This window comes from Hyphomicrobiaceae bacterium (assembly GCA_041397645.1).
Lineage (GTDB): Bacteria > Pseudomonadota > Alphaproteobacteria > Rhizobiales > Hyphomicrobiaceae > Hyphomicrobium_B.
Genome location: JAWKWE010000004.1, coordinates 114,497 through 575,869 on the forward strand (window position 1 = coordinate 114,497; position 461,373 = coordinate 575,869).

Consider the following 461,373-nt stretch of genomic DNA (forward strand, 5'->3'; position numbering starts at 1 on the left):
ACCGGAAAAGCGCGAGGCGCTGAAGTTTGCGACCATCGATTCAACCGTCGCCTTGATGCTGGCTCTGCTCATCAACGCTTCCATCCTTATTCTTGCAGCGGCAGCGTTTCATAAGGCTGGCCTGTCGGACGTTGCGGATCTTTCGCGCGCCTATAATCTCCTCGCGCCGCTTCTCGGCTCCGCGCTGGCGCCGACGCTGTTTGCGCTCGCCCTGCTGCTGTGCGGTCTAAACTCAACCGTTACCGCCACCTTGGCCGGACAGGCTGTCATGGAAGGCTTCATCGACATCAGGATGCAGCCCTGGCTGCGCCGCCTCATTACCCGACTTATCGCCATCGTGCCCGCTGCGGCCGTCGCTGTCCTCTCCGGAGAGACGGCAACGACCCATCTTCTTATTCTGAGCCAGGTAGTTCTGAGCTTGCAGCTTCCGTTTGCTATCGTCCCGCTCGTACTTTTCACGGCGCAGCGCGCGAAGATGGGAGAGCTGACGGCGCCTGTTTGGTTGACAATCAGCGCAAGCATAATTGCCGCAATTATTATCGCGCTCAACGCCAAGCTTATTTTCGACGTCGCAAGCGGGGGCATCGCTGCCGTCCATTAGGACATTGCGATTGTCGGTGATTAGGGGCTAGAACCCGCCCCATGACACGAATACCCATGACAACATCTTTGCAGACAGAACCACCAGCCATGTCGGCCCCCGTTCACGTTATCGGAGCTGGCCTTGCAGGCTCGGAAGCGGCTTATCAGATCGCGGCCGCTGGCGTCCCAGTCGTCCTGCACGAGATGCGCCCCGACCGCATGACGGATGCTCACAAGACCGACGGCTGCGCCGAGCTCGTGTGCTCCAACTCGTTCCGGTCCGACGACTGGGAGAACAATGCCGTCGGCCTGCTGCACGAGGAGATGCGTCGCGCCAACTCGCTCATCCTGGCTGCGGGCGATATCCATAAGTTACCCGCTGGTGGCGCGCTGGCCGTGGACCGCGATGGCTTCTCGCAAGAAGTGACGCAGCGTCTCGCCGCTCACCCGCTGATCACGATCGCACGCGGCGAGATCGCCGGGCTGCCGCCCGAAGACTGGCACAACGTGATCATAGCGACAGGACCTCTCACCTCGCCGGCTCTCAGCGAAGCCATCGGCGCGCTGACGGATGAGGGATCATTGGCGTTCTTCGATGCCATCGCACCCGTTATCCACCGCGACTCCATCGATACGTCGATTGCGTGGTTCCAATCACGCTACGGCAAGACGGGGCCTGCCGGTACAGGCGCGGACTACATCAACTGCCCCATGAACAAGGAGCAGTATGAAACTTTCATCGACGCGCTGCTTGCCGGTGACAAGACCACGTTCAAGGAGTGGGAGGCGAACACACCCTACTTCGACGGCTGCCTGCCTGTCGAAGTCATGGCCGAGCGCGGACGAGATACATTGCGCTACGGTCCGATGAAGCCTGTGGGGCTTGACGATCCACGCACCGGCCGCTGGCCCTATGCGGTCGTCCAGTTACGCCAGGACAATGCGCTCGGCACACTGTGGAATATGGTGGGCTTTCAGACCAAGCTGAAGCATGGCGAGCAGGTTCGCATTTTCCGAATGATCCCTGGTCTTGAAACGGCCGAGTTTGCGCGGCTCGGCGGTCTGCACCGCAATACCTACATCAATTCGCCCAAGCTGCTGGACACCGAGCTTCGCCTCAAAGCAATGCGGCGCCTGCGGTTCGCAGGGCAAATCACGGGTGTTGAAGGTTATGTTGAAAGTGCCGCCATTGGTCTGCTCGCGGGCAGGTTCGCCGCTGCCGAAGCCCTCGGAAGACCGCTCGCGACGCCTCCTGCCACAACAGCACTTGGCGCGCTCCTCAATCACATCACGGGCGGGCACTTGATTTCGCACGATGACGGCGACCGCGGTGCTCGCTCGTTTCAGCCGATGAATATCAACTACGGACTACTACCAGATCTACCGGCCGCGCCGACGCACGATGGCGAGGGCAAGAAACTGAAGGGGCCCGAACGGGGACGCGCCAAAAAACAGGTGATGTCCCGGCGCGCGATTGCCGACCTGGAGGGCTGGCTCGCAAGCGCAGATCTCAAGGCGAGTGCCTGACCGCGCCGACCTTATCTCGCGCACCTCTCATCACTGCCGCTATTGGACCGGTTCGGGAAGCGGTTCGCTTGTCACCTCAGGTTGCTTATTGGTGCGCACACCAGGATCAGGTGCTCCAATTGCCGGACCGCTAACGCCGGGCTCCGGCTCAATGGGCAACTCCAAAGCTGGATCGGTTGGGCCCGGCGTGTCGAGCGTTTGCTCGGGCGAAACGTCTTGCATAGGTACCGTACCGGTTGCCGGAAGCTGCTGATCGGGCGCGGGCGTTACCGCCGGTGGCTCAGAGGAGACGCGCGCACCTTGAGGCTGAGCCGGGGGAGCGGGAGGCTCCAGAGCCGGTGCGGCAGGCGCCGTCGACGAAGGTGCCGGCATGTCATCGTATTCGGGTGCCGGAGGGTTGGGGTTGGTTTGCCCCAGCGCGGCAGGCGTCGGCTTGTTCAAGCCGCTGACATCGGGCTCAGGAACCCAAGGCTCTTCAGCGGGCGGCGGCGGAACATCCTCTTCGACCTGACGCTCACGTTCGCTACCCTGACCGTGCTTGGTAAGTACGACCCGCGATTTCTCCGCCACCGCATCGGCGATGGCCGCCTGGCCTTCCGCCGTTGGGTGAAATGCGCCCGAGTAGGTTGAGGCCAGCAGAAGCTGGAACCAAGAGAAGTCGTCAAGCTTGAACACCTTGGTCAGCAACGAGGCCGCAACGTGGAAGTTTCCGGTCATGAAGGCATCGTTGGGCGTGCGGAACCAACGCCGTCGTGTCGTATAGGCGCGATAGTCGGCGGGATTGTAGGGAAACCACTTGCCATCGGTCTTGCGCGGCAATCGAAGCTCGTCGGCAATCGACGTTCCGTCTCCCAGAATGCCTGAGCAGATGCCGCGATCTATGAACGCCCGACGATGCGTCTCCACGAACGACCAACCGTAAGTATAGGCACTCTCGCGCATCGTGCGATGCAGCTTGTCGCCGATCCAGGCGCCCTCGCGAAGCTTCTGCTCACTTAGCCGAAAGTCGGGCAGGATCTCCATACCGGCGCGTCCGTCCTTGCACGTCTCGCTGCCGTCTCCCGTCAGAGCCATGCCGGGATAGCCAGTCAAGATGATGCGGTCGCTCTCATTCCAGGGAATATAGAGGAGGTTGTGCAGCGCGCGGTTCAGCGATTTGTAGCGTACGCCAAGGCGCACGATCTGGCTTTGCGCCTCTGCCTGCCCATGGACCTCGCCGATCCAGCCGCCCAGCCATTTGAGGTAGGACTGATCGGCGAGAATCGCGTTGGCGACCAGTCGGGAAAATCCAACGTCGTTGCCGCCAATGGACACGTAAACCAGATCGATCTTGCGCGCGTATTCCATCGGGCACTTGCGCATTACAAGTCCGCCCTTGAGTTCAGAAATGCGCCCGTTGATGTGATAGGCTTCGGGTAGATCGACGGCATCGCTGCGGTGATTGCCGCATTGGGCTTGCGCTGCCGCCGAGATTTGCGACAGCACTGGCGGGTTCGGCACCCATTCGTTGCCCTTATAGCGCAGGAACAATCCGAAGGTGACTTCCGCGCCTGAGCAAGCCAGACCGACGTAAGTTATAGCCCGGTGAGGATCTTCCACGGCAAGCTGCAATGCCGCGCGGAACTGATGCGAATAGAGCGAACGATGACAGGCTTGATCCTCCCAGCGCGCATTCTGTTCGATGAAGGCGCGGTCGCCGATTTGGCGCCAGTTGCCGATGCGCGCGGGATAGCCTGACAAATCCGACGACGTGTCGGACTTGCCGTAGTCGGCGGTGCGATCACGCGAGAAGCGCACAGGCACATCGGGGTTGCCCTCACCCGACGCAAAGCTGTCACCAAGCCCGACGATGAGAAGATCACTGACCTTGATTTGCGAGCGCAGGATCTCGCGTCCGCCAATCTCAACCTTCACTTCCGCGCCATCGGGATAAGGCACGTTCAGAAAGAAGGGATCGCTGCAGGGTTGCGTTACGGCCTTACCGCGGAAGTCGCCGCCACCGAGCGGCGCCGTCAACCAGGTGCATGACAGGCTCGTTGCCTCTTCGAGTCCTTCGATCTCAGTTCTCACGCGATGGCTGTCGGGATTCATGTAGTCGGTAATTTCCGCGCAGCCGTAACGGTTGTCCTTCCAGTCCCAGCACGTCTTGCGAAACATGGTGGACGCCCAACCGTCCACCTCATGGCGACGTTGCAATGCGCGCTCGGCAGAAAGGATTGGCGTGCGCCGTTCCTCAGCTGAGAGCGATTCATAAGTCGCGCGATGAACCTCGGTGTCAGCTGGGTCTGCAAACAATCGAAACGGGTTTTCAACGCGCCATTTAAGCAAAGGCGCAGCCTCCGCACGCGTTTGCGCGAGCGCGGCAAGCACGACGATCGCGATGATCACCGCAACCGCGCCGCGCAAGCTTGCGCAAACAAGATCTCCGATAGCGCCGCGCCGGCGCGCCGATCCGTCCATCGTGCCTGCTCTGTTTTCCTTACAGACGTCCCGTCCTGTGGGCGCGCCAAATGCGCCAGACCCGTACCAGCGGCGCTATCTCTGCAATATCGCGCGTCAAATCATGCTCTTGCCTTTCACAAGCGCGTAAATAGGGCTCCACAAGGGCAAGCGGTAAAATGGCCGCGCGTGGCGCAGGAGAGCCATGCTGAAACGGCGCCCGAAGCTGCTCCAGCGCCGCGCGTGCGCGGCTGGCGATAAGGCCCTTGGCTGCCGATTGAACCAGTGAATCCGGGCCCGCTCCCTCGCCTAACCCAGACTCGGATACCTGCGGCAACGGAAACCGGCCGCGCGCGAAGTCATGCGCCATCGAGACACCAAGCCGTGCCAGACCGTAGGCCCGACCTGCACAGGCTGTGATCTGCTGTAACGCGCTTGATGGCTCTGCGCCGCATATGCGCGCCGCGAGTAGAAAGGGGGTGCCTTCCCGAAGTTCTAATTCGGTGAATAGATCGCTCTCAGTCTCAGGACCAGACGGATAGAATGTGTAGGCGACAGCATCGAACCAATCGTCGGTCAACGCGCGCATGTCGTCGGCTTGCTGCGCAAGCACCTGCGCAAAGGCATCCGCCACCGGATTGCCCGTTGCCGATGGCTGCGGTGCAAGCACAGCATCACGCCACCATTGCAGACGTATTTCGGCTAGATGAGGGTCGGACACGACGAGAGGGATCTTGTTGATCTCTGCTGTGAAAGCTGCAAGCGCCATCAAATCGCTGCGCGCCGTCTTGGGGGCCAGCAAGGACGCAAGATAGCGGTCTGGCTCAAGTGTGCGGGCGCTTTCGCGGACGACTTCGCCCGATTGCGTCCCGCTGACCGCCGCCTCTCCCGCCACCGGAACCTCCCCGCCTATCGCTCAACTTCTCAATCGACAGCGATCAACGCCGCCCCAATCGCACGCTTTTCGGCAAGGAGTATGTTGTAAGTCCGCGCCGCTGCACCCGTCGACATCGGTTCCAGACCGATACCGGCCTGCGCGAAAGCCTGCGTCAGCTCTGCATCGGGAAAGAGTTGCACCTTCCCCGTACCAAGTAACAGCACCGAATGCGGCTTCATCTCGGACAGCACGCGCTCAAAATGATTGAGCGTCAGCCCAGACGCCGAAACAGGCTCCCAGGCGTAGACACCGCTCGGCAAGCAAAGAATTGAGCCGCGGTGGCTCATATCCGCAAAACGGAAGCCACCGTTGCCGTAGGCCGTCACCGCCGCTTCGTAGGGGTATCGGGCCTCGAGCTTCATACGATCACATATCCCGCAGACTTAGGCGCGAGCGGGCGCGTTCCCCTTGGCTTGCGCCTCGCTCCAGTCGCGCTTCACGCCAAGATAGGCGAGAAGCGGCGCTGCAATGAAGATAGACGAATAGGTTCCGATAATGACGCCCAGGAGCATCGCGAAGTTGAAGTTTCGGATCACCTCACCACCAAACGTGTAGAGCATGAACAGAACGACGATGGCCGCCATACTGGTCAGAATGGTGCGCGAGAGCGTCTCGTTCAGCGAAAGATTGAGAAGCTCGTTCAATTCCATCTTCTTAAATTTTCGAAGATTCTCACGAATTCGATCCGACACGACGACCGTATCGTTGACCGAATAACCCAAAATGGTGAGCAAGGCAGCAACCGTCGAAAGATCGAACTCGAATTGGAACAGAGAGAAGATTCCGATCACTACGAGCACGTCGTGCGTCAACGCCACGACCGCGCCGACCGCAAACTGCCACTCGAACCGGAACCAGACGTAAAGGACAATTGCCAGAATACCGGCAGCCACTGCGATCATGCCAGTTTGGCGCAATTCGCTTGATACCGCAGGCCCCACGACTTCAACGCGACGCTGCGTATAACCTGAGCCCACGGTATCGATGACCTTCTTCAGAGCTGCCTGCTGGGCCTTGTCGCCGCCGGGCTGCTCTTCGATACGGATAAGTACGTTTTCCGGGGCACCAAACTGCTGGATCTGCACAGTACCCGCCACCGTGCCGGAGAGATCAGAACGCAGTTTCGAGATGTCCGCGGGCCCAGACTTCGATTGCAGCTCGATCATCGAGCCACCCTTGAAGTCGACGCCGTAGTTCAATCCCTTGGTTGCCACCAGCACCAGCGACAACAGCATCGCAATGATGGAAAGCGCTAGGGCAGGCGCTTTGAAGCGCATGAATGGCAGGCTCAGGTCGTGGGGGAAAAAGTCCCGGCCCTTGAAGTTCGGAATGAGTTTCATGATCACGACGCGGTCTCCCCTCAAACCGGAACTTCAATTTTGCGCTTATCAGGTTGCGCCTTGAGCCATTGCGATACCAGCAGCCTTACCACGGTGACGGAGGCAAAGATCGAGGTGACGATGCCCAGCGTCAGCGTCACGGCGAAGCCGCGAATTGGACCTGAACCGAGCCAGAACATGATGACGGCGCAGGCAAGAGTGGTCAGCTGGCTATCCGCGATGGTCACAAACGCTCGCGTAAAGCCGGCATCGATGGCTGAGAAGGCCTGCTTGCCAGAGCGCAACTCTTCTCGAATGCGCTCGTAGATGAGCACGTTTGCGTCGACAGCCATGGCAACGCCGAGAACCAGACCGGCGATGCCGGGCAACGTCAGCGTTGAACCAATCAGCGTCATCAACGCGAGCGTCAAAATGAGATGCAGGAACAGACCAACCACGGCGAAGATGCCGAAGGTGCCGTAAGCCAGGATCGTCAGCACGATGACGCAAACGGCGCTGATCAGACCGGCGCGTTTACCGGCGTTGATCGAGTCTGCGCCCAGCGACGGACCGACCGTGCGTTCCTCAACGATGGTGAGCTTGGTCGGCAGAGCGCCCGAGCGCAGCTGAACGGCAAGTGCGTTGGAACTCTCGACGGTGAAGTTACCCGAAATCTGCCCCGTACCACCAAGGATCGGCTCGCGGATCACAGGCGCCGACAGCACCTTACCATCGAGCACAATCGCAAACGGCCGGCCGACGTTGTCTTTTGTGAAGGCACCGAACTTTCGCGCGCCAGCCTGGTTGAAGCGGAAGTTGATCACCGGCTCGCCGTTACGGCTGTCAAATGCCGGCTGGGCGTCGGCCAGGTCTTCGCCCTGCACGACAGGTACTTCGCGCAACAGGTAGTCGCCGCCCTCTTCCTTCGTGCCTGGATAGATCTTGTAGCCAGTAGGCACCCCCGTCAGCTTGGCGTCTTCCGCAGTCTGGGATGGATGCACTTCGTGGAACGTCAGCTTCGCGGTCTCACCAAGAATCTTCTTCAGAGGACCAGTGTCCTGCAGTCCAGGATACTGAATCAGAATGCGATCCTGGCCCTGGCGAACAACGGTCGCTTCCGTGGTGCCAAGTGCGTTGACGCGCCGATTGAGCGTAGCGATTGAGGCTTCCGCTGCATGGGCGATGCGCTGGCGGATGCCCTGTTCCGTCGGAGTGAGGAGGATCGTTGAGGGATCGGAACCCTGGGTCACTTCCAGATCCATACCAGCAGACCCCAGAATTGCGTTGCCAATCGGCTGCGCCAGCTTCTTGAGATCCTTGAGTGCAGTCTCCGCATCCTCCGGCTTCACCAGCTTGACGACCATGTGCCCGCCCTGCACGCCGACAGCAGAAGCACCAATCCGCGCATCACGCAGAGATTTTCTCACGCTGTCGCGCAGGTTGTTGAACCAGTCCTTCTTGATCTCATCCTGGTCCATGGCGAGCAATAGATGCGCACCGCCCTGAAGGTCGAGCCCGAGTGGCATCTGCTTGTTCGGGATGAACGAGGGCCAGGACGCCAACTGCTCCTTTGTGAAGAAGTTTGGCAGCGCGATCAGAATGCCCGCAAGGCAAACCAGTAGAATGGCGATGATCTTAGGGCGCGAGAAATTCAGCATTGGATGACTTCTTATCTCGTTCGTAGTCTGCGGATTTACCGGCACCGCTCAGCATCAAAAACGGAGCAATAGAGCGGCAGCCGGATGCCGTGGAATCAGAGGCCGTTGCGCCTCCTGAGGACTTACGCGCTTTCCTTGACGGGCTCGCCCTTGGCGCGCACATCGAGCAGCGTGGACTTCACGACCCGGACCTTGAGGTTATCGGCAAGCTCAACCTCGATCTCGTCAGAGGTGTCGGACACCTTCGTCACCCTGCCGACCATGCCGCCGGATGTAACAACGGTATCCCCGCGCCGAACCGCGCTCAGCTTCGCGCGTTGCTCCTCGGCCCGCTTCGATTGCGGGCGCAGCACGAGGAAATAAAAGATGCCGAGAAGCACCAGCATCATGAGGGGGAAGCTCAGGTCTGCTCCGGTGCTCGAAGATGCTTGTGCAAAGGCTGGCGAGATTAACATTGGCGGGCTGGTCCTTGGGATTGGGTAGAATGAGGCCGTTCAATACGACATCCGGCCCGGGACATGTGGGGTCCCAGGGGCGGGTGTGCAAATTCGGCGCGACTATAGTGGGCGCGGCCTCGAATGCAACCAAAAGGCAAGTTAGGGCGCAAACACCGTTGGCAGGCGGGATTTGTCCAATTAAACACGCAATTCAAACCACTTGGAACCGCCCCGATGCTCGATTGGACCGACCTGAGACCTTTGTTAGAACGTATTGCCTCGGCGCTGGAAAGAGCCAGTCCCCAGCCCCCCGCCCCCGTCGATTTCTCTATGGCGGACGCTTTTGTCTGGTCGGCGGAAGGGGGCGGCAGCTTCATTCCTGTCGAAAGGGTCAGCCGGGTACCTCTCGGTCTGCTGAAGGGCATCGACCACACCGCAGCCATCCTTCTCGACAACACACGGCGGTTTGCGGCGGGCTTGCCAGCCAACAACGCCCTGCTTTGGGGTGCGCGCGGCATGGGCAAGTCAAGCCTCGTGAAGGCGGCACACGCCGAGGCTGGTGAAGAGTTGGCAAAGAAGAAAGACGCCCCGCGCCTCATCCTGATCGAGATTCATCGAGAAGACATCGCCACACTGCCTCATTGCCTGGCGCACCTGAAGGCGAGCCGCAATCGGTTCATCGTCTTTTGCGACGATCTCTCGTTCGACAAGGACGACACCAGCTACAAATCGCTCAAAGCGGTTCTGGAAGGCGGCATCGAAGGCCGGCCGCAGAACGTGCTCTTTTACGCCACCTCGAACCGTCGCCACCTGATGCCGCGCGACATGGTCGAGAACGAGCGCTCTACAGCCATCAACCCCTACGAGGCCGTGGAAGAGAAAGTCTCGTTATCGGACCGCTTCGGTCTTTGGCTGGGCTTTCACAACGCGAGCCAGGACAACTACCTCGATATGGTCCGCGCGTATGTCGATCACTATCACCTTAAGGTGGACCCCAAGCAGCTTGAGACCGAGGCATTGGAATGGTCCACCACCCGCGGCGCACGCTCGGGCCGTGTGGCCTGGCAGTTCATCCAGGATTTGGCGGGGCGGCTCGGAAAAACCCTCGACTGACCTGCACCGTCCAATATTAAGCCTTTTTCGGGCCTTTTCGGTATGCGGCTGGAACTTACGCCGCGTTCAGCATGTTGGCGTCATGATAAGACCTTGCCATCCGTTGATGGTATTTATGCTGACCACGCGCGTCCGACGCGCCAACCGGATGCCCGATCGCCAGAGGTTTTGATGATGAAGCGTTTTGCGTTGCTTGCTCTTGCCGGCTGTGGACTTGCCACCATCGTGGCTTCGGCCCCAGCCGAGGCCCACCATTACCAAAGGCACGGAAAGGCCGCCCCGGTTCATTATGGCGGCAAGCCGGGCTTGGGTTACTGGCGGCGCGGCCCAGCGAAGGGCTACGGATTCGGCTTTTCCAGCTACAAGGGCGATCCATTCGGTGGCGACGACTATTGGGACGGCGATAAGTGCTACTACGTCCACCACAAGAATTTCTGCGTGAAGAATCGCATCTTCACGGGATTCTAGCCGCTCGATTCTCGTTGAGAGTCGCCAATATCAGACAGCGCTCGGGCGACCATGATCGCGCGTGCCGTAGTAGAATATGAACAAGTAGCTCGGCACCGCGAGCAAAGCGTAGGCAAGCTGGAAGTCGATGTGCGCTTTCAGGTGCGCAAACGCGAACGGCATTAATGCTCCACCAGCGATTGCCATAATGAGAAACGCCGAAGCGGTTTCCGTGTGACGTCCCAGCCCTCGGATCGCCAGCGGAAATATCGCCGGCCACATCATGGCATTCGCAAATCCCAAAGCTGCGATAAAGCCGACCGAGGTATATCCGCGCGTGAGGTACGCACCGATGGTGAGCGCAACGCCGATTGCAGCCGAGACGGCGAGATAACGCTCCTGACTGACGAAGCGCGGAATGAGCATCAGCCCCGCTGCATAACCCACCATCATGGCAAACAGCGTGTAGGAGGTGAACAACGCCGTCTGCGAGAGGGGAAGATCAAATCCAGCTCCGTACACTCCGATGGCATCGCCTGCCATGACTTCCACGCCGACATATAAAAACAAGCAGACAACACCTAACCACAGATTCGCAGACCATAAGCTACCGCTGCGCTTGTCGGTGGTCGGCGCATCGTTGACCGCCGAGGGCGACAAATCCGGCAGCCGAGATCGCAAGATCCAAACTCCAAGAAGCGCTAGCAACGCAGCCATGGCCATGTAAGGCCCGTGGACCTGCGCCGCAAAGGCATTCAGCAGATCATCGCGTGCTTGCGGCGTCGGCGCCGATTTCACCTTTGCGGCGAAGTCCTCAAGTCCGTGCAGCACCAACGCACCAAAAACAATTGGAGCAAGGAAACCCGCAAACTTGTTTGCAAGCCCCATGAACGCAATTCTCTGCGCGGCGCTTTCTATCGGGCCGACAATGGAAATGTAGGGGTTGGACGCAGTCTGAAGCAGCGACAGGCCCGCACCGATCACGAATAGCCCGGTGAGCGCGCCGGGATACTGACGCAGGGTGGTGAATTCACCGAAGATGAAGGCCCCCGCCGCCATCACGAACAGCCCAATTGCCATTCCGGCCTTCATGCCGGTTCTCCGCAGTACTGCGGATGCCGGGAGTGCAAGAAAGAAATAAGATAGGTAAAACGCCATCGGGACAAGAAAGGCGTTCACGTCATTCAGATCGAAGGCCAGCTTGACAAAGGTGATGAGCGGTCCGTTGAGCCAAGTGACGAAGCCGAAGATGAAGAACAACACGCCGATGGTCACCATCGACTGCAACGTTTCGCTCTTGGCGATCCGTGTCTGCGTATTGCTCACCGCGCGCGCCCTCAATGAACCCTCGTTCGCTGCCCCATCCGTGGCAAGGCACGATTTCCGATTTTTCTTCGATCCGCAATCGCCTTGATGCCCTGCACGCAATGACAGGCCGATCAATCAGACCGCAGGCAAAATAAAAGAGGCCGGATCCCCGTCAGATCCGGCCTCAAGGCTTCCCTCTATGCTTCGCGCGTGGCGAACCGTATCCCGTGTTGTCCGGCGCTCTTTTACGAGAGTGCCGGTTTATTTTCTAAAGCGGCTCCATGAACGGCGTTGGATCGACGGGCTTTGAACCTTGCCGCAATTCGAAGTGAACCTGCGGCTGATCAACTGTTCCCGTCTTGCCAGCCTTGGCGATCACCTGTCCGCGGGTGACCTTGTCGCCGCGTTTGACAAGCATCTGATCGTTATGCGCATACGCCGTCACCCATCCGTTATCGTGGCGAATGAGGATGAGGTTGCCGTAGCCCTTGAGCTCGCTCCCGGCGTAGGCAATCACGCCACTCTCGGCAGCATGCACGTCCGTCCCGAGCGGCACCGACAGATTGACGCCATCGTTGTGCGTGCCATCCGGGCGTCCGCCGAAACCGGAGATGACGCGACCCACGGCAGGCCAGCGCAGCTTTCCATCGGAAGCAGCCGCCTGTTCCGGCGGAACCGCGATCGCCACCTTGTCACCTTTGGGGGCGACACCGGCTGAAGGCTGTGGCGGTACGGGCGCCACGGTTTCGGCAGGCTGCGAAGAGTTGATGATTGTCGGCTGCGCAGAGCTTTCTGAGATGTTCACCGGAGCGGAAGGAGCCGGCGGCGGAGGCGCAACCGGCGCAGCGGTCGGAATGACACCGGGCTGCGGGCTCGCATCAATTGCAGCAGTCTTCGTCAAAGGAACCGCGGCCGTCTGCGGATACGTCTGGGGAACTCTCAGAACTGTTCCCGCGCGCACCTTCAGCGGATTGGTGATTCCATTGACTTGCTGTAACTCCGTGAAGGGCACCTTATAGGTGCGGGCCACGGCATAGATAGAGTCACCGGGCTGCATTGTGTAGCTCTGAGTGTACTTGGAAGCGACATCCGACGAAACAGCTACCGGTGGCGCGGGAATCGCAGCCGGTGCGGCTGCTGCCATCTGAACGCTGGCGCCCGCCGGCAGATAGAGCTTCTGGCCCGGCCTGATGTCAGGAGACGTCAAGCCATTCACGCTCATCAGCTCGGCGAGCGAGACTTGATGACGGCGCGACAAACCATAAAGCGTGTCGCCGGATTGAACTTCGATAGCCGAACCGCGCTCTGGCTGCGAGACCGACGCAGGCGGCGTCGCCATCGCAACTCTCTGCTCGCCACCGGGCCAATAGAGAGGCTTGGTTCGCTGAGGCATTGCAGGCGCCGCCGCAACGGAAGCTGGCGGAGGGGGCGCATAGGCGCTTGGCGGCGTCGCATCGGGTAAAGCTTGAGCCTCTACCCCCTGCGGACCGCCCGCCCCGTAAGGTCCCGGATGCTGCGCATGCGCGACTGGGTTGACATAATCCGTCGAACCGGGGCTCGCCGATTCAACAGATGACGTCGACTCTGGGGGATCGTTGAGGTTGAACGAAGCGCTGTCAAAGCGCGTGACGTCCGCACTGCAGCCGGAGGCTACCGCGGATAGAATTAAAGCGGCACAATGCGCGGGTTTGAGGCCAAAACGACCGCGCCAGCCGAAGCCAGACAAATACATCATGATACGCACCTCTACTCGCATCATCCATTAACCTTCCTTCGGTTAACGCCCAGTTAACGCGACTGGAGATGCGATCCCGCGCTGTCCTTCCCACAAGGCGCTCAGGAGGATGCAAGGTGCTTCGGGCTAAATCGTCCGCACACGTAAAACCATTGAGAGTTCTACGCTTCCCGCCGTCTTCGCCATCTCGAATTATTAGACGCAGAATGCGCTTAATTCGGGGACGGAATTCGGCATTACCTTGTCTTTTGCGGTGTCTGCAACTCTTAACGCAGGGTCCTTCAGACAGCGTTTTTTAGATGTTCAGACAGCGCAACAACGGCCGATGGATCGGTCATATCCACGCTCAAGGGCGTTACCGAAATCTTTTTTTCAGCCATAGCCGCAAGGTCCGAACCCTCGATAAGCGTCGAGCGGCGACGCTCAAAACCGAACCAGAAATATGGCGTTCCCCACGGGTCGGTCCGGCTGTCGATATGCAGCGAAGCCTGATCGCGAATGCCCTGGCGCGTGACGGTGACACCGGCGATCTCATCGGCTCCAACGCCCGGGAAATTCACGTTCATCAACCGCCCCGGAGCCCACGGCCCTTTGAGCAGCGCGTTGATCAATTTGGGCGCGTGTACGAGCGGCGTATCCCAAATCGGTTTGCGGTCGCCTTCCTCGAAGCCCAGCATCAACGACAGCGCGATTGAGCGGATGCCGAGAAGCGTACCCTCCATCGCGGCCGCAACAGTCCCCGAGTATGTGATGTCCTCGGCGAGATTGGAGCCGTGATTGATACCTGAGAGAACGAGATCGGGCGGCTGGTCCTTCATGATGTGGCGCACGGCCATGATCACGCAATCGGTGGGCGTACCTGCCGTCGCGAAGGTTCGCGCATCGATCTGGCGCAATCGCAGCGGCTCGTGCAACGTCATCGAGTGCGCTGTGCCCGATTGATTGGTTTCCGGAGCGACCGTCCACACGTCGCCAGAAATGCCCCGCGCAATAGTGGTGAGAACCTCCAGGCCCTTCGCGTGAATGCCGTCGTCGTTGGTCACTAGAATGCGCATCGCGGTCCTTCTCAATTCTCAACGTGCGCGCGGCACCGGCTCAGTTGATCACATCCCCAGTTACGCTGACACGAATGCCGCAACTGCCTGCCTGCGCTGCAGCTTCTTCGTCGCGCATGCCAGTCGCCGTCACTTCATCGGGGTGCAGGCACCAGACGCGCTCTGCGGCGTACACAAATACTCCGATCTGATCCTGCTCGACCAGTCCGATGACATATCCGCGTTGACCCGCCACCTCTTCATCGACGAAGTCCGGGCTTATTATGACTATGTCGTAGGTTCTTAACACGCGGGCTTTTATCCCCTACTCATTCCAGCGGCCAAATGGCACGCGCTAAGCTTTGGCGATCTTTTCCAAGCCGCCCATGTAACCGCGCAGCACTTCAGGAACGACAATCGACCCGTCGGCCTGCTGATAGTTCTCCATGACGGCGATGAGTGTGCGCCCAACCGCAAGACCCGAGCCGTTGAGCGTATGAACGTGGCGAACATCCTTACCGCCTTTGACGCGATAACGTGCATTCATACGGCGCGCCTGGAAATCACCACAGACCGAGCATGAGGAAATTTCGCGATAGGCGTCCTGACCGGGCAGCCACACTTCGAGGTCGTATGTCTTCTGCGAAGCAAATCCCATGTCGCCCGTACACAGAAGCATTGTACGGAACGGCAGCTCTAGCCGCTTCAAGACTTCCTCGGCACATCCCGTCATGCGCTCATGCTCTTCCAGCGACTGCTCGGGCGTGGTGATGGTGACGAGTTCAACCTTCGAGAACTGATGCTGGCGAATCATGCCGCGCGTATCGCGTCCCGCGGCCCCTGCTTCAGAACGAAAGCACGGCGTCCACGCCGTCATACGCATCGGCAGTTTGTCCTCATCGAGGATCTGCTCGCGAACAATGTTGGTGAGAGGAATCTCGGCAGTCGGAACGAGCCAGAAGTTTTCCTCTTTGACGTCCTCGGGATCGATGTAAGGCTCGACGCGCTGCGTGGCGGCAATGGCCTGCAACGTTTTCACATAATCGAGCCCGCGAAACGCCGAAAACAGATCGCCTTCAAACTTCGGCAGGTTGCCGGTGCCGTACGCAGCCTGGTCTTTCACCAGCAGCGGAGGATTGTGCTCGGTGTATCCGCCCAGATTCCCATTTGCCGGGGCGGTATGAAGATCGAGCATGAAGGATGCGATCGCACGCTCCAATCGAGCCAGGGATCCCCTGAGGATCACAAAGCGGGCTCCTGAGATCCGTGCTGCGGCTTCGAAGTCCATCAAACCCAGCGCCTCGCCAAGCTCGAAATGCTGCTTTGGCGCAAAGTCGAATTTTTTTGGCGTGCCGACGCGACGGACTTCCGTGTTGTCGTGCTCGTCCTTGCCGAGCGGCACATCTTCACGCGGCATGTTTGGAATAACGGCAAGCTTTGCATCAAGCGCAGCCTGCATCACCCGTTCTTCGTCTTCTCCCTTGGAGATAGCTTCCTTGAGGTCGGCAACTTCCGCCATCAGCTTGGAAGCAAGCGCTTCATCCTTTGCACCCTTGGCTTTGCCGATCTCCTTGGAGGCTGCATTGCGCCGCGATTGGGCTTCCTGCAGGCGCGTCTTCACGGCACGCAGAGCTTCGTCATCCCGGATCAACCCCTGAGCCAATGGCTCCAGCCCCCTGCGGGCGAGCGCGGCATCGAAGCTGTCTGCGTTGTCTCTGATCCATTTGATGTCGAACACGAGGCGCTATCCCTCTCAATTGGCGGTTGGCCGGATTTTAGGGATCGTCATAATGCGCGCCGCGCTCATGGTCCAGCGGGGCAGGCCGAGTTCCGGCCCCTCCCCGTGCGACCTATCGCGAAGATCGGAAAAATAGGCGTCTGGAAAGCTGGAAAAACCGCCTCAGGCGCTTTCCCCCTCTTTCTCCTTGGCCTTCATCATGCGTTCTACGTAGCGCACGGCGATAATGGATCCCTCGTACAGCAGAACCGTGGGAAGGGCCATGATGACCATGCTCAACGCATCGGGCGGGGTCATGAGCGCCGCCATTGCGAAGATGCCGACGATTGCGTAGCGGCGCGCGCCGACAAGCCCATCGGCCGTCACCACGCCCGCACGAGCCAGCAGCGTCACAACAACAGGAAGCTGGAACACGATACCGAAGCCGAAAATGAGGGTCATGATCAGCGACAGATATTCCGACACCTTCGGCATCAGCTCGATGGTCGGGCCCGACCCGTCGCCTGCACTCGCAAGACCGAGCGAGAACTTAATGAGCACGGGCATTGCGATGAAGTAGACGACCATCGCGCCAACCACGAACAGGATCGGCGTCGCGATGAGATACGGTAGAAATGCCTTGCGCTCGTTCTTGTACAGCCCCGGAGCGACGAACTTGTAGATCTGCATCGCGACTATCGGGAAGGAGATAAACCCGGCACCGAACATCGCGAGCTTCACATGCGTCATGATCTGCTCAAGAAAATGCGTCGCGATCAGCCGCACGTGGCTGCTGCCGGATGCCCACTCATACGGCCACACAAGAACGTTGTAGATGTGGCGTGCAACCGAGAAGCAGAGCAAGAAGGCGACGAAGAAGGCCAGCAACGCATAGATCAGCCGCGTGCGCAGCTCGATGAGATGATCGAGTAGCGGCGCTTTGGAAGCGTCGATCTCGTCCTGGCCGTTTTTCTTGTCGTTGCTGTCGCCAGACCCTGTGAGCTTGTCGAGCACGGTTGATCAAGTCTCCGGGTTGGCTGGAGAGGGCATCGGGACGCTGGCTGGATCCGGCAAATCAGATTTCGCAGTCGCGGGTGTCGCCCTATCCTGCTCATGGTCATCCGTGGCGGTGCTAACCGGTTCGGCCGGTGCCGTCGTATCTGAAGACGAGGCGGCAACTTCCGGCTTCGGCCTCACATAGACCTGCCCCGTCGGCGCGGGCGTTGGAAACACCGCCGCAGCAGCCGCCGCAGTGAAGGATCCCGGTTGGCCACTCGCGGCAGTCGCCGACGCGCTCTGCGCACCTGCCTGAAGGGCTGTCGCCTGGCCTGCGTCCTTAAGTGCATTCTCAGCGCCCATGACCTCCGCATTCACGGAGGCCTGCATCTTCTTCATCTCTTCCTTCATCGCATCGAGTTCGGCTTCGCGCATGGCGGCGTCGAACTGAGCGCGGAAATCAGAAGCGTGGCGGCGCAATATTCCTGCGTACCGTCCGATGGTGCGCAAAAATACCGGCAGCTCCTTGGGACCAACGAACAGCAAGGTCACCACGGCAAGGATGAGCAGCTCACTCCAGCCAATTTCGAGCATGTGTATCCGTCCGCCCGGCTATGGGCTCAACACAGAGAAGCCTGGACGGCGCGTCAGCCGGTTTTCTCGCGCGTGGAGACGTCGTTGTCGATCGTCTTGGGAGGCTCGGACTTGGCGATCTCCTCGTCCTCCGCCATGCCCTTCTTGAAGCTCTTGATGCCTTTGGCGACGTCGCCCATGAGCTCGGAAATCTTACCGCGTCCGAACAGAAGCAAGCCGACCACAATCAAAAGCAGGAAATGCTGTGCACTAAGACCCATGGAACGAAACCTTCTCGAATTTGTCCGCTGGTGGAGGTTTAACCACCTAGCACCATTTCAGGGCACTATTGCAGAAGTGCCCCCTCCCGGCAAGTTCAAGGGGCCTGCCACAGCCTTAAGGAGAAGCAATGTTGGATGTACTCAAGTATCGGTCTCGGCAGCGAAAACCAGAACTGAGCCCGGCGCGGTGTCGACCTTAACTTCGGCCCCCTTAGCCAGGGCATCCTTTTGGTCCACACGCACCTTCAACGGCCGCTCGAAGCCCGAAACTGCAACGTCTAGGCGGGTGCTGTCGCCCAGGAACTTCACGCCAAGAATACGTCCGGGAAGCCCGCTTCCGGCGGTTGCGCTCGCCGTAACATTCAGGCCCCGCTCGCGCAAACACACGACCGCATCGGCGCCTTCTGCAATGCCGGGGGCCGGAAACACGCCGACCGGGGTATCAACTTTTCCTGAACGCACGCGAGCGGGAAACTCGTTAATTTCGGAGAAAAGCCGCGCCACGAATAGATCGGCGGGAGCGCGGTAGAGATCTTCCGCACGGCCCGCCTGGACGACGCGTCCGCGCCGCAGAACGACGATACGGTCACCCATCCGCATTGCCTCTTCAGGATGATGGGTGACGATAAGCGATGTGGCGCGCGTTTCGCGGAGAAGGGCCAACGTCTCTTCCTGCATCGCCTCGCGGAGTTGTACATCGAGCCCGGAAAAGGGCTCGTCCATGAGCATGACTGCTGGGCGGGGCACAATTGCGCGCGCCAATGCCACCCGCTGCTGCTGACCGCCCGAGAGTACGCTGGGATAGCTGTTCGCCATATCCAGAAGCCCGACACGATCGAGGATGGCGCGGGCCGCTTTCAGGCTTTCGTCGCGCGCCAGCGCTTTCAAGCCGAAAGCCACGTTGTCGAGCACCGTCAAATGAGGAAACAGCGCGAAGTCTTGGAACATCAAGCCCACGCCTCGGTTTTCCGGTGGCACAAAGCGATTTGGACCGGCGACCTCGCGTTCGTTGATCAACACCCGGCCCGACGACGGCCTTTCGATGCCGGAAATGACGCGGAGAAGTGTGGTCTTGCCGCAACCGGACGGTCCAAGCAGGCAAACAATCTCTCCGGGCTTTATATCGAGATCGATCCCGTTCAGCGCACCGGCATCGTCGTAGGCTTTCGTGACACCTTCAAGCTGTATCCGCGCGGCAAAGGTCGCCGCTGCCCGCGCTTTCAGCCCGGGCTCCGAGCTGCGCGCTGCGACTGGCGGTCCACCGCTTGCTTCACGTATCCTAGTCAATGCCGAACGCGCCAATCTTAGGGGCCTACTCGTTGAGGGCGATCTTCCACCCCTACACTCGTCTCAGTCTTCGCTGTCGTCGGCGTGCCGCGTCGACGCACCGTCGTCGTCTTCATGTCCGCTATCGCCGTCGGCTTCGACATCGCGTGCGGAATCCGTGCTCGCGTCTTCCCTCTCGGTTGCGCTCGGTGCATCGATTTCGACGTCAGCGTCAGCTTCGACCTCAACTTCTACTTCGCCAATAGAGTCCTCGTCTTCCTCGTGCAAGGCCAGGTTGCCTTGCGCATCTTCATCGCCGTCGTCCTCAAGCGGAAGCTCGTCGGGCATCAGCGCTGCGACGTCCGTTGGCTCGGGCACTTTGAAGTCAGGTGGCAAATTGGCGTCGAGCAGGCCAGAAGCCTTCAGTTCGGCCAAGCCCGGCAGATCCCTGATCTGATCCAACCCAAAATGGGTCAGGAAAAGTTCTGTGGTGCCATAGGTGATCGGACGCCCGGGCGCACGGCGGCGGCCACGCGGACGGATCCAGGCAGTTTCCATCAAGAGGTCAAGCGTGCCGGGCGAGATCGAAACGCCTCTAATCTCCTCGATCTCGGCGCGCGTCACTGGCTGGTGATAGGCGATGATGGCCAGCGTTTCGAGCGCTGCCTTTGAGAGCTTGCGCTCCTCAGACATCTCGCGCTCTAGCAGGAAAGAGAGATCGTCGGCAGTGCGAAACAGCCACTTGCCGGCCACCTTCACCAGATTGACGCCGCGGTCGGCGTAGCTCTTTTGCAGCTCATCCAAAAGCGCGCCGACATCGTCATCGGTCTCGACGCAAACCTGAAGAGCCGCAACATCGAGCGGATGGGAAGATGCAAAAAGCATCGCTTCCAAACGACGGATCTTCTCGCGATGGGCCCGCTCGGCCAAGTGATCGACCGCGGCCTCAGGATCGGAAAGCGCAGAAGGACGCTCGGCGGGCTGCCCCGCCGCAATCTCATCTTCGGACGTGCTCATCTCGTCCTTGTCGCGCGTGTTATCCGACACCAACGTCAATCTCGGCGGAACCATCGGCGTAATGCCCCCCAGCTTCCTATCGCAAATTACGCCCTAGTACCCAACGCTCCCTCAGATGAGGCTTAACCAACCCGCTGCCATTCGTCGCCTGAACCACGTTTACGCATGTAGATCGGGGCGAACGGTTCATCCTGACGCAGCTCAACGAGGCCTTCGCGCGCCATTTCCAGCGTAGCACCGAACGAACTGGCGAGCGCGGTGCGCTCTTCCTCTCCATGCGGAAGATATTGCTCAAGGAAAAGATCGAGCTGCGTCCAATCGCCAGTAGTGGCCCCCACCAGCCGCTCCAGACGCTGGCGCGCATCCTTAATCGACCAGACCCTGCGTGCCCGAACCACATGCACGACCTTTATCGTGCGGCGGCGCTGTTCGGCGTAGGCTTTCAAAAGGTCGTAGACTTCCGCGGTCCAGGTCGTTTCCTTTACCGTTCGCACGGTCTCAGGCGTACCGCGCACGAACACGTCGCGACCGAGCCGCTTTCGCGTCATCAACCGCGCGGCCGCAGTTCGCATGGCTTCGAGCCGCATCAAGCGGAAGGCGAGACGCTGCGCCATCTCTTCCGCGCTTTGGGTCTGAGGGTCTTCCTTCTCGCGCGGGATCAGCAGCTTAGATTTAAGATAGGCGAGCCAAGCCGCCATGACGAGATAGTCGGCCGCAAGCTCGAGCTTCAGCGACTGCGCTTGTGCGATGAAATCGAGATATTGCTCGACCAATGGCAGAATAGCGATTTTTGAGATGTCGACTTTCTGCGTGCGAGCAAGTGCCAGCAACAGGTCGAGCGGCCCCTCAAACCCCTCGACATCGACGATGAACGCATCGCCGGCACTCGGCACGTCGTCAAGCCCAGGAGCCTGCCAGCCCTGCTCTTCCTCGTTGCCTGATGTCGCGGTGTCGCCGTTCATCCGTTCTCGTCTTTGTACTCAAATCGCCGTGCCCTGAGACGATCCCAGGACTAGACCTTACCGCACACTACACTGATTCAGGAGATTGCGCAGAGAGCGTACCTTCTCTGAGAACCTCTTCCAGCATGGCCAGAGCCTCCGCTCGGTCGAAGGATTGAACCGTTCGCGTGATGGCGCAGGCACGTGCGAATCGCTCTTGCGCCGGTCCTGAAAGCGTAGGCACACCCTCGGCAGCGGCGCGCATCTCGCTCATATCGCCGTTGCAGTGAAGCGCGACGTCACAGCCCGCTGCGATGACAGATTCGGCACGCGTGCGCATTGGCCCGGAAAGCGCATGCATCGATAAATCGTCGCTCATCAGGAGACCATCGAAGCCGATCTCGCCGCGAATGATGTCCTGCGTAACCCTACGCGAGGTCGTCGCTGGCGCGCTGTCGTCGATTGCGGAGAAGACGACGTGCGCCGTCATGGCTGCGGGAGCATCGCGCAAAGCATGGAATGGCACGAAATCGCTCGCAGACAGCTGCGCATGTGGCGTCTCGACGACTGGCAGCGCAAGATGACTGTCGGAGCGCGCGCGGCCGTGCCCGGGGATGTGTTTGATGACGGGGACGACGCCGCCTGCGATGTGGCCCGCAATTACCTCATGTGCCAGAGCGATGATCGTAAACGGATCGGTTCCGAATGCCCTGTCCCCGATGATGTCGTGAGCGCCAGGAACCGGCACGTCGAGAACGGGCGTGCAGTTGGTGTTGATGCCGAGTGCGCGCAGATCCTCCGCCATGAGGCGCGCGACCACGCGAGCGGCATGAATGGCATGCATCCCGACGCGGGCATACATATCCCCATAGCGCCGGGCAGGCGGCAGCGCGCGCCCCAATGCGCCGCGCAATCGTTGCACTCTGCCACCTTCCTGATCGATGAGGACGAGAAAATCCTCCGCGCCGACAGCATCGCGCGTCTGCGCAATCAGCGTCTTGATCTGCTCCAGGTCGTGGCAGTTGCGACTAAAGAGAATAAGGCCGGCCGGACGGACGTCGCGATAAAACGCGCGCTCTTCGTCCGTCAGCGAAGTCGATGAGAGACCGGCGATCAAAGCGGCTTGCATAGAGTGATCAAAGCCTTCCAAAAGGGCGTTGTGCGAGCCCGGCTTTCGCGCGGGCAATTACCGTCAACTGCAAAGGCGGCTCAAGTCCTCGTTGGCCTTTAGTGTGCGCGTGGGGCGAGAAAAGCCTTTCCGGAAACTCAAAAAGGCGGCTCCCCAAACAGCGCGACGGCCGGCATAGCGCCAGCCGTCCAAGCATTCAACCCTGCGAAGCCCAGCGCATCAAGGCCGGGATCAATACGTCGTCACCCAGCAATCGGTGTAACCCTGGGTCTTAAGCTGGGAACAAACCGCACTTGCCTGTTCACGCGAGCCAGGAGGTCCGACGACAAGGCGGTGATAGCTGCCCTTGGCGCCAAGGTTCGCTTCCGCAACGTCAGGCGTCTTGCCCGACAGTACGCTGGCGTACTTCTGCTGCATGTCGGCAAAGCGCTTCAGCGCGTCCATACGGCTGGAGCTGGAACGCGGCACAGAAGCTAGAACGGCGACGAAGCCGCTGCCGGTGGTAGCGACAGAGGTCGAACCGGCTGTGGGAGCCGGTCTGGTCGTCGTTGTCTTTTTTACTGTCGGCTTCGGAGCAGGTTCCGCTGCGGCTTCCGGCTCGATGCTGCCTGTAGGCTCGGGAGCCGGAGGCGCAACCTTGGCGACCGTTACCGGCTTCTGCGCGGGCGGCGGCGCATTGATCGTGCGCGGCACTGTTGCCTGCCGCGCGGTGCCGAGGCCATCGACGATCGTCAGGCCCGGAACGTTCACGGCGGCTGAGGGAGCTGCGGCGGGCTCTTCGGGTGCCGGCGCCTGAATGCTGCCATCGCGACCGACGACCAGCGTCGAGACCTTTCGCGTGCCATTGGCGTCGATGTCGCCAGATGTTTCGGCTGCCGCCGCACTTGTCGAACCATCGCCGAGGCGGCCCATAATCTTGCTATCGGTGTGCGCAAACTGCTTGCCGCCACCGTCAGCCGGTTTGAATTTGGAAGGCTCCGCAGCGCTCTTGATGACGGGCGGATCACCCGCCGAAGAGCCACCTAACAGCGCCTTGTAGCCATAGGTCATGCCGCCGCCAAACAGGATGGCGCCGACCAGAACCGCTGCCATCATCATGGGACGACGGGCGCGAGAAGGGGCTTCCTCCTCGTAGTCTTCCTCCTCGTCGACATAGCTCTGGTCAAGTTCACCACCAGCGGGCTGGGCAAATCCCAAATCGGCGCCCGACTGATGGTTGGCATAATCGGCGTTCGGCTGGCCGTATCCTTGGTCGTACCCTTCCGCCGCGTAGCCGCCACCATGCTCGGCGCCGTAGCCGGCATTGTCTGCCCACTCGTTCGCCTGCTGGGGCGCGTACTGCTGTTCTGCACCGAAATGGGGCTCGTGTGCGTACTGCGGGTCTTGCGCGTAAAGCGCTTCTTGCGGGTAGGACGTCTCATGGCCCCCATAGGCTGGCTGATGGGAGGGGCTATAGGTTCCTAGATCGAAGCTGCGCGGGTCAGCCTGCTGAGGAGCGCCCCACGCAGGATTCGCGGGCTGGCCGTAGGCCTGCGAAAGCTGAGGCTCAATATGGGGCGCTGCAGCACGCCCCTGCGTCTGCGGTGCAAAATCGTAGCCCTGGGGAGGATACCCCTGGCTGTTTGGCACCTGAGTGTTGTGCACGCCGCGTTGCGCTTGAGGCGCAGGCTGCTGGGCGCGGGGTGCCATTGCGGAGGCTAACGGTTCAAATTGCGGCGCGTAGGACTGCGCTGCGGCACGGCCGCCCGTCGTCGGCGTGGCGCTGAAAGCTGGATAGTCGGGCTCGCCGTAACCACCGCCGTAAGGCTGCTGATAGGCGGCGTTATTCGCTGCCTGCGGCGCGTGCGCCGATGGCTGGCCGTAGCCTTGCTGTCCGTAGGACGAATTTTGAGGCGCATAACCGGCGTTCTGATAACCGGGCGACTGTGGAGGAGCTGGCAGTTGTCCACCTTGCGGTACGCGTCCACCGGCGCCCTGCGAAGATTGGCCCCACTGGCTCTGATTTTGCGATGGCGCGGCAGGGCGTGCGAATTGCTGACCCTGCTTACCGTGCACCGGAGACATATGGCTCACCCCTCGAAACTGGAACCCGCGGAAACCCCTTCCCTGGTCCTACGAATCGCGAGTCTAGCGCATCGCATCGGGTGCCTCGACGCCGAGGACCTTAAGACCTGAGTTTATCACCTGCTTTGTCGCGGCAACGAGCGCCAAACGCGCTTGTGTCGCAACCCCGTCATTTGCCTGGATAAATCGCAAATGTGGCGAATCATTGCCTCGCGTCCACAGACCGTGGAACGCGCTTGCTACATCATAAAGATAGAAGGCCACCCGGTGCGGTTCGTGAGCCTTGGCGGCGCCTTCTAGCTTGACGGGAAATTCCGCTAGTTTGCGGATCAGGTCCACCTCGGCGGCATCCAATAGGAGCGAGAGGTTTGTTTTTGCAAGCGTTTCCACTGACGTGTCCAACGACGGCATCTGCTCCTTGACGTTGCGGAACACACTGGCCGCACGCGCATGGGCGTACTGGACGTAGAACACCGGATTGTCCTTCGACTGCTCCGTCACTTTGGCGAAATCGAAGTCCAGCTCCTCCTGGTTCTTGCGGTAGAGCATCATGAAGCGGACCGGATCTCGCCCCACCTCATCGACGACGTCGCGCAGTGTCACGAACGTGCCTGCCCGCTTCGACATCTTGAACGGCTCGCCGTTCTTGAACAGCTTGACCAGACTGACGACCTTGATGTCGAAATCGGCCTTGTTATCCGACAACGCCGCAACGGCAGACTTCATCCGGCTGATGTAGCCGATGTGGTCGGCGCCAAAGACATTGATGAGATGCAGAAAGCCGCGCTGCAGCTTGTCCCAGTGATAGGCAATATCGCCCGCGAAATAAGTGTAGCTACCGTCCGACTTCTGGATGGCCCGGTCCTCGTCGTCACCGAAGGCGGTGGACTTGAAGAGGGTTTGCTCGCGGTCCTCCCACTCTTCGTCGTCGTGCCCTTTGGGCTTCTCCAACCGCCCTTCGTAGACGAGTCCCTTCGCCCGCAATTCGTCGAGGGCCACCTTGATCTTGTCGGTCCCTGCCTGAGTGAGCGAGGCTTCAGAGAAGAAAACGTTATGGCGGATGTTGAGGGCGGCGAGATCGTCGCGGATTACCTCCATCATCATGCCGATTGCGAAGGCGCGCACCAGCGGAAGCCACTCGTTCTCCGGCATTGAAAGGAGCTTCTTGCCGTATTCGTTCGCGAGAGCCTGACCGACGGGAACGAGATATTCCCCCGGATAGAAGCCCTCAGGGATTGCACCGATGTCCTCGCCCAGCGCCTCGCGATAGCGCAGGAACGCCGACTGGGCGAGCACGTTGACCTGCCCTCCGGCGTCATTGATGTAATACTCGCGGGTCACGTCGTAGCCGACAAAGCCAAGCAAATTACCCAGCGCGTCACCGAAAACAGCGCCTCGGCAATGGCCGACGTGCATTGGCCCGGTGGGATTGGCGGAGACGTACTCCAGGTTCACCTTTTCGCCATCCGACAGGCCACCGGCGCCAAACTTATCGCCTTGGGCGACGATCGCGCGAATTAACGCGTGCCAGACTTCAGGCGCGAACGTGACGTTGAGGAACCCCGGCCCGGCGATTTCCGCTTTGGCAATAGATGCATCGCTCTCAAGTTTGCTCTTGATAAGTTCCGCAATGTCGCGCGGCTTCATCTTCGCGGCCTTCGCCAGCACCATGGCGGAATTGATCGCGACATCTCCGTGAGAAGGATCACGTGGAGCGTCGGCTTGCGGCTGAGGAATTGCAAGATCGGCAGGCAGCTTGCCTTCCGACTTCAGCGCTTCGAGAGCGGCTTTCACTTTGGCTTCTACGTCGGCAAAGATGTTCATTGAGAAATCCTGGGCGGGCTCGCCCGTCTGTCAGGGGGCGCAAGGAGACTTCGGAAGCCGCGCTCCTAGCGCAGTTCCGGGGTGTTATCAAACAGGCGACGGTGCTCTGCAATGGCATAGCGGTCGGTCTGACCGGCCAGATAGTCGGCAGCCAGCCGTGCCTGATCGCGCTCGTCCAGCGTGCGCATGATCTCGATCCATTGCCGCGGCAGGGCTTCTGGGTCGCCGGAATCGTTGTAGCGGCCGAACAATTGCGTGACGATTTGCTCCGCTCCCTCCATGACCCGCAGAACGCGTTCATGATGATAGACCTTGGTGAACATGAAGGCCTTGAGGTCCGCCAGATCGCGCGACATCGCGGGGGAAAAGGCGATGGTCGCCGCATTGGCGGCGCGAATATCGTTGGGACTTTCCGGCGCGAGCACCTGAAGCCGCCGCCGGCTCTCACTCACGACGTCCGCAATCATCGCGGTAATCATGCGCCGGGTCAGCTCGTAGATCACACGGCCGCCAGCCTGCGAGCCCGCCTTCACGCGAACGGCCTCAGCCAGTGCTCCCGCTAAAGGCACCCCTTCCAGCATCTTGAACTTTAGAAGTCCTGCCCGCAGCCCATCGTCGATATCATGCGAAAGGTAGGCGATATCGTCGGAAAGGCTTGCGACCTGCGCCTCCGCACTGGCCCAGCGATCCAATTCGAGGCTGCGCCACGCTTCAACCCCGCGCACCGCCTTGGCAACGGGATCGTTGCGATCCTCAACCGGCCCGTTGTGCTTTGCCAGTCCCTCCAACATTTCCCAAGTGAGATTGAGCCCGTCGAAATCCAGATACTTGCGTTCCAGTGCGGTGACGACCCGCAGCGATTGCGCATTGTGATCGAACCCGCCGTAGCCCAGCATCGCGTTGTCGAGCGCACGTTCGCCAGCGTGTCCAAATGGCGGATGTCCTAGGTCGTGTGCCAGGGCCAACGCCTCGGCCAGGTCCTCGTCCAGCCGCAGCTGGCGCGCGATCGTGCGGGCAATCTGAGCCACCTCCAGCGTATGCGTCAGCCGAGTGCGATAGTGGTCGCCCTCATGGTAGATGAACACCTGCGTCTTGTATGTGAGACGCCGGAAGGCGGTGGCGTGCAGGATGCGATCGCGGTCACGCTGGAAGGGCGAGCGCGTGGTGCATTCGCTTTCAAGGTGCTGGCGGCCGCGCGAGGGCACAGCGCTGGCGGCGTACAAGGCGGGCCGCCGCTCGCCTGGCCTCAGCGCGGCACCGTAGTCCGCCTTTTCGGATACCGGCTTGATCTTAATCGCCATTCCGCCCTGTCTATGTCCGGCTGGGGAGGCTCAACCGATTTGACATTGGCCCCCACAGCCCTATCTACTTGATAATGCTGCCCCCACTCCTAGAGCGTGGGGCAGCAGCTGCGCAACCGCCAATGGCCCTTTCGGGTCAACGGCCAACGTCGCGAAGTAGAGAGGCCATGAGCGTTACTTTGACCGACCGCGCCGCACGGCGCATCGCCGAAATTACGGCCGTAGAGCCCGGAACGCCTTTGCTGCGCGTTTCGGTGGAGGGCGGCGGCTGCTCGGGCTTCCAGTATAAATTCGATCTCGTATCCGACAGAGCCGAAGACGATCTTGTACTCGAAAAGGCCGGAGCCACGGTGCTGATCGATCCTGTTTCGGTGCAGTACATGGAAGGCTCAGAGATCGACTTCGTCGACGATCTCATAGGTTCTGCCTTCAAGATCAACAATCCGGTCGCCACTGCTTCGTGCGGATGCGGTACCAGCTTCTCGATCTGAAGACGCGACGGGCTCTCTATTGAACACGTGTTGAGGTTCCATGCCTCGTGTCACCTTTGGCAGCGCCATCCAGAGACACGTCGCAATTGCGGAAACGGTAGTCGCAGGCGGCGATGTGCGGACGGCTCTCGACGAGGTATTCAACAACAACCCGCGCGCCAGAAGCTATGTCCTCGATGATCAAAACGCTTTGCGCAAACACATGAACATCTTTGTCGACGGTCGCGCCATTACGGACCGCCGGACACTGAGCGATGAGACGAGTCCGACAAGCCACATCTATGTTGTGCAGGCTCTCTCGGGCGGATAAGGTCGCGCGTCAAAGCTGCGTGAGGCCCTACCGGCATGGTCCTGAAAATTCTCGTAGCCACCCGAAAGGGATTGTTCACGCTCGCCCGCAATGGCTCGGGCGCCTCGCCTTGGCAAATCGAGCGGACGGATTTTCTGGCCGATAACGTGTCGCTTGTGCTGCACGACGCCCGCTCAGGGCGTCTTTATGCGGCGCTCGATCACGGTCACTTCGGAGTCAAGCTGCATACCCGCGATGGAGACAGCGCGCCGTGGCGCGAACTGCCCGCTCCCGTCTATCCGGAAAAACCGGCGGATGCGCCGGATAAGGACATGTGGGGCAATCCGCTCCCATGGAGCACGGTTCGCGTATGGGCCTTGGAGACCGGCGCGCCATCGCAAGACGGTGTCATCTGGTGCGGCACGATTCCGGGCGGATTATTTCGTTCCGTAGATCACGGCGAGAGCTGGTCGATGATTGATTCGCTCTGGCGCCACCCGAAGCGCCAGCATTGGATGGGGGGCGGTGCCGACTTGCCTGGCTTGCATTCGATTTGCGTCGATCCGCGCGATCCCGCCACCATTCGTGTGGCCGTATCAACGGGTGGGGTGTGGGAGACGTCTGATAGCGGCGCGACCTGGCACAACGACAATACTGGTATGTGGCAGGACCACGCTCCCGAAGAAAGTCGCCTCGATCCAAACGGACAGGATGCTCATCGGCTTGTGCAATGTCGCGCCAAGCCCGACCGTATGTGGATCCAACACCACAACGGGATCTTCCGCTCCGACGATTCCGGCAAGACTTGGAATGAGTGTCTCAACGTCTCCCCATCTTCTTTCGGGTTCGCCGTAGCGGTACATCCAAACGAACCAGATACGGCATGGTTTATCCCTGAAATAAAGGACGAACGACGGATTCCCGCGAACGACCGGCTCGTCGTCACGCGTACACGCGACGGCGGGAAAACTTTCGAGGTGCTCAGCAACGGGCTACCCCAAGAGCCCACCTTTGACATCGTCTATCGGCACGCACTCGATGTCGATTCAAGCGGCGAGGCCCTGGCAATGGGCTCTACCACAGGAGGCGTTTGGATCTCGGAGAACCAGGGCGACAACTGGACGTTCGCCGCAGGTCGCTTCCCGCCCGTATACGCGGTCCGATTCATGGAGACCTGACGAGTTTTCCGCATCCTATTGCTGGAGCAGGTTTTGGTGGCATGACGCGACGCTGGCTCTTTCGCGCGCATCGTGGCATCTGATTGCCCATGAAAATCACCACCTGGAACATTAACGGCGTAAAGGCCCGGCTTGAAGGCGCGCTCACCTATCTCAAGGAGCAGCAGCCTGACGTCATCTGCCTGCAAGAAATCAAATCCGTCGATGAGGGCTTCCCGCGCCATGCCTTCGAGGACTTGGGCTACAACGTCGCCACACACGGTCAGAAGGGCTTCAACGGCGTCGCCATCCTTTCAAAGACGCCGATAGAGGATGTCCATCGCGGCCTTCATGGCGACGACGCGGATGCACATGCGCGTTGGATTGAGGCGCTCATTCCTGCTGGCAATCGTGTGGTTCGCGTCGTGTCGATCTATTTGCCGAACGGCAATCCGGTGGGCACGGAAAAGTTCGCCTACAAACTGCAATGGATGGAACGTTTCAAACGCCGCGTGCGCCATCTTTTGGCTGACGAGATCCCACTGGTGCTCGCGGGTGATCTCAACATCATTCCCGAGCCGGAAGACGCCAAACGTCCGCAAGCCTGGGTGAACGATGCATTGTTTCAACCAGAAAGCCGCGCCGCTTTTCGCGCGCTTCTTGCGCTCGGGCTAACGGATGCTGTTCGCGCAGCCCATCCCGAGCCTGGCGTCTACACGTTCTGGGATTATCAGGCCGGCGCCTTTCAGAAGAACGACGGCATCCGTATCGACCACGTCCTGTTGTCGTGCGAGGCGGCTGATCTGCTCATTTCAAGTGGGATCGACACGTTCACGCGCGGCTGGGAGAAGCCGTCCGATCATGTGCCCGTCTGGGTCGAGCTGGACATTTGATTGGGATCCAGTTTTAAGCGGCGCTCGCGCTGCCACTGCTTGTAGCGCTCCGCGCACGGCCACCGCCCAAACGCTTTACCTCAACGTGAAGCTCTGCGACCGTCTTGGGAAGCAGATCGCGAAGCGCCGCAACGTTGGCCTCGGACAATGCGATCCCTGCGCGCGCTTCGCTTTCGATCGTTCCGCACAAATCCCCAAGTGGCACCGCGCCAACATTCCGGCACAGCGACTTGAGCGCATGCGCCGCCGACGCAAGCCCGTCTGTGTCGCTCGGCTCTAGCGCTTGGTCGGCGAGCTTTTCGAGCAGGTCAGGCGCGTGCAGCTCGAACAATTCTGCGATGCGGCCGATCAGATCATCTCCGGGCATCTGAATTTCGCATATGGATTGCAGCACCGTGCTGTCAATTAGCACTCGATCCTGTTCACAGCCTTCATCGGCCTGCGCAACAGCAACCTGCGTGTGTGCGGACCCGGTCGTTTCAGGCGCGGACCGGGGGCAGAGGCGCTCAAGACAAGTGCTGATCTCGGCCAGTTTGAACGGCTTTATGATGAATTCCGTCATGCCGCACTCGCGCCACTGGCCCATCTCGGGCCCGAAAGCGTGCGCGCTGAGCCCAACGACCGGCACCTGCGGCAAGCCCTGTTCCTGCTCAAATTTGCGAATGGCGCGGGTTGCATCAAAGCCGTTCAGAACGGGCATACTTCCATCCATGAACACGAGATCGAAACGCTGCTGCCTGTATGCGTTGAGCGCGGCGTGGCCATCGCTTACGCCCGTCACCTTGACACCCAAGCGGTTCAACGCCTCAGCTAGAACCTCCTGGTTTATGGCGCTGTCATCGGCAGTGAGAACATGCAGCCCGGCAAAGCGCTTCTGAACCTGCGCACCGGCTACATTGTCCGTTCGCGCCGGCTCGGAACGCTCGGCCTTTACTGCGCGACCGGCGACAACAGCCCCGATCATTTCGCGCACATCCGACCCGGTGAAGGGAACTTCAAGCACTGCGTGGGTGTGGTCCTCGCCGGCAGCAACGTGAGGCGGAATGTGCCCAGCGCGTGCCAGCATAATGACAGCCACACCACTGCGTTCTGCGTAGGCCGCGGCCATGTTCTGCGTGCGCTCATCGCACACAACTACCCGTAACTTGCCAGGCGCTCTCGATAGACCGTCAGAATCGACGTTTTCAATAACCTCAAGACCGGTATCTTGCACCGCCCAAGCCAAGGCTGCTCTCACCGGGCCGGGTTCAAGCATGAATGCGGCAACACCGTCGAGCGCTTCGAGTTTCTCATCGGACTGAGCCTCACCGGACAGAGCAAGGGGAACCTCGAATGTGAAAGTCGCTCCATGACCGGGTTCACTTTCCAATCCCAACGTTCCGCCCATCGCATGCACAAGACGGCGGCAAATGGCTAGACCAATCCCCGTACCGCCATACCGGCGGGTCGTTGATTGCTCGGCCTGCTTGAAGGGCTCAAAAATTCCTTCCTGAGCGTCCTTGGCGATACCAACGCCGGTATCCGTCACCGAGAACCGCAACCGTGGCTCGGCGCCCGAGACAGGATCTACGCGCACAAGCACGCCACCATGCTCGGTGAATTTAATCGCGTTGCTGACCAGATTGGACAAGATCTGCATTAGACGGACCGGATCCCCCAGAACACTACGTGGCGCAGCAGGGCTGACATAGGCCGTTAGCTCCAACCCTTTTTCTCCCGCACGCTCTGCGAAAAGCCGGAGCACATCGTCGACAATTTCCTCAGGCCGGAGCGCAATGCTCTCCAATTCAAGGCGTCCGGATTCGATCTTGGAGAGATCCAGAATGTCGTTGATGACAGACAGAAGTGTTTTTCCCGACCGCACGATCACGTCGCACTGACGCTGCGCCCGGCCATCCAGATTGCCTTGCGCAAGAAGTTCCGCGGTGACAAGCATACCGTTCATGGGCGTGCGTATTTCATGGCTCATCGTTGCCAGAAATTCCGACTTCGCCCGGTTTGCAGCTTGGGCCTCCTCGACAGCCAAAGCAAGAGCGTGCGTGCGCTCCTCTACCTTGATTTCCAGCTGTTCCCTATGTCGGGCAAGCTCAACATCACGCTTCTTGATTTCGCGCATCATATCGTTGAACGCATCGACCAACTCGCCCGTCTCGTCCATGCTGGTCTTCAACACGACGCGCGAGAAATCCTTCGCATCCCGAACCTCGGCCATCGCGTGCGTCAGCTGCACGATAGGACCAGAAACCGACCGCTGCGCCCGCATCGATGCGATGAGACCGGTGACAATCGCGAGCAGCCCGGTAATCAGGCCGGCGAATAGCGTGCGTGTCAGCGTCTCATAGACTGCGGAGATGTCCGCAATCATGAAAAGCCGCCCGATGGTCCTTCCGCCGTTTCGTATCGTCGCTTGAACCGGGAGCGTACTCAGATTGAACAGACTGCGATCTGCAGTTCGGATCTGGCCGATAAGCACCCCGTTGCCGAACTGGAAACTGACCTTGCCCGAGATATCACGAACGCTGACATGCTTGATATTCGGAATTTCTCCAATGCCTTTGAGAGCGTTGGCAAGCATCCTTGTGTCGCCAGCCGCCAGCGGCTCAGACGCAGTCGCGGCGAGAGCGGCCGCAACACCTCTCAGCTCGGCGGCGCGCGCCTGAAGCTGGTGTTTGGCCTCTCGCCAAGCGCCTATGCCCGAAGCAAGCACCATCGAGGGGATGACCGCGAACAAGACGACCGCGGTCAGCTTGTTGCTTATTGATTGCTTATGCCAGTTTTTGGAAAACACGCGCGCTGAATTCCGATGGAAATAGGAACTTGTAGCCAAATTTCATTGAATTTTCATTTCAGAAGTCGCGACATCTAAGTCCTGAATTTAAGTGATGTTCAATTATTGCAGACTACAGTCTTTCCTAATCCAGGGTTGCACATCGTCCGGTCGATTTGGAGTTTAGTAATGCAGAGCCGTGTCAAAGCGGTCGAAAGAGCCATTACGGTTCTTGTCGCGGATGATGATCCAATATTCCGCCAGCTCGCTGAAAGCCGTTTGTTGCGCACGGGCTCCACAGCAGTCCTCGCAGCAGACGGAGGAGAAGCCTGGAGATTAACGCGCTCACATCCCCTCGATATGGCTATTGTCGATTTCGAGATGCCCGGCCTCGATGGTGTCGCGCTCATCCGGTGCTTGCGTAGCCACCCCGACACGCGGCATATCCCGATCATTTTGTGCACGTCGCGCGAAGACTGTTCCGCCCTTCAGGCAGCGAGCGAAGCAGGCGCGAGTTCTTTCCTCAGAAAGCCCATAAATTGGTCGTTATTTGAGCGCCACATCGAGAACTTCCTCGATTTGTGCAAGAAGTCCCAAGACGCCATGAAATCTCTGGAAGAAACACGCATTGCCATTGCGACCAAGGATGCCGAAGTTGCGAAACTCATGGGTGAATTGGACACCTTGACGCGAGCGCGCGATGCCAGCGGCGCCTTCGACACCAACATTGTTTCTCAAATCCGCGCGCGCCTTGCTAGGTTTATTGAAACTTACAAGGCGCTGAGCCCTGGATACGCTCCAGCTGCGCATATGGCTCAACAAAGTGTTCGCGCCAAATCTGCCTAAAACAATCCAACCCAAATACGTCGCATTTCGGCACAACCGCTTAGATCGGCTAAACTAGATCTGCCGAATTAATCATCTGTGTGCGGCCACGCTACTTGTTCTTAAGCGCCTCAGGCCCAAGAATTCTCGGAACAATTAGCTATTGGATTTGTTATGCGAATTTTCGCGCGAATATCGCCGATCTTGGACGATCGCGGCGTAATAGCCGTGAAATTCGCACTCGTGTTGCCGGTGCTACTTGCCGCAGTCGGATTCGCAATCGACGAGACACGCTACCTTCACCAACGCGAGGCGCTTCAACAAGCCGTCGACACCGCCGCCATGGCTGCTGCCAAGGAACTCAGCCTTTCCGACCGAAAGCGCGAAGACATATCGCAGATCGCCAATGCGCTTGTCGAAGCCTATGTGCGGGACGCGCCTTCGCGTTCGCGCGACGACATGCTGCCGGAAACGAAAACCCGCGTAACGTCCGACCCAACCGAAGTCGAGGTCACTGCGACGCTGCCGTTCCACGGCATGTTCAACAATTTCCTGGGTGTCCATTTTCCTGAGGTAGAGGCCCGCGCAATTGCCCGAGTCGTGGGACAGCCTAACATCTGCGTTCTCGGCCTGAACAGCTCCGAGCAAGGTACGATTTCGCTCGAACACAAAGCGCGAGTCACGGGCCAGGACTGCGCGGTTTACTCCAACTCCGATCATACAAACGGTCTCAAATCGAAGAACGATGCTGTCTTGTCGGCGAGCATCATTTGCACCCGCGGCGGCAAGGACGGCAAAACCGGAAACTTTTGGCCGACGCCGCTCCTCGACTGCCCGAGCTTCGATGATCCCTTGGCCGACCGGCCTGAGCCGTTTGCCGGACCGTGTGATCCCGCGGTCCCCACGCTGATCGAGTCCGATACGAGGCTGGAACCCGGAACCTATTGCGGCTTGAAGATTGCCAATGGTGCACGTGTCGATCTCGCTGATGGAATCTTCGTCTTCCGTGACGCTCCACTCATTGTCGGTGACGGATCCCAGCTATTCTCAACAGGAGCGGGCCTTTACTTCACCAACGACGCGACATTCGTTTTCGATAGTCAATCGACCATCTCTTTAGCCGCACCCAAGTCCGGCTTAATGGCTGGGCTCCTGATTTTCGGCTCACGCTCGTTGAACAGCAAACTCCAGTTCGAAATACACAGCGATGATGCGCGCGTCATGGTAGGCACGATTTACATTCCCAAAGGGGAGTTGCATATCGACGCGACGAACCCGATTGCAGACCAATCCGCCTACACCGCTATCGTGGCCGACAAGATGCGTCTATACGGTGGTCCGCACCTTGTCCTCCATACCAACTACTCCGATACCGAAGTGCCCGTGCCGGAAGGCATCCGTGGTGCCGGTCAGCCCGTGGTGCTCGCAAAATGATCCCCTTATCCAAACTTCCCCATCCTATGAACGTCCTTGTTGCGGACGACGACCCGTTGTTCTGCGCGCTCGCTAAGAACTGTCTGGTCAAGGCCGGTCATGAGGTTCGAATCGTTCCCGATGGTGCTCAGGCGCTAGAAGCACTCGCGCGCACCCGCCACCACGTGGCCGTCGTCGATCTTTCGATGCCGCAAATCGATGGATTCCGCCTGATCGCACTGATCCGGGCAACACCGGCGCTCGAAGACCTTCCGATCATCGTGCTGTCATCGCGGGGAGACGTCGCGAGCGTGGAAGAGGCGTATCGCCTGGGTGCCAACACCTTCCTCACCAAGCCGGTCGACTGGAGTGTGTTCACCTGCCATCTGAACCACGTCGTTCGGACATCAATGGCATTCGCCGAACTCAGATCCGAACTCTATGCAACCAAGCGCGAAACGGCCTGAGCCGCCGGGACTCGGCGCATTGACGTTAAGGCACGAGTGTTTTTTCTGATCGCAACAAGACTCGCGTTCAAAGTTAAACCGCGCTCGGTGGGCGACTGCGGTGACACCTCGCCTGGGTCCAACTTACTGAAAAACAAGGCATACGGCGACGTCTGCGACATACGTTAGGGTTTAGTAAAGATTTCTTAATCCTTATCGAAGACCATCAGCATCGATTGCGTTGGGATCATTGCGACCACCTCGCCCTCGCAATACCCAAATTGATGTACTAGGTTAGGGGTGAACTCGTTTGCCGCGACCACGGATGTGGCAACATCCAGGGAGAGTATTATGCGCAGACGCCTGTTTCCAGCCTTACTCGCACTGACTGCAGCTCCGGCGAATTCGCACGCTGTTGGCCTTGCGACGCAGCTGAACTGCGCCAGCGATTATTATGCTTATTGTTCCCAGCACCCGGTAGGGTCTCCCGGGGTGCGCAAGTGCATGCGCGAAAACGGTCCGCGCCTATCCAAGAGCTGCATCAGCGCCCTGATTTCCGATGGCGAGATCTCCAAAGCCCAGGTCGAGCGCACCAAAGCCAAACTGGCCTCCGACAAAGCCCAGGCGAGACAGAAGACGAAGGCCAAGATCGAGGAAGCCAAGGCTAAGACTAAGACCAAGGTCGACAAGCCCGTGGAGGCGGTTGCCGAACGCAAGGCACCTGCGAAGACCAAGCGTGAGGCCGTCGCAAAATTGACCGACGACGACACCCGCAAAGTCTCCAAGCCACAGGTCGCACCCGCGCCAAAAGTCCAGCCCGAACCCAGCGAACGTGCTACGACCAAACCCGAACTCCCGGCGCCTAAGCCCGCGGCAAGCCAAGTCGAGCCCGTGCTGACGCTCGATGAGGAGACCTACAAGGCCCTGAAGGCACGCGAGGCCTATTTCGTTGTCGAGGAAGATGACGTGACGCCTGTGGTGCGCGCAGCATCCGATTCAGCAGGAACCGACGCCAGCAACGCAACGTCTCCGGCCGACGAGGACGCCGCCGCGCAGTCTCAGAACGCCAATCCGCCCGTGTTACCAGAGAATGAAGCGAAGCCGGCTTCTGATATTATCACCCGAAGCGTGACGGTCGAAAAAGACACGTCGCCGGTAGGCACGGCCGTAGCGGAACCGCCGGCAGAAACCGCCAAGCCCGATATCGCCAAATCAGCGTCCGATCCAGCGCCCCGCGAAAGTGCCTCACGCAAGACCCAAGCCGCAAAGAAACCCGAATACCCGCCGGGTAAAATGGCCCTTGGGAGGCCGTCAACTCAGCCAAGTGTGCCTGCGGTGAAGCCAGTGCCAAGTCAGTCGCAGGCCTGGCAGGAGTTCATGAACAACCGCTTCAGCGGCGGCTTCAACTATGAAGGCATGGACGCCAGCTTTTCCCGTCGCGGCCGCTGATAATTAGGGAGCGTAGCCTTCGGATCTCAACGTTCTGACGGTGATCTCGAAGACGCCATCCGCATCGATACGAACAACGTCAACAAGAGAAGACCCAACGTCAACGCCGACGCTAGTTCTCGCGGAAGATTTAGTCCTCCATCATCTAGAGGCTTCGTGAGGAAATCTCCAAATGTCGCGCCAAACGGCCGCGTAAAGATAAACGCCAGCCAGAACAAGATCACGTCATCCAACGCTGACAGATAGTGAAGGGCTACGACGACAGCGATAGCACCGGCCGCCACTAGTGCCCCTTGGATGAAACTCAAGCCCGCATCGTCGACGAGGTAGTCGCCAAAGGCTGTGCCCAGGCTGTTGGAAAAAAGCACAGCTATCCAAAACATGATCTCGTTTTCGCGACCGACCAATGGATCGACCCGCAAGCTACCCTTTCGCGCATACCAGACGGCAAGTGTAGCCGCCAGGGCTGTTATGAGGATAGCCGATCCTCCGATGTAACCGACACCCCAAGAACGATCCATAAAGTCGGAGACTTCTGTTCCAGCCGTCGTCGTCGCAACAATCGCCGTCCAAAACAGTAGCGGATGAAAATTGCTTGAGCGAATCTGAAAGAACAAGACAGTCGCGAGAATGGCAAAGGTGATCAAAAGACCGGCGTAGTAGCCCAGCCCCAGAGTCATCGAAATGAAATCCCCAGCCGTCTCCCCCAACGTCGTGGCCAGAATTTTCATGATCCAAAATGCAAGCGTCACGTGCGCTACTTTGGATGCGGAAGGCGAGATCACTCCGTCAGGGTTCATGAATGTCCACTCCGATAGCAACAAATCATTTTCGCCGACGGAGCGGCTGAAGACCTGTCTCAAACAAAAAGAGCGGCGTGGTCGAACGCCGCGCCGCTCCCTTTGCCGGGTGCCCGGATTAACATTACTTCTTTGCGACGCAGGCTTTAGCCTTTGCATCCCATGTCATACCAGCCGTCTTGGCGCATTCGGCCTTCGTCTTCGGCGCATCGGCAGCGTTGGCTGCAACCGGAGCGGAGAGAGCAACGAGCACGCTTGCAAGCACTGCAGAACCCAGAACCTTGGAAAGCATAGTACGTCTCCTGATGATATTCGTTGGACCGGTCCGTTTGACCGGCTGGGCAAAATCTCTAACCCGGCAATAGCGACACGAATCTCGCCGCCAACATACGCTTCGGTAAGGCGGACTTTGCCTGTTAGGACATACCAAAAGTTAAGTTGTGCGCCACCATCGCGCTACAGCGAGCCGTCACTTGTTGCAGCGTCCCCAGCAGGCGTTTCGCCCTTCTGAGAACGAGTACTCCCGGGTGGATGGCACGATCGATCATCTGCCGCCCCAGGCGGTTGCTCTTAGCCGAAGCATTTAACAAACGAGGTTCGATCATGAAGTCCATCATCTCCGCAGTTGCTGCTGCTTTCCTGCTCACTTCGGGCGCAGCTTTCGCCGCCGATCAGGCACCCACGACGGCAGCTCCTGCCACCCATGCGACGAAGACGACCAAGAAGCCCCACACGGCTTCGGTCCAGAGCGAAAAGTCGAAGAAGTGCTCGGCTGAAGCCGATGCTCAGAAGCTGCACGGCAAGGAGCGCAAGGCGTTCCGCAAGAGCTGCATGGCTAAGTCCGCCTAAGGCTTCGCCTCTACAGGCTTTTGCCTAAAGGTTGCGCCGGCATGCTCTCCCAGTGGGCCGGCGCAACCTGTTGTTTCGGAAGATCTCCGACTCTCATCGCTAACATCCGGACCCGCAGCTGCATCCCCCAGCCCTCTGGGCGCCGAGAACCGCTTTTCGCGGCGCGATGACGACTTGACGAGCGACATGGTGGGTGGATTCTGCTAGATGCTGGAGGGTGATCGGTGAGCGAGATGCGAATACTTGTTATTGAAGACGACTCCCAAACTGCAAATTTCGTCCGTCAGGGCCTTGTCGACGACGGCCATAGCGTCGATGTCGCGCGTGATGGCTCGGAAGGTTTGAAACTGTCCGTCGTCAATCCTTATGACGTGTTGGTCGTCGACCGAATGCTTCCTGGTCTGGATGGCCTCTCCATCGTCAAGGAACTGCGCCGCGCCGAAGTCAATTCATCTGTGCTTTTCATCACTTCACTAGGCGGTATCGACGATAGGGTCGAAGGCCTCGAAGGCGGCGGCGACGATTATCTAGTCAAGCCATTCGCACTTGCCGAACTGAAGGCGCGCGTCAACGCCCTCGGCCGCAGGCCGGCTATCAAATCCGAAGAGACGGTTCTTCGCGTGGCCGATCTTGAGCTTCATCTAATCCGCCGCGAGGTGATCCGTGCCGGACAAACCATCGAATTGCAGCCGCGTGAATTCAAGCTGCTTGAAGTTTTAATGCGAAACAAGGGCCGCGTGCTCACACGTTCGATGCTCTTGGAGCAGGTCTGGGATTTTCACTTCGATCCCAAGACCAGCATTGTCGAGACGCACATCAGCCGGTTGCGGGCAAAGGTAGATCGCGCCTTCGACAAACCACTGATACGAACGTTGAGAGGCGCTGGTTACGCAATCAATGACTACGCATAGACTGACCCGGCGCACTGCATTTCGCGTTGCGGCCACATTTGCCGGTCTCTTCGCCGTAACGATGAGTTCTATTTTCGCAATCCTCTATCTCGTCATCAGCACAGACCTGACGAACACCCTCAAAGATCAGATTGATGACCTGCGCGAGACCTTCGTCGAAGTGGGTGCCACCGGCGGACGCAGCGGCCTTGCCGCAACTGTTGCGCGCCATGCCAACGCCACACAGCCCGACGACAACATCGTGCTTCTGACCGACCTAGACGGCAACTATCTCGCCGGAAACATTCTCGCCATTCCACGCTTCCATTCCTGGAAGACCATCGCCTGGTCCAAGCTTCCGTTTCTGCGACGCTCTACCCAGAACACAAGCAGCGATGCGGTATTGGGAAGCTGGACCAAGTTGAAGAATGGCTATCTGTTCGTTGCAGGTGGCAATGGCGACATCAAAGACGTGCAGGCGATACTTCTCGACGGCCTCGGTTGGGCCGTGGGACTTACCGCCTTCTGCGCCGTTCTCGGCGGTCTCATTCTTGGTTTAAGCGCACAACGGCGCGTCGACGCGATGGAGAGTGTTCTAGACTCATTTGCTCACGGCAACCTCTCCGTCCGGATCCGCAGAAGTGCGTCACGCGATGATCTCGACCATGTCGCCGAGCTCATCAACAGCACGCTGGACCGCCTGCAAACCCTGATCGGCAGCGTCAAACAGGTTACAACAGACATCGCCCACGACCTGCGCACGCCCATCAGCAGGATTCGCCAGAAACTCGAACTTGCGCAGCAGTCCCAATCTTCCGACCCCACGCACTATCAGGCCGCCATCGACACGGCACTCGACGACATCGATCAAGTCGTCGAAACGTTCGAAGCCCTGCTTCGCATCGCCGAAGTAAGCTCAGGAGCCCGCAAAGCCCGTTTCGTTGATGTAGACCTCAAGACAGTTCTGGATCACGTCATTGAAGCGCTCGAACCGGTCGCTGAAGATCACGAGCATCGGCTCGTATCAAAAATTGACAGATCAATACGGGCACACATCAAAGCCGATCGCCAACTATTGAATCAGCTGTTCGTCAATCTATTGGAAAACTCAATCCGTCATTGTCCATCCGGCTCCCGCATCACGATATCTCTCAATCGTTCGAATGATGACATCACCGTGCACGTTTCTGACAACGGGCCCGGCATCCCCGAAGCTGAGCGCGCCAATGTTCTGCGTCCCCTCTATCGTCTGGAAAAAAGTCGGACAACGCCAGGTAGCGGGCTGGGATTAAGCCTTGCGTCTGCGATAACCGATCTGCATGAAGGAACGCTGTCACTGCACGATAACGCACCAGGCCTCGACGTCTGCGTACGCTTCCATGCCAATGCCGCGGAAGCGAGCATCTAAGCGCGTGCGTCGCGTACGCGGCTTGGATCATTTCAGCATTGCGACCACATCGGCATGACCGAACGCGAGGGCAATATCGCTTGCTTTCTCGCGCTTTTTGTTGCGCAGCGAAAGATCGGCACCGGCAGATAGAAGTTGCTTCACGATGGCCGCGTTGCCTTCCTGGGCTGCAAACATCATCGCGGAATAGCCCATCGCATTGCGCGCGTTCACGTCGACGTTCATCGCGATGAGTTGCGCGACCACATCCGGCATGTTCGACTTGGCTGCAAGCATCAGTGCCGTATTTCCATTGTTGTTCGCTTTGTCAACTGTCCGGATGTTTTCGAGGAGGACTGGCGCGGCATCACGCACGCCCCGCGCCAACGCGCGCATGAGCGGTGTATCTCCATTCTCGTCAGCGACTTCGACGTCCGCTCCCTGGGCGACCAGATAGCGTATTGCTCCCTCATTGCCCTTGTCGGCCGCAAACCAAAGCGCCGTCTCGCCTCTCGCTGTCCTAGAGTCGAAAGCCACGCCTTGCGATCCAAGAGAACCAAGAACACGGGCGTCGCAACTTTCAGCCGCTCGCATCAAGAGCGTCTGTCCATTCATTTCCTGTCCGGCGCGCGCACCTTTGGAGACGAGGTTGGCGACCATGTCGGCGTCGCACGCGCGCGTCGCCATGTCGAGGACGGTTGCGCCAGCCGCGTCGCGCCTATTTACATCGGCCCCCATAGCGACGAGCCTGGCAACTACTGCGCCACGCTTGTTTGAGGCCGCCATCATGAGCGGCGACTCCCGTCGATTGTTCATGGCATCGACGTTCGCACCAGCGGCTGCGAGAGCCTCGACAATCGCTAAGTGCCCGGCCATGGCTGCAACAGCGAGCGCTGTGTTGCCGGCAGCGTCTTTCTGTTCCAGTTCGACCTTGGCGGCGATGAAACGCACAACCAATTTCTCCCGGCCGCGCCAAGCCGCGTCGACGAATGGAGGCATGGTGCCGTCTGCTATTGCAGAGGATGTGAGCAACTCGGGCGAAAGCTCGGAACGTGCGCCAGCCTTCTTGGCGGTCTCTGCCTGGCGTTCCGGATGGACCGCTTGATTTTCTGTAACGGTTCGTTCTTTTGCGCCGCGAGCGGTATTGATCTCCGCCAAAAGCCTGATCGCCTGTTCGTGGTGCGCGAGTGCCGCCGCATTCAGCCAGTTACGCGCGGCCGCAACATTGACGGCCGCACCTCTGCCCGACAGATACATCGTGCCGAGACTATAGGCTGCACGGATATGACCACCTTCGGCGGCGCGCTTCATCCATTTGAAGGCAAGTGCGTCGTCCTGTGCGACCCCACGCCCGGCACGATAGAGCGAAGCCAATTGATATTGTGCTTCAACGTCGCCGGCTTTGGCGCGACGCTGGAGCAGGGCGGCCGCCTTATCGAAAGCACCAGATCGCAGAGCACTATCGATCGCAGCCTCACCCGGTTGTGGTGTTGCCGATTGCGCGCGGATATCCCCCGCCGAATGGAAGATCGTGGCGACACCTAACGAAATCATCGAGGCATAAAGCTTAAGCCGTTCCATACTTCGTCTCTATCTTAACACCCATGCTCCTCAGGAAATCGGTCGGGAGTATGCCACCGGCACACACGATCACCGCATCGTTGGGCCAGACCTTCTGCTGGCCACCGCATGCGAGCACCACGCGATCCGGCAGGATCTGAGTGACCTGCGAAGAAAGCAGCACCTCAATGCGGTGCTTTCGCACCGCCACCTCAATGGCGTTACGATTTTTCGTCTTTGCTCGTGCAAAGCCATCGCCGCGATAAGACAGCGCCACGCGCGTTCCCGGTTCAGCCGCGAGGCTTAACGCAGCTTCGAGCGCGCTGTCTCCACCGCCGACGACGAGCACGCTCTTCCCCCGATATTGTACAGGGTCCACCAGACGGTAGACGACTTTCGGCAGGTCCTCGCCCGCGACGCCAAGCTTGCGCGGCGTTCCCCGGCGGCCAACGGCAAGCAGCACCGCGCGCGTCAGATAGTTGCGTTGAGTTGTCGTCAGCGAAAATCCGCCCTCGATGACGTTTACTGCCTCGACACGCTCACGCTCGCGAATTCGCAGGCCGGCATCGCGCACGACTTTGTGCAGGAAGCTCATCAGCTTTTCCTTGCTCACCTCCTTGAAGGACATCTCTCCTGCAAGCGGCAGCACAGCCGGGGCAGTCATTACCACTTTCCCGCGCGGAAAATGCGCAATCGTTCCGCCGAGCGTCTCCTGCTCCAGGGTCACAAATCGCAGTCGCCGCTCAATAGCTCCGAGACTGGCTGAAATGCCCGCCGGACCGCTTCCCACAATCACGACATCGAGAAAGCCCGCCCGGCTCGGCGGTAGCTGCGCAATTGACGCTATTGCTTGCCGGCCCTGTTCGACCGCGTTTCTGATCAGGCCCATACCGCCAAGCTCTCCGGCGATGTAGATGCCTGGAACATTTGTCGCGAAATCCGGCCCGACCGAGGGCAAATCAACACCGCGTGTCGACGTTCCAAACACGAGCGAAATGGCGCCGCGCGGACATGCTGTCTTGCACGCTCCGTGACCAATACAATTGGACGGCGCCACCAACTCAGCCTTACCGTCGATAATCCCTAGAATATCTCCCTCGGGACAAGCGTTGATGCAAGCCCTGCAGCCCACGCACAAACTCTGGTCGATGACCGGATGCAAAGATGCGGGCTCTAGCAGCCCCACCTCCTTAGCTTCGGCCAGAACCCTAAGACTTCTCACCTCAGCCCTGCGTCGCGAGAGGAGATAGCCGCCCCAAATCGCTATCAGCGGTAGCCCATAAAAGATGACAATTGGATCGACGGTCATGCTGCTATCGCACCAGCCACCAAGCTCAGTTCGCCGTCGCGCCGGGATGCGTCGTCGCATCAGACGCGGGTGCGGAAGGACTAATCGGCACAGAAGGTCTATCAGCTTGTTGTGCGACACCCGTTGGCGCGGCCTTTTCCTTGGCCAGACTCAACGCCTGCTTCAGCTCCGCGTTCTCCGGCTCAATCTGCAAGGCATGTTCATAGGCCTTCACTGCGTCCGCGGGACGTTGCGTATTAAGATACGACCAGCCCAGCATCGTCCAACCCTTGACATCATCTGGGCTGGCCTCCAGTCGCTGTACGAGGCGAGAAATCATGGTCTCGACATCTGGCAGAGACGGATTTGCCGCCGCGCCTCCTTCCCCCTCGCTCAGCGCAGCGATGGTTTGTTGTTTATCGGCAATTCGCGCGGCATAGGCCCGAAGAGAGTCTAGAGCACGCGCGCTCCTCTCCTCGTCACTCTTGTCCTCCATGCTGAAGGATGTTTCGGCACTCGCTGTCGCTGTTGTCGGGGCGTAGCGAGCCCAAGAGATTTGATCATTGCCTAGGAGAAACGTAATCGCTGACACGCTAGCGAGCATGATCATCATGCTGTTTGCGAAAACGGGACGCGCTCTCACCCATCGCAACAAAAGCTTCAGACCGTTGTTGAAACGCAGAATACTGAGAACCGCAAAGAGCGTTGCGGCAACGGAACCAAAAATCGCAAAAGTCAGATCGAATGGCATAGCGCCTCTCCCATCGCACAACAAAATGCTCAAGCTGCTCCGTCGCGCGAACGCGCGAAATCGTAAGCGGCTAGTGATGGCTCGATGCATACCCGCGTCGAAAACGCGAAGCGGCGCCGCTTATTCCCGAACCATCTCACACATGACGTTCTTGTCATTTGTTTTAGCTCACGAAAGCTTCGTCGCGCGTCACGGTCCCGCCACGATTAAAGTGCTGTCAATGAGCCGTCGAGCGCGACTGCATACCCAAATCGCAGCGAATGTTCGGCATGAATTTGAAAGCTGTCATTCGCATCACCATCGTTCAAATCGCGAGGGATGCAATTGCCAAATTCCGCTACAATGGATATCGGTGCAGATGCGATCCGTGAAGGGTTCGGAGTGTTGCCTCCGCCTCTTCCGCCCCAGCTTCAAGACTCCTGGAACGCATCACGCAAGCCGAATGCGTTACGACAAAAAGGCTTCGCGCATTATCTGAAACGCCCGTTACTGCAAGCAGGCCCGCTGCTATTCGCCGTCGGCGTCGTTGGCGCCCTCGTATACGCATGGACTGTCCGAGACGAAGGCCATTGGACTGCCGAGAACGGCCTTGGCTATGCACTTGGCATCATTGGGAGCGTAATGATGCTTGCGGTCTTTCTTTACCCGATGCGCAAGCGGTTCCCGTCCTTAGACTTCCTTGGTCGAGTGAGCTGGCTTTTTCGCCTCCACATGATCCTGGGTATCCTTGGGCCAATGCTCATCATTTTACACTGCAATTTTAGACTCGGATCGATGAATAGCCGCCTAGCGCTCTTCACTATGTTGACCGTAGTCGCAAGCGGCATCGTCGGGCGCTATCTCTACTCACAGGTGCACCGCGGCTTGTACGGGCGACGAGCCGAGGCGCGCGACATTCTCGAAGACATCGAGATTCTGAAAGACCAACTCGGTCTCGATGTTTCTGGCTCCGGCACCGTTTTTTCCGCTCTCGATCGACTGAACAATGCTGTTTCGCGGCCACGAAAATCGACACTGAGCGCTTTGACCTCTGCCGCCACGATCGGCATACGCGCACATTTCATCCAACAAAGCGTCATGCGAGACGCAACAAAAGCGATTCAGCGGAACGCTCGCAAGAACCGTTGGTCACGGCGTCGGCGGCGCGAACAGATCGCAACATTTCGTTTACATGCGAAAACCTACTTTGCCGCCGTAAAGAAGGCTGAGCGGCTTGCACTTTTCGAACGGCTCTTCGCGCTTTGGCACATCCTGCATATGCCGCTGTTCATTATGCTGGTCATGTCGGTTATCTTCCACATCGTTGCCGTTCACCGATACTGATGACGCCCTGGCTACCGCGATGCGATCCGTCCGCTTAGTCCTGGTAATCAGCATGGCAATAGCCTTGTTGGCCACGTGCGCCGCCAGGGCCGAGAGCCTGTTTGAGAAGCTGGTCACGCCTGGCGATGTCATCGAAGGTCATGCCAAGTTCGAAAACAAGTGCGAGAGCTGCCACGAGTCCTTTTCCAAAGAAGGCCAACGACGGCTCTGCCTCGATTGTCACAAGGACATCGCCAAAGACATCAGCGCAAGGACGGGTCTTCATGGCAAGCGACCGGACATTGGGAAAGTCGAGTGCAAGCACTGCCATACGGATCACAAGGGCCGCAAGGCTGACATCCTCCAATTCGACCCGCAAACATTCAATCACAAGTTCACCGACTTTGAGCTGATTGGCGCGCACAAAACCGTGCAATGCGATAGTTGCCACTCCCGCGAGAAGAAGTATCGCTCAGCGCCCCTGACCTGCATTGGCTGTCATAAAAAGGATGATCGGCACAAAGGCGCGCTAGGGGACAAGTGCGCCGGATGCCATAATGAACAAAGCTGGGCAAAGCAAAAAACTTTCGATCACGCAAAGACGCATTTTCCACTGGAAGGCGCGCACAAGAACGTCAAATGTGCGACTTGCCACGTAGGCGAACGTTACAAGGATCTGCCGCGAGCGTGCATTTCCTGTCACCGCGTCGACGACGTGCACCAGGGCCGCTATGGCGAAAAGTGCGAACGCTGCCACGGCTCTTCTAAGTGGTCGACGGTGCGTTTCGATCATGAGAGGACCAAGTTTCCACTCAAAGGCGGACATCAGAAAGTCAAATGCGACAAGTGCCACACCGGCGACCTGTTCAAACAGAAGCTGTCTATCGAATGCGGTGCTTGTCACAAGAAGAACGATCCCCACAAGGGGCAGTTGGGTGAACGCTGTGCGCGCTGTCACACCGAAGCCGGATGGCGCAAGAAAGTCGAATTCGACCATGACCTAACGCGATTTCCGCTCATCGGCCTGCACGCGACGGTGCCGTGCGAAGAATGCCATCGCTCGAACACCTTCAAAGATGCGCCACGTGCTTGCGAAAGCTGCCACAAGGATAGTCATCATCAGGGCAAGTTAGGTCCCGTCTGTTCTCGTTGCCACAATCCAAACGGCTTCAAGCTCTGGATATTCAATCACGATCAACAAACGACATTCGCACTCACGGGTGCGCACAAGGGTCTTACCTGTCACGCCTGTCATAAGTCTGCTGCCGTACAAAAAGTATCAGCCCCGACAACCTGCTTTGGATGTCATCAAAGCGATGATGCACATCGCGGCGCCTTCGGCCGTGCGTGCGAGAATTGCCATACGACGGAAACGTTCAGACAACGTCGTCAGAGATAGTCGTCTAGACGCAGACGATGTCCATCGCCCTCAAAAAGGAATATCTCCCGACCCGAACCGTTATCACGACAACCAGTTGAAATTGCACACCAATACTTGAACGTTTGATTACAGAATAGTCATTTTCGCAAGGCCTTGAAAAAGCTCGGTGCTCTCGGGGGAAGCAGCGAATTATGACGTGAGCGCAAGGGGGAAAGCATGAAGGCAGCGAAAATCTTCGCCGCGTTTTTCTTCGTGCATGTCTGCGCTCTGATGGCATTGTTCTCAAGCTCTGTCGAAGCGCAACAGGCAGTTACCGGCTTCGATCACCGGCAGACCGGATTTCCTCTGTTGGGCGCGCATGCCAGCGCCGACTGCGAATCCTGCCACGTTGGCGGACAGTTCAAAGGCACGCCCTATAAGTGCAGCCTGTGCCATAACGGCTCGCGCGCAACGGGAAAGCCGAACGGTCACCCACCGACGAGCGAGAATTGCGAGGCTTGTCATTCCGCGAGCGGTTGGTCTCAAACGCGATACGACCATCGAGAGGCAAATGCTCCGTGCATGTCATGCCACAACGGCTCGGTGGCGCGCGGCAAGCCATCGAACCATGTTCCAACGACACAGCCTTGCGAGGCGTGTCATAAGAACACGCTCATGTTCACAGCCACATCGTTCGACCACTCCGGCATCACCACCGGGTGTGCGAGTTGCCATAACGGCTCGACGGCTCGCGGCAAACCTGTAACCCATGTGCCCACCGCCGCGGCCTGCGAAACCTGCCACCGCTCAACGTTGACTTTCGCGGGCGCGAGGTTTGACCATTCTGGAACAACATCGGGCTGCGCCACCTGCCACAACGGCACCACAGCAACCGGCAAGCCGCAAGGCCACGTGCAGACTTCGCAGGCATGCGAGACATGCCATAAGTCTACGACGACGTTCGCAGGTGCCGCGTTCAACCACTCCGGCATCACGTCAGGCTGCGCCACCTGCCACAACGGCACCACAGCAACCGGCAAGCCGCAAGGCCACGTGCAGACGTCGCAGGCGTGCGAGACATGCCATAAGTCTACGACGACGTTCGCGGGTGCCGCGTTCAACCACTCCGGCATCACGTCGGGCTGCGCCACCTGCCACAACGGCACCACAGCAACCGGCAAACCGAAAGGCCACGTGCAGACTTCGCAGCCGTGCGAGACATGCCACAAGTCTACGGTGACCTTCGCCGGGGCCTCCTTCAATCACTCCGGCATCACCTCAGGATGCGCGACCTGTCACAACGGCACGACCGCTACAGGCAAACCGAAAGGCCACGTGCAGACTTCGCAGCCGTGCGAGACATGCCACAAGTCCACGGTGACCTTCGCCGGGGCAGCGTTCAACCACTCAGGAATTACCTCGGGCTGCGCCACCTGCCACAACGGCACCACCGCAACAGGCAAGCCGACCAATCACCTGCCAACCTCGCAACCTTGCGAAACCTGTCACCGAAGTACGCTCACGTTCGCTGGAGCGCAGATGAGCCACACGGGCATCGTGTCGGGCTGCGCGACTTGTCACAACGGGGTCTACGCCCGCGGCAAACCGAATGACCATCCACGAACATCGGCACCGTGTGAGCAATGCCACAATACTCGGAGTTGGGATCGGTGAAACGCGACGAACGATCATACTGCCGCGTGCTCCGAGCCTGTCTCGCTGTCGCTGCTTGCATGTTCGCAGCTGCCCCCGGGACGACCGCGCGTGCAGAGCCTGCTCTCGACCGTGTTCTTTCAGGTGTCAACGTGGGTGGCAGCGGAAAATGCACACTACTCGACATCGGATTCAATCTGCGTGTTCGCTATGTGAGCCATTTCCCAACCGTCAAGGGGCAGGAACTGCGCATCCTGCTGCGCGCCATTGATGGACCTCGGGCCGCCGCCGAAATGCTTTCACGACGCGAGGCTTTGCGCCCACCCGAAATCAAGAACGCATCCATTCGGGCGATTTTCTTCGAGGCCGGCAACGCGGCTGGGCCGGCGCTCGTTGTGCAGTTTGCAACGCCTGTCTATTACGATGTGGCGCAAGGCGGCGATTTCCAGAGCATTGTCGTGGCGGTTTCCGGCTCCAAACCCTCGGCCTCCTGTAAGCCGATTTCGCCGTCCCGCAACCTTGGCGGCTGGTCGACAAGCGTCTCTCGCAGCAACGGAGATCGCATCGCCATGTCTCCCGTCAGAGCCCATCACCCAAAGGCAGGCACGGCGACCCCGGAGCAAGTCAAACAGGCTGCCGCCGCCTTGGACGAGGGGCGTGCCGCGATGCGCAAAGGTCAATACGACAAAGCGATTGCGATTTTCACCAAAGTCCTGAACCTGCCCGAAACTCCCTTTAGCGCCGACGCCCAGGAATATCTTGGCGTTGCATATCGCAAGGCGGGCGCGACAGATAAAGCGCGCGCAGAGTTCGAAGACTACCTCGCACGCTACCCATCGGGCGACGGAGCCGAGCGCGTCCGCCAGCGCCTCGCTGTCATTGTCACGGCAACAGCCGACGCCTCGGAGTTGCTCGAGAGCGCTCGTAGCAAGGCTGCGGTTGATGATGGTACACGCACATGGACCGTGTCTGGGAGCGCATCGCAATTTTACATTCGTGATGACAGCTTTCGAACGCTGCGCGATCCTTCGCTACCGCTCGATATTAATGCGGACCTCGACACCCACCGCGTTCATCAGAATGATCTCTTATCGACGCTGGACGCGATTGCTACCTGGAGCGGTGGTGGCACGAAATCGAAACTGCGCTTCTCTGGCACTGAGGAGCACAGCTTCTCCGACGAAGATGACATCATCAGCGTCGCCGCGCTCTACCTCCAGTCGTCCGTTTCCGACTGGGGCTTCGAAGGCCGCATCGGCCGACAGACGCTGAATTCAGGCGGCGTGCTGGGCCGTTTCGACGGCGTATATGCGAGCTACGCACCAAACGAACTGTTCCGCTTTGGCGCCGTCGCCGGATCGCCGGTGCTGCGACGGAGCGACGACCCGTTCTTGGATGAGCGCTATTTCTACGGTGGAAGTATCGACATCGGACAGTTGTATGGCGGCTTGGACTTCAGCGTGTTCGCTGTTGAGCAGCGTGACCGTTCGATCCTGGACCGGCGTGCCGTCGGTGCCGAGTTCCGCTACAATAGCGCCAGTATTTCTTCGTTCGGCACTCTCGACTATGACATTCACTATAACGAACTCAACGCAGCCGTGCTGAACGGCACGTACACATTCGCTGACAAATCTACGCTATTTGCCGCTTATGAATATCGCAAGTCACCATATCTCTCGACATGGACCGCATTGCAGGGACAAATCTATCCCACGCTCTACGAGATGCTTCGCAACACAACATTGCAGCAGGTGGAACAATACGCCATTGATCGAACTGCCGCCTTCACAACAGCGTCGGTCGGCTTCTCACACCCGATCAACAGTACGTTCCAGGTAAGCGCCGATGCCACTGTGACAAATCTCGAGGGCACGATCATGTCCGGCGGCGTTGAAGCGATCACGGGCACAGGAAACGAATACTTCTATTCGGCTCAGCTCATCGGCAACAACGTATTCGCCAACGACGACCTCATGATCGCCAGCGTTCGCTTCGCCGATCTTGCGCTGTCTAACTACTACGTTCTTGATTTGAGCGCCCGTTACCCTCTGATCGACAATCTAAAGATCAATCCGCGACTGAGGCTCGGCTACCGGACAGGCGACGTCGACAATCTCGTCGAATATTCCGTCCTGCCGTCGGTTCTCGTGGACTACTACTTCACGCGCGACATGAGCCTCGAATTCGAGGTCGGCGCCGATTGGCGAACCTCAAAGCAAAATGGAATCGAGGAAACATCGACCGAACTCTTCTTCACCGTTGGCTATCGCTATGACTTCTACGCGGATGGCCAGATGAATAACCAATCCCGCATAACACCCTATGGCGTCGGCGCCCTGCCACAGCAACGCTAGGGGTCACCGCGATCAAATCGGGCCGCTTTCACAATTCGACGATGACGTTGATCGCATCGCTCCATTTGAATTGCGAGCGCGCATAGCCTTGCGATGTTACGGACTCAAATTGCGATAGGAAAGGTCGGAGCATTTAACAAACCAATTTCCGCCACGAATTCCGCATCTTATTGGAGCGGGGAGATGCCACTTCAATCTGAAGAGAGGTATCGCATGTCCGAGCATTTGGAACGCCATAGTCGCTCACCACTCGGATGCGCAGCACAAGTGGAGGACGGGCGATGACAATCGTTCTCGACTGGATCTGCGTGTTCTCATTTCCCGCTGCTGTCGCGGTTACCGTGTGGACGTTGTTCAGGCGGACGTTCAGCCCCACCGATCAGGTCTCGTCCGTCGTCGAGTCGCTCATAGGCGGCCAGACAGCCAACGCCTCACAACGCCAATGCAATGCTCCGACCCATTCCGATACTCAAAAGGTCCTAGCACGCAGCGACATCTCCGCCCCGGCGAAGATGCTGTCAGTATTGCTCTTCACATTTCTTGTCGGCCCATCGTCGGAAGCTGAAGCAGCGCGCTTCGAGTTCGATCAGCGACGAACAGAAGTTCGCTTCACATACAAAATGGCATATTCGACCCAGCGCGGCCGCTTCACCAAGGTGAGCGGCACACTGGACTATGACGAGAACACCCCAGAAAAGAGCAAGATCCACGCATCAATTCGGACAGCCAGCCTCACCACGGGCGAAGCACTCGTAGACAATGAACTAAAAGGTTCGTCGTTTTTCAACGTTGAAGAATCCCCCGTTATCGCCTTCAAAAGCCTTACCGTGAAGCCGCGGTCGCCGACGGCGGCGCAAGTGGTGGGTGAAATAACCATCAACGGCATTACGAAGCCCGTCACCCTGGACGTTAGCCTCAACCCGCACGACGATCCCGCCTTGAAGTATGATGAAGGCGCACGCCAGTTTATTGCTACGACGCGAATTCAACGCAGCGCCTTCAACATGACTTCGTACCAGTCGATGGTAGACGACGAAATCGAGATTGAAATCGACGCGATCGTGCGGCCAAAATAGTATCGACATATTATCGACGGCGGCGTCATTTAAAATGTCGCCGCCCTATGCTTTTCACTCAGAATTTTCGGCGCATCTCGAACCGGATACCGAAGCTGTCATCAGCGCTTTCCTTGAACTGATAGGTGGCATCAGCGCGAAACAGCCACGCGCGATCCAGGGGAATTTGATAGCGCGCGCCAATTGCGTATTGCGCATCCTGCGCGCCAATACCGTCCTGCTCGAGCGGTTGTACGGTCGCGACTTCGAATACCAATTGCTGGTCGAGATTGAACAAATACTGCAACCCGATCGCCCCACCCCACGCGTTGGAAGCGGTGTCGTCCAGCTTGGGGTAGCCCGTCAGTGCGTCAGTTTCAAAATTGATACCGACGTTCTTCAAAATGCCGGCACCGTTGCCGTCTACCAAGGGCTTCGGATCCCCGAATCCTACAAAGAAGTTGGCATAGGGCAGCAGGGTACTCGGGAGGCCGGTTATCAGGCTATTCTCCGAGATGATTGCAAAGCCGTCGCCACGCTCGCCAGACCCGTTACCCTCGCCAAAGTTGGCAAAAAAGCGCGTCGAATTCGAAATCGTATTGGCGTAGCGCCGGCTATATGCGGCAGTCAGATAATTTTCGAGTAGTCCGTCCCGCTCGCCTGTTCCCTGTAGCAGGCCATATCCTGCTTCGATATAGCCACCCCAGGCGTCTATGAACGTAGTGATCCCGTACACATTGGCATCGTGCTTGTCCGCCTTGCCGTCTGCGCGAACGACACCAGCATTGTCGACGTTATCGAACGCGCCAAACACTGTAATGTCAAAATTGGAAAGCCCCAGCGCCGCCGAGTTTTTCGCAGGGATCGTGAACGCACCTCCGAGAATGGCGTCGTTCGCCCAAATCCCATTCTGTAGGAAAAGGGGAAAGAGCCCGACTGTAAAAGGGAGATCGAAGCTCGGATAGCTACCTGTCGCGCCAGCGTAAATTGACGCTATATCGCCTTCAAAAAAGAACGTTTGCGGATTGGGATCAAACTCGCCAGTGAATTTTCCATCTCCGTCCGCGCCACCAAATTCAAAACGCGTAAAGCGCACATTGTCCTCCTGAATCGGAGTAAAAAAGGCATGCAATCTTTCCGTCGCGGTGAGCTTAAGATCCACGTCAATGTTGAGACGGGTTGCAACCTGAGCGATGTCCTTACCGTTATTGGAATTGTAGGCAACTGCCGTGCGCCAGTCTCCATAGACTGAAAGCCCGGGAAGCAGCGGATTGAGCTTGCCGAGAATAGTGCTGCTCTCGTCATAGGCACCTGAGGTATATTGCTGGCGTCCGATCTCAAGCAGCGGTCGCGGCGGGTCAACAGCAGTTTTTCCGCCATAGATCTCTGCTTGTTCGGCCGCATTGTACTTGGCGTCGTAGCTCGGGTCCGGACGAAACGCGCTCGATGCGTGCTTGCTCTTTTTCTTTTTTTTGCTCTTGGGAACGACGGTTTCCTGGTCTTTGCGGTTTCCACCTGCCCCGTCGTCGTGCATCTGTTGGGAACCATCCGCGCTCGAAGATTGGCTTTGCGCGGCCGCCGGCGCGGCAAAGGATCCGCCCGACGACATCATGAAATGGCCGCCGCCAACCATCAAAGACACGATAGCTGTGGCCGTTCTCGCGGCCATGGCACGCGGAGTCTTTGCATCATACGTCATCAAGAAGTTCCACTCCGCGCCTCGCGCCAGCTGTCTCTGACAGGAAGCTTCAAAGAGTGCTTCGGCCCCGTATTCTTGAAGCCGTGAGGCGGCCCCAACTCCGAAACGCCCGTGTTTGCGTTATTCAACCCTTTACGTGGACGTCGACCTCGAAGGTATGAAAGTCCATGATCCGCTCATTCATGTTCTGCTCCATCGCACGTGTCGCGCCGACGAAGCGCATGAAGTAGATCGGCTCTGCACGGCTGCGCATCCGGAAGGCAAGGCGATACGTGCCTGGCTTAATGATGAGACGACCAGGAACTTCATACTTCGCTAGTTTCACGCCGAGTGGCGCCAGCGAGTGGTTCTCCATGCGCACAAGCGGCGGATGATTGAGAACCGTCGTTGGTATGCCGGGCGGTCTCAGATGCGGCAGCGGATCGACGTCGAAGTTGACGGGGAGGTACATCTCGCGATCGGTTCCTTTGACATTCGTGGTCAAGAACTTGGTCTGGAAATTCACGAGCTGCTGGTCAGTACCGATTCGCCCGGCAGCGACTTCAAGGCTGTGCAGGTCCGCCATGTCGCCATTTGCATCGACATACCCGGACTCCCAAATGTTCGCCCCATCAGGATCGACAAGCGCCACGTTCACCCAAAGCTGCGGCTGCGCGCCCAGCGAGCCGGACGGAAGATTGTGCCCGGTGTTGGTATTCTTGATCTTGTAAGAGAAGACGAAATCCCGCCCCACCGATGGCGTCCCTTCGATAAACGGACCATCGACATTGGTGCCGTTCTCCATAACCTGCTTGCGAATTTTGTCTCGCTCGTCGAGCTTGGCGATATTCTCGTCGATGATTGCGCGTGCGTCTTCCCGATCCAGCGCATCCGCCCAGCGCTTGGGAAATTTCGGTCTGATTTTCTTGTCGGCGACCTTGTCTTCGAAAGCTGCCGTACCCCAGCCCGCCCGCCAATCGAACAGCAGCCAATCCTCGATGCCGATGGCCTGCGCCTTCGGATTATGTGGAAAGATGCCGGGGTGGGCGATGGAGTAGCCCGGTCCGATAAACCGATGATTGGCGTGCTTGCGCCCCGGATTGATCTTCTTGCCGCCGACGATCGCTGAGGGTGCCGTACCATATCCTTCAGGCTTGCCCGGCACTTTGCCCATATGGCAGTCCTGACAGGTAACGCCGGCTTTGCGTGCAGGGCTATCGCGATATTGATCCCAGACGACTTCGAGTTTGATACCGAGGTTTACCGCTACCTGGTGACAACTCACGCAGAACTCTGACTTCGTAATCTGATCGTTCGGGATCATCCCCTTGTGGATTCGGTTACCGCGCTCTTTCTCGCTGGTAGCAACAGTGAATGTTTCTTTATTCTTGATTACATCGTTGATGACGCTCTTCTCGCCGCTGCCATACACAGGTTCGAAAATCTTGCCCGGTTCGACGCGACGTTCGCCGTTGACCTTGCCGTAATGCTCCTTGACCCTGTGACAAGTGATGCATGTGACGCCTTCTCGCGATATCGGACTGCGCTTCCACAGCGGCGTTTCGCGATTCTCCCCAAGCTGCGTGCCGACTTGCTGGTGACAACGCACGCAGAACGTCCCCACCGTTCCTTGTGTGAGAACCTGGAACTTCTGTTCAAATTTGTGAAACATCGGAGAAATAGATGCGTAGGCATGATTGGACGAAGACCACTCTTCGTAGATCTGCTTGTGACATTCACCGCATTGGGCAGCTGTGGGATAGACACTTTCGTCACTCTCAGCGCCTGCACGGTCAGCCTGACTGTCGCTGATGCTCGTATCCGCTTCACTTTTTCCGGCATTATCTGACCCAGCCTGAACGATCGATGATTGCAAAAGCAGTGGCACAGCGACTAGAGCTGCGACATGCGCGAGAGATATGAGCGAGACGGTGACAGGACTTCTCATTTGCACACACTCTCTCCCCTACGCAGCCAGATGTCGCAGCGCCTCCGCCTGCTGCGATCGTCTGTCATCCGCGCTCAGTTGCTGAACTCAGGTGAAGATCTTCAGATACCAAAAAGGGCGGTCATATGACGAGGAGGGTTGATTCAATTCCAGAATTGACATCAACTTTCGCGTCCGCTCATTGCAGTATTGCAATTTCTGCTTTTGCAATTTTTATCATATCCAAGACCGGCACATAACTCGTTTGCGATATATTCAACACTGCCAAATCTTCTCATCATATCAGATCGCTGCTACCTCTTTCGGATGCCCACCGTTACCCGCACTCTATTTTCTCCAATTTCACCCGATCGTCGGGGCATATATTTTCGATATGAGGATTTTCGATCGAATTGAAGGCCATTAAATCGTCACGGTCTGCCCTCTTTCTAATTGTGCAACGGACGGTCTGGCGGGACCTGCCGCGATGGGGAGATCAATGTCACAATGAGTTTCGGGAACGGACAATGGGGATCACCTATCAGATCGCAATCAACGGTACAAAGATTGCCGCCTCGCGCGGAGAGTTGCTGCTCGATGCGGCCTTAAAGAACGGATTAGACCTTCCGCACCAATGCCGTGCAGGACATTGTGGAACGTGCTGCATGCGCTTAATCTCAGGCAGCGTAGATGGCGGCGCGGGAACGGAACCCGGCATCGTGCACGCCTGCCAATGTCGCATCACCGGCAATGCCGCGCTGGAAAGCCGCCATTTGCACGCCTGGCGAAGCGTGGAAGGTGTTTTGCGTGTACTCAGGCCAGTGTCATCTGACGTAACGGAGGTCGGGATAAAAACTAAAGATCCGCTTCCTCACCATCCCGGACAGTATGCATTGGTCCGTTTCAAAGGTTATCCGCAGCGATCCTACAGCTTCACGCATCCAATCCTTGGCAGGCCGGACTCCAGGCTGCTCTGGTTTCACATTCGCCACATCAAGGAGGGGCGCGTCACTTCGGAGCTCGGAAAGCGCATCAGGCGCGGGCATCGCCTCACCCTCACCGGACCCTACGGGACAGCGTGCTTTCAGCCTGCCCAAACAAACCGGTTGCTTCTCGTGGCAACAAATACCGGCTTTGCGCCGATCTGGGCCATTGCGGCCGCCGCGCTGCGGGAAAATCCGTACCGGACAATCATGATCATTGCTGGCGGACGCACGATTGAATCGCTCTACATGGCGCCCGCCTTGGCCCGCCTCTCGAATTTCCCGAACGTGAGGATTTTCGCCGTCTGCAGCCGATCTCAAAACCTTCCCTTATCGATCAATCCCGGCCGACCGACCGATTACCTTCCTCTCTTGACGCCAACCGATTTGGTCTACGCCTGCGGTGCGCCGGAGATGGTCGATGCGGTGAAATCCGTCGCGTCCGAAGCGGGCGCGATTTGCTACTCGGATCCATTCCTGCCCGCCCCCGCCGATGCGGCCGCCCATGCGTCTCTTTTTGCGCGCGCAGTATCGTTGATCAAACGGCCGTCCCGGCCGCAGCTTCTTCACGCGAGCCGCTTCTGTGACCAGCAAATCGCGTAGCAGTCCGCCGACAGAGCACCGACGCACCGCTACTTCCGGGCGCCTCACGCTCGCATGTTGCGTGTCAGTTGTATTTGGCTTCGCCGCCTACGCGGCCTCGCCGATCCCAGGCGCGGCCCCGTCGAAGATCGCGGGGCCGAATGCCTGTGCGGAATGTCATAAGCAGGAGGCGGCCGCCTGGAAGGAAACGCATCACTTTAAGACCTTCCGAGAAATGCCGCGTAATGCGGAAGCAAACGAGATCGCCAAGAAGTTGGGTCTTCGCCGCGTAAAATCGGAGAGACTTTGCCAAAGCTGCCATTTCACCGTGCAGCAGAAGAACGGGCCGCTGGAGCCCATCGCAGGAATCTCCTGCGAGTCCTGCCACAGTGCCAGCGCGGATTGGATCAAGGTCCACAGCGGCTTCAGTGGCAAGACGGCGAAGACCGAGAGCAAGGCCGAAGAAGCATCACGTTGGAAGTATGCGGAGGCGAGCGGTATGATACGACCGCGATCGCTCTACCGTCTGGCCAAGAACTGCTTTGGGTGCCATGTCGTTCCGCAGGAGGAACTCGTCAATAAGGGTGGTCATCGCGCAGGCAGCGCCTTCGAACTCGTATCCTGGTCACAAGGTGAAGTGCGCCACACGACTTGGCACTCCAAGGGCAAATCCAATGTCCCCGCGAGCTCCGCACGCAAGCGCATGCTCTATCTCATAGGCCTTGGCGTCGAACTCGAAACAGCCTTGCGCGCGATTGCCAAAGCAACGGCCCGCAAGCCTTATGCATTCGAAATGGCCCAACGCGCCGATCGCGCACGCAAAGAAATCGCGGTTGCCGCGAAGGCCGCGCCCAACGTCCCCGAACTCGCAAATATCGTCGAGGCCGCGCATTCAACGGGTTTGAAACTCAATAACGAGCAAGCACTCAGCGCCGCGGCAGAAATCATCGCCCAGTCTCTGCAAACCATCGCCACAAAGTATGACGGCAGCACTTTGGCTGCACTCGATAGCCTCATCCCTGGGCCCGAGAAAGCAATCGGCAAGCCACGCGAGCCAGGTGCCATCAACTAACGTCCTGGAGCGATGGCGCAGACAAAATATTTTACGGAGAGAAAGCGTGGCAACAATTGATCGAAGCTCGTCCGACCACAACCTCAGGAGCGTCGCGCTTCAGCTCCTGCTGATCGGCGTCGCCTCGGCATGTTTGTTGGAACTCGTTTTTCTATACGGCAACGCGCTGCGTGACCCGCGCTATCTCGACGGCTGGATGCTCGCCGGCGGCATGGGCCTGCAAATCTACTTCCACGTCGCGGTGAAGTTCGGATGGCTGTCAGCGAAGTCCGCAAAGCGCTGGCGCAAACTGCATATCTATACCGGCCTCGCATTGATCGCCGTGTTCTTCTCCCATACGCAGGCTTCGCTCCCCGACACCAGCTTCGAGTGGGCACTTTGGTTATCGTTCGTGCTCATAACGTTGAGCGGACTGGTCGGCATACTCATTGCATCCGCCATCAAAGCGGCGCGGCGCGCAAACCAGCCTACCAGGCGTGAACTCATCAAGGTACGATTAGTCGATCTTGCTCGCGACGTTGAAGCGGTTCTCCCCGCGACTGATGGCGAAACAATGCTTCCCGGTCTTCCAGCCTCGCCTGATGAGATCTGGACCAAGGATCTCTACGACAAACATCTCAAATACTACTTCGCACAAAGCCGTTTCACATGGCGGCAAATCTACGGTAGTCAAACCGCCCACCGCTTGATCACGGACGAACTAGATCACCTCGCGCACTACGCCTCTCCATCAAGCAAGGAAAGGCTCGCGACCATCCGCAACCTCGTCAGAGACAGGTTGCGGCTGGACGCTGCTTATCGGCTCGTCGTCCTTTCCGACGCTTGGCCATTTATCCACGTACCGCTGACGTATGCGCTGACCGTTTTGACAGTCCTCCACGTCGTGGTGGTCTACGCCTTTTCTTCAGGGGCCTGGTAATGGAAACGCCTGGAGGAGCATCGTGATCAAAGCAATGCGGTCGCCGGGACGGCTTGGCATGGGAGCAGCACGCGATCACGTCGCGTCGTTCGCAGCGGTTGCTACCGTCGTGACCTTGGGCGCCGCGTTCTCACTCTCTACGAGCACACAGTTCTTGATGCCGGGCCCCCTGTCGAGCGTTCACGGCGCGATTAAAGAGTGCAGCGCCTGCCACACCAAGAGCGGAACGGGTAAGCTCAAATGGCTGCAAGGCCTCCTACCTCGCACGCACAGAGCCGACAGCGAAGCTTGCCTTTCGTGTCACAACATTAGCAAAACGTCTGCTTTCAACGCGCACGGTGCAAGAGCGGACATGCTCCAGAAGAGCAGCGAACGGCTCGCGCCTCTAGCCGTGACTTCACCCGCACCGCAAGCAGCACGCGCGCAAGACGTCGCTTTCCCAGTCAACAAGCTCGTTGAAACCGGACTGGCCTGCGCCACATGCCATCAGGAGCATCAGGGCACAAACTTTAACGTGGCCGGCATGACCAACGAGCAATGCCGTTCCTGCCACCTCATTAAGTTCGACAGTTTCGCTGGCACGCACCCAAGGTTCGAAAGCTATCCGTTCCGTCGCCGCACGCGGATCGTGTACGATCATACAGCGCATTTCGACAAACATTTCCCTGAAGTGGCAAAGAAGGAACCAACGCGGCGCATCCCTGCGACCTGCGCCTCGTGCCACCAGAGCTCCGACGACAAGAAAGTGATGACGGTAATGCCCTTTGAGCAAACGTGCGCCGGCTGTCATCTCGATCAAATTACAGGAAAGGAGCGAGTCAACGGACCGAAGGGTATCGCGTTCCTGAGCCTGCCGGGGCTTGATCTCAGCACGCTTCAAGCCAAAGGCGCAGCCATCGGAGAGTGGCCGGCGGACTCGGATGCACCCTTCACACCATTCATGAAGGTTATGCTGAGCGCTAGCCCGAAAGGGCGCGATCTCGTCAAATCCGTCGAAAACATAAACCTTCAGGATCTGAGTTCGGCGACTGCGACGCAAATCGCATCTGTCGCGAGCCTTGCACGTGAAATCAAATCGCTCTTGTATGCTTTGATCACGACCAAACCAGCAACCGTGCTCGCTGGCGCGAAACCGGATGCAGACCGCATTTCCGACCTCATCGCCGCCCTGCCGCGCGACGTCGCAATCGCTGCGCAACGGCAATGGCTACCCAACCTGGCAGCGGAAATGAAAAACGGCCCGGGCGCGCGGCTGCCAGAAGAAACGGCAGTTTCCGCCGATCCAGCGGCAACACACATTGAGCAAGCAGCGGCAAAGACGCAAACACCCGAGCGTTCGCGCCCCGACGACCCGAAAAATCCGCCGGAAGAAGAGGACGCGCCAGAAGACGCAAAAGAGAAGGCCACGGCACCGCGAGGCAATCCACAAACCTGCCTTGTACGCATGCTTGGCCAGTGCGTGATATCCAAGGGCCCGAGCGGCGGAAAGTCCCCCACTGCGGATCAATCGGAATCCGACGCATCCGAATCGCGACCGAAAAAGCCGAAGAGAACGTCGTCCGCCAACAAGTTACCCGCAGCCATGCGGGCGGGCCTTGGCGATGTGCCTCCAACGGCCCAAGCTGCCACGCAATCGTCGCGCGAGCGCCCAACCGGTACGCAAATGGACGAACTTCTTAACCCGACGCAGGAAGAGCAGCGCGAAATCAACGCGCACAGGAAGGGCAACCGACCGCGTGAAGCACCGTCTGCCGCTTTAGTCGGAGAACAAGCGTCGCGACGCGGCGGAACGACGTCATCAAGTCCTGCGCCGCTGGATGATATCGAAACCAGCCTGGATGCCGAGAGTTGGGCCGAGAGAGGCGGCTGGTATCGTCAAGACTACACGATCTTCTATCGACCCACCGGTCATAAGGACAGGTTCATAGCGTCGTGGCTGCTTCTCACGGCGCCACAAGCACAAACCCGCAGCGTCAATCCGTCAGCATCAGTGTTCAACGCCCTAACGGGCAAGGACGCACAAGGTGCCTGCACCAAGTGCCACAGCATAGACGTCGCACCGGGCAAAGGAGTGACTGTGCACTTTGCGCCCATATCATCCGCGGACAAGCATGGACGATTTACGCGTTTCATCCATGACCCGCATCTCAGTCAACCGGGTGATCGCGGATGCTTTACATGCCATGAACTCGCAAAGGATCGTCCCTATTTGAAAAGTTATGAGCAACCCGATCCTCTAAAATTCGTAGCAGCCTTTGATCCAGTAAAGAAAGATACCTGCCAAGGCTGCCACAGCGCCGGAAAGGCACGCGAAGACTGCCTGCTGTGCCACGCCTATCACATCGACGGCGTCGCAACGCGTATCCGCGATACCAAACTCCCAGTGCGTTAGAACGAGAACCATCAGCACTTCTAGCGGACTTTGATCAACCAAGCTCTTTTGCCGCGCCACTAGGCGATCGCGAAAACGCAAGACACATTCTAAATCAACCCCACTGGATGAAGCGAAGACTTCAGATGTACTACCTGGTTCGATTGCTCAATATTCAATATCGCCAAAAGTGCCGCCGAACTGTGATGACGACAAAAAGGCAACCAGTGAAGAGTCCTATTGCCGGGATGAAGCCCAAGATATTGCTCAGTGTATCCGAATACGGCAGTTCGAGCCCATTAGTCTGCCAATAGACCAACATCCACAGACCGGTGATGGCGAGTGCCAAACTCTGAACGAGATAGACCGACCATCGCCTTTCAAAAGTAAGCCCCAGAGCTGCTACTCCAGACAACAAGCAAAAGACGAGTGACATCCACCCGTAGGCTGGCGGATTGTTGCTCGAATTGAAGTCACCAAATGTGCTCCAGCGCCACGAATAGAACATGAGGCAAAGCAGAAGCAGAACAGCTACCCACATCGACTTCGACTTGATCATGGTTCCTCAGCAATACAGCGGTTCAACAGGAGTGCACTTCACTACTAAACGGCTGGTGAGAGTGAAAAGCTCGTCTGACAGCCTGGTGCGCTAGATGGAGAAAAGGAGCGGATGATTGCCACTTTTGAGGGGCGATTTTCGGGGACTTTGAAAACGGAGAAAGTGCACGCGCGAAAAAGCGACCATTTGCGCGCCCAATCCACCGCGCAGACTGCACATTTATCACACAATATCAATGAGTTGAGTACTGGCGGAGAGAGTGGGATTCGAACCCACGAGACCCTTACGAGCCTACACGCGTTCCAGGCGTGCGCCTTCAACCACTCGGCCATCTCTCCATCAGATGAAAGGGAACGGCGCGCACTATACTCAGGACGGGCCCGAGCGCAACCATTTGCCCTCCATCTCCACAACAGCGCGCGCAAACCCTTGACGGGCCGGGCGAATAGGTCGCAATGGTAGCCCATTCCCTCGCGAGTATGGCGTTCCTGCCTATCAGCGACGAGCCGAAATGACCGCACAGCGCATCCTCAAGATTATTGCTCTGATAGCCCTGGCAGCGGGCATCGCCGCGTTCCACCAGTGGCGCACGACCGGACTTCCACCCGACCCGTGGTTGCTACGGCTGGCAACCGGCGGTGTGGCTGCCGCCGTTCTCGTAGGCCTGATAAGCCAGGAGACCCGTCCACGGGTCATGCTGCGGTTCCTGTCGGGTGTCGCCGCACTCGTTGCCGTAATCGCCTTGGTTTCCGATCTTTCGAGAGCTGAGCCCGGCTTCACGTCTCTCAGCGGACACCTGTCTCAGTTGGCTCCCTCCGTGCTTGGGGCGGTGCGCAACGGCATCTCACAGACGCTTGGCGAGGCGGCCTGGAACAAGTGGGGGGCGGCGCTGTTCGCGACACCGACCTTCATCATGTTCTTCGTGATCAGCGCGATCTGCGCGTATGCATCGCGCAAGCGCCACAAGATTTCGGTCTACGTCAACTAGCCAACCGCACTACGCTCCCGACGCAAACTCAGCCAGCAATCCAAGCAGCACGATCGCGGCTAACGCGCTGGTGAGACCCAACATGATCCTACGATGCGCTACGTTTAGCCGTTCCTCCTCAGCGGGATCTAGGGTGTAGGTATCCGTGTCATAATGGCTGATGTATTCCAAGGAACGATCCGAGCGGCGACGTATCCAGATCGTTCTCTGATCGACAAGGGGAACTGCCGCGCGCGCCGCGATCTGTTCGCCGATCATTGCAAACGGAAAGGCGGGATCTTCAAAGCCTTCCAGCGTGTGCCCCACAACCGTCTCTTTATTATCTTTGGTCTTAATAACGAGACCGCGCAACAGAACGGGAGCGATCTTGCCGCCGAATACCTCACGCCGCAGCTCGACGCCCTTGATGGCGTGATAGGGAATGTCGTGGCTGGCGTAACTCCACAGCGGCACGGCGGCACCGTTCTTAGGTAGCGTGAACCGCAACGCCATCTTGCCAAGAACCAGGCGCGCGCGAATTGAGAACAGCAACTCGAAAGCCAGCATCGCCATGACCGCGCCGATCCCACAAGCAAGCAACATGAGAGCGGGAAGATCGTACCAGAGACCGTCGCTGACCCTTCGAACGATCATCACCACCATACCGACCGCAAACGGTAGAAGCGCAAGCAAGCTGAGCGCGAAGATGGTTTGACGCACAGCGCCAGTGCCGTAGTCGGTACGCGCTCGCCGCTGCTGAGCGATACGCTCGCGACGATTGGCAATGACTCGTGCGCGCCCGCGCAACGGCGAGCGCGGCGCCTCCAATGGAGTGGCGAAGTCATCGTCGGTTTCGGGCTGATCCGCCTGCACACTCGTTACTTCAGATGGCATTTATTCCCTTCTTACCTGCCCGCTTTACTTTTTCATGCACCGTATCCTGTCAGACACCGGAACATTATCGCGGCTGACATTGCGCGGCAATGTAATCAGACCAGCGACTCTTGGGTGTAATGTTCAAGACTATTTCACGCAAATGCGATCTCCACGACCGCTTGGATGCCAGCGACTGGGCCACCGGCTGAAACCGCAGAAAGCAAATGATCGTTCGAGATGAATCGCCCGCGCGGCGCGTATGCGCGCCCAGGAGATTCGACATCACGATGGGCTAGGGACCGCTACTGCACATTCGCCTCGCGCTTGGTGTGCGCGCGACGTTCCTTTACCGGCTTCAGCACCAAGTTCGACTTCTTGTTATCGGCCGACGGCTTGATTTTTGCGGGATCAACCATCGCCTCTGGCGGAATCGAAACCCCGTTCTTGCCGCTCTCTAACACCACTTTGCATTCGGCAGGAAGCTGCGTGAGCATCAGTGGCAGCTTGGGCGGCTTCTTCTTCGCGCCGGGCACGGCAGGCTTGGGAGGCCGAGCCAGCATTGCCAGCCAATCGTCAACTTCCTTGCCGCAGCCGTCATTCCCTGTGACCGGATGCTGTGCCCGGCAATGCGCAGAGCCTGACGGACACCCAATGCGAATGTGCATGTGGTAGTAATGGCCATAGTAGGGGCGCACTTTGCCAAGCCAAGCACGATCGGTTGGACCGGCGGCCTCGCACAGCGCCTTCTTGATGGCCGGGTGGACCAGAACGCGCTCGACCTGAGGATAGGAGGCAGCACGCTTGATGAGACGCACCTGCTTATCCGAGAACACCTTGGGATTGACGGCCAAACTCGTCTTGTCGAGCATAGAGGTCGCGGAAATGTTCTCGCGCTCCTTGCGGCTCAGCGTGTGATTTGGCATCGGCGTGAGCCAGATGTCGGCATCAAGGCCCATCTGATGGCTCGCATGTCCGGTCAGCATCGGGCCGCCGCGCGGCTGCGAAATATCACCTACCAGCAGCCCCGGCCAATCGTCGTGTGCACGTGCCGTTACAGCCAAGTCCTCGATCATCTTGATGAGAACGGGATGGCCCCAGTTGCGATTGCGCGACAAACGCATCGCCTGCCAGGCTGGACCATCAACCGGCAGCGCAACGCCGCCCGCCAAGCATCCCCGCGAATAATAGCCGATCGCACGCGATTGCAATGGAGAAGGCTCTCGCGCAGACGCAAACAGCATCTTCGCCGGAATAATCTTGGTACCATCGCCAGCATCGATCGTCCGCGCGGCCGTTGTCTTCAACTGTGCGGGCGAGGCCTTCCCACTCGCGTCGCGCGAGTTCAAAGCAGCTTTGATCGGGTCGACGTCCGCGGAAGGCACACGCGATTCCACCGCATTCTTATCGGCCTGCGGATCGTCTGGAACAGGTGTGAGCTGAATTGATCTTCGCGTATGGGCCGGTCGTGCAGGTGTTGCATCCGCACTGGTCGTTGGTGCGGAAACAGCGTCATCGCCAGCCGTCGTCGGCGGCGCATCGAACGCGGAACCCTTGAACGTCAGCGCATGATCGGTCGCCACGAAGCTTGGCAACTCTGGCGCTTGGGTCGGCGACAGTGCGGCAGGCGCTTCAGGCACTGCTGCAGCCTGCTGGGATGCAGGCACGTTTTCTAACGTCGAAGGGTTGGACGTGAACGGTGCGGCGATCTTGGAGGCAAGCGGTGCAAGATCGTCCGGTCGCGCGATCACCGCGCCCGTTGTCACCATCGCAATCGCTAGCAGGAACCTTGCGGTCCGCATCTCCCCGTCCTTAGAAAATCCCCGTCACTCGAAATGATCGATCATCAAAACCAATCAATTTATTATACTCTAACATCCCACTGCGATCAAAATTGGGCTTAAGAGCCTTTCCTGGTGAACCTAAACGGCAAGCTCAGGCTCCAGAGCAATTGCGAGGGCTTATCGTCCTGATAAGGCGATAGCCCTATCGTCATGTTTTCATGCCCCTTTTCCGGTTGAGCCGTATAAGTTCCAAATAACCGATCCCATAGGGAAAGATTGAAGCCATAGTTGCTGTCATGCTCCCTGCGCAGGACAGAGTGATGCACCCGGTGCATGTCAGGCGTCACGATCAAGGCGCGCGCGACTCGGTCTGCTCCCGCCGGCAACGCCAAGTTGGCGTGGGAGAACATCGCACATGCGTTGAGGATCACTTCGAAAGCGACAACCGCCAAGGCAGAAGGCCCCAGCGCGAATACCCAGGCAATCTTCCAGAGCATCGACAGGGCGATCTCAACCGGATGAAAGCGGATTGCGGTCGTGACATCGATATCGCGGTCGGCATGGTGAACCTGATGCAGTCGCCATAGCAGCGGAATTTTGTGCGACAGCAGATGTTGCAGCCAGATGGCAAAATCGAGCACGACCAATGCCACGACGAACTTGAGCCAATCCGGCCAATTCACCAGATTGAGCAGACCCCATCCTTGCGTTTGCGCGAAATGGGCCGCGGCCACCGCCGCGAGCGGCACGGTCAGCGCCGCCATGGCGCGCACCACGAGACTATCTGCCACGATGATCGAAAGATTTGTGAACCAGCGCCGCGCAGTCGGCTCATTACGGCGGCGCTTCGGGAAAACGCGCTCCATAACCGCCATCACCAGCAGCACCGCGGCAAAGACGCCAAATCTGACCCAGACCTCTTGACCGCTCTCAAGCAATATTCCCACTCCGTGACGTCGCCCTGCTATGAACGCAGCCGAACCCGACTTTAGCTGCATCAAAGCTGGCGGGGATAACAAAGAACATTAACGTGAGGCGCAATAAGCGACCCATGCCAGACTTTCTGAACACCGGCCCGGCGGACGCCGCCTCCCGCTTGCTTCTAGCCCATGGTGCGGGCGCACCCATGACAAGCCCGTTCATGGAAACGATTTGCGCGCTTCTTGCCGAGCGCGGGGTTTCTGTCACACGGTTCGAGTTCTCCTACATGGCGGCGCGGCGCAACGGCGGCAAGCGGCGGCCTCCGCCAAAGGCCGAAACTCTGATGGGCGAGTTCGAAGCAGCTATCGCTGAGGCACGCGCGCTCACGGGTAGTCAACAGCGGCTATTCATTGGCGGCAAGTCCTTGGGCGGGCGGGTTGCCAGTATGATCGCCGACACCGCCTTTGGCTCCGGCTCGATCCGCGGCCTTGTATGCCTTGGCTATCCCTTTCATCCGCCGGGTAAGCCGGATCAGCTACGCACTGCCCACCTCGCCCAACTTGCATGCCCCACCCTCATCATTCAGGGCGAGCGCGACCCGTTCGGCAGCCGAAGCGAGGTGGAGGCGATGTCCCTTTCAAAGGCGATCGACTTTCTCTGGGCTGTCGACGGCGACCACGACCTTGGCCCGCGCGGCGCCTCCGGCTTCACGCGCAAAGGCAACCTCACTGCGGCAGCCGACACCATCGCCGATTTCATGGGACGGATTGGCAAAGAGTGAGGCATCTCGGACCGCAGAAACCTTGGTTTACGCCCCGTCGCGTTGACGCAGCTTGTTGCGCCACCTAGAAGCACGGAGTCTGTTTCGCTGCCCGCCCTGCTTTCGAGCGCATCCAGAAGTCCTTATTCCGAAGCCAGCACAAGAAAACTTCTCTCAATGACCACCATCCCCGCCGACATCGCCGCTGCACTTTCCAACGCGAAGGCTTGGCCCTTCGAAGAAGCGCGCAAGCTCATCAAGCGCCTGGACCGGTTGCCGGACGGGAAAGACAAAACGGTGCTGTTTGAGACCGGCTATGGACCATCGGGACTTCCTCACATCGGAACCTTCGGCGAGGTCGCTCGCACCACTATGGTGCGCCATGCTTTTGAGCTGCTGACCGAAGGCAAGAGGAAAACGCGCCTTCTTTGCTTTTCCGATGACATGGACGGGATGCGCAAGATCCCCGACAACGTCCCTGATAAGGCGATGCTGGAGCCGCATCTGCACAAGCCTCTGACGGCTGTGCCCAATCCGTTCGGCGGCGACTTCGCCAGTTTCGGCGATCACAACAACGCAATGTTGCGCCGGTTCCTCGACACCTTCGGCTTCCAGTATGAATTCGCCAGCGCGACCGAATACTATAAGTCCGGCAAGTTCGACGCGATGCTTCTCCGCGCAGCCGAACGTTACGACGATATCATGGCGGTGATGTTGCCGACGCTCGGCGCGGAGCGTCAGGCGACATATAGCCCTTTCCTCCCCATCTCGCCCAAGACCGGCCGCGTGCTCTACGTGCCGATGAAGACGGTGGATGCAAAGGCCGGCACCGTGACCTTCGAGGACGAGGACGCAACCGAGATCACCCTTCCCGTCACTGGCGGCAACGTCAAACTGCAGTGGAAGCCTGACTTCGGAATGCGGTGGGCGGCACTCGGCGTCGATTTCGAAATGTTCGGCAAGGACCATCAGACCAACGCCGTCATCTACGACAAGATCTGCGAGATTCTGGGCGGAGTCGCGCCACACCACTTCGTCTACGAGCTTTTCCTCGACGAGCAGGGGCAGAAGATCTCCAAGTCCAAGGGCAATGGCGTGAGCATGGATCAGTGGCTCGACTACGCTACCCCCGAAAGCCTCGCGCTCTACATGTTCCAGAAGCCGCGAGAAGCCAAGCGCCTCTACTTCAAGATGATCCCGCAGAAGGTCGATGAGTATCTAAAGTTCCTCGCCGCCTACCCCAAGCAGGACGCGAAGCAGCGGTTGGAAAATCCGGTCTATCACATTCACTCCGGCAACCCACCGGCCGCCGAGTTGCCGATCACCTTCGTGCTTCTGCTCAACCTTGTCTCGGCATCGAACGCGCACGACAAGGACGTCTTGTGGGGTTTCATCCGGCGTATCGCGCCGGGCGCCACGGCACAGGAACATCCCCTGCTTGATAATTTGGTGGGGTATGCGATCCGTTACTACGACGACTTCGTGAAGCCTCAGAAGACGTTCCGCGAGGCCGACGAGGTGGAACGCTCTGCGCTCCAGGCGCTGTCCGATGCGTTTGGCAAAGCACCCGCCGATACAAGCGCGCAGGATCTGATGACGATCATCTACGACGTGGGCCGGGCAATCCCGCGATATCAAGATTTGAACGCGAAGGGCGCAACGCCTGAAAAGCCCGGCGTGTCCAATGCCTGGTTCAACGCCATCTACCAAGTCCTATTGGGCGAGGAAAAAGGACCGCGCTTCGGCTCGTTTGTAGAGCTGTATGGCATCGACAATACGCGCAAGCTGATCGCCGATGCGCTTGCGGGCAAACTCGTGACCGCCGCGTAAGTTCGAAGCTGGCACGCGCGCGAAGCAGACAAAAAACGGACCTCGAGGCAACGCCTTGGGGTCCGTCTCGTTTCAACGATTATTTCGTTTACTGCGCGGCCTTGATCACGCCGCAGGCAACACGCGCACCGCCGCCGCCGAGGGCGGGTTGATCGGTGTAATTATCGCCGCCCGCATGGATCATTAATGAGCGACCGACCACATCCGCGACCTTCACATTCGGAGCGGTCAGGGATGCCTTGGTCGCATCACCTTCGACCGTCAGCTTGGGCAGATCGCCCATATGGCCGTGGCCTTCGGGGCCTTCGTGCTTACCGCTCTTGGCCGGATCGAAGTGGCTGCCCGCGGCCAGACCGGCCACTTTCTTGCCGTCCTTCTCGCCCGGTCCGCAATCACCCTTCTCGTGGATGTGCATACCGTGCTCGCCAGCAGACAGGCCTTTCACCTCGATGTCGATGACGGCGCCTTTATCACTATCGGAAATCGTTGCCTTTCCGATCTCGTCGCCGACGCCTTCGGCAGAGATTGCGTTTATCGTTACCGACGCGGTTTCGCAAAGAGCTGCGGTGGGCGCCATCATAAGCGCGGCGCCGAGCGCGGCTATCGGAAGGGAGAATTTTTTCATGTAGGCTTTTCCTCGGAGCGGTTCGTCGTTGCACCAATAGGCAAGAGCCGTCGCATCCGCCGGAAAGAAGAACCGCCAGGACCGGACGACATCCCACGATATGGTTAGACGCGCCGCTGCGGTCAACGGTTGCATCCCGAAACGAGTCTTTTGGACTATGGGAGCTGACTATCCCAGTCTCGGATCGTCAGCTTCAACGGCGATGTACTCCCGGACGACACCACCGCCTACAGGCCGGTCTATCGGCAGGATGTATTGGTTCTCTCGCAATGCACCCAGCTCCCAGTCCCGCTCGGGTGACACGACCGTTACGTTTGGCCCGGCCCACACCACAACGGTTCCACCTTGCGCTTCCGCCGTGCGCGCCCAGTCCTTAATTGCAGCGTAATACGGCGCAACCCGCCACGCATCCGGCCTGCTCGTATCGACGTGTATTGCAATTCGGTTGTGAGCAGCCTCATAGTTGATGAGGAACTTTGCGTGTGAAGGCTTCCACCTCTCGTCGATGCTTACAATCCTCCTATATCCGCAATAGAAGGTGCGGCAGGCGACAGGGCGGTCTTCATAGATTGTGCAACCGCGTTTCTTGTCACATTGTGGACACCAGACACCGCGAGGCTTTTCCAGCACTTCGATGCTCAGAAGTTTGCAACACATCGTGCATCCTTCGCAGGAGCGGCCCGCTACCAATTCGTTTTCAGCTTGCGATTTTAGTTGCATGAAATTATCCCGGCCAAACGGCAAGACGTTAACGAAACGTTCTCCACTGGTGCCTCATAAGTTGGAGGCGAGCAACAACAGCCGATACCATGTTCGAACGCAACCGTGTCGATAACCGTGCCGAGACTCTGATCGCCGTCGAGATCACGATGGCCGATGGCGGCGTGCTCGCGGGCCGCGCAGTGCTGCCGGCGGGCCGTGGCGTGCATAAACTTCTCGATGGCGAGGAAGCCTTCCTATACGTGGAGGGGTTTCAAGGCGGCGGCAATTTCGTGCCCAAGGGCGACATCCGGAACGTCAAGGTCATCGCACCTCCACGCAACGTTGCGACCGCGCTGTTCATTCCGGATGCGCGCAACTTCGATCCGCACCGCGTTCTCGGGCTGGAAAAGGGTGCCTCATTCGAGCAGATCCGCGATGCCTACCATCGTCTGTCCAAGGTCTATCATCCCGACCGTTACGCCGCCATCGACCTACCCAAAGAGGTCAAGGCCTACCTGGAAGCGATGAGCAAGAACGTAAACGCAGCCTTCCAGGCTTTGCGATACGTCGGGCAGAAGCAACAGCCTATCTACTCGCGCCGCGGCGCCTGAGCGGCCCCTACGTCTTCCTGCAGCAAACTGCGCCTTGCCTTTGCGCGCGCCAGCGGCTAACCCGCGCCTCTGCCATATTCGAGAGCGAGGAACGCAACTCATGCCGCTATTGCGATTTGATCTTATCGAGGGACGCACGGACGAACAGCTTGCCACCCTGCTCGACGCCGCACATCGCGCCATGCTCGCAGCGTTCAAGGTGCCGGAGGGAGATCGCTATCAGATCGTCCACGAGCACAAACCCTCGCGCATGATCATCGAAGACACCGGCCTTGGCATTGCGCGCACGAAGGATGTCGTCTTCTTGCAGGTGACCACACGGCCAAGGCCGCGCGAGCTGAAAGAAACATTTTATCGCCTGCTCGTTGCCGAGCTGGAGAAGAGCTGCGGCATCAAACCGGCCGACGTCGTGATCTCCATGGTCTCCAACACCGACGAAGACTGGTCGTTCGGGCACGGCCGCGCGCAGTTCCTGACAGGTGAACTTTAGAAGGCTGTGATTCAGGGCCTGACAGCGAATACGTTATCGATGCGCGCGCGGCTTTGTGCGCGCATTTTTTCGTCCAGCTCACCGGACTCGTCGGCTTTCAGCAACGCCGAATACATCGTGTCCAGGTGCTTCTCGCTGTAGGACAGCAGCAGGAAATCCACTCCTGCATTGAGAGCCTTGACGGCGGCCGCACCCAACCCGGGCTTGCCGCGCGTGATGGCACCCATGCTGAAATCGTCAGTCACGAGCAGGCCTTCATTTTCCCAGGTTTCGCGCATCAGTGTGCTTACAATTGTTCGCGAATAGGAAGCGGGTGCTGTCTTATCGAGAACGCCTACGCGCACGTGTCCCAACATGGTCACGACGTTGGGCTTGCCCATCAGACGGCGAAACGGAACCCAATCGTTCAGCTCCAGGGTACCTTCGGTGGCGGAGATCTCCGCACTGGCGACGTGCGTGTCGCGCTTGACGCGGCCGAGCCCGGGGAAATGCTTCAATGTGCATAAAATGCCCGCTTCCGCGAGCGTATCGCAGTACCAGCCGGCGACCTTCGCGACCGTATAGGGATCCGATGAAATGGCGCGCAGACGCAGGCGCGTTTCGCCATCGCTGCGGTTGCTGGGATCTAGCTTCAGATCGACCACGGGGCCGAAGTTCATGTTGACACCGACGCGCGAAAGTTCCGCCGCTTGCGTGCGCGCATAGTTCTCCACGATAGGACGCCGGTCGACATCGTGATCGACCTTGGCGAGAAGTTTTCCGAGCGACGGCTGGCGACGAAGCGGCGGGGATAGGCGCGAGACCGCACCGCCCTCTTGATCAGCAGCGACGATCAGCGGAGGCAGTCCCTGCTCTCGACGGATCTGCTGAAGGGCGTCGATGTCAGCCTTTACATCGTCCGCTTTGCGCCCGCGCACATTGTGATCCGTTATAAAAATTCCGGCGATCGCACGTGCCTCCACCAGCGCCTTGACTTCCGAGAGCAGGTGATAACCGACAATGATGTGGCGGCCCAATCGGCCCAGCCGTTCAGTATCGGAGCTTAAAATCTCTGCCCGATTGAGCAATGGCGTGTTGGCATTTTTGGCCGACAGATCATTCGCCGCTTCTGGTAACTCTGTTTCTGCTTCTGTCTTTGCCAGACGCTGCTTATGAGGCTTGTGGTGCACATGAGCGGTACGACTTGAAGAGGAAGCCTTATGCGATTTGCGCGCAGACGCAGGCTCTGCGCCAAACGGCAATAAAAGCAGCGCCCCTGCGAGAAGTGTAACGATGGCGGACTGCGGCCTCATTAGGTGTCACCTTACGATCCTGATGCGGCCACAACGCCACAACTTGAGATTTGAAGAGGGAAGATGATCCGTCGTCAAATATTAAGGCTGCACTCAGTAAATCCGAACCGGAAAGTAACGTTGAACCAGTTCCTCGAAGCGCCCTGACGCCCTCACCTTGCGCAGGGCTTCGTTGATCAGTGCCTTCAGCTCCAGATCACCCTTGGGAAGCGCAATAGCCAAACCATCGCCAAAGAACTTCGGTTCCAAGAATGGCCCGCCCTTCATCTCACAACATTGCCGCGACAGCGTCCCGTTGATCCAGAAGGCCAGGGAAATGCCGTCATCGAAAACATAGTCTGCCTTACCCGAAGCAACAGCTTCGTGCGCAAGATCCGCGTTCTCGAACACAACAAGCGGGCTGTCCCGGAAAAAGAACTTCAGATAAGCCTCGTGCGCGGTCCCGCGCGCCACAGCAATGCGCTTGCCGTAAAGGCCCGACGGCGAGATTTCTAAATCCTCCGCCTCCTTGGGGCCGGCGAACCGCGCGGGCGTATGGAAGTAGCGGTCGCTGAAGTCCACATCGGCCAGTGCGGTCTTCGTAACCTTCTGCGCTGCGATGATTGCGTCCGCCTCTCCCGATTTCAGCCCGGGGATGAGATCTTCCCAGCTCCGGCTCTTGATGTCGCAAGACGTGTTCAGCTCAAGGCAGATAGCGCGCGCAAGATCGACATTGAACCCGACCAACGCACCTTCCTCGTCGTAGAAATTGAACGGAGGAAAATCGCTATCGGTCAGAAATCGTATCACCACGCGCCGCGCAGGACGTTCCGCGGCCGTCTTGCCCGACAATACTACGGCTTCTCCCGCAGGGTTGTTGATACTCTGCGCAACCGCAGGCTGGACCTGTGCATCGCACCAAACGAGCGTCAGAAGCAAAGCGACCGCCGCGGCCTTTTTGACTGCTACGTTCGACGAACGCCCACTTGAAGTCTGTGCGGATGATGTTTTCATGCGCTGAATGCCAATCGTCCTTATCAGGAGCTTGTGGTCTTCTACCTTCGACGCCTAACTCAACGCTGCGCCCCTGGCTATAGTGTGGCGGGGCAGAACGGGCAAGACTTGTGGGGGAAATGGCGCGCATGTTGCGTGCGGGGGACGAAATAGAGACACGGACAACGATACGCACGGGAGATTACAGCCCCGCTGCCCCTGGCGTTGCGCGCCCGCTGACGGATGCGCCCTCCGAATGTGATTCGGCCTCCCAGCCCTCGCATCTGCCGTTGAGTCCCGACATTGAGACCTCCGTTCGGTTGGACAGCGCCTTGAATAGGCTGCGACGGGCGCATCCCGAAATGTCAGCCGATGTACTCATTACCCGCTCCCAATGCATCGCCTTCGCAAGTGTTGCCTGGCTCGCCATTGCCCTGTGGTTCGCGGCGCCGGGATTTGCGGGAACGTTGGGCTTTGCTCTGCTCAGTTTGCCGTTCTTTTGCATCACAGCCTTGCGGCTGGCGGCGTTGTGGCATCTGTCGAGCGATGAAGGCTCAAAGACGAACCATGTTCAAGGGTCTGGCACGGATCCGGAAACCTGGCCTGCTTACACGCTCATCGTTCCCCTCTACCGCGAAGCTAAGGTAGCCGAGGCCCTCGTGCGGTCTTTAGCAGTTCTCGATTACCCGACCGATCGCCTTCAAGTCCTGCTCGTCACAGAACAAGAGGACGAGGCGACACGGCGGGCGCTCGAAGCATCCGCGCTCACGGAATCCATGAAGGTGCTGACGGTCCCCGCAGGCGTGCCGCGCACCAAACCGCGCGCGCTGAATTACGCGCTCACCTTCGCGACCGGGGAGATCGTCGCCGTCTACGACGCGGAGGATGCACCTGCCCCCGATCAGCTCAAGGTCGCCGCTCGCGCCATGCACGTATCGGGCAATCAACTAGCCTGCGTGCAAGCGCGCCTCGACATCTACAATCCCGGCGACACATTTTTCACCCGACAATTCACCCTCGAATACGCCGCGTTGTTCTTTGCCCTTCTGCCTGCTTACGCGCGCGTGGGGTTTCCCCTCCCTCTCGGCGGGACGTCCAACCATTTCTCCCGCGAAGCCCTTGAGCGGTCAGGAGGATGGGACCCGTTCAACGTGACGGAGGATGCCGACCTCGGCCTCCGACTGGCCAGGCTGGGTTACAAGGTGGCCGTCGTCTCATCGGATACCTGGGAAGAATCGCCCGCGACGTTCGCGCAATGGTTTGGACAGCGCACCCGCTGGATCAAAGGCTGGATGCAGACCTATCTGGTGCACATGCGCAACCCTGCCCGGCTTTGGCGTGACCTTGGCCCGTCGGCCTTTCTGGGCTTCCAAATGATCTTCGGTGGCTTGATCCTCTCGGCACTTGTCCATCCGCTGATTTTTGTTGTCCTCGCCTTTCATCTTGCTCAGGGCGCACCGTTCAGCGCCCCAGACTCGGGCTGGAAGGTGGCTGTCTACGGTGCCTATGCCCTAAACGTCCTGGCGAGCTACGCCTCTGCCATGATGCTCGGCGCTGCGTGCGCCCGTAGACGCTCCAAGCCCTGGCTGGCGCGAGCAACTCTGGGACTTCCGGTCTATTGGCTCATGATATCGGGGGCCGCATATATGGCCGGGGCCGAATTCGTCCGTCGTCCCTACCATTGGACAAAGACCACACACACGGGCTCCGGTCGCGAAACGATGCCATAAAGTTCGTTCTTGTTCTTGTAACGATGAGCCGTCTCCCGTCGAACCTCCGCGAGGTCGAAGCCTGGGACCAACCCTGCGGCCCTGGTCGCGCGCACGGTGCGTTTATCAGCCTTGGCCTTTCGATCAGGCTCGTGCACATTGGCCCGCCTTTCGTTGGGCTCGGGCTTGCGAAGAAAACAACAGGGGATGACCTCATGGCCGGCTACTACGACACTCAGCACCTCGCGGACTTCGGAAAGATCGCGGACGTGCAGCCCGATCTCGGAAAAAAGTTTTTTGAGTACTACGGCGCTGTTTTCGCCGATGGCGCACTCACTGCGCGCGAAAAGAGCCTCATCGCGCTTGCCGTCGCCCATGCCGTGCAGTGCCCCTATTGCATCGACGCCTATACACAGGACTGCCAGCAGAAGGGCGCCGACATCGAGCAAATGACGGAGGCGCTTCACGTGGCTGTTGCCATTCGTGGCGGCGCCTCTCTCGTTCACGGCATGCAGATGCGCGAAAAAGCCAACAAGCTGGGAATGTAGATGACGGAATTGATCCCGCCGGGCCGTTTCAAGGAAGTGGCCGACGCGGTTGCATCCGATGCGCAATCGCCACGCGCCGCGCAAAGCCTGCAGCGCCGACACGCGCCGCTGTCGTCCACCCGTGCTCAGCTTGAGATGCTTGACGCCGTGCCAATCGAGAGGGACGGCCGCCAGATCGCATTCGAGGATCTGACGGGCGGGCCGCTCAAACCTGCCAAGCTCGACATCTTTCAAGTCAATCTCGGCAAGTTGTGCAACATGGCCTGCCGGCATTGCCACGTCGATGCCGGCCCTGATCGCACCGACGCGATGATGAGCGACGAAACCGTCGATCAGGTAATTGCCGCCATCCAACGCAGTTCGGCCACGACGGTCGATCTCACCGGCGGCGCACCCGAACTCCATCCGCGCTTTCGCGATCTGGTCGATGCCAGCGTAGCGGCGGGCAAGCACGTGATGGACCGTTGCAATCTCACGATCCTTCTGGTGCCGCGCAACGCCGGATTGATCGACTGGCTGGCGGAACGCAACGTCGAGATCGTCGCCTCGCTGCCGCACTATCGCCGGCCCAATACCGACTCCCAGCGCGGCGCGGGCGTCTTCGACAAGTCGATGAAAGCCATGGCGATGCTGAACGCCGCCGGTTATGGCAAAGGTGATCCCGCCCACCGGCTGACGCTTGTCTCGAACCCCTCAGGCGCGTTCCTCGGGGCCTCGCAGGCGACCCTCGAGCAGGAATGGCGCGAAGCGCTCGCGCGCACGCACGGCGTCACCTTCGACCGGCTGTTCGTGCTCAACAACATGCCGATCTCGCGCTTTCTGGAATGGCTGGAGACATCTGGAAATCTCAACGCCTACATGGAGCGGCTGGTGGCCGCCTTCAATCCATCCGCCGTGGACGGTCTCATGTGCCGCAACACGCTGTCGGTCAGCTGGGACGGACGACTCTACGATTGCGATTTTAACCAAATGCTCGACCTCACGCTCGAACCGGCTAGCAACGCTCATATCGCCGATTTCAACGAGAAGAGCTGGCACCGCCGCTCGATCGTCACCGCACGTCACTGCTTTGGCTGCACCGCAGGTGCAGGCAGTTCGTGCGGCGGCCAGACCGCATGATGCGCCTATTCAATTTGACGTACGCAAACGAGTCGCGCATCTTTGAGTGTCAAGAGGCAAGGATGAAGCGGAGCTAATAGCGGAGCGGACAATGAGAGCAATGCTTTCAAGTGACCCTGGAGTCCCATGGAAGCGTTATACGGTTGTTGGCAGTGAGAGTGAGCTATTTGGGGAGTTCGACACTCAAGAAGAAGTTCTTGAGGTCTTGAGGAACGTCCCCGACATCGAGTGCACGATCAAGTTCGGCCTGGACGTCGAATGGAACGGTCCTGAGCGCGACGAGCTTGCCCGCAAGATCGAAGAGTTATGAATAGGCCCCGCCGATGAGCGGGGCTTTTGCTTTTCGAAATTCGCTAGAGCGTCAGCGAAACTGATCCCGCCGTAGCACGCCCACGTCCGCGCAGCAGTCTACAGCGTGGCGGACGCGGATGGAGCGGGCGAAGGGAATCGAACCCTCGTATGCAGCTTGGGAAGCTGCCGTTCTACCATTGAACTACGCCCGCAATATCAATGACTTAGCAAGACACAGCAGTTGAATAAGCTGTTGTTTTCGCACTTTCAAGTCACTGAACTCGCCTCAAGTCGTATCAATACCTTAGCCAACCTGCATCGTCTAGCCGAGTGCTAAAAGTGCCAAATTAGGTGCCAAATCTTATCCACATCCTCAGCTTGCCGAGATGCTGTTAAAGCGTACACTGAATTTATATGAAACTAGAAGACCAAGTGTGCTCATTAGAGCTGGCGAAGAGGTTGAAGGAATTGGGAGTGAAGCAGGACAGCTATTTCGATTGGGAGCAATCATCCAGCATCTCGAGGTCCTACAACGCGGGCATCGTCATCGACGAGAAGTTCAATATTGGTGACCACCGCGTCACAGTAAGTTCGCGACATCTACTCACTGCTGCTGTGGTTCTCCCGTTCCCGAATGAGCGACAGAAGATACGTGACGCTGCCTGCTCCGCATTCACCGTCGCTGAGTTGGGGGATATGTTGCCGAAGAGTATGATGATCATTAGCTACAGCGGCTATGCCGAAGCATCATGGTGCTGCGAGCTAAATCATGGCGGAGAACGGGAGCACCGAGAATACGCGGACACAGAAGCCGACGCCCGCGCCAAGATGCTCACCTACCTCGTAGAGCACGACCTCATCACGAAAACGCCAAGCCCAAAATCCAACCAATGATCTGCCTAATGGTTTGTGTCTTGGCTTCTTTTCCAGCTTCCTTACCAGTAGTCATAGCAGCCTCAGCCAACTTTTCGCCGACCGTTTTCTGTTCCTCTTTCGTCTTTCCACCAAGCGCAGCGGGTAGTGCAGCGTTTAAGGCCTCAAAGGCCTTCGGCGACAGCACATACTTGTTGTTAGCCGTGGTAGTGCCTTCCCTCTCTAAAAAATACCCTGTTTGCACTAACCAACGTACTGTGTAGGCGACAAACGTATTCGCATCGACCTTGTTCACCACGCCATCGGCTATTGCACCGTTTAACTCCCGAACAATCTCTGCAGGTCTAAGCTTGATACCTACAGGGAAGTGATTGTGTAGCTTCACGAGAAGATGTGCAGCGCACAAATTGAACTGCTCGATGTTCTTCATCTATCCCCCACAAACAAAAAGCCCCTCACGGAGCTTTCTCAACTTGCATCATCTTGTGTCAAAAACGAAGTGCCAAATCAGTGCCAAAACGCTGTAACACTCTGATTGAAACGAGCGTAAAAAAGCTTGGGAAGCTGCCGTTCTACCATTGAACTACGCCCGCGCTCGCCGATGGTCTAGCACAGCTCGCTCTGGCGGAAAAGGATGCGCCGCCCGTCCATCCCGCCTCACCATTCCGCCTGGTGAAAAAATCAAAGCCCCGGCCAAAGACTGGGGCTTCGCTTTCTACGGATCGCGCCTGCGGCTGTTACTTCTTGGCCGCGAGCAGATCACGAATTTCTTTCAGATAGACCTCGGTCGGGGGCGGGGCTGCGGGAGCCGCTGCAGGAGCCGGCTTCTTCATCGTGTTGATTGCCTTGATCAGCATGAAGATGGCGAAGGCCGTGATCATGAACTTGATGATGGCGTTGAGGAACAGACCGTACCTGATCTCGATGGGTTCGGTCGGCGTCGGCAACCCGACAGAGAGGGTGGAGAAATCGACGCCCGCCATCAGATAGCCGATCGGCGGCATGATGATATTGTCGACCAGCGTCGAAACGATCGGCGAGAACGCGGCGCCCATGATCACGCCGACGGCGAGATCGACGACGTTGCCGCGCATGGCGAATTCTTTGAATTCCTGCAACATGCTCATGTTTGAAGGTCCTTCCCCTGGGTGTCGTTGTTAAACGGCTTCAGTGTTGTCGGGAGGTCGGGCCCGTAGGCCGGGAACCGCTGCCCCTCGTAAGGAATAGGCCGGTCACAACAAGACCGGACGATTCGCCGCGAAGCTAGGATACATCAGTCCGAAGAGCAATCTGAGCACTCGTAGCGATTTGCCCTGGAAAAGCGGAGGTCTCATTCACTGGATCACAATATTTGGCCATGAATCCCGGTCAGAACGGTTCAGGTCGGAATCTGGTTGGAATTGTTTGGAACCTGGGCTTTGGCACCATGGGGGGACGGCCGCGACTGTGCATGGCGCGATTGACCGGCGCTGACGCGCAGGATTTGGCCTGCTAAAGCGGTGAGCCAGAGCCGCGCGGCCGACGGGGACGCTTGATCCTTAGGTCCAAAAGCGACGCCAAGGGTCTTGAGGGGAGACACGATCATGGAACGTAAGGAACGCAAGCCCTATTGGCGGTCCACGAAATGGCAGCTCATCGCCAGTCTCGTGCCCTTCGTGTGCGTCATGCTGGTGCTGCCGATGTACGCCGAGCAACTCAATACCAACCGCTTCCTGGGCTTTCCTCTCGGCTACTTCCTGGCCGCTCATGGCTTCTTCCTGGTCGCCGTAGTTACGGTTGCAAGCTACGTCAATCGCCAGAACGCCATCGACCACTGGCACGGCGCCAACGAAGATCTCTGAGCACGCGCATTCCGTCCTTCCGCCTCGCAGGTCCCGCCAGCCAAGGGTAGCCCTCTAAAAGATGTCATTTTCCTCGCGAACACGTTTGATCAATCCGCGGCTGGGGACCTACTTCAGCATCTTTGCGGCGCTGTTTGCGGCACTGTTCCTGCTTTCGCTGATCTTCGAGCAACTGAGCATCAGCGACGATCTTCTTCGGATGGGACTGTTTGCTGGTCCCCTCATTCTTTACGTCGCCATCGGCGCGGCCGTCGCATCCAAGCAGCCGCTGGACTACTTCGCGGCCGGTCGCCGTGTACCCGCTGGCTATACCGGAATGCTGCTGGCGATCATTGCCTGCGGCGGCACGATGCTGGTCGCGGGTACCGGCGCCTTCTTCCTCTCCGGCTTCGATGCGCTGGTTCTGATGATGGGCGGGCTTGCGGGCTTCGTTCTGATGGCGATGCTGCTGGCACCCTTCTACCGCAAGTTCGGTGCCTATACGGTGCCGAGCTACCTGGGCAGACGATTTGACAGCCGATCGCTGCGCATCGTGGCGGCCATGGTCACGGCGGTGCCAATCCTTCTTGTGCTCTCCGCAGAGTTGCACATCGGCGCTGGCGTCGCGGCGCATCTCACCGGCTACGGACCCGGCACGATGATGGCCGTGTTGGTGGCAACGGTCATCGTCATTGTCGTTCCTGGCGGCAAGAGAAGCTTCACCTGGGCGGCCGTCGCGCAATCTGTGGCCGCTATCCTCGGACTGGCCATTGTTGCCGCCACCATCGCGACACTGGTCACGAGCCTTCCGGTTCCCCAGCTCATGCACGGGCCTTTGGTGCGCAACATGGTGCGTAACGAGGTGCCCCAGGGATTGTCCGTCATAAACGCCGCGTCTCTCGCCTTCGATCTTCCCGGCCAGGGATTGCAGCACATCACAAAGCCCTACACCCAGCCCTTCGGCTCAATCGGCGCACCCGCATTCGCATTGGGCGTCCTCATGATTGCAACAGGACTTGCCGCCGCTCCCTGGCTGTTGCCCCGGGTTGCCGCAACACCTTCCGTCTATGACGCGCGGAAATCGCTGGGCTGGGCGACCGTACTGTTCGGCATCGTCCTCCTGACGATCTCGTCCCTTGCCGTCTTCATGCGCGACTTCGTGTTGGATTTCATCATGACGGAGCGGGTCGGGGCGTTGCCGCAATCCATCACCGACCTGATGAACCTGGGCTTCATGTCTCTGGCCGAGGGCGCCGACCAAGGCAATTCGATTGGCTACGACGCCATGTCGTTCGATCGCGACGGCATCATCTTCGCCACCGGCGTCGCCGTCGGACTTCCACGCTCATACATGTACCTTGGTATGGCCGGCGCACTGGCGGCGAGCCTTGCCTCGATCTGCGCGACCACGATGGCCCTGTCCGCAATCCTGGCTGAGGACGTGGTGCAGGGCTCGAATTGGGAGCCTTCTGCAAGTCCATCACGCGTTTGGACGGCTCGAGCCTTCGTAGGCGTTGCAGCGTTGAGCGGAGCGGTACTCAGCTTGCTGGCGCCCACCGACCCGCTGCAGCTCGTGCTCTGGGCTCTCGCCCTGACCAGCGCCAGCCTGTTCCCGCTGCTGGTGCTGTCGATATGGTGGAAGCGCCTCACCCACAATGGGGCGCTGGCCGGCATGTTGACGGGGTTTGGCGTCGCGGCGATGGCGATCTTCATGTCCGAGGCCGGGATCCTGGGACTTCCCAGCGCCATTGCCGGCGTCCTCGGCCTGCCCTTTGCCACGATCGTGGCCATGGCGCTGTCGAGCGCCTTCCCGGAAACGAGCCGCCACGATCTCGAAGTCGTACGCGACATCCGCATTCCAGGCGGCGAGATCATCTACGACCGCGAGATGCGCCGGCTCGAGATCAAGAAGCACGCTCGCAAGTAGGCAAATCCCGCGGCATCACCCAACCCAACGTCTGGCGAATCAACGCCAATCTCTCAGCGCCCGTCCGGCCATACAGCTAAAACGAGGCAAGCTGCGCTGCCGCGCAACCCTCTGTCTAAAAAATAGAAATCGCAATCGCCAGGGTTCGGACACAAACTTTAACCCGGCATTTACTCGGCGCTGACAGCTTCCTTCTCACAGTTCGAATCGTACCGCGTCCGGATTCTCACGGGCCTAAGCAGCGCTAAAGCGCAGGGGACGAGGCGAACCCTCTTTTACCGCGAATGGACCGTCCAAGAGACCCGGATCAGGTACGCCCTGAGGGAAGACGATGTCCAATACCAACTGGAACGAGAGAGACCTAAGCAGCAATGCTGCAAACTTCGACCCTGCGGAAGGCCAAGGCTGCCACGCCGCCGACCTCAAGGAACTGCTGAACACGATCGTCAGCCAGATCACCGAGGCCGATCGCCGCCAAGCCGATACGCTCAACCAGTTGCAGGAACGCCTGAGCACAATGGGCCGCGACGCCCGTTCGCTGCGCGACAAGGTTCCGGACAAATACCAGCTCGCATTTGAGCGCATCGAGGCCGGCATGGCCGAGCTTGCCGCCCGCATCAGCGAGAGCGGACCATCATACCCGGCCGCGAACGTTGAGACGGATCACCACCACGCGACACAGCCGTTTGGTCCTGCCACGACTTTCTCCGAACTTCGCACTTTCCAAGACGAAACTGGTATGGCGAGCGCACCCCAAACAATCGCCGAGGCCGCCAATGCCTCCGAGCCGCCAATGGCGCTGCGCTCGGCGCTCGCGAACTCGACCGCATGGCGGCGCGAAGAAAACACCCACAAGCCCATGCACGACGTCGACACCTTCGATGTCATCGAAAGCCTGCCGGGCGACGTCACCAATCCTTGGGACGACGATTCAGCCGAAGCGCTTGCCAGCGTCTACGACAAGGAGCCGGACGCATTCCCGCAGGATGCCTATTCATCCTCCGCTGGCGAAACAACACGCAATTATCCCTCAAGCGATGCGCTTGGTTCCGCATCTGTTGCCGATCACGGCTGGCTTGAGAAGCGGTTTGCAGAGATCTCCAAGCAGATCGAGACATCGATTGCCGAGATTCGTCCTGACGAGTCCTTCTTTGCCCTCGGCCAACGGCTCGATCAGTTCGAGCGCAGTGTGACCCAGGCCTTTGAGAACGTCGCATCGCAATCGGATTTCGAGGCGATCCGCCAGCTCGAAAGCCACATGATCGCGATTGTGGAGCACCTGGAATCGAGCCAAGGTCAACTGTCGCGCATTGAAAGCATCGAAGCGCAATTGGCCGATATCGGCGCCCGGCTCGACGCAATCCACGCCTTGGCAGACAGCGCTGCACCGGCCTACGCGGGCGATATGGGCGAGCACGGTGGCAACATGGACGTCACGGCCATCGCCAAGGCGGCGGCCGACGAGACCGCAGCTCGCCTGTCGGAATTTGCGCAGAACGCCGGAGACGGCTCTGGCATCCATGACCTTCGCGGTCTGCTTGAGCAATCCATGTCCAACGCTCGCCAGAGTGAGGAAAACACCAACGCGCTGCTGGATACGCTGCAACAGGCCATGATCCGGCTTCTCGATCGCATGGACGCCGTCGAATACAACCAGCATCAGGCCGCCAGCCAACTGGCGCAACCTGCCTTCCAACAGGCTCCAGAACGGACGTTCCATACCGAAGACCCTTATACGCGCCAGATGCCGGATCCCGAACCGGAGTTCGATGACTACGCACATGCGGAATCTTTGAACGATGTGCGCCGGGATCCTGATCCCATTGGTCTGGATGAAGCAGTAGCCGCAGTGGCGGCCAAGACTTCTATGCTCGCGCCGCGGCATCAAGTTTCCGACAGCGAGGTGGATGACCTGGCCCCAGCAAAGCCAGAACGCTCAGAACCTGAAAAACTGCGCCAGGATTTCATCGCCGATGCGCGCCGCGCCAGAATGCGACTGGCTGCGGAAGCTGGCGACGATGAGCTTGAGGTTTCGGCTCCGTTGGCGGCGATCCCTCGCGAACCCATCGCCCCGGCGCCCGCTAAGGCCGCCAGAGCCTCAAAACCCGCAACGACAACCGTTTCAGATGCGCCCGCGAAGAAGGCATCGGCTATTTCGCCGCGCGTCGTTGCACTGTCCATCGCACTCGCCATTGCAAGCGGCGCCTATCTGTTTAATCCCTTCGCAAAATCGGGCGTGCCGACAGGCAATCCTGGCGCGATGATGAACCAGACATCCGCTCCGACAGCCCCCGCAGGCGACAATACCGCGGCCAAGGCGAACAAGGGCAACGCCGGTGCCGATGCGCCACCGCCGGAAGCGGACTTCGGCACGCCCGAAAAGCGCTCTCAACTGAACCTTCATCAGATGTACGGTAGCGCTCCGGCCTCCACGCTTGCGATGAGCGGCGTCGCTCTGGCGCACCAAGCTACATCTGCCGACGCCATCGAGCGGTCGCGCCGTGAGCAAGCCATGGCCAGCATCTCCACGCGTCTCGGACAGGCTGCGGCCGAAAACCCTGCGATCGTTTCTCCGACGGCCTTAGATCTCGCCGCCGTCCCTCGCAACGACAACGTCGCCGATCAGGTCGACTCCGGACATCGCAGCGCCCTGGACATGCCCCCGGCTATGGTGGGCCCACTTTCACTACGCCTGGCCGCGGCTAACGGCGACCCGTCGGCAGAGTTTGAGGTCGGCGCGCGCATTGCCGAGGGCAAGGGCCCGGATCAGAACTTCAAGGAAGCAGCCAAGTGGTATATGCGCTCGGCATCGAAGGGGTTTGCACAGGCTCAGTATCGCCTGGGCACCTTGTACGAGCGCGGTCTAGGAATGAAGCCCGACGAAGCACGGGCCAAGGAGTGGTACGCACGCGCCGCCGGACAGGGCAACATAAAGGCCATGCATAACCTTGCCGTGCTGAGCGCCAACGGCAAGACGGGCTCTCCCGACTACGCAATCGCTGCCCGCTATTTCAAGGATGCCGCCGCTCGTGGCCTTTCCGACAGCCAATTCAACCTCGCCGTCCTCTACGAAAACGGCTTGGGCGTCCCTGCCGATATGCGTGAAGCCTACAAATGGCTGTCGCTCGCCGCGCGCCACGGCGACAAGGAGGCCTTGCGCCGTCGGGATATCATGAAGGGCAAGCTTACGGCGGCAGAACTCAAAGCAGCAGAGAAGATGGCGGCCGGTTTCCGCCCGCTGCCGACTGATCCGCTCATCAACGATGCCCGGACCGCTGGCGAGGCATGGAAGAAGAACTCTTCCGACCAAGGTTGAGGTGGGGGCCCGGTTCTTTCCGGCCACCTGCGCCGTAATACCGTAATAATGCTTGCTTCTTTCCCTTCTCATGGGGCTCCGACCCGTCTATAGCCAACACGTAGTGATGTGTGGCGCTGTTGCGATGGTCGCGCGGCCATATTCGCTGCATGCAAGCGGACACGAAGGGTAATGTACGTCTACCTGCCGATCGCAGAAATGTCGGTAAATGTCCTGGTTCTTCTGGGACTGGGCGCTGCGGTTGGGTTTCTTTCCGGCCTATTCGGTGTGGGCGGCGGCTTTCTCATGACGCCGCTGCTCATGTTCCTCGGCGTGCCGCCTGCTGTCGCTGTCGCGACCGGAACCGCCCATGTCGTCGCGTCCTCGGTCTCCGGGGCCATCACCCAATACCGGCGCAACAACGTCGACGTGAAGATGGGCCTGATCATGTGCCTGGGCGGCCTGGTGGGCACGACCGTCGGCGTCGAGACCGTTCGCGTGCTGCGCCGAGCTGGGCAATTCGATCTGATCATTTCCTTGACCTACGTGACGTTCCTGGGTGTCATCGGCGCCTTGATGCTGATCGAAAGCATCAACACTTGGCGTAAAGCACAGGCGGGTATCGTCCCCGCTGGGCGCCAGTCGGGGCAGCACAGCTGGGTCGACGGTTTGCCCTTCAAAATGCGGTTTCACCGTTCAAAGCTTTACATCAGCGCCATCCCGCCGATTTGTATCGGCATGTTCGTAGGCTTCATGGCGGCCGTCATGGGCATTGGCGGCGGCTTCGTCATCATACCGGCGATGATCTACTTGCTCCGCATGTCGACCAGCGTGGTCGTCGGCACATCGCTTTTCCAGATCGTTTTCGTGGCCGCGCTGGCGACTGTGTTGCACGCCATGCAGAACAAGACGGTCGATGTGATGCTGGCGGTCGTGTTGATGGCAGGCGGCGTGCTGGGCGCTCAATACGGCACGACAGTGGGCGAAAAGATCCGTGGGGATCACTGGCGGTTTAGCCTGGCCGTGCTGGTTTTGGCGGTCTGCCTCAGAATGGGCTACGATCTGGTAGCCGCCCCAAGCGACCTGTACTCGTTCGGCGGCATGCATCGGGGACCGTGATGGAGTTGGCCCGAACCTCGCTTGCTGCGCTGTCTCTTGCTGTCGCTTTTGCAACAGCCATTCCGGCCCGCGCGCAGACCCAGCCACCTGAAACCATCGAAGCCGACGTCTCCACCCGCAGCGTTGCCATCACACCGGATTATACCGGGACCGAGATCCTGATTTTCGGAACAGTAGAGCATAGCCGTCAGCCGAGCGCAGAGGCGGGAACCTATGACATCGTCGCGGTCGTCGAAGGCATGTCGTTGCCGGCGATCGTGCGGCGCAAGTCGCGGGTCGGTGGACTGTGGATCAACACCGACTCGGTCCGTTTTTCCTCCTTCCCGAGCTTCTACGGTATCGCAACCACGCGCCCGCTCGACGAGATTGCGGAACCTCAAACGCTCGCCACTTATCAGATCGGTTTCGGTTACGTGCGCATGGTTCCATCCGGAAGCATCCGGTGGGCGCCATCGACGCCGGAGCAGGCCGAGGAGTATCGCACTGCTGCCATTCGCCTGAAGAAAAAGGACCGCCTGTTCGTTCAGTCGGATTACGGCGTCACCTTTCGCGGGCGCTCGCTTTTTCGAGCAACCATCTCGCTTCCTGCCAACGTGCCGGTGGGACCGCTGACCACGCGACTGTTCCTTTTCAAGGACGGTAAGATGCTCTCGCAGTACAAAAGCGAAGTGATGATGGAGCGCACAGGGCTTGAGCGCTTCCTGCACGATGCGGCTTATGACTCCCCGTTTCTCTACGGGTTATCGACCGTGCTCGTCGCCGGGGCGGCAGGGTTGTTCGCCTCCTTCGCCTTCCGCCGCGGTCCGCGCTGATCCATCAGTCCGCGCGCAGCAAACGCGAAGCAACCGGATACACGCCCTCCTGGCCAAGCATCCATACCGACAGCCCCTCCGCGCCGAAGACAGGCATGAAGGCGTCGTCCATCACGTTGAGGCCCCCGGTGTAGGCGCCGAACGCCGGCAATACGAGCCGCAGGCCGTTGCCGACGAAGCAAGGACGCCGCAATGCCGTGCCATTCATCACAAGGCGCGCGGCGGGATGCAAATGACCGGCGATCTCATGCGTGCGTGCGCCTCCTGCCGGTTCGTGACGAAAGGTAATTCCTTCAACGACCAGTTCGTCGAGGACATGGCCGCCAATCACCTGCCCCGCAGCTCCATCATGATTACCCGCGATCCAGATCCATTCGCGATCAGCCAGCATGATGGAAAGCGTCTCGCGGTCGGCTACGTCCATGCGCTCCAGCGCGTCGGCATCGTGGAAACTGTCCCCCAGCGCGATAATCGTTGCCGCGTCGTATACGTCGATCACCTCAGCGAGCTTTTGCAGTGTCTCGCGCGTATCGTAGGGTGGCAGCATCTGCCCGCGCGCGGCGAAGTGCGACCCCTTCTCCAAATGCAAATCGGCGACGATCAGTGCGTCTTCGGCCGGCCAATAGAGGGCGCCGGACATGTGTGCGCGAAAAGCCTTGCCGCACACCGACAATGGAGAATCGGAAAAATCGCTCAAGACGAGACTTTCAGGCCTGAGCCCGGACATGGTGCTCCCCCGGTCGTGTCTATGCCTATGGCTCCGTCGCCTCGTTGATGAGGTCCTCGGCGGCGGACCGTAGAACGTCCTCGTGCGCGCCGAAAACCTGCTCCCGGCCAATCTCAAGCAAGATCGGCACCGACAAAGGTGAGACGCGCTCTAATGCTTGATGCCTGATTCGGCCCTTGATGCGGGCGAGAAACTCCCCGAGGCGCCCGATGTCGAGCAACCCCGTGGCCGCATCTGCCCATGCGGCTTCCAACAGAATGTGGCCGGGATCATGGCGGCGAAGCACATCGTAGATCAGATCGGTCGACATCGTGACCTGCCGGCCGGACTTCTCTTTACCCGGATGACGACGCTCGATCAGGCCTGCGATCACGGCCGCGAGACGAAAAGTACGCTTCATCAGGCTGCTTTCCGCAAGCCAGGCGTCGAGATCGTCTCCCAGCATATCCTGATCGAAAAGCTCATCGAGACTCAAGCGGCCGCGTTCGATCAAATCCGAAATATCGCCAAGCCCCCAAACCGCCAACCCGTAGTCGTTGGCGACGAAGCCCAGCGGCTGTGCACCACTTCGGTCGAGCCTACGGGTCAGCAGCATTCCAAGGGTCTGATGCGCCAACCTGCCTTCAAAGGGATAGGCGACCAGATAGTGCCGCTGCGCGCGGGAGAAGGTCTCGATAAGTACATCCTCGCGGCCCGGCAGCGACGACCGGCGCTTTTGCAGCCGTAGCCATTGCTCCACCGGCGGCGGCAAGGCCTTCCACGATTTGGGTTCGGACAGGATCGCGCGAACACGAGCAGCCAGATGCGTGGACAGCGGAAATTTGCCACCGGCATAGCTTGGGATCATCGCATCCTTTGCGTTCGAGCGGGAGACGTACGCCTCGGTATCGCGCAAGCCTTCAAAGCGCACGATCTCACCGGCAAAGGCAAATGTATCTCCCGGCGACAACTGTTCGATGAAATATTCGTCGACTTCGCCCAGAACCCGCCCGCCCTGCAGTGCGCGCGCCCCTCCTGATTTACGTTTGCTCGGTGAAGTGAGGCGCACCTTGATGACGGGCGCATCGACGATTGTTCCTGCGTTGAGGCGGTATTGCTGGGCGACCCTGCCATTCGCGACGCGCAACTTTCCGTTCTCGGCCGGGCGCAACTTCGCAAACCGCTCGTAGGCTTTGAGCGCGTACCCACCTGTCCCGACGAATTCGATGACACGGTCGAACTGTGTGCGCGTCAAACCCGCATACGGCAGCGCGCTGCGGACTTCTTCAAAAAGATGGTTGGGATTAAACGGCTCCTGACACGCCATCCCGAGTACATGCTGAGCCAATACATCAAGCGCACCAGAGCGCGACAACACGGCATCCTGTGCGCCAGCCTCTGCCGCCTGGAGCGCGGCGCGGCATTCCAACACTTCAAAGCGGTTGCTCGGAACCAGAATGGCCTTTGACGGCTCGTCGAGCCGGTGATTGGCGCGGCCGATGCGCTGTGTCAGGCGGCTGGCACCCTTAGGCGCTCCGACGTGAATAACCAGATCCACATCGCCCCAGTCGATGCCGAGATCGAGTGTCGAGGTCGCAACCACGGCCTTGAGCGAACCGGCGGCCATGGCGCTCTCCACTTTTCTACGTTGCGCAGCAGCCAGCGAACCATGATGGAGGGCGATGGGAAGGTTTTGATCGTTCACCCGCCATAGCTCCTGGAAAGTCAGTTCGGCTTGCATACGCGTATTGACGAAGACGAGGCTCAAACGGTGCGCTGCAATCGCCTCATAGATTTCCTCGATGGCATAGCGCGTCGTATGGCCTGCCCACGGCACACCGACTTCCGCTTCAAGGATTTTGATGTCGGGCTTGGCGCCGCCATGGATCTCGATCAGTCCCGAAAGATCGGCGCGGACGTCGGGCTCCTTCTGAGCCATGAGGTAGGCACGCAACTCGGACGGGCGCGCTACGGTGGCTGACAAGCCAATGCGGATGTGGCCAGGAGCCAGCATCTCAAGCCGCGCCAAATCTAGCGCCAGAAGGTCGCCCCGTTTCGACGGCGCAAGCGCGTGCAGCTCATCCAGAATAACCGTATCGAGATCCGCAAACAGAAATGGCGCATCGGGATGGCTGAGCAGCAACGCCACTTGCTCGGGCGTCGTCAGCAAGATGTCAGGAGGGTGTTTGCGCTGATGTTGGCGGCGCGCGGGCGTTGTGTCGGCCGAGCGGGTCTGGGTTCGAATCTTCAAGCCCATTTCCACGATGGGCTGCTCAAGATTGCGGGCAACGTCACAGGCAAGCGCCTTGAGCGGCGAGATGTAGAGCGTGCGCAAACCGGCACCCTTGCGCGCTCTCTTACCTGGCTCCGACAGGCGCACCAGAGAGGGAAGAAAACCGGCCAGCGTCTTTCCGGCCCCGGTCGGGGCAATCAGCAAGGTGGACTGGCGGCGTTGTGATGCTGCCAGAAGTGCCAACTGATGCTGACGTGGCGTCCATCCGCGCGCACGAAACCAAGATGCGAAGGGCTCAGGTAACGGAGGCATACTCGGCGGAATCTTTTCGTCCGCTCGTATGCGGTCGTCCAAAGCGTTTGCTGCGCGCGGCATTGGCCGTTTTGTGGACATGATGACAAATACGATCTAGACGGGCCGAAGAGTTCCTCAAACAGAGGACATATTCTATCCCTTGCGTCATGTCCCGGCGCCCGATTTGCTTGCTGGTGGAGAGCATAGATGAATTTGCGCGGCTTTCTTGGCGGCCACCCGGTCGCGGTGCTCATTCGCCTCATATTGATATCCGTGCTCACCGGCATCGTGCTGTCGGCGTTCGGCCTTACGCCAGCTAACTTCTTCCAAACGCTCGATGACTTTGCGCGCTGGCTCTACGACCTCGGTTTCTTCTCTCTCGAATGGCTGCTCCAGTACCTGGTTCTCGGCGCGATGGTCGTCGTGCCGATCTGGTTCATCGCGCGGCTGTTGCGCTCACGCGGGATCAAAACGGACTGAAGCGCACATGCTTCAACCAAGCGGCCGACGCGCCCATTCCCCGGCTTTGCGGCCTCGGATGTCGCCAAGCGACCGCCCACCGGCCGCGCGTACCGCTTCCGCCAGCCTGTCCTTGATTGCACAAATCAGCCCCGGTCCTTCGTAAACCAGGCCGGTATAAAGCTGCAGCAGCGTCGCACCGGCCTCGATCTTGGCGAGCGCCGACTGCGGACTGTCGATCCCACCAATCCCTATCAACGGGATCGCACCATTGGTCTCCTGATACACACGGGCAAGCATCGCCGTCGCGCGTTCGAACAGTGGACGGCCCGACAGACCGCCTGCCTCGCGGGCGTTACGATCGGTGAGCCCGGTACGCGCCAGCGTGGTATTGGACACGGCGATCGCATCCACCTTATGAGCAACAAGTTGGGCGACGATAGCCGGAAGGTCGGCTTCCGCGATGTCGGGCGCGATCTTTACGATCAAGGGTCTGAGCGACTGCCCTTCGGCTTCGAGCTGCGCCCGCGCCGCCCCCACTTTCGTCAGCAATTCATCGAGCGCGGCGGGCGCTTGCAAATCGCGCAGTCCAGGCGTGTTGGGCGATGAAATGTTGACCGTGAAATAGCTGGCGAGGTGATTGAAAGTCTTGATCCCCGCAACGTAGTCGGCTGCGCGGTCGTCCGCATCCTTGTTGGCGCCGATATTGACGCCGACGATGCCGCCCTTGCTTCTGCGCGCTTCCAGTCGCGCCAGCGCCGCTGCGTGCCCGCCATTGTTAAAACCGAGCCTGTTGATCATGGCGCGGTCGGCGATCAGGCGAAACACGCGCGGCTTCGGATTGCCGCTCTGGGGCTTAGGCGTCACGGTGCCGATCTCGGCAAATCCGCATCCCAAGCCGAGCACCGCATCCGGCACCCGGGCGTCCTTGTCGAACCCGGCAGCGATTCCGATAGGATTGGCAAACCGCAAGCCCATAACCTCTTGCGCCAGTTCGGCTGCGTCACCCTTGGGCGCTCTGGGATAAAGTCCCGCCTCCATGGCCGAGATGGTTGCCGCGTGCGCATCCTCCGGGCCCAACATGAAGAGACCGGCGCGCGCCGCCGGATAGAGCCTATTCAACATTCCAGCCATTCCTCTTGAAGTCTCGGAACGCCGTCCGCTCCGAGTTCAAGGGGCCTTTGCCAGAGCGCGAGGGCAGCTGGCAATGGTCCATAAAGATGCGGGAACAGGTCTCCCCCGCGCGATGGCTCCCATTTCAAGTCGGGACCCAATGCCTGTACGTCGAAAGCAACCAGAAGATGATCCGTCTTGCCACGGAAATACTTGGCCAGCGTCGCGCCAAGCTGATGCGCTGCCGAAAAATGGATGTACCCATCCCTCAGATCGTCGGGCGAACCGTTATACACGCCCGCGGTACGTGCCCTGTCCCAATCCTCACGCGCCAGAACCTTGAATACGACCGGAGGGGGAGCCTGATTATTCGTTCCACTATCGCAGTGTTGCGCTGACACCTTGCCTCGCATGAATCGTCAAAGGTGAGATTGGCATCTACGTGACGAGATTCTGTCTTTTATAAAACGGATTAGACCATTGTCTTGAGATTGACTTTGAGATCCGCACAGAAATTTGCCACGGAAGCGCTACCATGGACATGCTATATGGAAACGAGTATAGCGCAGCGCGCCGCTGCGGCCTTCAGTTTGCCGCGCCGGGCTGTCCAACAAAACGTGTCCTCATGCCGTCTGGTTTACAAGCGTCCTCGTTCTCCATATCCGACATTCTTTCAGGTCCTTTCCTCCTAAACGTCCCGGTTTATCAGCGACCCTATGCATGGGGTTCCGATGAAGCAGGCCAATTGCTCGACGACCTGTTGGACGCCGCGGGCATAGAAACGGGCAATGTCCCCGATCCGGATTATTTTCTGGGTGCCGTGCTACTGATGGAGTCGCGGCCCGCGCAAAGTCCTGAAAACATCAGACTTACGAAGTCGATGGCGCCGCGCTCTTTCGACATCGTCGATGGGCAGCAGCGCCTTGTGACGCTGCTGACGCTGATTGCCGTTCTTCGCGACCTGGAACAGAGTCCCAAAAGCCATACCGCACGGCGCGCGAGCACGGTCATGTCGGTGCGCAGCGGCCGGGGATTTTTTCCTACGTTCACACCGCGTATCCAGCTATCGCACCGCGATCAGCCGTTCTTTGAGCGCTACATTTGCGCGCCGGGCTCCACCCGGCTCGAACCTGAAGCGGCCGCCGAAGGCGCCGAAGCAGCGCTGCTGGAGGTTCGCGACTATTTCATCGCGCAGCTATCCCAATATTCGCAGACCGACCGCAACCGGATTTGCGACTACGTCCTCGATCATTGCGAGGTGGTCGCCATTCTCAGCGGCGAGATAGACCGCGCCTACCGCATGTTCATCGTCTTGAACGAGCGCGGAAAGAAGCTTCAGCGCAACGACATTCTAAAAGCCGACGTCATCAGCCGTCTCAAGCCCGAGGAGGTCGATTGGGGCGTCAAGGCGTGGGATCAGACGGCAGCGGAATTGGGAGACGACTTCGAGACGTTCTTTTCACACCTGCGCACCATCTATGGTCACTCGCGGCCGCAGATCGTTTCTGCCGTGCGCGCTGTCGTCAACGAAGAGGGCGGCGGAGCTCCGTTCATTCGCAACGCGCTATTGCCGCTCGCAGGCACGTTCTCCGCCATTCGCCGCAACAGCGCTGACTATGGCGATCTCAGCCCGCGTATGCGTTGGTATCTACATTATCTCAATCGCTTGGCAGACGGCGACTGGGCGCCTGCCGCAATGCTTGCGCTCAAAGACCGTCACAACAGCCCTGCGGCCTGCGAACGTCTTTTGGGCGAGATCGACCGCATGGCACACTTGCTGCGGCTGCTATGCCTTGGTGCCGGGCGCCGAAAGAAGCGCTTCTCCGACATCGCGGACGCTATCCGCAAGCACGGCTACGTCACTGCGACACACGATGCCTTCTCCATCAGTCGCGAGGAAACGCGCAACATAGCTTTTCACCTCCGGGATATTCACAAGCGCAATCAGAAAATCTGCAAACTGCTGCTGTTGCGGCTGAACGACGAACTTTCCGGCAGCATAAATCGGATCGATCCCGACAAGCTCACCATCGAGCATGTCTTGCCGCAGCGTCCGCCCAAGTCGAGCGAATGGCGAAAATGGTTTCCCTCCGCGGACGATCGCGCCGTTTGTACCGAGAGCCTCGGCAACCTCGTCCTCATCACGCAGTCCCAAAACGACAAGGCGCGCAATGCGTTCTTTCCGGAGAAAAAGGAGATATTCTCAAGCGGACACATTCTACCAATCACGCGCGACGTCGTAGCTTCCACACAATGGGCAAAGCCTGAGATCGAAGCGCGCGAGGCGCGATTGCTTGCGGTCCTCCAGCGCATCTGGCGTATCGATCTTCCGCAGGCGCGCGCGCAAAGCAGCACCAGCGCACAACCGCCCATCAAGAAAGTATCCGCTGGCTGATCATCGCGAAAGTTTGGGCACATCTGACTTTGATGCGCCTATCAAAGCCGATGACTGTGAGCCGACAAGGTCCCAAAAATATTAAAGCCCCGCTCAGCGGCCTGGGGCCGCGGGCAGGGCTTCGTCAAATCCTGATCATCTGTGACTAGCTGCGCTAATGGCGCGTCACTTTGCTCAGCCTTTCCATCTCATCTCGTAGCTTGAGCTTTTCTTGCTTCATCCGCCGGATTTCGGCGTCGTCAATACCTGGGCTCGAAATGGCTTCTTCGATCCGCTGATCGAGAAGCCGGTGCTTTTCGGCTAATTCTGCAAGATGAGCTGCCATCGCCATCTAGTCCTCTCCTCAAGAAGTTGCAGACCTTAAAATGCTGCCACACAACTGTTACAAAGTCCAACGTTTCGACCTCACAAAATCGGCACTAAACCTTATGGCTAGCAAAGTTTCAGACATGGAATTTTCTTAAAAAATTAAGTTTTTTCATTACACTAGAGCTAAAGGACATGACGTCTGTCAGGCTTCGCCGATATCGGTTACAATGCAACCAGCACGGTAGTCGTGGTGAGCCTTAAGCGGGGGCGGGATCACTCATATGCAGCGGCGCGACGAGCGCGAGCTTCGGGAAGAACTGGTCACGCTCAAAGGCGAGCATCGTCAGCTCGATGACGAGATCGTAGCCCTCGAAGCCAACCCAACAGCAGATCAGTTGCTCATCAAGCGGCTGAAAAAGAAGAAACTTGCCTTGAAGGATCGCATCACGGCAATTGAAGATCGGCTTTTGCCCGATATCATCGCCTGATCGGTGAGGCTGTTTGCGTAACCACTCCAGCATGGCCGTGCTCATCAGCTCTTGTCATCAGCCTTCCCCTCAATTAAACCCCGGCCTTTCCGCGGCGTTCCGACGCTTTGAGACGAGCGAAAGAAGATTATGACGGGCAGCACGCCACGTGTCGGCATCATCATGGGAAGCCAGTCTGATTGGCCCACGATGAAGCGCGCGGCCGAAATTCTCGATCAGCTTGGCGTCCCCCATGAAACCAAGATCGTCTCGGCCCACCGCACGCCCGACCGGCTCTATGAGTATGCCAAATCGGCCAAGGACCGGGGACTGCACGTCATCATCGCAGGCGCTGGCGGCGCGGCGCATCTTCCGGGCATGACGGCCTCAATGACGGCACTGCCGGTGCTCGGCGTTCCCATCGAGAGCAAGGCGCTCAAGGGCCATGACAGCTTGCTGTCCATCGTCCAGATGCCTGGCGGCATTCCCGTCGGCACGCTCGCCATCGGCGAAGCGGGAGCGAAGAACGCCGGCCTGCTGGCCGCACAGATCCTGGCGCTGAGCGATGCCGCCTTGGCCAAGCGCGTACAAGCCTGGCGCGACGCAAATACGCGCAGCGTGGGCGAGACGCCCACAGACGGTTGAGACAGCGAACACGATGTCGGCAATTGCACCGGGTTCTACGATCGGCATTCTCGGCGGCGGACAGCTTGGCCGCATGTTAGCCATGGCTGCGGCGCGGCTCGGTCTGAAGTGTCATGTCTATGCCCCCGAGGCAGACAGCCCCGCTTTCGACGTCGCAGCCGAGCGCACAATTGCCGCCTACAATGACGAAACAGCCCTTTCGCGCTTTGCCGACGCCATCGATGCGGCGACCTACGAATTCGAAAACATCCCCGTTGCAACGGTAGAATTTCTCGCAAAACGCATTCCCGTGCGTCCGGGCGCCAAGGCTTTGGCGTGCGCACAAGACCGCATCAACGAGAAGACTCTTGCCCGCTCACTCGGCGCCAGGACTGCAGAATTTGCCGCTGTGAACAGCGAGGCAGATCTGCTGCAAGCGCTCCAAACAATCGCTCCACCCTGCGTACTTAAAACGCGCCGCTTCGGCTACGACGGCAAGGGCCAGGCGAAGATCCTCAAGCCTGAGGACGCTTCTAGCGCATGGGCCGACATGCGCGATCAACCTTCAATTCTGGAGTCGTTCGTTAATTTCCAGCTTGAAGTCTCGGTTGTGGCCGCACGGAGCGTCGATGGCGAATTCCGCGCCTACGACGTGACCGAGAACGAGCACCGCAATCACATTCTGCACCGCTCGCTCGCCCCTGCCCGCATCACAGAGCAGGCTGCGAAGGATGCCATCTCGATCGCCGAGAAGATCGCGGTCGCGCTCGACTACGTCGGCGTTTTCGCCATCGAATTCTTCGCCCTGCATGAAACCGGCAAGGATGTTCTCTACGTCAATGAAATGGCACCGCGGGTACACAACTCCGGACATTGGACCATCGACGGCGCCGTCACCTCACAGTTTGAGCAGCACATGCGCGCGGTCGCCGGGTGGCCGCTGGGTTCGACGGCTCGCAAGGCCCCGGCGGTCGAGATGATCAATCTGATCGGTGACGACATTCATGCCTGGAAGGAGATCGCCGCCGATACGGGAGCGTTTTTCCATCACTACGGCAAAAAGGAAGCCCGGGCTGGGCGCAAGATGGGGCACGTCAATCGGCTGTTACCCTCGCTGCCATTGCCCGATTGAAGCCCCGGCCTCCACCCTGCGTCAGGCCGTCGCACCATGCCGAGCGCCGGACTGTCCTCACGTGAAATCTCCGCGTAACGCAGGGCGATAGACAACCTCGCGCGGGTTTGGTATACGCACCGCTAGAAATCGGACGCGGGACCCGGAGGCAGCAGCCCCGGGCTCCGTGGTTTTTTGCTTAAACGTTCACACCGCACATCAGAGGAAAACACCGCGTGCAGGTTCTCGTCCGCGACAACAATGTCGATCAAGCTCTTAAGGCCCTCAAGAAAAAGATGCAGCGCGAGGGCATTTTCCGTGAGATGAAGCTGCGCAACTACTTCGAAAAGCCCTCCGAGAAGAAGGCCCGCGAGAAAGCGGAAGCCGTTCGTCGCGCCCGCAAGCTGGCCCGCAAGAAGGCCCAGCGCGAAGGCCTGTTGCCCGGCAAGCCGGCATCGCCTGCCCGTGGCGGCCGCGGTGGTGCTGCAGGCGGTCGTGGCGGCTTCAACAGCGGCGGTGGTCAGGGCGGCGGCGGCGGCTTCAACAGCCAGCAGTCGGGCTGAGATAAGCTCAGGCGGTCACATCAGCCGCCGAGCGTAAAGTTTCGAACGGTCCGCCTCACAAGGCGGGCCGTTTTCAGTTTTGGAGACCGGTCCCTCAAGACCGCGTGGGTATAATCCCGACGCAAAGCGTTCGCGCCACCGACCCTGACTTTAAGGCGATTGAGACGACGATGACGTCGGCGCGGCGGCTGCGTGCCCCGCCCGTGGCGGCCAGAACTTGTCGATCCAGGCGTTTATAGCGTCGTAAGAACCGTACATGTAGTGGTCGGCGTGGCCTGCGTCCTTGAACGTCGCGATCTGCTTCGGCTCGTTCGCCAACGCGTACATTTTGCGGCCCATGGAAACGGGAATGGTCTCGTCCTTTTCGCCATGCACGATCAGCAGCGGACAATGCACCTGTTTGATGAAGACCTGGCTGTCGTAACGATCCAGCAGCATGGGGCGCACGGGCAACCAAGGATACTGCCCCGCAGCCACGTCGCTCAATGACGTATAGGGCGCGTCAAGGATCAGCCCCCCTGGCGCCTTGGCGGCGGCCACCTGCACCGCCACGCCGCTGCCCAGGCTCTCGCCATAGATGATGATCTCAGCGGGTGGCACGCCCTGTGCGACGAGCATGTCAAACGCCTTCATGCCGTCGGCAACGTTGGCTTGCTCCGATGGAGAGCCCGTCGATCCTGAGTATCCGCGATAGCTCATCATGAAGATGCCTCGACCCCAGCGGCTGTATTTGCGGATACGCTCCTGGCGGCTCTCCAGAGAACCGGCGTTGCCGTGAAAATAAAGCAGCGTCGGCTGCCCAGCGCGCGCCTTTGCGTACCAAGCAATCACATGGGCGCCATCGCCCGTTTGAATCACCTTCTCTTCGACCTGCTCAAGCCCGGCATCGCGGGGAAGCGTGCGCGCTGTCTCTGGCAAGTAGATGAGCCTGCGCTGGCCCAGATACATGGCAAGTGCCACGGTCAGATAAAGGCCAACGGCCAGGATCAATGCAGTCTTCAAGTCCGCCCCCTTCCGACCCGGCGTCGCACTAGTCCGCCGAAAGGTATCCGATTTGCCGTCCGTGGCGGCGGCGAATGTCTTCCAGCAACTCAAACACTTCGTTGCCATGGAGCGGACGGAAATGCTTCACCATGCAAGCATCGTTGGCAGCCAGGACTTCCCGGTAGATGGGCTCCGCCGTCCGATGCAGCATGGCTACCGCAGCAACGCTGCTGCGGGGCATGTTGATTGGCACTTTCGGCGCGATAGACGACAGGATCTCTTTCGCGCTGTCTGAGAAGTAGGCCGACAACCGGCCGAAGACCGACACGATCCAGATCAGGAACGTCTCCTTGAAGCGGAAGTCGTAGGCGTCCATCCATTCAAAGATCTTGTCGCAGGTGAAATCCTGCAGGCGCACGCTTCCAGTTTTCGTGTAGTCCTGCCATTCGCAGACGAGATCGAATTCTTTCTCCATGTCGATGTCGCCCGGCGCGAACGTTTCCGTCGCTTTCACCCCGATGCGTCTGAGAAAATCGCGGTTCTGCATCCCGATCCGGGTAGGATAGCGCGGAAGTTCAACCGTGCCGTCACTCGCCATCTCATAAGCGAGCCGCACCAGCTTGGAACAGAATAACCGCTTGCGGGTGTCGAGGCGCATCGAAAAGTCATAGAGAATGCGCCTGCCAATTCCCTCGCGGGACGCCTTGACGTGCTCGTAGATCAGCTTTGCGGCCCGCTCTGCGAGATCAGCATCCTTGTGCCGGTAGAGCACGGCGCGCGCGATACCATGATCGAGCGCATGCGCAAGCGAGCCGAACACCGCGCCATCCTCGATGAGGCTTTCGACTACGAAGTGCGTGCCGCCTCCGTCCAGGTAGACGATGCAGACATGCGAGAATTGGCTATCGACGTCACCGATACGGGCGATGGCTGCGCTGTTGTGGCGCTCGCCGCGAACCAGGAGAACATCGCCGGAGCGAAACGTGATGTCTCGTCCCTGGCGCGGTGCATAGAAGCGCCAATTGACGAGGGTATTCGTCTCCCCGCCCGTGAACCCGCGCAGCCCCTCGCCCGTGGCAATATGCTTACCGTGTGCCAGCGCGACCTCGCCCACCATATCGTTGACGTAGCGCAGGATGCGAAAGGCGTCGCGTAGTGCCTTCTGTACAGGCAGAGACATCATCCCTTTTGCTTCGAACTCTCCCAGTCGGTCGCGCAGGCGCATGCGGACGTCGAACAACCTGTACTGGATTGAAACCGCATCCTTGGCGACCTCGCGCACGTCATAGGCATCGAGGTTTGCGGTGGCGGCACGGTTGTAGATCATCCCAAACGCCTTTTCGAGTTCATAAGCGGAATTTGCCGGTGTTGCCGCAAGTCGCTCGATCACAGCGAGATCATGCTCGTATGACGACTCTGGACCTGCGGGGGACAACACGACGAAAACTCCAAGAAACCCTGTGGGGCGGACTATACCAAAGGCGGTTCGGCAGAAAGCGTCCTAAGGGCAACACAACGGGCGCGATGTCCGCAAACATTCCGTCTGGCCGATGCCCGTGACACAAGCATGTCGGCTGCCTTCTTTTTGCCCGCTCATAGCAAAACGGCGACCCTGGTGCATTGACCGGGGTCGCCGTCGCATTTTCCCGTGTCGCCCGGCGCTTTGGGCCGAGCTCCGCCAGCCTCAGTGAGCCAGAGCCTTGGCGATTTCCTCCGTCATCTTCTTGGCGTCACCCAGGACCATCACCGTGTTGTCCTTGTAGAAGACCGGATTATCAATGCCGGCGTAGCCGGATGCCAGCGAGCGCTTGTTGAAGAAGACCGTCGCTGCCTTCCAAACCTGAAGCACGGGCATGCCGTAGATCGGCGATGACTTATCCTCTTCCGCGCTCGGATTGACGACGTCGTTGGCGCCGATCACGTAGACGGCATCAGCCTGCGCAAACTCCGCGTTGATGTCTTCCAGCTCGAAGACCTCATCGTAGGGCACGTTGGCTTCTGCAAGCAGCACGTTCATATGGCCAGGCATACGTCCCGCAACCGGATGGATGGCGTATTTCACCTCGACGCCATCCTTCTTGAGCGCATCCGCCATCTCGCGCAGCGCGTGCTGCGCCTGGGCAACCGCCATGCCGTATCCCGGTACGATGATGACCTTGGAAGCGTTCTTCATGACGTAGGCAGCATCTTCAGCCGAGCCAAGCTTGACGGGCTTCTGCTCCCCGCCACCGCCAGCCGGGCCAGCCGTCTCGCCGCCGAAACCGCCCGCGATAACCGACAAAAACTGACGGTTCATGCCCTTACACATGATGTAGGACAGGATCGCACCCGACGAGCCAACCAGCGCGCCCGTGATGATGAGCGCGATGTTACCGAGCGTGAAGCCGATGCCGGCCGCCGCCCAGCCCGAGTAGGAGTTCAGCATCGAAACGACCACCGGCATATCCGCGCCGCCGATCGGGATGATGATGAGCACGCCGAACGCGAGGCTCGCCAGCACGATCAGCCAGAACAGGAACGCCGAGCCGCCCGACTGCATGAACCAATAGATCAGCAGAATGATGAACAACCCCAGACCGGCGTTGATGAGGTGGCGCATCGGTAGAATGATGGGCTTGCCCGACATGCGGCCCGACAGCTTGGCGAACGCGATCACAGAGCCGGTGAACGTGATGGCACCGATTGCGACACCCAATGACATTTCCAGAAGGCTCGCGCCTTTGATGCCTGCAGCAGCGTTGTTGGGATCGACCAGGATGCCGAAGGCAGACGGTGCATACAGTGCACCGGCGGCAACGAACACGGCAGCAAGACCAACCAGCGAGTGGAAGGCTGCGACCAGCTCAGGCATCATGGTCATCGGGATTTCGCGCGCTGTCTTGGCGCCAACAAACGCACCAGCACCCATACCGAGCAGGATCAGCGCCCAGGTCCAGAAGCCGTAATCGCCTAGCTGCGCGATCGTCGTGAGGATCGCGACGGTCATGCCGATCATGCCGAACATGTTGCCTTGGCGGGACGTCGCCGGGCTCGACAAACCACGCAGCGCGAGAATGAACAGGACACCCGCAGCGAGGTACAAAAGGGCAGCGAGATTGGCGCTCATGTCAGTTTCCTCTATCGGCAATCAGTCTTGAGGTGGGGCACAGCGTCATGGATCACGAGCCCTGCTTCTTGGCGGGGGCGTCCTTCTTCTTGTACATCGCAAGCATTCGTTGCGTGACGAGGAAGCCGCCGAAGATGTTGACGGAAGCCATCGCGAGCGCCAGCACGCCGAACACCTTGGCGATCGCGCTATCGGAAGCGGTGAGATTGACGCCAACCGCGAGCAGAGCGCCAACGACGATCACCGACGAAATGGCGTTGGTCACGCTCATGAGAGGTGTGTGCAGCGCCGGCGTCACCGACCATACGACGTAGTAGCCGACGAAGATCGCCATCACGAAGACCATAAGGCGATAGACGAAGGGGTCGACTGCGCCGCCGATCCCCTCGGAGGCGAAGGCGCTTGCCGGCACCACAAGCATGGCGAAAGCAACCAGGGCCAGCGCTTTGAGATGACGCATTGGATCTCTCCCAGTTTCAGGTTGTTCAGGACTGCGGCACGAGGTTGGGATGGACGAGCTTGCCGTCCTTCGCCACCAGCGTACCTTTGATGAGGTCGTCATCCCAATTGACGGCGAGCTTCTTCTCTTTCTTGTCGAGCATAATCTCGATGAAGGCCAACAGGTTCTTGGCGTAGAGCGAGGAAGCGTTGACCGCGATGGAGGCCGCAAGGTTGATCGGCCCGGAGATCTTCACGCCATTTGGCGTCTCGATGACCTTGCCAGCCTCGGTCAGTTCGCAGTTGCCGCCGCGCTCGGCGGCGAGGTCTACGATGACCGCACCAGGCTTCATGCTTTCCACCATGGCGCGTGTAATAAGACGCGGCGCCGGACGCCCTGGAATGAGTGCGGTGGTGATAACGATGTCTTGGATCTTGATGTGATTGGCAACGAGTTCAGCCTGCTTGGCTTGATACTCAGCGCTCATCGGCTTGGCGTAACCGGCAGCCGTTTGCGCCTGCTTGAACTCTTCATCTTCGACCGCGATGAACTTGGCGCCCAGCGACTGCACCTGCTCCTTCGTCGCGGGACGAACGTCGGTCGCCGTGACCTGGGCACCGAGGCGGCGCGCCGTGGCAATGGCCTGCAGGCCCGCAACGCCGACGCCCATGATGAAGGCCTTTGCTGCGGGCACCGTACCCGCGGGTGTCATCATCATCGGAAGCGCCTGCCCGAACATGGCCGCAGCATCGACAACGGCCTTGTATCCGGCGAGGTTTGCCTGCGACGACAGAACGTCCATCGACTGAGCACGTGTCGTGCGCGGCATGAACTCCATGGAAAAGACGCTTGCCCCCGTCCCCGCCAGCTCGTCTAGCCCGGCGCGGTCGCCGTAGGGATCTATCATCGCCGCCACGATCGCGCCCGGCTTCAAGAGCTTGATATCGTCAAGCGTGGGACGGCGCACGGCCAGGAGAATATCGGCGTCGCGCAAGGCGGCTTCATGCGGAACAATTTCTGCGCCTGCCGACTTTAGCACGTCATCGGAAAAGCGCGAGCGTGCACCAGCGGTGCTTTCGACGCGAACCGTCGCGCCTGCTGCCAACAGCTTCTTGACCGTCTCGGGAGAGACTGCGACGCGCGGCTCTTCTGCCGGCTCACGGGTAACAGCGATCGTGACCATGAAAGCTTCCGATTACGTTTTTGGATGGGGCCAGAAACTATTTAGGCAGGCCCGACTTGGACCTGCCCTGGATTGAGGTCGTGCAACGACGGCCCTTCACGGGCCTGCAACGCTCAAACCAAGAAAATCTTCATGCCGACGAGCAGCACAACGATGGCCGCGATGATAAACTTCGTCAGGCGGAGAAAGCCTTCGTAAGTGCGGAGGTGTTCCGAGTAATCCATATCCGGATGTCCGCTAGTCGTATCAACACCCACGTCCTTATCCTCCCTTAGATTTTGGATCGCGCCCATTCAGGCCGCTTCTGGTAGCGCAACGCCCCGATGTCAGCAAGGCAACGCAAGACTATCTTTTGAACAATGACAATGTTTCGCAGGATGCGCAAATGCCTTTCTCAAACCAGTTCAGAATTAAAGATCCGGATCTGGCAAAAGTCGTGGTCCGAACGTCGATCTACTTTCTGGCCGCCGCCCTTATGACTGTAGTCGCCGATGCCGGGCCGGAACCGCGCGCGGGCACACTGGGTTCTTGCCTCAAAGCGGTCGCAGACCAGACTGGTCCGAAAATATCCTGCGATTATATGGTGTTGCTTACGACGGACGAGCGCGATGAGATGCGCCGCCTGACCCGCGGCCTGCTTCAGGACGCAAGTTGCGTGGTCAAGGTCGAAATTGAACGCGCCTTAGTGGAGCCGGCCCTCACAGAACCCGACCATGTTTTCAAGGCTCCTCCCCAACCGGTCAGCTGTGAAATCAAGACCAAGAACGGTGGCTTTCCCATCAAAGCAACTTTTGCACCCGAAGTTACGTTCAAGGAGGGACGGGCGGTGGCAGGCACGCCTGGGCTCGGCAATGTTGAAGGTATTAACAGTTACCTAGCTTGGCCCGTTGTCGCCTTCGTCAACCGATCCTCCCTTATCGGGGATGCCATGCTTGACATAATCAACACCTACCGGCCGCGGCTGCGCCCGTCGCATTGACCTTCGGCTCTGGCGACGCACGCCATGGTCTCACCATATGGCGGGCGGACTATCGGAGCTTCGGGGGAGTTCAGGCGCGCCTAAGGGAGTGCGCCACCTTGAAAAAGAGCGATCGTTTCCTTCGACCGTTCGAGAACAAGAGGAGATCCCGCCATGAAAGTAAAAGATGCCATGCACCGCGGAGTCGAATGGGTTACCCCTGAGACACCCCTTGCCGACCTCGCAAAACGGATGCGCGACCACGACATCGGCGCGTTGCCAGTCGGTGATGACGACAAGCTCGTCGGCATGGTGACGGATCGCGACATCGTTTGCCGCGGCCTTACCAATGGCAAGGACCCCGCAAAGCTGACGGCGCGCGATATCATGACACCTGCAATCGTGTGGTGCCGTTCGGAGGAAGACTTGGATGACGCCACCCGGATCATGGAGAGCAAGCGTATCCGTCGGCTACCGGTGATCGATGAGAACAAGCGCATGGTCGGCATATTGAGCCTTGGCGATATCTCGCACGCCCGCAAATCCGGTGAACTTTCCGGCGAAGTGCTCCACGCGGTCTCCGCGCACCACAGCTAAATCCGCTCAACAGACCTGATGTGAAAAATGCGGGGCCAGCAAAGCCCCGCATTTTTTATACCCGCTGCCCAATTTCTTCGTTTGCAAAAATTCAGGACGGACGCCGCTAGATGGCGACCTGCGTTCCAACCTCCACGACGCGATCGGTCGGAATCTGGAAATAGGTGGTCGCATCCTCCGCACTGCTCGCCAACGCTATAAACAATCGCTCCTGCCATCGCGGCATCTCGGACTTCGCCGTGACGCGCAAAGAGCGTCGTGACAGGAAGAACGACGTCGATCCCATATCGATGTTCAAATCCTTGCGCCTGCAGTGATCGAGGATCTTGGGAACACTTGGCGTTTCCATGAAGCCGTAGCGCGCAATGATGCGCACGAAGTGATCTGACACGCGCTCTACCGTTACTCGCTCATGCCGAGCCACCCGCGGCGTTTCCTCCGTCTTGATCGACAGTAGGATGTTGCGCTCATGAAGCACGCGGTTGTGCTTCAGGTTGTGCATCAGCGAGGTCGGTGCTGCATAAGGATCGCCGGTCAGGAACACGGCCGTGCCCGGCACGCGATGCGGCGGCTTGGTCTCCAGCTTACGCACCAGCCAGTCGAGATCGGCCTCGTTGCGCCGCGTCTGCTTTGCCAGCACGTTCGACCCGCGAACCCAGGTGAACATGATGATGCACAAGCTCACAGCGATCGTGATGGGCACCCAGCCGCCTTCAAACAGCTTCAAGATGTTGGCTGAGAAGAAGACCTGCTCGATGAGCAAGAAGGGAATGATCAGCAGCGCCGACTTCCACAGCGGCCACTTCCAGCACTTCCAGATCACGAAAAATGCCATCAAGCTGTCGATGACCATTGCCGCCGTCACCGAGACGCCGTAGGCCGCCGCCAAGTTGGACGAATTTTTGAACAGCACCACTGCCAGCACAACCGCGATGAACAAGAACGAGTTGACGCGCGGCATGTAGATCTGCCCCGCCATGCTCTCGGATGTGTGGCGGATCTCGAAGCGCGGCACCAGACCAAGCTGGATTGCCTGCCGGGTCAGCGAAAATGCGCCCGTTATCACCGCCTGGCTCGCGATCACCGTGGCGAACGTCGCCATTATCAGCATTGGGATGAGCGCCCAATCCGGGTAAAGCCGATAGAACGGGTTTTCCAATGCCGTCTCATCCGAAATAACCAGCGCTCCCTGGCCGAAATAGTTGAGCAACAGCGAAGGGAAGACGAACCAGAGCCAAGCGGCCTGGATGGGCTTGCGCCCGAAGTGGCCTAAGTCCGCATAGAGCGCCTCTGCGCCCGTAGCGGCCAGAAAGACAAGGCCCATGATCGTCAGTCCGATGACGCCGTGCCGCCAGACAAAGGTTATTCCGTAAGCCGGATTGAGCGCATTCCACACGCGCGAATTATCTGCGACGTGCATGAGGCCGCCAACGGCAAGCACCGCGAACCACAACGCGGTTATGGGGCCGAAAAACTTCGCGACACGGTCTGTGCCGTGTGACTGCATCCAGAACAGGAATGCAAGGATGACGATCGAAACGGGAATCACAGCCTTTTCCATCTGCGGCGCAATGAGCTTTAGGCCCTCCACGGCCGAAAGCACCGAAATGGCCGGCGTGATGACCGCATCGCCATAGAAGAACGCGGCACCTGCGATACCCAGCGTCAACAGCAAGGGCGCGCTGCGTTTGGCGACCGATTGACCGAGAGCCATGAGCGCGAAGGTACCGCCTTCACCCTTGTTGTCGGCTCGCAGCAGGATGATCACGTATTTGATCGTGACGATCAGCAGCAACACCCAAAGGATGAGCGACAGCACGCCGAGGGCAGACTCACCCGTCGAGAGCCCGCGCAGTTTGGCTGCATGGATGGCTTCCCGGAACGCATACAGCGGACTGGTACCGATATCGCCGAAAACGACACCGATCGAACCGATGACAAGCGCCCAGAAATTTTGATCGTGATGCCCGTCTCCGGCGCCACTGTCGGCGCTCTGGTTACCGGCCTGCGTTTGTGCCATCTAGGCACCTCGCGTTTTTTTCGGAATTCTGCCCTCAACGAAAGTCGCGGCCTTCTACTCCGCACCCCTGCCCTTGGGAAGCGGCAAAATCGCACGTTTCTCACCCTATTTGTCTTGACGCGACAAGAAATAAGCAATTGTCCGTAGTCGATGTCGTTGCGGGCTACCAGAATATCAACGATTCGCCGCCCTGCCCCGTTCCGGTTGTTTGCCGACATACCAAGGTAAATGCCAAGAGCACCTGGAAATCCGCACCGGACATTTCGCGAATATTTGGGACATGCGATCAGCGCAGGGCCAGTTCCGCCGGATATTATACTGAACGAAAATACCCGGCGGATGAATGCGTAGTGCTTCAGGCGACGGCCTTATCCATCGCTTCTAGCTCGTCGATCATACCTTCGATGACGTTAAGGCCCTTGTTCCAGAAGGCAGGGTCGCGGGCATCCAGACCAAAAGGCGCCAGCATTTCGGAATGATGCTTGGATCCGCCCGCCTTCAACATATCGAAGTACTTGGCGACAAAGCCCGGGTGCGCTTCTGCGTAAAGGCCATAGAGCGAATTCACCAGACAGTCGCCGAACGCATAGGCGTAGACGTAGAAGGGCGAATGGATGAAGTGCGGCACGTAGGTCCAATACACTTCATAGCCGGGCTTCAGATCGATGGCCGGTCCGAGGCTTTCGCTTTGCACCTCAATCCAAATGGCATCTATCTGATCGGACGTTAGCTCGCCGTTGCGGCGCGCCTCGTGCACCTTACGCTCAAACGTATAGAACGCGATCTGGCGCACGACGGTGTTGATCATGTCCTCTACCTTGGAGGCTATCATCGCTTTCTTCTCGCGCGGGTCTTTGGTTTCCGCCAGCAGCGCCTTGAAGGTCAGCATCTCGCCGAACACGCTCGCTGTTTCCGCCAGCGTCAGTGGGGTGGGCGCCAGCAGCGGCCCCTGCTCGCGCGCCAGCATCTGATGGACGCCATGCCCCAGCTCATGCGCGAGCGTCATCACATCGCGCGGCTTGCCGAGGTAGTTCATCAGAACGTACGGATGCACGCTTGGCACCGTCGCCGCCGAGAACGCCCCTGGCGCTTTGCCCGGCTTTACCGGCGCATCGATCCAATTCTTCTTGAAGAACTCACCAGCAATCGTCGCCATATCGGGCGCAAATGCGCCGTATGCCTTGAGAACGATAGCTTCTGCCTCCGGCCAAGTGATGACCCGCTCGGGCTTCTCGGGCAGCGGTGCGTTGCGATCCCAATGGGACAGCTTGTCCATGCCCAACCACTTCGCCTTCATCGCATAGTAGCGATGTGAAAGACGCGGATAGGCCGCGCGCACAGAAGAGACGAGCGCGTCGACGACGGGTGCTTCGACCCGGTTGGCGAGGTGGCGGCTGTCGGCGACGTCCTTGAAGTGGCGCCAGCGATCGGAAATTTCTTTGTCCTTGGCGAGCGTGTTGGTAATGAGCGTGAACAGCGGCAGATTTGCCTTAAAAACCTTGGAAAGGGCCTGGGCACCGGCACGGCGACGCGGCTCGGAAGGGTCCGACATCAAGTTCAAAGTCGGCTCGAGGGTGAGAGGCTCTTTTTCGCCTTCGACTTCGAAGCGCAAGCTGGACATCGTCTCATTGAAGAGTCGCGTCCACGCCCCCCTTCCGGTCTGGCTCTTCTCTGTAAAAAGCGTCTCCAGCTTCTCATCGAGCTGATGGGGCTTTTCCTTGCGCAAGTCGTCGAACCAGGGCTTGTAACGCGCCAGATCCTTGTGCGCTATTGCAGCGTCCAGAACTGCGTCGTCGATCTGGTTCAACTCCAGCTCGAAAAATATGAGATCCGTGGAGATCCGCGTCAGCGCCTCCGAAACGTCGCCATAGAACTTGGCCCGCGCCGGGTCGCTCTGATTTTGAGCATAGTAGAGGCCAGCATAAGAACCGAGCTTGCCCAGGGTGTCGGACAGATTCTCATAGTCCTTCACCGCGACGACGAGCTTGCCACCATCCTTGGCAAGCTCACCAAGCTTGCCTTGATAGGCAGCCTTCATGCGCTTTGCTTCCTCGCCTGCCGAAGCAATGTCGGCTTTCACCTCAGGCGCCGCCGGACTGGCATAGAGATCGGAGAGATCCCACTCCGGCATAGCTCCAAGCGTTACCGGTTCAGTCTTACCGGTGGCTCCGGCGGGGGGAGATGAGAGGATTTCGAGGCGCGAGGTCTGACGCATCGGCAATGGTTCTCCGTTTTTCTCTGAAACTTCAGCCGTGCGCTTGATTTCGCGCATGGCAGACGGGCCCACCCAGGGCAAGTCCCGAGCGGGCTGGATAGCAACCCATCGCAACGAAAGATAGCCTCCCGCGCCCTCGGCACAAGGTGGCAGCGCCATTTCGCGCGTTCAAATAGTCTCCTAGAATGGTCGTCAAACCGAATTGCACGACAAGGAGATGGAAAAAATGCGCGCACGACTGTCTATGTTGGTTGCTCTGGCCCTGTCGCTGGGGTTCGCCATAGCCGCGCCTGCGGTATCGCAAGAAATTCCCAAGTCAAAGCAAACAACCCTCGGCAAGTATCTTGACCCCAAACAGACCTTTGAGCTTGTCAACAAGGATCGCGCAAAAGTCCTGTTCGTCGATGTGCGCACTTCAGCAGAACTCATGTTTGTCGGCATGACGCAGGAAATCGATGCACACGTTCCCTTCATGGAGATGACTTCCGAATGGGACGACAAGGCGGCACGCTATCGAATGGTGCCTAACGGTGCGTTCGTTCAACAGATCGAGGCGCAGCTTGCGAAAAAAGGTCTGACCAAAGCGGACTCCGTCGTCCTGATGTGCAGATCGGGCGAACGCTCCGCGCGTGCGGTGAACGCCCTGGCGGCCGCTGGCTTCACCGACGCCTATAGCCAAGTTGAGGGCTTCGAGGGCGATCTATCCAACGACGGAAAGCGCAGCGTCAACGGCTGGAAGAACTCCGGCCTGCCATGGGACTACAAGTTGATGAAGGCAAAGCTGGTGCCTTAGAAAAGCGCCGGAAGCACGACGCTAATGCCCTCTATAAAATCGCCACATCCGCACCACAGCGGCGTGGACTTCGCGCGGCGGCTTGTCGAGAACATCGAGCGGAATGCGGATAATCCCGCGTGCTCTCCACGACCAGGGCAAGCGCATGAACCGCCGCACCGGGGAACGATCGCGCCAATCGAGTATCAAGGCTGCTTCGACTGGACCTTTCAAAGCTATCTCAAGATCCCTGTAGAGCGTTCCACGAAATTCGTTTTCGACGATGTCTACCGCATCGATCGAGCGCCATTGCAGCAGTCCCAGCCCTTCAAGAAAAAGACCGTACTGGCCGGCGCCAAGACGAGGCTTTCCGGTCTCGAGCAAAGGGAGATTATAATAGAATCCCGCCGCTGGAATGAGCGCGACAAGCCAAAGTATCGGAACGTCCCGCGTGAGCGCGGCCCATCCGAGAACAAGCGCGATCAACCCGGTAGACCAGACGGGAAAGAACAACTCTTCCTGCTCATAGGCCACCGTGTAGCCGTTGATCTCCTCGCTGCTCACCATCACCCCGCTTTGTGCATGCGACGCTGACCCGCCCGTTAATAAATGCTCACGCCGCATCCGCACTATTCGCCAGCATGCGACACGATTGGGCATCCGTGAAGATTAATCTTCAGGCTGTACGCCCACCTGGCAGGCAAACCATCTAACCGCGATCCGCGCGGTTAATCTCACGTCGCGCAAAAAATGCTCCACACTTCAACCAAGCGTTTACCGTTCTGCGGCACTCTCAGCATCATTGAGTAAGTTGCCGGTCACCGGTTGTCCGATCCTGGATCACCTTGGGCTTGTTGCCCTGAACGGCATGTAACAGTCGGGTTAAGTCGCGTCTCATGTCAAAGCGTGTTCTCATCGTCGATGACGATCCCGCCCAGCGCCGTATTCTCGAAGAAACCATCAAGCGGTTCGGCTTCGAGACCAAGACCTGCGGGTCCGGCGACCAGGCTCTTCAAGTTCTGGAATCGGAAGACCATGGCGGCGTTGCACTGGTGCTGCTCGATCTCGTCATGCCCGGTCTCGATGGCATGGCAGTGCTCGACAGGGTTGCAGCCAGGCCCGGGATGCCGCCCATCATCGTACAAACTGCTCACGGCTCCATCGACACTGCCATTGCTGCCATGCGGGCTGGTGCCGTAGATTTCGTGATCAAACCGGCCTCGCCTGAGCGCCTTGACGTCTCGATCAAGAGTGCGCTCAAGATTGAGGCGCTGGCGGGCGAAATCAACCGCATCAAGAAGAAGGTCGAAGGTACGCTGACTTTCTCCGATCTCGTGATGCACGGCGACTCCATGAAGCGCGTGATCTCGCTCGGCAAGCGGGCCGCGGCATCCAACATTCCCGTCCTGATCGAAGGCGAGTCCGGCGTCGGCAAAGAACTGATCGCACGCGCCATCCAGGGCGAGAGCGAACGTGCGGGCAAGCCTTTCGTCGTCGTAAACTGCGGTGCCATCCCCGAGAACCTCGTCGAGAGCATCCTGTTCGGTCACGAGAAGGGATCGTTTACCGGCGCCGTCGATAAGCGCATCGGCAAGTTTCAAGAAGCCGACGGCGGCACGCTCTTCCTCGACGAGGTCGGCGAGCTTCCGCTCGATGCCCAAGTCAAGCTGTTGCGCGCGCTGCAGGAAGGCGAAGTCGATCCGGTCGGCTCCAAGAAGCCCGTCAAGGTCGATTTCCGCCTGATCTCGGCGACCAACCGTGACATGATCCAGCTCGTCAAGGACGGCAAGTTCCGCGAGGATCTCTACTACCGCCTCAACGTCTTCCCGGTCTGGGTGCCCCCGCTTCGTGAGCGCATCGGGGACGTGCCCGAGCTTGCACGCCACTTTGCAGCACGCTTTGCTGCAGAGGAAGGCAAGCGCATCGCCTCGATCAGCGAAAACGCCATGCGCCTGATTCAGGCCTATTCCTGGCCCGGAAACGTTCGCCAGCTCGAAAATGCCGTCTTCCGCGCGGTCGTGCTCGCCGATACGCCGGAGCTGACGGTGGCCGAATTCCCGCAGATTGCAGCACACGTCGAGGGCTTCCAGGCGGAAATCCCCGCCGCTCCATCGGAGGTCCAAAAGCAGCCGGCCTACACGGGTCCAGCACTTTTAGGTGCAGAAAACACCGTTCCGCAGACCGTTGCCATCAAGAGCACCTCCGGCGGTGCGGGCTCGCTCGGCATCCCTGCTATTTCAGAGGACGGCGAGATCCGGTCACTGGAAGCCATCGAGGCCGATATGATAAGACTTGCACTCGGACGCTATCGAGGGCACATGACAGAGGTAGCTAAACGCCTTAAGATTGGCCGCTCAACGCTGTATCGCAAAATGCAGGATTATGGCCTAGAGCCGCGCCCGAACTAGGCGGCTGTCAGTTAAAAGGTTTTCCGGCCGCGCAAGCTGGCTGGAAGTCCCCCGGAGCGCTTTAGCCCTTCGCGCTTCGAGTTGAAGGTCCCGGCTCTCCTGGTCGGGACCTTCATTCTTTTGCACTCCTAACATCTCTTTTTGACGGGCTGATAACCTTCAACCGTCAACGACGGCGCACATGTCTGCGCTGGCAGACGAAGGCGTTGGCCCCTGTCGGGCGCCGCACCGTATTGCCGGGGCACAAGCACGCTTGGCCAGCCGTATCGCCCGACAGCGCCCGAACCATTCCGCCTTCACATACCATGCTGGCCGGGTCTGCGGACGAGTGCCGAGGCTCTGGATTTACAGATTCATCCGACCGTATCGCGACCTTCTCAACCTTCACCCCTTGCGCCGAGGCCTTGCCGGACGCCCCAGTAGTATCGCCGCGTTTTGCAGTGCTGCTCGCGACCGCAGCACTGCCGCCATGATTTTCGCAGCGGATCTCGACGCGGGCGACAACCTCTCTCTCAGCAGAGTCTGCATTTGTGTAGTAGCTCGGACTGGCGAGCACTTCGTCGGTTGCCGTGATCCCGCTCATCGCAAGCGCAGCAAAATCGAGATGCCCTGCGTTCACACGCCAAACCACCGGCACGCTCATGTCGAGATGGACACTTGCGGTAGCCGAAAGATCAGGGAGAACGGTACCTGAGCACAAAGCGACGGCGTTGCGCGCCAGAGGACCGATCGGGTCCAGGGCGAACGCCACGTCTGCCTTGTGCGCAAATGTGCGCGCGCCGGTGAGATCAGCCAACAGTCGTGTCGCGCCAGCTTCGCGTCCCGCCTGCTTCAGATACAGCTGCGAGGCTACCAGCCGCAGTCCACGCGCCGGATCTGCCTTGGCAGCGAGCGCCAAACTCAAAGATAGTTCATTCTCGCGGACCGAAAGCTTGCCGTTTGAATCTTCTACAACGGTCAGGCGGGCACCGTCGTGCGCCGACATCTCCAACGTGATGGCCTCATCCGCCACGGACGCAGTTGCCATTACCGCAAACAGCAACGAACCACCGAATAGGCCCAATAACATGCCCGCAATCTTCGAAGTTGCCTTGTGATCTGTCCGACCGATGCTCATCACGTTTCTCTTTGGTTTGCGTGTTGTGATGCTGTTTGTGTTGCAGCTCGCACACCGGGCACCAGAAAAACTGGCGACCTGAGCGTTCGTCGCGACGACAGAATGAAAGGTTCATACGTGCGCGGTAAGGGTCGCGGCGTTCGGACAATGTCTTGTGCCGCAAAGCTAAAGCACGACGCGCTTTTGCCCCATCGCCAGCGCAATCACGACGCGATGCAGCAACACTTTGGCCATAGCCCCGTGTGAAATGATTGGCCGGGCTCAGGGGTTCAGGTTAACTATAGTACGTCGTCGCTGCACTTGTGCGGCTGTGCAGACGAGAGAGGTTGCGGCTATGTTGCGCGTTGGCCCCCTTTTGAGGCCACGTCGTCGTGGATGCGCGACGCCGGGCTTGGCAGCGCTGTGTTGCGCGGTTGCCTGTTCGGGCCTTGCTGTGCCGACGCCGTCATATGCTCAGGCCGTCAGTCCAGACGATACGCCTTGGACGGTCGAGGATACCAATCCCGGGACCAAGCCGGGTTCGATCGAGGAACTGCTTGAGCGCGACCGCCGCACGATCATCAACGACACCGACATCAATCCTCCCGGTCCCGATCAGCCCGACCTGACGACCAACCATGACCCAGACAGTCTGGACCGGGATCAGCTCGCTATCCCGCTGCCGGATGAGATCCATCGCCCGCCCGATCAGGTGCCGCAAACAGCAATCTCCACCCCGCGACCGCAGGAGGCGCCCAGCGCAGGCCAACCGGCCGCTGCGGCACTTACCGCTCCCAACCTGCAAAAAGGCCGGGACGGAACACCTCAAAACGCGATTCAAGCCAGACCGACCGCCCGTAACTTGGATCCTGCCAACGGTGCGCCCACGGCGCTCGCCCCGGCCCAAGCGGTGCCCTCACCGGTCGTCGAAGACAAAACGGCCGCGCCTACGAACACCATCGCCCCGATGGGCACCCGCACTGCGACGCCCCTTGCGGCGCGGCCGCCGAGGGAAATTCCAGCCACGCCCGCACCCGAGCCATTGGCCCCAAAGGCGCCACGCCAGACCGCAATTCTGCATGATAGCACCGACCCTGACGCCCCCCCGAGGCAGTCTGTGCCAACTCAGCCCGTCGACGAGGCCGCCGTCGCGGTCAACGGAAAACTCTACCTGCCCATCAAGCGATACTTCGACGTCAACGCCGCAGCCGGTCTTGCCACATACGACGCGCAGGACCGCAATGCCGCCGCGGCCTATTATGAGAAGACGCTTGGAGAAGCGCTTTGGGTGACCCGCGACGGCTTCAACGACGCGGCTCGCGTACTCATGAAAGAGATAGCCAAGGCCGACGATTGGGGTCTTGCAAGAGCCGACTATAGATTGCCCGATCTCGCCGCCGCCGGGGTCGATTACGAATATCCGCAACTGCTCGACGCAGAAGTAAAACTGACGCTCGTGGCACTGGAGTATGCCCGTCACGCGCGCGGCGATCGGATCGACGATCCAACGCAACTGTTGTCGGGTTATATCGATCGCAAGCCGCAGTTGATCGAGCGTTCGAAGGTGATAGCGGATCTGGTCGCAGCTCCCGACAAGGGCGCATATCTGCGTTCCCTGCATCCCCACAATCCGCAGTTCGAAGCGTTGCGCAAAAAGCTGCTCGAACTGCGGGCTCAGCAGGTTGCTGGAACGGAGCCCGAGACAATCCCGGATGGCCCGAGGGTAACGCCGGGCAAATCGCATTCCAGCATCGCGGCGCTGCGTCGGCGCCTCCACATGCCGATGCCAGAGGCAAAAGCGGATGGAAAGCCGCCAAACGAGAACTATTACGATAACGACCTTGCCGCCGCCGTCGTCGCGTATAAGCGCAAGAACGACATCGAGCCCGCAAATTCCACTGTTACCGACGAATTGCGCGCCAGCCTCAATCGGCAGGTCAAGATCGACGAACAAGCGCTTCTGGCCAACATGGAACAATGGCGCTGGATGCCCGAGGATCTTGGTGAAACCTACGTGTGGGTCAACATCCCGGAATTCCTCGTCCGCGTCGTCAAACACGGCGAAATCATCCATGAGGAGCGCATCATCGCCGGGCGCAACGAAACCCAAACACCGATTTTCTCTCACGAGCTGAAGACCGTAGTGTTCCAGCCGTCGTGGAACGTGCCGGAGTCCATCAAGGTCAACGAGCTATTGCCCAAGCTGCGCAGGGGAAGCAACCCGATCGAGCGGCAGGGTCTGCGCATGGAACGCAACGGGCGGCGCGTCGATGCATGGGACGTGAATTGGCAGCGTCAGGACATCCGCAACTATCATATCTACCAACCCCCGGGCCGCTCCAATGTGCTTGGCGTCGTCAAGTTCCTGTTCCCGAACAAACACGCGGTCTATTTGCACGACACGCCGACCAAGAAGTTGTTCAACGAAACGATCCGGACTTACAGCCACGGCTGCATGCGCGTGCGCAACCCGGTGCAGCTTGCCGAAGTGATCATGGCCGAGGACAAGGGCTGGGATAAAAACAAGGTGGACGAGTTGGTCGAATCCGGCCCGGAAGATAACGACGTTTCGCTCGACAAGCCTCTACCGGTCCACATCACATACTTCACGATGTGGGTGCCGGACGACGGCAATCTCGCCGTCTTCCCCGATGTCTACGGCCACGAGAAGCGTATAGAGCTGGGCCTGAACGGCCGCTGGGATCAGATTGATCGCAATGGCGAAGCTGAGTCCTCCGGCGCGGTTGCCTCACGCGATGACTGGGGCGACGAGGACGACGACAGCCAGCGGGTATCGCGACAACGCAGAACGCAACGCTACAGCTCGCGCGAAGCTCAGCGTGTATCTTCAAGTATAACCCAGCGGGCCAGCCAGCGCGCGCCGCAAAAGCAGAAGCCCGGCGCTGTGATCTCCGACTTCATGAAGCAAGTCTTCGGGGCCAACTAGGCAGCTTATTCGGACGACCGCTTTTGATCAGGTCGAGCATCCTGGCTTTCAACTGCGCGGTGGCATCTTGACCGACATGGACAAAAATGCCGCGTCCGCCGCCATGCCCTTTTCTTGCCAAGAGATTGATGTCTCATACTTTGGTTACCGGGTCTTAAGAGTTGGGGATTAACTCTCAAGGTGCCCGCAACGGGGATTTCATAGGTGGAAGCGTAGAGATCGGGGGACTTCGTGGCCTCACGACATTTTGGCGTCATTGCGAGCGCTATGCTGCTTGCTGCCGTGACGAGTCTCTCCGCGGACAAGATTTCCGCGGCCTCGCCGGGTGAGCGCGTCATCTCTTTCTATCATATCCACACCAAGGAAACGCTCACGATCGTCTACAAGAAGGACGGCAAGTACGTTCCCGAGGCGCTCAAGAAAATCAATTGGATCATGCGCGACTGGCGCAAGAACAAGTCGATCTCGATTGATCCCAACACCATCGACCTGATCTGGGAGATGCACACGGAGCTGGGCTCTCAGCAGCCGGTCAACATCATCTGTGGCTATCGCTCGCGCGATACCAACGAGATGCTCCGCAAAACCCGCGGCGGACAAGCAAGCCAGAGCCAGCACATCACCGGCCGTGCCGTCGACATCACTTTCCCCGACGTCCCCTTGAAGCGGATGCGCTACTCGGCACTTGTGCGTGAGAGGGGCGGCGTCGGCTATTATCCGACCTCCGGCATTCCCTTCATTCACGTCGACAGTGCCCGCGTTCGCGCTTGGCCGCGCCTGCCGCGCTATGAGTTGGCGCTGCTCTTCCCGAACGGACATACCAAACATATGCCGGCCTCAGGCGGTCCCATCACGCCCTCCGATGTCAGAGTTGCGCGCGCACAGCATCGCGATCTGGCTATCCAGATCGCCCAGTTCCAGGAACTGCGCAACGCACCTCACCCCACAACAATGGTCGCCTCGGCCGAACCGCCCAAGCCCGCCGCCGCTCCCGAGCCCGCCAAGCCGCGTCTAGCGCTGGCCTCTCTTGGTGGCGGAGAGATGTTGCCTTGGTCCAAGAAGTCGGAGCCTGCAGCAAAGAAATCGCTTGTCACCTGGGAGCCGATCCCGGAGCGACCCACCCCACGTCCACAGGTCGCGGCGCTCACCACCCCGCCACCGGCCGCTGCCGCCCCCGCGCTCAAGGGGCAGCCGAAGCCGGTTGATCGCTCATCGCGCTTTGAACCGCGCAAACCTGCATCCAAGTCCAACGAACAACCCGACCGTTCAGGTCTGACGGCGCTTGTTGCCCAGGCTCAGACCGAGCCCATGCCGAAGCTGATCTCGGAACCTAAACCTGCCGTGCGTCCGTCCAAGGCACTTGCTGAAGCCGCGATGCCGGAGATCAACGCCAAACGAAACGCCAGGGCACCGGCCCGCGTTGCAGCGCTCATTCCGACAGACCGCGAAAGCGATAGTATTACCGATATGAGCCCCGATAGCCTTGGTAATGGCTGGGTTCAGGCCCCAGAGTTTGACGAAGACCATCCGGAAGAGCTCGCTTATCGGCCTTTCCCGCTAGGCCCCTTGCTGACAGACGATGCGACCTCTGCCGAACCTCAGTTCGAGGGGCTGCAGCATCCCGATGTCGCCCAGACGCTGGAACTTATCGATGACATCGGCGCGGTTCTGCCGATGCGCTTTCGACCCGGCCAGCAGGTTGCCCAAGTGATGTCGTCCCAGCAATTCCAGGGATCGGCCGTCCATCTCGACGCGCTCAAGGAACTCGATCAAAGCCGAGCGGCAACCGGTATCTCTGAACGCACGGTGCAGACCAGCACGCGACCTACCCCCTAAGGACGGAACTGGTACGCGCCTGGTCCGACTGGCGAGGGTGCTGAATGTCTCTCGGGTCTGTTCCAAGTCGAGCGAGCGGCTTTACGAGACTTTCCCGATCCGCGAAACACCACGCTTGATTGTATCCTGCCCCGCCGCCAAAACGAGTTTGCCCAAGGCGCGATAGTCTTCCGCGCGCGGGCTCGACTGACGCCAGACGAGCCCTATGGTGCGTGACGGCTCGGGATCGACAAAGCGCATCAGTTTGATGTCGCGGCCGCGCTCTTCCATGGTAATGCAAAGCTCTGGCAGCAAGGTAATGCCTAGACCAGCAGCCACCATCTCGACGATGGTCGACATCGAAGAGGCGCCAAAGGTGTTGATGGTGTCGACGTGTTTAAGGCTGCAATAGTCCAGGGCCTGATCCCGCAGACAGTGCCCCTCCTCCAACAATAGCAAGCGCTCCTGCTTGACGAGCTCGGGTGTCGCCTTGACCCGGCCCGACATGTTCAGGGTTTCCGGCACAGCCAATACGAACCGGTCTTCGAACAATTCCAACGTCTCGATGTCAGCGTGCTTGACCGGCAGAGCAAGCAGCAATACATCGAGCTTGCCCTCGACCAACTCATGCAGCAGCGTTTCGGTCAGCGTCTCGCGAATGTGCAGCTCGAGATCTGCATATTTCTTTTTGAGCAGCGGTAACAGCGGCGGCAGAACATAAGGGGCGACCGACGGAATAAGCCCCATCCTCAAAGTACCGGACAAGACGCCAGCCGACTGCTTCGCGAAGTCTACAAGATCCTTAACGTCGTTGAGGATACGCTGGGCGCGCTCGGCAATTTTCTCACCCTTCGCAGTCAGCTTGACGCCCGAGCGGGTGCGCTCGACCAGATCCATCCCTAGAGATCCCTCCAGCTCTTGAATTTGCATCGACAGGGCGGGTTGGGTGACCGAACAAGACTCGGCGGCGCGGCCGAAATGCTGTTCGCGGGCAAGGGCGTGAAAATAACGAAGCTGCTTAATCGTTATATTGTGCACCAGCGGTCCTAATCATACTTCTCAGTAATATGAGGTGGAGCTTATCATGGCGTGCTGAGAGTTTCCATGGTCGCTGCTTAACGCGCAGAGGCGACAAAAAGCACGGTGGATCCGCCCACCGTGCTCGCAACTTCTCTGGTCTGAAAGTCTCGCTGCCCGCTATTCGGCCGCGATCATAGCGTCGGCCGCCTGCTCCAACGCAGCACTGTCATCCAGCATCCCAAGCGCATGGAGGTAGACCTGAAGCACAGTGTCTTCTTCCTGGCGCTCGCTCTGCGACTTCTTACGCAAGCGGATGATCTGGCGCATCACCTTGACGTCAAAGCCGACTGCTTTTGCCTCGAGAAACTTATCGCGAATGTCGCTTGCGAGCTGCTTTTTCTCTTCCTCCAGCCGCTCGATCTGCTCGATGAACTGGCGCAGCTGCTTTTGGGCGGAAGCCTGAAGCGTGCTCATACTTGTATCCTCTCGTTCGCTTGACTTGTACCGACGCTAGCGAGCGCGGCCCCCGCGAACAAGGAGGGGGAACGAGCAATCCCATGGGATAACTTTCATCCTGACGCTTGACGTGCTTTTCACGTCTCGCAGCGATTCGCGGCCAACAAGCCGCTCAGGCGCAATTTAGGCCACCAAGCCCTTCAGCTTCGCCTCGCTCATGATCTCAGCAAGCACGCCGACCGCTAAGGTCGCCAGTCCCTTGGCCTGCGGTATAGCGCCGATGGGCGCACGGATCCGCGCTAAATCTTCCGCCAGCAGTCCCATCGACTCGAGCTGCGCAAGGCGCTGGCGATGCACGGCGTGGTTTCCGAGAACACCTATGTAAAAGCACCGGCTCTGCAGCACACGCCTCAAAATATCGGGCTCGTTGACGTGGTCGTGGAACGCAATGACGACCGCGTAATATGGATCTATCCGCGCAAACAGATCTTCTGGCGGTGTTGGCGTTGAAAGATGTGGAATGCGGCAGCCATTCAACGCCGCGCGCGTCGCATCATCACCCGCCCATACGTCCACCGCCATGCCTGTCGCCCTCGTCAGTTGGCACAGCGCGCCGACGGCCGGTCCAGCTCCCAGCAAGGTCATCCGCGGCTCGGGCAGATAAACACGGGTGAACGAGCGTCCTTCGCACGCAGAAAGTTGGCCCTCCCTCACATCGCCGACGCGCGAGGTTGCTGTCTCGATGTCGCTGATCAGGACGAATGGTTTGCGATCACGATGACGCGTCTTCATCGCCGAAATCGCTTCGGCAGATAGCGAAGCGTCAAAATACACGTCCAACCCGCTGCCACACGGCAAGCGGACGTCGAAGTAGGGGGAGCCGCGTCCATAACGGACTAGCCGGTTCTTACCCTCTTCCAGGACGGCCTGGGCTTCCAGAACAATGGCCTGCTCGAGACACCCGCCAGACAAATAGCCGGCATAGCGGCCATCCTCGCAAACCGCCATCTGCGCGCCGACCGGACGGGGAGAACCGCCTTCGATCGAAACCAGGCTCACCAGAACCGTCCGCAGCCCTTCTGCATTCCAGGCAAACAACGCCGGCAGCACGTCGTCATGTGCCATCAGGCCAGTTGGTGCGGAGCTTTGGGAAAAAAGGTGATTCATGGGACCAACGCTGGTTTCTGGAGGAGCGATAAAGGCTCTTGCCCGATCAAGTACCCGGCTTCTTTCTGCGCGGCCCCTTTGCCACGTACCCCTTGCGACCCGCGCGCGCCAGAGATGCGTCGAGGCGGGCACGCTGCACCTCAATTTCCTTTACTGATTTGCGCGTGAACGCCATGTGGTTCGCGGCAGCCTTCGCCGCTGCGTCCGGCTTGCGCGCCAGTATTGCCTCGGCAATCTCGATGTGCTGAACGAGCAGCGACTCGCGCACGTTGCCGTGCAGATAAAGCTGTTTGCGACTATAGAAAATGTTTGAGCGCAACAACTCGGCCAATGCCCGCATCACGTGCGCAAGAACCAGATTATGCGAGGCATCGTAGATCAACAGATGCAGATCAAAGTCCGCCTGCGCTTCCTGAGCCGGATCTTCATGGCTGTGAACCGATTTCATGGCAGTGATACAGCTGCGGATCGCCTCGCGGTCCACATCGTTTGCGCGCATGGCCGCGTAACGCGCCGCCAATGAATCGACACTCTGGCGGAATTCGAAGTAGTCCTGGACTGCTTCTGAATTGTTTTCCAGCAGGGTGGCGAGCGGCTTGATAATCGGCGTCATGAACTGCGCGACATACGTGCCCGAACGCGATGTTGTCAGCAGGCCGCGTGAGACGAGCAACGCCAGAGCATCGCGCAACGAAGGACGCGACACACCGAGCATCTCCGCCAACTCTCTCTCTGCGGTCAGCTTCTCGCCAGATCGCAACGCGCCTTGAAGGATCATCCGCTCGATATGCCCCGCGATCGCTTCGGCAACGCTCGGCGTTCTGACCACCGCAGTCATGGATTCATCCTCGGCTCGCGCCCTCTGAACAGCCATGGTCCTCAAACTCGCAAACTCTAATACCCGCTCCCGATCGTCATTGGTTAGAGCAAGCATTTGCCCAACGCAAGCAACCGGTATAATTAGTTGACCAAAGCTAACGAGAGCACCAGCGTCTTGACAGATAAAGCCCCCAGCGCCCGCAACGCAATGCAAACAGAAACGCCAGTCGCAAGCCCCGCAGGACGGCCCCAATCCGACGCTACCACCTCGGATCGCAGCGCAAAACGTCCCCGCGTCGGTTTGTTCGTAACTTGCCTAGTCAATTTGTTCCGCCCCTCCATCGGTTTGGCGGCAGTTAGACTTTTGGAGGATGCGGGCTGCGATGTTGCAGTGCCGGAAGCTCAGGTTTGCTGCGGTCAGCCCGCCTATAACAGCGGCGATAGTTCCTCAACGCGCGAGATCGCAAAGCAAATCATTGCCGCCTTCGAGAGCTACGACTACGTGGTTGGCCCGTCGGGCTCATGCATGGCGACAATTCGATGCGAATATCCCAAGCTCTTCGATAACGATGCTGCATGGGCAGAGCGGGCGGCAAATCTCGCGGGCCGAAGCTATGAATTGTTCGACTTTCTGACGAACGTGATGAAGGCGACGCCTCGTCCGGTACGTTGCGAAGGCACGGCGACATATCATGACAGCTGTTCGGGTTTACGCTCCCTCAACATCAAGGAACAACCTCGACAGCTTCTCACCTCCGTCGAAGGGCTACAGATATCGGAGATGCAGGATGCAGAAACGTGCTGCGGCTTCGGCGGCACGTTCTGCGTCAAGTATCCGGCAATCTCCGTCAAGATGGCCGACGACAAGCTGGCCAACGTTGCGGCGACCAACGCCGACTATCTGCTTGGAGGAGATTTGGGCTGCCTGCTCAATATTGCGGGCCGCATGACGCGCACGGGCAGCCCGGTGAAGGTCTACCATGCCGCCGAGGTGCTTGCCGGAATGAGCGAGGAGCCCGCTATCGGTCGCGGTGATGACGACTGATTTTTTTCACCAGCATCCGGACGCGGCTTCCAGCACGCACTATCGCTTCTCAGCGTCCGCGCCGCCTTCCGCATCCAAAACCGCGACCGTCTTGCGATAAAGCGCGTCGGCGCGCTCCTGTGTCTCGCCGATACACACGACACCCAGTTTTCCAAACTGCGAAAGCGCGCCAATCAGATGGAACGCTACGCCCTCGCCTGTGGCAGCATGAAAGTGCAGACCGTTCTTCACGGCGATATCGATAAGATCGTCCGAGCATAGGCCGCGATAACGCTCAGATTCCAAGTTGTCTGATGCGAAGTAGCAGCGTGGCCGCCCCGATGGCGTGAGAAACTCGCCGCTCTGAGCATCGTAGCGCCCATCGGTCAGGAACTGGAGCATCAGGAACGGATGCGTCGTTCCACCCTTTCGCAAATTGATCTCAATGGCGTAGTGCTTCCATGCGTCACCCTCCTTCACCGAGATGAAGTCGAGGCCGAAACGTCCAAGTACACCCTTGCTGGCGAGAACCTTCGCGGCCGACGTCGCGAGCTCCTGTAGCTCCAAGCGGTAATCCGCACGTGCGGGAAAGCGACAACCCAGGAAGATCTGCTGGTTGGTTCCACCCAGAACCTGATCGTGCGTTGAGATTGCCTCCAACCGCCCCAGGGGATCGACCCGAAACTGTACCGAGGGAGATTCCTTCACTTCGCCAGGAATGAAGGCTTCGACGATCGCCCCCATGGCCTTGAGCTTGCTCTGGTAGAGATCCCAGGTCATTCCGCCGGCCTCGAACGCCATTTGGGAAAGCCTGCTGCGAACCCAATCGAGCAAAGCACTGCCCTGCGGGGCGCCCTTCAGACTGATGACGGCGTTACCTTCGCCCGAGAAACCCTCGTTGATTTTAACAACGGCCTTGTCCAGATCGGGGCACTGCTTCTTCAATTCCGCGAGCGCACGCGCGACATCGTCAGGTGTGCTGAGATCCTCAAATCCCGGCGCCATCGGAATCCCGGCTTCGCGAAAGATCCGTCGCGAACCACTTTTCGTGCCCCAATAGAGCAGCTCCGGATCACACCCATAAACCGGAAGATCGAGCCGCAACGCCAGCTCGCGTTCAAGTTCCGTCACGGTGAAGCACGTCATGTGCGCACTACCGGTGTCAGGGATAGCGGCTTTGATGCGTTCGATCAGGCGCGGGCGATCTAGAATCTTGCGCGATAAAGCTACAGGAGCTGCATCCTCGCACGACAGCAAGGTGAGGCGTCTTCGCGCGTGGGCCGACGGAATACCGGGCAACAGGTGGAGATAATAATCCACGATCGTCTCGCAGATTGGTGAGCTCGTCACGTAGATCACATTGGTCTGCGGCATTCGCAGCAACAGCAGCAAACACAACATCCGCTCTTCGTAACGGTACACTCCGGCAATCTTGGCCATCACATCGGCATCGACGGTGAGGCTCGGCACGATCAGAACCGTCCGCTTGGCCAGCGGATCGTCGAAGATTTCGCTGAAGGCGGTCTTGAACCTCTCCTGCATCGCAGCGAAACGGGCCGATACGTCCGCATTTCCGCTACCCACAGCGTTGGGGCGTACCAATGTCATGTCATCAACCGGCACCCGAAGTCCTCCACATGACGAGACAACCTCTCTTCAGCGCCTCGGCCGCACGCGCCCAAAAATCTTCAGGGCGTCAGCACTGTACCGTCACGGGCAATCCGCTGCATAAGGTAACCCAAACAGTCGAGCCGGACGGCGTTTGGATCCAAGCTCAGCATGGACGGGATTGCCGGGCGCGCCAAGCGAATCTCGCCGCCCTGGTAATCGAAATATTCTCCCCGCAGGGTGAATTCGCCACAAGGCACAACGTCGAGACGATGCGTTCTGGCTCCGCCCAGCGCGCCGAACGGCGTGCCGGCTTTCAACTCGGAAAAATTGAGATGATCGAGATCGGCGCGGAAGCGGAAGTCCGCTTCCGTGCCATCGAATGAAAAGGTCGCTTCGGGCGAGACTTTGACGATGGCGCGGGTCTGGAGGAGATCGACATCGCCCTCCGGCAAACTTGCATGAGGGAAATGCGACATCGCAAGCGCGGCGTGAATGAATTCGGCCGCATGTTCGACGCCAGCTGTGCCGCCGACCCGGCCGCACTCCACGGTGACGGCGGGACAGATCCGAGCCATTGCAGCGGACTGCACGCCAAGCGGTTTCTTGAAATAGACAATTGTCCGGCTGAAGAGCCGCGCCAAATGCAGATAGGGATCGGTCAATTCATTAAGGCAGGCATAATGCGGATTGTTTCCGGTATTGTTGTGAATGTCGATGCTCGCGAATGGGTTCGAAGCGCGCACCATCTCGACCACTTCATGCATCACGGCGGCTTCGTCGGTTTGCTCCAGTAGCGTGCCCGGCCAAGTCCGATTGTAGTCGTTTTGCGTCGGCAGCGTTCTCACATTGGCGCGCGCGGCATCGATGTTGCCGACAAAGACCATCAACGTGCGCGCCAGACCTTTCGAGGCGGCCTCCCTCATCACCGATTGAACGGCCTGCCAGCCCGTATCTTCATTCCCATGCAGCAACACACTGAGGAACAGCGGCTGCGGCTGGCGGCCTTCGATCCGAAACAGCGTCGGCCCTTCCAGAACGCGCCAGAGATCGACAGCAGGAACGTCGAGCAATGCGGATGGAAAGCTATCAAACACGTGCAAGCGTGGACGTGCAATCAAGAGATCTGCGGAAGTGTTGTCCATGCGAGCGACGTCGTCCTTTCCAGCATCTTCGCGTTGTGAGGTGGATCGAGACAATCTCTCAAACCACACGAGCTCACAATTTGACCAAGGTCAACATTGCGTCAATGTCGCGATCCGCGCGCTAGCTTCGAACTGCCTGTACCGCCGTGACGTTACGCGAGGTGCGACAAACCGGATCGGCAAAGGAACAGGACAGGTCAAAAAAGCATTTAACAGACATGTCTAAACGATCACAACAAAGGAGGAATCATGTTGCGATCCAAAAAATATGTCTGTCTGGCGAGCGCTATGTTTGCAGCTGCTTCCGCCGCTGTTCCCGCTGGAGCTGCGCAGATTTCACCCGCGCAAACGGCCGTCATGACATCAGCTGGTAATGGTGCCCAAACCGTCGCTTGGCGTGGAGGGCACGGGCATTGGGGAGGCGGTCCCCGGCATTGGGGAGGCGGTCCCCGCGGACATTGGCACGGTCGCGGTGGCTGGTGGGGACCGGGCATCGTCGGCGGCATTGTAGCTGGCGCACTCATCGCTGGAGCCATCCGCGAAGGTCGCGCAAACGACGCCGATATTGCGCAATGTGAGGATCGATATCGGTCCTTCGATGCGGCGTCAGGTACCTATTTGGGCTATGACGGCGAACGCCACGTCTGCCCTTACCTGATGTAGTAACTGAAACAATCGTAAGCGAAAAAAGGGCGGCTTAAGCCGCCCTTTTTTTCTTTGTCAGAAATTGGCATCAATGAGCGCGCCGAGTCACTACTGCCTCAAGGGGACAGCCGCGTCGAACAATTGCTCGGCTTCGGCGATAAGCGCATGACCGAGACGCAGAGCCTCTTCAGCAGCAAGTCCGTAGGGCACGTCGTCCTCGAACCTCACGAGCACGATAGGCTCGTAACGACCAGCGCCGATGGCAAAGCCCGCCGGCTTCTTCGTTGGAAGAACCGATGAGGCAGCTCGCGCGTCTGAAGATCTCGCAAACTCGCTAAGAACGTGAGCGAGAGCGGATGCCATTTCAGCGGACAATGTAACAGTTTTCTCGCGGCCTTGCGCATCTGCTATGGTGATCGCCAAACGATCGCTTGGGCTTTCCCCCCGAGTGCTCACTATTGATTGCGCTGCGAATGTTTGCGTCATGCCGCCCCCCACGCTGTAAAACGACTTCAGCCTAGCCATTCGTTCTCATAGGCGATAGGGCAAGCGGGCCACGCATGAGCACCTATTGCTCATCCGCGCACAAAAAAAGGTCCGGTTTCCCGGACCTTTTCGCGGTCAATAACCAGAGCGAACTTACATGCCCTGCGTCCACCTATCGATTTCCTGACGTGCCTTGTCCTTCGCGTAGCCGTAGCGCTCCTGAAGAACGCCTTCCAACTGCTCGCGATTACCGTTGACGCGGGCGATGTCGTCGTCGGTCAGCTGACCCCACTTCTCCTTGACCTTGCCGGAGAATTGCTTCCAGTTGCCTTCGATACGATCCCAATTCATAGCCAACTCCCTTTTGAATAGTCTTCAACTGCAAACATGCGCACGAACATCGGCCGATGATACGTGCGCCACACCCTCGGGGTTGGGCTAAGAACGCGGGAGGGGAAGGGAGGTTCCACCAATTTCAGAAACACACGATAATAGGCGTCGTTATCCCAATCTCGCCATTTCTTCGCGCACACGGATGTCGGCGATCATGCGGTCGAGCAGGAGACACGTCCGTTTGTATAGGTCAGACCCCGCGCGGTAGTCGGCGGCTGCGTAGAAGTCGCAGCGCCCTGCCTTGAACAGCTCAATACATTTCGACAGACCGGAATGCGAGGCAGTCGACGCCGAAGACGCCTTGGTCTTCTTGCCGCTCTTGGCGTTTGCACCTTTGCGAGGCGGCGTATCATCCGCGAGAGCCCCATGCACCGCGATGGCATGGCCGCCATTTTTCTTCAGCAGCGCCATGCTCGGCACGTCCGTCTCGCCGTCACCGAAGTAGATCATGTTGGAGAACGGAATTGGTCGTGCGTTTTCCGGCATGTGCGTATTGATGCTCTGGAACTGGTCCTCCAGACCCTTGTTTATGCGAAAGAGATACTGCGTCTTACCGGTGTCGGTGATAACCCGCTTGGGGAAGGGCAGATCGTAGGCATCGAACCAATATTCCGACGCAAACACGTTATCGAACTTATCGTAGATCTTGGTGCCTTCGATAATTTCGGTAAGGCCGGAAGAAACGAGATAATGGCGCACGTTGACACCTGACACGCCGGCACGCTCGGCTACGTAATGCGCGATTGCGTCGAACCAAGCCTCGACACCGGGATACAGCTCCACCGCAGCCCCTTGCGCGACGAGATCTTCACGATCAACGCGCAGCCCCTTCTCTTTGGCCTTTTTATACATGAGGTGCATGTAGGTGATGAGCGGATCGGCGCTTTCAGCACGCGCCACGCGGGTGCATTCCGCCCAGAACTCGGAAGCTGCAATGCCCAGCTGCGGCAGGAAGGAATACTCCTGCATCGGCCGCGGCGATAACGTCCCGTCGAAGTCATAGACCAAAGCGATAGTTCTCTTCGTGCCGCCTGCAACGACATCGCCGGACTTGGAAGCCTTCGGCGCGCGATCTGCATGTGCCACGTGCGCTGGTTCATCCGCGCGCGCATCCCTAAGCGATTTTCGGTTAGTACGCCGCGTCATCCGTTCGCTCATTGCAAAAGCCTCCGCCTTGCGCTGCTCGACTTGTAGCGCCGACAAAAGACCGATTCGGAAGGCGGCATAAAGGAAATCCGCAATTCGGCTCACGTCTTTCCTAGTTGTCGTCCCCTTTGCGCCGGGCGACAGCCATGATTAGTGCCTAGATTATATCTTGCACGGGGATAAGTGCATGCGTCGCCCCGGAGCGGAGATTGGTAGTATGAAAGGTTTGTTTATGCCGCCGGTTGCGGCGGTGGCCTTGATCGTGTTGGGCTCTGCGGCTCACGCTGATAGCACCAAAGTCAACTGCGGAAGCGCATTGAGTGCAATCGGTGTTTCCAGCAGCACGGAAGGCGGACGTGACTTTGAACGTTACGAGGGTCAAGTACCGCCCGGACTTGCGCGTAAGCGCGCGATCGAGAATTGGCAGCGGCAAATCTCTAATTCCTGCCCGCGTTATTCCAACAAGTGGTGGCGCGCGCGCGCGATCCGCGTCGACTGCGAGGGCGCCATGGGCAAGGAATATTGTACAGCAACCGCTCAACCGGCACGGAAGCTCTTGAGCTATCTGTTGCCGTTCTGAGCGGCGGGCGGCGGAGCTTTGACAAACGTGTAGCCCCCGTGCTCGGGCTCCGCCGCATCCCCAAGTCACAAAAAACGAGGCGCGCGCCAGCATCACGTCATCAGCGTGTAGCAAAGGCCCGCTAATGGGCCGATCGGCGCTTGTCTGAATGTTCGGCATTTGCCGATAGCCGGGGCGGCGCCTGAGATGGAATGCCGGCGGCAGCGGGTCCGCTGCCGGCCGGTCCTTTAGTTTTTGTCGGCTTAAGTTTCTGCCAACGGTTTGCCGTCAGCTGCTCGATTTCTGCTCAAATATTTCTTCGCGCACCTGCGCGTAACTCAGAACCGAGAACAGCACCGTACCTCCAAACACGTTTCCAGCAAGCGTCGGCAGGAAGAAGGTGAAAACGGCGTCGCGCAGGGAAATCATACCCGTCAGATAGCCGTAGAGCGCCTCCGCGCTTCCCGCCACGACATGGGTGAAGCCGAACAGCGCAATCAAATACGTCAGCAGCGCGATCATCGGAAATTCGGCGCCTTCGCTGGAAGCCAGCAGCCACACCAGCGCGGCGATGATCCAGCCTGCGCCTATGCCCTTGGCAAACATTTCGAACGCTGAGTTCTGCATCAAATGCGCGACGATGCGGCCAAGCTCGGCTGAAATAGAGGCGCTCACGAGTGGAAGTGCGGCAAACGCCCAAGCAAAGATGAAACACCCCACTATATTGGCAGCAAGTACGATGCCCCACAGGCGAAGCGTGCGCCAGACCCACTCCATTTGGCGCCGGGCCATGACCGGAAGAACGGCTGTAAGAACGTTTTCCGTGAAAAGCTGCTGATGGCCGAGAATGACGATCAGAAAGCCCACCGCATATCCCATCTTTGCAATCGTCGCGCTCCAGGCAGAAGGAGGAAGGTGCGCGGCAAGAGCGGCTTCGGTTAGAAACGATAATCCGATGGAAATACCAGCAGCGACACCCGACCACCACAATGCGGAGAGCGGACGCCGCAGCTCCGCTTCGCCTTGTAGACGGATAATCTCGTAGACGACGGCAGGGCGGTGCCGGATACCTTCGCGGACTTGTTCGCGCTCTTTCCGCGACAAGGTCGAAACTGGGGAGCCTGTAACCTTTTCAGGCTCCTTCTTCTCCGGCTTCTCCGTTTTCTTTTCTTCGCTCGCGGTCATGTCACCCCCGTCGGTCAAATTCTATTGCCCGCCAGACGATGTTTCGAATGGCGAGCGATGAAGCGCAGCGGAACGGGTGTGAACGCGCCAGCCGTTGCGCGGTTTCATTCAAACAACGCCACTAGTGGCGGCAGCCGCACCCGCCCTTTCCGTCGCAACCTTCCTTGGCAGCGCCATGGGTGTGAGAAGGGCCATGGTCATGGTCGTGATCGTGTCCACCACAGCATCCCTCGCCGTGAGCATGGTCATGGCCGTGATGATGGTGGTCGTGATCGTGCCCTCCGCAGCATCCTCCCTCGTGATGATGCTCATCGGGGTCCAGCAAAGCGCCAGCAAGACGCCGCTCGATGGCAATAGAGAACTCCCGCGGCGAATCCACCTCCTCCATCAGCAGCCCCATAACCTCTGCACCGATGCGCAGATCATCCACCGCGCCAAGGTAATGGCGACGGAGGCGGCCCTGCCGGTCGAAGATCAGGATCGCAGGCGTGCCCTCAAGTTCGTAGGCCTGCATGGTCGCCGGCATATTGGCGCCGTCAGGCTTATCGTAGGCGACAGGTATCGTGATGTGATTTTCTTTGAGGAACGCTTCTACCTTCTCCGGCGACTGCTCTTCGAAGCGCTCAAACGCCATGTGCAGCCCCATCACCGCAACCTCATCGGGAGAAAAGGCATGCCGCAGCCGCATTGCCTGCGGTAGTCCGTAGCGGCCCGAGCCTGGACAGGTCATCTGGAAGACGGCGGCCACAACGACCTTACCCTTATGGCCCTTGAGCGTTGCTTCCCCATCCGCGTTGAACCAGCGGTCGGCTGTAAACTCGGGTGGGTTTTCAGGATCAAACATACGAGCATTCCTTATGGTGGTGCATAATGGTGGGGCGCTAGAGCGCAAGAGTTGAGGCTTCCTCGCGCCGCAGCCGGGCGCAGGCTTATAGCATAGCCCTTCGGCTGATGAGCGCTTTCGTCATTCGCACCCGGGCTTTTCCTTGGCTAAAGCAGCCTTTTCCTGAAAATGGACCGAGCACGCATAAGTTTCGCGTGCCGTGCAGCCCTCCAGAGGGCCTGTTGCAAGAATGGTAAAGTATAGCGGACAGCCGCGCATGACGTTGAGCGCCTCCACGCATCCAAGCGTTCTGGGACGGCGGTACTGCATTCGGCTCAGCATGCCCAAGCTCTCGTCTCGCACCTCGCCGACAATGTAGCTGGGGCGACCATCGACCAGCGCCGTGCGGATGGCATCGGGCTGCGTAATCTGGGGATCCGGCGCAAGCACAAACCCGACGGAGGGTTCACGATAGCCTTGGACTGCGATGGGCCCCGCCGGACAGCCCGCCAGCGCATGTGTGATCTGACGCGTCGGCCAAATCTTGTCGATCGACGGCATGGCGACGCCCAACAGAACAACCGCAAAACCCGAGAGCGCCACAACACCGTAAAGGCCCCAGTCCCTCAACGCACCGGAGCGACCGGCCTGTGCGCTTGCATAGAAGAACGCTCCAACGACGGCGCCGGCCAGCATGACATACCCTGGCGGCATATCGCGCAGCGCAGCGAACGGCGCCATGACAAGCGCGAACCCGAACAGCGCTGCGAGGGGCGGCCACGGAACGGCGCTCCACGCAGGCAGACCCTGCCGGTCACGAGCCAGCACGAGCATTGCGACCGACAGCGCCATTGCCGGAAACATCACCTGCACCGTGTATGTGCCGGGCTTGGACGATAGCAGCTCCAAATAGGCGATGTAGCCCAAGATCCAGGCAATCAGGAAGCGCGCTACCTTGCTGTCGCTTTTCTGTTCCCAAATCTTGCGCAGCGCCGGTGGTAATAGCGCGGTTCCAGGCAGAAATCCAAGCACGGCGGCAAGCAGAAAGGTGCCGGGAAATGCTCTCAACTTCATGTCCTGCGCGCCGCCGAGCGCCGCCAGGAACTTGCCCCAACCCATACCCGTGAAAGGTACGCCATCCTGCAACGTGCGTACGATCGGCCAAGGCGCGGCGATGATCGCAGCGAGCGCCACGCCTTTAGCGGGGTGAAGCCTGCCGAGCCACCGGAAATCCCGGTCCATGAAACTCAAGGCAATCAACGTCACGCAAATCAAAATAGGCGTGTGCAGGGCGTTGACGAGCATCCCGAGCCCGACCGCGGCCCAAAACAACAGCGCCAAACGCAGCGTATCGGTCTCCTCTGGCGCGCTGTAAATCCGCAGCAAGGTCAGCATGGCAACGCTCGCTGGCAGTAACGCCAATCCATCGGCAATGGCCAATTGGGACAGTGCGACTGTCAGTGGAGCAACCGCAAACAGAGCCGATGCGATCAAAGCGCCTTCGCGCCCGACAACGGGGCTAGCGAGCCAGAACAGCGCCAGGACGCTGAACAAGACTGCAAGGAGCCCAGGCAGGCGATAAACGCGGATATCCCGCGCATGGTTTTCTCCAGCCAGAGAGGCGGCGAGACCTTGCGCCCAGAACGTGCCGATCGGCCGGAATTGATGGATGGTGTCGCCGTACTTCGGATCGAGCCAAGTACCGCGGGCAACCATGGCGCGTGTCGTCTCGGCAAAAATCACCTCGGTCCGATCGACGGCGGGAAGCCTCAGAACTCCGGGCAAATACGTAAAGAGGCAAAGTGCGACGAGCACCAGCGCGGCCATTCCGGGCCGGGCCGCCAGCGCGCTCAACAAGCGAGCGGATCTTACTGTATTGTCCACGAACGTGCTCGCCCCACCGCTTGACACGACTGCCTGGTTGGGTTGATTGCGCATTCCGACAGAAAAAGACAAGGGGTGCGCAGGTATGAGCGCGAATTCTGACACGGCGGCGCGGCGGGCGCGGCTTATCGAGATTGTCAAAGCGCGCTCGTTCCAGGTTGGTCCCGAGATGAAGCTCGCTTCAGGGCGTACTTCGACGTTCTACTTCAATATGAAACCCACGATGATGAGTGCAGAGGGCGCCCGCCTGATCGGCGAACTCATCTGCGACCAGCTCGAAGGCGTCGAAGCAGACCTGGTGGGCGGACTTGAAATGGGCGCTGTGCCGATTGCCGCAGCGACAGCCGCCATCGCACACACGCGCGGCCGTGATCTGTCAGCCTTCTTCGTGCGCAAGCAGGCCAAGGAACACGGCACTCGCAGCCTGATCGAAGGCTTGGCGCGCGATGAGACGATGGAAGGCAAGAAAATCGTGATCGTCGAGGACGTGACGACAACCGGCGGATCGTCCATCAATGCCGCCGAGGCAATCCGCGCAGCCGGCGGCAATATAGTGCGCGTTGTCACCGTCGTTGATCGCCAGGAGGGCGCGGCGGAGGCTTTCGACGCTGCAAACCTAGAACTTCATCCACTGCTGACTATGAGCGACTTTCGTGGCTGATTTTCAGGCATCAACAGCAGCCTGAAACACAATTTCCCGACACGTCGAGATCCGCGTTGATTATGCGCGCCTGCTTCGAAATCGCGCACGTTTTTGCCCTTGCGCGGCCTGCATTCTGATCTTTCTCTGAAAGCATAAATCGCACGGTCGTACGCTCGCTTGAAAACGTGAGCGGAACTTGATTGTGCGTTCAATTGTTATGCACTTAATTTATGTTAGTCGGCGTTACTTTTTCTGGTGACGTCATCGAAAAAGCGCAAAGCTGGGCAACAATGTACAAGCGTAGATCGTTAGTCCTTTCCAGTGGGTTGCGCAGCATGATCGGCCCTGGTTCAACTGATAGTCGGAGCATCGTTTCGGGACGGATAGGCGAAGCTGTGCCCATGTCACGGCGACCCTCGCAAACTCCCGGGTCCTTGCATCACGCTCATTCGGTGAAAGTCAGACCGCTTCCGCTGCGCGCAGTGCCAGCATCACGTCCGCTGAACGAGGTGCGCGTTTCCGCCGCTCCCGACAAGGGGACCGACACAAAGCTGGCGCAGACAAAACTGGACGTTGCGCCCGAGGAAATAGCTGCGGCACCGGCACGACCTCTGCCCGCGCGGCAATCGGCCCTAATGGCCGCGATCAACCTTGGCGATCGCGCCAGCCGCCTTTTGATGGACGCGATCCTTATTGTCGCGTTTTCTCCGGTAATCGTAGCTTGGTGGCTCATTGAGCGCCGCCACCGCAAAAACAGAGCCTAGATTCAACGCGTTGATCTTGTCGTGCCCGCCGGGATTATTCCCGCGCCGCGCCCTTTGACATGCCGTTTTGGGAACAATCGGTAAGCTGTCACGTTGTCAACGCGGTTCGATTATGTCCCGCGATAGGCAGGCCGCGCCGTTCCACCGCAGTTGCCCAGAATACCAACCGGCGTATGGAGTGCAAAAAATTTTTGGGTCTATTGTCATGCGTAGATGGGTTCCGACAGCAAAGATCGTTCAAGCGCTGAAACAGGATGATGACGGAGAGTACGCTTTCCGTGTTTTCCTAGCCATCAGCCTTGTCTCACTCGCAGCCTTTACGGTCGTTGCAGGTTTTGCTGCACGTTGATTTGCAAAGTCTCGAATGGAAAATATTGCCCATACTGCACATCTTAGGCTTGCCGTGAGCCCTCCGAGAATAGCAAACACGGATTTACCGTTCGCACCGTGGTCCGCTAAGTTCATTCCTCTTTGGGGGAGGAATGTACCATGCTCTTGCAGACGTGGCTCACTGTCGGCGGATTGGCGCTCGACTTCGTCGGCTTCTGCCTACTGCTCCGCGAATGGTGGATCGCGTTCCTGAGCGAAAAATCGCTTATGGCGCACGAAGAGCATCTCGAACGCCAACAAAAGCTGCGGGCATTTGCATCCCATAACGTCCCTGACGCCATGAAGCGTCACATGGCGACGGCTGGCCAGATGCAGGACGACATGGCTATTCGCAAGGCACGCTCTGAACGGTCCGCCGCGCTGCGCGGTCGCCGGTTCTGGTTCCTCGCGGCCAGTGCCTTCATCGTACTGGGATCTCTTCTACAGCTTATCGGCGCACTCCCGCCTTCGCTTATACCTTCTGGCTTTGCGCCCTGAAGAACGATCCAAGCAGTCCCGCCGTCTCTTTCGGCAGATGATCGGGAAAGAAATGGCCGCCGGGAAGCGTCGCCCCGATCATGTTGGCGAGCCGCTTGCGCCACTCGACTTCCATGTCGAACATTCTCGCCATCAGGCCATCGGCGCCCCACACGACCAATGCCGGCGCAAGAACCTTCGCGTCGATGTCGGCCCCATCATGCACAAGATCAATGGTAGCGGCCGCCCGATAATCGGAGCACGAGCCCTGGATCATGCCTGGGTCACGCCAGCATCGGCGATATTCTGAAATCTGTTCTGGGTCGAAATCCGCAATCTTCGTCTTGCCCCATCCAACAAGGCAGGTCTCGAAGAAGAAGTCGGGATCGAGCCCGATCATATGCTCGGGAAACGGCTCGGGTTGGGACAGGAAATACCAATGCCAATACCCGCCCGCGACGTGCCTGTTCGTATCCATGAACATTGCAAAGGTCGGTACGATGTCGAGCACGGCGAGGCTGCGCACGATGTCGGGATGATCGAGCGCCATGCGATGGGCTGTGCGCCCGCCCCGATCGTGCCCAGCTACGTGAAAACTCTCGTGCCCCAACGCGCGCATGACGCTCACTTGATCCTGAGCCATGGCGCGAAAGGAATAGTTTTCATTTCCCGGGACGCACTTGGGCTTACTGCTATCCCCATATCCTCGCAGATCGGTGGCAACGACGGTGAAATTGTCCGCCAGTATCGTGGCAATATGGGCCCACATTGCATGGGTCTGAGGGTAGCCGTGTAACAAAAGTAACGGCGGACCTGCACCACCGAAAACAGTATTGATTACCGCGCCCTCGACCTCGATCTTGCGGCGCTCAAACCCGTCAAACATTGTGTGTCCGCCTCCTGGTTCGTTTCGAAATTGCGACATCGCCCGCTCCAAGGCAATGGGCGGTGGACGGAGACAAGGTTCCACGTGATGCGGCGGCCGTTTCCAGCCTAATCCCAAGCCATGCTTTGGTTCTCGTCTTCTTCAAGTACCTCAACTTTCTTGCCGGGACGATTGCCACCGCAGGCGGCCTGACTCGCCCTACAACATCGTACTTCCAATAGGCATATCGTTTTACACGTTCGAGATCTTTTCCTATCTCGCCGATGTGCGCTGGCACATCGCTGCAATGGCGACGCGTGGCTCGCATATTCATGCCGGTCCATATCACCGCACAACCGGCATCGCGCAGCGCACGCGCAAGCGTCGAACAGCAATGGAAAGCGCGCATCACCGAAATCGCACGCCAGCATAACGTGGCGTTGATCGATTTCCGAATTCACTCGAAGCTCACGATGAATGACGAGAACTATTGGGACCACCTGCACTATCGTGTCCCGTTCCGAGAACGGCTCGTGAAGTCCATCGCCCAGGCACTTGCAACTGGCCAGGACGACCCCAACGGCACGTGGCGCGCGCGCGTCATCCCCTCTCCAAATCAATGGCGCTGACACTCGACCGATTGGCGTTCTGCCAAGAAAAAAGGCCGCCTCACGACGGGCGGCCTTTCAGGAGTCTGGAAACGCAAGTTGTGGGTTATTCAGCGGCGACCTGACGGCTCGCCGAAGGTCCAGCGCGCAGCACATCTGCATCCACGTAGGCCTCGAACTTGGCGAAGTTCTTGTTGAACATATCGGCAAGCTTCGCAGCCGTGACGTCATAGGCGGCAGGATCCGCCCACGTGTCGCGCGGCGTCATCAGCTTGGGATCGACGCCCGCCATCATCACCGGCACCTTGAAGCCGAAGATCGGATCTACGCGCATGGTCTGGTTCTTCAACTCGCCCGACAACGCCGCGTTCAGCAGGGCGCGGGTGACCTTGATCGGCATACGTGAGCCCTCGCCGAATTTACCCCCAGTCCAACCTGTGTTGACCAACCAGCAATCGACGTTGTGCTCCGCGATGAGGTCGCGAAGCAAGTTGCCGTAAACCGACGGATGACGCGGCATGAACGGAGCGCCAAAGCAGGTCGAGAACGTCGGCTTGGGCTCGTTGCCCATGCCCTTCTCGGTGCCCGCAACCTTGGCGGTGAATCCGGATAGGAAGTGGTACATGGCCTGGCTCGGCGACAGCTTTGCGATTGGCGGAAGAACGCCAAACGCATCGGCCGTCAACATCACGATGTTCTTGGGATGACCGGCGCGGCAGGTTGCGGAGGCGTTCGAGATGGCCTCCAGCGGATAAGCAGAGCGTGAGTTCTCAGCCAGACGGTTGTCGTCGAAATCGGGCGTACGGCAGCCTGGTTTGAGCACAACGTTCTCAAGTACCGTTCCGAAACGGTTGGAGGCGTCCCAGATCTCAGGCTCAGCGGCCTTCGACAGACGGATCGTCTTGGCGTAGCAGCCGCCCTCGAAGTTGAAGATGCCGTTCTCGCTCCAGCCGTGCTCGTCATCGCCCAGCAGCTCGCGAGACGGATCAGCAGAAAGCGTCGTCTTGCCGGTGCCGGATAGTCCAAAAAATACAGCCGAGTTTCCGCCCGTGCCGACGTTTGCCGAGCAATGCATCGGCATAACGCCCTTGGACGGCAGCAGGTAATTGAGGAACGAGAATACGCTCTTCTTGATCTCACCCGCATAGCTCGTGCCGCCAATAAGCACGATACGCCGCGCGAAATTGCAAGCGATCACCGTTTCAGTGCGAGTGCCGTGATAAAGCGGGGCGGCACGGAAGCTCGGCAGGTCCACAACGGTGAACTCAGGCACAAAGCCTTCAAGCTCCGAAGCATCGGGTCGGCGCAATAGATGGCGAATGAAAAGCGAGTGCCAAGCATACTCCGTGACAACGCGCGTATTCAGGCGATATTTGGGATCAGCACCGGCATAGAGGTCCTGAACGAAAAGTTCCTTGTGCTTGGCGAAGGAGATGAAGTCTGCGAGCAGCCTGTCGAACTGCTCTTCCGTCATGGCCTTGGAGTTGTCCCACCAAATCGCCTTATCAGTTTCAGCGTCGCGGACGACGTACTTATCTTCAGCCGAACGCCCGGTGTGCTGGCCAGTCTCAACTGTAAAGGCGCCGTTTGAAGCAAGCTGCCCTTCGCCGCGCCGCAGGCCGATTTCGACGAGCTCAGGCGGCAGCAAATTGCGACGAATCTTCTGCGACGCTTCAAGAGGGAAAAGCTGGATTGTCATCGATGGCCTTCTTCCGCCGTTGATTTCGCGTATCTCGCGTCTCGTAATGAGCGCTATGCCCTGGTGTGGCGCGCAAGCGCATTCTAGCTTGCCGGCCGCCGACTGCGATTAACAGCCAAAGGGACGACCGACATTGAGTTAAGTCAGAAAAATCTCGGCGCCCAGAACACCCACCCGACTAAGCGAGCATTTCTTGCGTCTTCAAGATGTCCCTTGGTCGGCATACGAAAGTCGCAAGCCACCAAGGCACAAGCTTTAGATATAGCTCAATTTTCCAAACCGGACGTTGTCAAGAGGCGATCCAGCCTTAAAACCGGGCATTTGCCGCCAGAATAGTGGATAAGTGGGGCCTGAAACCATGTCGCAACAGCCGGTTGCGCTTGCCGCTAAGGGTACCCATCGCCTATTCAGGTGGCATTCAGGGTTAAGGATAGAGTTTCAGCGCTGCCACAATTGGTTCATCATGCGACCATACAGCGCCCGTCGTCAGCTCTAGCTACGCCCCCGGGCACGAGAGGAAAAAATGAAAGAGAAAAGCACGATCGCCCTGGTAGACGACGAACGCAACATTCTAACCTCGCTGCGTTTGGCTCTGGAGGCCGAAGGCTACAAGGTGCGCACCTATAGCGACGGTGTATCGGCACTTGAAGCTCTGACCGAGGATCCGGCGGACCTGGGCATCTTCGATATCAAGATGCCGCGCATGGATGGCATGGAGCTGTTGCGCCGCGTGCGGCAGCAATCGGCCATGCCTGTGATTTTCCTGACCTCGAAGGACGAGGAAATCGACGAGCTTTTCGGCCTCAAGATGGGCGCGGATGACTATATCGCCAAGCCATTCTCCCAGCGCCTGATCGTAGAGCGGGTCAAGGCCGTGCTCCGCCGCGTTTCACCCAAGGATGGCGGCAGCGTCGAGGAAGAATCAAAGCGCGTTCTGGAGCGCGGCAAGCTGAAGCTCGATCCCGAGCGACACACCTGCCATTGGGACAATAAGGCGGTAACCCTTACGGTCACGGAATTCCTTATTCTGCAGGCGCTGGCGACCCGTCCCGGCGTGGTCAAGACACGCGACGCCCTTATGGATGCCGCCTATGACGATCAGGTCTATGTTGACGACCGCACGATCGACAGCCACATCAAGCGCCTGCGAAAGAAATTCAAGCAGGTTGACGACGACTTCGACGTTATCGAAACGCTCTATGGCGTCGGATACCGGTTCAAAGAGTGATGTCCAAGGCGGCAAGTCCGCCGTTTTGCGATTGGTTGAGGGTGCACGCCCGGCATGAATGACTTGTCCGAGACTGCACGGATCATAGACTCTAGCGCAAAGGCGTCGAGAGCGATTGATCCTGCAGCGACGGATGGCGAAACTGCTAAGACCACCGCGCGGCGCACTTGGAACACGGCGATTTCAAGTATCAACGGACCTGTAACGCGCTGGTGGAGCCGCCAGCCGCTCGTCCGCTTCATTCGCAAGAGCCTGGGCCGACGCATCCTCATGTCCAACATCATGGGGTTACTCGGCCTGCTGATCGGAATGCTCTACTTGAGCCTGTCGCATGCTTGGCTTCTCGATGCCAAGATCGAGGTCGTGCGCACCCTGTCGCGGATCACGGCGGAGGCCATCGCCTATCGCGCCGTTAATGAAAACCGCGGCGCGCTATTTGATCCCAATCGCTTGCCCGAGGGCACGCCGGCACGCGCGCGACGCGACGATGCCTTTGCCGCTCTCGAACTTCCGATAAGCCCCGAGCGCGCGACGCCGATCCTAAAGAAGCTCATTCAGCCCACCGATCTGATTGCCCGCATCTACTCGCCCAAAGGCACGTTGATCGTCGACAGCGATACGCTGTTTGGCAAAGCTGATCGCGACACCTCCTCTCAGCCTAACGACGGCGACTCCCTGAGATTGAAGAACTTCTGGACCCGTTTCCACTACTGGCTGAACAACAAGGAGTTGAAAGTCTACCGCGAACTCGGCACCGCGAACGGTTTTCTCTACCCGGAGGTCAAACGCGCGGCTGAGGAAGGCGTCGAAACACCGATTCTTCTGCTCGATGGCAAAGGTCAGCAAATCGTTTCCATTGCCGAGCCGGTCAAGCGCGGGAACAAGATCCTGGCGGTGCTCCTGCTCATGACCCGTCCCGGTGAAATCGACCAGACATTATGGGACGAGCGCTGGCTCATAGTGCAGATCGCCGCCATCGCGCTGTTGGCTTCCATTGTTTCATCGCTGCTGCTTGTGCGCGCCATAGCCGGACCCATGCGGCGGCTTTCCGAATCCGCCCACAACGTCAGCAACAACATCACAGCCAAAGCCGAGCTGCCGGACTTCGCCGGACGCAATGATGAGGTGGGGCAGATGGGGCGAGCATTTCGCGCCATGACTAACGCGCTCTACCGGCGCATCGAGGCGAGCGAAAAGTTCGCCGCTGACGTTGCCCATGAGCTGAAGAATCCGCTGGCGGCAGCCCGCTCTACGGCCGAGGCCCTCGCCTATGCCCGCACCGACGAGGACCGTATGGAACTCGTCAAGGAGGTTCAGGACGAGCTGAAACGCCTCAATCGATTGATCAATGACGTGTCGAACGCTTCGCGTCTTGATGCTGAGCTTGCCCGTCAGCAAATGACCCGCACAAACGTGCGCACCGTGCTGGAGAACGTGTGCGGGATTTTCCGCGACTTGTTAAGCGACGACACCCGAAAGATTGCCTTGATCGTCGACCCGGTCGAAAGTGAACAGCAATTGACGGTCAACGGCAACGACGGCCGCCTCGGCCAGGTCTTCACGAACCTCATCGACAATGCGCTGTCTTTCTCGCCCGAGGGCGCCACAGTGACCGCACGCGCCCGCAGTCTGCCGGGCCAGGTGGAAGTCTGCGTCGAAGACCAGGGGCCTGGGATCCCCGAGGACCGCCTGAAGACGATCTTCGAGCGATTTTACTCCGACCGGCCGGCGACGGACGCCAAGCGCGGCAAGAACTCGGGCCTTGGCCTATCGATCTCGCGCGAAATTATCCTCAGCCACAAGGGCGAGATCTTTGCCGAGAACAGGCGCGGGCCGGACGGAAAAACGGCAGGTGCATGTTTTGTCGTGCGCCTGCCCGTCCTCGCGCCCACTGGAGGGATGATTGGCCGGCCCAGCACCTGAAAACGCGGAGCACGGTAATCTAGTGGTTCTGCACGCCAGTACGATTGCCGCAGGTGACCGGGCAGCCCTGATTCGAGGCGCCTCGGGAACCGGAAAATCTGATCTGGCGCTTCGCTGCATCTCCAAAGCACCCACGCCGCTCCTGCCTCAGCAGGCCCGCCTCGTGAGCGACGACCAAACCATCATCGAGCGCAGTAACGGTCAGCTGCTTGTCTCCGCGCCCGAACAGATTGCTGGATTGTTGGAGGTTCGCGGAATCGGCATCCTGCGGGTTAACGATGCTGTCGCGCCAGGGAAGACGCCGTTAGCCCTCGTTGTGGATTTTGATGAACGGGCCGAAAAGCCGGAGCGATTGCCGGACCCGTGGCCTACAGTCGCGATTTTAGGCGTTGAAGTCCCGCTCTTGCGCCTCAGATTCAGTGAAGTATCGGCCTCCGAAAGACTGCTCTTGGCCCTAAGCTGCTACAGCCTTCCGGCAACAGGCTGAACGCACCATTGAGGAGCGCTCAAAATGCGCTTGCGATTTGAGCAAACCCTTGCCACCTTCCGCCCGGCGCATCGGCATCACCCGCGCATCCGACGCGGCTTTGATATTGGCCGTGGCGGGATGCAATCGTCAGTGAATTGCTGCGGAGCCCCATAAGGAATGGCCAACTGCACATGATCGGACTTGTCATCGTGACACATGGAGGTCTTGCGGCCGAGTTCCGCAGCGCTCTGGAACATGTCGTGGGCCGCCAGATTAATCTGGAAACCGTAGCCATAGGCCCAGAAGACGACATGGAAGCGCGGCGGCTTGAGATCCTTGAGGCCGTCAAGGCGGTCGATCTTGGACAGGGCGTCATCATTCTCACCGACATGTTCGGCGGGACGCCTTCCAACCTCGCGATTTCCGTCATGGACGAAACCGGCGCGGAGGTCATTGCCGGCATAAATCTTCCGATCCTCGTGAAACTCGCAAGCATCCGTACTGAAATGCCTCTGGAGGAGGCGGTCTCGACGGCACGCGATGCCGGCCGCAAGTACATTAAGGTGGCGAGCCAGGAGCTGGCCGGCTCGCAATAGGACCCGATACCATGCCCGAGCTGAAAGATTCAAAGCGCCCCGAAGCGGTCGTCATCATCCGCAACGTCAAGGGCCTGCACGCACGGGCCTCCGCCAAGTTCGTGAAGTGTGCCGAGAGCTTCGATGCGATCATAACCGTTACGCGCGAAGGGCAATCGGTCGGCGGCACATCGATCATGGGGCTCATGATGCTGGCAGCAGGTCCTGGCTCGTCTCTTCATATCATGGCTGAAGGCCCGCAAGGCCCTGAGGCGCTGCAAGCCCTCGTCGCTCTGGTGGAAGCCGGATTCGGCGAAGAGTGCGTCGCCGATGCCTGAGCGACCTGAAGTGCGCTAGAGCGCGGCGTACGCAGAAAAGGCCGGGGCGCCCGCAAGAGCCCCGACCTTTTGTTTCCTGTAGGGTGGAGTGGAGAGACCCTACTTGGAAACGTAAAGATCCGTCAGTTTTACTGCGATATCGCGGAACGCCTGTTTCAATTGCTCTCCCGTGTCGGCGAGATAATTGTGAGACGCGTCGGTGGCGCAAGCGTTTAGAGTGCTGATCGCCGTGTAGTTTCCGCCCAAATCGAAGCCGACCGTGTAAATCTCAATCCCATCGTTCTTCATCTGGTTGCAGATCTCGACCGCTTGTTGAGCCGATGTCTTGCCGTTTGCCGATGAGCCCGATCCTTTGTCGCCCACAGTGATGCCATCGGAATCGCGCTCGAGGTTGTACTCGCCATCCGTCATGAGGATAGCAATTTTCTTCAAGCTCTTGGTTCCGAAATCGCTCGGCAGCGAAATGGACGGGATAACATTGCCCCAGCTGGGCGACAGCATGTAGTAGGCCCATGCCGTACCTACGTGCCCAGCCGTACCGCCTCCGGTCTGAAGCCCATCGATACGCCCGAGAACAGTGCTCTTGTCCAGCGTGAGCGGTAGAACGGTATCTGCCGTCGAGATATCGCAATAGTTGTTCGAAGAGCTGTCGCTGTATGCCGGCAAGACGTAGGAGCCAGTCGCGGGAGTAGCATTCGTATAACGCTGGGCACCCGTACGCTCGCCCACGCACTTACTTTTATAGTACGTGTAACTCTTTTTTTTCCAACCACTTTTGACGCTCTTCTTGATCGAAGCAGGTGCCGCAACGTCGGTGATAAGCGACAACATTGTTTGTGGTGGGCGAACGTCTCCCGAGAAGGGAACAACAGCAACGCGCGCCTTGAATTCGCTGTTCGCATTACTCTTCATCAGGATCTCGACCAGATCCTTGGCCGCCGCCTTCATGTCGTCGCGCTTGGAGCATGGAGAGCACATCGAACCGGATACGTCGAGCATGAGTGCGACTTCACGATTGTAGCGCTCGTAACGGTCCTGCGCCGTTGTTGCCTCGGGCGCCTCATCGCTGCTGAACAACGGCAGGTTCTCGATATTGATGAAGCCGAGAAATGGCGTCTTTATCGCCACTTTTCCGATGGTTGCAATGGTAGCCCCGTTATCTTTCACCATGAAATGAACGCTGTCTTCCATAACCCGGATACGGGTCTTGGTGTTGCTATCGTAGATACGTTTGGCAAGCGCCAAAGCTTCGCTCTCGGTCGAGCCGGTTTGAATTGCGCGACCCGCCGCCAGGATCGCAGCATCGATGGCGGAGAAGGTTTGATCGCGCGCGTTGAGCCAACGGCCCATGTCAACCGATCCGCCGATAAGCAAGCACATCGTCATAAGCATCAGGCCGAACAACATCGCCACGTTGCCGTGCTCGGCGCGCTTGAATTGAGACAGCTCCTCAAGCCCGTTCAGGCATGAAGCCAATTTCGGCTGAAGAGCGTCGGTCTGTTTCCGGACATGCTTGAACATAGCAGTTCGCTCCACTGGAATACGCATGCCTGCAGTTATGGAGCGAACAGTCTTTACAGAACTTAACAGATAAAAATTGAAGTAATTATAGGGTTTATAATCGGCTGATCGAATTCGAACGATCTATCTAAACGCGTCTGCAATTTTTTCCAGACGCGCCGCGACGGCGCGCGGATGCGAGCTTTTGTGATGCGCTATTTTGCAAGGTGGAGTTCTGTGGTGCGGATCGCGATATCTCGGAACGCTGCACGCAACTGTTCGCCTGTTGCGACGGTATAGGCCTTGGATGCATCCGATGCGCACTTATTCATTGTATCTATCGCCGTTTGGTTCGGGAGGTCGAAGCCGACCGTAAAGACGTCGATACCGCTTTTTTTCATTTGATCGCAGATGGCAACCGCCTGCACGGCCGAGGTGACGCCATTCGCCGACGACCCAGCGACTTTATCCGAGGTGTCGATGCCGTTCGCATCATATTCTTGGTTGTACTCGCCGTCGGTCATGAGCACGGCAATTTTTTTCAGCTTCGGAGTGCCGTAGGTACTGGCCTGGTTTGCAATCGGCAGCACTGCGTTCCACTTTGGCGACAACATATAATAGGCCCATGCCGTACCCACGTGTCCTGCCGTACCACCACCAGTCAACAGCGATCCGATCTTAGCTTTGATAGCCGTTTTATCCAGACTAAGAGGCATGAGCGTGCCGCTGGCGTCGATCGCGCACTGCCCATCCTGCGTGTAAGTCGACATCACGTAGTCATCGGCACCCGGGGCAGCATCGGTGTACATATCGCTGCCTGCGCGTTCTCCGACGCATTCCGTTTTCATGTAGTTGACCGTTTGAGTCTTGTTCTTTCTTCCGCCCGTTTGGTACGTGAATGACCGCTGAGCAGGCCATGCCGGGTCTGTGGCCGCGGCGAGAATGGCGGAGGTAGGACGAACGTCTCCAGAGAAAGGTACGACGGCAATCTTCGACCAGTACGCCGTCTTGCCGTTGTTGAGCATCATGATATCGACGAGGTCGTTCGCCGCGGCCCGCATGTCATCGCGCTTCGTGCAGGGCGAGCACATAGAGCCCGACACGTCGAGCATCAGAGCAACCTCACGATTGTAGTTGGCGGCGGAATTCTGCGCGGTCTTGGCTTCAGGTGCTTCCGATGCCACGAACAGCGGCAACGTCCCTACCGCGGCCAGCCCCATAAACGGCGTCTGTATGAATGCAGATCCCGTGGCGGCGACCGTCGTGCCGTTGTCGCGGACTTCGAAATTGATGCTGTCGGCTTCAACCGGAACACGACCGGCGGTGTTGCTGAGATAGATCTGGCGGGCGATATCCTTGGCAGCTTGTTGGCTGGCTCCGGTTTGCAATGCGCGACCAGCTGCAAGCACCGCAGCGTCGATGGCATCCATGGTCGCGGTGCGGGCATTGAGCCACCGGCTTGTGTCGACCGCCGCGCCGATGAACATGAACAGACCAAAAGCCATCAGGCCAAACATGATGGCGACATCGCCGGACTCGTTCTTAAGGAACGCTGTATCGGAGGACCTCATCTTGCGCGCGCACCAAGAGTTGAGACGGCCAGCCAAGTGAGATGCCCGCGCGCGCATTACCAAACTCCTAGAACAACCGTTAGGCTCTGGGGAACAACGTTAATACACTCAATATATTTGAAAGGACTTTCATAAATCTGAAGCGCAAATCTAAAATTCTTCGAATTCCATAGATAAAACTATGTAAAACTGCAATTTATCTAAAATTTTATGCAATTCTACTTCGCGTAAGCTTCAATAAATCTATCATCCCGGCTGCCGGCGCTGTCCAGATGAACATATAAAGATCTGCTTATATCCTGTTGCGGGGCTGGGCCTGCTCGGCTATAGGTCCCGCAGCGTCGCCACTGGGCTGGTGTCGCAGCCGACCAACGCTGCCCTCACGGCGCCCGCAGGTGCGCCACACGCCGCATTTTGCAGAGTGCGCGAGCCGCAGCAGTCAATGTTCAAGGAGCCGAAATGAGCCGGAAGGACGATTACATCGTTAAGGATCTTGGCCTCGCCGAGTGGGGGCGCAAGGAAATCTCCATCGCGGAGACGGAGATGCCGGGCCTGATGGCAACGCGCGAAGAGTACGGCCCCAAGCAGCCGCTCAAGGGCGCACGCATTGCGGGCTCCCTGCACATGACGATTCAGACCGCAGTGCTTATCGAAACGCTGACGGCGCTCGGTGCCGACGTCCGCTGGGTCTCTTGCAACATCTATTCGACCCAGGACCACGCCGCCGCCGCCATCGCGGCCGCTGGCATTCCCGTGTTCGCCTGGAAGGGCGAGAGCCTCAAGGATTACTGGGACTATACGCGCAAGCTGTTCGAGTGGGGCGATGGCGGAATGCCAAACATGATCCTCGACGACGGCGGTGACGCGACGATGTTCGTGCACGCAGGCGTCCGCGCAGAGGAAGGCGACACGGCATTTCTCGACAAGCCCGGTTCGGAAGAAGAAGAGATCTTCTTTGCGCTTATCAAGAAGACGCTGGAGGAAAAGCCGAAGGGCTGGTTTGGCGAACTCGCCAAGAACATCAAGGGCGTTTCGGAAGAGACGACCACCGGCGTCCACCGCCTCTACGAAATGCAGAAGAACGGCAAACTGTTGTTCCCTGCCATCAACGTCAACGACTCGGTCACCAAATCGAAGTTCGACAACCTCTACGGCTGTCGCGAAAGCCTGGTCGATGGCATTCGCCGCGGCACGGACGTGATGATGGCTGGCAAGGTCGCCATGGTTGCGGGCTTCGGCGATGTCGGCAAAGGCTCGGCGGCGTCTCTGCGCAACGCCGGTTGCCGCGTGATGGTCTCAGAAATCGATCCTATCTGCGCGCTTCAGGCATCGATGGAAGGCTACGAGGTCACCACGATGGAGGACGCAGCTCAGCGCGCCGACATCTTCGTGACCGCAACAGGCAACAAGGACGTCATTACGACCGACCACATGCGCGCCATGAAGGACCGCGCCATCGTCTGCAACATTGGTCACTTCGACAACGAGATCCAGGTCGCCGGCCTCAAGAACTTCAAGTGGAACAACATCAAGCCACAGGTCGACGAGATCGAGTTTCCCGATGGCAAGCGCATCATTCTGCTGTCGGAAGGGCGTCTGGTGAACCTTGGCAATGCCATGGGGCACCCCTCGTTCGTCATGTCGGCGTCCTTCACCAACCAGACGCTGGCCCAGATCGAGCTCTACGCGAACCCTGAGTGGTACGAAAAGAAGGTCTATACGTTGCCTAAGCATCTCGATGAGAAGGTCGCGATGTTGCACCTGCAGAAGATCGGCGTGAAGCTCACCAAGCTACGACCCGAGCAGGCCACCTACATCGGCGTTCCTGCGGAAGGCCCCTACAAGTCCGATCACTATCGATACTAAGGCACGTCGTCGGCCGGCTATCGAGAAAGCAACCAGAACGGGCGCCGGATACCTCCGAGCGCCCGTTTTTCTATTCCGAATGGAGCTGCGGAGGGCGCTGGCTTGGCGTTGTCGGTCGCGCCTAGGTGCGAACCTGCAACCCAATTGCACGTTGCCACCGAAAAGCGCCGGAACAGCCCGAATACTCGGCCATCCTGGGTTGGCAGGAGAGCTGTCGGGCCCGCATAATCACACTTGATTCGCAAGGCGCGTCCGAGTCTTGTCCACTTGTATCTCCACCGGCGTCGATTGTCGGCGCGTTTTCATGCCGGGCTCGTTCTTCTCACATTCCCAGGCATCATGCGCGCGATCGCGAATAAGACACAGACGGCGACGACACGACGGCAACTTGCGATGCTCGCGATTGCCGCGACGGCCTGTGTCACCATGCTGCTTGGCGCCGTCATCACAGGCGACAAGAGCCAGCCGGGCGCCCTGGACATGCGCCACATCACACTCATCGCGCTTGTCGCGGGCGCCGGTTTCATAGCCGGTCTTATCGTGTGGCATATGACGAGCTCGGCCCGGCGGGAGGCGCGCGACGCCAAGGCAGAAGTCCAGCAACTCCGGCGCAACCTTGCATCCGCCGATGCGATTATCCGAGCAGAACCCCAGGTTCTGATTTTCTGGGAGCAGGGTCAGGCCGTCCGCATCGTGGCTCACACGCTCAGCGGCATTCCCGGTCTGCCCGAACATCAAGGCGAGATCCTGCGTTTCGGACAGTGGCTGGAGCCTGCCGCGTCACAGACCCTCAAAAATGCGCTTGATCAATTGTTCGCTCAGGGCCGGGCCTTCAATGTCATTCTGCGCACCGTCGCGGGCGGACAGGTCGAGGCTGAGGGACGAGCGGCAGGAGGGCGCGCCGTCCTGCGTTTCAAGGACATTTCCGGCTACAAGCTGGAGTTGTCTCACATCCTGGAATCCCATCAGTTGTTGGCGCGCGATATTCGATCCAGCCGCGCATTGCTCAACACGCTCCCGATGCCGGTTTGGCTGCGCGGTGCCGATGGCGGCATCATCTGGGTCAATGCCGCTTACGTCGCTGCTGTCGAGGCGCATAGCGAGAACGAGGTTCTGGAGCGCCAGATCGAACTGCTGGACAGCCGCGACCGCCGCTCAGTGGCTAAGACCCTTTCGCGCGGCAATCCCTTCCGCGACCGCATCCATTTGATCGCAGGCGGTGAACGCAAGCCGCACGACGTCGTTGTTCTTCCGGTCGACGACATCTCAGCGGGCGCCGCCATAGACGCTACCGCCATCGAGACTGTTCAAGGCGAACTGGAACGCCAGATCGCCGCCTACGACCGCACGCTCGACCAGGTTTCGACTGGCGTCGTCATCTTCAACCGCGATCAGCAACTGGTGTTCTTCAACGAAGCCTATTGCAAGATCTGGCAGATCGATCCTGGCTGGCTGAAAGAACGCCCGACGGATGGGGTCATTCTTGATCGCCTACGCGAACAGGGAAAACTGCCGTCGGTCGTCAATTATCGCGCGTGGAAGAAAGAAATTCTCGATTGCTATCAGAGCGACAAGGCTTTCGAGACGCGCTGGCATCTCACAGATGGACGTGTGCTCCACGTCATCGCTGAACGCCGCCAGGACGGCGGCGTGACCTATCTGTTCTCCGACGAGACCAAGACACTCGCTCTGGAAAGCCGATATAAGACGCTGATCGACGTGCAGAGTGAAACGCTCGATAGCCTGAAAGAAGGCGTCGTGGTGTTTGGCACCGATGGGCGTCTTAAGATCTACAATCCCGCCTTCGCCAGCATCTGGGGCATTCCCGCGCGCACGCTGGAGGAGTTCCCGCACGTCGACGAGGTCGTTCGTCTCGCATCACGCCTGCACAATGATCTCGAAATCTGGCAGCGCATTGGGCGGGCCGTGACCGCCTTTCTCGATGACCGCACGCCCTTCGAAGGACAAATGAAGCGTGCCGATAATAGCTTCATCGACTATGCCCTGAGCCCGCTCCCCGATGGCGCAACGCTTCTGACCTTCGCCGACGTCACCGACGCTCGCCGCGCCGAGCGGGCACTGGTTGAACGCAACGAAGCTCTGGAAGCCGGCGACCGGTTGAAGACGCAGTTCATCGGGCATATCTCTTACGAGCTGAGAACGCCGCTCACCACCATCATCGGCTTCTCGGAAATGCTGGCCTCACCCTTCATCGGCGACTTGAACCCCAAGCAGCGTGAGTACGTCGGAGACATCATGTCGTCGTCGAAGACGCTGCTCGCCATCATCGACGACATCCTCGATCTTGCGACCATCGACGCAGGCAGCCTCGATTTGAAACTGCATCCGATCGGCGTTCGCGGGATCATCGACAGCGCCATTCTGGGCATCCGCGAACGCGCCGTGCGCTCAAAGCTCACCATCGACATTGCGGTTGCCGACGACGTGACCGAGTTCATGGGCGACGAAGCGCGCATGAGGCAGGTGCTCTACAATCTGCTGTCGAACGCGGTCGGGTTCTCAAAGTCCGGCGATACGATCCGCATCACGTGCTGGCGCGACCACGGCTCGATTGCATTCAGTGTCGAAGACCACGGGGTCGGCATCCCCAAGGCCGAGCTGAACCGCGTCTTCCAGCGTTTCGTCAGCGGCAGCCGGGGCGGCAAGCACCGGGGGGCCGGACTTGGACTTTCCATCGTCAAAAGCCTAGTGGAGTTGCACGGCGGCACCGTGGAAATCGAATCTGAGGAATATAGCGGCACCCGGGTTACAATCCGCATTCCTGAACGGCCCCTTCCCGTCGAAAACAGTGACTACCCGGCACTGGCGAGCCCTGCGCAGACGGCGTAATCTCGCCGCCGCATGATGACAGTGAAAGACTTCCCCAACCTCACCGAGGATTCCCTTTGCCGCTTGGCTCAGGATGTCGCCTTCGCACTCAAGCCGGGCGACGTGCTGGCGCTTGAAGGCGATCTCGGCGCTGGTAAGACAACGTTCTCGCGCGCGCTTATCCAGGCGCTTGCACAAACCGACGGCATGGAAATCCCAAGTCCGACGTTTACGCTTGTGCAAAGCTACGAGACGCCGCGCTTCGACATTGCGCACTTCGATCTCTATCGGCTCAGCGCCGCGGAGGAGATCAATGAGCTTGGGCTTGATCATGCCCTTGCGCGCGGCATCGCCATCATCGAGTGGCCTGAGCGTGCTGCTCATCTTCTGCCGTCAGAACGCTTTACGCTGAGCTTGTCGGAAACCGACGATCCCGAAACACGCAACGCCACGATATCCGCAACGCCGCAGTGCGCCACGCGCCTGCAACGCTTGTTCGAGATTCGCGAGTTTCTACACCAGTCCGGTTGGGGCGGAACCGACAGCCACCTCAGCTATCTTCAGGGCGATGCCTCGACGCGCCGCTATGCGCGGCTCGCAAAGACCGACGGCAGCAAGGCGATCTTGATGGATTCGCCCAAACAACCAGACGGACCACCTGTTCGCGACGGTCTGCCCTACAGCCGCATCGCGCTGTTGGCGGAGGATGTCCGCCCATTCCTTGCCATCGCGCAGACACTTCGCGCCGACGGCTTTTCGGCCCCTGCCATTCTCGCGCACGATCTCGACATGGGTTTCCTGCTCATTGAAGATCTCGGCGATGCCGTATTCGGCCGCGAGGTTGCGGCAGGCGCCGATCAACATGCACTATGGAAGCGGGGAACGGACACTCTAGTCGCGCTGCGGGCCTATCCTCCGCCTGAGCAGATGAAGCTGCCGGATGAAAGCTTTTACGCAGTCCCTGCCATGACCAACGCGACATTGCGTATCGAGACCGAACTGCTGCTCGATTGGTATTGGCCGTCCGTTCACGGAGAACCGACGCCGGAGTCAGCGCGCGCAGCCTTCAACGCGCTTTGGGATGTCGTATTCACAAGACTAGGCGCCATGCCGAAGGGTTGGCTGCTACGCGACTACCACTCACCAAACCTTCTCGCGCTCGACGACCGTGCGCCGCCGCGTGATGTCGGCATCATCGACTTTCAGGATGCACTGCTCGGCCCGCACGCCTATGACCTCGTCTCCTTGCTGCAGGATGCCAGGCTGGATGTTTCACCCGCATTGGAGGGGGATCTGCTCGCTCATTATGTCGCGCGCGTGAAAGAACAAGAGGGTGCCCGTTTTGACGAAGCCGGATTCCGTTATGCCTATGCCGCGCTTGGCGCGCAGCGGAATACCAAAATCCTGGGAATCTTCGCCCGCTTGGCAAAACGGGACGGAAAACGCCAATATCTGGCGCATATCCCCAGGATCTGGGGATATTTGGCCCGCGATTTAGCCCATGTCGAATTAGCGTCGCTGGCAGCGTGGTATGAGTCGCACTTCCCAGCGGAAGGCCGCGCCCACCCGCTGAACATCTAGACTTGCCCGCGGGAGCAAACCACATGACCAAGACTTTGCGGCCCTCGACAGCGTTCGTGCTCGCCGCCGGGCTGGGCACGCGCATGCGTCCGCTTACCAACGACATCCCTAAGCCTCTTGTAAAGCTCGACGGCAAGCCGCTCATCGATCACGCGCTGGATCGGCTGGCCGCGGCTGGCGTAACGCGCGCCATCGTTAACGTGCATCATCACGCCGATCAGCTGGAAGCACATCTGGCGAAACGCAAGCGCCCTCAGATCATCATCTCTGACGAACGCGGACTTCTCCTCGAAACTGGAGGCGGCATCGCGCACGCGCTGCCACTTCTGGGTACGGATGCGTTCATCATCCATAACTCCGACAGCGTATGGATCGAAGGACCGGGCAGCAATCTTGAACGGCTACTCAATGCTTGGGACGAAACGCGGATGGACAGCTTGTTGCTCCTCGCACCCGCCACCACCAGCCTGGGTTACGAAGGCCGCGGCGATTTCTTCATGGATAGCAACGGGCGCCTGACGCGCCGCAGCGGCGCACTCGTGGCGCCATTTGTCTTCGCCGGCGTTTCAGTCGCGCATCCGCGTCTCCTCGATGGCGCGCCCAAGGGCAAGTTCTCGCTCAACATGCCTTGGGATACCGCCATCGAACGCGGGCGATTATTCGGCGTCCGGATGGAAGGCACTTGGATGCATGTCGGCGATCCCAAAGCCCTGAAAGCCGCGGAAGATCGTCTAAAGAACGACATGCCCGCAACTGCGCGTCCCAGAGCATGCCCATGACCGCCATCTATACCGTTCCAGCGGGAGAGCCGTTTCTGAAGCGTCTCGCCCATGCATTGATAAATGGAGACCTGCCGACTCCGGGTGGCCAACCGCCGGGCATGCTCGAGTTGCCCGATATTACGCTTCTACTGCCCACACGCCGCGCCGCTCGTGCTTTACAGGATGCCTTCTTGTCCGCGGCCAGCGCGCGAGCTCTGTTGATGCCGCGCATTCGTCCCATCTCCGAGGGCGAAGACGATTTGACGCTTTTGTCCGGCTTGGCAGGTCTCACCACGCTCGGCGCAGACATGCTCGACCTGCCGCCCGCAGTCTCTTCACTGGAACGCACACTTGCTTTAATGCAACTCGTCCTGCGTTGGCGCAGTGTCCTCGCGCAAGCCGAAGCGAGCGAGAGCGTCACCGGATCCAATACGCCCGCTCAGGCTGCTGCTCTCGCCGTCGAATTGGCAAAGCTCATGGATACGGTGGAGACTGAGGGGGTTGAATTCACGAACCTGCAAGATCTGGTGCCTGAGACTTATGCCGCCCATTGGCAGCAGACGGTCGATTTCCTGCGCATCGTCACCCACGCTTGGCCCCTGTATCTGCAAGAGCGCGGCTTCGTATCCGCTGTCGGCAGACGCAATGCGATTATCGAGGCTGAGGCCGCGCGCCTTGCGTCCAGCACCTCGCGCGATCCTGTCATCGTTGCCGGTGTAACCGGCTCGATCCCTGCCACCGTGACGCTGATGCGCGCGGTCGCGTCATCGCCCAACGGCGCCATCGTGCTTCCCGCGCTTGATCTCGACTTAGACGATGAAAGCTGGGAGGCGGTAAAAACTTCACCAGAGCATCCGCAGTTTGGTTTGCGAAAACTGCTCGATCAGCTCGGTGTTGCGCGTTCCGACGTGAAGGTCCTGCCCGGACAACGCGCACCAAAGCCGCGCGCCCAACGCGCACGCTTTATAAGCGAGGCGATGCGCCCTTCCGCGACGACAGAGCGCTGGCACCATTACACCAAGGCCGTAAATCCCGATGATATCAAGACGGCGCTGGCCGGCGTATCGCTTATCGAAGCGCCTAGTGCACCAGATGAAGCCGAGGCCGTGGCGCTCATTCTCCGCGAAACTGTCGAAACGGCAGGGCGCACCGCTGCGCTGGTCTCGCCCGATCGTTTGCTCGCCCGCCGCGTCGCCATACGCCTGCAAAGCTGGGGCATTCGCGTGGACGATAGCGCCGGACGTCCCTTCGCCAAGACCGTCCCGGGTACTTTCCTCAATCTCGTGATAGACGCTGCCGTCAGCGACTACGCTCCAGCCGAACTTATGGCGCTGCTGAAGCATCCGCTTTGCCGCCTCGGGCTCGAACCATTCGACGTTCGCCGTTTCGGTCGCGCGCTTGAGCTGATGGCGTTTCGCGCCCCGTATCTTGGACGTGGGTTCGTCGGCATCCAAGCGGCGCTCGACCACTCCGAGAAGCTCACCATGGAGAATGCGATCCAGCATCGCTCCGTACGCAGGCTCTGGGACGACGATAAAGCTGGCGCGCGCAACCTTGTCCAGCGCTTGGAAGACGCCTTTGCGCCGCTCACCGCGCTTTATACTGAAATCGCAGTTCAACGGCCGCTGAAGACCTATGCCGCTGCCCACATCGCAGCCGCCGAGGCTCTTGCACGACTTGCGCCCGGCAATGGTGATCAGAGTGCTTCGCTAACTAATCCTCTATGGCAAGGCGAGGCCGGTGAAGCAGCCAATACCTTCTTTATCGGACTTCTCGACGACGCGATGCCATCGACGGATATTCATGCCGCCGACTATGCCGACCTTTATCGCGGTCTGCTTTCACGCGAGAATGTCCGCGAGCGCACCCCGGTTCATCCGCGCGTTTCAATCTGGGGGCCGTTCGAAGCGCGACTTCAGCAGCCAGACGTCATCGTGCTTGGCTCGTTGAATGACGGAACATGGCCGGAATCAGCCGACCCAGGTGCATGGCTAAATCGGCCCATGCGTGAACACCTCAAACTTCCCTCTCCGGAAGAAGATATCGGCCGCTCGGCTCACGACTTCATTTCTCTGATCGGCGCAGAGCGCGTCTACCTGACCCGCGCGCAAAAGATCAATGGCGTGCCCACGGTGCCTTCGCGCTGGCTGATGCGGCTCGATGCGCTGCTGAAAGGCGTCAAACTGACGGATGAACTAAAGCCTGACAAACCGTGGCTGAACTGGGCGCGCTCCCGAGACGGTCTTGCAGACGCCGCGCGCATTCGCATCGTAGCGCCTGCGCCTGCCCCGGATCTGGCGCTTCGTCCACGCAAGATGAGTGTCACCCGGGTAGAAGAGTGGATCCGCAATCCGTATGCAATTTTCGCCCGCCAAATTCTGGAACTGGAACCCCTTCCCGCGCTCGGTGAAGCCCCCGACCAGAGCCTACGCGGTGGCCTCGTCCACGAAGTGCTCGCGCAATTTGCGAAACGTTATCCCAACCAGCTGCCTGGAAATATGGTCGATGAGTTGAATGATATCGCACGCGACGTGTTGCGAGACTATACAGGCCATACGCGCGTTGCCGCCTTCTGGATGCCGCGTCTATCGCGGTTTCTGCATTGGTTTGCCGAAACCGAACTTACTCGCCGCGAGAACGTGGCCGCCGTCACCGCCGAGACGTCCGGCAGTCTCGTTATCGACGCACCGGCGGGCCCCTTCCGCCTGACCGCGCGCGCCGACCGCATCGATGACACTTCCGGCGGTCTCATCATAACCGACTACAAGACCGGACAAGCGCCCACACCCAGCGCTGTGCAGTTGACGCGCGCACCGCAGTTGCCTTTGGAAGCCGCCATTGCCCTTGGCGGATCCGGCTTTCCCGGTCTTGCCGGCAAATCGGTAAAGGCCTTGCGCTACATCCGCGCGTCGGGAGGCGAACCGCCCGGCGAGGAAAAAACAGTTTCGGATGGCGATGTCGCATCGCTGGCTACCAAGGCCCGCGAGGGCCTGGAAAAACTCGTCGCGCTTTACGACGATCCAAAAACGCCTTATCGCGCCGTGCGCCGGGCAGGCTTTCGCTATGATTACGATGACTACGCGACGTTGGCGCGAGTCGCGGAATGGTCGGCGCATGTGGACGAGGAGGAGTAAACCTGTGAGCAAACCTCTCGACCACATGAACATCGAAGACGTCCGCCGCAGAACTGACATGGCGCAAGCAGAGGCCGCCGATCCTTCGGCGTCGGTCTGGGTCAGCGCCAACGCGGGTACGGGTAAGACTCACGTTCTTACCAATCGCGTGTTGCGACTCCTGCTCGCAGGGACGGAGCCGGCTCGCATTTTGTGTCTTACCTACACGAAGGCCGCTGCCGCTGAAATGTCGAAGCGCGTGTTCGACAAACTCGCACAATGGGTGACAGCCGAACAAAGCGACCTTGAAGCCGCGCTCGCCGCACTAACCGGACAGGACCCGACGCCCGCCGACCTCGCCCGCGCACGCACGCTGTTTACGGTTGCCATCGAGACGCCCGGCGGTTTGAAGGTGCAGACCATTCATGCCTTCGCGGAGCGCCTGCTACAGCGCTTTCCACTGGAGGCGAACGTTCCGCCCGGCTTTCGCATTCTCGATGACGCACAACGGCGCGACATCGTTGGCCGCGCCATAGATGCAACTATCGCAGAGGCCACGGCGCGGCCGAACAATCCGCTCGGCGATGCCCTTAACATTGTCATCGGCTACGCGGCCGACGCGAGCTTCGATGAGCTGCTCACCAGTATGCTTGATGAACATCGCTGGTTGACCGAGGCAAGCCGCATCGAGGAAGGACGCAACGCGGATATATTTTCCGGAGCTGAGCGCCTCTTGCGACGGCACTTCTCCGTCCGCCAGGGCGCGGACCGTTCAGCCATCGAGGAGGAGCGCGCGCTCGTTATAAACGACGAACAGATTCTCGCGCTACGTGATCATCTGGCGAGCGGCTCCAAGAGCGACATTGATTTGGCCGCTTCGCTCGCCCAAGCGATGTCGACGCATCTGCTTAAGGACCGCGGCAAGGCGCTGTGCGCCTACCTCCTGACAAAATCAGATTCTCCCAGAGACAGACTAATGACGAAAGGTCTGGCGGACAGCCGGCCCGATCTGTTGAGGATTGCCGAGGATGCTCAATCGCGGATTGCCGAGCTTACGGCTGAGTTGAAGGCCATAACCGTCGTGGAGGCAACACTCGCTCTCTATCGGCTGGCGGATCGCATTCTGCAGTACTACCGCGAGTCGAAAGCTGCTGCCGGTGCTCTGGACTTCGACGACTTGATTGGCCGTACCATCAGTCTTCTATCCAATTCATCGTCGGCCGACTGGGTCTTGTACAAACTCGATGGCGGCCTCGATCATATCCTCGTCGACGAGGCTCAAGACACCAGTCCCGAACAGTGGTCTATCATCGAAGCACTGGCTCGCGAGTTCTTCTCAGGTAGCGGCGCGCGTGAGGGCGTCGTGCGCACGTTGTTTGCCGTCGGTGACGAGAAGCAATCGATCTACTCGTTCCAGGGCGCGGAGCCTGAACGCTTCAAGAAGATGGGCGAATTGTTCGCTCAGTTTGCCCGCCAAGCCACCATGACTTGGCGGGACGTGCCGCTGAATCTTTCCTTCCGCACTGTGCAGACCGTGCTCGATGCCGTGGACCGTGTTTTTTCCGACGGCAGCCGCACGCCCGGCCTCACCGCTTCTCCAGGACAAGTCATTCGCCATATTGCAAGCCGTCACGGAGCTGCAGGCCTGGTTGAAGTCTGGGAAACCGAAGCCCATGGCGGCGACGCCGACGCCAATCCATGGGAACCGCTGTCTGAGACAAGTGAGCGGGCTCCGGCAAACCGTTTGGCTGAACGAATAGCCGCAACCATCGAGAGATGGTTGAAGAACGGCGCGATCCTGCCCTCCACCGGCAAGCCGATCACAGCCGGCGACATCCTGATCTTGGTACGCAAGCGCAATCCGTTCGCGGTTCCTATGGTCGCTGCCCTCAAGACCCGGCTCATTCCGGTCGCGGGTTCCGATCGGGTCCAACTGACCGAGCAAGTTGCCGTCAAGGATCTGATCGCGCTCGGCGACTTCCTCACGTTACCGGAAGATGATCTGGCGCTTGCAACGGTGCTGAAGGGCCCGCTCTTCAACCTCACCGACGATGATCTTCTCGCCGTCGCACCGGGACGCAAAGGAGCGTTGTGGAAGGCGTTTCTCGCGCACGCGGACACCACACCGCGTTATCGCCCGGCGGCCGAAACCTTGAAGCGATGGCGCTCCAAAGCCGATTTCATCCCGCCGTTCGAGTTCTATTCCGCGCTTCTCGATCGCGACGGCGGCCGCGCGCTAATGCTCAATCGTCTGGGGCCGGAATCGGCGGACTCCATCGATGAGTTCCTAGAGTTGGCGCTCGGCTTTGACGATGGCGCACCGCCATCTCTAACGGGCTTTCTCGCCAGCCTACGTGAAGGCGGTCACGAGGTGAAACGCGACATGGAGCACGGGCGCAACGAGGTTCGCGTCATGACCGTGCACGGCGCGAAAGGCCTTGAAGCGCCGATCGTGTTCCTGCCGGATACCTGCACGACCTCTAGCGGCGACAGTCCCGGCATGAAGCTTCTCACTCTCGAAAACGCTCAACGGCCAGAGGGCCTTTCGGCTCCTGTCGCATGGGCCGTCAAAGGCACGTCAAGTCTTGAAGGGTTGCGCCAGGCAAACGCTGCACAAAAGGCGCGGGACATGCAAGAGCGCAACCGCCTCCTCTATGTCGCCATGACGCGCGCGCGAGATCGTCTCTACGTAGCAGGCTTTGAGGGCCGCAGGCAGAGGCCCGCGGACTGCTGGTATGATCTCATCAAAGATGCTCTCGAACCGATACTGACACCGTGTGAGGACAACGGCTTCAATGTGCGGCGCTTCGAAGCCGTGCAATCTGCCGAAGTGGAAAAAACAAAAGAGTCGCCGCTGGCTCATTATCCGCCCATGGCACTTCCGAGCTTTGCGGTGAAACGCGCACCCGTAGAGCCGCAACTCGCTGTTCCCCTGGCGCCATCGCGGCTTGAACCTTACGCACCGGATTCGGAAGGTGAACCTGTCTATCGCGCTGAGCGAGCGCCTGGCGACAACTTCGACAGGCCGTCGCCGTTGCTTCTCGCGGAGGGCGGACGCTTCCTGCGCGGCACGCTGACCCACGCACTCCTTGAACATCTCCCGCACATCCCACCTGAAAAACGCGAAAGTGCCGCCAAAGCATTTATAGAGCGCCGAGGTGCGGGGCTTTCCCCCAACGTCCGCGCGAGCATCGTGAAAGAAGCATCCGCGATTCTGGCAGATGCTGCCTTCGCGCCGATTTTCAGCCCCGACAGCCGCGCCGAGGTCTCTATCGCCGCCACTTTGCCGCGACCGACCGGCGCAGGCCCTGCTCTCAAATTGAGCGGGCAGATTGATAGGCTGGTCGTGCTCGAGCGCGAGGTGCTCATAATTGATTACAAGACCAATCGCCCGCCCCCAAGGCTGGTGGAAGCGGTTGCACCCGCCTACCTTTATCAGCTGGCCGCCTACGTTCTGGCTCTTAGCGAAATTTACCCAGGAAAGAAGGTCCGCGCCGCTTTACTGTGGACGGACGGGCCCAATCTGATGGAAGTGCCAGGACCCGTAATTCAGACCTATATTCGGCAACTGTGGGATCTCGACCCCGCCAGTCTTGACGCTTCCTGACCCAGTTCCTACCTATGCTGCGACCGGTTTGGGGCTTGGACGGGACCTGTTCTGACCCCGACAGACGCGATAGTCTAATCGCGATTCAGATAACGCAGAGGTGCCCGATTTGGGGCCTCGACGAGGAGAAAAAACATGGCGAATGCCGTTACCGATGCAAGCTTCGAACAGGAAGTTCTGAAGTCTAACGAGCCTGTCCTTGTTGACTTTCACGCCCAGTGGTGCGGCCCGTGCAAGGCCATGGCGCCGGCGCTCGATCAGGTTGCCGCCGAGCTCAAGGGTAAGGTCAAGGTCGTCAAAGTCGACGTTGACGAGAACCCGGGTGTGACAGGTACCTATGGCATCCGCGCCATGCCGACGCTGCTGCTCTTCAAAGGCGGTAAGGTCGCTGCTCAGCATACTGGCGCGATCGTCCAAAAGAAGAAGCTTGAAGATTGGATCACGCAGAGCGTAATTGCTTAAGGCTGAACGCTCTTAGGACTTGAACAAAACCGAAGGCCTGCACGTCAACAGCGTGCGGGCCTTTTTATATTGGCTCCGAAAATCCCAACCGGGATTTCTGGCTCAACCGGGATTCTGGTCAGTCTTGGTCGGTTGCGGCTCGAAGAGATCGCACACGTGCATCTCGTCGATCAGCTTAGGGCTGGTCGCATGCTCGTTATAAGCCAGTTTGCAGTAACCGAATTCCGAATAATCGTTGAGCCAAGCATGCTGACAGCGCTTACAGCACTTCAGTTGGCTCACCGCGAGCAACAGTTGTTCGATATCAAACACCGTGACACACCACGGACCGCATCGGATAAACAAATCATACCCCAGCCATCGCCGATGGCAATCTCAACATCTGCGGCACAACGGAGCGGCCAGTGGACCCGACGATTATTCTTCTGCTGGCCGTCACAGCTGCGCTCGCTGGCTTTATCGACGCGATTGCAGGCGGAGGCGGCTTGCTGACGCTGCCTGCGCTGCTGCTGGCGGGCATGCCTCCCAACATGGCAATCGCCACCAACAAACTTCAGGGTACATTCGGCGTAGCAGCGGCCAGCTACAGCTTTCACCGCGCCGGACAAATCGATTGGAGTACATTGCGCCCCGCGATCGTGGGGACAGCCGCAGGAGCTGTGCTTGGCGCGCTTGTAATTTCCCACGTCGATGCGAGCTGGCTACGGCCCATCGTTCCCTACGCTCTTATGGCGGCCGCGCTTTATTTTGCGCTAGCGCCCTATCTGCGCGCGCATGCGCCGCGCACCGCCCTTCCCGCACGCGCGTTTGCAATTGGTCTTGCCGCGCCTGTCGGCTTTTACGACGGCGTGTTCGGGCCTGGCGCCGGCTCGCTTTATATGCTCGCCTTTCTTGCCTTCGCCGGAGTCGATCTGCTGACCGCGACCGCACGTACGAAGGTCTTGAACTTCACATCCAATATCGTGTCGCTGGCGGTGTTCGCACTGAGCGGACAGGTCAACTTCGCCGTCGGACTGCCGATGGCGTTGGGCCAGGCGTTGGGCGCCTGGATCGGCTCGCACGTCGCACTTCGCCACGGCGCATGGATCATCCGTCCGCTTCTGATCGCGACGACAAGTGCGGCGGCGATCAAGCTATGGATGCAGTCTTAACTCAGTTGATATGCGCGTATCACCCCGGCGGATGCTCCGCACCCGTCGGCGGCGGACCCATGCGGTCGAGCGCCTCCACCTCCTTGTCCGTGTAAACCCGCGAACGAGTGAGAAAGCGCACGCCTTCGGGGCTCTCGACTGAGAAGCCTGAACCGCGTCCTGGAACAACATCGATGATCAGCGCGGTGTGTTGCCAATACTCGAATTGCGATTTGCCCATGTAGAATGGCTGGCCGCCTATCTCCCCGATGTAGACGTCCTGGGCACCAACCTTGAACTCGGCGCGCGGATAACACATCGGCGCGGAGCCGTCGCAGCATCCACCCGACTGATGAAAGAGCAGCGGACCGTGTATGCCGGTCAACTTCTTGATCAGCTGCAACGTTTCAGGCGTGGCGGTCACCCGGCTAATGGCGGTTATGGTCATTGCGGCACCTTGGAGCTATCGGGAACGACGATGGCGAATATATCGGCTAAAGCGGCAAGCGCGGCTTCATGCACCTCCTGAGCTCGAAGATCGTCACCGATAGGATTTGGCAATGAGCGCGTCGCAGTCGCGGACGCAACGACCGTCGGCCGGTAACCGTGGTTGAACGCGGCACGCGACGTAGAGTTTACACAGACATGGGTCATGAACCCGGCAATCACAAGATCCGTGCTTCCCAGGCGTTTGAGTTCGGCATCGAGATCGGTCTTCTCGAACGAGCTTGGATACGCCTTGGTGATCACTTTCTCGCCGGGCCTCGGGGCGACTACATCCGCGATACTCCCAATGCGCGCGGTGGTGTCGTAGGGCGATCCAGGACCGGCATCGTGCTGGATGTGGATGACCGGCGCGCCCGCGTCTCGCGCGCGAGCCAAGAGCGTCGCACACTCCTTCAAAGCCTCTTCAACCCCTTCGAGTTGCATGACGCCTTCGCGGTAGGTGTTCTGGCAGTCTATTAGAATGAGTGCGGACTTCGACAATGGCTTCGGCGCGGTGGGCAGCTGTAGAAGCGATCGCAATGTGGGGCGTGCCGGCATTTGCTTTTCTCCGCTCGATACACTGATGCATGAAGCAACAAGAGGCGGCCCTGTTTGAGAGCCGCCCCCGTTGAAGTCACTCAGACGTCCTGCCTGGCATCAGAAGAAGCCAAGCGCCTTCGGGCTGTAGGACACCAGCATGTTCTTGGTCTGCTGGTAGTGGTCGAGCATCATCTTGTGCGTCTCGCGGCCGATACCCGACTGCTTGTAGCCACCGAACGCAGCGTGCGCCGGATACAGATGGTAGCAGTTGGTCCAAACGCGGCCGGCCTGGATTTCGCGGCCGAAGCGATATGCGCGCGTGCCGTTGCGGGTCCACACACCAGCGCCAAGGCCATATAGCGTGTCGTTGGCGATCTGGAGAGCTTCCTCGGGCGTATCGAACGTGGTGACCGAGACGACCGGTCCGAAGATCTCTTCCTGGAAGATGCGCATCTTGTTGTTGCCTTCCATGATGGTCGGCGTGACGTAGAAGCCGCCAGAAAGCTCTCCACCAAGGTTGGCGCGTGCACCACCGGTAAGAACGCGAGCACCCTCGTTCTTGCCGATATCGATGTAGGACAAGATCTTCTCAAGCTGGTCGTTGGAAGCCTGCGCACCGACCATGGTGGAAGCATCCATCGGATGGCCCTGTTTGATCTTCTGCACGCGGGCAACCGCACGGTCCATGAACTTCTCGTAGATGGACTTCTGGACGAGCGCGCGCGACGGACAGGTGCAAACTTCGCCCTGGTTCAAAGCGAAGAGAGTGAAGCCTTCAAGGGCCTTATCGAAGAATTCATCGTCGGCGTCGGCGACGTCGGCGAAGAAGATGTTGGGGCTCTTGCCGCCGAGCTCGAGCGTGCAGGGAATGATGTTCTCGGAAGCGTACTGCATGATCAGACGACCCGTCGTCGTCTCGCCGGTGAACGCGACCTTTGAGATCCGCTTGTTCTGGGCGAGCGGCTTACCGGCCTCGATGCCGAAACCGTTGACGACGTTGAGCACGCCCGGCGGCAACAGATCGCCGATGATGTCCATCAGCACCATGATGCTCATCGGAGTCTGCTCGGCGGGCTTCAGAACGACGCAGTTACCTGCGGCAAGTGCAGGGGCCAGCTTCCACACCGCCATCAGCAGCGGGAAGTTCCACGGAATGATCTGGCCGACGACGCCTAGCGGCTCATGGAAGTGGTAGGCAACCGTGTCGTGATCGATCTCAGAGATCGCGCCTTCCTGGGCGCGCACGCAGCCGGCGAAATAGCGAAAATGATCAATGCCGAGCGGCACGTCGGCAGCGGTGGTCTCGCGGATGGGCTTGCCGTTGTCGATAGTCTCGACCAAAGCCAAAATGTCGAGGTTCTGCTCCATCCGATCGGCAATCTTGAGCATAATGTTAGAGCGCTCAGCGGCCGAGGTACGTGCCCAGGCTTCTCGGGCTTTGTGAGCAGCGTCGAGAGCAAGCTCGATATCTTCTGCAGTCGACCGCGCGATATCGCAGACTTTCTGGCCGGTAATCGGAGTAATATTATCAAAATACTGGCCGCGGACCGGTGCGACCCACTTGCCGCCGATGAAATTATCATAACGAGATTTAATGATCTTCTTGGCGTTTAACTTGTCCATTGCGACGTGTTGCATGCGTTTCTCTCCTTATATTTGGCCTTTTGGGCGCCCTTTTTGGCGGGTCGAGAATGACGTTATGTTTTTTGAGGCATATCGTTGGGTGTCATACCCCTTCCCGGCGGCTCGGACCAGCGAGCGGAGACTGGTTCTTTAGTCGAAAGGCCTAGAGCCAACGATGGAGCACGACGGACATAAGTCTCGTGAGCGCAACGATTTTTCGGTTCTTGAAGGGGGTGGCGAGGCTTAGACGGCCAACGGCGCGCGGTTTTAGGTCACGCCAACGTGATTAGTTGGACTGCGCGGTCGTGCCTTCCTGCATGGCGAGCACGTGCCCCGCGAGATAAAGCGATCCGCAGATGAGCACGCGCTTTTCTCCCTCATGGAGATTGGAGATTGTTTCGAGAGCTTCCCGAACCCCAGGGCGGTCGATCGCGTTAAGCCCCGCATTGCGCGCAATCTCGGCAAGGCTCTCTTCCGAATGTGGGGCCTCGTGCGCGCCAGGGATGGGGACCGTGTAAATCGCCCGCACCAAGCCACGAAACGGGGCCAGGAACCCCAGCGCATCCTTCTGCCCCATCATGCCGACAACCAGATAGGTCGGCTTGGGCGCCTTCTCTTCGAGACTGGCGAGCGTGTCGGCCAGCATATCTCCTGCTGCCGGGTTGTGTCCGCCATCGAGCCACAGCTCGCATTCCGGTCCCAAGATTTCCGGCAACGGACCGGATTTCAACCGCTGCATACGCGCGGGCCATTCCACGACCCGCAGCCCCGCCTCCAGCGCGGCCTCGTCGACGGCGAGTTCAGGATGCTCAGCCGATAAACTCAAGGCAGCAGCAACAGCCGTACCGGCATTCGCAATTTGATGGCGGCCAACAAGGCCAGGCAGCGGCAGATCCAGCAGCCTGTCTTCACGCTGAACCACCAGCCGTCCGTTCTGCTCATAGGCGTCGTAGTCGCGCCCGGAAACAATCAAACGCGCTCCCAGGACGTTGGCGCGCGCCTCGATCACACGCATGACTTCATCGTCTTGCGCAGCGATAACACCTGTAACACCGGACTTCAGAATACCCGCCTTCTCGCCCGCAATCTTCGCCAGCGTTGGCCCGAGCTTCTCGGCATGGTCCATCGAGATCGGCGTGATGACGGTCAGAGCCGGCTTCTTGATCACGTTGGACGCATCGAGCCGGCCGCCAAGGCCGACCTCAAGCAGCAATACGTCGGCCGGCGTCTCCGCAAATGCAAGAAACGCAGCAGCTGTTGTGATCTCAAACTGAGTGATGTCGTCGCCGTCGTTGACAGCATTCACCCGCATCAGCACGTCTACCAGTTCGTCCTCGCCGATCGGGGCCGACGCTCCACCAGGTCCGGCTAAACGAATACGCTCGTGGAAACGCACAAGGTGGGGGGAGGTATAGACATGGACACGTTTGCCGGCAGCCTCCAGCATTGCCCTCAGGTACGCGCAGACCGAGCCTTTGCCGTTAGTGCCCGCCACATGGACAACCGGTGGCAAACGGTCTTCAGGATGGCCGAGCTTGCCAAGCAACCGCTCGACGCGACCTAGCGACAAGTCAATGAGCTTGGGATGAAACAACTTCATCTGCGCCAACAGCGCGTCGCTGGTCGGCCGTTCGACTTTGGTCACCATCCGGACTTGCCTTCACCGCTTGCCTGATCGTTTAAAACGCGGCGCGCGCCTAGGCGCTCCTCGGCGTATCCTTCGGCGCGCCGAGATGAGAGCCTGGCGTGTCTCCTTCGCGCTTGGTCCTCTCCGTGCGCGGTTCGAAACGCTGGCTCTGCGGCACCGGTTCCGGCTCGATCACGCCGCCCGTCTCGCGCGCGGCCGTCTCGATCAACTTGCTGTCGACAGACGCACCATTAACGTAGTGGTTGCCGTTCATTTTCTTGCCGGATCCTTTTCCGGCGTGAACGCCCGACATGATCAGGCGGCAGATGCGCGCCAGCGTCTCGCGGAGCTTATGGCGATGGACGACCATATCCACCATGCCATGTGCAAGCAGATATTCGGAGCGCTGGAAGCCATCCGGCAACTGCTCGCGGATGGTCTGCTGAATGACCCGCGGACCAGCAAAACAGATCAACGCGCCCGGCTCGGCAATGTGGATATCACCTAACATCGCATAAGAAGCGGTAACACCACCCGTCGTCGGATCGGTCAACACGACGATATAAGGCAGCTTGGCTTCGCGCAGCTTCTCAACCGCAATCGTTGTGCGCGGCATCTGCATTAGCGAGAGGATACCCTCCTGCATACGCGCGCCACCGGAAGCGGCAAAAAGAATAAAGGGTGTCTTGAGCTCCAACGCGCGCAACATGCCCGTAATCACGGCTTCGCCGGCAGCCATGCCCAACGATCCCGCCATAAAGCGGAAGTCTTGCGCGGCGGCGACAACCTGCTGGCCCTCCAAAAGGCCCTCGCCGACGAGAACAGCGTCTTCAAGCTCAGTTTCGGATTTCGCGCTCCTCAGGCGATCGGTATATTTGCGACCGTCGCGGAACTTGAGGGGATCCTGCGGAACGCCCGGAACCGGCACCGAGGCATAATTGCCGCCATCGAAGAGATGTCTAAGGCGCTGATCGGCGCCCATGCGCATATGATAGTCGGAGCCGGGCACAACAAATTCGTTGGCCTCCAAGTCCTTGTAAAAGACCATTTGCCCGCTCTCCGGGCATTTGACCCAGAGGTTGTCCGGCACCTCGCGCTTCGTGGTCGACGACAACAGTCCGCGAATTTTGGGCCGGACTACGTTGTTGATCCAGTTCACTGCGATTGGCTCCTCGTCTACTGGCCGTGCATATCTCACGGCTATCAGGCCCTAGCGCCGCCATCTAAGGCGCGCCACGAGCCCCGCTCGCATGGTTGCAGGCCGATACAATCTTAGCGCCTACCCGTTGCGGCCTCAAAGGTTAGATTGCCGCCTATATGGCCTCTTGGGGCGATGCCTACCAGAGGTTTGTGCCGATCAATAGGGGAAAACCCTTAATACCCTCAAGAGGTCAAAGCGCCCGAAAGCTCCTTGACCATGTCAAGAACGGCTTCGGCCGTCGTCGCTGTCGCGACGCCTTTGGAATCAAGCGTCTTTTCAATGGCTTGCACGAGGGCTGAGCCGACCACGACTCCGTCGGCGCCTTCGGCGATGGCTTTGGCCTGTGGACCGGTCCTCACTCCGAAGCCGACCACCACAGGAAGAGCAGTCTGACCCTTTATTCGTTTCACCTCTTTGTGAACATCGTTCACTACTGGGGCGGCTGCTCCGGTGATGCCGGTGATGGACACATAGTAAAGAAATCCGGAGGTGTTCTGGAGCACGGCGGGCAGACGCTTATCGTCGGTCGTTGGCGTTGCCAAGCGGATGAAGTTCAGTCCACGTTTCATCGCCGGCAGGCACAATTCCTCATCGGCTTCGGGCGGAACATCCACCACGATCAAACCGTCAACGCCGGCAGCCTTTGCATCGTCAAGAAAGCGCTCGCTACCGTAGACGTAGATAGGGTTGTAATACCCCATCAACACCAGCGGCGTTTCGCTGTCCGTCTTGCGAAAACGGCGAACCATCTCCAGCGTCTTGATCATGTTCTGACCGCTTTTCAGCGCGCGCTGCGAGGACATCTGAATGGCGGGTCCATCGGCCATCGGATCTGAAAACGGCATGCCTAGCTCGATGATGTCGGCGCCGGCGCCCGGCAATCCGTGCAGGATTTTCTCGCTGGTTGCGAGATCAGGATCGCCGGCCGAAATGAACGTGACCAGCGCAGTCCGCTTTTGCGATTTGAGCGCCGAAAAGCGCGCATCGATGCGGCTCGTATTATCGTTCTTCATGTTCAGATCTTCATTCCCAGATGCTTGGCGACGGTGAACAGATCCTTGTCGCCGCGTCCGCACAAGTTCATCACCAGCAAGTTGTCCTTGGGCAATTTCGGCGCGAGCTTCATGACATGGGCGATCGCGTGCGAAGGCTCCAGCGCAGGAATGATGCCTTCAAGGCGCGTACAGAACTGAAGCGCTTCGAGCGCCTCCCTGTCTGTGACCGCCGCATACGTGACGCGGCCGGTGTCCTTGAGCCAGGCATGTTCGGGGCCGACGCCCGGATAGTCCAGACCGGCTGAGATCGAATGCCCTTCGAGGATCTGCCCGTCGCTGTCCTGAAGCAAATACGTCCGATTTCCATGAAGCACGCCCGGCGATCCGCCGTTCATGGATGCCGCATGACCGTTTGGCACCTCTAGACCATGACCGGCGGCTTCGACGCCGTAAATCGCGACCTTCTCATCATCGAGAAAGGGATGGAACAATCCGATGGCGTTCGAGCCTCCACCGATGCAGGCAACCAGCGTATCGGGGAGCCGCCCTTCGGCCTCCATGATCTGCTCGCGGACCTCGTTGCCAATAATCGACTGGAAGTCGCGCACCATCGCCGGATAAGGATGGGGACCCGCAGCCGTGCCGATCAAGTAGTAGGTGTTGCGCACGTTGGTCACCCAATCGCGAAGCGCCTCGTTCATCGCGTCCTTCAGGGTGCTCGCCCCGGCGGTGACGGGGTTGAGCTTCGCGCCCAGCAGCTTCATGCGCGCAACGTTCGGAGCCTGACGCTCCACGTCGGTGGCGCCCATATATATCTCGCACGGCATCCCGTACTTTGCGCAAACAGTGGCAACCGCGACGCCATGCTGGCCGGCACCCGTCTCAGCGATGATGCGCGTTTTGCCCATGCGACGCGCAAGCAGGATCTGGCCGAGACAGTTGTTGATTTTGTGCGAGCCGGTGTGATTGAGCTCGTCCCGCTTGAAGTAGATCTTGGCGCCGCCGAGTTGTTCGGTCATGCGCTCGGCAAAATAGAGCGGGCTTGGGCGGCCGGAATAATGCTTGTGAAGATGCTCCATCTCGGCATGAAACGCAGGGTCGGAGTTGGCCTCGTCATAGGCGCGCTCCAGATCAAGGATCAGCGGCATCAAAGTTTCAGCAACGAAGCGGCCGCCGAACATGCCAAAGAAGCCTTTGTCGTCCGGCCCCGTGCGCATACTGTTGAGCTTGGCCTGGGATTTGTTGGTCTGGGTCGCCATCACATAGCCTTCATGAAAATCACAGCGCTGGCGTTGTTCACGCCTGGCCGAAAAGACAAAGTCAGCCGGGCATAGCCGCCTTTGCGGCTTTGAGGAAGCCCCGGATTAGCTCGGGATCCTTGACACCTGGCGCGCTCTCAACACCCGAAGAGACATCGACAGCGGCGGCGTTGGTTGCTGCGATCGCCTTGCCAACATTGACCGCGGTGAGGCCCCCTGAAAGCATGAACTTCATACGATCTTTCACATCGTCGAGTGCGTGCCAATCGAACGAAAGTCCATTGCCGCCGGGCTTCGATGCGCCTTTGGGCGGGTGAGCGTCAAACAAAATGAGATCAGCCGACTCGTTATAGCGAAGCGCGCGGGCGGCATCGACCGCCGAGCCCACGCGAATAGCTTTGATGACCGGCAGATGCAGACGACGTTTGATCTCGCGCACACGAGGTGCGCTTTCATCGCCGTGCAACTGAACCATGTCGGGTTGAACCTTGTCGACGATATCGTCGAGAACCTTATCGTCAGGGTCCACGAACAGCGCGACGATCTTAGCTTGACCGCGGGCGCGGTCTGCCAGCTTCAAGGCGGTCGCAACATCGACGTGGCGGGGGCTGCGCGGAAAGAAGACAAGCCCGATATAATCGGCGCCGCCATCTAGCGCCGTATCGACGGTTTCCGGCGTCTTCAACCCGCAAATTTTTACTTCCGTTGCCATGGCAGGCTCGTCGAACTCCTTTGTAGCCATCCCGACTATAGCCTCGCAGACGGCTCACGGCATAGCAAACCGTTGCTATCAACGCGACTAGACCGAGATCGCACGATGGCGCTTGTTATCGGATGATAGGGGTCAAAATCAATCCGCCAGGTTCACGCGTCAATGCGATCAGTTCGAGGAAGAGCCCACCAGACGTCGGCGTTGCCAGCGCTTGAACGCAATAAGGGACCACACGGCCTCGACCAGCCCGAACGGCCAAGCGCCTTGCAGAAAGCCATAAACTGAGGCCGCCACGCAAGCCATGGCAAAGCCAAGCACGTTCCAATGGCTTTCGTCCTCGAAAGCGTAAAAGGCGAGCATGGCAGATACGGACGCTAAGCCAAAAAGTGTAAGGCCATCGAAGATGGCAAACATCGTCAGCGGCCTGCGACAGCCAGCTGCTTGGCGTGCACGATGCTCGATTCTCGCTCGCGCGACAGCCTTTCTGCCTCAGCTTCAAAGCGCTGTGCGCGCTTGCCTTGCACACGGGCCGTGCGCCGCCAGCGGCTCTGACCAAGCCACGTTGCCATTCCACCCAGAACAACGCCGATGACGAGTGCGCCCATCAGATAGGCATAGAACGGCAACTGAACGGCGAGCGCGGGAGCTTCGGGATTGAAGGGGTCAAGAACCAGGCTGACCGGATGACGATTGGCGATGGCAATCGCCACCAGAAAGATCCCAAGCGGAAACGCGATAAGCAGCGATACGAGACGCCTCAACACGGAGCTACTCCTCGAAAAAACGAATACCCGACAGCTTTACCGGCGCAACATACGCACGCAAGAGTGTTCAGTGCGGCGTCTTGCCGTTCTCTCTATCATTGAGACGGTCGCGCAATTCTTTGCCGGTCTTGAAGAACGGCACGAACTTTTCGGCGACCGACACCGTGGAACCTGTGCGCGGATTTCTTCCCTGCCGCGCGGCGCGATGTTTGACCGTGAATGCGCCGAAGCCGCGAAGCTCAACGCGATCACCCCGCGACAATGCGTCGACGATCTCATCGAAGATCACATTCACGATGCGCTCGACATCGCGGTGATAGAGGTGCGGATTTGCTGCTGCAATCCGCTGTACAAGTTCCGATTTGATCACGGTTCGCTCCCCAGCCTGCCGATCAATTCTTGTTATTTATCAGAAGGGTGCCAAACAGAAACGAGACCGTCAAGGCCAAGCGTAGAAATTGACCGGTCGCGCATCATAATTTGGGTAATCTCGCTGGCACTTTTACCAAAGATCGCTCCGGCCACCCTTGAGGCCATACCGAAGGGCCCGAACGTCGAGGTGGACGAGGGCTTCCAATCGACAACTTTGGCTTTCTTATCAATGTTTTTCACGTCCTGGAGCCACTTTACGGCCTCGTCCTCGCCCCCGATCTCATCAACCAGTTTGACGGCCAGGGCCTCCCGGCCAGAGAAAATCCGCCCTTCGGTCAGGCCGGGAATGTCGGCCCCCTTCACCCCACGGCGGCTTTCAACCAGCCCCAGAAACCACTTGAACCCATCGGCGACCATATTCTCGGCGACCTTCCGGCCCTCGTCGGTCAGGGGCTCGAAGGGCGACGGAGCAGCCTTCAACGGCCCGCTCTTAACCTCGTTCACCTTGACGCCGATCTTATCGAGCAGCTGTGCCAGCTCCGGCCACTGCACGATGACGCCGACCGAGCCCGTGATGGTGTTGCCGCGCGCCACAATATGATCCGAGCTGAGCCCCACGATGTAACCGGCCGAGGCTGCAACCGTCCCGAACTGTGCGACAAGGGGCTTTTTCTCGGCGAGTTTGCGCAGCGATTCATAAAGCGCCTCGCCCCCGGTCGTCGTTCCGCCGGGGCTGTTCACGTAGAGGATCACGCCCTTGACGTGATCGTCCTCTGTGATGTCCTTGAGCATCTTGAGCTGATCGCGGTCCTCGGTGATGGTCCCCTCGATGGCGACGCGGGCGATCTGCGACTGGCCGGTCAGCGACAGCTTATCTCCCTCGAACATCATCAAGCCAAGAGCGAGAGCGACCGCAGCAATTCCAGCCCCGCGCCACACGGTGAGCGAACGGCGCAACCGGCGGCGGTCGAGTACGGTTTCGGTTTCGAGCATGTCGTCCTCATGATCCTGATCTGGCGGAAGCCCAGGTACGTGCCTTGGTCTTCCGGTCGCAACGGGTGGCAGCAGGGGCCGCTAGTTGCTTGATTTGCATTGACGTTAGGCAAGGATTGGGCGACGCGCAACGGGCCCAGCGCTACAAGGATGAAATAAACCAAACGCGCGGAGGTTTCCCTCCGCGCGCCAGGTAAACGAATTGTCAGGCCTCTTGGACCGGACTTACTCGCTGGCTTCTTCGTCGCCTTCCGAGTTGTCACGCTTCTTGATGGCAGCCTTGAAGATGTCGCCCAGCGAAGCACCCGAGTCGGACGACCCGTACTGAGCGACCGCCTGCTTCTCTTCAGCAATCTCAAGAGCCTTGATCGACACCGAGATTCGGCGCGCAGCCTTATCGACGGTGAGGACCGATGCATCGACCTTGTCGCCGACGTTGAAGCGCTCAGGACGCTGCTCGGAACGATCGCGCGACAGGTCAGAGCGCTTGATGAAGGAGGTGAGATCGGTGTCGGCGATCTTCACTTCGATGCCGTTCTCCTGAACACTCGTCACAGAGCAAGTGACAGCATCGCCCTTCTTGAACTTGCCCATGGCGTCGACCGGATCGCCGCCGAGCTGCTTGATACCCAGCGAGATTCTTTCCTTGGCGCCATCGACGTCGAGCACGACGGCCTTGACCGTATCGCCCTTCTTGTAATCCTTGATCGCCTCGTCGCCCGGCTTCGACCAATCTAGATCGGACAGATGCACCATGCCATCGACGCCGTTGTCGAGACCGATGAACAGGCCAAACTCGGTGATGTTGCGGATCGGACCTTCCACGACCGAGCCCTTGGGATGCTGGGCAAGGAAGCCCTCCCAGGGGTTCTCCTGGGTCTGCTTCAGGCCGAGCGAGATGCGGCGCTTCTGAGGATCGACCTCAAGCACCTGAACGTCGACCTGCTGCGAAGTCGAGACGATCTTGCCGGGGTGCGTATTCTTCTTGGTCCAGCTCATCTCGGAAACGTGGATCAGACCTTCAACGCCCGGCTCCAACTCCACGAACGCACCGTAATCGGCGATGTTCGTGACGGTGCCCTTGATCTTCGCGCCGACCGGATACTTCTCGGCGATCGCAGACCACGGATCGGCCTGAAGCTGCTTCATGCCAAGCGAAATGCGCTGCGTCTCGGGGTTGATGCGGATGATCTGCACCTTCACCGTGTCGCCGACGTTCAGGATCTCGGACGGATGGTTCACGCGGCGCCACGCCATATCGGTGACGTGCAGCAGGCCATCGATGCCGCCGAGGTCGATGAAGGCGCCGTAGTCGGTGATGTTCTTGACCAGACCTTCGATGACCTGCCCCTCTTCGAGGCGGGCGACGATGTCGGCGCGCTGCTCTGCACGGGTCTCCTCAAGCACCGAGCGGCGCGAGACGACGATGTTACCGCGACGGCGATCCATCTTCAGGATCTGGAAGGGCTGGGGCTGATGCATCAGCGGCCCGATATCGCGCACGGGGCGAATATCAACCTGGCTGCCGGGAAGGAACGCAACCGCGCCGTCGAGATCGACGGTGAAGCCGCCCTTGACCTTGTTGAAGATAACGCCCGTAACTTTCTCGCCCTTCTCATGCAGGCGCTCAAGGCGGGTCCAGCTTTCTTCGCGGCGAGCCTTGTCGCGCGACAGCACCGCCTCACCGAGCGCATTCTCTACTCGCTCCAGGTAGACCTCGACCGTATCGCCTACCTTCAAGTCGCCAGACTTGCCGCCCATGCCGAATTCCTTCAGCGCGATGCGACCTTCCATTTTCAGGCCGACGTCAATGACGGCCATATCCTTCTCTATGCCGACAACCTTGCCCTTGACGACCGAACCTTCGAAAAGGTCGTCCTTGGCCAAGCTCTCAGCCAGCAGGGCTGCAAACTCGTCATGGCTGGGGTTCATTTCTTTGGACAGTTGATCCGACATTCTTTCTCCAAATAGTTGATGTCCGCGCCGCGACCGGCAGGCGGAGAATTGACAGATAAGGGTTTGCTGTTCGCCCGAGGAAACGGTCAAAGGCCGTGCACGCGCACAGCCGAGATAGACGGAGTTTCACCGGGTTGTATGAGATGTCTCGAATGTTGCCGCGATGGGTGCGCCACCCTGCCGGAAGAAGAATTTAGGCCCTGTTTCAGGACCCGGTCCGGCCGATCTCCTCGTGATCTATCCGGCGGCAACGCCGAATGACGGGCGGTATAGGGGAAAGTAGGCAAAAGGGCAAGACTCGATGGCGACCGGCTGTCCAAGCCAAAGAGGGGCTCTGGGCGTAGGCGAGCGCTCCTTATATAATCCGCGAGTACTATCCCCCTGAGAGGCCTCATGATCGTTCTTTATCGAAACGGCGAACAGCGCGTCATTACCGGCTGGCGGGAATGGCTGATCTGGCTGGCCGCCGGCGTCATTCTCGTCGTTTTAGCCTGTCTGGCGCTCGGCTTTGCCCTGACCCTTTTCACAATTGCGGTGTTCGCGCTTCCGGTTGCCATAGTGCTGGCCTTGATTGCCGGGCTGGTCCAGTCGCGGCGTTAGCCGGTCCCGAGTTCCCCGCGCCGGCGCAGTTCGGCTTCGACTTCAGCCATGCCGTCGGCGAGCGCGATCTTAGGCGCGAAGCCGAGCATGGTTTCAGCCTTCTTGCTTGAGTAGCCGCCCGGCCGGCAGAGGATTGCGATCGCACCCGGCCCCATCTCTGTCTTGGCGCCAATCGCGCGGGCCAAGCCGCCTCCCGCGGTCGCCAGAGCCTTCAAAGCCCGGGCGGGCAATGCGGGCGGCGACCCCTCCCGGCCCAGCCAGCGCCAATGGTAGGAGAAGAACTCCCGCGTCGTGACCCCGCCGTCAGCGAGAATGAAGATCTGGCCCGCGCCCCTCGGGCTTTCTGCTGACAGCATCATGCCGTCGACCAGATCGTTCACATGGATGGGGCTGAAGTGCCCATTGCCTTCGTTAGGCAGCATGAACTGACGCGCGCGCATCATGTTGAGTGGCTCACGGATCCACGCGGACTCGACGCCATAGACATCGGCCGGTCGAATGATCGTCACATTTATCTTGCCGGATGCATGGGCTGCGAGCACGGCATGCTCAGCGGCAATCTTGGAGTCGGTGTAGGTATTGCCGTTTGGCATGAGCGGCCATGTCTCGTCCGCACCGTCATCGCTTTCAAAGCCCATCGCGGCGACCGAGGATACATACTCGAAACGCTTCACACCACGTTTGGCGGCCTCATCGAGGAGTAACTGCGTACCCTTGACGTTGACGGTCCACGCGACCTCGCGCTTTTCCACCAGCGAGACCACGGCGGCTGCGTGGAAGACGATATCGCAACCATCCAAATGATGAGCCCATGGCGACGGATTGCTTACATCGCCAGCAACGACACCGAGTGCCTCGTCAGGACGACGCGCAACACCGACCGCCTCGATGCCGCGGGCTCGATAAGCGTTCAGCAGTTGCTTGCCAACAAGCCCTGTGCCGCCGGTGACAAGCACCTTGCGCGGGACGATTGGAGTGGTCGCGGTCATTCTTGTCTCCATAGGTCAATGCGCCGGAGATCATGTGTGTACCGGCGCGTGCCGCTGCGCAGAGCCTAGAGGACCCTGGCTGCCGACGAAACTCATCTAACGGCCATATCGAACTAGCCATTGACCGGAGGCGACGCGCCAGCAAGGCGTCTTTCAATAATAGCAAGCGCGGCCTTGAAGGCTTCTTCCACATTCAAGTGCGTGGTGTCGAGCTGGATGGCGTCTTTTGCCGGCCAAAGCGGCGCGACCGCGCGGCCGGTGTCGCGCGCGTCACGGCGGATGATGTCCTCCAAGACGTCCTCGAAAACAGCGTTCTCGCCGCGAGCGCCCAGTTCCTTATGGCGGCGGCGTGCGCGCTCATCGGCACTTGCTGTAACGTAGATTTTCACTTGAGCGTCAGGGCAAACGACGGTTCCGATATCGCGTCCATCCAGCACCGCTCCTTTGGGCGACTTGGCGAAACTGCGCTGGTATTCGAGCAACTCGGCGCGCACCTCGGGAATGCGCGCAACCACGGAAGCAGCATCGCCGGCAGCGGCGCCACGCAACGCGGGATCTTCGAATGTCGAAGGTTCAAGTGCTTTCGCGCAAGCCACGGCCGCGGCTGTGTCGGCGAGATCCTGGCCGGCACGCAGCACGTCACGCGCGACTGCGCGATACAGCAATCCAGTATCGAGACAGGGGACTCGGTAGTGCGCGGCAATTCGCTTAGCGAGCGTGCCTTTGCCCGACGCGGCCGGACCGTCGATAGCGATAACGACACCGCGTCGCCCGAGCCGAACCGCCGCTCCGGTGAGACGAGCAAACAATCGGCCGAGTCCAAAGCCGGTGGTTACTCCCGCCACCAGCCCCCCGATAGCCAGAGCATATGCGGTGGCCTGCCACAACACGTGCCACGCAGGCACACGCTCAGCTCCCACGAGGGCATCCGGCCTCAGGTATTGGTAGGCGGCGATAACGACTGCGCATGTCAGAAGAATATCGACGGCCGACAAAACAAGCTTGCGAAACGTGTGCCGAGCCGCGTGCCCGTTGCGCACCGCCCCGCGCCAGCCAAACGGGGCGGCCAGCAACACGAAAATCAGAACAATAGCGGCATAGGCCTTTAGAACATCCGGCGACGTCATACACGCCACCGTTGGATGAGCCAGGCAATCGGAGACCTGCTCGACGTTGATCCACATTCCTTTGTGCCCCCGCACGAGGTTGCGCCTCAGTCGGCGGTCCCGCCATCCATTTTTTCCGCAACGACAGGCTATACGGACTGATAGCGCGCGCCAAGTTGCTCCATAAGTCCGCGAAACTCAGGAAAGCTTGTTGCGATCATTGTCGTGTCGTCAACGGTGACGGGCTTCTCACTCGCAAGGCTCATGGTGAGGAACGCCATGGCGATGCGATGATCGAGGTGCGTCGCGACCGTGCCGCCGCCAGACACCCGGCCAGATCCAGTCACGATCAGCGTGTCGCCGTCGGCAAGTGCTTCAACGCCATTGGCCTTCAAGCCGTTTGCTGTGGCCGCCAGACGGTCGCTTTCCTTGACCTTAAGTTCTGCCAAACCATCCATGCGCGTTTTGCCTTGTGCGAATGCCGCCACGCACGCCAGCACCGGATACTCGTCGATCATAGAGGGTGCGCGCTCTGCAGGCACATGCACGCCCTTGAGCTTGGAGAAGCGCGCGCGAATATCAGCGATCGGCTCGCCGCCTTCCTCACGCTTGTTCAGAAACGCAATGTCTGCACCCATTTCCTTCAGTGTCGTGTAGAGACCGGTGCGCGTCTCGTTGACCAGAACGCCTTCGACGGTGACGTCCGAGCCCTCCGTCAACAAACCGGCACACACGAGGAAGGCCGCCGAAGACGGATCACCCGGAACCGTCACATCGCGACCCTGCATCTCAGCCGGCCCCTTGATCGTAATGCGCGTCAACCCGTCCTTTTCGACGCTGCGAACATCGGCGCCGAAATAGCGAAGCATCCGCTCGGTGTGATCGCGAGTCGCTTCTTTCTCAACGACCGTCGTCTCGCCATGCGCCATAAGTCCTGCGATAAGGATCGCACTTTTCACCTGCGCAGAGGGCACAGGGAGAACGTACTCGATGGGGACAAGATCACCGCGACCGCGCAGCGTAAGCGGCAATGTCTCCTTGCCGTCCTCGACGATCTGCAGCCCCATCTCTTTCAGCGGCCCCAGCACCCGGCGCATAGGACGCTTGGAAAGCGAAGCGTCCCCCGTCATGGTCACGCTGATGGGATGGCCAGCGACGACGCCCATCATCAACCGCGTGCCGGTACCCGAATTGCCGAAGTCGAGCGGACCGTCAGGCTGGCTTAGCCCGCCTACGCCGCGGCCCTTAACCTCCCACACGTCGGCAATCTTGGCAGCGGGCGCACCCAGCGCCGAGACCGCCTTGGCGGTATTGATTACGTCCTCGGCCTCCAACAGCCCCCGGATCCGCGTCACTCCGGTCGATAACGCCCCAAAAATAAGGGCCCGGTGCGATATGGACTTGTCGCCCGGGACCCTCACCCGGCCTTGCAGGGCTGAGGCGCGAGCGGCGGCGAGCGGCTTAGGAGCTGAAGTGTGCGACACGAGCGGATTTTCCGTGAGGTTGCTGGGCGTTCGGGCCGAAATAGCCCCGCTTCGCGGCTAGAGCAATCGCTAACGCGTAGTCAGCGCTATTGCCCGCAAAATGCCGCCCGGAGAACCGCGGCCACCCGGCAACCTCCCGGCCGCCTTGTCGCAGTCCCCGAGCACGCCGGAGATTTGGTTTTGACAGAGGCCGAAGCCTATGGCAGACCGACCGCCTCATTCCAATCCATTGAGGCTTTTTTCTCTCATGGCGACCAAGCAAGCGCGCGGGATCAAGCGCACCTGTCAGAGCTGCGACGAGCGCTTTTACGACCTAGCCCGCGATCCAATCATCTGCCCGCATTGCGGCGCGAGCTACATCATCGCGTCATCTCCGGCGGCCCTTGCGGCGCTCCAGGCCGAGGAAAAGGCTGCCAAGAAGGCGCCTAAGAAGACCGTTTACGCCGACGATGCCGACTCTGGCACCGAACTGCCCGCCGTTGAAGGCGAGGAGGCGTTGGAAGACGTCGAGACCGATGACGAGGTCGGCGGCGACGACGACGAGACCTTCCTTGAGGAAGAGGAAGAAGAAGGCGGCGACGTTTCAGGCATCATTGGCGATGTCGCCGAGGGCGAAGAGGAGACTTGATAACTTTCAAGATCGTCCTTGCAGTTTTGGCCTGAACGACTTATCAGGCCGGTTCGACCGGGTGCTTAGGGCTCCCGGTTCATCCCAAAGATGGTTCGGGGCCGTAGCTCAGCTGGGAGAGCGCGTGAATGGCATTCACGAGGTCAGGGGTTCGATCCCCCTCGGCTCCACCAATTTCTCCGACGCATTGAAATAGCCGCATACCGCTGCGTTGAGCGTTGGTGATGCATTGCGCTTATCGGTTCCCAGAAATCGATTGCCGATCGGAGCTTTCGATCTCAGAATTCCAGCGATATCCGCGGACGGAGGGAGCACATGGCGCAACGGGAAGGGCCCATTCTGATCACGGGTGCCGGACGGGGCATCGGGGCGGCTATCGCGCGCGCGCTGGCTGCACGGGGCTGCGCAGTTGCGATCAACTATCGCGAGAACGAATCCGCCGGCCGAACCATCGTAGAGGAGATCAACGCGAACGGCGGGAATGCGAGGGCCTACAAGGCTGATGTTGCGTGCGAACGTGAGGTCGTCGCGCTATTCGAAAAGATCCATACGGATTTTGGAGTCATCTCCGGTCTCGTCAACAATGCAGGCATCTCCGGCGGCTTCAGCCGCGTCGAGCACGTGACCAGCGACATACTGCAACAGGTTTTTGCGGTGAATGTCATCGGCGCCTTTTTGTGCGCGCGCGAGGCGGTAAAACGCATGTCCAACAGTCACGGCGGCCAAGGTGGCGTGATCATAAACATTTCGAGCCGCGCGGCGGCGCTCGGGGGATCGGGCGAGTGGGTTCATTACGCGGCAAGCAAGGGCGCGCTCGACACGCTCACCATAGGCCTTGCAAAGGAAGTTGCCGCCGAGGGTATCCGGGTCAATGCGGTTGCCGCAGGCTTTGTCGATACCGAGATGCACTCGGCAGCGGGCAAGCCAAACCGAGCGCGGGAGTTAGGGGCCAATGTTCCACTGGGACGCCCCGCTCATCCTGATGAAATAGCACAAGCGGTCTGCTGGCTCATGTCTCCTACGGCAAGCTATGTCACGGGAAGCATTCTATCCGTGTCAGGCGGGCGATAGCCAAACGGCGCCAACGAACGGCGCCGCGCATCCCCTGCCCGTCACGCCCGCTCGTACCAATCCTTGCTTTCGTTGACGATCTTTACGACCGACAGCATCACGGGCACCTCGATCAACACACCCACGACCGTTGCGAGCGCGGCTCCCGAATTGAAGCCAAACAGGCTGATAGCAGCGGCCACGGCTAGCTCGAAAAAATTGCTCGCGCCGATGAGGGCGGAGGGTCCCGCGACGCAATGAGCTTCGCCCGTGGCCCGGTTCAGCAGGTAGGCAATCCCCGCATTGAAGTAGACCTGAATGAGGATCGGAACCGCAAGCATCGCAATGATGAGCGGTTGCGCGAGGATCTGCTCGCCCTGAAATCCAAAAAGCAGAACCAAGGTGGCAAGCAACGCCACGAGCGAAACAGGCTGCAATTTCGACAACAATTTCGACAACGCGGTTTTGCCACTACGTGCCAACACAAGCCTTCGAACGATCTGGGCGATGATCACGGGAATCACGATGTAAAGCGCAACCGACAGCAACAGCGTTTCCCACGGCACCGTGATGGCTGACAGGCCCAGCAACAGCCCGACGATGGGCGCAAACGCGAAGACCATGATAACGTCGTTGAGCGCAACCTGGCTCAAAGTGAAGTGGGGCTCACCCTTTGAGAGATTGCTCCACACGAAAACCATGGCGGTACACGGTGCAGCGGCGAGCAGGATCAAGCCCGCGATGTAGCTGTCAATCTGATCGGCCGGTAGATACGGCCTGAAAACGCCACCGATGAAAAACCAACCCAGCGCCGCCATCGAGAATGGCTTTACAGCCCAGTTGATGAAGAGCGTCACGCCGATGCCGCGCCAATGCTCTTTGACTTGGGAGAGTGCCGCGAAATCGATCTTGATCAACATGGGGATGATCATCAGCCAGATCAGAACCGCGACGGGCAGATTGACCTTGGCGATTTCAGCAGCGCCGATTGTATGAAAGACCGCAGGGAACATATGGCCCAGCGCAATGCCCAACACGATGCAGGCCGCAACCCAGACCGTAAGATACCGCTCGAATGTGGACATGCGTTTACACCGTCTGCGAAGACGGGGTCAGATCGCGCGCACCAATGTCATCCAATCGTTTTTTGAGGGACATCTTGTCCAGCGAGGCAAATGGAAGATTGACGAACACAGATATGCGTTGGCTCAACATTCTGTAGGTATTTGCGAACGCCAGGGTCTTCTCGGCATCGCTGCCCTCTACTGCAGCAGGATCAGGAACGCCCCAATGCGCCGTCATGGGCTGTCCCGGCCAATACGGGCACGTCTCGTTTGCCGCGTTGTCACAGACCGTGAAAACGAAGTCGAGCTGTGGAGCTGAAGGCCCGGCAAACTCGTCCCAGCACTTGGAGCGAAGATCGCTGACGTCGTGGTTGAGCCGTCGTAGCAGATCAAGCGTCAAAGGGTGGACGCTCCCCTTTGGCTGAGAGCCTGCGCTGTAGCCGACGAACTTGCCCTTACCTTCACGGTTCATGATCGCCTCGGCGATAATGCTGCGCGCCGAATTTCCGGTGCAAAGAAACAAAACATTGAAGGCACGCTTGTCGGTCATTTGCACTTTTCCTTCGGTTTGCAGATAGAGCGCGCGCCCGCGATGGTGGCGCCGCAAAGTTCAGGCTGCCCTTGGCAGCAATCTTCCGACAGATAGGTCAGAAGCCCGCGCATCGCCGCAATGTGAACGGCGTAGCGAATGAAACGGCCTTGCCGCGTAGAAATCAACAAGCCGGATCGGTCCAGCTCCTTCAGATGAAAAGACGCGCTCGTCGGACTAATGCCGATGCGATCCGCAATCTCCGACGACGGCAGGCCCGACGGCCCCACTCGGACGAGAAGGCGAAAAATCTTGATCCGATGCTCTTGCGCAAGCGCCGTCAGCATCTCAATGGCAGCATGGTCTTTCATAAATTTAACACTACAACAATTATTGTATTATGCAAGCGCCATGTGCGTTTTGCACCTGCGGCGCTCGACGGCTATTGCGGGTCAGGAGACCAAGCCAGGTGCTCGGCTCTACTTCTGGAGGCTTTGTATGTACTGCACGAGGCGCTTGATGCGGTCTCTGGTTTCGGCCGAGTCGCCTTTCACGCCGAACACCTTGGTCCAGGCTGGCATGTCCGTTCCATGACCGAGGGGCGCGCCGCCATGCTCGATGACATCCGTAACCTTTGCCGTCGGAAATACACCGCCGTTCTCGCTCGCGAGCCGCGTGAGATTGACCGGCGCAATCTTGAGCGTGCCTGCGCGCGGCCCATCGCCTTGTCCACTCGCACCATGACAAGGCGCGCAATGTTCTAAAAATGCTGACTTACCCCAATCTGGGTCTTGGGATTGCGCAAAGGCAGGGCGGTTTGGTGCGCACACCACAACCATGACTAGAGTCACCAATATCCAGATGCTGCGTTGCATAACGCCCCCATTTCGCAAGCTCTGCCGACGCAACCTACCATCGGCAAATCGTTTTCCAACAATCATGTGCCTATTCGGCAACCGTCTCCATTGAGAACGACAAAGCTGTGCAATCCCCCAACTTCAAGATGTGTGCGCCCCGTCCGTAGCTTACGCAATGTTATGCTCCGTATGTGGGCAGAGTGGCCAATCTTGTTTCGACTCATACACAATTGCTGCATACCGTCGTTCGCGGTTATGTAAGGACCGGGGCAATTTCAAATCATGTCGGCAGCCTGATCAATGCAAAGCAGCACTGCAACCAACCCGCCAACGGTTGTTCGCACGCAGTCGGACGGTTCGCCTTCGGTCATTGCCGCGGGCAGTTGGACCGTGGCGCACATTCAAAAGCTCGAAGAAGCCGTCGAAGCCATGCGCGGTGCACGTGGCACTGCGGCCGTCGCAACGATCGGGGCGCAGGGCATTACCGAGCTGGACACCTTTGGTGCCGCGCTTCTCTCGGAGCTGACGCGCATCTGCGGCAACGCAAAGGGGCCCGCTCGTCTCGATCTGCCACACCGCTTTGTCGACCTCTACGATCAGATCGACGAGCTTGCTGTCGCTCCTCAGATGCCACCAGAGCGGCGCAACTGGCTTGCTTACCAGCTGCAAACGCTGGGTAGAGCCACAGTGAACATCGCAGATGACCTGAACTCGCTCGCCGCGATGCTCGGGCGGATCTGGGTCGCCTTTTTACGGACGCTTGTGCGGCCATCCACGTTCCGATTCACATCCGCAGTCCATCAGCTGGATCGCGTGGCCTGGCAGGCCGTGCCGATCATCCTGCTCATTACTTTCCTTATCGGCGCCATCATCGCGCAACAGGGCATCTTTCATTTCCGCAAGTTCGGCGCGGATGAGTACGTTGTCGATATGGTCGGCATTCTAGTCCTGCGTGAAATTGGTGTTCTGATCGTCGCCATCATGGTCGCGGGACGTTCGGGCAGTTCCTACACGGCCGAACTTGGCTCAATGAAGATGCGTGAGGAGATCGACGCACTTCAGACGATGGGCCTGGATCCGGTCGAGGTTCTGATCCTGCCCCGCGTAATCGCGCTCATCATCGGGCTGCCGATCTTGACGTTCCTTGGTTCGATGTCGGCACTCTATGGCGGCGAACTCGTCTGTTGGTTCTACGGCGGCATGGCGCCTGAGATATTCCTTGCGCGGCTCAAGGAAGCGATTTCAATTACGCACTTCAAGGTGGGCATGATCAAGTCGCCGTTCATGGCACTGGTCATCGGCGTGGTCGCCTGCGCACAAGGTTTGCGCGTGAAGGGAAGCTCTGAGTCATTGGGATTGGAAACCACGGCTTCGGTCGTGAAATCGATCTTTCTCGTAATCGTCCTCGACGGCGTTTTCGCCATCTTCTTTGCATCCATCGATATGTGAGCCGGGATGACGGAACCTATCATAAGCGTGCGAGACTTGATTGTCGGCTTCGGGGATCACACGGTTCTCGATGGGGTAACGGTCGACGTTCTGAAAGGCGAGATTTTCGGCTTCGTCGGCGGATCGGGCAGTGGAAAATCCGTGCTACTGCGCACGATCATCGGGCTGCTGCCAGCTCGGGCCGGAACCATCACGGTGATGGGAACCGAGCTGATCCACGCGGATGAAGAGGCGCGCCGCGCCATTCAACGCCGCTGGGGTGTCCTTTTCCAGCAAGGCGCGCTGTTTTCCTCGCTCAACGTCATCCAGAATGTCCAATTTCCGCTGCGCGAGTTCCTCGATCTTCCTCCAGACCTGCTCGACGAGATCGCGCGCATCAAGCTGGAAATGGTCGGCATCAGAGCCAAGGATCACCACAAGCTTCCCTCCGAGCTTTCGGGCGGCATGATCAAGCGCGTAGCGCTTGCCCGTTCGCTGGCGATGGACCCCGAACTTGTCTTCCTCGACGAGCCGACTTCCGGGCTCGATCCCATTTCGGCGGGCGACTTCGACGAACTCATCAAGACCTTGCAGAAGACACTGGGCCTGACGGTCTTCATGATCACGCACGATCTGGAGACACTTCACGCCGTCTGCGACCGCATCGGCATTTTGGCGGGTGGCAAGGTCGTAGCCTGCGGCCCGATGGAAACCATCCTCAAATCCACCCATCCCTGGGCCGTGGAATATTTTCACGGGCGCCGCGGCGGCGCGCTTGCCGACCGCCGCATGACAAAAGCAGAGTGAGAACACCAGATGGAAACGAAGGCACGATACACGCTCATCGGCTTGTTCACGCTGTTGGTCATCGGCGGTATTTTCGGTTTCATATATTGGCTTCATAGCACCGGCGGCATAGGCCGCAGAGCCGAGTACAAAGTTCAGTTCGAGAGTTCCGTCTCCGGACTTCTTGTTGGATCGAATGTGCTCTTCAATGGCGTGCGCGTAGGTGAAGTGAGTTCATTGCACCTCAACCCGGACAAGCCGACCGAGGTGATGGCCACCATTGCCGTGGACGCGGCGACGCCGGTCCGCAGCGACACCGCCGTCAACATGGACTTTCAAGGATTGACAGGCGCGCCCGTCATCGTTCTGAGCGGCGGAAGCCCGACTGCGGCTCCGCTTCAGTCCACCGACGGGCAGCCGCCGTTGTTGCATGCGCCGCCGGATGCCGGACTAACGCTCTCGCAGTCGGCCCGCGATGCGCTCGGAAAGTTCGACAAGATCCTCGGCGAAAATGCCGATCCGCTGCACGACGCCATCACCAATATCAAGACATTCGCCGAGGCGCTGTCCCGCAATTCCGACCACGTCGATGGGATCATGGCAGGGCTTGAGCGTATGACAGGAGGCGCGGCCGCAAAGGCGGCCGGAACGATCTTCACCTTCAACGTTCCCAGCGACATCCAGAAATGTTCGCAGCGCGGAGATGCGCAGCTCACGGTGCCCGAGCCGGTCGGCCTAATGTCGATCAATTCGGATCAGATCCCGGTTTTGGGATCGCAGGAAGCTGCAAAGCCATACAAGACTGGCAGCTTCTCCGACGCCATTCCGTCGGTGCTCCAGGTCAAGATCATCGAAGCGCTGGAAAATTCACAGTGCTTTAAATCGGTCGCCCGCGTTATCGACACGGTGGAGCCCGACGTGCAGGTCATCTTCGACATCCGAAAGTTCGGTGTCGTTCCTGGCGACAAGCCGATGGCAGACATAGACCTCTCGGCGAAGATCGCCGCAGGCGGCGCCATAGCGGCATCCAAGGTTTTTCATGAATCGATCGCGCTGCAATCCGCGGACGCAGTTGGCGCAGCGCACGCCTTCGACGAGGGATTTGGAAAAATCGCGCGGGCCATGGTTCCGTGGGTCGCCCAGGTTGCCGCCAATCACCCGAAGCCGAAGGACGAGCCTGCCCCCTGAGGCGAAGCTGATTAGCACTGGAGCGTCAGCTATGTCGTAGTATTCCAATACGACACGGCAGAGAACCCGGCCGTTGCTTCGCGTGCGCAAGCGTCCCTACGAGACAAAATTCCCGCATCCTACGGTCCTTTCGTATCTTAAAGAGCGGCGGCGGGGTGAAATTGAGTCTTCCTTCAGCTATGTTTGACGTCAAAAGACGAATGCGCTCAAGCGCCAAGCTGGGGAAGAACGCTCATGACGGACGTCAAAGCCATGTTGGGTTGGGTGGCACTGGCCATCCTGGGGGCCATTTCACTGGGCATTGTCGCCCTTTCACGCGGTGAAACAATTAATGCCGTCTGGCTGGTCGCCGCCGCAGTATCGGTCTACCTCATCGCTTACCGCTTCTATGGGCAGTTCATCGCCCAAAAGGTCCTGCAAATCGATCCCACCCGGCCGACCCCGGCGATGCGCCACAACGACGGTCTCGACTATTGTCCGACAGACAAGAATGTCTTGTTCGGTCACCACTTCGCTGCCATTGCTGGCGCGGGGCCACTCGTGGGGCCGGTGCTTGCCGCGCAGATGGGCTTTCTTCCCGGCACGCTATGGCTGCTTGTCGGCGTGGTGTTCGCCGGCGCCGTTCAAGATTTCATTGTGCTTTGGGCGTCCACCCGACGCGATGGCCGTTCGCTCGGCGACATGATCCGCTCGGAGATGGGCCAAACCGCCGGCACCGTCGCCATGTTCGGCGTGATGATGATCATGGTCATCCTGCTTGCCGTGCTGGCGCTCGTGGTCGTCAAGGCGCTCGCCCACTCGCCGTGGGGAACCTTTACGGTCTTCGCCACCATTCCGATTGCGATGCTGATGGGTGTATACGGCCGTTTCATGCGCCCTGGGCGCATCGCGGAGATGTCAGTCATCGGCTTCGTGCTGTTGATGGCATCGATCTTCTATGGCCAGCACGTCTCGCAGGATCCAGAGCTGGCACATATGTTCACGTTCACCGGCGAGCAGCTTGCGTTGATGCTGATCGCATATGGCTTTATCGCGTCCGTGCTGCCGGTCTGGTTCCTGCTGGCACCGCGCGACTACCTCTCGACATTCCTCAAGGTCGGCACCATTTTCGGATTGGCCATAGGCATTCTGGTGGTTCAGCCCGACCTTAAGATGCCGGCCGTGACGCAATTCATCGACGGATCGGGTCCGGTATTCAATGGCACACTGTTTCCCTTCCTGTTCATCACGATTGCCTGCGGCGCGGTCTCCGGCTTCCACGCGCTCGTGTCGTCTGGCACCACGCCAAAGATGCTCGACAACGAAGCCAACGCCCCGTTCATCGGCTACGGCGCGATGTTGATGGAGAGCTTCGTTGCGATCATGGCGCTGATTGCAGCCTGCGTGCTGGAGCCTGGTGTCTATTTCGCCATGAACTCACCGGCCGCGTTGATCGGCACAACGCCGGCCGATGCTGCCACCGCCATCAGCAGCTGGGGCTTTACGATCTCGCCCGACGTTTTGCAGAAGGTCGCCGCCGATGTCGGCGAGAGCACGATCCTGTCGCGCACGGGCGGCGCCCCAACGCTTGCCGTCGGCATGGCGGAGATCCTTTCAGGTGCCATTGGCGGTAAGACGATGATGGCTTTCTGGTATCACTTTGCCATTCTGTTCGAGGCGCTGTTCATTCTGACCACCATCGACGCCGGCACGCGCGTCGCCCGTTTCATGCTGCAAGACCTGATCGGCAGCTACGTTCCCGCATTCAAGAATACGAAGTCTTGGCCAGCCAACATTGCGGCCACCACGCTCGCCGTCGCGGGTTGGGGATACTTCCTATATCAAGGTGTGATCGATCCTCTGGGCGGCATCAACACGTTGTGGCCTCTGTTCGGCATTGCCAACCAGATGCTCGCCTGCATCGCGCTGATCTTGTGCACGGTGGTGATCTTCAAACTGAAGCGCGAACGCTATGCGTGGGTCACGATCGTCCCGATGGTCTGGCTCGCCATCTGCACATTGGCTGCAGGCTGGCACAAGTTGTTCGATCCCGATCCCAAGATCGGCTTCCTCGCGCACGCCAATCAATTTGGCGAAGCGCTCGCCAAGGGTGAGATTCTGGCGCCTGCCAAGGACATTACCCAGATGAGCCGCATAGTGTTCAACGACTACGTAAACGCGGTGATGTCGGGCCTTTTGATCGCACTCGTGGTCGTTATGCTGGGCTTTGCAGTTAAAGCGGTGCGTGCGGCTCTCGCTTCACCAACTGTAACGGCCCGCGAAACACTTGTCGCAGCGGAGTAGCGATATGGTAGCCCAACATCAAACATCTCAACCCGTGCGGATCTGCAGAACTCCAAGCCCCCCGGCGCAGAGTGCCGGGGACAAGGTGCGCGCGCTTTTCAAGAGCTTTGCGTCCACGGCGCGGCTCATGGTCGGAGTGCCGGACTACGAGGCTTATGTGCGCCACCGCCAGAAGATGCACCCGGGCGAGCCTGTTATGAGCTATGAAGAGTTTTTTCGCGAGCGTCAGAACAGCCGCTACGGCGTTAATGGCGGCAAGATCTCGCGTTGCTGCTAACACCGGCTTCTTCGCCACGAGGGTCGGCGCTTGGCTCGAGGCGTAACCGGCACCAACGTCTGGACCGCTGCGACGTGAGGTCGATTATGTTTCGCCGTGTCCCGATTGCGATCCTTGCAGCTCTTTTGTCTACGTTCTCCGCGTCTGCAGGCGGCACGCCGTCCTATGGCGAGCGTCTGGAGGGCTTCGATTACCCGTATGAGGTCCAAACGTTCAAGTTCACTTCGCAGGGCCAAGCTCTGGAAATGAACTATATGGACATCGCCCCCGCCCAAGCGGACGCGGCCAACGGGCGTGCGGCCGTGCTCCTGCATGGCAAGAACTTCTGCGGCGCGACCTGGGAAACCACGATCAAAGCCCTCACCGGCGCGGGCTTTCGCGTTGTCGTTCCCGACCAGATAGGCTTCTGCAAATCCTCAAAGCCACTGGGCTACCAGTTCAGTTTCAATCAGCTCGCAGCGAACACGCGCGATCTCATCTCTCAGCTCGGTCTCGGCAAGGTCACGCTCATAGGGCATTCCATGGGCGGGATGCTGGCGATGCGTTTTGCCATGGCCTATCCCAACAGGATCGAGCACCTCGTGCTGGTCGATCCGTTGGGTCTTGAGGACTGGCAAGCCAAGGGTGTGCCCTACGCGACGATCGATGAGCTCTATGCGGCACAGCTCAAGACGACGTTCGAATCCATCAAGGAATACCAGCAGCGGATGTACTACGGCGGTAGCTGGAAGCCGTCTTACGACCGGTGGGTTGAGATGCAAGCAGGCATGTATGCCGGACCGGGGCGGGCGCACATCGCCATGATCCAGGCCCAGACCAGCGACATGATCTTCAACGAGCCGGTTATCCATGAGCTCGAACGCCTGGACATGCCGGTTACGCTGATGATCGGAATGAAAGACCGTACTGCACCCGGTTCCAACCGCGCACCCAAGGCGCTCGCAGAGCAATTGGGTGACTACCCGACGCTCGCCCGCGCGGCCATCGGCCGGTTGGTGCATGGGCAGCTTGTGGAGTTCCCCGACCTTGGTCATTCGCCTCAAGTGGAGAACCCGGAGAGATTCCACACCGAGCTGCTGCGGGCGCTGACCCGCTAGTTGCCCGCCACCACGGCTTTTTGCGGGACATCGTGGCCGGGGCACAAAAATCGTACGATCGGAGGCATTTTATGTAATTTCTTACGGCGACCGTAACCGGTCTCGCTCGACGGTCGTTTCAATCAGACAACTGAGTACGAGCGCCATGATAGAGTTCGTCAAGGATACGGCCAAAGTCTTCGGTCGCGCACTCCGGCTGCTATTCTTCTTTCCCGTTAAGCGTTACCCGGCGGACCCTTCGCGCACGACCATCGTGGCCCTGATAACAATGGCTATCGGCGCCACCGCAGTTGCCGAAACTTCCGTTGCCGGTGACCACTCCTCTATCTCTGGGCCTGGGGTTATCATCGCGATCGGAGGCTGGCTGGTCTTTGCCATGGTGCTATGGCTTTCAAAGCCGCGCTACGCTCTGTTCGGATTGCCACGTGTTCTTGCCGACAGCGCTGCTCTCAGCACATTGACAACCTTGATGTCGGCAGGAGCCTACGCGTTGTGTAAACGCTATGCAGACATTGGTGGGTGGTCCTTGTTTGCGGTATTTGCCGGCCTCATTCTGTGGTGGGCGGTGGCGCTTTGGCGCGCTGGCCGTCATGCGTGGACCGGTTCGCAATGGCGCTTTGGCTTCCGGCCCGTCCAGTATGCAGCCATCATCGCGCTTCTCTTGCCCGACGCTCCTATGGTGCGCGGTAACGACACCCAGCCAGGCTTTGACATCTGGCGAACCGCGCAAGCCTACTACAGCTACTATGCTGGCTACTACGGCATTGACGGCGAGGATGAGGATGGGGCTCCTGTCAAGCTCGTTGACGTGGAGCAGACCTATTACCGGCAGCCCTTACTGGTGCAACAAGCCCTCGATAAGGTGCAGCCTTCAGATCCAACCCGCAGTGAACTCTATTTCCTGGCAGCCGCAAGCTTTGCCGATCAAGACGTTTTCAAAAGCGAGGTCGAGAAGACACGCGCCCTGTTCGATCAGCGTTTTGCGACCGCGGGTCACTCCATCGTGGCGATCAATCACGCCGATACGGTCGATGATCTTCCGCTCGCCAACGTCTCCAACATGACCTCTCTGTTGGCCGGTCTCGCCCGCAAGATGGACACCGAGAACGACGTGCTGGTGATGTTTCTCACCTCGCACGGATCGCCTGGACGCTTCTCTGTGAGCTTCTCGGGCTTCTCGCTTAATGACCTGACGCCCCAAGCCCTGCGAACCATGCTGGACGCGAGCGGCATCAAGAACCGCGTTCTGATCATTTCGGCATGCTATTCGGGAAGCTTCATTGACATGCTCGCCGACGACAACACTTTGGTCATCACCGCCGCAAGCGACAAACGCACGTCGTTTGGCTGTTCGAACGAGCGCGAATGGACATTCTTCGGCGATGCGTTCTTCAACCACGCCTTGCGAGAGACGTATTCGTTCGAGGCAGCTTATGCAAAAGCGCGCGAGACTGTCGGTGGATGGGAACGCGAGCAAGGGATTACGCCGTCCGATCCCCAGATGTCAGCAGGCCACGCGATCCATGCCAAACTCAAGGAAGTCGCGCAGGCCTTTGCGCAAAACCAAGCCAAGGCAGGCGACGCCAGCGGGTCGGTTCCTGGGGCTGCGGTGCGGCGATCCGCCGACGCCCGGTAAAGCACCTTGCCGCCCGTCACGGGGCACACTAAACCGGCGCGATGGCACCTCCCCTTCTTACCCTGAAAGACGTCTGGTTGACCTTTGGCGGCACACCACTGCTGGAGGGCGCAGAACTGACTGTCGCACCCGGCGACCGCATTTGCCTTGTCGGCCGTAATGGCTCGGGCAAGTCCACTCTGCTCAGGATCGCCGCCGGCGTTGTCACGCCCGATAAGGGTGAACGCTTTGCCCATCCTGGGGCCGCGATCCGCTACCTGCCGCAGGAAGCCGACTTCTCGGGCTTCGATACCGCCCAATCCTACGTGGAGGCAGGGCTCGGCCCGACGGACGATCCCTACCAAGCCATCTATCTGCTCAACGAGCTGGGACTGACTGGCGATGAGGACCCCGCTCAACTGTCTGGCGGAGAGGCCCGCCGCGTGGCTCTCGCGCGGGTTCTCGCTTCGCGTCCTGACGTCCTTTTGCTGGATGAACCGACCAACCACCTCGATTTGCCCGCGATCGAATGGCTGGAACAGACCTTGAAACAGTCGCGATCCGCCGTTGTGCTCATCAGCCACGACCGCCGGTTTCTAGAGAACCTGTCGAAGTCGACCGTTTGGCTCGATCGCGGCCGCTCGCGCCAGATGCAGGCAGGATTTTCCGCCTTTGAGGAGTGGCGCGACAAGGTTCTCGAAGAGGAAGAAACCGAGCGCCACAAGCTGGACCGCAAGATCGTGCGGGAAGAGCAATGGATGCACGGTGGCGTGACCGCACGCCGAAAAAGAAATGTGCGGCGCGTGCGCGAATTGAAGGATATGCGGACTGAGGTGCGCGAGCGCCGCTTCGTGCAAGGCAACGTGCGCCTCGACGCCGCCGAAGGAGGGCTCTCAGGCCGGCTTGTCGCCGAGTTTACAAACGTCTCCAAGAGCTATGGCGACACGCCCATTGTTAAAGGTCTCTCCTTGCGCGTCATGCGCGGTGATCGTCTTGGTCTGGTCGGCCCCAATGGAGCGGGCAAGACCACAATCCTGAAGCTGCTGACCGGCGCCCTGGAGCCCGACAGCGGCACGGTGCGGCTTGGCGTCAATCTGGAACTTGTCTCGTTGGATCAGCGGCGCGACGAACTCGATCCCAATTGGACCGTGCAGGATGCGCTGACGGGAGGGCGAGGCGATCAGGTCGTCATCAACGGCAAGGCCCGCCACGTTGCCAGTTACATGAAGGATTTTCTCTTCCTTCCCGAACAACGCTTGACCCCGTTGCGAGTTCTCTCAGGAGGCGAACGTGCGCGTCTAATGCTGGCGCGCGCATTAGCAAAACCTTCCAACATTCTCGTGCTCGACGAACCGACCAACGATCTCGATCTTGAAACGCTCGATCTTCTGCAAGAGCTGCTTGCCGACTATGCGGGCACCGTCTTGCTGGTTAGTCATGATCGCGATTTTCTTGACCGAGTGGTCACAAGCGTGCTTGCGCCTGAAGGCGACGGCAAATGGATCGAATACGCCGGTGGATATAGCGATATGCTGGCGCAAAGAATTCCTAATGCAAATTTGAATTCCGATAAGCCAACTTCATCGTCTACCGCACAAGAACTTCGCACAACGCTTGCTATCAACAACGCAGAGGCTTCTGATCCACGCGAAGACAAGCCATCGCGCAAGCTTTCCTTCAAAGAAAAACACTTACTTGATACGCTTCCTGGCACGATCGCAAGTCTGGAAGACGAGATAAGAAAGCTTTCAAAAAAGCTCGAAGATAGTGGGTTTTTTCGCCGCGACCGTGAAGGCTTCGATAACGCCACCTCGCGCCTTGCTGAAGCTCAGGCGCTGCTCGACAAAGCCGAAACGCAGTGGTTGGAACTCGAAGATCGCCGCGCCGTACTTGAAAACAAGAGCTGAGTACTCAGCATGCAAAAGGTCGCAACCAGATCACCTACTGGTTTTATCAGGTTGCGAGAATCTGGAAGTTTGTTCTTCTTGTCATGTTATACTTGCGATCGTTGGTTTGCCTTTATTTGAATAGCGGTCCACCAACTTCGCTGCCAAAAATTTTTTGTTGGTCCTAACTTCCAAAAAACTGGGGCCCGAATGACGGTCGATACTGAATCAAGACTTTCACCGCGCGAGTTGCAGTGTTTGGGATTGCTCGCACTTGGGCACTCCAATGATGGAATAGCCAAGGAGATCGGCATCCGCCCACCAACGGTTGCGATGCATCTTGCGAACGCAAGGGCGAAGCTCAAGGCCATTACTCGCGAGCACGCCGTCGCGATTGCCGTGAGCAGAGGCCTGATCAGGATCTAAGGTTCGCAATCTTGGCTCGTGCACCAAGCGAGGTCATCCCGCTTTAGGCACTCATCTTCTGAGGAGCTACTTCCTTGACGACCACTCGTCTTTCACTTCATCACACTTGTTATTGATGAAATCGTTGATGTCGGTCACCAGATAGCTTGAGAGCATGTTGACGGTGTTGTCGGCCGCCGTCGCCGTCCACATCGCGCCCTTGAGCAAAGTGGGCGCTTCGACTTTACCCCAGTTCATTTTCGCGGCGACCGCCTTACCCTTTTCGAAGTCGATCTTGGGCGAAAATTCGAAATTGATTTGCGTTGGCTCGTCGTTCTCACGTTCGACGGTGCATGCCACCGAATGCTTATCCAACTTGGTGGAGTATTTCGGCTCGGTGACGGCCTTCACCAGTTCGTCCCTCTTCAGCTTTATGGAAGACGTGCACCGCACCGGACCGTAGGGCCACGTGACCTTCAATCGGGACACCATCTTGACGAGTTGATCCTTGCGCCAACTCTTGAGCACGTCGCAGCTGATGTCGGAGCCCGCTGCCGATGGATTGCGGAACGCCGCGCAGATTTCCACCTTGCAGGCTTTACGCCCCTCCTTCTCAGCCTTCTCCTCTGGCGTCAGAACGATCTCACTGTCTTTGAGATTGCCTTCGAGACCCTGCGCCTCGGTCTTTGCCGGTTCGCTCGCGGCGGGAGCCGGAGCCTTTGCGTTCTCGCCTGCTGCCGCGGCGGCTGGCTCAGAGCTACCGGAAGCGGCCGGCTCGGCAGCGGCCACGTGCACCGATGCGACAAGAGTCGCCAACGCGGCAAGCGGCATGGCAAACTGAAGAGACAACAGGCGGAGAGGGAAGATCCGGGTCATGTTTGGTCCTTGGGTGACACCACCGGGAAAACAGGGCTGCGCTTTAGGCCAACTTGATACAGCCCGCTCGGCCCGGCGATCCTTGGCGGCCGAGTGCAGCAGGACTGTGGCAGAACGTCCGCGCCGTCGGTGCAAATTTGTACTTTTTGGCACTCCAGGAGCCGACTGCCAGCTTGAATAGGTCAGGGCGAAGCCCATATTCCTACAATCGCGCCGTGCCTACTTCGGGCGGCGGGATTGTAAGGGAATGGCTCTTGGCGTTCCCGCAGTTTGAAGGTCGCTTCGGAAAGGGCTTTCGATATGACACGTATGACCATGCTCTCGAACCCCCTGCTCCTGGGTTTCGAAGAGATCGAACGGATGATCGATCGTGCCGGTAAAGGTTCCGGCGACGGCTATCCACCCTACAACATCGAGCGCATTGCCAAGGAAGACGGCAAAGCAGAAATCCTGCGGATTACCTTAGCCGTTGCTGGATTTACCCGCGATCAGCTCGAAATCACGCTGGAAGACAGCCAGCTCGTCGTGCGCGGTAAGCAAACCGACGACAAGTCGCGCGAATATCTGTATCGCGGCATCGCAGCCCGCCAGTTCGCGCGCACATTCGTGTTGGCAGACGGCATCGAGGTCAAATCGGCCGATCTGTCCAACGGACTGCTTTCGATTGATCTGCATCGCCTGGAGCCAGAAAGGCTCGTGCGCAGAATAGAGATTGGAAGCAAATCGGCGAATAAAGAGCGGCCGTAGAGTCTTTCAAGACACAGCCAATCTGATCGAATCGTCCGAGGATCGTTTCGGTGGGAATATTCGTGGGAGCCCCTCGAATTCGCCCTGATGGCATCCCATAGAATCTATGACCGATCCTCGTTCCATGGAGGAACAGCGTCATGAAAGAAAAAGTACCCGGTAAGACCAAAGCGTCGGTCGACCACCGCGCTGTGCCACTGATGAGCGAGTTTGAACTTGCCAGGCTCGGCGGCGGAGAAGTGGCCTACATCAAGACATTGTCATCCGACGACGCGCAGCGCATGTTTCCGATGGTTGAGGGCCTTCCGGCTGACACCAACCTGTTCTCGTTGCATGCGGCAGACGGCACGCCGATCGCGCTTACAGATACGTTACAGGCTGCCATCGGTCACGCACAGGAAGGTGACCTCGCTATCGCTGCGTTGAATTGACGAAGCAGATAGCGCGCAGTTTGAACTGCGCTCTCAGGTTTGTGCCTGGATGAGCAAATGTTGGTTGGCGTTTCGCCGATGCGTTGACGATCACGTTAACGAGAACGGACCCCACGAAAAAGCCCCCGATCCATCGGACCGGGGGCTTTTTCATTTCACTCGCCGCTCAGCTTGCTGAGCGACATCAAGCCCCTTTGGATGATGATCAGTTGAGCTTGAACGGCATGTCCTTGCCGGCAAAGAAGGCGTCGATGTTGTCGAGCGCTTCAAAGCCCATCTGATTGCGTGCCTCGACCGCGGCCGATCCCAAATGCGGAAATAAGAACGTGTTGGGCAAATCGTAGTAACCCTCGTTGATCTTGGGCTCGCCGGCAAACACGTCGAGACCCGCATAGGCCAAGCGGCCAGACTTGAGTGCCGCGATCATATCGGCGTCGTTCACGAGATCGCCGCGCGCCGTATTCACGACAATGGCGCCCTTTGGCAGCTTCTCGATCGTCGCCGTGTTGAAGAACCCACGCGTCTCAGGTGTGGAGGGCGCGTTGATGGAGAAGAACTCCGAGACCTTCAGCAGACTATCGAGGCTGTCGTGGTAGACGGCGTTGTACTTTGCTTCGACCTCCGGCTTCGCTCGGTAGAGGTCGTAGTAGTGAATTTGCATGTCGAAGCCGCGGGCGCGTTGTGCGAGCGCCTGCCCGATCTTGCCGAAACCGTAGATGCCGAGCACTTTGTTATCGAGGCGGCGTCCGACGAGTTGCAGCGGCTGCCAGCCCGGCCATGCACGCGCGCGGATCATCCGCTCACCCTCCGAAGCGCGACGTGCCGAGCCCAACAGCAGAAGCATGGCGATCTCGGCCGTGGCGACCGTCACGCCGTGGGGCGCATTACCGACCTTGATGCCGCGAGCCTTGCAGGCCTCCAGATCGATGTGATCAAAGCCAATCGAGAACGTGGAGACACACTTGATGTTTTCTGGAATTTTATCAACCACCGCTTTCGGGCACTTCTCGTTAAGAGTCAGCAAGATGGCGTCGACGCTCTTGGCAGTCTCCAGCATTTCCTCGATCGTGATCTTGGGATCACCGCCATGCGCGATGACGTCATAGGTCTCCCTGGCGCGGGCCATCACGGCCTCGGGCAACGGCCAAGTGATCAGGATTTTCTTCTTCATTTTTGCTAGAGCTCCCAGATTTCCGACTTTCGTAGGATAACGCTTCTGCCCCACTCGACTGGTCCTGACAAGGGCGAAGGTAGCGCGACGGCTTACCCCGCAGTGCGGCAATTAAGAAATCAGTAACCATGTGAGGCGCAGAGTCGCTCAGGCCCCAAGGGCCGGATCTGGTTTGGCCAACGGGAATTCGGCGATCCCTCATGCGGCGTCCCACGCTCAGAGTCGTTGTGTTTGTTACCGCCACCTTGGCGGGCGCAAAGATATGGACGCAGGACCGCTTCCATCAATCCATCTACGATGACGCCTTGATTGCAGCCTACCAGGACAAGGCCGTGTCCACTTGCCAGCGGGAACTGAAACGGAACTGGGCACGCCTCGGGGACGTGAGGTTGTCACCGCTAGGTATCAGGATCGGCAATCCCAATACCTCGGTCGCCTTGTGGGATTTCGATAATCCGCTTTGGAATGTGCGTTATCGCCATCCACAGCTCTTGCTAAGCGCAGAGCCGCAAGGCGAAGTTGGATGTGCATTCGACATCGTGGCAGGACTTGCCGATATCAACGTGACGCCGCGCTAGCCGAGCGACACAGGTTTTCGAGCACCACCGATCAGGTGCGCTCGCCGGCAATCGCAATCTGCGTCATGAACAGATGGTCGTAGCGGCCGCCGGTCAGGCGCGAGAGCATCTGGGTGCGCTCACTAAACGGTGTGACGGGTCCCATCCAGGCAATGCGGAATCCCGCATCCTCAAACATTTGCCCAAACGTCGTTGGCGTGAACCAGCGCAAATGCGTGCGGTCAAAGACGCCGCGGTCGGTCAGATTGAAACGGCCCAGAGCAATCTCCCGCACCACGCGCCAATGCGAAATATTGGGAGAGCTTGCCATGACGATCCCGCCCTGACGAACAAAGCGCGAAACGCGCTTCAACATGCGCCGCGGCTCCACCAGATGCTCAAGCACCTCCGAAAGGATCAGCACGTCGAAGGCTGCCGGCTGCCAGGGAAATTCCAAGGTCTCGACATTGCCGGTCACGACCTCGGTCAAAACCTTGCGAGCTTCCTCGGCAGCGGACTCAAAAAGTTCAACGCCGACGTAGCGACCACAACGGCCTTGCGCCAATGCGAGGGCGCCCGTCGCTCCGGTGCCGCAGCCAATCTCTAGGATTGCGGCAGTAGGATCATGAGGCAATCGCCGGACAAAGTCCGACCGCGCGCCTGAAAAGTAGGAATTCGGTTTTTGGGCGTAGAACGAGCTGAAGCTGTTCACGGTCCCCGCCGTCTCAATCGACACACCATCCTCCACGGAACGCTGGCACTCACGCTTCTGCTTAGCATCCAATTCTTGAAGAGCACGCTAACGAAAGCCGAGAGATCCGCACAAGCACCCGATCGATGCATCCCTCCCCTGTCGAATTCAAGAGGTCGCAGGGCGAACCTTAATCCGAAATTAACCTTCCCGCGTCATTGCTAGTCACTGGTGCAAACCGTCGGGTTGCGGCGGTTGGTACGCGTATCATTTGCTGACGAGCCCATTGTCTTGCGTAGATTGCTCGCCATAGTTCCTGCCCGCGTTTCGGCCGCTGTCCTTTGTTCAGCGCTGCTGGCGGGAGCATGCGCATCACCTGACATCATCAGTGGACCACAGTTTCTCACGCGAGAGGGCAGCACCGCACTTCAGCGGGTCTATCGCCTTGGCATCGGCGACAAACTGAAGGTGACTGTGTTTGGCGAGGACAGCCTCAGCGGCGCAACCGAGGTCAATGCCTTGGGGCAAGTATCGTTGCCGCTTATCGGCGACATGCCTGCCAAAGGTCTTGCTCTTCAAGAACTCAAGGATGCGATCGCCCGACGCCTGGCTGACGGCTACATAAAAAATCCCAAAGTCACGGTAGAAATGACCAATTACCGCCCGATCTACGTCCACGGCGAGGTCAAGAACGGCGGCGAATTCCAGTTCAAGAACGGCGTGTCGTTGCGTGATGCCGTAGCCATGGCTGGCGGCTATACTTACCGCGCGGACCAGAGCTACATTTACATCGGCCGCGAAGGCGAAGCCGACGTCGCTGTGCGCATGCCCACCGACGTACCAGTTCTCCCCGGCGACAATATCCGCATTCCAGAAAGGTTCTTCTGATGCGGCGGCCCGCACCCAGCTGAGGCCGCATGGCGCAACAATGCACCGGTCGCGGTTCTCTTCTCGCGCGTCTCGTTCGAAGTGCGCGCGCGCTGGTTTGCGCCTTGCCGATGCGAGCGTTGCTAATGCTTGCCGTGTCCACGTCCGCCCGCGCCGGCGATCTGGATATTGACGACCGAGACGGATTGAACACCACCACCATTGCCAAACAAGAGCGCGACAAAGAGTGGCTTGAATACAAAGCCTACGGCGCCCAGACCGTCGCAGGACAGAATCGCAACTTCGCAAAGCCCGATGGCTTGCGGGTGGGGAACAACGTGGTCATGCCCGAAGTGGGCGCGCTCGTTACGTATGACGACAATATCTACGCCTCAGACGAGGACAAGGTCGGTGACATACGTACCGACCTCACCCCTTCGGTCAAATTCCGCTCGGAGTTGCCCCGCCACGTTCTGGATTTGTCGCTCGACGGCAAGATCGTAAACTACCTTGAGAATACCGATCAGGATTACGCCAACGTCAGGGCTCGTGTCGGAGGCGCGCTGCAGTTCGATCACGCCCATACGTTGTCGGCGACAGTTCTTTCGTCTTTGGATCACGAGGAACGCACTAGCCCGTCGTATCCCTTCTCCGCCCAGGACCCGCAACAAGTCTGGTACAATATGGGCGCTGTGGGTATCACGCGCGATGTTGGCCGCCTGTACGGGACGATATCCGCTGCGGCGCAAAGTTGGGACTTTGCAAATAACGTCGCCAGCGATGGCAGCACGCTGGATATGGCCTACCGAGACACACGGGCCTACAGCACCTCGTTGCGGGTCGGCTATCGAATTTCACCCGGCTTCGATTTCGTAACGAAGCTTCGCGGAATCAAAATCTGGAATCGGGGCGATGAAACCAGCAACCAGAGTTCGCTCGGATACGAAGCCCTTGCGGGCCTCGCGTTCGAGACAAACCCGTTATTGCGGTGGCGGATCATGGGCGGCTTCGGGGTCCGCGACTATGAGCAAGCTGGTATCGCAACGCTGAACACCAGCCTTCTCGAAGCAGAGGTCGAATGGTTGCCGACCCAACGATTAACAATTTATGGCACCGTGATGCGTCGTCTCAACGACATCGGCGGACCTGACGGCTCAAGCCTTTTGCAGACGGGTGTGAGCCTTCGCGCCGATTACGAGATCTATCACAATCTGGTGCTGAACCTCGGCGCATCGGTGCGAGACGACCAATCGTTGGCAGACGGAACCTCCGAACTCGTCTACGGAGGCAGCATAGGGCTCGAATACTACCTTAATAAAAACTGGCTGTTCACCTTTACGTATCAACATGACGTCAGAGAGTCGGATAGCGAATCGCGAAACATGCACCGCAACCGGTTCATGGTCGGGGCGAAGCTGCGATTCTAGGACGTTGTATGGAAGACAGAGAAGAAGACCTCGAGGGCGAGAAGTCCGGCGGCGGGGCCATGAGCCTCGAACGCGCGATTTCTGCTGTCCGCAAAAGGTTGAAGCTCGTCATCGCCATTCCGGTTGTATTGGCTGTCACATCGGCGCTCATTACTCTATCGCTCCCCAACCGCTATGACGCCTCGGCACTGGTGCAGATCGACCCGCGTCAGAAGCTCATCAGCAACATGGACAGCGTCGTCACCGATCTTAAGGGCGATGTGCCCACGGTTGAGAGCGAGGTGGAGGTCATTCGTTCCCGGCCCGTCATACTTTCGGTGATCGAAACGCTGGGTCTGAGGAACGATCCTGAATTCAACCGAGCCTCGAAACTGGAAGAGCTATTTTCGTGGTGGGGCCTTGCCAAGGAAGACGCCTCGGCCAACCCCGACCGCCCTGCACAGCTCGCGCGCGACCAGATCGCAGAGGTCCTCAATCCGCAAAGGCCCGGCACAAGCGTTCCGGAGCGGGATGAGGTTGCAGTTGCATTTGCAGAACGTCTGAAGGTAGTGCGCGTGCGCACGACCTTGCTCATCGACATCCGCTTCTCCGCTTCCGATGCCACCAAGGCGGCGCTGATCGCCAATACCATCGCTGAGACCTATCTGCGCCAGCAGATAGAGGTCAAACGCCGCGCCAACGCCTCTGCCACCGAAATTCTCGAAGCCAAGATCGAAAAGATGCGTGGCAAGGTGACAGAGGCGGAGCGGAACGTCGAACAATGGAAGGCCCGCAACAACATCTTCGATTCCGAAGGCCAGATCCTGTCTGAAAAGCAACTCGCCCGCTTGATGGAGCAATCCGTCAACGCTCGTAACGCAACGACCGAAGCCAAGGCCAAGTACGAGCAGGCCCAGAAGCTCGCACGCATGGGCGACACCGGGACCGCGCTGGCCGAGGTCTTGAAAAGTCCTACGGTGCAGGCGCTCAAAGATCAACTTGCCACCGCCAATCGCAAGGCGGCCGAGCTGGCGACGCGCTACGGTCCCAAGCATCCTGAAATGATCAAGATCCGCGCGGAGGTTGCTGAAGCGCAGGCCCAGCTCGACGCGGAAATCGCGCGCCTCGTCGAGAACCTGAAAAACGATTACGAAGTCGCGGACGCGCACGAGCGCCATCTGGCACAAAGCATCGCGCAGATGAAAGAGCAGCAGATCGACACTAAAGACGCCGGCGTCGAACTTCTGGAGTTGCAGCGCGAAGCGGATAGCTCAAAACAAATGTTTGAGGCCCTGCTGACGCGCTACAAGCAGACCAGCGGCACACAAGACTTCCAGCTTCCCGACGCACACATCGTGGAAAGAGCCGACATTCCTCTGTTTCCTGCCTCTCCCAAGCGCAAACAAATTGTGATTTTGGCAACGATTGCGGGCCTTGTCATGAGCATGGGATTTGCCGTTCTTCTTGAACTCATGGCCCCTGGCGTGAGCCGTCCAGAGGATGTGAAGCGCGCGCTCGCATACGAACATCTATCTTCGATGCCAGCCATTCGAGGCGAGGGCGACGACAATGTCTCCGCTGAGAAAGCCGTACGTTTGATCGTTGCCGATCCAGCCAGCGTCTACGCCGATGGGATCCGTGGCGCGCGGCGTGAACTGGATGCGCGTCGGAGAATGCCTGGCCCGCGCGTCATTCTGGTGGCTTCCGCATTACCCAACGAAGGCGCCGAAACGATTGCCTCAAACCTTGCTCATCACTATGCCTTGACGGGAACCCGCGTATTGCTGGCCGACGTTGACGCTCGGCGTCAGCCGCTCACGCGCCAACTTGCCCCGCAACGCATGATGGGATTTGCCGATCAGCTGATCATGAACCGGCCAGTTGAGGCTGCGGTTTTGCGCGATACTTTAACGGGTCTTCATTTTCTTCCTGCCGCTGGCGACGCGCCGTTGTCTCGCTCGGTCCCGGAAATTCTGGCAAGTCCGATAACCGCGGCGGCACTTGCCCGCCTCAAGACGCGCTTTGAAGTGATCGTTCTGTCGGCGCCACCCCTTCTGCCTGTCAGCGATGGACGCATTCTGGCCGACTACGCAGACCAGATCGTGTTCGTCATGACGTGGCAGAAAACCCCGAAGGCCCTTGCGAAAAAGGCCCTGCAGACCCTTGGCCCGAACGGCATAAAAATGGCCGGCGTGGTGCTCAGTGAAGTCTACGACGACAGCGATCGGCACTATCTCACGATGCTGGCACAAGCCTCATCAGCGCCGACGAGACGCTCGCGCAGCGCGGCGTGAGCGCTCAATTTTTCGTTGAACAACGACCACGTCCAATCGCGAGCCGTGCCACCTGCTTCCCCCATTGTGGCAACAATTATGACAAACGGAATTCTTCTCTCTTCAGTCAAAATTTAGACAGTTGAGGTTAGATGGCACAAAGGAGCCGGGGCAGAGTCGACCCTCGGCCAAATAGTTTGCATGACCATACAGGTAAGCGAATGAGCACTAAAGCGTCTGCAATGACGGAAACAACCGTCAGCGAACCTAAAGCCAAGGACATGATGCGCCGCCGTTTGTCGCGCAACGTGGCCGCGGACGTTGTCGCTATCGGCGACATTCTTGCCATGGTTTTAGGCGGACTCCTGCCGGCGCTCATTTATGCAATCGTCGGTCACATCAAGATTGACCAGGTGTTGGTGCTGCAGTCCGTGCTTGTCGCCGGTTTCATAACGCACCTATGCCTGCGCTTTCGCGGCATGTACGACACCACCCGCATGGATATGTTCAAACAGGATCCGTTCGAACTATTCATCGGTGTCATCTGCGGCATGATCGGCGTGCTGGGCATCGGCCTGCCGCTGGCACTGCGCAACATGCACATCGTCGTGTGGTACGCTGCCTGGTTATCGGCAAGCTTCTCGCTCACTCTCTATTGCCGCATCATTGCCCGCAAGATTCTCGCGAAGCTCGCCGCCGACGGTCGTTTCGACCAGCGCGTCGCGGTGTTCGGCGCCGGCCAGATCGCTCGCCGCGTTCATGATCATCTCAAGTCTCCGGGCCTCGGCGTCTACTTTGCCGGCGTCTATGACGACCGTGCCGGTGAAGACCGCTTGAACCCGGAAGGCCTCGAAGTCGCCGGAAAGCTGGAAGACCTCGTCACCACCTGCCGCGAAGGCAAGATCGACCGCATCATCGTCGCCCTGCCGCAGACGGCAGATCAGCGCATCTCGACCATCGTCAAGAAATTCGCCACGCTGCCGGTCTCAACCCACATCGTAACGCACATCTCTTCGGATCTTGTCGACAACGACATCGCCCACAAAGTCTCGAACCTCGGCCCCGTTGGCCTCCTCGACGTAAAAAAAAACGTCTGAGTGGCTGGTCACCAATCGTCAAGAGAATTGAAGACATCGTTATCGGCAGCTTGATGCTTGCCATCAGCCTTCCGCTCTGGCCGCTGATCGCACTCGCCATCAAGATCGAAAGCCCCGGACCCGCCATCTTCTCTCAGCGCCGTCGCGGCCGCTTCATGCGCGAATTCCGCATGCTAAAGTTCCGCTCCATGCGCGTACTTGAGGACGGAAGCGCCGTGCGTCAGGCCACTCCGGGCGATGCGCGCATCACCCGCGTTGGGCGCATTCTTCGCCGCACCAGCCTCGATGAGATTCCGCAGCTATTGAACGTTCTTCGCGGTGAGATGTCCCTCGTCGGCCCGCGCCCACACGCGCTCGTCCACGACGAAGAGTTCTCTCGCCTGCTTGAGCTTTATCCAGATCGTCATCAGATGAAACCCGGAATGACAGGTTTGGCACAGGTGACTGGACTTAGAGGATCAACGGCCAAGCCCGGCTCCATCGAAGCACGGGTGGAAGCTGATCTCGCCTACATCAAGAACTGGTCCGTGGCACTCGACTTAGGCATCCTGAGGCGCACCATCGCGGCGATGATCGCAGGAACGAACGCCGATTAGGCGGACTCGTGAAGAGGTTTTGGTTGTAAGCGGCGATGAAGAGCAAGATCAAAAGAGCACCCTGGCCGGTCCTGCTGCTGATTGCTTCGTTCCTTTGCCCGACGGAGCTGTCTCTCTACATCGCCGGACTGCGCTTTCCGCCGCATCGTGTCGCGCTCTTCATCCTGTTCCCGATTGCGATCATGCGCCTGGCCTCGCAAAACGGCCTCAAGGTGCGCGGCTTCGATATCTTTTTTATCCTGTTCAACGTCTGGACCGTCGCGATTTACATGTATCACGAGGGCGGTCAGCCCGGCCTTGTCTATGGCGGCTCTCAGGCGCTGGAAAGCCTCGGCGGTTATCTGGTTGCGCGAGCATGGATCCGCAACGAAATGGAGCTGCGCGCCACTCTGAAAGCCCTCGGCTGGGCAATTTTCATTGCGGCCATGATTGCCCTCCCCGAAACGCTTTTCGGACAGATCTTTACGCACAACATCCTGCACCAACTGACGGGCTACTATCACCCGATCGGTGTGGAACAGCGCCTCGGTCTCACGCGCGCTTACGGCGTTTTCGATCACCCCATCCACTACGGAACCTTCTGCGCGACGATGGCTGCAATGTTCTGGTTTGCGGAACGCACCACGGCTGCCCGGTTCAAAAAGGCCGGCCTGCTTGCGGCGGCCACTGTGCTTGGACTTTCCTCTGCTCCGCTTCTGTGCTTGGGCCTGCAGGGTGGCATGTTGGCCTGGGATAAAATTACGCGCGGATTCAAGGCGCGCGCCAAGATCACTTTGTTGATCATCGTCGGCCTCTACATCGGCGCATCCCTGGTTTCCACTCGCGGCCCCATCGCGATCATCGCCACAGGCATGACGCTCGATCCGTGGACAGGTTTCTATCGCCTGCAGATCTGGGAAAACGGGATGAACAATGTCTGGATGTACCCATTGACGGGCCTTGGCCTCGGCGAATGGGAACGCCCAGATTGGATGTTCTCCTCCACCATCGACGCCTTCTGGCTGGTGATCATGATCCGCACCGGTCTGCCGGCACTTCTTCTTCTTGTTATCGCCCTGACCCTCCTCTTCCGGGCGGTCAACAAGCGCGGCCTCAAGTCCAAAGATCCCATGCTTCGCAACATGGCGCGCGGGTGGACGATGTCTCTAATCGCATTGTCGATGGTCGCAACAACGGTGCATTTGTGGAACGTGCCGTTCACGTTCTTCTTCTTCTTCCTCGGCACTGCTGGTTGGATTGCAGATCCTGTCAGGGTTCGCGCAAAGGCGAAAAAGCCCGCAACCTCAAAGCAAGATGCCATGCTGGGCTTCCCGGCGCCTGCCCCGGGCGGTCTGGCCGCCCCATATCCGCCGCGGCCCATGATGCCCCACGGCGCGTATGCATAACGTGCGGGCCCTGCACACGAACCCACGAACGACTTCTATGTTGCGTTTTTCTTGGGTCTGAGAGGCGGCTAGGCGGCTGTCCGCTGTTGATTGAGAGGGTCCATATCCAGCTCTGACACGAGGCCTTCGAGCGCATCTTGGAGAGCGCTCGCCTTGGCGTCCCAGCCCTCTGTCGCAACCCGAGCACGCGCTTTGTCCGCGTCATAGCGCTGCTCATACGCGTTCCGGATGGCCTTCGCGAAAGCGCTCGGCCCCTGCGCAACGTGCACCAGATCGCGGTATTTTTCGAGTGCCGGGAAGTCAGTTGTCACAACCGGACGGCCGACGGCAAGGTACTCCTTGAGCTTGATCGGATTGCACGCTTTGATCCACTCGCTGTTGTTCCACGGCATGATCAAAACGTCCATCGCGGCCATGTAGCTGGCGATCGCATCATAGGGCCTGCGCCCGAGCAGCTTGACGTTCGGCAAATCGCACCAGCCCTCGGGAAGGGAGCACCCTCCGATCAAAGCAAACTCGAACTCCGGCAAACGACGCGCTGTGCTGACAAACAGTGGCGGATCGAAGGTGTGCGCATCGATCCCCCCGATAAATCCAACGCGCGGCCTTCTCATGAATGCGACATCAGCCGGACCCGGTGCACGCGAGCGACCGGCCGTAACGAACGTTTCCAGATCCACGCCGTGCGTCACGAGAAGCTGCCGCTTCACTTCGCCTTGCTCTTGCGCCATCAGCTCGGGATTGCAGTAAACCACAAGATCCGCCTCTGCTTTGAGCTTGGCGATCTGCGCTCCGACGATCTGCGGATCGGCTTCAGGAAAGGCCTCAAAGCGATCCGTGCGCTGGAGCACAAGCGCTGCGTGAGAAATTTCGTCAGCCAAGGTCGCACCAGCAGGGCAATGGATCCAAAGCAACGGCCGGTGAATTCCTGCCCGAGTGGCGGCGAGCTTGATTTGCGGCGCAAGAGCCCATCGCGTCAGCTTTTCGCCCGACGGCCCGGGTGCCGAAAACGGCGAAAAGACCCAGAAGTTGTCTTCGACGTGCACGAGACCCCGCGCAAGGCTCTTCAGTTTACGGCCAATGCGGCTTGCAAACTGACTTTTCTCCTTTAACGACGGCATACGGACGGCAATGGAATTCACGAATAGGACCGGACGATTCTTCGCCAGCCGCCGCATGATCTGGAAATCGAAGTGGCCGCGATTGTGGTACCACCAATCTTCCCCACCGATGCAAATGATGCCGTCGAAGCCGGTTTGCGCCTTCGTAACGTCCGCCATGTCAACTCTCGCCCTGTCTGCGCGCCACCCGCGCGAATTCGAGGGCCGATTGTGCACGAGCTCTCGTTAATCTCGCGTTAGTTTTTGCATTCGCGGACCATCGTTAATCGAGGGTTAGCATCCGCAAACTATCTTTGGGACGTCCGTTCGTTAGCTTGCGAGTTGCGTTGCCATGTGTCGCGTCGTTCCGACCACGAATATCGACCTCTCGATCATTGTCGTCAGCTACAATACCCGCGCGCTGACCGAGGCGGCCCTGACCTCAGTCCTCGCGCAAACGAAGTCCGTGCGCTACGAGGTGATCTGCGTCGACAATGCGTCGAGCGACGGCTCGGCCGACATGATCGAATTCCATCCGATCAACGCTGACCTCATCCGGCTTTCCGAGAACATCGGATTTGCGCAGGCCAACACGCTCGCAGCGCGGCGCGCCAAGGGGCGCTACATTCTTTTGCTTAATCCCGATACCGTCGTGCTTGATCGTGCCATCGACAAGCTGGTGGATTTCGCGCGCACCTATCCGACCGCCCGCATCTGGGGCGGACGAACGTTGTTCGCCGACGGACGCCTCAATCCATCGTCGTGCTGGAAGCGCATGACGCCTTGGAACCTCTTTTGCCGTGCGTCGGGACTCACCGCGATCCTTTCGCGCTTCGAGGCGTTCAACGGGGAATCGTATGGCCGCTGGCCGCGCCATCACGTCCGCGAGGTGGACATCGTATCGGGGTGCTTCTTCCTGATCGAACGCGAGTTGTGGGCTGGCCTTGGCGGATTCGATCCTATTTTCTTCATGTACGGCGAGGAAGCCGACTTGTGCCTGCGCGCCAAGGCATTCCTTGCCCAGCCGCTTGTCACACCCGGGGCAACGATCATCCATCACGGCGGGGCATCGGAGACGGCGCGCGCTGACAAGATGGTGCGCTTGCTTGCAGCAAAGGCGACGCTGATCAATCGCCATTGGTCGCGCGCAATGGCCCCCGTTGGCCGCGCACTACTCGCAGCTTGGCCCGCGTCGCGTGCGGTTGCCACAACTATGATCGCCAGCCTGACGGGTTCCGCATCGGCCAAAATGTCTTCTGCTGCCTGGCGCGAGATCTGGGCCCGGCGCGCAGAGTGGCGGCATGGATATGAAGCTCCGCGCATGGCAGAGGGAAAACTCCCTGCCCTCATCCGGCACTCACCGCGAGGCCGCGCATGAATTTGCCGACCTCAAGCCGGTCTTGTGAGCTTCCTGCGCGCGTCGTGCGGCCGGAATCCGACGCATCGACGTGTGGCGAGCCCCGCTACGCAATCGCAACTCTGGTTTCCAATCGCGCACAATACGACGACATGCGCGCCTCGTTCAAAGCGCACGGCTTTGCTGACGGGTTCAGCGAATATCTGTTTATCGACAACACCGGCTCACGCCAGACAGACGCTTATCGCGGGCTCAACGCGCTGCTCAACGCCGCGCGAGCGCCCATCGTCATCCTTTGCCACCAAGACGTGCGTCTGTTGAGCGATGGCCGCCATGCTCTGGACGAACGCCTTGCCGAGCTTACGCGCATAGACCCCGATTGGGCCGTTGCAGGCAATGCGGGCGGAGTGGCACCGGGCCAGCTGGCCCTGCGCATCTCAGATCCGCACGGGCGCGATGTCCGGGTCGGCGATCTGCCCGCGCGTGTTGCCACTCTCGATGAGAACTTCATCGTCGTGCGCCGCGATGCACGCATAGGCTTTTCCCACGACCTTTCAGGCTTTCATTTTTACGGCGCAGACATCTGCCTGCACGCATCCCAAATGGGCTACTCGACCTACGTCATTGATTTCCATCTGGAGCATCTGTCTGCAGGAAAGAAGGGCACAGACTTCGGCAGCATGGAGCTGGCATTCCAGAGCAAGTGGGACCGCGCATTATCGGCACGCTGGTTGCAGACGACCTGCGCTCTGATGCGTCTGTCGGGCGCGCCCGGCGCAAATCTCATCAGCCGCCTTACAAGCAAACCGGTTTCGAAGATCGTCCGCCGCCTACCATCGGCCCGCGGCTGGTCGCGGACACGTCAAAGCCCCGTATGAGCGCGATTACCGCACGCCACCCGGCGCCGCCCTCGCAGGATCCCACGCCCTCGCCGTTCGAAGCGAAGCCAACGGCAGCGAAAATCGGCGCGCAAGGCATATTGCTGTTTGCTGGTTTCGGCATGGGACAGCTTTTGTCTTTCGCGCGCAACGCCATCCTCGGTCACACACTCTCGCCGCGCGACTTCGGCATTGCAGCCTCGATCACACTGCTTTTGCAGTTGCTGGAAATGCTTTCCGACGTTGGGCACGACCGGTTGATCGTGCAGGCCGCCGACGGTGACCGCGACGACTTTGTGGCCACAACGCACGCGATCCTGCTCGCGCGCGGGATGACGCTCGCACTCTTGCTTTATGTGATCTCTCCCTACGCGGCCGCATTCTTTGCCGTTCCCGAGGCACAAGGGGCCTTCGCGCTGATTGCGCTCGTTCCCTTAATCAAGGGACTTATGCATATGGACTGCAGGCGCGCTCAGCGCCGTCTGGACAATCGTCCACAACTGCTCGTGGAAGTCGCTCCGCAGGCTCTGGCACTGGCTGCAACGCTGCCTGTCCTGAAACTCTATCCCGGTTTTGAAGCGGTGGTCGTGCTGTCGCTCATTCAGGCTTCTTCCAGCGTCGTGGTCGCACGCCTCTTGGCCAGAACGCCCTACCGCCTCGCGTTTTGCGAAGACGTCGTGAAGCGGCTGTTGCGGTTCGGTTGGCCGATCATGCTCAGCGCCTTGCCGCTCATCGCGGTCTATCAAGGCGACCGAGCGATCGTCGGTCATTTGGCCGGAATCGAAGCGCTTGCCGCCTACTCCGCCGCCTTCATGATCACCATGGTGCCTGGACTTGTCGCCGCGCGCGCGGGCCACGCGTTGATGCTTCCCGTCTTTGCCTCAGTTTTGCGCCAGAAGGACCAGCTGCAGCGTAGCTTCGCCACCATGGCCGAGGCCACGACCATTCTCGCTTCGGTCTACCTCGGCGTGTTCATCATCGCAGGTGGCAGTTTGCTCACCCTCGCCTTCGGCCCTTCATACCAGGGGCTGAATACCGTCGTGACCTGGCTTGCAGGGATGTGGGCAATGCGCATGTTACAAGCCGTCCCTGGCATGGCGCTCATGGCGGCTGGCGATACCAGGCCATTCCTAATTGCCGGATTGATCCGCGCATCTGTGCTGCCTTTTGTATTCTACTGCGCCGCGCATGGCGCATCCTTGAGCGAAATCGCAGCCATTGGATGCGTCGGAGAGACGTTGTCGCTGCTGTACGTAACTTTGCGCTTGGAGCGGCTCGAAAGCGGCCTCAGCCTGATTCTCTTTTCGCGTTCAGCCTTCCTGGTGCCAACAGCAATTGCCGCGCTTCTCACTGCGCAGACCTTAGGGTCCAATCCAGTTTGGGTGCTGATTTGCGCGGCCGCTATGGGGATGGCGTTGATGGCGGCCGGATCGGCCGTGATGCCGAGCATTCGGGCACTCGTTCGCCGCGCGATGGCTGCCCAGTCCCTGATCGCCGAAATCTGAAGCTTGGCTTTGTCTCAGCCTCCGCACTATGCGCGCGGGGGTTTCAAGTCGTCGCGAGTGCTGAGCCATCAGCCTTCATTGTGCGCTAAAGCACAGAGCCCTGCACCAGCCGCGGCAACGAAAGAAATGTCGGTATGTCGCAGGCTTTACCTGACGGGATGTGGGGCGGAGCGCGGCGCAATCTTGCTGGGATCCGAAAGTGCCAAGTCATAGGCGGACAACAATCGCGCACGTTCGTTTTCCCACTTGAGAAGCTGACGTGCACGAACGCTGCCTTCTTCGCTCAATGCGCCCGCGAGATCTTTGTCGTCGAAAAGGCGAGCCATTTGGGCAGCCAGAATCTTTGGATCGTTGTCGCCTGCGTAGAGCGCAGCATCACCGGAGGCCTTCTTGCCCTCGATGAGATCGAACGAGACGAACGGGATGCCGAGACTCATGTACTCAAACACCTTGTTCATCGAAATCTTGTCGTTGTAGCTGTTCTTGGGATCGGGAATGACACCGATGTCGAATGTGGAGAACGCCTTTAGCAACGACTCGCCGGAAAGAAAGCCCGTGAAGGTGATGTAGTCGGACAGTCCTTTATCGCGCGCCATCTTCTGTAGAGCCGGCAGCTCGGTGCCAGAGCCTACGATGGCGCATTGGATGTCCTGACGGCCTTTTGTGTGCACCAAATCAACCATCGCTTCGATCAACAGATCGACGCCATCCTGCGCCCCCATGATCCCGACGTAGCCTGCCAAATATTTGCGGCCGTTCTTGAGATCGACGTTGGGCTCCACGCGCTTGAAGCGTTTCAGGTCAGGCACGGAACGCACAATAAACACGCGGTCCGCGCTCATGCCACCACGCGAAATCGCGATCTCCTTGAATGTCTGGTTGGTGGCGATCGAAACGTCAGCCGTCTTGAACGTCAGCCGCTCCAACCACAACAGCAGCTTATGGAATTTGCCGGTCTTGTTGAATTTGGCTTCGAACAGTTCCGGGTTGATGTCGTGATGATCGAAGACGAAGCGCTTGCCGAACAGGTACTTCCAGAAACCGGCGATCAGAAAGAGCAAATCGGGCGGGTTGCACGCCTGAACGACATCGAACCCGACCCTCCAATAAGCCTTCACCGACAAAGCGAATTCCCACGCCAGCGCCCATGAGTATTCGAGCGCATAGCCCAGCGCACCGTCGGCCTCGATGGGCAACGGATGGCGGAAGATGTGGATGCCTTCGAGAACTTCATAAGGTTGCGTGTACTTGCCGCCCTTGGGGCAAACGACCGACACGGTGTAGCCCGCTTCCTGGAGCGTACGCGCCTCTTGCCATACACGACGGTCGAGAGGAACCGTCAGGTTCTCCACGATGATGAGAATGCCTGCCTTACGCGACACAGACTGAACTCCACCCACAATTTCCTATCCCCTGAGGTGTGAGTTTGCCTGTGACAGGTAAACGAACCTTGCCAAACAAAGATCAACAATACCAATGATTTGTATCAATTCGAGACAGTGCGCTGCCTTGCATTGCGCTCAGATATCTGAGATAAAGGAAAGTATTGATAAAGTCTTAATCCGGTCGTTCCAGTTTGAGGTAACGCGTACCGTGTTCAAGTTTTCAAAGCTCATTCCCCAACGCCCGCAGATCGACCTGGAAACGATACGCGAGACGCTTCTTTATATTGAGAGCGATTGCGAGGGTTGCGAAGGTCTAGAGCGTGTTGCGGCCGCAATTGCTCAAACGATCCGCGAAATCGATCAAGTGAGCGCCGCCGGCAAACAGCGCGGGAAGACTGAAGTAGTCTCAACCACCTTCATGCCTGCCGGACTGTAAGCGAAGAATTCCAGGAGGACCAAACCAAAAGCGGCGGGCTATGTACCCGCCGCTTTCAGTTTGTGCGATTGGGGGACCGCTAGAACTTCATCTTTACGCCGCCGTAGATGGCGAAGGGTTGCGCTGGCGTGATGCTGCGCGGATCCGTCAGCGTCAGGCCCTGAGGCTCAGCCGCTTCGGTTGCTTCAGCCGTGTCGTAGAACGTTCCGAACAAACCGTAACGGCGATCGAACGCATTCTTGATCAAACCATAGATCTGCACATTCTCGCTGACATCATAAGACGTGTTGAGATCGACGCGGGTGTAACCTGCCAGCTTGGCATTGTTGTTGGCTTCGTCACCGAAGAAATACTGGCCTGAGACCGCGACAAGATCCGAGCCGAACTTCCATTGTGGCGTGAGCCAATATTGGAAGCCTGCCTTGAAGCGATTTTTCGGAATGCCGGGCAAGTTGTCACCTGCGCTCACGAAGTTGCAATTGACGTCATCGTCTTCGTCGGTGCCGGGGCACGGCTCAGCGCCTGGCGTGTTTGGCGCCGGGAGGATCAGGTTGGTCTCGAAAGTCGCGTCCACGTAGGCATACGATGCGTAGGCCGAGAACCGCTCGTTCTGATAACCGACGGCCGCCTCGACGCCCTGACGCAGCGTATCGCCCGCATTTAGGAAGTAACCCCGGCCGGTCGTGGTTGCAGCGACGTTCAAGATGTCATCGGTATTCAAAGTATGGAAGTAGCCCAGGCTCCAAGTCAGCCGCTGCCCATCCCATGACTTGTGTTCGCCGCGCAGGCCCGCTTCCCAGGTTCTCGAAACAACCTGATTCAAAGGCGGGTCGTCGGTCAGGAAGCTTTCGATCAGACACGGGTTTTCTGGTTCTGCGCAACCAAGTTCGGCAGCAGTCGGCGCTCGATTGGCTTCCGAATAGCTTCCATAGACCGAGACGCCGTAGCCGAGTTTGTACGTCGCGCCCGCCATCGGATTGAAGCGGTCGTACTTGTTGGTGGTGTTCAGCTCCGGGAAGTCCCCGGTCAGATCGGTGAGCTTGATGGTCGCGTTATTGTAGCGTCCGCCCACTGTCACTGCGAGAGCGTCGGTAACATCAAGGGTGTTGGAGAAATAAATACCGTAATAATCGTTCTCTGAAGTCAGATCACGCGGCAGCAGATCGTCAGGCCCCCCGACGACAATCCCCGAACCGGTGACAACGAAGCGGTCTCCCACAGTCCCCAATTCAGACGATGTCTGGTAGCTCACCTTGCCGTGATCGTAGCTGACGCCGACGAGGAATTGATTGGGCCGGTCAAAAATCCGGGCCCTCTCCACGAGCTGTGCGCTGCCGCCATAACTTTCCGCGTCCTGCGTAATGCGCTCGAGTGACCCGAGAGGACTCGACACGTCATCCTCTGTGACGAAGTTCCCGTTGCTGTCCGTGACACGTTCTTCGGGAGCATCATCGCCGGGCAAGCACAGGAAACCAGCGTTGGCGGGATCCTCGCATTCGCCGACTTCGGTCAAATTTCCGTCGAGCACATTCTGCTTGAACTTACGATAGTAGGTCAGGCCCGAGAACGACAGCGTATCGGTCACCTGCACACTGCCGCGAAGCGAGGGCATCAGCACTTCGTATTCCGTGTCCTGCGGACTGGTGAAGGTGCGACTCCAATCCATAGCAAGCAGCTCTACCGGCGCGGCCGTCACGACACCGGCGTCACTCTTTGCGCCGTTGAAGCTGAAATGCAGCTCCGCTACGTCGTTCTTGAAGCCGAGGTCGGTGTACATGCGCTTGATCTGCGCCTCCGAGAAGTCTCGGAAACCATCCTCGGCAAGATACTCGCCAGCCGCGTAAGCGGAGAAGTTGCCACTGCGGGCACCCGCTTCAGCTGAGATCTGGCGGCGGCCGAAGGAGCCACCCATCACGTCGATCGTAGCGCCCTGGTACTGGAACCCATCCTTCATGGTGATGGAGATTGCGCCGCCGATGGCGTTCAAACCAAACACGGGGTTGGCGCCGACAACTGCGATGTCGCTGATAGCAATCGCTGGCAGCGCGTCGAGGTTGACCGTGTCGCCGAACGCTTCGTTGATACGAATACCGTTCATATAGACCGCAAGGGCCTGCGAGCGTCCGCCGATGGGCGAGGCGTCAAAGCCGCGATAAGAAACGTCGGTGCGGAAGCTGCTGCCCGCAGTGTCAGACAGGATAATGCCGGGCACCTGCTGCTGAAGCGTGTTTTGGACCTGACCGGACCCTTCACGCATGATCTGCGCGCCTGAAATTGTGCTGACCGCGCCGGGCACCTTCTCAAGCGGAATTTCGCTGCCGGCCAACGGCGACATCTTTACCGGCGTATTCTCCGGCGACGGGCCCCCCGCAGGTGTCGGCAACGTAACTTGTTGAGGCGCCTCTTCCTGAGCAACGACGGGTGACGGCGGCGGCGATGCCGGGGCAGCAGCAGGCTTCGGTTTGGCTTTGGGCTGAGGCGCGGCCGCGACCGGGGTTGGCGCCGGCTTCTTCTTGGTGACGATCTCCGGCGGCTTTTCCTCAGGCGGTTTGGTTTCCGGGTTCGGCTGCGTCTGAATGATCTCTACTTCGGGCAATTGCTGCGTATTCCCGTTTGCAGCCGGTGCGGGGGTTCCTTGAGCCGCATCGCCTGTGGGAGGAGTCGATGGCGGCGTCTGTGCGGTGGGAGCCGACGGAGCCTCTGGAGCTGGAGCCGGAGTTTCAGTTGGAGCTGGCGGCGCTACTTCGCTAGTGGGCGGCGGCGTCTCTTGCGTGCCTTGCGCAAAGGCCCCAGGCGCCGCAGCCAGCAACGCGATCGTTGCGCCCGCAAGCATCCATGACATATTGCGCGCTTTCATTCCCAAATCCCCCAGACAATCCCCCGTCGACCTGAAATCCCCCCGGATCTGCAGTGGTCGCGAGTCGAATAAATCTGAATTCAATCAGCCTGCGTGGGACGATTGGGTCAAGCTGGTAACATTTCCCAAAAGACCGCTTGAAAGGCTTATGCAGGCCAGTGTTGCCCCCCTGCACCGGACAGCAGGAGTTTCGCGAAACGATTTCCGGAACTTGCGCCGTTTACGACCAGGAAAATATCTCGCTGCGCTGCACCGCAGCAGGAAATGCTCAGGGTCGCGGCAGCAACTTGATTCTTACTGAAAAAAAGCCATCGACCAGTTGCGGGTGCCGCCGCTATAACATCACGCGGAATTGCACGAAATTGCCCTGGTGCTGTCTCCTCAGGAACTCCAAATGTTTGTTATTGAGGCGACATTGGGTGCGGAAATTGAGCAAGACCACAAGTCGAGTGCAATAGAGCGCACGGCAGATAAATCTGCAGCGGTAAGTGTCAAAGAAATAAAGTGAGTCTCAGAGTGTCAAAAAAAGCCTCAATTCAAAGCCGTACCCTGGCCTGCGCAGCTCTCACATCTGCCCTCCTCGCGACCTCGGCAATCGCAGCCGGAACCGACAGCACGCCGGCAGCGGCACCTCAGAGCGACATTGCTCTCGAACTCAACAAGCTTGAGCCCTACGACAAGGGCTGTCGCGCTTTCATCGTCGTCAACAACACGACGGACGTGACCTACCAGAGCTTCAAGCTCGATGTGGTCCTCTTCCAGAGCGACGGCGTGATCGGCCGGCGATTCGCGCTCGATCTTGCACCGCTCAAGCCCAAGAAACGCACCGTCAAGTTGTTCGAACTCGATGGTCAGGGCTGCGACAAGATCGGGTCGTTGCTGATCAACGATGTGATGGAATGCAAAGCGGACTCCGGCGCCCAAGATGACTGCTTGCAGAAAATGACAACCTCGTCGCTCACCAGTGTCCAGATTTCGAAGTAAGGAACGACCGAATTGGAACAGAACGTTGCGGCTGCCGCCCACGACTTTTCGCTCTATGGCATGTTCATGGGCGCCGACCCGATCGTGAAGGGGGTCATGCTTATCCTTGCCCTTGCCTCGGTCATCTGTTGGGCCATCATTCTTGAAAAGATGGTGCGCATGTTCATGCTTCGCCGTGACTTGCGTGCGATGGAACAGTTCGCCAAATCTCCCTCAAACGTCGCCGAAACGCGCGGTTTGACCCGCACCCTGCTCGGCGCCGCCGAGAGCGAAGCGGTCGAAGGCGCCTCACGTGGCGAAGACCGCAGCGACGTCCGCGCCCGCCTGGAGCGCGCAATGCGAACCGCGCTTAAGACGCAACTTCAACGTATCGAAGCAGGTCTGCCGTTCCTTGCGACTGTGGGATCCGCTGCCCCGTTCGTCGGCTTGTTCGGCACCGTTTGGGGCATCATGAATTCATTCACGGCTATTGCTCATGCGCAGGACACAAGCCTTGCGACCGTGGCACCGGGCATCGCCGAAGCGTTGTTTGCCACCGCGCTAGGTCTGGCCGCCGCCATTCCCGCAGTCATGGCCTATAACCACTATGCCGTGAAACTTGGTCGCGCGGCGGCACGCGCGGGTGATGCGATCGTCGAGATCGCCCGGCAGATCTCGCGGCCCGCCGATTTAGGTCCGGTCAAAGCGTCCGTTGAACCCTTGCGCGCAGGGATGGCCCACTGATGGGTATGGCAGCACAAACCACATCCTCGGATTCTGAAGAGGGTGGCTATCGGCCGATGGCCGAGATCAACATCACACCCATGGTCGATGTGATGCTGGTTCTGCTCATCATCTTCATGGTTGCCGCTCCTTTGATGGTGTCCGGTGTTCCGGTGCAATTGCCGAAGACGTCGGCGGCCAAGGTCGCGCCAACGCGAAAGCCCATGGTCGTGACGATGACCGGCGACGGCCGCCTCCAGATTCGTAACGATTTCGTCTCGCGTGACCAGCTCATTCCTCGACTTGCCGCCATCAAGGCGGAAGAAGGCGATGGCATCGTCTACGTGCGCGCAGACAGCAAACTTGCCTATGGCGAAGTGATGCAGATCCTCGGCGAGGTCGGCCAGTCCGGCTTCTCTCGGGTGTCTCTTCTCTCCAACCGCCTTCAGGCTCAGCCGGCTCCGGCGGGGCAGAACTAAAGGCAACACGACTTTATTATGAACCTCATTCGCGCCACCGCTGTTGCTATATCGGCCCTCGTTCACGCATCGTTGGGATACAGCTTTGCGCAACATGAGCCCTCGCCGACTGTCGTCTCGTTCGAAAAAGGTGAGGGCGAGGATGTTCTGACCGTCGAGCAGGGCATCGCGATTGAGGGCCTCGCCAAACTCGGCAACGATATGGAGACGATCGAGACCGCCGAGGTGACGCCTGTCGACCCGGTCACACCGCCGCCACCTATCGAAGAGGTCAAGCCGGTCGACGAACTATCGGAAGCGATCACGTCTGAGCAGAGCAAGGTCGAAGACAACATCGTCAAACTCGACGAACCGCCTCCACCCGAAGCGCAGCAGGAAAAGCCACCCGAGCAGGTTCAGCCCGTACAGCAGCCGCAGCAGGTCGCAATCCTTTCGGAACAAAGCTCAGGCGAGGCCAAGGTCGCTGGCGATGCGACGGCGCGCATGGAATACCTCGGCAAGCTTCGCAACGTGCTCGAACGAGCCAAAGTGAACCCGCGCTCGCGCCAGGCAGGCACCGTCGTCGTCAAATTCAAGATCGGAACCGACGGCCAATTGATGTCGCGCGAGATCACGACGAGTTCAGGCTCGAAGGTCCTCGACGATGCCGCGCTGGCCGCGCTCGACCGCGCAGCCCCCTTCCCCTCCATGCCGGCGGAAGTTGCTGATGAACCTCTCGTCGTGTCCGTTCCGTTTAAGTTCATCACGCGCTGACGCTTGAGAACGCCGAAGACACGAACGACCGCGATCCCCCTCCTGTGACGCAGTAAATTTGGCTGACAGCCCCCTGTCGCCGAGCAGCGGCCGATATGCAACACCTATCTAAAAACATATAATCCTGGCAAAAAGTGTTCTTGCGTCCCTGAAATTCCGCCTGCCCGCAGACGCTCTTCGGACACTAATTAACCATGCATTAGCTGACGGCCGATAGGCTCAGTTCAAACAAATTGCGCGGCGTGGCAGCGGAACGTCCATGATCAACGGGGCCTTCGGAAACTCAAAGACCAACTCACTGATGAGCGAATATTCCTCGCTCCTCGGCGATGCCGTCTTGCGCCATCGCGCCCGCATCGCCGAGCACTCTGCCCGTATCGAGGCCGAACTAGCCAGCAAAGTCAAAAGCGAGTTCATAGCCAATATGAGCCACGAGCTCAGGACGCCGCTGAACACGATCATCGGCTTCTCTAGGCTTTTGTCGGAACACGATAAACGCACGCTGCCAAATAATGAGATCGTGGAGTACGCAACGCTGATCAACGACGCGGCAGGCCACCTGCTGTCGGTAATCAACGACATTCTCGACATCTCCAAGATCCAAAGCGGCCGCTATACCCTCGACAGCAGCGAGATTAGCGTCGACGAGATCATTCAGAACTCGATCACGACCTTCCGTCTGATGGCGAGCGAAGCCGGAGTGACGCTCATTCCAGTTGTCGCCGTCGACCTTCCCACGGTTCGGGGCGATCCGGTCAAGTTGCGGCAGATCTTCACCAACCTCATTTCGAACGCCATCAAGTTCACGCCGCGCGGCGGCAGCGTTACCATCGAAGCGCTCCGCGCGAACCACGGTGGCGTAGGATTACTCATTCGAGACACCGGCGTCGGCATGAGCCCGGAAGAAATCTCGGTGGCATTAACCCCCTTCGGCCAAGTCGATGGCAGCCGCTCGCGCTGGCGAGAAGGCACCGGCCTGGGCCTGCCGATCGCAAAGGCACTCGTAGAGCTTCACGGCGGGACGATCGAAATTCGCTCCGAAAAGGGGCAAGGAACCGAGGTCGCCATCACACTTCCTTCCCGTAACAGCGTCGTGGCCGTCTCCGACAGTCAATTCTCACCCGATCAACACTTCTAGTCGCAGGTTTGCGCCGTCCTTAGGAACTTGAGGTAATGCAGTCTTCTTCTCCGACCACAGTGAAGGGCTCCCTTCCCGTGCGTGACGCCTCCATCGGCCGTATCGTCTCCGTCACCGGCTCGAAGGCCATCGTCCTTCTGGACGGCCAGCAAGACGGGCGGCCGCGTTCGCTCAATGACCGCCCCGAAATGGGCACCCTGTTGGCGATCGACACGGCAAACACGATCGTGTTCGCAATCGTCTCGGCGCTCAGCGTTCCGGTTCCGGCGCAGCGCGAAGGCGACGCCGAAATCTGGATTGCAGAATTGGGCCTCGTCGGCGAGCTGTGGAAGAACAGCGAAAACAGTCAGACCAGCTTCAATCGCGGCGTCACCATCTATCCTGCTCTTGGCGACCGCGTGCGCGTGGCTTCCAAGGCGGAGCTGGAGACTGCCTTCTGCGGCGACACCGAACGTTCCGTCCGCGTGGGCTGTATTCGTCAGGATGCCTCGATCCCTGCCATGGTCCGGGTCGACGACCTGCTTGGCAAGCACTTCGCTATTCTTGGCACGACGGGTACCGGCAAATCCTGCACGACGGCGCTTGTTCTGCGCTCGATCTTGAGCAAGAACCCGGCCGCCCACATCGTCTTGCTTGATCCGCACAACGAATACGCAACTGCCTTTGGCGATTGGGCTGAAGTCATCTCACCCCGCAATATGCAGCTGCCGTTCTGGCTGTTGAACTTTGAAGAGATCGTCGAAGTCTTAATCGGCGATACCGAGCGCAAAGCCGAGATCGAGATCCTGCAAGAACTCATCCCGATCGCCAAGAGCCGCTACTCGTCCGGCCGCACCCAAGATAGCAACAAGATCCGCCGTGGCGTGCTCGACACAGGACGCTATACCGTTGATACGCCCGTTCCCTACCGCATCTCGGATCTGACCGGTCTGATCGACGAGCGCATGGGCAAGCTGGAAAACAAGCGCGACCTCGCACCCTATCGCCAGCTCAAATCCTGCATCGACACCATTTCGCAGGATGGCCGTTATGGCTTCATGTTCGGCTCGCTCACCGTTTACGACGGTATGACCCAGGTGTTGGGCCGCATCTTCCGCGTTCCCGTCAACCACAAGCCGATCACCATTCTCGAACTGACCGGCCTGCCCACCGAGATCGTCAATGTCGTCGTATCGGTATTGTGCCGGATGACGTTCGACTTCGCATTGTGGAGCGAAGGACAGGTTCCCGTCACCCTGGTGTGCGAGGAAGCGCATCGGTATGTTCCGGTGAATTCAACTCTGGGCTTTGAACCCTGTAAGCGGGCCATCGCTAAGATCGCCAAGGAAGGCCGCAAGTACGGCGCCTCGCTTTGCATCGTCACGCAGAGACCGGCCGAGATCGATCCGACCATTCTGTCTCAGTGCAACACTGTTTTTGCCCTGCGCATGTCGAACGACAAGGACCAGGCGATCGTGCAGTCGGCCGTCGCCGACACCGGTTCGGGCTTGCTTGAGTTCTTGCCCTCCTTAGGTCAGCGCGAAGCCATCGCTTTCGGCGACGGCATGTCCCTGCCCGTGCGCATCAAGTTCGACGAACTCCCCAAGAACGCCCTGCCGCGGTCTTCCACAGCGCGCTTCTCCGAGAAGTGGCAGAAGTCGCTCGGCGACGAAGGCTTCCTGGAACAAGTGGTCGACCGCTGGCGTGCTTCCGGAATGGGTACCGGGGGAGACCTGTCGTCTCAGATGGCCATGATGGCCGACGCTATGGAGATCAATCATAGCCACGGTGACGATGCAGAGTCTGAAGCGCAAGGACACGCTCAGCCAAACGGCTTTGGCGGCGGCAGCGCCTACGATAGCCCAGCATCGCCAGCCACTGCGCAGCCCGGACATGGAAGCCCAAATACATTCGGGCGTTCTTCTGGACTAGCCCGCCGGGACCTGAGTGCCGGCCAATCGGCTCAGGGCTCAAGCCCTTATGCCAGCCGCGCTAATACTGGCGCGGAGCGCCGGGTTGCATCATCACAGCAGCCCATTGAACCAGCCGTGGCATCCGGCGCGGGCAATGGTGGCTCGCTGCGCTCCCTTCGCGAGCGCCTGATGCGAAACCAAACCTGAGCTTGCTTTGATAACCATCTGCCGATCAAAGGTAAATCGTTCGGCACTTGCTCAGCCTCGGCCCATCGGGCCGGGGCTTGTCTTTATCCGGTCGCCATCTGACGTTAACGCACTCGCCGTGAGACAAATCAGGCAAGTTCCATATTTGCAATTGCCCGAATGTTGTCAGCACGCCAAATTACCCTGACGATCTCACGTTAGAAATCAATGAGGTTGGGGCCGCATGAGCACCATTTTCCCCGTCATTCTGTCGGGCGGTTCGGGAACCCGTTTATGGCCGTTGTCGCGCGCCATGTACCCCAAGCAATTCATCCGGTTCTTCGACGGACAGAACGCAAGCTTCCTCGGAGCAACGCTCCAGCGGCTGAAGACCGACGCGGGCTTCGCGCCACCGATCCTGCTATGCAATAACGATCACCGCTTTCTGGTTCAGGAAGAAGTTGATCGCGCCGGGATCAAACCACGCGCCATCATTCTGGAACCCATCGCTCGCAATACGGCGCCAGCGATTGCCGTTGCGGCACTTGCAGCTTTGCGAGAGAACCCCGCAGCCGTGCTCGTCGTCATGCCGTCTGACCATGTGGTCCGCGACGAGGCGCGTTTTGTCGAAGGCATCCGCCGCGCCGCCAAGGTCGCCGCTACGGGGCGGCTTGTTTTGTTTGGCATCAAGCCGAGCGAACCACACACGGGCTATGGGTACATCCGCCAAGGTGCTCCGCTGGAAGGATTCAACGGTGGCGCTTATACGGTCGAGGCGTTCTACGAAAAGCCTGACAAGCAAACAGCCGAGCTCTATGTCGCGAGCGGCGACTACTTTTGGAACAGCGGAATCTTCGTTCTAAGCGCGCGGACATACCTTGAAGAAGTCGCACGCCTTGAGCCGCAGATTCTCGAGGCTGCGCGCGCGGCATTGGCACGAGCGTCCGACGATCTGGGCTTTGTGCGCCTTGACAAGGATTCTTTCGCAGCATCGCCAAATATCTCCATCGACTATGCGATCATGGAGAAAACCACCTCCGCTGCCATGCTTTCGCTCGACGTTGGCTGGAACGACGTCGGCTCTTGGAGTTCGCTGTGGGACATCGCGCCCCGCGATGAGAAGGGCAACTACATCCACGGCGAGGCTGTGCTCGAAGATACCGCGGGCTGCTATGTCCATTCAGAAAAATCGATCGTATCGACGATAGGACTTAAGGATCTCGTCATCGTCGATACGCCAGATGCGCTGCTGGTTGCCGACAAAAACCGCACGCAGGATGTCTCGAAGATCGTCCAGCGCCTGAAGACGTCAAACCGCAAAGAGCAAGAGCAGCATCTGCGGAATTATCGCCCGTGGGGCTACTTCGAGACGCTGAACATCGGGCCGCGCTTCCAGGTCAAGCTGCTGCACGTCAAGCCTGGAGGCAAGCTCTCCATGCAGATGCACCATCATCGCTCGGAACACTGGATCGTGGTTCAAGGCACCGCCAAAGTCGTCATCGGCGAAGTCGAGAGGCTCGTTCGTGAGAACGAAAGCGTCTACATCTTCGCCACGCAATGGCACCGGCTGGAGAACCCCGGCAAGGTGCCGGTCGAAATCATCGAGGTGCAGATCGGCTCCTACCTCGGCGAAGATGACATTCTGCGGACCGACGACATCTATCACCGGGCCCCGGAAGAGACGAAATAGCCACGAGCCTATCACTTACCAAGCGCGACAAGGCCGGCCATACGTCCGGCTTTGTTTTTCTGTGATGGCGAATCTTCTTCTTCCCGGCGCAAATTCCTAACGCGGCGTTAACGCGAATTTATCCTTTTTCAACCATGTTGTTGCCATCGGCCCGCGCGATGACCCAACGTTGCGGCCGGTTGTAGCTGCGTAGTTCTGGGATCAAGTAGCATGTCTGTCTCCGCACGCGCTCGCCGCTTCGCGATCATTTCGGCCGCCACCTCCGCGGCTGTGGTCGGCCTCTTCACATCCACGCACACGGCACGCGCCGACGTCCTGGCCCCGATCTGGTCAGGCGCCTACGCCGGTGTGCACGGTGGCGCAAACTGGGGCGACATCGAGTTCTCCAACATCGGCTCGGCCAGCGGCTCTGATTTCACCGGAGGCGGTCACGCCGGTATCAACATGGCCTTCGGTCAATTCATCGCCGGGTTCGAGGGCGATCTTGATTACGTCGGCGGATCCTACGGCTACGTGAGCGGCGGCTCGCTAGGCAGCATGGACGTGAACTGGCGCGCATCGTTGCGTGGCCGGCTTGGCATGAATGTCGGACCGGCGTTGCTGTACGCGACCGCGGGTTTCGCTTGGCAGGACGTTAGCGTTGTCGAGACCAGCCTGGGCGGATTTTCAGCGTCGAACAGTGAAACCCTTTCGGGCGTGGTCTACGGCATCGGTGCGGAAACCTACGTGATGCCTAATCTTTCACTGCGCCTTGAAGCGTTGCACTACGACTACGGTTCGGAAAAGCTGTCGGTCGGCGGCGCGGCAGGCGCTCTTCAGGAAATCGACCCAAGCGATACGGTGGTGCGCGCCGGCGTAACCTTCCATCTCAACTAGGTTCCATCTCAACTAGGTTCCATCTCAACTGGGCCCGCCTCAACTAGGCTTCGCGTGCTCAGGACTCGATGTTGCCGTTATGGATCGCTGGCGGGAGCAAGCGGAACAGGGGTTGTGGGCACCAGCTTGCGGTCGCCCCACTCAACCCAGCCGTCCGTTCCTTCAGGGAACCAGTAGAGCTTGTCGTAACCAAGCGCAGCGATGCGCTGCACGGCATTCCACGCCATCCAGCAATCCGACTGACAGAACACGACGATCGCCCTGGACTTGTCGCCAGCGGTGAGCTTCGCGAGATTGTCAGTCAGGTAGTTGTCGAATCCGGGTGTAATCCGGCCGCGGCCGACATCAGGTAGCCAAACCGATCCTGGGATCGAGCTATGAGGACGCGACAGGCGCCACTGTCCGGTCGCCGGATCTGGACCAGCCCCCTCTGACGGCATGACATCCAAGAGAAGCGCGCCTTTCGCGATGAGCTCATCAACCTTGTCGAGATCGACGCGCGTGCCGCCCTTCACTGCGTCGGGAACTGCGGCGCGGTAATGGGCAATTCTATATCCTGTCACCGGATCGAAGGCTTCGTCGTTGTCTTCAGCGATAGCGTCTGCGAGACCGATCACATATACAAATGCGTAGAAGATGACCCGGAAAACGAGCACTCCAATGCGCATGTTGCGCAGTTGCTGACATTGGCTCTTCTTCTCCCGCCGCACGATCGGTCCTCCGAAGTGGTTAAGAAGCGACAGCCTACAGCTCGCTTTCTGCATGGTACGAACCGGCCTCCGCCATCGGCATTACACTATTTGGCAATTTCGGCAGACGCCCTCTTGTCTTTAGACTTTCGGCTACGACGCGCCCGCATAAAAAATCAAGAGGCGCCGGACGTGAGGAAACACTTTCGAGGATCTGCAAACTTGATGCGAACCCGTTTGCCCATTTGGGCGTTGCTTGCGTCGCTCATCGCCACAGCAAGCGCGACTGACTACGCCTTGGCCCATGGCGATGTCACACCCCAGCCCATCGACGTAACCGGCCTCAAACCCCTCAAAGAGGGCGAGTGGCTCACCGAAAACCCCTACCGAGGGGATGCCAAGGCCATCGAGATCGGTGCTTCTGGCTACAATCAGAACTGCGCCCGTTGCCACGGCTTGCAGATGATTTCGGGCGGTCTTGCCCCCGATCTGCGCTATCTCGAAAAAGGCGATGTGGGCGATGAGTGGTTCATCGAGCGTATTCGCCATGGCGCGCACAAGTCCGATGGCTCGACAGTGATGCCCCCGTTCGAGGGCGTCTTCAAGCAGGAAGCCATGTGGGCGATCCGCGCCTATATCGAGTCTATGCACACCGACGAGTGATCGGAGTCCCCATGCCTGCAATGCATCTTGCGCGACTGTGCGTGTTGGCAGCATTTGTCTGGACGACGGTTTCAGCGGGCGTCGAGGCGCGTCCCCTGGAGCAAGTCAAGGCCGCCAACGACCTTTTCGTCGTCGCCTACGAGGACAACAAGCCGTTCTCGTGGAGCGCCGACGACGGTACGCCGATGGGCATCGACGTCGATTTGGCGAAAGCGATCGCCGAGAAACTCGGCGTCGACGCAACAATTGAACTTCGGATGCAGGCCGAACGGGCGGACGGCGACGTTCGCACCAACATCATCCGCGGCACGGTGGGTGGCGGCAAAACCGCCGACATCCTGATGAACGTGCCTTTTGATCCGGAATTTGCACGCAAGTTCGATGACGCGCTGATTGCCAATCCGTATTTCCAGCAAACCGTCGCGCTTGCCATAAATCCGCAGAAGATCCCGTCCAACGCCACTTTCGAGATCTTTCGCAAGGAGAAGGTCGGCGTGAAGCTTGCAAGCGTCTCTGACTACTTCCTGATGGGGTATGGGGACGGAGCACTGGTCAACAACATCTCTCATTTCACGCGCGGCCCGGTGGGCGCCAAAGAGTTTGTCGATGGCGAAACCTCCGCAGTGCTGGGAGTTCGCTCAGAGATCGAAGGCACGCTCGCCGAGCTTGGCGTCAAGGCGACCTTCATCACACCCGACATGCCCGACATCATTCGCAAGACGTGGGCGATCTCCCTTGCGACCCATGCAGATAGCAAGGATTTGTCGGATGCCGCGGGAAAAGCTTTGGCGGAGCTACGCAAATCCGGAAGGCTGAAGGAAATATTCGCCAAATACGGCGTCACCTACATCGCCCCGCCCGAAGGGTGATATTATAGGCACCGAGGTGGTCGATATTTGCCTTCCAAGGGAATAGGTCGAGACGGCATGTTGAAATACATAGTTGCAATTGCCGTTTGCATTTTCTGGATCTCGTCTGGCGCAATTGCTGGATCAATCCCGGATGACCCGCTTAATTCGCCGGTTTGGAAGGATATCGCCATAAAGCAGTTCGGCGATGCCGAGGTAGTTTTTGATGAGCGCGTAAAAGTTCTCGTGCCCAGCGTAGTCGAGAACCAAGCTCAGGTTCCAGTTATCGCGGACGCCCGCGAACTGCCGAATGTCGACAAGATCGTCGTCATCGCCGACCTCAATCCCATTCAGCACGTCCTCACCTACAGTCCCGAACATGCCAAGGCCGTACCCTACATCTCGTTTCGCATGAAAGTAGAGCAGGCAACGCCCGTTAGGGCGGCCGCGCTCACCTCGGATGGCGTTTGGCATGTGGGCGGCGTCTTTCTCGAAGCGGCTGGCGGCGGTTGTTCATCACCGGCCCTGGCTCGCGACGATGCAGACTGGACTGAAACAGTTGGCAAGGCGCAAGGCCGCGCCTGGCGCAAAGCCGATGGAACGGCTCGCATGCGCCTGCGCGTCAAACATCCAATGGACACTGGCTTGGCCAAGGACAACACGCCGCCGTTCTTCATTGAGCGCTTGGACGTCAAGGACAAGTCCGGCGATCCGCTTGCCACGCTTGAAATGTTCGAGCCCGTTTCAGAAGATCCAACGATCACGCTGGACATCAAGCTGCCCCCGTCGGAAGGCTCCTTCATCATCGACGGACGTGACAACAACGGCAACATCTATCGCTCGACGATCCCGGTGCCCTTCGATGGCAGCGCGCTTCCTTCCGGTTGGAAAGATGCTGGCGAGAAGAACCGCGAAGCCCAACCGGCGATGAGAAGCCGGGCGTCATGAAGCTCGATCGCCGAGATGCCATGCGAGCGGCGATCGCAGCCGCAGCCGCGCCGTTTTTGCCAATGTTTTCGGCTGAATCTGCGCCTTTGAGCTACGACCTTAAACCGATCGCCGTCGGTGACGGCATCTGGATGCTTGCGGGCGTTCCTCAACCCATCACCTTTGACAATGGCGGCGCCATCGCCAACATCACTATCCTCGACAGCACCGAGGGCGCGATCATCGTTGATACAGGGCCATCACGCCGCTTTGGCGACGAACTCGCTGCTCTTGCAAGAGCGCTGACAAACAAAGATATCGCTCGCGTTTACATCACGCACTTCCATCCCGATCATGCCTTTGGAAATCAAGCCTTCACCGCCGACCAGATCGCCGCCCCGCAGGGCGTGATCGATGGCTTGCGGATTGCTGGCGCGGCTTTCTCCGACGCCATGTACTACATCGCGCGCGATTGGATGCGCGGCACCGAGATCGTTCTACCGAAAAAGGCGGTCACAAGCGGCGTCGAAGAGATCGGCGGACGCAGGCTGCATCTGTTCGCGCTTTCCGGACACACGCCCTCCGATTTGGCGATCCTCGATGAAACCTCCGGCACATTGATAGCGGGAGATCTGGCCTTCCTGGATCGCGCGCCAACCACGCCACACGCCAATATCGGGAAATGGCAGGAAAGCATCGTCACCTTGCGGGATCTTGATTTCAAGAGGCTCATACCCGGCCACGGGCCCGCCGAGGCCGACAAGCGCGCGCTACAGCAGACCCACGATTGGCTGGCAGCCATCGCCGACATCATTCAGAAGAGCTATGAGCGCGGATTAGACATGTTGGAGGCAGCCCAGCAGCCTCTGCCGCCAGCTTTGCAGAACATCGCACTTGCGCGCTACGAGTTCGAGCGCTCGGTTATGCACCTATATCCAAAATTGGAGGCGGACCGTTTACCCGAAGTAGGTCGAAAAATCGAATAGCGTCTATTGTAAAATAGTCCTTATTGGACCAACCCGGCTGACCTAGATCGTTTGTACTATTTGGCAATAAGAGACGGCATATCTCTGCGATAGGGTCTCCTTCAGTGCGACTTCCAAAAAGGGGGGAATAATTTCTCCAAAACCGGAAGCGCCTTTAATAACGAGGAGACGCTTATGAAATCTTTCAAGTGGTACGCCACTGCGAGCGCTATTGCGCTCTCGCTCAGCTTGGCCGTACCGGCCATGGCCGACGTCACGATCGATGACATCGTCAATGACGCCAAGACGACGAACGACGTCGTGACCAATGGTCTCGGCACCCAGGGTCAGCGTTACAGCCCGCTGAACACGATCAACAAAGACAATGTCCAGGAACTCGTTCCTGCATGGACGATGTCTCTCGGCGGCGAAAAGATGAAGGGCCAGGAGACGCAGCCCCTCGTCAAAGACGGCGTCATGTACTTCACCGGCTCTTATTCGCGCGCATGGGCCGTCGACACCAAGACCGGCCATGAAATCTGGGAATACGACCACCGCCTGCCGGAAGGCATTCTGCCTTGCTGCGACGTGATCAACCGCGGTGGCGCGCTTATCGGTGACAAGTTCATCTTCGGCACGCTCGACGCCAAGCTCGTCGCGCTCGATGCCAAGACCGGCAAGGTCGTGTGGAGCAAGAAGATTGACGACTTCAAGTCGGGCTACTCCTTCTCAGCCGCTCCGCTGATCGTTCCCTCCAAGACCCACGGCCCGCTGATCATCAACGGCGTGTCGGGCGGTGAATTCGGCATCGTTGGCCGCGTCGAAGCGCGCAGCGCAGAAACCGGCGACGTCGTATGGTCGCGTCCGACCGTCGAAGGCCACATGGGTATGCTGGACGGCAAGCCTTCCACGATGACCGGCAAGAAGAACGAATCCTGGCCGGGCGATCTGTGGAAGACCGGCGGCGGCGCCACTTGGCTTGGCGGCACCTACGATCCTGAAACCAATCTGATCTTCGTGGGCACCGGCAATCCGGCTCCGTGGAACAGCCACATGCGTCCGGGCGACAACAAGTGGACGTGCTCGCGTCTCGCCATTGATCCCGAAACGGGCGAGATCAAGTGGGGCTTCCAGACCACGCCGAACGACGGCTGGGACTTCGACGGCGTAAACGAGGTCGTTTCCTTCGATGTTGACGGCAAGAAGCTCGCCGCCACCGCCGACCGCAACGGCTTCTTCTATGTTCTCGACCGCACCAACGGCGCATTCCAGGGCGCATGGCCGTTCGTAGAGAAGATCACCTGGGCAAAGGAAATCGGCAAGGATGGCCGTCCGGTCTATGTGCCTGAGAACCGTCCTGGCAATCCTAAGGATTCAAAGGATGGCAAGAAGGGCGCGCCCGTGTTCGCCGTTCCGAGCTTCCTGGGCGGCAAGAACCAGATGCCGATGGCATACAGCCCGGACACCAAGCTGTTCTACGTTCCCTCCAACGAGTGGGGCATGGACATCTGGAACGAACCCGTTGCCTACAAGAAGGGCGCGGCCTACCTCGGCGCCGGCTTTACCATCAAGCCGATCTTCGATGATCACATCGGCTCGCTGAAGGCGATCGATCCGACCACCGGCAAGATCGTGTGGAAGGTCGACAACCGCGCGCCTCTGTGGGGCGGCGTTCTCACCACGGCTGGCGGCCTGGTGTTCTACGGAACGCCCGAAGGCGAGTTCAAGGCACTCGATGCCGCGAGCGGCAAGGTGCTCTACAGCTTCAACACCGGCTCGGGCATCGTCGGCAACCCCATCACCTGGGAGCAAGACGGCGAGCAGTACGTGTCGGTCGTATCGGGCTGGGGTGGTGCTGTGCCTCTGTGGGGCGGTGAGGTCGCAAAGACCATTTCGCACCTGAACCAGGGCGGCATGGTCTGGACCTTCAAGCTGCACAAGAAGGTGGCGGCCAACTAATCGCAGCCAGAACTTCCTAAGCTTTACAAACACGCGAGAGAGGGCGGTCTGGGGGGACCGCCCTTTTTCAATTCACGGGCACTTTTCCGTCCACGTTGTGGGAAGTTAAGTCGATGCAAGAAGCCGTCGACTGGGTGAAGCGCTGCCCCAATCCTCACAACGAGCCGAGCGACATAGAGATCCGTCCAGTCTTCTCCATGGATGATTTCGGTGAAGCCATGACGCCGGAGCTGCGCGCGCAGGAAGAACGCCTCATGGAGAAAGTTACAAAGAAAAATGCCGGCTGAATCGTTCTACTGCCTTTGACTTCGGCCCCGAGACCGTTCAACGGGCCCTCAGGAGTAAAATCGATGCCCCAATCTTCCAGCAAGCCTTCTTCGCAAGCCGCGCTTCCGGCCTTGGCGCCGCACATCGTTTGCAAGGGCGCAAACGAAGCGATGGATTTCTACAAGAAGGCGTTTGGTGCGCGCGAAAGACTGCGCATTCCAACTCCGGATGGAAAGCTGATGCACGGCGAAATCAACGTCAACGGCGCGCTCGTCTTGCTGACGGAAGAGTCGCCGGAATTTGGTTCGCTCTCACCAAAGACGCTGAACGCCACAACCGTCACGCTGCACCTTTACGTCGATGACGTCGACACGTTCATGGCAAAGGCGGAAGCTGCGGGCGCAACGATTGCTTCTCCGCCCAGCGACATGTTTTGGGGAGACAGATACGGCGTCCTTGTAGATCCTTTTGGGCATCGCTGGTCCGTCGCCACCCATCTGCGCGACCTATCCCCCGAAGAATTGCAGACGGCCGCGCGCGAATTCATGGAGAAGATGGCCTGCGGCTTCAATTGATTTGCTATCAAGACCCGCCAGAGCGGCGATCATTACCCTCGTTTATTCAGCGCCGATTTTAACTTCCCCCGCACAGATCTGACACCGGACGTGTTCCGGTGTAATAATTCCGCTTGCGAACAACGGATCGGCACGATTCTGGCGTTAAGTCAGACGTGCGATCCAAATCGATTCAACGGCTTAGCGCTGCAGCTCCTATCGGCCCCTCCAGCGCGACGGAGAATTCTTTAATGACTTCAAGGGGAACTCGAAACGTGCGGTTTGCTGCAAGTCTGCTTCTGGTGGCGCTTGTGGCGGCTGGCGCGTGGCTGGTTTCCCGCGATGGTCCCGCGCGCCTGCTAGCTCTCGATTTTGTGAACTCCGTTAAGGCACACATCTCGAGTGTCGATCCTTCGGAAAAGGCGGAAAGCGCCAAGCCTGAACGTGTCGTCACCGTGGAAGTGTCACGCGCGCGCGCCGCTATCGCCAGCACCGACATTCGAGCCATCGGCTCGCTGCAGTCTGATGAAGCCGTCGTCATCGCCAACGAGATTGCAGGGCGTATCGTCGAGATTGCATTTCAAGAGGGAAAGCCGGTCAAGAAAGACCAGGTCCTTGTCAAGCTCGACGATCAACTAGCAAAGGCGGAAGTTGCAGATGCGCAGGCACGGCTCGATCTCGCAGCCGCCAACAACAAACGCGCTCAGACGCTTTCTAAAACCGGCATCGTGACAGGTAAGTCGCGCGATGAGGCTGAGACGAACTTCGAAACGGCGAAGGCTGCCCTGGAACTTGCCAAGACCCGGCTTTCAAAACTGGAACTGCGTGCCCCGTTTGACGGCATCGCAGGGCTTCGCGGAATCTCTGTCGGTGCATTCGTCAATGTCGGCACCGCAATTGCCAATCTGGAAAAGATCGATACCCTCAAGGTAGATTTCAAAGTTCCAGAAACACATCTGCGCGACATCTCGGAAGGTCAGCCCATTGAGATCGCCGTCGATGCTGTTCCGGATCGCACGTTCAGCGGCACGATCTACGCCATTGATCCGCTGGTCGATGTCAACGGCCGAGCGTTGCAAATCCGTGCGCGTCTCGACAATAGTGATCAGATCCTGAGGCCCGGGTTATTTGCTCGCATCAAAGTCGTCGGCGCCACCAAGCGCGATGTTGTGATGATTCCGGAATCAGCAATCGTCCCGCGCGGCGAAGACACGTTCGTCTTCAAGATCAGCGACAGCAGAGCCGTGGAAACGAGAGTCCACCTCGGCCGCCGCGCCAACTCCGAGGTCGAAGTCCTCGACGGCCTGGAAGCCGGCATAAACGTTGTCACTGCGGGACAGCAGAAGCTGCGTAGCGGCGCGGCTGTCGAAATCACGCCTTCGCTCACCGAGCGGTCGCGCGAAAACCCGTTGCCACAGATCGATCAAAACGACGGCGCGACTTCGGCCACCAACCGGAGAGGCTGATGGGCGCGCTGGAATTCTGCATCCGGCGGCCAGTCTTTGCCACCGTCCTGAGCCTCCTTCTCGTTTTGCTGGGTCTGGTGTCGTTCGAGCGGCTCACGGTTCGCGAGTTTCCAAATGTGGACGAACCGATCATTTCGGTGAGGACCGAATATCCAGGCGCATCCGCGTCGATTATCGAAACCCAGGTCACGCAAATTCTTGAAGGCTCCATCGCCGGCATCGAAGGCATCGACGTGCTCGAATCCACGAGCCGTTCGGAGTCGAGCCGGATCACCGTGCGTTTCCGCCCCGAGGTCGACCCTGACGTTGCCGCAAGCGACGTGCGCGATCGCGTGTCGCGCGTGCGCAATCGCCTTCCGCCCGAGATCATCGAACCTGTCATCGCCAAGATCGAGGCAGACGCAAGGGCCATCATGTTTCTGGCTTTTTCCAGCCCAAGCATGTCGAGCCTTGAAATCACGGACTACATCGACCGCTACGTAACCGACCGGCTGAAGACGCTCAACGGCGTGGCCGACGTCCAGATCTACGGCGAACGCCGCTATGCCATGCGCGTGTGGATCGATCGTATTCGATTGGCAGCGTATAATCTCACCGTGCAAGACGTCGAAAACGCCTTGCGGATGCAGAATGCGGAAATTCCCGCAGGCCGCATCGAAAGCACCGAGCGCGAGTTCCCCGTCCTGTCTCGCACCGGCCTGACGACGCCTGAGCAGTTCAGCAATATCGTCATCAAGATCGCGAACGGTTATCAGGTCAAGCTAGGGCAGGTTGCGCGCGTGGAGCTAGGCGCGGAGGACGAGCGGCGAACCTCAACCTATAACGGCGCGCCTGCGATAGCGGTCGGCATCATCAAGCAATCGACGGCCAATCCGCTCGACGTGTCTCATGCCGTAAACGCCGTCCTGCCCCAGATAAATGCCAGCATGCCTCAAGAGCTGAAGGCAGAAGTGGGTAACGACGACTCGGTGTTCATCGAACGCTCTATCGAGGCTGTCTATCGCGCAATCCTGGAAGCGGTGGCCTTCGTCGTCCTTGTCATCTTCTTCTTTTTGCGTTCGTTCCGGGCCGCAATCATTCCGATCGTCACCATACCCGTATCCCTGATCGCGACCTTCACCATTATGCTGGCGCTCGGCTTCAGCGTGAATACGCTGACGCTGCTTGCCATGGTGCTCGCTATCGGTCTGGTCGTGGACGACGCCATTGTCGTTCTGGAAAATGTCTATCGCCACATCGAGAGCGGCATAAAGCCGATCCCGGCCGCCGCCAAGGGCATCCAGGAAATCGGCTTCGCAGTGGTGGCGATGACGCTGACGCTTGCAGCCGTCTACGCGCCGATCGCTTTCACACCCGGCAAAACCGGTCGTCTATTTCTGGAATTTGCGCTGACCCTTGCTGGCGCTGTTTTGGTCTCCGGCTTTGTCGCGCTCACGCTCACGCCCATGATGTGCGCCAAGCTTCTGCGTCACAATCCTCATCCCGGCCTGTTCTTCACGATCATGGAGCGCGGCTTCACGGGGCTGGAAAGCGGATACCGCCGGCTGCTTGGTGCTGTTTTGCGCATGCGGCCTTTGGTCATCCTTCTTGCCATCGCAGTTGCAGGCATCAGCGCAGTTTTGTTCACGACGCTCAAGACCGAGCTGGCGCCCGAAGAAGACCGAGGCCAGATCCGCGTTCGCGGAACAGCGCCGGAGGGCTCCACGGTTTCCTACACCGAACGTTATGCGCGGCAGATCGACGACATTCTGGCGACCGTGCCGGAGGCCCGCGGCAGGCTCACCATCAGTGGCACGCCGGAAGTCTCCCGGGCCCTTGTCGTGGCGCCGCTCATCGATTGGAATGAACGCACGCGACTGCAGAAGGACATCGTTGAAGATATAAATCCCAAGCTAAAGCGCATAACCGGCATCCAAGCCTACGCGCAAACGCCTGGGCCGTTCGGCCAACGCGGTTCCGGTAGACCCATTGAATTCGTCATCCAGACATCTGGAACTTACGAAGATCTCCAGCGCTATTCCGATACGTTGCTGGACAAGATCCGCGATTATCCGGGACTTGAGAGCATCGACACCGATCTGAAGCTCAACACGCCGGAATTCCGCATCCAGATCGACCGTGCCAAGGTTGCCGATCTTGGCCTCGATGTCGTTGCCGTCGGCCGCACACTGGAGACCCTTCTCGGCGGACGCAAGGTGACGCGGTTTGAACAAAACGGCGAGCAATACGATGTCTACGTGCAGCTCGCGCCCGATGATCGTTCGACCCCAGAAGCGCTATCGACCATCTTTCTGCGCAACGCACGCGGCGATGCCATCCAGCTTTCGAATATCGCAAGCGTGACTGAGAGCGTCGCGCCCAAGGAGCTTAAACGCTTCAATCAGCTGCGTTCGGTTACACTGCAGGCAAATCTGGCGCCGGGCTATACCGTTGGCGAAGCAATCGGCGTTCTGGAAAGAGCGGCCCACGATGCACTTCCTCCTACGGTCCAAACGACGCTCAGCGGCGACAGCCGCGAGTGGCGCGATTCCTCAAACAACCTCTCGATGGTATTCGTGCTCGCGATCGCGTTTATCTATCTGGTACTTGCTGCACAGTTTGAAAGCTTCCGCGATCCCGTCATTATCATGTTGAGCGTGCCGCTCTCCATGATGGGTGCGCTCGGAGCGCTCTGGCTCACCGGCGGCACACTGAACGTCTACTCCCAGATCGGTCTCGTCACGCTCGTCGGCCTGATCACCAAGCATGGCATTCTCATCGTCGATTTCGCAAACAAGCGTCAGCTCGCAGGCGCAGACCGCACACGCGCGGTGCTGGAAGCTGCCGTTTTGCGGCTGCGCCCAATTCTGATGACCACCGCGGCGATGGTGCTCGGAGCCCTGCCGCTGGCCATCGCAACCGGTGCAGGCGCTGAAAGCCGCCAGCAGATCGGCTGGGTAATCGTCGGCGGCATGTCCCTGGGAACCCTACTGACGCTGTTCGTCATCCCGGCAATCTACAGCTACGTCGGGCAGCTCCATCAAGCCGAGAGCGAGGGCGACGCTGCCTTAAATGCTTCTGAGCACCGCGGGACGCCAGCCAAGAGCAAGGACGCGCAACAGCCTGCCTAACTATCAGTCGAAGAGCTGCTGAGTGTCGGCGAGCTTGGGCTGCGCTTTGTCTTTCGGCGACAGCACGGCATTTGCTGCAACCTCGCCCCAATCAATGCCGATCGCGGGATCGTTCCACGCAACACCTCTGTCGTGCTCCGGCGAATAATACTCGGTCACTTTGTAGAGCACCTCGGTATCGGGCTGGAGCGTGATATATCCGTGCGCAAAACCCTTGGGAACGAACAGCTGCTGCCAATTTTCTTCAGACAGCACTGCACTGACATGCTTACCGAATGTGGGCGACGAGCGCCGGATATCGACAGCAACGTCGAGAATGGCACCCCGCGTACACCGTACCAACTTGTCCTGCGCTTTGGGCGGCAGCTGGAAATGCAGGCCGCGCATCGTCCCTTTAGGCTTCGAGAAGGCGTGATTGTCCTGCACGAAGTCGAGTTCCAGGCCCGCCTCGGAGAACGAGCGCGCCGTCCAAACTTCCGAAAAGAAACCCCGTTCGTCGCGAAACATTTTCGGCGTGATCAGCACCACGTCGGGAATGGCAAGTCTTTCAAACTTCATGGATCAGGATGTAGTCCCGGTGTTGTGGAGGGTGTCATGGAGATTGATCGCGCACACGTCTTCAGCGCGGGCTATCGGTTGGACGGAGCGGAAAGACACGCGCCGACCCTTGGCTCGGCGGCGTATCGTCAGGCTCCGAGGCTGGAGGTGACACCTCATCATCCGACGCCACCTCGCTATCCGAAGCCGCCGACACATCCCTGTGCTCCATCACTTTGGCCTGGAACCTTTGCCAGCTGATGGGGATCAGCGACAGATAGATGAGTGTCGAAAAGGCCAGCGTCTCATATGGATAGGTGAACAGCATCGCGACGTACCCAGCCGCGAGAACAAAAATCGGCAAGACCCATTCGCGGCCGACGCGCTCACCCATCAGCTTGCCGGAATACGTTGGTATCGTGGAAACCATCATGAAAGCGATGAAGAGCGTGTAGAGCATAACGATCTTCAACATCCAGGGCGACTTCATCCAATCCAGCCCGAGATGATGGAGGTAGACCGGGAGCATCACCACAATGGCTGCGGCTGGCGTGGGCATTCCGACGAAGTAATTCGACTGCCATTTCGGCTTGTCATCGTCGAGCGCAGCATTGAAGCGCGCGAGGCGCAGCGCCGAAGATAGCGCAAAGATCATCACGCAGATCCAGCCTGCGCTCTTGAGGTCGCCCAGCCCCCAGTTGAAGACGAGGAACGCAGGCGCGACTCCGAAATTGACGAAGTCAGCGAGGCTGTCGAGTTCCGCGCCGAAGCGGGACGAGGCTTTCAGAGCCCGCGCGATGCGACCATCCACACCATCCAAAGCGGCTGCGAAAACGATTGCCGCTAGCGCAAGATCATAGCGGCCTTCGATACCCATGCGGATCGAGGTGAGGCCGGCGCATAACCCCAGTAGCGTAACGAAGTTAGGTACCAGCATCCGCACAGGCACCCGTGCGTGCCGGAACAAGGGACGCCTGCGACGGCGGCTGGTCTCCTGTTCGATGGTCGGCAGATCTGGGTCCATGTCAGCCTCCATTCAACAAATCGATGCGTTCAACGTCCGTCATTCTGAGCGCCCAAACGGGACACTGTGGCTCAGGCCAATCTGGCCTCGCGCTCGGGCTCGGCCGACTTGAGATCTGCAAAAACTGTTTCACCGGCAATCGCGCGCTGGCCGACGCTGACAAGCGCATGGGCTCCAGGCGGAAGGAACACATCCACACGTGAGCCAAAACGGATCAGCCCGTACCGCTGCCCCGCCGCCAAGCTATCGCCTTCGCGTGAGAACGTCACAATACGGCGTGCCACGAGACCGGCGATCTGCACCACACCGATCTCGCCGCCACTCGGCATCTCGATGACGATGGCGCTGCGCTCGTTCTCTTCGCTCGCCTTATCGAGAGCGGCATTAAAGAAGGCACCCGGGATGTAGGCAGAACGAACGATGCGGCCCGCGACCGGCGCGCGCTGAATGTGCACATCGAAGATCGACAGGAAGGTGGAAATCCGTACCCGCTCTTCCGGCCCAAGCCCCAACTCCGGCGGTGGGCGCACTTTATCGATCGACGAAATGCGTCCATCGGCGGCGGAGATCACCAGTCCATCGCGCATCGGCGTGACACGCGCGGGGTCGCGGAAGAAGTAGACGATCCATGCTGTGATGCCGGCCAGAATCCAGCCAAGCGGCGGCCACAGCACGAAGAAGAGAAGCGTCGCCAGCGCACCGGCTCCGACGAACTTGTGTCCGTCAGGATGAACCGGTGCCAGCGTATCGAAAATGGTATCAAGAATGCCGTGGCGTTCCGACACTTACTTAAGCCTCCGAAAACTTGTCAGTTGAAGAGATCGCGCACCGTATAGGATGCAGCGGTCTCCTGACGTTCAATTGAAATGTCCAGCCCGGGCGAACCCGCGTGACAGACGTATTCTAGTCCTGCTTCGTGTCGAGCGGTATGGCGACAAACCGTAGGTCTCCTTTGCCGTCTTCCACGCGTAACAATACCGCTTTGCGGCCGCTCTTTTTCACTTTGTCCACGCTTTTCACGACGTCATCGGGGTTTGCCACCGGAATTTGGCCCGCCTCCACGATCACGTCGCCCGGTTTGAGCCCCTTCTGAGCCGCCGGGCTGGCGGGATCGATATCGTCGATAACCGCACCGGCCGTCTTCTCATCCAGACCATACTTGCGGCGGATCTCATCGGTAAGCGGAACGAGCTTCAATCCGATGATCTCGGATACGGCTGGCGGCTCAGGCTTATCGCCCTTGTCGCTGTCGTCGTCGGAGCCGCCAGCAGCAGATTCTTCCTCCAGAAGACCGACGGTGATCTGCACGGTCGTGGTCGCGCCCTTGCGCAACACTTCGACGTCGACAGCCTTCCCTATCGGCGTCTGCGCGACGATCTTTGGCAGACCGCGCATGGTGGTGACATCCTTGCCGTCAAACTTCATAATGACGTCGCCGGTTTCGAGCCCACCCTTGGCAGCGGGACTGCCCGGCGTTACGGCCGACACCAGCGCACCACTGCTATCGGGCACGCCGAGCGTCTCTGCGATGTCTTCCGTGACTGTTTGAATCTTTACGCCCAACCAGCCCCGGCGAGTCTCCCCATACTGCTTGAGCTGATCGACAACCGCCGTCACCGTGTCAGATGGAACCGCAAAGCCAATACCGATCGAACCGCCGGTCGGTGAGATGATGGCCGTATTCACGCCGACGACCTCACCATCCATATTGAACAGAGGACCACCTGAGTTGCCCTTGTTGATGGCTGCGTCCGTTTGCAGGTAGTCGTCATATGGGCCGGAATTGATGTCGCGGCTCTTGGCGGAAATGATGCCGACCGATACCGAACCGCCGAGACCGAATGGATTGCCGATTGCGAGCACCCAATCGCCAACTTCAAGCTTTGTGGACGACCCGAACTTCACATCCACCAAAGGCTTCTTCGGATTGACTTTGAGAAGTGCGATGTCGGACTTCACATCCTTGCCGACCACCTTCTCCACTTTCAGCTTACTGCCATCGTGGAAGTTGATGATGATTTCGTCCGCCCCGTCGATGACGTGGTTGTTGGTGACGATCAAACCTTCGGCCCCGTCGATGACGAAGCCTGAACCGAGCGAGGATACCTTACGGTCGACACGGGGCGCACCGCCCTTCTTGTTGAAGAAGTCATCGAAGAACTCTTCAAACGGCGATCCCTTCGGCACCTTTGGCAGCGGCACGCCTTGAGGCCCCTTGACCGTTTGCGTCGTCGAAATGTTTACGACCGCATCCGACAGCTTTTTGGCCAGCGGCGCCAAAGACACCGGACCTTCAGCCATGGCCGGCGACGCCCCGACGAGAAGCGCTAAAACGGCAAGAAGACGTAGGGCTTGGCGCATTGTCTGGCTCCTGGCATCTGCCTCGAAGTTAAGCTGAGGTCTTTGTCAGTCTGGCTTAGGGCGCAGGCGGGTTGAGCGTCAATGCCTAAACCGCCCGCGGCTTCAGCCTGTCAGGCTTGGCGCACAAGGCGGCAGTATCGTGTCCTTCAGGAATTCGTTACGTCGCATGGCCATCAACGCCAGCTGCTGGCCTAACCGCGTGCGAGCCAGACCAAGCCCATGCCGAGTACGACCATCGTCCAAGCGACCACGGCGAGCTGCCTTTCCGGCAGGCTAGCCATGTCGCGAACGATACGCCGTCCTAGATCCGGCGAGATTGCCCAAAGCAGACCTTCCAGCACGATGGCCAGACCCAGCCCCGCGAGCAAGTCGTTCATTGCTGCGGCGTGATCGGAGCGGTCGAAGCCCGCCCGCCACCCTGCGGATCTTCGAAGTAACGGAAGAAATCGCTGTCAGGCGAAAGCAACATGCGCGTATCGCCCGGCTTTAACGCCTGCGTATAGGCCTGCATGGAGCGATAGAAGCGGAAGAAGTCAGGATCCTGGCCAAAAGCTTCCGCGAAGATGCGGCTGCGCTCACCCTCGCCCTCACCACGGATCTGATCCGCTTTCTGAGTTGCTTCAGCCTTGATCACAGTAACCTGGCGCTCGGCATTGGCGCTGATGCGGTTCTTCTCGCCTTCGCCTTGAGCGCGAAGTTCGGTTGCCTCGCGCACGCGGTCCGCCTTCATGCGATCGAACACCTTGGCAAGGTTGTCTTTCGGCAGATCAGCGCGCTTGATGCGCACGTCGACGACTTCCAACCCGTAATCGCGGCCTTCCGAATTCACCTTAGCGGCGATTTCCTTCATCAGGCTTTCGCGCTTGGTCTTGACGATCTCGGGCAACGTCGCCCCACCCAGGACGCGGCGAATTTCCGATTCAACGAGCGGCCCAACGACCTGTCGCACTCGCTCCTCGTAACGCACGTTCTGATAGAATTTGAGCGGATCGGTAATGCGATAACGGGCGAACGCATCGACGATGATGCGCTGCTGGTCGGCTGCGTTGAGTTCCTGGGCACTCGTATCGAGATCTAAGATGCGCTTGTCGAAGAGGTCGACTGTATCGACGAACGGCACCTTCCATTTGAGGCCTGGGGTGGTGACGACCTGTTTGGGCTCACCGAACCGAAGAACCAGGGCCTGCTCGTTCTGGTGCACGATAAAAGCCGACGAATAGAGGCCGACGGCCGCAACGCCAATCAAGATTGCGAGAAAGGCAAGAAATGCGCGCATGATCACTGCTCTCCCGCGGCTGGTGTTTTGCGTTTCTGTAGCTGGTCGAGGGGAAGGAACGGCACGACGCCGGAGCCTCCCTTGGAGTCCAGAATGATCTTATCGGCGCCGGAAAGCACACGCTCCTGCATTTCCAGGAACAACCGCTCGCGCGTTACGTCCGGTGCCTTTTTGTATTCCTCATAAACGCTGAGGAAGCGGGCGGCCTGACCTGTCGCCTCGGCAATGGTCTGCTGCTTGAAGCCCTCTGCATTCGCGAGAATACGATCGGCTTCACCCCTCGCCCGCGGCAAAATCTGATCGGCGTATGTCTGCGCTTCCTTGATCAAGCGTTCTTTGTCCTGCCCTGCCGCAGCAACGTCGCGGAAGGCGGCGATTACTTCGGCTGGCGGATCGACTTCGCGCAACTGCACCTGGTCGATCTTGATGCCAGCGCCGTAATCGTTAAGCATTCGCTGCATCAGCGCCTGAACCTCTTCCTGCGCCTTCTGGCGGCCACTGGTCAGCAAAGGCTGCAAATTTGACTGTCCGACAACTTCACGCATGGCGCTTTCCGCCACCTCACGCACGGTCGTCTCGGGCTGAGCAATGTTGAAGAGGTACTGCTCGACACCCGTCTGGCCGGTCTTTTTGTCGGTTTCGGTATTGATGCGCCAGAACACGACGAAGCGGACATCGACGACGTTGCCATCGCCGGTCAGCATCAGGCCGCTGTCGGGTCCGTCGACGGAGCTGGAGCGCGAACCGGCACGGCCTGTGCCCACTTCGATCGTGCGCTGTTGCGTGACCTGAGGCGTGCGCACTTCCTCGATCGGATAAGGAAGGCGGAAGTGAAGACCAGGCCCCTGCCAACGGTCGAACTTACCGAACCGCAGCACGATGCCCTGCTCGTCGGGATTGACCCTGTAGAAGAAGCCATAGAACGCAATCGCCATGAGACCCAGCACGGCAATCAGAAATAAGAAGGGCTTGGGCACCCCGCCACCATCACCGCCGCGGCCGCCACCGCCGCCGCCACCGCGCATCACCTGTTTCACCTTGTCTTGGCCCCGACGCAGGATCTCATCGAGATCGGGCGGCTGACCGCCGCCACCGCCCTGGCCCCACGGACCTTGTCCCCACGGCCCGCCGCCGTTGCCGCCGCCTTTACGGCCGCCGCCGCCACCGCCTTGATTACTCCAGGGCATTCTTAAGCCTCATCCTGCATCAATAATGTTTCATCGCCCACTGGCACTGAACTGCGCGCGGGCCAGCCGCTCCATTCGTGGCGGCTGAAAGTTCCAATCCCGTTTCAAGGGGGGTCGCTTCAAATCATCAGGCTCGCTTATAGGACAGGGGGTTCCCCCAGGCAAACGCCCGGGCCCCGAGCGCCGCTTCGCGGACTTAGAGCCCTAGAAATGGTGGCTTTTCCAGTCCGTTCAAGCGCCCGGATCAATCGCGGTTAAGACGCCCCGTCCGCAAACCGCTCGAAAACGATAAGGGTGGAGGCGTACTCGTCTTTGGGGCCCTGCGGAAGCTCCTCCCGGCAGCGATCTTATAGACGCAAGGAAAACTACAGCGTGCCGCGCTTACTCATGCATAGATAAGGCTTTGACTACCTATATCTACGAGGGCTTTTTTTTGGAGTGCAGGATTTCTGTCCAGCTTAGTGAAACTAAACGAGTACTCGTCACCGAACAGACCTTTTGGAACTTCAAAAGAAGCCACTTCCGTCCAACCGTCAAAGGAAGCGTCAAAAAAGGCATCACCTTCAATCGTAGCGTCTATTTCAGTTAAATAGACACGGGACACTTCATTCTTGAAAAGATCGAAAACTGCCTGCCCGCCGATTATCATAATCTCATCGACACCAAGGCGTCGGCATTCCCGCTCAGCAAATTCCATGGCAGCCGACTTGGTGCCCGCAACGAAAACATCTTGAGCACTTATGCCATTCTCCCTTGAAACCACGATGTTTGGTCTGCCGGGGAGCGCCCTACCAATGGACTCGAACGTTTTTCGGCCCATAATAACGGGCTTGCCTAACGTAATCTTTTTGAAATTTCTCAGGTCGCTGGGCAGGTGCCATGGCATCTTGTTCTCACAACCAATGACCTTGTTGCGAGTACGCGCGACGACGTAGCTATACGTCGGCTTCATTGCCATAGCAGCTCCCCCTCTCAAGCCCGTCCCCACGGGTTGACTCGGAAAACCATGAGGCACCTTCCGAATCACTTATACACGCATCGGCAAGTTACGAGAATCCCGGGACATTAAAAGACCTTTTGGTGTGTGCTCCAATGCTCACCAACAACTATATGTTAGGCCAAATTGGCCACCAGGCCCATCTCATCTGCGGCAATCGGCGACCAAGGGGCTTCTATGAACTTCACTCAACGATAAGTGAGACAATCACGTTTGTTTCAGCTTCCGCTGGGCTTTAAGCGCCCTTCGTCGGTCTACAGCCCGCAATTGGAACCATCGCGATCTGATTAACCTCGTTATATTTGTTCATGGCGCCACTGGCGGCATCAACAGCGAGGCCAACAACGCCACCAGCAATCAAATTGCCAGCAGCCATGGTCTCCGTCGATGACGCGATCACGCCGACGCCATCCTCATAGCACTCTTTTTTGCAGGTCACCGCAACATTGTACTGGCTCTTGTCCAGCACGAGCGTCCCTGGAGTAATCAGGGTTTTGGTGCCGATGCCTTCCGACGTCAGCGTGCAGCTGGATCCCGGCGCGCCGGGCGTATTCAAAGAAATTGTCTGCGTGGTGCCTTTTGTGATCGAGGCACAGCCCGCCACAACCAATCCCACTGACAGCAGCAGCGCAAACCCGCGTTTCATCGCGCATCCCCCCAGATTTCGCGAAACTGCAGCTACACGAAAACAGGGGCGCTGGTCGAGATGCAGGGATGTTCTATCCCCTGAAATTCAGTGGTCTGCGGAAATGCCTCATTAAACCGCTACCGGCGCGGCAATATGCGGATGAGGATCGTAGCCTTCGAGACGGAAATCCTCGTAGCGGAAATCGAAAATCGACTTCACGTCCGGGTTGATGTGCATGACGGGCAGCGGGCGCGGTGTGCGTAACAGTTGCAGATCCGCTTGCTCCAGGTGATTGAGATAAAGATGCGCATCCCCAAACGTGTGCACGAAATCGCCAGGCTTCAGCCCTGTCACTTGCGCCATCATCAAGGTGAGCAGCGCATAGCTTGCGATGTTGAATGGCACGCCGAGAAAAACGTCGGCTGAACGTTGGTAAAGCTGACAGGAAAGCTTGCCATCCGCCACGTAGAATTGGAACAGGCAGTGACAGGGCGCCAGCGCCATATCGGGGATGTCAGCCGGGTTCCAGGCCGACACGATAATACGGCGGCTATCCGGATTGGTCTTGAGTGTATTCACGACCTCGGAAATCTGGTCGATCGTGCGCCCGTCCGGCGCGGCCCACGACCGCCACTGCTTGCCGTAGACCGGTCCAAGATTGCCGTCGGCATCTGCCCACTCATCCCAGATGCGCACGCCGTTGTCTTTCAGGTACTTGATATTGGTGTCACCGGCGAGAAACCAGATCAACTCGTGGATGATCGACTTCACGTGCAGCTTCTTGGTCGTCAGAAGCGGAAACCCGCGGGAAAGATCAAAGCGCATCTGGTGGCCGAAAACGCTCAGCGTCCCGGTTCCTGTGCGGTCGGTCTTTTCCGTGCCCGTATTACGCACCCGGGCGAGAAGATCGAGGTATTGCTCCATAGCCGGTGTTCTTAAGCCGATTCCCGAACCTTGCCGAACTTCCACCGAGGCTGTGCACGTCCAATTCGCCCGCGCCAGCTATTGCAGCACCACTTCCGGGACAAACGCCAGGGCGAGGACGATGGCGCTGTTATAAACCGCGTGTGCTGCCATCGAAGGCCACAAGCTTTGCGTGCGCTCGCGCAACCAGGCGAAATAAATCCCGATGACGAACAAGAGCGCCAGAGCATAGATCGAGTAGCTGGCGTGAAGAGCTGTCCAAAACCCAGCGCTGATACCGGCGGCACCAACGAACCCTAGTGGCGAATCCCGCAACCCGCCAAACAGCAGCCCGCGGAACAACAGTTCCTCCGACAAAGGGGCTCCCACACCGGCCGCCAGCAACAGCATCCACCAGCTGCTTGAACTCGCGATGTGCGCAAATGGGCGGATATCGTGGATAAAGGTCGTGCGATCCAATTGATAAATCAGCGTTCCGATAGCCGATGAAATCGCCAGGAGCCCGAGGATAGCAAGACCAACGGCGGCAATTCCGCCACGCGGCCGCGAGAACAGCAAAACCCGCCCGCGCAAAGGAGGGGTCAAAAACGCCGCAAGCAGGGTCAACGTCACGACTGTCAGCTGAAAGCCGGCAAAATATGCCCCGAGCCGTTGGGCTTGGAGGGTTTCGAAATGGCCGGGCTGGTGCGCGCCGGGTGTACTGTAGTCGGCAGCCACATCGAACATGGACGCGGCCTGAAGCCCAGCGAGCATCGCGAGCTGCACGATCGCCAGTGCCAGTAGCAAAGCGGCAACAGCTGGGATCCAGACACGCCAGGTGCGCGGCGGCTTATGCACCTCGCCAAGTACCTCCTGCTCCAATCTCGTACCTTTCTACATGCACAGACCCGGCGCGGGGCATTCGCGACGCTATGGCGCTCCGAATTTCCCACAACAACGCCATCTACCCCCAATTTCGCCCAACGGACGGACGAACGGCGACTTCTTTTTTCAGTTCGGGCCCCCTATATTCAGGGGGCCGGATTCGTCCGGCTATGGCGATAAACGCGACCGTAATAAGCCATTCGGACCCGGGGGCGGTACCCGGCGCCTCCACCATTCTTTTTTCCCGCAGATTGCGGCAGCTTCCCGATTGGGAGCCGCAAATGCGACCGGAATGGGGGCGAACTAGGATCGACGAGGGTGTAAAGGGTTTAGCTTTTGCCCGGCATGATACCACCGTTATCGGGTCATTCAGAATAGTTGCCAATGACAACTATGCTGAGGCTGCTCTCGCTGCGTAATGCGGCGCGAAATGCCTAAACTCAAGCCCTTACCCCTAGCCGGGTAAGGCGCGGTTAGGAGGGCACCGGGCAACAGAAGCCCTCCACTTCTCGTCCGCGTCAAACTATGCTCTTTTGTAGTACGCGACGTGCGTTATACGAGAATCCTCGTCCAGGATCGAAGTGGGCGTGCACGCGGGGATGTGCGGGAACAAACGAGAAGAAGAGCGACTGAGCCGATGGCAGGCGGGCCAATGATCGATTATGAGGCGCTCCAGCAGGATGCACTGCGCGGAATCGTTCGCGCCGCCCTTCAGCAAATTGCCAAGACCGGACTTCCCGGCGAGCACCACTTTTATATTTCGTTCCGCACCCAGTCTCCTGGCGTCGTTCTTTCCAAGCGACTGAAAGAGAAATATCCGGACGAGATGACAATCGTCCTACAACACCGTTTCTGGGATCTGATTGTTTCGGAAGACCGCTTCGAGGTGAAGCTGACGTTTGACGGCGTGCCTGAGCGTCTTGTCGTTCCGCTTTCTGCCATCAAGGTGTTCATCGATCCATCCGTCCATTTCGGACTTCAGTTCGAGGATGCCGCTGACCGTCCGCAAACAGCGCCGCGTCGCTCCATGACCATGGATGCCGCTTACGACGCTGTTAGCGATGCGCGCCCGGACAGCCCGCGCGCCACCTTGACGAAGAAGCCGCGAAGCCCGCGCAAGTCCCGCGCGGAAAAAGAAGCGGAAGCTGCGGCTCGCAAGGATGGCTCAAACGAGTCCGCACCCGTTCCGCCCCAACCCGAGCCCGCATCGGCGGCCGCCACAGAATTTTCGGAAGATGCCCAAACCGCGCAGCCTGCTCAAGCCGAGGACGACAAGGCAGGCTCGAAGGTCATCAGCCTCGACGCATTCCGCAAAAAATAGCGAACCGCTCAGCCTGTCGATTTAAAGTTGGTCGTCGTACCCGGCTTGCGTTTCTGCAGGCGTGGATTGTACCCCGGCTGGAGAACGCCTCCGACCAATTCGGAACATTGAACATCGGCAACGAAAGGATCGCTCGCTTCGATCTCGGCGGCGCTGTAACAGGCCTGGGCATTCTCCATCGGTCTGACCTGCAAACCGGCGTCGCCATTGGGCATGGCGAGTTGGACGATCATGACGATGATTTTGGATTCCATGGCGTGTTCACCCCGGGTTTGAGCACCGCCCTTGCAGACCATGCTGCTCAAGGGCCACGCACACTTGGAAAAAAGTGGGCTTCCCGTATTCCCGCGGCAGACCCGGCAAGGACGGTTGTGGAACGTCCGCTCGTTCCACACGCAACGCGCCTGACCGCTTCATCTACGCAAAAGCCTAACGAGATAACGAGCCAAACGCGGCAATATTCTGCTCGGGTTTGGCTCGCATTGAGTCTAATGATGCTCAACGGCCGCAGTTGCTCGGCCGTTGAGCTGCTGGTCAGAGCTGTGCCGGTCTAGGGGCGCGCTTCCAGCACCATGTTGAAGGGCGCTGAGACGGCGCGACGAACACGCGTGAAGCCGCCCTCGCGCAGCACTTCCGTCAGCCGCTTTTCTCCCGCCTGTGCGCCCAAGGCCGCGCCGACCTCTTGATTAAGCGAGGCAGGCACGCAGACGTTCGTGGAGAAGGCGTAATAGACGCGCCCCACGGGATTCATGTTCTCTGCCAGCGTATCTCCAGCCATCGGCTCTACGATCATGAACGTACCGTCGTCTTTCAACGATTCCCGCACACGGCGTGCCGCACCGACCGGATCGCCCATGTCGTGCAGGGCATCGAAGATCGTCACCAGATCGAAATTGCCGCCCGGGAAATCCTGCGCCCGCGCCTGCTCAAAAGAAAGATTGGTGCTGCCAACTCCGACCTCCCGTGCGCGAACGACTGACGGCTCATGGAAATCGTACCCGACAAAGTTAGACTTCGGAAAAGCCTGCGCCATGATGAGTGTCGAGGCGCCATGGCCGCAGCCTATGTCGGCGACCTTTGCGCCCTTCTCCAGTTTGGAAACGACTCCATCGAGGGCAGGCAGCCATTCGACAACCAGATGCCCCTTGTAGCCAGGCCGGAAGAACCGTTCCGTGCCGCAGAACAGACAATTGCAGTGTTCGCCCCACCCGATGCCCTTGCCGGTCTTGAAAGCTTCTGTCAGGCGCGGCTCGTCCGCAAAAACCGCCGCCAGCGCGTAGAACCCGCCGGTCAAGTTGACGACGCTGTCCTCGTCGGCAAGCACGGCCGCCTGCTCCGGGCTCATCGAGAACTTGTTGGATGCTGCGTCGTAGGTGACGAACCCTGACGTTGCCTGCGCGCTTAACCACTCGCGAATGTAGCGCGGCGCAGTGTTCGTCTTCCTGGCGAGCTCTTCCGGTGTCGTCGGGCCGATTGCTGCGAGCGCCTTGTAGAGACCGAGCTTATCGCCGACCATTACTAGAGCTGCGTTCGCCGCGGCGCCAATCTCGTTCACCATCATGCCGAGTAGCGGCTCGAGTTTTTGCATGTCTAACGTCATTGAGCGTCACACCCTTTCTGGTCGTTTCTGATGCTCCCGGACAAGTTTGTTGCACATTCGGCAGGCTCGAGGCATTCGCCTGAAGCCTCAACCAAGCGACCTCGCTGCAATTCTCCTCGCTGACAGACCCAAATGGCCATTTTGTACTTGGGCCAGGGTCATGCTAATCGGCATGCTGCAACGCAACCATTGATCCGCGAGCCGCACTCCATGACCTCTCATCGCACCGAGACCGACACCTTCGGCCCCATCGAAGTTCCCTCTGAGGGCTATTGGGGCGCACAGGCCCAACGCTCGCTTGGAAATTTCAAGATCGGATGGGAAAAACAGCCGCAGGCGATCGTGCGCGCTCTGGGCATCGTCAAGCGGGCGGCAGCTGAAACCAATATGGCGCTCGGAAAGCTCGACCCCAAAATCGGTGACGCCATCGTCAAGGCCGCCCAAGAGGTCATCGACGGCAAACTCAATGACCATTTCCCGCTTGTCGTTTGGCAGACGGGTTCTGGTACGCAGTCCAACATGAACGCCAACGAAGTCATCTCGAACCGCGCCATCGAGATGCTGGGCGGAACGATGGGCACCAAGAAGCCGGTGCATCCCAACGACCACGTCAACATGAGCCAGTCGTCAAACGACACCTTCCCCACGGCCATGCATATCGCCTGTGCAGAAGAGGTGGCGAACCGGCTGCTGCCAGCCTTGGCGCACCTGTATGACGCGCTCGAAGCCAAGGCGCTGGCCTGGAAGGACATCATTAAGATTGGCCGCACCCACACGCAGGACGCCACGCCGCTAACGCTTGGCCAGGAGTTTTCCGGCTACGCCAAGCAGATCGAAAACGGCATCAAGCGCATCGAGCTGACGCTTCCCGCCCTCATGGAACTGGCCCAAGGCGGCACCGCCGTTGGAACGGGTCTGGCATCGCCCGAGGGGTTTGCGCGCAAAGTTGCCGAACGGATCGCGGCGATCACCAAGCTGCCGTTCACCACCGCTCCCAACAAGTTCGAGGCTCTGGCGGCGCACGATGCGATGGTGATGACGCATGGCGCGATCCACACTGTCGCCATGAGTTGCTTCAAGATCGCCAACGACATCCGCTTCCTGGGCAGCGGTCCGCGCGCAGGGCTCGGCGAACTGGCCCTGCCAGAGAACGAGCCCGGCTCTTCCATCATGCCCGGCAAGGTTAATCCGACCCAGTGCGAAGCCATGACGCAGGTGTGCGCGCACATCCACGGCAATAACGCGGGCCTCGCGTTCGCCGGCAGTCAGGGGCACTTCGAACTCAATGTGTTCAATCCGATGATGGCTTACAACTTCCTGCAGTCGGTGCGCCTGCTCGCGGACGCGGCGGTGTCCTTCACCGACAACTGCGTCGTGGGAATCGAACCGCGACTCGACAACATTGCCCAAGGACTGGCAAACTCCTTGATGTTGGTGACGCCATTGAAAGAAAAGTACGGCTACGACCGCGCCGCAAAGATTGCCAAGACCGCGCACAAAAACGGCACGACCTTGCGCGAGGAGGCTATTGCGGATGGCATCCCGGCGGAAGACTTTGATCGGATCGTCGTTCCGGCCAAAATGATTAGCCCTGATCCCGCATGAGGTTGCATGACCGCTGAAATCGTCAATCTCAACAAATTCCGCAAAGCCAAGGAGCGGGCCGAGAAGGAAAAGCTCGCGCAAGAAAACCGCGCCAGCTTCGGCCGCAGCAAGGCTGAACGCACCAGAGATGAAGACGAGGCGGGGCGTCGCGAAAAGCAGCTCGATCAAGCCCAGCGCGACACGGGCGTGACGGTAGACTTCGAACCCAAGAAACCACAAAACGGCAATGAGCCGTCACCACCTCCCGATTTCGATCCAGACTTCGATCCCGGCGCAGCATCATGAACCGGCCCTTGAAGCGGTCATTTGCGATCAAAGGGCACCGCACGTCGATCTCACTGGAGAAAGCGTTTTGGGATGCGCTGAAAGAGGCCGCTGCGGAAGAAGGCGTCGCGCTCGCGGGGCTAGTCGCGGAAATTGACGCTAAGCGCGGTGCGACCGGGCTATCGAGCGCGGTACGCATTTTTCTTTTGGAGCGCTACCGCGACCGCGCGGCAGGCACAAATGCGATCCAGGGCGCCGTTCCGCTGAAGAGTGAAGTTCGCTGAGGCGATCTCTTTCTCCACAACTGACATCCTGAGATTGCACACGGGCGTCTTCCGGTTACACTGCGCCCGCTTCAGAGGCTCTTGTGTGGCGGTTAAGGCTGAAGCGGTCAGGATCTCGGCATCGCGAATGCAAAAATTCTCGCAACATCTATTGGACCGCTTCCTGCTGCGCGTGCGATCTCCGGAAAAAACCCGTCAGGTTGCCGCCCTCCCTTATGCAGTTGTCGATGGAAAGGTCGCTTTTCTGCTCGTCACCTCGCGCCGGAGCGGACGCTGGATCTTTCCCAAGGGCTCGGTGATCGAGGGTAAGACGGCGTGGGAAAGCGCACAACAGGAAGCGTTCGAGGAAGCCGGCATCGAAGGAGAAATTGACCACAAACCGATCGGCACCTACCGCACCATCAAGAAGGGTGGGATCGCGCGCAAAGTTGTCGAAGTCGACCTTTATCCTCTGCGTGTGATGCGCCAGCACGACACTTGGCTTGAACAGCCCAACAGGCACCGCCATTGGGTGCTTCTGCGCGAGGCCAAGCGGCTATTACACGATCCGATGCTTGCCGACCTCGCTACCGAACTCAGCCGGCGCGTTCTGTTTCCTAATGCGACGCCGCCAGCAGCGCCTCAGCCTGTCACCGCGCGCAGCACCACATAACAGCCCGCCGCCAAGAGCGCGGCCGCAGGCACGGTGACGACCCACGCCGCGGCTATGCCGAAGACATGCTGGCGGCGCACCAACCGACGCTTTTCCTTTTTCTGGTAGTTCTCGATCGCCTCTTCGGGCGTCTGATTGAGCTTTGAGGGCTCAAGGAAAACCGATCGCGGCTTAACGGCAGGGTTGGGCACACCCTTATTGGTAAGAAGTTCGCGCAGATAACCTACTCCGAACACCGCCCCGATCGCGATGTGAGTGGAAGACACCGGCAGCCCCATCGCGGACGCGAATAAGACCGTGATGGCGGCCGATAGAGCGACGCAATACGCGCGGATCGGGTCCATCTTGGTGATCTTCTCACCCACGGTGCGGATGAGCTTGGGGCCAAACAGCGACAGCCCAAGCGAGATGCCGAAAGCGCCGATGGCCAAGACCCACAGTGGCAGCGCCACATTCTCTGAAGCATTGGTTCCATATTGCGCAGCAGACACGATAGCGGCCAGCGGTCCAACCGCGTTTGCGACGTCGTTGGCGCCATGGGCAAACGACAACAGGGCTACCGCAAAGATCAGTGGAATTGTGAAGCATTGCGCGATTGCCTTGCGGGTGTTCGGGATCGTTGCGGCGTGGCGCGAGATCCAAGGCCGCGTTACGGCAAAGCCGAGGATGAAAAACGCAACCCCGAAGGCGTTGATGGCGCTCGTCGAGGGCGACCAAATCCGCCGCAAACCTTTGCTCACGAGGTACATTGCAAAGACGCCCGACATGAGCGCGACAAGCGGAGGCACCCAGGTACGCGCCGCCGCGACGCGATCCTCCCTATAAAGGATCAACCATTTGATGAGGCCCAAAAGAAGGGCCGCAAATAGTCCACCGATGATCGGCGAGATGACCCAGCTGGCGGAAATCTTGCCCATCACCGACCAATTGACCGCATCGACACCAGCGGCCGCCGCACCGCTTCCCATGACACCACCAACGATCGCATGGGTGGTGGAAACCGGCGCTCCCAGATAGGTCGCCAGATGTATCCATAACGACGCGGCCAGCAACGCTGCCATCATGACGTGAATGAACGAGATCGCTTTCATCCCATGATCGGAGGCGAGAAGGTCTTTTGCGACCGTGCTGACAACATCTCCGCCGGCAAGGATCGCGCCCGACGCCTCGCAGAGCGCTGCGATTGCAATTGCCCCCGACATGCTCAACACGCGACTGCCGACCGCCGGGCCCATGTTGTTGGCCACATCATTGGCCCCGATGTTCAAGGCCATGTATGCGGCAATGACGGCGGCAATGATCACGAGACTCGCGTGCGAACTCTGATCGATGAAGAGGCTCGCAACGGCGATGCATCCGGCCATGAAAACGGCGAGCAACCCCGGCTTGGCAAGCGAGCGGCTGAGCGATTCGGCGGCTTTCTCGATATGGACGACCTTTTTTAGGTCTTTATCCAGGGATGGCTTGGCCATTTCCTCTCCGGCGCTGCTTTTTCAGGCGAGAGGGGCATAGCATCCTTGATGACGGTTGTCACAAATCCGTCACATAACAATCCAGTCGTGGCGATGGGGTCACAGCGGCGTCCTGTGAACCGGCTTACGGCCAGTTGCCGAATGCGCGATTGATCTCGTCGGACGGCGTACGGCGTGCGCGCGGCGGCGAACGTACATCGGGCTTCGCGCTATAGGTACGCTGTGGCAGTGGCCTGCGAGGCTCGCTTGCGACCTCGGCCGGAACATCAGCAGTTGTCTCCACCGTATCCTCAGGTGGACCGCTCTGCGGAACGATGGGTTCAGTATCGCTCGATTCAGGCACGACCGGCGGCCCACTTGCGTTTGAAGGTTGTTGCTCGCGCTTTTGCTGCTGCTTGGCAGCTTCCTTCGCTGCAGCCGCTGCAGCGGCCGCCTTAGCCCGCTCGACTTCGAGTGTCTTGCGACGCTCTAAGTCCATACGCTGCCGATCGTCATCGTTCTTGCGCAGGATTTCCAACTCTTCGACTTTGCGTTCCATCTGCCGTACGGCAAGTTCGCGCTGCAGATCCGCAGCTTCGACACTGACCTCAAGCCCGTCGAGGTCACCCAACGCGCCGGTGTAGACGAATTCGACTGCGGGCAATGGCCCTTTAGATGCGGGCTTCCAATCGGGACCAGCTTCAGGAGGAGGCGGAAGCGGCGTGGCCATCGCGCTCACTTGCCAATCGCTGTCCAACCCGAGAGAGGAAAGGCTCGCCGTCGTCGTGACCTGAGCCGAACCCTGCGCTGTCTTAACGGTGTAGGGTTCGACTTTCACATTTCCACCGGCCACTTCGAACGACAAGGTTTTGTCGCCTTCGACGACGGAGGCGGACGCCAAGGCTGAAGAGAGCGATTGCCCAATCGCATTGGCATCGTTTTCCATCTGGCCGGCCAACACGGCATCACTCGCATCCGCGACGAGTGCCGGCGCGGGACCGGGGTGGCGCGCGTCATGAAGCTTGATCGTCCCCTTGCCAGTCAGGCCATTGATGACAGTCGCCGGGCTAAGTCCTCGGCCTGAACCTTCAAATTCGAGCACCGCCCGACCCTTCGCTTTGGCGTTCAAAGCTGCCAGATCGGCATCGAGCGCGAGATTGCCCGACAGTGTGAAGCCGGTAGATACCTTCTCGATTTTCGCTGAAAGGTTCAAATCCCCGCCCGCAGCGCGCGCCTTCAGGCTCTCGATTGAGACTTTGCTATCCTGAACCGTGATCTGCGCGATCGCGTCCTGGGCCTCCAGTCCGTCGGCAAGTTCGAGCTTGCCGAGTTTCAGGCGCATCGTACCGCGATTATGCGCGAACGGCTTCAGATCGAACTGTGCGGTGGGCCACACGCTCTCCTCGACATCTTCGGCCGCTTCAGCGCGAGCCGCCTCGCTCAACCAGCTCAGAAGGCCCGCGACGGATGCTTGGTCAGCCTCCAGATCGGCTTCGACATTCGAAACGCCTTCGCCTGAGCCACTTTCTCCCCGCGTTAGCTTCACAGATCCCTTGATCACGCTCGATGCGGATTTCAGGTTGCGGCTGGCCAGTGTCGTCACGCCATCCTTGGCCGATACTTTGATCGGACCCGCTAGGCTCGACAGCGTCAACCCGGCGGGCGCAACGACACCCGCCAGCACAAGGGCCTCACGCGCGTCTTGCGCATCGACCGAGCCGTCGGCCTCGTAAGCGAACGTTTGATTGTCCTGCGCCGACAGCGAGCCTTGCAACTTGGCCGACAAACCTTGCGCGTTCACCTCGGCCAGCGACTTCGCCCCTTGCGACAACAGACCGGAGACAGCGAGGCTGACTTCACCGGGCCGCGATTTCAGTCCGTTCAGAAGCTGCGGTCCTGCGCCAGCGAGTTTAAGAATTTCGCCCAAGTCTGCGGCGTTGATAGTGGCCACAATTCGGGCAGGCGCGGTCCGCCAAGCCGAAAAGCCGTTGTCGAATGCGCCTTCGCCGATGAGGCGCGCGCCGCCAACGAGACCATCGAATGTAACATCGGCTGATCCGGCCTGACGTTTGCCGATCTGCACCAACCCAGCCAAGCGGGCGGATGGCAGAGCTGTTATCTGTTTATCCAGTATGACTTCGAGCCCGAGCAGCTTGCTCACTTCGCCAATGGCACGGCTATCGGCGGCATCGATCTCATAATTCAATGTTCCCTTCGCAGCCCCGCCGTCTGCGCTTGCTCGCATGATACGTCCCGAAGTCGAAATCCGGGCGCCTGCCTGCGTTTTCAGACGCGCTTTCGGCACGTTCAGACTAGCAGGCTCAATGACGATCTGTGCATCGACATCGTTATAGACGCTGCCAGCATGAGTGAGGCGACGCGCGGTCAGCTCAACGGTTGTCTCGGGACGTGACGCTTCCGGGTTCTCCGCTGCCTCCTTGTCGGAAGCGGTCTCAAGCCCAAGCGCATGGCGCCAGACGCTGCTGACGTAGCTTGCCTGCTCTGGGAAAAAGACTGCGCTGTCGATATCATCGCCATCGAGACGAACCGTGACGTGCTTGCGTGCGCCGCTGTCAATGCGCACCTCGCCATCGACAAGCTGTCCCGAAATCTGCGCCTTGGCATTTGTCAGCGCAAAACGTCCCGGTCCCATGGCGACGTCGCCGGCGACCCAGAACGGACCGTCGGAATTCAGGTCGATATCGATGCCGGACTTTTTCGCGAAGGCTTGAACGCGCGCAAAGTTCACGCCCCTAACCGTGCCTTCGCCGATAAACGTCTTGTCGTCCCTCTTGGCACCCTCAATCTTTCCGGAGAGATCGATACGTGCGCCTCCGGGCAGACCGCCCGACAACCGCCGCAGCGTCACCACGTCCTGGTGGCGTTCTGCATCGAGATCGAGCGCGCCCGCCTGCTCTCCGCCAAACTTCACCTGATCAATAGCAACTTGCACGGTCGCAGAACCGTTTCCGCCCAATCCTTCTACCAGAGCCATAAACAGCTGCCGCAAGCCATCGATACCAGCCTGCTGACCGTGCGGGGCCGCGAGCATGTCGAGATCCAGCCATTTCGCGGTGAGCTTGGTGTCGAACTTAAGATCGTTCGCCCAATTCGCAGATGCCGCGCCCGTCAAAATCTGCGGCTCGGCCGCACCGTCAAGTTCAAGCTCGACATTATCGAACGAGGCGCCCGAAGCACTGGCTGTTGTCGCCGTCTTCAAGTTGAGCACGGGCGGCGGTTCGCGCGTCGCTTGCGCATCCGAGGTCGCAGGAGGGGAAAGGAAAATCTTACCCGTGAGGTCGCCAGTGACCTTCGGCGCGGTCGTGAAATCGCGCAACGCTCCGTCGAAGGCATAGGAGTTGACGCCGGCATCGCCATACATCGCCGCCTTCAGGTGGACTACGCCCTCATTGTCCTCGGGGGCGGTTGAAAAACGGATATCCCGCACAACGCTGCCAACGCGCGCGCTTCCTTTGAACTTGAACGGCCCCTTGAGGGTGTCGGCGGACAACTCACCGTTGATGGCATCGACCGTGCTGATCAGCGCGCCATCCGCGCGATGAAAGGCAATCGCGCCCTTGAGCAGACGGACCGAATGCAGCGCCACGTTCTGAGGCACGAACGGCAGTTCGGCAGGTCGCAATTCGAGCGTGGACCAGTTGCCGCCGCCTACGTCATCCAGCACCAGCGACAGCACCGGCTTGTTCAATTCGATTTCGTTGGCTTCAAAAGCGCCGCGCAGCAGCGGAGAAACCGCCAGGCGCATGGTGAAGCTTTCCGCGCGGATAAACGGCTCGCCGGTTTGTCCGGTGGTGTCGGCGAGGCGCACCTTTTCAAAGCGGACGAACGGCGTGGGCAGAAAGCGAACGTTGACGGCGCCACCGACGCGAACATCACGGCCCAGCACTTTCGAGGCTTCCTCCTCGAAAACGCCGCGGTAGCCGTTCCAGTCGATGAAATACGGCGCACCAAATAAGGTCGCCAGCACCAACGCCAGGAGGCCGCCGAGATACAGGAGTCCGTTGTTCATCCGCCCAATGCTCTCTTACCGGCACCAGCCCGCTCCGGCACCGTTCGGCGGGCAGCTCTTAAGCGCAGCGCCGATATATACACTCTATCGCATACCCGGGGATAAGTCTGAACCCGAATTAGGGCGCAATTCCAGAACTTTGCCCAGGTTTTGCGGCAACTAGCGGGCATTTTCGCGCCACTGTGCACACTGCCGCTCCCGGGTTGTAGGAGCGGGTTTGGTACGCTACCTGATTGGAATGACAGCGAGTCGCAACATGTCGTCGCCCCCGCATCAGTCTGACGAATTCGAAGAGCCGCCGTTCGATCTTCCGCCGGCTGCTCCCGTTGGCGGTGCGTCCCAGAGCTCTATCTCCGCGCGCGCGATTGCGGCGTCGCGACCCGCACCCGTGTATCTGGAAGGCTTGAATCCAGAACAACGCTCCGCAGTTGAGCAAACGGAAGGTCCGCTGCTGGTCCTCGCGGGTGCGGGTACAGGCAAGACGCGCGTACTCACGACGCGCATTGCCCATATTCTCGCCCAGGGGAAGGCGTGGCCATCACAAATCCTGGCCGTCACCTTCACAAACAAAGCTGCCCGCGAGATGAAGGACCGGATCGGCGCCGCGATCGGCACGACTGTGGAGGGCATGAGCTGGCTCGGCACGTTCCACTCCATTGGCGTCAAAATCCTCCGCCGCCATGCGGAGCTTGTCGGTCTCAAATCGGGCTTCACGATCCTGGACGACGACGACACCAAGCGTCTGTTGAAACAAGTGATCGAAGCGGCTGGCATCGACAAGGAACGCTGGCCCGCGCGTCAGCTTGCGTCCCTGATCGACAGCTGGAAGAACCGGGGCCTGACCCCCGACAAGGTGCCCGCGGGTGAAGCGTTCGCATTTGCCGAAGGCAAGGGCAAGGAGCTTTATTCGGCCTATCAGAGCCGGCTCAAGGATCTCAACGCCTGCGACTTCGGCGATCTTTTGCTCGAATGTCTGCGACTGTTCCGTGACAACCCGGATGTGCTGGCAGAATACCACCGCCGCTTTCGCTACATCCTCGTTGACGAGTATCAGGACACCAACGTCGCCCAGTACCTCTGGCTACGATTACTGGCTCAGGGCATTCCCAACGTCTGCTGCGTCGGCGACGATGACCAATCGATCTACGGCTGGCGCGGCGCGGAGGTGGAAAACATCCTGCGCTTTGAGACCGATTTTCCCGGTGCGCGCGTCATTCGGCTGGAACGCAACTATCGCTCGACCAGTCATATCCTGGCGGCGGCCTCCGGGCTCATCACGCACAACGAGGGTCGTCTCGGCAAGACGCTGTTCACCGACGGCGCCGCTGGCGAGCGTGTGTCGGTAGCGAGCTTCTGGGACGATGAAGCGGAAGCCCGTTCCATTGGCGATGACATCGAGAACGCACAGCGTGCGCGACAGAAACTGAATGAAATCGCGGTTCTGGTGCGTGCATCCTTCCAGATGCGCGTCATCGAAGAACGCTTCATCACCCTGGGTCTGCCCTATCGCGTTATCGGCGGGCCGCGTTTTTATGAGCGCCAGGAAATCAAGGACGCCATCGCCTATCTCGAAGTCGTCGCAAATCCATCCAACGACTTGAAATTTGAGCGCATCATCAACGTGCCCAAGCGCGGACTTGGGGATACTTCGGTGAAGCGCATTCACGAATTGGCGCGCGCGCGATCCATGCCGCTTTACGTGGCCGCCCGCGAGATCGTGGAAACCGACGAACTGCCGGGCAAAGCGCGCAAATCGCTTTATGACCTGTTGCGTCAGTTCGAACGTTGGCGCGTACAGCTCGACAGCATGCGTCACACGGATCTTGCTGAGCAGATCCTTGACGAAAGCGGCTATACAGCCATGTGGCAGGCGGACAAGAGCCCGCAAGCCCAATCCCGCCTCGAAAACCTTAAAGAGCTTGTGCGCTTCATGCACGATTTCGACACGTTAGGCGGGTTTCTGGAGCACGTCTCTCTCGTCATGGACGCCGACCAGGGTAGCGACGGCGATCGCGTATCGCTGATGACGATGCACGCGGCCAAGGGGTTGGAGTTCGAAACCGTGTTCCTGCCGGGATGGGAAGAAGGACTGTTCCCCCATCAGCGCGCGCTCGATGAAAGCGGCAAGGCGGGATTGGAAGAAGAGCGCCGACTCGCCTACGTCGGCCTCACCCGTGCCAAGCGGCGGGCAAAAGTCTCGTTCGCTCAAAACCGCCGCACGCACGGGCTTTATCAATCAGCCATCCCCTCGCGTTTCGTGGATGAATTGCCTATCGCGAACGTCGACGTGGTTGAGAACCCCTCTCCTTATGGCGGCATCCCGCAAGGGCGCGGCTTTGGCTATGGCAATCCATTCGGCGCAAGCCGGTTTGACCGCGAACCGCCGCCGTCCAAATCGAATTATCAGACACCAGGTTGGCAGCGCGCCCAACAGACTTGGTCGCGATCCGATAACAAGAAAAAAAAGCCGATGCGCACGCCAACCACCATTGACGGCGAACTCGTTGCGGCTTCGTCCGCGAGCGCACCACAGTTCAAGGCCGGGACGCGCGTCACGCATGAGAAATTCGGCGCAGGCACGGTGACGCACGTAGACGGCAACAAGCTTACGATCGATTTCGACGCTGGCGACACCAAACGGGTCGTCGCCAGCTTCGTCGATCTCCTCAGCTGACAGCCGTTATTCGACCACACATACCGAATAGTCGGCTCGATCAATTGATGGAACCACCCGCGCCCAAGGGCGTTCCGTGATTGGCGCGACCCAGGTCACGCCTCCCCAAAACAAGAGAATAAAATGCCCAGCCCCCAACAGACCGGCGTGGTGAAAGACGCAACCTCCCTCCGTCCCAGTCCCACTCTTAAGATCTCATTCATCGAATTCGTAGCGCTGACCGCAGCCCTGATGGCGCTCACCGCACTTTCGATCGACATCATGTTGCCGGCACTACCGCAGATAGGATCTGCACTCGGCGTGACTGCCGAAAACGATCGCCAGCAAGTGATCATCCTCTACATGGTCGGGTTCTCGGTCGGCCAGCTCATCTATGGGCCGCTGTCCGACAGGCTGGGGCGCAAACCTGTGCTGCTCGGCGGGTTGGCACTGTTCATTGTCGGCTCCTGCCTTGCGTTGCTGTCTCAATCGTTCTCGATGCTTCTGACCGCGCGCCTTTTGCAAGGTCTTGGCGCCGCATCTCCGCGCGTCGTCGCCATCGCGGTCGTGCGCGACATCTACAGCGGCCGTCACATGGCCCGCGTCATGTCACTCGCCATGATGATATTCATACTCATTCCAGTGCTCGCACCCTCGATCGGACAAGGGCTCATGCATCTGGGCGACTGGAGGCTGACGTTCGACGCGCTGTTGTTCATGGGCGCCGCGGTCGCGATCTGGGCGGGCTTTCGTCTTCCAGAAACCGCCCGACAGATTACCCAGCATACCGCCGCGCCAACGCTGCTTGCATCTTTCAAGACCGCCGTGCTCGACCGCCAGACCATGTCTTACGGCATTGCGAGCGGTCTGATGTTCGGTTGCCTTCTGGCCTACGTAGCAAGTTCGCAGCAGGTCTTCACGGAGGTGTTCGACGTCGGAGATCACTTCCCGATACTGTTCGGAGCTGTCGCATCGGTCATGGCCATCGCCTCGTTCGTGAACGCCAATCTCGTCGAGCGACTTGGTATGCGCCGGGTTTCTCATACCGCTCTTGCAGCGTTCATTTCGGTTTCGCTCGCGTTGGCGATGGCGTCCAATGCCGGACTCGCTTCTCTCGGCGTGTTTTGCGTTCTGGTGGCGTCGGCATTCTTTTGCTTCGGGCTCATCGCGCCCAACTTCAACGCGCTGGCCATGGAGCAGCAGGGTAACAACGCAGGCATGGCTTCGTCCGTCATCGGCTCGCTGAGCACAGCGATTGGCGCAAGCGCGGGCAGCATTATCGGTAGTGCTTTCGATGGGAGCGTTTTGCCGCTGGCGCTTGGATTTGCCGGCTGCAGCGTGTTGACAAGCATCGTCGTCTTCGCGTTCGAAGGATCTGCCGGTCTGTTCGGCCGCAACCGTCCATAGTCGGGAACCAGACCGTCGTTTCAGCGGCCAATTAGGCAGCCGCCTCCCGGCGGTTCTTGATCAAATCCCACGCTGCGTTGATCTGCTTCATGCGGGCCTCGCGCACACGACGATCTTCATCATCGCGGGCGAAATCCGGATGCCAGCTCATGCGGAGCGCATCCACGAGCTTTTTTGCAACATTGGGCGCCGCCTCAGCGTTGATGCCCAGCGTTTGATAGGCTTCCTGCACGCTTTGAGGCATACGGATGCCCGTCCGCGCGTGGAACGCCGTAGCTCCTGCCGATTGCGTACCGCCGATGTCTCCACGTGCGGATGTGTCTTGCGCTGCACCTTGAGATATCCGCGAAATGCGCTCCAGCTCGCGCAACACGCTGCGGACCTGCGCTGCCGATTTCTGCATTGGCCGCTGATCGAACGAACGGCCGATCTCGTCGACGCGCGCCCGCAACTGGTCGAGTTCCGTCTGCAGGACATCGCGCAGCAGTAACGCGCGCGGCAGCGACCCGACCTGAAGCTCTGCCTCCGCCAACCGCGCCGTTGCCATCGCCAAAGCATTCATCAACGCCGTGCGGTCGGCCTGCGATGCAGCGGGCTTGGAACGCACGGACACACGGTTCGCGACAGCCAACCATGAGCCTTTCAAAAATTGCATCGCGCAGGTGCGCAACGTGTGTGGCAGAGACGCAGAAAGCGCTTCGGCACGAGAAGCCAGTTGCTCGGCGAGATTACGCCGCGCGACGACGAAGCCGACCGCGAACAGAAAAGCGAGCAGGCCACCCGCGACTTTGCCCAGTCGCAGAGCGTCGCTGGATGGCTCATTTCGCATCTCAGCGGTAATCGTCGGTTGCCAGGATCCATCAGCGGTGGGTGCGGGCGAACCCTTGTTGGATCTTTGTGCCGCGTGTTCCACTACGCTGTCCGCACTCAGCGTCTCGCGGACCACACGCTCCTTATGAGGTGAGAAGCGCGCAAGGGCAGGAAATACGAGCCGAGCATTCAATGCGCCGATAGGCGCAAAGCCGTTCGGCATCCCTCTTGGCAGTTTAACACCGAGGTATCGCGCAGCGGCGGCAACCTGCGCCCACGAAACATCCACGCCACCGCAAGACATTTGGAAGCGGTGAACCATGGCCGTGGTGCACGCGGCCTGCGACCCAGCCCCGTGACAATCAGAGAACGCGGTCTCTTCATGTTTGCCCACAATCGGATATGTCAGTGCCTTAGGAGATGGCGTGAGCTGGACCTGACCGGCCTCGACGCTACACGCATACGGCATTTCGAGTTCGTCCGAATGGGCGTGCTGCGCCCACATCATCTGCATCAACAATGCACCAGCGACCAACGCCGCCCAATGCAAAATCATTGCCGCTGCAAAACGCTCGCCCGTCTCGGGGGCTACTTCGATCTTTCCAACGCCTGGCCTCACCGTCCCCTCCCTCGAAGGTTTGCCGACTAGTAGACCACGACAACGCCGCACTCACTCAGGCATCAGAAAGACCATCCACAAGGTTATGAACGGGTTTTGCGCTTTTGCGCTGCGAAAGTCGTGCATCTAGGGGATGCTTCCGTATCGGTCCGCGCCGGGAACCTTGCCGTCAGCAAGCGCCGGGTTGCCACTTTGACGCCACAGCCAATGCGGTAAATTGTCGATGGATGAATGCCTTAGGCTCGACAATGACAATCCAGGCACCGTAAGACTGGCGGACGCGGTAGAAGGGGACCGCCGAAAAGAGTTGGGGGCTCACGCGGCTGCCATAAATTGCGGGTAGGCGGATCTCGACGTTCCGCCAAGGCGTTGGGAGGATAAGAGCGTATGACTGCGGCCGATATTCGAGCGTCCGAGCCCGAGGGTACGCCGGGACTCATCGATCTTCTGACCGGCGCGCACAAGCGCAGACGCCGAGAAGCCGAACGGGCGCCGCAGCCGCAACAGTCCACCAGCGCCAACTCCTCGACGGACGACTCGCGCGTCATCGCGCACGACTCGATTCGCAAGCGTGAGAAGTTCATTCCCGTCACGCGCTTCGCGTTGTTCGAACGCTTGAGCCAGCCGCTGGCCTGGCCGCCCGGACAAGCGACGGATGCGCGCCGCTTCTTCCGCTACCTCGATTACTGGCGCCAACAGCAATACAATTCCGAGCTTCTGGAGATCGAACAGCTCTACGAGCCATTCTCGCCGGACAGCGACCTGTTGATGACGCGCCAATTCACCGACGGCGAGAAGGCAGCCTTGCAGGATCGCGTCGTCAAGAGCGTGGAAGCGTTGCTCATCCGCGCCAACTACGAGCGCATCGATCCGACCGACGTGCAGATCATTCTGACACGCGAGAGCCACTACGGCCTCGATCTCTTCGTCGACATGGACGCATTCGACGAGATCGTCATCTATTATCGCGGCGCGTCCAACACCAAGCATGAAAAGCGCAGCTATAAACGTTTTATGCGCAAGGAAGAGTTCGACGTTCCGATCTTCCAGCGGCTGTTCATTCTGTTCAAGCTCAAGCCGTTCGACGTGCGCGTTGAAGAATACATGCGAACCGGGCTCGACCGTCAGGCCGCCGAACGCAAGGTGAAGAAAAACCGCTCCGCGCTGCCGCCGGGACTCAAAGACTCAAACATCTATCTGAAGCTCTTCAAAAACATCCCGCGCACCGATCTTGAGATGGTGTTTCCCAACACGCAGGTTCGCTTCAGGCTGCTCGACAAACTTCGGCTTGGTGTGTCCTCCGGCGCAGGCCTCGGCATGGGCGCGGTTGGCGCGGCGGGCAAACTTGCGCTCTTGACGACCAATCCGATTGCGGCAGCCGGTGCCATCGCGGGTCTTGGAGCGGTGGCGTTCCGTCAGGCGATGGGCTTCTTGAACCAGAAGCAGCGTTACATGGTGGTGATGGCACAGAACCTCTACTTCCATGCCATGGCCGACAATAAGGGCGTGATCCTGAAGATCGCCGCCCGGGCGGCCGAGGAAGACATCAAGGAAGAGATGCTGCTCTACTCGGTGCTAGCCAAGGAGAAGGCGAACCGCGCCGATCTGCCGGCAATCGACGCGGCTATCGAGCAGTATCTGCAGCGCACCTTCGGCGTGACCGTCGATTTCGATCTGGAAGACGCACTTGACCGTCTTGTCCGCGATGAAATCGTGCGCGAGGACGAAGACGGGACGTTGCACACGCTAGACCCGACCACGGCAGCCAAGCACATAGACGACAAGTGGGACCTGTTCCTGGACTATCTGCCAGACCCGATCAGCGTCGAAGGCTACGAATACGGCGGCGAGGCACCGATCAAAATTTCCTGATCGTCAGGGCCGCCAGCCCCGAACCGCAGGCGGAATGCCGCAAACCCTTGACGGGAAACGGTTGAGCTTGCGATGGAGATGCCATCAAAGCTCTCCTTCAACCTGTCAGGATGCCCCGCCCGATGGCGCTCGAAAAAGTCACCGCAGACTTCACGGACCGCGACCTTGCCATGCAGACGGCCGCTGCCCTGCAGGATTTTCTCGAACCCGCGCCGGACGCTCTTACTGTCTTCGAGAACGGCCCCGCCTCGTGGCGGCTCGAAGCCTACTTCAACGATGGGCTGGACGGGCGCGACCTCGCTAACGAGCTGACGCCCTACGTCGCCGCGACCCTGCCTGCGTTTGTCTCGGATGCCGTGCCCGATCTCAATTGGGTTGCCATGTCACAAGCCGCTCTGCCGCCTGTGATCGCCGGCCGCTTCACGGTATTTGGCAGCCACGACCGGGCGCGGGTCGCGCGCGGGCCTAATGCAATCCTGATCGATGCGGGCGAAGCATTCGGCACCGCCCATCACGCGACCACGCTAGGCTGCCTGCTCGCAATCGACCGTCTGACCCGGCAGGAAGAGTTCCACTCCGTACTCGATTTGGGAACCGGCTCGGGCGTTCTGGCGATTGCTGTCGCGCGTGCCCTACCTCATGCCGACATCATCGCAACGGACCTCGATGCGCAATCCGTGAAGGTCGCGCGCGAAAACATCCGCATCAACGGCGAGGATTCACGAATTACCGCCACGCACGCCAACGGCGTGCGTCATGTTTGGATCAGGCAGAGCAAGCCGTTCGACCTCGTAATCGCGAATATCCTGGCCGGCCCCCTCATCCGCCTCGCGCCGGAACTCGCACGCAGGGTACGACGCGCAGGCACACTCGTGCTGTCTGGCATCCTTATTCCGCAAGCGCCTCAAGTGATCGCCGCGTACCGCGCCGCTGGATTTCAGCTCGTAAGCCATGACCGCATTACGGGTTGGTCGACTCTCGTCCTGCACAGGCGCTAGACTGAACTCGCGCATCTCTTATCCGGATTGGCCATGTTCCAGACATTTGAAACCGCAGGCGGGCCCGAGCACGTCGCCGCCCGCGTCAAAGCCCTTCGAGGCCTCCTCAATAAGCTCAAGATCGACGCGTTCCTCATCCCGCGCAGTGATGAGTTCCAAGGCGAATATGTGCCAGCTTGCGCGGAACGTCTGAAATGGCTGACGGGCTTTTCCGGCTCGGCGGGACTTGCGGTGGTCACGCGCAAGGCCGCGCTCTTGATGATCGACGGGCGCTACACCGTGCAGGCGCGAAGCGAAACCGACACCGATCTATTCGAGGTCGCTCTTCTCCCCAGACCGCGGCTTTCAGAGTGGCTCATCGGCAAACTTCCCAAAGGCGCCGTCGTCGGCTTCGACCCATGGCTGCACACGGCCTCCGAAGTGGCGAGATTGAAAGCGGCCCTGGATGCCCACGACATCACGTTAAAGCCGGTTGCAAAAAATCTGGTCGATGAGCTTTGGGGCAAGGACCGCCCCGCACCGCCTGATAACGAAGTTATTGTCCAACCGCTGCAGCTTGCCGGACAAGCTGCATCCGAGAAAATCGCTGACCTTCAAAAGACGCTCAAGGAAGCTGGACAAAGCGCAGTGGTGTTGACGCTTGCCGACAGTATCTGCTGGCTTCTCAACATCAGAGGCGCGGACGTCGCGCACAACCCGGTTGTCCGCGCATTTGCTATCGTTCCAGCAAGCGGAAAAGTCGAGCTGTTCGTTGCACCCGACAAAATTACTGCCGCCGTGCGCACGCACCTTGCCCCGTTTGCCAAAGTGCGCGCCCCCAAGGAACTGCAACGGCGTCTGCGTGACTTGAAGCCTGCCGGAAAACCAGTGCGCCTTGACAGCGACACGGCCGCCTTCGCGCTCGAACGTGCGCTCGGCACAAAGTCGATCGTCAAGGGAGCCGATCCTTGCATTCTGCCCAAAGCCCTCAAGAACAGCGCCGAAATTGCGGGTTCACGCGCCGCTCACATCCGAGACGGCGGCGCAATTGTTCGCTATCTCGCCTGGCTCGACACGGCGGCTCAAAGCGGACGGCTCGATGAAATCAGTGCCGTTGAGAAGCTGGAGGAGTTCCGCCGTGCAACCAACAAACTCCGCGAGATCAGCTTTCCGACCATTTCAGGCTCCGGCCCTCATGGCGCCATTGTGCACTATCGCGTCAGCGAGGCATCCAACCGCAACTTGAAGCCGGGCGAATTGTTCCTGCTGGATAGCGGCGCACAGTACGAGGACGGCACCACAGACATCACCCGCACCATCGCCATCGGCGCGCCGACGGCAGAAATGAAGCAGCGATTTACCGCTGTATTGAAAGGCCACATCGCGATCGCAACTGCGCGCTTTCCAAAAGGCACGCGCGGCATTGATCTGGATCCCTTTGCACGTCGCGCGTTGTGGGACATGGGTGCGGACTACGATCACGGAACCGGTCATGGCATCGGCAGCTATCTATCCGTGCACGAAGGGCCTCAATCTATATCGCGCGCCGGCATGGTTCCACTCCAGCCCGGAATGCTGTTGTCAAATGAGCCTGGCTTTTACAAGGAAGGCGCCTACGGCATCCGCATCGAGAATGTCGTGCTCGTCACGGAAGCCGAAAAAATCAGTGGTGGCGGTGACCGCGAGATGATGGGCTTTGAAACGCTCACCTTGGCGCCCATCGATAAGCGCCTCATCGTTGTCGACATGCTATCGGAAAGCGAGCGCGATTGGCTCAACGGGTATCACAGAACGGTCTTCAAAATGCTCAGCGGCGAACTCGACAACGCGACAAAAAATTGGCTGAAATCGGCCACAAGTCCGCTGTGATACGTGGCATGTGAGGAGTTCCGCAAGGAACAGTTCCCGTCACAAGAAAGCTCTAAATCTTGGTCATTGGACCCGCTCAGTAAGGAGAGCAACTGATGATGACCATCGCAGCAGAGATTTCCGCCGCCCCGCATTTCCCCCAATCCATGCGCAGCGTAATCGAGCCCATAAACGCACTATCAGCGTTCGTGGGAGCACTTGAAGGCGTGTCGGGAATCGAAGTGATCGAAGAAAATGGCGAGTTGCGCCTCGTCTGCCATCCCATCACCACCGAGTGACGCAAAAACTGAGTTTCAACTCCCGCAGCTTCATCTTCCATGACACGCGATTGCGTCATGGAAGACACCCGCCGCGGGCGAGACACCTCAGCCCTGCCCGACCAGTTCCAGCCACTCATCTTCAGTGAGCACTGTAACGCCGAACTCGCGGGCCTTGTCCAGCTTGGAGCCCGCTTCCGCGCCTGCAATGACATAATCCGTCTTCTTGGAAACGGAGCCTGCCACCTTGGCGCCAAAGCGTTCCGCTTGCGCCTTGGCTTCATTGCGCGTGAGGCGAACCAGCGTTCCAGTAAAGACAACGGTCTTGCCGGTCACCGGTGAGTGCGTGGTCTGCATACGCTCGAATTGGTCGACCTCAATTTGCTCAAGCAGCTTGTCAAGTGCTTCGGTGTTGTGCTCTTCGCTAAAGAAATCGACCAAGGCGTCCACGACCGTTGCGCCGATCCCTTCAATGTTGTCGATTTCCGCGTACGCCTCGCCATCCTTACCGCCACTGATGGCGGCATCGACGCTTGCCCGCAACGCATCCCAGCTGCCGTAAGCGCGGGCAAGGTCCTTGGCCGTCGTTTCGCCGACGTGACGAATTCCTAACGCAAAGATGAATCTTTCCAGAGGCACGCGCCGTCTTGCTTCAATGGCGGCGAACATCTTTTCCACCGACCGCTTGCCAAACCCCTTGCGCTCCGCAAGAGGATTGTTGCTCTTTTCGTCGCGCGCTTGCAGCGTGAAGATATCGACCGGACGACGGATCAGACCTTCATCGTAGAACAACTCGATTTTCTCTTCGCCCAAGCCTTCGATGTCGAGGGCGTTGCGGGACACGAAATGTTTCAACCGTTCCTTCGCTTGCGCCGGACAGATGAGCCCGCCAGTGCACCGGCGCACCACGTCCGCTTCACCCTTCTCGTCGGTATCGCGAACCGCATGGCTGCCACATGCCGGACAGACGTGCGGAAATACGTATGGCTCAGCCCGCTCGGACCGCTTCTCCATGACGACGGAAACCACTTGCGGAATGACGTCGCCTGCGCGTTGGATGACGACCGTATCGCCGACGCGAATGTCCTTACGCGCAATCTCATCCTCGTTGTGCAACGTGGCGTTCGACACCACGACGCCGCCCACCGTGACAGGTTCAAGCTTCGCAACGGGGGTAAGTGCTCCCGTGCGGCCGACCTGAATCTCAATGTCGCGCAAGATTGTAGTTGCTTGCTCGGCAGGAAATTTGTGCGCGATTGCCCAGCGCGGCGAGCGCGAGACAAATCCAAGCCGCTCTTGATAATCGAGCCGGTTCACCTTGTAGACGACACCGTCGATATCGTAGCCGAGCTTGGCGCGCCTCTCCTGCATATCGCGATAGTAATCGATCAGCTCTTCGGCCGTCCGGCAAGTGCGCATGAGCGGATTGACCGGGAAGCCCCAGTGCTTGAACGCGGCGACCACTGCTGTTTGCGTGTCGCCCGGTAGCTGCGAGGCTTCGCCCCACGCATAAGCAAAGAAGCGCAAGGGCCGCTGCGCAGTGACGCCGGGATCAAGCTGGCGCAGAGAACCAGCGGCCGCGTTACGCGGATTGGCGAAGATCTTGCCGCCAGCCTCGGCCTGACGCGCATTGAGATCGGCAAAGTCGGCATGTCCCAAATAGACCTCGCCGCGCACATCGATGACGTCGGGCACATCCTTGCCATGGATCTTGTGCGGGATATCCTTGATCGTTTTGACGTTGGCGGTCACGTTCTCGCCTTCGGTCCCGTCGCCACGCGTGGCCGCTTGAACAAGAACCCCGCCTTCGTAACGGATCGAAAGCGATAAGCCATCGATTTTGGGTTCTGCGGTGATGTCGAGTTTGTCAGACACATCGAGCTTCAAGAATCGGCGAACGCGCTCGGCGAACGCGGCGACTTCCTCGTCCGCAAAAGCATTCCCCAGAGACAGCATGGGCACCGTGTGGCCGACCTTGCCAAACGCAGCCACCGGGCTTGCACCGACGCGCCGTGAGGGACTGTCGCTGCGAACGAGGTGGGGAAAGCGCGCCTCCAACATGTCGTTGCGAGCGCGAAGCGCGTCGTACTCGGCATCGGAGATCTCGGGCGCGTCCTCACGGTAATAGAGGGCATCGTGATGGGCGATCAGGTACGCCAGACTGGCGAGTTCGGCGCGCGCTCCAGCCTCGTTGAGATCCTCCACCGGCATGGCGGCAGCAGCTTCAGCCGAATGCTTGTCGGACGGCTTGGAAGTTTTCTTCTTGGTCATTCTCAGATGCGATCCCGCTGGCGTCTGCTCCCTATCATCAAGAGAGCAAACCGGCACGCGCGGCAGGTAACATCTGCCGCCTCCTAACAATATCTGAAATGAAAAGTGATTGCTTGTCAGCCTGAGCTTAAAGACACGCTGGGAACCGACTTCCAGACCTTGGAAATCCAGGATTCTTCGTCGCCTTCCGGGGTCAACCCCCCGGACTTCAGCAACGCATAGGAGTCCCGATACCATTTGCTGTCGGGGAAGTTGTGCCCCAGCACAGCGGCGGCGTTCTGAGCCTCCTTGGTGATGCCCAACGCCAGGTAGCACTCCGTCAGACGCATGAGCGCCTCTTCGACGTGCGCTGTCGTCTGATAGTCGCTGACGACCGTCTTGAACCGATTGATGGCCGCCACGTAGTTGTGGCGCTTCAGATAGTAGCGCCCAACTTCCATTTCGCTCGCAGCAAGGTTGTCTTCTGCCAAGCGAATGCGTTTATCGGCGTCGCGAGAATATTCGCTATCCGGGTAGCGCGTCTTCAAAATCTTGAGCTGCTCAAGCGCTTTGCGTGTCGTCTGCTGATCGCGGTTCGGGGCCTTCATTTCATCGAAGTACGACGACGCGATGATATGATGGGCAAGCGGTGCTTCTTTAGTGCCAGGGTGGAGCGCCACATAACGCTCAGCCGACGCAATGGCTTCCGGCGTCTTGCCAGCGCGATAATAGGCATAAGCCGCCATCACGATAGCTCGGCGCGCTTCAGGCGAATAAGGATGCTCGCGATCGAGCATCTCAAACTTGGCTGCTGCGTCGCTGAACTTCCCTGCATTCATGAGGGCATCCGCGTCCGCATACATCTTGCTCGGCGGGTCGGGATTGAGAGCCTGCGTCGTGTCGATGGAAGGGGTAGAACAACCTGAAAGCGCAACCGAGAGGCCTAGACACAGCGCAACGCCCAGCAGACGACCAACCCGGGCGACTTTCGTCGCGTGTCCTACGCGCATTTTCATATTCGACGTGCCCTGACCCTTTTCCCCTTGCGCAGCCAATGGCCGGCGCAGCCGTCTAAGTAGCACACCCCAAGACGGTGCCGTAACACGCTGAACTATATGCCCACTGAAATCTGGCTACCCCAGATCAATCAGCTAGAGGGCAATTGTGTCACCACTTCGGCCCGGCGACGGCAGGAAGATCTTTAGTAGTGCGCCCAACCCGAGCGGCAAGCGAAAGAGCTTACTCAGCGGCCGCTACAGCCGGACGAACAGCGACGGAAACGGGTGAACGAGTTTGACGGGTTTTCGGCGCCTGCACCAATGTCCAGTTGGAAGCGTCTGCGAAAAGAGCCTGAAGAACCATCGAGTTCAACCGATGGCCGCCCTTATAGGAGCTATAGGCGCCCAGCAGAGGCGCACCCGCAAGCGAAAGATCGCCAACCGCGTCAAGCATCTTGTGACGAACGAACTCCTGCTCATAGCGCAGGCCTTCGCGGTTCATGATCTTGCCATCGCCGATGGCGACAGTGTTGGTGAGGTCGGCGCCCAGCGCCAAGCCCATCTTCCACAGCTTCTCCACATCACTCATAAAGCCAAACGTGCGGGCGCGGGAAAGTTCGTGACGGAACACGCCAGGGCTCAACTCATAGGCGATGCGCTGACGGCCGATCACTGGGCTCTCGAAGTCAATTTCAACGTCGAGACGGAAGCCTGAATGAGGAACAATCTGCCCCCAGCAGCCACCCTCTTCAACCCGTACGGGCTTCAAAACTTTGATGTATTTGCGAGGCTCAGCCAACTCGCGAATGCCAACGCGATCAATGGCTTCTACGAATTCTGCGGAACTCCCGTCCATGATCGGGACTTCCTTGCTGTCGATCTCGATGTAGCAGTTATCGATCGACAGACCGCGAAGCGCGGCAAGAAGATGCTCAACGGTCCCGACGGTGACCCCAGTTTCGTCACCAATGACCGTACAAAGCGTGAGATTTTTGACATTCGCAACGTTAGCGGGAATCTCCGCGACGACGCGGCCCCGTTTCGTTACGAGAAAGCGGAGCCCAGTATCTGCCTCTGCCGGATGCAAAGTCAGTGTTACCGGAGCTCCGCTGTGCACCCCCGTGCCTGTCAAAAGGATCTCGCGAGCAAGCGTCGTTTGCCGCGCGCCGATGAACCGATTCGACATTCTGCGCCGTCCCTCGTTGCCACTTGGCCTATCGCTGCTCCCCAGCATGTGCGATCGACCACCCCCAGAGCCCGTTTCGTCCCCTAAGATTGTATATGGAGCCTAGAGCTTTGGAGGTCTGCGCCATCCAAGTTTATTGGTCTTCAGCTCAGGTCCCGGGTCTTTAACCGGCTCGTTGAATTTAACGCTAACTGCTTCGCTGGTTTGGGACAAATCACGGTTTCTTTCACTCTGTTACGCTTTAGCAACCCTGCTTCACAATTTTTTTGCCGTGACAAACTCACTGTTTAGCGGCGCTCGCGTCCGAAGAACACGGGCAGAGAGTCATCACCCCCAACTTCGCTCTGATGAGCCTGCTCGGGCGAGGGCACAGGTCGCTTACCCATGCCAGTGAGCCGATTGAGCAACCCACGCTTACGCTGATCTTCACCCGTGGGGGAGGCCGCACCGCTGCCTGATTGACGGGCATGCCATTCGCGCTGACCAATTTCGGGCAGATCCTCAACGGTCGGCATCCGACGGCCCGTCCGCCGGATCTCCTCGGGTCGAGCGGGTTCAAAGCCTTGCGCGACCGGCGGCGACGGCTGGTCATGCGACGTCTGAGTATTCAGCGGACCACCCGCGACAGGGCGTCCAGCATGGCTTTGAAACGGGCTAAAGCCGTCCTCGATCGTCACAGCGTCGGAGGGCTGCCATTGCTCGCTGGACCTGTGTCCAGGGTTGCGAGGTTGCCCTTGTGGGGCCGGTGGCCGAGCCGGCTGGTTCTGCGAATTGTAAACATTCTGCAGTGCTGTCTCGATGTCTTGCTGCCCCATCGGCGCGTACTGCATTGGCGGCATGAATCCGGCACCTGCTTGGGATTGTGAAGGCGGCAACGGCGGCGCGCCAACCGGCATCCCAACAGAACCGGCAAAGTTCGGGCCGTTCACTGGCGCAGGACGCGGGCTACCTTGCTGCACCGTTTGGTGCGGTTGCGCGTTCGTGCGCACCGGAGCAGATGGCTGCTCGGCCCCAAGTCGCCCCATGCCCGAGGCCACGATCGAAACCCGCACGCGCTCGCCCAGGTTCTCGTCAAACGTAGCTCCAACGATGATGTTGCACTCGGGATCGACCTCTTCGCGCACGCGGCTTGCCGCTTCATCGACCTCGTAGAGCGTCAGATCGCGACCGCCCGTGATCGACAACAAAAGTCCGCGTGCGCCGCGCAGCGTCACGTCATCGAGCAGCGGATTGGCGATGGCTTCTTCGGCGGCAAGTATCGCCCGGCGGTCACCCGACGCCTCGCCCGTGCCCATCATCGCTGTACCCATGCCGCTCATAACGGTGCGGACGTCGGCGAAATCGAGATTGATCAGGCCTTCCTTGAGCACAAGGTCGACGATGCAAGCGACGCCCGAATAAAGCACCTGGTCTGCGAGCACGAAGGCTTCCGCAAACGTCGTGCGTTCATTGGCGATCCTGAAAAGGTTCTGGTTGGGAATTACGATCAAGGTATCAACATGCTGGCGCAGCGTCTGCACGCCGACCTCGGCAATGCGCATGCGGCGCGCACCTTCGAACTGGAACGGCTTTGTCACGATGCCGACGGTCAAGATACCCATTTCGCGCGCTGCACGAGCAATCACCGCGGCAGCTCCCGTGCCCGTTCCGCCGCCCATGCCTGCCGCGATAAAGACCATGTGCGCGCCTGCAACGTGCGTGCGGATCTCTTCGAGAGCTTCTTCCGCGGCGGCTTCGCCGATCTCGGGCTTCGACCCCGCTCCCAACCCCTCGGTCAGGTTCGAACCAAGCTGAATTCTGTGCTCGGCGCTAGAGGCCGCCAGCGCCTGGGCATCGGTGTTCGCGACAACGAATTCGACCCCCTGCAGTCCGGCAGCGATCATGTTGTTTACTGCGTTGCAACCGGCGCCGCCCACGCCAATGACTGTCAGGCGTGGCTTCACGTCGACAAGTTTCGGCAGTTGTAGCTTCAGGCTCATTTCGGCCGCTCCGCGGGTCATCTGATGAGTTGATCGGCCTGTCGAACGACAGGTACGCACGCAATGCCACTGCTTTCACGAACCGGCGCAACAACGCAGCGCCTTCCTACTCGCAACAAACGGTCCAACCGCTAAGTGCCAACAAGAGGCACGGTCAGAAACTCTCGGCCAACCAATCGCCAATCTCGCGAAAGTAGCCCCCTGGAGCACTTTCCCCAGCGCCGAAGAGACTGCCGTTCGCCGCTTCGGCTGCAGCCGCGAGGCCGCACAGGGTAGAAAAGTGCGGGCCCACCACCGAGCTTGGCAGTCCTGCCAACTCTGCCGGCTTGCCCAGACGCACAGGCCGACCCAGTTCGTTCGCCGCAAACTCCGCTGACCCAAGCAGCTGACAAGCCCCTCCGGTCAGCACAACCTTATCGCCTGCGTAAGGGCTCGCCGGGTTGGCGGCCAGCCGCTCGCGCAGAAGGCCAAGGATATGTGCGAAGCGCGGTCTGATGATTTCGGTCAGGCGCGCTTTCGTCGTCTGATACGTGGCGCCGTCCTCTTCGCCCGCGAGCGAATAGGAAAACGTCTCGTGTTCATCCGATTGGGCAGAAACCAGTGTGCCATAAAGTGTTTTGATTCGCTCTGCTTCAGAGAGTGGTGTCTGCAACGTCCGTCCGATGTCGGTCGTGATGTGATAAGAGCCAACGGGAACCACGTCCGCCCCTACAAAATGCCCTTCGGCAAAGAGTGCGACACAAGCCGTGCCGGCGCCGATATCGATCACCGTTACGCCCAGCTCGCGCTCCTCCTGGCTTGTCACGGCGAGCGCGCTCGCATAAGGGGCGGCAACGATCCCGTCACATTCCAAATGACAATTGGCGATCAGGCAGTGCAGGTTGCGCAGCGGACCTTCATCGGCGGTGATTGCGTGAAAATCCGCAGCGAGATGACGAGCGGCGAGGCCACGCGGTTCATAACCACTCGGCAGACCGTCGAGCCGATATGTCAGTTCGTTGATATGCAGAAGCGAACGGCCGTCGCGCATGGCGTAATCGCGCGCCGCCCGGTGCACACGGGCAAGGTCGTCATTTCCCACGCGGCCGCTCAACACGTCGGTTCGTGCTGCAAAATGCTGAGATTTGATCCGCCCGGCCGCCGTCGAGACAATGACGGATTGGAGCGTGACACCGGCTGCCCGCTCCGCCTGGGCTATCGCGGCCCGCACGGCGGCCTCGGCCTGATCCAAATCGGTGAGAACGCCAGCCTTCACTCCGCGCGACCGCTGAAGCCCCACGCCAAGCACGCGCGGACCGTTGGGCTCGCCACTGGCCACAACGGCGGCCGCGACTTTGCTCGTCCCGATGTCGAGCAGTCCGATGATCCCGCCTCTGCGGCTCGAATGTTTATGTCTACCGCGCAGCTGCATCATCGCACCTCCCCCGCGTCTAGCCGGGGGGCACCCGCCAGCCGCAAAGGACGCATCGCAATGCGGCCCGGTGTGCGCACATCGACCGCGTAAGCAGGCCCAGTAAGTGCGCGCCGCAAGGTGCCATCACGCGAAATCTGCTCAAGCCCCTCAACCTCTCTGTCAGCGGCAAGTTCGAGGCGCGAGCCGTTCTTGAGCAACAATGACCAGCGTCGTGCGCCGACACGATCGGCGCGAGCGACGTTGCGAGCGATGTCGGGATGCCGGCTCAATGACGTGAACAACATCGCCGCTTCGCTATTTGCGCCGTCACCGGAAATCCGCGGTAGTTTCCAGCCTTGAGACGGTGCCAGCCCCAGTGCTCTTCCGGATTCGTCGATCAGATACGTGCGGCCCTTGTAGTCCCACAATGCCGTCGGCCGGCGTTCCCGGATCTCGACTTTCAGACCACCTGGATAGAGCCGGGTGATTTGCGCGGTGTCCACCCAGGAGAGCGCCTCGATACGTCGGCGGGCGGCATCGGCGTCGAAGGCTGCGAACGTGCGCGCGTGCTCCAGATCGAGGGCCTTGTAGACGTCGCGATCAGACGTGAACTGATGCCCCGTCAGGCTCACCTGATCGATGCCAAACCCAAAGCCGAGCATAGCTTCTTGCAGCTGCTCGATCGCCACCGTCTTCATTTCGTCGGTCTTCAGCGCCCCCGACATGACGGCAGCCGCGGCGCCGGCCGAACCAAGCGAGAGCACCAGTCCCCACGCGATCATACCGCGGCCGATATGGCGTCTCACCGCGGCGCGGCGTTGTGGACGGCGTTCGCCCTTTGGAATTTCGAGTTTGAGAGACTGCGCCGACGCCGAAACAGCAGGCAACGTCGGTTTGCGCGTTGGAAAGTGCCAGCCGCTGGCGAAGCGTGAAGCTGGGCTTGGAGCTGCAGTGCGAGGCTCGGCGGGCGATTGCGCGTCAAGCGCTCGCCACCAGAACCTCATCTGCGCTCCTACCTGTTGCAACTCGCGTCCTCTATGATCCATCTGACGAGCGTGCCGAAGTCCCATCCGGCATGGCCCGCCAGTTCCGGCACGAGCGATGTGCCAGTCATGCCGGGCTGCGTATTCACCTCAAGGCAGATCAACTCGCCGGTTCCCCCGGGCGTGTCATCCAGGCGGAAGTCCGCCCGGCTCACGCCCCGGCAACCGAGAGCCTGATGCGCCGTAAGCGTTAACTTCCGTATTGATTGGTAAATTTCAGGTAAAAGTTGTGCAGGCAGCTCGTGTTTTGATCCGCCAGGCGCGTACTTGGCCTCGTAATCGTAGAATTCCAGGCCCTTGAGCGGCACGATTTCGATGACATCGGTGGCGAAGTCGCCAATTACGGCGCACGTCAGTTCGCGCCCGGCAACGTAGCGCTCGACCATGACGATCTCGTCAAGCGATGCACCATCCGCGATCGAGTTGGGCGGACGTTCGGCGCCCTGCATGACGATAACGACGCCGACGCTTGAGCCCTCAGCCACAGGTTTAACAACGTAGGGCGGCGGCAACGCGTGCGCCTTGAGCGCTTCGCTGCGGGTGACGAGACGGGCCTCGGCCACCGGAACGCCGCTCGCCTTCATGATGTCCTTGGCCCGCTCTTTGTGCATGGCAAGCGCGGAAGCGAGCACGCCGGAATGCGTGTAGGGAATTTCCAGCAGCTCCAGCACACCCTGCACGCAGCCGTCCTCACCGAACTTGCCATGCAGCGCGTTGAAACAGGCTTGCGGTCGTACGCGCGCCAGCTGCTCGGCCAAGTCGCGGCCGACGTCGATCTCGGTGACGGTATAGCCTTCGCCGCGCAAGGCCTCGGCGACGGCAGCGCCTGAGCGTAGCGACACCTCGCGCTCCGCAGACAGTCCACCCTTCAAGACCGCGACGTGGTCACGTGACCGCCTGGGCGGTGTACCGAGCTTATTCATGGATTTGGCCTCACGGCATGAAGGCGTTGGGGCGGCCTGTTGACCGCTTTGAGTTTCAGGATGGCTTGGTGTCTGCGGGCGCGGCGAGGGCAAGATCTTCGCCGATCTCATGTCCTTTTTCAGGAACTCCGAGGCGAATGATCTCCCAGTTCAACGTCACGCCAGATTTCGCTTTAACGCGCGCGCGCACCGTCTCGCCGAGCTGCTCGACATTCTCGCCGGTTGCGTTTGCATCGTTGATCAGGAAGTTGCAGTGCAGATCCGACACCTTGGCGCCGCCGACCCGAAACCCGCGGCAGCCGGCATCGTCGATGAGCTTCCAGGCGCTCATGCCGGGAGGATTCTTGAAGGTCGAGCCACCTGTGCGCTCTTTGATGGGTTGGTTCTTTTCGCGATATTCGGCGACTTCGTCCATCGCCTTGGCGATTTCGGCGGGATCGCCGGGAGTTCCGCGAAACGTCGCTTCGGTGAAGATCCAGCCATCCTGCACGTCGCAATGGCGGTAGGTGAAGCCCATCTCTTTATTGCTGAATACGTGGACGTTGCCGTCGAGATCGACGGCTCGGGCGCTTGTCAGCACATCCTTGGTCTCCGTGCCATGCGCGCCAGCATTCATGCGCAATGCGCCGCCGATGGAGCCTGGTATTCCGCGATAGAACGCAAGTCCCGCAATTCCAGCCTCGGCTGCCGCACGCGCGACCTTGACATCCGGCACTGCAGTACCGACCCGCAACGTCGCGTTTGGCTCAACCGCAATCTGTTGGAAGCCGCGACCCAACCTGATGACGACGCCGGGCACGCCGCCATCGCGAACCAGCAGGTTGGAGCCAAGCCCAATCACATTGATCGGCACACCGTCGGGCAGCGCTTTGAGAAAGTAGGAAAGATCGGCTTCATCCGCAGGCGAAAACAAGACCTGCGCCGGTCCACCGACCCTGAACCACGTAATGTCGGAAAGCAGAGCGTTGGAAGTCAGCCGGCCGCGAAGATCGGGCATCAACTCTTTTAGATTGCCGGTCATGTCTTCGAAATTCATGCCGCGCCCTCCTTCTGTCCCGCCAACCATGCAGGCAAGGCGTGCGCCCACTCTGTCGAATTTCCTGCCCCCAGACACACGACCGTATCGCCGGGCCGGCAGATTTCCTTGATCGCTGGAACGAGATCTTCGACCGTATCTACGGAGCGTACCGATTTATGCCCTGCCTTGCGAATGCCAGCCGCAAGTGCGTGGCTGTCGACGCCTGCGATAGGGGTTTCGCCCGCGGTGTAGAGCGGCGCGACGATGACACTGTCGGCATCAGAAAAACAGCTGGAGAACTCGACGAAAAGATCACGCACGCGCGTATAACGGTGAGGCTCCACGATAGCGAGCACCTTGCCCTTTGCACCACGACGCGCCGCCAACAGCACAGCAGAAATCTCGGCCGGGTGGTGGCCATAATCATCGTAGATCGAGATCCCGTTCCATTCGCCGGTGAACTGGAAGCGCCGCTTGACGCCAGAGAAGGATGCCATCGCCGCGCTGATCTTGGCATCGTCGATGCCCGCTTCGGTCGCGACTGCAATGGCGGCAAGCGCGTTGAGCGCGTTGTGTGTGCCGGGAATCGGAACCGTCCATCCCTCCAGACGCCGCGACCCGCCCTTCACCGACGCCGCCAATTCGGCGTCGAAGCGGGTGACGGGGCCGTCAATGTGCACGTTTTCCAAAACTAGATCGGCATCGCGGCTCGCACCGTAGGTGAGCAACCGCCGTCCGTCCGAACGCAAGCCAAGACGCATCACCATATCGCGCACGACCGGATGGTCGATGCAGACCACCGCCAGCCCGAAGAACGGAATATTCTTCATGAACATCTCATACTCGTGGTGCATCGCCGCCACGGATCCGAAGTAGTCGAGATGTTCAGGATCGATATTTGTGACGATGCCGATCTCCGTCGGCAACCGCGTGAAGGTGCCGTCGCTCTCGTCGGCCTCCACGATCATCCACTTGCCACTTCCCAGCCGCGCGTTGGAACCCCAGGCGTTGATGATGCCGCCAGTAATGACGGTCGGCTCCAGACCGGCCTCGGTGAAGATGTGCGAAAGCAGGGACGTCGTTGTTGTCTTGCCGTGAGTACCGGTGACGGACACTGTTGAATAAAGACGCATCAACTCGGCGAGCATTTCCGCGCGGCGAATGATCGGCAGGTTCTTCGCGCGCGCAGCCGCAAGCTCCGGGTTCGAAGCCTTCACCGCTGTCGAGATGACGACATAGCGTGCGCCAATCAGATTGACAGCGTCATGTCCGACGAAAACGCGAATGCCCTTGGCGCGCAGGCGGCGCACATTGGCGCTTTCTTTCTGGTCGCTGCCTTGAACCGTGTAACCCTTGGCCACCAGAATTTCGGCAATGGCGCTCATGCCGATTCCACCAATTCCGATAATGTGGAACGGCCCAATGTCGCGCGGCATCTGCATAGCGTCTTGTACCCCGTGTCGTTTCTTCCGCGGATAACAGGTCCGCGCAGGTTCGTCGTTACGCTTTTGAATGTCAGGCGTGGCCCAACATCAGGCGCGGCCTGCCAGACGCAGGACGAAATCAGCCAGCCGGACAACGGCATCCGGCCGCCCGGCCTTTTTAGCGGCTGCGGCGGCCGCCGCAAGAACGTGAGGCGCGTCAAGTAGTCGGGCTGTTTCGGCGCAAAGCCGCTCAGCCGTCAGATCCTTTTGCTCGATACACCAGCCACCTCCCGATTCGGCAAGCCGGCGGGCGTTGTTGAGCTGATCGTTGTCGAGCGCGTGCGGCAACGGCACCAGCAGGCCCGGCCGTCCGATGACGGTCAATTCCGCCACCGTGGACGCTCCGGCCCGCCCTATGACCAGATGAGCATCCGCCATTCTGGCTGGCAGATCCTTGAAGAACGGCGCAACCTCAGCCCGGATGCCCGCGCTCTCATAAGCCGCTTTAGCGCGTTCCAAATCCTCCGCACGCGCCTGCTGCACGACAGAGAGCCGAGCGCGCATCTCAGGCGGCAGTGATGCCAATGCGAGAGGGACGGCATCGGTGAAGTAGCGCGCGCCCTGGCTGCCACCGAAAACCAGAATCCGCAATTCCGCGTTCTCAAGTGGCGCTTGATAGGGGCGATCCGCTGCCGTGATCACAGCTTGACGAACGGGATTTCCCGTCAACGTCGCCTTAGCGGCGAGTGCGCCATCCAGATACTTCACGCTGTCGAACGACGTCGCAATGGCAGTAACTTGCTTCGCCAGCATCTTGTTGGCGCGGCCAAGAACGGCGTTCTGCTCATGCACGGCCGTTGGAATGCCGCGCAGTCGTGCAGCTACGAGTGGCGGATAGGTCGGGTATCCGCCAAACCCCAGAACCACCCCCGGCCTCACTTTGCCAAGAATGGCATGTGCCGCCTTGGTTCCGCGCGCGAGCGCTAACACGGTTTTGGCGACCGCGACCGGCGAGCGGCCGGAAAGGGTCGCGGCGGGAACCTGATAAACGTTGCGCGCGGGAAAGCCCGAGCCGTACCGATCGCCTCGCATGTCTGTGATGAGATCAACCGGTACACCACGTCGCCCCAGCTCCTCCGCAAGAGCGAACGCGGGAAACAGATGACCGCCGGTGCCACCGGCCGCCAACATCACGGAAAAATCGGCTGTCATCGTCGCCCGGAAGTCCCCTGGAATTCGGCTCTTGAGATTGTCGGCATCAATGGCGGCTTTTTAAGGCGCTGAACATCCGGCCTTCGCCGCGTCAGCGCCAGCAGCATGCCCGCTGTAACCGCAAGTGCCAACATTGAAGAGCCGCCCGCGGAAATGAACGGCAATGTCATACCTTTAGGCGGCAACAGGCCGACGTTCACGGCCATATTGATCAACGCTTGAAGTCCGAAAACCACCGCGAGCCCTTGGATCGCGAGGCGCGTTGACGCCTCCGTTTCTGACCCAGCTCGGCTCAACGCGCGCAAAACGATGAAAGCAAAGAGCCCGAGCAGCACGAGACAGGCTATAATGCCGTACTCCTCGGCCACGACCGCGAAAATGTAGTCTGTGTGCGCGTCGGGCAGTACGGATTTTATGGTGCCCTCGCCGGGCCCTCGGCCAAAGAAACCGCCTTCCGAAAACGATTGGAGGGCGCGATCGCCCTGATAGTTTTCGAATGGCAGCGTATGGAAGAAGCCGTCTATGCGTATCCGAACGTGCGCAAAATTCAGATAGGCAAACCACAAACCCAGCCCACCGAGCGCCATCATCACGAGCGCGCCAATCAAAGGAAGACCTGCAAGAAGATAGATCGTTCCGGCGGTCGCGCTGACGAGGATGGTCTGGCCGACATCGGGCTGCATAATCAGTAACCCGGCAAACGCGCCCCACAGCGCAATGGCTAAGGGAAGTGCGGGAACGTCCTTGCGGACGGCAGCTTCCGAAAACAGCCAAGAGACGAGTACGATGAATCCGGGCTTTGCAAGCTCGGAAGGCTGAAATGAATAGCCAAAAAGTGAGAGCCAGCGTCGTGCCCCATTCATCTCCTGTCCTGTGAGAAAGACGATGCCCATCGCAAGAAGAGCCAGTCCCGTCAGCACCAATGCGAGGCGACGGATCCCGGCGGGCGAGAGAAAAGAAACAGCGATAAGGATGATCGAACTCAGGATTGCAAAGGCGACGTGGCGCTCGACGAAAAAGTAGGTCGGCAAGCCCTTTTTCATCGCGACCGCTGGCGAGGCAGCCAGTGAAAGCACGACTCCAATGGCGATCAATGCGAGAAACACCGACAACAGCATATGGTCCACGGTGAACCACCATTTGGCGAAACGGCTGGTGTCTGTGCGCGTGAGGCTCATGTCGTTCCCTTCAGCACAATGTCCGGAAGGGCGGCGACGAGCGCGCGGAAGGCATCGCCGCGCACTTCAAAGTTCTTGTACTGGTCATAGGACGCGCACGCCGGCGAGAGCAATACGACCGGCTCTTGCGCCGTGCTGGCTCCGGCATCGCGCGCAGCCTGCGCAACGGCGGTGTCGAGGGTTTGACAGCGCGCAAAAGGCACATGCCCACTCGTCAAGGTTTCCGCAAAGGCATCACTTGCCTCTCCGATCAGGTAGGCCATTGCTATGCCCTTGAAGTATGGTGCAAGCGGCGTGATCCCGCCGTCCTTCGGCTTGCCTCCGACAATCCAGTGAACGTCACGCGGAAACGACAGCAGCGCCTTTTCAGTTGAATCCGCGTTCGTCGCCTTGCTGTCATTGATGAAGAGAACCCGGCCTTGACGGCCGATTTCCTCCATCCGGTGAGCCAGCCCCGGAAATGTATCGAATGAGCCCTGCCAGTCGATGTCGTTGGACAGGCCATAAAGGTTGAGACACTCGCGCACCGCAGCAGCGGCGGCGAGCGCATTCTGCGCATTGTGTCCGCCGCGCAAAGAGCCAATCCCGCGCAGGCTGGCCAGCTTGACGGCAAGGCCTTCGCGATTGGCGCACACCAAGGTATCGCCATCGAGGCTATAGCCCGGCGCAAGTTTGCGTTGAACGGAGAAAGCGCACGCCGCCCCCTCCGGAATGCGCCGCTTCAAGATGGCCCGGCAATAGTCGTCGTCGATGCCGACACACGCCACAAGCGCGCCGCGCACAAGCCGCTCTTTGACGGCAGCGTAGTTCTCAATCGTGCCATGCCTGTCGATGTGATCCGGCGTGACGTTCAGCAGAACACCAATTGAGGGCGTAAGCGACGGCGTCAGATCGATCTGGAAGGAGCTCAGCTCCAAAACATGAAACCTGTCGCGAGAGGGTGGCTCTAGCGTCAGCACAGCCCGCCCGATGTTGCCGCCCATCTCAACCGGAAAACCCGCGTGGCGCAGAATGTGCGCGATGAGCGCCGTGGTCGTCGATTTTCCGTTGGTGCCGGTAATCGCGATGAAGGGCGCATCAGAACACTGTGCGGCCCGCTCGCGGCTGAAGATCTCGACGTCTCCAATGATCTCGATACCCGCAGCTCGCGCCTTCTTCACCGTCCAATGCGGCTCGGGATGGGTGAGAGGAACGCCGGGTGCCAACACCAGACTGGAGAAGGTCGACCAGTCGACATCTGACAAATCAACGAGCGGGACACCCGCCTTGGCCGCAGCAGCACGGCCCGCCTCGCTATCGTCCCAGGCGGCAACCTGAGCGCCGCCATCGAGCAACGCGCGCACGGTCGCATTGCCGGAGGCTCCTAGCCCGAACACGGCGACAGACTTTCCGGCAAAGGTCGTGGCGCGAATCATTGCGCAAAATCTAGCCTAGTTCGCGCTCAACCGCAGGAGACCTAACGCAGCTTGAGTGTGGCAAGTCCAGCCAGAGCCAGTAGCACCGCGATAATCCAGAAGCGGATGACAACCGTAGACTCCTTCCAGCCCTTCTGTTCGTAATGGTGGTGAAGAGGCGCCATGCGGAACACGCGCTTTCCCGTCCATTTGAACGAAACCACTTGGATAATGACGGAGAGTGTCTCCAACACGAACAGCCCGCCCACGATGGCGAGAACGATCTCGTGCTTGGTTGCAACGGCAATCGTGCCCAAACATCCGCCCAGCGCCAGCGATCCGGTGTCGCCCATGAAGATCATTGCAGGCGGCGCGTTGAACCAGAGAAATCCAAGCCCGGCCCCAATCAACGCGCCGCAAAGTACCGAAAGCTCGCCGGTGCCAGCCACGTAGTGGAGCTTGAGATAGTCGGCGAAATTGACGTTGCCGACCACGTAGGAGATGAGACCGAAGGTTGCTGCCGCAATCATCACGGGAACGATGGCAAGGCCATCGAGGCCGTCGGTCAGGTTTACGGCATTCCCCGCGCCCGCGATGATCAAGGCTCCCACGAAAATGAAGAACAGGCCGAACGGGATGAGCACGCTCTTGAAGAACGGCACTGACAGGGAGCCTGAAAGGCCTGTGCTAAGCGTGCTCCAGAATTCCATGTCGAATGGATTCCAGGGACCCGGCGAACTAACCCGCATAAGCAGGAGCGTCGCCACGGCTGCTATCGAGATTTCGATCCCAAGGCGCGTGCGTCCTGCAAAGCCGTTGGAAGAGCGTTTCGTTACCTTGAGAAAGTCGTCGTAAAAGCCGATGGCGCCGAAGCTGAGCGTCACGAACAGCACGATCCAAACGTAAGGATTGGCAAGCTGCGCCCATAACAGCGTCGAAACGGTCACGCCCGCCAATATCATCAAGCCGCCCATCGTCGGCGTGCCGCGCTTCACATAATGTGATTGCGGTCCATCCTCGCGAATCGGCTGCCCCTTACCCTGCTTGATGCGCAACAGATCGATAATGGCGGGTCCAAACAACATCACGAATAAGAACGCGGTCGGAATCGCCATGCCGGTGCGGAACGTGATGTACTTGAAGATGTTGAGTGCGTTTAAGTGTTCGCTGAAATTGACGAGTTCGTAGAGCATGCGGCTCCAATTCCCCATATATACCGGCGGCCGAGAACCGCCACATCATGCGCCTTCAACGGCAAAGCGCTCGCGAAGAGCGGCCGCAAGCGGACCCAGGCGGGTCCCGTTGGAGGCCTTGACCATGACCGCGTCACCCGATCGCAAGGCTTGCGCAACGAGGTCCGTCAGGGCCTCGGCCGTTTCCGCATATCCCCCTTTGATAGCGGCCGGCGCGGCATCATAAAGGCCCTTCATATATGGCCCACAGACAAAGAGTTGGTCGACGTCAGCGCCAATAACGGCGTCTATGAGACCCTTGTGCAACTCACCCGATGCCGCACCAAGCTCCAGCATGTCGCCTAACACAGCGATTCGCCTTGCAAATTTGGCTCTGGGCACGGTCGCAAGGGTTGCCAACGCAGCCCGCATGGAAGCGGGGTTCGCGTTGTAGCTCTCATCTATGAGCAGAATATCGCCATCCCCGACATGGAGCACCGAGCGCGCTCCGCGGCCCGGAGGAGGCGGCAATGTGGCCAGAGCCGCAACCGCGCGGACGACATCGAGGTCGAGCGCACAAAGCGCAGCGACAACCGCCAGCGAGTTCTCAATGATGTGGCGGCCGGGAATTGCCAATCGATAGTCGAGCGGCAAGCCTTGAGCGTCCGCTTTGATCGTGCTGCCATCTTCCCGCAACTCGATGGCCTGAGCCCGGACGTCAGCACCTTCACTCAACCCGAAGCTGACCACGCGCGCGGCCTCTGCTTGAGCCCGAACGCGCAACAGGTCAAAAAAGGGACTGTCGCGCTTTATGATGGCCGCTCCGCCGGCCACCAGGCCCGAAAAGATTTCCGCCTTGGCACATGCGATGGCCTCGACATTTTCGAAGTGTTCGAGATGAACGGCTTCGACCGTCGTTACGATAGCGGCGTGCGGAGACACCCAAGGGACCAGCGCTGCAATCTCTCCCGCATGGTTCATGCCGATCTCGAGCACCGCGAAATCCGTATCGCGCGGCATATTGGCGAGCGTAAGCGGAACGCCCCAGTGATTGTTGAACGACTTTTCGGAAGCATGAACCTTGCCGAGCCGCGAAAGGCAGGCGCGCAGCATTTCCTTGGTTCCGGTCTTCCCCGCGCTGCCTGTCACCGCCACGACGCGAGCCGAAGGCGCAAGTCTTTGGCGTGCGCTGTCACCGATCCATTGCAGCGCGATGAGCGTATCGCTGCCGGTCTCACGGTTGAGCTGCGGGTTAATCTCCCGATATTCGCTCATGTCGCAGCGGATCAACGCACCATCGCCCGGCTTGCGCTCGTAATGCGCATCGACCAGTGCGGCGGAAGCGCCGGCCTTGAAAGCCGCAGTAACGAAATCATGGCCGTCGCGCAGGTCTTTCAGTGCAACGAAAACCTCGCCGCGTTTGAGCGACCGCGTGTCAATGGAAAACCCGGTGATCGGCTGATCGACTTCGCCGTCGCAAACGGCGAAGGGCACGGCCTCCATGAGTTCGTCGAACACCCAAAGCGGGAGGGGATCCATCTCATCCGCCATCGGGGCGAACCTCATCGAGTGCAGCGCTGAGCGCCTGGTGATCAGAAAACGGGATGACTTTTGTGCCAATGATCTGGCCGGTTTCATGGCCCTTGCCGGCAACAAGCACCACGTCGCCTTTGCCCATCATTTTCACAGCCGTCGCAATTGCTTCGGCACGGTCACCGATTTCCATTGCGCCCTTTGCTCCGTTGAGAATTTCGGCGCGGATGTCGGCCGGTGTCTCTGTGCGCGGGTTGTCGTCGGTGACAATTGTAACGTCAGCTTTCTCAACTGAGATCTGCCCCATAATGGCGCGTTTGCCCTTGTCGCGGTCGCCACCGCAACCGAAAACACAAATGAGCTTGCCGGTCGCGAACGGACGGCACGCATCGAGCGCCGCAGTCAACGCCTCGGGCTTATGTGCATAATCGACAATCGCGAGGCCCCCTTTGGCCTCGCCCACGATTTCGAGTCGGCCCGGCACGCCGCGCAATCTTTCCAAAACGGCCAGCACTGCATCTGGGTTCTCTCCAGCGGCAATGGCAAGCCCGGCTGCGGTCAAAGCGTTCTCAGCTTGATACGCGCCAACGAGGGGAAGTCGGATCGAATATCTCTTGCCGAATGCCTCAACCTCCAAGGCTTGCGCGAACCCTTCATTCTTTAATGACACCCGACGAAGCGTGTCGCCCTTAGCGCCGGTGGTTATGATGCGCAATCCCCGCGCCTCGGCGGCCGCCACAACACGGTCGGCAAATGCTCCATCTGAATTGACGACCGCAGTCTGCCCCGGCTCCAGAAGTTCAGTAAAAAGGCGCAGCTTGGCGGCGAGATAGTCTTCGACGGTGGGATGATAATCCATGTGATCGCGACCCAAATTCGTGAAGGCCGCGACCGTCAGCTTCACTCCATCGAGCCTGTGCTGATCAAGGCCGTGCGAGGAAGCCTCAAACGCAAGATGCGTAATGCCCTCCTGCGCCAACGCATCAAGTGTGGCGTGTAGCGTCACCGGATCTGGCGTCGTCAATGAGCCATAAATGGCCTCATCGGGCTTGATAAGGCCAATGGTCCCCAGCGAGGCCGCGCGATGCCCAAGAGCGGTGAAAATCTGACGTGTGAAATCGGCAACCGACGTTTTGCCGCTTGTCCCCGTGACGGCAACCGAAGTGCCAGGTTGTCCAGGATGCAATCGCGACGCAATCAAAGCTAGCGCGCGACGCGGATTTGCGACGCGCAAGACAACGCTGCTGCCCGTGTCGGCGATACTCTTGTCGGCGCCCACGAGGATGGCGGCAGCCCCGCGCGCAATCGCGTCCGGAATATAGAGAGCGCCGTCGGTCTTAGTGCCGGGGAGAGCTGCAAAAATAACGCCGGGGCCTGCATTGGAGCTGGAGGCCGTGATCCCGCGAATTTCCAGCTCGCGCGCCTCTTTGGGAAGGGCAACCTCGGCCGGCACCACATCTTGCAAGCGCATAAAGCTTTCAAAGCCCCATTCGATAGTGCCGCACAAAAACGCACGGAGGTCATCGCTGCTTATTAGTTTGGGTTATGAGAAGCGTCAAACGCTGACGACACTACTGTGTCGTAGAAACCGCAACGGGGGCGACACCGAGTTGCGGCGCAATCCTGGCCACGAGCCGCGCCGTCGTGGGAGCTGCATTGGTTGACGCCGTGCGATGCCCGCCGCTCTCCTCATTGGCCTGGGGCTCGAACAGCAAAACGAACGTCAGATATTGGGGTTGGTCCATCGGAAACGCCCCGATGAACGACGAAATTACGGCCTTGTCCTTGTACCTGCCATTGTCGGCGCGCTCAGCCGTGCCTGTTTTTCCGCCAACACGATATCCTGACGCCTCGGCGCGCTTTCCTGTGCCTGAGGGGGCCAAAACATTCAAACGAAACAGACGCGCTATCTCCCGGCTCGTCAGCTCAGATGTCACAATCTCGGGTTTCGCCGCCGGATCCGCAAAGCGCAGGAAGCGCGGAGTGACCTTTCTACCCCCGTTCAGAACCGTGGCTGCCGCAGAGGCGAATTGCAACGGCGAAACCGCGATGCCGTGGCCATAGCTCATGGTCATAAGCTCGATCTGATCGACCCGCTTGGGAAGTTGCGGCAGACCGAGCGGCCCCGCCTCGGTCTTCATGGGACTTGTGATGCCGGCACGGCGAAGAAAGTCCATGAAGCGATCTGGGCCAGCCTGCACGGCCAACATGGCCGCGCCGACGTTGGAGGAATGCGTAAAGATCTCCTCCACCGACAACGGCCTGTCGGAGGTATGGAAATCGCTGATTGTAAATCGACCTGCCGTCAACGGCTTGCGCACATCGAGAATAGTCGCCGATGTCGCCAGACCTTCATCAAGCGCCATGGCGACGGTGAGCGTTTTGAATACGGAACCCAATTCATAGGTCCCAGTCATGACCCGGTCTATGTGCTTTGGATCGAGCGCCGTCTGAGGAAACAGCGGATCGACACGCGGGAGCGATGCGCTGGCAATCACCTCACCCGTTCGGATATCCATCACGAGACCGGCGGCAGCGTGCGACGCGTAGAGCCCCATCGCAGTTTCCAGCTCATCTTCCAATGAATGCTGCACACCGATATCGAGCGATAGGCGCACCGGAGCATGGTCGGAAAATTCCGCGGTGTGCACGCCTTCAACCGCACCGCTATCATCGATCCACTTTTCGATGCCCGCCACACCCTTGTTGTCGATGTTGACGCCACCCAGCACATGACCGGCAAGTTCGCCGCCCGGATAGGCGCGACGCAACTCTTTGCGAAAACCTAGGCTTGGCAGCCCGAGATCGTGGACCTTCTGCGCGATCTGTGGAGACAGCCCGCGGCGAATCCAAAGAAAACGTCGTGACCGGTCGGACAGATCGTTGCGCAACTGGCGCGCATCGATATCAGGCAGCACCGTTGAAAGCTTCTCGACAAGTTCGTCGCGATCGAGCACGAGGGCGGGATCTACGAACAGCGAGGGGACTTCAACATCGGTTGCGAGCAGACGTCCATTGCGATCGATGATGTCTGGCCGCGCGAAATTCGTCGGGACTGCTTCGGTCAACGCTAGTGTAGTGCGCACGGCGTTTTCACGCACGCCCATCGAAACAAGCTGTGTGGCGACCGCGCTGAAAGCCATCATCATGCCCAAGGCGAGCAGGACGTTGCCGATCCTCGGACGGCGGGGCCGACCCTCAGATGGAAGGCGCGGCGCAATATTCGGAGTGATGACGACACGCCGGCGCATGTTCAGCGGCTTTCCCCGATTTCATTGCCGAGGCTGGCGCGCGCGGAAGGAGAAACCTGATCGGCGCGCGGCGGCACCAACCCCAGAGCACGCGCGTAGGGATCGATGCGCTCCGGACGGCTCAAATGACCTTTTTCCGCCTTGAGCACAGCGATGTCGCTGCGTGCGCGACGCGCAATCTGCTCCTTCTCCTGCACCCGCGCTTCCAGCCGGCGCGTATCGTAGCTCAGGCTATAGAGAAGAAAGGCGCTGGAGAGAGCCAAAAAAAAAGCCGCGAAGTTGAGTACGCGCATGAACAACTCCCTGGCGGAACTTGCCTGCTTCAGCCGGCCGGCGAGGGCACCTCGAGCGCGGCGAGATCGAGCGCGTGAGTCGGTTCGCCGGTTCGGATCGCCCACCGCAACCGTGCCGAGCGGGCACGCGGGTTCAGATCCAATTCACCTTTAGAAGGTGTTAACGGGCGAGAGTTAAGAAAGCGAAAACTCGGAAGCTCGGATTTTATCGATTGCACCGGTAAATGGCGCGAAACGCCGATTTCCTTGCCCGTTCGGGCCGCAAAAAATTTCTTAACGATGCGATCCTCCAGCGAGTGGAAGGTCACCACCGCCAGCCGCCCTTCGGGCTTCAGGATCGATTCGGCTGCCGATAGCGCGCGGGCCAACTCTCCCAGCTCGTCGTTCACATAGATCCGCAGAGCCTGAAACGTACGGGTCGCGGGATGCCTGCCATCGACCTTACGGCCGTGGAAAACCCGCAGCACTGTATCGGCCAGTTCCAGAGTCCGGCTGAAGGGCTTTTGCGCTCGCTCCCTCACGATCGCACGCGCAATAGCGCGCGAACGGCGCTCCTCGCCGTAAACGTAGATGACATTGGCGATGTCTTCTTCATCGGCGCTGTTGAGAAAGTCGGCAGCACTCTCGCCTTGCGCACTCATGCGCATATCGAGCGGTCCATCATTCTGGAAGGAGAAGCCGCGCTCGGCCTCATCGAGCTGCATGGACGAAACGCCGATGTCGAGCACGACTGCGTCGACCAGCGGTCCACCCGGTTGGCTTAAACCCGCGCCGAAGGTTTCGGCAGCGATGTCTGCCATCTCACTGAACGGCGCTTCGACGAGCGTGAGACGGCCTTCGTAACGTGCAATAAGCGCAGCGCCGTCACGAACCGCACGCGGATCGCGATCAAGCGCCAGAACGCGGCAGTCCGCGGCGTCCAGAATGGCCGATGTATATCCGCCGGCGCCAAAAGTCCCGTCTATGATAAGGTCGCCGTCTTTGGGGGCGAGGCTCTCGATGACTTCCGAGAGCAACACGGGGATATGGCGCCGACTATCCCTCTCAGTGGCGCCTGACACTACCCTGGACGACCTGGGCCGCGTCATCCCCGTGCTCCCTCGTCACCGTCGTCGCCTTGCGTGCGACGGCTCCCCGCGCCAAAAAGTTTGCGAGTGGATTGCACTTTGCTGCGGGCGAGCGCGCGGCGCTTTTCAAAGGCGCCCGGTTCCCACATTTGAAACTTGTCGCCAAGACCGACAAAAGTAACTTGACCGTCGAGCCCCGCGTGGCGGCGAAGCGCTTCAGGAAGGACGATGCGGCCGTCCCCATCGATGCTGAGGACCTGGACGTCGCCGTAGAGCGCGACAGAGAGTTCGTCTCGCTCGTCCGAATAGTCCGGCAAGCCCGAGAGAAGCCCATCGATTTTGTTCGCAAGTCTTTCGCCGCCTGCATCGAGAGCCGGAGCGTCGAGCGAGGGGTAGCAGTAGATGCCGCCGGCATAGCCGTCGCGCTCGAGCACGGCGCGGAATGGCGCTGGAATGGAGACCCGTCCCTTGGCGTCGATCTTGTTGGTGTATGTCGAGACAAAGCGGTCCATCCCTTTTTGAGCTGCGCAGCACCCTCCACACTCAACTCGGTCGGCTGCGCATTGGGCAGACCAGACCTGAACTTCACTTGCTCGTTACGCCGGGAGCCTTCTGCCGCATGCCTTTGTGTAAATGGCGCCCGCAGCAGGGGCTCGAATTCTCACGTACCCTCACCGGGTGGACCGTGGCGGTCGCTCTATTCCGGGCCCTCTTTCCGAAACGGCGCCCAGCCACGGATCCATACCCGGTGCGGTCGGGTATTTATGGGATGACATGGAATATCCTGGGCGTCAACGGAATGTTAACGCATTCTCATGGGGAAAATTGGGTGTGCGCTCCGCGCGCCACGACAATGACGTTCTTTTTCTCTTTTCGAGCAATATCGGTAACGGGGTGTTGTCCAGCTTCCTGACCGTCGGCTCCACGATCAGCGGAACCGTGCGCAGCGTGCCGCGTTTTGAAGCCATACGCAGCGCATAGTGCCGCGTTGAAAAACCACTCTCATCAAATTTCAGGAGTCCGACATGGACAAAGCTCAAGAGTCGGAACTGCGCGCGCGCAGCAAGGTGCCGAAGGCAAACGGCGACCACAAAGGCATGGCAGATCTTGCAACGCCGACCGACCTCAAGAAGCGCGACGTCAAGCAGGTTGCCGAAACACTCAACGGCCTAGTCGCTGATGCGTTCGCTCTCTACCTCAAGACAAAGAATTTCCATTGGCATGTCAGCGGACCGAATTTCCGCGACTACCATTTACTGCTCGACGAACAGGCAACACAGATTTTCGCATCTATCGATCCACTGGCCGAACGGGTCCGCAAGCTCGGCGAAAAGACAGTGCGTTCGCTAAGCGAAGTGGAGCGGCTTTCGAGCATCAAGGGCAATGAATCGAACTTCGTCCCGCCGAGCGAAATGATCAACGAGTTGCTTGCCGACAACCGCACGATGGCCGAAGCCATGCGCAAGGCTCACAAAGTTTGTGACGATGCCGACGACGTTGGCAGCGCCGCCTTGCTTGAAGTTTATATCGACGAGACCGAACGGCGGATCTGGTTCCTATTCGAGACGGCTCGCACGGCCGAGCAGTCCGGACATTGAAGTTAGAACCAGCATGAATGTGCCCGGAAAAGCTGCAGTTTTGTTCGTGCTGTATGCCCTGCTTGCCTGGGGTTCGGCCGCTTCGGCGGCACCTCAGGCGGCAGCGGGCGTAGAACCGCCTCGCGTGGCGTTTCTTGGCGTTGTCCTTCAGAACGATAACGAGGGCTTTGAGCCCACGACCGACGCTGAGCGCACGCGCATGAAGGCGCTAGAAACGCAGTTCAAGACGTCATTGGCATCGGCTGGCGTCGCGACATTCGCTAACCTCCCAGACCAAATGCGCAAGAAAATCGCAAAGGGGCAGACCATCGGCGAATGCCACGGGTGCGAACTGGATTACGCGCGTCAACTTGATGCGTCGGAAGTTGCCTGGATCAAGGTGCAAAAGGTGTCAAACCTGATCCTCAACATGAACGTTTACATCGGTGACGCTCGAACCGGAAAATTCATCTTCGCGCACAGCGTCGACATCCGCGGTAATACGGATGAGAGTTGGCGGCGTAGCCTCAAATATCTGCTCGATAACTACTTGCTGCCGCAGCTGACCGGATAAGTTTTAGATGATGCTTTTGGCATAGAGATCCGTACGGCGATCACGGAAAAACCCCCAATCAGCGCGATAGCTCTCGATTTCCGTCAGATTGAAGGTGTGCACCAGGACGCCTTCATCCTTATCGCCAAAGATCTTCACTAGCTCACCCGTATGATCGGCGATGAACGAATGGCCATAGAAGCGTTGCTTGGCGCCAGCATTGTCTTCAAGACCTATGCGGTTTGACGCGACCACCGGAATGGCGTTTGAGACCGCGTGTCCTTGCATCGCGCGTTGCCACCGCCCGTGCGTATCGAGCGCGCCATCGTAAGGCTCTGAGCCAATTGCCGTAGGATAGAAAAGAACCTCTGCGCCCTGTAGCGCCATGGCGCGTGCGCACTCTGGATACCACTGATCCCAACAGATCCCGACGCCGATGCGCCCGTACTTTGTCGTCCAGGCCTTGAAGCCCGTATCGCCAGGGCGGAAATAGTACTTTTCCTGATACCCCGGGCCGTCGGGAATGTGGCTCTTACGGTAGAGCCCAAGAACTTCGCCATCGGCGTCGGCAATCACGACCGAGTTGTAATAGCGCGGGCCGTCCTTCTCGAAGATCGAAATCGGGATAACGACCTTCAGTTCCTTTGCGAGCTTCTTCAGCGCCAGCACGCATGGATGCTGATCGGCTGGATAAGCCGTCTCGAACCACTTGGGGTTCTGCTCGGTGCAGAAGTAGATTCCCTGGAACAGCTCTGACGGGAGGATCACCTGCGCACCCGACTTTGCGGCCTCACGAATGAAGCCCTCGGTGCGCGCGATGTTGTCCTTCATGTCGTGGCCGTACGCTGTTTGGATTGCGCCGACCGACAATGTGCGCGATTTCATCTCAGACGGGCTCCTGCTGCGTGATGCAATGGAATGAACCGCCGCCCGCCTCACCCGAGCCAAGCAGCCCGCGCGACGACACACCAACAACTTTGCGACCGGGAAACACGGTGCGCAGCGCCTCCAGCGCGGCGGCCTGGGTTGGCGTGCCGTAGACCGGCACAACGACGACGCCATTGGCGATGATGAAATTCATGTGCGATGCCGGCGAGATCTCTCCGGCCGGATTGCGATAGAGGCCGACGCCCGGAATACGCACGACATCGAGCTTGCGCCCGGCCGCGTCGGTCGCCCCTTCGAGCGCCGCGGCAATCGCATTCAACGTCTCGGCATTGGGATCATCGGGTCCAGCCGGAGCCTGGCATACGACCCGGCCTGGTGCCACGAAGCGAGCAATATTATCGATGTGGCCGTCTGTGTGGTCGTTCTTCAGGCCTTCGTCGATCCAAATGATCTTGCGGGCGCCAAATGCCTCGGTGAGCGCGACTTCCGCCTGCTCCTTTGTCCAGCCGTTCCGGTTTGGATTGAGTAGCGTCTGGCGGGTGGTGAGGATGGTCCCTTCGCCGTCCTGATCGACCGCACCGCCTTCAAGCACAAAATTGAAGCGGCGCACGGGCGTGTCGGAAACGCGCGCAACGTCATCACCAACGGTGGCGTCATCCGGCAGATCGTATTTTCCGCCCCAGCTGTTCGTCGCAAAGCGCAGCGCCACCGCGTCCCCCGGTCCGCTACGCGCAAAAATGGGGCCCGTGTCACGCAACCAGATGTCGCCGTACTTGGCGCAAACCAGCTCCGCCGCCTCACCTAGCGCAGCAGTTGCCGTGCTTTCGGCCTCCGCGCCGTTGACCAGAACGCGCACCTTGTTGCCAGCTGCGTGAAGCGCCTTGACTAGACCGGCCACGTCCGCGCGCGGCGCGGAAAGGTCGCCGTTCCACTCGTCAGCATCGGCCGGCCAAGCGGTCCAGATTGCCTTTTGCGGCGCCCATTCGGCAGGAACGATTACGTCATATGCGGGCAGTTTGGTGTTCAAGTCGGCCTCAATAATGTTGCGCTGCAGCGCGCGGATGTGCTCAGGGGTGCGATGTGAGGCGTGCCTGTGACATTGTCAAGAAATGTAGGGAACTTTGGCGCTTGCGGTCAGCTCGCGGAACGCGAGTCGGAACCGCCCATCCTAAACACATAAAAATACCAGCCGGCCTGTAAGCCGGGTTCTGTCCAAAGGGTTCATCACCCTTCTGGACGGCCATTCATCTGGGACGCCTGTCGCCAAGCGCCTCGTGCAATCAACCCGGGCGGGAACGAGTGGACGCGTCTTGCGGCACCGGTTGCCCGGCCCGCGCGCCCGCCCCTATTTGATCTTGCTCCCGGTGGGGTTTGCCCTGCCGCCGCTGTTACCAGAAGCGCGGTGCGCTCTTACCGCACCTTTTCACCCTTACCCACCTCGCAGCGCGAGAGGGGCGGTTTGTTTTCTGTGGCACTTTCCCTGGGGTCGCCCCCGGCGGCCGTTAGCCGCCACCGTGTCCTCTTGGAGCCCGGACTTTCCTCTGCCGGGAATTGCTCGCCGCTCCTTTAGGGAGGACTTCGCCACATACTCCGGCAGCGGCCGTCCGGCCGGCTGGTGCCCTCAATAAGGGGAGAGGCGGGGTTGTCGTCAAGACCAATGCATGACTTGGCTCGCAAGACCGTTACCGGCATGATCTCGCGCAAAAAGGGGAACGCGATGGCAAAGCCGAAAAAGGTCATCATCACCTGCGCCGTGACGGGGTCGATTCATACGCCTTCGATGTCGCCGCATCTGCCGGTCACGGCACATGAGATCGCCGATGCAGCTATTGGAGCGGCCGAGGCCGGCGCAGCGATTGTGCATTTGCACGCGCGCAATCCGCAAGATGGAAGGCCCGACCAGAGCCCGGAGGCCTTCGCGCCGTTCCTTCAGGTCATCAAGCAGCGCGCCAATGTAGTGGTCAACATTACCACCGGAGGTGCGCCGACCATGAGCATCGAGGAGCGGGTAAAGCCAGCCGCCACCTTCAAGCCGGAGATCGCCTCCCTCAACATGGGCACGATGAATTTCGGCCTGTTTCCAATGCTGGCGCGCCAAAAGGAGTTCAAATACGACTGGGAGAAGCCGTATCTCGAAAGCTCGCGTGCGGGCTTCTTCAAGAATACGTTTGCCGACATCGAGTACATACTCACGACTTGCGCGGCCAACGCCACCCGTTTCGAGATCGAGTGCTACGACATCGGCCATCTTTATACACTGGCACACTTTGCCGACCGGGGCGTCGTCAAGCCTCCATTTTTTGTGCAGTCTGTGTTTGGCATTCTCGGCGGCATTGCGGGACATCCAGAGGATGTCGCTCACATGAAGCGCACTGCCGACCGCTTGTTCGGCAACGATTACCATTGGAGCGTTCTCGGCGCGGGAGCCAACCAAATGCGCATTGCAGCAGCCGCAGCCGCGATGGGCGGCAACGTGCGCGTGGGCCTTGAAGACAGCCTGTGGGCAGGACCGGGCCGGCTTGCGACATCCAACGCGGAACAAGTGAAAATCGTTCGCGGCATTCTGGAGGGCATGGGCCTTGCCGTCGCCTCGCCGGAAGACGCTCGCGAGATTCTTCAGCTCAAGGGCGGCGATCAGGTCGCGTTCTAGATCGCGGCAGATCAGCGGCGCGCTTTGTCGAGGTTGATGGCTTTGTCCAAACCCTTGACCGTCTCCAAGCCTTTCGCCCCAGCGAGCACCGCGCCGTAAAGATCGGCCCCGGTCAGATCCGCATCCGTCAGATCGGAACCGGAAAAGTCCACCATCGACAAATCGGCGTCGGCAAAATGCGCGCCGGTCAGATCGGCACCGGTGAACCTTGAAAACGTCATGATAGCGCGCGTGAAATCGGCCTCCCTGGCGCGCGCTCCCGAGAAATCGCACGACTTCAAGATATTGCTGGGCTGAGTGACCAAGGTGCCCTGTCCGGGTCGCGCCTCCAGTGGATCGAAGCGCGCCGCGGAAAGGTCTGCACCGCGGAAATCCGCGCCTGACAGATCAGCCTGCACTCGAATGCGCGCGAGATTGGCACCCGAGAAGCGCGGCGCATCGGCAAGATTGCTTGTCTGATCGGAATAAACCGTCGGGCGCAGAATAGTGGCATCCGTTAGATTAGCTCCGGATAGATCGGCGCGGATCAGCACCGCACGATCAAGCCTTGCATGTGACAGCTCCGCACCTTTGAGCGTCGCCCCCGTCAGATCCGTGCCGTAAAGGTTGGAGCCCTCCAGCAGCGCCCCTTTGAAGTCCAGTCCGGCCAAATCAAGATATGTGAGATCGCTACCCGATAAATCTGGCCGGTCGCCAGGGCGGGCCTTGAACAGAATGGTCGTGACCTGCCTGGCGGTAAAATCCGGCGTTCGCGTCCACGGCAGGTCTATGGAGTGGTCTGCATCGACTGCACGCGCTGAGGGTTGCGCCAGGGCGAGCCCTGCCACTATCACCAGTAGCCCCAACGGTATCAAAACCGAGCGCCGACGCATCGAATCGCTGTCCCATGGGTTCCAAGTTCGCCTAGTTTAATGCAAACAGCCCTCTTGGGGACCCCAACTCATGGTGAAGTGCGCTCGAACCGACGGCCGAGACTGCAGTTCATTGAAGAGAGACGATATCTGGAATTTCGCCCTGTACGATTACAGCTTCAGCACAGGCTGTCCTGCTTCCAAGCGGGCCCGGACCAGATCGGCATCCACAAAGTCATCCTGAGGGTCGTCAGGATCCTCGAACACCTCGGGCACCAGCATCTCGCGCATATTGCCAAGCTCATCGCTGATGATCGGACCTTTGATGTCGCCCCCGGCGTGCAGGTCTGAATCGCAGGTGATAATGGCGGCTGCCGACAGATCTTTGCCGACCAAGAAGGTCCCATGGTTGTAATCGCAAAACAGGATCCCGCGGCAAGTGACCGAGCCCAGGATCACAAAGCTCGCACCGCCTTTGACGATTTCACCCGCAGTCAAATCACCATCGACGAAGAAGTACGGCCCACCTTCGCTATCAGCATTAATGAGGCGTCCTTGGACAGAGAAATCGCCCAGCACCGCAACAGTAGCGATGCCGTGCTCGGCCAGCCCTTCATAGTCAATGGAAACATCGGATGGGAGCGTGGTGCTGGCGCCAAGAACGAGCGCCTTGCTGTCGGGGTGATCCACCAGGATCTGATCGGCGAGCCGCTCGAAGGCCCTGGGCGGGCCAAGACCGCGCGCAGCAATGCGATGCTTAAGTTCGCGGGCAAGCTCATCGAGTGGCATGAGCTGCCCAAGCGCCACCAGCGGATTCATCGGTTCAAGGCCTCACAGGATCAGGACGACTGGCACGACTCTAATCCGGTCCCGCAACACCTGAAAGACCAAACACCTCGATGCATACTTCCAGCGTGTTAATCGCGCAGCTGAGCAGCGCGACGGGAAACTTCAGCCTCCGAGACCTCGCCAGCTCCGATCAGCGCGTTGACGCAACGCTTGGAAAGCTTTGGCCCGGCCGCCCGCATGCAACGACGTACACCAGGGGAATCGGGGGCATGTTCCCTGCAGTAGGCGAAATAATCGCTGGCGCAGGCGATCCGAACCCGCGCGCTTGCGGCAGCGGCTTCCTGAGCCACAAAAGCGGAAGACAGAATAGCGAAGGCGGTCAGAGCTGCACTGCGGTAGGCAAACAGCGAAAACGGCTTCGAGGTTAGGCTAGGCGTAGTCATGGCAATCTCCATTTGCCTGAGTTTACTCGAAGCTACTGGAGAACGCGTTGCGCAGAAGTTACCTGGGAAACAGTCTGCGCAGATTCTCAAAAACGCGAGTTCAGAGAGCCATGAACCGCATCACCCCTCTGTCCGAACACCGTTCCTGGCCGGCATGGCGCGAACAAATCAAGCGATGAATCATAGATGTTCGTTTTTACATCAAGAATACCAAGAACGGAATGAAAGAGATTGTCGTGCGACAGATTTCTTGAGCTGTGACTCAATAGACATCCTTGGTCGGTGGAGGTGCGTGCGCGCAAACCCTGAGACATCCACACCACCATTGGCACATGCGTCTGCGCTTCCGGCGCGAGAGCATACGGCATACCGTGGAGATACATGTTGTTCTCTCCCAGGCTCTCACCGTGGTCAGACATGTAGATCATACCCGCGTCGACGCTATCGGCCTGCGCCCTCAGCACACCAATGAGTTCGGCGAGCACGTGGTCCGAATATACGATCGTGTTGTCGTAGGCGTTGACGATCTCCTCTCGCGTGCACCGACTGAATTGGCTCTCGCGACACACAGGCTTGAAGGTCTCAAATCGCTCGGGGTAGCGCTTCCAATAGGCAGGGCCGTGGCTACCCATCATGTGCATGACGATCACGGTGTCTTTCTTCAGACCCTTGATCCGCTCTGCCAATCCGTCGATGAGGATCTCGTCGTGGTTCTCGCTGTAGGCATAGAAGGTAGGATGCTTGAGACCCGTCAAGACTTCAGTCGTGACGCGGTTGCAAACACCTTTGCACCCAGCCTGATTTTCTCTCCACACGACGTCAAAGCCGACTCGGGCGAGAACATCGAGCAGGTTTTGCTGGCTCGCCGCCGCGCTGTTTGAAAAGTTATCGCGGCCCAGGCCGGAGAACATGCATGGCACAGACTGTGCCGTGTCGGTGCCGCACGAGGACACCTTGGGAAAATTGATCAGGTCGGGGATCTTCGAAAGTTCAGGATTAGTCGCACGCTCATAGCCGTTCAGCGCAAAATTATCGGCGCGTGCGGTCTCGCCAACGACGATCACGAACAGCTGCCGCTTCGCGCCCGGTTGGGGCGGCGGCACGCGCGCCGCGTCGAGTCCGATTGGCTCAATCTCCTTTGCGGCATGCTTGATCATGGACTTCGCGTACTTGTTGAGCGCGGAAATATAGTTGGAGGGCGTCAGCGTGAGCCGCAGGGCAATGTTCTCGCGGAACGTCGAGATGAGCGCCGGAAAGAAGGGAAAGATCACAACGGCCGCCAGGGGTAGCGCAACAACGGCCGCCTTCAGCTTGCGCCAAAAGTCATCGCGCATGGTTGGCCAATCGATCGGCACCATCCAGAGCAATGCCGCAGGAAGCACACCTAGTCCGGCGACATAAGCAATGAACTTCCCCGTTACGAGATCACCTGCCTCGGCGGAGTTGGTCTCAAAAACGTTGTGCACCATATGGACGTCGATGATGGTGCCGTACTCAAGCATGAAATAGCTCGCGGCCGCCGTTATCGGCAGCAGCAGCCCGACCACCGGCCGCAGCAGCGGACGCACGGCAAGCAGCAGCACGATCATGTAGGTCACGGCCAAGAGCGCGATGAACAGCGCAGCCGTGAAGCCCCACTCATAGGGGGTGTGCGGTTTGACAACCCGAAAAAACAATCGCCAGAATGGAATGTTGAGCACCGCCACAAAAAATAGAGCGAGTGCAAAACTGACGGCCTCCGGTGTGCGGCGCGTTGACATCGATCTCCAGATCTTTCCAGCTTATTGGAGAAGAGCGATTGGGCGTAAGGCGGCCAGAACCTTTCACACGCGCACGTCCCCCATGCCACACGCCCGGCCCCAATTTGAGCGTGTTGGGCTGGAGCCTAGGATATTCGGCCCGGTCGTCAAGCTGGATAAGCCGATATGAGCTGGAAATTCGAAACTCAATTGCGGGTTAGGCGCCGCAAAGTTTTCAAAGTTGAAATGTCCAGGCGCCCATCCACCCGCCTCGGCCTGAAATGGCGCTGAAATGCGGCAAGAACCTTACTCATTCTATCATCGATGACCGCGCCACGGCTGAGGTCGTATCCGTAGGCTGCCAACAGCGCGCTTGCCTCGTCTACGTCCGGTCCTCTGTCGCCCACTCCCAATCCGGCGTCAGCCGCCTGCACTGGATGCGGGCGAACCCAATGGCCAACGCCATGGCGCGCTAGACTCGCCCATGGAAACTTTTCGCCAGGGTCGATCTTGCGCGCCACTGCCACGTCCGAGTGGCCCAGAACATCGCGCGGTGCAATTGCGTGGCGCGCGCAAATATCCCGCGTCAGCGCGACGACGGCAGCTATCTGATTGCGCGGAAAGGGGGGGTAGCCGTCGGCGTGGCCGACATTATGAATCTCAATGCCTATGGAATGCGAATTGATGTCCGTCTCGCCGTGCCACGACGACACGCCAGCATGCCAGGCACGCAGGGCCTCGGGCACGAGCTGCACGATCTCGCCCTTCTCATCGATTACATAATGGCACGAGACCCGGCTCTCCTCGCGCGCCAGCCAATCGATCGCTTTGCTGGCACTCGACATACCGGTGTAGTGAAGAATGACAAGGCGTGGACGAACGCCGCCGCGCCGCTCTTCCCAGTTTGCGGCGGGATGTACGCGGGCGACGAGCGGACTGTCGGGCTCGAAGGGGGCGAGCGCAACGTTCAAGAGGAATGCTCCAGGCGTTGAGATTGCGCCCCGCTGCGCTGCGCCATGATCGTCTCGTAGGCCTCGTTAATGGCGGCAAGACGCCTTCCCGACGCGGCAAGAAATTCCTCCGGTACGCCTTTGGAAATCAGCAGATCGGGATGATGCTCACGCGCAAGCTCGCGATAGCGCGCCTTGATTTGTGCGTCGGTCGCATTTGGCTCGACGCCCAGGATCTCATAGGCGCAGTCAGGGTCTTGAACGAAGGCCCGGCGTGCGGCGAGATAGTCGGGCTTAGGCACGCCCAACAGTTCCGCGACAGTCGATAAGAATTCCTCTTCCGCCGGGTGATGCACACCGTCGGCCGTCGCCATATACAAGAGGCACTCGAGCACGGAAATCTTCAAGTCTGGCTCGTCAGCGAGTATGGCGCCGATTTTGCGCGCGTAGGATTCGTATCCGGCCACATCCTGGCGGGCCAGGTCGAACACCCGCCGAAGGTTGTTTCGCTCGCCCTCCGGCACGTCGAATAGCCGTTCGAACGCCGCCACCTCGACATCGGACGAAACGCCGTCCGCCTTGCTCATCTTGGCTGCGAGTGTAACGACGGAGATCGTGAACGCGACACGGTTTTGCGCGGGCGTGCCGACTTCGCTGCGGTCGAATCCGAACGCAGCCATGATCTGCTCGAAGGCGGTGCGCACCACGCCGCCCTGATCCAAGCCGAGCACCTTGCCCAATATTTTCCAAGGCATGAGACGAGCCCTTGTCAGGGGTTTATGTTCGTCAAGTACTGACGTATGGGTCATCATAGCGGAGGGCGCCCCCCAACACCCCTAAATTTACGGAAAGAAACGGAGAATTCCGTCAAATGGCCGAGGCCTCATGGCAATTCTGGATCGACCGCGGCGGCACTTTTACCGACATCGTGGGGCTGGACCCGGCAGGGCAGCGCCATGTCCTTAAGCTTCTGTCGGAAAATTCTCACGCTTATGCCGACGCAGCGCTTGCGGGCATAGACACGCTGATGGCGCGGCAAGGGGCTCAAGGCACGCTTGCCAACGTCAAGATGGGCACAACGGTCGCAACCAATGCTCTGTTGGAGCGCAAGGGTGATGCGACCGCTCTCGTCATCACCGCCGGGTTCGAAGATCAGCTCGAAATCGGCACCCAGGCCCGTCCCGAGATCTTCGCGCGCCAAATTCTCAAACCGCAGACGTTGTATGCCAGCGTCATCGGCGCACGTGAGCGCATAAGGGCTGACGGCGGCATCGAAACACCCCTCGACGTCACACATCTGGAATCAGAACTCTCTGCGGCGCGTGGCCAAGGCATCGAAGGCGTCGCCATTGCTTTCCTGCACGCCTACGCCTTCCCTGAGCACGAGCGCCAGGCCGCCGACATGGCCCGCCGCCTGGGCTTTAGTCAGATCTCGGTGAGCCACGAGATCTCTCCCCTGATCCGAATTCTCCCGCGTGCCGACACAACCGTCGCTGATGCCTACCTGACCCCAGTGCTGCGCCGCTACGTCGATCGCGTTGCTGGCGAACTCGGTGCCGGCGCGCCGACGGCCCGCGCGCCTAGGCTCTATTTCATGACTTCGGCGGGTGGATTGACTTCGGCGGAGAATTTCCGCGGACGCGACGCAATCCTGTCTGGTCCGGCAGGAGGTGTGGTCGCGATGGCGGAGACGGCACGCCGCGCGGGGTTCGAGCGGGTTATCGGCTTTGATATGGGCGGCACCTCAACGGACGTTGCGCACTTCGCCGGAACCTACGAGCGCACGCTGGAAACTCAGATCGCTGGCGTTCGCATGGCGACGCCGATGCTGAACATTCACACCGTCGCGGCGGGCGGCGGCTCGATCCTGACTTTCGATGGAACGCGATTGCGCGCTGGCCCTGAGAGCGCCGGGTCAAATCCCGGACCGCTTTGCTACCGGCGCGGCGGACCGCTCACCGTCACCGATGCCAACGTGCTCGTCGGCAAGATCATGCCGGAGCACTTTCCGGCCGTGTTCGGCGCCAACGGCGACGAGGCGCTCGATGCAAACGCGGTGCGCGCGGAATTCGAGGCATTGGCGCGCAAGGTCGGCGGGCACACGCCCGAGGAACTGGCTGACAGTTTCCTGCGCATTGCCTGCGAAACCATGGCGGGCGCGATCAAGAAAATATCGGTGGAGCGCGGCTACGACGTGAGCACGTATGTGTTGAACTGCTTTGGCTCGGCGGGCGGACAACACGCCTGTCTGATCGCCGACATTCTCGATATGCGCGCCATCCTCATTCATCCCTGCTCAGGCGTGCTGTCCGCCTACGGCATGGGATTGGCCCCGGCTCGCGCCTCGCGCCAACGCAGCCTGGAAAGCACTTTCGACGCTGCTTCGCTGACGCGCGTAAAGACGCTTGCATCGGAGATGGAAGCGCAAGTGCGCGAAGAACTCGTGGCGCAGGAGATGGCAAGCGACGCAATCGCCGTCACGACCCGCTTGCATCTGCGCTACGCCGGGAGCGATACGACTTTGCCAGTTGTTCTGGCGTCCCGGGATGAAATGCGCGCCGCGTTCGAGGACATGCACAAAAGCAGGTTTGGCTTTCTTGCCCCGGATAAGCCGCTCATCATCGCTGCGCTCGATGTCGAAGCCGTTGCCGCGCCTGCGCACGCCGAAGAGGATGACACCGGTCCAGACGGTTCCGATCAAGCCCCGCGCGCCGCTACCTTTCCGCACACGACAGCGCAAACCCGCTTCTTTGCGCGCGGCGAATGGCACGATGCCGCCGTCTACATGCGCGCAAATCTATCCCGCGGCGATCGCGTCAGCGGGCCAGCGCTTCTTATCGAGCCCAATCAGACCGTGGTAATCGAAAAGGGTTGGCAGCTTGAGGTCTCCTTACGCAACGATCTCATCATGACGCGCATAGCGCCGCGCCAGCGTGAGACTTTATCCACGAGGCCCGATCCGGGGTTGCTGGAAATCTTCAACAACCTGTTCATGGGCATCGCAGAGCAGATGGGAGAGGCGCTCCGCGCGACCGCGCAAAGCGTCAACATCAAAGAGCGGCTCGACTTCTCGTGCGCGGTCTTCGACGCGGCAGGCGGTCTGGTCTCCAACGCACCGCATCTGCCCGTCCACCTCGGCTCAATGGACCGTTCGGTCGAAAGCGTCATCCGCGCGTGCGGGACCGATCTGAAGCCCGGCGATGTCTACATGCTCAATGCGCCCTACAACGGCGGCACGCATCTTCCGGACATCACGGTCGTTACGCCGGTGTTCGATACTGCCGGGAAGACGATCCTGTTTTTCGTCGCAAGCCGCGGACATCACGAGGATGTCGGTGGGCTGACACCGGGCTCGATGACGCCGCGCGCCACCCGTATCGAGGAAGAGGGCGTGCTGATCGACAACGTCAAGCTCGTCGATGCGGGACGTTTTCTGGAGGACCAGGCCCGCGCGCTGCTTTCATCGGGACCCTACCCTGCCCGCCAACCCGATAAGAACATCGCCGACCTCAAGGCCCAAGTCGCCGCCAACGCACGCGGCGCCCACGAGATCGAGCGCATGATCGCTCAATATGGTCTCGACGTCGTGCAAGCCTACATGGGCCATGTGCAGGACAACGCGGAAGAAAGCGTGCGGCGTTTGATTTCAAAACTGAGCGATGGACATTTCCGCGTCGAGACCGATCAAGGCACCGCTGTTGAAGTCGCAATCACGGTTGACCGCGATGCGCGCGCCGCAAAAATAGACTTCACCGGCACCAGTCCGCAGCAGGCCAACAACTTCAATGCCCCTGAGCCCGTCACGCGCGCGGCGGTGCTATACGTCTTCCGCGTCATGGTCGATGCGCCAATCCCGATCAATGCAGGATGCCTGCGCCCGCTGAACATTGTCATCCCGGATGGCTCCATGCTGTCGCCGCGTTATCCCGCTGCCGTCGTCGCGGGCAACACGGAAACGAGCCAGGTCGTGACAAACGCCCTGTTTGGCGCGCTTGGCGTGCTTGGCTCTGCGCAAGGCACGATGAACAATCTCACCTTCGGAAATGCGCGCGTGCAGTACTACGAGACGATTTGCTCTGGGGCACCTGCCGGTCTCGACAAAGACGGCAAAGGATTTGATGGCGCTGCGGCGGTTCACGTCCATATGACCAACACGCGGCTGACCGACCCGGAGATTCTGGAACTACGTTATCCTGTTCTCGTGGAGACGTTCGCCATCCGGCGCGGATCGGGCGGCAAAGGGCGCTGGCACGCTGGCGACGGCATCCGCCGTGTGATCCGATTTCTTGAGCAGATGGACCTCGCGATCCTTTCCGGCTTTCGCAAGATCCGCCCCTTCGGACTTGGCGGCGGAGAGCCTGGACAAGTGGGACGCAACCTCGTGCGTCGGACAGATGGACATCTGGAAGACATCGGCGGCTGCGCCGAAACCAAACTCGCGCCCGGCGAGGCTATAATCATCGAAACGCCCACCGGCGGCGGCTTTGGAGCAAAGTCTAGCGGAACCTGATCTGAGGCCGAAACGCTGGCATCGTCGTTTCGGCCATCAGTATTCTCCCAAAAGGGTACGCGCGTTCAGCCCATTGGGAAGCTGATGCACTACGGCGCTGGTCTTTGTCATGGTTCGAAGCCAGGGAAATTTGTCGTACATTTTACTGTCGTCGGCGCGATCCTTCGTCATCTCAGCGTAGAGACCGCGGACCTTGATGCCGCGTGTTTCGAGTTCCGATCGATCCTTGGGAGGGAAGAACTCGGCGCGCTCTGGCGCATTTGGATTAGGCATCCACATCAACTGCGCCATCTTGAGCTATGCGCTTCAGCACAGCAAGCACGTCCTCAGAAACGCGGGCATTGGCTCGGTCGCCATCAGCGGTCTTCTCCCAGGAACGTGCGCTCTCTCTACCGGCTGCACCCGGTCGGCACAGCGCCACGCTATCATTGATCCGCATAGCGATGGATGTCCTCATGCATGACATGCATCGATTAATTTCTGCTAAGCACCCCTCTTCAGCAATTGATCCCAAACCATTGCATCAGGACCTTGGGACGCTAGGATCGCAAGGTCAGGCGTTTCCATCACGCTGAGAGCCGGGAGGTCTCCATGATACCATACACCACTGTTCTTCTTGCTCCGCTTGCCGCTCTGCTGATAGCCGGAAGCGTACCGGCGCGATCTGACTCCGCCGCCGATCTGGAGCCCTACGCCGCCAAGGCGCGCTCCGCCGTCAAATCCATGGGCGGCGCCTTGCAAACAAAATTGAAAGAGGCGTTGTCGTCGGGTGGTCCGGTCGCCGCAGTTCAGGTTTGCAAGACCGTCGCGCCCGCCATCGCCGAGGAACAATCCAAAACATTGGGCATGACGATCCGGCGCACGGCTCTGAAGGTGCGCAACCCCGACAACGCGCCGGACGCGCTGGAGCGCAAGGTTCTGGACGACTTCACGGCCCAAATTGCGGCGGGAGCGGATGTGACCAAGCTTGAACATATCGAGGTGGTTACGCAGGACGGCAAAACGCTCGTTCGCTACTTCAAGGCGATCCCGACCGCCGCCGCGCCATGCCTCGTCTGCCATGGAAGCAATCTCTCAGGCGAACTGAAAGAGACCATCGACAAGCTCTATCCCAACGATCAGGCGACCGGATTTAAGGAAGGAGACCTTCGCGGCGCGTTCTCGGTAACGATGGACAAGTAGGTAAGCGCAAAAAAAGCCCCGCATGACTGGGCGGGGCTTTTTCTTATTCGATCAGGCTCAGCTGCCCGGATCAATTGGTAGGTGCATCTGTCGGGTGCGCGCGCCGTTCGGTCATGAACTTCTCGAACTCGGCGCGGTCAGCTGCATGTTTCAAGCGTGCTAAGTACGCAGAGAATTCCTTTGCTTCCTCCTCAAGCCGACGCACGGTCTTTGCCTTGTAGTCTTCGAACGCGCTATTCGCGCGCGGCTTGGACTGCGAATGAGTGCGACGGAAGCTCCTAGCGCCGCGACAGGCCAGCGCAAACCGCGACCGCGCAAGCGCGAAGGTAACCGCTGCTCCAGCCAGCAACCCGGTCGCCACTATGGCAACCCCGTGGAGCAGATGCGGAGGAGGCGGACCGAAGTGAAAAAATGGCATGGGTTCACCGTTGATCTGAAGGCTCTATTCTGAAATCCCCGCGGCACCTTCAGTCAGATGCCGCGGAGCAATCGTGTACGTTCACATAACGTCAGTTGGCGGGTGCTTCCGTCGCGGGCGGCTCTGAGCTGCGATTGCGCCTGTCCGACATGAATTGCTCGAACTCGGACTTGTCCTTGGCGGCGCGCAACTTATCGAGGAACTCACGGAACTCGCGCTCCTCCTCTTCCAGCCGCTTCAGTGTCTCGGCGCGATACTCATCGAAGGCGGCGTTGCCGCTTGAATAGGTCTGGGTGAATGCGCGGAACTCGTCTTCGACGCGGGACCGCGCCTTTTCAAAATCACCCTTGAAGCGGCGGCGCCAATCGCCCCGTCCGCCCATCCGTCCACCGTGCCATCCGCAGCTCATGCGACCACTCCATACTAGATAGGCAAGGATTGCGAGGCCCACGGGCCAGAACAGCACGAAGCCAAGCACCATCACAGCAACCCAGGCGCCCTTGCCATAGTCGTCGAGCCGCTGAACCATTTCCGCCATCGCCACACCCTGCTTTTGTTGCCGAACCAGACATTGAACAGCCGTGTTTTCAGCGGCTTATTCAATGTAAATGTATTTAACATTCACATATGTGGGGGTCAAGGGGCGGTTCATCAAGTCCTGCCTGGGGGCGGGCGCCGAAAAATCTGAAGTGGGCGGGTAGCGGCTCAAGCTTCGGCGGGGATGCCGTAGGCGAGGATCGCGATCGCGAGCAATGTCGCAAGCCCAAACAGCACCGCGAGAGCAACGTTGCGATTGGGGCCAGGGCGGAGCGCCACCAGTGCTGCCATGATGCATTGCAGAGCGTAGTAGATCACAAACGCCTTCGACGCCAAGACGATGATCTCATAGATGTTGCCGCTCCACGTAATCAGCAACGCAACGCCCGCCGTTGCGAGATACCCGGCAAACAGCGGCAGACGATTTTTCGTCGCGTGATGCAGCATCCCGCCTGCGCCATTCATGTCGGCGACCGCGGCCGATAGCTGCGAGGCAATCGCCGCAATGATGAGAAGCGGAGGCACAAACGTGCCGAGCGGCTTCAGCAGATCGATGATCGCGGTCTCGCCGCCCTTCTCCGGCAAGGCACCTTGAAAGTACGGCGTTATTAGAAGAATGAACACGATATAGATGATGGTCGAGATCCACTGCGCGTAACGCATGGTTTTAATGCGCGTAGGTCTGTCGTAGCTGGCGCCGAGATAGCGCGAGGTCTCGAAACCCTGGACGAGAATGATGAGGCCGAGCAAGACGCGTATCTCTCCAAGTCCCGTCGCGTGCTCCATTGACGAGAGTTGGAAGGTCCCGCTCGACATCGCCATGAATGCCGCCAAAGCAAGCGACGAAAGCAGACCGGAAATCAAGCTGAGCTTGATGCCCACCGCCGTCTCTTCGATGGTTTCAAGCCCGTGAAGGCCGCGCACTGCGCCAAAGATGCCGATACCAATAATGACGGCGGAGGACACGGTACGCGTCGTATGCTCATCCACGATACCGAACCCGCGCAGCACGAACGCCGCAAACAGATTAAGATAATAGGCGACGGAAACAAAATACGCGAAGGCGAGCGCGAATTCGGAAACACGCTCAAGCACGAGCAATGCGCGCGGTGTGTCTCCCTCAAGCAATGGCTCCACCAGAGCTATGTTGCGGCGGATCGCAAAACCGAAGACGTAGGCGACGACGCACAATGCCGCCATGCTCAGGAACGCCCAATTTCCGGTGGCATGGGCCAGGATCGGACCCGCGACCAGAAATCCCGATCCGATGATCGATGCCAGAGGGGTCACCGTGGCGCGCCAAAGTGGAGCGCGCATGAGCCGGGGATTGAGCGCGACAACCGCAACAAGGCAAGCAACGGCAATCGCAACAACGCTTAGAAGGGTCATGTTCGGATTGTGGACCTTGAGCGGCGGGACAGAAATTGCGACGAAATTTGCCGAACGAACCTCAGCCGTAACGTTTCGACTCGTGCAGCCTAGCACGGCATCGGCTGGCTACCAGCACACCATCCTCACGCCATGGACGGCTGAACAGACTTAGCCACGCGGCGGGCGGCGGCGCTCGTGGAACCAGTCGCGGTACTGCGCCATCTTGCTGCGCTGCCCTTGGGGCGCGCGACGCTTGCAGGTTGTGGCTTCGTCACTCTTTTCGTCTGCTCCCCAGCGCAGCTCCACGCAATCGTTGATGTTGTAGGCCATCTCAAGCGCGTGCATTCGATCGACAACGTCTTTGAGCGTAAGTGACCATTCCGAACCGTCGGTCCGCGTATAAGTGAACTTGCGCGCCGCAAGCTCATTGGCGAGCACGCCTTCAAGTTGTGCTTTTACGTCCGCAGCACTTTTGTCCTTCGGCATCGCATAGCGTTCCGGCCGACGCGCTACGCGATCGGGAAAGCCCCGCACCACGTCGATTGCGATCAGCAGCCGCAGATCGCGTGACGGCGTCGCAAAATCCTCCCACGCTCCGGTGGTCTCGAAGATCGATGCGCCATCCGGCATACCGACTTCCTTGCCGCCGCCAGCATGATACTTGCGCCCGTTCTCAACCGAGGTGACACGCGCATTCACTTGTTCTTCGAGCGATGCAACAGCCTCATTCAACGCCCGCACCGGATCGAGCGGCTGTGGCGACATCACGTCGTCCATCTTGTCGTAGAAATCCTCGACACTCAGCTTCGACTGATCAAGCGAGAAGTCGCCGTAGTCTGCGGATTTCGCTATCTCGGCATTGGAAAGCCGGCGCAACTGCCCACCCTTGACCTGCACGATCGGGCGAAAGCGCTTAAAACCCGGACTGCCCATTGCGGGGTTTTGCGCAAACAGGAAGTTGCCGCGCCAAAATCGCTTACGCGCTACCGTTCCATCGGGCTGACCATCAACGGCCAGGAATACGCCTGCGCCGTCGGGCGTTTGCGCGACGCGCTTGGCAAGTACCAACACATGGCCGTAGGGGTCGGCGTAGATCGTACCTGGCCGCAACGTCTCCTGGGTCAACGGCACAGGATAATAGTCGGTATTGTTGTCATCAGCGCTCGTTCGCCCGGAGCCCGAGTGAACCGAGTTGGCGACAGTCGAACGCAGATACGTGCCAAATGACTGAACCAAGCCACCCGAACCCTTCGGCGGCTTCGACTGCTTTTTGGACTTCGATGAGCCTGTGTCAAACAGATCGAACAGACCACCGGAGGACGCAGCTTTCTCCTCGTCTTCCGGCGAGCTGGCGGTTTCTTCCTTTTTTATGTTCCACCATGAACCGCATCGCGGCGCCTTGCCTCCGCCGCCACGCGAGCATTTGGAATAGCCGAACGGCAAACCCATCTTGAAAGCAAAGTAGCCTCGCAAGAAGTAGGGAAGGTCGGCGCAATCCGGCCGGATGACGAGACCCTTCTGGTCCTCACGCAGGCCCAGATGATTGAATAAGATGTTCCGGTTGGGATCGCGCAGCACCTCGTGCAACGCGGGCCAAGACGGCGCCTCGTTCAACGGCGCTTCGAAAAGTTTTTCGATCCAGGCCGAATAGAGGTTCTCGTTTGCGCGATCCCAGTTGTCGCGCACTGGCCAGACGCTGCCTGCAACACCGCCAGGTCCGCCCGGCCGCCCGCCACGAACTTTGATCTCACGGCTAGCGGGCGCGCACTGTGAAGATGCACTGTTGAGCGTCAGTTTCGCACGCCATGTCCCAACCGCTGGCGTCGCCATTTCCGCCAACCAGAAATAGGGCGGACCGCCACGTCGTTCGTGAGTGCTGACCGCGACGCTGCCGTCGGGTGAAACTAGCGCGAGTTCTCCATCGAAGGGCTGTTCGGTCGCGAACACGACTTTCAGCGGCGCGCCCTTCCAGGGCTGGATCGGAGAGGACAGCACGGCGATGTCCGATGGCTGCGGACAGGACGCCGTTTCCGCGCGCGCCTCAACGGAGTGCACGCAGCCTAAGGCGACAAACGGCACCGAAGCCAATATCGACGAAAGTGCGCGGCACCGACGCATCGTGCAAACAAACGACAATTGAGCCCCCGGTTGTTTCCCAACTAAATCTCACCCTCCGACCTGAGGGTTTCAGCCAAATCGGGCAGAAATTATGATCGATCCAAGCCAAAGGGCGCATTTGGCGCGTGAAATAGCCATTTTACTTGGCCGAGCGAAGCCCTAAGCCATCGAAATAGACCAAAACGGCCGCCTCCAGCAGATCCTCCGGCGTCATTGGAATGGCGCGGCGGGCGCCGTCACCTCGGGCGAAAAGGGAAGCAATTCCGTGCGACAATGACCAGATGTGCAATGCCATCATCATGACGGGAGGACGCTTTTCGGCGGGCAGGGTCTCGATCAGTGTACCGCAAGCATCGCGCAGAATTGCAAAAGCTTTATCGCCGGCATCCCGCAAATCCGGGAACGCATCGAAGGCAAGACCAGCTTCGAACATAGCTGCGAAATATGCCGGCTCGCGCTTGGCGAATGCGAGGTATGAGCGTCCTAGCGCGTGGAACGCGGTGTGAGGATCGGGCTTGCCATCGTTCCAAGCCGTGGTGAGGCTATCCTGGAAAAGCTCATAGCCACGCCGCGCAACGTCTGCCAGCAGCGCATCGCGATCACGATAATGCCGGTAGGGAGCTGCGGCGGACACGCCAGCCGCGCGCGCGGCTTCCGCGAACGTAAATCCCGCAGGCCCTTTCTGCGAAATCAGGTCGAGCGCCGCCTTGATGAGGGCTTCTCGCAGATTTCCATGATGATAGCCCCGCTTCGATCCAGGGCCGGTGTCGCGATGCCAGTTCATGTTGGTGCTTCTAGCATCATTCTCGCCGCGCGCACCCGGCCTCGCACGTCCGCGAACAAAGAGGCGCAGGTCTATTTGCAGATCCGCCTCAGACCATCACTGCCATGACGGGCCAAATCCATATGGAAATGATCCCGGTGGTTAGCATCGTAGTTGGGCCCGAGGACGGTTGTGAAGTATTTGCAAGTGCCATCATGAACGGTTCGCAGGAAAGCCCGTTCGCGGCTGTCACCATACCAGCCGCCTTTAACGGTCACGACGTGCCCGTCCGTAAAGGTGAAAGCCGAAATGTCGAGTGCGTTGGCATATCCGTGCTCCGACAGGCGCGCTCCATTGACGTGGTTCATCGGCCGGCAGGAATAAGACGCGGCTACTCTGAGTTCAGCGATTGAGCGACCGAAGTGGAACCTTGCAGCCGGCTCGACAACGTTCGCCACCCATTCATCTACGGACGGAATCATTGGGCAACGCAGCAGCGCCGCCGGTTTCATAAGGACACGGCCGCCCATGGCGGCCGACATTTCAAATGGATGCTCAGAGCCGCAAACACTGGGACCGCCCAGCGCAGAATGCGGTTGAACGAAAGCGGTGCGGTGCACCGCGCCTGCTGAAAGACAGGAGTTTTCTTCCGCCTTACGCCAAGGCTCGTATTTGGCGACGAAACTTGTGCCGGGGCCGGCACCGCCACAACCCGACAGTAGCGCCAGGCATCCAAGCCAAAGCACTGAAACGGGCACCAATACTCTAAGACGACGCACACACATGGACCGGGACGCTAAGACCGTTAAGCTTAATATCTGGTTAACTTCGTCCCTGCCCCCGAGCTGTTTGTGCGGGAAGTTGCGGGCTCTATTGCGGCCGAGCGCAGGCGATCCAATGGCGGAGATGGAAAATGTCTGGTCAGAGAATATCTGCGGTAGGAAATAATCCTGTACTCAGCAAAAGCGCGTGACCGCCAAGCTGCTTCGTGGCCAGTTGTCTATTGCGTGGCAGCCACAGTGAGTTTTATCCACAATATCCTGACGAAAATGGCAATTCTTGAATGGCGCGGAGCCAAAAGCGCGCTAGCCTGAGGGGGCTCTGAAAGTGCGGAGTTCAGTCGAGTTTGGTCTTGCGTATCGGCTGAGTGAGTAGGTTCACCGCGTATCGTAACCGATCTTGTGACCGCGTACTGTTACGTCGATCTTTCCAGCCTGTATCGCGTCTGGGAGGTGATGGTAGCTCACATTTTGGGAAAGGCCCCGGCCGTTCGCAGTCCTTAGGTCTGACGACAACCCCGCAATGTTGTCCTCTACAGATCGCCAATAGACTGCTTGCCGGGGCCTTTCTGTATCTGCCCACAGAGCCTCACAACACAACCTAGACAATTTGTGTCTAGTCCTGGTCGGCTTCGACCTCGGCCAGAAACCGCACCACTGCATCCTTGTAGCTTCTGTCGCCTACCGACTTCATGTGATCGCGGCCCTCGATGGTGAACGCCCTCGCACCCGGAATGAGAGCGGCAAGCTCCTCGGCCGAGCCGCCCACGACATCATCGGAGCCTACCGCCACCAAAACCGGCGCGCGGATGAGAGATATCATGTCGGCCGAAATTGGCGCACGCGATGACCGGATGCAGGCTGCAAGCGCCTTCATGTCCGAACGAGTCTGCTCGGCGAACGCGCGGAAGGTTCGTGCGGTCGGGTTCGTCACTTCGTCGATGCTCTCCGCCTCAAGGGCTCGCGCGATTGGCCCCGTACCCGCTAGTCCCCGGATCATGTTGATGCCAAGACCGCCGAACACCACGCTTTCAACGCGCGCGGGGTGCGCAAGTGCAAGAAATGCCGATATGCGCGCGCCCATGGAAAAGCCCATGACGTGGGCCTGGGGGATCGACAGATGATCCAACAGATGGCGAGCGTCCTCCGCCATCACCGGCGCGCCGTAGTCGGCAAGATCATAGAGCTTGGCGCTCGCACCGTGCCCGCGGTTGTCGAGCGCGATGACGCGGTGGCCGGCGCGCTTCAAGACATCGACCCAGCCAGTCGAAACCCAGTTGGTCGATATGTTCGAAGCGAAACCGTGAATGAGCAAGATCGGAGCCTTTTCGGAGTCTTCACCGGTATCCAAATAGGCAATGTCGACGCCGGCGCTGTCGAAGTGAGGCATAGTTGTAGGTCCCTGCGGCGAAAGGCGGTTCATCTTCCCCTACCATTGCAGCAGCCGGGGCGGTATCTTGCAAAAGGATTACCCGGCAAATTCCAGAGCGGCCATCAGAGCCCTCCGCCTCAAACGTCAGATCATCGAGGGAACGCCACGGCCATGGCACACGCGCACATACCGCATTTCGCCAACGACACCGGTGCCGAGCGCATTTTCATAGGCGTGAAAGAGTTTCAGTGCATGGGCGCGCGCGCGCCTTACGATCATCCCCATGTTTATCTCGATATGGGAAGCGACGGGCAGATCCTGTGCCCGTACTGCTCGACGCTCTATATCCACGATCCCCGTTTGGGGCCGGAAGAGAGCGAGCCGAAGGGTAGCTTGGTCAAAGACGCAGCCTGATCCACAAATATAAATGTTGCCATGAGCGTCTCGCCTGATAGCGCCGTGTTGATCGCCGGCGGCGGCATTGGCGGTCTTGCGGCTGCGCTCGCCCTCAGCAAAGCCGGTATTGCAAGCCACGTTCTGGAACGCCGCGAACACTTTTCCGAAGCTGGTGCGGGCATACAAATCGGACCCAACGGCACGCGCATCCTTGAAGAGCTCGGCGCCGCAACATGGCTGGCCGAGCACGTTGCAACACCCGATGCGTTGCAGGTTCGAGATGCTGTAACGGGGGCTCAAATCGCCCGCATGCCGCTCGGTGACTGGATTTTCAAGCGCCACGGCGCGCCATACTGGACGTCACACCGGCAGGATCTCCACGGCGCACTGCTTAAGGCAGCCCAAGCTGCTCCGAATATCACGCTCACAACCGGCGCAACCGCAGATGCAGTTACTGAATCCAGCGCTGGCATCGTCTTGCGTTGTTTGGAAGATGGTGCAGCTTACGAAGGCAGCGCACTGATCGCTGCCGACGGCTTATGGTCGTCGCTACGCACCAAGAACTTCGATCCTGCACCGCCAAGACCGGCCGGCAAAAACGCCTACCGCACGGTGGTTCCTGTATCGAGTCTGCCGGAAGGTTTGACAGTCAACGACGTCCATATCTGGCTCACCGACGGCGCCCACGTCGTGCACTATCCCGTGCGCGATGGGCGCGAACATGCCTTCGTCATCATATTCGACGAACCGCAGCACACGGTGGGCTGGAGCACAGAAGTGGAGGCCGCATTCGTGCGCGCACGCGCGCACCGCTTAGCGCCGTCGCTGCGCGTGCTTCTGGAAGCGGGGGAAGGCTGGCGCGTTTGGTCCCTTCACGAGCTTAGTATGCCGAGACGCTGGAGTCAGGGCCGAATGGCATTGCTCGGCGATGCAGCTCACCCTGTCTTGCCATTTCTTGCCCAAGGCGCCGTCCTCGCATTGGAGGACGCAAGCGTGCTGGCGCACGAACTTGCGCGCGACGGTGGCTCAGTCTCCGAGGCGCTTGCGCGGTATGAAGACAAAAGGCATGCCCGCGCCTTGCGCGTACAAAGCGCCTCGCGCCGCAACGGCCGAATTTACCACCTGTCTGGCGCGCTCGCCAAAGCGCGCGATACCGTTCTACGGCAATCCCCGGCCACGCTGATCATGCGCCAGTATGATTGGCTGTATGGCTGGAAGCGCCCAGCCTAAAACCGGATCACAGTCACAGGCGTCCGCCGCCCTTCGCAGTCGCAGCATATTTGCGCACTGCAACATAACACATTGAATCTCCTTCAACTTTAGTCGTCTGGTAATTGACGGACCGGTCAATGGAATATACCGCTGTCTCCCAACAGCCTTCAGCACGCTGGAAGCTGCCCCAAGCGACTGGGACAGGCTCCAGAGCGAATAAGAAACTATTTGGTCCAAGGAGTTGGCGATGGCGCGCTTGCTTTATGTCGAAGGCTCACCCCGCAAGTCGCGTTCGGTCTCCATCTTTGCAGCGAAGGCCTTTTTAGACGCCTACCAGGCAGCAAACTCAAACGATGTGATCGACGTCCTCGACGTTTGGAGCGAGGACCTGCCCCAACTCGATCAGGATGCGTTCGAGGCAAAATATGCGGGCCTCGCCGGAGTGGAGCGCACTCCGGACCAGCAGGCGGCTTGGGATAGACTGGACCGCTTGGCGCAACGCTTCCGCTCAGCCGACAAGATCGTTATCGGCGTTCCCATGTGGAACTTCGCGATCCCTTATCGCCTGAAACAGCTCATCGATCTTGTGAGCCACAAGGACCTGCTGTTCACATTCGACGAGCGCGGTCTGAACGGTCTGCTGACCAACTCCAAGGCTCTCGTGATCTACGCGCGCGGCATCAGTTATGGTGAAGATTCAGGAATGCCCTTGGAAGTTTGGGATCAACAGAAGCCCTACATGGATTTGTGGCTGAACTTCATCGGCGTCCTCAACGTTCAATCAATGATCGTAGAGAAAACGCTCTTCGAAGAAGATCGCGACGCGATTACGAAACAGGCTTCAGCTCTCGCGCAAGGTTTTTAGGCAACCTCGAAACGGAACGCGACATGTGAAAATTTCTACTCGCACTCAAGTTTCGCGCTGCAACGCCCAACGTCGAATTAACTTGCCCCGCCGACCTGCAACGCCTCAATATCCCGGCAAGACTATCAGGATGGAATGGTAACACTCACATGCCGTATGCCCTTCGCCTCAAGCCCAAAAGACTTCTCGGCGTTACATTCGCGGCAAGCGTTCTTTGCCTGGCAATGTTGGGGGGCTCGCGCGCCCAGGACGACATGCCGAAAGCCGATGCGGCGCTTATCCTGACCGTCGATGTGTCGAGTTCGGTCGACGAAAAGCGCTATCATTTGCAGATGGAAGGCATTGCTGCCGCTCTTGAGGACGAAGGCGTAATCAACACGGTTCTTGGCGGTGCGAACGGCGCAATCCTCATCTCGATGGTCACGTGGGCCGACAAAGCCAAGCTTGTCGTGCCGTGGACGATGATTAGCAATGCGGCTCAGGCCAAAGAGCTCGCCATGACCATTCGGAAACTGCCTCAGCAGGAAGGTGAATTTACCTGCTTGGGCCGCATGGCTCGCTACCTTGCGGATAAGGTCGTCGCGCGTATGCCCGCAAAAGCTGACAAAATCGTTGTCGATGTGTCAGGCGATGGCCCCGACAACTGCAACACGGGCCAGCTTCTCGAAAACGCGCGCGCGGATCTCTTTGGCATCGGCGTTACGATCAACGGTCTTCCCATTCTGGAAGGCAAGGACGCAGCGACGATCGAAGACTGGTACAAGAACAACGTCATCGGCGGCCCCGGCTCGTTCGTCGTTGCTGCCAAGGGATACGAAGACTTCGCACGCGCATTCCGCCAGAAATTCGTCGTTGAGGTCAGTGCAAATTTTGCGCAGCCCTAATAAAGGCAGAAATCGAACGCTCTTGAGTAGCCAAACATGTCTATTTGCTGCATCGCACACGACCGATTTCAAATCGCGACGCGAGCTGTGTGTTACGCTCCAACCGTTGCACGCGCTGCGCATCGCAACTGTCAAATGCTACGCGTGTCGCATGCACGCGACATGCGCTCAAATGAAGCTCAAATGAAGTAGCAAAGGCGGGCCAAGACTCAGCACTTTCATGTCCTTTTTGAATTGGCACGTTGATTGCTGATAACTCGAAGCAACCAAGAGGAATGCTCCACCAGGAGCGGCCCATAAAATAAAGAGCGGGAGGACTGACATCTACGGCGCTTGAGCGTTGATTGGGATTTTGCGACTGCAGCAAAATTCTGATGGTCGCCCATTCAAGCGAATAGCGCCGCCTGAGATCACAACCGATCCGAAAGTTTCGAGAATACCACGGACAGGCAGGACGAGATCACCTGCCGCCGGGGCCTATAAAAATGTTGCAACATTGAAAAACGATCTCGCGAAGGAGGAAAACTGATGAAAATCGCTAAGACACTTGTCGGCATGTTTGCCATGGCCACAGCGGCCACGGCACTGTCGGCGCCGGTTTCCGCTGTGGAGTGGAAAAACGTCACCGAAGACCGCCTACTCAATGCTGCAAAAGACGGCAACGACTGGCTCATCTATGGCCGCGACTACGCAGGAAGCCGCTATAGCCCTCTCGATCAGATCAACACCGGCAACGTCGCCAAGCTGAAGCCCCTCTACACGATCTCGCTGGGATCGCTGGAAGGCCAGGCCGTGACCCCGTCGGTGAATAACGGCATCATGGTCGTAGCCGTGTCGAGCGAATACATCGACGCCTTCGACGTCAAGACCGGCGACCGCCTGTGGCGCTATGAAATCAAGATGCCCGCAGACGTGACCCAGTTCGCATGCTGCGGCAAGCTCGCCAAGGGCGTTGCCCTTTGGGAAGATAAAGTCTTCGCTCTGACCCTCGATGCCCGCGCCATCGCTCTCAATGCGAAGGACGGTTCGCTGGTCTGGGAAAAGACCCTTGAAGACTACAAGGCCGGTTACACGTTCACGATGGCCCCGACCGTTGTGAAGGGCAAGATTCTTGCTGGCTTCGCTGGTGGCGAATTCGGCGTCATCGGTCAGATCGTTGCACTCGACTCCAAGTCGGGCAACGAAGTCTGGAAGGCTTCCACCATTCCGCAGCCGGGCGAAGAAGGCTACGATACGTGGGGCAAGGACTCGGCCAAGTACGGCGGCGGCGCTGCCTGGCTGACGACGACCTATGATCCTGACCAGAACCTGACGTTCTGGGGCACGGGCAACCCGGCTCCCTGGAACTCCGATATGCGCCCTGGCGACAACCTGTTCTCGAACTCGGTTATCGCACTCGACGCCGACTCGGGTAAGCGCAAGTGGTACTTCCAGCACATCCCGAACGACGCTTGGGACTGGGACTCCATGAACGAGAACCTGCCTGTTGACGTCGAAATCGACGGCAAGACGGTCAAGGCAATCGCCAACGCCCATAAGAACGGCTTCATGTACCTGAACGACCGCACCACGGGTAAGTTCATCCGTGCAAACTCGTTCGCACATGTTGACTGGGGTACGGTCACGAAGGACGGCAAGCTCGACGTCAAGGCGGACAAGCGTCCTGGTGTCGGCAAGCCTGCCACGTTCTGCCCGTCGTACTTCGGCGGTAAGGATTGGGCGCATATGTCGCTCAACCCGAAGACAAACGTTGCGTTCATCCCGACCAATGACATCTGCGTTAAGCTTCATCACGAAGAGACGCAGTACAAGAAGGGCACTATGTACCTCGGCGCCGGCGGCGAAATCGAGAAGCCTGGCACGGGTGCATTCGTGGCGTTCGACCTGAACACCAACAAGGTGGCTTGGTCGACGCCGACGCCTTCGCCTCTGCAGTCGGGCAGCGCGCTCTCGACCGCTGGTGGTCTGGCATTCATTGGCGATCTTGAGGGTTACCTCAAGGCCTACGACCAGAAGACCGGCAAGGTTCTCTGGAGCAACCGCACGCCTTCGGGCATCATCGGCGGCCCGATCACCTTCACGGTTGACGGCAAGCAGATGGTTGCGGTTCCCTCGGGCTACGGCGGCGCTTTCCCGCTCTGGGCCGGCAAGGGCGTTCCTGAGCATCTGAAGCGTAACGTGACCAAGGGCGCATCGCTCACGGTCTACGAGCTCGGCGAGTAACTCGACCTAGCACTTTGGCCGGAAGGGGGCTTATGTTCCCTTCCGGTTTTTATTTCCCGTTTCCTGGCTATGGAGATCTGAATGTTTCGTCAGGGCACTAAGTTTGCGCTTGGATTGGCAGTCGCAGTCGGCGCTCAGTTGACGGCTGATTGCGCTTCGGCGCAGCAGGCCACACTTGACCGCATCGCGCGAACCGGAACCATCCATGTTTGCGCAGATCCTGATCTCCTCCCGTACTCAAGCGAAAAACTGAACCCCGCTGGCTACGACATGGAGATCGCACAGGAGATCGCCAAGGAACTTGGCTACAAGCTCGGTTACGATTGGTATTCGACCCGACGCGGTACGAAGATCGTCCGCCAGCTCGCCGATGGGAACTGCGACTTCTTCCTCGGTTTCCCCGTCGACGCATCTTTCGAAGAGTCGAATTTCAAAGTCATCTTGTCGAAGCCCTACTACACCAGCGGCTTTGCGGTTGTCGCACGCAACGATGCACCGAACACCATTCTGCAGGATTCTAAGACCAAGGGCGTCGGCGTCCAGATGGGCATGCTGCCCGACTTCAAGCTCTTCGAGCGCGGATATGAGCGCAAGCTCTTCCGCAACTCCTCAGAAATTTTCGATGCTCTCACGCACAAGGAGATCGACGTTGCGGTCGTTCCGGCTCCAGAAGGCGGCTGGGAAATCAAGACGAAGGGCGATCCGAATATCAAAGTCCTGACCGATACCGAGAAGGATTTCGTGTATCCGATGGCAATTGGCTTCCGCAAGGAAGACAAAGAACTGCGCGACAAGGTCAATGCCATTATCGACAAGATGCAGGGCGACGGTCGTCTCACTGCAATTTTCGATAAGTACGGCATGGTGAAGCTGGCCGGAACCGGCGGTGGCGCTGCGCCTAAGTCGAAAGCCGACGTCGAAAAAGAAGGCGGCGGCAAGGATGACGACGGTCCGCCCCAGAAGAAAACCGACGCCCCGGACAAGAAGAGCGAAGTCATCATGCGCGACTTCGTCAATCTCGGCTTCACAATCTCCGATAAGCCTATTCAGGTTGCTCAGGCGGATACGGCGGCCGATACCGACGAAGGGAAAAAAGTTGATGCAGACGACCCAGGCGCCGACGAACACGGACTTGCGCTTGATCCGAAATATCGTGTCGACACCACCTCTGTAGAGGACTTTCCCAACGACGCTCAGTCAATCGACAAAGGTCGCAAGCTTTACAAGCAGGCCTGCTACAAGTGCCACGGCCCCAATGGTGTGTCGGGCGGTACGATCCCTGACTTGAGAAAGTTCGCTGCAAACCATGATCACTACGAGATGTTCGCCGTCATCCAGGCTGGCCGCCTCGACCGGGGTATGCCCGCGTGGAACGATTATCTGACGCCGGAAGAGATCAAGGAGATCATCGTGTACGTAAAGGCGCTCCACAAAAAGTAGTCGGAGCACCTGGGATATCCGTTCACGGTACAATAACGGATATTTGACCAATCGGTTTAAGAACGCGAGGCCGGCGCGGTGGTAATCTGCAAATGCAGATTGACCTCTGGCCGGCCTCAGTCGTTTCAGCCGTGCCTCACCAGGATCTTTGCGATGCCGGCGCACGCAATGCCCACGATTGAAAGACCAACCAAAAGCACAAGAAGGTCGCAAAGAATGTTCCCAACCGTTGGATCAAGAACTCATGTAGCTGAGCTAGCCCGGCTCGCCCTGGTGGCGTGCCTCGCGGTCTTTGCCAGTGCGTCCGCAAATGCGGGCGAGATTTCAGATGCGCGCATGAAGAGCGCAGACAGCGATCCTGCAAACTGGATTCTGCATGGCCGGGACTACGGCAACCAACGCTTCTCACCACTTGAGCAGATCAACACGTCAAATGCCAAGAAGTTAGTGCCGAAGTGGATTTTCCAGACCGGGGTCGTGGGAACGTTCCAAACGACGCCCTTGGTCGCCGACGGCGTCATGTTCATCTCTACGCCGATGTCGAATGTCGTCGCCATCGATGCCGCCACCGGCAAACAGAAATGGCGTTACGATCATAAGCGCGGACCGGGCAAACTCTGCTGCGGCCCAGCCAATCGCGGCGTGTCCTTAGGCTATGGCAAAGTTTACCTAGCGACCGTCGATGCACACCTCATCGCACTTGATCAGCAGACCGGCAGCAAGGTTTGGGACATTGCGCTCGTCAAAGATCAGGTGACGACAGAAGATCGGGCGGTCCTGCAAGACAACGATCCCCGCGCCAAAGATTCCGTCAGCGGGTCGACCGGCGTTGGCACCGTTGCTACTCCGCTCGTCTATGAAGGCAAGGTGATCATCGGCATCACCGGCGTCGGCTACGGGATGCATTTTGAAGACGCGGTCAAGAAGGGCCAGCTCACCGCTGTCGTCGGCATCGCGGGAAAATACGGCCAGCCCGGCTTCATGGCAGCGTTCGACGCACAAACCGGCGCGGAGCAGTGGCGCTTTGAAACGACCAAGAAAAATTGGGAAGGCGACTACGTACAAAAAACAGCTTATGGCGTCGACTTGAAGCGAGACATCGCCAATGAGAAGGCAGAAGCTCCCAAATACACCGATGCATGGAGCTTCGGCGGAGGATCCATCTGGCATTCTCCCGCGGTGGACGCAAAAACAGGCATCATCTATTTCGGCACGGGAAACCCATCGCCGCAATCCATGGGCGACGGTCGTCCCGGCGACAATCTCTATACGGTCTCGCTTGTCGCGTTGGACTCGGCAACGGGCAAACTGGTTTGGTACTTCCAGCAGGTCCCGCACGACTTATGGGGCTATGACGTTGCAAGCCCGCCGGTACTGTTCGAAGCGACGGTCGATGGCAAGACCATCCCTGCCGTCGGACAAGCATCAAAAATCGGTTGGTACTTCGTCAACGATCGCGCGACCGGCAAACTGCTGTTCCGCTCCGATGAGTTCGTGCCGCATGAAAATATGTTTGCACCTCCCACCGAAAGCGGCGTGCGCGTTGCCCCCGGCGCGGGCGGTGGCGCGAACTGGTCGCCGACCTCTTATGACGCCACAAAGGGTGTCGTCTATGTCGCCGCAATCCACATGCCCTTTACGTATCGCCTGGAGACGACACCCGCCAAAGATGGAAATCCCGAAGTTCGCTACAGCGCCTTCGAACCGGCGAATGAGCCTCAGTACGGGCTGCTCTCCGCAATCGATCTCAAGAACGCAGGCAAGATTCTATGGCAGCGAAAGACTGACGAGATTCTCGTCGGCGGCGTTCTCGGGACCAAAGGCGGCCTCGTATTCATGGGCGAAGGAAACGGCAATTTCTCTGCTTTCGATGCTGCTGACGGGAAGACGTTGTGGAGCTTCCAATGCGGAGCCGGCGTTAACGCCCCTCCCATCAGTTACGCAATTGACGGCAAACAATTTGTAGCGGTTGCCGCAGGCGGCAGCTCGATCTGGGGCTTCCCGACGGGCGATGCTGTGGTGGTGTTTGGCCTGCCTGATTAGGCGGCCGCAGACAATTGGTGTAGGGTTGGCTCAAGTGCTTCGACATCTCTTGTTATGCGATGATCTGATCCGGTGAAGGTCGCAAGATGGTAGGAAGAGACGCAGATTCCGATGATATACCCAAGCCCCTTTCGGGCTTGGGTGTTGGCGTTGTCGCGTTATTGATAACCATTGCGGCATGCTCTGAGACGGCTTCGGCCCAGCCGCCGACTTATGGCAACAAGATCGCGACGCCTGCGCAAACAAAACCTGTCGACACGCTGAAGGAATGCGAGCAAGACGACGTTGCCTCCTTTTCGATCCGAGCCTGCACTATTCTGCTGTCCTCCGACGCTCTGCCACAGCAAGATCGTGCGCGTATCCATAAGCTGCGTGGACGCTCATGGCTCACCGAGGACGACCCCGGGCAGGCGGCGCTCGATTATTCGCAGGCTTTGCGGTTCAACCCCAACGACGAGGAGGCGCTGCGGGGCCGGGTACGGGCCTATGATCGGCAGGAACGCTTCGATCTTGCGGTCGGCGATTGGACAGCTCTAATCCAAGCGCACCCGAAAGACGATGCGCTCTACCGCAGCCGCGGTGCCAGCTACATTGGCGCCAAAAAATATGCTGAGGCGATGGATGATTATAACACCTCGCTCCGCCTTAACGCCAAAGAACTCAGTGCCTACATCGGCCGCGCGCGCATCCACGATGCGTTGGGGGAGCGCGACAAAGCGATGGATGAGTTTCAGACCGCCGTATCGATCGACCCCAATTATCTACCGGCTTTCTGGGAACGGGCCCGGATGGCCGACCGCTGGGGTGAAAAGGAAATTGCAATCGAGAACTACATCACGGTACTGAAGATAAACGGGCAGTATGCCCATGCGCGCAAGTATCTTGAAAGGCTCGGCGTCTGGTCTCCGTACTGAGGCTGCCGGAGAATACTGCGAGGATGAATTTCCAGCGAAAGCGATGCGGTACTATTTGCAAACCCCACAGACGGCTTGCGTTGACGCTGGCGACAATTGCGGGGCTGAGCGCATGTGCGCCTGCAGTGTGGGCCTTCGATATGGCGGACTGCGTGAAGGACGATCTCCCGGTGGAGAGCTTGCGCGAATGCGCCAACATGATCGGCAAGGAAGGTGTCACGGCAGCTGATCGGGGGCGGGTTTATACCTTGCGCGGCTTTGCCTGGATGCGCGAAGAGGAGCCGCTGCCCGCCATATCCGACTTTTCGCGTGCAATTGACATCGACGGCGAAAACATCGCCGCGCTCAAGGGCCGCGCACGGGCCTACTCGGCACTGAAGAACTTTGATCGTTCCATTGCAGACTGGTCGCGCATCATCGCTGTTCGACCCCAATCGGAAGGAAGCTATCGCGAGCGCGCGGAAGCCAATCTTGCTGCTGGCAAGACCGACGAGGCGCTAGCTGACTATGACCGCGCCATCGCGCTCAACGCCAATGACGCCGACGCCTATATTGGAAAAGGCCGCGCCTACGGAACGCTCAGGAAACGCGACGAAGCGCTTCGTGAGTTCGACAACGCCATCAGGGTCAATCCGGATAATCCAGCCGTCTACATGGCGAGAGGCGCGGTCTCTGAAAGCCTCGGAGATACCGACCTTGCCATCGCGAGCTATCAGGCGGTCCTGAAATACGACAGCGCCTACTGGTATGCGATTCGCGCGCTCCAGAGGCTAGGCGGCGAATGGGCGAACCAACGCAAGAAGTAGGACCTCCCCATCGCAAATCACTCGGGCTCCCATGGAACCATTTTGCTCCCGATACGACGAACGCTGCCCAATTGCGCAATTTTGCCGCGTCTTACGCTGGAAACACGATGATTTTCCTGCAAACGCCATGGACGGCGGCGCAAAACACGCTAGAAGCCAAATGTGCTCACGTCGACTCGATAGCAGATCCTGCCCCGCCCACTCTGGCGTAAAGGGCGGGCGGTGCTAGGATGGCCGCCACAAATGCGGCTGGGTGAGCCCGCAATCGATTACCTTTCAGGAATTTCCATCTTCCATGCGACTTATCACGACGACCGGCGATCTGGAAAATTTGTGCAATGAACTCGCCCAACATCCCTTTGCCACGGTCGATACCGAGTTCATGCGCGAGCAAACTTATTGGCCTCAGCTTTGCCTGATCCAGCTGGCGGGTCCGTCGGCAGAGGCCGTCATCGATCCACTCGCCGATGGCATCAATCTGGCGCCGTTCTTCGCATTGATGGCGAACCGTGATGTCGTCAAGGTGTTCCACGCCGCCCGCCAGGATATCGAAATCGCTTTCGCGAAGACGGGCTCTGTGCCTGAACCGATCTTCGACACACAAGTCGCGGCAATGGTCTGCGGCTTTGGCGAGAGCGTCAGTTACGTAAACCTGGTAAAGAAGCTTACTGGGGCCGACCTCGATAAGTCCTCGCGCTTTACCGACTGGAGTCGCCGCCCGCTTTCCGACAAACAGCTCACTTATGCGCTTGGTGACGTGACGCATCTGCGCGACGTCTATGGCGCTCTGCAAAAGGACATTTCAGCGTCTGGCCGCATGTCATGGGTCTCTGAAGAAATGGCGCTTTTGTGCGATCCGGCAACGTATGACGCGGATCCCGAACGTGCCTGGCAGCGTCTCAAATTGCGTGTGAAGGGAAAGAAGTCTCTCGCCGTCCTAATCGAGCTTGCAGCTTGGCGCGAACGCCTTGCGCAATCACAGGATGTCCCGCGCGGACGCATCTTGCGCGACGAAGCGCTCTACGACATTGCCAACCAGATGCCCACGACCACTGAAGCGCTCGGTCAACTGCGTACGTTATCGGACGGCTTTGCGCGCTCGCATCGTGCGCGCGAAATCGTCGAGGCGGTTGCGAGAGGTCTACAGCGCGATTTTAAGCTGCTGCCAAAGATCGACCGCGGCGAACCGCTGTCCGCTCAGGCATCAGCCACGCTGGAGCTTTTGAAGGTGCTGCTTCGGTCGGCCGCGGCCGAACACCGGGTCGCCCCACGCCTCATAGCAGACTCGGAAGATCTAGAGCGCCTCGCAACGGAGGCAGAGCCTGACGTCATGGCCTTGAAGGGCTGGCGGCGCACCCTGTTTGGAGAGGCGGCGCTGAAGCTCAAGCGCGGCGAACTGGCATTGACCCTGGTGAAGGGCGAGGTTTGCGCTGTTGCCTCGAACGGGCGCTCCCAACAATAAAAATTGTTCAATATCAAATTATTACACTCACATCGCTTACACGCGACGGATTTTGTCGAGCACCCGCGTTATTGGGGTGACGCTGCGCATTTGAGCCTTGGCCGCGCAGCGCTGGCGGTACGCGCCCCTCCCCCCAAGCGTGCCGCATCATGAGCGGCCCGGAGATCTGCCCCCTCCGGGCCGTGCTTCTCTGAGGGCCCCGGCTCAACTTAAATGCCTAGATTTTGAATGTACGCCTAGCGACGGCCTGGATCGTAGGCGTTCTTCTGACGCCACTCGGAAAAGAAATACGACAGGCTCTCGTCGATCTGATCCGGCAAAACGATTTTCACTGTGACGAGCTCGTCACCAGTTGTGCCGGTTGCGCGATTGACAGCACCTTTGCCTTTGAGACGAAACGTCTTGCCCGAACTGGTGCCCTTCGGGATTGTCAATTGCACGCGCCCCGAGACGGTCGGGACTTCGACCTTGCCCCCAAGGACAGCCTCGTCAATCGTGATCGGAACTTCCACCTGAATGTCGTCGCCCAGACGCTTAAATTGCGCGTGCGCTCTCACTTTGATCTCGACGAGAGCGTCGCCGGACGGACCGCCGTTTTGCCCACGCGTGCCTTTGCCTTTGAGGCGCAGAACCTGTCCGTCGCTCACACCTTCGGGCACAGAAAGATCGAGCACGCCGCCCTCGGGAAGGGTCACGCGCTTCTTCGCTCCCGAAATTGCTTCGACGAAATCGACCTCCAATGTGTAGCGCAGGTCCTGGCCTTTTATCGGAAAGCCGCGTGTACCTGCCGGTCCCCCACCACCACGGCCGAAAACATCTGAAAAGATGTCGGAGAATCCGAAGTCGTCAAAACCGCCCGAATGGCTTCGCGCACGCGAACTCCCATTCTGGGCACTGGCTCCCGCGCGCCATTGTGGCCGGCGCGGTTCGCCTCTGGAATCAATTTCGCCCGCGTCGTACTGGCGGCGTTTATCGGGGTCTCCGAGAATGTCATTCGCCGCCGCGACTTTCTTGAAGCGTTCGTTTGCGGCGGTATTGCCCGGATTGACGTCTGGGTGCAATTCCTTGGCCAACTTGCGAAACGCACGGCGGATGTCCTCATCCGACGCGCGGCGCGATACGCCAAGGATGTCGTACAGATTTTCGTTCATGGATGTCGTTCAGGCCTTCAGCCCTTGAATATCGCCCGCATTCTAGCAGGAATTGCGGCGCCTCCCAGGACATTGGCGGCACAGGGCCATGCCAGAACGTACCTTATACCCGTCAATTGGCGATTCGCACCACGAGCTGGCAGCCCACAAGGCTTGCCAACGCCTCGAAACGTCGGCGCAGACGTTCCCCGTCCAGGCTCTCGTAGGCTTTGGGAATCGTCAGGATGAGCTTGCCGTTCTCGTGAGAAAGCGGCGTTTCGACAATGACGCCGGGTTTACCAATCGAGAGCATATGTGCCACGCGCACGGCGGCACCCACAATGCGGGCGCGACGAAATGTACGCTTTGAAACCAGGGTGCGCATCCGCTCCGGCATCGTGTCCGGACTGAGGTCCCCCGATTCATGGCGGAAATACACTGCCAGCGCCAGAAATACGCGGCCCTCGTGATCCACCCCTCCCAACGCCGCATGTGCGATGGTGGAAAGACTTTGCTCCGCGCGATAGTCGGGATGCGCGCGCCAGCCTACGTCCGAGAATAGGCACGCCGCATGACGCAGCCGCCGCTCTTCCGCCGTCTCCTCAAGAGCGGGATCCGCAAAGAGCTGGTCTGTCCAATTGCACAGTTCATACGCGTGATCGAGCGAGCGCGACCGCATTGTCGCGTACTCTTCGGCAAAACTCAAAAGCGGATCGCGATGGCGCTCAGTGTCCGAGAGCAAGCCGTAAATCAGACCTTCGCGGATTCCGAACACCGAGAAGATCACGGAGCTTGGTTGCATGTTCTTGATCAGGCGCTCCAGAACGAGCGCGCCATAGGGAACGACTTCGCGGCGAGCCTTTCCCACACGGTCAAGGCTCGGCACCCCTTGCTTCTTACCTTTGCGCAGCGCCTCGCAGAACTCTTCAAGTTCGCGTGGAGGTACTTGGTATCCGTGCATCACCCGCAAAGGATAGTTGCGGTGCTCCATATGCAGCTTGGCGAGCGCGCGCCACGTTCCACCGACCGCGTAAAAAGTGCGGCCCTTGCCCCGGGAAAGCCAGGGAAGAGTGGCGATGGACAAGTCTACGATTTCAAGCGCCGCATCGAGCTTCCCACCCGTCGTATCTATCAGCCGCAATCCGCCAAGGGGAAGGGTCGCTGCATCCTGAAGCGCCTCTCCGATCACGTCGATCAATTCGAGGCTTCCGCCTCCAAGATCGCCCGCGATACCATCAGGAGAAAGAAAGCCCATCATGATGCCCTGAGCGGCAAGCCGCGCTTCGATCTCGCCCGAGAGCACCTCGATGTGCACACCGGCGGCAGCCTCTCCGCGCGCGATGAATTCCGCGCCGTTGGAGGCCTCACGAACGGCAGCAGTTGCAATCGCTCTTACGTTCTTGACGCCGAGCAGCTGCGCGATCGCTCTGAAACGCACGAGCGCGTGGATGGCGCGCTCAACGGCCTCAGGAGCAAGGCTGCCCGTCGTTGCCACGGAGCGCCCCAAGCCGCATAGCACCTTCTCGTTGAACATAGGCGTCGGCGTGCGAACCGCGCCTTCGTAGATCACGAGGCGAACCGAGTTCGAGCCAATGTCGATGACACCGATAGGTTCCAGCCCCAGCCTGAGGCTGTCGGTTCCGATTGCGTCTTCAAGCTGCATCACGACGGCCGAGCCTCAGACCGGCTTATTGAAGCGTGGCGGAAAGTGCTCTTTGAGCGCCTCGCCGCGGCCCGACAAACTGGGATTCGTCATGAAGTACTTGTGCGCATTGAAGGGTTCCTCACCAGCTTGGGGCGCCAGTCGCGTGGCCGTGCCGTCAGCGTTGATACGCCAGCTCTGCTGATTGTCTTTGAGATTGGCAACCATGATCTGATTCAACACCTGCTCGTGGACAGTTGGGTTCTTGATCGGCACCATCGCTTCCACACGCCGGTCGAGGTTGCGAGGCATCATATCTGCGGAGCTGATGTAGACGGCAGCCCCTGGAGAAGGCAAGGGCTGTCCCGCAGCAAAACAGTAGATGCGCGCGTGTTCCAGGAACCTGCCGATAATGCTCTTGACGCGAATGTTCTCTGACATGCCGGGCACGCCGGGCCGTAAACAGCACACGCCCCGAACGACGAGATCGATAGGCACACCGGCGTTCGATGCTCCATACAGCGCCTCGATGATCCGCGCATCGACAAGAGAGTTCATCTTCATCCAGATGCCGCTCGGCTTGCCCGCCTTTGCATTGGCGACTTCCTGGGCGATATGCTCCATGATCCTGTTGCGAATGCCGTGTGGACTCGCCGCCATGCACTCAAGCTCGGCGGGCTGGCCGTAGCCGGTAACGAAGTTGAAGATGCGCGTCACATCTCGCGAGATGGGCTGATCCGTGGTGAACAGCGAAAGGTCTGTATAAACGCGCGCGGTCTGCGGATGATAGTTGCCGGTGCCGATATGACAGTAGGTCGTGAGGTCAGTGCCCTCACGACGCACAATGATGCCGAGCTTGGCATGGGTCTTCAGCTCAGTGAAACCGTAGACGACGTGAACGCCGGCGCTTTCCAAGTCACGCGCCCAGCGAATATTGGCGGCTTCGTCGAAACGGGCCTTCAGCTCGACGACGGCAGTCACCGATTTTCCGGCCTCAACCGCCTCCTTCAATGCATGCACGATGGGGCTATCGCGCGAGGTCCGGTAGAGTGTCCATTTGATCGCCATCACGTTGGGATCGGCCACCGCTTGGCGCAGGAACTGCACGACAACGTCGAAGCTTTCATAGGGGTGATGCACGACGATGGGCTTCTTGCGGATCGCGGCGAAGCAGTCGCCGTTGTACTCGCGGATACGCTCGGGAAAGCGGATCGTAAAGGGCTTGAACATGAGATCGGCGCGGTCCGACACGATCAGCTGCGAGGTGTCCGCAATGGCCAGCGTGCCTTCCTTGATAAAGGTCGTCTCCTCGGAAACTTCGAGTTCCTCTAAAACGAAGCGGCGCAGCTTGTCCGGCATCGAAGCCTCGATCTCAAGCCGGATGACGTTGCCGCGACGGCGGCGCTTCAGCTGGCTCTCATAAGATCGCACCAGATCTTCAGCCTCTTCCTGAAGCTCGATGTCACTATCGCGCAGAATGCGGAACGCGCCCTGGCTCTTGATCGTGAACCCGCTAAAAAGCTCGGCAAGGAAAAGACCAATTACCGTTTCCAGTTTAATGAAGCGCACGTCCTTGGGGTTCTTGGGATCAGTCTCAAGCCGAATGAAGCGCTCTAGCTGTCCGGGTATCGGAATGAGCCCGCTCATAATCTCGCCGTCGGAGATGCGCTGCATCTCAACGACAATGGTGAGACCCTTGTTCAGGATGAACGGAAACGGATGTGCGGGATCGACGGCAATCGGCGTCAGAATCGGAAAGATGTGGGTAAGAAAAAGTTTTTCAAGCCATTCGTGCTGTGCGGTGGAGAGGTCCGAAGGCTGCACGACATGGATTCCGGCCTCCGCCATTTCACTGCGGATTTCGCGCCAGATTGCCTGCTTGTCTTGAACAACTCCTGCCACGAACTTATTGATCGCATCAAGCTGCTGCGCGGGCGTCAGCCCGTCTTGAGACAGGGTGGTTATGCCGGCCTTTACCTGACCGTACACGCCTGCAGCGCGCACCATGTAGAATTCATCGAGGTTCGACGCCGAGATCGACAGGAACCTCAAGCGTTCAAGAATCGGATGGTTCTTGTTCTGCGCTTCTTCCAGCACACGGCGGTTGAACTGCAGCCATGACAGCTCACGATTGTAGAACCTGTCTGAGCCTTGCGGCGGCTGAGCATTCTGCGCCTTTGCTCCACTCTTAGCGCGTGTCCCGCTCATCTGAGTCATCACTCCGATTTTCTGCAGCCTTCGTCCCGGAAACTGCCCGGCGGACTGTAACACAATAATGACAGCGCGACGGATCACACCCAAGGATGCCGGTCAGTCGTGCTGCTGTTCCTCGGACGCCAGATTGTCCAGGGCTTTAGCTGCGACAGCCTTGGTAATCCCCTTACCCGACGCCAGCGCCAGGTCATCGACTTCGTTAACGAGCCGACGCGCGGCGTCCATCGAACGTTCCATACGCGGCAGACAATAGGCGATCACACCCGGATCCACGATGAGCTGCCGGTCAGAGAATAGCTTGATCAGAACGGCCGATAGCAGCCCGTCATCGGGCGCCTCAATCTGGGCTAACGGCAAAGCCTTAAAGCGGGACGAGAAGTCTGGAAGATCGATCTGCATTTTCCCGGGCAGCGTGGCCGTCGTCATCAAGACCGAGAGCCGCTGCTCGCGCACGAGATTGAGAATGTGAAAAAGTGCGCGTTCGTCAATCGCACCCTTGTCGACGTCCTCGACTGCTAACGCATCTACATTGGTCAACTCAGGAACGTTGTTCGTTGTCACATCGGCAGCGGTCACGATCTTCGCCTGCGACTTCATTCGCCAGACGTTGACAAGATGCGTCTTTCCCGATCCGGCAGGCCCCGCAAGTACAGCCGCACGCACCGGCCAATCCGGCCAGCGATCAACGAGCGATACGGCGGCCGCATTGGACTGGGAGACAAAGAAGTCCTCCACGCCCAGCGCCGTCCGGTGAGGTATGTCGAGAGGGAGCTGACGCGGCGTCATGGCGTCTCCCAAAAATCCAGAAGCTTCACCTGTTTCACGCAAGCGGTGCGTCCGGCCCGCGATACATGGAGGAGCGCATATACGTATCGAGCGCAAACCGAACCAGCACGCCGATCGCCGCGGCTACGGGGACCGCTACAAGCAGTCCCAAGAAGCCGAACAGATAGGAGAATACTAGGAGGGAGAAAATGAGCCAAACGGGATGCAACCCTATCTTTGAACCAACGATCTGCGGACTTAGCAAAGATGCGTCAAGCGCCTGTCCGGCCAGGAAAACTCCAACCACCGTCAGGATCGGGGTAATCTCGGGCCAGTGCTGAACAACGGCCAAACCCGTCGCCGTAATGAGACCCATCGCCCAGCCTGCAAACGGAATGAAGCTGAAAAGGCCCGTCAGGAGCCCCACGAGAAGGCCATACCGCAGTCCAAGCAAGCTGAGCGAGATGGAGTAGAATGCCGCCAGCACCAAACACACCACGCCTTGGCCGCGAATGAATGCTGAAACCCGCTGGTCGATCTCCCGCGCCAGCATACGGATCTGATCCGCGTTCGAACGCGGCAGCCAACTGTCGACTTTGGCAAGAATCTTCGGCCAGTCCAGAAGAGCGTAAAACGCAACGAGCGGCGTCACCAACATCAACGAAAGAAAGTTGAAAGCCGCCATGCCCTGACTCCACAGGGATTGCCCGATTGTCCCGGCCAGGGCTGGTAGGCCGTCCGTCAGCCCCGCGATGGCACGGCTCACGCTTTCTTGCGCCTGCGGATAGCGATCCCCCAGATAGCCGCGCGCAGAATCCTCCAAAACAGCTTTGAGCCGTTCGGCCTGCGCCGGCATTGCCTCAAGCAATAACCGGCCCTGTTCGATCGCGGGAGGAGCCAGGATAAAGACGGCCAAGGCAAGCGCGGCGGTCGTCAGCACTAGCAAAAGCACCGTGGAGACGCCGCGCGGCAGTCCGGCAGCGGACAATCGGTCAACGACAGGGTTGAGAAAATAGGCAATGACCAATCCTGCGACGAACGGCAGAAGCACCGGACTGAGCAACCGCAAGGCGACAAGAAACGCGATTGCGAGTGCCAGCCAGAAAAGCAAATTGCGTTGCATAATCCCCATCCCCCGGTTGCCGATCTCCCGATGCCCTTCCGGCACACAGGGCTCAGCCGCTATTGCTTGGAGCCCGTGGACTCATACAGCGTCATATGGCGCAACCAAACCCGCAAATACGCAATGAGCGAGGCTATGGTGAGGCCGCCCGTTACCCAGATCAACACGAACACCGGACCCTTAAGCTTCAGATCGAAGGCTTCGTCAGCCAGAACCACGGCGGCCAGTACGATCTGCGCGACGGTGTTGGCCTTGCTCACCGCGATGGGGCGCATCGGTGTGGGATGACCAAGAAGCCAGGACAGAACAACCGCAATGACGATCAGGACGTCGCGCGAAACGACCGCGATAACGATCCAGGAGGGCAGTTTATCGGTGACGCCCAACGCGATGAAGATGCACACAATCAGCAGCTTGTCCGCGATGGGGTCGAGATAGGCGCCAAGCTCTGTTTCCCAATTGAACCGCTTGGCAAGAAAGCCGTCGACGCCATCGGAGATGCCGGCCACGAGAAATACGAGGAAAGCCGCCTTGAGCTGCTGCGTGACCAGTAGCCAGAATACGACCGGAACCAGGATGACCCGCACAAGCGTGATTAGATTGGGAATACTCACGCGACTTCGTACCTTGTGACGTCTGGCATCGGGCGGCCTTGGCAGTGGTAGGCGGATTGCGTCCGTTTGAAAGTTTGGGCGGCTGATCTGGATCCAAAGAGCAGCCCGGGCGGACTTTAGCCCCTCGCCGCACCCGGCGTCGAGAACACGCTGAAGGATTTGCCAAATTTATCCGCACCTTAAACCGGCGCGCTGGTCCCAGGCACCCACAAATCCGCGATAAAACGTTTAAGATTAATAGGTTGTGCTGAGAGTCCAACCTGCGCCAGATTCGACCAGCCTCAGCCCTCGTCCGCCTAAAGCATTGGCAAGCGCCCTCGGGCCGCCAGGGAATTGAAGGGCCAAATCCGCATTGCGTGCCGATACTGTCGAAATCGCGAGATTTTCAACGCCCGGAGTTTCGAGAAGCTGGGTTCTGATCTCGTTCCACTGGGCGAGGCTGTTGAATTCGGCAATCATGTGCACCTGTTCGCCGCCCCCTGCGCTAGCCTCCGCACTCCAGACCGGAGGACCGCCCGTCGGGGCCCCATATCCTCCGCTGCCGTAATCCGTGTAGGCGACAGCCGGGGCAGACTTCAGGGCTTTCCACCGCCCCTCCAGAATTCCAAGCGAGACGACGGCGGCATACTCACTCGCATAGTCGATATCGCCGTCGGACATGCGATAAGCACGCTTCAGATACAGCGGTCCGACGGCGTCGCGGCCGCTCAGGGTCACGTTCAACCGCTTGGCTGCGGTATCGATCTCGGAGATCGCAAGCACAACCGTTTGCGTACCGTATTCGCCAGCCAGGATGCGCGCGCCACTATCGTCGCCATTGGCCAGCATCGTGACCGTATCCTCGTGGATGACGCTCTTGAACTCCTCCAACTTCAGCGGCGTAAGCGTGTGGGTTAGATCGAGACCGCGCCAAGCGCGCTGCCACAGGCCGGAACTCGCTTCCGAACTGGCCTGCGTCTGGCCGTTGAGGCGAACTATCGGAACGAGTGCGACGCCGGGCGCCTGAGTCTCCACGAACGGAATCTGACGGCTTTGCAGCAAGCCGCGAACCGCATCCGCCTGATAGGTGAAATCCAGGCTGGCGATGTACCGGGTCGAAGAATTCTGCTCGCTGCGAACGGCCACGCCGGAGATGTACTGCGACGCCTTGATGTCCTTTATTCGGACTAGGTCCTTGTAAGCCGTCACCGGAACGATGCGCTTCATCAACGAGCGGAACGCAGCCTGCTGGCCATCGGCCAAGGCTCGCTCTTTGGCTGCAACGGCATTGGTATCGGAAGCATCAACAGGGTAGTTGCCGACCGTGAAAACCGATTCGACACGTCCTGCCCAGGTTGGTGGTGCCGGCGCAATCGCCAAGACCAACCCGGCTGCAGCCGCAAGAGCAATGGCCCGCACCGTCCTATTGCAGCTTTGAAACACCATAATCCTCCCCTGCCCGCACACCAGCCGGACCCTGCCAACAGGTCCGCAGTCCGGCAGACACGTCATACTAACACGTGTCAACGCGCACGAGTTGCCGCTCGTCCCTCAAGCTGCTACGACCCGCATCTCAGTATGGCAATGGGGCAAAAGTGAGTTTTACCGCGGGTCTTCAAGCGCTTCGCGGGATTGCCTCCTCCTTTCCGGGCGACACCTGATGTCTCAACGCAACGAAGGCGATAAGCAGACGATCACCTACCGCGATGCCGGCGTCGATATCGACGCGGGCAATGCGCTGGTTGGCGCAATCAAACCGCTGGCAAAGCAGACCAGCCGCAAGGGCGCGGATGTCGATCTTGGAGGTTTCGGGGGCCTGTTTGACCTCAAGCGCGCTGGCTTTAGCGATCCTATCCTGGTTGCCGCGAATGATGGCGTCGGCACCAAGCTGAAGATTGCAATCGAGACCAGCCGGCACGCAACCATCGGCATCGATCTCGTTGCCATGTGCGTCAACGATCTGATCGTGCAAGGCGCCGAGCCGCTTTTCTTTCTCGACTACTACGCCGTCGGCAAACTCGAAGTGGATGCCGCCCGGGATGTGATTGCGGGAATTGCAGAAGGTTGCAAGCAAGCAGGGTGCGCGCTGATCGGCGGCGAAACGGCTGAGATGCCCGGCATGTACCGCGAGGGCGATTACGATCTGGCAGGTTTTGCGGTCGGAGCGGTCGAACGTGGTGAGATCCTTCCACGCGGCGACATCGCTGTCGGTGACGTCCTGATCGGCTTAACGTCCTCGGGCGTTCACTCCAACGGATACAGTCTGGTCCGCAAACTGGTAGCGCGCGAAAATATCGATTGGAACGATCAGTTCGCGCATGGCCAGTCGATGGCCGACGTGCTGCTCATGCCGACGCGCATTTACGTCAAACCGCTCCTCGCGGCCATTCGCGCAACAGGCGGTTCGGGCCCGAATGGAGCAATCAAGGCACTCTCTCATATCACCGGCGGAGGATTGAGCGAGAACATCCCGCGCATCATGCCTGACGCCGTCGCTGCACGTATCGATCTGTCCGCAATTACCCCGCCTTCGATCTTCGGCTGGCTGGCCCGGGCGGGCCGCCTCCAAGAAACGGAAATGCTGCGAACGTTCAACTGCGGCGTCGGCATGGTCGTGGTGGCCGACAAGGCGCGTGCAGGCGAAGTCGTCGCAGCACTGAAAGACGCCGGCGAAACTGCAATCGTCATCGGAGACGTGATTGCGCCGACCGGAGAAAAATCAGATGCCAAGGGTAAGGGCGCTTCTAACGCGGTAAAGTTCGAAGGACGTCTCGCCCTCTAGGTGGCCAGCCAAACGAAAAAGGGTTGCCGTAATGGTCCCCGGAAATGTTCCGCCGCTCGATATAGCTGCCGCTTCGCTATTCCTTCTTTGCTGGGTGGGCTATGGCTTGCTGGCGCAAAGTTTTACCGAGAAACACACCAGCCTTCTTTCGGTGATGCGGGTTTTCCGCAAGCGCTGGATCGAGCGCATGACGGAGCGCGACAACCACATCGGCGACGCCGCCCTTCTTTCCAACCTGCTGCGTGGCGCGCTGTTTTTCGCCTCCACGACGGTCTTCATACTTGGCGGCCTCGTCGCGCTGCTGGGAACGGCTCCCAAAGTTGCGGAGGTGATTTCTCAACTACCTTTGGCCGGACCGACCGAGACGGGATTAGCGGAAATCAAATCCCTCGTCCTCATCATCGTGTACGTCTACGCCTTCTTCAAATTCACTTGGTCGGCCTGGCAATATAACGTGCTTTCTATTCTCGTCGGCGGCATGCCGGACTCTGACGCTGATCCAATCGAGCGCGAGGGATTTGCGATCATGGCCTCGCGCGTGATGTGGCTCGCAGGTGAGAGTTATAACAACGGCATTCGCGCCTATTACTTTTCGATTCCGTTAATGGCGTGGTTCATCGATCCGATCCTGTGCATCGGAACCACCCTGATCGTGACGATCGTCATGTACCGTCGCGAGTACCACTCGTCGATGCTGCAGGCTCTGAAGGATGAGCTTGGGTGAACGTCATTTGACGTGCCGCAGTGATCCAATCACAAGCCTAACTCATCTGATCAGTTCAAGTGGTAAGACACACCAGCTGGAAATATAGACCCGACCAGTTGTACGTCGTTTGTGGCACCATCACGGGCGCTTGTTGGTAGGTACCAAGATCCGCGGCGCGCGCAGACACCGATAGGCCCAAAACTGCAAGAATAGTTGCAAGGCATTGGCGAGCGGCGATCGAAGCACCAAACATGCATATCTCTCCTTTGAAATGGTTTGATACGCAATCACATGTGAGGGCCAAACACATGGGCACAGTTCATCTGTAGACGTAGTAGTCATCCGAATCGCTAACAGCTCGCTAACGACCGGTTGCGATCGCTTTCGATCGACGGTGGGGATTTCAATGCGCAGAATTCAGATACGCGGAGCAAGAAGCCGCACAGCATCGTCGGCGATGTCGTCGAGCATCTTGCGGCTCGTGCCAGCGCGCGCGCGCACCGCAAGAGAATGCAGCACGCCAACGATGAGACGCGCTAATGCGCGCGGTTTGACATGATCGGGCAAGTCACCGTCAGAGACCGCTCGCGACACCCGCCAGGCAACGAGCTGATCTATCTCATCCATGATCGATTTGGCCTGCGCACGGATCGCCTCCTGTTCGACGGCCTCGGCCACGGCCGTGATAGCCACCATGCAGCCAACAACAGAGCCATCATCGGCAACGTACGCATCGAGCGCGGTCGCATAGAGCTTCTTGAGCGCGCCCGCGAACGTCTTTTCTTCCAGGGCGGTCGAGAACAAACCGCCCATGCGCTCAGCATAGGCTTGAAGCGCGCGCTGATAGAGATCCTCCTTGCCACCGAAAGCGCCGTAAAGGCTTGGCCTGTTGATGCCCATCGCCTCGCTCAGATCATCGAGCGTGGTCGCAGCATATCCTTTGCGCAAGAATTTCGCCTGAGCTGCCCCGACAGCAATACTGGGATCGAAGCTGCGCGGTCGCCCGCGCGCTCGTATTTTTGTACCGCTTTGTATTTTATTCTTGCCAGCGTGATCCATGCTTAATATTGTACTGAACAGAATAAAAATACAAGCAGCCCATTGAGGCAGGCCGTTCAGTGTGCAGGGAGATCAGCAATGAAGCTTTATAATTGGCAGTTTGCGCCCAATTGCCGGCGCGTTCGCATGTTCATTCTCGAAAAGGGACTTGATCTGCCTGGTATTTCGGAAGTCATTGGCGACGGTATGAAATTGCAATCGTCGTTCATCGAAATGTGGCCGTCGGCCATGGTGCCCGTCCTTGAGCTCGACGACGGAACACGTTTCAGTGAAGCGTTGGCCATCGTCAAATATTTCGAGGAACTTCATCCGGAGCCGAACTTGCTCGGCTCCACTCCCGTCGAACGCGCTTTTGTCGCCATGTGGGAGCGGCCGGGATATGACGAAGGCATTGTCGGCACCGCCGAAGTCGTGCGCAACGAAATGGAGGTCTTCCATGATCGCGCCCTTCCAGGCTTCCCCAACGAAGCCGTTGTTCAAATTCCTGAACTGATCAACCGGGGCAAACAGCGCGTTATGCGCTATTTTCGCAAGATCGAAGGTCAGCTAAGCAAAAATCGCTTCATGGCAGGCAACCGTTTCACATTCGCTGACATAACCAACCTATGCGCGGTCGATTTCGCGATCTTTGCCGGCATTGCAATTCCAGACGAATGCCCGAGCGTGGCGCGGTGGTACAAAGAGGTTTCCGCGCGCCCTTCGGCGGCGGCAAGCGTTTGACGCCCTTCAATCCCGTTACACCAACGACGAAAGATGCCCTCCCATGATTGATCTTTATACTTCAACCACGCCCAACGGATGGAAAGCCTCCATTACCTTGGAGGAATTGGCGCTCCCATATGAAACCCATTATGTCCGACTGGGCGAAGGTGACCAGAAAAAGCCTGAGTATCTCAAGATCAATCCTAACGGGCGCATCCCGACGATCGTCGATCGGGACGAAGACAACTTCGCTGTCTTCGAGTCGGGCGCCATAATGATCTATCTGGCCGAAAAGACGGGCCGGCTACTGCCTACCGACATGAAGAAGCGGTCTCAGGTCATCCAATGGCTGATGTTCCAGATGGGCGGCGTTGGCCCCATGCAGGGCCAGGCAAACGTATTCTACCGCTATTTCCCCGAGAAGCTTCCCGCCGTCATCGCGCGCTACCAGAACGAGACCAAGCGGCTTTACACCGTGCTCGACACGCGCCTTGCCGATCGTGAGTACCTTGTTGACGACTACTCGATCGCCGACATCGCCAATTGGGCATGGGTTCGCATCCACTACTGGGCCGGTGTCGAAATCGACGATCTACCCAATTTGAAGCGCTGGATGGATGTCATGGCCGCAAAGCCCGCCTGCCAGAAAGGCATCCTGGTGCCTGAGCCATTCAATCCTGAAGACACGCTGACGATGGCCAAGAAGATCGTCAACGTGAAGTAGGACCGAGTTCCTCCCCGAGAGAGGCCCGGTGTGCGATCCGTTCGCCACCGGGCCGACCGGGCACGCCTGCTCCTGGTACGTCTCATGGCCTGCTGACGAGCGCGGCCTTGGCACATCGGCCTCACTCCTACCCGGTTGAGGAAGACGCCACGCCGCGTGCCCTTCCGTGCTCGGCGCCGTTCACGGCTGCCGCTGGCGCAAAGCTCGCCGCCTGAGCCAGGTTCCAAGCGTCCCGATAGAGCTTGCTGCCGCCACCGGCGAGCAACTCCCCTGGTTTCAGGAAATCGTAGTGCTCGGCAAACGACGAGATGCGGTCCGGCGCGCATCGCAGCATCAAGTGCATGGGATTCAGCTCGCAGGGATGAGCCAAACCACACGCCGACACCAACTCGGCCAAGGCATTCAGCGTCTCTCTATGGAAGCTGGCAACACGCTCGGATTTGTCAGGCACGACAATGGCTCTCTGACGCGCGATATCCTGCGTCGCAACGCCTGTCGGGCATCTGCCTGTGTGACACTGCTGGGCTTGAATACATCCAACCGCAAACATGAAGCCCCGTGCGCTGTTGCACCAGTCTGCACCCAGGGACATCACGCGCGCCATATCAAACGCCGTTACAATCTTGCCCGAGGCGCCGAGTTTTATTCGGTCGCGCAAATTGGCACCCACGAGAGCTGAATGCACGAAGACGAGCGCATCTCTAAGAGGCGTGCCGAGATGGTCCATGAACTCCAGCGGCGCAGCCCCTGTGCCGCCTTCCTTGCCATCGACCACGATGAAGTCCGGCGCCTGACCCGTTTGAAGCATGGCTTTCACGATGGCGAGAAACTCATGGCGATGTCCCAGACAGAGCTTGATGCCGACCGGTTTTTCGCCGGACAGCCGGCGCAGCTGATCAATGAACCCGATCAGTTCCAGAGGGGTAGAGAACGCTGAATGTTGGGCCGGAGAGATACAATCGAGCCCTTCCGGGATCCCGCGAATTGCTCCGATCTCGGGGGTGACTTTTGCTCCTGGCAACACCCCGCCATGGCCCGGCTTTGCCCCTTGACTTAGCTTGATCTCGATGAGTTTTACCTGAGGCAGACTGGCTGTCCTTTCGAACCGATCAGGGCAGAATTTGCCATCCGCCGTCCGGCAGCCGAAGTAGCCCGATCCGATCTGCCAGACGAGATCACCCCCAAATTCGAGATGGTGGGGACTGACACTGCCCTCTCCGGTGTCGTGCGCGAAGCCACCGAGCTTTGCGCCTCGATTGAGGGATCGAATTGCGTTCGCAGAAAGCGCACCGTAGCTCATGCCCGAAATATTGAAGACGGAAGCCTGGTATGGCTCGCGACATTCAGGTCCACCTATCGTGATCGTGAAGGGAGCAGTTGCGATGGGCATCGGCGCAATGGAATGCACAAGCCATTCGTAGCGATCCGCGTAGACGTCGTATTGTGTACCAAATGGACGCTTGTCCAAAGCGCGCTTCGCACGCTGATAGACGATGGCGCGCTTGTCTCGGCCAAACGGCGCTCCGTCCTTGTCCCCCTCGAAGAAATATTGACGAAAAGCCGGACGCAGATCTTCAAAGATGAAGCGCATGTGCGCCAAGATCGGATAGTTGCGGAGGATCGAGTGCTTTGTCTGAATGACGTCGTGGAGCCCGATGATTGCGATCGATCCGACAAAGAATAGAGGGATGAGAACCGCCCCCGCCGGAGCCGGTTCGACAATCGCCAGCACGAGCAAAGCGATGGTAATGAGCACTGACAACGTCAAAAGAAGAAAACGCGGTTTGAGAGCAACAAGAAGATCACGCATCTGAAGGCTCCACTCCAGGCTCCAATTTCAGATCTACACCTATAATTCTACCTGCCGATCGTGCATGCCCTACGACGGAATTCCCAACTTAAGTCTAAAACTAGCCCGTCCCCACGATTCCGTGTAAGCCACGCCACCATGACAACCCGCAAACGCGTTACCATTCTCATCTCAGGTCGCGGTTCCAACATGATGGCCCTGGCGGAGGCCGCGCGCGCACCCGGCTACCCGGCAGAGATTGTCGCGGTGATCTCGAATCGCCCTGACGCCGCGGGACTGAACTGGGCCGCCGATCATGGCATCAGCGCCATTGCCCTTGATCACAAACAATACGCCACCCGCACCGCGTTCGAGGCTAGGTTGCATGGGATCCTGATGGATCTGGGTACGGAGCTGATCTGCTGCGCCGGGTTCATGCGGATGCTGACCGGCGGCTTCATTGACCGCTGGCGAGACAAGCAATTGAATATCCACCCATCTTTGCTGCCATCCTTCCCGGGATTGGACACCCATCAGCGGGCCATAGATGCCGGTGTTAGGGTTGCAGGTTGCACAGTCCACTTCATGCGATTGGAGATGGATACAGGCCCCATTATCGGCCAGGCGGCCGTGCCGGTGCTTTCGAGCGACACAGCGGAAGATTTAGCCGCGCGCGTCCTTGCCGCAGAGCACAGACTTTACCCGGCTGCACTAGCTCTGGTAGCTTCAGGCCGAGCAGTCGTTCAATCTGAAAAAGTCATTATAAGAGAAGAAGTTAACCCTTCGCCGTCACTCTTCTCGCCAATGCTTGGCTGAGACGCTAAGCCAGCTAGGACGGCAACTTCATCCACTTATCATGGCTGATCTGGCTCACCCACCGCGTAGACATGGACCCGCCGCCCCGTATTATCCAGCGCGCACCCTGATCCGGTGGGGGGATTTGGAAAGAACCTGACGCAGGGAAGCGACTGCTCAATATTGCAATCAAGGCCAAGCTAGGCCGGCAAGACCCACGCTTAACAGGCGGCGACCGCCGCAGGGGCTTTGACCGCGGCATTCGGCCTTAGGAGACGAGCGAACATGACAACTGCCGCGAGCCACGCCCAAGGTCTCGGCGAAGAGAATTCCATCTGGTTCAAGCTGGCGCCGCTTCTGCGTGGCGATCCCGAAAACCCGATGCGCATCCTCATGCACATGACCGACCGCTACGGGCCTGTCATTCCGGTCAATCTGGCCAACCAGCGGATAGTCTTCATTTCCGAGCCCGAGTACTTCAAGCACGTGCTCGTGACGAAGGCTGACAACTACATCAAGTACTTCGATGGCTTGAAGCCGATCTTCGGCAAGTCGATGATCACCAACGACGGTGCGCTTTGGCAGAAGATCCGTATGCCTCAGCAGCCGGCGTTCCATCCTGACATGTTCGCCGAGTACATTCCGTATTTCATCAAGGCCATTCAGGCCAAGATGGACATCTGGGCAAAACTCGCCAAATCCGGCGAGACGTTCGAGATGGTCGAACAGACATGGACGCTCGCCGCGGACATGATCTGCAAGGCGCTATTCGACCGCGACATGCCGTTCAACCCGCATGTCGTCTTCAAATGCGTGAAGACCTATACCGACGTCATGAACCATCGTGACATTCGTTTGCGTATGCAGGCAGGCGAAGTGTTCGAACTCAGCCAGGAAGATGCCGCCAAGGCAGTCGAGGCATGGGTAAGCGTTCCGCCGTCCGTGATCGCCGCCGAGCCGCGTGAGGACCGCGAACGCACGCTATTGAAGTTGATTGACGATGCGGTCGCAGATCCCAGCGTTCCAGAGTTCGACCGTCAGCAAGGTCTGGACGAGATCAAGCAGTATCTATGGGCCGGCACCGAAACGACGGCGCTGACCCTGGCATGGGCTCTTTATGAGGTTTCGCGCAGACCTGAAATGGCCGAGCGCATTCGCGCAGAAGGCGTCGCCGTGTTCGGCGACCGTGAACCGACGGCATCGGACTACTCGGCGCTTGCCTACACACGGGCTGTGATCCAGGAGACGATGCGCATCTATCCGCCAGTATGGGGCTTGATCCGCGTCGCCACCCAGGACGACGTGATCGGGGGCAAGGAAATCAAGGCTGGCGATCGCGTTACGCTGTTCGCTTATGGAGCCCACCACAACCCGAAGTTCTGGCCCGAGCCCGAGGAGTTCCGCCCGGAGCGGTGGATGGGCGGAGCGGCCAAGAAGCAGGTCAAGTACTCCTACATACCGTTCGGTGCCGGCAAGCGCTCGTGTATCGGCGGCGCGATGAGCCAGGTGGAGAATACGCTAGCGCTCTCAATCCTTCTGCGCCGGTTCCGGCCCGAATACGTCGGGCTCAATCCGGCAGGCATCAACGCCACCGTCACGCTGACGCCAAAGGGCGGGCTCCCCTTCCGCATTCGGGAATTGAGCTAGGCTAGCAGAGCGTTCGCAACCATCCGAAAACGAAAAAGGGCTCGCGCACAGCGGGCCCTTTTCATATTTCGTAGGTATTTAGCAAACCGTTCTGCGACCTGAGCGTAGAGGCCCGTGACAACATCTCAAACTTGGCCATCCGCGATCCGGTTGGCGACATGCACAGCGTCCCGCAAGCGCCGATACTTCTCAGCATCGTCCCTCAGAGCGGCCAACTTGGCCTTCAGATCAGCGACTTCTCCTGGCGCGGTCTTTGAGGGCAAAGCGATCAATGTGGTGCCCTGTCCCGGCCTCAAGCCACCAGTTCCCCGTGCGCCGGTCACATCCATCTTGCCGGACTTATAAGTCTTGCGCCGATGTGTCTTCGCATTGGCATCCCGGCTCTTGTGCACGAACGACAGCTTTCCATTGCCCTTGGCGTGTGCGTGAGCATCGGCGGACGTCCCGTTTGCTCCCTGGAGGCGGAAGTAAGCCAGATTGTGTTTCTTCCTGGCTCCCGCGCCCTGCGGCCGACCTAGACGCGCGCTGAGGGCTGCGTACTGCTGCTTCAGCCCGTTGAATGCAGACGATTGAGAGGCTGCATCGTCTTCAAACCGGGTAACAAGAGCCCGCAGGCGCTCCACCTCGCTCGCTTGCCAGTACGCGAGGTTGCGCATGTAGGTCAGATCCTTCCAAGCCTGATCGTAATTCGACTGGCTCGACGTAGCCTCATCCTGCAAACGGCTCACATGACCGCGCACGTTGCCCAGTTCATCCTGCAGCCGGGCGATCTCGCTATCCTTGGTCTTGTCGGACCGCAACTGATTAAGTCCCGTCTGCAGGCCATACTTTTCCTGCTCCAGCGTCGAAGCTTTCGTCTGCTGCCATTGCAGCTCGTTGATGAGGCGGGCAATTTCGGAATCTTTCAGCTCCGCTGCCGTTCGCAGCGTCGCAAGTTCGGCGGCGATCGACTGGGCCTGCTGTGACAGGCTAGCACGCTCGTTCGACAACGACCCCGACTGTGCTTGCGCCCACTGAAGGTCTGAGCGCAACTTGGCCAGCTCTTTGTCCACTGCAAGCAACTCGTTGCGGGACGAAAGCTCGACCTGAGCCAGACGTTCCGCCTCGGCGCGAAGCGTTGTCGCCTCCTGGCCCGACTGAGACGCCCGCTGTTCGGCATCCGCAAGGGCCTTCTCATAGTAATGGGTATCCGAGAGCAGACGCCCCATTTCCGCTTGATGTTCGGACTTGGAAGCGTCGAACAAACTTTGCATCTCGGCAATTTGTGCCTCGGCCTTGGCCTCTGCGCGCGTGCCGCGCAGTGCCCGCCAGAGCCAGGACAGAAGCACGCCGCCGACAAAACCGGAGATGATCCAAGGTCCGGCGGCGGAGAGGTCCAGGCCGAAGAAGTGCGGAAGCTCAACCATGTGCAAACGACTCTTTAGTGGAATGCCAACTTAGCAAATGCCTACTAGCCGACCGAGCCAGCCGGCCGGACACGAAGCTTCAACGCCAATGCCCTGGCCCCTCAGCCCGCGCATGACTTCGATAGCACGCCCTGTTCTCAGAAGTCTGCCCGCAATTTTGGCAACGCCGCCTACAACTGCATCCGTCTTCGGAAAGGTTTTGCTAAAGACGGATTTCTTGTGTCGAAAAGGCAACGGCAACAACAAAAACAGACGACCGTAATGCACGGGACCTGGATATAGCGGTGATAGCGGCACGCGTCCGAGCCGCGCAGAGCGTATCACAACAAAACGACAGGGACGGACCGAGCAAAAGGACGCCAGCACATCATGGCCATTTCAAGCAGCCAAGCCGATGCAGAGCCCAAACCGCCGTTCTATACGCACTTGTACGCTCAGGTTCTGATCGCCATCAGTATCGGCATCCTGTTGGGCTACCTCGATCCGGCCAGAGGCGAGGCGATGAAGCCTCTGGGCGATGCCTTCATCAAACTCATCAAGATGATCATAGCCCCGGTCATCTTCGTGACGGTCGTGCACGGGATCGCCGCTATGCGCGACATGCGCCAAGTGGGCCGCGTCGGCCTGCGCGCTCTGATCTATTTCGAGATCGTCACAACGCTGGCTCTCATTGTCGGTATGGTGGTGGCGAATACTCTGAAGCCAGGCGTCGGAATGAACGTCGATATCTCGTCAATCGACACCAAGGCCATCCAGAGCTACGTGACGCAATCGGAACAGCAAAGCGCCATCCATTTCCTGCTCGATATCATCCCTTCAACGTTTGTTGGCGCATTCGCGGATGGAAACATCTTACAGGTGCTCTTGCTGGCGATCTTGTTCGCCTTCGGCCTGCAGGCACTCGGTACCCATGGAGAGCCCCTTCTGGGGATGATCGAGTCGATCGCTGCGGTATTGTTCAAGATCGTCGGTTACATCATGCGATTGGCGCCGATCGGCGCGTTCGGCGCCATGGCCTTCACCATCGGCAAGTATGGCCTGGAAAGTCTCAAGAACCTGGCTTTCCTGATGGGCGCGTTCTACCTCACGTGCCTTATCTTCATCTTCCTGGTGCTCGGCCTGATCGCGCGGTTTTATGGCTTCTCGATCCTGAAGCTTCTGCGGCTGATAAGGGAGGAGTTGCTCATCGTTTTAGGAACATCTTCCTCAGAGAGTGTCCTTCCGCGCATCATGTCCAAAATGGAGCGCGCCGGCGTCAACAAGAGCATCGTCGGCCTCGTCATCCCCACCGGCTATTCCTTCAATCTCGATGGGACGTGCATCTACCTCACGCTCGCAGCTCTTTTTCTTGCGCAGGCGACAAACACCGACCTCACGCTCATGCAGCAGTTTGGCGTTCTCGGGGTATTGTTGCTCACGTCCAAAGGCGCCGCGGGAGTTACCGGCGCGGGCTTTGTGACACTGGCGGCAACCCTTGCCAGCACGCACACAATTCCCGTGACTTCGATTGCGCTTATTCTGGGGATCGACCGCTTCATGTCGGAAGCGCGCGCGCTTACCAACCTCGTCGGCAACAGCGTCGCAACCATCGTAATCGGCAAGATGGAAAACGCAGTCGACGACGAAAAGCTGCAACGCGCACTCGATACGGGCGATGCGTGAAAGGTCTTACACGCCAGGCATGAAAGGCAGATCGGTCCGGTCAGGAACGCCGTGCAGCCCCGTTATCAGACAATGTGTCTGCCCGCGATGATGGGTCTGATGATTGAAGAAATGCGTTACCGCCACCGCAATGGGCGTCACCATATCTTTTCCGGCACTGGCGGCGAACCAGTGCAGATCTGTCGACAGCCATTCGGGCGTAATCCGTGACGCCCAATCCTCGATTAATGCATCGAGCGTCTTGCGGGCGTTCGCAAGCTCGGTCCAGCTGTCATATTGCTCCAAACCTTCCGCGATATTCTTGGCCGTCGGTGCCGGTGTGGGCGGGACCTTGAAGCGCACCATCCACATCTGGTCTGCCCATAGCAGATGATTGAGCGTGCCATGAATAGAGCGGAAGAATGCGCCGCGATCTTCTTTTCGCTGCACGTCGCTCAGCTTTCCGGCGGCGCCGTAGATATTTGCGTTCTGCCACGTGTTGTAGCGGGCCATGGTCTGCACGTACGCGGGCGTAATCATTGCGAACTCCGTCATGCGGCGCAGCTGGAACGCTTGGCTCGACTGCGCAAGTGACAAACTAGCGACACAAAAGAAAAGGGCCCCGCGCCGCGGAGCCCCTACTGCGGTCTGCCAAACAGCCTAGCGCGCTCAGCCGACAATTTCATCCAGACGGAAGTTTAGGGTGATCTCGCGATCGGCAGCCGCCGGGCTGTCAGAACCGTGCGTTGAATTCTCACCCTTGGAAACGGCAAATAGCTTCCGCACCGTACCCTCGGCAGCTTCTTTGGGATCGGTCGCGCCCATCACTTCGCGGTACTTGGCAATGGCGTTTTCGCCTTCGAGAACTTGAAGCACAATCGGCCCCGACGTCATGAAATCGACGAGCTCGCCATAGAAAGGCCGTGCCTTGTGCTCTTCATAGAACTTCTCGGCCTGGGCACGTGTCCAACGCACGCGCTTTTGCGCCACAATCTTGAGGCCCGCTCCTTCGATGACGGCGTTGATTTTTCCGGTAATGTTGCGCCGTGTGGCGTCCGGCTTGATGATGGAAAATGTGCGTTCGATGGCCATCGGGCTTTCTCTCTTTTCGATTTTTCAGGCTTATGGGCCGCCTTATAGCGGTGGCCCCCTGCACCAGCAAGCACATGCACCTGACCATGGCGTCGCGCGGCGGCTTTGCGACAAACTAGCCTTGAAATGGCGATACAATCTCAGTCAAAACAGCCAATTGACGCTTGCAGCAGGCTGTGAGCAGTGTTGAAAAACACAAGGAATGCACAATCCGTAATGGGCAATGGGGCCCACAGGTGTGCTAATGGACGGCCATGACCGGACAATCGAACGAAGCTCAGTGGTACATCGCACGTGACGGCAAACAGCACGGGCCGTTGACCGACGTCGAAATGCGCACGTTCGTGGGCCACAATTACCTGCGAACGACGGACTTGCTTTGGCGCGCTGGAATGAGCGATTGGCAACCCGCGCCCACCCTCTTTCCGGCAGCCTTCCAGGCGCCGCCGCAAGCTCCTGCGTCTCAGCCGCAAAGTGCGCCAGCGCAGCAGGTGCCAGGGTACGGACCGGGTGGCACAAGCACGGCGGGTGTTGGTGTAGCTCAGGGAGCCAATCCCAACATCGGATATGCGCCGCAAGGCGGTGCTGCCGGTCATCAAGGCTTCGGGCAACAACCAGCCCATCAGCAAGCCGGAGCCGGTACGCAAGCAGGCTATGACGAGGACGAGTTCGAAGAAGAGCCCGCACGCGGCGGTCGCTTCAAACAGATCCTTCTAGCGCTGGTCCTGATCGGCCTCATCGGTGGCGGTGCGTACGCTATTCTCACCCACAAGGACGAGCTGGCTCGCTTGGTGTCGGGTCCGCCCAAGAAGCAGGAAGCCGCAGCGGTCGAGGAAACGGCACCAGCCGCACCCGAAGCCCAAAGCAGCGCGGCAGCCCCCGCAGGCGAGCCACAAGCTGAACCTGCACAGACAGCAGAAGCTCAGCCCGAAGCCGGTGAAAATCTGCCTCCCGATCCCGCAGTCATCGAAGGCTCCGCGATCGACGCGCGGTTGCAAAAAATTCCGGTGTGGGTCGCTTTGAAGAAAGAGTACCCGGACTGGTACATCAACAACATCGCCGCCGCCGACAAGCTGGCTGCCGAAAACAAGCCGCAACTCGAAATCTCGACACAGCTCGTGCAGGGACTGGTCAATCTGCGCCGCGAGAAGGCGCCGAATGCACTGGCCGCCAGCCCCGAGAAACTGCGGAACGTCGCCGCGACCTTCCTTGAGAACCTGCGTGCGCTTCAGGCCCAGAGCGTCGGCGCGTGCTACGGCTTCATCTCAAAGGGTGAGCTCAGTCCCGTTATCATCGAGATGATGGAGACGCCCGAGAACGCGACCATGCTGAATGCCCAGCTCGCAGCCATCTTCGATGCAGCGACAGAAGGCGCCAAATCGCCTGTCTCGCATCAGCCTGCGGTCAAAGCCGACTACGACATCCTGATTGGCGAACTCAACAAACTGGGGTGGAAGGAAGAGGATCTTCAGGTCTTCTCCAACCCGCGCCTGCTGGCCAAGCGCGAACCTGCACAGGTCTGCAAGATGGTTCAGGACTGGTTCTCCGCGCACTTGGCGGTGCAGGATCCAGCCGCGCAGGACAGGTTGCTGTATGAGACTTTGAAGCCCGTCGTTTCCGGTTAGCGGGCTCGCGATGCTGCAGTACGCCATCAAGGTCGCGATTACGGCTGTAACGGTGGTGGCAATATCCGAGATCGCCAAGCGTTCAAGTACGCTTGGCGCGATCATTGCCTCCCTGCCCCTAACCTCGCTCCTGGCGTTCCTCTGGCTTTACGGCGAAACCGGCGACGCAGGCAAAGTGGCGGAGCTTGCTCGGGGCATTTTCTGGTACGTGCTGCCATCGCTCGTGCTGTTCGTGGCGTTTCCGATGCTTGTGAGCCAAGCCATGGGTTTCTGGGCAAGCCTTGCCATTTCATGCGCTCTGACATTCGCCGCCTATCTGGCAATGATCGCTGTGCTCTCGCGCTTCGGCATTACGCTCTAGGCCCATTAGCCTCGCCGCACAAAGTGTTCGGCCTTACGGCCAGAACCTTGAATTTACGTGGTGGCAGCGGTGAGCCTTGGCATCCCCTCACACGCTTTCGTGAAAAGGGCCGCGGGATCTGACCGGAAGCCCCGAAACGCGACCCACGTGACAGGGGAGCAAGAACACGCTAATCGGCGGGGCAAATGCTTCACATCAACGATCTCACATATCGCATTGAGGGAAAGGTGATCCTCGATGCCGCGACGGCGGCCATTCCGCCTGGGCACAAGGTTGGCCTCGTCGGACGTAACGGCGCCGGCAAGACGACCCTTCTGCGCCTGCTCAAAGGCGAGATTTCTCCTGATGACGGAGGCATTTCGACGCCGCGCAATGTTCGTATCGGCCATGTCGCACAGGAGGCCCCCGGCGGCGACGTCAGCTTGATAGACTGGGTGCTTGCCGCAGACACAGAGCGCGCAGCACTTATGGAGGAAGCCGAGCACGCCACAGACCCGCATCGCATTGGAGAGATCCAGCTCAGGCTGACCGACATCGACGCGCATTCAGCGCCCGCACGCGCAGCCCAAATCCTTTCAGGTCTCGGCTTTGACGAAGAGGCCCAGTGCCGCGCGTGCCGGGAGTTTTCTGGCGGCTGGCGTATGCGCGTGGCGCTCGGCGCAGTCCTTTTCTTGGAACCGGAAGTGTTGCTGCTCGACGAGCCGACCAACTACCTCGACCTGGAAGGCACGATGTGGTTGGAAAGCCATCTGAAGACCTATCCGCATAGCGTTCTGATCGTCAGCCACGACCGCGATCTTCTCAACCGGTGCGTTCAGTCTATCCTGCATCTCGACCGTGGCCGCCTGACCATGTACACGGGTGGTTACGACGACTTCGAAGAGGCGCGCCGCGAAAAGCAGCGGCTGGAACTCAAGCTCAAAAAGAAGCAGGACGACCAGCGCCGGCACATCCAGGCGTTTATCGATCGCTTTAAGGCCAAAGCTTCGAAAGCCCGCCAGGCCCAAAGCCGCGTCAAGGCGCTCGCCAAAATGCAGCCCATCGCGGCGCAGGTAGACGACCGCGTCACGCCCTTCCTGCTTCCAAATCCTGCCAAGATGATCGCCAGTCCGCTGTTGCGTTTGGAGGGGGCCGCTGCTGGCTACGAGCACGATCGCCCAATTCTCAGAGGGCTCGATCTGCGCATCGACAACGATGATCGTATCGCGTTGCTCGGCCAGAACGGCAACGGCAAATCGACCTTCGCCAAGCTTATCGCAGGGCGGCTCAAACCCTTGGCAGGGCATGTGTTTGGCGCCCAAAAGATCGAAGTGGGTTACTTCGCCCAGCATCAGCTCGACGATCTTAATCCTTCGAGCACGCCTTACGATTACATGCTGAATCTGATGCCCGACGCAACGGAGGCTCAGCGGCGTGCAAAGCTTGGCGCTTTCGGCTTTGGCGCCGATAAAGCAGATACCAAGTGCCAAAACCTGTCAGGCGGTGAAAAGGCACGCCTCCTGCTCGCGCTCACCGCTTTTCACGCACCTAACCTGTTGATTCTGGACGAGCCCACAAACCACCTCGACATCGATAGCCGCGAGGCGCTTGTTCACGCGCTGATGGAATACGATGGCGCCGTCATCCTCATCAGCCACGATCGCCATCTCGTAGAAGCCACAGCGGACCGGCTGTGGCTGGTCAAGGATGGCACCGTAAAATCCTACGACGGCGATATGGAAGGCTATCGTGCAGAGCTTCTGGCCGATCGTGCAAGCAAACGCACCAGAGCACAGGAAGCGCGCGACACCACGCAGGACGCAACAAGCCGCGCCGACGTCCGCCGAGCTGCAGCAGATCGTCGTGCTCAGCTTGCACCCCTACGCAAAGCAATGGCTGACGCAGAAAAACTTGTGGATAACTTGAGCGCGAAGATTGCGGCCTGTGACGCAGTGCTCGCGGACCTAGAGATCTACACCCGCGACCCTCAGAAAGCGCAGCGTACGGGTTTGGAACGAGGGCAACTTGCTAAGCAACTGGCAGACGCCGAAGAAACGTGGCTGATTGCGAGCGAGGCTTATGACGCGGCCGACACTATCGGCACGACGTAATCGTTAGGTGAAGGATAAAATTGCCTACGTTTAGAAAAAACTGCCTCTCGAAATAGGTAGGTGATTCGCAACTGGTCTTTAGTTAATGACAATACGCCAGGAGCTGGCGAGGCCGCGGTTGCGGGGTTGCCGCGCTAGACGGTGAGGGCCTTCTGGTTTGCCTCGTCAGCTCCTTACGCATGCCTCTTTTAGCACCCCGGTTAAATCGGGGTTCAATTGAGGGAAGGCGCGTGCGGTATCAGCCGACTGGCACGGTCGCCTGCACGCGCCATCAAATAGCCGCAACTCCTGACATCCGTGTGACGGCAGATAATTCGTCAGATCAAAAGACCGAGCGCCAATTGCACCGGCTTGAATGATCGCCGATGCAAAGCGCAAACCCCCAGCTTATCGAGCGCAGTAATGTGCTCGGGCGTCCCATAGCCTTTATGGCGTTCGAAACCGTAACCCGGGTACTCGCGTGCCAGCGCCATCATCATGCGGTCGCGCGTGACTTTAGCCACGATCGACGCCGCAGCGATCGACACGCACTTCGCATCCCCCTTGACGATCGTGCGCGTTTCCATTGCAAGCCGTGGCGCGCGATTGCCGTCCACGAGAACCAGGCGCGGCGCCTTCTCGATCTGAGCAACAGCCTGTTTCATCGCCCATAAAGTGGCATTGAGAATGTTGTCACGATCAATGCGCGCAACATCCGCAACACCGACGCCAACCTGAGCGCACTTCATGATCCGGTTATAGAGAAAGGCGCGCGCGTCCTCATCAAGCGCCTTGCTGTCGTCGAGGTTGGCAGGAATGCGATCCGGATTAAGGACGACGGCAGCGGCTACGACCGGCCCGGCCCACGGCCCGCGGCCAGCCTCGTCTACGCCCGCAATCGTGCCGCCGCCAAGTTGCAGCTCGGCGGCTTCCAGTTCAAACGTTGGTTTGAAGCGCGAATCAGCGATCCTCATGCCGCAACAATCGGAGCAGCCGATTGCGCTGTCAAAACAGACCGAGCTGTTGTCCCCGGGTAAACGGACGCGCGAATAGATCAGTACGCAATTGAAGTCTTTCATTTTCAAGACCAAGCCGCTTGCGGGCCAGTCGGAAACGCATAGCGATCTGGTTGGCGTAGGCACCCGATCCGCGTTGGCGATGGCCGAACGCCGAGATGTAATCCTCTCCTCCATGCATGGCACGCAGAAGCCCTAGAATACGTTCCGCGCGATCTGGAAAGGCTTCGGCCAGCCACTCGCGAAACAACTCCTTGATCTCCAGCGGCAGGCGCAGCATCACGTAGCCTGCCTCGCGCGCACCCGCGTCGCGCGCAGCTTCCAGCACCCGTTCGATCTCATGATCGTTTAGAGCGGGCACGATGGGCGCCATCATAACAGCGACGGGTATCCCGGCCTCAGCAAGCTGGCGGACTGCATCGAGGCGGCGCGCAGGGGTCGCGGCGCGCGGCTCCATTGTTCGCGCAACACTACGGTCAAGCGTTGTGATCGAGATCGCGACCTTCGCAAGTCCTTGGGCGGCCATTGGCGCCAGAATGTCGATGTCGCGCGTAACAAGGGCAGATTTCGTGACTATGCCGACAGGATGACGAGTCTTGGCGAGCACCTCCAATAAGCCACGCGTAATCCGTCGTTCGCGCTCGATGGGCTGATAGGGGTCTGTGTTGGCGCCAAGCGCAATGGTCTGGGGCTGATAGCGCGGGCTCGAAAGCTCTCTTTCAAGTAACGCGGCGGCGTTCGATTTCGCATAAAGCTTGGTCTCGAAATCAAGCCCTGCGGAGTGTCCGAGATAGCAATGCGTGGGCCGCGCATAGCAGTAGATGCAGCCGTGCTCGCAACCCCTGTAGGGATTTATGGAACGATCGAAGGAAATGTCTGGACTATCGTTGCGCGCGATGATGGAGCGAGCTGAATCCTCCATCACTTGCGTCTTGAACGCGTCGAGCCCTGCCAGGCTTTCCCAGCCGTCATCGAAGGCTTGTGTCTGCTCGGCCTCGAAACGTCCGGTGTGATTTGAGCGTGCGCCCCTTCCCCGCCGACGTTCCTCGTCAACTGGTGTTTGCAGCCGCATTCCGGCGATCTGCTTGGTCGCGTTTGAATCGTCGGCGTCCTGGGTCATCGCCGACTGAAATAGCACATCCATGCGAACAAATAAAGAACATTGGCACATTTGTCCGACTGTCGAGGACGCGCAATCCGCCGCCTTGTGAGCGGCGGCCTAAGCTGGCAAAGAAAGACAATGGTTTCTGTCATCATCCCCACCTTGAACGCGGCGACGACGCTGCCGAACACCCTTTCAGCGCTCGTTCCGGCTGCGGTGGAAGGCTTCGTGCGCGAGGTCATCGTCTGCGACGGCGGCTCCACCGACGCGACGGCTAAGATTGCTGATGCCGCGGGGGTCGAATTTTTCACAGCACCGCGTGGGCGCGGGTCACAGCTCAAGACGGGTGCGGCGCACGCCAAGTATCCATGGTTGCTGTTCCTGCATGCCGACACGATCCTTGAAGATGGCTGGATGCGCGACGCCAGCACTTTCATGCGCGAGGTTAGCGAGGGTACACGGGCGCCTTCGGCGGCGGCATTCCGCTTCAAGCTCGACGATAACGGTATCAAACCGCGGCTTCTGGAGGCCCTGGTTTCCGCGCGCTGTCATCTCCTCAGCTTGCCCTATGGCGATCAGGGGCTTTTGATGCCGCGCACGCTCTACAATGAAATCGGTGGCTTTCGCGACCAGCCGATCATGGAGGATGTCGACTTCGTCCGCCGCCTTGGTCGGCAACGTATTGCATTCCTGGAAACCCCGGCTTTGACCTCGGCGGTACGCTACAAGCGCGATGGCTATCTGCGCCGCACGCTGCGCAACCAATCGTGTCTGCTGGCCTATAGCATCGGTATCCCTGCTGAACGCATCGCCGAGCGCTACGTCAGCCCGCGCGAAAGCGAGAGCTTAACGTGAGCAAAGGCGCGGGCGGACCATGTTTCGCGCCGCGCCTTTTGGTGATGGTCAAGGAACCGGTGCTAGGGCGGGTCAAAACCCGACTGGCGCGCGATGTTGGCACCGCCGCCGCAACGCGCTTCTTCCGAACCAATCTCACGGTTACGCTGCAAAGGATCGCGCACGATAGGCGCTGGCAGACCATTCTGGCGGTCGCACCGAATCGTGCCGCGACCAGCGCAATGTTTCCTGCGGACCTGCCGCGCATGAGGCAAGGATCTGGCGATCTCGGCACACGCATGGCGCGAATGGCAAAGCAGGCGCTACCAGGACCGATTGTGATCGTAGGAGGAGACATACCGGGCATCCGCGTCCACGACATCGCATCGGCGTTTGCGTCCCTTCGCGGGGCTGATGCCGTCTTCGGACCGGCCGGGGATGGCGGTTATTGGCTTGTCGGCCTTTCGCACAGGGCTCGCCACATCGGCGTGTTCAACAACGTCCGCTGGTCGAGCGCATTTGCACTTTCGGACACACGCGCAAACCTCGCCGGCTTCAAGGTGGCCGAGGTCGCGCTCAAACACGACGTGGATGACGGTGCAGACCTGGCTGGCTTGATCGATATTTCGGGCAGGCTCATCTGCTAGCCCGACCGCGCCGCTTGTCGGATATGGTGCGGACGGTGGGACTCGAACCCACACGCTCTTTCGAACTCAGGATTTTAAGTCCTGTGTGTCTACCGATTCCACCACGTCCGCAGTCCGTGAAAAGATCCGCGCCCTTATGGCGGCTATTGCCGCGCGATGCAAACCCAGAAGCAGAAATTCGTTATCCCGGCGGTCGCGCGATGCAAAATCGGGCCAGCATCGCCTAGACGCCCGCTCAGGTGCGATCGCCAGCGGTCTGTTCGGGTGGAAACCCTTTCATCGTCGCTCGGGCTTTTCGCATCAACGACAGAAGTTCGTCCGGGCTGTCGATATTGATCGAATGGGGATAGTTGGGATCGCCCGCGCCCTTCAATTGCGATTGCACGTTACCTTGCGAGTCGAGGAACAACGTGCGCGGCACGTAGGTGCCATCCGGCGAAAATGCGCCATTGGACGACTTGTCCGCGTCGGCGTCGATAAGGATCATCACGAAATCCTTGGACGCCTCGACGATCTGCTTGTCGTAAAAGACGGATCGGAATTTCTTGCACGATGGACACCACGGCGCATGAAAGACCATGATCACCGGCCGCCCGGTTTTCGAGGACTCGTAGATGCCTGAACGAATGTCGCGCCAATTGATCTCCGCCCCGTTCCAAACGTCGGCCATCGTTGGCGTGCGCGCGTATGCCGTTAAATGAGCCCCAACCATCACCGCAAAAGAAAGCGCTAAAGTGATCAAACGGGTCATGAGAGGTTTGGCCTCTTAAAGATGCGAAGATGATTCGTGTCCAAGTCAGCCGGGGAAGATTTCCAGCATTCCGTACAGTACGCAACAAGGCCAAGGCGGATCAATGGCGCCGTTAGCGGTGTGCGTTAACAATCGGCAAGGATTAAGCCTCAGAAGCGACCCGTTGCGCCTCATAGCACGCGAGATTAGTTGCAGCGACGCTGAGAAGCGGGGTTTTGAGACCGGCAGCCTCACCCCGCGCAAGCATATCGCCAATGATAAGATCGGCTTCGATCCGCGCGTTCTTCTGCATGTCGCGCAACATCGACGCCACCACTTTCGAGCTCGGATCGGTAAGCAGAGAGGCTATGTTGGCCATATGATCCGCGGAAGGCTCATGTCCATTCGCCTGCGCAACGGACCGGCACTCCTCGATCAAGGCCAGCATCAAGCCACGTCCATGAGGCGTTGCCGAAATCTCGCCGACGCTGGCGCGGAAAAGGCAGGTCAACCCGGCGAGACTCGCCAGCAGCACCCACTTGTCCCACATGGCCTGCATCATGTCCTCACGCATTTTCGGTTCGAAGTTTGCGGCTGAAAACACATCGAGGATCTTTCGACATTGCGGAAGCTGTGACGGCATTCGTGGACCAAACGTCAGCAGGTGTAGCTGGTTGAGATGGCGGATTTCGCCATTCTCGCCAAGCGTCACGCTCAGGTGGCAGCTTCCACCAAGCACATGCTCTGCACCGAACGCTGCGTCGAGCGTGTCGAGATGCTTGATACCGTTGAGAAGCGGTAAGACAAGAGTGGATGACCCCACCGCAGGACGGATTGCGTCAATCGCGGAGTCGAGATCGTAAGCCTTGCAGGACACGACAATGACGTCATGAGCCGCTGTCAGTTGATCTGAGAGCACGGTCTTGACCCGCGTCTGATCATTGCCGAACGGACTTTCGATCACGAGACCATGGTCAGCGAGCTGTTGTGCGCGTTTTTCCCGAACAAGAAACTTCACGTCGGCTCCCGCTGCGGCCAATCGCCCGCCGAAATAACCACCCGTTGCGCCCGCGCCCAATATTAAGATCTTCATGATTTTCCCGATCTCCGATTTCGCGACAAGAGATGGGGAAAATGTTCCTCTCATCTCATAACGCTCGATCACATAAGCGTATCCGCTCGTCACGTCCAACCGAAGCAATCGTGATTGGTATGTGCGCGCGGCGAAGCCCACATTTCACGTAGCGGTGAGCGGACATCCCACTCATCCCAATCGCGCATCGCCTCTTAGCTAGACGCGCGAAACTTTGACTTTAGACAATTCTCTGAAGGGAGATTTCGTATGATCCGTGCTTTCACGATTGCTCTACTTACCTTTGGCGTTGCGGGCTCTGCACTTGCCGCCGAAAACACAGCCAACGGCGTAACTTCATCCCACTCCGGGGAACTCAAGGCGCTCTACGAAGCCAAGCAGGCCCATAACATTCTCGCCCACCAGGGTTACGTCGCGATTTCGGATCTGGAACGTGACGTCGATGGTCGCTGGGTCGGCACCGCGGTGAAGAATGGCAAAACCATTGTTGTCGGCGTTGCCCTGCCGCATCCGCAAACGTCCCAGATCGAGCACTAAGCCAACGGCCTCGTCGATCCTTCGCAACCTGAGCAATCGCGCCCCTCTATCGCCTTGGAGAGGGGCGCAATTGCGTGGCCGCCTGGCGCCAAGTTAAGAACCTGGCGTCTACTCAGGAATGAGCTCTCCCGAACCACCGAATTCCGCAGGGAAGTCTGCCATCTTGGGTAGACCGTCCTTCATCGGCAAAACGGTTTCCGCATAGCAGACGTGGATGTGGGGTTCGAATTTCAGATCTGGAATTGTGGCTGCGTACACATCAACCAATCCAAGTGGTGGATGGTTGGACATCACATGCCCCCCGCACTTCTTGCAGTACTGGCGCTGGCTCACCGGCGTCTTTTCAAACAGGCCGAGACTCTCGGCGCCTTGAGTGACCTTGACGTTTTCCGGCTTCCAAAGCGTGAACGCATTGACCGGAGCCGCCGACCATGAGCGGCAGGATGCGCAGTGGCAGTAACCCATGCCCTCCGGCGCACCCGACGCCTCGATCTTCACCGCGCCGCAAAAGCACTCGCCCTTGTATGTTGTCATGGCGTTTCCCTGTCATGTGATTATCGGCGCGACGTTATGCGAACGCGCGCGGCCGGACCAGCCATCCGAACGGAGAGCTGACCTCACATTTTCGCGGGGTACATTACAGGAGGGTTACGTGTTGCCCTGCACCGGCCTAGGTCTTCTTTGGTTCGGCCAGCATGACCCGCAAAGACAGCTCGCGTAGCTGCTTTGGCATCACCTCGCTGGGAGCGCCCATGAGCAAGTCGGCCGCCTGCTGGTTCATCGGGAACAATGTGACCTCGCGCAGGTTCTTGGCGCCCACCAGCAGCATGACGATGCGGTCGATGCCAGCCGCCATGCCGCCATGGGGCGGCGCGCCGTACTGGAAGGCGCGATAAAGACCGCCAAAGCGCTCCTCCACATCCTTCTGGGAAAGCCCCGTGTTCTCGAACGCCTTCACCATCGTGTCGGGACGATGATTACGCACCGAGCCGGACGCAATCTCAAAGCCGTTGCAGACGATGTCGTACTGGTTGGCTTTGAGCGCGAGTTTCTCTTCGTCCGTCTTGGCCGCCTCAAGAGCTTCGAGACCACCCTGAGGCATCGAGAACGGATTGTGCGAGAAGTCGATCTTCTTGTCGTCCTCGTTCCACTCGTAGAACGGGAAGTCGACAATCCATGCGATCGCAAAGGCGTTCTCGTCGATAAGCTTCAGCTCATGGCCGACACGGTCGCGAGCGGCGCCTGCGAATTTGTAGAACTTCGCCGGGTCACCTGCCGCGAAAAACACCGCGTCTCCGGTCTTCAAAGCAAGTTGCTTCTGGACTGCTTCCGCGCGCTCAGCGCCGATGTTCTTGGCGATTGGCCCAGCGCCCGCAGCGCCTTCTTCCTCGCGCCAGAATATGTAGCCAAGGCCCGGCTGGCCTTCGCCTTGAGCCCACGAATTCATGCGGTCGCAGAATGCTCGGCTGCCGCCGCCGGGCGCGGGGATCGCCCACACGCGCACCTTTGGATCTTTCGCAATCATGTTGGCGAAGACCTTGAAGCCCGATCCAGCGAAGTGCTCGGTCACGTCGGACATCACGATGGGGTTGCGCAGATCGGGCTTGTCGGAACCGTACTTCGCGATGGCCTCATCATAGGGAATGCGGGGCCAGCCCATGGTTACGGTCTTGCCTTCGGCGAACTCCTCAAAGACGCCGGTCAATACCGGCTCCATGGCCTGGAAGATATCCTCCTGCTCAACGAAACTCATCTCGACGTCGAGCTGATAGAACTCGCCGGGCAGCCGGTCGGCGCGCGGGTCCTCGTCGCGGAAACAGGGCGCGATCTGGAAATAGCGGTCAAAGCCCGACACCATCAGAAGCTGCTTGTACTGCTGCGGCGCTTGGGGAAGCGCATAGAACTTGCCCGGGTGAATGCGCGAGGGCACCAGGAAGTCTCGCGCGCCTTCCGGCGACGACGCGGTGAGGATGGGGGTCGAGAACTCAAAGAAACCCGCCTCGTTCATGCGCCGGCGCATGGATGCGATGACAGCAAGCCGCTTCATGATGTTGGCGTGCAGCGTTTCGCGGCGCAGATCGAGGAAGCGATACTGCAGCCGCAGATCCTCCGGGTAATCAGGCTCACCGAACACGGGAACGGGCAGCTCTTTTGCCTGCGAGAGCACCTCGATCTCGGTCGCGTAGACTTCGATCTGGCCCGTAGGCAGATCCTCGTTGGTCGTGCCGTCCGGGCGGTCGCGAACGGTCCCGTCAACGCGGATCACCCACTCGGAGCGCACCAACTCGGCGGCCTTGAAGGCCTTGCTGTCGGGATCTGCCACCACCTGGGTGATCCCGTAGTGATCGCGCACGTCTATAAACAGCACACCGCCGTGATCGCGCACGCGATGAACCCAGCCGGAGAGGCGGGCAGTCTTGCCGTTGTCGGATTGCCTCAACGCGCCACAGGTGTGCGAGCGATATCGGTGCAGCTTGGCCTCGGCCATAGGGCCCTCGTGTCGTACCAAAGGTTTCGTGGGAATCGAGGCGGAAAAGCGCATGTAGCGCGCCGAAAGTCAAGGCGGGGCACCCATTCCCCCGACCCGCCAGGATAGCCTGTCAGATCAAAGGAATTCGGGCCACTCAGAGCCGCATGGACGCGTCTTATGACTTGCCGCGCCGATGTTCTTCCAACCTGGGCATGATTTCTACCAAGTTGCAGGGCCGATGCCTCAGATCGAGCTGGAAGACCAGGATGCCGTCCCAGGCATCCCGGCACGCCCCCGGAGACCCCGGCAGGCAAAAGATGTAGGTGCCATGCGCCACTCCAGCGCAGGCGCGCGACTGCATCGTGGATGTCGCAACCTTGGCATAGGACAGCATGTGAAAAAGGATCGCGAAGCCTTCGATGTCTTTCTCAAACAGCGGCTTTACAGCCTCCGGCGTAACGTCATGCCCGGTAAAGCCGGTTCCGCCCGTGGTGATGACACAATCGACACCCGGATCGGCAATCCAGCCTTCGACCTTGGCACGAATGGCGGCAACGTCATCCTTGATGAGGGCGCGGTCCGCAAGCACATGCCCTGCCCCTTGCAGACGCTCTACCAGGAGGTCGCCTGACTTGTCTTCTCCGAGGCTTCGGGTGTCGGACATCGTGAGCACAGCGATGCGGACTGGAACGAAGGGGCGAGTCTCGTCGATGCCTGCCATGGCGAACCTTTGGAGAGATGTGAAAATAAGAATGCGCCGGCATCTTTGAATGCCGGCGCACCTCATGTCCAGTCTTGCCCTTGCGCGGCGCCCTCAGGCAGCCTGCTGACCGGCCGCGTCAATGCGATGGGTGCGAACGTTGACGGGCACGCACACATCGGCCCGCACGTCGCCCTGGCCCATCTGACGGGGATCGTCGAGATAGATCGTGACCAGCGGACGGCGCTCATCCATGTTCAGGCCTGACGGCGCCTCGAAAGCGTCGTGGATGCCGTGGAGTGTCATATGTAGATCGTCATGGCTGCCGACGTTGCGACTGCGCAGATAGGATCCGCCGGGCAACGTCTGCACGCCGAGCTCACGCATCGCACGCTCTTCGAACAGCGGATCGAGATCGACGCACGCGTCGTAGCGGCACTTGTCGACCCCAACAACCTTTGCGCTATCGCGCAGGAGGCCGAAACCGCGAGAAATCGGCGTATGGAGGCCATTTTTTGCCAGCCATCCGAGCATCATGTCCCATGCAGCAGGAATGGTCTCTTCATAAGGACCAACCTGACGAACATAAGCAAGACGCCAAGGGCGCAAATATACGAGGCCACTTTTCATGGGTGCAATACCTTCTCGAACTCCAGCCGATCCGCTACCGGACCGTCCGCACTGTTGTTGAGTTGACGATAGCCGCCCCAAGCGTCCAGCCGCTTAAGTCAACGGTTAAAATCCAAAACACCGGCCGAGAAATTGAACGGGCGGCTGGCAAAAACCGCGCATGGTTGAGAAGGCGCTAAACATGATCCGTCAGTTTGGCCCTGAGCGCTAACAAATCTGACCATGCTAGCTGTTTCGCCGCTGGCGTGCGCAGCAGGTACGCGGGATGTAGCGTTGCGACAGCGGGCACGAAGCGCTCGCCTATCTTGATCTGCCGCCACTTGCCGCGAAGCCGCATGATGCCTTCAGCAACGGAGAAAACCTCTTTGGCCGCCGCCCCTCCGAGCACAACGATAAAATCGGGGGCAACTAGTTCCATCTGACGTTCGAGAAACGGCCGACACGCAATCGCCTCTTGGGGTGTCGGCGTGCGATTGCCGGGAGGACGCCAATAGACAATGTTGGTGATGTGAACCTGGCTCTCGTCGAGGCCAATGGCTGCCAGCATCTTGTCGAGCAGCTGGCCAGCGCGCCCGACGAAGGGCTTGCCAGCCAAGTCCTCGTCTCGGCCAGGCGCTTCGCCGATCAGCATCAGCCGTGCCTGTGGCGCACCCCGAAAGAAGCAGAGATTGGTCGCCGTGGCCTTGAGGCCGCAGCCGTCAAAGTCGCGCAGCGCCTTTTCGAGTTCATCCAGCGATGAAGCCTGCCGGGCGACTGTCCGCGCTTCGGTCTCAGCCGCGCTCGGCGCCAGCGGCGTTACAGGCCGAGTTTCGAACCGAGGGGGAGCCGCGGCGGGCCATGGCGGAGAAAGCACCGGAGATGGACCGGCTGCGCGAGCAGGCCCACCACTTGGTCCAGCGCCCGGCGCCCCCAAAGGAGTAGGCATCGAGCCCGTTGAAACGCCGTGCGGCGGCCAGCTTTGCCGATCAGCCGTGCTGTCAGCCTCACCATGTGCCGGACGATCTGGCCAATCGAACGCCGCGCTCGGCGCGGCCGGCCCGCGCGCCAACCAGTCTAGCGGCGTCTCACCCACCACGCTATCGGCACCCATCGACCGTTGCCAGTCGATCAGTCCGAGGATCTCCTCCATGGTCAGTTCACGCGTCATGCCCCGAACCGTAACGGAGCTGGCCCGCCTTTGCACGTCTTGCGTGGATCCATCCCCGTCTTGGCTCTATCGTCCATGCGGGGTTATGGCGGCTTGACGCATGGGGGTAGGGGACCTAATCGAAAAAGCCGAAAAAAGCGAAAGGGACAGATCGATAATGGCAACGACTGGCGCCGGCCTGCCGCCGCGGGAGGCAATGGAGTTCGACTGTGTGATCGTCGGCGCGGGCCCTTCCGGCCTTGCAGCTGCCATCCGGTTGAAACAGCTTGCCAACGCAGCGGGGAAGGAAATCTCCGTCGTCGTGCTCGAAAAGGGGTCAGAAGTCGGTGCCCACATTCTATCCGGCGCGGTCATCGATCCTGTCGGCCTCAATCTCCTCATTCCAGACTGGAAGGAGAAGGGCGCTCCCGTCGATACGCCGGTGACGGAGGACCGTTTCCTGGTGCTTGGTCCCGCAGGCGAGATGACTCTTCCGAACTGGCCGATGCCGCCCCTCATGAAGAACCACGGCAACTACATCGTCAGCCTTGGCGCACTGTGCAAATGGCTTGGCGAACAGGCCGCCGAACTTGGGGTAGAGGTTTATCCCGGCTTTGCTGCAGTCGAAGTCCTCTACGACGACAAGGGCGCGGTCGTGGGCGTCGCGACCGGCGACATGGGCGTCGGCCGGGACGGTGAGCCCAAAGACTCTTTCGTCCGCGGCATGGAGCTGCGTGGCAAGTACACACTGATCGGCGAAGGCACGCGCGGCTCTCTAACGAAACAATTGATCCGCAAATTCAAACTCGATGAAGGCCATCAGCCGCAAAAGTACGGCATCGGCATCAAAGAGCTTTGGCAGGTCGATCCGGAAATGCATCGGCCCGGCCTCGTCCAGCACTCGTTCGGCTGGCCTCTCGACTGGCGCACGGGCGGCGGTTCGTTCCTTTATCACTACGGCGACAATCTCGTTGCGGTGGGCTTTGTGGTGCATCTCAATTATCCAAACCCCTATCTGTCGCCCTATGAGGAGTTCCAACGCTTCAAGACCCATCCGTCCATCCGCCCGGTCTTCGAGGGCGGCAAGCGCATCGGGTATGGCGCCCGCGCGATTAGCGAAGGCGGTTGGCAATCGATGCCGGATCTGGTGTTCCCCGGCGGCGCCCTGATGGGCTGCGCAGCAGGCATGGTCAACGTGCCCCGCATCAAGGGCTCCCATAACGCGATCCTGTCAGGCATCGCCGCGGCGGAAGCAACGTTCGCTGCTATCGAGGAAGGCCGCGCGCACGACAAACTCGCCGCATATGAAACGGCCGTGCGAAGCGGTGAGATCGCCGCCGACCTGAAGCGCGTTCGCAATGTGAAGCCCTACTGGTCGAAGCTCGGGACGTGGCTCGGCATTGCCATCGGAGGCGCCGATATGTGGCTCAACACGCTGATCCCCGGCGGTTTGGGCTATACCCTGAAGCACGGCAAGACCGACGCGGCGGCAACCGGAAAGGCCAAGCGCTTCAAGCCCATCGCGTACCCCAAGCCCGACGGCAAGCTGACCTTCGACAGGCTGACGAACGTCTCGTTCTCAGCGACCAATCACGAAGAAGATCAGCCAGTTCATCTGAAGCTTGCCGATCCGACCATTCCGGTCATGGAAAATCTTCCAGACTACGCCGAGCCCGCGCAGCGCTATTGTCCGGCAGCAGTTTACGAAATCGTCGTCGATGACAAGGGAAGTCCGCGTTTTCAAATCAACGCGCAAAACTGCGTGCATTGCAAAACGTGTGACATCAAGGATCCCGCCCAAAACATCACTTGGACATGCCCGGAGGGCGGCGGCGGTCCCAATTATTCTGGAATGTAGAAAAAGCCGTTCTCACCTTGTGCCCTGCGCGCATTGAGCGCGCGGGGCGGTTCAATTCGCGCACTGCACAGGCCGTCGCATCTTGACGAAACTAACCAGGCATTCAGGCGCAGCTGCGAGCGCGACGAAACGCGCAAGGCCTGTGCGATTAAAGTGCCACAGCGCTGCCCCTAAAGCGCCCCAAATGAGGCGCAGCTGCGGGCCAAGCGAAATCATGCACAACTATTTCTGCCCGGCTTCGAATTTTGTTGCTGGTTTTTAATGCGAGGCGGGTCGCCAAACCTCCCGCGGTGTTGCTACACTTACTCTCCGTCGATCCAGGCCGTGCCCTGGAGCTATCAAGGAATTTACTCATGCGCCTGCGCCTCGGACGCGTTTTCGTGATCGGACTGGGCGTTTCTGCCCTTGCAGCAATGGTCACGCAGGCGCCAGCCCGCTCACCTCAAGAGGGCTTTGAAACTCACTCCCTCGTCGGCAGCTATTTGGCGGGACGCTTTGCCAAGGGGCAGCAAGAGATCGGCAACGCCGCCGATTTCTATTCGCGCGCGCTTGAGCAGGATCCCAAGAACGACGTGCTGCTTGAACAGGCCTTCCAGATGGAGGTCATGGCTGGAAATTGGGACGCAGCCCTCCCGCTCGCCGAGCAACTCGCTGCGACGCAACCGGCCCATCGGATGTCGCGCTTTCTGCTAGGCGTTCACGCCTTTAAGCAGGGTGACTATGCCAAGGCGGACGAGCAGTTCAAAGCGGCCGCTGAAAACCCCATTGGAGAGCTGACCAGCGCAATTGCTCGCGGCTGGACCCAGCTCGCAGCTGGCGACAAGAAGGGTGCGCTTGAAGCCGTCAACCTGCAAAAGCAGCCCGAATGGGCGCAGTTTTATCTGCGCTATCATCGTGGCCTGATGGCCGACATCATTGGTGAGAAGGACGTCGCGAGCACTTCGTTTCAACGGATGTTCAAGCAGGACAGTCGCACGTTGCGCACCGCGCTCGCATACTCGCGCCACGCCGCCCATTATGGTGATTACAAGCTGGCGAATACCATCCTGAACGATCAGTTCGAGAAGTCGCAAGGTGAGCCTCATCCGCTCGCCAAGGATCTGCGCGACCAGATCAAGAAGAAGACGAAGACTGCTTTCCTGATCAACAGCGCGCCGGAAGGTCTGGCTGAGGTCTTCTATGGCCTGGGCGAGGCGCTGACCGGAGAAGGTGGCGTAAGCCTCGGAACGATCTACCTTCAGCTAGCCCTCTATGCGAAGCCGGATCATGCGTTTGCGCTTGCCGCTCTCGCCAGCGCGCAAGAGCAGGCACAGCGCTACGATGAAGCCATCGCCACCTACGACAAAATTCCGAAGGGCTCTCCCCTTCAGACGGCTATCGACATCCGCAAGGCATTCAATCTGAACTCGCTCGACCAAGCCGATGAGGCTAAGGCGATACTCGACCGTCTGGCAAAGGAGAACCCGCGCGATATCCGCCCGCTGGAAGCCCTCGGCAACATCATGCGGTCGCGCAAGCGCTACAACGAGGCGATCGAATACTTCAGCCGTGCTATCAAGCTGATTGGAAAGCCGGACAATCGCGATTGGACGTACTTCTACGCGCGCGGCACTTCTTACGAGCGGGTCAAGGACTGGCCGGCGGCCGAGGCGGATTTGAAGCGCGCCTTGGCGCTCGCGCCTGATCAGGCCTTGATCCTCAACTATCTGGGATACTCCTGGGTCGACCAGGGCCGAAACCTCAAGGAAGGCATGAAGCTGATCGAGAAGGCCGTCGCCTTGAAGCCTGACGACGGCTACATTGTCGATAGTCTTGGCTGGGCCCACTACAAGCGCGGCAACTACAAGGAAGCCGTGCGCTATCTGGAACGCGCCGTCGAGATCAAGCCGGAAGATCCCACCTTGAACGACCATCTCGGCGACGCTTTTTGGCAGGTTGGACGCTTCCAGGAAGCGCGCTTCCAGTGGAGCCAAGCTCTGACGCTCAATCCGGAGCCCGAAGACGTGGAGGCAATCAAGGGCAAGTTAGAGAATGGTCTGCCGACCAAGGCCGAAGCGAAGCGTTCTGAGAAGAGTAATCAGGCCCAGCGTACCGATACGGCGCGTCGCCGGACGGAAAATAAGGCCGTCCCTCAAAAACGCGCCGTGGAGTAGACCTTGAAACGCACCATGCGGAAATTCGACGGGCGCCATTGGCGCCCGTTTTCGCATCAAGACGCCAAACTCGACTGTCAGATCGCACCATGGCTTTGATCCGCGAATTCGCGCCCGCCAAGATCAATCTGACGCTCGAGGTCCTGGGCAAGCGCCCCGATGGCTATCACGAGATTGTAAGCCTCATTGCGTTTGCCGCCGACGTTGGCGACGTCGTAACGCTCGATACCGGAAAGCCCATGGCCGTTTCACTTTCAGGTCCCTTCGCCGCATCGATTGCGGGCGCCAACCTCGTCGAAACGACGCTGCGCCTCATCGAAGCTCATGCGCCTCACCTGCGACTGGGAGCTATCCACCTTGAAAAGAACCTGCCGGTCGCTGCCGGTATCGGCGGAGGTTCGGCAGACGCTGCCGCCGTCATGCGCGCCGTACGCAAAGCTAACCTGTCAAACGAGAGCGCAGCCCAGTTGGATTGGCCGGCGATCGGATTGAAGCTAGGGGCTGACGTGCCTGTCTGCCTACATTCGCATCTTTCCTGGGTGACAGGTGTCGGCGAGACCGTAGTGCCAGCTCAGACCACCCATGATGGGCTCCCCACCGTCATCGCCAATCCGCTGGTGCCTGTTCCGCTAGACAAGACGGCGCAGGTATTTCGTGCGCTCGGTGCAGCACCACTCTCGGGTACGCATACTCGGTCTGGTGGACCTTCCGCAATCATGAACATGGTTGAGTTGGCCCGCGGAGGATCCAACATGCTCGAAGCAGCGGCACGCAAGGTCGTGCCCGCCGTGGACGAGGTGCTTGCGGCATTGTCGTCGTGTGATGGCAATCTGCTGACGCGCATGTCGGGCGCGGGGCCAACTTGCTTTGCCGTGTTCGGGACGCAAGAAGCGGCCCGCCAGGCGGCCAATGCTCTCGCTCAATCTCATCCGCAATGGTGGGTGCGGGCAACGACGCTGAATTGATACAACTAGACGGCTCAGTGACTGCGATTCACGCAGAACGAGATGACCCTTTGCAAAGCGTCCTTCTCGCGGCTGTCGGGGAAAATCGCCAAGGCGTCGCGCGCGATTGCACCGTAAGAGCGGGCACGCTCCATAGTCGCCTCGATAGCCTTGTGCCGCTTCATGAGCGCGATGGCATGTTCCAAATCGCCATCTTTGATCTCGCCCGCAACAATTGTCCGATTCCAAAATTCGCGTTCTTCGTTTGAACCGCGGCGGAACGACAGAATAACCGGCAGTGTGATCTTGCCCTCGCGGAAATCGTCTCCCGTGGACTTGCCAAGCCGAACGCTGTCGCCGGCATAGTCGAGTGCGTCGTCAACGAGCTGGAAGGCAAGGCCGAGATTTTTGCCATAGGATTTGAGCGCACTTTGCTCATCAACAGGACGCTTCGCAAGCGCGGGCGAGACCTCGGCGGCGGCAGAGAATAGCGCGGCGGTCTTAGCGTTGATGATGGCCAGATACTCGTCCTCGGTCGTCGCCGTGTTCTTGGCAGCGGCAAGTTGCATAACCTCGCCTTCGGCAATCGTTGCGGCCGCGTTCGACATGATCTTGAGCACCGGCAGCGAACCGACCTCCACCAACATGCGGAACGCCTGCCCAAGGAGAAAGTCGCCCACCAGAACGCTTGCTTGATTGCCCCAGATCATGCGCGCCGTCTTGCGCCCGCGCCGCGTCGCACTTTCGTCCACCACGTCGTCATGCAGAAGCGTGGCGGTGTGCATGAACTCAACCGCCGACGCCACGCGAATATGGCCCGCTCCGCCATAGCGAACCAATTTGGCAGAGGCGATGGTCAGCATCGGACGGAGCCGCTTGCCGCCGGAATCAATGAGATGATGGGCGAGCTCCGGAATCATCTCGACATCCGAGACAGCTTTGTCGAGGATAATGCGATTGATCGCCTGCATATCCTCGGCAACGATGTCGAGGAGAGGCTGAAGATCCGCGCTCTCGCGCGCTTCCTCCATTGATATGACGCGGCCCAACGGCAAGTCCCCAAAAGTTCTCCGCACTATAACGTGTAACGGATATACTGGCTCCCGCTGCCGTTGAACAGTCCGGTAGTGTGGCGCAAGCGCGCGGCGCGGTCCGAACCTAAGAGACGCCCAACCTTATGCGAGAGCTTGTCAGAACTAACGACCAAGTCTTGTTAAGCTTTGTCCGAGCGCTGCTGGACGAGGCCGGGATTGCCTATGACGTTTTTGACCAGCATACGAGTAACGCTCTGTTCTGGCTGCATACAATCCAGGCCCGCCTTGTGGTGGACACGGATCAGTATGAGCGGGCCGTTTCCTTAATGACGAACGCGGGGCTCGATGCCCATATCTTTGAGCCCGACTGACGTGCAGCAGACTTCATTTCCCGTAACGCAAGACGTTTTCCTCGGCGGCCAGCTCACGATCCGCCAGCCCAAGCATGGCTACCGGGCCGGCATCGACGCGGTCCTGCTGGCGGCGGCAGTTCGCGCCGCGCCCGACGGGCCGCGCACCTTGCTCGACATTGGTGCCGGCGCAGGAACGGTAGGGTTGTGCGCCGCTGCGCGTCTGGCTGCGCTCAACGTCGTGTTGTTGGAGCGCGAGGACGCATTAGCCAAACTTGCGCAAGAGAACGCCAAAGCGAATGGTCTCGACAGCCGTGTCCGCGCCGTAACCGCGAGCGTCACTGAAACGGCGGCAGCACTCAATGCGATTGGGCTGCCGCGCGAAAGCTTCGATCAATGCGTCGCCAACCCGCCCTTTCACGATGAAGCAGCAGGCACTCCGGCGCAGGACGCCTTAAAGTCGGGCGCGCACGCCATGCCAGCTGGCTCCTTGGAGGATTGGATACGGTTCATGGCGCGCATGGTGCGCCCGTCGGGCCGCGCGACTTTGATCCACAAGGCCGAAGCACTCGACAGCATCCTCGCCGCCATGACTGGGCGCTTTGGCGGCCTCATCGTCTTTCCGATTTTTCCACGTGCGGGTGCAAACGCCATCCGGGTGATCGTTGAAGGTACGAAAGGCTCCCGCGCCCCCCTTCGCGTGCGCCCGGGCATCCTGCTTCATGAGGCGGGCAATGATTTCCTGCCGGAGGCGGACGCCATACTTCGGCGTGGTGAGGCGCTTAGAATAAATTAGGCCCGTCACCGGAACAGCGCAACGCAAACTGCGTCTAAACAGTCGAACCTGATGCTGGACACGCGATCCTTGCGCATCTAATGCGACGGACACAAATAAGACGAACGAAAAATTGGAGCGCCCGCCCGCATGTGGCCGATAAACCGAAAGCCCGTCGTACCCGTCCTTCGCTTCTCAGGCCCCATTGGCATGGCAACGCCTCTGCGCCCTGGACTGTCGATCGCCGTTGTCGCGAGCGCCATCGAGAAGGCGTTTAACCTATCTAAACTTTCGTCGGTTGCCGTCGTGATTAATTCGCCGGGTGGTTCTCCGGTTCAGTCCAATCTCATCTTCAAGCGCATCCGACAACTCGCCGAAGAAAACAAAAAGAAGGTCTATGTCTTCTGTGAGGATGTGGCGGCATCGGGCGGATATTTTCTCGCCATCAGCGGCGATGAAATCTACGCTGACCCTTCTTCCATCGTCGGCTCAATCGGCGTCATCTCGGCGAGCTTCGGCTTTGTCGACGCCATCGCGAAAATCGGCGTCGAACGCCGCGTCTATACGGCCGGAATGTCGAAAAGCACGCTCGATCCCTTCCTGCCTGAAAAGCCTGAGGACGTGGCCCGCTTGCAGGCCATCCAGCGCGATGTCCACGATGTTTTCATCGGGTTGGTCAAGGAGCGGCGGGCGGGCAAACTCAAAGCGCCGGATACCGAACTTTTTTCCGGTGCCTTCTGGTCCGGCCCCAAAGCCGCCGAGCTTGGCCTGATCGATGGCATCTCCGACGTCCGTTCCAAGATGCGAGAACTGCACGGCAGCGATGTCAAACTAAGGGTGGTGGAGCCCACCAAGCCCGGGCTTTTGGGTCGCTTGCGGCGAATGACGCCGAGCGTGCTGGGCGCTGGCGCGGGACTGGACACCTCCTCCGGCGTAAGCCTTGCTTTTGCCGATGATCTGGTGTCGGCTATGGAAACACGCGCGCTATGGTCGCGTTATGGGCTTTGATCCTATAAGGTTGGACGTACGTTGACGCGAGAGACCTACGAGGCCAGCAGTATGCCACCACTGATCGTTCTCGCCATTGCCGGCGCTGGCGTTTATGCCGGCTACAAGCTGTTCGCCAAGCTGATCGAACAGGCGCAGACGCCTGCAAAATCCGACGCCGAGCGTTGGAAGCGCGAGGCCGCGGCGCACGCTAACGAGCCCAAGAACCTGGGCGGCCTGGAATGGGACGAACAGGCTGGCGCCTACCGTCCCAAAAAAGGGGCATAAAGAGCAACGGCTGTCTCAGCGAGCCGTTTTGAACCTCACGAACATTTTGCGATCCGGTCATCTTCACCAGAGCGGTTAATGGCCTGCTCCGCCAGCCACTTCGCGCGAGACCTCGACGAACGGTGGATGGGCTGGAGACCTTGCAAAGGCCCGGTGACAAGGGCCTAGGAAAACGTATATTGCGCGCCGATTGATCCTAAAGCAGAGCACTGAGATTATGCCGACCAAGACGGCCGCCAAGGCCACCGCCAAGACCTCGAAAGTCGATAGCAACAAGACGCCGAACGCGGCTCTTTCTGCGTCGGACGGTTTGCGTCCGCGCGAGTCTTTCCAAGATCTGATCTTGACCCTGCAGAGGTTCTGGGGGGCGCAAGGCTGCGTCGTGTTGCAGCCTTACGATATGGAGGTGGGCGCTGGCACGTTCCACCCGGCCACCACGCTGCGCGCACTCGGCCCCAGGCCGTGGGCAGCCGCCTACGTGCAGCCCTCGCGGCGACCCAAGGACGGGCGTTACGGAGAAAATCCGAACCGCCTGCAGCACTATTACCAGTTTCAGGTCATCATGAAGCCTTCACCGGCAAATATCCAAGACCTGTACCTGCAGAGCCTGGACGCCATCGGCATCGACACATCGGTCAACGACATCCGCTTTGTCGAAGACGATTGGGAGAGCCCGACGCTGGGAGCCTGGGGACTTGGCTGGGAAGTATGGTGCAACGGCATGGAAGTCTCGCAGTTCACCTACTTCCAGCAGGTCGGTGGCTACGACTGCAACCCGGTTTCAGGTGAAATCACCTACGGTCTTGAGCGCCTCGCCACATACGTTCAAGGCGTAGACCGTGTGTTCGATCTGAATTTCAACGGACGCCACGACGCCCGCAAGCTGACCTACGGCGATGTCTTCCTGCAAGCCGAGCAGGAGTATTCGCGCTTCAATTTCGAGCACGCAAACACCGAAATTCTGCTTCAGCATTTCAAGGATGCCGAAGCCGAATGCAGGTCGCTGCTCGATAAGGGAACGGGCGGCGATAAGCACCTACTTGCGCTTCCCGCCTACGACCAGTGCATCAAGGCTTCTCATGTTTTTAACCTGCTCGATGCTCGCGGCGTGATCTCGGTCACAGAGCGGCAGAGCTACATCCTGCGTGTCCGCGAGCTGGCAAAAGCCTGCTGCGGCGCCTGGCTCAACACTGATGGAGGACGCGCATGAACGAGAATACGATTATTGGCTTGCTGATAACATTCGTGCCGCTGTTCGCGGCCGGATACCTCATGCTGAACAAGCAACGCGCGGTATTCCGCATGTTCGTTGCAATGCTGGTCATCGGCCTTGGCTATCTGGGCTTCACCGGCGCACTTGACGACATCGGCTCGCGTGTAACGGGCAAGACGGAAATGGCGGCTGATCCTTCTGCCGCCGAGCCCGTCGCGGCGCCTGTTGCCCAGGATACCACCAGCCCAGACAGCACCGACGAACCGGCCACCACCGATGAGCCGCCAGCCGCGGACGCCCCGGCTGATGACGCGGCCCCGCCTGCAGCCGATGAGCCGCCTGCAACCCCCGAAGACAGCGCACCCGCAACTGAGGATCCGGCTCCTTCGGACAACGGTTCGGCTACGGATGCTCCCTCGGACGAACCTCCGGCTGACGCGACGACGCCCGAAGATCCCGCACCCGCCGACGACGGCGCTAGCGGTGGCGATCAAACAGACGCTCCTGCCGACGCGCCTTCTGACGAGCCCGCGCCAGAGCAGAAATAGCACTGAGTGAAACCTGCTCCCCGCGCTCATGCCTTTACGGGCATTGCGGGGAGCGGGCTTACTGGCTGCACAAGCGACGTCGCCCCGTGGTACGCTATTGCAACCTCATCTCCCGGCGAGCGAGGTGGCAACGTAAATCTCATTTTCCAAGTTTGAATTGGCACTGCACTTATGTCTGAACTCCTGCTCGAACTCTTTTCCGAGGAAATTCCTGCCCGCATGCAGATGCGCGCGGCCGAGGACTTGAAGCGTCTCGTCACCGAAGGGTTGAAGGCACGCGGTCTCGAAGTGGGGCCCGCACGGTGCTTTTCGACTCCGCGCCGCTTGGCGCTGGTGATCGAAAAGGTGCCCGCCAAGTCGCCCGCGATCTTAGAAGAAAAGAAAGGCCCGCGCGTCGGTGCGCCAGAGCAAGCTATCGCGGGCTTCTTGAAATCGGCAGGCTTGGCGAAGATCGAAGAAGCCGAAATCGTCAAAGACGAGAAGAAGGGCGATTACTACGTCGCAAAGATCGAGAAGCCGGGCCGTGACGGCAAGGACATCGTTTCGGAAACAGTGGCGGAAACGCTCAACAAGTTCCCGTGGCCAAAATCCATGCGTTGGGGCTCAGGAACATTCCAATGGGTGCGCCCTCTGCAATCCATCCTGTGCCTTCTCGGCGGCAAGGTTGTGCCGTTTGAAATCGCCGGACTTTCCGCTGGCGATGAAACACGCGGCCATCGCTTCCTGGCACCGGACGCCTTCACGGTGAAGAACTTTGCCGACTACGAAGGCAAGCTCGACAAGAACAAAGTTGTGCTTGATCCCTCCAAGCGCGCAGCATTGATCGGGGAACAGGCAAAGGCCATTGCCAAGGCCGCCAAGCTGGAACTTGTTGAAGATGACGCGCTGTTGGGCGAAAATTCCGGCCTGACCGAATGGCCTGTGGTCCTCATGGGAGCATTCGACGAAGAATTTCTCACCGTACCTGGCGAGTGCCTCACGACCTCCATGAAAGCGCATCAAAAGTGCTTTTCATTGCGTGATCCAAAGACCAAGCAGCTCGCCAACCGATTCATCCTAGTCTCCAATCTCGTCGCTACGGACGGCGGCGCGCAAATCGTCTCCGGCAACGAGAAGGTCATCCGCGCGCGGTTGTCGGATGCGAAGTTCTTTTGGGAACAAGACTTGAAGCGGCCGCTCGACGAGATGGCAAGCCAGCTCTCCGGCATCACGTTCCATGAGAAGCTGGGCAGCCAGAAGGACCGCGTCGAGCGCATCGCCGAACTCAGCTATCAGATCGCAGGGTCGGTCGATGCCAATCCAGAGGACGCGCGCCGCGCCGCACAGCTGTGCAAGGCCGACCTCGTGTCGGGCATGGTCGGGGAATTCCCCGAGCTTCAGGGCCTGATGGGCCGGTACTACGCGGAAGCAGCAGGCACCAAGCCTGGAATCGCGCGCGCGATCGAACTGCACTACAAGCCCAAGGGACCGACCGACACGGTGCCCCGCGAAGACCAGGGCGACAGCGTTGCCATCGCAGTTGCGCTTGCCGACAAGCTCGACACGCTGGTCGGCTTCTGGGCTATCGGTGAAAAGCCGACGGGATCTGGCGATCCCTATCAGCTGCGTCGCGCCGCATTGGGCGTCATCCGCATCGTTTTGGAGAACGATCTGCGGTTGCCGCTGATCGATGCCATCTCGAAATCGTCCCACCTAATTTGCACCAGCGTGAACGACCTGATTGCGTCAGGAGCCAAGATCGTTCTCGACGCCCCTCAAAACGTTCAATCCGGACTGCTTTCTTTCTTCGCCGATCGGCTCAAGGTGTTCTTGAAGGATCAAGGCAAGCGCCACGATCTCATTGATGCGGTGTTCTCGCTCGGCGGTCAGGATGATCTCGCACTCATCGTCAAGCGCGTGGACGCGCTCGACGCATTTCTCAAGACCGATGACGGCGCGAACCTTCTTGCGGGGGTAAAGCGCGCAGCAAACATCCTCTCGATCGAAGAGAAGAAGGACAAGCGCTCTTACGTCGATAGCTACGAACTCGGGCTTCTCAAAGAGAAGGAAGAGACCGCGCTTGCAGCTGCCATTGAGGCTGTAAAGCAGGACACGGTTGCGGCGATCAACGTGGAGAACTTCGCAGGCGCAATGCGGGCGCTTGCCGAATTGCGCCCCGCTGTGGATGACTTTTTCGAAAAGATCCTGGTCAACGCAGAGGATGCGAAGATCCGCGAAAATCGTCTCAACCTGCTTTCAGAAATTCGCGCGGCTACGCAGACGGTCGCCGATTTCTCAAAGATCTCCGGTTAAGGAGCGCGTTTCAACAGTTGCATTTTTTCTGATCGCAAGCGTGGGCCTCAGTTGGCCTCGCTGACTTTTGACGCGCCTTCCAGATTGAGGGTCGCAAACCGCCCCACCGTGGCGAGCGCCGCCTGGTTTTCCCGCTTGACCGCCGGGGATGCAGCAGCAGGCGTGATAACCACGGGTTTCTGCGCTTCAAGACCATCGAAGACGATTGCGGTCAACGCAGGCAGCCCGGCTCCGGCGAGAGATCCCGCGCCCTTGATCGCGCCGTAAGCAGCGGCACCTACGACCAGTCCATAAAAGGCGCCGGCCAACAGATATCGTGCTGCTTCGGTTGCGCTATCGAGCACAACCAGAACAGACATTCTCGGCACGCGAACCATCTTATGAGATCCCCCAGCGATGTTGTTTCTCCCGATCAGATAAGTCCGTGCGTGCGGATTTGGTTCCAAAGCCTAGCGGGTCAGCCGAAGCGGACTGAAATCCTTGGCGATCTCCTGGAAGGAGCTATCGAGCTCCTGTTCGTCTTCGGCATCGAAGTATTTCGATGCACCAGAGGCGCATTTCTGAAGGACCGTCTTTGCCGCAGCGTCCTCGACTTGGAAGGCAACGCTATAAATCTCAATACCCTCGGCCTTGACGTTGGAGCAGATCTCCAGCGTCAGCTCATCCGCCTTCGCTGTATCGGTTCCGGTGTGCTCGGGATAGACCGGCGAAAGGGTGTTCTTGCCATCGGTCATCAACACCAGAAGTTTGCGCACCTTCTGCCCGTTGACTCGCTCGTCATAGCCCTTTGCCTCGGTGAACGGCGCGTTCTTCGAGAGAATCCGCCAGCCCCAAATCAGCCCGCTCGGGATGTAGGTCTCGCCCGTAGCGACCATGTCGTCGATCTGGTCTTCCAGCGTCGAACGGTCGTTGGTCAACGGTGCGATTTCGCTCGGACAGGCGGCATTCATGACGCCTGGAACCTTGACGTCGTACTGCTCGTCCACTGTCTCTAGCGGATAGTCGCGCGATCCGGCACAGCCATACCAGGTCTGCGACGTCGTCGGCGTGTAGCACTTCTCAACCGGTGTTCCGTATTGGTAGTCGCACACCTCGTACGTGTATGTATAGGGAACGCCATCGTTGGTTCCTGTCCCCGTTTCGGTGTGACAGTTGGAGGATCCGGTGACGGGTGTGTCCATGTAGCAGACCTCCGCGCCCGTCTGGGTCGAGTCGAGCGGAACGTTCATCCACGACTGGTTGCGGTTCGACTGCCCCACATTCACGTATTGCGCAAACGGCACGATGCCGATCTTTATATTCTTGTCGGCGCGCTGCGCCTGGTAGGCTGTGTCGATGAGAGATTTGGCAGCCGTTTTAAGGGCGGAAAGTTTAGCACCGCTCATCGAGCCGGTATTGTCGAGAACCAGCGAGACTTCAACAGGCTGATCACCCACCGCAACTTCCGAAACGGCATCCATGCGCATCGCGCGAACGCCGAACAATTTCGAAAAGCTCGTCGGAACAGAAAGCGTGGCGCGCCCCTTCAACGTTCCCGGCGTCGACTCTGTGATGTTTATCGCAAGGTCGTCGTTGGAAAACTTCTGGCGGTGTAGGCCGTGGATGTACGTGGTGGCCGCCTGCTGAACATCAAACTGCGAGTCTCCCGCCTGAAGCTTGCTCCGACCGAGAAAAAGCAGCGTGGAGTCGAGATCCTGCTGAAGGGATTCGAAGGAATTGAGACTTCTAGCATAATCGATGGCCAAACCTGACGCCACCGCAAGACCGAGGAGTGACAGCGCAAAGATGATTGCCACACCGCCGCGCTGATCGCGCCGAAAGGTGCAAATCGTTAATCCCCGTGAACGCATACTTACTGACCTTCACATACTCACAACAGTCAGACTGTATGCGTCGGAAGTAAACACGCAGTTCAATTCGCTGGAAAGCGAGCGCAAACATCGTGCCTTTGCGCTGACAATTTTCGCCTTAAATGGCGATCGCGCCCGAGTGGTCGAGATCGTACACCGTCAGCCCGTGCACGTTGTCGAGCACGACAACGTCAACGAAGCCCGAGGCGCCACCCATATCGACAGAGACCATTAGGCCAGCGCTGGTGTCGGTAACACGAACGACGTCTGCCAACGACACATCATGAGCCAGCTGGAGATCGCTGAAGTCCAGCTTGTCGCCAGAACCGAAATCCGTGATGTGGTCAAGACCAGTGCCAATGTCGGCGCTCTGCCACACGTAGGTATTGGCACCGCGCGCACCGCCGTTGTTGAAACCGGCACCCGTCATGATGTCGCTACCGGCACCGCCGTAGATGGTGTCATCGCCACCGTCACCGTAGATGCGATCGTCACCAGCTCCGCCGAAGATGGTGTCGTTGCCGCCACCGCCAAAGAAGCCGTCATTGCCATCGCCGCCATACATGACGTCGTTGCCAGCACCACCGTTCAACGCATCCTTGCCGTCGCCGCCGTGCATGATGTCGTTGCCGTCTTCGCCGAAAAGCTTGTCGTCACCAAGACCACCAACTAGGTGGTCATTGCCGCCGCCGCCATGCAATTCGTCCTTGCCGTCGCCGCCGCCAAGAATGTTATCGCGCGCGTCTCCGAAAATCATGTCGGCGAAAGCGGATCCTGTTACGTTCACCGCCCAAGGCAGCTTGTCGGGATCGACGTTGGTTCCCACACCCGTGCCGAGATTGACGTTGATGGCCGCGCTCGCGGCGCTGGCGTCAAGTGTGCCAATCACTCCGAAATCGATCGTGTGATCTACCGTACCGCCATGGCCGTCGTCAGCCGTAACAACGAAGCTGTCCGTTCCTGCGTAGTCCTGCGCCGAGAATGTAAAGTGGCCATCGGCGTCAACATGGACCATTCCATGGCCGGGGCCCGTTTTCAGCGAGAACGTCACGTTGTCGCCATCCGCATCGGTGGCCACCACGTTGCCCGACTCCGAATGGTCGTAGTAAAGCGAGAAGAACCCCGTCGACGCCGCGGTATTGATCTCAGGTCCGGTATTGGTTGAATCGACCTGGATCACGTGATCCGCAAAGCCACCGTGCCCGTCGGAGACGCGCACCGTGAAGCTATCCGCACCAACGTAGTCGTCAGCCGTATAGACGTAGCTTCCCGTATTGTCGGTGAAGATCAAAGTTCCGTGTTCCGGCCCGGTTGCGATCGAGAAGGCGTAATGGTCGCCATCAGCATCGGTCGCCGACAATGCTCCCGCCACCGAATGCCCGTGCACGACGCTCAGCGTTTCACCTTCAGCATTGGTGAATTGAGGTGCCTCGTTGGTGAGATCAACGCGCACCGTGTGATCCGCATACCCGCCGTGACCATCGGACACGCGCACCGTGAAGCTGTCGGAACCGACAAAATTGCCAGCCTGGTAGACGTACTTGCCCGTCGAGGCATCGATGGTCACGCTGCCATGGGCTCCGTCCGTCAGGACAGCATAGGAAAGCTTGTCGCTGTTGCTGTCGCTCGCCACCACAGCGCCGCTCACAGCAGCGTTGTGCGCGACCGACAGGCTGCTGTCGGAGGACGAAGCAATCACCGGCGCTTGGTTGAGAAGCGATTGAAGCGTCGTCTCTACGCCATCAACGATGATCTTAAGGGTCTCCGAACCAGTGACACTCAGATTGCCAATAGCGGAGAATTGGTAGGAGAAGAATAGTGATAGGGGGTTGGACAGAAACGAATTGTAGTTGGTCAACTCGGCGATTACCGACGACGACAGCTGGCTGGAGTTCATAACGATTTGAACGGTGTCGGTTCCCGAGCCACCGTCAAATGTTTGCGAGCCCTTGGTCCCGACCGTGTAAACGAACGTATCGTTCCCGCTCTCGCCGTAGGCTTGCGAGTTGCCGTCTCCGGTAATCAGGGTGTCGTTCCCGCCACCGCCATAGAGGCGATCATTGCCTCCGTTACCGTCGAGGATATTGTTGTTGCCATCGCCGGTGAGAACGTCGGACCAGTGGCTGCCCAGTACGTTTTCGATTCCCGTGACCGTCGACTTGTCAGGCCCCAGCGCATAACCGCCAAGAAGGTTGACGGTAATTCCCGAGCTCAGTCTGGAGCCATCCACCCAATCACTTCCGGCACCGCCATCGATCTTGTCGTGGTCGTCGGACAAATAAATGCGATCATTGCCGTCACCACCGTAGATGGAATCGTTTCCATCACCGCCATCCAAAACATCGTCGCCGTCGCCGCCGATCAGGGTATCGTTGCCGCTGCCGCCCAGCAGCGTGTCATTGCCTGCGCCGCCATCGACATAGTCGTTGCCGCTTCCCGCATCGACATAATCATTGCCGTCTCCGGCGTACACCTTGTCATTGCCACTGCCGGAGTAAATGAAATCATCACCACTGCCCGACGAGATCGTGTCAGATTTCGAAGTCGCAGTGAGCACATCACTATCGGACGTGCCATAAATTGTTGACATGGTACGCGGCCTACAAAACTAATTTGCCCACGCCAGCCCCCACGGCTAGCAAATCTCATTGCGGCCACACTAACTCACCACCTCTGAAAACCCCCTTAGCCAGTTATTTAAAACTTTCGACAAGTTGTCCGGCTTACAGACAAAGCGGCAAATTTCTTCTCCTGACAGCTCAAAAAAATGCTCGCCACGAGTTGCTGATCGAATCCTTAAGCAACAAATAATTCTTCCTTCAACGCCTAGTCGTGACCCACACTGATCGAGTAAAGTGCGGCACTGTCTGCTCCCGTTGATCAGACATCGTTGCGTGAGTTTGTTGGTTCAGAAGGTAAGCGTTCATGGGTTCCCGCCGGCGTACAGGCACACTTCCCCTCAATACTGTTCTCAACGGGGATTGCATAAGCGAGTTGAAGAAGCTTCCAGATGCCTGCGTCGATCTGGTTTTCGCCGATCCCCCCTACAATCTGCAGCTGGCCGGCGAGTTGCTCCGCCCTAACAACACGCGCGTCGACGGCGTGGACGACGACTGGGACAAGTTTTCAAGCTTTGCGAAGTATGACGCGTTTTGCCGTGAATGGCTGAGCGAATGCCGCCGCGTTCTGAAGCCAGATGGCGCCATATGGGTCATTGGCTCCTACCACAACATCTTCCGCCTCGGCGTCGCCTTGCAGGATCTCGGCTTCTGGATTCAGAACGACGTCATCTGGCGCAAGGTCAACCCAATGCCGAACTTCCGCGGCAAGAGGTTCACCAACGCACATGAGACGTTAATCTGGGCGGGACGCGATCCCAAATCGCGCGTCACTTTCAATTACGAAAGTCTTAAGACTTGCAACGACGACTTGCAGATGCGCTCCGACTGGCTGTTCCCGATCTGCTCGGGGCCTGAGCGCCTCAAGGACGACGGCGGGAGGAAAGCGCACCCCACTCAAAAGCCGGAGGCTTTGATCCATCGAATCCTGATCGGCTGCACGCGCGAGGGCGACGTGGTGCTCGATCCATTCTTTGGCACAGGCACGACGGGCGCCGTTGCCAAGCGGCTAGGGCGCAAGTTCATCGGCATCGAACGCGATGGCGACTATGCGCGTGCCGCTCAGGAGCGGATCGCGCGCATAACCCCGCTCCCGCCTCCGGCGCTGGAGACGGTGCCATCCAAGCGCGCCGAACCGCGCATTCCGTTTGGGACCATCATCGAGCTGGGCATTCTTGAGCCTGGCCAGAAGCTGTTTGACCCGCGGCGGAGAATTCGTGCCGAGGTGAAGGCCGATGGTTCCCTGATGCACGCCGGCAACCAAGCGTCGATCCACCGCCTGGGCGCACTGGTGCAGGGTAAGGCCGCCTGCAACGGTTGGACCTTCTGGCATTATGAGGCCGAAGGCAAGCTGAAGCCGATCGATGCGCTGCGTGAACAGGCAAAGCGCCAGCTTGGTCTTTCCAAGCGTCCGTTCGTTGAAGCCGCCGAATAACGACGGCCTTAGCGTTTTGCCAGCGCAACAAGCGTGAGCCGCAAGTCCTGCGGCCCCGCCAGTGGCGTTTCGAACCAAAGACGCGTAACCTCGTCGCCGCGCGCAAGATCCAGCCCCTCGCCATCTATGCAGGCCAAGCGCCAGCCCGCACCTTCTGCTCCTGCCAAAGCCGCATAATGCTGGACCGCATCTGCGTGATCGGCGTTCATGTGCGCAACTGCACCCGCCTCGACCTCATCAAGCGCGCTATACTGATCGGCAGACAACAAAACATCCTCGCGCGTCATGGCATACGCTTTGCCAAAGCCGCCATTGAGCGAGGCCCGTGCGATTTCAAAACGCCAAAAAGCAAAATCGGGAAAGTCGGCGTAAAGCGCGCTCTTGGGATGGCGCATGAGATAACGGGCCTTGATCGCCTCACGCCCACGGGATTGGGCAACAATCTGCGCCGAGCCGATCAAAGTTATGCGTGCATGTGCTAGCGGATCACCTTTGCCAGGCTCACCCAACAGCAGCGAACAGCGCGCGTCAGCCTTCAAATTGGTGAAGTGTCCTGACAATTGCGAAATGAGAAACACTGGCGCTCCGTCGCTCGCGGTAGCGACGTTGACCCTGCTGACGGCCGGTGCACCGTCTTTCGGCTCCAGCGTGCCAAGCGCGCCGTAGCGTGCAGTGCGCACAAGCGTGCGGGCGAGCCGGCGCGCATCAGCATCGACGGGCTGAAGAACGTCCTTCTTCTTTTCGGTCATGCTTCACACTCCAAAGCGCGCGCCAGCTTGATCTTGGCACCCTTGCCCGGTCGCGGGCTGGACGCAATGCTGCACGTCATGAATAATTGGAAGGATCGCTGAGGAAACACCGGTATCGTCATGGACCAAACCCTCGCCGACACGTTGCAGACTGTTATTCTGATCGCGCAAGCGGTCACCTTCGGTGCCTTCTGCTATTACTCATTTCGCGCTCTCTTCGCGCTTCGACGCCGCGCATTCGAGGTGCGCAACCCGACCGAGAGTATCAGCAAAGGCTTGATCGAGGATCAGCGTGCGACAGTCGCCACGTTCGCGGAGTTCGCCTCAGCGCCTCAATGGCGGAGGGACCGCAACCGGCTTGCCCTTATCGTCGCACTCTTGTTCGCTCTCATGGGATTGAGCGCGATCATCGCGGCGCACACGATGCCGGAGGGGAAAGCCGTCGATAGTGAGCCTGTCAGCTCTCCTTGAGACCGTGCGCGATGATCTTCCGCATCACGCTTGGCAAAGCCTGAGAATGCAGATCGCGGCGCTTGACCCAGCGGCAACGATCGGGCTCCGCCCAAAACGTCAAGCTTACGTCCTCGGGAACCAGCGCGCGAACCACCATCATCTCCAGCCTGAAGTGGGTGAAGACGTGCACCAAGGTGCCGGGCATCTGCCACCAGTCGGCGGCAATTGGAGCAGCGCGCAAGGCTTCTTTCATGGGAGGCACCTCATCGCCCCAAGGCGTCGAGGGAACTTCCAGCATACCGCCGAGCAGGCCGGCTTCGGGACGTTGACGCAGCAGGATGGACCCGTCCTCCCGCAAAACAAGAAACGCAAGCCCGTGTCGCACGGGGCGCTCCGCCTTGCTGGCCTTGTAGGGAAGAACCTCCTCAAGCCCTTGTGCATGAGCAGAGCAATCCTGCTGCAAGGGACACATCAGGCATGACGGCCGCTTGGGCGAGCAGATCTGAGCCCCCAGATCCATCATGGCCTGCGCGAAATCGCCAGCGCGCCGCGCGGGTGTGAGCGACGCCGCCAGCCGCTTTATCTCAGTCTTTGCAGCGGGCAATGGCTGACGCACCCCGAATAAACGCGAGATGACACGTTCAATGTTCCCATCGACGGGCGTCGCCTTCTCGCCAAAGGCAATCGCGGCGATCGCCGCCGCTGTGTAAGGACCGATGCCGGGTAAGGCACGCAGGTCTTCCTCTTTGGATGGGAACTGCCCGCCATACTGGGCCGCTAGCGCGTCGGCGCACTTTTTCAGGTTGCGGGCACGGGAATAGTATCCCAGGCCCGCCCACATCTGCAGAACTTCCTCAAGCGGTGCCGCTGCCAAGTCGTTCACGCTAGGCCAGCGCGCTGTGAACCGCTCGAAATAAGGGATTACGGCTTTGACCGTCGTCTGCTGAAGCATGATCTCCGACAGCCAGACGCGGTAGGGATCGGGTTTCTTGCGCCGGCCATACCGCCAGGGCAGATCACGGCGTTCGGCATCGTACCAGGCAAGCAACGCCGCCACCGTGTCCGGACCGGCCGGACGCAACGGCAGCTGGCGCTGACGCGCCCCGACTCTGCCTGTCTTGAACTTCCCACCTGCCTGCAGGCCCACGGCTGCCCCCATCATTTTTCGGCACGGGACTTCCGAATCGATTTCTTGATGCTAAGCCAGTTGTGCATGTCCACAATGTACGATCATGAGGTCGCGTCCGGATGCTGACAAGAAATGACCCGCTGGCCAAACGTCCGCTTCCGCCCGACCGGCGCACTAAGGGTGGCAGTTTCGCTCGCGCCGTCGGCAGCTTCGTACCTAAGATTGCAGGCAAGGCCTTCGAGAAATTCGGCTTCCACACCGCCGAGATCATGACACAGTGGCCGCGCATCGCGGGCGAGGATATCGCCAGATGGACAGCACCCGAAAGGATCCGCTGGCCGCGAATGCCTGGAGGGGCCAATACAGCGGCGGATGAGGACGTAGTTCGCCCGGGAGGAACCCTCGTCCTGCGGGTAGAACCAGCCCGCGCGCTCGACATCGAATACCGCGCAGCAGAGATCATCGACCGGGTGAACCGCTACTTCGGCTATCGAGCGGTCGAGACTCTGAAAATCATCCAGGCACCGTTGAACCGCGACCCCGCGGCTCACCCGGGCTCGCCCAATCGAGACTTAAGTCACGCAGGCGCCACGAAAAATTTCGCCCTTAAGGGTTCGAAGACAGTTTCGGGAGAGCCACCAGGCGAACTTGCTGCCTTGCCCGACGACGATTTGAAATCAGCCCTGGCGCGGCTGTGGACGTCGGTTTCCTCAAAATCCTAGCCCGGCGGCGACCTTACCGCCCATTCAGTTGCCATTCAGTGGTGATTTGCCTTAATCGAGTGGCCGTTCCGTGCTAGGCGGGCCTGCTGAACGGCAGCCTATCGTTGAAAGGTCAGCCGCACATACCGCGCCAGTCACAGCGCGTCACATGCCTTGCCGAAAAGGAGCAGCAAACGTGTTCGACCTCAAGCTTTCAGCTGTCGCGTACTCGCGCCGCGCCGTGCTCACTCTCGCAGCCGTCGCCGCCGCGACTGGCTTGCTGACCACCATGCTGCCCGGTAGCGCCCTCGCTCAGCGCCAGAAAGGTCCGGCTGAAGTGCCGGTCGAAGAACTGATGAAACCCGGCGTTTTGGCGGACGTCTCACTTGGACCGGCAGACGCCAAAGTCACCGTCGTTGAATATGCCTCGCTGACCTGTCCGCACTGTGCACACTTCACCAACGAAGTGTTCCCAGAATTCCGTAAGAAGTACATCGATACCGGCAAGATTCACTACATTTTCCGCGGTTTCGCGCTCAACCCGCTTGATCAGGCCGCGCAGATGCTCGTGCAGTGCCTCGGCGGCGAAAAGCGCATGAGCATGATCGAGGCTTTCTTCGCCAAGCAGGCCGATTGGGCGTTCACCCAAGGCAACCCCGTGCCCAAGCTGTTCGACCTCGCCAAGCAGGCCGGCTTCACGCAGGAATCGTTCGACACCTGCCTGAAAGACCAGAAGCTGCTGGATAATCTCGAAGCCGACCGTAAGCACTCCAGCGAGGCCTTCGGCATCAGCTCGACGCCGACATTCTTCATCAACGGCAAGCGGCTTCAGGAAGCGGCGACCATGGAAGCATTCGACAAGGTCATCGAGCCGTTGTTGAAGTAGGTTTTTATCGACGTCTCAACCAGGTCCATTAGACATTGAAGAACATTCTCCGCATCGCAATTCTCGCAATCGCAATTCCGCTTGCGGGGTGCGGTGCGGACGGCTTGCCGCCCGTCTCGGGGGTGAGCAAGGACGGGCCGGCTGACGGAGGCGCATTTCCCTCCGCGGGGACAAGAGTCGACGGGATGCCAGCCCCGTTTGGCGAGCCCCAGACAGCAACGGCGGCACGCGAAGTTATCGCCAATCCGACCGTCGCCGACGTGATGGCGCCGAGCCCTCTGCCCGAGATGTCGTGGGGCAGCGCGACAGCGCCCGTCACGATCGTGCAGTACGCCTCCTTGACGTGCCCCTATTGCCGGCGCTTCCACAAGGAGGTTTTTCCACAGCTAAAAAGCACCTACATCGACACCGGCAAGGTGCGCTACATCCTGCGGGAATTCCCGATTGGAAAGACCTCCGGCGCGGCAACGATTGCACTTCGCTGTGCTCCGCCCGAGAAATACCTCGAACTTTACGGCCTTTTTCTCGATCAGCAGCCCGCCTGGGTCTCGCAGGAAGTCCGACCCGACGCCATTTTCGCCGTCGCGCAACAGGTGGGGATGACTCGGGCGCAGTTTGACGCTTGCCGCGAGAATCACGTCATGATCGAGAATCTCAAGTGGGTCAAAGAGCGTGGGCGCAAGCTCGGCATAATCGGTACGCCGAACTTCTTCGTCGGCAACAAGCTCTACAAGCGCGTACTGACGATGGATGACATTCGCGCGTTGGTGGAGCAGCCGCAGCCAAATAACGATGCGGCGATGGCAGCTCAACCGGCAGGCGCCAACTGACATCGTGTGCAACACGCGCGCCGCATCTAGACCCCATATGAAAGTTGTGTGCGCGGGCTCTGGGGACCGGAAATGAAAATTACGCGACTGCGGTTGCTGGGCTTCAAATCGTTCGTCGAACCGACCGAGCTTTTGATCGAGCCCGGGCTTACCGGTGTTGTCGGCCCTAATGGCTGCGGGAAATCCAACCTGCTTGAAGCCCTCCGCTGGGCCATGGGCGAAAGCTCGCACAAGTCCATGCGCGCAGCCGCTATGGATGACGTGATCTTCTCCGGCACCACCAGCCGTCCGGCGCGCAACAGCGCCGAAGTCACGATGTTCCTCGACAATTCGGCGCGCAAGGCCCCCGCCGAGTTGAATGGCGAAGATGTGCTGGAAATCACCCGCCGAATCGAACGCGAGGCGGGCTCGGCCTATCGCATCAACGGAAAGGAAGTGCGTGCGCGCGACGTAAAGGTTCTGTTCGAAGATGCCTCGACTGGCGCGCGTTCGCCAGCGCTCGTACGTCAGGGCCAAATCGGCGAGATCGTCAATTCGAAGCCCGAACACCGCCGCCGGATTCTGGAAGACGCAGCCGGCATCGCAGGCCTTCACACACGCCGCCACGAGGCCGAGCTTCGTTTGAAGTCCGCGGAAGCCAATCTCGCACGGTTAAACGACATTCTGGGCCAGATGAATTCGCAAGCCGAGAGCCTCAAACGGCAGGCCCGGCAGGCGCGCCGTTACAAGGAGATCTCTACCGAGATCCGCAGGGCCGAAGCTCTTATGCTGCATCTTTCCTGGAGCGCAGCACAACAAACGGTCAACGCCGAGGAAAGCGCGCTGGCACAGGCTATGATGCAACTCGGCGCAGCCGCCGAAGCAGAATCCAGGGCTTTCAACGAAGAAGTGGCGTTGGCTGAAACCGTCCCGCCGTTGCGCGAGCAGGAAGCCATCAAGGCGGCCGCGCTCGCACGCCTCAAGATCGAGCGCGAAAATCTTGATCGCGAGGCCGAACGCGCCACGACGCGCGCCAAGGAATTGCAGGCACGCGCCCGCCAGTTCGAGACCGATCTCGCGCGTGAAAACAGCTTCATCACGGAGGCGCAAGAAACCCTCGTTCGCCTGGAAGCCGATCTGGACGCGCAGCGTGACGCTGAGATGACCGAAAACGCGCAGGAAGAGACCGCGCGCGAGAAGGTCGATGAGGCTGAAGAACGCCGCAGCGAGACCGAGACGCGGTTTGCCGAGATTACGCACAAGGCTGCGGAAGTTCGTGCTAGATTGAGGAGCCTGGAGGCGGAACTCACCGAGCGCAAGGAGGTCGTGAACAAGATCTCCCACCAGATCGAAAGCCTGGATGCGCAAATCAAGCAGATCGAAGAGAACGCACCTGACGCGCAGAGGGTCTCCCATATCGCCGAAGCCGGGCAGCTGTTGGCTTCCGAGATCACCGAGATCGAGGCTCAGGCCATCGCTGCAGAAGAAGCAAGCAAGGTCGCACAATCGGAAGCACGCGCACGGCGCGACGAGGCTGCGCGTGTGAGGCTTGCGGCCAATGCTTTTTCGACCGAGCGCGAAACCATCGCCAAGTTGCTGTCCCCCGCAAACGAGGGTGGCTTTCCGCCCGTCGTTGATCAAATCAGGGTCGCGCCCGGCTACGAAACCGCACTCGGCGCGGCACTTGGAGATGATCTCGATGCGCCAATTGCGCCCGAGGCAAGTATTCATTGGCGCACACTCGATGTCGGTCTCGAAGACCACGCCTTGCCGGCTGATGCCGAACCGCTCGTTATGCACGTCGAGGCCCCGCCGGAGTTGACGCGCCGCCTGCGCCAGATTGGCGTTATCGCGCGCGAACACGGTGCACGCCTGCAACCGCATCTAAAACCCGGTCAGCGCCTTGTTTCGCGCGAAGGCGACCTGTGGCGGTGGGACGGCTTTGTTGCCGCCGCTGACGGCGTAACGCCCGCAGCTCAGCGGCTTGCGCAAAAGAACCGCTTGCTTGAACTCGACCGGCGCGCGGCCGAGGTTCTCGCCCAAGCCAAGGATACAATCGATGCAGAACGCGCGGCGGCCGAGGCTGCCCAGCGGGCCGAGGCTGAAGAGCGCCGACTACGTCAGCTTTGGCGCGAGAAGCAAGGCGAACTTGCTAGGACTCGCGAACAGCTGACCGTGCTTGAGAAGAGCGCGCGTGAGGCCGACACACGCCTTGCTGCTGCCAACGCTCAGCGCGCACGAGCCGACGAAGAGTTGACCCGCGCGCAGTCGCGCCACGTCGAGATCGAGGCGCAGATCGTGACCTTGAGCGAAGGAGAGGATCTGGAGCCGCAGCTGCGCGAAGCACAAGCCGGAGCGGAAAACGCCCGCAAGGCTGTGTCGGAAGCTCGATTGCTGCTGGCTAGCCTGGAGCGCGACCGGCAAATCCGAGTGGAGCGCATTCGCCACGTCACCGCCGACATCACGCGCTGGAAGGGGCGTCAGGAAAACGCCAAGACCCAGATAGAATCGCTCACCGCGCGGCTGGAAGAGGCCCGCACCGAGCTCGAAACCTACGCCGATCTACCTGAGAGGATCGCGAAGCATCGTGAAAACCTGCTTTCGGAACTCTCGCGCGCCGACACGGAGCGCCAGCAGGCCGCGGACAAACTGGTCGAAGCTGAGGCCGCCATGAAATCAGCTACCCAAGTGCTGCGCGAGGCTCAGACGCAAGTCACCTGCGCCCGCGAAGCGAAGGCGCGCATTGAGGCCAAACTTGAAAACGCGCGTCAGCGACGGCAGGACGAGGCGCGCCGCATTCGCGAAACCTTCGAAGTTGCGCCGGAGAACTGTCTGTCGCTTGCGGCACTTGAAGCCGGCACCCAGTTGCCCGAACTCGCCGACGTTGACCGGCAGCTTACGAGACTGAAGACGGACCGCGAGCGCCTTGGCGGGGTCAACCTACAGGCCGACGAAGACCTCACCGAGCTTTCTACGCAGCTTGACAGCATGCAGAGCGAACGCAACGATGTTGACGAGTCGATTGCGAAGTTGCGCGGCGCCATCTCTCAGCTGAACAAGGAAGGCAAGACGCGGCTCGACGAAGCCTTCAAGACCGTCAACGGCCACTTCGAACGGCTGTTCACACACCTGTTCGGTGGTGGCGAGGCACGCCTGGAGATGATCGAAAGCCCTGAAGATCCTCTGGAAGGCGGGCTTGAGATTATTGCCAAGCCGCCAGGTAAGAAGCCTGCAACGCTTTCGTTGCTTTCAGGCGGTGAGCAGACATTGACGGCTTTGTCGCTGATCTTCGCGGTGTTCCTGACCAATCCATCACCCATCTGCGTGCTGGACGAAGTCGATGCACCGCTTGACGACGCCAACGTGGACCGCTTTTGCCGTCTGATGGAGCACATGGCGACCGACACCGCCACGCGTTTCCTGGTCATCACACATCACCCGATGACAATGGCACGCATGAACCGGCTGTTCGGCGTCACCATGGCCGAAAAGGGCGTCTCGCAGCTCGTTTCAGTAGATTTGCAGACGGCGCAGAGCTTCCGCGAGGCGGTCTAAACGTGACCAGCGAGGTGGCGCGCATCGCCACATCTCACCGAAATTGAGTTCCCGATTAAGTTTGCCGGGCCGATTTGAGTTTGCTCTGTCTGTCTGCACCCGGCGGAACGAAGTGTCGCGCCATGCGTTGCCCCTTAGAAGCTCTGAAACTGCGACAGATAGGAGAAGGGGCGGCCATGAATCCGAATACAATTCCGCGCGGCGTGAGGGATAATCATCGACCCGATAGCGATACTGTTCTTACACCCACAGAGGCACGCCAAGGCTCCCGGCGCTTTATGAACCTTCGCGTTCTGGTAGTTTCACTGGTGTTGATCGGCGTCCTCGGCTTAGCCCTGATGACAGCTTTCACGCCAGAGGAAGCCCAGAAAATGGAGCAAATTTCGTCTGAAACCGACGCTGCCACACCCTCTGGTGAAGGCGCTACGGCCCCATCCACACCCTGAACATGGCCCAGTCCGAGAGCGATGACCTTGGCAACTCCCGGACTGGCCGAACCCGATTCAGCGCACACGTCGTTTTTATGAAAAAAGCTCGCTGCCTCGATAGGGTCGGCGGGCATAGAAAACCATGTGTCAGCGAGCTCGTAGAAGGCTTGCCCCTGCGCGGTTTCGCCATACCGGACGGCCCCGTTGGACCCCGGCCGTTTCCTTGACACCCTACCCCCCCGTAACTATGGTGCCGCCCGTCGATATACCCGACGAGTGTGAATTCCTGCATCTATTCGGACGGACCAAGCCATGTCTGGTGAAGGCAAGGGCCAAGAGCCCGGACGTGGTGAAATCAGTCCCGAGGATCGCGAAGCCATCCGGCAGCGCTCCCAAGACATCGGCCGAAAGCTGGACGCCGTTAAGGCACGCTCCCGCCAAGACGATGCCGACGAGGAGAACCGCCGCCGGGGTGCAGCCTTCGGCCAAGCGTTTCGTTACGCGGCTGAATTGGTGGTGGGCGTTGGCGTCGGTGGGTTTATCGGTTGGCTATTGGACCAGCAATTCGGTTCAGCGCCATGGATGCTGGTTTTGTTCGTTATCATCGGCTTCGCAGCGGGTCTTCTTAATGTGATCCGCGCGGCTCAAAAAGCCCAGGCGGAGAACGTCGCTCTTCAGAAAGCGGCACCCTCGGTGGTGGATGACGACGACGAGAAGGACAACTAGGGGGGTCACCTTGGCTGCTGAAGGCGCGCACGAAGATCACGGTCCGATCGCTCAGTTCAAGATCCATAAGATCTATGATCTGAACCTGTTCGGCTATGACGTCTCCTTCACCAACTCCTCCTTGTTCATGGTCATCGCCCTGGCCCTGATCGTCGGCTTTCTCATGTATGCCTCGCGTAACCGCTCGCTGGTGCCCACGCGACTGCAATCTCTGGCCGAACTCGTATACGAATTCATCGCCAAGATGGTGAAGGACAACCTCGGGTCGGAAGGCATGAAGTACTTCCCCTGGGTGTTCTCGATCTTCATCTTCATCTTGGTTCTCAACCTGCTCGGCATGGTCCCCGGCGGCTTTACAGTGACGAGCCACATCATCGTCACCTTCGCGTTTGCCGCCATGGTCTGGCTGGTCGCCACCGGCATCGGTTTCGCCCGCCACGGCTTTGGCTATCTCAAGCTTTTCGTGCCGGAAGGCGTGCCGCTTCTGCTCTTGCCACTAATCGTGGTGATCGAGCTGATCTCCTACTTCATCCGCCCCATCAGCCACTCGGTGCGTCTGTTCGCCAATATGATGGCGGGCCACACCATGCTGAAGGTGTTTGCCGGCTTCGCCGTGATGCTGCCCTGGTGGGGCAAGATCGCACCGGCGGGCTTCATGGTTGCTTTCACGGGCCTGGAACTGGTTGTTGCAATCCTTCAGGCCTTCATCTTCACGGTTCTCACCTGCATCTACCTCAACGACGCGGTGAACATGCATCACTGATGGGAGCGGGCAGATAGCCCGCGCCGTCATGGCAATCACTCTAATCCAACCTATTGCAATCCAAGGGAGACACTACAATGGAAGCTCAAGCAGCTAAGTTCATCGGCGCGGGCCTCGCCTGCTTCGCTCTGATCGGCGCCGGTATCGGCATCGGCAACATCTTCGGCAACTATCTCTCGGGCGCGCTTCGCAACCCGTCGGCTGCTCCCGGCCAGTTCACGAACCTGCTCATCGGCTTCGCGCTTGCTGAAGCTACCGGCCTGTTCGGCCTGCTCGTCGCTCTGCTGATCCTCTTCGGTTGATCCGAACGACAGCGTAACGACAGCAATTGGAGGGGACTATGCTTGCCGGCATGACAGTGCTCGCAGCGGCAGCAGCCGAGGCGGCTACCGAAGCAGCCACCGAGGCGGCCCATTCGGGTGGCGGCGGCCTGCCGCAGCTCGACGCACACACGTTCGCACCCCAGATCTTCTGGCTCGTGCTGACGTTCGCCGTGTTGTACTTCATCCTCTCCAAGGTTGCGCTTCCGCGTATCGGAGAAGTTCTGGAGGAGCGCGCCGATCGCATCACGCGCGATCTGGAGGCTGCGCAGCGCTTGAAGGATGATACCGATAAAGCGCTCGCAGACTACGAAAAGGCGCTGGCCGATGCTCGCGCCAAAGCCTCGACGATCGCTAAGGACACGCGCGATCAGCTTGCGGCGGAGACCGAAACAAAAAAGGCGAGCGTCGAGAAGACGCTCGCTGGAAAGCTTCAAGACGCCGAGCAGCGCATTGCAGCGACTAAGACCAAGGCGCTTTCGGCAGTCAACGACATCGCGGCCGACGCGGCTGGTGCCGTTGTCTCCAAGCTGATCGGCCAGAACGTCAGTGCTGACGACATCAAGAAGGCGCTGAGCCCTTCGGCAGGCGAGTGAGGAACTGATGTTAGATCCGCTTAATCCATATTTCTGGGTCCTCGTTTCCTTCGTCGGTTTCGTCGCCCTGCTGGTCTACTACAAGGTGCCTGAGATCATCGGTACGGCTCTCGACTCGCGCGCAACAGCCATTCAGACCGAGTTGGACGAGGCGCGCAGGCTGCGTGAGGAGGCCCAAGCTCTCCTCAACGATTATAAGACCAAGGCGCGGGAGGCCGAGAACGAGGCCAAGAGCATCATCGAGCAGGCCAAGCGCGAGGCTGAGGCTTTGGCTTCGGAGAGCAACAAGGCGCTCACAGAGAGCCTTGAGCGCCGCTCGAAGATGGCAGAAGAGAAGATCGCCCGGGCTGAAGCTCAGGCCCTCAGTGAAGTTCGCTCCGCCGCGGTAGATGCTGCGCTTTCTGCCGCCGAGAAGATCATCGCAGGCAAGGTCACCGGTGCTACCAGCAGCGGTTTGATCGACGATGCGATCAAGGATCTTAAGGGCAAGCTCAACTAAGCCTTTCCTGATCCTGAACACCCATCCAGCCGGGCCTCAAGCCCGGCTTTTCTTATGAGCGCATCACTGGAGCTTTGCCGGCTGTTTTGCGCCGCTCAGCCCGCCGGCATCTTCATGGACTTTGCGGTTGTCTCAGTGAGCACGCTGCTGCCAGAGGTCACGCCATTCTGCTTCAGAATATAGGCCGTGATGGCAAGCATCTCATCCTTGGGCATCGCCCCAGGGCTATTTGCAGGCATATTGGCGTGTTCAAACTGATAGAAGTCTTCGACCGACTTGCCCGTCCACCTTTGCGCAAACGCAGACCCCTTCAGCGCCGGCCCAAGAGCGCCGGTGAGATCGGGCCTATGGCACTCCGCGCAGTGATCGTTAAATAGCTGATGCCCCTGATCGGCCTGAGCACTGGTATAGGTTTCAGCTGCAAACGCGATAGGTGGGCCAACAATGCCTGCAACCGCCAAGGCTATTCCCGCCACCAAGAAGGCTTTGAGCGATGAGGAAGACTGCGTCGGGACCGTTTCGGGGGAAAGCATGGGTAAGCCTCACTTATCGGGTTGGATCTCATGCTTGGAAGAACGTTCCGAAGCCCCGCACGTTCCTCCTTGTCCAAATTGTAAGCCAATGACCTAAAGGGGCTATCGCTCTCAGACGCCTTCCGCTTCCAACCGTCGCGGATCACGCGCCACAGTCTCAACGCGGTTGGATGAAAGAGAAGGCTCCATGCTTGTGAGCTCAAATCCGATCTCGGTCTTCATCGACGCAATCTTCGCGATCGTGAACGTCGCGCTGACCGTCGTGTTCGGATATCTCGGAACAATAGCGACGTATGCCCTCGTCGCAGCCTTGGTGGCAGTCGCTCTGTTCGCCGTGATCGCCGGTCTGCGTACGCTACGCCGAAATTCGCGCGACACCTCGTGACCCCACAGCGAAGTTTCACCTTCGCAGTCAGAACGCCGTGCTCAAGCCCTTGAGGAAAATTCTGCGCGTGTCACAACATGGCGGAACGTCAGCCCGCGCCCGCCGCCTTAGGATCAAAGCCCACGGTAACTTCGAACTCGCCGGGTCGTGTGCCTTCGGGAAGATCGAAGGTAATGGACTGCACGGCTGAGAAGTAACCGATCGGCTTATCGGCACCGACGACGACATCCACATTCATGTGTTGTCCCGTAACGGGCGCGCGCTTGGAATCCGTAACAGTGACATTGACCGGCAGCGTGATACTGCCCGGCTTGCCACGCGGCCCCAGCAGAACACGCCCTGAGAAGCCGTATTTAACCGTTACGCGACCAGGCTCAACCTGGCACTCGCGCGCGGTCTTCGTGATTTCGCCACGGTGCATGATGGCAAGACCATCGCCAGCGCGCCCAGGCTCGTAGAAGGTGATGTTATTGTCGCGCGAAGCCAGAACCATACGCGGACACCCGCCAGAGATTTCGCCGACGTTGGTGCTGCCGGTGGTCGCGGTATCGCCAGACTTGGCGGCGGTCAAAAGGGCCTCTTCGCTCACGTCGCCGCCAGCCGCCCCGCTCGTCGAAGACGAACCGAACATGCCCCCGCCCAGCCCCGAAGTCAGGCTCGACATGCCACAGCCAGCGAGCGTCGCGCTCAGCGTGACGACGGCCAAAACGCCTGCCAGACGCCAAGCCGAACGACGCTCGCCCAACTTTTGGCGTGGCGTCGCGGCGGCGCCCCATAATGTGGCATTATCCAAGTCGGTCCCCCTGGGTTTTGTACCCAGACCCCTTGCATTGTCCCCAAAGCACCGTAGCATCCCGCGACCTCACCGTCCAAGAGCTTTTGTGGCGCTATCACCTGATATAAAAGGACTTTTACCAAGATGACCGCCCCAATGCCCGGGCATTCCCCCGAGAAAAAGGCGCCACTCAAGATCCTTCTCGCTGCTCCGCGTGGCTTCTGCGCCGGCGTGGATCGCGCGATTCAGATTGTCGAACAGGCTTTGCAGAAATTCGGTGCTCCCGTCTATGTCCGCCATGAGATCGTCCACAATCGCTTCGTGGTCGACTCTCTCAAGGCGAAAGGCGCCATTTTTGTGAAGGAACTGTCTGAGATCCCAGACACCGACCAGCCCGTGATCTTTTCGGCACACGGCGTGCCCAAGTCTGTGCCCGAAGACGCCAAATCCCGCAATATGTTCGTTTTGGACGCAACCTGTCCCCTCGTGTCCAAGGTTCACATGGAGGCCATGCGCCACCACGAAAACGGCCGCCAGATTGTCTTGGTGGGCCATCGCGGCCATCCAGAGGTGGTAGGCACCATGGGGCAACTCCCTCCGGGCGCCGTCATGCTGGTCGAAACCGCAGGCGATGCCCGCGCGTTCTCGCCGAAGAGCCCCGACAAGCTTGCTTATGTCACCCAAACCACGCTTTCCATTGACGACACTGCGGAGATCGTCGGCATTCTCCGCGCCCGATTCCCGTCGATTGCGGGCCCCGTAAAAGAAGACATCTGCTACGCAACCACCAACCGGCAGAATGCGGTCAAGGCCATCGCCGGGAAAGTCGATTGCCTTATCGTGGTCGGCAGCCCGCAAAGCTCCAACTCGCTGCGACTGGTCGAAGTGGCCGAACGATCCGGTTGCCGAAACGCCTTTCTGCTGGAGCGCGCGTCCGGCCTCGATTGGAACAGCCTCCCGCCGCTCAAGACAATCGGGCTCACAGCCGGGGCATCCGCGCCCGAAGTCATCGTCGATGAAGTGATTGACGCCTTCGCCGAACGGTACGATGTCAGCGTGGACGTGGTCACCTCGGCGGAGGAACACGTCGTATTCAATGTGCCAAGGCAGTTGCGAGCAAGCGCCGGCTGAGCGCATATGCGGGCCTTGAGCGGGGTTCCTGATGGCCGTCTATACCGAGATCAATGACGAGGAGCTTACTCGCTTCGTCGATGCCTACGGGCTGGGACAGCTGATGTCCTACAAGGGGATCGCCGAGGGCGTGGAGAACTCCAACTATCTCGTCAACACCACTTCAGGCACGTACATCCTCACGCTTTACGAAAAGCGCGTCGATCCAAACGACCTGCCGTTTTTTCTCGGCCTGATGGAGCACCTGTCCCAGCGCGGCGTGACGTGTCCGCTACCGGTGCACGACCGCGAGGGCAAGGTCCTCAATAAGATCGCTGGACGTCACGCAGCTTTCATCACGTTTCTGGAAGGCGTTTGGCCGCGCAAGCCATCGGCGGTACAGGCGATGGAAGTCGGCGGAGCAATGGCACGTATGCATCTGGCGTCGCAGGATTTCGGACTCCGGCGGCGCAATGCCCTCGGCATGTTTGGCTGGCGACCTCTGTTCGAAAAGTTCTCTAGCCGTTGCGATGACATTCTGCCGGGCCTCAATACACTGATCTCCAACGAACTCGACGTGCTTGAAAAGCGTTGGCCGCGCGACCTTCCCGAAGGCGTCATTCACGCCGATCTATTCCCAGACAACGTGTTTTTCATCGCCAACAAGTTGTCGGGCCTCATCGACTTTTACTTCGCCTGCAACGACGCACTCGCCTACGATATCGCCATTGCTCTCAATGCCTGGTGTTTCGAAAGCGATTTCTCCTACAACGTCACCAAGGGCCGCGCGCTTATCAAGGGTTATGAGGATGTGCGCCCATTGACGAAGGGCGAACGCGAGGCGTTTCCGCTGTTGGCGCGCGGGGCGGCCATGCGCTTTCTTCTGACCCGCAGCTACGATTGGCTCAACACGCCCAAGAACGCGCTTGTAGCCCGCAAAGATCCCTTCGACTACGTTCGTCGGCTTCGCTTTCACCAGAGCGCCACGTCGCTTGCAGACTACGGCTACGAGGTGGCCGGATGACGAACAAGGAACTGGCGCCGGTCGTGATCTATTCCGACGGCGCGTGCTCGGGTAACCCCGGCCCCGGCGGCTGGGGCGCGATTCTGATTTATGGAGCACACCGCAAAGAGCTGAAAGGCGGCGAGGCTCATACCACGAACAACCGCATGGAGCTTATGGCGGCTATTGCCGCCCTCGCGGCTCTCAAGCGCCGTAGCCATGTCGAACTTTATACCGACAGCGCATATGTAAAAAACGGCATCTCGCAGTGGATCCACGGTTGGAAGCGCAACGGCTGGAAGACGGCTGACAAGAAATCCGTCAAGAACGCAGAGCTGTGGCAGCAGCTGGATGAGCTGCGCGCCCAGCATGAAATCTCATGGCATTGGGTGAAGGGCCATGCGGGCCACCCAGAGAACGAGCGCGCAGACGAACTGGCGCGCGAAGGAATGGCACCCTTCAAGGCATAGCATTCAGCTTCAGAAGAAACGCAAAGCGCTCAGCCGGTTTTGCCCTCGCTCGCAACCGCCTCGTCAGAACGTTTTGCAGCATCGCCGAGGATTTCAACCGGCTCGTCGAGCACATCCCGAATGTAGAGCCGACGTACCGCAATATCGATCACAATCGAAAGCGGGAAGCCTAGCAGAACGCCGAGCGGTCCGAATAACATCCCCATAGCAACGATAGCGAACAAACCAGTGGCGGGCGGAATGGAAACCGCGCGGCCGACAACAAGCGGCGTAATGAGGTTACCCTCGACCTGCTGCACGATGATCATAACGACCAAAGCACCCAGCATCGCCTGCCAGCTTTGACCCGCGGCAATTGCTGTCGTCACCACAGCCGCCATGATCGAGCCAATGTAGGGAACAGCATTCGCCAATCCGGCAAGGAGCCCGAGCGCCAACGGCGATTGAACGCCTGCGATCCAGAGTCCAAACCCGGTCATCAAGCCTACCAACACCATCGCGACAAGAACGCCGCCAAGCCATCTGTGCAAAGCCTCACCGATGTCTTCCAGCGTTGCGATGGCGTTCGCGCGGTAGTCTTTAGGTATAAGCTTGAGCACCCCTTCGCGGTAGGACTTGCTGTCGGTGGCGAGATAGACCCCGCCGACCAACATCACACTTGCTCCAAGAACGGCTTGGCCGACTGAAGCACCCCACGACAAAAAGCGCGGCAGCATGGTTGCGATGCCGCCTTTGGCGCCCGAGCCTGTCAGCAACTCCTCTAGCGAATTGACGCCAAGCGCCTTGCTGGCATCGCTCAACAATGTGCTCAGGCGAGCGTCCAACGCTTGCCATTGGCTCGCCATTTCGGTGCCGAAGAAAACGATTGCCGCGACCAATCCGGCGACGATCAGCAATGTCGTCAACACGATCGACCAGGTTTCTGAAAGGCCGATGCGCTCGAAAGGTCGCGCCAAAGACCGCAAGGCCATCGCAATCAGCACTGACCCGAATGCCAACAACAAAAGCGGCGATAACAACCACGCAGCCACTATCAGCGCCACCACCAGGGCTGTCAGCAATAGTCTGCGAATGAATACCGCGTCCGTTAGATCGCTCATGGAAGGTCGCAACGGCCAAAGTCGAAGTTGAAGTGGCATCCGCGCCGCGCGCCGGTTGCGGCCACGCGACGCCGACGCCCTGAGACCTAGCGCTTAGAGCGATCGGTCGATCATCGAGCATAAAGTCTCGGCACTCGATTTATCATGGACTGGCGGACTATCATCGACGTTCAACACCTTGACGACGCCATCCTCGACCATCATCGCATAGCGCTTTGAACGCACGCCGAGTCCGATACCAGCTCCCGACAAATCGATATCGAGCCCGATGGCCTTGGTGAATGACGCTCCATCATCCGTCAGCATCAGGATCTTGCCATCGCTGCCGGTGGCCTTGGCCCATTCGTCCATCACGAAGACATCGTTTACCGCCGCACAAGCAACGGTATCAACGCCCTTGGCCTTCAGTTCGCCGACGCGATCGACAAAACCTGGCAGATGGGCCTTGTGGCATGTTGGCGTAAAAGCGCCAGGCACGGCGAACAACGCAACCTTCTTGCCTTTGAATAGTTCATCCGTCGTTTTAGCAACGGGGCCCTCGGGTCCCATCGTCATGAATTTCGCGGCCGGAAGCCGGTCTCCGACTTTAATTGTCATGGGGTCTGTTTCCTCGTGCTCGTTCGTATGTTGATACTTGGTGTTTGCTGTTTACGGCTTTGCGATATCTTCAGGCAGAGAAATCAAGGTTTCCGACTGGCCTTTGGTTCCGACCATCGTCACCCAGATCTTCTTCCCCGCCAAGTCCTTGAGGTCTCCTGCGTCCGTCAAATCCGCTTCGAACAGGTTTGGTTTCACCTTGTTGGTCATCGGAAGGTAGATGCCCTCGTCGGAAAAAAGAAACACGTCGCCCTCGGCACCTTCGCCAGCGACGTCCATAACCAACATAGCCTTGCTGTCGCGCTTTTCGATACGCCAAGAGTCCAGTACGGGGGCTGTCGAGCCGGACTTCTTTTCCGCAACGTCCAGAAGTTTGGGCACGCCGGCAAGTGCTGAGGTTAATTCGGCATCGATCTCTGTCTTGTCGGAAACCTCAAACTCCATCTCCACCTCCGCGGGGATGCAAATGTTCTTGCACACACCGTAGACGGCCTTGAGATGCAGCTTTACCGGTTTGGAGGGATCCTGAGGCGTGATCTCGACCGGAAAGATCACATGATCCTTGTAGCCGATATTCGCACCGGCTTTGTCGATCAGCCGGTGAGGCGCAGGATACAGCACTTGTGCCGAAGCAAGATTGTCTGATCCGGTCCAATCGAACTCCGGCGGAACGCCGCCTGCTTCACCCGGACTACGCCAATAGGTCTTGAAGCCCGGGCTCATCTGGATTTCCAATCCAGCCGCATAGGCCGCATTGCTTCCTTCGCGCGGCTTGGCCATTGCGATCAAGCGCGCCTTGTTGTCGTAACCTTGGACCCAGTCCGATTGATCAGCGTGCGCGTTTGCGCTCAACACGAGCATCGTACAAACCGCGCCCACGACCGCGCCGATGCGGGCAAACCCGCACTTATTCATCATCATCAGCCTGTCTTCTGCTTTCAAATTCTTCACCATGGCGAACCGCCGACTGCTTGCCGGCGGGTGAGGATAATCGAAGGGCTTTCTTCTTCGCTGTTACGGGTTTAGTCTAGTCACATGAACGTGCCCAAACGAAAGCCCAAGCGTAAGCCCAAAGCGCCGAAATCTGCCATGAAAGCGCCAAAGCACCGGCCCGGTGGAGAAATCAGTAGCGGCTACCTGGAAGGTCAGCTGCTCGTTGCGATGCCACGCATGTCCGACAAGAGGTTTGCACGGTCGGTGATTTACATGTGCGCACACTCCGAGGAAGGCGCAATGGGCTTAATCATAAATCAACGGGCCGACCACATAACCGCACCCGATCTGCTGGAGCGGCTCGGCATTGAGACGCGCAGCACCAACGACGAGATTTCTGGTGACGTTCTTTCCCTATCCATCCAGGTCGGTGGCCCGGTGGAGACTGGACGCGGCTTCGTTCTTCATAGCGGTGATTACTTTGCCGAAGACTCCACGCTCGCAATCGAAAGCGGCATCTGCCTGACCGCGACTATAGACATCCTCAAGGCCATCGCAGCTGGCCAGGGGCCTGACAAAGCCCTGCTTGCATTAGGCTATGCCGGGTGGTCGCCGGGGCAGCTCGAAAGCGAAATCCAGGCCAACGGATGGCTGTCTTGCCCGGCAGATCCTGAGCTGGTGTTCGGCTCAGACCTTGAAAACAAGTACGCCCGCGCAATGGCCAAGATCGGCATTGATCTTTCCCACCTCGTCAACGACGCGGGACACGCCTAGTCCGAACTTGGCAATCTGGGCTCTATCCGAAGACTACGCCCCTTAACCTAGGGCAGCGGCCATCATGAGCCAAAGCTCAACCAGTGCCGTCCTTCTTTTCCTTGGTTTGCCCGGTTGGCTTCACTCCGGCAAGACGCGCAAGCGAAGCCGCAACTCCCGGCGGAAGATTTGAAAAATCCGGCTGCAACGCCTGTGGTTGAGGCTGGCTCGGCAGCGGCGGCGGTGGTGCACGCATGGGGCGGCCGGTCGGCGGCACATCGTCAGCCGTTGCAGTACCGTTCGCGGCAGGCGCCCCGTTGCCGCCAGCAGAACGCGCTAACGCTTCGCCCAAAGGACGCAAGAGTGCTGGCCCCACATCGGCGGCAGGCAGTCCTTGCAGTCCAACTGATTCCGGAACAGACGCTGGCGGAGGCGGAGACGCACCGTTTGCGTATGTTGGAGGACGTCGCTCAGGGGCCGCTGTGGGCGGCAATTGCAACGGCGGCACTGCCGCCGTTGGCAGGGTCGGCAGCCCAGCAGAAGGTTGCGGCGGTGGCTGCGTCTTGGGTACGCCCATGCGCGGGTCAGACGGCGGCACAGGCGGCAGCGAGGCCGCAGGCTGAGCGGTCGCCGGGCTTGTGCGCACGACGGGCCTCAACTTCACAGGTGGTGAGCGCGGGACCATCTGGGATGGTGCGGGCGGTTTGGCCGAAACACCAGCAGCGGTTCCCAAAGGCGGCAACACAGCGTCGTTCTTGGCGACGATCGCCAGCGGCACCTGCGGTGGCCCAGCTTGTGGTTTGGAACCTTCCGGCTTGGCGGCCCGTGCCTGTCCGTTGATGGCCGCCTGACGATGGCGCGCGCGCACCACGGACTGGGGTAAGACGTTCGTCTTTGAATCTTCCGCACCATTAGCTGCGGTAAGTACCGGCGCATTCGGTGTCGGCGTGGCCTCGGCGTTGTCGCCCGACTCGTGTTCAGCCTGTTTCTTACTCGACGCTTTTGCCTTGAAGAACCCACGCGGCTGCATTTTGCGTTCCGACTTGCGGATCAACTTCAGCAATTGCAACACATCGCGCTCAGGCATCGGTTCGCCAAAGTGATAACCTTGCGCATATTCGCAACCTATGGACCGCAAGAACGCTGCTTCGTCGTGGCTCTCGACGCCCTCAGCCACAACTCCTTTGCCCAGTTCATGTGCCAGAGCCACGATCGAGCGCATGATCGCCGCGCCCTGCCCCGACGAGCTACCTCGCACCAACTCGCGGTCGACTTTGATGGTGTCGAACGGGAACCGCTGCAGATAGGCAAGCGACGAGTATCCGGTTCCGAAGTCATCGAGTGCCAGTTCCGCACCTGCACCGCGCAAGGACTCCAGAACCTCCGCTGATTGCTCTGGATTCTCCATCACAAGCGTCTCGGTAACTTCGAGCCGCAGACATCCCTTAGGCACGATGTTGCGGCCGAGGACGTGGCGGATCTCCTGAACGGCTTCCGGCCGGAAAATCTGACGGCTCGAAACATTGACCGACACAAACAAAGGCCGCTCGGAGCGCGGCAACTCGCTCTGCCAGCGCGCCGCATCGTGCGCGGATTTCAGCAGCACGTTGGTGCCGAGCTTGATGATGAGATCGCTCTCTTCAGCCACCGGCACAAATGAAACCGGATTGAGCAGCCCGAGTTTGGGGTGCTCCCAGCGCACCAGCGCCTCGAAGCCCGCCAGTTCCTTGGTCGGCAGATAGACGATGGGTTGGTAGAGAACTTTAAGCTGATTGCGGTCGAGTGCCTTGCGCAGGTCACTCTCGATCTGAATGCGCTCGTCACGGTCGCGCCGCATGGCGGGCTCGAAAGCCACGACGCGGTCGGCGCCGGCGCGCTTGGCGCGGTACATGGCAATCTCAGCTTCCTTCAGAAGCTCGCCGTCACCCACGCTTGTGTTGTCCCAAAGCGCGGCACCGATCGACCCGGTGAGAACGATTTCCTGATTGGCGAGAGGAATAGGCGCGCGCAGTGATCGGCGCACACGTTCCGCAAGCGAGGGCAGATTGCGGGCATCCTCCTCCGACAGGAACAGCATCGCGAACTGATCGCCCCCGACCCGTGCCACCGTATCGAGCGGCCCAAGATGTCGTTGCAGCCTGCGCGCAACGGTCAGCAACATGCTGTCCCCGCGCACCATTCCGAATGTCGAGTTCACGCTCTTGAACTTGTCAATGTCGAGGAAAAGAATGGCTGGCCTGATGTTGCTTTCAGTCTTGGCACGCGCGACCGCCGTACGCAGCCGATCAAGGAATAGCTCGCGATTGGGAAGGCCCGTCAGGCTGCAATGCACAGCATCATGCAGCAATCGCTCGTAGGCGCGCTTGGCATTGGTGATGTCGCGCATAAGACCGACACAGCGCAGCGTTCTTCCATCGGCGTTTGGAATACTAGCTGCCTCAAGCTCAAACCAGCGCCAGCTATTGTCGGTATGGCGCATCCGGAAATCGGCGCGAATACGAACTCCCGCGCGTTCCTGTGCTGAAAGGAGCATGACACGGAATCGCTCCTGATCCATCGGATGTATGTGATGGACGAAGTCGTCTGACTTGGCTGACAACTCGCCGGGCATCAAGGCAAGCGCCGCCTCTACTTCGGGACCAACCTTGAACTCGTCGCGGCGGATGTTCCACTCCCACACCGCGGAGCCCGATCCGGCAATGGCGAGCGACCGCGCCTGAAGCTCAGAGGGCGCGCCGGCGTAGACAGAGTCGTTGGAGCGGAAGGCAAACTGAGTGACCGTGAAGCCCATCAGGATAACGACCAACACCAGTCCGGCGACAAGGCCGCTTACCACCATGTCGGTAGACAAGCGGCCCGACAGCGTCATGCCCGTGGCGAAAATCCAGACCAGAAAGAAGACCCAGGTTGGAATGAGTGATAGGGCGCGGTCTTGCCCGCGTACCGCGAGGAAGAGCGTAAACATCGCGCCGATCGCGCCAATTGCCACGAACGACAACCGCGCGAACGTGGCGGCCAGGCGTGGATCGATGACGGCAACCGCAACAAGCGCTAGCTGCGCGATGACCCAGACGCCGATCAACATCCGCACCAGACCATGCCACAGCCCAAGACGCAGGAAGGTCGTGAGGAACATCACGAAACTCGCCGCCATGGCCGCTTCACCGGCCGCGCGATAAACCGCGTTGTCCTCCGGTCTCAGGTTGAACAGTTTGTGGAAGAACCCGAAATCGACGCACAAGTACGTCAGCACTGACCACGAAACGAGAGCGGCGGCAGGAAAAATGATCTTATGGTTGGCCGCAAAAACCGCAGTGAGAAAGATTGCCAGCAAGCCGGTAAGGCCGAGCATCGCGCCGTTGAAAAGCTGCCGGTCGCGCGTTTTGACCTCATATGAAATCGGCTTCCACAGGTAGAGACGCGCATAGCGCTCCGACGACAGCTCCGCGACATAGGTGATTGTCTGTCCAGGCTCCAGCGTAATGCGAAAAACGTCGGCGCGGTCACTCTTGATGCGTTCTGGCACGAAGCCGATGGACGGCGTGACGCTTTCCACGCGCCGGGCGTCGAGATCCGGCCAGATGGTGCCAGAACCAATTACGTTGTAGCGGTCTGCCGTCAGCCAGCGTTCGATCGGCTTGTCGGTTTTGTTGGAGAGCGCAAATACCATCCAGTTCGGATTGGCTCCCGGAACCGACGCGCGCACGGTCATTCGGCCTGAAACGCCATCGTTGCCTGCCGCCGTTTCGACCTGCAGGCTGTCGCCGCGGCCTTCATAGGCCTCGCCGAGAGTGGTGATCTCGATCTTCTCTTGTTCCGGCTCAACGACGATGGGCGTTAGAGCGCGGGCGGCAGGGGCGGTCGCGATGAGCCACGCCACCGCCAGGACAGCCACTGGCGCAGAGGCCGCAAGCCGTTCCGGTATGTGCGCAATGAGCCGCAATCCGCGGCGGATCAAGGTCATGGCAGATTACCCCGCGTCAGACCTTTCAATGCGCCGTCCTCTTCCGTCAAGGCATAGATGAAGTGATCTTCCCAAGCGCCGTTGATTTTCAGGTATCGCCGGGCCAATCCTTCGCGCTGAAAACCGCATTTCTCAAGCACGCGGCGCGAAGGCAGATTGCCGGGCATGCAGGCGGCCTCTACCCGGTGCAGACGTAGCGTGCGGAATGCGAACGCCGTCATCAGATTGACGGCGCGTTGCATATGACCATGACCTGCGAACGGAGCGCCGATCCAATATCCCAGCGTCGCGCACTGAGCCGCGCCACGGCGCACGTTCGACAGAGTAATGCCGCCCATCAGCGTGTCGCCGGGGCTGGCGGTGATGAAGTAATAATAGCCGTGATCGTCGCGTGCATCCTGGCCATAGACCTTCAAGCGGCGGCGATAGGCAAGACGTGTCAGCTCATCGCGCGACCAGGTGGGCTCCCACGGCGCCAAGTGAGCACGGCTCAGGGCGCGCACCTCCGCCCATGCCACGTAATCGCTCAAACCGGGCGCACGTAGCGTGAGGTTCGGGGCGCAGATCGGCTCCAGGTAATCCTCAGGTAGCGGAGACCTCAGGAATGCCATGCCGTAGCCCCCTCAAGCCCGAGCTACTGTCTCGACGATGGCAGCGGCGGCATTTTCCGCCTGCTCCTTCGCCTTGCGACCAGAACCAACCAGCGCCAGCGTGGGCTTTTCACTCAACAATTTGCGGGCGAGCGCCTGAACGCTCTCCGGGGTAACTTTCTCGACCCGGCCGGTGAGTTCGGCCGGCGAAATGATGCGGTTATGAGCCAGAAGATGACGTGCCATCTGTTCCGCGCGAACGGATGAGCTTTCCAGCGCCATCAGCAAACCAGCTTTGAGCTGAGCCTGGGCACGATGGATCTCGCTCGTTGAGGGGCCTTGATCGGCAAGGGCTGCGAGTTCTCCGGCGACGACTTTTGCAAGTTCATCGACCATCCGCACACCCGTCGCTGCGTGAACCGCCAGCATGCCCGTGTCTCTTAGCCCCCAAACGCTCGAATAGATGGCATAGCAAAGCCCGCGCTTTTCCCGCACCTCCTGGAACAGCCGGGAAGACATCCCGCCACCCAAAACGCCGGAGAAGACCTGCGCGGTCATGTAGTCATCATCGAGGATGGACGGCGACGGAAAGCCGATCAGCAGATGGGCCTGCTCGAACGATTTCCCCGATGCCGAAATTCCGCCCGCGTAGTGCGCGCGAGACTCACCCCCGTCTTCGCTAGGAGTGAGCCTGCCGAATAGGGCCTCAACGTGGCGGACCCACACATCGTGGTCGATAGCTCCTGCAGCCGAGAACACCATCGCTTGGGGCGCATATTTGCGACCAAGAAAGCCTTTAAGATCAGCGGCGGAGATGGCGCGCACGCTCTTGGGCGTTCCCAGGATCGGGCGTCCTACGGCTTGACCGGGAAAGGCGGTCTCCTGCAGCAACTCGTAGGCGATATCCTCAGGATCGTCCTTTGCTCCGGCGATCTCCTGCAGAATGACCTCGCGTTCCTTCTCGAGTTCTTCCTCCGAAAACGAAGAGTTGAGTAGGATGTCCGCCAGCAACTCCAGCGCCACCTTGTCATCGCCTTTGAGTACGCGGGCATAATAGGCGGTGGAATCGAGCCCGGTGGAGGCATTCAGATCTCCGCCAACCTCCTCGATTTCCTCGGCAATGCGGCGAGCTGAGCGCGATGCTGTACCCTTGAACGCCATGTGTTCGAGAAGATGCGAAAGGCCGTGCTCGTTCGCCTCCTCATGGCGGGCGCCAACGCCCACCCACATGCCGAGGGAAACAGTTTCTACCTGCGGCATTCGGCAGGAGGCGACACGGATTCCATTTGCGAGCGTGGTGACTTCAGGTTTCATGTCTTACGCCTTCACCAATGCACGCGAGGCGCCTTCGATGTAGCGCTCGATCGCTCCAAGCTCAGCAGGTAGCACCTCGGTACGCTCCGCGTCCGTCATGAGCGTGGAGAGCTGCTCGGGCAACTGTGGACGATGCCCAGTGATCGCCTCAAGCGCATCCGGGAACTTGGCCGGATGGGCCGTTGCCAGAATGACCTGAGCGGGCCCTCCGTGATGTGGAAGCGTCTTGTCTGCTGCCACTACGGCACAAGCGGTGTGCGGATCCAGGAGGTAACCGGACTGATCGTGTGTGCGGCGGATAGCGTCCGCTACCTCCTGCTCGCTGGCGGAGGCCGCCTTGAAATGCTTCTGCAGCGTTTGCGTCAAAGACCCAAGATCAAAGCTCCCGCTCTGCTGCAAAGAGCCCATGAGACCGCGAATGAGCGCCGCGTCACGGCCCGAAGCTTCGAACAGATAACGCTCGAAATTAGAAGAAATCTGAATGTCCATGGATGGCGACGACGTCGCCTGCACCGGCCGCATCTCATAGCGTCCGCTCGCAACGGTGCGCGGCAGGATGTCGTTGGCGTTGGAGGCGATTACGAGGTTGGCAACCGGCAGCCCCATGCGAGCCGCGACGAAGCCTGCAAAGATGTCGCCGAAATTTCCCGTCGGCACGACAAAGGACACCTCGCGTAGCGGCGCCCCCAGCGCACTGGCGGCAACGAAGTAGTAGGTGGCCTGCGCGACGATCCGGGCCCAGTTGATCGAATTGACGCCTGAGAGTTGCACACGATCTCGGAAGGCGTGGTCGTTGAACATCGCCTTCACCAGCGCCTGGGCGTCATCGAACGTCCCCTCGATGGCAAGTGCATGAACGTTCGGCTCCGTCGGCGTCGTCATCATGCGCCGCTGCACGGCGGAGACGCGGCCTTGCGGGTAGAGAATGAACACATCGACGAGCTTGGATGAGCGGAAGGCTTCGATCGCCGCTCCGCCGGTATCGCCCGAGGTGGCCCCTGCGATGGTGGCCCGCTGCCCGCGTTTGGCAAGCACATGATCCATCAGCCGCGCGAGCAACTGCATGGCGACGTCCTTGAAAGCCAGCGTTGGGCCGTGGAACAGCTCAAGGATGAATCGGTTGGGTCCAATCTCGACCAGAGGTGTCACGCTCGGATGGCTGAAGGTCGCATAGGCATCATCGGCCATGGCGCGCAGCTCATCCCGCGTGATGGCATCGCCGACAAAGGGATGAATGACCTCGACCGCAACCTCGGCAAAGGATTTTCCGACCATCGCCAGGATGGTCTCCGAGGGCAGCTTCGGCCACGTTTCGGGGACATAAAGCCCGCCGTCGCGCGCCAGCCCTGCCAGCAGCACATCCTCAAACCCAAGCGTGGGCGCCTCACCGCGTGTCGAAATGTAGTTCACGTCTATCTATCTCTTTTCTTGGGTCTTTTCGCTCAGTTCGAACGATGGAAATGCTTTATTCGCTTGAGCTTGGCAGGTGGCTGAAGAGTAGAGTGCTGACCGTGGTCGGGCAAGCCGAGCTAAAAGAAACGATCGGGCACAAAACCAGTACAACCGCGGGCCCAACTCAGGGCTGGTCCCCGGCCGGGGATGGCCCATCAGGAGGGCTCCTTGCCGCGCCTGAGGCGCTGCCAAGCGAAAGCGCCGTAGATCACAACCAGGGTGACCGCCAAGCCCCACCACGTGAGCACATATTCCAAGTGGCGGTTGGAAAGGTGAATTTGAGTGGTGCCGCCCTTCGGCCAGCCTCCCGGATTGGCGGGCTCTGCCAGGGCGTCGATGGAAAACGGCGCATACGGGGTGATGCGCATGGTCTCGCGTTGCTGTGGCGTCGGCGGCGCATCTGGAGCCCAACGCATACCGTCGAGATCACGCCAGTACCACTGATTGTGTTTGGGATCGGATGCGACCTCAAACGCGCCGGGCGTTTCGGGTCCGCGTACCAAGCCGACGACATCGACGGGCCCGGGGACCTGACCTTGCGCGCGGGTTGAAGGATCCTTGAGCCGATCAGGCACCCAGCCGCGATTGACGAACACCGGCGGGCCACCTCCCTCAGGAGCGAGCAGCGTGAATACGTCCCAGCCCTGAGAGTCTCTGTTTGGCGCGTAGAGGTAATGCTCCGTTGCGTAATCGAATGTGCCTTTGACTTGCACCTTCTGGTATTCCGCTTCGCCATCGCGCTTATATTGCTCAAGCACCTGCGCGTAGCTTTCCGGATCTCCCTTCGAGCGAGCATCGATCTTTGCGATAAGGTCTTCTTTCCAGGTCTTGCGGTGCCACTGCCAGTTACCGAGCGCGATCAGTGCCGGCAACGCCAGGATCGTCATGATCGTTGGCCAAATCAGACCCGCGGCCTTCAAACGTGCAAACATTACACTTTCCAGATTGCTAGGTGAGGGCCAAGGATAGATCGACGCGCACGTCCGCGCGGTCGTCTGCATCCGTTTCGCGAGCGCTCGCAAGCCGCCCGATCACTTCCCTTCGAGCCGGCCTTCTTCTGCCTTGTTCTTATACTGCAGCGCGATCAATGTCGCCTTGATGAAACGCAGCAGGAAGACGCCCAGAAGCGGCGTCAGAATCCCCCAAAGCAGGACGTGCCCCCACCAGGGGACGCCGAACTTGAACTCCGCAATCAGTGCACCGCCGACGCAAAGAAAGCCCAGGATGAAGATCGCGAATACGGCCGGGCCGTCACCGGTATCCACGAATTTGTAGTTGAGGCCGCATTCCGAGCAGGTCTCGCGCATATTGAGCACCTGGGTGAACAAGGGACCCTTTCCGCATCGCGGACAGCGGCATTTCAGACCGGTCTCCAGCACGCTCGGTGTTGTCATCTTCAACGATCCCATGTTGTGCGCGCCAGCTTGCAAATCTGCCGGCCAGCTGCGCCCTCAACTGTTTCTCACCGCAGGCTCAAAAAAGTAAGGCGGCCATAGGCCGCCTTACTTGTCTTGTTCGATCTGACGACCAATCAGTGCCCGGCAGCCGCAGCCGCGCCTTCCGCGATTGCGCCAGCACCCCAAACGTAGATGCAGGCGAAGAGGAACAGCCAGACCACGTCGACGAAGTGCCAGTACCAGGCAGCCGCTTCAAAACCGAAATGCTGCTGCGGCGTGAAGGCCCCCCGCATCGCGCGAACCAGACACACGAGCAGGAACAGCGTGCCGATGATCACGTGAGCGCCGTGGAAGCCGGTCGCCATAAAGAATGTCGAGCCGTAGGTATGGCCTGCAAAGCTGAAACCAGCGTGGCTGTATTCCAGATACTGCAAGAAGGTGAAGGTTGCGCCGAGCAGAACGGTCAGCACGAGGCCGATGACGAGGCCACGGCGGTCGTTCTTGAGCAGAGCATGGTGCGCCCAGGTCACCGTACAGCCCGAAGTCAGCAGGATCAGCGTGTTGACCAGCGGCAGACCCCAGGGGTTGAACGTGTGCTTGAAGAAGCCCGGCGTCATCGTTGCGGTGGCATCGATCGGCACGGGCGGCCACACGCCACCATAAACCTGATTACGTGTCGTCAAGCCGACGAGTTCAGAGTTGTTGGTCAACTCATGCACGCCCGCAGGGAACAGGGCGCTGTCGAAATAGCCCCAGAACCAAGCCACGAAGAACATCACTTCCGAAGCGATGAACAGGATCATACCGTAGCGCAGATGGAGCTGAACAACGGGTGTGTGATCGCCCTTGTTGGCCTCGCGGATGACATCCAGCCACCACGCCCAGGCCGTAGCGATGAGCGCCAGCATACCCATACCAAACAGGTAAGGACCCTTGATGCCGAATACGCCCTGTCCGTCGACATGCGTGCGCATCAGCGCGATGAAGCCAAGAGCCGTCACAAACGCCGAAATCGACGCCAACAGCGGCCATGGGCTTGGATCGACAAGGTGATAGTCGTGATGCTTCGCGTGCGTATCGGCCATATCGTTCTCCGTCGTCCCCGTTCGTTCTCCCGATCCGGACACCTTTTGGTCAGCCCGGCTTCGCTCTTATTCGTTTCCGTTCTTCTTACTCTCCGGTAGCAGGCAAACGGTGGGCCGGAAACCGGATAATCTTATAATCGTCAAAGTGCCGTCTTCAGCCACCACCGCCCTGCGCGGCGGTAGTGCCCGCCGTGCGCGCAACAGGGTAGAAGACATAAGACAGCGTCAAATTCTCCAAGTCGGCCGTATCGCGATCTTCGACAATCTTAGGATCAACGAAGAAGCTGACCGGCATTTCCACGGTCTGCCCCGGTTTGAGCGTCTGCTCGGTAAAGCAGAAGCACTGGATCTTATTGAAGTAGAGACCGGCTGCCTCAGGCGCCACGTTGAACGCGGCCGTGCCGGTTAGCGTCTGGTCCGACAGATTGGTAGCTCGGAAGAAGGCCAGCGCGTTCTCGCCGATTTTGACGTCCATCGTGGGCTGGACGGGCTCGAACTTCCAAGCAAGGTGCGGAGACACGTTCGCGTCGAATCGCACGGTGATCACTTTGTCGAGCACTTTATCGGGGGCCGCAACGGCGCGCTGCGTGGTCCCGCCATAGCCGGTGACCTGGCAGAATATGCTGTAGAGCAGAGGCGAGGCTGCCGTGATCCCGCTCATGACGGCAAGCGCAGCCAGGCAGCCCATAACAACTTTGCGGTTGCTGCCGGGGCGGACATTGGCGCTGTTATCGTCGGGCGTGGTGCTCACCTGCTTCGTTCCTCAGTTCACATGACCGCTCATGGCCGAGCCAAAGCGGATGATCGTTGCGGCGTAAAACATGAGCACCATGGCAACGAGCAAAAGTGCAATCGCCAAGGAACGCCGGCGCGTCGCCGGGCCAACAAGGTCTGTGTCTTTCTTGAGATCGTCTGCCATCGCGAACATCAACCCAACAGGCGCTGCCAGGCGTGCTCGCCAAGCAAGACCACAAACAGCAAGAAAAGATAGAAGATCGAAAAGCCAAACAGCTGTTTGGCTGCCGCGTCGGCCTCACGCCCCTGCGTAATGCGGCGCACCTTATCGGCCAGATACAGAAAAATCGCACCGGCAACGAGGGCCGACACGAGATAGAGCGGTCCGGCAAACCCGATAAACGCAGGCAGCGTTGCCAACGGCACCAGCAGCCAGGAGTAGATCACGATCTGGCGACGTGTCTCCGCAGGGCCAGCGACAACCGGCAGCATCGGCACACCGACGCGCTCGTAATCGCGGCAACGGTAGAGCGCCAGCGCCCAGAAGTGGGGAGGCGTCCACATGAAGATGATGAGGAACAGGACGATGCTTTCAAGGCTGACGCTTCCGGTCACGGCGGCCCAGCCGATCATGGGAGGAAAAGCGCCAGCAGCACCGCCGATGACGATGTTCTGGGGCGTCTTACGTTTCAGCCACATCGTATAGACGAACAGGTAGTAGGCGATGGTCAGAGCCAACAGCGCCCCGGCAACCCAGTTCACCAGAACCCCGAGCGTCAGGACAGAAAACACCGAAAGAACCGCGCCGAATTGAAGCGCCTCGCCTGCAGTGACGCGACCACGTGGAATGGGGCGCGCCGCCGTGCGCTGCATGCGCGCGTCGATATCGGCGTCGTACCACATGTTAAGGGCACCCGACGCACCAGCACCGATGGCGATCGAAAGAAGTGCAATAACACCGATGACTGGATGAATGACACCCGGTGCCGCGATCATGCCGGTCAAAGCCGTCAGAACGACGAGCGACATCACCCGCGGCTTCATCAGCGCGATGAAATCCCCAACCGAAGGCTCACCCGCTTGGGCGCCCGCCGTTGTTGCGTCGATCCCGATCTCGGCCATGGGCCAGATGCTCCTCAAGGTCGGCGCGGTTCTTTGCCGTGCCGCCATTATTTATTTTCGCAACCAGATCGGCTTGGCGTTTGAGCCGCACCGGAGGAAGAGGCGGGCGGCAAGTAGGGGCCGCCCGCTCCTGTCCGTAGTCTTAGTGGTGATCGCCAGCCGCGATGCGCGGCAGCGTTTCATAGGAGTGGAAGGCCGGCGGAGACGGCAGGGTCCACTCGAGCGTCGTTGCGCCAATGCCCCACGGATTGCCAGCCGCCTTCTCTTTACGGATGAAGTAGGCGTGGAACATGCTCACTAGGAACAGCACCGTAGCTGCAGCGGTGATGTATGCGCCAATCGACGAGATGTTGTTCCAATATGCGAAGCCATCCGGATAGTCCGCGTAATGGCGCGGCATTCCCGACAGACCAAGGAAGTGCTGCGGGAAGAACAGCAGGTTGGCGCCAATGAACGTCAGCCAGAAATGCACCTTGGCGATCGTATCGTTGTACATGTAGCCCGACATCTTCGGGAACCAGTAATACCAGCCCGCAAAGATCGAGAACACGGCGCCAAGCGACAGCACGTAGTGGAAGTGCGCGACGACGTAATATGTGTTGTGCAGCGCGCGATCGATGCCGGCGTTGGAGCACATGACACCCGTGACGCCGCCAACCGTGAACAGGAAGATGAAGCCCAGCGCCCACACCATAGGTGCGCGGAACTGGATGGAGCCGCCCCACATCGTGGCGATCCAAGAGAAGATCTTCACGCCCGTCGGCACCGCGATAACCATGGTCGCGAACATGAAGTAGGCCTGCGTGTCGACCGAGAGACCCGCGGTGTACATGTGGTGCGCCCACACGATGAAGCCGACGAGGCCGATCGCGACCATGGCGTAGGCCATGCCGAGGTAGCCGAAGACGGGCTTACGCGAGAAGGTCGAAACGATGTGGCTGATCATGCCGAAGCCCGGAAGGATGAGGATGTAAACCTCCGGGTGCCCGAAGAACCAGAACAGATGCGCGTACAGCAGCGGGTCGCCGCCGCCAGCGGGATCATAGAACGTGGTCCCGAAATTGCGGTCCGTCAGCAGCATGGTGATAGCGCCGGCCAGAACCGGCAGCGACAGAAGCAGCAGGAACGCCGTGATCAGCACCGACCAGACGAACAGCGGCATCTTGTGTAGCGTCATGCCGGGTGCGCGCATGTTGAAGATGGTGGTGATGAAGTTGATCGCGCCGAGGATCGAAGATGCACCGGCGAGATGCAGCGACAGAATACCGAAATCGACGGCCGGACCAGGGTGGCCGATCGTGCTCGACAGCGGTGCCACGACGATCCAACCCGTACCCACGCCGTTTGCGTCGGCCGTACCGGGGACGAACATCGAGAGCAGGAGCAGAGCGAACGCGGCCGGAAGCAGCCAGAAAGAGATGTTGTTCATGCGCGGGAACGCCATGTCAGGCGCACCGATCATGAGCGGAACGAACCAGTTGCCGAAACCGCCGATCATGGCCGGCATGACCATGAAGAACACCATGATCAGGCCGTGGGCGGTAACGAACACGTTGTAGACGCCTTCATCGGCAAAGTACTGCATGCCCGGATGCTGAAGCTCCAAGCGCATCATCACCGAAAGAAAACCGCCGATGACGCCCGCCATGATGGCAAACAACAGATACATCGTGCCGATGTCTTTGTGGTTCGTCGAACAAAACCAGCGCTTAAAGAACGGTGGCGCATGATCGTGGTCATCATGTGCCGCGTATGCCGTGCTACCCATGTGTCCTTACCCTTGGCTTGAATATCTATTTGTTGTTGTGCTGGCCCCGCACGTCAGGCAGGGCCGCGCTTCCCCGGACGAAACGTTACTGAACCTGCGCCAACGCCTGATTGGCGCGCTGCGTATCCACAGCGGCCTTCAGGATCTCGGCGGCTTTCTTTTTGTCCTTAGCCTTCAGGGCGGCCATCCAGGCATCGTAGACTTCAGGCTTCACAACGCGGACGGCGATCGGCATACCAGAGTGGTTCTTGCCGCACAGCACCGAGCATTGACCGTAGAAAATCCCTTCCTTGTCGGGCTGGAACCAGACTGCGGCAGTGCGGCCGGGCACAGCCTGCTGCTTCACGCCAAAGGAGGGGATCGTCCAGGAGTGGATGACGTCGTTCGACGTCACCAGAAGATGCACCACCTTGCCGAGCGGGACTGCGATTTCCTGGTCGACGGTCAGCTGACGCGGCTCGTTGCGCTCCTTCCAGACGTCGCGAGCAGCCGCATAAACAGCCTCACGACGAGCAGTGCCTTCGAGGCTGCCAAACTTATCGTTGAATTCCTTCTCGCCGATCTTGGCTTTGAGCACGTCCTCGTCATGCAGCATGTTCGAGGACAGCGTAATACCTTGATCGAGATACTCGTGGTCCCAGAACCAAGCGTTGCCGGTCGCCTTGATGGTCAGGTCGGGCTTGGGAAAGCGATACTGCTCGAAAAGCAGCTTGAAGGACGGGATGGCGATCGCGACCAGAATGAGGATCGGAATGATGGTCCAGGCCACCTCAAGCGCGGTGTTGTGAGACGTGCGCGATGGCGTAGGATTAGACTTCTCGTTGAAGCGGAACATTACGTAGAGCATCAACAACAAGACGAATAACGCAATCGCGATAATGATCATGTTGATGTTATTGTAGAGGTCGCTCAGCTCGGTCATGATGCTCGTGGCTGGCTGCTGCAAACCCAGCTCGCCGTCGGTCGGCTGGCCAAGTCCGGCCATTGCTGGCGTCGTAAAGCTTGAAAGATAAGCAAGGCCGGCGATTGCCGAGCCGGTAACCGCGCCAAACAAGCGTCTCAACATGGTCTCGCTCCCGGTTCACCCTTTCGCAGACCGCCGGGCCTCGAAGCAGGTGTGTCGTTTTGTTCTTGGGCCTGCCAATGAGCCAGCAGGACCGCTCCCCCGTACTTTCAAAGTCGCAACCCGGTTTGGGCTCCGGGACCGCGGGGTGTCGCTGCGGCAGACGACGCGCGCAAAACTCCCCCGTATGGAAGAGAGCACAACCGCTTTATTTGTCTCAAGTCAAGTTTTGTGCGTCATTTTTTCGCGATAGACCTGCGCGAATCATCGCACACGTTTAGCTGCCTTCTGATCTGCGACAGGACAGAATTCGGCCCTATTGATTGCCGAGTAACCCGCCCGTTGCCTGCAACAGCAGAGCGGCCTGCGCTCTACTTGACCCGACCCAGGAGTGACCGTGCCCGACATCGATGCCTTTCGCGCCTGGTACCGACGCGCTCTTCTCATTCTCGCCGCTGCTTTTGGCATTGCGGGTTCCGTCGGCCACTCAGCCTTTGCTGTCGACGCACCGGAAGGGACGGTGAAGGCCCAACACGGCGATTGGCAGGTGGTGTGTAAGGATCCTCCCCCCGGCGCAAAGTCTCCTGTTTGCGCACTGGTGCAAAGCGTCACGGCTGAAGACCGCAACAACATCGGCCTCACTGTCTATTTCCAGAAGTTTTCCAATGGAACGCGCGTGCTGCGCGTGTTTGCCCCGCTCGGCGTGCTCCTTCCCCCCGGTCTCGGCTTGAAGATCGACAACAAGGACGTGGGCCACGCTCCTTTTTTGCGGTGCCATAACTTTGCCTGTTATGCACAGGTCGTTGTCGAGGATCCCCTCATCGAGCAGCTGAAGACCGGGAAGACGGCCATCTTCATCATCTTCCAGACCGAGGAAGCCGGTATCGGCATCCCGATCTCGCTCAAAGGATTTGCCGAAGCACTCGCCGACCTCAACTAACGTTGACGATCCAGAGCGTTGTAAATCCAGCCTGTTTCGCACTTCGGTACGCAAAAAAGATCAGGGCGTCGCCCAGATAGACGACGCCCTGAATTGTTTCCGAAAGGAGCGGCGGGAACCTTAGGCGACCTTCCGCTCAAGGCGCTGCTCGCCATCGGGAATCTCGCGCTCGACGCCATCGACCAGCTCAAGCGTATCCCGCCGTTGGCGAGCGGGCATGTGCAGAACCGCGGCGGGGCCCGAGGGCCGAGAGAACGCAATCGAGATGTTACGATTGGCCTCCGTGTAGGAGTGGCTGAGTTCGTCCCAGTAGCCCCTATAGGCGCTCGTCAGCTGGGACGACGATTTTGCGTGCAACAGATTGGTGCTCAAAGCCATGGAAGCACGCATCTGCCTGGCTGCAAGGTGAGCAATTTCAAGCTGCCAGCGTCCGGCAGCCTTCAACGCAGGCTGCCAGAAGGAGGATGCAATATCTGCACCCTGAAAAAGAACTTCATAAAAGTCGTGCGCCGGCGAGGTCGGCCCGCGCGGATTTGAGAAATCAGAACTCATTGAAACACCCTCTTAAGCGAACAGCGTCGCTCCCTAGACTCATTCTTCTGGTTACGCATTTCAGCTGGCAATACGCGCCGGCTATCCCCGCCGGATCGTTGTGTGGAACACCCACCTTGGGGAGTAGGTAATATCTCCTACCATAGCGTCAATGATCTAACTCAAAATTGTGACCGGCTGATGCCGCCCGCTCGTTTGTTCGACCAGCGTTCGCACAGATCTGCGCAATCACGGGTTGTGCCTCTGGGGGCCTGGGAACACTAATGTTTCCACGCATTCCGACGTGATCGGATTTTCAACATAGCGACTATTGATTCGCCTAAGGTGCGTCGATAAGGTGACGATCACTCAGTGTTCGTTTGATTTTTGTTGGCTGCGTTTTTCATGCGGGGGCATAGGGGCGAGTCTTGGCCCACAATGCTCGGTCACGCGGTCCGTGACTGGGTAATGACGTTGCGCGTTGCGAAGCCGCTCCTGCTGACCGCTTCGATCCAGCTTTTTGCTCTCCTTCCATCCCCCATTCACGCCGACGAACCCGCACAGCCCAAGTACGGATGGCGCGAAGTGTGGACCGGTGGCGATACCATGCGCGATGTCTGGCTTCTCTACAGTGGCGTAACGCTCGCACCATGGAGCGAGCACGTATACGACCCAGGCTGGCGAATTCGCGCGCAGGCTGGGTATGGGCAGTACAATTACATGATCAAGTCCGACGGTGTTCCCACATCCTATCGCGGCGATGTGAGCTACGCCGATGCTCTCATTGGCTACCACTGGCGCGTCGGCGAATTGACCGCCAAGCTGTTTGGCGGTCTGGCAACCATCGAGCACAGAGCGCTGGCCGAAGCATCCGACGGTCGCGTATTGGGGCGCGAGTGGGGCCCGAAGGGCCTCGTCGAACTTTGGCTTAACATCGGAAGTACGCAGTTCACATCGCTGAATTTGTCCTTCACCACCGCTCATCGCACGGCGGCCGCCCGCTGGCGGTATGGCGTCAAACTGAATGAAGCGCTTTCGATCGGACCGGAGCTGCGTTTCGACACGAACGCCTTTCGCTATCAGAGCTATGACAAGATTTTCGATTCCTACCTCGGACGGGCCGGCCTGTTTTTGACCTACAAATGGCCAGGAGTAGAAGTGTCGGTAGCCGGGGGCATCTCAGCCAATGTCATCGGTATTGAAACCGACGATCTAAGCCCCTATGGCACCATCAACGTGCTTTTCCAGTTCTGACCGATCGGACGGGGTTGTGCCTGGCGCTGGCATTTTGCAAGCATACTCTCCAATCCGAACTTGAGACGAGGTCGCTCCCCATGCGCTTCAAGGCCCATGCGTTCCCACTGGCCGCATTTGTGATCGCACTTGCCGCACTTGGTGCGCACACCACGACCGCGCTGGCCAAGACGTGCGCGAGCGAGACTGTTGAAGCGCGGGGTGAACCCTCGCGCTACTTGTGGCTGGCTAAGACCAAGACACGCGCCAACTGGCGGCGCAAGGTGCGCTCGATTCCGGAAATGGGTTCCGACTACGCCAATTGGGCGCGGGCGGAAAACACCGAGGAGAAGTGCTACAGCGGTCCATCTGGACACCTTTGCATCTTCTCGGGCACGCCCTGCCTGCCGTAAGTGTTGGCGCGCTGGTCTTTTGAAGGCTGGAAAAGTTCGCTTTCTCAACGCGCTCCCCTCAGCGTGCCAACAAAGTGAAGATTTTTTGCCCGTGCGCCCAAGGAATACCGCAGCTAGCCCGTCTCATAGACACGCAACGGGTGGAAGCGGTCTTACAGGCACGCCGCGTGAACGAATCAAACGACGAGGAACTGGCAATGCGCGCGGGGCAGGGATGCCGCGCCTCTTTCGCGCGATTGCTGGAACGGCATTACGACCGGATTTATCGGACCGCCTGGCGGTTTACAGGGGTCCGCGAGCACGCAGAGGATGTCGCCCAAGACGTCTGCATCAAGCTCGCCAACGTGATCGGGTCATTCCGCGCCGATGCGAAATTCACGACTTGGCTTCATCGCGTCACGTACACCACGTTGCTGGATAGCGTGCGCGCCAACCAAAGGATTTCGGCGCTCGATCCGTCAGACGTCGTGAAGCTGTCCGATCGCGTCCAGCAACATCATGCGCAGGCGCCGCAGGATAGCAGCGACGGGTACGATGAATTATGGCAGGCCGTGCGTAGTCTGCCGCCTCAACAGCGCGACGCGGTGTTGTTTGTATATGCAGAGGAGCTAAGTCACGCGCAGGCTGCGTCTGTAATGGGGTGCTCGGAAAAGACAGTGTCGTGGCACATCCACGAGGCGAAGAAACGATTGAAGATCCTGCTCAAGGCTGTGGGCTGACCGATGACCGAATATGAGCTGGAAAACCTGAGCCACTTGCCCGTTCCGCCGCCCGGTACGGATGCGAAGCGCGCTGCGCTCAATGTTGCGCTCGACGCCTTTGATAACAAGCAGTCGGATAAATTACCGCGCGCCTCCAAAGAAAACGTTCACCATCTTCGTCAGACGGAAACAACTCGCACAAAGAGGAGTTTCCGCATGCACCTGCTCTCACGCCAAGGCATGGCTCTCGCCGCCTCGCTCGCTGCTCTGATGATCGCTGCGCCGATGACCTTCCAATACATGAACGCACCTTCCTACGACGGCGCGCCCTCAATTGAGAGCACGCCAATAGCATCCGTTTCGGGCAAGTTGCAGACAATGACGCGAGGAGCTGAGGCTCCAACCGATGCCAAACGCGATGAAGCGGACCAGGCGGCGGACAAGGAAATTGTCGCCAGGCAAAAAGATGTTGCGATGGCGCCAAAGAAGAAAGCAGAGCGCCTGCAGCCGTCGGTTGTTGCGGCAGCGCCGGCTCGCCCTCCGGAGCCAACCGGATCTGTAAGCCACTCTGCCCCGTTTTCCCGACCCGCCGGATTGGGCGCTTACTCCGTCGGCGACGGCCGAATGGCGATGCGTGATGTCATTGAGCCTCCGCCTGCGGTCATGCAGGAGCAATCCCGCGACACGTTCGACGCGAAGGACATCAATCCCATCAAGCAGGTCGCAAGCGAACCTGTGTCGACGTTCTCGATCGATGTCGATACGGCGTCCTACGCCTTCGTACGCCGTGCGTTGAATTCTGGACAGTTGCCGCCCAAGGACGCCGTGCGGGTGGAGGAGATGATCAACTATTTCCCCTACACGTATCCTGCACCTCAATCCGCCGAAACGCCCTTCAAGGCGACGGTGAATGTGTTTCCCTCGCCGTGGAACGCGAACAACAAGCTCGTTCATATCGCCATCAAAGGGTACGAGCTGAAAAGCGCTGAGCGGCCGCGCGCCAACCTCGTCTTGCTGATGGACGTCTCTGGTTCGATGGAGCCCGCAGACCGCCTGCCTCTGATCAAGAACGCCTTTCGGCTGCTCGTCGATCAATTGAAGCCCGACGACACTATTTCCATCGTCACCTATGCGTCGGGCTCAGGCATCGCGTTGGAGCCGACCAAAGTTTCGGAGAAGAATAAGATCCTGAGTGCCATCGACGCGTTGGGCGCAGGAGGATCGACTGCGGGTGCCGCAGGCATCGCGGATGCATACCGCTTGGCCGAGGCCAACTTCGACAAGTCGGCCGTGAACCGTATCGTTCTGGCGACCGATGGCGATTTCAATGTCGGAATGACAGACCGGGATGAACTGAAAAGCTATGTCGAGCGCAAGCGTCAGGCAGGCATATTCCTGTCCATTCTCGGGGTCGGGCAAGGCAATCATAACGATGCGTTGATGCAGGCCCTCGCTCAGAACGGCAACGGTACGGCGGCTTATGTCGACACGTTGAACGAGGCGCGCAAGGTGCTTGTCGACGAAGCCTCCTCGACACTTTTTACCATCGCAAAGGATGTGAAAATCCAGGTCGAATGGAACCCGGCGCGTGTGTCCGAATACCGGCTGATTGGATACGAAACCCGAAACCTGAAACGCGAAGACTTCAACAACGATCGTGTGGACGCTGGCGACATCGGATCCGGCCATACCGTGACTGCGATTTATGAAGTCACGCCCGTTGGCGCGCCCAAGCTGGTCGATGATCTGCGGTACGCATCCAAGGATGATACCTCAGATCGCAGTGCAGTCCCACCGCCCAAGACCGAACCCAGGGCAACCTCCCCCAACACGGACAGCGAGCTTGGCTTCCTCAAGATGCGTTACAAGCGTCCAAACGAAGAGGCCTCCCGGCTCATCGAGCAGCCAATCTTGAATGCGACGTCGAATTCAAGTGTGGAGACGACAACCGCCGACGTTCGCTTCTCCACTGCCGTTGCTGCATTCGGTCAGATGCTGAAGGGCGAGCCTTACACCCAGGGCTACGCCTTCGACGACGTCTTGACTTTGGCGCAGGGCGCGCGCGGCGATGACCCGTTCGGCTATCGCGCGGAATTCCTCAACCTCGTCCGCCTAGCCAAGAGCGCCAGACCCTAAACTTCCAACGATCCCGGGAAAATCACACCGATCCCACTGGCGCTGCGTCCTAAAATTTGGAGGCGGCGCCAGAACGCTTTGGCTCTGCTGACATGCCTTAAATTTGAGTTGCAGCCCAAGTTGATCCCTCAACCTAGAGTCCCACACCCGCGAACGAAAGCGCAAAGCGAACGATCATTCATCTTGACCTCGCCATTATTCTGATCCAAAGCAGTCTTCAAAAAAAGCGAGCGTTCGTTTTATGCCTACACTAGAGTTCGGCTAATCGGGCTGTTGTGCAGGTAACGGAAAAGCGCCGCGAATGCGGCCAGGCACTGAATGCGTTTTGGTTCCGGCGATCGGAACCGGATGCAGAACCCGAGAAGACACAAGACGTTGTCTTTGGACGACGGCCCGAGAAGGAGACCGGCATACGATGCCAAAGCTGAAGCCAGAAACGGAGCACGCGCGCCGCCAGAACATTCTGGACGCTGCCCAGCGCTGCTTTGCGCGACGCGGCTTTCACGGCACCTCCATGCAGGACATCTGCAAAGAGGCCGTGGTCTCGCCCGGAGCGCTGTACGTCTATTTCGACAGCAAGGAAGCTCTGATCGCTGGTTTGTGCGAACGTGACCGCGCCGAGTTGACGGAGCGTTTGGAGGGGCTGTCTCAAGCCCCCGATTTCCTCGCCGCGCTCAGCGCGATTGGAGAAGCCTATTTCGTAGACGACCCGGCGGACAACCGGCGGGTGGCCGTGGAGATGGGCCTCGAATCGACCCGCAACGCGCGTGTCGCGGAGATTTTCCTTGGGGCCGACCGTTTCTGCGGAGACGCCTTTGAGTCGATGTTCCAGCGCCTCAAGGGCGAAGGCCGCATCAATCCCACCTTGGACATTCCGACGTTGACCAAAGTGTTCTTGGTCATCGGCGATGGCCTGTTCTGGCGACGGGCCGTCGTACCTGACTACGATATGCGCGAAGTCCTGCCGGTACTGACTGCAATGATCGGAGCCTTGGTCCGGCCTGTTGAAGCTCCAGCCGAGACCCTTGAGGAGACACACTGATGAAATGGTCGCGTCTCCTACTGGTCGGCCTTGTCGCCGCGGCTGCCGCCGGTGGCGGTTACATCTATTGGGATAAGCACAAGGAAGCGCTGTTGGCGAAGTACGCCGCCCGCAAGGCCCCGGAGCCTGAGCAGGACGCTGCAGCGCGTGCGCCTGCGATCTCCGTCGTTCGCGTTTCGAACGCAGATTTCGTAGAAACCGTCATGGTCTCCGGCTCTTTGGTCCCGCGCGAAGAAACGCTGGTTTCGCCCGAGATCGAAGGCTTTCGTGTTGTGGATCTTCTTGCCGACGCGGGCGATGAAGTGAAAAAAGGTCAGGTGTTGGCCCGGTTGGTGTCTGACCAGCTCGACGCGCAGCTTGCCCAGAATGATGCCAACCTGGCTGGTGCTGATGCCTCCATAGCGCGCGCTCGAAGCCAGATTACCGAAGCCGAAGCCCGCGCCAAAGAGGCCCAGGCCCAGCTCGATCGCGCCATTCCGCTAAAGAAGTCAGGCTACCTGTCGGGCTCCGTGTTCGATGAGCGCGAAAGCGCCGCTCGTACCAGCAAAGCAATTGTCACCGCTGCCCGCGACGCGTTGAAATCCGCCGAAGCTCAAAGGTTGCAAGTCGAGGCGCAGCGCCGCGAGCTGGAATGGAAGCGTTCCAACACCCAGGTTACTTCGCCCGTCGATGGCATCGTCAGCCGCCGTAACGCACGTATCGGAGCTATCGCTTCAGCTGCCGGAGATCCGATGTTTCGCATTATTCAGAAGGGCGAGATCGAGCTTGATGCTGAGGTGATAGAGACCGACATCATCAAGGTGAAGGAGGGCCAGAAGGCCATCGTGACCGTTCCCGGCGTCGGCGAATATGATGGCACCGTGCGCCTGGTCTCGCCCGAAATCGACAAGACCACGCGCCTCGGCAGGGTCAGGATTTTCCTTGGCAAAAAGCCGGAGCTGCGCGTTGGAAGCTTTGCACGCGCCTCAATCGAGACGGGACGCAGTCACGGCATCGCCGTCGCGCCGAGTTCCATCATGTTCGATCCCAGCGGGACTTACGTGCAAGTCGTCGTCGATGACAAGGTTGCACGACGGGACGTCAAGACGGGCTTGGTCGCAAACGGCCTGGTCGAGGTCACATCAGGGTTGGCTGAGGGCGACATCATCGTTGAGCGCTCCGGCACGTTTCTGCGCGACGGTGACGTGATCAAGCCGGTGTTCGCCAGCGAAAAGACGGCCGAGGTGAAGTAATGCGCATAAACTTCTCCGCCTGGGCTATCCGAAACCCGGTCCCGCCGATCTTGCTGTTCGTGGTGCTCTGCCTGCTCGGCATCATGAGCTTCAAGAGTCTGCCGGTCACAAAATTCCCCAACATCGACGTGCCGGTCGTGTCCGTCACCGTCACTCAGGGCGGCGCAACTCCGGCTGAACTCGAGACCCAGGTAACACGCGAGGTCGAGGACGCCGTCGCAAACGTCACCGGTGTCAAGCACATCATTTCGACCGTGACGGACGGCTCGTCCGTTACCGCCATTGAGTTCCAGCTTGAGGTCAATACCGACCGCGCTGTCGTCGACGTCAAGGACGCGATCGATAAGATTCGCGCCAACCTGCCGCGTACCGTTGACGAACCGATCGTTTCACGCATCGACGTGGAAGGTCAGTCGATCATGTCATTTGCCGCCACCAGCCCAGGCATGACGCTGGAGCAGCTTTCCTGGCACGTCGACGACGTGGTGAAGCGACGGCTGATGGGGCTGAAGGGCATCGGCAAGGTTGAACGCTACGGCGGCGTGACGCGCGAAATTCGCGTCGAGCTGGATCCCGACCGACTATTGGCTTTCGGCGTCACGGCGGCGGACGTGAACCGGCAGGTGCGCGCAACCAACACGGACCTTGGGTCCGGTCGCGGCGAAGTCGGCGATCAGGAACAGGCGATCCGCGTTTTGGCCGGTGCGCGCACCGTCGAGCAATTGGCAGAGACCAAGATCAACCTCGCAAACGGACGCCAGGTGAAGCTGTCCGACCTGGGTCGTGTCATCGATGGCTCTAGCGAACAGCGCTCGTTCGGCCGCCTCGACGGTAAGCCCATCGTCGCGTTCGCCATCTTTCGCGCCAAGGGCGCCAGCGAGATGACCGTGCGCGACAATGTCGAGAAAGAACTGGCCAAGTTGCGCGAGGACTATCCGCAGATCTCGATGACCAAGATCGATGACGCAGTTGCCTATACGCAGGGCAACTACGAGGCGGCGATGGAAACCCTGATCGAGGGATCCGTGCTGGCCGTCATCGTCGTTCTTGTGTTCCTGCGTAATATCCGCGCCACGGTCATCGCGGCGATCGCCCTTCCTCTTTCCGCGATTCCTGCATTCTGGTTCATGAGCATGTTCGGATTTTCTCTGAACCTCGTGAGCCTGCTGGCGATCACGCTGGTGACAGGCATTCTCGTCGACGACGCCATCGTCGAGATCGAGAACATCGTGCGGCACCAGAACATGGGCAAATCGCCCTACCGCGCGGCGCTGGAAGCCGCCGACGAAATCGGCCTTGCGGTGATCGCAATCTCGCTGACGATCGTCGCGATCTTCGCGCCCGTATCCTTCATGAGCGGCATCCCAGGCCAATATTTCCGCCAGTTTGGCCTCACGGTCGCAGCCGCAGTGCTCGTGTCACTGTTGGTGGCTCGGCTCATAACGCCGATGATGGCTGCCTATCTCATGCGCCCCGTCAAGGAGGTGCACACGAGCGATGGCCCTATCATGAGAGCCTACACGCGCTTCCTCGCCGCCACGCTGCGGCATCGGTATGCGACGTTGATTGTCGGACTGGGTCTCTTCGTCGGCTCGATCTACGCGACATATCTTCTGCCGTCTGGGTTCATTCCCGATGGCGATGAATCGCGCATTGTGATTTCGGCTGAACTGCCCCCCGGCGCCAAGCTCGCCGAAACCACCGACATGACCGATACGATTTACCGATCGCTCAAGGGAGTCCCCGAGATCAAGACAGTCTACGCATTGGGAGGCACGTCGCCGACTGGTCAGCTCGATATTCGCCGCGCGGCCATCATCGTGCGCCTTGTTCCCAAAGCCGAGCGTTCGCGATCTCAAAAGAAGATCGAGGGCGAGGTTATGGCGCGGCTGAAGGCCATTCCCGACCTTCGCAGTTGGGCGATCAACGGGCGCAACGAGCGGCAGCTAGCCTACAACCTCGTATCCAATGACGGTGACGCTCTGCGCATCGCGGCAAGCGAGGTTGAAGCCAAGCTGCGCACCAATCCGATTTTTCGCGGACCCGCTTCGGAAGCTGCACTGGAGCGGCCGGAAATACGCATCGTTCCGCGCTCGGATGCCGCCGCGCGTCTTGGCGTTACGACCGACCAGATTTCCGAAACGGTTCGCGTCGCCACCATCGGCGACGTTGAATTCAACCTTGCCAAATTCAACGCCGGAGACCGCCAGGTTCCTATTCGTGTGCAGTTGAAGGAAGACACACGCGAAAATATGCAGCGCATCAAACAACTGCGCATTACCAACAGCACCGGCCAACAAATACCGCTCATGGCGGTTGCGGATGTCGAGTTCGGACAGGGCCCCAGCCTCATCTCGCGCTACGACCGGTTGCGAAACGCGAAGATCGGCACCGATCTCGCGCCCGGCGTAGCTTTGTCTCAGGGCCAGTCTCAATTCATCAAGACGGTGAACGACCTCGGCTTGCCAAAAAGCGTCAAGCTGCGCGTCGTTGGCGAGGCGGAAATGCAGGGCGAAGTCGTCCAGGGTTTTATCACAGCCATTCTGACCGGACTTGTTCTGGTGTTCGGCGTGCTGATCCTTCTGTTTTCCAGCGTCACACAACCGATCACCATTCTATTGTCGCTGCCGCTGTCTTTTGGTGGCGTCGTGATCGGCCTGCTCGCCACCAACAACGCCGTGACCATGCCGGTTTACATCGGTCTGATTATGCTGGTGGGCATCGTGACCAAAAACGCAATCATGCTGGTCGATTTCGCCGTCGAGCGCATGGCAACCGGCATGAATCGGACCGAGGCGATCATCGATTCAGGCCGCAAGCGTGCCCGCCCCATCGTCATGACGACGCTCGCCATGGTGGCCGGCATGTTGCCCAGCGCTTACGCGCTCGGCGACGGCGGCGAGTTCCGCTCGCCAATGGCAATCGCTGTGATCGGTGGCCTACTGGTTTCGACAGTGCTTTCGCTGATCTTCGTGCCGTCGTTCTTTACCGTCATGGACGACGTCGGCCACTTCCTTGGCTGGTTATTCGGACGCTTCATCGGGCCCCGTGACGATCCCGAGGATGATGACGCACCAGCCGCCTCCCTGCCTGCTCGTAAGGATCAGGCCGCCAGCCCCGGCCCTGATCAGCGCGAACTGCCACTCGCGGCGGAATAATAATATCGTCCGCGCGCCGATTGTGGTTGCATCGTGTCGTTCCTATGTAATCGGCACGCGCGAAATCGTGCGTGCGCGGATTGCGCTCCCCCTCGTGCAAGGAAGAAGCCGATGTTCGATGCAAAGTCTCTCCTGGAGGATCTCGTGCGCGGCGCGAGCCCGCAGGCGTCCGGCCAACAGCCCTCAGGCGGTGGCGGCGGACTCTCCGACATCCTTGGTCAAATATTACAAGGTACAGGCGGCCAGTCGTCCGCCGGAACTGGAGCCAGCCAAGGCGGTGGCTTACAGGACATTCTCAACCAGCTTCAGCGCTCATTGCAGTCAAATGCCCAGCCGTCGACCGGGCAAGCTGGTGCCACCCCATCTCAGAACGGGGGCCTCGGCGATGTCCTCAACCAGATTAAGAACCAGATCGGTCAAGCGGGCGGCGCTTTGCAAGGCGGCGGCGTCATGGACGTTCTGGGACAGATCCTCTCGCAGGCGACCCAGGGCGTGAAGGAAGGCGCAGGGCGCATCGACAGCGCAACCGGCGCCACGGACGCAATCACTGATGTATTGGCGAAGGCCACCGGTCAGTCGCCGTCCGAGGTACTCTCCAAACTTCAGCAGATCTTGCGCGACAACCCGATGGCAGCCGGCACCGCGTTGGGTGGCCTTGGCGGCCTTGTGCTCGGAACCCAGACGGGCCGTTCGATCGCGGGAAGTGCGGCACGCCTCGGCGCTCTCGCCCTCATCGGCGGCCTCGCCTACAAGGCCTTCCAGAACTATCAGACCGGCCGGCCGCTGATTACGGGCGCAACAGCGCCGGAAGCCGCACCTGAAGGCTCAGGCTTCGAGCCCGGCGCGATGACCAACGATGCCGCCATGCTTTACATCAACGCCATGGTTGCTGCGGCGGCCGCCGACGGTCGCATCGATGCGGGCGAGCAGAACCGCGTCCTCGGCAGCCTCAAGCAAGCCGGTATCGACGCGGAGGCGGAGCAATTCCTGGCTAACGCCTTCAACAATCCACCGAGCATCACCGACATTGCCAACGCGGTGAACTCACCCGAAGAGGCCATTCAGGTCTATACAGCCGCGCGGATTGCTATTGACCCGGATACGACGCAGGAGTCGGCGTTCCTGTCCCAGCTGGCCAATGCACTGGGTATTGACGCCAAGCTTGCCGCTCACATCGACTCTACAGCGCGCAGCGCAGCGGCCTGAGATTGGCGGAACGCCAACTTTTCAAAACAAACCAAAGGGCGCCGGATCACTGATCCGGCGCCCTTTCTTCATTCCGTGATGGATCAGGTCAACGTCGCTGACCTATCGGGGACGTTTAGTTGGTCTTCACAGCAGAAGCGTCCGCCGACGAATCGAGCTTGAAGAATGCGTCCACGCGCATACCGGTGAACAGCGGCGGGTGACCGTCGAGTTCCACCATGACTTCAACGACTTCAACGTCGTTGGGACGGCGCGGTCCGCGGGTCGCGATACGCGGCGCTCCGAGCGACTGCGAAATCGACGTCACGGTGCCGGTGAACTCACGATCGGGAAAAGCATCAGCCTTGACGATGACTTTCTGGCCGACACGCACTTTGGCCGCGTCACGTTCCTCAACCTCGGCACGCAGGCGCAAGGAACTCAAATCGCCGAACACCACGAGGGCGCTGTCAGGCGAAGGCACGGCCGTCTCGCCGGGTTTGGCGAGCATATTGAGGACGGTGCCGCTGGAGGGCGCACGAACGCGGGTCCGCTCCAGTGCAATTTCAGCGGATGATAGATCCGACCGGGCCAGCGCCAGAGACGATTCCAAGCGGGTCTCAAGCGGCATGTCCGGCTTCGCCTCGACCTCGATCAGCTTTGCGCGGGCGTCCGTCAATTCGGTCTTAGCGTCTTCGACGGCCTTGCGGGTCTCTTCGACCTTGGCGGCTGCGTCCTTGTCGTCGCTGCCGGCGGTCTTTCTGGCACGAAGAGCTGCGTCGAACGTTTCGCGCGCAGCGAAGACCTTGCGCTCAGCGGCAGCAACCGCGTCGTCAGCCTTTTGACGTTCAAGTGCAAGGCCGGTTGCTGGCTCTTCCTCGCGCTCACGCGTACGCACGCCGACTTCGGCAGCTGCGGCATTGAGCTTGGCATAGATATCGGCATCGTCCACTCGAACGAGCAGATCTCCTGCCTCTACCTTATCGTTGGTGTCGGCCAAGACCTCGACGATCTTGCCGGCGACCTGACCGGAAATGCGGACCTCACCGTATTTCGGCTCGACGCGTCCAGTCGCCGATGCGGCCCACTGGTGCGGCGAGCTGACAGTCTGCGCATGAGCAGAGGATGAGAGCAGCGACTGCTCCGCATTCTGGGTGCTCCAGGTGCCGGCCCCAATGCCGGCTGCAATAGCGATCAGCCCAGCCAACGCAATCGTGGTGACCGCAGGATCAAACTTATGCATGGATTTTACGCCTCTTCGTAAGATCGGTGATTTCGGGAGCATTGAGACCTTCGGGCCGACGCTCCTCTCCGACGATCTTGCCGTCCTCGATCCTCACGACACGGTCGGCATATCCGAGCGTGCGCGGGTCGTGGGTCACAGCAAGAACGCTACGCTTCTGTTCCTTTGCAATACGCGAAAGCAGCGCCATCACGGCATGTCCGTTTTCGCTGTCGAGCGCGGCGGTGGGTTCGTCCGCCAGCACGATGGAGGGTGAACTAGCGATGGCGCGGGCGACCGCGACACGCTGCTGCTCACCACCCGAAAGATTGCCGGGATAGTTGGTCAGGCGGTGTCCCAACCCAACATCGCGAAGAACCTCCTCGGCCCGGCTCGTCGCGGCAAAACCTGTAATCCCGCGAACGTCCAGTGCGATGCGCACATTCTCGATCGCATTGAGCGTCGGAAAGAGATTGTAGGACTGAAAGATGAAGCCAATGTGGTCGCGTCGGACCTTCGCCAACTCTTCGGCGCTGAGCCCCGCAATCTGCCGCCCGGCAATCTTCAAGGTGCCCGATGTCGGCGCCATGATGCAGCCCAGGATAGACAGGAGCGTCGTCTTGCCAGAACCCGAGGGCCCCATCAAGAGTGTCAGTTCGCCGGGCACCAGTTCGAGACTGACGCCCTTCAACGCGATCACAAGGCCGGCGCCTGAGCCCAGCTCCTTGACTACGTTTTCGGCTTCGAGAACTGGAGTTACTGTCATCTGCTGAACACCGTAGCGGGATCGATCTTCGTTACTTTCATAATGGCCGACAGAGCTGAAATAGCGCACATGGCCACCGTGAGCGCGAACAGCCAGAAGGCCAAACCGGGCGTCATGACCAATGGCAACGCCGATCCCTTACTCACGTAAAGTATGACCAGCGCGATACTCATCCCGAGCATGTAGCCGATAACGGCGCTCAGCCCGGCCTGGGCGAGAATGACCTTATGAATATAACCCGCCGATGAGCCGAGCGCGCGCAAAGTCGCAAATTCGTGAATATGATCTTTCGTGGATGAGTAGAGCGTCTGAGCGACGATTACCGTTCCCACCAGGCTGCCTAGCAGAGCGCCACCGATTAGCGCGATACCTGCGCCGGTGCGGAACAACCACTGCTTCAGGCTGCGATCCCGGAATTCGTCGGTCGAAAGAACCTCTGCAGTTTCCAGACGGCTCGACAGATCGGCCTTCACTTTTGCGGCATCCGCGCCCGGCGCGAGCTTGACGAGGAAGAAGGTCGTGCGGTCAGCGTCAGCGCCAAACAGCTGGCGGGCGCGATTGAGCGTCGTATAAACGTAAGGCGACTGCGTGAACGACCGCACGCCTTCGGTCAGCGCACGAACCTTGACGCGGCCCGATGCAGCTTGTGCCGTATCGCCGATGCCCGAGATGCCAAGTTCGTTGAGATAGCTTCCATCGACCGCGATGGCGTCAGGCGCCTTGATGTCTTCCAGTGTGCCAGCGGCCAGCGACCAAGGCACCAGACCGTTGTCGTCCGTGTCGGAGCCGATTACGACAACGCGCGTCGAACCGCCCTCCGGCTTGCGCCACTCGGCAAAGGAGACCAGGATCGGAACCACCGATTGCACACCAGGCGTCGCCAGAGCTTGATGGCGCTCGCGATCCGTCAGAAGCAGTCCGCCATCTTCAAAGCTTTTGGCACCGTAAGCCGTAACCCAGAGATCGGCGTTGGCGTGATCAATGTTCGCCGTGATCATGCGGCTTGAGCCCAAATACAGCCCGAGCTGCACGGCCACGAGCACGATCGAGAACAAAATGCCGATCAAAGTGACGGCAAGCCTGATACGATCATGAAAGAGATTTCGAAATGCCAGCGTGAGGATCATAGGATCAGCCGCACCTTTGCGTACGCTAATGTTTAAAGTCGCTGTTCGATCGGTCTTGAAGAAGGCTGTTCATGCCTTAGCACAAACCTTGGTCGGCAATCAGCATTCTCTGCCAGTCAATGTTGGCTACAATTAGCGCAAAAACGCCAATTCTGGGAGCCCACAACGCCCGATAACCAAGCGCGCTGACGATGCTTCTACCGTCTCTTTGTGATATAGTATTCAGGCGGATCGACGCATCGCCCAAATGGACGGGCACCTCTAGGGCAGCTGCTGGTCATTGCGAATAGTTCATTTTTACCTATGTTTCGCCTCTTTCCAGGCCTAGAGCCCACAACGTCAATTTCGGCGGGATGGTTTCTTCAGGTGTGCCAAAATGGGATTCGCGGTCATGACCGAATGCATATCAAAACTGCGCCTCGCATTTCTCAGTGCTGGAATGCTCGCAATTACGGCAAGTTATGCCGCCGCCGCCCCTCGCGAGGCCGGGGTTTGGTACGACGACAGCGGCAAAGGCGCCGTCAAGCTATCCGTCTGCGGAGACAAGCTTTGCGGGCATATCTACTGGCTTAAGGATGCCCAATACCCCGACGGGCGCCCGCTCTTGGATCGCCATAATCCCAATTCTAGCCAACGCAACCGGCTAATCTGCGGCTTGCAGGTCATCGGCGACCTCGCTCCGATGGACAACGGTGAATGGGATACCGGCTGGATCTATGACCCAAAGGAAGGCAAGTCTTACAGTGTGGCCCTCTCTTTGGCCGACCCTGACACGTTGAAGGTGACGGGGTATCTCGTGATGAGGATGATGGGTCGCACGCTGACCTGGAAGCGGGCCCCTGACGATCTGCCCTCGTGCGCCAAGCAAGCGGCTGCCACGCCAACGCCCGAAGCAACGGCCAAGGCGGCTGCGGCCGCTCCGTCTTCAACCAAACAGACGGCCAAAACGGCGAGCAAGAAAACGACAGCCAAGGCTGCGCAAGGTGAAGTATTGCCCTGGGCTGACAAATAGCAGGGAGATCTCGACGAGCTCCCTTTCCCGGAGGCGGGAATAGCAAAACGCCGCGGCCTGTCGAAGACCGCGGCGCTTTTTTTGGATTCCGATAGTCCGGCTGTCTAAAGCAAGGCGCTTTTATTCGCCGGCGCCTGTGGAGGTTTTGACGGCAGCTGCAGCGTCCGCCTGTTGCTTGGCAACCGCTCTGCGCGCCGTCATCTGCGAGATGACGCGCTCGGCAAACTCGATGGAGCGTTCCGCCACGTAGTTGCGCTGACGATCGAGCGTCACAAGGTGATAGCTGTCATCGAGAACGCATACCTCAACCATGCCTGCCAGCTTGCGTTGGAGCGTCATCGTATTCTTGATGTCGCTCTGATCATCCTGGCGGGGATGGAAGATGAGGGTGTGCTGAGAAATGCGTCCCAGAAGCGGGCGAACGTTACGTACCAGCCTGAAGAACTCATAGACTGTGCCGCCATCGCGCATCGTGATGTCTGCAGGCATCGCGCCTTCGCCCTTCATGGACTCAAGTGCGAAGTTGCGCACGCGCTCGTCTTTGATGCCGAACGGAGCGGGAGTGCGGAAAGAGAACAGGCGCGCAGTCCACTTGTCGCTGATCAGATGGAACAGCTTCAGTGCATGCGGAATGGCCCAACCGTTAACGGCCAGCGTCGGCGCAAACAGAATGGTTCCAGCAATCTCGGAAGGACGAAGCGCCGCCAGTCGAAGGCTTAGAGTTGCGCCGGCAGAAGCGCCGCCCACGATGATGTGCTCGCAATGGTTCTTAAGTTCATCAAACGCTTGCTCGACGGCATCGTACCAATCGCGCCACGTCGACATGCCCGACACGTCGGTGCCGAACGTCAAACCGGGAACAACCGGACAGTATACGGTGTATCCCTGCCGCGATAATGAATGTGCCACGAATTTCAGCTCTAACGGGGACCCCCCCAGAGAGTGAATGAGCAACACGCCGGTAGAACCGCCAGGAATAACAACGCTGCCACGAGGCGCCTGAAATTTCTGATTTTTGTTCATATCTTACGTTGCACTCGCTCTTACATCACGCGAACCTACATATGCTGGGGCACAAAACAATGCCACCGCAACTTTGTCGCGCTGCCGCACGGCCGATGTATGAATGTGTCCCCTCTGCTTGAGACTAATCTTTCACTTTTATGCCGAAGCACCTGATAACGCCATCCGTTTTAGTTTTGAATCTGCTAGAAAAGGTAAATCGAGACTTGATGACGCAATGCAGCATTCCTAGCCAATCATAACGAAATCAGTAGGTTAAGAATATTGCAGTGCAGCACAATTCTCGTTCTCACCCTACTTCAGGCGGATAGCAGAGGCCAAAACATCCCATGACAGTGTGAACGCTTCCCAAACCGATTGCGTTCAATGATTGCGGTGTTGAATGACCCAACTGTAGTGGCCGCCCCTTTCAGCTCGAAAAGTGTCCGAACGCGGGCAAAGGGGTGGGGCGACTTCGCGCACCATAATTCTTGGCTATATTCCGTGACATGCTCCTGAAAGGTAGAAGCTACCTGCCACAGCCAGCTTGCCCCCGTCTTACGGCCGGGAAATTGAGGTAAAGATTGACGGCCCTACGGACGTTCACCTCTCTAGTCTGCATAGCTGCGATACTGGCAGCGCCTTTGGCGCGCCCGGCCGCAGCCGAGCTTACCCGGTCGGGCTATGACGAATGCGCGGCGCGCGACGAAGCCGGACTTGGAGCGGCGTTGACCGCGATTTCCGCCGACGCGCTCAAAACCGGCATCGGCAAGCTCGACTATAATGCTTTGGTCCGTGAGGCTTGGCATCGCAACAATGTCGATGAGGTGATCGACAAGCGCGTCGACATCGCCGTCGAGGAGATCAAAGCGGAGACCAGTTGGTCGGAGCTGCTGTCCTCGCTCGCCAACAGCGAAACTTCTCAAAAACTAGCTACCGCGGTCGCCGAGCGGGTTTACCGGTCCGACGCCGTCAAAGGCGCCCTGGAGGCGCTGGCCCAAGATGTATCCAAAGAGGTCGGCAAATCGATGGAAGGGGCGGCGAGCGACGCAGCTGGCCCTGTGCTGTCATGCCTCAAAGCGTTCATCGGTCCGCGCTATGGCTCCGCGGTGGCCAGTGCGGTGGCGGGTGATGCGGGTAGAGACATCGCACTGGACCCCGCCACCGGGACTGGCCAGCCGACGGCAGGCGCGGTCATCAAGCAGTCAGGCGAGGGCATCGCGGGCGTGACGATCCTCATCGTCCGCCGCCAACTCGCCAATTTGGCCGCCCGAGTGGGCCAACGCGTCGTCGGCAGCGTGCTGTCGCGTCTTGTGTCGGTCGCAGCCGGGGGCATTGGCCTCGTCCTCATCGCAAAGGATATATGGGAATTCCGGAACGGCGTTTTGCCGATCATTGCCGCCGAAATGAAATCGCAGACGACGAAGGAAAAAGTGCAAGACGAGATCGCCTCCAGCATATCCGAGCAGATCAACGCCCACGTTCAGGACATCGCCGCGGCATCGGCCAATCGCATTATGGAAATCTGGAAGGAGTTTAAACGCTCACATGCGATCGTACTCCGCCTTGCTGAGAACGACGGCGAGTTTCGCGGCTTCCTCGATGGCGTCGCTCCGTCGGCGATGGCGCGACTGGACGAAATCGTAGGCCTGGTCGTTGCCGAAGAAGGCGAAGCCAGCGTCAAGGCCCGCCTTGACAATGGAACACTCAATGAGGCCGTCCACATCATGCCTCAAGATGCGGTTCTGATCGCCCGCGAGACCCGCTCCCTCGATCAAGCATTGCGTTGGACAGCGGTAGCTGGCGACAAGCTGGGATCTGTTGTCGGCTATGACATCTATAAGCGCGCCAAGGCTGAAGACTTTACCCGTCAGTCGCTGGAGCGAATTCTCGGCTTGGAGGACCGCAGCGCCATTATCCGAATGTCGCAGGTCTCACCAAAGGCACGCGACGCGCTCTTTTCGTTGCCCGACAACGAGCTAAAGGTGCTGGCGCGTACCCTGTCGAGCGAGGAACTCACCACCTTGGCCAGCTATCTGACGGGGTTGGAGGCAGGACCGCGCGAACGTGTCTTACGCGCTATCGCGCTCAGCCCAAGCAAGATGCAGGTGCTCGCCCGCGAGCGCGTACGCGACGCCATTATCGCAAGCCCCGACCAGTCCGAAGCCGTCAGCATGATGCTGGAAACATCCACGACGTTTGCGCCGCGCGTTTTTGCCCACGACGTCAAGCTTGCGGCTGAAGGCAAGGTCGAACCAATTCTGCTGTGGGACAAGCACCCAGTCGGTATCGGCTTGCTGGGTTTCCTCTCGGCTATTGTTCTGATCTGGCTTGGCCGGTTGTTCCGCCGTCCGCGTCCGGCTCCGACACCGCCATCATCGACCGACGCTTAGGCACAACTTCCAGCAAGTCGTCGTGGCTATCGCGGCGTCTCACGCGCCCCGCATACAAATAAGTTGAGCCCGAATCCGTAAGTACATTTGCGTGGGCAAGCGCTGATGCGCGCTCAACTTTGACTCATCGCCGCCTGAGGCGCCCGAGGTACTACGGCATCCCCCTAGGTATTGAAACCCTCATTACCCAGCCGCTGCTTTCTCACAGACTGTCTGCAACGCGAATCGCGCCTTCCAACGATCCCCAGCCTCTTTTCAAGACACGGATCATATCCGCAGTGTCACGGCCTAACATTCCGATTCTGACCTCGCTGCGCTTCTTCGCGGCCCTGCTCGTGGTCCTTCATCATTATTGGCCGGCGCGCGGGATGCTGCCTCACAGCCTGACCACGTTCGGCTATCAGGCGGTGACTTTCTTCTTCATTTTGTCCGGGTTCGTGCTCACGTATACGTATATGAGCGAGCCAAGCCACAAGCATGCGGCAGCTCTGAAAGTCGACGTGCGCCGCTTCTATTTAGCGCGATTTGCACGATTGGCGCCGCTCTATTGGGTGGCGCTTGCTGCATCGGCTTACTTTTTCTATCGCCTCTGTTTCGTCGCCGATCGCATCTCAACGACGGACTACACGGCCGGGATGATATTGGCACCGCTATTCGCTCAAGCCTGGCTGCCGCAGCTGGCGACGAATTGGAACCCGCCATCATGGTCGCTATCGGTCGAGTGGTTTTTTTATCTCGCCTTCCCTGTAGTCGCCGCGCTTGTCCGCCGGGTCAATCCTTGGCTCACCATTCTCATCTGCCTTGCGATCAATCACGGCCTCGTCGAACTCGCGCGCGATCTACGCCGCGACTTGGGCCCTGGAGACGATCTCACGTATTGGAGCAAAGTGATCGCGTACTTTCCCCCTTTGCTGCTGCCGCAATTCGTGATGGGAATGGCACTGGCGCAAATTCACCTGACGTGGCGGGTCCAGCGCTCGCACGCTTTTGATTGGGCGGTTGCGGCGATCCTCGTTGCTACCGCGCTTTATCAGACGAACCCGCCACACATCGTCCACTTTATTCCGTTTCGAGATTTCTTGCTGGCTGCATTCGCGGTTCTCGTGCTTTCAGCCGCCAACGCCCGCGGCTTGGTAGCGGATCTCTTCTCGCACAAAGGCTTGGTGTTGCTGGGAGAAGCGAGTTACGCGCTCTACATCCTGCATTTTCCGCTTCTGCAGTGGTGGAGCCATTTGGGTGTGCAAAGCAGCTTCGAGGGGGGATATGAACTTTTGGGGCTCGGCTGCTTTCTTGCACTCGCGATTGGAGCATCGCTGGCGCTCCACTTGGCAATCGAGATCCCTGCACGTCGCTATATTCTCAGCCGGGCCGTCGCGAAGACAACGCCGGCACAACTACAACAGCGCAACCGTCTACACCAAACGCAAGCGCACGCTCGCGGTTAACTTCTCGCGAGGCAAAATCAGCCTACATCGGCGAGCCGAGCACCAGCGTCCAGAATGACTTGAACTCTGTCTTTGGATCCTGCACGAGCGCAATGCCCATCTGCTCGGCATCCGGCAACAGAAGATTCTTGTTGTGACCTGGGCTTTCCTTCCAGCCCTTCATCACTTCATTGAAATCAATCTGGCCGGTGCCAACGTTCTCGGCAGCAAGGCGCGCCTTGTAACCGGTACGCTTCACCCGATCCCAAGGATTGGAGCCATCCGATCCATAGTGCGAGATGCGGTCCCACTTGGCCAGATCGCGCGAATGGCCTTTGGCGGCCTCGGTAAGCTCTGGGTCGAGCTTTAGCGGCTTCAGCCCGTGCTGCTTGCGATAGGCGTTGATCACGTCTCGCGCCATCTCGGCGTTGAGACGGGTGTGTGAATAATCACGGTCAGCCAGGATACCAGGCTCTGCGCGTTCGAAGGTGCCCGCAGGCGCCTTGTCATCAAGCTTGGCAAGCTGAATATTACGCGGCGTACCGGGCTCGCCGCCCAGCGCTGCGCCTTGTGATTTGCGGAGCGAAGCCGTGGTAGGCGGCGGAGAGCTCTCGGCAAATCCCGATGTGAGTGTTGATGAGCCCAGACTGCAGGCCGCCAACATGGCGGTCAGTCCGGCGCAGAGTGCGACGCGATACATTACAGCTACTCCCGGCACACTATGTGCGGAACGAGCGATCATTGGCGCAAATCCCTTAACCGCACGTTAACGCTAACAAACTGGTACCGCAGACCCTCAACGACATAAGGCTCGATGACGATCGCGCTGTTTGCTGCGCTCATGGTTCGTGCGTATCCCTCGACAGTCGCCGCCTAAACGGTAATCTCGCGTCCCGTCGCTCCCCTGCGCGAGCACCTATTCAAGCACCTGAATAATCGCCACAAAATGGTGTCGCTATTTTGGCCAAGAGACGGCGAAAGGCAGACGACATACGTGTCACGAGCGCAATCTCTCCTCCACCGCCGAATGTTCTAGAGGTGCTTGGAAGCTCCGCCGCCTTCCCACAGACTGCCGACAATGATTCGCAAATCGCGGAGTTCGACCATGGCGGTAGCTCACAGAAAGTCCGCACGCGTCACAGCAAGCGCAGGACCGCGCATTACCGTTGCCGATCTTGTGCTGCTGAGAGTGGCAGCGGGTGGCGCCACACGTGCACAGCTGCAAAAGGACCTCAGCTCACTGGTGGCTCCGAAAGTTTCGGGCACCGCCTTCCGCCGCTTGGCCGAGCTCTCTATCGGGCAACACACCGGCCAGAACCTCCTGTCGGAGACGAAAGGCCGCCTATCAATTGCACCGGCAGGTCTGCGCGCCGCAGAGGCCTGCACTGGATACGACCGAGTTGGCGATGCGACTTGGCCGGAAATTCGCAACGGCCCTCTGATTGCACTCGCCCTTGGCGTCAACATCGAGAACGCAGCCATCGCGAAGGCTCTAGACCGCGCGGACGGCTTGGCGGCCTTGGTGTTGCAACAACACTTCCATTTGCCCTTGGGCCGCGTTCTCTCGCACAACGATCTGCGCGCGCAGTTGGCAGTGATTGCGCTCGAACGCGCGTTTGGAAACAAAATCAAGACCGGACTGTCGAAGGGTTCGGGGCTCCCGGGCAAGACCGCACGCCTGCTGGCGGGGCAGTTGTTTAATAAGCCAAGGGAGTTTTCCTCCGACGGCAAGCTGTTCGCCGCCCTTGCAGCGGAGGTCGCGGGTGCAACGGGGGAAGGGCTTGAGCCGCTCCGGTTGGCGCTGTTGCGCCAACTGACTTGCGCGCCCGAGATATCCAGCGAAGAGATCGACACCGACGACGAAGAAGCGGCGCAAGCATCAGTTCGAGCTGCAACGAGCGAGCCCAAGGCCGCCAACGACTCAACGCCGCTAACCGAGGTGCCCGTCAAACTTTCGCCCCCCGATATGACCGAATTTACTGGCGCTGTGTTGGATGCGGCACGGCCTGTCGCTCAGGGCTGGCCAGGCAACCGGAAGGCGTTTATTTCTCAAGTATGGCAGGCGATTCGTTCAGCCCGCCGGGAGTGGGACCTCACTGAGATCGCGTTCAAGAGCATGCTGGCCGAGGCACACCGCACGGGCCAGCTTGTGCTGGCGACGGCTGACCTCAAAGACAAGAGCGCTCTCAAGGAGCTGGAGGACTCTAAGATCCTCTACAAGAACACTGTTTGGCACTTCGTGCGCGTTGAAGACTGAAGATTTTTGGTTTCTGTCAGGTTGGAAATGGCCGCCGAAGGCTCGCTCAAACAGCCGCTTCTTGCGCCGTCGCTCTCTCCCGACAAGCTGAGCGAGGCTTTCGAGCACTCGATCACTTGGGAGGACGATCTGTGGCGCGCGGATCCGGTCGACGTGCCCGAGATCCATGCCAAGGCCCGCACCAAGTTCACCGACCTGCTCACCACCATCAATTCCGGCCGCGGCTATCATGTGCAGGATCGTATCCTGCTGTTTCATGGCCAATCGGGCTCAGGCAAGACGCATCTGATCCGCGCGCTGCGCACCGCAAGTCATCGCGAAGGCCGCGCCTATTTCGGCTACGCCCAGATGACGCCGGACGTTTCGAACTACGCCGACTTCTTCCTGCGCCGCCTCGTACATTCACTCGAAAAACCCTACGACCCCGACCGGTTCGGCGAGAGCGCGCTGTCGCGGCTGACCAACAAGATGGTCGTGGACTCCGGGGTCATCTCGGCCGCCGACCTGGAGGAGCTGCGCGACGCCCAGCTTGACGACGCCCAGCTTGCGCGTCTCATCATGCGGCTGTCCGACGACATCGTCGCCAGCGAGCGGTTTCAGACGCGCGAAATGGACATCAACATCGTGCGCGCCCTGCTGTATCTGCAGCGCCGCGATCCGCGCATCGACCAGCGGGTGCGCCAATATCTCAATGGCCGCCAGTTGACGCCCATCGCCCATGAGGCGGTTTGCGCTCTCGACCCGAATTCCGGCGAGGACCGCGCGTTCGAGATCATTACTGCACTGGGCGCTCTGGTCTGGACTGTCGAGCGCGCCGCGCTGGTCTTCTGCATCGATCAGGTCGAAGACCTGCGCTTTTTTGAAAATGCCGAGGAGCGGTTTCAACGTGCTCTGCGCGACGTCATTCAGATCGCCAACCGCCTGACCAACTCGATCATCATCATCTCCTGCCTGGAAGATTTCTACGGGCAGGTCCGGGGGATGGTCGCGCAGTCCTACATCGACCGCATCGAAAAGTCGGGGCCGGTGCTGCTGCGCGAAGGCCGCACGCCTGAAGAGGCGCGCCTCATCATTGCAAAGCGGCTCGCCCATCAGGCCGAAATCAACGGGGCGGGGCTGAGCTTCCCCGATGCGTCCGCTTTCTTCGGCCCGCAGTTTTTTGAAGAATTTGCCGGGCTATCGACCCGCCGGCTTCTGGAGCACGCGCAGACGCGCGTGCGTGAGGCGACAGGCCTCGACCAGGAGGAGGACGACGACGAGCCCGAAGCAACGTCGAAGCCCTCTTTCATCTCGACGCTGGCACAGGCGCTCGGCCAAGTCAGCGGTTTTGGCGTCGAGGACGATACGCCCGCCGCGCTGTCGGCCCTGCAATTCCGCGAGATGTGGGAACGCTTCGCCAACGAAAGCGAAGCAGAAATGCCCGCTGACGATCAAGAACTGGTCGATGTGTTGTCGGCAACCTTAGTGCTTGCGCGCGATGAGTGGGGCAAGGCCATCGAGGTTACGGTCAAGCGTCTTGAGCTTGGCGATGATCTCCCTGCGTTCGACATGACGGTGCGCCATCGCTCGGGCTTTGCAAACGACGTGCGCGTCTTCCTCTGCAATCGTCCGACGCAAGGCGGCGGCTTGAAGCGTCAGCTCGACAAGGTGCTGGTCTCGATGCAGGGCAAGCCGTGCTTCATGCTGCGCGCATCCGACTTCCCGCCCAACCGCAAGAACCAGACTGCGCAAGCATTCCGCAAATTCCGCGACGGCGGCGGCCGCCAGCTTCTCGTCCCCATTCCCGAGTGGGAACGGATGATGACGGTTCGTGAGTTTACCGCGCACCATCGCGGCGATGCTGGCATGACGCAGTGGCTGGAAAGCACAAAACCTCTGTCGAGCCTCATTTCGATCATTCACCTGCTGCGACTCGATCTGCTGGGCCGTCCCGTGCCGCGGCTCGTTCAAAAAGAAATGGATGACCCGCAGGGCTCGCTTGACGGGATGGACGACGTGCAGCCGCCGTCCCTGGCTGGCGAAGATCCGCATCCAGAGCGCGGCCGCCCGGCTAACGACGACGACTTACCTCTATCCGTCATTCTCGACGAGAACGGTGCTTACGGCTCAAGCATTCTTTCGGGCCGTGAAATCGGACACCGCGCCCGGCCGGTAACGCTGAACAAGAGCGTCTTGAAGCGCCACGCGGCGTTCTTGGGCGGCTCGGGCTCAGGCAAGACAACGTTGGCTTTGTCGCTCATCGAGCAGCTGTTGCTGCGCGGTGTTCCAGCGGTTCTTATCGACCGCAAGGGTGACCTTGCGAGCTACGCCAACCCGGAAGTCTGGCGCGCGGATCTCAATGACTCTGCCGAGCGCAAGGCCGACCGTGAAAAGCTCGCGGACGCGATCGACGTCGCGGTCTACACCCCTGGTCGTGCCTCAGGTCGGCCGATCTCCATTACGCTACTGCCCAACGGCATCAACGAGCTGCCAGATCACGAGCAACAACTGCTCGCCAATCTGTCAGCCGCTGCTTTGGGTGAGATGTTGCACCTGAAGAACTCCGCAACCCACCAGAAGCAGTCCGGCGTGCTTGCCGTTGCGCTGCGTATTCTGGGTGCGCTGTCTACTCAGGAAGTCACGCTCGCCGACCTCATCCACCTGCTGGAAGACGAGCATCCCGAGCTCACCGACCAGACCCAGCGCATGGACCCTTCAGGCAAGCTGCGCCGCGATCTGGTTGCGCAGCTCGACTCCCTGCGCCTGCGAAACTCGGCGCTGTTTGAAGGCGGCGGCGAACCGTTGCGGATGGAAAGCCTGCTGGGACTCGGCAAGTTTGCGCGCCCCAACCGGACACGCCTGTCGGTTATCTACACGGGCTTCCTCGGCGACAACGAGAATATTCTGTTCTGGGTTTCGCAGTTCCTCTCCGAGGCCTTGCGCTTCTGTCAGCGCAACCCGAACGACGAGCTGCAGGCTGTCGTCATGTTCGACGAAGCCGACCTTTACATTCCTGCCAACGCAAAGCCGGCCACTGCCGAGCCGCTACAGAGCTTGCTGAAGCGTGCCCGCTCCGCCGGCCTCGGTATGATGCTCGCCACTCAGTCGCCAGGCGACCTCGACTACAAGAGCCGGGATCAGATCACGAGCTGGTTCATCGGCCGCGTTCGCGAAGACACCGCTCTGCGCAAGCTGAAAGCGGCTTTCCAGTCGGAGTCCGGGCTCGATCCGGCAAGCGCTTTGCCGGGCCAGACCGTCGGCGAATTCCACCTTGTCCAGGAAGGTCTGGTGCGGGCCATGAAGGCCAATCGCTCTCTCATCGGCGCCGAGCAGGTGCCCTTCGACCGGATCGAGCAGCTCGCTTCCGAAACGCGAGGCCAGGACGAGCGCCAGCTTCGGTTGTTCGATCTGCGCTAAACTTTGCAGCTTTGAACTCAACGCCAGACGGGGTACAGCTTGCCACCCGATCCCCTCATCGAGCCTGAAGCCACCGCCGGAACATCTTGAATTGCATGTCTCATCCGGAGTTGATGGTGATCAATTCATGTTTCCAAATACTTGAACCTTCCGACCTCGCACTTGCCAAAAACGGCGATTTCGCCCCCGGACAGAGGGCGAATGATATCTCCCAACTTGCTGTAATTAATTAAATTTTTACAGCTTTGCGACGCGGTGAAATTGGGCAACCCGATTGTTCACGAAGTTTGTGCTGTCTCGCATCGGTGCATCGCGAACCACCGTTGATCCCCCTGTCAAGGCCCCAAACGACCGTGTAATATATATTTGTTGAGAGAGAGGGGGCTTTCTCTCGATCGTCGTCGCGAGAGGGCGTGCGGAAGTCAAGAGGGAAGTGTTCAGTTAAGGGGCAAGGTTGCGGCGGGGAACTGCCTCAGACCTTAAACGATAGTGTACTGCGGGGTAATGTGTGATGGCTGCGAAGTCATTTGTTGGGATCATATGCGCGACCCTTATGGGTCCTGCCATTGGCATCGGGTTGTTCGTTCTTCTGAACAACCTTTGATAGCCATTGAACCTCTGTCGAACTGAGCATTTGTAGCGCGCGAGCAGGCTCGTATGCTCACGAGTGTGCTTGGCGCGCAGAGCGGGTTCTATTTGGCAGACCTTCGCTCTCGGTGGCCGGCTTTTCCGTGAGAATACGGCTTCTGGCCTCGCACCGTATGCAAGTCCTTGTGAATTGCGTCGGCCGTTCAACGGCTTTCCCAATACAACCTCAGCCGTAATGACGCCCCTTGGCGGTGTCAATCGCGCCACAAAATCTCGGTAGCCGTAAGCGGACAGTCGCCAAAGCGGGTTTGGCGGCATGTGCAAGTTCCGAGTGCGGCGCCCTTCATGCTTCCCCTTCTCAGGCTGCTGACCGCAATTGCCGAAGGCATCGTTCGCGCACCTTGGCGTGCCGCGCGGATCTTTGGACAGGCCGTCGCCTTCAATCCCAAGCTCGGGCCGCTCCGCCATCTGGCGACAGCGGCCGTGGCCTACGTCATCTTTGCCTTGGTCCTGGTGTACGTCGTCGCGCCGCTGCGCGGCATAGCCGGTAGCATGACGATGCGCGACAAGCTCGGCTACGACGCCGAACGCTGGCTGGCGACGGCGATCTACGATCCCAAAGGCAATTTTGTCGGCACCTTCGACGCTCGCCTCGATAGCCAGCGGGATGTGAATTACACCGATAGCGCCATTGAGCTAGGCGATTACGTCGCCAACCCCGATCACAAATCGATCCCGGTCAAGGTGGTGCCGGAGCAGTATTGGCAATGCCTGCTTTATCACGAGGACCGCTATCTCGGCGGGCCGCTGAACCCCTTTGGCATTGATCTCCTCGGCGTACTCAAGATTCCATTTTCCTCAGTCACGCGCACGATCGCCCGGCATCGACCGAGCCTGGGGGTGGGCGGATCAACTCTGCCCATGCAATTTGCGCGCGTGATCTACAAAACCCCGCCCAGTACCACAGAGGGCGGACTGACAAAGCTCCGGCGCAAATTCAGCGAGTGGTGGCTCGCCCCCGTCATCTATCGGGAACTGACGCGCGGGGGTGACGATACGTTACTGAAGCAGTGGGCGGCGAACCACATCTGGCTGGCGCAACGCACCGGCGGGCAGCCGCTGCACGGCGTTGAAGTCACGAGCCGCATCGTGTTCGGCAAGGAGGCCAAGGATCTCTCGATCGCCGAGCAGTTTGTCCTTGCCTCGGCCGTCAACCGCCCGATCATTCTGCTAGAGGGCAACGACCGGCTTAACGAGGTGCGTCTTGACCGCTGGCGCTACATTACTGAAGTGCGTGCGCGCACTTGCGCCGAAAAACTCATCACGGACGAGGCGGTCAAGAAGGACGTCGTGTTCGAACTGATGGCGCTCGGCGGCGGTCCACCCGATCCGAAGGTGAAGCCAAAGCTGCAAGAAGCCCTGCAGACCTATGCGCCGGCCCTGGCAAAGCGCGCTGAAGCCAATCCTGTGACGCGCGCCAATGTGCTGCTCGACGCGAGCAGGTTTGGCATCCGCGAAGAGATGAAGCAACTCTATGGCTATGCATGGCGTGACTACGTGCGCGGCGTGACGACGACATTCGACGTCGTGGAAAATCTCGCCTTCCGCCAGGTCATCGACCAGCGCCTGTCTGAAATCGACGGCAAGTGGGCAAGCCGGATGGATCCGGCCTACACCCTCGATCCCAAGAAAGTTGGCGAAGGCAAGCAGATGCCTGACGTCGTTGTCGTCGCGGCCGATGCGAACGGCAACATCGTGCGCTATTACGAGGGCGGGCAAACCGCGCCCTACTACGGCTCACAGCTGGCACGTGACGAACAGAGCGGACTCTATGATGCCACGCGCGAGGGGCGCATGGTGGCCTCGACTGGCAAGATGATCGCTGCAATCGCGATTGCCAACCAAGGGCGAGACACCATCGACAGCCTCTATCTCGATAACGAAGCTCCAGCGACCGGTTTGGAGACGTGCCTCAAGCACGGCCACGAACGACGCGGGCGCCGAGCCCTGGTGGCGTTTGCGTGCTCGCTCAACGGGCCCCTCATCAACCGCGGTGCGCTGGTTGGGCAACCGCCATTTCGCAAGCTGATCGACGGATTTGGATTTGCGATGCCGCCTGCATCGACTGAAGGCGGCACACCGCCATCGACGGCGGCAGTGCTGGGGCAAATCGCAGGCGCTCCTCGCCGCGTCCATCACATGTCGGCGGTTATTCTAGCCTCGCTGATCGGGCGCGGTGCGTCGCAAGTGCGCGCGCCGAGCCTCATTCAGAGCTACGACTACACATTCAAGGGTGAAGGAGGTGCAGGCATCGCAGCGACAAGCCCGCCGGGCATCGTGCCCAATAATCTCATCCGGCCGTCTTCAAGACCGCTGATCAAAGCACTGCTGCAAGCACCGCTTTGCTACCAGTCCAATGGCACCTCGTATGGCACGCTTAAGTCGCTGAGCCGCTGGTGTGCGACGCGGCGCGGAGACACACGTCTGCATTTCGCAAAGACCGGCACTCAGGTGTCGACTGATCCTGATGCAACCGTGGATACCTGGATCTCGGGCGGCATTCAGTTCGTGAATGGCGCTGCGTATTCCTACGTAGTCCTCGTCGGCACGGGCACACCGAGCCATCCTTGGGCTCGCGCGCTGCACGCATCTCAGGTGGCGACGCCTTTGCTCGATGGATTGCTGGATGATCTGGCGACTCATGCCAAGACGCATCCGCGCCGCGATTTGCTGCCCAAACGCCCAGTGCCACGCAAAACACCTATTGCAAGCGACGCTCCAAGCCGAGGTCAGGTCGGCAGCGCATCGGCGTATCGCGTCAAAGCGATGGAGACAACGGCGACGTTAACTCCTGGCGAACAGGCGCTGCGCAGTCTGATCGGACAGTAGCCAAACAGACTTGTGCCCACAAATCCGCAGGGATTTGCCACGTGCGAGCCAAAGTTCAACCATCAAAAACGCGCCAAGTTTTCGCAACGTTGCTCCTCAAGCTTCCTTTGCTGGGTAGGATGCAATGCGACATGACATGCTTTCTGACTTGAACCGCGAGCCGCCACGCCTCGATGGCGCGGGCGTACGCGGCACGTCCAATCCGGAAAGTGAAAATCGCCCGCGCGACTGGAAGCGATCGGTTCTGATCGCCGGTCTTGGCACGCTGTCGTGGGTAGCGACCTATGTCGGCATGTTGGAGCTCATCCAGGCCAACATGGGCGACCTGCCGTTTACGCATAAAATCATTATCGGGTTCTCGGTCGCGATGCTGATGATCATGATCATCTGGCTGCTCGACCAGCTGTTCCGTCCACACGCCTTCATCGCAAAGGCGATGTACGCGTTCGGCTACGTCTTTCTATCGATCATTTCCGTCGGCTTCGGGTTCGGCTTCTATTGGAAGGTTCTGGAAAGCCGCGGCGAGGCCTCTCGCTCCGCTGAAAGCGCGGTGGGACAGGTGCAAAGTTCGCTGCACGCCGCATCCACGCGACTTGAGCAACTGCAGGCAACGCTCGTCCAGTTGACCCAGGTTTCCAACGAGAAATCCGAACTTGAGCGCGTCAAGGGCACCTCGTGTCCCAATTCTCGGCCCGGCGATGGTCCTCGGCGCAAGATGCGCGAGGAAGACGCGCAGCGGTTTCAGTTCTCGTCTGAATTCGTAAAGGGGCGCATCGGCTCGGTGAACACCGAGCTCAAAGCGCTCAACAACGATATGATCCGCATCGTGTCGGACGATCCCACCACCATCGACGCCAAGAGCGGAACGCGCAACGAATTCATGCGTACGCTTTCGCGCAAGCTCGATATGACGGTGACGGGTTTTAACGCTTTCCGAACCGATCCCCAACTCAAGCAGATTCGCAACGACCTCGCCGATCGCGCCGAACGCACGACATTCCCTGACAACCACGGCGGTACCTTCGTGTGTCCCGATATTCAGTTGCAGACCGCGCTGCGCGGCGTCGTCAAGGCCATCGACCAGCTTCCCGAAATGGAGAAGCCGGAGATCTCCGCTGTTGAAGGCTCAGAAGCGACGATCGAAGCGTTCCGCAGGCTGACCGCGACACTATATGGCGCAATGTCATTCAAGCTCCCGCCATCTGCCGATGATTTGCGCGAACTGCAGAAAAAGGCGATCCAATCCGTTGAAGCGCCGACCGCTGCCACCGCGAAGTGGAGCACCGATCAAGGCGGACTCTCTAAACGAGATTACGTGCCGCTGGCCGTGGCGCTGTTTGTCGATATGTGCCTGTTCCTGGTTTCAATGGTTCAGACCCCGCGCAGCAGGCTATCGGGTCTGATGCCAAAAATGAGGGCCGCCGAGCGCGGTCCTGTCATCGACATCCTGTCCCGCTTTAAAGACATTCACGGCGACGAGGAAATTCGGCAGAACTTCGAAATCTTCCGGCATGTCGTATTCGATATGAACGGCGACTACTACGTGGCCGTCCCTCTGGACGCGCCGCCAAGGCTCAATCCTGCCGAGCGGGAAGCTCTGCGCGTGGAAGCGCAGCTTCTTGCCAATCTGTTCGCCAGCTTTGAGAAGGAAAAAATCTTCAAGCGCACCCTGCTTCCCACAACGAGCAGTGTTCAAAAGCGGCTTGCACGGCAAGGTTCCAAGTTTGCCGGTTCGGAAGCATTCCGCGTCTACAAGTTCACCGACGGCGCATGGTCGGACATCATCCTCGGCGCGATCATGGGCGCTGCAAAGCGGGCGGAAAACGAAAAACGCGTCTTCCCCAGCCCGCACGTTCGTGCCCGCCCGCAGGTGGAGCAAGAGGCGGATCGCTTGGCGATCCCTACCGACCCGCGCGCGGGCTTACCGCCGCAGGATCCCGCTCTTACCCAGCCCGGCAACACCCCGCGCAGGCCGATGCCGGGTGGTGCGGCCGCTGCTGTAGTTCCCTCAAGCAACCCCAGGCCGACGCCCTACCGGATGCCGCGCCCCGAATTCGTGCGGGATTTTGCTGGGCGGCCGATGAGCCATGGTCAGACCGGATCTTCGGCCCGCCCTGATGTGTCGGCGTCTTACGAAAGCGGGCGTCCGCGCACCGGCGCAACCGAACAGGCGCAAGCGACGGCCAACGTAACGCCGATGCCTCCGCGCAAGCCAAATACCGCCAGCCCAAGCGCGCCAATCGATCCTGAACAGGCCGCACGTTTTGGGCCTTACGCATCATTCGCAGCCGCTTCGTCACAAGCTCCGCTCGACGACGCGCCGATCATTGAACCGACACCGCCCCAAGCCCCCCGCGTGAAGCGACCCGCTCCGCGCGTCGATCAGGAAGCGGAAGTCACCGTTAAGGTCGCCGCCAACTCCAACACGCAAGTCGCGACAGCGCCCCCCGCTGCTGTGGTAGCGCCTATTGCGGCTGCCGAACTCCGCAAGGCTGATGAAGTGCGTGCGGACAAGGTGGATGTGACGTTGGCCCGCGAGACAGCGACTTTCTCCATCCCCATGGCGGAAGCGATGGCATCGGGTTCGCTCAAGGCGGCTTTGTCCAAAGCCGCGGCTGCCAGCACGATTCAAGCCCAAACTACACCGCCGCCCTTGAAGCCCACAGTCCCGGCCGCACCACCTGCGCCCGCGTCGGCGCCAGCACGGCCAGCTGAGGCCAAGCTTGAACTCATTCCCGTGGCCGAGCTGGAAGACATCGAAGTCGAAGAACTCAAAGCCGGTGAATTGAGCGATCGAGATCTGGCGCTCATCAGCCGAATGGCCCCGCCGCCTGCAGCAGAGTAGTCGTTCCAATAGGGTTAGAGCCTTGAACTTCAAGACTGTTCACATTCGTTGCAGTCCGCAACTCTCCCTTAACAGTCTTGCGGCTAAATGGGTGGCGTTCGACATGCCACCAGCCACGCGGAACCTGAATATTCGGCGTCTGGCTTTTTGAGGAAATTCACATGACTTTTGCGACTTCCCACAGTCTTCAGTCTGCCAACCGCGAAGAGAGGGAAGCCAAGATCCGTGAGTTTGTTACCACGGCGGTGGTCGTGCACCGCGCAAAAGGCGCCAGCGAACCCATGATCATCAGCCTTCTCGCTCGCGGTCCCGACAGTCCTGCTGCGCGTGCTCTAGCGAGCATGGCCGACGAGCTTATCGCTGCCAACGTCACCGTCACCGCCGTCCTCTTGGACCTCGACACCTTCACCGACGAACCAGGCCGCGCATCCGTTCTCGACATGGCAAATGCTGACGTTCGTCTGCTTTCGGACCCTCGTTTTGCGTCCGCTCACGAACAGATGGTGCTCGGCGCCAGCATCATGTGGCTCGGCGATTGTATGCGCCGCGATCCGGCAAAGCGCGATGCCTTCGAGCTGTTCCACCATGACGACGCCCAGGCTACCGCTAACGCGACTGTCTCATTCCGCCGCCTCCAGGCTATTGCCCAGGATGTTCGCCGCGTCCGGTCGCTCGCGCCGCAGATGATGGTCTCGGGCTCTTTCGCCGAACCTCTTCCGGTTACTCTGACGCGCCGCTGAGGCAGCGCAGCAATTCTTAATCAAACATGAACGTTTGCCGACAGCGGGGAGAAATCCCCGCTGTTCTCGCATGAGCCATACTCTCCCGTCCTATGACCACGGGAGTAAAAACCAGCATCAAGGCGGAACTACCGGCAACCGGTAAATTGCTGCTGCCGTTCGGGCTTTCGCCCTTATTGGGCTTATGATTGCAAGCCTCGCACGCAATATTCGTCAATAGACGTTCACGGGTCATCCGCGGCCGTTCGCGGGGTCCAATATTCCAGGGTGGCAACATGCAATATTTCTCGCGCCTCGCTTTTCTATCCGCGCTCACCGCAGCCGGATTGGTTGCGTCGGTGGCTTTGATCGCAACACCGGCCTTTTCAACCGAAACGGTCTTCGCCCATCAAGGCATAGCTGCTGATGCCAAACGCTACGAAACCTTTATCAAGGACAATTGGAAATCCGACGGAAAGCCGGCCGCCAGCCTGAAAGCCGATGCGGCCAAAGTTTTATCCAGTGATCCGCGCGCCGCCTCTCGCCTGCTGGCGAGTGCTGTTGCGGCCGACATGACGGACTCCGAAGCCTGGACACGCTTGGCGCAAGCATTGCTCGCCATTAAGCCCGACCCCGAGAAGAACTCTGAACGCTACGATTTTCCGGTTCATGCCTCTGGCGCTGCTTATCGCGGCTATCAGCTTGCGACAACCGACAGTCAGAAGGCGAACGCGCTGTTCGTACTTGGTCAGGCGCTCGAACAACGCTCTTATTGGCGGCCGGCGATCGACGCTTTGAAAATGAGCATGGAACTTGCCGATGATCAGCAGGTTCGCGAAGCCTACGATCGCTTGCGCTCTGAACACGGCTTCCGCATGGTCGACTACAAGGCGGACAACGAGACGACGCCGCCACGTCTTTGCATGCAGTTTTCCGAAGACCTCTCTCACACCCAGGGCGACGTCAGCAAATTTGTATCTATTAACGGCAAGGATCCGCAAAACCTCGTGCAGGAAGGCAAGCAGCTTTGCATCGAGGGCCTGAAACACGGAGAGCGCTATCAGGTCCAACTGCGCGCAGGGTTGCCCTCCGCCGTAGGTGAGGATCTGACCAAAACCGCCGATCTCGCCGTCTATATTCCAGACCGCTCCCCATTCGTGCGCTTTACCGGCAAGGCCTACGTGCTGCCGAGCCGCGGACAGCAAGGCATTCCGGTCGTCACCACCAACACCAGCAAGATTGATGTCGAAGTCTATCGCATTGGCGATCGCAGCCTCGCGACGCTTTTGCAGTCTGGCGATTTCCAGCGTCAGCTTTCTAGCTGGGAAGTCGATAATGTTCGAGAGCGAACCGGGACCAAGGTCTACGCCGGCGACATGGACATCGCCTCCAAGCTAAACGATGAGGTCACCACCGCCATTCCTGTCACCGACGCGACCGGCAAGCTGGAACCCGGCGCCTATGTGATGATTGCCAAGCCGTCGGAGAAATCCAAGAACGACGATAACCGGGCGACACAGTGGTTCATTGTCTCCGATCTGGGGCTCACAGCCTTCTCGGGCCCCGATGGGGTACATGCGTTCGTGCGATCCATCGCGGATGCTACACCGATTGCGGGTAGCACGGTGAAACTGGTTGCGCGCAACAATGAAGTGCTGGCAACCGCCACGACCGACGACAAGGGCTATGCGAAGTTCGATGCGGCGGTCGCAAAGGGCGAAGGCGGCGTTGCACCTGCCGTACTTGTCGCGGAAAAAGGTGAGGGTCAATACGCGTTCCTCGACCTGACCGCCAACGCTTTCGATCTATCTGATCGCGGCGTGAAGGGCCGTGACACCCCAGGCCCGGTCGATGCCTATATCTACACCGAGCGCGGCGTCTATCGCGGCGGCGAAGAGGTCGCAATTTCCGCGCTGGTGCGCACAACCAAGGGGAAGTCGTCTCCGGTTCCCACCACTCTGATCATTCAACGGCCGGATGGTGTTGAGCACGCCCGCGTTGTTTTGAACGACCAAGGCCTGGGCGGACGCTCGCACGTTTTCCAGCTCGCCAAGACCGCGATGACCGGAACTTGGCGTCTGTGGCTGCACACCGATCCCCAGCAAACAGCCATTGCCGAGCGCGCCTTCCTCGTAGAGGACTTCGTTCCGGAACGCCTCGACATGACGCTAACCGCGGCAACGCCAACTTTGTCGCCCGACGAACAAGGCACGCTCAACGTCTCCGGCAAGTATCTTTATGGACCGCCTGCCGCGGAACTCGGTCTTGAAGGTGAGATCATCGTCAAGCCGTCGGGCAAGGACGTGGCTGGCTTTCCTGGCTATTCGTTCGGTCAGGCCGACGATTTCGTGAATGCGGTACGCAGCGCGCTACCCACCAATCTCATCACCGATGCAAGCGGCAAAGCGGCGATCCCCGTGACACTGCCGGCCATTCCCAAGACCGACAGGCCGCTCGAAGCGCAACTCATCGTCAAGCTGCGCGAGCAGGGCGGACGCACCATCGAGCGCACGCTAACCGTGCCCGTTGATCTGAAATCCGAACGCATCGGCATCAAGCCGTCGTTCAACGGAACGATGGTGCGTGAAGATGAGACGGCTGCCTTCGACGTCATCGTAGAAGGCAAGGATGGCAAGCCAGCCGCCACGCAAGGACTGTCTTGGACGCTGACGCGGCTGGACACCAACTGGCAGTGGTATCGCCGCGACGGCAGCTGGACCTACGAGGCCGTGACCCTAAAGCGCAAGATCGCCAACGGCACTCTCGACACGACCGCTGATAAGCCTGCAAATATCTCGCAGACGCTGCCTTGGGGCCGCTATCGCCTCGATGTTGCATCCGCCGATCCCAATGGACCAGCTTCGAGCTTCCTGTTCACGTCAGGCTGGTACACCTCCGGCGACGAGGTCGATAGTCCCGAACAGCTCGAAGTTGCGCTCGACAAAAACACTTACCACGCGGGCGAAACGGCCAAGCTGCGCATCGCCTCTAAACTTGGCGGCAGGGCGCTGATCTCGGTACTCGGCAGCGATGTTCACCTGATCAAAGAAGCCGAGATCGCCAAGGGCGGTGGCGAAGTCGATATCCCCGTTGGAGAAGGCTGGGGCCCGGGCGCATACGTAACGGCCGTGCTCTACCGTCCCATGGACGAAGGCTCCAAACGGATGCCGAGCCGCGCCATTGGCGTGAAGTGGTTGTCTCTCGATCAATCCGACAACGAACTCAAGATCGGCATGACGCTGCCGGAGAAGATCAAGTCGGCAAGCAAACTCACGGTCCCCGTCAAGGTCGAAGGCCTTAAGCCGGGGGAAGACGCGCGCATCACGGTTGCCGCGGTCGATCTTGGCGTTCTCAACCTGACGCGCTTTGAGAGTCCGGCACCGGAGAAGTGGTTTAACGCACAGTCGAAGCTCGGCTACGAGATCCGCGACTTCTACGGCCGTCTGATAGATGGAATGCGCGCGCAACGCGGAAAACTTCGCTCAGGTGGTGACGCCTCGGGTCCTGCCATGCAGGGCAATCCGACTGTCGAGACGGTGCTGTCGCTCTACTCGGGCATCGTGAAGGTGCGCGACGACGGCACAGCAAACGTCGAATTCGAGCTGCCAGACTTCAACGGAACGGTGCGCGTGATGAGCGTTGCCTGGACGGCCGATAAGGTCGGTCATGCCGCGGGCGATCTGATCGTGCGCGACGCTGTTGCGCTCACGGTTGCAGCACCGCGCTTCCTGACACTTGGAGACGAGGTACAGCTCGGCTTCGACGTGCATAACATTGAGGGCGCGGACGGCACGTACAAAATTGCGCTTGCTCAAAAGCAGGGTGACGACACGGCGGAACGGCTCTCGGTTCTGTCTGAGCGTGACGTGACCCTCAAGACCGGCGCTAAGACCTTCCAGAAGATGGCCTTCAGCCCCAAGGATGTAGGACCCGTCACCTTGAAGGCAACGGTGACAGGCCCAGGAGACATCGCACTGAAACGCGAGATGACGTTTGAGGTCCTGCCACCGGCCGGTGACATCAAGCGCACGACCATCTCGCTGCTCAAGAAATCGACCGGCAAGCTTACCGTCAGCTCCGATCTGGTCCGCGACCTCATTCCGTCGCGCACGCGGGTCAACATCTCGGTCGGCCCCGCCGCTCGGCTTGATGTGCCAACGCTGTTGACGCAGCTCGACCGCTATCCCTACGGATGCGCCGAGCAGACGGTGTCGCGAGCCTTGCCGCTGGTCTATGCCAACGCGGTTGCCACGCAGATGGGCATGGCCGAAGACAAAGCCCTGCGCGAACGGGTGCAAGGCGCGGTCGATCGCGTGTTCGAGATGCAGGACAGCTCCGGTGCCTTCGGCGTGTGGGGTCCATACTCTGGCGATCTCTGGCTCACCGGCTACGTCATGGACTTCCTGACGCGCGCCAAGGAGGCTGGCTACACGGTGAAGGCGCTAGGCTTCAACAACGGCCTCGACCGATTGCAGAACTTCCTGGCCTACGCGGAGGATTTCCAATCGGGCGGTGAGGATCGTGCCTATGCGCTGTACGTTCTCGCGCGCAATGGCAGAGCGCCCATCGGCGAGCTGCGCTACTACGCGGACGAACGCATCGAGCGCTTCTCCACACCGCTCGCCAAAGCGCAAGTTGGTGCCGCGTTGTCGATGATGGGTGACAAGGAACGCGCCGAGCGCGTGTTCGCCAGCGCTCTGACGCAGATGACAGGCGAGACGACGCCCGACACAGGCTATCGCAGCGACTATGGCTCGATCCTGCGCGACGGCGCGGCTCTCGTCACTCTTGCGGCCGAGACCGGTGTCGCCAAATCGGAAACGCCAAAACTCGCCAGTGTCGTCGCCAAGGCCTACGAGACGCGCAGCTACACGTCCACCCAGGAACAGGCTTGGATGCTGCTCGCCGCGAAGGCGCTCAACGATGAAGTGAAGGGTGCGAAGCTGTCCATCGATGGTGCGCCGGTTTCCGGCCCCATCGTGCGCAGCCTCACAGCCGACCAGTTGAAGGATCACCCGATCGAGATCTTCAACAACGGCGACACATCAGTCGATGCGGTCGTATCGGTAATCGGTGCCGCGTTGACGCCGGAGCCTGCCGTCTCAAAGGGCTTCCAGATTGAGCGCAAAGCCTACACGCTCGACGGCAAGCCGGTCGATATGGCGAGCCTGACCGGCGGCAAGACGGACGTGAAGCAGAACGACCGGTTCGTGATGGTCCTCACTGTCTCGGCGCAGGAGACGGGCGGCCGCGTCATGGTGGTCGACCGCCTACCGGCGGGCTTCGAGATCGAAAATCCGCGCCTCGTCGAGAGCGGCTCGATCAAAGGCCTGGACTTCATCAAGTCGGCCACCACGCCCGAGCATACGGAGTTTCGCGATGATCGCTTCGTGGCCGCCTTCAACTTCTCCAACGTGAGCAGCTCGCAGTCCAACGATGAAGGCGACGAGCAGAGCACGACGGAGCAGAACGCACCCCCCGCTGCTACCGCTACGCTCGCCTACATCGTGCGGGCGGTAACGCCGGGCACTTTCGTTCACCCGGCTGCAACTGTGGAAGACATGTATCGCCCCGAGCGTTATGCGCGCACCGAGGCAGGTACGCTCAGCGTTGGCACGAAGGAGTAACAACCCCGTGCTGCACCTGCTGGGCAATCGCACACCAACCGCACCGCGCCCCGATGAAGGGCGCGGTGCAAGCGGAAACTGGCCCCCGAAATCCTGGAGACGGATCGCTGTAGGTTTGGCGGTCCTCGGCCTGACCGCCACGCTCGCAGGCGGAGCAGGCGCCTATGCGCTGTACCGGAAGGCAGAACAGCAGATCGGTCCGCTCTCCCTAGGAGATGCCAATCAAGCGTCTGTCGTTGTGGTGGATCGCGAGGACCGGCTGTTGCGGCCGTTTACGACTGCGGACGGCCGCTGGCGGCTGCCGGTCGAGACCAAGGACGTCGATCCACGCTATTTGAAAATGCTGTTCGCATTTGAGGATCGCCGCTTCTACGAACACGGCGGCGTCGATGCGCGATCTGTTGCACGCGCCGTCGCCCAGATGATCCGGCATGGCCGGCTCGTCTCCGGCGCTTCCACATTGACGATGCAGGTTGCGCGCCTCGTCGATGGCAAGCATGAGAGGACCGGGCCCGGTAAGCTGCGCCAGATGGCGCGCGCCTGGCAGCTGGAAAAGGCACTCTCCAAAGACGAGATCCTGCAGCTCTACCTTCGTCTTGCGCCCTTCGGTGGCAACATCGAAGGCGTCCGGGCTGCCTCTCTCGCCTACTTCGGCAAAGAGCCGCGCCGGCTGTCGATTGCGCAGGCTGCCCTTCTCGTCGCACTACCCCAATCACCGGAATCGCGTCGGCCCGACCGACATGCGAAAGCCGCGCGCGTGGCACGCAACCGCGTGTTGAACGTAGCGCTCGCCAATGGCGTCATCACTGCCGCGGAAGCCGCGCGAGCCCGCGAAGAGGCCATTCCTGCGATCCGTCGAGAATTCCCGAAAATTGCGGCGCATCTTTCCGAAAGCGAAGTTGCCGACGTCCCGGGCAAGAGCATTCACAAACTCACATTGGACCGCAATCTCCAAGTCACGCTCGAAAAACTCGCGGCCACACACGCGGCCCTGCTTGGCGACAATCTATCGGCGGCGATCCTGGTGGTGGATCACAGCACGGGTGAGGTTCTCGCCCACGTGGGGTCCCCGGGATATCTCGAAGCCGATCGCAAGGGCGCAATCGACATGACATATGCGGTGCGCTCTCCCGGCTCCACGCTCAAGCCCTTCATTTACGGTCTTGGCTTTGAATCTGGCTTCGCACATCCCGAAACATTGATCGAAGACCGCCCGGTTCGGTTCGGCAACTATGCGCCTAAGAACTTCGATGAAGACTTTCATGGCACGGTGACGATCCGCGAAGCTCTCTCTCGCTCGCTCAATATCCCAGCGGTGAGGATGCTTGCTCGTGTGGGGCCGGGAAAACTGGTGGGCCGCTTCCGCCGCGCCGGCGTGGACGCGCGCTTTCCAGACAACTCGGAGCCGACGTTGGCGATGGCGCTAGGCGGCACCGGACTCACCCTGCACGATCTCGCGCAGCTTTATTGCGCGCTACCGCGCCGTGGAGAGAGCATCACGCTGACCCATCGCTGGGGTGAACGCATTCGCATCCTGGCGCAGACAAAGGTGAAACCTCTCGTCAATGCTCACCGCCTGATGTCGCCGCTCGCCGCATGGTACGTCAGCGACATTCTCAAGGACGCACCGCCACCACCCGACGCAAAGGGTGGCCGCTTTGCCTACAAGACCGGAACCTCTTACGGCTATCGCGATGCATGGGCTGTGGGATACGACGGCGCGCATGTGATCGCTGTCTGGGTAGGTCGGCCAGACGGCACGAGCGTTCCAGGCCTGATGGGGCGCACCGCAGCCGCACCCATTCTCTTCGATGCCTTCGCACGCTTGTCACAAAAGCGCGTTCCGCTCCCCTCTCCGCCACCCGGCGCTCTTCAAGTCGCAGGTGCGGATTTACCGCCGCCGTTGAAGCGCTGGAAGGAACCGGGCGAGGAGCCAGCATCAGGGCCTTATCTCTCGCAACCTCTGGTCATCTCGTTTCCGCCCGACCGCTCCGAAATCGAGACTATGGATGTTGAAGACACAGGTCTTGTTCTGAAAGCCGAAGGCGGATCTCTGCCACTTACGTGGTTGATCGACGGTGCTCCGATCAAGTCTGATCCGCACGCCCGCGAGGTGATGTGGCAGCCAGGAGGGCCAGGCTTCGCGAAGCTTACCGTGATGGATTCGCAAGGACATGTGGATCGCGCGTCAATCCGCGTCAAATGACCCTGTTCAGGACATCTTGGACCGTGGCTTTCGCCGCGACCACGGAGTAAGGTCCGCCCTCGAAACGGGGCTTTGCGGACTTTGACGCATGATGGGTTTTCTTCCCAGATACCGTGGCGTTGCCATCTCGATTTTGATCGGAGCCGTGGTCGGCACGATTCTGTCGGCGTGCGGGCCCTCGACGTCGGGTGGCGGTCTGCCCGCGCTCGGCGCAAAGATGGACGACACGTCGGTATCGGGCATCTCATCCGGCGCATATATGGCCGGTCAGTTTGAGATGGCGCACGCCAAACTGGTCACCGGCGCGGCGATCATCGCAGGCGGTCCTTATGGTTGCTCGCAGAGTATCTTCGCCGACACGCTGCCCGCTCCCGGCACGGAATTTTTGAACCTCTCGAAAGCCGTCAATGGCTGCATGTTGGATAATCTGTCGTTGTGGGGCGTGGCCGATCCGAAGATTCTGGCGCAGAAGGCCAAGGCGCGCGCCGAGCACGGCGAGATCGATCCGATCGCCGATGTTGTCACCGATCGCGTCTATCTGTTCACAGGCTCCCAGGACCACACGGTCGTTCCCGCTATCGTGAAAGCGGCGGCAGAATTCTACGCCGATCTCGGCGTGCCACAGGCCAACATCAAACTTGTCGACACGCTGCCCGCGGGCCATGCGTTTGTCACGGAAGATGAAGGTGCGGCGTGCGATCGGACCGGAGAGCCTTATGTCGTTGACTGCGACTATGACCAGGCGGGCGCGCTTCTTTCTCATATCTACGGCAAGCTCGAAGCGCCTTCGAAAACGCCTCAAGGCAAATGGATCGAATTCGATCAGCGTCCCTACACGAAGGACCTGAATCCCGATGGCATGGCCGACACCGGCGTCGTCTACATTCCAGAAACCTGCCGCACGCAACCGGGATGCAGAATTCACATCGCCTATCACGGATGCGCGCAGAACCGCGAAAAAGTCGGCGATGCGTTCGTGAAGGAAACCGGCTTTGCGCGATGGGCGGATACCAACAGGCTTATCGTTCTTTATCCTCAGACACAGACGACGCCGTTCAATCCTCAAGGGTGCTGGGACTGGTGGGGCTACACGGGATCGGCCTATCTAACGCGGAAGGCCCCGCAAATCATCGCTGTTTATCGCATGATCGAAGCACTCGGCCGTCCGACCGGCGCTTGAAGGGCTTGAGATCCGGCTCACACCGGCGCGGATTTATTGGAAGCCTCGCTCATGCAATTTATCAAGCGCGGGGCCGCTTGCTTCCGCGCTTCGCACTCAATCCCGCCGCCCCCCGCGATGATCGTAATGGCCGAGGCTCCGTGTCTGCACGCGCGTTCGTCTTAGCCTCCAAGCTTTCAAGCTGAGCCAGCGACACCGCAAGTTCATCGAGCAACCAGCGCCGGAAGGTATGAGCGGCCTTGGACAACGGCCGCGAAGCCCCGTGAACAAGGTGATACGCCTTGCAGGAAACGCGCAAGGGGAAGGGAACCACCAGCCGCTTCGACATCAGCGCATCGACCACGATCAGCCGATCGGTGAGTGCAAAGCCATGCCCCGCTTCCGCCGCCGATACCGTCAGATCGGCCAACAATGTTGGACCCGCGGGTTTCACCTGCCCGGCGACGCCCGCCGCTTCAAGCCAGCGCCGCCAATATGTCCGATCGAGTTCCTGGATCAAAGCTTCCGACGAAAGATCGGCTGGCGACTTGATATTGCCGCGGGCCAAGAGTTTGGGACTGCACACCACAGTCACATCGGCGTCGAACAGTTTCTCGGACGTTACACCCGGCCACGGTCCTATTCCAAAGCGAATGCCGATATCGGCCTCGCCTTTGGAAAAATCTATGGGCCGGACATTGGGATCGAGAATGAGATCGATTCCGGGATGGGCGGACGTGAAGCGCCCCAAGCGCGGAACGAGCCAATACGCGGCGAAAGGGACATCGCAGGTGATGGCCAGCCGTTGGCGGCGGCGGGTTTGCGAAGTGTACTGTCCGGTCGCAGTTGCGATGCGATCGAAGGCGACGGTCAGCTCGCCGGCCAGCGTGCGACCGGCCTCGGTCAGTATAACACCGCGGCCGGTCCGTTCGAAAAGCGCGACCCGCAGCGACGATTCCAATGAGCGAATGTGACGGCTGATCGCTGCGTGCGTAACATTGAGTTCGTCGGCAGCACGCGTAAGGCTTTCATGCCTGGCCGCGGCTTCAAAGGCACGCAATGCGTTCAGTGGTGGAAGTTTCCGGGTCATCGCCGATATGTAACAAAAACTTACATGAAACGTAAAGTAATGGCGTTTGTCGCCAAAGCTGCATCGTGAGCATCGTCTTCAGAACACAAACATCTGGAGGCGATCATGCTTTACGCGATCGTTGCATTGGTCAAAGCGATTGAAGAGCTGATTTTGGGCCGGAGGATGACGACGAACACCCCGGAAACGGCAGCGCACGTGGTAACATCTGAGCGCCCGTCAACTGATGAATAGAGATCAGCCGCACCTCAACCGGCCTACTCGCCGCAGCAAATCAGAAGCGTTTCAGCAACCGATCGATATAGTCGAGTTCGACCGGCGGGCGCAGAGCCTGACCCGAACGCTTGCGCAGCTCATCCAGAATTTCACGCGCCCGTTGAGCGTCGATGGCGTTGGGCACCTTGACCGAGTTGCCCAAGTCGGGGCCTTCCGCGCGCTGCGGCCGGTCCAGCGGATCGCGGCGTGTATCCTCACCGCGCCCGGTGCGCTGACGCGCATTCTTCGCCAGCTGTTCGGCCATCTTCTGCGCGCTCTCGCGCATACCTTCCAGAGCTTCCGCTTGGCTCTGAGCAGCCTCGTCCATGCTGCCTTCTTCGAGCGACTGCTCGGCGCTCTTCATCGCTTCTTCGGCATCCTTCAGGCGGTCCGAACCGCCCGCGCCCATCTCGTCCAGCTCCTTCTGGAGCTGTTCGAGCTTTTTGCGAAGCTCCGACTGGCGATCCATCAAGCTACCGTGACCGTCTGACTTCTGGGGATCACCCGCCATAGCGTCCTCGCCAGCCTTGCCGCCCTTTTGACGCTGCTGACGGCCAGGATTATTGCCGCCCTCACCCATCTGCTGCTGGCCCGACTGGCCCTGCTGATTGCCCTGCGGCTGGCCGTTCTGCTGTCCGCCACTCTTCTGCTGGCCCTGCTGTTCGCGGCCTTCGCTGAAAGTGTCGTCCATGAGCTTCTGCTGCTTGCCGGTCAGATCGCTGAGGCCGTCGAGCTTCTTCATCATCTCTCGGTCGCGCTCCTGCTGCTCCTTGGATTGAGCAGACTGCCCGGCGCGCATGTTCTCCATCATCTCCTGCATTTCGGAGAGCAGTTTTTCGGCTTCCTCGCGCGATCCGTTCTTTGCGCTCTCCTCTAGGTCGCGCATCATCTTCTCCATGTCTTCCTTGGAGATCTGACGGTCGTTTTCCTGCTTGTTCTGATCGCCATCCTGCTCGGCGTTCTTCTGCATTTCCTCAAGGTAGCGATTCATCGCTTCCTTCAGTTCCTGCATGAGGGCCTTAAGCTCTTCTTCGCTGGCACCTTCCTGAAGCGCTTTGGCGAGCCGATCACGGGCATCCTTGAGGGCCTGCTCGGCATCGGAGAGCGAACCATCCTCGATCTTCAAGGCGATGTCCCAAAGCTGATCGACGGCCGTAGAGATGGCCGCACGGGAATTCTCCCGCTCAATGCGATGGTAGACCGAGCGCATACTGAGATAGACCGAGATGTCGTCGATAAAGCCTTCGGGCTCGATCGTAAGCGCATCGAGTGCCCGCACCACCGACGGCCGATTGCGCGAATCTTCAGCAAGTTTGCGTCGCTGCTCGATCACCGCGCGCGCCAGCGGTTTGCGGAAGGTCCGCGAGGGCAGCGTCAACTCGATCGCTTCGCTACGCCCGACTTGACCAGCGACATCGGTGGCTTCGAGCCAAAGCTCGACCGTCTGCCCGGCCCATGGGTGAGAGCCCAGATCATGCAAGCTCGCAGTATCGAACTTGGTGGCCCCCGGCGGCACTTTCAAAACGATTTCCGGTGGACGTTCCAAGGGCAGGCGCGGCCCCTTCAAAGGCTCGGGTCGGGCCCATGCCTTATTAGGATCGGTGCTGTTGTTGTCTTTCGCCTGCTTCACCTTGGCAACGGCGCGCGCGACGCCGTAATCGTCCTCGCCCTTGTAGGCGAGTCGCAAGGAGCCCTTGGCAGTGCGGCGCCAATCCTTGTCGAGCGTGATCTTGGGTATCTGATCGGGAATGACGTCGAACGTCCAAACTCCCAGCTCTTCACCACCTGCGAGGGCACGCACGCGCGAGGAGGCCTTCAACTCGTAGCGCACTTCGGCGATGTCGGTTTTTTGCTTGGGCAAATCGGCCGTTGTCGTAACGGGCTTGTCCGCACCCGCTTCGTTGACCTCAAGCGAGATACGCGAGGTTCCAAAGCCCGAGCCGCGCAGCGTCAGCACGCTCTTGATGGGAACCTCAAACAGCTTTGCCTTGTCGGCTGCGGCAACCTGCCCACTCGCCTGGTTGCTGCCATCAGCCAGCATGATCGGTGGCTTGCCGGTATATGCGGGCGGCGTGATCCAAGCATCGACGCGCGTGTCGGTGCGGGCTGTATTCTGTCCGAAGCGGAAGGCAGAACTCAGCCGATCATAGATACTTCCCGAAACGAGCCCAATGGCCGGAACGAGAAGGAGGAGGGGCAGCATGCGCAGTGCCAACGGATCGAAACGGTCGGCCCGCGGGCTGGGTCTGCCAACTTTGAGGCGAGCCATGGCGCGGGCC

At 59.4% G+C, this 461,373-nt stretch carries 402 protein-coding genes, 4 tRNA genes, 2 other RNA genes and 1 pseudogene (2 of these 409 only partly in view); 200 read left to right on the plus strand and 209 right to left on the minus strand.

The genetic code is table 11. From position 1 onward, the window contains the following. On the plus strand, nt 1-601 hold the 3' end of the coding sequence (locus R3D51_00615) for an Nramp family divalent metal transporter (protein MEZ5897971.1). It extends 779 nt beyond the left edge of the window; only the last 601 of its 1,380 coding nucleotides appear in the window; the start codon falls outside the window, past its left edge; it ends in the stop codon at nt 599-601. A gap of 56 nt (nt 602-657) precedes the next feature. Further along, nucleotides 658-2,109, plus strand: a complete 1,452-nt coding sequence (gene trmFO, locus R3D51_00620) for a methylenetetrahydrofolate--tRNA-(uracil(54)-C(5))-methyltransferase (FADH(2)-oxidizing) TrmFO (GenBank protein ID MEZ5897972.1) — start codon at nt 658-660, stop codon at nt 2,107-2,109. A gap of 39 nt (nt 2,110-2,148) precedes the next feature. Here trmFO and R3D51_00625 read toward each other — a convergent pair whose 3' ends face one another. From R3D51_00625 to yajC, 6 genes are all read right to left on the minus strand, one after another. Further along, complete coding sequence (locus tag R3D51_00625) at nt 2,149-4,569, minus strand: hypothetical protein (protein MEZ5897973.1); 2,421 nt, start codon at nt 4,567-4,569, stop codon at nt 2,149-2,151. A 19-nt stretch (nt 4,570-4,588) separates the two neighbouring features. Continuing rightward, on the minus strand, nt 4,589-5,443 hold the full coding sequence (locus R3D51_00630; GenBank protein MEZ5897974.1) for a squalene/phytoene synthase family protein: 855 nt from the start codon (nt 5,441-5,443) through the stop codon (nt 4,589-4,591). Between the two features lie 29 nt (nt 5,444-5,472). After that, entirely contained in the window at nt 5,473-5,847 is a 375-nt protein-coding gene (locus R3D51_00635; GenBank protein MEZ5897975.1) for an MTH938/NDUFAF3 family protein, read from the minus strand. 21 nt (nt 5,848-5,868) lie between these two features. After that, nucleotides 5,869-6,825, minus strand: coding sequence for a protein translocase subunit SecF (gene secF / locus R3D51_00640; GenBank protein ID MEZ5897976.1), 957 nt, complete (start codon nt 6,823-6,825; stop codon nt 5,869-5,871). 20 nt (nt 6,826-6,845) lie between these two features. After that, nucleotides 6,846-8,462, minus strand: a complete 1,617-nt coding sequence (gene secD, locus R3D51_00645; GenBank protein MEZ5897977.1) for a protein translocase subunit SecD — start codon at nt 8,460-8,462, stop codon at nt 6,846-6,848. Between the two features lie 122 nt (nt 8,463-8,584). Continuing rightward, nucleotides 8,585-8,917 (minus strand): preprotein translocase subunit YajC, encoded by a 333-nt coding sequence (gene yajC / locus R3D51_00650; GenBank protein MEZ5897978.1) that lies wholly within the window; start codon nt 8,915-8,917, stop codon nt 8,585-8,587. Nucleotides 8,918-9,133: 216 nt separating this feature from the next. On the opposite strand from yajC, the gene R3D51_00655 reads away from it, so the two are divergent. Continuing rightward, nucleotides 9,134-10,012 (plus strand): ATP-binding protein, encoded by an 879-nt coding sequence (locus R3D51_00655; protein ID MEZ5897979.1) that lies wholly within the window; start codon nt 9,134-9,136, stop codon nt 10,010-10,012. Between the two features lie 171 nt (nt 10,013-10,183). Continuing rightward, nucleotides 10,184-10,480: a hypothetical protein gene (locus tag R3D51_00660; GenBank protein MEZ5897980.1), complete on the plus strand. Its 297-nt coding sequence runs from the start codon at nt 10,184-10,186 to the stop codon at nt 10,478-10,480. Nucleotides 10,481-10,510: 30 nt separating this feature from the next. On the opposite strand, the gene R3D51_00665 is transcribed toward R3D51_00660, so the two are convergent. The 15 genes from R3D51_00665 to R3D51_00735 all read right to left on the minus strand — a co-directional run bounded on the left by R3D51_00665 (nt 10,511) and on the right by R3D51_00735 (nt 27,645). Next, nucleotides 10,511-11,785 (minus strand): sugar MFS transporter, encoded by a 1,275-nt coding sequence (locus R3D51_00665; GenBank protein ID MEZ5897981.1) that lies wholly within the window; start codon nt 11,783-11,785, stop codon nt 10,511-10,513. A 250-nt stretch (nt 11,786-12,035) separates the two neighbouring features. After that, on the minus strand, nt 12,036-13,526 hold the full coding sequence (locus R3D51_00670; protein ID MEZ5897982.1) for a LysM peptidoglycan-binding domain-containing M23 family metallopeptidase: 1,491 nt from the start codon (nt 13,524-13,526) through the stop codon (nt 12,036-12,038). Between the two features lie 257 nt (nt 13,527-13,783). Next, nucleotides 13,784-14,557 carry a 5'/3'-nucleotidase SurE gene (gene surE, locus R3D51_00675; GenBank protein MEZ5897983.1) on the minus strand — a complete coding sequence of 258 codons (774 nt, stop codon included), beginning with the start codon at nt 14,555-14,557 and terminating at the stop codon, nt 13,784-13,786. Between the two features lie 40 nt (nt 14,558-14,597). Then, on the minus strand, nt 14,598-14,846 hold the full coding sequence (gene imm31, locus R3D51_00680) for an Imm31 family immunity protein (GenBank protein ID MEZ5897984.1): 249 nt from the start codon (nt 14,844-14,846) through the stop codon (nt 14,598-14,600). Nucleotides 14,847-14,891: 45 nt separating this feature from the next. Beyond that, nucleotides 14,892-16,274, minus strand: coding sequence for a serine--tRNA ligase (serS, locus tag R3D51_00685; GenBank protein MEZ5897985.1), 1,383 nt, complete (start codon nt 16,272-16,274; stop codon nt 14,892-14,894). Nucleotides 16,275-16,436: 162 nt separating this feature from the next. After that, nucleotides 16,437-17,267 (minus strand): twin-arginine translocase subunit TatC, encoded by an 831-nt coding sequence (gene tatC, locus R3D51_00690; protein ID MEZ5897986.1) that lies wholly within the window; start codon nt 17,265-17,267, stop codon nt 16,437-16,439. A 6-nt stretch (nt 17,268-17,273) separates the two neighbouring features. Then, the gene (tatB, locus tag R3D51_00695; GenBank protein MEZ5897987.1) at nt 17,274-17,843 is read right to left on the minus strand and encodes a Sec-independent protein translocase protein TatB; all 570 of its coding nucleotides are present in this window, start codon (nt 17,841-17,843) and stop codon (nt 17,274-17,276) included. A 53-nt stretch (nt 17,844-17,896) separates the two neighbouring features. Then, complete coding sequence (locus tag R3D51_00700) at nt 17,897-18,103, minus strand: twin-arginine translocase TatA/TatE family subunit (protein ID MEZ5897988.1); 207 nt, start codon at nt 18,101-18,103, stop codon at nt 17,897-17,899. 141 nt (nt 18,104-18,244) lie between these two features. Continuing rightward, the gene (locus R3D51_00705; GenBank protein MEZ5897989.1) at nt 18,245-19,390 is read right to left on the minus strand and encodes an ABC transporter ATP-binding protein; all 1,146 of its coding nucleotides are present in this window, start codon (nt 19,388-19,390) and stop codon (nt 18,245-18,247) included. A gap of 63 nt (nt 19,391-19,453) precedes the next feature. Further along, complete coding sequence (gene scpB, locus R3D51_00710; protein MEZ5897990.1) at nt 19,454-20,440, minus strand: SMC-Scp complex subunit ScpB; 987 nt, start codon at nt 20,438-20,440, stop codon at nt 19,454-19,456. A gap of 68 nt (nt 20,441-20,508) precedes the next feature. Next, the gene (locus R3D51_00715) at nt 20,509-21,348 is read right to left on the minus strand and encodes a ScpA family protein (protein MEZ5897991.1); all 840 of its coding nucleotides are present in this window, start codon (nt 21,346-21,348) and stop codon (nt 20,509-20,511) included. A gap of 67 nt (nt 21,349-21,415) precedes the next feature. Then, a complete protein-coding gene (nagZ, locus tag R3D51_00720) occupies nt 21,416-22,456 on the minus strand; it encodes a beta-N-acetylhexosaminidase (protein MEZ5897992.1) in 1,041 nt (346 codons plus the stop codon). A 231-nt stretch (nt 22,457-22,687) separates the two neighbouring features. Beyond that, nucleotides 22,688-24,520, minus strand: a complete 1,833-nt coding sequence (locus R3D51_00725; protein ID MEZ5897993.1) for an SPOR domain-containing protein — start codon at nt 24,518-24,520, stop codon at nt 22,688-22,690. A gap of 63 nt (nt 24,521-24,583) precedes the next feature. After that, entirely contained in the window at nt 24,584-26,344 is a 1,761-nt protein-coding gene (argS, locus tag R3D51_00730) for an arginine--tRNA ligase (GenBank protein ID MEZ5897994.1), read from the minus strand. Between the two features lie 65 nt (nt 26,345-26,409). Then, nucleotides 26,410-27,645, minus strand: coding sequence for a deoxyguanosinetriphosphate triphosphohydrolase (locus tag R3D51_00735; GenBank protein MEZ5897995.1), 1,236 nt, complete (start codon nt 27,643-27,645; stop codon nt 26,410-26,412). Between the two features lie 167 nt (nt 27,646-27,812). On the opposite strand from R3D51_00735, the gene erpA reads away from it, so the two are divergent. From erpA to xth, 4 genes are all read left to right on the plus strand, one after another. Then, nucleotides 27,813-28,136 carry an iron-sulfur cluster insertion protein ErpA gene (gene erpA, locus R3D51_00740; GenBank protein ID MEZ5897996.1) on the plus strand — a complete coding sequence of 108 codons (324 nt, stop codon included), beginning with the start codon at nt 27,813-27,815 and terminating at the stop codon, nt 28,134-28,136. Between the two features lie 40 nt (nt 28,137-28,176). Continuing rightward, entirely contained in the window at nt 28,177-28,446 is a 270-nt protein-coding gene (locus R3D51_00745) for a hypothetical protein (protein MEZ5897997.1), read from the plus strand. Between the two features lie 35 nt (nt 28,447-28,481). Continuing rightward, on the plus strand, nt 28,482-29,603 hold the full coding sequence (locus tag R3D51_00750) for a hypothetical protein (protein MEZ5897998.1): 1,122 nt from the start codon (nt 28,482-28,484) through the stop codon (nt 29,601-29,603). Nucleotides 29,604-29,692: 89 nt separating this feature from the next. Continuing rightward, nucleotides 29,693-30,475, plus strand: coding sequence for an exodeoxyribonuclease III (gene xth, locus R3D51_00755; GenBank protein ID MEZ5897999.1), 783 nt, complete (start codon nt 29,693-29,695; stop codon nt 30,473-30,475). Nucleotides 30,476-30,488: 13 nt separating this feature from the next. On the opposite strand, the gene R3D51_00760 is transcribed toward xth, so the two are convergent. Continuing rightward, nucleotides 30,489-33,263, minus strand: a complete 2,775-nt coding sequence (locus tag R3D51_00760) for an ATP-binding protein (protein MEZ5898000.1) — start codon at nt 33,261-33,263, stop codon at nt 30,489-30,491. A gap of 168 nt (nt 33,264-33,431) precedes the next feature. Between R3D51_00760 and R3D51_00765 the strand changes: the two genes are divergently transcribed. The 4 genes from R3D51_00765 to R3D51_00780 all read left to right on the plus strand — a co-directional run bounded on the left by R3D51_00765 (nt 33,432) and on the right by R3D51_00780 (nt 37,375). Continuing rightward, complete coding sequence (locus tag R3D51_00765) at nt 33,432-34,088, plus strand: response regulator (GenBank protein ID MEZ5898001.1); 657 nt, start codon at nt 33,432-33,434, stop codon at nt 34,086-34,088. A 207-nt stretch (nt 34,089-34,295) separates the two neighbouring features. Continuing rightward, complete coding sequence (locus tag R3D51_00770; GenBank protein MEZ5898002.1) at nt 34,296-35,501, plus strand: TadE/TadG family type IV pilus assembly protein; 1,206 nt, start codon at nt 34,296-34,298, stop codon at nt 35,499-35,501. After that, the gene (locus R3D51_00775) at nt 35,498-35,947 is read left to right on the plus strand and encodes a response regulator (protein ID MEZ5898003.1); all 450 of its coding nucleotides are present in this window, start codon (nt 35,498-35,500) and stop codon (nt 35,945-35,947) included. Before R3D51_00770 ends, R3D51_00775 begins: the two co-directional genes overlap by 4 nt. A 483-nt stretch (nt 35,948-36,430) precedes the next feature. Next, nucleotides 36,431-37,375 (plus strand): hypothetical protein, encoded by a 945-nt coding sequence (locus tag R3D51_00780; GenBank protein ID MEZ5898004.1) that lies wholly within the window; start codon nt 36,431-36,433, stop codon nt 37,373-37,375. Between the two features lie 26 nt (nt 37,376-37,401). Here R3D51_00780 and R3D51_00785 read toward each other — a convergent pair whose 3' ends face one another. After that, nucleotides 37,402-38,175: a hypothetical protein gene (locus R3D51_00785; GenBank protein MEZ5898005.1), complete on the minus strand. Its 774-nt coding sequence runs from the start codon at nt 38,173-38,175 to the stop codon at nt 37,402-37,404. Nucleotides 38,176-38,299: 124 nt separating this feature from the next. Continuing rightward, nucleotides 38,300-38,467: a hypothetical protein gene (locus R3D51_00790; protein ID MEZ5898006.1), complete on the minus strand. Its 168-nt coding sequence runs from the start codon at nt 38,465-38,467 to the stop codon at nt 38,300-38,302. A 311-nt stretch (nt 38,468-38,778) separates the two neighbouring features. On the opposite strand from R3D51_00790, the gene R3D51_00795 reads away from it, so the two are divergent. The 3 genes from R3D51_00795 (at nt 38,779) to R3D51_00805 (ending at nt 41,322) form a co-directional block, all read left to right on the plus strand. Next, nucleotides 38,779-39,024, plus strand: coding sequence for a PsiF family protein (locus R3D51_00795; protein MEZ5898007.1), 246 nt, complete (start codon nt 38,779-38,781; stop codon nt 39,022-39,024). Nucleotides 39,025-39,257: 233 nt separating this feature from the next. Then, entirely contained in the window at nt 39,258-39,935 is a 678-nt protein-coding gene (locus R3D51_00800) for a response regulator transcription factor (GenBank protein ID MEZ5898008.1), read from the plus strand. After that, the gene (locus R3D51_00805) at nt 39,922-41,322 is read left to right on the plus strand and encodes a HAMP domain-containing sensor histidine kinase (GenBank protein MEZ5898009.1); all 1,401 of its coding nucleotides are present in this window, start codon (nt 39,922-39,924) and stop codon (nt 41,320-41,322) included. The genes R3D51_00800 and R3D51_00805 overlap by 14 nt, the downstream gene beginning before the upstream one ends. 27 nt (nt 41,323-41,349) lie before the next feature. On the opposite strand, the gene R3D51_00810 is transcribed toward R3D51_00805, so the two are convergent. The 3 genes from R3D51_00810 to R3D51_00820 are packed head-to-tail and all read right to left on the minus strand — an operon-like array spanning nt 41,350 to nt 44,900. Continuing rightward, nucleotides 41,350-42,882 (minus strand): ankyrin repeat domain-containing protein, encoded by a 1,533-nt coding sequence (locus tag R3D51_00810; GenBank protein ID MEZ5898010.1) that lies wholly within the window; start codon nt 42,880-42,882, stop codon nt 41,350-41,352. Further along, nucleotides 42,869-44,170 (minus strand): NAD(P)-binding domain-containing protein, encoded by a 1,302-nt coding sequence (locus R3D51_00815; protein MEZ5898011.1) that lies wholly within the window; start codon nt 44,168-44,170, stop codon nt 42,869-42,871. The genes R3D51_00810 and R3D51_00815 overlap by 14 nt, the downstream gene beginning before the upstream one ends. Nucleotides 44,171-44,195: 25 nt before the next feature. Further along, the gene (locus R3D51_00820) at nt 44,196-44,900 is read right to left on the minus strand and encodes a tetratricopeptide repeat protein (protein MEZ5898012.1); all 705 of its coding nucleotides are present in this window, start codon (nt 44,898-44,900) and stop codon (nt 44,196-44,198) included. Nucleotides 44,901-45,242: 342 nt separating this feature from the next. On the opposite strand from R3D51_00820, the gene R3D51_00825 reads away from it, so the two are divergent. Beyond that, nucleotides 45,243-46,223: a pyridine nucleotide-disulfide oxidoreductase gene (locus tag R3D51_00825; protein ID MEZ5898013.1), complete on the plus strand. Its 981-nt coding sequence runs from the start codon at nt 45,243-45,245 to the stop codon at nt 46,221-46,223. A 34-nt stretch (nt 46,224-46,257) separates the two neighbouring features. Here the strand turns inward: R3D51_00825 and R3D51_00830 are convergent, their stop codons facing one another. Both R3D51_00830 and R3D51_00835 read right to left on the minus strand, forming a co-directional pair. Then, the gene (locus R3D51_00830; protein ID MEZ5898014.1) at nt 46,258-46,653 is read right to left on the minus strand and encodes a hypothetical protein; all 396 of its coding nucleotides are present in this window, start codon (nt 46,651-46,653) and stop codon (nt 46,258-46,260) included. Nucleotides 46,654-46,731: 78 nt separating this feature from the next. Further along, nucleotides 46,732-47,199, minus strand: coding sequence for a hypothetical protein (locus tag R3D51_00835; protein ID MEZ5898015.1), 468 nt, complete (start codon nt 47,197-47,199; stop codon nt 46,732-46,734). 600 nt (nt 47,200-47,799) lie between these two features. Between R3D51_00835 and R3D51_00840 the strand changes: the two genes are divergently transcribed. From R3D51_00840 to R3D51_00850, 3 genes are all read left to right on the plus strand, one after another. Further along, the gene (locus R3D51_00840; GenBank protein ID MEZ5898016.1) at nt 47,800-49,236 is read left to right on the plus strand and encodes a hypothetical protein; all 1,437 of its coding nucleotides are present in this window, start codon (nt 47,800-47,802) and stop codon (nt 49,234-49,236) included. Next, on the plus strand, nt 49,233-51,569 hold the full coding sequence (locus R3D51_00845) for a tetratricopeptide repeat protein (protein MEZ5898017.1): 2,337 nt from the start codon (nt 49,233-49,235) through the stop codon (nt 51,567-51,569). Before R3D51_00840 ends, R3D51_00845 begins: the two co-directional genes overlap by 4 nt. Nucleotides 51,570-51,850: 281 nt before the next feature. Beyond that, a complete protein-coding gene (locus tag R3D51_00850) occupies nt 51,851-52,645 on the plus strand; it encodes a YceI family protein (GenBank protein ID MEZ5898018.1) in 795 nt (264 codons plus the stop codon). Nucleotides 52,646-52,703: 58 nt separating this feature from the next. Here the strand turns inward: R3D51_00850 and R3D51_00855 are convergent, their stop codons facing one another. Together R3D51_00855 and R3D51_00860 are read right to left on the minus strand one after the other, a co-directional pair. Beyond that, nucleotides 52,704-54,323, minus strand: a complete 1,620-nt coding sequence (locus R3D51_00855) for a hypothetical protein (GenBank protein MEZ5898019.1) — start codon at nt 54,321-54,323, stop codon at nt 52,704-52,706. A 124-nt stretch (nt 54,324-54,447) separates the two neighbouring features. Continuing rightward, nucleotides 54,448-56,250 carry a multiheme c-type cytochrome gene (locus R3D51_00860; protein ID MEZ5898020.1) on the minus strand — a complete coding sequence of 601 codons (1,803 nt, stop codon included), beginning with the start codon at nt 56,248-56,250 and terminating at the stop codon, nt 54,448-54,450. A 506-nt stretch (nt 56,251-56,756) separates the two neighbouring features. Between R3D51_00860 and R3D51_00865 the strand changes: the two genes are divergently transcribed. The 4 genes from R3D51_00865 to R3D51_00880 all read left to right on the plus strand — a co-directional run bounded on the left by R3D51_00865 (nt 56,757) and on the right by R3D51_00880 (nt 62,177). Then, complete coding sequence (locus R3D51_00865) at nt 56,757-57,815, plus strand: 2Fe-2S iron-sulfur cluster binding domain-containing protein (protein ID MEZ5898021.1); 1,059 nt, start codon at nt 56,757-56,759, stop codon at nt 57,813-57,815. Between the two features lie 61 nt (nt 57,816-57,876). Then, nucleotides 57,877-58,866 carry a cytochrome c family protein gene (locus tag R3D51_00870; GenBank protein ID MEZ5898022.1) on the plus strand — a complete coding sequence of 330 codons (990 nt, stop codon included), beginning with the start codon at nt 57,877-57,879 and terminating at the stop codon, nt 58,864-58,866. A 46-nt stretch (nt 58,867-58,912) separates the two neighbouring features. Beyond that, nucleotides 58,913-59,785, plus strand: a complete 873-nt coding sequence (locus R3D51_00875) for a hypothetical protein (protein MEZ5898023.1) — start codon at nt 58,913-58,915, stop codon at nt 59,783-59,785. Between the two features lie 22 nt (nt 59,786-59,807). Further along, nucleotides 59,808-62,177, plus strand: coding sequence for a hypothetical protein (locus tag R3D51_00880; protein MEZ5898024.1), 2,370 nt, complete (start codon nt 59,808-59,810; stop codon nt 62,175-62,177). Nucleotides 62,178-62,331: 154 nt separating this feature from the next. On the opposite strand, the gene R3D51_00885 is transcribed toward R3D51_00880, so the two are convergent. Together R3D51_00885 and R3D51_00890 are read right to left on the minus strand one after the other, a co-directional pair. Then, nucleotides 62,332-62,715, minus strand: a complete 384-nt coding sequence (locus R3D51_00885) for a hypothetical protein (GenBank protein MEZ5898025.1) — start codon at nt 62,713-62,715, stop codon at nt 62,332-62,334. A 248-nt stretch (nt 62,716-62,963) separates the two neighbouring features. Further along, a tRNA-Ser gene (locus R3D51_00890) sits at nt 62,964-63,053 on the minus strand. Between the two features lie 173 nt (nt 63,054-63,226). On the opposite strand from R3D51_00890, the gene R3D51_00895 reads away from it, so the two are divergent. Beyond that, the gene (locus tag R3D51_00895; protein MEZ5898026.1) at nt 63,227-63,703 is read left to right on the plus strand and encodes a hypothetical protein; all 477 of its coding nucleotides are present in this window, start codon (nt 63,227-63,229) and stop codon (nt 63,701-63,703) included. 9 nt (nt 63,704-63,712) lie between these two features. Here the strand turns inward: R3D51_00895 and R3D51_00900 are convergent, their stop codons facing one another. The 3 genes from R3D51_00900 to R3D51_00910 all read right to left on the minus strand — a co-directional run bounded on the left by R3D51_00900 (nt 63,713) and on the right by R3D51_00910 (nt 67,286). Further along, complete coding sequence (locus R3D51_00900; GenBank protein MEZ5898027.1) at nt 63,713-64,576, minus strand: hypothetical protein; 864 nt, start codon at nt 64,574-64,576, stop codon at nt 63,713-63,715. Nucleotides 64,577-64,860: 284 nt separating this feature from the next. Continuing rightward, on the minus strand, nt 64,861-66,357 hold the full coding sequence (gene mepA, locus R3D51_00905) for a penicillin-insensitive murein endopeptidase (protein ID MEZ5898028.1): 1,497 nt from the start codon (nt 66,355-66,357) through the stop codon (nt 64,861-64,863). Nucleotides 66,358-66,455: 98 nt separating this feature from the next. Further along, nucleotides 66,456-67,286, minus strand: a complete 831-nt coding sequence (locus R3D51_00910) for a sterol desaturase family protein (GenBank protein MEZ5898029.1) — start codon at nt 67,284-67,286, stop codon at nt 66,456-66,458. Nucleotides 67,287-67,390: 104 nt separating this feature from the next. On the opposite strand from R3D51_00910, the gene R3D51_00915 reads away from it, so the two are divergent. Both R3D51_00915 and R3D51_00920 read left to right on the plus strand, forming a co-directional pair. Further along, nucleotides 67,391-68,041 (plus strand): alpha/beta family hydrolase, encoded by a 651-nt coding sequence (locus R3D51_00915; GenBank protein MEZ5898030.1) that lies wholly within the window; start codon nt 67,391-67,393, stop codon nt 68,039-68,041. A gap of 156 nt (nt 68,042-68,197) precedes the next feature. Further along, nucleotides 68,198-69,850 carry a lysine--tRNA ligase gene (locus tag R3D51_00920; protein ID MEZ5898031.1) on the plus strand — a complete coding sequence of 551 codons (1,653 nt, stop codon included), beginning with the start codon at nt 68,198-68,200 and terminating at the stop codon, nt 69,848-69,850. A gap of 88 nt (nt 69,851-69,938) precedes the next feature. On the opposite strand, the gene sodC is transcribed toward R3D51_00920, so the two are convergent. Then, a complete protein-coding gene (gene sodC / locus R3D51_00925) occupies nt 69,939-70,475 on the minus strand; it encodes a superoxide dismutase [Cu-Zn] SodC (protein MEZ5898032.1) in 537 nt (178 codons plus the stop codon). Between the two features lie 168 nt (nt 70,476-70,643). After that, complete coding sequence (locus tag R3D51_00930; GenBank protein MEZ5898033.1) at nt 70,644-71,195, minus strand: YkgJ family cysteine cluster protein; 552 nt, start codon at nt 71,193-71,195, stop codon at nt 70,644-70,646. Nucleotides 71,196-71,284: 89 nt separating this feature from the next. On the opposite strand from R3D51_00930, the gene R3D51_00935 reads away from it, so the two are divergent. Together R3D51_00935 and R3D51_00940 are read left to right on the plus strand one after the other, a co-directional pair. Beyond that, nucleotides 71,285-71,788, plus strand: a complete 504-nt coding sequence (locus tag R3D51_00935) for a DnaJ domain-containing protein (GenBank protein MEZ5898034.1) — start codon at nt 71,285-71,287, stop codon at nt 71,786-71,788. Between the two features lie 100 nt (nt 71,789-71,888). Next, on the plus strand, nt 71,889-72,278 hold the full coding sequence (locus R3D51_00940; protein ID MEZ5898035.1) for a tautomerase family protein: 390 nt from the start codon (nt 71,889-71,891) through the stop codon (nt 72,276-72,278). Between the two features lie 11 nt (nt 72,279-72,289). Here the strand turns inward: R3D51_00940 and R3D51_00945 are convergent, their stop codons facing one another. Further along, entirely contained in the window at nt 72,290-73,570 is a 1,281-nt protein-coding gene (locus R3D51_00945; protein MEZ5898036.1) for a glycoside hydrolase family 3 N-terminal domain-containing protein, read from the minus strand. Nucleotides 73,571-73,663: 93 nt separating this feature from the next. Further along, nucleotides 73,664-74,563 carry a transporter substrate-binding domain-containing protein gene (locus R3D51_00950; GenBank protein ID MEZ5898037.1) on the minus strand — a complete coding sequence of 300 codons (900 nt, stop codon included), beginning with the start codon at nt 74,561-74,563 and terminating at the stop codon, nt 73,664-73,666. 341 nt (nt 74,564-74,904) lie between these two features. Here R3D51_00950 and R3D51_00955 point away from each other — a divergent pair, with 341 nt between their 5' ends. From R3D51_00955 to R3D51_00970, 4 genes are all read left to right on the plus strand, one after another. Further along, nucleotides 74,905-76,272, plus strand: coding sequence for a glycosyltransferase (locus R3D51_00955; GenBank protein ID MEZ5898038.1), 1,368 nt, complete (start codon nt 74,905-74,907; stop codon nt 76,270-76,272). A 194-nt stretch (nt 76,273-76,466) separates the two neighbouring features. Continuing rightward, on the plus strand, nt 76,467-76,799 hold the full coding sequence (locus tag R3D51_00960; GenBank protein MEZ5898039.1) for an arsenosugar biosynthesis-associated peroxidase-like protein: 333 nt from the start codon (nt 76,467-76,469) through the stop codon (nt 76,797-76,799). Then, the gene (gene arsS / locus R3D51_00965; GenBank protein MEZ5898040.1) at nt 76,800-77,918 is read left to right on the plus strand and encodes an arsenosugar biosynthesis radical SAM protein ArsS; all 1,119 of its coding nucleotides are present in this window, start codon (nt 76,800-76,802) and stop codon (nt 77,916-77,918) included. Nucleotides 77,919-78,009: 91 nt separating this feature from the next. Then, nucleotides 78,010-78,228: a hypothetical protein gene (locus R3D51_00970; protein MEZ5898041.1), complete on the plus strand. Its 219-nt coding sequence runs from the start codon at nt 78,010-78,012 to the stop codon at nt 78,226-78,228. A gap of 119 nt (nt 78,229-78,347) precedes the next feature. On the opposite strand, the gene R3D51_00975 is transcribed toward R3D51_00970, so the two are convergent. After that, nucleotides 78,348-78,421: transfer RNA gene (locus tag R3D51_00975), tRNA-Gly, on the minus strand. A gap of 202 nt (nt 78,422-78,623) precedes the next feature. Here R3D51_00975 and R3D51_00980 point away from each other — a divergent pair. Continuing rightward, nucleotides 78,624-79,103: a hypothetical protein gene (locus R3D51_00980; protein ID MEZ5898042.1), complete on the plus strand. Its 480-nt coding sequence runs from the start codon at nt 78,624-78,626 to the stop codon at nt 79,101-79,103. Here the strand turns inward: R3D51_00980 and R3D51_00985 are convergent. Continuing rightward, nucleotides 79,069-79,512, minus strand: a complete 444-nt coding sequence (locus R3D51_00985) for a hypothetical protein (protein MEZ5898043.1) — start codon at nt 79,510-79,512, stop codon at nt 79,069-79,071. The genes R3D51_00980 and R3D51_00985 overlap by 35 nt on opposite strands. 307 nt (nt 79,513-79,819) lie before the next feature. Continuing rightward, complete coding sequence (gene mscL / locus R3D51_00990) at nt 79,820-80,209, minus strand: large-conductance mechanosensitive channel protein MscL (protein MEZ5898044.1); 390 nt, start codon at nt 80,207-80,209, stop codon at nt 79,820-79,822. A 456-nt stretch (nt 80,210-80,665) separates the two neighbouring features. On the opposite strand from mscL, the gene R3D51_00995 reads away from it, so the two are divergent. The 5 genes from R3D51_00995 to R3D51_01015 all read left to right on the plus strand — a co-directional run bounded on the left by R3D51_00995 (nt 80,666) and on the right by R3D51_01015 (nt 88,055). Then, complete coding sequence (locus tag R3D51_00995) at nt 80,666-80,923, plus strand: DUF4212 domain-containing protein (GenBank protein MEZ5898045.1); 258 nt, start codon at nt 80,666-80,668, stop codon at nt 80,921-80,923. 61 nt (nt 80,924-80,984) lie between these two features. After that, on the plus strand, nt 80,985-82,829 hold the full coding sequence (locus tag R3D51_01000; GenBank protein ID MEZ5898046.1) for a sodium:solute symporter: 1,845 nt from the start codon (nt 80,985-80,987) through the stop codon (nt 82,827-82,829). Nucleotides 82,830-83,160: 331 nt separating this feature from the next. Beyond that, nucleotides 83,161-86,145 carry a tetratricopeptide repeat protein gene (locus tag R3D51_01005; protein MEZ5898047.1) on the plus strand — a complete coding sequence of 995 codons (2,985 nt, stop codon included), beginning with the start codon at nt 83,161-83,163 and terminating at the stop codon, nt 86,143-86,145. A gap of 171 nt (nt 86,146-86,316) precedes the next feature. Then, nucleotides 86,317-87,243, plus strand: a complete 927-nt coding sequence (locus tag R3D51_01010) for a sulfite exporter TauE/SafE family protein (protein ID MEZ5898048.1) — start codon at nt 86,317-86,319, stop codon at nt 87,241-87,243. Continuing rightward, nucleotides 87,243-88,055, plus strand: a complete 813-nt coding sequence (locus R3D51_01015; GenBank protein ID MEZ5898049.1) for a TIGR02186 family protein — start codon at nt 87,243-87,245, stop codon at nt 88,053-88,055. The genes R3D51_01010 and R3D51_01015 overlap by 1 nt, the downstream gene beginning before the upstream one ends. A gap of 4 nt (nt 88,056-88,059) precedes the next feature. Here R3D51_01015 and pdeM read toward each other — a convergent pair whose 3' ends face one another. Together pdeM and R3D51_01025 are read right to left on the minus strand one after the other, a co-directional pair. Then, on the minus strand, nt 88,060-88,782 hold the full coding sequence (gene pdeM / locus R3D51_01020; protein ID MEZ5898050.1) for a ligase-associated DNA damage response endonuclease PdeM: 723 nt from the start codon (nt 88,780-88,782) through the stop codon (nt 88,060-88,062). Between the two features lie 25 nt (nt 88,783-88,807). Further along, complete coding sequence (locus tag R3D51_01025; GenBank protein ID MEZ5898051.1) at nt 88,808-91,306, minus strand: ligase-associated DNA damage response DEXH box helicase; 2,499 nt, start codon at nt 91,304-91,306, stop codon at nt 88,808-88,810. 189 nt (nt 91,307-91,495) lie between these two features. On the opposite strand from R3D51_01025, the gene R3D51_01030 reads away from it, so the two are divergent. Beyond that, a complete protein-coding gene (locus tag R3D51_01030) occupies nt 91,496-91,768 on the plus strand; it encodes a DUF6460 domain-containing protein (protein MEZ5898052.1) in 273 nt (90 codons plus the stop codon). A 12-nt stretch (nt 91,769-91,780) separates the two neighbouring features. On the opposite strand, the gene R3D51_01035 is transcribed toward R3D51_01030, so the two are convergent. Together R3D51_01035 and R3D51_01040 are read right to left on the minus strand one after the other, a co-directional pair. Next, nucleotides 91,781-92,872, minus strand: coding sequence for a quinone-dependent dihydroorotate dehydrogenase (locus R3D51_01035; protein ID MEZ5898053.1), 1,092 nt, complete (start codon nt 92,870-92,872; stop codon nt 91,781-91,783). After that, a complete protein-coding gene (locus R3D51_01040) occupies nt 92,866-93,261 on the minus strand; it encodes a DUF952 domain-containing protein (GenBank protein MEZ5898054.1) in 396 nt (131 codons plus the stop codon). Before R3D51_01040 ends, R3D51_01035 begins: the two co-directional genes overlap by 7 nt. Nucleotides 93,262-93,395: 134 nt before the next feature. Between R3D51_01040 and R3D51_01045 the strand changes: the two genes are divergently transcribed. Continuing rightward, nucleotides 93,396-95,255, plus strand: a complete 1,860-nt coding sequence (locus R3D51_01045; protein MEZ5898055.1) for a DUF262 domain-containing HNH endonuclease family protein — start codon at nt 93,396-93,398, stop codon at nt 95,253-95,255. Nucleotides 95,256-95,409: 154 nt separating this feature from the next. Here the strand turns inward: R3D51_01045 and R3D51_01050 are convergent, their stop codons facing one another. Further along, nucleotides 95,410-95,586: a YdcH family protein gene (locus R3D51_01050; GenBank protein MEZ5898056.1), complete on the minus strand. Its 177-nt coding sequence runs from the start codon at nt 95,584-95,586 to the stop codon at nt 95,410-95,412. A gap of 259 nt (nt 95,587-95,845) precedes the next feature. Here R3D51_01050 and R3D51_01055 point away from each other — a divergent pair, with 259 nt between their 5' ends. The 4 genes from R3D51_01055 (at nt 95,846) to rpsU (ending at nt 98,329) form a co-directional block, all read left to right on the plus strand. Further along, complete coding sequence (locus R3D51_01055; GenBank protein ID MEZ5898057.1) at nt 95,846-96,052, plus strand: DUF465 domain-containing protein; 207 nt, start codon at nt 95,846-95,848, stop codon at nt 96,050-96,052. A 129-nt stretch (nt 96,053-96,181) separates the two neighbouring features. Further along, entirely contained in the window at nt 96,182-96,676 is a 495-nt protein-coding gene (purE, locus tag R3D51_01060) for a 5-(carboxyamino)imidazole ribonucleotide mutase (protein MEZ5898058.1), read from the plus strand. 13 nt (nt 96,677-96,689) lie between these two features. Next, a complete protein-coding gene (locus R3D51_01065) occupies nt 96,690-97,787 on the plus strand; it encodes a 5-(carboxyamino)imidazole ribonucleotide synthase (protein ID MEZ5898059.1) in 1,098 nt (365 codons plus the stop codon). A gap of 215 nt (nt 97,788-98,002) precedes the next feature. Continuing rightward, the gene (gene rpsU / locus R3D51_01070; protein ID MEZ5898060.1) at nt 98,003-98,329 is read left to right on the plus strand and encodes a 30S ribosomal protein S21; all 327 of its coding nucleotides are present in this window, start codon (nt 98,003-98,005) and stop codon (nt 98,327-98,329) included. A 150-nt stretch (nt 98,330-98,479) separates the two neighbouring features. Here the strand turns inward: rpsU and R3D51_01075 are convergent, their stop codons facing one another. The 6 genes from R3D51_01075 to R3D51_01100 all read right to left on the minus strand — a co-directional run bounded on the left by R3D51_01075 (nt 98,480) and on the right by R3D51_01100 (nt 104,334). Then, on the minus strand, nt 98,480-99,331 hold the full coding sequence (locus R3D51_01075; protein ID MEZ5898061.1) for an alpha/beta hydrolase: 852 nt from the start codon (nt 99,329-99,331) through the stop codon (nt 98,480-98,482). A 28-nt stretch (nt 99,332-99,359) separates the two neighbouring features. Beyond that, the gene (locus R3D51_01080) at nt 99,360-100,751 is read right to left on the minus strand and encodes a YiiX/YebB-like N1pC/P60 family cysteine hydrolase (GenBank protein ID MEZ5898062.1); all 1,392 of its coding nucleotides are present in this window, start codon (nt 100,749-100,751) and stop codon (nt 99,360-99,362) included. Between the two features lie 246 nt (nt 100,752-100,997). Next, the gene (locus tag R3D51_01085; protein MEZ5898063.1) at nt 100,998-102,419 is read right to left on the minus strand and encodes an NAD(P)(+) transhydrogenase (Re/Si-specific) subunit beta; all 1,422 of its coding nucleotides are present in this window, start codon (nt 102,417-102,419) and stop codon (nt 100,998-101,000) included. A gap of 52 nt (nt 102,420-102,471) precedes the next feature. Beyond that, on the minus strand, nt 102,472-102,840 hold the full coding sequence (locus R3D51_01090; protein ID MEZ5898064.1) for a proton-translocating transhydrogenase family protein: 369 nt from the start codon (nt 102,838-102,840) through the stop codon (nt 102,472-102,474). A 64-nt stretch (nt 102,841-102,904) separates the two neighbouring features. Then, the gene (locus tag R3D51_01095) at nt 102,905-104,041 is read right to left on the minus strand and encodes a Re/Si-specific NAD(P)(+) transhydrogenase subunit alpha (protein ID MEZ5898065.1); all 1,137 of its coding nucleotides are present in this window, start codon (nt 104,039-104,041) and stop codon (nt 102,905-102,907) included. 113 nt (nt 104,042-104,154) lie between these two features. After that, nucleotides 104,155-104,334 carry an aa3-type cytochrome c oxidase subunit IV gene (locus tag R3D51_01100; GenBank protein MEZ5898066.1) on the minus strand — a complete coding sequence of 60 codons (180 nt, stop codon included), beginning with the start codon at nt 104,332-104,334 and terminating at the stop codon, nt 104,155-104,157. Nucleotides 104,335-104,426: 92 nt separating this feature from the next. Between R3D51_01100 and R3D51_01105 the strand changes: the two genes are divergently transcribed. Both R3D51_01105 and R3D51_01110 read left to right on the plus strand, forming a co-directional pair. After that, nucleotides 104,427-105,020, plus strand: coding sequence for a hypothetical protein (locus tag R3D51_01105; GenBank protein ID MEZ5898067.1), 594 nt, complete (start codon nt 104,427-104,429; stop codon nt 105,018-105,020). A gap of 153 nt (nt 105,021-105,173) precedes the next feature. Beyond that, nucleotides 105,174-105,596 carry a CBS domain-containing protein gene (locus R3D51_01110; protein ID MEZ5898068.1) on the plus strand — a complete coding sequence of 141 codons (423 nt, stop codon included), beginning with the start codon at nt 105,174-105,176 and terminating at the stop codon, nt 105,594-105,596. A 106-nt stretch (nt 105,597-105,702) separates the two neighbouring features. Here R3D51_01110 and R3D51_01115 read toward each other — a convergent pair whose 3' ends face one another. Both R3D51_01115 and R3D51_01120 read right to left on the minus strand, forming a co-directional pair. Next, nucleotides 105,703-107,616 (minus strand): potassium transporter Kup, encoded by a 1,914-nt coding sequence (locus R3D51_01115; GenBank protein ID MEZ5898069.1) that lies wholly within the window; start codon nt 107,614-107,616, stop codon nt 105,703-105,705. Between the two features lie 355 nt (nt 107,617-107,971). Continuing rightward, entirely contained in the window at nt 107,972-109,747 is a 1,776-nt protein-coding gene (locus R3D51_01120) for a M3 family oligoendopeptidase (protein ID MEZ5898070.1), read from the minus strand. A 310-nt stretch (nt 109,748-110,057) separates the two neighbouring features. Between R3D51_01120 and R3D51_01125 the strand changes: the two genes are divergently transcribed. Then, nucleotides 110,058-110,624, plus strand: a complete 567-nt coding sequence (locus tag R3D51_01125; protein ID MEZ5898071.1) for a rhodanese-like domain-containing protein — start codon at nt 110,058-110,060, stop codon at nt 110,622-110,624. A 21-nt stretch (nt 110,625-110,645) separates the two neighbouring features. Here R3D51_01125 and R3D51_01130 read toward each other — a convergent pair whose 3' ends face one another. Next, nucleotides 110,646-111,170 carry a hypothetical protein gene (locus tag R3D51_01130; protein MEZ5898072.1) on the minus strand — a complete coding sequence of 175 codons (525 nt, stop codon included), beginning with the start codon at nt 111,168-111,170 and terminating at the stop codon, nt 110,646-110,648. A gap of 329 nt (nt 111,171-111,499) precedes the next feature. Here R3D51_01130 and R3D51_01135 point away from each other — a divergent pair, with 329 nt between their 5' ends. Continuing rightward, nucleotides 111,500-113,011: a sigma-54 dependent transcriptional regulator gene (locus R3D51_01135; protein MEZ5898073.1), complete on the plus strand. Its 1,512-nt coding sequence runs from the start codon at nt 111,500-111,502 to the stop codon at nt 113,009-113,011. A 166-nt stretch (nt 113,012-113,177) separates the two neighbouring features. On the opposite strand, the gene R3D51_01140 is transcribed toward R3D51_01135, so the two are convergent. Continuing rightward, nucleotides 113,178-114,128 (minus strand): hypothetical protein, encoded by a 951-nt coding sequence (locus R3D51_01140; GenBank protein MEZ5898074.1) that lies wholly within the window; start codon nt 114,126-114,128, stop codon nt 113,178-113,180. 433 nt (nt 114,129-114,561) lie between these two features. On the opposite strand from R3D51_01140, the gene R3D51_01145 reads away from it, so the two are divergent. Continuing rightward, a complete protein-coding gene (locus tag R3D51_01145) occupies nt 114,562-117,054 on the plus strand; it encodes a L,D-transpeptidase family protein (GenBank protein ID MEZ5898075.1) in 2,493 nt (830 codons plus the stop codon). Nucleotides 117,055-117,285: 231 nt separating this feature from the next. Then, nucleotides 117,286-118,890 (plus strand): DUF882 domain-containing protein, encoded by a 1,605-nt coding sequence (locus R3D51_01150; protein ID MEZ5898076.1) that lies wholly within the window; start codon nt 117,286-117,288, stop codon nt 118,888-118,890. 81 nt (nt 118,891-118,971) lie between these two features. On the opposite strand, the gene R3D51_01155 is transcribed toward R3D51_01150, so the two are convergent. From R3D51_01155 to R3D51_01170, 4 genes are all read right to left on the minus strand, one after another. Next, nucleotides 118,972-119,907 carry a hydrogen peroxide-inducible genes activator gene (locus R3D51_01155; GenBank protein ID MEZ5898077.1) on the minus strand — a complete coding sequence of 312 codons (936 nt, stop codon included), beginning with the start codon at nt 119,905-119,907 and terminating at the stop codon, nt 118,972-118,974. A 159-nt stretch (nt 119,908-120,066) separates the two neighbouring features. Beyond that, on the minus strand, nt 120,067-120,363 hold the full coding sequence (locus R3D51_01160; protein ID MEZ5898078.1) for a DUF2312 domain-containing protein: 297 nt from the start codon (nt 120,361-120,363) through the stop codon (nt 120,067-120,069). Nucleotides 120,364-120,528: 165 nt separating this feature from the next. After that, nucleotides 120,529-121,512, minus strand: coding sequence for an XdhC family protein (locus tag R3D51_01165; protein MEZ5898079.1), 984 nt, complete (start codon nt 121,510-121,512; stop codon nt 120,529-120,531). 46 nt (nt 121,513-121,558) lie between these two features. Then, nucleotides 121,559-122,350, minus strand: a complete 792-nt coding sequence (locus tag R3D51_01170; protein MEZ5898080.1) for an FCD domain-containing protein — start codon at nt 122,348-122,350, stop codon at nt 121,559-121,561. A 156-nt stretch (nt 122,351-122,506) separates the two neighbouring features. Here R3D51_01170 and R3D51_01175 point away from each other — a divergent pair, with 156 nt between their 5' ends. Continuing rightward, nucleotides 122,507-123,376: a (Fe-S)-binding protein gene (locus R3D51_01175; protein ID MEZ5898081.1), complete on the plus strand. Its 870-nt coding sequence runs from the start codon at nt 122,507-122,509 to the stop codon at nt 123,374-123,376. 39 nt (nt 123,377-123,415) lie between these two features. On the opposite strand, the gene R3D51_01180 is transcribed toward R3D51_01175, so the two are convergent. Both R3D51_01180 and R3D51_01185 read right to left on the minus strand, forming a co-directional pair. Beyond that, nucleotides 123,416-124,978, minus strand: a complete 1,563-nt coding sequence (locus R3D51_01180) for a peptide ligase PGM1-related protein (protein MEZ5898082.1) — start codon at nt 124,976-124,978, stop codon at nt 123,416-123,418. Between the two features lie 65 nt (nt 124,979-125,043). Next, entirely contained in the window at nt 125,044-126,108 is a 1,065-nt protein-coding gene (locus R3D51_01185) for a M14 family metallopeptidase (protein MEZ5898083.1), read from the minus strand. Nucleotides 126,109-126,357: 249 nt separating this feature from the next. Here R3D51_01185 and R3D51_01190 point away from each other — a divergent pair, with 249 nt between their 5' ends. Further along, nucleotides 126,358-126,771: a BA14K family protein gene (locus R3D51_01190; protein MEZ5898084.1), complete on the plus strand. Its 414-nt coding sequence runs from the start codon at nt 126,358-126,360 to the stop codon at nt 126,769-126,771. Nucleotides 126,772-126,861: 90 nt separating this feature from the next. Here the strand turns inward: R3D51_01190 and R3D51_01195 are convergent, their stop codons facing one another. The 3 genes from R3D51_01195 to R3D51_01205 all read right to left on the minus strand — a co-directional run bounded on the left by R3D51_01195 (nt 126,862) and on the right by R3D51_01205 (nt 128,883). After that, nucleotides 126,862-127,239, minus strand: a complete 378-nt coding sequence (locus tag R3D51_01195) for a hypothetical protein (GenBank protein MEZ5898085.1) — start codon at nt 127,237-127,239, stop codon at nt 126,862-126,864. A gap of 153 nt (nt 127,240-127,392) precedes the next feature. Then, nucleotides 127,393-127,590: a CsbD family protein gene (locus R3D51_01200; protein ID MEZ5898086.1), complete on the minus strand. Its 198-nt coding sequence runs from the start codon at nt 127,588-127,590 to the stop codon at nt 127,393-127,395. Nucleotides 127,591-127,740: 150 nt separating this feature from the next. Continuing rightward, the gene (locus R3D51_01205) at nt 127,741-128,883 is read right to left on the minus strand and encodes an HAD family hydrolase (protein ID MEZ5898087.1); all 1,143 of its coding nucleotides are present in this window, start codon (nt 128,881-128,883) and stop codon (nt 127,741-127,743) included. Between the two features lie 112 nt (nt 128,884-128,995). On the opposite strand from R3D51_01205, the gene R3D51_01210 reads away from it, so the two are divergent. Continuing rightward, nucleotides 128,996-129,358 (plus strand): hypothetical protein, encoded by a 363-nt coding sequence (locus R3D51_01210; GenBank protein ID MEZ5898088.1) that lies wholly within the window; start codon nt 128,996-128,998, stop codon nt 129,356-129,358. A 267-nt stretch (nt 129,359-129,625) separates the two neighbouring features. On the opposite strand, the gene R3D51_01215 is transcribed toward R3D51_01210, so the two are convergent. From R3D51_01215 to R3D51_01225, 3 genes are all read right to left on the minus strand, one after another. Beyond that, nucleotides 129,626-130,522 (minus strand): formate/nitrite transporter family protein, encoded by an 897-nt coding sequence (locus tag R3D51_01215; GenBank protein MEZ5898089.1) that lies wholly within the window; start codon nt 130,520-130,522, stop codon nt 129,626-129,628. A 121-nt stretch (nt 130,523-130,643) separates the two neighbouring features. Further along, nucleotides 130,644-131,366 carry a TlpA disulfide reductase family protein gene (locus R3D51_01220; protein ID MEZ5898090.1) on the minus strand — a complete coding sequence of 241 codons (723 nt, stop codon included), beginning with the start codon at nt 131,364-131,366 and terminating at the stop codon, nt 130,644-130,646. Nucleotides 131,367-131,486: 120 nt separating this feature from the next. After that, nucleotides 131,487-133,229, minus strand: coding sequence for a glycosyltransferase family 39 protein (locus R3D51_01225; GenBank protein ID MEZ5898091.1), 1,743 nt, complete (start codon nt 133,227-133,229; stop codon nt 131,487-131,489). A gap of 85 nt (nt 133,230-133,314) precedes the next feature. On the opposite strand from R3D51_01225, the gene pyrE reads away from it, so the two are divergent. The 3 genes from pyrE to R3D51_01240 all read left to right on the plus strand — a co-directional run bounded on the left by pyrE (nt 133,315) and on the right by R3D51_01240 (nt 135,503). Beyond that, complete coding sequence (pyrE, locus tag R3D51_01230) at nt 133,315-133,890, plus strand: orotate phosphoribosyltransferase (protein ID MEZ5898092.1); 576 nt, start codon at nt 133,315-133,317, stop codon at nt 133,888-133,890. 434 nt (nt 133,891-134,324) lie between these two features. Then, entirely contained in the window at nt 134,325-134,636 is a 312-nt protein-coding gene (locus R3D51_01235; GenBank protein ID MEZ5898093.1) for a hypothetical protein, read from the plus strand. A 489-nt stretch (nt 134,637-135,125) separates the two neighbouring features. Then, nucleotides 135,126-135,503 carry a hypothetical protein gene (locus R3D51_01240; GenBank protein MEZ5898094.1) on the plus strand — a complete coding sequence of 126 codons (378 nt, stop codon included), beginning with the start codon at nt 135,126-135,128 and terminating at the stop codon, nt 135,501-135,503. Here the strand turns inward: R3D51_01240 and R3D51_01245 are convergent. Next, the gene (locus R3D51_01245; GenBank protein ID MEZ5898095.1) at nt 135,478-136,368 is read right to left on the minus strand and encodes an alpha/beta hydrolase; all 891 of its coding nucleotides are present in this window, start codon (nt 136,366-136,368) and stop codon (nt 135,478-135,480) included. The two genes, R3D51_01240 and R3D51_01245, sit on opposite strands and share 26 nt — an antisense overlap. A 311-nt stretch (nt 136,369-136,679) precedes the next feature. Between R3D51_01245 and R3D51_01250 the strand changes: the two genes are divergently transcribed. Beyond that, on the plus strand, nt 136,680-136,976 hold the full coding sequence (locus tag R3D51_01250; protein ID MEZ5898096.1) for a hypothetical protein: 297 nt from the start codon (nt 136,680-136,682) through the stop codon (nt 136,974-136,976). A gap of 85 nt (nt 136,977-137,061) precedes the next feature. Here the strand turns inward: R3D51_01250 and R3D51_01255 are convergent, their stop codons facing one another. After that, nucleotides 137,062-138,654, minus strand: a complete 1,593-nt coding sequence (locus tag R3D51_01255; GenBank protein MEZ5898097.1) for a phosphoenolpyruvate carboxykinase — start codon at nt 138,652-138,654, stop codon at nt 137,062-137,064. Nucleotides 138,655-139,177: 523 nt separating this feature from the next. Between R3D51_01255 and R3D51_01260 the strand changes: the two genes are divergently transcribed. From R3D51_01260 to R3D51_01280, 5 genes are all read left to right on the plus strand, one after another. Next, nucleotides 139,178-139,882, plus strand: coding sequence for a response regulator transcription factor (locus tag R3D51_01260; GenBank protein MEZ5898098.1), 705 nt, complete (start codon nt 139,178-139,180; stop codon nt 139,880-139,882). Between the two features lie 54 nt (nt 139,883-139,936). Continuing rightward, nucleotides 139,937-141,805, plus strand: a complete 1,869-nt coding sequence (locus R3D51_01265; protein MEZ5898099.1) for a stimulus-sensing domain-containing protein — start codon at nt 139,937-139,939, stop codon at nt 141,803-141,805. After that, nucleotides 141,786-142,292, plus strand: coding sequence for an HPr kinase/phosphatase C-terminal domain-containing protein (locus tag R3D51_01270; protein MEZ5898100.1), 507 nt, complete (start codon nt 141,786-141,788; stop codon nt 142,290-142,292). The genes R3D51_01265 and R3D51_01270 overlap by 20 nt, the downstream gene beginning before the upstream one ends. Before the next feature lie 173 nt (nt 142,293-142,465). Continuing rightward, nucleotides 142,466-142,870: a PTS sugar transporter subunit IIA gene (locus R3D51_01275; protein ID MEZ5898101.1), complete on the plus strand. Its 405-nt coding sequence runs from the start codon at nt 142,466-142,468 to the stop codon at nt 142,868-142,870. A gap of 11 nt (nt 142,871-142,881) precedes the next feature. Then, nucleotides 142,882-143,187 carry an HPr family phosphocarrier protein gene (locus tag R3D51_01280; protein MEZ5898102.1) on the plus strand — a complete coding sequence of 102 codons (306 nt, stop codon included), beginning with the start codon at nt 142,882-142,884 and terminating at the stop codon, nt 143,185-143,187. Nucleotides 143,188-143,286: 99 nt separating this feature from the next. Here the strand turns inward: R3D51_01280 and R3D51_01285 are convergent, their stop codons facing one another. Continuing rightward, complete coding sequence (locus R3D51_01285) at nt 143,287-144,708, minus strand: pilus assembly protein TadG-related protein (protein MEZ5898103.1); 1,422 nt, start codon at nt 144,706-144,708, stop codon at nt 143,287-143,289. A gap of 194 nt (nt 144,709-144,902) precedes the next feature. Further along, complete coding sequence (locus R3D51_01290; GenBank protein MEZ5898104.1) at nt 144,903-146,315, minus strand: pilus assembly protein; 1,413 nt, start codon at nt 146,313-146,315, stop codon at nt 144,903-144,905. 402 nt (nt 146,316-146,717) lie between these two features. On the opposite strand from R3D51_01290, the gene ahcY reads away from it, so the two are divergent. The 7 genes from ahcY to trxA all read left to right on the plus strand — a co-directional run bounded on the left by ahcY (nt 146,718) and on the right by trxA (nt 160,477). Continuing rightward, on the plus strand, nt 146,718-148,124 hold the full coding sequence (gene ahcY / locus R3D51_01295; GenBank protein MEZ5898105.1) for an adenosylhomocysteinase: 1,407 nt from the start codon (nt 146,718-146,720) through the stop codon (nt 148,122-148,124). Nucleotides 148,125-148,463: 339 nt separating this feature from the next. After that, entirely contained in the window at nt 148,464-150,974 is a 2,511-nt protein-coding gene (locus tag R3D51_01300; protein MEZ5898106.1) for an ATP-binding protein, read from the plus strand. Nucleotides 150,975-150,986: 12 nt separating this feature from the next. Continuing rightward, entirely contained in the window at nt 150,987-152,534 is a 1,548-nt protein-coding gene (tsaE, locus tag R3D51_01305; GenBank protein MEZ5898107.1) for a tRNA (adenosine(37)-N6)-threonylcarbamoyltransferase complex ATPase subunit type 1 TsaE, read from the plus strand. Nucleotides 152,535-152,557: 23 nt separating this feature from the next. Further along, on the plus strand, nt 152,558-153,313 hold the full coding sequence (locus R3D51_01310) for a nucleotidyltransferase family protein (GenBank protein ID MEZ5898108.1): 756 nt from the start codon (nt 152,558-152,560) through the stop codon (nt 153,311-153,313). After that, entirely contained in the window at nt 153,310-156,429 is a 3,120-nt protein-coding gene (gene addB / locus R3D51_01315) for a double-strand break repair protein AddB (protein ID MEZ5898109.1), read from the plus strand. The genes R3D51_01310 and addB overlap by 4 nt, the downstream gene beginning before the upstream one ends. 4 nt (nt 156,430-156,433) lie before the next feature. Further along, entirely contained in the window at nt 156,434-160,015 is a 3,582-nt protein-coding gene (gene addA / locus R3D51_01320; protein MEZ5898110.1) for a double-strand break repair helicase AddA, read from the plus strand. A 135-nt stretch (nt 160,016-160,150) separates the two neighbouring features. Beyond that, a complete protein-coding gene (trxA, locus tag R3D51_01325) occupies nt 160,151-160,477 on the plus strand; it encodes a thioredoxin (GenBank protein MEZ5898111.1) in 327 nt (108 codons plus the stop codon). Nucleotides 160,478-160,579: 102 nt separating this feature from the next. Here the strand turns inward: trxA and R3D51_01330 are convergent, their stop codons facing one another. Then, nucleotides 160,580-160,789 carry a hypothetical protein gene (locus R3D51_01330; protein MEZ5898112.1) on the minus strand — a complete coding sequence of 70 codons (210 nt, stop codon included), beginning with the start codon at nt 160,787-160,789 and terminating at the stop codon, nt 160,580-160,582. Between the two features lie 92 nt (nt 160,790-160,881). On the opposite strand from R3D51_01330, the gene R3D51_01335 reads away from it, so the two are divergent. Then, nucleotides 160,882-161,628 (plus strand): TSUP family transporter, encoded by a 747-nt coding sequence (locus R3D51_01335; protein MEZ5898113.1) that lies wholly within the window; start codon nt 160,882-160,884, stop codon nt 161,626-161,628. A gap of 19 nt (nt 161,629-161,647) precedes the next feature. On the opposite strand, the gene R3D51_01340 is transcribed toward R3D51_01335, so the two are convergent. The 13 genes from R3D51_01340 to rpsA all read right to left on the minus strand — a co-directional run bounded on the left by R3D51_01340 (nt 161,648) and on the right by rpsA (nt 174,135). Continuing rightward, nucleotides 161,648-162,055 (minus strand): DUF779 domain-containing protein, encoded by a 408-nt coding sequence (locus R3D51_01340; protein ID MEZ5898114.1) that lies wholly within the window; start codon nt 162,053-162,055, stop codon nt 161,648-161,650. Next, complete coding sequence (locus R3D51_01345) at nt 162,052-162,651, minus strand: cysteine hydrolase family protein (GenBank protein ID MEZ5898115.1); 600 nt, start codon at nt 162,649-162,651, stop codon at nt 162,052-162,054. The genes R3D51_01340 and R3D51_01345 overlap by 4 nt, the downstream gene beginning before the upstream one ends. Nucleotides 162,652-162,750: 99 nt before the next feature. Next, complete coding sequence (gene adh / locus R3D51_01350) at nt 162,751-164,271, minus strand: aldehyde dehydrogenase (protein ID MEZ5898116.1); 1,521 nt, start codon at nt 164,269-164,271, stop codon at nt 162,751-162,753. A 271-nt stretch (nt 164,272-164,542) separates the two neighbouring features. Beyond that, the gene (locus R3D51_01355; GenBank protein ID MEZ5898117.1) at nt 164,543-165,904 is read right to left on the minus strand and encodes a folylpolyglutamate synthase/dihydrofolate synthase family protein; all 1,362 of its coding nucleotides are present in this window, start codon (nt 165,902-165,904) and stop codon (nt 164,543-164,545) included. A gap of 49 nt (nt 165,905-165,953) precedes the next feature. Continuing rightward, the gene (accD, locus tag R3D51_01360) at nt 165,954-167,042 is read right to left on the minus strand and encodes an acetyl-CoA carboxylase, carboxyltransferase subunit beta (protein ID MEZ5898118.1); all 1,089 of its coding nucleotides are present in this window, start codon (nt 167,040-167,042) and stop codon (nt 165,954-165,956) included. Nucleotides 167,043-167,266: 224 nt separating this feature from the next. Beyond that, nucleotides 167,267-168,097, minus strand: a complete 831-nt coding sequence (gene trpA / locus R3D51_01365; GenBank protein MEZ5898119.1) for a tryptophan synthase subunit alpha — start codon at nt 168,095-168,097, stop codon at nt 167,267-167,269. Nucleotides 168,098-168,099: 2 nt separating this feature from the next. Beyond that, complete coding sequence (trpB, locus tag R3D51_01370; GenBank protein MEZ5898120.1) at nt 168,100-169,338, minus strand: tryptophan synthase subunit beta; 1,239 nt, start codon at nt 169,336-169,338, stop codon at nt 168,100-168,102. Between the two features lie 61 nt (nt 169,339-169,399). Further along, on the minus strand, nt 169,400-170,080 hold the full coding sequence (locus R3D51_01375; protein MEZ5898121.1) for a phosphoribosylanthranilate isomerase: 681 nt from the start codon (nt 170,078-170,080) through the stop codon (nt 169,400-169,402). Between the two features lie 138 nt (nt 170,081-170,218). Further along, nucleotides 170,219-170,464: a hypothetical protein gene (locus tag R3D51_01380; GenBank protein ID MEZ5898122.1), complete on the minus strand. Its 246-nt coding sequence runs from the start codon at nt 170,462-170,464 to the stop codon at nt 170,219-170,221. A 2-nt stretch (nt 170,465-170,466) separates the two neighbouring features. After that, nucleotides 170,467-170,814, minus strand: a complete 348-nt coding sequence (locus tag R3D51_01385; protein ID MEZ5898123.1) for a LapA family protein — start codon at nt 170,812-170,814, stop codon at nt 170,467-170,469. Between the two features lie 67 nt (nt 170,815-170,881). Continuing rightward, entirely contained in the window at nt 170,882-171,184 is a 303-nt protein-coding gene (gene ihfB / locus R3D51_01390) for an integration host factor subunit beta (GenBank protein MEZ5898124.1), read from the minus strand. A gap of 32 nt (nt 171,185-171,216) precedes the next feature. Then, complete coding sequence (gene sppA / locus R3D51_01395) at nt 171,217-172,179, minus strand: signal peptide peptidase SppA (protein MEZ5898125.1); 963 nt, start codon at nt 172,177-172,179, stop codon at nt 171,217-171,219. Nucleotides 172,180-172,404: 225 nt separating this feature from the next. Further along, a complete protein-coding gene (gene rpsA / locus R3D51_01400; protein MEZ5898126.1) occupies nt 172,405-174,135 on the minus strand; it encodes a 30S ribosomal protein S1 in 1,731 nt (576 codons plus the stop codon). A 393-nt stretch (nt 174,136-174,528) separates the two neighbouring features. On the opposite strand from rpsA, the gene R3D51_01405 reads away from it, so the two are divergent. Beyond that, nucleotides 174,529-174,735 carry a hypothetical protein gene (locus tag R3D51_01405; protein ID MEZ5898127.1) on the plus strand — a complete coding sequence of 69 codons (207 nt, stop codon included), beginning with the start codon at nt 174,529-174,531 and terminating at the stop codon, nt 174,733-174,735. Here R3D51_01405 and R3D51_01410 read toward each other — a convergent pair. The 3 genes from R3D51_01410 to aroA form a co-directional block, all read right to left on the minus strand. After that, nucleotides 174,732-175,724, minus strand: a complete 993-nt coding sequence (locus tag R3D51_01410; GenBank protein ID MEZ5898128.1) for an NAD-dependent epimerase/dehydratase family protein — start codon at nt 175,722-175,724, stop codon at nt 174,732-174,734. The two genes, R3D51_01405 and R3D51_01410, sit on opposite strands and share 4 nt — an antisense overlap. Before the next feature lie 113 nt (nt 175,725-175,837). Next, nucleotides 175,838-176,533 (minus strand): (d)CMP kinase, encoded by a 696-nt coding sequence (gene cmk / locus R3D51_01415; protein MEZ5898129.1) that lies wholly within the window; start codon nt 176,531-176,533, stop codon nt 175,838-175,840. Nucleotides 176,534-176,979: 446 nt separating this feature from the next. Next, the gene (aroA, locus tag R3D51_01420; protein MEZ5898130.1) at nt 176,980-178,314 is read right to left on the minus strand and encodes a 3-phosphoshikimate 1-carboxyvinyltransferase; all 1,335 of its coding nucleotides are present in this window, start codon (nt 178,312-178,314) and stop codon (nt 176,980-176,982) included. 247 nt (nt 178,315-178,561) lie between these two features. Here aroA and R3D51_01425 point away from each other — a divergent pair, with 247 nt between their 5' ends. The 3 genes from R3D51_01425 (at nt 178,562) to R3D51_01435 (ending at nt 180,013) form a co-directional block, all read left to right on the plus strand. Next, entirely contained in the window at nt 178,562-178,942 is a 381-nt protein-coding gene (locus R3D51_01425; GenBank protein ID MEZ5898131.1) for a TIGR02300 family protein, read from the plus strand. 97 nt (nt 178,943-179,039) lie between these two features. After that, nucleotides 179,040-179,115 (plus strand) — tRNA-Ala (locus R3D51_01430). A gap of 142 nt (nt 179,116-179,257) precedes the next feature. After that, nucleotides 179,258-180,013: an SDR family oxidoreductase gene (locus tag R3D51_01435; GenBank protein ID MEZ5898132.1), complete on the plus strand. Its 756-nt coding sequence runs from the start codon at nt 179,258-179,260 to the stop codon at nt 180,011-180,013. Nucleotides 180,014-180,054: 41 nt separating this feature from the next. On the opposite strand, the gene arsB is transcribed toward R3D51_01435, so the two are convergent. From arsB to R3D51_01455, 4 genes are all read right to left on the minus strand, one after another. Then, nucleotides 180,055-181,077, minus strand: coding sequence for an ACR3 family arsenite efflux transporter (gene arsB, locus R3D51_01440; protein ID MEZ5898133.1), 1,023 nt, complete (start codon nt 181,075-181,077; stop codon nt 180,055-180,057). A 4-nt stretch (nt 181,078-181,081) separates the two neighbouring features. Then, nucleotides 181,082-181,606: an arsenate reductase ArsC gene (locus R3D51_01445; protein MEZ5898134.1), complete on the minus strand. Its 525-nt coding sequence runs from the start codon at nt 181,604-181,606 to the stop codon at nt 181,082-181,084. Beyond that, the gene (locus R3D51_01450) at nt 181,603-181,956 is read right to left on the minus strand and encodes a metalloregulator ArsR/SmtB family transcription factor (protein ID MEZ5898135.1); all 354 of its coding nucleotides are present in this window, start codon (nt 181,954-181,956) and stop codon (nt 181,603-181,605) included. The genes R3D51_01445 and R3D51_01450 overlap by 4 nt, the downstream gene beginning before the upstream one ends. A gap of 108 nt (nt 181,957-182,064) precedes the next feature. After that, nucleotides 182,065-182,460: a c-type cytochrome gene (locus R3D51_01455; GenBank protein ID MEZ5898136.1), complete on the minus strand. Its 396-nt coding sequence runs from the start codon at nt 182,458-182,460 to the stop codon at nt 182,065-182,067. 282 nt (nt 182,461-182,742) lie between these two features. Between R3D51_01455 and R3D51_01460 the strand changes: the two genes are divergently transcribed. The 9 genes from R3D51_01460 (at nt 182,743) to R3D51_01500 (ending at nt 193,428) form a co-directional block, all read left to right on the plus strand. Beyond that, the gene (locus tag R3D51_01460) at nt 182,743-183,891 is read left to right on the plus strand and encodes an ABC transporter permease (protein MEZ5898137.1); all 1,149 of its coding nucleotides are present in this window, start codon (nt 182,743-182,745) and stop codon (nt 183,889-183,891) included. Nucleotides 183,892-183,897: 6 nt separating this feature from the next. Next, entirely contained in the window at nt 183,898-184,677 is a 780-nt protein-coding gene (locus tag R3D51_01465; GenBank protein ID MEZ5898138.1) for an ATP-binding cassette domain-containing protein, read from the plus strand. Nucleotides 184,678-184,686: 9 nt separating this feature from the next. Further along, nucleotides 184,687-185,844 carry an MlaD family protein gene (locus R3D51_01470; GenBank protein MEZ5898139.1) on the plus strand — a complete coding sequence of 386 codons (1,158 nt, stop codon included), beginning with the start codon at nt 184,687-184,689 and terminating at the stop codon, nt 185,842-185,844. 234 nt (nt 185,845-186,078) lie between these two features. Continuing rightward, the gene (locus R3D51_01475; GenBank protein ID MEZ5898140.1) at nt 186,079-188,127 is read left to right on the plus strand and encodes a carbon starvation CstA family protein; all 2,049 of its coding nucleotides are present in this window, start codon (nt 186,079-186,081) and stop codon (nt 188,125-188,127) included. An 85-nt stretch (nt 188,128-188,212) separates the two neighbouring features. Beyond that, on the plus strand, nt 188,213-188,404 hold the full coding sequence (locus tag R3D51_01480; protein MEZ5898141.1) for a YbdD/YjiX family protein: 192 nt from the start codon (nt 188,213-188,215) through the stop codon (nt 188,402-188,404). Between the two features lie 86 nt (nt 188,405-188,490). Continuing rightward, nucleotides 188,491-189,501 (plus strand): alpha/beta hydrolase, encoded by a 1,011-nt coding sequence (locus tag R3D51_01485; protein MEZ5898142.1) that lies wholly within the window; start codon nt 188,491-188,493, stop codon nt 189,499-189,501. 145 nt (nt 189,502-189,646) lie between these two features. Further along, nucleotides 189,647-191,137 (plus strand): C13 family peptidase, encoded by a 1,491-nt coding sequence (locus R3D51_01490; protein MEZ5898143.1) that lies wholly within the window; start codon nt 189,647-189,649, stop codon nt 191,135-191,137. Nucleotides 191,138-191,178: 41 nt separating this feature from the next. Next, the gene (locus tag R3D51_01495) at nt 191,179-193,023 is read left to right on the plus strand and encodes an ATP-binding cassette domain-containing protein (GenBank protein MEZ5898144.1); all 1,845 of its coding nucleotides are present in this window, start codon (nt 191,179-191,181) and stop codon (nt 193,021-193,023) included. A gap of 189 nt (nt 193,024-193,212) precedes the next feature. Beyond that, complete coding sequence (locus tag R3D51_01500) at nt 193,213-193,428, plus strand: helix-turn-helix transcriptional regulator (protein MEZ5898145.1); 216 nt, start codon at nt 193,213-193,215, stop codon at nt 193,426-193,428. A gap of 66 nt (nt 193,429-193,494) precedes the next feature. Here R3D51_01500 and R3D51_01505 read toward each other — a convergent pair whose 3' ends face one another. Further along, nucleotides 193,495-194,283 carry a hypothetical protein gene (locus R3D51_01505; GenBank protein ID MEZ5898146.1) on the minus strand — a complete coding sequence of 263 codons (789 nt, stop codon included), beginning with the start codon at nt 194,281-194,283 and terminating at the stop codon, nt 193,495-193,497. A 300-nt stretch (nt 194,284-194,583) separates the two neighbouring features. Here R3D51_01505 and R3D51_01510 point away from each other — a divergent pair, with 300 nt between their 5' ends. After that, entirely contained in the window at nt 194,584-195,030 is a 447-nt protein-coding gene (locus tag R3D51_01510; GenBank protein MEZ5898147.1) for an Hsp20 family protein, read from the plus strand. A 140-nt stretch (nt 195,031-195,170) separates the two neighbouring features. After that, entirely contained in the window at nt 195,171-195,461 is a 291-nt protein-coding gene (locus R3D51_01515; protein ID MEZ5898148.1) for a DUF1150 domain-containing protein, read from the plus strand. Nucleotides 195,462-195,666: 205 nt separating this feature from the next. Here R3D51_01515 and R3D51_01520 read toward each other — a convergent pair whose 3' ends face one another. Beyond that, entirely contained in the window at nt 195,667-196,632 is a 966-nt protein-coding gene (locus R3D51_01520; GenBank protein MEZ5898149.1) for a D-glycerate dehydrogenase, read from the minus strand. Nucleotides 196,633-196,832: 200 nt separating this feature from the next. Between R3D51_01520 and R3D51_01525 the strand changes: the two genes are divergently transcribed. Next, nucleotides 196,833-197,210, plus strand: coding sequence for a hypothetical protein (locus tag R3D51_01525; GenBank protein MEZ5898150.1), 378 nt, complete (start codon nt 196,833-196,835; stop codon nt 197,208-197,210). Between the two features lie 31 nt (nt 197,211-197,241). Here R3D51_01525 and R3D51_01530 read toward each other — a convergent pair whose 3' ends face one another. Further along, a complete protein-coding gene (locus R3D51_01530; protein MEZ5898151.1) occupies nt 197,242-197,925 on the minus strand; it encodes a methyltransferase domain-containing protein in 684 nt (227 codons plus the stop codon). A gap of 246 nt (nt 197,926-198,171) precedes the next feature. Between R3D51_01530 and R3D51_01535 the strand changes: the two genes are divergently transcribed. From R3D51_01535 to R3D51_01560, 6 genes are all read left to right on the plus strand, one after another. Continuing rightward, entirely contained in the window at nt 198,172-198,768 is a 597-nt protein-coding gene (locus tag R3D51_01535) for a polysaccharide biosynthesis/export family protein (GenBank protein MEZ5898152.1), read from the plus strand. A 125-nt stretch (nt 198,769-198,893) separates the two neighbouring features. Beyond that, nucleotides 198,894-200,174, plus strand: a complete 1,281-nt coding sequence (locus R3D51_01540; protein ID MEZ5898153.1) for an outer membrane beta-barrel protein — start codon at nt 198,894-198,896, stop codon at nt 200,172-200,174. An 8-nt stretch (nt 200,175-200,182) separates the two neighbouring features. Further along, on the plus strand, nt 200,183-202,447 hold the full coding sequence (locus R3D51_01545; GenBank protein ID MEZ5898154.1) for a polysaccharide biosynthesis tyrosine autokinase: 2,265 nt from the start codon (nt 200,183-200,185) through the stop codon (nt 202,445-202,447). Nucleotides 202,448-202,668: 221 nt separating this feature from the next. Continuing rightward, nucleotides 202,669-203,523 carry a hypothetical protein gene (locus tag R3D51_01550; protein ID MEZ5898155.1) on the plus strand — a complete coding sequence of 285 codons (855 nt, stop codon included), beginning with the start codon at nt 202,669-202,671 and terminating at the stop codon, nt 203,521-203,523. Nucleotides 203,524-203,549: 26 nt separating this feature from the next. Then, a complete protein-coding gene (locus tag R3D51_01555) occupies nt 203,550-204,119 on the plus strand; it encodes a sugar transferase (protein MEZ5898156.1) in 570 nt (189 codons plus the stop codon). A 35-nt stretch (nt 204,120-204,154) separates the two neighbouring features. Beyond that, entirely contained in the window at nt 204,155-205,504 is a 1,350-nt protein-coding gene (locus tag R3D51_01560) for a hypothetical protein (GenBank protein ID MEZ5898157.1), read from the plus strand. Between the two features lie 68 nt (nt 205,505-205,572). On the opposite strand, the gene R3D51_01565 is transcribed toward R3D51_01560, so the two are convergent. Further along, nucleotides 205,573-206,784, minus strand: a complete 1,212-nt coding sequence (locus tag R3D51_01565) for a glycosyltransferase (GenBank protein ID MEZ5898158.1) — start codon at nt 206,782-206,784, stop codon at nt 205,573-205,575. A gap of 172 nt (nt 206,785-206,956) precedes the next feature. On the opposite strand from R3D51_01565, the gene R3D51_01570 reads away from it, so the two are divergent. Genes R3D51_01570 through R3D51_01580 form a run of 3 tightly spaced genes read left to right on the plus strand, consistent with a single transcriptional unit; the run spans nt 206,957 to nt 210,344 of the window. Beyond that, on the plus strand, nt 206,957-207,982 hold the full coding sequence (locus R3D51_01570) for a glycosyltransferase family 2 protein (protein ID MEZ5898159.1): 1,026 nt from the start codon (nt 206,957-206,959) through the stop codon (nt 207,980-207,982). Continuing rightward, on the plus strand, nt 207,979-208,839 hold the full coding sequence (locus R3D51_01575; protein ID MEZ5898160.1) for a hypothetical protein: 861 nt from the start codon (nt 207,979-207,981) through the stop codon (nt 208,837-208,839). The genes R3D51_01570 and R3D51_01575 overlap by 4 nt, the downstream gene beginning before the upstream one ends. Continuing rightward, nucleotides 208,836-210,344 carry an oligosaccharide flippase family protein gene (locus tag R3D51_01580; GenBank protein MEZ5898161.1) on the plus strand — a complete coding sequence of 503 codons (1,509 nt, stop codon included), beginning with the start codon at nt 208,836-208,838 and terminating at the stop codon, nt 210,342-210,344. Before R3D51_01575 ends, R3D51_01580 begins: the two co-directional genes overlap by 4 nt. Nucleotides 210,345-210,490: 146 nt before the next feature. Here the strand turns inward: R3D51_01580 and R3D51_01585 are convergent, their stop codons facing one another. After that, on the minus strand, nt 210,491-211,726 hold the full coding sequence (locus R3D51_01585; protein ID MEZ5898162.1) for a glycosyltransferase family 4 protein: 1,236 nt from the start codon (nt 211,724-211,726) through the stop codon (nt 210,491-210,493). Between the two features lie 211 nt (nt 211,727-211,937). Between R3D51_01585 and R3D51_01590 the strand changes: the two genes are divergently transcribed. Then, nucleotides 211,938-212,165, plus strand: a complete 228-nt coding sequence (locus R3D51_01590) for a hypothetical protein (GenBank protein MEZ5898163.1) — start codon at nt 211,938-211,940, stop codon at nt 212,163-212,165. A gap of 79 nt (nt 212,166-212,244) precedes the next feature. On the opposite strand, the gene R3D51_01595 is transcribed toward R3D51_01590, so the two are convergent. Next, the gene (locus R3D51_01595) at nt 212,245-215,022 is read right to left on the minus strand and encodes a TonB-dependent receptor (GenBank protein ID MEZ5898164.1); all 2,778 of its coding nucleotides are present in this window, start codon (nt 215,020-215,022) and stop codon (nt 212,245-212,247) included. Nucleotides 215,023-215,538: 516 nt separating this feature from the next. On the opposite strand from R3D51_01595, the gene R3D51_01600 reads away from it, so the two are divergent. The 8 genes from R3D51_01600 to R3D51_01635 all read left to right on the plus strand — a co-directional run bounded on the left by R3D51_01600 (nt 215,539) and on the right by R3D51_01635 (nt 223,722). Beyond that, nucleotides 215,539-216,006 carry a hypothetical protein gene (locus tag R3D51_01600; GenBank protein ID MEZ5898165.1) on the plus strand — a complete coding sequence of 156 codons (468 nt, stop codon included), beginning with the start codon at nt 215,539-215,541 and terminating at the stop codon, nt 216,004-216,006. A 12-nt stretch (nt 216,007-216,018) separates the two neighbouring features. Next, a complete protein-coding gene (locus R3D51_01605) occupies nt 216,019-216,729 on the plus strand; it encodes a MotA/TolQ/ExbB proton channel family protein (GenBank protein ID MEZ5898166.1) in 711 nt (236 codons plus the stop codon). Further along, a complete protein-coding gene (locus R3D51_01610; protein MEZ5898167.1) occupies nt 216,729-217,187 on the plus strand; it encodes an ExbD/TolR family protein in 459 nt (152 codons plus the stop codon). The genes R3D51_01605 and R3D51_01610 overlap by 1 nt, the downstream gene beginning before the upstream one ends. Nucleotides 217,188-217,205: 18 nt before the next feature. Next, complete coding sequence (locus R3D51_01615) at nt 217,206-217,940, plus strand: TonB family protein (protein ID MEZ5898168.1); 735 nt, start codon at nt 217,206-217,208, stop codon at nt 217,938-217,940. Nucleotides 217,941-218,199: 259 nt separating this feature from the next. After that, nucleotides 218,200-219,078 (plus strand): HAMP domain-containing sensor histidine kinase, encoded by an 879-nt coding sequence (locus R3D51_01620; protein MEZ5898169.1) that lies wholly within the window; start codon nt 218,200-218,202, stop codon nt 219,076-219,078. Between the two features lie 35 nt (nt 219,079-219,113). Beyond that, the gene (locus R3D51_01625; GenBank protein MEZ5898170.1) at nt 219,114-221,177 is read left to right on the plus strand and encodes a DUF87 domain-containing protein; all 2,064 of its coding nucleotides are present in this window, start codon (nt 219,114-219,116) and stop codon (nt 221,175-221,177) included. 223 nt (nt 221,178-221,400) lie between these two features. Next, nucleotides 221,401-222,846, plus strand: coding sequence for a mannose-1-phosphate guanylyltransferase/mannose-6-phosphate isomerase (locus R3D51_01630; protein MEZ5898171.1), 1,446 nt, complete (start codon nt 221,401-221,403; stop codon nt 222,844-222,846). A 210-nt stretch (nt 222,847-223,056) separates the two neighbouring features. Beyond that, nucleotides 223,057-223,722: an outer membrane beta-barrel protein gene (locus tag R3D51_01635; protein ID MEZ5898172.1), complete on the plus strand. Its 666-nt coding sequence runs from the start codon at nt 223,057-223,059 to the stop codon at nt 223,720-223,722. Between the two features lie 77 nt (nt 223,723-223,799). Here R3D51_01635 and R3D51_01640 read toward each other — a convergent pair whose 3' ends face one another. Then, complete coding sequence (locus tag R3D51_01640) at nt 223,800-224,486, minus strand: rhodanese-like domain-containing protein (protein MEZ5898173.1); 687 nt, start codon at nt 224,484-224,486, stop codon at nt 223,800-223,802. Nucleotides 224,487-224,636: 150 nt separating this feature from the next. On the opposite strand from R3D51_01640, the gene pedF reads away from it, so the two are divergent. From pedF to R3D51_01685, 9 genes and pseudogenes are all read left to right on the plus strand, one after another. After that, a complete protein-coding gene (gene pedF, locus R3D51_01645; GenBank protein MEZ5898174.1) occupies nt 224,637-225,074 on the plus strand; it encodes a cytochrome c-550 PedF in 438 nt (145 codons plus the stop codon). An 11-nt stretch (nt 225,075-225,085) separates the two neighbouring features. Continuing rightward, nucleotides 225,086-225,943 (plus strand): transporter substrate-binding domain-containing protein, encoded by an 858-nt coding sequence (locus R3D51_01650; GenBank protein ID MEZ5898175.1) that lies wholly within the window; start codon nt 225,086-225,088, stop codon nt 225,941-225,943. A 57-nt stretch (nt 225,944-226,000) separates the two neighbouring features. Further along, nucleotides 226,001-226,870 (plus strand): quinoprotein dehydrogenase-associated SoxYZ-like carrier, encoded by an 870-nt coding sequence (locus R3D51_01655; protein MEZ5898176.1) that lies wholly within the window; start codon nt 226,001-226,003, stop codon nt 226,868-226,870. Beyond that, nucleotides 226,867-227,835, plus strand: a complete 969-nt coding sequence (locus R3D51_01660) for a quinoprotein relay system zinc metallohydrolase 1 (protein ID MEZ5898177.1) — start codon at nt 226,867-226,869, stop codon at nt 227,833-227,835. Before R3D51_01655 ends, R3D51_01660 begins: the two co-directional genes overlap by 4 nt. A 174-nt stretch (nt 227,836-228,009) precedes the next feature. Next, nucleotides 228,010-229,773 (plus strand): PQQ-dependent methanol/ethanol family dehydrogenase, encoded by a 1,764-nt coding sequence (locus R3D51_01665; GenBank protein ID MEZ5898178.1) that lies wholly within the window; start codon nt 228,010-228,012, stop codon nt 229,771-229,773. A 95-nt stretch (nt 229,774-229,868) separates the two neighbouring features. Continuing rightward, a pseudogene (locus R3D51_01670) lies at nt 229,869-230,060 on the plus strand (YciI family protein). A 63-nt stretch (nt 230,061-230,123) separates the two neighbouring features. Next, nucleotides 230,124-230,615: a VOC family protein gene (locus tag R3D51_01675; GenBank protein ID MEZ5898179.1), complete on the plus strand. Its 492-nt coding sequence runs from the start codon at nt 230,124-230,126 to the stop codon at nt 230,613-230,615. A 254-nt stretch (nt 230,616-230,869) separates the two neighbouring features. After that, nucleotides 230,870-232,060, plus strand: coding sequence for an efflux RND transporter periplasmic adaptor subunit (locus tag R3D51_01680; protein ID MEZ5898180.1), 1,191 nt, complete (start codon nt 230,870-230,872; stop codon nt 232,058-232,060). Further along, entirely contained in the window at nt 232,060-235,170 is a 3,111-nt protein-coding gene (locus tag R3D51_01685) for an efflux RND transporter permease subunit (protein MEZ5898181.1), read from the plus strand. Before R3D51_01680 ends, R3D51_01685 begins: the two co-directional genes overlap by 1 nt. A 3-nt stretch (nt 235,171-235,173) precedes the next feature. Here R3D51_01685 and rfbC read toward each other — a convergent pair whose 3' ends face one another. From rfbC to R3D51_01740, 11 genes are all read right to left on the minus strand, one after another. Next, the gene (gene rfbC / locus R3D51_01690) at nt 235,174-235,728 is read right to left on the minus strand and encodes a dTDP-4-dehydrorhamnose 3,5-epimerase (GenBank protein ID MEZ5898182.1); all 555 of its coding nucleotides are present in this window, start codon (nt 235,726-235,728) and stop codon (nt 235,174-235,176) included. A gap of 61 nt (nt 235,729-235,789) precedes the next feature. After that, complete coding sequence (locus R3D51_01695) at nt 235,790-236,731, minus strand: phosphatidylcholine/phosphatidylserine synthase (GenBank protein MEZ5898183.1); 942 nt, start codon at nt 236,729-236,731, stop codon at nt 235,790-235,792. Between the two features lie 71 nt (nt 236,732-236,802). Then, a complete protein-coding gene (locus tag R3D51_01700) occupies nt 236,803-237,516 on the minus strand; it encodes a phosphatidylserine decarboxylase (protein ID MEZ5898184.1) in 714 nt (237 codons plus the stop codon). A gap of 118 nt (nt 237,517-237,634) precedes the next feature. After that, the gene (locus tag R3D51_01705; protein ID MEZ5898185.1) at nt 237,635-239,092 is read right to left on the minus strand and encodes a Do family serine endopeptidase; all 1,458 of its coding nucleotides are present in this window, start codon (nt 239,090-239,092) and stop codon (nt 237,635-237,637) included. 191 nt (nt 239,093-239,283) lie between these two features. Next, nucleotides 239,284-239,469, minus strand: a complete 186-nt coding sequence (locus tag R3D51_01710; protein ID MEZ5898186.1) for a DUF2065 domain-containing protein — start codon at nt 239,467-239,469, stop codon at nt 239,284-239,286. After that, the gene (locus R3D51_01715; protein ID MEZ5898187.1) at nt 239,466-240,368 is read right to left on the minus strand and encodes a protease modulator HflC; all 903 of its coding nucleotides are present in this window, start codon (nt 240,366-240,368) and stop codon (nt 239,466-239,468) included. The genes R3D51_01710 and R3D51_01715 overlap by 4 nt, the downstream gene beginning before the upstream one ends. Nucleotides 240,369-240,370: 2 nt before the next feature. Further along, complete coding sequence (gene hflK, locus R3D51_01720) at nt 240,371-241,555, minus strand: FtsH protease activity modulator HflK (GenBank protein MEZ5898188.1); 1,185 nt, start codon at nt 241,553-241,555, stop codon at nt 240,371-240,373. A gap of 385 nt (nt 241,556-241,940) precedes the next feature. Further along, a complete protein-coding gene (locus R3D51_01725) occupies nt 241,941-242,513 on the minus strand; it encodes a dihydrofolate reductase (protein MEZ5898189.1) in 573 nt (190 codons plus the stop codon). A 274-nt stretch (nt 242,514-242,787) separates the two neighbouring features. Beyond that, entirely contained in the window at nt 242,788-243,198 is a 411-nt protein-coding gene (locus R3D51_01730; protein ID MEZ5898190.1) for a hypothetical protein, read from the minus strand. A 111-nt stretch (nt 243,199-243,309) separates the two neighbouring features. Continuing rightward, nucleotides 243,310-244,104, minus strand: a complete 795-nt coding sequence (locus tag R3D51_01735) for a thymidylate synthase (GenBank protein MEZ5898191.1) — start codon at nt 244,102-244,104, stop codon at nt 243,310-243,312. 78 nt (nt 244,105-244,182) lie between these two features. After that, nucleotides 244,183-244,965: a type II CAAX endopeptidase family protein gene (locus R3D51_01740; GenBank protein ID MEZ5898192.1), complete on the minus strand. Its 783-nt coding sequence runs from the start codon at nt 244,963-244,965 to the stop codon at nt 244,183-244,185. Between the two features lie 117 nt (nt 244,966-245,082). Here R3D51_01740 and ssrA point away from each other — a divergent pair. Together ssrA and R3D51_01750 are read left to right on the plus strand one after the other, a co-directional pair. After that, nucleotides 245,083-245,475: a transfer-messenger RNA gene (gene ssrA / locus R3D51_01745) on the plus strand. Between the two features lie 130 nt (nt 245,476-245,605). Then, nucleotides 245,606-246,289: a ClpXP protease specificity-enhancing factor SspB gene (locus tag R3D51_01750; GenBank protein ID MEZ5898193.1), complete on the plus strand. Its 684-nt coding sequence runs from the start codon at nt 245,606-245,608 to the stop codon at nt 246,287-246,289. A gap of 8 nt (nt 246,290-246,297) precedes the next feature. Here the strand turns inward: R3D51_01750 and R3D51_01755 are convergent, their stop codons facing one another. Continuing rightward, nucleotides 246,298-246,543, minus strand: a complete 246-nt coding sequence (locus R3D51_01755; protein MEZ5898194.1) for a hypothetical protein — start codon at nt 246,541-246,543, stop codon at nt 246,298-246,300. Between the two features lie 296 nt (nt 246,544-246,839). Beyond that, a complete protein-coding gene (locus tag R3D51_01760; protein ID MEZ5898195.1) occupies nt 246,840-247,889 on the minus strand; it encodes a class I SAM-dependent methyltransferase in 1,050 nt (349 codons plus the stop codon). A 210-nt stretch (nt 247,890-248,099) separates the two neighbouring features. Here R3D51_01760 and fumC point away from each other — a divergent pair, with 210 nt between their 5' ends. The 4 genes from fumC (at nt 248,100) to R3D51_01780 (ending at nt 250,694) form a co-directional block, all read left to right on the plus strand. Continuing rightward, nucleotides 248,100-249,494 carry a class II fumarate hydratase gene (gene fumC / locus R3D51_01765; GenBank protein MEZ5898196.1) on the plus strand — a complete coding sequence of 465 codons (1,395 nt, stop codon included), beginning with the start codon at nt 248,100-248,102 and terminating at the stop codon, nt 249,492-249,494. 6 nt (nt 249,495-249,500) lie between these two features. After that, nucleotides 249,501-249,779 carry a DUF4169 family protein gene (locus R3D51_01770; GenBank protein MEZ5898197.1) on the plus strand — a complete coding sequence of 93 codons (279 nt, stop codon included), beginning with the start codon at nt 249,501-249,503 and terminating at the stop codon, nt 249,777-249,779. Continuing rightward, entirely contained in the window at nt 249,776-250,042 is a 267-nt protein-coding gene (locus tag R3D51_01775) for a ribbon-helix-helix domain-containing protein (protein ID MEZ5898198.1), read from the plus strand. The genes R3D51_01770 and R3D51_01775 overlap by 4 nt, the downstream gene beginning before the upstream one ends. A 127-nt stretch (nt 250,043-250,169) precedes the next feature. After that, nucleotides 250,170-250,694 carry an NUDIX hydrolase gene (locus R3D51_01780; protein MEZ5898199.1) on the plus strand — a complete coding sequence of 175 codons (525 nt, stop codon included), beginning with the start codon at nt 250,170-250,172 and terminating at the stop codon, nt 250,692-250,694. Here R3D51_01780 and R3D51_01785 read toward each other — a convergent pair. Then, nucleotides 250,664-252,166, minus strand: a complete 1,503-nt coding sequence (locus tag R3D51_01785; GenBank protein MEZ5898200.1) for an anion permease — start codon at nt 252,164-252,166, stop codon at nt 250,664-250,666. The two genes, R3D51_01780 and R3D51_01785, sit on opposite strands and share 31 nt — an antisense overlap. Nucleotides 252,167-252,290: 124 nt before the next feature. After that, nucleotides 252,291-256,175: an AsmA family protein gene (locus R3D51_01790; protein MEZ5898201.1), complete on the minus strand. Its 3,885-nt coding sequence runs from the start codon at nt 256,173-256,175 to the stop codon at nt 252,291-252,293. A gap of 256 nt (nt 256,176-256,431) precedes the next feature. Here R3D51_01790 and R3D51_01795 point away from each other — a divergent pair, with 256 nt between their 5' ends. Both R3D51_01795 and R3D51_01800 read left to right on the plus strand, forming a co-directional pair. Then, the gene (locus R3D51_01795) at nt 256,432-258,849 is read left to right on the plus strand and encodes a UvrD-helicase domain-containing protein (GenBank protein MEZ5898202.1); all 2,418 of its coding nucleotides are present in this window, start codon (nt 256,432-256,434) and stop codon (nt 258,847-258,849) included. Nucleotides 258,850-258,972: 123 nt separating this feature from the next. Then, the gene (locus R3D51_01800; GenBank protein ID MEZ5898203.1) at nt 258,973-260,235 is read left to right on the plus strand and encodes a multidrug effflux MFS transporter; all 1,263 of its coding nucleotides are present in this window, start codon (nt 258,973-258,975) and stop codon (nt 260,233-260,235) included. A gap of 31 nt (nt 260,236-260,266) precedes the next feature. Here the strand turns inward: R3D51_01800 and R3D51_01805 are convergent, their stop codons facing one another. Further along, nucleotides 260,267-261,664 (minus strand): hypothetical protein, encoded by a 1,398-nt coding sequence (locus R3D51_01805; GenBank protein ID MEZ5898204.1) that lies wholly within the window; start codon nt 261,662-261,664, stop codon nt 260,267-260,269. A 387-nt stretch (nt 261,665-262,051) separates the two neighbouring features. Between R3D51_01805 and R3D51_01810 the strand changes: the two genes are divergently transcribed. The 4 genes from R3D51_01810 (at nt 262,052) to R3D51_01825 (ending at nt 266,660) form a co-directional block, all read left to right on the plus strand. Further along, nucleotides 262,052-263,536: a TMEM143 family protein gene (locus R3D51_01810; GenBank protein ID MEZ5898205.1), complete on the plus strand. Its 1,485-nt coding sequence runs from the start codon at nt 262,052-262,054 to the stop codon at nt 263,534-263,536. A 122-nt stretch (nt 263,537-263,658) separates the two neighbouring features. Beyond that, the gene (locus R3D51_01815) at nt 263,659-264,534 is read left to right on the plus strand and encodes a 50S ribosomal protein L11 methyltransferase (protein ID MEZ5898206.1); all 876 of its coding nucleotides are present in this window, start codon (nt 263,659-263,661) and stop codon (nt 264,532-264,534) included. A gap of 33 nt (nt 264,535-264,567) precedes the next feature. Beyond that, nucleotides 264,568-266,382, plus strand: coding sequence for an aminopeptidase P family protein (locus R3D51_01820; GenBank protein ID MEZ5898207.1), 1,815 nt, complete (start codon nt 264,568-264,570; stop codon nt 266,380-266,382). Between the two features lie 95 nt (nt 266,383-266,477). Further along, nucleotides 266,478-266,660, plus strand: coding sequence for a hypothetical protein (locus R3D51_01825; protein MEZ5898208.1), 183 nt, complete (start codon nt 266,478-266,480; stop codon nt 266,658-266,660). Nucleotides 266,661-266,747: 87 nt separating this feature from the next. Here the strand turns inward: R3D51_01825 and ligA are convergent, their stop codons facing one another. From ligA to mraZ, 19 genes are all read right to left on the minus strand, one after another. After that, nucleotides 266,748-268,850 carry an NAD-dependent DNA ligase LigA gene (gene ligA / locus R3D51_01830; protein ID MEZ5898209.1) on the minus strand — a complete coding sequence of 701 codons (2,103 nt, stop codon included), beginning with the start codon at nt 268,848-268,850 and terminating at the stop codon, nt 266,748-266,750. Nucleotides 268,851-269,026: 176 nt separating this feature from the next. Further along, entirely contained in the window at nt 269,027-269,905 is an 879-nt protein-coding gene (locus tag R3D51_01835; GenBank protein MEZ5898210.1) for an outer membrane protein assembly factor BamD, read from the minus strand. Nucleotides 269,906-270,128: 223 nt separating this feature from the next. Continuing rightward, nucleotides 270,129-271,073: a UDP-3-O-acyl-N-acetylglucosamine deacetylase gene (gene lpxC, locus R3D51_01840; protein ID MEZ5898211.1), complete on the minus strand. Its 945-nt coding sequence runs from the start codon at nt 271,071-271,073 to the stop codon at nt 270,129-270,131. A gap of 287 nt (nt 271,074-271,360) precedes the next feature. Continuing rightward, the gene (gene ftsZ / locus R3D51_01845; protein MEZ5898212.1) at nt 271,361-273,052 is read right to left on the minus strand and encodes a cell division protein FtsZ; all 1,692 of its coding nucleotides are present in this window, start codon (nt 273,050-273,052) and stop codon (nt 271,361-271,363) included. A gap of 154 nt (nt 273,053-273,206) precedes the next feature. Further along, nucleotides 273,207-274,466 (minus strand): cell division protein FtsA, encoded by a 1,260-nt coding sequence (gene ftsA / locus R3D51_01850; protein ID MEZ5898213.1) that lies wholly within the window; start codon nt 274,464-274,466, stop codon nt 273,207-273,209. Then, the gene (locus R3D51_01855; GenBank protein ID MEZ5898214.1) at nt 274,463-275,449 is read right to left on the minus strand and encodes an FtsQ-type POTRA domain-containing protein; all 987 of its coding nucleotides are present in this window, start codon (nt 275,447-275,449) and stop codon (nt 274,463-274,465) included. Before R3D51_01855 ends, ftsA begins: the two co-directional genes overlap by 4 nt. A gap of 8 nt (nt 275,450-275,457) precedes the next feature. Next, nucleotides 275,458-276,411: a D-alanine--D-alanine ligase gene (locus tag R3D51_01860; GenBank protein MEZ5898215.1), complete on the minus strand. Its 954-nt coding sequence runs from the start codon at nt 276,409-276,411 to the stop codon at nt 275,458-275,460. Between the two features lie 55 nt (nt 276,412-276,466). Beyond that, nucleotides 276,467-277,447 carry a UDP-N-acetylmuramate dehydrogenase gene (murB, locus tag R3D51_01865; GenBank protein ID MEZ5898216.1) on the minus strand — a complete coding sequence of 327 codons (981 nt, stop codon included), beginning with the start codon at nt 277,445-277,447 and terminating at the stop codon, nt 276,467-276,469. Beyond that, nucleotides 277,444-278,871, minus strand: a complete 1,428-nt coding sequence (gene murC, locus R3D51_01870; protein MEZ5898217.1) for a UDP-N-acetylmuramate--L-alanine ligase — start codon at nt 278,869-278,871, stop codon at nt 277,444-277,446. Before murC ends, murB begins: the two co-directional genes overlap by 4 nt. A 90-nt stretch (nt 278,872-278,961) precedes the next feature. Next, nucleotides 278,962-280,065 carry an undecaprenyldiphospho-muramoylpentapeptide beta-N-acetylglucosaminyltransferase gene (gene murG / locus R3D51_01875; GenBank protein MEZ5898218.1) on the minus strand — a complete coding sequence of 368 codons (1,104 nt, stop codon included), beginning with the start codon at nt 280,063-280,065 and terminating at the stop codon, nt 278,962-278,964. Further along, complete coding sequence (locus R3D51_01880) at nt 280,062-281,243, minus strand: putative peptidoglycan glycosyltransferase FtsW (protein ID MEZ5898219.1); 1,182 nt, start codon at nt 281,241-281,243, stop codon at nt 280,062-280,064. The genes murG and R3D51_01880 overlap by 4 nt, the downstream gene beginning before the upstream one ends. Next, nucleotides 281,240-282,658 carry a UDP-N-acetylmuramoyl-L-alanine--D-glutamate ligase gene (gene murD, locus R3D51_01885; GenBank protein ID MEZ5898220.1) on the minus strand — a complete coding sequence of 473 codons (1,419 nt, stop codon included), beginning with the start codon at nt 282,656-282,658 and terminating at the stop codon, nt 281,240-281,242. Before murD ends, R3D51_01880 begins: the two co-directional genes overlap by 4 nt. A 41-nt stretch (nt 282,659-282,699) precedes the next feature. Further along, nucleotides 282,700-283,830 carry a phospho-N-acetylmuramoyl-pentapeptide-transferase gene (mraY, locus tag R3D51_01890; GenBank protein MEZ5898221.1) on the minus strand — a complete coding sequence of 377 codons (1,131 nt, stop codon included), beginning with the start codon at nt 283,828-283,830 and terminating at the stop codon, nt 282,700-282,702. A gap of 45 nt (nt 283,831-283,875) precedes the next feature. Then, entirely contained in the window at nt 283,876-285,360 is a 1,485-nt protein-coding gene (gene murF / locus R3D51_01895; protein ID MEZ5898222.1) for a UDP-N-acetylmuramoyl-tripeptide--D-alanyl-D-alanine ligase, read from the minus strand. Next, complete coding sequence (locus tag R3D51_01900) at nt 285,350-286,813, minus strand: UDP-N-acetylmuramoyl-L-alanyl-D-glutamate--2,6-diaminopimelate ligase (GenBank protein ID MEZ5898223.1); 1,464 nt, start codon at nt 286,811-286,813, stop codon at nt 285,350-285,352. The genes murF and R3D51_01900 overlap by 11 nt, the downstream gene beginning before the upstream one ends. Before the next feature lie 100 nt (nt 286,814-286,913). Beyond that, complete coding sequence (locus R3D51_01905) at nt 286,914-288,593, minus strand: penicillin-binding protein 2 (protein MEZ5898224.1); 1,680 nt, start codon at nt 288,591-288,593, stop codon at nt 286,914-286,916. A gap of 2 nt (nt 288,594-288,595) precedes the next feature. After that, entirely contained in the window at nt 288,596-288,886 is a 291-nt protein-coding gene (locus R3D51_01910) for a cell division protein FtsL (GenBank protein ID MEZ5898225.1), read from the minus strand. 29 nt (nt 288,887-288,915) lie between these two features. Then, complete coding sequence (rsmH, locus tag R3D51_01915) at nt 288,916-289,974, minus strand: 16S rRNA (cytosine(1402)-N(4))-methyltransferase RsmH (protein MEZ5898226.1); 1,059 nt, start codon at nt 289,972-289,974, stop codon at nt 288,916-288,918. Further along, nucleotides 289,971-290,465, minus strand: a complete 495-nt coding sequence (gene mraZ, locus R3D51_01920; protein ID MEZ5898227.1) for a division/cell wall cluster transcriptional repressor MraZ — start codon at nt 290,463-290,465, stop codon at nt 289,971-289,973. The genes rsmH and mraZ overlap by 4 nt, the downstream gene beginning before the upstream one ends. 585 nt (nt 290,466-291,050) lie before the next feature. Here mraZ and R3D51_01925 point away from each other — a divergent pair. Both R3D51_01925 and R3D51_01930 read left to right on the plus strand, forming a co-directional pair. Next, nucleotides 291,051-291,551 carry a DNA starvation/stationary phase protection protein gene (locus tag R3D51_01925; protein ID MEZ5898228.1) on the plus strand — a complete coding sequence of 167 codons (501 nt, stop codon included), beginning with the start codon at nt 291,051-291,053 and terminating at the stop codon, nt 291,549-291,551. Between the two features lie 13 nt (nt 291,552-291,564). Continuing rightward, on the plus strand, nt 291,565-292,104 hold the full coding sequence (locus R3D51_01930) for a DUF3280 domain-containing protein (protein ID MEZ5898229.1): 540 nt from the start codon (nt 291,565-291,567) through the stop codon (nt 292,102-292,104). 3 nt (nt 292,105-292,107) lie between these two features. Here the strand turns inward: R3D51_01930 and aguB are convergent, their stop codons facing one another. The 3 genes from aguB to rnpB form a co-directional block, all read right to left on the minus strand. Then, complete coding sequence (gene aguB / locus R3D51_01935; GenBank protein MEZ5898230.1) at nt 292,108-292,968, minus strand: N-carbamoylputrescine amidase; 861 nt, start codon at nt 292,966-292,968, stop codon at nt 292,108-292,110. 1 nt (nt 292,969) lies between these two features. Next, nucleotides 292,970-293,998 carry an agmatine deiminase family protein gene (locus tag R3D51_01940; protein MEZ5898231.1) on the minus strand — a complete coding sequence of 343 codons (1,029 nt, stop codon included), beginning with the start codon at nt 293,996-293,998 and terminating at the stop codon, nt 292,970-292,972. Nucleotides 293,999-294,152: 154 nt separating this feature from the next. Then, nucleotides 294,153-294,587: RNase P RNA component class A (rnpB, locus tag R3D51_01945), an RNA gene on the minus strand. 101 nt (nt 294,588-294,688) lie between these two features. Between rnpB and R3D51_01950 the strand changes: the two genes are divergently transcribed. Next, nucleotides 294,689-295,621, plus strand: coding sequence for a 3-keto-5-aminohexanoate cleavage protein (locus R3D51_01950; GenBank protein MEZ5898232.1), 933 nt, complete (start codon nt 294,689-294,691; stop codon nt 295,619-295,621). 11 nt (nt 295,622-295,632) lie between these two features. Here R3D51_01950 and R3D51_01955 read toward each other — a convergent pair whose 3' ends face one another. The 6 genes from R3D51_01955 to R3D51_01980 form a co-directional block, all read right to left on the minus strand. Next, nucleotides 295,633-296,493, minus strand: coding sequence for a pentapeptide repeat-containing protein (locus R3D51_01955; GenBank protein MEZ5898233.1), 861 nt, complete (start codon nt 296,491-296,493; stop codon nt 295,633-295,635). 150 nt (nt 296,494-296,643) lie between these two features. Continuing rightward, the gene (locus tag R3D51_01960) at nt 296,644-297,291 is read right to left on the minus strand and encodes a hypothetical protein (GenBank protein ID MEZ5898234.1); all 648 of its coding nucleotides are present in this window, start codon (nt 297,289-297,291) and stop codon (nt 296,644-296,646) included. Between the two features lie 98 nt (nt 297,292-297,389). After that, on the minus strand, nt 297,390-297,704 hold the full coding sequence (locus tag R3D51_01965; GenBank protein MEZ5898235.1) for a hypothetical protein: 315 nt from the start codon (nt 297,702-297,704) through the stop codon (nt 297,390-297,392). A gap of 86 nt (nt 297,705-297,790) precedes the next feature. Further along, nucleotides 297,791-299,464: a phosphoethanolamine--lipid A transferase gene (locus tag R3D51_01970; protein MEZ5898236.1), complete on the minus strand. Its 1,674-nt coding sequence runs from the start codon at nt 299,462-299,464 to the stop codon at nt 297,791-297,793. 185 nt (nt 299,465-299,649) lie between these two features. Beyond that, complete coding sequence (locus tag R3D51_01975) at nt 299,650-300,414, minus strand: N-acetylmuramoyl-L-alanine amidase (GenBank protein MEZ5898237.1); 765 nt, start codon at nt 300,412-300,414, stop codon at nt 299,650-299,652. Further along, entirely contained in the window at nt 300,411-301,148 is a 738-nt protein-coding gene (locus R3D51_01980; GenBank protein ID MEZ5898238.1) for a TerB family tellurite resistance protein, read from the minus strand. Before R3D51_01980 ends, R3D51_01975 begins: the two co-directional genes overlap by 4 nt. Before the next feature lie 116 nt (nt 301,149-301,264). Between R3D51_01980 and R3D51_01985 the strand changes: the two genes are divergently transcribed. Continuing rightward, nucleotides 301,265-304,903: a hydantoinase B/oxoprolinase family protein gene (locus tag R3D51_01985; GenBank protein MEZ5898239.1), complete on the plus strand. Its 3,639-nt coding sequence runs from the start codon at nt 301,265-301,267 to the stop codon at nt 304,901-304,903. A 36-nt stretch (nt 304,904-304,939) separates the two neighbouring features. Here the strand turns inward: R3D51_01985 and R3D51_01990 are convergent, their stop codons facing one another. Together R3D51_01990 and R3D51_01995 are read right to left on the minus strand one after the other, a co-directional pair. Then, nucleotides 304,940-305,194, minus strand: a complete 255-nt coding sequence (locus R3D51_01990) for a hypothetical protein (protein MEZ5898240.1) — start codon at nt 305,192-305,194, stop codon at nt 304,940-304,942. After that, entirely contained in the window at nt 305,169-305,360 is a 192-nt protein-coding gene (locus R3D51_01995; GenBank protein ID MEZ5898241.1) for a hypothetical protein, read from the minus strand. The genes R3D51_01990 and R3D51_01995 overlap by 26 nt, the downstream gene beginning before the upstream one ends. 134 nt (nt 305,361-305,494) lie before the next feature. Between R3D51_01995 and R3D51_02000 the strand changes: the two genes are divergently transcribed. Continuing rightward, nucleotides 305,495-306,085: a DUF3365 domain-containing protein gene (locus tag R3D51_02000; GenBank protein MEZ5898242.1), complete on the plus strand. Its 591-nt coding sequence runs from the start codon at nt 305,495-305,497 to the stop codon at nt 306,083-306,085. Nucleotides 306,086-306,155: 70 nt separating this feature from the next. On the opposite strand, the gene R3D51_02005 is transcribed toward R3D51_02000, so the two are convergent. From R3D51_02005 to R3D51_02035, 7 genes are all read right to left on the minus strand, one after another. Then, entirely contained in the window at nt 306,156-306,503 is a 348-nt protein-coding gene (locus R3D51_02005; GenBank protein MEZ5898243.1) for a DUF2852 domain-containing protein, read from the minus strand. Nucleotides 306,504-306,594: 91 nt separating this feature from the next. Further along, nucleotides 306,595-307,041 (minus strand): DUF2852 domain-containing protein, encoded by a 447-nt coding sequence (locus R3D51_02010; protein ID MEZ5898244.1) that lies wholly within the window; start codon nt 307,039-307,041, stop codon nt 306,595-306,597. A 167-nt stretch (nt 307,042-307,208) separates the two neighbouring features. Continuing rightward, on the minus strand, nt 307,209-308,429 hold the full coding sequence (locus tag R3D51_02015) for a hypothetical protein (GenBank protein ID MEZ5898245.1): 1,221 nt from the start codon (nt 308,427-308,429) through the stop codon (nt 307,209-307,211). A 150-nt stretch (nt 308,430-308,579) separates the two neighbouring features. Next, nucleotides 308,580-310,529: a hypothetical protein gene (locus tag R3D51_02020; protein ID MEZ5898246.1), complete on the minus strand. Its 1,950-nt coding sequence runs from the start codon at nt 310,527-310,529 to the stop codon at nt 308,580-308,582. 139 nt (nt 310,530-310,668) lie between these two features. After that, nucleotides 310,669-311,313, minus strand: a complete 645-nt coding sequence (locus R3D51_02025) for a TetR-like C-terminal domain-containing protein (protein ID MEZ5898247.1) — start codon at nt 311,311-311,313, stop codon at nt 310,669-310,671. Nucleotides 311,314-311,384: 71 nt separating this feature from the next. After that, nucleotides 311,385-312,077, minus strand: coding sequence for an extensin family protein (locus R3D51_02030; protein MEZ5898248.1), 693 nt, complete (start codon nt 312,075-312,077; stop codon nt 311,385-311,387). 610 nt (nt 312,078-312,687) lie between these two features. After that, on the minus strand, nt 312,688-313,461 hold the full coding sequence (locus R3D51_02035; GenBank protein ID MEZ5898249.1) for an alpha/beta hydrolase: 774 nt from the start codon (nt 313,459-313,461) through the stop codon (nt 312,688-312,690). Nucleotides 313,462-313,614: 153 nt separating this feature from the next. Here R3D51_02035 and R3D51_02040 point away from each other — a divergent pair, with 153 nt between their 5' ends. The 10 genes from R3D51_02040 to rnd all read left to right on the plus strand — a co-directional run bounded on the left by R3D51_02040 (nt 313,615) and on the right by rnd (nt 325,688). Further along, nucleotides 313,615-313,857 (plus strand): zinc-finger domain-containing protein, encoded by a 243-nt coding sequence (locus R3D51_02040; GenBank protein MEZ5898250.1) that lies wholly within the window; start codon nt 313,615-313,617, stop codon nt 313,855-313,857. A 21-nt stretch (nt 313,858-313,878) separates the two neighbouring features. Next, nucleotides 313,879-315,069 (plus strand): FAD-dependent monooxygenase, encoded by a 1,191-nt coding sequence (locus tag R3D51_02045; protein ID MEZ5898251.1) that lies wholly within the window; start codon nt 313,879-313,881, stop codon nt 315,067-315,069. Nucleotides 315,070-315,298: 229 nt separating this feature from the next. Then, nucleotides 315,299-315,916, plus strand: a complete 618-nt coding sequence (locus R3D51_02050) for an NAD(P)H-dependent oxidoreductase (GenBank protein ID MEZ5898252.1) — start codon at nt 315,299-315,301, stop codon at nt 315,914-315,916. Between the two features lie 149 nt (nt 315,917-316,065). Beyond that, nucleotides 316,066-316,800, plus strand: a complete 735-nt coding sequence (locus R3D51_02055; protein ID MEZ5898253.1) for a DUF1194 domain-containing protein — start codon at nt 316,066-316,068, stop codon at nt 316,798-316,800. A 528-nt stretch (nt 316,801-317,328) separates the two neighbouring features. Then, nucleotides 317,329-319,023, plus strand: a complete 1,695-nt coding sequence (locus tag R3D51_02060; protein MEZ5898254.1) for a PQQ-dependent dehydrogenase, methanol/ethanol family — start codon at nt 317,329-317,331, stop codon at nt 319,021-319,023. Nucleotides 319,024-319,104: 81 nt separating this feature from the next. Continuing rightward, the gene (locus R3D51_02065; protein MEZ5898255.1) at nt 319,105-320,463 is read left to right on the plus strand and encodes a transporter substrate-binding domain-containing protein; all 1,359 of its coding nucleotides are present in this window, start codon (nt 319,105-319,107) and stop codon (nt 320,461-320,463) included. Nucleotides 320,464-320,679: 216 nt separating this feature from the next. Then, nucleotides 320,680-322,506, plus strand: a complete 1,827-nt coding sequence (locus R3D51_02070; protein MEZ5898256.1) for a PQQ-binding-like beta-propeller repeat protein — start codon at nt 320,680-320,682, stop codon at nt 322,504-322,506. 86 nt (nt 322,507-322,592) lie between these two features. Then, nucleotides 322,593-323,420: a hypothetical protein gene (locus R3D51_02075; GenBank protein MEZ5898257.1), complete on the plus strand. Its 828-nt coding sequence runs from the start codon at nt 322,593-322,595 to the stop codon at nt 323,418-323,420. Nucleotides 323,421-323,500: 80 nt separating this feature from the next. Further along, complete coding sequence (locus R3D51_02080) at nt 323,501-324,226, plus strand: tetratricopeptide repeat protein (protein MEZ5898258.1); 726 nt, start codon at nt 323,501-323,503, stop codon at nt 324,224-324,226. A 295-nt stretch (nt 324,227-324,521) separates the two neighbouring features. Continuing rightward, nucleotides 324,522-325,688, plus strand: coding sequence for a ribonuclease D (gene rnd, locus R3D51_02085; protein MEZ5898259.1), 1,167 nt, complete (start codon nt 324,522-324,524; stop codon nt 325,686-325,688). 236 nt (nt 325,689-325,924) lie between these two features. Here rnd and R3D51_02090 read toward each other — a convergent pair whose 3' ends face one another. From R3D51_02090 to R3D51_02120, 7 genes are all read right to left on the minus strand, one after another. Further along, entirely contained in the window at nt 325,925-326,839 is a 915-nt protein-coding gene (locus tag R3D51_02090; GenBank protein MEZ5898260.1) for a J domain-containing protein, read from the minus strand. Nucleotides 326,840-326,951: 112 nt separating this feature from the next. Continuing rightward, entirely contained in the window at nt 326,952-328,481 is a 1,530-nt protein-coding gene (locus R3D51_02095) for a Ppx/GppA phosphatase family protein (GenBank protein MEZ5898261.1), read from the minus strand. 15 nt (nt 328,482-328,496) lie between these two features. After that, complete coding sequence (locus R3D51_02100; protein MEZ5898262.1) at nt 328,497-330,668, minus strand: RNA degradosome polyphosphate kinase; 2,172 nt, start codon at nt 330,666-330,668, stop codon at nt 328,497-328,499. 102 nt (nt 330,669-330,770) lie between these two features. Continuing rightward, nucleotides 330,771-331,460, minus strand: coding sequence for a hypothetical protein (locus R3D51_02105; protein ID MEZ5898263.1), 690 nt, complete (start codon nt 331,458-331,460; stop codon nt 330,771-330,773). Nucleotides 331,461-331,494: 34 nt separating this feature from the next. Further along, nucleotides 331,495-332,562 (minus strand): AI-2E family transporter, encoded by a 1,068-nt coding sequence (locus R3D51_02110; GenBank protein MEZ5898264.1) that lies wholly within the window; start codon nt 332,560-332,562, stop codon nt 331,495-331,497. Between the two features lie 59 nt (nt 332,563-332,621). Next, nucleotides 332,622-333,176 (minus strand): CDP-alcohol phosphatidyltransferase family protein, encoded by a 555-nt coding sequence (locus R3D51_02115; protein MEZ5898265.1) that lies wholly within the window; start codon nt 333,174-333,176, stop codon nt 332,622-332,624. A gap of 234 nt (nt 333,177-333,410) precedes the next feature. Then, nucleotides 333,411-334,601, minus strand: coding sequence for a DUF2066 domain-containing protein (locus tag R3D51_02120; GenBank protein MEZ5898266.1), 1,191 nt, complete (start codon nt 334,599-334,601; stop codon nt 333,411-333,413). 214 nt (nt 334,602-334,815) lie between these two features. On the opposite strand from R3D51_02120, the gene purM reads away from it, so the two are divergent. Together purM and R3D51_02130 are read left to right on the plus strand one after the other, a co-directional pair. Next, nucleotides 334,816-335,937 (plus strand): phosphoribosylformylglycinamidine cyclo-ligase, encoded by a 1,122-nt coding sequence (gene purM / locus R3D51_02125; protein ID MEZ5898267.1) that lies wholly within the window; start codon nt 334,816-334,818, stop codon nt 335,935-335,937. A 31-nt stretch (nt 335,938-335,968) separates the two neighbouring features. Continuing rightward, nucleotides 335,969-336,661, plus strand: a complete 693-nt coding sequence (locus R3D51_02130; protein ID MEZ5898268.1) for a DUF599 domain-containing protein — start codon at nt 335,969-335,971, stop codon at nt 336,659-336,661. A 55-nt stretch (nt 336,662-336,716) separates the two neighbouring features. Here R3D51_02130 and R3D51_02135 read toward each other — a convergent pair whose 3' ends face one another. Both R3D51_02135 and R3D51_02140 read right to left on the minus strand, forming a co-directional pair. Continuing rightward, complete coding sequence (locus R3D51_02135; protein MEZ5898269.1) at nt 336,717-336,896, minus strand: hypothetical protein; 180 nt, start codon at nt 336,894-336,896, stop codon at nt 336,717-336,719. A 164-nt stretch (nt 336,897-337,060) separates the two neighbouring features. Continuing rightward, nucleotides 337,061-337,702 carry a TetR/AcrR family transcriptional regulator gene (locus R3D51_02140; protein ID MEZ5898270.1) on the minus strand — a complete coding sequence of 214 codons (642 nt, stop codon included), beginning with the start codon at nt 337,700-337,702 and terminating at the stop codon, nt 337,061-337,063. A 78-nt stretch (nt 337,703-337,780) separates the two neighbouring features. Between R3D51_02140 and R3D51_02145 the strand changes: the two genes are divergently transcribed. Next, nucleotides 337,781-338,422 carry a glutathione S-transferase family protein gene (locus R3D51_02145; protein ID MEZ5898271.1) on the plus strand — a complete coding sequence of 214 codons (642 nt, stop codon included), beginning with the start codon at nt 337,781-337,783 and terminating at the stop codon, nt 338,420-338,422. Nucleotides 338,423-338,465: 43 nt separating this feature from the next. Further along, nucleotides 338,466-339,128 carry a glutathione S-transferase N-terminal domain-containing protein gene (locus R3D51_02150; GenBank protein ID MEZ5898272.1) on the plus strand — a complete coding sequence of 221 codons (663 nt, stop codon included), beginning with the start codon at nt 338,466-338,468 and terminating at the stop codon, nt 339,126-339,128. 127 nt (nt 339,129-339,255) lie between these two features. Here R3D51_02150 and R3D51_02155 read toward each other — a convergent pair whose 3' ends face one another. Further along, the gene (locus R3D51_02155) at nt 339,256-340,938 is read right to left on the minus strand and encodes an FMN-binding glutamate synthase family protein (protein ID MEZ5898273.1); all 1,683 of its coding nucleotides are present in this window, start codon (nt 340,936-340,938) and stop codon (nt 339,256-339,258) included. Between the two features lie 138 nt (nt 340,939-341,076). Between R3D51_02155 and purN the strand changes: the two genes are divergently transcribed. Both purN and R3D51_02165 read left to right on the plus strand, forming a co-directional pair. After that, the gene (gene purN / locus R3D51_02160) at nt 341,077-341,733 is read left to right on the plus strand and encodes a phosphoribosylglycinamide formyltransferase (GenBank protein MEZ5898274.1); all 657 of its coding nucleotides are present in this window, start codon (nt 341,077-341,079) and stop codon (nt 341,731-341,733) included. A gap of 264 nt (nt 341,734-341,997) precedes the next feature. Next, a complete protein-coding gene (locus tag R3D51_02165; protein MEZ5898275.1) occupies nt 341,998-343,359 on the plus strand; it encodes a cytochrome P450 in 1,362 nt (453 codons plus the stop codon). A 125-nt stretch (nt 343,360-343,484) separates the two neighbouring features. Here R3D51_02165 and R3D51_02170 read toward each other — a convergent pair whose 3' ends face one another. Next, nucleotides 343,485-344,765 carry a hypothetical protein gene (locus tag R3D51_02170; GenBank protein ID MEZ5898276.1) on the minus strand — a complete coding sequence of 427 codons (1,281 nt, stop codon included), beginning with the start codon at nt 344,763-344,765 and terminating at the stop codon, nt 343,485-343,487. Nucleotides 344,766-345,134: 369 nt separating this feature from the next. Here R3D51_02170 and R3D51_02175 point away from each other — a divergent pair, with 369 nt between their 5' ends. Beyond that, nucleotides 345,135-346,427: a dicarboxylate/amino acid:cation symporter gene (locus tag R3D51_02175; protein MEZ5898277.1), complete on the plus strand. Its 1,293-nt coding sequence runs from the start codon at nt 345,135-345,137 to the stop codon at nt 346,425-346,427. Between the two features lie 6 nt (nt 346,428-346,433). On the opposite strand, the gene R3D51_02180 is transcribed toward R3D51_02175, so the two are convergent. Together R3D51_02180 and ndk are read right to left on the minus strand one after the other, a co-directional pair. Beyond that, entirely contained in the window at nt 346,434-346,946 is a 513-nt protein-coding gene (locus R3D51_02180; GenBank protein ID MEZ5898278.1) for a DinB family protein, read from the minus strand. A 129-nt stretch (nt 346,947-347,075) separates the two neighbouring features. Beyond that, nucleotides 347,076-347,498, minus strand: a complete 423-nt coding sequence (gene ndk, locus R3D51_02185; protein ID MEZ5898279.1) for a nucleoside-diphosphate kinase — start codon at nt 347,496-347,498, stop codon at nt 347,076-347,078. A 254-nt stretch (nt 347,499-347,752) separates the two neighbouring features. Between ndk and R3D51_02190 the strand changes: the two genes are divergently transcribed. The 3 genes from R3D51_02190 (at nt 347,753) to R3D51_02200 (ending at nt 351,574) form a co-directional block, all read left to right on the plus strand. Next, nucleotides 347,753-349,123 (plus strand): GYF domain-containing protein, encoded by a 1,371-nt coding sequence (locus R3D51_02190; GenBank protein MEZ5898280.1) that lies wholly within the window; start codon nt 347,753-347,755, stop codon nt 349,121-349,123. Nucleotides 349,124-349,133: 10 nt separating this feature from the next. Continuing rightward, complete coding sequence (locus tag R3D51_02195; GenBank protein MEZ5898281.1) at nt 349,134-349,484, plus strand: DUF3147 family protein; 351 nt, start codon at nt 349,134-349,136, stop codon at nt 349,482-349,484. A 185-nt stretch (nt 349,485-349,669) separates the two neighbouring features. After that, on the plus strand, nt 349,670-351,574 hold the full coding sequence (locus R3D51_02200) for an ABC-F family ATP-binding cassette domain-containing protein (GenBank protein MEZ5898282.1): 1,905 nt from the start codon (nt 349,670-349,672) through the stop codon (nt 351,572-351,574). Nucleotides 351,575-351,891: 317 nt separating this feature from the next. Here R3D51_02200 and R3D51_02205 read toward each other — a convergent pair whose 3' ends face one another. Further along, nucleotides 351,892-352,527 (minus strand): ribonuclease HII, encoded by a 636-nt coding sequence (locus R3D51_02205; protein MEZ5898283.1) that lies wholly within the window; start codon nt 352,525-352,527, stop codon nt 351,892-351,894. 31 nt (nt 352,528-352,558) lie between these two features. Next, nucleotides 352,559-353,689 carry a PA0069 family radical SAM protein gene (locus R3D51_02210; protein ID MEZ5898284.1) on the minus strand — a complete coding sequence of 377 codons (1,131 nt, stop codon included), beginning with the start codon at nt 353,687-353,689 and terminating at the stop codon, nt 352,559-352,561. 120 nt (nt 353,690-353,809) lie between these two features. On the opposite strand from R3D51_02210, the gene R3D51_02215 reads away from it, so the two are divergent. Beyond that, on the plus strand, nt 353,810-354,526 hold the full coding sequence (locus tag R3D51_02215; protein MEZ5898285.1) for a TIGR04283 family arsenosugar biosynthesis glycosyltransferase: 717 nt from the start codon (nt 353,810-353,812) through the stop codon (nt 354,524-354,526). After that, nucleotides 354,523-355,152 (plus strand): TIGR04282 family arsenosugar biosynthesis glycosyltransferase, encoded by a 630-nt coding sequence (locus R3D51_02220; protein ID MEZ5898286.1) that lies wholly within the window; start codon nt 354,523-354,525, stop codon nt 355,150-355,152. The genes R3D51_02215 and R3D51_02220 overlap by 4 nt, the downstream gene beginning before the upstream one ends. 24 nt (nt 355,153-355,176) lie before the next feature. Here R3D51_02220 and R3D51_02225 read toward each other — a convergent pair. From R3D51_02225 to panE, 3 genes are all read right to left on the minus strand, one after another. After that, nucleotides 355,177-355,263, minus strand: a tRNA-Leu gene (locus tag R3D51_02225). A gap of 124 nt (nt 355,264-355,387) precedes the next feature. Beyond that, on the minus strand, nt 355,388-355,903 hold the full coding sequence (locus tag R3D51_02230; protein ID MEZ5898287.1) for a thioredoxin family protein: 516 nt from the start codon (nt 355,901-355,903) through the stop codon (nt 355,388-355,390). A gap of 142 nt (nt 355,904-356,045) precedes the next feature. Next, entirely contained in the window at nt 356,046-356,975 is a 930-nt protein-coding gene (gene panE / locus R3D51_02235) for a 2-dehydropantoate 2-reductase (protein ID MEZ5898288.1), read from the minus strand. 249 nt (nt 356,976-357,224) lie between these two features. Here panE and R3D51_02240 point away from each other — a divergent pair, with 249 nt between their 5' ends. Then, complete coding sequence (locus R3D51_02240; GenBank protein ID MEZ5898289.1) at nt 357,225-357,512, plus strand: hypothetical protein; 288 nt, start codon at nt 357,225-357,227, stop codon at nt 357,510-357,512. A gap of 108 nt (nt 357,513-357,620) precedes the next feature. Here the strand turns inward: R3D51_02240 and R3D51_02245 are convergent, their stop codons facing one another. The 5 genes from R3D51_02245 to R3D51_02265 form a co-directional block, all read right to left on the minus strand. Beyond that, nucleotides 357,621-358,046 carry a GFA family protein gene (locus R3D51_02245; GenBank protein MEZ5898290.1) on the minus strand — a complete coding sequence of 142 codons (426 nt, stop codon included), beginning with the start codon at nt 358,044-358,046 and terminating at the stop codon, nt 357,621-357,623. Nucleotides 358,047-358,182: 136 nt separating this feature from the next. Continuing rightward, nucleotides 358,183-359,985 carry an aspartate--tRNA ligase gene (aspS, locus tag R3D51_02250; protein MEZ5898291.1) on the minus strand — a complete coding sequence of 601 codons (1,803 nt, stop codon included), beginning with the start codon at nt 359,983-359,985 and terminating at the stop codon, nt 358,183-358,185. A gap of 172 nt (nt 359,986-360,157) precedes the next feature. Continuing rightward, the gene (moaB, locus tag R3D51_02255; protein MEZ5898292.1) at nt 360,158-360,703 is read right to left on the minus strand and encodes a molybdenum cofactor biosynthesis protein B; all 546 of its coding nucleotides are present in this window, start codon (nt 360,701-360,703) and stop codon (nt 360,158-360,160) included. A gap of 93 nt (nt 360,704-360,796) precedes the next feature. Beyond that, complete coding sequence (locus R3D51_02260) at nt 360,797-361,312, minus strand: GyrI-like domain-containing protein (GenBank protein ID MEZ5898293.1); 516 nt, start codon at nt 361,310-361,312, stop codon at nt 360,797-360,799. Between the two features lie 175 nt (nt 361,313-361,487). Then, the gene (locus R3D51_02265) at nt 361,488-362,459 is read right to left on the minus strand and encodes a uracil-DNA glycosylase (GenBank protein ID MEZ5898294.1); all 972 of its coding nucleotides are present in this window, start codon (nt 362,457-362,459) and stop codon (nt 361,488-361,490) included. A gap of 157 nt (nt 362,460-362,616) precedes the next feature. On the opposite strand from R3D51_02265, the gene R3D51_02270 reads away from it, so the two are divergent. The 3 genes from R3D51_02270 to R3D51_02280 all read left to right on the plus strand — a co-directional run bounded on the left by R3D51_02270 (nt 362,617) and on the right by R3D51_02280 (nt 367,414). Next, a complete protein-coding gene (locus R3D51_02270) occupies nt 362,617-364,296 on the plus strand; it encodes an electron transfer flavoprotein-ubiquinone oxidoreductase (protein ID MEZ5898295.1) in 1,680 nt (559 codons plus the stop codon). A gap of 353 nt (nt 364,297-364,649) precedes the next feature. Beyond that, nucleotides 364,650-366,449 carry a tetratricopeptide repeat protein gene (locus R3D51_02275; GenBank protein ID MEZ5898296.1) on the plus strand — a complete coding sequence of 600 codons (1,800 nt, stop codon included), beginning with the start codon at nt 364,650-364,652 and terminating at the stop codon, nt 366,447-366,449. 89 nt (nt 366,450-366,538) lie between these two features. Further along, complete coding sequence (locus R3D51_02280) at nt 366,539-367,414, plus strand: 4-(cytidine 5'-diphospho)-2-C-methyl-D-erythritol kinase (protein MEZ5898297.1); 876 nt, start codon at nt 366,539-366,541, stop codon at nt 367,412-367,414. A 14-nt stretch (nt 367,415-367,428) separates the two neighbouring features. Here R3D51_02280 and R3D51_02285 read toward each other — a convergent pair whose 3' ends face one another. Next, entirely contained in the window at nt 367,429-368,424 is a 996-nt protein-coding gene (locus R3D51_02285) for a polyprenyl synthetase family protein (GenBank protein MEZ5898298.1), read from the minus strand. Nucleotides 368,425-368,570: 146 nt separating this feature from the next. Between R3D51_02285 and R3D51_02290 the strand changes: the two genes are divergently transcribed. From R3D51_02290 to glyS, 7 genes are all read left to right on the plus strand, one after another. Continuing rightward, nucleotides 368,571-368,798, plus strand: coding sequence for a DUF2007 domain-containing protein (locus R3D51_02290; protein MEZ5898299.1), 228 nt, complete (start codon nt 368,571-368,573; stop codon nt 368,796-368,798). Beyond that, nucleotides 368,773-369,573: a methyltransferase gene (locus R3D51_02295; protein ID MEZ5898300.1), complete on the plus strand. Its 801-nt coding sequence runs from the start codon at nt 368,773-368,775 to the stop codon at nt 369,571-369,573. Before R3D51_02290 ends, R3D51_02295 begins: the two co-directional genes overlap by 26 nt. Before the next feature lie 129 nt (nt 369,574-369,702). After that, nucleotides 369,703-370,560, plus strand: a complete 858-nt coding sequence (locus R3D51_02300; protein MEZ5898301.1) for a S49 family peptidase — start codon at nt 369,703-369,705, stop codon at nt 370,558-370,560. A gap of 51 nt (nt 370,561-370,611) precedes the next feature. Beyond that, a complete protein-coding gene (locus R3D51_02305) occupies nt 370,612-370,827 on the plus strand; it encodes a hypothetical protein (protein ID MEZ5898302.1) in 216 nt (71 codons plus the stop codon). A 310-nt stretch (nt 370,828-371,137) separates the two neighbouring features. Continuing rightward, nucleotides 371,138-372,037 carry a glycine--tRNA ligase subunit alpha gene (locus R3D51_02310; GenBank protein ID MEZ5898303.1) on the plus strand — a complete coding sequence of 300 codons (900 nt, stop codon included), beginning with the start codon at nt 371,138-371,140 and terminating at the stop codon, nt 372,035-372,037. Beyond that, nucleotides 372,034-372,588 (plus strand): hypothetical protein, encoded by a 555-nt coding sequence (locus R3D51_02315; GenBank protein ID MEZ5898304.1) that lies wholly within the window; start codon nt 372,034-372,036, stop codon nt 372,586-372,588. The genes R3D51_02310 and R3D51_02315 overlap by 4 nt, the downstream gene beginning before the upstream one ends. Before the next feature lie 171 nt (nt 372,589-372,759). Next, nucleotides 372,760-374,880 (plus strand): glycine--tRNA ligase subunit beta, encoded by a 2,121-nt coding sequence (glyS, locus tag R3D51_02320; protein MEZ5898305.1) that lies wholly within the window; start codon nt 372,760-372,762, stop codon nt 374,878-374,880. A 47-nt stretch (nt 374,881-374,927) separates the two neighbouring features. Here the strand turns inward: glyS and R3D51_02325 are convergent, their stop codons facing one another. From R3D51_02325 to R3D51_02335, 3 genes are all read right to left on the minus strand, one after another. Next, nucleotides 374,928-375,239 carry a hypothetical protein gene (locus tag R3D51_02325; GenBank protein MEZ5898306.1) on the minus strand — a complete coding sequence of 104 codons (312 nt, stop codon included), beginning with the start codon at nt 375,237-375,239 and terminating at the stop codon, nt 374,928-374,930. Nucleotides 375,240-375,329: 90 nt separating this feature from the next. After that, entirely contained in the window at nt 375,330-376,676 is a 1,347-nt protein-coding gene (locus R3D51_02330) for a VWA domain-containing protein (GenBank protein MEZ5898307.1), read from the minus strand. 172 nt (nt 376,677-376,848) lie between these two features. Next, on the minus strand, nt 376,849-379,320 hold the full coding sequence (locus R3D51_02335; GenBank protein MEZ5898308.1) for an Ig-like domain-containing protein: 2,472 nt from the start codon (nt 379,318-379,320) through the stop codon (nt 376,849-376,851). Between the two features lie 335 nt (nt 379,321-379,655). On the opposite strand from R3D51_02335, the gene R3D51_02340 reads away from it, so the two are divergent. After that, nucleotides 379,656-380,783, plus strand: coding sequence for a site-specific DNA-methyltransferase (locus R3D51_02340; GenBank protein ID MEZ5898309.1), 1,128 nt, complete (start codon nt 379,656-379,658; stop codon nt 380,781-380,783). Between the two features lie 8 nt (nt 380,784-380,791). Here R3D51_02340 and R3D51_02345 read toward each other — a convergent pair whose 3' ends face one another. Beyond that, the gene (locus R3D51_02345) at nt 380,792-381,532 is read right to left on the minus strand and encodes a DUF2470 domain-containing protein (protein MEZ5898310.1); all 741 of its coding nucleotides are present in this window, start codon (nt 381,530-381,532) and stop codon (nt 380,792-380,794) included. 120 nt (nt 381,533-381,652) lie between these two features. Between R3D51_02345 and R3D51_02350 the strand changes: the two genes are divergently transcribed. Next, entirely contained in the window at nt 381,653-382,003 is a 351-nt protein-coding gene (locus tag R3D51_02350; GenBank protein MEZ5898311.1) for a hypothetical protein, read from the plus strand. On the opposite strand, the gene mutY is transcribed toward R3D51_02350, so the two are convergent. Further along, on the minus strand, nt 381,990-383,033 hold the full coding sequence (gene mutY / locus R3D51_02355; protein ID MEZ5898312.1) for an A/G-specific adenine glycosylase: 1,044 nt from the start codon (nt 383,031-383,033) through the stop codon (nt 381,990-381,992). The genes R3D51_02350 and mutY overlap by 14 nt on opposite strands. Before the next feature lie 200 nt (nt 383,034-383,233). On the opposite strand from mutY, the gene R3D51_02360 reads away from it, so the two are divergent. The 10 genes from R3D51_02360 to atpF all read left to right on the plus strand — a co-directional run bounded on the left by R3D51_02360 (nt 383,234) and on the right by atpF (nt 392,397). Further along, complete coding sequence (locus R3D51_02360; GenBank protein ID MEZ5898313.1) at nt 383,234-383,836, plus strand: DciA family protein; 603 nt, start codon at nt 383,234-383,236, stop codon at nt 383,834-383,836. Nucleotides 383,837-384,011: 175 nt separating this feature from the next. After that, nucleotides 384,012-384,701: a DsbA family protein gene (locus R3D51_02365; GenBank protein MEZ5898314.1), complete on the plus strand. Its 690-nt coding sequence runs from the start codon at nt 384,012-384,014 to the stop codon at nt 384,699-384,701. 185 nt (nt 384,702-384,886) lie between these two features. After that, complete coding sequence (locus R3D51_02370) at nt 384,887-385,531, plus strand: DsbA family protein (GenBank protein MEZ5898315.1); 645 nt, start codon at nt 384,887-384,889, stop codon at nt 385,529-385,531. A gap of 72 nt (nt 385,532-385,603) precedes the next feature. Then, entirely contained in the window at nt 385,604-389,065 is a 3,462-nt protein-coding gene (gene smc, locus R3D51_02375) for a chromosome segregation protein SMC (GenBank protein MEZ5898316.1), read from the plus strand. 176 nt (nt 389,066-389,241) lie between these two features. Continuing rightward, entirely contained in the window at nt 389,242-389,511 is a 270-nt protein-coding gene (locus R3D51_02380) for a hypothetical protein (GenBank protein ID MEZ5898317.1), read from the plus strand. 294 nt (nt 389,512-389,805) lie between these two features. Beyond that, complete coding sequence (locus tag R3D51_02385; protein ID MEZ5898318.1) at nt 389,806-390,219, plus strand: AtpZ/AtpI family protein; 414 nt, start codon at nt 389,806-389,808, stop codon at nt 390,217-390,219. Nucleotides 390,220-390,229: 10 nt separating this feature from the next. Then, entirely contained in the window at nt 390,230-390,982 is a 753-nt protein-coding gene (locus tag R3D51_02390) for a F0F1 ATP synthase subunit A (GenBank protein ID MEZ5898319.1), read from the plus strand. A gap of 77 nt (nt 390,983-391,059) precedes the next feature. Then, a complete protein-coding gene (locus R3D51_02395) occupies nt 391,060-391,284 on the plus strand; it encodes a F0F1 ATP synthase subunit C (protein MEZ5898320.1) in 225 nt (74 codons plus the stop codon). A gap of 38 nt (nt 391,285-391,322) precedes the next feature. Next, on the plus strand, nt 391,323-391,898 hold the full coding sequence (locus R3D51_02400; protein MEZ5898321.1) for a F0F1 ATP synthase subunit B: 576 nt from the start codon (nt 391,323-391,325) through the stop codon (nt 391,896-391,898). 7 nt (nt 391,899-391,905) lie between these two features. Further along, nucleotides 391,906-392,397 carry a F0F1 ATP synthase subunit B gene (atpF, locus tag R3D51_02405; GenBank protein ID MEZ5898322.1) on the plus strand — a complete coding sequence of 164 codons (492 nt, stop codon included), beginning with the start codon at nt 391,906-391,908 and terminating at the stop codon, nt 392,395-392,397. Between the two features lie 95 nt (nt 392,398-392,492). Here atpF and R3D51_02410 read toward each other — a convergent pair whose 3' ends face one another. Next, nucleotides 392,493-392,930, minus strand: a complete 438-nt coding sequence (locus R3D51_02410; protein MEZ5898323.1) for a cytochrome c — start codon at nt 392,928-392,930, stop codon at nt 392,493-392,495. A gap of 187 nt (nt 392,931-393,117) precedes the next feature. On the opposite strand from R3D51_02410, the gene R3D51_02415 reads away from it, so the two are divergent. Beyond that, a complete protein-coding gene (locus R3D51_02415) occupies nt 393,118-393,315 on the plus strand; it encodes a hypothetical protein (GenBank protein ID MEZ5898324.1) in 198 nt (65 codons plus the stop codon). An 88-nt stretch (nt 393,316-393,403) separates the two neighbouring features. On the opposite strand, the gene R3D51_02420 is transcribed toward R3D51_02415, so the two are convergent. Next, nucleotides 393,404-394,108 (minus strand): hypothetical protein, encoded by a 705-nt coding sequence (locus R3D51_02420; GenBank protein ID MEZ5898325.1) that lies wholly within the window; start codon nt 394,106-394,108, stop codon nt 393,404-393,406. 126 nt (nt 394,109-394,234) lie between these two features. On the opposite strand from R3D51_02420, the gene ispH reads away from it, so the two are divergent. From ispH to rnhA, 3 genes are read left to right on the plus strand one after another with little or no spacing between them, the layout of a single operon-like run. Further along, entirely contained in the window at nt 394,235-395,221 is a 987-nt protein-coding gene (gene ispH, locus R3D51_02425; protein ID MEZ5898326.1) for a 4-hydroxy-3-methylbut-2-enyl diphosphate reductase, read from the plus strand. A 31-nt stretch (nt 395,222-395,252) separates the two neighbouring features. Further along, entirely contained in the window at nt 395,253-396,224 is a 972-nt protein-coding gene (gene thrB / locus R3D51_02430) for a homoserine kinase (protein ID MEZ5898327.1), read from the plus strand. Then, complete coding sequence (gene rnhA, locus R3D51_02435) at nt 396,221-396,673, plus strand: ribonuclease HI (protein MEZ5898328.1); 453 nt, start codon at nt 396,221-396,223, stop codon at nt 396,671-396,673. Before thrB ends, rnhA begins: the two co-directional genes overlap by 4 nt. A gap of 29 nt (nt 396,674-396,702) precedes the next feature. On the opposite strand, the gene R3D51_02440 is transcribed toward rnhA, so the two are convergent. The 3 genes from R3D51_02440 to R3D51_02450 form a co-directional block, all read right to left on the minus strand. Continuing rightward, nucleotides 396,703-397,773 carry an AI-2E family transporter gene (locus R3D51_02440; GenBank protein ID MEZ5898329.1) on the minus strand — a complete coding sequence of 357 codons (1,071 nt, stop codon included), beginning with the start codon at nt 397,771-397,773 and terminating at the stop codon, nt 396,703-396,705. A 93-nt stretch (nt 397,774-397,866) separates the two neighbouring features. Continuing rightward, nucleotides 397,867-398,370 (minus strand): peroxiredoxin, encoded by a 504-nt coding sequence (locus tag R3D51_02445; GenBank protein MEZ5898330.1) that lies wholly within the window; start codon nt 398,368-398,370, stop codon nt 397,867-397,869. A 51-nt stretch (nt 398,371-398,421) separates the two neighbouring features. Then, nucleotides 398,422-399,291 (minus strand): protein-disulfide reductase DsbD family protein, encoded by an 870-nt coding sequence (locus R3D51_02450; GenBank protein MEZ5898331.1) that lies wholly within the window; start codon nt 399,289-399,291, stop codon nt 398,422-398,424. A gap of 168 nt (nt 399,292-399,459) precedes the next feature. Here R3D51_02450 and R3D51_02455 point away from each other — a divergent pair, with 168 nt between their 5' ends. Beyond that, nucleotides 399,460-400,077, plus strand: coding sequence for a YqgE/AlgH family protein (locus R3D51_02455; protein MEZ5898332.1), 618 nt, complete (start codon nt 399,460-399,462; stop codon nt 400,075-400,077). Between the two features lie 76 nt (nt 400,078-400,153). Here the strand turns inward: R3D51_02455 and R3D51_02460 are convergent, their stop codons facing one another. The 12 genes from R3D51_02460 to coxB all read right to left on the minus strand — a co-directional run bounded on the left by R3D51_02460 (nt 400,154) and on the right by coxB (nt 414,549). Beyond that, the gene (locus R3D51_02460; protein ID MEZ5898333.1) at nt 400,154-404,020 is read right to left on the minus strand and encodes an EAL domain-containing protein; all 3,867 of its coding nucleotides are present in this window, start codon (nt 404,018-404,020) and stop codon (nt 400,154-400,156) included. Continuing rightward, nucleotides 404,017-404,631, minus strand: a complete 615-nt coding sequence (locus tag R3D51_02465) for a GNAT family protein (GenBank protein ID MEZ5898334.1) — start codon at nt 404,629-404,631, stop codon at nt 404,017-404,019. Before R3D51_02465 ends, R3D51_02460 begins: the two co-directional genes overlap by 4 nt. 12 nt (nt 404,632-404,643) lie before the next feature. Continuing rightward, nucleotides 404,644-405,924, minus strand: a complete 1,281-nt coding sequence (locus R3D51_02470) for a pitrilysin family protein (GenBank protein MEZ5898335.1) — start codon at nt 405,922-405,924, stop codon at nt 404,644-404,646. 3 nt (nt 405,925-405,927) lie between these two features. Beyond that, nucleotides 405,928-407,334, minus strand: coding sequence for a threonine synthase (gene thrC, locus R3D51_02475; protein MEZ5898336.1), 1,407 nt, complete (start codon nt 407,332-407,334; stop codon nt 405,928-405,930). A gap of 197 nt (nt 407,335-407,531) precedes the next feature. Then, a complete protein-coding gene (locus R3D51_02480) occupies nt 407,532-408,308 on the minus strand; it encodes an SURF1 family protein (protein ID MEZ5898337.1) in 777 nt (258 codons plus the stop codon). Nucleotides 408,309-408,407: 99 nt separating this feature from the next. Then, nucleotides 408,408-408,770 (minus strand): DUF983 domain-containing protein, encoded by a 363-nt coding sequence (locus R3D51_02485; protein ID MEZ5898338.1) that lies wholly within the window; start codon nt 408,768-408,770, stop codon nt 408,408-408,410. Between the two features lie 137 nt (nt 408,771-408,907). Then, nucleotides 408,908-409,858 carry a cytochrome c oxidase subunit 3 gene (locus tag R3D51_02490; GenBank protein MEZ5898339.1) on the minus strand — a complete coding sequence of 317 codons (951 nt, stop codon included), beginning with the start codon at nt 409,856-409,858 and terminating at the stop codon, nt 408,908-408,910. A gap of 154 nt (nt 409,859-410,012) precedes the next feature. After that, nucleotides 410,013-410,609 carry a cytochrome c oxidase assembly protein gene (locus R3D51_02495; GenBank protein MEZ5898340.1) on the minus strand — a complete coding sequence of 199 codons (597 nt, stop codon included), beginning with the start codon at nt 410,607-410,609 and terminating at the stop codon, nt 410,013-410,015. A 12-nt stretch (nt 410,610-410,621) separates the two neighbouring features. Continuing rightward, the gene (locus R3D51_02500; protein ID MEZ5898341.1) at nt 410,622-410,777 is read right to left on the minus strand and encodes a hypothetical protein; all 156 of its coding nucleotides are present in this window, start codon (nt 410,775-410,777) and stop codon (nt 410,622-410,624) included. 8 nt (nt 410,778-410,785) lie between these two features. Then, on the minus strand, nt 410,786-411,715 hold the full coding sequence (locus tag R3D51_02505) for a heme o synthase (protein ID MEZ5898342.1): 930 nt from the start codon (nt 411,713-411,715) through the stop codon (nt 410,786-410,788). A 142-nt stretch (nt 411,716-411,857) separates the two neighbouring features. Beyond that, complete coding sequence (ctaD, locus tag R3D51_02510) at nt 411,858-413,483, minus strand: cytochrome c oxidase subunit I (protein ID MEZ5898343.1); 1,626 nt, start codon at nt 413,481-413,483, stop codon at nt 411,858-411,860. A gap of 85 nt (nt 413,484-413,568) precedes the next feature. Beyond that, a complete protein-coding gene (gene coxB, locus R3D51_02515; GenBank protein MEZ5898344.1) occupies nt 413,569-414,549 on the minus strand; it encodes a cytochrome c oxidase subunit II in 981 nt (326 codons plus the stop codon). A 394-nt stretch (nt 414,550-414,943) separates the two neighbouring features. On the opposite strand from coxB, the gene R3D51_02520 reads away from it, so the two are divergent. Beyond that, nucleotides 414,944-415,486: an invasion associated locus B family protein gene (locus R3D51_02520; protein ID MEZ5898345.1), complete on the plus strand. Its 543-nt coding sequence runs from the start codon at nt 414,944-414,946 to the stop codon at nt 415,484-415,486. 120 nt (nt 415,487-415,606) lie between these two features. Here the strand turns inward: R3D51_02520 and R3D51_02525 are convergent, their stop codons facing one another. After that, nucleotides 415,607-416,038, minus strand: coding sequence for a hypothetical protein (locus tag R3D51_02525; protein MEZ5898346.1), 432 nt, complete (start codon nt 416,036-416,038; stop codon nt 415,607-415,609). Nucleotides 416,039-416,485: 447 nt separating this feature from the next. Between R3D51_02525 and bcsS the strand changes: the two genes are divergently transcribed. From bcsS to R3D51_02565, 8 genes are all read left to right on the plus strand, one after another. Then, the gene (gene bcsS / locus R3D51_02530) at nt 416,486-417,271 is read left to right on the plus strand and encodes a cellulose biosynthesis protein BcsS (GenBank protein ID MEZ5898347.1); all 786 of its coding nucleotides are present in this window, start codon (nt 416,486-416,488) and stop codon (nt 417,269-417,271) included. An 80-nt stretch (nt 417,272-417,351) separates the two neighbouring features. Continuing rightward, nucleotides 417,352-417,663: a hypothetical protein gene (locus R3D51_02535; protein ID MEZ5898348.1), complete on the plus strand. Its 312-nt coding sequence runs from the start codon at nt 417,352-417,354 to the stop codon at nt 417,661-417,663. A gap of 167 nt (nt 417,664-417,830) precedes the next feature. Beyond that, entirely contained in the window at nt 417,831-418,382 is a 552-nt protein-coding gene (locus R3D51_02540; protein MEZ5898349.1) for an RNA polymerase sigma factor, read from the plus strand. A gap of 3 nt (nt 418,383-418,385) precedes the next feature. Next, nucleotides 418,386-420,500: a von Willebrand factor type A domain-containing protein gene (locus tag R3D51_02545; GenBank protein MEZ5898350.1), complete on the plus strand. Its 2,115-nt coding sequence runs from the start codon at nt 418,386-418,388 to the stop codon at nt 420,498-420,500. Nucleotides 420,501-420,915: 415 nt separating this feature from the next. After that, nucleotides 420,916-421,542, plus strand: coding sequence for a TetR/AcrR family transcriptional regulator (locus R3D51_02550; protein MEZ5898351.1), 627 nt, complete (start codon nt 420,916-420,918; stop codon nt 421,540-421,542). Continuing rightward, a complete protein-coding gene (locus tag R3D51_02555) occupies nt 421,542-422,774 on the plus strand; it encodes an efflux RND transporter periplasmic adaptor subunit (protein ID MEZ5898352.1) in 1,233 nt (410 codons plus the stop codon). The genes R3D51_02550 and R3D51_02555 overlap by 1 nt, the downstream gene beginning before the upstream one ends. After that, complete coding sequence (locus tag R3D51_02560) at nt 422,774-425,932, plus strand: efflux RND transporter permease subunit (GenBank protein MEZ5898353.1); 3,159 nt, start codon at nt 422,774-422,776, stop codon at nt 425,930-425,932. The genes R3D51_02555 and R3D51_02560 overlap by 1 nt, the downstream gene beginning before the upstream one ends. Nucleotides 425,933-426,043: 111 nt before the next feature. After that, nucleotides 426,044-427,138 carry a tellurite resistance TerB family protein gene (locus R3D51_02565; GenBank protein MEZ5898354.1) on the plus strand — a complete coding sequence of 365 codons (1,095 nt, stop codon included), beginning with the start codon at nt 426,044-426,046 and terminating at the stop codon, nt 427,136-427,138. A 115-nt stretch (nt 427,139-427,253) separates the two neighbouring features. Here the strand turns inward: R3D51_02565 and R3D51_02570 are convergent, their stop codons facing one another. The 3 genes from R3D51_02570 to R3D51_02580 are packed head-to-tail and all read right to left on the minus strand — an operon-like array spanning nt 427,254 to nt 430,232. Continuing rightward, entirely contained in the window at nt 427,254-428,360 is a 1,107-nt protein-coding gene (locus tag R3D51_02570; protein MEZ5898355.1) for an efflux RND transporter periplasmic adaptor subunit, read from the minus strand. Then, nucleotides 428,353-429,105 carry an ABC transporter ATP-binding protein gene (locus tag R3D51_02575; GenBank protein MEZ5898356.1) on the minus strand — a complete coding sequence of 251 codons (753 nt, stop codon included), beginning with the start codon at nt 429,103-429,105 and terminating at the stop codon, nt 428,353-428,355. The genes R3D51_02570 and R3D51_02575 overlap by 8 nt, the downstream gene beginning before the upstream one ends. Then, nucleotides 429,102-430,232, minus strand: a complete 1,131-nt coding sequence (locus R3D51_02580) for an ABC transporter permease (protein ID MEZ5898357.1) — start codon at nt 430,230-430,232, stop codon at nt 429,102-429,104. Before R3D51_02580 ends, R3D51_02575 begins: the two co-directional genes overlap by 4 nt. 391 nt (nt 430,233-430,623) lie before the next feature. Between R3D51_02580 and R3D51_02585 the strand changes: the two genes are divergently transcribed. Continuing rightward, nucleotides 430,624-431,244 (plus strand): DUF2147 domain-containing protein, encoded by a 621-nt coding sequence (locus tag R3D51_02585; GenBank protein ID MEZ5898358.1) that lies wholly within the window; start codon nt 430,624-430,626, stop codon nt 431,242-431,244. Nucleotides 431,245-431,364: 120 nt separating this feature from the next. Here the strand turns inward: R3D51_02585 and R3D51_02590 are convergent, their stop codons facing one another. Next, complete coding sequence (locus R3D51_02590) at nt 431,365-432,267, minus strand: alpha/beta fold hydrolase (GenBank protein ID MEZ5898359.1); 903 nt, start codon at nt 432,265-432,267, stop codon at nt 431,365-431,367. Between the two features lie 563 nt (nt 432,268-432,830). Between R3D51_02590 and R3D51_02595 the strand changes: the two genes are divergently transcribed. After that, nucleotides 432,831-434,639, plus strand: coding sequence for a hypothetical protein (locus R3D51_02595; GenBank protein ID MEZ5898360.1), 1,809 nt, complete (start codon nt 432,831-432,833; stop codon nt 434,637-434,639). Nucleotides 434,640-434,917: 278 nt separating this feature from the next. Further along, the gene (locus R3D51_02600) at nt 434,918-436,084 is read left to right on the plus strand and encodes an acyltransferase (GenBank protein MEZ5898361.1); all 1,167 of its coding nucleotides are present in this window, start codon (nt 434,918-434,920) and stop codon (nt 436,082-436,084) included. A gap of 22 nt (nt 436,085-436,106) precedes the next feature. On the opposite strand, the gene R3D51_02605 is transcribed toward R3D51_02600, so the two are convergent. Next, nucleotides 436,107-436,763, minus strand: a complete 657-nt coding sequence (locus tag R3D51_02605; protein MEZ5898362.1) for a CAP domain-containing protein — start codon at nt 436,761-436,763, stop codon at nt 436,107-436,109. A 405-nt stretch (nt 436,764-437,168) separates the two neighbouring features. On the opposite strand from R3D51_02605, the gene R3D51_02610 reads away from it, so the two are divergent. The 8 genes from R3D51_02610 (at nt 437,169) to R3D51_02645 (ending at nt 457,770) form a co-directional block, all read left to right on the plus strand. After that, complete coding sequence (locus tag R3D51_02610; GenBank protein ID MEZ5898363.1) at nt 437,169-438,320, plus strand: hypothetical protein; 1,152 nt, start codon at nt 437,169-437,171, stop codon at nt 438,318-438,320. 27 nt (nt 438,321-438,347) lie between these two features. Beyond that, nucleotides 438,348-441,716 carry a helicase HerA-like domain-containing protein gene (locus R3D51_02615; protein MEZ5898364.1) on the plus strand — a complete coding sequence of 1,123 codons (3,369 nt, stop codon included), beginning with the start codon at nt 438,348-438,350 and terminating at the stop codon, nt 441,714-441,716. A gap of 933 nt (nt 441,717-442,649) precedes the next feature. Beyond that, on the plus strand, nt 442,650-445,193 hold the full coding sequence (locus R3D51_02620; GenBank protein MEZ5898365.1) for a transglycosylase domain-containing protein: 2,544 nt from the start codon (nt 442,650-442,652) through the stop codon (nt 445,191-445,193). Between the two features lie 136 nt (nt 445,194-445,329). Further along, on the plus strand, nt 445,330-448,038 hold the full coding sequence (locus R3D51_02625) for a hypothetical protein (GenBank protein ID MEZ5898366.1): 2,709 nt from the start codon (nt 445,330-445,332) through the stop codon (nt 448,036-448,038). 161 nt (nt 448,039-448,199) lie between these two features. Further along, nucleotides 448,200-448,778: a hypothetical protein gene (locus R3D51_02630; GenBank protein ID MEZ5898367.1), complete on the plus strand. Its 579-nt coding sequence runs from the start codon at nt 448,200-448,202 to the stop codon at nt 448,776-448,778. 275 nt (nt 448,779-449,053) lie between these two features. Continuing rightward, complete coding sequence (locus R3D51_02635; GenBank protein ID MEZ5898368.1) at nt 449,054-454,384, plus strand: alpha-2-macroglobulin; 5,331 nt, start codon at nt 449,054-449,056, stop codon at nt 454,382-454,384. Nucleotides 454,385-454,391: 7 nt separating this feature from the next. Beyond that, a complete protein-coding gene (pbpC, locus tag R3D51_02640) occupies nt 454,392-456,590 on the plus strand; it encodes a penicillin-binding protein 1C (GenBank protein ID MEZ5898369.1) in 2,199 nt (732 codons plus the stop codon). Nucleotides 456,591-456,678: 88 nt separating this feature from the next. Further along, nucleotides 456,679-457,770: a PHB depolymerase family esterase gene (locus R3D51_02645; GenBank protein MEZ5898370.1), complete on the plus strand. Its 1,092-nt coding sequence runs from the start codon at nt 456,679-456,681 to the stop codon at nt 457,768-457,770. A gap of 61 nt (nt 457,771-457,831) precedes the next feature. Here R3D51_02645 and R3D51_02650 read toward each other — a convergent pair whose 3' ends face one another. Together R3D51_02650 and R3D51_02655 are read right to left on the minus strand one after the other, a co-directional pair. Continuing rightward, complete coding sequence (locus tag R3D51_02650) at nt 457,832-458,839, minus strand: LysR substrate-binding domain-containing protein (GenBank protein ID MEZ5898371.1); 1,008 nt, start codon at nt 458,837-458,839, stop codon at nt 457,832-457,834. Between the two features lie 274 nt (nt 458,840-459,113). Further along, a protein-coding gene (locus tag R3D51_02655; GenBank protein ID MEZ5898372.1) for a TIGR02302 family protein crosses the window boundary here: on the minus strand, nt 459,114-461,373 show its 3' portion. The gene runs 404 nt beyond the window's last position; the window shows 2,260 of its 2,664 coding nt (coding positions 405-2,664); its start codon lies beyond the right edge, outside the window; its stop codon occupies nt 459,114-459,116.

Excerpts from the sequence above, each read along its gene's own strand:
- trmFO (MEZ5897972.1), top strand. The coding sequence starts at position 658 with ATGACAACATCTTTGCAGACAGAACCACCAGCCATGTCGGCCCCCGTT.
- R3D51_00625 (MEZ5897973.1), bottom strand. The coding sequence starts at position 4,569 with ATGGACGGATCGGCGCGCCGGCGCGGCGCTATCGGAGATCTTGTTTGC.
- R3D51_00635 (MEZ5897975.1), bottom strand. The coding sequence starts at position 5,847 with ATGAAGCTCGAGGCCCGATACCCCTACGAAGCGGCGGTGACGGCCTAC.
- secF (MEZ5897976.1), bottom strand. The coding sequence starts at position 6,825 with ATGAAACTCATTCCGAACTTCAAGGGCCGGGACTTTTTCCCCCACGAC.
- secD (MEZ5897977.1), bottom strand. The coding sequence starts at position 8,462 with ATGCTGAATTTCTCGCGCCCTAAGATCATCGCCATTCTACTGGTTTGC.
- yajC (MEZ5897978.1), bottom strand. The coding sequence starts at position 8,917 with ATGTTAATCTCGCCAGCCTTTGCACAAGCATCTTCGAGCACCGGAGCA.
- R3D51_00655 (MEZ5897979.1), top strand. The coding sequence starts at position 9,134 with ATGCTCGATTGGACCGACCTGAGACCTTTGTTAGAACGTATTGCCTCG.
- R3D51_00660 (MEZ5897980.1), top strand. The coding sequence starts at position 10,184 with ATGATGAAGCGTTTTGCGTTGCTTGCTCTTGCCGGCTGTGGACTTGCC.
- R3D51_00670 (MEZ5897982.1), bottom strand. The coding sequence starts at position 13,526 with ATGATGCGAGTAGAGGTGCGTATCATGATGTATTTGTCTGGCTTCGGC.
- surE (MEZ5897983.1), bottom strand. The coding sequence starts at position 14,557 with ATGCGCATTCTAGTGACCAACGACGACGGCATTCACGCGAAGGGCCTG.
- tatB (MEZ5897987.1), bottom strand. The coding sequence starts at position 17,843 with ATGCTCGAAATTGGCTGGAGTGAGCTGCTCATCCTTGCCGTGGTGACC.
- R3D51_00700 (MEZ5897988.1), bottom strand. The coding sequence starts at position 18,103 with ATGGGTCTTAGTGCACAGCATTTCCTGCTTTTGATTGTGGTCGGCTTG.
- scpB (MEZ5897990.1), bottom strand. The coding sequence starts at position 20,440 with ATGGTTCCGCCGAGATTGACGTTGGTGTCGGATAACACGCGCGACAAG.
- R3D51_00715 (MEZ5897991.1), bottom strand. The coding sequence starts at position 21,348 with ATGAACGGCGACACCGCGACATCAGGCAACGAGGAAGAGCAGGGCTGG.
- nagZ (MEZ5897992.1), bottom strand. The coding sequence starts at position 22,456 with ATGCAAGCCGCTTTGATCGCCGGTCTCTCATCGACTTCGCTGACGGAC.
- R3D51_00725 (MEZ5897993.1), bottom strand. The coding sequence starts at position 24,520 with ATGTCTCCGGTGCACGGTAAGCAGGGTCAGCAATTCGCACGCCCTGCC.
- argS (MEZ5897994.1), bottom strand. The coding sequence starts at position 26,344 with ATGAACATCTTTGCCGACGTAGAAGCCAAAGTGAAAGCCGCTCTCGAA.
- R3D51_00735 (MEZ5897995.1), bottom strand. The coding sequence starts at position 27,645 with ATGGCGATTAAGATCAAGCCGGTATCCGAAAAGGCGGACTACGGTGCC.
- erpA (MEZ5897996.1), top strand. The coding sequence starts at position 27,813 with ATGAGCGTTACTTTGACCGACCGCGCCGCACGGCGCATCGCCGAAATT.
- R3D51_00745 (MEZ5897997.1), top strand. The coding sequence starts at position 28,177 with ATGCCTCGTGTCACCTTTGGCAGCGCCATCCAGAGACACGTCGCAATT.
- R3D51_00750 (MEZ5897998.1), top strand. The coding sequence starts at position 28,482 with ATGGTCCTGAAAATTCTCGTAGCCACCCGAAAGGGATTGTTCACGCTC.
- xth (MEZ5897999.1), top strand. The coding sequence starts at position 29,693 with ATGAAAATCACCACCTGGAACATTAACGGCGTAAAGGCCCGGCTTGAA.
- R3D51_00765 (MEZ5898001.1), top strand. The coding sequence starts at position 33,432 with ATGCAGAGCCGTGTCAAAGCGGTCGAAAGAGCCATTACGGTTCTTGTC.
- R3D51_00775 (MEZ5898003.1), top strand. The coding sequence starts at position 35,498 with ATGATCCCCTTATCCAAACTTCCCCATCCTATGAACGTCCTTGTTGCG.
- R3D51_00780 (MEZ5898004.1), top strand. The coding sequence starts at position 36,431 with ATGCGCGAAAACGGTCCGCGCCTATCCAAGAGCTGCATCAGCGCCCTG.
- R3D51_00785 (MEZ5898005.1), bottom strand. The coding sequence starts at position 38,175 with ATGAACCCTGACGGAGTGATCTCGCCTTCCGCATCCAAAGTAGCGCAC.
- R3D51_00790 (MEZ5898006.1), bottom strand. The coding sequence starts at position 38,467 with ATGCTTTCCAAGGTTCTGGGTTCTGCAGTGCTTGCAAGCGTGCTCGTT.
- R3D51_00795 (MEZ5898007.1), top strand. The coding sequence starts at position 38,779 with ATGAAGTCCATCATCTCCGCAGTTGCTGCTGCTTTCCTGCTCACTTCG.
- R3D51_00800 (MEZ5898008.1), top strand. The coding sequence starts at position 39,258 with ATGCGAATACTTGTTATTGAAGACGACTCCCAAACTGCAAATTTCGTC.
- R3D51_00805 (MEZ5898009.1), top strand. The coding sequence starts at position 39,922 with ATGACTACGCATAGACTGACCCGGCGCACTGCATTTCGCGTTGCGGCC.
- R3D51_00810 (MEZ5898010.1), bottom strand. The coding sequence starts at position 42,882 with ATGGAACGGCTTAAGCTTTATGCCTCGATGATTTCGTTAGGTGTCGCC.
- R3D51_00815 (MEZ5898011.1), bottom strand. The coding sequence starts at position 44,170 with ATGACCGTCGATCCAATTGTCATCTTTTATGGGCTACCGCTGATAGCG.
- R3D51_00820 (MEZ5898012.1), bottom strand. The coding sequence starts at position 44,900 with ATGCCATTCGATCTGACTTTTGCGATTTTTGGTTCCGTTGCCGCAACG.
- R3D51_00825 (MEZ5898013.1), top strand. The coding sequence starts at position 45,243 with ATGGATATCGGTGCAGATGCGATCCGTGAAGGGTTCGGAGTGTTGCCT.
- R3D51_00835 (MEZ5898015.1), bottom strand. The coding sequence starts at position 47,199 with ATGGTCGAATTCGACTTTCTTGCGCCATCCGGCTTCGGTGTGACAGCG.
- R3D51_00840 (MEZ5898016.1), top strand. The coding sequence starts at position 47,800 with ATGAAGGCAGCGAAAATCTTCGCCGCGTTTTTCTTCGTGCATGTCTGC.
- R3D51_00850 (MEZ5898018.1), top strand. The coding sequence starts at position 51,851 with ATGACAATCGTTCTCGACTGGATCTGCGTGTTCTCATTTCCCGCTGCT.
- R3D51_00855 (MEZ5898019.1), bottom strand. The coding sequence starts at position 54,323 with ATGACGTATGATGCAAAGACTCCGCGTGCCATGGCCGCGAGAACGGCC.
- R3D51_00860 (MEZ5898020.1), bottom strand. The coding sequence starts at position 56,250 with ATGAGAAGTCCTGTCACCGTCTCGCTCATATCTCTCGCGCATGTCGCA.
- R3D51_00865 (MEZ5898021.1), top strand. The coding sequence starts at position 56,757 with ATGGGGATCACCTATCAGATCGCAATCAACGGTACAAAGATTGCCGCC.
- R3D51_00885 (MEZ5898025.1), bottom strand. The coding sequence starts at position 62,715 with ATGATCAAGTCGAAGTCGATGTGGGTAGCTGTTCTGCTTCTGCTTTGC.
- R3D51_00895 (MEZ5898026.1), top strand. The coding sequence starts at position 63,227 with ATGACCGCACAGCGCATCCTCAAGATTATTGCTCTGATAGCCCTGGCA.
- R3D51_00900 (MEZ5898027.1), bottom strand. The coding sequence starts at position 64,576 with ATGCCATCTGAAGTAACGAGTGTGCAGGCGGATCAGCCCGAAACCGAC.
- mepA (MEZ5898028.1), bottom strand. The coding sequence starts at position 66,357 with ATGCGGACCGCAAGGTTCCTGCTAGCGATTGCGATGGTGACAACGGGC.
- R3D51_00915 (MEZ5898030.1), top strand. The coding sequence starts at position 67,391 with ATGCCAGACTTTCTGAACACCGGCCCGGCGGACGCCGCCTCCCGCTTG.
- R3D51_00920 (MEZ5898031.1), top strand. The coding sequence starts at position 68,198 with ATGACCACCATCCCCGCCGACATCGCCGCTGCACTTTCCAACGCGAAG.
- sodC (MEZ5898032.1), bottom strand. The coding sequence starts at position 70,475 with ATGAAAAAATTCTCCCTTCCGATAGCCGCGCTCGGCGCCGCGCTTATG.
- R3D51_00930 (MEZ5898033.1), bottom strand. The coding sequence starts at position 71,195 with ATGCAACTAAAATCGCAAGCTGAAAACGAATTGGTAGCGGGCCGCTCC.
- R3D51_00935 (MEZ5898034.1), top strand. The coding sequence starts at position 71,285 with ATGTTCGAACGCAACCGTGTCGATAACCGTGCCGAGACTCTGATCGCC.
- R3D51_00940 (MEZ5898035.1), top strand. The coding sequence starts at position 71,889 with ATGCCGCTATTGCGATTTGATCTTATCGAGGGACGCACGGACGAACAG.
- R3D51_00945 (MEZ5898036.1), bottom strand. The coding sequence starts at position 73,570 with ATGAGGCCGCAGTCCGCCATCGTTACACTTCTCGCAGGGGCGCTGCTT.
- R3D51_00950 (MEZ5898037.1), bottom strand. The coding sequence starts at position 74,563 with ATGAAAACATCATCCGCACAGACTTCAAGTGGGCGTTCGTCGAACGTA.
- R3D51_00955 (MEZ5898038.1), top strand. The coding sequence starts at position 74,905 with ATGTCAGCCGATGTACTCATTACCCGCTCCCAATGCATCGCCTTCGCA.
- R3D51_00960 (MEZ5898039.1), top strand. The coding sequence starts at position 76,467 with ATGGCCGGCTACTACGACACTCAGCACCTCGCGGACTTCGGAAAGATC.
- arsS (MEZ5898040.1), top strand. The coding sequence starts at position 76,800 with ATGACGGAATTGATCCCGCCGGGCCGTTTCAAGGAAGTGGCCGACGCG.
- R3D51_00970 (MEZ5898041.1), top strand. The coding sequence starts at position 78,010 with ATGAGAGCAATGCTTTCAAGTGACCCTGGAGTCCCATGGAAGCGTTAT.
- R3D51_00980 (MEZ5898042.1), top strand. The coding sequence starts at position 78,624 with ATGAAACTAGAAGACCAAGTGTGCTCATTAGAGCTGGCGAAGAGGTTG.
- R3D51_00985 (MEZ5898043.1), bottom strand. The coding sequence starts at position 79,512 with ATGAAGAACATCGAGCAGTTCAATTTGTGCGCTGCACATCTTCTCGTG.
- mscL (MEZ5898044.1), bottom strand. The coding sequence starts at position 80,209 with ATGAGCATGTTGCAGGAATTCAAAGAATTCGCCATGCGCGGCAACGTC.
- R3D51_00995 (MEZ5898045.1), top strand. The coding sequence starts at position 80,666 with ATGGAACGTAAGGAACGCAAGCCCTATTGGCGGTCCACGAAATGGCAG.
- R3D51_01000 (MEZ5898046.1), top strand. The coding sequence starts at position 80,985 with ATGTCATTTTCCTCGCGAACACGTTTGATCAATCCGCGGCTGGGGACC.
- R3D51_01005 (MEZ5898047.1), top strand. The coding sequence starts at position 83,161 with ATGTCCAATACCAACTGGAACGAGAGAGACCTAAGCAGCAATGCTGCA.
- R3D51_01010 (MEZ5898048.1), top strand. The coding sequence starts at position 86,317 with ATGTACGTCTACCTGCCGATCGCAGAAATGTCGGTAAATGTCCTGGTT.
- R3D51_01015 (MEZ5898049.1), top strand. The coding sequence starts at position 87,243 with ATGGAGTTGGCCCGAACCTCGCTTGCTGCGCTGTCTCTTGCTGTCGCT.
- pdeM (MEZ5898050.1), bottom strand. The coding sequence starts at position 88,782 with ATGTCCGGGCTCAGGCCTGAAAGTCTCGTCTTGAGCGATTTTTCCGAT.
- R3D51_01025 (MEZ5898051.1), bottom strand. The coding sequence starts at position 91,306 with ATGCCTCCGTTACCTGAGCCCTTCGCATCTTGGTTTCGTGCGCGCGGA.
- R3D51_01030 (MEZ5898052.1), top strand. The coding sequence starts at position 91,496 with ATGAATTTGCGCGGCTTTCTTGGCGGCCACCCGGTCGCGGTGCTCATT.
- R3D51_01035 (MEZ5898053.1), bottom strand. The coding sequence starts at position 92,872 with ATGTTGAATAGGCTCTATCCGGCGGCGCGCGCCGGTCTCTTCATGTTG.
- R3D51_01045 (MEZ5898055.1), top strand. The coding sequence starts at position 93,396 with ATGGACATGCTATATGGAAACGAGTATAGCGCAGCGCGCCGCTGCGGC.
- R3D51_01050 (MEZ5898056.1), bottom strand. The coding sequence starts at position 95,586 with ATGGCGATGGCAGCTCATCTTGCAGAATTAGCCGAAAAGCACCGGCTT.
- R3D51_01055 (MEZ5898057.1), top strand. The coding sequence starts at position 95,846 with ATGCAGCGGCGCGACGAGCGCGAGCTTCGGGAAGAACTGGTCACGCTC.
- purE (MEZ5898058.1), top strand. The coding sequence starts at position 96,182 with ATGACGGGCAGCACGCCACGTGTCGGCATCATCATGGGAAGCCAGTCT.
- R3D51_01065 (MEZ5898059.1), top strand. The coding sequence starts at position 96,690 with ATGTCGGCAATTGCACCGGGTTCTACGATCGGCATTCTCGGCGGCGGA.
- R3D51_01085 (MEZ5898063.1), bottom strand. The coding sequence starts at position 102,419 with ATGAGCGCCAATCTCGCTGCCCTTTTGTACCTCGCTGCGGGTGTCCTG.
- R3D51_01090 (MEZ5898064.1), bottom strand. The coding sequence starts at position 102,840 with ATGCTTGTGGTGCCGGCAAGCGCCTTCGCCTCCGAGGGGATCGGCGGC.
- R3D51_01095 (MEZ5898065.1), bottom strand. The coding sequence starts at position 104,041 with ATGGTCACGATCGCTGTTACCCGTGAGCCGGCAGAAGAGCCGCGCGTC.
- R3D51_01100 (MEZ5898066.1), bottom strand. The coding sequence starts at position 104,334 with ATGGGCGCGATCCAAAATCTAAGGGAGGATAAGGACGTGGGTGTTGAT.
- R3D51_01105 (MEZ5898067.1), top strand. The coding sequence starts at position 104,427 with ATGCCTTTCTCAAACCAGTTCAGAATTAAAGATCCGGATCTGGCAAAA.
- R3D51_01110 (MEZ5898068.1), top strand. The coding sequence starts at position 105,174 with ATGAAAGTAAAAGATGCCATGCACCGCGGAGTCGAATGGGTTACCCCT.
- R3D51_01115 (MEZ5898069.1), bottom strand. The coding sequence starts at position 107,616 with ATGGCACAAACGCAGGCCGGTAACCAGAGCGCCGACAGTGGCGCCGGA.
- R3D51_01120 (MEZ5898070.1), bottom strand. The coding sequence starts at position 109,747 with ATGCCGGAGTGGGATCTCTCCGATCTCTATGCCAGTCCGGCGGCGCCT.
- R3D51_01125 (MEZ5898071.1), top strand. The coding sequence starts at position 110,058 with ATGCGCGCACGACTGTCTATGTTGGTTGCTCTGGCCCTGTCGCTGGGG.
- R3D51_01130 (MEZ5898072.1), bottom strand. The coding sequence starts at position 111,170 with ATGGTGAGCAGCGAGGAGATCAACGGCTACACGGTGGCCTATGAGCAG.
- R3D51_01135 (MEZ5898073.1), top strand. The coding sequence starts at position 111,500 with ATGTCAAAGCGTGTTCTCATCGTCGATGACGATCCCGCCCAGCGCCGT.
- R3D51_01140 (MEZ5898074.1), bottom strand. The coding sequence starts at position 114,128 with ATGAGCATCGGTCGGACAGATCACAAGGCAACTTCGAAGATTGCGGGC.
- R3D51_01160 (MEZ5898078.1), bottom strand. The coding sequence starts at position 120,363 with ATGAGCACGCTTCAGGCTTCCGCCCAAAAGCAGCTGCGCCAGTTCATC.
- R3D51_01165 (MEZ5898079.1), bottom strand. The coding sequence starts at position 121,512 with ATGAATCACCTTTTTTCCCAAAGCTCCGCACCAACTGGCCTGATGGCA.
- R3D51_01170 (MEZ5898080.1), bottom strand. The coding sequence starts at position 122,350 with ATGACTGCGGTGGTCAGAACGCCGAGCGTTGCCGAAGCGATCGCGGGG.
- R3D51_01185 (MEZ5898083.1), bottom strand. The coding sequence starts at position 126,108 with ATGGACAACACTTCCGCAGATCTCTTGATTGCACGTCCACGCTTGCAC.
- R3D51_01190 (MEZ5898084.1), top strand. The coding sequence starts at position 126,358 with ATGTTGCGATCCAAAAAATATGTCTGTCTGGCGAGCGCTATGTTTGCA.
- R3D51_01195 (MEZ5898085.1), bottom strand. The coding sequence starts at position 127,239 with ATGACGCAAACATTCGCAGCGCAATCAATAGTGAGCACTCGGGGGGAA.
- R3D51_01200 (MEZ5898086.1), bottom strand. The coding sequence starts at position 127,590 with ATGAATTGGGATCGTATCGAAGGCAACTGGAAGCAATTCTCCGGCAAG.
- R3D51_01210 (MEZ5898088.1), top strand. The coding sequence starts at position 128,996 with ATGAAAGGTTTGTTTATGCCGCCGGTTGCGGCGGTGGCCTTGATCGTG.
- R3D51_01215 (MEZ5898089.1), bottom strand. The coding sequence starts at position 130,522 with ATGACCGCGAGCGAAGAAAAGAAAACGGAGAAGCCGGAGAAGAAGGAG.
- R3D51_01220 (MEZ5898090.1), bottom strand. The coding sequence starts at position 131,366 with ATGTTTGATCCTGAAAACCCACCCGAGTTTACAGCCGACCGCTGGTTC.
- pyrE (MEZ5898092.1), top strand. The coding sequence starts at position 133,315 with ATGAGCGCGAATTCTGACACGGCGGCGCGGCGGGCGCGGCTTATCGAG.
- R3D51_01240 (MEZ5898094.1), top strand. The coding sequence starts at position 135,126 with ATGCTCTTGCAGACGTGGCTCACTGTCGGCGGATTGGCGCTCGACTTC.
- R3D51_01245 (MEZ5898095.1), bottom strand. The coding sequence starts at position 136,368 with ATGTTTGACGGGTTTGAGCGCCGCAAGATCGAGGTCGAGGGCGCGGTA.
- R3D51_01250 (MEZ5898096.1), top strand. The coding sequence starts at position 136,680 with ATGCCGGTCCATATCACCGCACAACCGGCATCGCGCAGCGCACGCGCA.
- R3D51_01255 (MEZ5898097.1), bottom strand. The coding sequence starts at position 138,654 with ATGACAATCCAGCTTTTCCCTCTTGAAGCGTCGCAGAAGATTCGTCGC.
- R3D51_01260 (MEZ5898098.1), top strand. The coding sequence starts at position 139,178 with ATGAAAGAGAAAAGCACGATCGCCCTGGTAGACGACGAACGCAACATT.
- R3D51_01265 (MEZ5898099.1), top strand. The coding sequence starts at position 139,937 with ATGAATGACTTGTCCGAGACTGCACGGATCATAGACTCTAGCGCAAAG.
- R3D51_01275 (MEZ5898101.1), top strand. The coding sequence starts at position 142,466 with ATGATCGGACTTGTCATCGTGACACATGGAGGTCTTGCGGCCGAGTTC.
- R3D51_01280 (MEZ5898102.1), top strand. The coding sequence starts at position 142,882 with ATGCCCGAGCTGAAAGATTCAAAGCGCCCCGAAGCGGTCGTCATCATC.
- R3D51_01285 (MEZ5898103.1), bottom strand. The coding sequence starts at position 144,708 with ATGTTCAAGCATGTCCGGAAACAGACCGACGCTCTTCAGCCGAAATTG.
- R3D51_01290 (MEZ5898104.1), bottom strand. The coding sequence starts at position 146,315 with ATGCGCGCGCGGGCATCTCACTTGGCTGGCCGTCTCAACTCTTGGTGC.
- ahcY (MEZ5898105.1), top strand. The coding sequence starts at position 146,718 with ATGAGCCGGAAGGACGATTACATCGTTAAGGATCTTGGCCTCGCCGAG.
- R3D51_01300 (MEZ5898106.1), top strand. The coding sequence starts at position 148,464 with ATGCGCGCGATCGCGAATAAGACACAGACGGCGACGACACGACGGCAA.
- tsaE (MEZ5898107.1), top strand. The coding sequence starts at position 150,987 with ATGATGACAGTGAAAGACTTCCCCAACCTCACCGAGGATTCCCTTTGC.
- R3D51_01310 (MEZ5898108.1), top strand. The coding sequence starts at position 152,558 with ATGACCAAGACTTTGCGGCCCTCGACAGCGTTCGTGCTCGCCGCCGGG.
- addB (MEZ5898109.1), top strand. The coding sequence starts at position 153,310 with ATGACCGCCATCTATACCGTTCCAGCGGGAGAGCCGTTTCTGAAGCGT.
- trxA (MEZ5898111.1), top strand. The coding sequence starts at position 160,151 with ATGGCGAATGCCGTTACCGATGCAAGCTTCGAACAGGAAGTTCTGAAG.
- R3D51_01340 (MEZ5898114.1), bottom strand. The coding sequence starts at position 162,055 with ATGACCATAACCGCCATTAGCCGGGTGACCGCCACGCCTGAAACGTTG.
- R3D51_01345 (MEZ5898115.1), bottom strand. The coding sequence starts at position 162,651 with ATGCCGGCACGCCCCACATTGCGATCGCTTCTACAGCTGCCCACCGCG.
- adh (MEZ5898116.1), bottom strand. The coding sequence starts at position 164,271 with ATGCAACACGTCGCAATGGACAAGTTAAACGCCAAGAAGATCATTAAA.
- R3D51_01355 (MEZ5898117.1), bottom strand. The coding sequence starts at position 165,904 with ATGGTGACCAAAGTCGAACGGCCGACCAGCGACGCGCTGTTGGCGCAG.
- trpA (MEZ5898119.1), bottom strand. The coding sequence starts at position 168,097 with ATGAAGAACGATAATACGAGCCGCATCGATGCGCGCTTTTCGGCGCTC.
- trpB (MEZ5898120.1), bottom strand. The coding sequence starts at position 169,338 with ATGGCGACCCAGACCAACAAATCCCAGGCCAAGCTCAACAGTATGCGC.
- R3D51_01375 (MEZ5898121.1), bottom strand. The coding sequence starts at position 170,080 with ATGGCTACAAAGGAGTTCGACGAGCCTGCCATGGCAACGGAAGTAAAA.
- R3D51_01380 (MEZ5898122.1), bottom strand. The coding sequence starts at position 170,464 with ATGTTTGCCATCTTCGATGGCCTTACACTTTTTGGCTTAGCGTCCGTA.
- sppA (MEZ5898125.1), bottom strand. The coding sequence starts at position 172,179 with ATGCTCGAAACCGAAACCGTACTCGACCGCCGCCGGTTGCGCCGTTCG.
- rpsA (MEZ5898126.1), bottom strand. The coding sequence starts at position 174,135 with ATGTCGGATCAACTGTCCAAAGAAATGAACCCCAGCCATGACGAGTTT.
- R3D51_01405 (MEZ5898127.1), top strand. The coding sequence starts at position 174,529 with ATGATCGTTCTTTATCGAAACGGCGAACAGCGCGTCATTACCGGCTGG.
- R3D51_01410 (MEZ5898128.1), bottom strand. The coding sequence starts at position 175,724 with ATGACCGCGACCACTCCAATCGTCCCGCGCAAGGTGCTTGTCACCGGC.
- R3D51_01425 (MEZ5898131.1), top strand. The coding sequence starts at position 178,562 with ATGGCGACCAAGCAAGCGCGCGGGATCAAGCGCACCTGTCAGAGCTGC.
- R3D51_01435 (MEZ5898132.1), top strand. The coding sequence starts at position 179,258 with ATGGCGCAACGGGAAGGGCCCATTCTGATCACGGGTGCCGGACGGGGC.
- arsB (MEZ5898133.1), bottom strand. The coding sequence starts at position 181,077 with ATGTCCACATTCGAGCGGTATCTTACGGTCTGGGTTGCGGCCTGCATC.
- R3D51_01445 (MEZ5898134.1), bottom strand. The coding sequence starts at position 181,606 with ATGACCGACAAGCGTGCCTTCAATGTTTTGTTTCTTTGCACCGGAAAT.
- R3D51_01450 (MEZ5898135.1), bottom strand. The coding sequence starts at position 181,956 with ATGAAAGACCATGCTGCCATTGAGATGCTGACGGCGCTTGCGCAAGAG.
- R3D51_01455 (MEZ5898136.1), bottom strand. The coding sequence starts at position 182,460 with ATGCAACGCAGCATCTGGATATTGGTGACTCTAGTCATGGTTGTGGTG.
- R3D51_01460 (MEZ5898137.1), top strand. The coding sequence starts at position 182,743 with ATGCAAAGCAGCACTGCAACCAACCCGCCAACGGTTGTTCGCACGCAG.
- R3D51_01465 (MEZ5898138.1), top strand. The coding sequence starts at position 183,898 with ATGACGGAACCTATCATAAGCGTGCGAGACTTGATTGTCGGCTTCGGG.
- R3D51_01470 (MEZ5898139.1), top strand. The coding sequence starts at position 184,687 with ATGGAAACGAAGGCACGATACACGCTCATCGGCTTGTTCACGCTGTTG.
- R3D51_01475 (MEZ5898140.1), top strand. The coding sequence starts at position 186,079 with ATGACGGACGTCAAAGCCATGTTGGGTTGGGTGGCACTGGCCATCCTG.
- R3D51_01485 (MEZ5898142.1), top strand. The coding sequence starts at position 188,491 with ATGTTTCGCCGTGTCCCGATTGCGATCCTTGCAGCTCTTTTGTCTACG.
- R3D51_01490 (MEZ5898143.1), top strand. The coding sequence starts at position 189,647 with ATGATAGAGTTCGTCAAGGATACGGCCAAAGTCTTCGGTCGCGCACTC.
- R3D51_01495 (MEZ5898144.1), top strand. The coding sequence starts at position 191,179 with ATGGCACCTCCCCTTCTTACCCTGAAAGACGTCTGGTTGACCTTTGGC.
- R3D51_01500 (MEZ5898145.1), top strand. The coding sequence starts at position 193,213 with ATGACGGTCGATACTGAATCAAGACTTTCACCGCGCGAGTTGCAGTGT.
- R3D51_01505 (MEZ5898146.1), bottom strand. The coding sequence starts at position 194,283 with ATGACCCGGATCTTCCCTCTCCGCCTGTTGTCTCTTCAGTTTGCCATG.
- R3D51_01510 (MEZ5898147.1), top strand. The coding sequence starts at position 194,584 with ATGACACGTATGACCATGCTCTCGAACCCCCTGCTCCTGGGTTTCGAA.
- R3D51_01515 (MEZ5898148.1), top strand. The coding sequence starts at position 195,171 with ATGAAAGAAAAAGTACCCGGTAAGACCAAAGCGTCGGTCGACCACCGC.
- R3D51_01520 (MEZ5898149.1), bottom strand. The coding sequence starts at position 196,632 with ATGAAGAAGAAAATCCTGATCACTTGGCCGTTGCCCGAGGCCGTGATG.
- R3D51_01525 (MEZ5898150.1), top strand. The coding sequence starts at position 196,833 with ATGCGGCGTCCCACGCTCAGAGTCGTTGTGTTTGTTACCGCCACCTTG.
- R3D51_01540 (MEZ5898153.1), top strand. The coding sequence starts at position 198,894 with ATGCTTGCCGTGTCCACGTCCGCCCGCGCCGGCGATCTGGATATTGAC.
- R3D51_01545 (MEZ5898154.1), top strand. The coding sequence starts at position 200,183 with ATGGAAGACAGAGAAGAAGACCTCGAGGGCGAGAAGTCCGGCGGCGGG.
- R3D51_01550 (MEZ5898155.1), top strand. The coding sequence starts at position 202,669 with ATGACGGAAACAACCGTCAGCGAACCTAAAGCCAAGGACATGATGCGC.
- R3D51_01560 (MEZ5898157.1), top strand. The coding sequence starts at position 204,155 with ATGAAGAGCAAGATCAAAAGAGCACCCTGGCCGGTCCTGCTGCTGATT.
- R3D51_01565 (MEZ5898158.1), bottom strand. The coding sequence starts at position 206,784 with ATGGCGGACGTTACGAAGGCGCAAACCGGCTTCGACGGCATCATTTGC.
- R3D51_01570 (MEZ5898159.1), top strand. The coding sequence starts at position 206,957 with ATGTGTCGCGTCGTTCCGACCACGAATATCGACCTCTCGATCATTGTC.
- R3D51_01575 (MEZ5898160.1), top strand. The coding sequence starts at position 207,979 with ATGAATTTGCCGACCTCAAGCCGGTCTTGTGAGCTTCCTGCGCGCGTC.
- R3D51_01580 (MEZ5898161.1), top strand. The coding sequence starts at position 208,836 with ATGAGCGCGATTACCGCACGCCACCCGGCGCCGCCCTCGCAGGATCCC.
- R3D51_01595 (MEZ5898164.1), bottom strand. The coding sequence starts at position 215,022 with ATGAAAGCGCGCAATATGTCATGGATGCTTGCGGGCGCAACGATCGCG.
- R3D51_01610 (MEZ5898167.1), top strand. The coding sequence starts at position 216,729 with ATGGGTATGGCAGCACAAACCACATCCTCGGATTCTGAAGAGGGTGGC.
- R3D51_01615 (MEZ5898168.1), top strand. The coding sequence starts at position 217,206 with ATGAACCTCATTCGCGCCACCGCTGTTGCTATATCGGCCCTCGTTCAC.
- R3D51_01620 (MEZ5898169.1), top strand. The coding sequence starts at position 218,200 with ATGATCAACGGGGCCTTCGGAAACTCAAAGACCAACTCACTGATGAGC.
- R3D51_01625 (MEZ5898170.1), top strand. The coding sequence starts at position 219,114 with ATGCAGTCTTCTTCTCCGACCACAGTGAAGGGCTCCCTTCCCGTGCGT.
- R3D51_01630 (MEZ5898171.1), top strand. The coding sequence starts at position 221,401 with ATGAGCACCATTTTCCCCGTCATTCTGTCGGGCGGTTCGGGAACCCGT.
- R3D51_01635 (MEZ5898172.1), top strand. The coding sequence starts at position 223,057 with ATGTCTGTCTCCGCACGCGCTCGCCGCTTCGCGATCATTTCGGCCGCC.
- R3D51_01640 (MEZ5898173.1), bottom strand. The coding sequence starts at position 224,486 with ATGCAGAAAGCGAGCTGTAGGCTGTCGCTTCTTAACCACTTCGGAGGA.
- pedF (MEZ5898174.1), top strand. The coding sequence starts at position 224,637 with ATGCGAACCCGTTTGCCCATTTGGGCGTTGCTTGCGTCGCTCATCGCC.
- R3D51_01650 (MEZ5898175.1), top strand. The coding sequence starts at position 225,086 with ATGCCTGCAATGCATCTTGCGCGACTGTGCGTGTTGGCAGCATTTGTC.
- R3D51_01655 (MEZ5898176.1), top strand. The coding sequence starts at position 226,001 with ATGTTGAAATACATAGTTGCAATTGCCGTTTGCATTTTCTGGATCTCG.
- R3D51_01660 (MEZ5898177.1), top strand. The coding sequence starts at position 226,867 with ATGAAGCTCGATCGCCGAGATGCCATGCGAGCGGCGATCGCAGCCGCA.
- R3D51_01665 (MEZ5898178.1), top strand. The coding sequence starts at position 228,010 with ATGAAATCTTTCAAGTGGTACGCCACTGCGAGCGCTATTGCGCTCTCG.
- R3D51_01675 (MEZ5898179.1), top strand. The coding sequence starts at position 230,124 with ATGCCCCAATCTTCCAGCAAGCCTTCTTCGCAAGCCGCGCTTCCGGCC.
- R3D51_01685 (MEZ5898181.1), top strand. The coding sequence starts at position 232,060 with ATGGGCGCGCTGGAATTCTGCATCCGGCGGCCAGTCTTTGCCACCGTC.
- rfbC (MEZ5898182.1), bottom strand. The coding sequence starts at position 235,728 with ATGAAGTTTGAAAGACTTGCCATTCCCGACGTGGTGCTGATCACGCCG.
- R3D51_01695 (MEZ5898183.1), bottom strand. The coding sequence starts at position 236,731 with ATGGACCCAGATCTGCCGACCATCGAACAGGAGACCAGCCGCCGTCGC.
- R3D51_01705 (MEZ5898185.1), bottom strand. The coding sequence starts at position 239,092 with ATGCGCCAAGCCCTACGTCTTCTTGCCGTTTTAGCGCTTCTCGTCGGG.
- R3D51_01710 (MEZ5898186.1), bottom strand. The coding sequence starts at position 239,469 with ATGAACGACTTGCTCGCGGGGCTGGGTCTGGCCATCGTGCTGGAAGGT.
- R3D51_01715 (MEZ5898187.1), bottom strand. The coding sequence starts at position 240,368 with ATGCGCGCATTTCTTGCCTTTCTCGCAATCTTGATTGGCGTTGCGGCC.
- hflK (MEZ5898188.1), bottom strand. The coding sequence starts at position 241,555 with ATGCCCTGGAGTAATCAAGGCGGTGGCGGCGGCGGCCGTAAAGGCGGC.
- R3D51_01725 (MEZ5898189.1), bottom strand. The coding sequence starts at position 242,513 with ATGGCAATGAAGCCGACGTATAGCTACGTCGTCGCGCGTACTCGCAAC.
- R3D51_01730 (MEZ5898190.1), bottom strand. The coding sequence starts at position 243,198 with ATGAAACGCGGGTTTGCGCTGCTGCTGTCAGTGGGATTGGTTGTGGCG.
- R3D51_01735 (MEZ5898191.1), bottom strand. The coding sequence starts at position 244,104 with ATGGAGCAATACCTCGATCTTCTCGCCCGGGTGCGTAATACGGGCACG.
- R3D51_01750 (MEZ5898193.1), top strand. The coding sequence starts at position 245,606 with ATGGCAGGCGGGCCAATGATCGATTATGAGGCGCTCCAGCAGGATGCA.
- R3D51_01755 (MEZ5898194.1), bottom strand. The coding sequence starts at position 246,543 with ATGGAATCCAAAATCATCGTCATGATCGTCCAACTCGCCATGCCCAAT.
- R3D51_01760 (MEZ5898195.1), bottom strand. The coding sequence starts at position 247,889 with ATGACGTTAGACATGCAAAAACTCGAGCCGCTACTCGGCATGATGGTG.
- fumC (MEZ5898196.1), top strand. The coding sequence starts at position 248,100 with ATGACCTCTCATCGCACCGAGACCGACACCTTCGGCCCCATCGAAGTT.
- R3D51_01770 (MEZ5898197.1), top strand. The coding sequence starts at position 249,501 with ATGACCGCTGAAATCGTCAATCTCAACAAATTCCGCAAAGCCAAGGAG.
- R3D51_01775 (MEZ5898198.1), top strand. The coding sequence starts at position 249,776 with ATGAACCGGCCCTTGAAGCGGTCATTTGCGATCAAAGGGCACCGCACG.
- R3D51_01780 (MEZ5898199.1), top strand. The coding sequence starts at position 250,170 with ATGCAAAAATTCTCGCAACATCTATTGGACCGCTTCCTGCTGCGCGTG.
- R3D51_01785 (MEZ5898200.1), bottom strand. The coding sequence starts at position 252,166 with ATGGCCAAGCCATCCCTGGATAAAGACCTAAAAAAGGTCGTCCATATC.
- R3D51_01790 (MEZ5898201.1), bottom strand. The coding sequence starts at position 256,175 with ATGAACAACGGACTCCTGTATCTCGGCGGCCTCCTGGCGTTGGTGCTG.
- R3D51_01795 (MEZ5898202.1), top strand. The coding sequence starts at position 256,432 with ATGTCGTCGCCCCCGCATCAGTCTGACGAATTCGAAGAGCCGCCGTTC.
- R3D51_01800 (MEZ5898203.1), top strand. The coding sequence starts at position 258,973 with ATGCCCAGCCCCCAACAGACCGGCGTGGTGAAAGACGCAACCTCCCTC.
- R3D51_01810 (MEZ5898205.1), top strand. The coding sequence starts at position 262,052 with ATGACTGCGGCCGATATTCGAGCGTCCGAGCCCGAGGGTACGCCGGGA.
- R3D51_01815 (MEZ5898206.1), top strand. The coding sequence starts at position 263,659 with ATGGCGCTCGAAAAAGTCACCGCAGACTTCACGGACCGCGACCTTGCC.
- R3D51_01820 (MEZ5898207.1), top strand. The coding sequence starts at position 264,568 with ATGTTCCAGACATTTGAAACCGCAGGCGGGCCCGAGCACGTCGCCGCC.
- R3D51_01825 (MEZ5898208.1), top strand. The coding sequence starts at position 266,478 with ATGATGACCATCGCAGCAGAGATTTCCGCCGCCCCGCATTTCCCCCAA.
- ligA (MEZ5898209.1), bottom strand. The coding sequence starts at position 268,850 with ATGCCGGTGGAGGATCTCAACGAGGCTGGAGCGCGCGCCGAACTCGCC.
- R3D51_01835 (MEZ5898210.1), bottom strand. The coding sequence starts at position 269,905 with ATGAAAATGCGCGTAGGACACGCGACGAAAGTCGCCCGGGTTGGTCGT.
- lpxC (MEZ5898211.1), bottom strand. The coding sequence starts at position 271,073 with ATGTCGAATCGGTTCATCGGCGCGCGGCAAACGACGCTTGCTCGCGAG.
- ftsZ (MEZ5898212.1), bottom strand. The coding sequence starts at position 273,052 with ATGAGCCTGAAGCTACAACTGCCGAAACTTGTCGACGTGAAGCCACGC.
- ftsA (MEZ5898213.1), bottom strand. The coding sequence starts at position 274,466 with ATGATGCAGCTGCGCGGTAGACATAAACATTCGAGCCGCAGAGGCGGG.
- R3D51_01855 (MEZ5898214.1), bottom strand. The coding sequence starts at position 275,449 with ATGAGGTTCTGGTGGCGAGCGCTTGACGCGCAATCGCCCGCCGAGCCT.
- R3D51_01860 (MEZ5898215.1), bottom strand. The coding sequence starts at position 276,411 with ATGAATAAGCTCGGTACACCGCCCAGGCGGTCACGTGACCACGTCGCG.
- murB (MEZ5898216.1), bottom strand. The coding sequence starts at position 277,447 with ATGAATTTCGAAGACATGACCGGCAATCTAAAAGAGTTGATGCCCGAT.
- murC (MEZ5898217.1), bottom strand. The coding sequence starts at position 278,871 with ATGCAGATGCCGCGCGACATTGGGCCGTTCCACATTATCGGAATTGGT.
- murG (MEZ5898218.1), bottom strand. The coding sequence starts at position 280,065 with ATGACAGCCGATTTTTCCGTGATGTTGGCGGCCGGTGGCACCGGCGGT.
- R3D51_01880 (MEZ5898219.1), bottom strand. The coding sequence starts at position 281,243 with ATGAGCCTCACGCGCACAGACACCAGCCGTTTCGCCAAATGGTGGTTC.
- murD (MEZ5898220.1), bottom strand. The coding sequence starts at position 282,658 with ATGATTCGCGCCACGACCTTTGCCGGAAAGTCTGTCGCCGTGTTCGGG.
- mraY (MEZ5898221.1), bottom strand. The coding sequence starts at position 283,830 with ATGCTCTACGAACTCGTCAATTTCAGCGAACACTTAAACGCACTCAAC.
- murF (MEZ5898222.1), bottom strand. The coding sequence starts at position 285,360 with ATGGCGGATGAGATGGATCCCCTCCCGCTTTGGGTGTTCGACGAACTC.
- R3D51_01900 (MEZ5898223.1), bottom strand. The coding sequence starts at position 286,813 with ATGCGCTTGCAAGATGTGGTGCCGGCCGAGGTTGCCCTTCCCAAAGAG.
- R3D51_01905 (MEZ5898224.1), bottom strand. The coding sequence starts at position 288,593 with ATGCGCCGGCGTGTCGTCATCACTCCGAATATTGCGCCGCGCCTTCCA.
- R3D51_01910 (MEZ5898225.1), bottom strand. The coding sequence starts at position 288,886 with ATGCGCGTACTCAACTTCGCGGCTTTTTTTTTGGCTCTCTCCAGCGCC.
- rsmH (MEZ5898226.1), bottom strand. The coding sequence starts at position 289,974 with ATGACGCGGCCCAGGTCGTCCAGGGTAGTGTCAGGCGCCACTGAGAGG.
- mraZ (MEZ5898227.1), bottom strand. The coding sequence starts at position 290,465 with ATGGACCGCTTTGTCTCGACATACACCAACAAGATCGACGCCAAGGGA.
- R3D51_01925 (MEZ5898228.1), top strand. The coding sequence starts at position 291,051 with ATGGCAGATCTTGCAACGCCGACCGACCTCAAGAAGCGCGACGTCAAG.
- R3D51_01930 (MEZ5898229.1), top strand. The coding sequence starts at position 291,565 with ATGAATGTGCCCGGAAAAGCTGCAGTTTTGTTCGTGCTGTATGCCCTG.
- aguB (MEZ5898230.1), bottom strand. The coding sequence starts at position 292,968 with ATGAAATCGCGCACATTGTCGGTCGGCGCAATCCAAACAGCGTACGGC.
- R3D51_01950 (MEZ5898232.1), top strand. The coding sequence starts at position 294,689 with ATGGCAAAGCCGAAAAAGGTCATCATCACCTGCGCCGTGACGGGGTCG.
- R3D51_01955 (MEZ5898233.1), bottom strand. The coding sequence starts at position 296,493 with ATGCGTCGGCGCTCGGTTTTGATACCGTTGGGGCTACTGGTGATAGTG.
- R3D51_01960 (MEZ5898234.1), bottom strand. The coding sequence starts at position 297,291 with ATGAATCCGCTGGTGGCGCTTGGGCAGCTCATGCCACTCGATGAGCTT.
- R3D51_01965 (MEZ5898235.1), bottom strand. The coding sequence starts at position 297,704 with ATGACTACGCCTAGCCTAACCTCGAAGCCGTTTTCGCTGTTTGCCTAC.
- R3D51_01970 (MEZ5898236.1), bottom strand. The coding sequence starts at position 299,464 with ATGTCAACGCGCCGCACACCGGAGGCCGTCAGTTTTGCACTCGCTCTA.
- R3D51_01980 (MEZ5898238.1), bottom strand. The coding sequence starts at position 301,148 with ATGCCTTGGAAAATATTGGGCAAGGTGCTCGGCTTGGATCAGGGCGGC.
- R3D51_01985 (MEZ5898239.1), top strand. The coding sequence starts at position 301,265 with ATGGCCGAGGCCTCATGGCAATTCTGGATCGACCGCGGCGGCACTTTT.
- R3D51_01990 (MEZ5898240.1), bottom strand. The coding sequence starts at position 305,194 with ATGGCGCAGTTGATGTGGATGCCTAATCCAAATGCGCCAGAGCGCGCC.
- R3D51_01995 (MEZ5898241.1), bottom strand. The coding sequence starts at position 305,360 with ATGAGGACATCCATCGCTATGCGGATCAATGATAGCGTGGCGCTGTGC.
- R3D51_02000 (MEZ5898242.1), top strand. The coding sequence starts at position 305,495 with ATGATACCATACACCACTGTTCTTCTTGCTCCGCTTGCCGCTCTGCTG.
- R3D51_02005 (MEZ5898243.1), bottom strand. The coding sequence starts at position 306,503 with ATGCCATTTTTTCACTTCGGTCCGCCTCCTCCGCATCTGCTCCACGGG.
- R3D51_02010 (MEZ5898244.1), bottom strand. The coding sequence starts at position 307,041 with ATGGCGGAAATGGTTCAGCGGCTCGACGACTATGGCAAGGGCGCCTGG.
- R3D51_02015 (MEZ5898245.1), bottom strand. The coding sequence starts at position 308,429 with ATGACCCTTCTAAGCGTTGTTGCGATTGCCGTTGCTTGCCTTGTTGCG.
- R3D51_02020 (MEZ5898246.1), bottom strand. The coding sequence starts at position 310,529 with ATGCGTCGGTGCCGCGCACTTTCGTCGATATTGGCTTCGGTGCCGTTT.
- R3D51_02025 (MEZ5898247.1), bottom strand. The coding sequence starts at position 311,313 with ATGAACTGGCATCGCGACACCGGCCCTGGATCGAAGCGGGGCTATCAT.
- R3D51_02030 (MEZ5898248.1), bottom strand. The coding sequence starts at position 312,077 with ATGTGTGTGCGTCGTCTTAGAGTATTGGTGCCCGTTTCAGTGCTTTGG.
- R3D51_02035 (MEZ5898249.1), bottom strand. The coding sequence starts at position 313,461 with ATGCCTCACTTCGACAGCGCCGGCGTCGACATTGCCTATTTGGATACC.
- R3D51_02040 (MEZ5898250.1), top strand. The coding sequence starts at position 313,615 with ATGGCACACGCGCACATACCGCATTTCGCCAACGACACCGGTGCCGAG.
- R3D51_02045 (MEZ5898251.1), top strand. The coding sequence starts at position 313,879 with ATGAGCGTCTCGCCTGATAGCGCCGTGTTGATCGCCGGCGGCGGCATT.
- R3D51_02050 (MEZ5898252.1), top strand. The coding sequence starts at position 315,299 with ATGGCGCGCTTGCTTTATGTCGAAGGCTCACCCCGCAAGTCGCGTTCG.
- R3D51_02055 (MEZ5898253.1), top strand. The coding sequence starts at position 316,066 with ATGCCGTATGCCCTTCGCCTCAAGCCCAAAAGACTTCTCGGCGTTACA.
- R3D51_02060 (MEZ5898254.1), top strand. The coding sequence starts at position 317,329 with ATGAAAATCGCTAAGACACTTGTCGGCATGTTTGCCATGGCCACAGCG.
- R3D51_02065 (MEZ5898255.1), top strand. The coding sequence starts at position 319,105 with ATGTTTCGTCAGGGCACTAAGTTTGCGCTTGGATTGGCAGTCGCAGTC.
- R3D51_02070 (MEZ5898256.1), top strand. The coding sequence starts at position 320,680 with ATGTTCCCAACCGTTGGATCAAGAACTCATGTAGCTGAGCTAGCCCGG.
- R3D51_02075 (MEZ5898257.1), top strand. The coding sequence starts at position 322,593 with ATGGTAGGAAGAGACGCAGATTCCGATGATATACCCAAGCCCCTTTCG.
- rnd (MEZ5898259.1), top strand. The coding sequence starts at position 324,522 with ATGCGACTTATCACGACGACCGGCGATCTGGAAAATTTGTGCAATGAA.
- R3D51_02090 (MEZ5898260.1), bottom strand. The coding sequence starts at position 326,839 with ATGAACGAAAATCTGTACGACATCCTTGGCGTATCGCGCCGCGCGTCG.
- R3D51_02095 (MEZ5898261.1), bottom strand. The coding sequence starts at position 328,481 with ATGCAGCTTGAAGACGCAATCGGAACCGACAGCCTCAGGCTGGGGCTG.
- R3D51_02100 (MEZ5898262.1), bottom strand. The coding sequence starts at position 330,668 with ATGAGCGGGACACGCGCTAAGAGTGGAGCAAAGGCGCAGAATGCTCAG.
- R3D51_02105 (MEZ5898263.1), bottom strand. The coding sequence starts at position 331,460 with ATGACGCCGCGTCAGCTCCCTCTCGACATACCTCACCGGACGGCGCTG.
- R3D51_02110 (MEZ5898264.1), bottom strand. The coding sequence starts at position 332,562 with ATGCAACGCAATTTGCTTTTCTGGCTGGCACTCGCAATCGCGTTTCTT.
- R3D51_02120 (MEZ5898266.1), bottom strand. The coding sequence starts at position 334,601 with ATGGTGTTTCAAAGCTGCAATAGGACGGTGCGGGCCATTGCTCTTGCG.
- purM (MEZ5898267.1), top strand. The coding sequence starts at position 334,816 with ATGTCTCAACGCAACGAAGGCGATAAGCAGACGATCACCTACCGCGAT.
- R3D51_02130 (MEZ5898268.1), top strand. The coding sequence starts at position 335,969 with ATGGTCCCCGGAAATGTTCCGCCGCTCGATATAGCTGCCGCTTCGCTA.
- R3D51_02135 (MEZ5898269.1), bottom strand. The coding sequence starts at position 336,896 with ATGTTTGGTGCTTCGATCGCCGCTCGCCAATGCCTTGCAACTATTCTT.
- R3D51_02140 (MEZ5898270.1), bottom strand. The coding sequence starts at position 337,702 with ATGGATCACGCTGGCAAGAATAAAATACAAAGCGGTACAAAAATACGA.
- R3D51_02145 (MEZ5898271.1), top strand. The coding sequence starts at position 337,781 with ATGAAGCTTTATAATTGGCAGTTTGCGCCCAATTGCCGGCGCGTTCGC.
- R3D51_02150 (MEZ5898272.1), top strand. The coding sequence starts at position 338,466 with ATGATTGATCTTTATACTTCAACCACGCCCAACGGATGGAAAGCCTCC.
- R3D51_02155 (MEZ5898273.1), bottom strand. The coding sequence starts at position 340,938 with ATGCGTGATCTTCTTGTTGCTCTCAAACCGCGTTTTCTTCTTTTGACG.
- purN (MEZ5898274.1), top strand. The coding sequence starts at position 341,077 with ATGACAACCCGCAAACGCGTTACCATTCTCATCTCAGGTCGCGGTTCC.
- R3D51_02165 (MEZ5898275.1), top strand. The coding sequence starts at position 341,998 with ATGACAACTGCCGCGAGCCACGCCCAAGGTCTCGGCGAAGAGAATTCC.
- R3D51_02170 (MEZ5898276.1), bottom strand. The coding sequence starts at position 344,765 with ATGGTTGAGCTTCCGCACTTCTTCGGCCTGGACCTCTCCGCCGCCGGA.
- R3D51_02175 (MEZ5898277.1), top strand. The coding sequence starts at position 345,135 with ATGGCCATTTCAAGCAGCCAAGCCGATGCAGAGCCCAAACCGCCGTTC.
- R3D51_02180 (MEZ5898278.1), bottom strand. The coding sequence starts at position 346,946 with ATGATTACGCCCGCGTACGTGCAGACCATGGCCCGCTACAACACGTGG.
- ndk (MEZ5898279.1), bottom strand. The coding sequence starts at position 347,498 with ATGGCCATCGAACGCACATTTTCCATCATCAAGCCGGACGCCACACGG.
- R3D51_02190 (MEZ5898280.1), top strand. The coding sequence starts at position 347,753 with ATGACCGGACAATCGAACGAAGCTCAGTGGTACATCGCACGTGACGGC.
- R3D51_02195 (MEZ5898281.1), top strand. The coding sequence starts at position 349,134 with ATGCTGCAGTACGCCATCAAGGTCGCGATTACGGCTGTAACGGTGGTG.
- R3D51_02200 (MEZ5898282.1), top strand. The coding sequence starts at position 349,670 with ATGCTTCACATCAACGATCTCACATATCGCATTGAGGGAAAGGTGATC.
- R3D51_02205 (MEZ5898283.1), bottom strand. The coding sequence starts at position 352,527 with ATGAGGATCGCTGATTCGCGCTTCAAACCAACGTTTGAACTGGAAGCC.
- R3D51_02210 (MEZ5898284.1), bottom strand. The coding sequence starts at position 353,689 with ATGACCCAGGACGCCGACGATTCAAACGCGACCAAGCAGATCGCCGGA.
- R3D51_02215 (MEZ5898285.1), top strand. The coding sequence starts at position 353,810 with ATGGTTTCTGTCATCATCCCCACCTTGAACGCGGCGACGACGCTGCCG.
- R3D51_02230 (MEZ5898287.1), bottom strand. The coding sequence starts at position 355,903 with ATGACCCGTTTGATCACTTTAGCGCTTTCTTTTGCGGTGATGGTTGGG.
- panE (MEZ5898288.1), bottom strand. The coding sequence starts at position 356,975 with ATGAAGATCTTAATATTGGGCGCGGGCGCAACGGGTGGTTATTTCGGC.
- R3D51_02240 (MEZ5898289.1), top strand. The coding sequence starts at position 357,225 with ATGATCCGTGCTTTCACGATTGCTCTACTTACCTTTGGCGTTGCGGGC.
- R3D51_02245 (MEZ5898290.1), bottom strand. The coding sequence starts at position 358,046 with ATGACAACATACAAGGGCGAGTGCTTTTGCGGCGCGGTGAAGATCGAG.
- moaB (MEZ5898292.1), bottom strand. The coding sequence starts at position 360,703 with ATGGCAGGCATCGACGAGACTCGCCCCTTCGTTCCAGTCCGCATCGCT.
- R3D51_02260 (MEZ5898293.1), bottom strand. The coding sequence starts at position 361,312 with ATGAAAAGTGGCCTCGTATATTTGCGCCCTTGGCGTCTTGCTTATGTT.
- R3D51_02265 (MEZ5898294.1), bottom strand. The coding sequence starts at position 362,459 with ATGACGCGTGAACTGACCATGGAGGAGATCCTCGGACTGATCGACTGG.
- R3D51_02270 (MEZ5898295.1), top strand. The coding sequence starts at position 362,617 with ATGGCAACGACTGGCGCCGGCCTGCCGCCGCGGGAGGCAATGGAGTTC.
- R3D51_02275 (MEZ5898296.1), top strand. The coding sequence starts at position 364,650 with ATGCGCCTGCGCCTCGGACGCGTTTTCGTGATCGGACTGGGCGTTTCT.
- R3D51_02280 (MEZ5898297.1), top strand. The coding sequence starts at position 366,539 with ATGGCTTTGATCCGCGAATTCGCGCCCGCCAAGATCAATCTGACGCTC.
- R3D51_02285 (MEZ5898298.1), bottom strand. The coding sequence starts at position 368,424 with ATGGAGGAAGCGCGCGAGAGCGCGGATCTTCAGCCTCTCCTCGACATC.
- R3D51_02290 (MEZ5898299.1), top strand. The coding sequence starts at position 368,571 with ATGCGAGAGCTTGTCAGAACTAACGACCAAGTCTTGTTAAGCTTTGTC.
- R3D51_02295 (MEZ5898300.1), top strand. The coding sequence starts at position 368,773 with ATGCCCATATCTTTGAGCCCGACTGACGTGCAGCAGACTTCATTTCCC.
- R3D51_02300 (MEZ5898301.1), top strand. The coding sequence starts at position 369,703 with ATGTGGCCGATAAACCGAAAGCCCGTCGTACCCGTCCTTCGCTTCTCA.
- R3D51_02305 (MEZ5898302.1), top strand. The coding sequence starts at position 370,612 with ATGCCACCACTGATCGTTCTCGCCATTGCCGGCGCTGGCGTTTATGCC.
- R3D51_02315 (MEZ5898304.1), top strand. The coding sequence starts at position 372,034 with ATGAACGAGAATACGATTATTGGCTTGCTGATAACATTCGTGCCGCTG.
- glyS (MEZ5898305.1), top strand. The coding sequence starts at position 372,760 with ATGTCTGAACTCCTGCTCGAACTCTTTTCCGAGGAAATTCCTGCCCGC.
- R3D51_02325 (MEZ5898306.1), bottom strand. The coding sequence starts at position 375,239 with ATGTCTGTTCTGGTTGTGCTCGATAGCGCAACCGAAGCAGCACGATAT.
- R3D51_02335 (MEZ5898308.1), bottom strand. The coding sequence starts at position 379,320 with ATGTCAACAATTTATGGCACGTCCGATAGTGATGTGCTCACTGCGACT.
- R3D51_02340 (MEZ5898309.1), top strand. The coding sequence starts at position 379,656 with ATGGGTTCCCGCCGGCGTACAGGCACACTTCCCCTCAATACTGTTCTC.
- R3D51_02345 (MEZ5898310.1), bottom strand. The coding sequence starts at position 381,532 with ATGACCGAAAAGAAGAAGGACGTTCTTCAGCCCGTCGATGCTGATGCG.
- R3D51_02350 (MEZ5898311.1), top strand. The coding sequence starts at position 381,653 with ATGGACCAAACCCTCGCCGACACGTTGCAGACTGTTATTCTGATCGCG.
- R3D51_02360 (MEZ5898313.1), top strand. The coding sequence starts at position 383,234 with ATGCTGACAAGAAATGACCCGCTGGCCAAACGTCCGCTTCCGCCCGAC.
- R3D51_02370 (MEZ5898315.1), top strand. The coding sequence starts at position 384,887 with ATGCCAGCCCCGTTTGGCGAGCCCCAGACAGCAACGGCGGCACGCGAA.
- smc (MEZ5898316.1), top strand. The coding sequence starts at position 385,604 with ATGAAAATTACGCGACTGCGGTTGCTGGGCTTCAAATCGTTCGTCGAA.
- R3D51_02380 (MEZ5898317.1), top strand. The coding sequence starts at position 389,242 with ATGAATCCGAATACAATTCCGCGCGGCGTGAGGGATAATCATCGACCC.
- R3D51_02385 (MEZ5898318.1), top strand. The coding sequence starts at position 389,806 with ATGTCTGGTGAAGGCAAGGGCCAAGAGCCCGGACGTGGTGAAATCAGT.
- R3D51_02395 (MEZ5898320.1), top strand. The coding sequence starts at position 391,060 with ATGGAAGCTCAAGCAGCTAAGTTCATCGGCGCGGGCCTCGCCTGCTTC.
- R3D51_02400 (MEZ5898321.1), top strand. The coding sequence starts at position 391,323 with ATGCTTGCCGGCATGACAGTGCTCGCAGCGGCAGCAGCCGAGGCGGCT.
- atpF (MEZ5898322.1), top strand. The coding sequence starts at position 391,906 with ATGTTAGATCCGCTTAATCCATATTTCTGGGTCCTCGTTTCCTTCGTC.
- R3D51_02410 (MEZ5898323.1), bottom strand. The coding sequence starts at position 392,930 with ATGCTTTCCCCCGAAACGGTCCCGACGCAGTCTTCCTCATCGCTCAAA.
- R3D51_02415 (MEZ5898324.1), top strand. The coding sequence starts at position 393,118 with ATGCTTGTGAGCTCAAATCCGATCTCGGTCTTCATCGACGCAATCTTC.
- ispH (MEZ5898326.1), top strand. The coding sequence starts at position 394,235 with ATGACCGCCCCAATGCCCGGGCATTCCCCCGAGAAAAAGGCGCCACTC.
- thrB (MEZ5898327.1), top strand. The coding sequence starts at position 395,253 with ATGGCCGTCTATACCGAGATCAATGACGAGGAGCTTACTCGCTTCGTC.
- rnhA (MEZ5898328.1), top strand. The coding sequence starts at position 396,221 with ATGACGAACAAGGAACTGGCGCCGGTCGTGATCTATTCCGACGGCGCG.
- R3D51_02440 (MEZ5898329.1), bottom strand. The coding sequence starts at position 397,773 with ATGAGCGATCTAACGGACGCGGTATTCATTCGCAGACTATTGCTGACA.
- R3D51_02445 (MEZ5898330.1), bottom strand. The coding sequence starts at position 398,370 with ATGACAATTAAAGTCGGAGACCGGCTTCCGGCCGCGAAATTCATGACG.
- R3D51_02450 (MEZ5898331.1), bottom strand. The coding sequence starts at position 399,291 with ATGATGATGAATAAGTGCGGGTTTGCCCGCATCGGCGCGGTCGTGGGC.
- R3D51_02455 (MEZ5898332.1), top strand. The coding sequence starts at position 399,460 with ATGAAAGCGCCAAAGCACCGGCCCGGTGGAGAAATCAGTAGCGGCTAC.
- R3D51_02460 (MEZ5898333.1), bottom strand. The coding sequence starts at position 404,020 with ATGACCTTGATCCGCCGCGGATTGCGGCTCATTGCGCACATACCGGAA.
- R3D51_02465 (MEZ5898334.1), bottom strand. The coding sequence starts at position 404,631 with ATGGCATTCCTGAGGTCTCCGCTACCTGAGGATTACCTGGAGCCGATC.
- R3D51_02470 (MEZ5898335.1), bottom strand. The coding sequence starts at position 405,924 with ATGAAACCTGAAGTCACCACGCTCGCAAATGGAATCCGTGTCGCCTCC.
- R3D51_02480 (MEZ5898337.1), bottom strand. The coding sequence starts at position 408,308 with ATGTTTGCACGTTTGAAGGCCGCGGGTCTGATTTGGCCAACGATCATG.
- R3D51_02485 (MEZ5898338.1), bottom strand. The coding sequence starts at position 408,770 with ATGACAACACCGAGCGTGCTGGAGACCGGTCTGAAATGCCGCTGTCCG.
- R3D51_02490 (MEZ5898339.1), bottom strand. The coding sequence starts at position 409,858 with ATGGCCGATACGCACGCGAAGCATCACGACTATCACCTTGTCGATCCA.
- R3D51_02500 (MEZ5898341.1), bottom strand. The coding sequence starts at position 410,777 with ATGGCAGACGATCTCAAGAAAGACACAGACCTTGTTGGCCCGGCGACG.
- R3D51_02505 (MEZ5898342.1), bottom strand. The coding sequence starts at position 411,715 with ATGGCCGAGATCGGGATCGACGCAACAACGGCGGGCGCCCAAGCGGGT.
- ctaD (MEZ5898343.1), bottom strand. The coding sequence starts at position 413,483 with ATGGGTAGCACGGCATACGCGGCACATGATGACCACGATCATGCGCCA.
- coxB (MEZ5898344.1), bottom strand. The coding sequence starts at position 414,549 with ATGTTGAGACGCTTGTTTGGCGCGGTTACCGGCTCGGCAATCGCCGGC.
- R3D51_02525 (MEZ5898346.1), bottom strand. The coding sequence starts at position 416,038 with ATGAGTTCTGATTTCTCAAATCCGCGCGGGCCGACCTCGCCGGCGCAC.
- bcsS (MEZ5898347.1), top strand. The coding sequence starts at position 416,486 with ATGACGTTGCGCGTTGCGAAGCCGCTCCTGCTGACCGCTTCGATCCAG.
- R3D51_02535 (MEZ5898348.1), top strand. The coding sequence starts at position 417,352 with ATGCGCTTCAAGGCCCATGCGTTCCCACTGGCCGCATTTGTGATCGCA.
- R3D51_02545 (MEZ5898350.1), top strand. The coding sequence starts at position 418,386 with ATGACCGAATATGAGCTGGAAAACCTGAGCCACTTGCCCGTTCCGCCG.
- R3D51_02550 (MEZ5898351.1), top strand. The coding sequence starts at position 420,916 with ATGCCAAAGCTGAAGCCAGAAACGGAGCACGCGCGCCGCCAGAACATT.
- R3D51_02555 (MEZ5898352.1), top strand. The coding sequence starts at position 421,542 with ATGAAATGGTCGCGTCTCCTACTGGTCGGCCTTGTCGCCGCGGCTGCC.
- R3D51_02560 (MEZ5898353.1), top strand. The coding sequence starts at position 422,774 with ATGCGCATAAACTTCTCCGCCTGGGCTATCCGAAACCCGGTCCCGCCG.
- R3D51_02565 (MEZ5898354.1), top strand. The coding sequence starts at position 426,044 with ATGTTCGATGCAAAGTCTCTCCTGGAGGATCTCGTGCGCGGCGCGAGC.
- R3D51_02570 (MEZ5898355.1), bottom strand. The coding sequence starts at position 428,360 with ATGCATAAGTTTGATCCTGCGGTCACCACGATTGCGTTGGCTGGGCTG.
- R3D51_02575 (MEZ5898356.1), bottom strand. The coding sequence starts at position 429,105 with ATGACAGTAACTCCAGTTCTCGAAGCCGAAAACGTAGTCAAGGAGCTG.
- R3D51_02580 (MEZ5898357.1), bottom strand. The coding sequence starts at position 430,232 with ATGATCCTCACGCTGGCATTTCGAAATCTCTTTCATGATCGTATCAGG.
- R3D51_02585 (MEZ5898358.1), top strand. The coding sequence starts at position 430,624 with ATGACCGAATGCATATCAAAACTGCGCCTCGCATTTCTCAGTGCTGGA.
- R3D51_02590 (MEZ5898359.1), bottom strand. The coding sequence starts at position 432,267 with ATGAACAAAAATCAGAAATTTCAGGCGCCTCGTGGCAGCGTTGTTATT.
- R3D51_02605 (MEZ5898362.1), bottom strand. The coding sequence starts at position 436,763 with ATGTATCGCGTCGCACTCTGCGCCGGACTGACCGCCATGTTGGCGGCC.
- R3D51_02610 (MEZ5898363.1), top strand. The coding sequence starts at position 437,169 with ATGGCGGTAGCTCACAGAAAGTCCGCACGCGTCACAGCAAGCGCAGGA.
- R3D51_02615 (MEZ5898364.1), top strand. The coding sequence starts at position 438,348 with ATGGCCGCCGAAGGCTCGCTCAAACAGCCGCTTCTTGCGCCGTCGCTC.
- R3D51_02620 (MEZ5898365.1), top strand. The coding sequence starts at position 442,650 with ATGCTTCCCCTTCTCAGGCTGCTGACCGCAATTGCCGAAGGCATCGTT.
- R3D51_02625 (MEZ5898366.1), top strand. The coding sequence starts at position 445,330 with ATGCTTTCTGACTTGAACCGCGAGCCGCCACGCCTCGATGGCGCGGGC.
- R3D51_02630 (MEZ5898367.1), top strand. The coding sequence starts at position 448,200 with ATGACTTTTGCGACTTCCCACAGTCTTCAGTCTGCCAACCGCGAAGAG.
- R3D51_02635 (MEZ5898368.1), top strand. The coding sequence starts at position 449,054 with ATGCAATATTTCTCGCGCCTCGCTTTTCTATCCGCGCTCACCGCAGCC.
- R3D51_02645 (MEZ5898370.1), top strand. The coding sequence starts at position 456,679 with ATGATGGGTTTTCTTCCCAGATACCGTGGCGTTGCCATCTCGATTTTG.
- R3D51_02650 (MEZ5898371.1), bottom strand. The coding sequence starts at position 458,839 with ATGACCCGGAAACTTCCACCACTGAACGCATTGCGTGCCTTTGAAGCC.